This is a genomic window from Humitalea sp. 24SJ18S-53, assembly GCF_050632385.1.
Taxonomy (GTDB): Bacteria; Pseudomonadota; Alphaproteobacteria; order Acetobacterales; family Acetobacteraceae; genus Humitalea.
Genome location: NZ_CP192599.1, coordinates 4,805,129 through 5,130,000, shown reverse-complemented (window position 1 = coordinate 5,130,000; position 324,872 = coordinate 4,805,129). Strand labels below are relative to the sequence as shown.

Genomic DNA, 324,872 nt, shown 5'->3' with positions numbered 1-324,872 from the left:
CCAAACCCAACCGAACTCCGAATGCCGGTGAGTATAGCGCGGCAGACAGACAGTGGGTGCTAAGGTCCATTGTCGAGAGGGAAACAGCCCAGACCACCAGCTAAGGTCCCCAAATAGTGGCTAAGTGGGAAAGCATGTGAGACGGCCAAAACAACCAGGAGGTTGGCTTAGAAGCAGCCATCCTTTAAAGAAAGCGTAATAGCTCACTGGTCTAATAGCTGTTTTGCGGCGAAAATGTAACGGGGCTCAAGCCACTTACCGAAGCTGTGGGTGTGCAGAAATGCATGCGGTAGCGGAGCGTTCCCTAAGCCGTTGAAGGTGTATCGTGAGGTATGCTGGAGGTATGGGAAGTGCGAATGCGGACATGAGTAGCGACAAGGAGAGTGAGAAACTCTCCCGCCGGAAGTCCAAGGGTTCCTGCGCAAGGCTAATCCGCGCAGGGTGAGCCGGCCCCTAAGGCGAGGGCGACAGCCGTAGTCGATGGGAATCAGGTGAATATTCCTGAGCCTGCCAGATGTGACGACCGTGAAGGTTCGTATCTCCTTATTGGATTGGAGGTGCTGCTGGATTGGTCCGGGAAATAGCACTGGCATTTGACCGTACCCTAAACCGACACAGGTGGACTGGTAGAGCATACCAAGGCGCTTGAGAGAACCATGCTGAAGGAACTAGGCAAATTGCTCGCGTAACTTCGGGATAAGCGAGACCCATGCTTGCGCAAGCAGGTGTGGGTGGCACAGAGCAGGGGGTAGCGACTGTTTAGTAAAAACACAGGGCTCTGCGAAATCGAGAGATGACGTATAGGGTCTGACGCCTGCCCGGTGCCGGAAGGTTAAGGGGAGATGTGCAAGCATCGAACCGAAGCCCCGGTAAACGGCGGCCGTAACTATAACGGTCCTAAGGTAGCGAAATTCCTTGTCGGGTAAGTTCCGACCTGCACGAATGGCGTAACGACTTCCCCACTGTCTCCAGCATGGGCTCAGCGAAATTGAATTCCCCGTGAAGATGCGGGGTACCCGTGGTCAGACGGAAAGACCCTATGAACCTTTACTGCAACTTCGCAGTGGCGCCAGGAAAGGGCTGTGTAGGATAGGTGGGAGGCTTTGAAGCCGGGGCGCTAGCTTTGGTGGAGCCATCCTTGAAATACCACCCTGCGCTTTTCTGGCGTCTAACCGAGCCCAGTTATCCTGGGTCGGGACCCTGCGTGGTGGGCAGTTTGACTGGGGCGGTCGCCTCCTAAATCGTAACGGAGGCGCGCGATGGTGGGCTCAGACCGGTCGGACATCGGTTGTTGAGTGCAATGGCACAAGCCCGCCTGACTGTGAGCGCGACAGCGCGAACAGAGACGAAAGTCGGCCATAGTGATCCGGTGGTCCCGCATGGAAGGGCCATCGCTCAACGGATAAAAGGTACTCTAGGGATAACAGGCTGATCTCCCCCAAGAGTCCACATCGACGGGGAGGTTTGGCACCTCGATGTCGGCTCATCGCATCCCGGGGCTGGAGCAGGTCCCAAGGGTTCGGCTGTTCGCCGATTAAAGCGGTACGTGAGCTGGGTTTAGAACGTCGTGAGACAGTTCGGTCCCTATCTGCCATGGGTGTAGGAGGCTTGCGAGGATCTGTCCCTAGTACGAGAGGACCGGGATGGACGTACCTCTGGTGAACCGGTTGTCACGCCAGTGGCATGGCCGGGTAGCTAAGTACGGACGGGATAACCGCTGAAGGCATCTAAGCGGGAAACCCCCCTCTAGACTATGCTTCCCCAAGGGCCGTGGAAGACCACCACGTTGATAGGCCGCATGTGTACGTGCAGTAATGCACTCAGCTAAGCGGTCCTAATCGCCCGACAGACTCACACTTCTTTCGTCATCGCAGTGGTCGCAAGACCACGCCGCACGCAGCACCAAACCGACACTCTCCAATCTCACCAGATGTTTGCAAGGTTCCGGCTCGGTGACCTGGTGGTTATCGCGAGGCTGCTACACCCGATCCCATCCCGAACTCGGCCGTGAAACGCCTTTGCGCCTATGATACTGTGCCTCAAGGCACGGGAAAGTCGGTCGCCGCCAGGTCACCACGCCGGATCTTTGCAGATACCTCTCCCATACCATCACAAATCACCCTGGCGCGGGGTGGAGCAGCCCGGTAGCTCGTCAGGCTCATAACCTGAAGGTCACAGGTTCAAATCCTGTCCCCGCATCACCCTTGATTTGCACCCAGAACGCCCCGGCAACAACGCCGGGGCGTTCTGCGTTTGTGGCACCATCCGCTAAGGCCAAGATGGCGCCCAGGGCGCCGCGAACCTCAATCCGAAGCACGCCGTTCTCCGGCACCAGGCGGATCGTCTCGACCAGGCTGCGGATCAGTTCCCGTGCCTCGGCCGCGTCATCCTGCGCCAAAAGCCGGGTCAGCTCAGCCACCCGGTCGCGATAGACCTGGGCCAGGTTCGGATGAAGGCGTGGCGCAGGGACCTCAGCGGAAGCCAATTCCTTCTCAAGTTCTTTCTTGCGCACCTCGAACGCGCGCACCACCACATCGAAGCGCCGGGCCTTGGCGTCGCGTAGATGGGGACGCAGACTCAGAGGATCGGCCGGCAGGTCCTTGTCGTCGAGGTCGAAGAGTCGGTACGCCACCCGGATGATGGTGTGGGCGGCACCGGCGATCTCCTTGGCGGCCGGATGCTTGGCGCCGAGCTCGGCCTGAAGCCAGGCGACGCAGCCGCGCAGCGTGTCTGGGCGGTCACCACCGATCGGGCGGGAGAGGGGCGCCGCCCAGGCCGGTGCCTTGCGCCAGGGTAAATGGGGAGACGGCAAGGGCGGTGCATCGCCACATTCGCCGACCGGCATCGACGTCGCCGCCGGGCTCGCTGTGACGAGGGAGGGCTCCGGAATCGGTTCCGGCGCCGAGATCGTGTCCAGCGAGGCCGGTGCCGCCCAACAGCCAGACCCCGGCACATGCGAGCGCCGCGGAGGCGAAGGCGGCGAGCGGCACCGCCTGCGCCTCGGCAAGCGGCAAGGCCGCGCCGAAGACGATGACCAGCGCCGCACCAAACCCGGCGCCCGCGGAAACGCCGAGCGTATAGCTCGACGCCAGCCGGTTGTTCAGGATGGTCTGCATCACCGCCCCAGTCAGCCCGAGCGCGGCCCCCACCAGCAGCGCCATCAGCGCCACCGGCAGGCGGATGGCCCAGACGATGGCATCCACCATCGGGTCGCGCGACAGCCCGGACAGCGGTGCCGCGACGGTCGCCGGCGCCAGCATGGCCGGCCCGGTCGCGACATCGACGACAAGGCAGAGCACCAGCAGCCCGGCGCCGCTTTCCAGCACGAGGCTGCGCCTGGCCGCCAGCCTTGCCCAATCCGCCTGTGCCGCGATCACGCCCGCCACGACAGCATCCAGGTGCCGGAGAAGGGGACCGGCAGGAAACGGGCGTGATACTCGGCCAGGGCGGCGACGGGGTCCATGCCCTCGAAGGCACCGGGCCAGGCGCGGCGGGCGATGTAGAGCATCGCGGTGTCGTCGAAGAGGGTGCGGCAGAGCCCATGCTCGATCGCATGCAATTCGCCGTGGCGTATGGCGGCCAGCCCGGCCCAGCCCGGGCGCGTGGCATAGGGCGCCAGGCCGCGCCGCGCCTCCTCCGGCGTCACGTCGTGGCCGGTGCGCACGGCCTTGGGGCGGTTCAGCCAGGAGGAGGCGCCGATGTAGATATAGTCGGGGTTGGATGCGAGCACCGCCTCGGCCGCGATCGGGCCGAAATTGCCGGGCACCCGGCCCTGCGCGATATTCTGGACGCCGAGGGTTTCGAAGATCCGCCCCCACATGGTGGCGGGCGAATAGCTGTTGCCGATCACCTCCATGCCGCCCTGCCCCAGCTCCAGGTGGATTTTTGGGCGTGTGGCGCCAGCCACGCGGCCGACGCGGTCCAGGATGTCGATGTTGCGGCGGTAGCGATCGGCCAGCGCCGCCGCGCGCGCCTCGCTGCCCATGGCGGCGCCGATGGCCAGGGTGGAGGCGATGTGCCGGTCCAGGGTCTGGGCGTTGTAGTCGAAGACCAGGACGGGGATGCCGGCGGCGGCGATCTGGTTGCGCACCGTCTCCGCCGCGGTCCAGGCCCAGGCCGGCATCATCAGCAGGTCGGGGCGGAGCGAGATGACCTTCTCCGCGCTGAAGGAGCCTTCATCGGTGTTGCCGACATCGGGCATCCTGGCCAGCGCCGGGATGACGGCGCCGTAGCGGGAGAAGATCGCCGGCCGCCAACCCTCCCACACCACGCGGTTCATGCCGACCACGCGGTCCCAGCCCGCGGTGCCGGCGATGGCGGTGAATTCCTCGTAGTTGAACATCACGACGACACGTTCGGGGCGCGGCCTGATCGTGACCTCGCGCCCCAGCGCGTCGGTGATGGTGCGGTTCCGGGCGAAGGCAGGCAAGGGCAGCGCGGTAGCGCCGAAGCCGCCGCGCAGCTCCCGGCGGATGAGGATGGACATGATCTGGCTCTCCGGGTCGCAAAGACCGGACGGGCCCGCGTCTGGCGAGCGCGCCGGTCAGCGCCGGGGGTTGCCCCCCGACAGGACGGAACGCCCCGCGCCGGGACCGGCGCGGGGCGTCATGCGGTTCAGGAGAGGATAGGTGGCCCGGTGGGCGGGTAGGGCGGCGCCCGGGCGCCCAGCGGCGCGGCCACGAGGCGCGGCAGCGGCGGCAGCAGGATCGGCGCCATGCGCGGGCCCGGCACCTCGGCCACCGCCGGTAGGGCGATGCCCGGCAGGCCATGGCAGGCCAGGCAGAAGCCGGCGAAGGCGCGATCCTGATGCCGCTCGGTATCCTGCGGCTCCGCAAGGTCGAGCAGCACGAGCCCCTCGGCCGTGCAGATCTCGACATGGAAGGGCTGGTCCGCGGCCGTCAGCCGCAGGCAATGCGCCATCGCCAAGCTGCTCTGCAGGCAGAGCGCCAGGGCGAGCAGGATGCAGAACTGGCGCAGGACCCGAAGGTGCATGCCTGACTTGTAAGTGTGTTTGATTGCCACCGGCAACGCGACCTTTTCAAATCGCAGGCCGGAGGCTGCGACGACCTCCGCCATTTGGTGCGGTCGGCTTCGACGAAGGCGGCCACGTTCCGGTTGCCGGCGACGACTCGCTCGCCCTGGATTCAGGGCGGCCCTGCTTGGATTCGAAAAAGTCAGGCTCGGTCAGGCCGCGACAGCGTCACGGCCCTCTAGCACTGCAGCGCGTGCCGCGATTCTCGCACGAATTGCGACGGGAACTTGGCGATGACTCATCGTGCGGGGGTGGTCGAGTTCCTGCATCGGGCGTCCTTCGGCGGCGAACAGCGCGACGAATTCGGCAAAATTGTCGAAGCGTGCGCGGGTCACGTTGTCGATGAAGGTCTCGGTTGCGGCACCTTCGGCCAGGACGATCTCGTGGTGCTCGGTCTCGATGTGGAAGACCGTGAAGCGGTCGCCCAGCTCGGCCAGCGGAATGCGCTGGATGCTGGCGCCGTTGACCAGCGCGCCGGCCTGCACCAGCACGCCCTCGATCATCATGGCGTGGTCGGATGTCACGCGCAGGTCGCGCCGCGGCAGGTTGTCGCCCAGCGCGCCGGCGCGGATCACCACCGGGCGGCGCGCCTCTGGCATGCCAAAGATGGTCGCGACGGTCTGCTGGCCCAGCCACATCACTGGCACCGCGCGGCCATCGGCCGTCAACACCAGGTCGCCGATGGAAAGGGCTTCGACCGCGACCTCGCCATCCGGCGTGGCAATCAGCGTGCCGGCAAGGAAACAGACGACGTCGATGTCTTCCAACGTCCCGGAGTAGATCGGCGACCCGGCATCCTGGCCGCCCGGATTCAACCCCTGGCCTTCGACACGGAAGTCATAAGAGCCGGCCGCAAGCGGCGTGAAGCTCCAAGTCACCGGCTGATCAGTGGTATCGGTGCCGTTGGTGTCGACGTTCGTCACCGCCAAATCAGTCCAGGTCTCACCGTCATCATCCGAATACTGCAGAATGAGGTCTGATGTCGGGACATTTCCATCGGCGCTGTAGCTGTAGATGCCGCCCGCGATTCCCATCGGGTTGTTCAGGCCGGCAGCGTTGAAGGTGAGGGTCGTTAACGGCACGTGAAGGTCTCCTGTTCTATGGCGTGAATTCGATTGAAGACTGCGGGAGAATGCCTCGTTGAATCAACTACTAGTTGTGAAATGAATCACGAAAACAACCATGAGGGCTGAGTGGCGAAGAGTGGTTGGTAGCGTTGTAGCGACCCTTGCCGGGCCGCAGTCGAACGCGATTGCCAAGACGACATGGGGTCGATCGCCGCCATCGAACTCGCACCTCAACGGCTGAACTTCCGCCGATGTCTTAGCCGCCCCGCTGCGTTTCTAGGGCAAGCGCCTCCTGCCTCTCGACCATCTCGCGCAACCCGAGGCCCCATGATGAGATACCCTTCATGAAGGGCAGCAGCGGCACGTCCAGAAAGGTCACTTTGTCGGGGGTGAAGATGTAGAGCGCGCCAGACATCGGCGCCGGCGATCCCGGCACGAAAACCATCAGTCGGCCATCAGCGAATTCATCCATGACCAGGGCGGGGCAGAGCCCTTCCTCGATCGCCGCCAGCGCCGGGCGCATAGCGTTGCCGCTGCCGAGCGGCCCATCACCGGCAAAAGCCTTGACCAAGCGGTAGCCGGGGATGTGCTCGAACAGCACGCCTTCCAATAGGCGCCGCGCGACACGACCGCTCGCAGAACGGACCAGGATGCCGATCAGGAGACAGAGCAGGAGAAGCATCGCCACCGCGACCAGCGCAGGGTGCACGTAGCGCCCGGCCAGCGGGTCGGCCGCGTCCTGCAAGCGGCGCACAATCCCAAGCACCAGCAACACGATCGCGCCGAGCGGCAACACCACCATCGCGCCGTCGAGAAGCGCGCGTCGCAGGGCTTTCATGGTCGGATTGGTTCCATCTGCGCTGGGGTCATGGGAAGATGCGGGCCCAGTCGTTTTTCATCGAGGCCAGTTGCCATCCCCGCTGCGGCGCCTCGTCCATTGCACGCGCCAGGCGGCCGATATCGCTATCCCGGTCGTAGGCGTATTCGCGATCAGCATCGTCGTGATGGACGATCATGCCGAAGCGGCGCCCCGGCCCTTCCGTCGTGTAGCGCAGCATCTGGTAGTCGCCGTCGGAATTGCCGAAAGCGGCGATCGGGCGGGCGCCGATTTGACGCGAGATTCCGACCGGCTTGCCGGGCCCGTCATCGACGAAATCGACATGCGGTTCGCGCGTCAGCGTGATGCGGCCATCGGCCTCGCCGGGCTTCAGGGAAAAGGTGGTGCCGACAACCTGGTGCGGCGGGATGCCATACGCATCCTGCGAGATGGTCCGAACGAACTCGACCCCGCCGCCCGTGACGATGAAGGTCGCGAAGCCACGCGCGCGCAGGAAGGCCAGCACTTCCAGCATCGGCTGGTAGACCAGGGCGGTATAGGGGCGGCCCCATTTCGGATCGCGCGCGCTGGCTAGCCATTCGGCGACGACACCGCGGAAATCGTCCGGGCTGGTGCCGGCCTGGGCGGCGCCGATCAGCCGAATCAGCCCTTCCATCCCACCGGCGGCGATGGCGTGGAGGTCACCCGCGAGCGCCGCGCGGAACACCGGATCCTGCTGCCAGTCCGGATTCCCCGGGGCCAGGGCGCGGATGCGGTCGAGGATAAAGACGAGCTGCGTGTAGGCGGGCTGCTCCACCCAGAGCGTGCCGTCATTGTCGAAGACGGCGATGCGGGCGTTGGGCTGGACGAAGTCGGCCCCGCCCTCCTGTGTCACGGCACCGACGAAATCCAGCAGCGCGCGCTTACGTGGCCCGTCACGCCAGGACGGCAGAGCGTCATTGCCCTGCGCGGCGGCCAGGCCCGGCGCAAGCAGGACAGCACCTGCCAGTGCCATGGCATGGCGACGGCTGAGGGTGTGGGAATGGTCAGTCATATTGATCACCGCTGTCGCACTCACGAAACGGGCGGGCGCCTGGGGGACGCCCGCCCGCGAATCTGCCTTTCGCCACGGAGGGAATGGCGGCAGGCAGGGGACGATCAGCCGCCGCCCGCGCCAGCTTCTTCCATCTGGCGCAGGATGCCTTCCAGGTTGAAGCTGTCGGGGCGTTGCCGTGGCGGGAAGTCCTTGAAGGTCTCGTAGAACTCTCGCGCCTTGGCCTGGGCCGGGACGAAGATGAAGACGCGGTCCATCACCCAGTCGTTGTAGGTGTTGCTGGCCGAATCCGCGCGCTCGAACGGGTCCATCCGCAGGTCGAAGAGCTTGGGCACGCGCAGGGTCACGAAGGGTTCGCGCCACACGCCGAAGCCGACGCCTCGGTTTTCGAGGAAGACGACCTTCCAGCGTTCGTAGCGCATCGCGACCATCTGGCCGTCGTCGTTGAAGTAGTAGAATTCCTTGCGCGGGCCTTCCTGCGTCTGCCCGGTCAGCAACGGCAATTGGTTGTAGCCGTCCAGATGCACCTTGTAGGAATGGCCCTGGGTGGTGAAGCCGGCCAGCAGCTTGGCCTTGATGTCGGCATCGCCGGCAGCGGCGACCAGGGTCGGGAACCAGTCGAGGTTGGAGAATATCTCGTTGGTGAAGCTGCCCGGGGCGATGCGGCCCGGCCAGCGGATGGCGAAGGGCACGCGGAAGGCGCCTTCCCAATTGCTGTTCTTCTCGCTGCGGAAGGGCGTGATGCCGGCATCGGGCCAGGTGTTGAAATGCGGCCCATTGTCGGTGCCGTAGATGACGATGGTGTCGTTCGCGATGCCGAGGTCGTCGATCTTCTTGAGGATCTTCCCGACCCATTCATCGTGCTGGATCATGCCATCGGCATATTCGTTCAGCCCGGTCCGGCCGCGGAAATTGGCCGGCACATGGGTGCGGTAATGCATCCGCGTCGCGTTGCACCACAGGAACATCGGTTCGTTCGCCGCATGCTTGCGGTCCATGAAGTCCGACGCGGCGGCGAGGAACTCATCGTCCACGTTCTGCATGCGCTCCCGCGTCAGCGGGCCGGTATTCTCGATGCGCTGCGTGCCGTCCGGATTGGCGAAGGATTTGATGACGCCGCGGGGGCCGAAGCGGCGGCGGAATTCCGGGTTGCGTGGATAGTCGACGTTCTCCGGCTCTTCCTCAGCATTCAGGTGGTAGAGGTTGCCAAAGAATTCGTCGAAGCCATGCGCGGTCGGCAGGTGTTCGTCGCGATCGCCCAAATGGTTCTTGCCGAACTGCCCGGTGGCATAGCCCATGCCCTTCAACACGCGGGCGATGGTCGGATCCTCGGGCTTCATGCCGGCGGCAGCCCCTGGCAGGCCGACCTTGGACAGGCCGGTGCGTACCGTCGCCTGGCCGGTGATGAAGGCCGAACGGCCGGCGGTGCAGGATTGTTCGGCGTAATAGTCGGTGAAGGTCATGCCTTCGTTGAAGACGCGGTCGATATTGGGCGTGCGGAAGCCCATCTGGCCGCGGCTATTGGCGCTGATGTTCCAGATGCCGACGTCATCGCCCCAGATGACGATGATGTTGGGCTTGCGGCCGGAGGCTGCGGCCGGAGCCGGCGTCGGCGCCGGTGCTTGCGCCTGGGCCAGTTGCACGCCGGTGGTCGCGGCGGCGGCAACGCCCGCGGCCCCGCCCAGCAGCATGTTGCGGCGCGATGGCCGTGGTGTGTTGCTCATCAGGCGAAATCTCCCTTCAGGTGCGCAGGTCCGGCGCCGGGTCGAGGGCGACCTCACCCACATCACTGTGGTCATCGTGTCGGCACACCAACCCCTGGTTGTCTTGGGTGCGGCGCGACGCCGGTTGCGGCGTCAGTCTTGCCCAATTCCTACTCGGCGGGGATTATGCTGATTCTGCAATTTACACTTCATGGATTGGCATATGCTGGACGTCCGAGACCTTCGGATCATCCGCGCCATCGCCGACAACGGCAGCCAAGCGCGGGCGGCGCGGGTTCTGGGCATGGGCCAGCCCGCCCTCTCCCGGCTGCTGACCGCCATGGAAGCCCGTTTGCGCGGCCCGCTATTCGAACGGAGTCGATCCGGCGTGATACCGACCGACCTCTGCCGGGTCGCGCTGGCCGAGGGCGAGGAAATCCTGGAGCGCGCCAAACGGTTGAACGGCCTGCTCCTGGCCACGCGCGGCGCGCAAAAGCACGAGCTTGTGGTGATCGCCGGCCATTATGTGGCGGAAACGATCGGGCTCGTGGCCGGTGCCCGGCTGCTATCGATTCATCCGGCGCTGCGCTTGCGCATGGTGGCGACCGAATGGCCGGAAGTGCCGCGCGCCGTGCGTGAAAGGGAGGCGGCTATTGGGCTGATGGATCTGCGTGAACTCGGTGACGCGCCGGATCTGTTGGTGGAGCCACTGCGCCCTCATCCGGGCGTCTTCGTCGCCCGGGCGGGACATCCGTTGCTTGCGCAGCGTGCACTGGACCTTGCTGCCATCCTCTGCTGGCCGCTCATCTTCCCTGGTCAGATCCCGCATCGGGTGTCCGACCCGATGGCCAAGGCACGTGATTTCGCGCAGTCGGCCGGGCAGCGACATCCAGCCTACCCCGCGATGATCGTGGCAAGTCCCAGCGCGCAGCTCATCGCCGTCCGTCATTCCGATGCTGTGGCGGCGGTGACCTTGCCTGTGGCGGCCAGCCTGCTGCGTGACGGTAGCCTCGTGGCCTTGCCGTGGCGGGCGCCCTGGGTCTCCGTGCATTTTGGCATCATCCGCCCACGCGGGCAGCGGATGACCGACGCGGGGGAGGCTTATCTCGACCTTCTCCGCCAAGCGGACCAAGCGGCGCAGGCCGACGCGCGGGCAGTGTTGGCCGGCCTAGGGCTTTCTGATGAAACCGGCTGACGACATGTACGCCGCAGCAAACATCGCCATGCTTGGTTAGCACCGAGCTGAGCCCACCAGTGCGCAGCCTGCGAAGGGAAGGCGGAATTACTACGTCGGGACCCGCTTCAAAACGGGTGGCGTCCATCATTTTGCGATATAGGCAGTAATTGAGACGAAAAATCGCGATCGATCGACTGAATATACATTAAGTAGATGTCTGCTTCCGACCATCTCTGAAGATTCATTGAAACTGTGCAGTCGAAACTGTTGCACCCTTCTCGAGCACATGGCATTTGTATGTCGTAATAACATGCCGAAGTGACGGCATCGCGGCGCGTTGAAAGCGGCACGATGATTTCCGCAGGACGGGTCGTACCAGGCCGTTCGCAAAGCAACGTTCATTCCTTACCAATCCACTGGAAAGGTTCTGACAATGGCAATCTTCCCCAGCACGTTTTTCTACACGCTCACACCCGGCGGAACCAACCAGTACACAATCAATGGCCAGATCCCCAGCGGCCAAGCAGCCGCCGACGCGGGTGACGACACGTTGACGGTCAACGAGTCTGTCGCCGTGAATTTCACGACAGCCAATTCCTACGATGGAACCTACACTTATATCGGGCACGAGCCGGGTCTTGCGGGCATTGTCGCTCAGGATACGAACGGCGATTATTTTCTGTTTGCCAACAACGAGGCCTTGCCGAACCAGAACTTCAACATTCAGGCGAATGATCTGGTCGTCTGCTTCCTCACCGGCACCCTGATCGCCACGCCGGACGGAGAGCGCACCGTCGAATCCCTGGCCGCCGGCGACCTGGTTCTGACAGCCGACCTTGGGACGAGACGGGTTCGCTGGATCGGTCGGCAGACTGTTGTCGCCATGTTCACCAACCGGGTTCAATCCTATCCCGTGCGGATTGCTGCCGGCGCCCTCGGCGAGGACCTTCCTCGGCGAGACCTGTTTCTCTCGCCGTCGCATGCGCTTGTGATCGACGGGGTGCTCGTGCATGCCAGCGCCCTGATCAATGGCACCACGATCCATCAGGTGAGCAATCCAGAGCCCCGCTTTACCTTCTTCCACATTGAAACCGAGGACCACGCCGTCATTCTTGCCGAAGGCGTGCCCGCGGAGACATTCGTCGACAACGTCACACGGCGTCGCTTCGACAATTTCGCGGAGTTCGAGGCACTCTTCGGTGAATCGGACGACGTCATGATCGAGCTTGGGCTGCCGCGCGCGATGTCACCGCGCCAATTGCCGGCAGCGATCCGCGAACGGATCGCCGCCCGGGCACGGATCCTAGGGCCGGACGCCGACGCCGCCTGACCAACCCGACCTGGCGCCGCGTGGGGCGCCAGGTGACGCCGGATGGCCCCTCTACCCCCCACTCGCATCCAGAACTGGCGCCCGATCCTACGCACCGGGTCACACAGGAACCACACGAGGCAGGTCTTCGACCCGGTCACGACCCGGGCCAGCCCTCCGCCTGGAAGCTATCATCCTCCGCCACGATCGGTCATCCGCGCGGGCCCCTCGAAGGAACTTCCATGGGTCGGCGCCGCAATTTCCACGGTGTTGGGGCGCTGGTGCGGCTCACCCAATGTGGCACCTCCATGAATGGCCCAAGCGAGCGGCCGAAGGCCCGCCGGATCGCTGTGAATGCGCGTCGCATCACCTACGCAACCAGTAGCAAATCAAGATGCTTGCGGGTCCCCGCATCCAACGTTGCCATGACAAGTCGCAAGCCTCTGACATCCCTCGTGGTGTCAGGGGTTTTGCCGTTTTGGGCCCGTTGCATCGCCCGGCCCTCCTCGGCCTGCGCCAGATGCAGGAAGGCGGCCAGATCCCCCCGTAGCGATACCTCCACCTCGCCCCGCTTTGCCCCAGGAAAGACCTGGATGGCGTCGATCAGGCAGCGCAGGGCCGCGGCGACACCGGCCACCATCTCCGGATCCTGGAGTTGGGCCTCGAGGGTCTCCACGCGTCGACGGAAAAGCAGTGGCAGGTTGGGGTGCAGGACCGGCACGCGTTCCGGTGTGCCGGCCTCGGCGATCTGCCGGGTGACCTTGTCACGCTCCTGCTCGATCTGGCGCAGCTCCTGGACCATTGCCGGGCTGCCGTGCCCCTCCTTGATGAGCTCCAACAGGTTCCGGATCTGGCGACCGAGTTTGGCGCCCTGGCTTTCCAGCCGTGCCTTCTGGCTGCCGCGGTCCCGATTATCCGCGTTGATCTCCTCGACGTAGCCCCGAGTGAACTCCTCGACCAGGTCGGGCGCCAGCAACCGATCCTTGAGACCGGTCAGGACCCGCTCCTGCGCGGTCCTGACGGCGTGCCGCCGGGTGGGCTCCCTTTGGCTTATAACCAAGGCGCATAAGCACCATCGGGCTTGGTATTTCGCGCGAGCGTCCGGCCGCGCCAGCCTACCGTCCCATACTGACCGGCGGTCCCTGCTGCATGATCCCCTTCTTCGCATGAGCATCCTGCTCGACCGGCACGACGATGGCGTGGCCGTTGTGACGCTCAACCGGCCCGATCGGCTCAATGCCCTGGATATCCCGGCCAAGGAGGCGCTGGCGGCGGCCTGGCGGGAGATCGCCGCCGATCCCGCCATCCGCGCCGTGGTGCTGCATGGCGCCGGGCCGCGCGCCTTCTGCGCAGGGTCGGATGTCAAGGCGATGCATGCGACCGGGGCCATGGTCTCGACCCGCACGCTGATGGACGCCATCCCCAATGTCGGCACGGCGCTGCCGCAGCCGGTGATCGCGGCATTGCACGGGCACTGCCTGGGCATGGGGCTCACGCTGGCGCTGCATTGCGACCTGCGGATCGCCGCCCCCGGCACGCGGCTGGCCTTCCCCGAGGTGCCGCATGGCATGATCTCCGGCGTCAGCGCGGTACGGCTCCCGACCATGGTGCCGCCCGGCCGCGCGATGGAATTCATGCTGCTGGGCGATCAGATCCCGCTGGAGGAGGCGCTGCACCTCGGCCTGGTCAACCGCATCGCGGAGGATCCCCTGGCCGCCGCGCTGGGCTGGGCCCGGCGCCTGGCCGCCATGCCCCCCACGGCGGTGCAGGCCACCAAGCGCTTGCTGCGCCACAGCCAGCTGCTCGACCAGGCCGCCCAGGCGGAGGTCGAGGCGATGCGCGACTGGGTCGAACAGCAGCGCGACTTCCGCGACAACGCTGCCGCCTTCGAACGCCGCGAAGCCGGCGCTCGCATGCAGCCTTCGGACGATGCCGCATGAGCCTGATGCGAGCCGTCACCTTCCCCCGCTTCGGCGGTCCTGAGGAACTGCGCTGCACCGAGGTCGCCTGCCCCGAACCCGCGGCCGCCGAGGTGCTGATCCGCACCCATGCCGCCGGCATCTGCTATCACGACGTGCTTTCGCGCGGCGGCCATATCCCGCGCGACAAGCCCGGCCAGATCCTGGGCCATGAGATCGCCGGCGAGATCGTGGGCCTTGGCGCCGGCGTGCCGCAGTCGCGCCTTGGCGAGCGGGTTGTCGTCTATGTCCGGCTGCATTGCGGCCATTGCCGCTACTGCCTGGGTGGCCGGCCCGACCTGTGCCGCGACAGCCGGGTGGTGGGTGAGCATGGCGGGGGCGGCTATGCCGAATACACCACCGTGCCATCGCGCAACGCGGTGCGGGTGCCCGATGGGCTGTCGCTGGAACATGCCGCCATGGCCTGCTGCCCCATCGGCACCAGCGTCCGCGCGGTGCTGGGCGTGGCACAGGCGGGGCCTGGCGATGTGGTGCTGGTGACCGGCGCCGGTGGCGGGCTGGGCCTGCACCAGATCCAGGTGGCCAAGAGCGTCGGCGCCCATGTGATCGCCGTCACCAGTTCGGACAGCAAGGTCGAGACGATCCGCGCGGTCGGCGCCGATGAGGTGGTGGTGAGCCCCGATCTGCGCTTCAGCGCCGAGGTCTGGCAGCGCACCGGCAAGCAGGGCGCCGATATCATCCTGGAGAATGTCGTGACCGGCACGATCGGCGAGAGCCTACGCAGCGCGGCGCAGAACGCGGCGATCGTCGTGCTGGGCAATATCGGCGCCCGCAAGGTCGAGATGGACCCGGGGCTGATCATCATGCGCCGGCTGCGTATCATGGGCTCGGGCAATGCGACCTATCAGGATCTGCGCCGGGCGCTGCATCTGATGGCGACCGGCAAGGTCCGGCCGATGATCGACCGGGTGCTGCCCTTCGCCGAGGCTTCGGACGGCCATGCGCTGATGGAGAACCGCGCGACCACCGGCCGCGTGCTGCTTTCGGGCTGGGGCTGATGCATCTGGGCAGGCTGCTGGCGCGGCTGGCGCGGCGCCATGGCGACCGCATCGCGCTGCGCGACGCCAAGGGCGACTGGAGTTTTGCCTGCTTCGGCGCGCGGCTGGCCCGGCTCGGCCATGCGCTGCGCGGGCTGGGGTTGGGGCGGGGCGACAGGGTGGCGCTGCTGCTGCCGGATATCCGCGAATACCTCGAATGCGACTATGGCTGCATGGCCGCGGGGCTGGTGCGCGTGCCGCTCGACCCGCGCCTGCCGCCGGGCGATCTGGTGGCGCTGCTGCGCCATGCAGGGGCCCGGGCGCTGTTGACCCATGCCGAGCTGGCGCCGCCGCTGGCCCTGCTGCGGGACGCCTTGCCGGAGTTGGCGCATGTCGTCTCGGTGGGCGGTCCGCTGCCCGGTGCCGTCGCCTACGAGTCGCTGCTGGCCAGCGCCATCGACGCGCCCTTCGAGGATGGCGACGCCGCGGATCTCGCCACGCTCAATTTCAGCGGCGGCACCACCGGGCGGCCCAAGGCGATCATGCTGCGGCACCGCAACCTGGCGGCCGTGCTGCAGAACACCATCGCCGGTTTCGACGCGCGGCCGGAGGATGTCTTCCTCAATCTCCGTCCGCTCTGGCCGATCGCGCAGTTGGTGATGTTTGCGCATCTGGCCGCCGGCGCGACGGTGGTGCTGGGCGGCCGCTTCATCCCCGAAGCCTTCGCCGCGCAGGTCGACAGCAGCGGCGCCACCAGGACCTCCCTGGTGCCGACCCAATTGGTGCGTGCCCTGCCGCATATGACGACGGCCGATCCGCGGCTGGCGCGGCTGACCGCCGTTATTCTGGGTGGATCCCGCCTGCCGCCGGCCGATTTCGCCACCGCGCTGGCGGTCTGCGGGCCTCGGCTCGGCGTGCTCTATGGTATGACCGAGGCGCCGGTCTCCACCTACCTGCCCCCGGCCGCGCTGCGGGACGAGGCGGCGATGGCCAGCGTCGGCCATGCGCTCTTCTCGACGGAATTGCGGATCGGCGGGCCCGGCGGCGCCGCCCTGCCGCCTAGCGAGGAGGGGGAGGTCATGATCCGCGGCCCGCATGTCATGGCCGGCTATTGGAACGACCCCGCCGCGAGTGGCGCGGCCCTGGCCGATGGCTGGCTCCACACCGGCGATCTGGGCCGGCTGGACGCCACCGGGCTGTTGTCGATCACCGGCAGGCTGAAGGAGGTGATCCGCTCGGGCGCCACCTCCATCGTTCCGGCCGAGGTCGAGGACGCCCTGGCCAGCCATCCCGATGTCGCCGAGGTCGCCGTCGCCGGAATGCCCGACCGCGAATGGGGGGAGGCGGTGACGGCATTCGTCGTGCTGCGCCCCGGAGCCACCCCGGATGCGGCGGCGCTGGTCGCGCATTGCCGCGCCGTGCTGGCCGCCCATAAGAAGCCGCGCCGCGTCTGCTTCGTCGAGGCGATTCCGCGATCGCACTACGGCAAGGTGCTCAAGCCGCAGCTCCTGGCCCTGGCGGGTGACGCTTGAAAGGCGCGCCCGATTCCCGGCCGGCGCCGTTCGGCCCCTGGCGGCGCCGATGAGCTCGCTTGAGACCGACATGCTGGTGGCGGTGCGGTGAGCTCAGCCTGGCCTGATCCTGCCATCCTGGGCCAGCGCAACGGCCAGGTGCGCCAAGAAAGCCACGGCCGGGCGGGACAGCGGCTGCGGCGCCGGATGCACCACCTGGAAGCCGAAATCGACCGCTGGCAGGAAGGGGCGGGATTCAATCCGGGCGCCGAAGATCTCGACCGTGAAGGCATCCACCACGGCGACGCCAACCCCCTCGGCCACCATCGCGCAGGCGGCGGAGGAGAGGAAGGTTTCCACCCGTGCCTCGGGCGGGCCGCCCAACACCTCGGCGAGGCGCGTGCCGGTCGTGCTAGAGGCCGGCAGCGTCACCAGCGCTTCCCCTTCCAGATCAGCCGGCCGCACCACCTGCCGCGCGGCCAGCCTGTGGCCCGGCGGCATCACGCAGAGGCAGTCCGAGGCATAGGTGGCGGCCACCGCCACCCCCGGCGCCGCGCCGAACATCTGGGTCACGCCGATCTCGACCTGGCGCGCCGCCACGGCCTCGGTGATGCGCTGGGCGCTCAGAGCCTCGAACTGCACGCGCAGCCCGGGATGGTCCCGCATGAAGCCGGCGATGGCGCGCGGCAGCAACTGGAAGCACAGCGCCGGCAGGGCGGCGATGCGCAACACCGCGCGCCGCATGCCGCGCAGGTCGTCCGCCGCCTTTTCGAGCGCGGCCAGGCCGGTCAGGCTGCGGGCGATCTCATCGGCGAATTCGGCGCCCTCCGGCGTGATCGCCAGCCGCTTGCCATGGCGCAGGAAGAGCGCGAAGCCCAGGCTTTGTTCCAGCGCCATCAACAGCCGGCTCAGGCCGGGCTGCGACACATTGAGCAGCCGCGCCGCGGCGCTGATCGATCCGGCGCCAACGATGGCCGAGAAGGCTTCAAGCTGACGCAGATTGAGCCGCTGCGGGCCGCGCAGCCCATGCACCAGGGCGGCCAGCATCGCCGGGTCGGTGCGCGTCTCCATCCCATTCCCCTCGGAACCACCGGGCGCAGTCCATACCGCCGGTTCCCCGAGGGCAAGCCGCCGGCAGCGCGGCAGGTCACGGCCGGACGCCAGGGCATAGGGCAGACCGCCACATGAGCTGAACAGGAGTGCGCGATGCGCCGACCTATCCTTCCCACCCTGGCATGCCTGGCCGCGCTGCTGCTGCTGCTGCCTGGTGGCGCGCGGGCGCAGAGCTGGCCGGCGCGACCGGTCCATCTGCTGATCAACACCACGCCGGGTGGTGCTGTGGATACCGTCGCGCGGCTGATGGCGCAGCGGTTGCATGCGGTGCTGGGCCAGCCGGTGGTGGCCGAGAACCGGGCTGGCGGCAATGGCGTGGTCGCCGGCATAGCCGTGCAGACGGCCGCGCCCGATGGCTATACCTTGCTTTTCGGCGCGTCGATCCACGCACTGACCGGGGCGATCATGCGCCGGCCGCCCTATGACCCGCTGGCCGATTTCACCCCCGTCGCGCGGGTGGCCGAGGGGCCGCTGCTGGTGGTGACCGCGCCGCGCCTGCCCTATGCTGATCTGTCCTCCCTGGTTGACGCGGTGCGTGGCAATCCGGCCGGCTTTGCCTTCGCCACCTCTTCGCTGGGGGCCGCGGGGCATCTGGCGGTGCTGGCGCTGCGGCAGATCACCGGGGTGGATGTGCCACTGGTGTCCTATCGGGGCTCGGCGCCGGCGCTGACGGACCTGGCCGCGGGCACGGTACAGGTGATGGTCGACCCGATCCTCTCCTCCCTGCCGCTGGTGCAGGGCGGGCAGTTGCGGGCGCTGGCGATCACCGCCGCCGCGCGCAGCCCGGCGGCGCCCGCCATCCCGACGGTCGCCGAGGCCGGCTTCCCCGCCCTGCGCTATGCGAGCTGGTATGCCGTCTGGGGGCCGCGCGGCCTGCCCGAGGCGGTGACCATGCGCCTTCACGCCGCCCTGGGCGGCATCGTCGCCGAGGACGCCGTGGCCCGCCGCCTGGCGGAGCTAGGCTTCACCTCTGTCGCCGAGAGCCAGGCTGATTTCGTCGCCGTGCAGACCGCCGAGGCCGAGCGCGGCGCCGCGTTGCTGCGGCAATCGGGCTTCGAACCGCAATAGGGGATGGGGTCTGCGGGGAAGGGGGGAAACTCAAACGATTGATTGAATTCGTGATGCCGCGCGAATAATCCCGCAGCCTGTCGACGCAGGCGTAGTTTGGGTGGCATTCGGCGTGGCGGAGGGCGCCGGTGCGTGACCTGCCCGGTATCGGCCCCTCCGCGGCGACAGGCGCTGCCGGGTGCGGCGCCGATGGTCGCGCTGTTTCCTTCTGTTGCTGTCCCGGGGCCTGGGCCGGGCCTTCTCCTTGCCATCATGATCCGGCGCGACCCGCCGGGTGGCAGCGCATGTGGCTGAGGATGCGGCAGCCTGCCCGCGAAACAGCCGGTGGCGTGCCGCGATCGCTCGCCCGTTCAAACGAACGATTGAATTTTCTGTTGCAAGCCACTTCGAGGCCGTCCTAGGCTCGACGTCATTCGCGTTGATCGGAGCATGGCCATGGCCAAGATGCGTATCGAAGGATCCTTCGTCGCCCTCATCACCCCATTCAACGCCGACGGCAGCGTCGATTTCGGCGCTTTTCGCACGCTGATCGACTGGCATGCGAAACACGGCACCTCGGCCTTGCTTTTCATGGGCTCGACCGGCGAGGTCTCGATGCTGACGCCGGAGGAGCGGCGCGCGGTGGTCGAGAAGACCGCGGCCTTGCCGCGCCAGGGGATGAAGTTCTTCTATGGCTGCACGGGCACCAGCACCGCCGCCACCATCGCCTATCTGCAGCATGCCAAGGCAGCCGGCGCCGATGGCGCGATCCTGGCCGCGCCCGCCTACATCTGCGCGCCCGAGGATGACATCGAGACCTTCTTCCGCGACTGCGCGGATGCGGTGGAACTGCCGATCGGCATCTACAACAACCCGCCGCGGGTGAAGTCCGACCTGCATTGGGATCACCTGCTGCGGCTGATGAAGCATCCGAACATCATCGTGCTGAAGGAAAGCACGACCCGCGTCGGTCAGGTGGCCCAGGTCTGCGCGGCCCAGCCCGATGCGACGATCATGTGCTGCGACAGCCCCAACCTCGGCCTGGTCGTGCCGACCATGTCGCTCGGCGGGCATGGCACGGCGAATATGACGGGCAATATCGATCCGGCCGGCATCGCGCTGATGTCGAAGCCCTGGACGACGCCGGAGCAATCCGTGGTGTTCCGCGAGACCTATCTGCGCCTGCTGCCGCTGCTGCACTTCACCTATAGCGCCGTGAACCCGGTGGCCGTGAAGTCGCTGATGAAGGCGGTGGGGCTGCCGGCGGGCGATCTGCGGCGCCCGTTGAGCGGGCTCAAGCCCGAGCATCTGGCGCGCGGTGTTGCGATCGTGCAGGCGCTTGGGCTCGACCGCCAATATGGCTGGCGCCTGCCGGGCGCGCTGCCTTTGGCCGCTGAATAAGCCTTGGCGCGCGCCGCCATCATTCCCGAATGACGATCCCGCAGATGCGCCGTGGCGCAACGCATAAGGACTGACCATCATGCATGACATGTTCGGCCGACGCGATCTCACGCGTTTGCTCGCTGGCGGCGCAACTCTGGCCACGGGCGTGGGTCTCGTCGCGCGTTCGCCCTTGGCGCAAGGCGCGCCGGTGTCGGGTGGCGTGCTGACCGCGGTGATCTCGCCGGAGCCGACATTGCTGACCACGGCCCTGACCACGGCGCTGGTCACCACCGTGGTGGCGCCCAAGATCTTCGATGGTCTCTTTGTCTATGACTGGGATTTCAAGCCGCAGCCGGCGCTGGCGACGGCCATGGAGGTCGCGCCCGATGGCAAGACCGTCACCATCAAGCTGCGCGAGGGCGTGCGCTGGCACGATGGCCGGCCCTTCAGCTCTGCCGACGTTGCTTTCACCGTCACCGAAGTCTGGAAGAAGCTGCATCCGCGCCTGCGCGCCCTGATGGCGAATGTCACCGAGGTCGAGACGCCCGACGCGCTGACCGTCGTGATGCGCCTGTCCAAGCCGAGCCCAGCGATGCTGATCGACTTGATGGGCTATGAAGCCGGCGTGCTGCCCAAGCATCTCTACGAAGGCACCGACATCCCCAGCAACCCGCACAATCTGCGCCCCGTCGGCACGGGCCCCTTCAAGTTCGTCGAGTGGCGCCGGGGCGAGGCGATCATCCTCGAGAAGAACGCGGATTACTGGGATGCGGGCAAGCCCTATCTCGACCGCATCGTCTTCCGCGTGATCCCCGATGGCGCCGGTCGTTCCGCCGCGCTGGAGCGGGGGGAAGTGCTGCTCGGGCCCTACAACCCCGTGCCGCTGAACGATGTGGCGCGGTTGCGGGCGCTGCCGACGATGGAAGTCGAGTCGAAGGGCTACGAACACGCCAACGACACGCAGTGGCTCGAATTCAATCTCAGCAATGAATACCTCAAGAACGTCAAGGTGCGGCAGGCGATCAGCCGGGCGCTGGATCGCAGCTTCATCGCCAGGAACATCTGGTTCGGCCTGGCCGAGCCGGCGGTGAGCCCGGTGCCGCGCAACGCCCGGGCCTTCTTCACCGATGACGTGCCCAGCCAGGCCTTCAGCATCGCGGCCGCGAATACGCTGCTGGACGAGGCCGGCTATCCGCGCGCGGCGGGCAACATGCGCTTCAAGCTGACCATCAGCTGGGGCAATTACTCCGACGGCAACCAGCGCTTCGCCGAATACCTGCGCCAGACGTTGCGGCGTATCGGCATCGACGCCGATATCCGCAACACCGACTATGCCACCTGGCTGCGCGAGATCTGGACCGAGCGCGCCTTCGACATGAACATCTTCTACGCCTCCGCCACGGCCGACCCGACGATCGGGCTGCAGCGCTTCTGGTACTCTGGCGCCTATCAGCGCGGCGTGCCCTTCACCAATGCCTCGGGCTACAACAACCCGGCGATGGACCAGATCCTGATGGACGCGGCGGTGGAACCCGATCCAGCCCGTCGCCGCGCGATGTTCGTCGAATTCCAGAAGCTGGCGATGACCGACCTGCCGATCCTGCCGATCGTCGAGTTGACCACGGTGACGATCGCCAACCGGCGCGTGCGCAACCATACCTCGGGGCCCGAGGGTATTCGGAGCAGCTTCGCCGATACCTGGCTCGCCCCGAGCTGATGCCTCCCCGCCGCGGTCCCGGCCGCGGCGGATCCTCCTTCCGGTCACGACGAGAGTTTCGCCCGATGCCCTCCACGATACGGCGGCGCCGCCCCGGCGGCATCGCCGATGGCCGGCAGGCGGCATGAACCGCCGCCTTGTCGTCTACCTGCTGCGCCGGCTTGGTCAGGGTGCGATCATCATCGCCGGCATCCTGGTGCTGAACTTCGTGCTGCTGTCGCTGGCGCCCGGCGATGCCGCGGAGGTGATGGCCGGCGAGGCCGGCGGCGCCGACCCTGCCTATCTGGAGCGGCTGCGCGCTCAATTCGGGCTGGATGTGCCCGCGCCGCAGCGCTTCCTCAACTACGTGCTCAAGCTGGCCAGTTTCGACCTGGGCCATTCGCCACGTTATGGCATCTCGACAACCGAGCTGATCCTGGGCCGGCTGCCGCCGACGCTGCTGCTGATGGGCGCCAGCCTGACCATCGCGATCGCGCTGGGCATCGTGCTGGGCGTCGCCGCCGCGCGTCGCCCGGGCTCGGTGACGGATGAGGCGATCTCGCTCTTCTCCCTGCTGCTCTATGCCACGCCGCTGTTCTGGGTGGGGCTGATGCTGATGCTGTTCTTCTCGGTGCATCTGGGCTGGCTGCCCACGGGCGGCATGCAGGATCTGGTCAACAACCCGCGTGGCTTTGCCTGGGCGATCGACCGGCTTCGGCATCTGGTGCTGCCCTCGGTCACGCTCTCGCTGTTCTTCCTGGCCATCTATACGCGGTTGGTGCGGGCCTCGGTGATCGAGGTCTATACCCAGGACTACGTCAAGCTGGCCCGGGCCAAGGGCGTCAGCGAGCGCCGCGTGGCCTACGGCCATGTGCTGCGCAATGCGCTGATGCCGCTGGTGACGATGGTGGGCGTGCAGGTCGGTGCGCTGATGGGCGGCTCAATCCTGGTGGAGAGCGTCTTCGCCTGGCCCGGCCTCGGTCGCCTGGCCTTCGAGGCGGTGGCGTCGCGCGACCAGAACCTGCTGCTGTCGATCCTGCTTGTCTCCTCGATCTTCGTCGTGATCTGCAACCTGGTGGTCGATCTTCTCTACCTCCGCCTCGACCCCAGGATCGAACTGCGATGACGGTCTTCCTCCGCCGCATGTTCCGCCGCCGCTCGGCCATATTGGGGCTGGTGCTTCTGCTTGGCGTCGTCGTGCTGGCGCTGACCGCCAGCCGCTTCTGGCCTGACGATCCCTTCGACATGGTGGCATCGCCTCTGCTGGCGCCTGGCGAGGATCCGGACTTCCTGCTGGGCAGCGACAATCTCGGCCGCGACATGGGGGCCGCGGTCGCCTATGGCGCGCGCGTCTCGCTCTTGGTCGGGCTGGCCTCGGCCCTGACGGCGACGCTGATCGGCGTCGGCATCGGCGCCATCGCCGGCTATTTCGGCGGTTGGGTCGATGACGTGCTGATGCGCCTGACCGAGATCTTCCAGACGATCCCGCCCTTTCTCTTCGCCATCGTGCTGGTGGCGATCCTGTCGCCCACGGTCTGGACGATCGTAACCGCGCTCACCGTCGTGTCCTGGCCGCCTTTGGCGCGGCTGGCGCGGGCCGAGGTGATGGCGCTGCGCGACCGGGAATTCGTGCTGTCCTGCGTGGCCTTCGGCATGTCGGATGCCCGCATCATCCTGCTGCAGATCCTGCCCAACGCCGCGCCGCCGCTGATCGTGGCGGCGACCATCACGGCCGCCTCGGCGATCCTGGCGGAAGCGGGGCTGTCCTTCCTCGGGCTGGGGGATCCCAATGTGATGTCCTGGGGCACGATGATCGGGCTGGGGCGGGACCTGATCCGCACCGCGCCCTGGGTGGTGACGGTGCCCGGCATCGCCGTGCTGCTGACGGTGCTGGGCCTCAACCTGGTGGGGGAGGGCCTCAATGACGCCCTCAATCCCCGCCTGCGGGAACGCTCGGCATGAGCGAGAGCAGGCTGAGCGTGGAGGGGCTGTGCATCGCCGCGGGCCGGGTCCCGCTGGTCGAGGGCGTGTCCTTTAGCCTGCGTCCCGGCCATACCCTGGCGCTGGTGGGCGAATCCGGCTGCGGAAAATCGGTCACCTCGCATGCCGTGATGGGGTTGCTGCCGCCGCCGCTGTCGGTCGCGGCCGGTTCGGTGAAGCTGGATGGAATGGAGCTTCTCGGCCTGTCGCCCGATGGCTGGCGCGCCCAGCGCGGCCGGCGCATCGGCATGGTCTTCCAGGAACCCATGACGGCCCTCAACCCCGCGCATACCGTGGGCGACCAGGTCGCGGAGGCGGTCCGCGCCCATGGCGGTGCCTCCCGCGCCGAGGCGCGGGACCGTGCCATCGCATTGCTGGCCGAGGTGCGGATCCCCGACCCCGCGCGCGTAGCGAAGGAGTTTCCGCATCGTCTGTCGGGTGGCATGCGCCAGCGCGTTGTCATCGCGACCGCCATCGCCGGTGGCCCGGCCTTTCTGATCGCGGATGAGCCCACAACGGCGCTGGACGTCACGGTGCAGGCGCAGGTGCTGGCGCTGCTCGGGCGGTTGCAGGCCGAGAAGGGGCTGGGGCTGCTGCTGATCACCCATAATCTGGGCGTGGTCGCGCAATCCGCGCAGGAGATGGCGGTGATGTATGCCGGCCGCATTGTCGAACAGGGGCCGGTGCGCGGGATCTTTCGCGCCCCGCGCCATCCCTATACCCGTGGGTTGATGCGCGCCGTGCCGGGGGCGCTGGGCCGCAAGGCGCCGCTGGAAGGCATCGGCGGCATGGTGCCCTCGCCAGGGCCGCAGCGCTGGGCGGGATGCGCCTTCGCGCCACGCTGCGGCATGGCGCTGCCCGACTGCACCACCGCAGCGCCGCCATTGCGCGAGCACAGCCCCGGCCATGCCGCCGCCTGCTTCCGATCCCATGAGATGGCGGCATGACCGCGCCGCTGCTGTCCGTGCGCGACCTTGTCGTGCGCTTCCGCTCGGCCCGCGGATTGGTGCATGCGGTGGATGGCGTGTCCTTCGACGTGTCGCCGGGCGAGATCGTCGGCGTCGTCGGCGAATCCGGCTGCGGCAAGTCCAGCCTGGCGCGTTGCCTGATCGGCCTCAACCAGGCGCAGGGTGGCTCGATCCGCCTGGGCGGGGAGGAGTTGGTTGGGCGCAGCCGTGGCGCCTGGCGCCCGCTGCGCAAGCAGATCCAGATCGTTTTCCAGGATCCCTATGCCTCGCTCAATCCGCGCCTGACCATCGGGCGGCTGATCGAGGAGCCGATGCGGCTGCATGGCCTGCCCGATGCACCCAAGCGCCGTGCGGCGCTGATGGATCGCGTCGGCCTGGCCGCGTCCTGGGACGGACGTTATCCGCATGAGTTGTCGGGCGGGCAGCGCCAGCGCGTCGGCATCGCGCGCGCGTTGGCGCTGGAGCCGGCGCTGCTGATCTGTGACGAGCCGGTCTCGGCACTCGATGTTTCGGTACAGGCGCAGGTGGTCAATCTGCTGCTGGAGATCCGCAAGGAACGGAATCTCGCGATGCTGTTCATCACCCATGATCTCGGCCTGGTGCAGCATGTCGCCGACCGCACGCTGGTGATGTATCTGGGCCGCATCGTCGAGGCCATGGATGCCGAGGCCTGGAACAATCCGGCGCATCCCTATGCCCGTGCGCTGCGTGCCGCTTCGCCGGAACCGGATCCGGATCGCCCGTTGCCGCCGCCGCTGGAAGGCGATCCGCCGAGCCCGCTCAACCGCCCCGAGGGCTGCCATTTCCGTCCGCGCTGTGCCATGGCGATTGGCCAGTGCCTGACCGAGCCGGTGCTGCGCGACCTGCGCCCCAACCACCGCGCGGCCTGCCACCGTGCGATGGAGGAGGCGTGATGGTCAGCGCCGACTGGGCGGTGCCCGGAAACCCGCGGCGATGAAGGTGACGAGTTGATGCACCACCGCATCGTCATCCGCCTGCGCCACCCGCGGCGAGAGATTTACCAGCCGGTCCATGTTGCGATCCAGATCGGACAGGATCTGCATCATCGCGCCGCGCGCGAAATCGTAGCGCCAGACGATCTCATCCCGCTCCAGCCAGGGTGCGGCGCGGTTCAACGCGTCGATGAAGCGCAGATGCACCGGGTCGAATTGCGCGGCCAGGATGGTATTGATGCTGCCGCGCGGCAATGCGCGCGCCTGCAGCAGCAGCCGCACGATGGCGCGGCCATTCTGCCGGTCGCGGCTGAAGGTGACCATCGGGCGCATCACCGCTTCGACCAGCGCTTCCAGCGTCGGGCCGCCGGGGCCAGCCTCGGCATGGCAACGGTCCAGCGCGGCCAGGCGGCCGTCGTTGATCTCGCCCAGGAAGCGTTCCAGCACGGCGCGGATCAAATCGTCCTTGGAGCGGAAATGGTAGTTGACGGCGGCGATATTGGCGCCCGCGCGCTCGGTGATCTCCTTCACCGAGGCACCGTCGACACCGAGTTCGGCGAAGGCCTCGAGCGCCGCGACCAGGATGCGGCCGGGGGTTTCCTGCGCCCCGCTGGTCTTGCTGGCCGGCTTCGTGGTGCTGGTTCTGGTGGCGGTCTTCACGGCCATGGGGCGTATCCGGCAGGCAACATCGGCGAGGGGACTCTGGCGCGGTTTGGGGTCGCAGGCAGCGATATTGGGGCATTCAATTGAATATTTCAAATGACATAAGCTGCGACTGGCTGGTGGTGGGCGGCGGCTCCGCCGGCTGCGTCCTGGCTGCCCGCCTGTCCGAGGATCCGTCGCGCCGTGTCATCCTGGTCGAAGCCGGGCCCGACACGCCGCCCGACCAGGTTCCGGCCTCGATCACCGACAACGGGTTCCTGCCCGATTACTTCTCGCCGATCCGCTACTGGACCGATCTGACCGCCTATTCCGACCCGCCCGGCAACCGCTCCCGCCAGCAGGTCGAGGCGGAGCTGGCCCCAAGCCGCTACGAACAGGGGCGGGTCATGGGCGGGGGCTCGGCGGTCAATGCGCAGATCGCCATCCGCGGCCTGCCGGCGGATTACGACGAATGGGCGGCGATGGGCGCGCAAGGCTGGGATTTCGACTCCTGCCTGCCCTATTTTCGCAAGCTTGAGCGCGACATGGATTTCGATGGTGAGCTGCATGGCGATTCGGGTCCCATCCCGCTCCGCCGCACTTTCCCCGAGGATTGGAGCCGCTTCGCCCTCTCCTTCCGCGACGCGCTGGCCAAGCGCGACATCCCCTATGTCGATGACGGGCACGCCTATCACGGCGATTCCTGCTTTCCCTTCGCGCGCAACAACATTTACGGAAAGCGCGTCTCCGCCGCGATCGGCTATCTGGATACGAAGACCCGCCGCCGGCCGAATCTCCGCATCCTGCCGCTGACGATTTTGCAGCAACTGACCTTCGACGGCACGCGCTGCACGGGGGCGGAGCTGTCCGGGCCACAGGGTCGGCAGCACATCACGGCGGGCGAGGTGATCATCAGCTGCGGTGCGCTGCATACGCCGGCGGTGCTGTTGCGCGCCGGCATCGGCCCGGGCGCCGATCTGGCGGCGATGGGCATCGCCATGCGTGCCGATCGGCCGGGCGTTGGGCAGAACCTGCTGGACCATCCGCTGCTGGGTTTTGGGGTGCATATCGCCCCTGAAGGTCGCATGGCGGAGCAGGTCCGCAACAACCTGCTGCTACATCTGCGCTGGAGTTCCCAGTTCCCCGGCTGCACGCCGACGGACATGAAGTTGACCGTGTCCGGCCGCTTCGCCTGGAGCCGCGTGGGCAAGCGCCTGGGGACGCTCAATTTCGGTCCCAACAAATCCTATTCGCGCGGCGAGGTGGCCTTGCGCAGCCCGGATCCGGCGGTCGAGCCCTATGTCGCGCTGAATTTGCTGTCGGACCCGCGCGACATGGCGCGGATGAAATACGGCGTGCGCTGGGTGCATGACATCCTCTCGGCCGATCCGGTGCGATCCTATGTGCATAGCTGGTGGCCCGGCATCTTCGCCGCCAGCGTGCGCAACCTGATCCAGCAGACGCGCTGGAACCGCTTCAAGACCGACATAGCGGCCGGGCTGCTGGATTCGGGCGCGATCGGGCGCAAGATCGTGCTGGGCGCGGCCATCGACACAAGGTTCACCCTGGCGAAAATCCTGGCGGATGAACGCATCCTGGAAGACTGGATCCGCGCCGGCACCCAGGGCGACTGGCATCCCTGCGGAACCTGCCGCATGGGTGCTGCCGACGACGCCATGGCCGTGACCGATCCGCAAGGGCGCGTGCTGGGCGTGGAGGGCTTGCGTGTGGTGGATGCCTCGCTGATGCCCAGCATCCCCTGCGCCAATCCGAATATCACAGTGATCATGATGGCCGAGAAGATCGCCGCGGGCATCCGCGCCGAGGGATGAGCATGCAATACGACACGATCATCGTCGGCGGCGGTTCGGCCGGCGCCACGCTCGCGGGGCGGCTATCGGCCGCATCCGGCCATCACGTGCTGCTGCTGGAAGCCGGGCGCGACACGCCGCCGGATCAGGTGGAACCCGATATCCTCGATAGCTACCCGCGGATCGCCTATTTCAAGGAATCCAATCTCTGGGCTGACCTGCGCGTCAGCTTCCAGGCCGAGGATCGCAACGCCCCGCCCGATATACGCCGCTATGAACAGGCGCGGTTGATGGGCGGCGGGTCGAGCCTCAATGACATGCAGGCCAATCGCGGCACGCCGGCCGATTACGACGAATGGGCGGCGATGGGTGCGGCCGGCTGGGACTGGCAGGGCGTGCTGCCCTATTTCCGCAAGCTTGAACGCGACATGGATTTCGATGGCCCGCTGCATGGCGGCGACGGCCCGATCCCGATCCGGCGCATCCAGCCCGATGTCTGGCCCGCCTTCACCAGGGCGGCCGCCCAGGCCTTCAAGGATGATGGCGCGACGTCGCTGCAGGACCAGAATGGGCAGTTTGAGGACGGCTATTTTCCGCTTGCCATCTCGAACATCTACGATCGCCGTGTCTCGGCGGCGATCGGCTATCTCGACAACCGCGCCCGCGCGCGGCTGAATCTGCGTATCCAGCCTTATGCCCAGGTCACCGCATTGCTGCGCGAGGGAACGCGCATCACCGGCGTCCGCGCCATGGTCAACGGCAAGGAGGAAGGCTTCGCCGCGAAGCAGGTGATCCTCTGCGCCGGGGCGCTGCATTCGCCGGCGATGCTGATGCGCGCCGGCATCGGACCCGCCGCCGCGCTGCGCGCCATGGGCATCGAGGTGATCGCGGACCGCCCCGCCGTCGGGCGCAACCTGCAGGAACATCCGGCGATCTCGATCAGCGCCTATCTGCCTAAGGAGTCACGCCTGCCGGACACGCTGCGGCGGCATATCCTGGTCGGGCGCCGTTGGTCCTCGGGCATCGAGGATTGCCCGGAAAGCGACATGTACATGGTCGCCATGGCGAAGTCCGGCTGGCATGCGGTCGGGCAGCGCCTCGGCTCGATCATCACCTGGGTCAACAAGGCCTATTCGCTGGGAAACGTCACGCTCCACAGCGCGGAGTGGCGGGCGGAGCCGAAGGTCAGCTTCAACATGCTCTCCGACCCGCGCGACCTGGCGCGGCTCAAGCTGGGGATGCGGCGGGTGGCGGTGCTCTTCGCGCATCCGGCCATGCAGGCTGCGGTCCACCACCCTTTCCCGACGCATATGAGCGAGCGCGTGCGCGATCTTGGGCGGATCAATCGCAAGAACCACCTGTTGACCACGGCGCTGGGCGCGCTGCTCGACGGCCCCGCGCCGCTGCGCGACCTGCTCATCCGCCGGCTGATCACCGAGGGTGAAAGCGTCTCCGGCCTGATGGCCGCCGAGGAGGCGCTGGACACCTATGTCCGCGACAAGGTCCATGGCTCCTGGCATGCCTCCGGCACCTGCCGCATGGGCGATGCGGCGGATGACGGCGCGGTGGTCGATCCGCATGCGCGCGTCATTGGCGTTCAGGGTCTGCGCGTGGTGGATGCTTCCATCATGCCGCGCGTGCCGCGCGCCAATACCAATATCCCCACCATCATGGCCGCCGAGAAGATCGCGGCCACCATCCTCGCGGGAGGCTGAACCCATGCCGATCTATCATCCGCGCCCCGGCGCGCATTCCTATGGCCATGACATCGGCGTGTTGCTGATCGACTGCGTCAATCCCTTTCCCCCGGGCGATGTCGGCAATGCCAGCTCCTACGACTACCCGGTCCTGTTCCACACCATTCCCGATGTGACAATCGAGGCGCTGCTGGATCGCGGCGATACCTCGCTGATGCCCAATGTCCTCAAGGCGGCGCAGTATCTGGAGGCGCATGGCGTCAAGGCCATCACCAGCGATTGCGGCTATATGCTGCATTTCCAGCATCTGATCGCCGGCGCGGTGAAGGTGCCGGTGATGCTCTCGCCGCTGCTGCAACTGCCCTTCATCGGCGCGACCCTGGGCACCGGCCGCGCCATCGGCGTGATCTGCGCCAAGAAGCCACGCATGACGCCGGATCTGCTGGCCCGGGCCTGGCCCAATCCGACCTGCCCGATCCATGTGGCCGGCCTGGAAACCAGTGCTGCCTTCCGCACGCCGATCATGGAGGAGACAGGGCCGCTCGATACCGACGCGGTGGAGGCGGATGTGGTCGCCATCGCCCAGGGGCTGGTGCGCGACAATCCCGATATCGGCGCCCTGCTGCTGGAATGCTCCAATATCCCGCTCTATTCGCACGCGGTGCAGAAGGCCACGGGGCTGCCAGTCTTCGACTTCATGACCATGATCAACCAGATGCGCGCCGCCTGCGTGCAGCGCGCCTATACGGGCGGCTACTGAGGCCAGCCATGGGCAGTCGCTGCATCGTCCTGGGCGGTGGGCTGGTCGGCATGGCCGTGGCGCTGGGCGCTTCGGATGCCGGCGCCGAGGTCATCGTGCTGGATGATGGCGACATGGCCTTCCGCGCATCGCGCGGCAATGCCGGGCTGATTTGGGTGCAGGGCAAGGGCGATCATATGGCCGCCTATGCGCGCTGGACGCGACAATCGGCGGCGCTCTGGCCGCAATTCGCCGCATCCCTGCTGCAACGCACGGGGATCGACGTGGAATACCGCCAGCCCGGTGGCTTTCATCTCTGCCTGGGCGAGAGAGAGTTGGAGGTCCGCGCGGAGATCTGCGCCAACCTGGCGCGACAGCCAGGCGGCACGCCGATGCGCATGGTCGACCACGCCACCTTGCGCGAACATATCCCGCTGATCGGCCCTGCTGTGCGTGGCGCCTCCTGGAGCCCCGAGGATGGCTATGCCAATCCGCTGGCGCTGCTGCATGCCATGCATGTGGCGGCGAAGCTGGCCGGCATCGTCTATCGCCCCGCCGAACCCGCCGGCGACATCCTGCCGCTGCCCGGCGGCGGCTTCCGCGTGCAGACCGAGGCGGCGCAATGGGCGGCCGACCGCGTCATCCTGGCGGCGGGGCTGGCCAATGCCACGCTGGGGCCGATGGTCGGCCTTGATGTGCCGGTGCGTCCGGTGCGCGGCCAGATCGTGGTGACCGAGCGGGTGCCGCGTTTCCTCGACTACCCTACCTCGACGATCCGGCAGAATGAGAATGGCTCGGTGATGTTCGGCAATAGCGTGGAGAGGGATGCGGGGTTCAGCACCGCGACCAGTATCGACATCACCGGCCGGCATGCCGCGCGGGCGATGTTGGAGTTCCCGCACTTGGCCCAGGCGCGCGTCGTGCGAAGCTGGTCGGCGCTGCGGGTCATGCCGCGTGACGAATTCCCGATCTACCAGCAGTCCGCGCGCCATCCCGGTGCCTTCGTCGCCACCTGCCATAGCGGTGTGACGCTGGCGGCCGTGCATGCCCGCGTGCTGGGTCCGGCGCTGGGCGAGGGCAGTCTCCCCCCCGATGGCGCCGCCTTCACCACGGAGCGTTTCCATGCTGCGCCCGATCACGCCGCCTGACGCGGCCGAGGCCATCGACCTGTTCCTGGATGGGGAGCCGGTGCGGGCGCGGCCTGCGGAGACGGTGGCCTTCCTGCTGCTGCGCCTGGGCCGGCTGCCCTTCCGCCACACCATGGCCAGCGGCGCGCCGCGTGCCGCCTTCTGCCTGATGGGGGCCTGCCAGGACTGCCTGGTCGAGATCGACGGCCAGCCCAACCGCCAGGCCTGCCTGGTCCTGGTCACGCCGGGGATGCGCGTGCGCCGGCAGGTGGCGGCATGAATGCGGTGCGCGACCTGCTGGTGATCGGCGCCGGGCCGGCCGGCATGGGGGCTGCCATCCAGGCCTCGGCGCTGGGCCTGGCGACCATGGTGTTGGACGAGCAAGCAGCGCCCGGCGGCCAGATCTACCGCGCGCTGGAGGCGCGCGGCGGGGATCGTGCCGGGCTGGCGCTCATCCGTGCCTTTCGTGGCTGCGGCGCCGAGTACCGTCCTTCGACCACCGCCTGGGACATGGCGCCGGTGCCACTGCCGGACGGGGCATCCGGCTGGCGGGTGATGGCGACCCGCGATGGTGTCGTCGCACCCCTGCTGGCGCGGCGGCTGCTGCTGGCGACGGGTGCGCGTGAGCGACCGCTGCCTTTCCCGGGCTGGACCCTGCCCGGTGTGCTGGGCGCGGGGGCGTTGCAGATCGCGCTGAAGGCCGGCGGGTTGGTGCCGGAGGGGCGCTTCGTCCTGGCCGGGCGCGGGCCGCTGCTGTTGTTGCTGGCGACGCAGCTTGTGGCGGCCGGGGCGCGGCCGCTGGCGATCCTCGACATGGTCCCCGCCGGGCGCTGGCGGGGGGCCGCGCGGCACCTGCCGCGGGCGTTGGGTGCTGCGGATTATCTGCTGCGTGGCGCTGGAATGATGGCGCGGCTGCGGGCCAGCGGCATCCCTGTCCATCATGCGGTCGAAGGGCTGGAGGCGCTCGGGCAGGAACGGCTGACGCGCCTGCGGTTCCGCAGCGATGGTGCCACGCAGGAGATCGAGACCGGGTTGCTGGCGATTCATGACGGGGTGGTGCCGGATGTCCAGGCGGCCATGGCGCTGGGCTGCGCCCTGGATTGGGATGCCGGCCAGCAGGCGTTTCGCCCCTGTCAGGACGCCTATGGCGCGACCTCCGTGCCGGGGGTCCGCGTGGCGGGCGATGGGGCCGGGATCGACGGGGCGGAGGTAGCACCCCTGACCGGTCGCCTGGCGGCGCTGGGGGCAGCCCTCGATCTGGGCCGGCTGGACCGCGCGGCGGCGGACGCGATCGCGGCGCCGCTGCGGCGGGAGCTGGCGCGGCGGCGCCGCATCCGCCCGTTGCTGGAGCAGTATTATGCCCCCGGCACCGCCGATGCGGTGCCCGACGAGGCGCTGGTCTGCCGCTGCGAGGAGGTGACCGCCGGCGGTATCCGCCAGGCCGCGGCGCTGGGCGCCCCCGGCGCCCGGCAGGTCAAGGCCTTCACCCGCTGTGGCATGGGCCCGTGCCAGGGCCGCTATTGCGGGCCCACGGTCGCCTTGATGCTGTCGGCGGCTGCTGGACGCGCACCGGACGCCAGCATGGTGCTGCCGGCGCGTTTCCCGCTGCGGCCGGTGACCCTGGCCGAGATGGCCTCGGAGGCCGAAGGGGCAACCGAGGTGACGCGCACCGCCTGACGCCCGACTGTCGCGGGAGGAGAAGGCGAGGGGGCGAAGCGCGTGGTCTCCGTCGTGCTGCAGGGCGGGTGCTCTGTGTGTGACGGACCATTTGTGCTGTGCCACTCACAAGCCAAACAAGATGCAGCGGCGCGGAATTGCTATGATTCGGCGGTCTGGGTCACATCATGATCGGCGATGCCGCGCGCTGCGGCGACATCGGCAAAGATACGATCATCGCCCTCCAGCACTGCCACCTCGTCGATCGCCTCCTGCCACCGCCGCACGATGACGTCGGCATAGGCGGGGTCGATCTCCAGCAGCGCGGCGCGCCGCCCGGTGCGCTCCGCCGCGATCATGATGGTGCCCGAGCCGCCGAAGCAGTCAGGCACCGTGTCGCGCGGCTTGCTGCTGTCGCGGATGGCACGTTCCACCAACGTCACCGGCTTCATGGTGGGATGCAGGTCGTTGCGCGCCGGCCTTCCAACCGTACAGCATGGCGTCGAACGGCTGGTGGTAGTCGCGCGCGTTGGCGGCAGTATCAGGGGCGGCTTGATCCGGCACGGCTGGTCTTCATCGACGAGACCTGGACCAAGACCAACATGGTCCGCACCCACGGTCGCTGTGCCGTAGGTCAGCGCCTGATCGACAAGACCGCGCACGGGCGCTGGAAGACGCTGACCTTCGTCGCCGCCCTGCGTGCCGACAGGATCGCCGCACCCGCCGTGTTCGACGGCCCGATCAACGTGCGCAGTTTCCTTGCCTACGGCAGCAGGCGCTGATCCAGGCGCTGCGGCCCGGCGACATCGTCGTCCTCGACAATCTGGGCAGTCATAAGGGCCTGGGCGTCCGCGGGCTTACCGGTTAGGACGGCATCGACTGACTGGGCCGATCGCCAGCCCGGATCTCGCACGGCGGAGCCACGCCATGAATGCACGCGACATCGAGATCTTCTGCGAGATCATGCGCAGCAACTCCCTGAGCCTGGCGGCCAAGGCGCTGAACGTCTCGCAGCCCGCCCTGTCGCAGGCCCTTCGGCATTGCGAGGATCGCATCGGCTATGCGCTCTTCCGCCGCCGCGCCGGACGCCTGACACCCACGGCGGAGGCGACGGCGCTGTGGCCGGAAGCGGAGCGACTGTTCCATGAACTGCGCAGCTTTCGCAGCCTGACGCGCGACCTCGGCGGCCGGCAGGGCGGCCTGCTGCGGCTCGGCACGACCTCCTCGCTCGGCGTGTCGCTGGTGCCGAAGGCCGTGGCGCAACTCCGGCGGGAATGGCCCCTGGCACGCATCTCGGTGAACCTGATGCCGGTACGGGAGTTGGGCGAGGCGTTGCTGGCGCGCCGGCTCGATGTCGGCCTGGCGCTGACCTCCGTCGAAGTGCCGGGGCTAGAGCATGTGCAACTCGGCACCGTGCCCTGCATCGTGCTGCTGCCGGAGGACCATCCCCTGGCCGCGCAGCCCGGGCTGGGCCCGGCCCAGCTCGCAGGGCTGCCCGAAATCGGCTTCGGCGGCTGGCAGGATTTCGGCCGCAGCCTGGACCTCGCCTTCGACGCCGAAGGGGTCGAGCGACGCATCGCGATCGAGATCGGCAGCACGGTCGGCGCCGTCGCCATGGTGCGCGAGGGGATCGGCTTCGCGATTGTCGATGGTTTCGCCCGCGGCGTGCTGCCGCCAGGCGTCGTGGCGCGGCCCTTCCTGCCCCGGGTCGAGCGCAAGGTGGTGCTGCTGCGCAGCCGCATGCTCGGCAATCCGGAAATGGTGGACCGGCTTTCCGAGATCATGCGGGCACTATGCCAGGCGGACGTGCCGCCCGACTGAAGGGGCTCAGTCCAGCCGTGCGCCGCTGGCCTGCACGATCGGCAGCCAGTAGCGGATCTCCTCCTGCAGGAATTCGGCGAAGCGGGCCGGCGTGTAGCCGGGCATCGGCGGAAGGCCGAGGTCGCGGTCGAGCCGCAGGGACACCGTGGGGTCCGTCACCGCGGTTTCCACCGCCGCCGCCATGCGGTCGACGATCTGCATAGGCGTATTGGCCGGCGCGAACAGGCCGAACCAGGAATAGGCGCGGTAGGCCGGCAGCCCGGCCTCGGCGCTGGTCGGCACGTCGGGCAGCGCGGTGGAACGTTCCGGCGTCGCCATCACCAGCGCCCGGATCGTCCCGGCATCATGGTGCGGCTTGATCAGGCCGGGGACGTCCGCCGTGAAATGCACCACGCCGGCCAGCAGGTCGTTGAAGACCGGGCCGCTGCCGCGATACGGCACGTGCAGCGCCTGCGTGCCGGTCAACTGCAGGAAGGCAACGCTGGAGATGTGGCCGGAGGCGCCATTGCCGGCGCTGCCATACTGGTAGCGGCCCGGATTGGCCTTCAGCAGGGCGATGAACTCCTGCAGCGTGGTCACGCCCAGGCTGGACTGCACGGCGATGCCGATCGGCGCCATCACGACAGGGGCCACCGGGATGAAATCCTTCACCGGGTCATAGGGCAGTCGGCTGTAGAGCCCCTGCGCCAGCACAAGGTTGGACACCGAGGCCATGACGAAGGTGTAGCCATCCGGCGCCGCCTTGGCGACGAAATCGGCGCCGGTGGTGCCGCCGGCGCCGGGGCGATTTTCGACCACCACGGGTTGGCCGAGCACTTCGCTCAGCTTCTGCGCCACGATGCGCGCGCTGCCATCGGTCGCGCCACCGGCGGCGAAGGGCACCACGATGCGCACCGGGCGCGTCGGCCAGGCCGGCTGGGCCGATGCCATTTGGGACAAGGCGGGCACGGCGAGTGCCGCCGCGAGAACGCCGCGACGCGACGGCAGGGTGAAGCGGTCCATGATCAGGTCTTTCCTTTTTTGGGAGGCCGGTTCTGGCGGGGTGGCGGGCTCATGCCCGCTTCGATGGATTGGACTTCCTGCGTCAGCAGGGTGAGCCACGCCTGGCGATTGGCTGGCTCCAGCCGGGTGGTGATGAAATTGATCGCGATCGCCGCTGTCACGTCACGCCCGGTCGGGCGGATCGGCATGGCGATCACCGAAAGCCCCTGGATCAGCGAGCCATTGGCCAGCATGTAGCCCTGCTCCCGGATGCCGCCGAGGCTGGTGCGAACCGCCGTCGCGGTCGTGCCGTATTCGCGGTACCGCGCCGTATTGGCCGCCAGGATGGCCTCGACCTCCGCCTCCGGTTGGCAGGCGAGAATGGCCAGGCTGCCGGACCCGATGCCAAGCGGCAGCAGGCCGCCGGTGCCCTGCGTCAGGCTCTCGATGACGTAGCTGCCTTCCTGCCGGTCCACGACGACGGCATTCAGCCCGCTGCGGACGATGAGGAAGGTGGTTTCCTGCGTCTCGGCGGCGATCCGCAGCAATGCGGGCCGGCAGATCCGCCGCAGTCCGGTGCCTTCCGCCGCGCGCCCGGCCAGCGCGATCAGTCGGGTGCCGAGCCGGTGGCGGCGCGTCGCGTCCTCGCGCTCGACCCAGCCATGCTGTTCCAGCGCCGCCAGCAGCCGATGCGCGGTGGACGCCGAGAGGCCGAGGCCGGCGGCAAGTCGGGAAAGCTGTTCGCCACCATCGCCGGCCTCGCCGAGCCGCTCCAGCAGTCGCACGACGCGGTCCAGCACCTGGATGCTGGAGGTCGCGGCCGTCGTCTCGGCCGGCGCCATATCGGCGGCCGCTTCGGGCGGCGTGTCGGAATGATCCAATGCTGCGTCCATGGGGCAAGTCCGGCCAGCGTAATTCCGCATGATAGAAAAGAGAAGCTTTTCTTTCCATACTGTAGAAACTACAACGGCGCGATGGTGCGGCAGGAGGTGGCCTTGCAGTTGGTGCGACTGGTCGATCAGGACCGCCCTGAGATCCGCTTCACCTTCGAGGATCGCGCGATGACCGCGCGCCAGGGCGACACGCTGCTCACCGCCATCCTCGCCGGGGGCGAGACCTTCCTGCGGGACAGCGAGTTCGGCGATGGCCGCCGCGCCGGCTTCTGCCTGATGGGCGCCTGCCAGGATTGCCGGGTGGTGCTGGACGGCAGCGGCCGGGTCCGCGCCTGCACCACGCTGCTGCAACCCGGCATGCGACTGCGCCGCGCATGACAGTCGCGGTGATCGGCGCCGGGCCTGCGGGCGTGCGCGCCGTGGCACAGTTGGTGCGCGCGGGGCAGCGCCCTGTCTGGATCGACGAGGCGCCGGATGGCGGCGGACGCATCTACCAGCGCCCACCAGCCGGCTTCACCCGCACGCCGAAGGCGCTGTACGGGCTGGAGGGCGGGCGCGCCGCCGCGCTACATGCGACGCTGGATGCTCTAAAACCGCAGGTCGATTGGCGGCCGGAGACACTGGTTTGGAACATCCAGGCCGGCCGGCTGGACACCATCAGGGATGGCCAGGTCGAGGAGGTCGCCTTCGACGCCGCCATCCTGTGCACCGGCGCAATGGACCGGGTGATCCCCGTCCCCGGTTGGACCCTGCCGGGCGTCACCGCCATGGGCGCGGCACAGATCGCGCTGAAGGTGCAGGGCTGCGCCATCGGCCGCCGGGTCGCCTTCGTCGGCAGCGGCCCGCTGCTGTGGCTCGTGGCCTACCAGTACATGAAGGCCGGCGCCGGCGTCGCGGCCGTGATCGACACGACGCCGTGGCACGCCAAGCTGCACGCGCTGGCCGGGTTGCGTGACGGCGCGGCGACGCTGGCGAAGGGGGCCTGGTACGTCGCCCGCCTGCGCGCCGCCGGCATCTTCGTCCGCGAGGGTGCGACGCCGCTCGCCATCGAGGGCGAGGACGGCGTCACGGGCCTGCGCTGGCGCGACGCTTCCGGCGCGGAGCATCGCCTGGCCTGCGATGCCGTGGCACTCGGATGGGGGGTGCGGCCCGAGGCGCAGCTCGCCGAACTCGCCGGGGTGCCGATGCGCTTCGACACACCGTCGCATCTGTGGGTGCCGGAACGCGATGCCGCCGGGCGCACGGCGGTGCCCGGCATCTACCTCGCTGGGGACGGCGCGGGCATTGGCGGCGCCGATGTCGCCGAACTGGCCGGGGCGCGCGCGGCGCTTGCCCTGCTGGAGGACGCGGGCCAGCCCGCCGATGCGGCCCTGGCCCGCCAACTCGACCAACGCCTTCGCGCGCAGGCACGGTTCCGGGCGGCGCTGGACCGCGCCTTCCCGTTTCCCGCGCGTCTTGCCGCCGAGATGCCCGACGAAACCATTCTGTGCCGCTGCGAGGCGGTGCGGGCCGGCGAATTGCGCCATGCCGCGCGCGCCGATGTGGCGACCGGCGCGGCGCCGGAGGTGAACCGCGCCAAGGCCTTCACCCGCATCGGCATGGGCCGCTGCCAGGGCCGCGTCTGCGGCGCGGCGGCGGCGGAGGTGCTGGCCGATGCACTGGGTTGCAGCGTGACGCAGGTCGGCCGGCTGCGTGGCCAGGCGCCGGTGAAACCCCTGCCCATGCCGGCCTTGGCGCGATGACCCGTCCCGTGCAGGAGACCGAGGTCCTCGTCATCGGCGGTGGCGGCGCGGGCTGCTCCACGGCGCTGCATCTCGCGCTGCGCGGGGCGCGGGTGGTGCTGCTGGAACGTGGGCTGGTCGGCTCGCAGGCCTCCGGCGTGAATTATGGCGGCGTGCGCCAACAGGGCCGTCACCCGGCAGAACTGCCGATCGCCAAGCGGTCGCACGCCATCTGGCAGGACCTGCCGCGACTATTGGGCACGGATTGCGAGTTCGTCGCCACCGGCCACCTGAAGCTCGCCCGCAGCGCGGCGGATGAAGCGGACCTCCTGGCTTATCTGGACGTGGCGCGCGAATACCAGCTTCCGGTGCGCTTCCTCGACCAGGCGGCGCTGCGCCGGGAGTATCCCTGGCTCGGCCCCGCCGTCGTCGCGGCATCCTTTGCGCCGGAGGATGGTTCGGCCAATCCGCGCCTGCTCTCCCCGGCGCTCGCCCAGGCGGCCCGTGCGGCGGGGGCGACGATCCGCGAACACGTCCGCGTCACCGCCTGCCGGCACGAGCAGGGCCGCTTCGTGGTAGAGGCCGGCGACGAGGTCTTCAGCGCCGACACGCTGGTCAACACGGCGGGCTTCTGGGGCGGCCAGGTGGCGGAATGGTTCGGCGAGCCCGTGCCGGTGCGGCCGCACACGCCCAACATGGGCGTCACGGAGCCGATCCCGTATTTCATCCGGCCCAATCTCGGCGTGGTGGGCGGCGGCATCTACCTGCGCCAGATCCCGCGCGGCAACATCATCTTCGGCGGCGGCCGGGGCACCGGCGATCCCACGGTGCCGTTTTCCCGCGCCACGCCAGAAGCGATCCTGGGAGCGATGCGCCAGGCGGTGGCCATCGTGCCCGCGCTGGCTGGCGTCTCCGTCATCCGCAGTTGGAGCGGCATCGACGGCATGATGCCGGACGGCATCCCCGTCGTTGGCCCCAGCAGCACCACGCCCGGCCTGTTCCACGCCTTCGGCTTTTCCGGCCATGGCTTCCAGCTCGGCCCGGCCATCGGCGCCATCCTCAGCGAATTGGTGCTGGATGGCCGCAGCGACGTGCCGCTGGACGGGCTTTCCATCCGGCGCTTCCTGCCGGGAACAACGACCCCATAAGTCAACCTTATGCGCGACGCCGGATTCATCGTCTGGCTCGCCCGCGGCACATGGCCGATCTTCAGCGCGACGTGACGGAAAGACAGAAGATGGCTTGGCGCATTGGCGTGGATATCGGTGGCACCTTCGCGGATTTCGTCGCGCTGGAGACAACCACGGGACGGCTTGAGACCCTGAAGGTGCTGACCACGCCGACCGAACCCGGCCAGGACGTGGCCACCGGCCTGCGCCGGCTGGCGACGGACGGGTTGGTCCCGGCGCAGGTCGAGCGCTTCGTGCACGGCACCACCGTCGGCGTGAACACCATCATCCAGCGCCGCGGCGCGAAGCTGGCGCTGTTCACCACCGCCGGCTTCACGGACATGCTGGAACTGGCGCGGCTGCGCATGCCGGATCCCTACAGCCTGTTCTGCGAACGGCCGGCGCCATTGGTGCCGCGCGAATCCGTCTTCGGCATTGCCGAGCGCATGGATGCCGAAGGCCGCACGCTGACGCCGCCCGACCGCGCATCTGTCGCCGCCGCGCTGGCCGCGGCATTGGCGCAGGGCTGCGAGGGCGTCGTGGTGTCCTTCCTGCATGCCTGGCGCAACGCCGCGCATGAGGACGCGGTCGCTGCCATGATCGGCAAGATCGCGCCGCAGCTTTTCATCTTCCGCGGCAGCGAGGTCTGGCCCGCGATCCGCGAATATGAGCGCACCACCACCTCCGTGCTGAATGCCTATGTGCATCCGCGCATCGCCGGCTACCTGGAACGCGTGCAGGGCCAGCTCACCGCGGCCGGTATCGCCGCACCTCTGCTGCTCACCACCTCCGCCGGTGGCACCATGACAGCGCAGCGCGGACGGCGGGATTGCGTCGGGATGCTGTTGTCGGGCACCGCCTCCGGCGTCGTTGGCGCTGGCGTCGTGGCGCGCGCGGCGGGCGAAAGGCTGGTGCTGACACTGGATATCGGCGGCACCAGCGCGGATGTCGCGCTGCTGGCCGATGGCGCGCCCTCCTTCGGCAGCGGCCAGGCGATCGGCGAATTCCCGCTCGCCATCCCGACCGTGGCCGTCATCTCCTCCGGCCAGGGCGGCGGCTCCATGGCGCGGGTCGATGCGCAGGGCGTGCTGCAGGTCGGCCCGGAAAGCGCCGGTTCCACCCCCGGCCCGGCTTGCTTCGGGCGCGGCGGCACGCAGTTCACAGTGACGGATGCGGCGCTGCTGTGTGGCATCCTGGGCCAGGGGCAGCTTGGCTTCGGCGCCATCGCACCCGATCGCGCGCTGGCCGAGGCCGCCGCACGGCCGATCGCCGATCGCCTTGGGCTTGATGTGCCGGCGGTGGCGGAGGGCGTGCTGCGCGTCGCCATCAGCGGGATGCTGGTGGAGATCGACAAGCTGCTGGCACGCGCCGGCGCGCATGCCAGCGAGCTGACCCTGATGCCCTTCGGCGGCGCCGGTCCGATGCTGGGGGCGCTACTGGCGGAAGCGGCGGGCATCCGCCGCGTGCTGGTGCCGGCCGTGCCGGGCACGCTCTGCGCGCTCGGCGCGCTGGCCGCGGATCTGCGTCGCGACACCATGCGAAGCCTGCTGCTGCCGCTGACCGAATCCGCGCTACCCCTGCTGCGCGACACCTTCGACGCGCTGGCCACGGAGGCGAGGACGGCGCTGGACGAGATGGGCGGCGACGGCGCCTCGGACATCAGCCTCGGCGCCGACCTTCGTTACCAGGGCCAGTCCTTCGAGGTGCCGGTGCCGCTGCCCGCCACCTGGCGGGAGCAGGGCACCGCCGCCGATCTCGCGGCGCTGTTCCACGCTGCGCACAAAGACGCCTTCGGCCATTGTGACCCGGACGCGCCGGTGGAAGTGGTCGGCCTGCGCGCCGCGGCACTGCGCCGCGCGCCCCCCCTGCCGGTCCGCGACGACACGGTGGTCGAGGCCGAGGCCGTGCCGGAGACGATGATCTCGTTGCGGCTGGCGGGCGCCTGGCGGCAGGCGGGCCTGTATCGGCGTGACGCGCTGAGCGCCGGCATGCGCCTCACCGGCCCGGCCGTCGTCACGCAATCCGACTGCACCGTGCTGATCCCCGCTGGATGGCAGGTGCGCGCCGATGCCCAGGGCAACCTCGTGATGGAGATGATCTGATGCGTACCGACCCCATCACGCTGCAGGTGCTGCGCAACCATTGCCGGGCCGCGGCGGAGAGCATGGCCACGACGCTCTACCGCACCGCGCATTCCACCTTCGTCAAGGAGACGGAGGATTTCACTGTCCAGTTCCTCGATGCGCATGGGAAGACCTGCGCGGTGCCGCTTGATCTCGGCGCCACCTGGTATCCCGGCGTGGACTATGAGGCGGCGATCGGCCTGGTGCACGGCGGCTATGCGCCCGGCGACATCGCCATGACGAACGATCCCTACTCGGGCTACCTCGCCACGCATTCGCCTGACACGAACATGTGGAAGCCCGTGTTCCATGAGGGCCGCATCATCGCCTTCGCCGGTGGGCACATCCACAACGTGGATGTCGGCGGCGCCGTGCCGGCGAGCCTGTCGCGCACGTTGACCGAGGTGCATCAGGAAGGCATCCGCGTGCCACCCTCCAAGCTGTATCAGGAAGGCGTGCTGGACGAGAAGCTGTTGCGCGTCATCCTTGCCAATGTGCGCGTGCCCGATCAGAACTGGGGCGACCTGAAGGCACTGATCGCGGCGGTGAACACCGGCGAGCGCCGCATCCTTGACCTGGTGCGTCGCTTCGGGGTGGAGACGCTGGTCGACGGCATGGCGGACCTGCTGGACTACGGCGAGGCGCAGGCGCGCGCGGTGCTGGCCGGGCTGCCGGATGGCGAATACGTGTTTGCCGATTACTGCGACGAGGACGGGCCGGATGGCGACCCGCTGCGGTTGAAGTTGACGTTGCGGATCACTGGCGATTCCGCCGTGCTGGACTTCACCGGCACCGATCCGCAGACCTTGTCCTCGATGAACGTGCCGACCGGCGGGCATGCGCGGCATTCGCTGGTGATGGTCGGCGTCTATTATGTGCTGTCGGCGCTCAGCCCGAAGATCATGCTGAATTTCGGCACGACGCGGCCCTTCACCTGCATCCTGCCGGAAGGCAGCGTGGTGAACCCGCAGCACCCCGCCGCCGTGGGCATGCGCAGCCTGACCTGCGCGCGGCTGCGCAGCCTGGTCTTCGGCGCCTTCGTGCAGGCCGCGCCGGAACGGCTGCCCGCGGCGCCCGCCGGCTCCTCCTCCATCATCAACATCTCCGGCGAGAACCGGCGCACGGGGCGGCGTTCCATCGTGGCGGTGGCCCCGATCGTCGGCGGCGGCGGCGGCATGCCGCATCGCGATGGCACGGATGGCTCCGGCGCCGATGCCGCCTATCTGAAGAACAGCCCGATCGAGATCACCGAATCCGAGGCGCCGGTGCGCGTGCTGCGCTATGGGCTGATGCCGGATAGCGGTGGCGCCGGGGCGCATCGCGGCGGCCTCGCGACGGTACTGGAATTCACCACGGATGCGCCAGATGCCGTGGTCACGGCGCGCAACCGCGACCGTTCCGTGTTCCAGCCCTGGGGCACGCTCGGCGGCAGGCCTGGCGCCGCCAGCACCTTCGCATTGAACCCCGGCACGCCGTCGGAGCATGACCTGGGCAATACGGACCTGTTCAACCTGCCTGCGGGCGCGGTGGTGCGCATCGTCTCGCCCGGCGGCGGCGGGCGTGGCGACCCCTTCACCCGGGACGCCGAGGCCGTTGTTGCCGATGTGCGGTCCGGACGGCTGACGCCGGAAGCGGCGGCGCGCGACTACGGCGTGGTCATCCGCGACGCGGAGGTGGATCAGCAGGCGACGGCCAACCTCCGCTCGGCGCAACCAGGCCGAGGCAGCCAGCGCTTCGATTTTGGCCCCGCGCGGCTTGCCCATGAGCAGATCTGGAACGAGCAGGCCTATCTCGCCCTGCACGAGATGCTGGCGAAACTGCCGGTCAGTTGGCGGGCGCGGTCGAAAAAATCCGTCTTCGCCGCGCTGCGCGCCGCCCCCGGCGCGACGCCGGCGGAGGTTATCGCCCGCATGCGGGACTGACGCTTAGCCGGGCGTCAGCACGCGAAGCAGATATGGCCTGCTGCTGGTTTGGTGGACACTGGGACAAGGTTTTCCAACCGGATCGGAGGCCCCATGCAGCGATGGGTATTCAGTCGGGAATTCAAAGTTGAGGCCGTGAAATTGGTGCGTGATCGCGGTGGCGCAGGCGGCCAGTGCCGTCGTCAAGCCGCGGGTCGTGAACGGCCCCCTCGGCGACGCGCGCCCGCAGCCACTCAGCGCACTCGCTCACCGGAATCCGGGGCTTGTGGCCGCCCGTCTGGCCAGGTTCCAGCGCCCGGTCTCGCGCAGCCGATTGCGCCACTGCGAAACGCAGGAAGGGCTGATCTGTAGCGCCTCGGCAATCGAGCGGATCGTCTCGCCTGCCTCGGCGCGCTGCACAGCCCGCTCTCGGAGATCCTCAGCATATGCGCGCATCCATGCTGGCCTCCTCCCAGCCTAGATGCTGAATCAGACATCGCCCCGGTTCGGAATCTCGATTCCGTAGAAAAGCAGCATGCTCTCGCCCTGCACAGTTCGAGACGATGGCTGCCGCCTGACACAATGCCTCTCCACCAAAGCGGGGCAAGTCCAGTGTCAGCCGGCGCAACTTCGACTAGGATGCACTGGGCAGTTCGCTGATCGCGAGCGCGCTGCCCAGGCGATAAGTCACGCCGTCGCGAAGTCGAAGGCATCGGCCGTGGTAAAGCTCGCGAAGCGCTGCAGCACCGTGATCGCCGCTGCATGGGCCTCCGCCGTCGGGCAGGCGCAGCAGTCTTCCAGCACGGTCACCACATAGTCGCGGTCATGCGCCTCTCGCACCGTGGCCTGCACCACCGCGACGGTCGAGACGCCGGAACAGATGATGTGCTCGATCTTATGCGCCCGCAGGATCGGCTCAAGGTTGGTGCCGTAGAATGGGCTGACGCGATGCTTCACGATGTCGAAGTCGCCGGGTTCCGGCTTCAGCGCGTCATGCACGGCCGTGCCCCATTCGCCCAGCTTGAACAGCCCATGCTGCTTCGCGCCCGAGAAGATGGCCGACGTCGTGGGGCATTCGCGATAATCGGGCGAGAAGCCTACGCGGACAAAACCCACGGGCACCCCGGCGGCGCGTGCCTTGGCAATGGCGCTGGCCGTCTTGGCAATGATGCCGCGGCTACGCACCTGTTCGCCCATCGGGCCCTTTCCGCTGGGCCCGTCCTCCGCGACCAGGTCGTTCTCCATGTCCAGCACCAGGTAGATCGAACGCATCAGCTTGCTCCTTATTCCCGCGTCAAATTGGCGGCACGCACCGCCTCGGCCCAACGCTGGGTATCCTGCCGCATGATCGCGGCGAAGTCTGCGGGGCCCGTCGCCTCGGGCTCCAACCCCTGACGCAGCAGCGCGTCGCGCAGCTCGGCCTGGGCCATGATGGCGGCGATCTCGGTCCAGAGTCGCTGCACGATGGCGGGCGACAGGCCTGCGGGCCCGAGGATGCCATGCCAGGAATTCACCTCGAAGCCCGGCACGGTCTCGGCCACGGTGGGCAGGTTGGGGAAGGTGCGTGGCCGCTGTGCCGTGGTGGTGGCGATGGCGATCAGCTTGCCGTCCTGGATGAAGCTCTGCACGCCCGAGACGTTCAGGCAGCTCAGGTCCACGCGGCCGGCCAGCATATCCGTCACCACCGGCGGCGCCCCGGCATAGGGGACGTGCAGCAGTGGAATATCGGCGGCACGCTTCAGCATCTCGGCCGCCAGATGGGTGGTGCTGCCGACGCCGACGGAACCGAAGACAAGGCCATCAGGCCTCGACTTCGCCAAGGCGATCAGCTGCGGCATGGTGCTGATGTTCAGCCCCGGCCGCGCCACCATCACCAGCGGCGCCGAGACCACGCGCGCCACCGGCGTCAAGTCGTTTAGCGGACGATAGGGCAGATGCGGATTGGTCGCGGGGCTGATGCAGACCGGACCGACGTGGCCGAGCAGCAGCGTATAGCCATCGTTCGGCGAGAGGATGACGTGGTTCACGCCGATCTCGCCATTCGCACCCGGACGGTTGTCCACCACCACGGGCTTTCCCAGCGCATCCTGCAGTCGTTGGGCGATGGGGCGGGCGATGAGATCGGCGGGCCCCCCGGCGGGCCAGGGAACGACCAGCCGCAACGGCCGGCTTGGCCAAGCATCCCCCTGCGCCCTGGCGGACGATGCGACCAGCGCTGCGGCGCTGGCGACAAGGGCGCGACGTTTCACATTTTGCATGTTCGAATTCCTTCCCGAGGTCCGCCAGCATCTCGGCCGGTCGGACGATGTTTACACCTGGTCGAACAGGATCAGCTTTCGCCCCTCTCCAGCGGCAGTGAGGTTGATCCGCAAGGGCGCGTCGATCGGGGCCGGGGCCGTGAGCCGCCCCATCAGATGCGGCCCTTCCTCAAGCGCCGCGATGGCGACGACATAGGGCACCTCCGCCGCCAGCTCCGGAAAGGGTGGGCGATGGACAGTGGAGGTGCTGTAGAGCGTGGCGCGCCCCGATGCGGCGCGCCATTCCAATCGGTCCGAGCCACAGGCGGGGCAGCGGTGGCGTGGAAAGAAATGCGGCTTGCCGCAATCGACGCAGAAGGGAAGCTCGAAGCGCCCTTCGGCGGCGCTGGTCCAGAAGTGGCTGTTCGGATCGCTCATCACGCATGCCCCAGGATCAAGGTGCAATGCAGCCCGATGATTCCGCCATTGCCATGCACCAGCACGAGTTCCGTATCCGGCACCTGCCGCGCCGCGGCCTGGCCGCGCAACTGCCGCACGCCTTCCAGCACATGCAGCATGCCGCCAACCGTGCCGAAATGCCCGGCCGAGAGCAGTCCGCCATGGGTCGTGACAGGTAGACCGCCTTTGCGGCGCGACGATCCTGGGCCGATGCGCCCGCCGGTGACGAAGGCGCCGCCCTCGCCCTTCTTGCAGAAGCCGAGGTCCTCCAGCTCCACGATCACCGTGATGGTGAAGCAGTCGTAGAGTTCCGCGATATCGATATCCGCGGGGGTGACGCCAGCCTGGCGAAAGGCCTCGCGCCCCGCATCCACGGCCCCCGTGGTCGTGACGGTCGGGTATTCGCCGACATAGGTGTGGCTGTAGCCGTAGCCCTGGCCGCGCAACGCGATGGGCCGCTGCCGCAGGTCGCGCGCATGTTCCGCCGTGGTGACGATCACCGCCGCCGCGCCATCCGACACCACGGCGCAATCGAGCATGTGGAGCGGCGTGGTCGCCATGGGCGAAGCGAGCACATCTGCGATGCTGATCGGCGCCTGCTTGTGCGCGGCCGGATTCAGCGCCGCATAGCCGCGCATGGCAACGGCAACCTCCGCCATCTGTTCGGGGGTGGTGCCAAATTCATGCATGTGGCGCTGCGCGATCAGCGCGTAGAGCGTCGGCACCAGTGGCCCCGTAGGCGCCTCGAATTCCGGATGCGCCCAGCCGGCGCCGGCCATGCGGCCGATCGCGCTGCTGCGCCCGCCGTGGGAGAGCAGGTCCTGCCCGCCGACGCAGAGCACGGCCTTGGCCTGGCCGGTCGCCACCGCCATGGCGGCGTGATGCACCATCGAAGCGCCGCTTGCCCCCGCCACATCCAGGGTCGCGAGGTAGCGCGGCCGCAGCCCCAGTTCCTCGGCCACCATCGCGCAGGGCATGGCCCAGTCCTCGACCCGGCAGGGGGTGGTCAGCAGCCCGTCGATATCGGCAAAGGTCAGGCCGCAATCCTCTAGCGCCGCGGTGGCGGCGCGGCGCTGCAGTTCCAGCGTCGGCACGCTTGGCACGCGGCCGACCTCACTCTGGCCGATGCCGGCGATGGCGGCGCGGCGCAACAGCGATGCGGCCTCGCTCATGCGCGCAACACCAGCGCGTCCAGCGCGCGTACGCCGCGCCCTTGCGGAAGGACGACCAGCGGGTTCACGTCGATCTCCAGCCCCTCGGCACCCAGGTCTTGGGCCAGCCAGGACATGCGGACGATTGTGTCCAGCAGTGCCTCCATGTCGGCCGGCGGCGCGCCACGCACGCCCTCCAGGAGCTTGAACATGCGCAGGTCCTTCAGCATCGCCAGCGCTTCCTCGCGGTCGATCGCCGGCAGGCGGAAGGCGACGTCGCGCAGCACCTCCACATGAATGCCGCCGAAGCCCACGACCAGCACGGGCCCGAAGGTGGGGTCGCGCACGGTGCCCAGCAGCATCTCCTGCCCGCCCTGGACCATTTCCTGCACCAGCACGCCGTCGATCCGGGCGTCGGGCTTGTAGGCGCGGGCGGAAGCGAGGATGGCGTCATGCGCGGCGCGGACGGACTCCGCGCCCCGCAGGTTCAGCATCACGCCGCCAGCCTCGGTCTTGTGCGGGATGTCGGCGGATTCGATCTTCAGCACCACCGGGCCGTCAATGGCTGCGGCCGCCTGCACGGCCATCTCGGCACTGGTCGCCAGGCTCTCGGCGGGGAAGGGCAGGCCGTAGAGGCCGAGCAGCGCCTTGGCCTCCGCGCCGCTGAAGCTGGCGCCGGCCGCGCGCACCAGGCGGATCGCGGCGGCGCGGTCGATGCCGGCGGGGCGCTCGGGGGTCGCCGTGCGATCGAGGAAGGCTGCGTAACGCGCCGCATGGGCGACGGCGCGCAGGCATGGCAGGGCGTCGCGATAAACCGCATGGCCGCGTGCGACGAGCGTCGCGGGCACCATCGACGCGTCGTCCAGGCAATGGCCGGTCCAAAGCAGTGCCACCGGCTTCGCGCTCGCCTCCGACAGCGCCGCGATCGCTTCCAGGTCGTGCTTCGGCGCCAGGGTGACGATGGGCACCAAGGTATCCACGGCAGCATCCTGGGCCAGGGTGCGCGCCACGTCGGTGTAGATGGTGGCGGAGGCGATGGCCGCGGCGGTCAGGTCGGTGGGATTCCGCGCGCCCGAAAACCCCGGGAGCAGCGCAGTCAGCCTGGCCTGGGTCGCCGCCTCATAGGGCGGGAAATCCAGCCCCAGCGTGGCGCCGAGGTCGGCCACCATAACCAGATTGCCGCCGGAGACCGATAGCGCCGCGGCGCCCGTGCCGGCGGGCAGGCGGCCGCGGCGCAGCAGCATCGCGGCCTCGTACAGCTCCGGCGTATCGACGGCGCGGATGATGCCGAGTTGGCGCATCGCCGCCTCAAACACCGCGTCGGATCCGGTGACGGCGCCGGTGTGGGAGGCGGCGGCGCGGCTGCCGGCTTCCGTGCGGCCCGCCTTGATCATCACGATGGGCTTGCGCGCCGCAGCGGCGCGTTGCGCGAGGCGGCGCAGGCGCGGGCCGCTGGCGATATGCTCGGCCAGCATCAGCACCACGCGGGTTTCCGGCGATTCCAACATGAAGTTGGCGTAGTCGAGGATATCGAGGTCGGCGTCATTGCCGCTGCTGACCTGGTAGGAGATGCCGAGTCCGGCCTCCTGCGCGCGCCACATCGTATTGATCTGGCCCGCGCCGCCGCTCTGGCTGACCACAGCGATGTCGCCCGCCGGCGGCTGCGCGCGGTTGAGCAGGCCGGTGGAGGTGAGCGCGACCTTATGGACGTAGTTGATCAGCCCGTTGCAGTTCGGCCCCATGAAGCGAATGCCGGTCCGCTGCGCGGTGGCTCGCAGCTCATCCTGCAGCCGGCGGCCTTCATCCGTGCCGGTTTCGGTGAAGCCCGCGGAATAGATAGTCGCGAATGGCACGCCGCGGCGGCCGCACGCCTCCAGCGCGCCGGCGATGGCATGGGCCGGCAGGATGATGCCGACATGGTCCGGCACCACTGGCACGTCGTCGATGCTGGCGTAGCAGCGGTGCCCGAGGATGGTGTCGCGCTTGGGGTTGATCGGGAAGATCTGGCCCGCGAAGCCGAAGCCCATCAGCGCCTTCATGCAGCGACCGCCGAATTTCGACTGGTCCTCGGTGGCGCCGATCATCGCGATGGAGGCAGGGGCGAAGAAGCGGCGAAGGTCGGCGAAATCCTCCGTGGCGACGGCATCGTTCATTGTATTAATCCGACAGGCGGGTTAAGAATCCGTTCTTCGGGTAGAAGACCGGTTTCACGCCCGCTTGTCAATGAAGAGATGGTTATGAAAACTGACCGGGACATCGTGGAGGCGCTGGCTCGCGGCATCCGCGTCCTGCAGTGCTTCACCGCCGCGCGGACGGAATTGGGCGGCACCGAGATCGCGCAATTGCTGAAGCTGCCGCAGTCCACCGTCTGGCGGCTGTGCCACACACTGTTCGACCTGGGCCTGCTGGTGCCGGGCCGTGACCCCGACAAACTGCGGCCCGGACCGGGGGTGCTGACCCTGGGCGTCAGCGCCCTGACCGGATCGGGGATCGCTGCCGCCGCGCTGCGGCCGATGCAGCGCTTGGCCGATCAGTTCGGCCTGGCGGTGTCGCTGGCCGCGCGTAGCGGGACAGAAATGGTCGTGGTGCAAAGGGCGGAGGTGCCCTCCATCCTGCGCCTCGCCTTCCATGTCGGGACGTCGCTACGTGTCGCCAATTCCGCCCTGGGCTGCGCGCATCTGGCCGGGCTGACGACAGAGGATCGGCTGGCGCTGATCCCAGCGCTGGAGCGGGAGTCGGGAGCGGAGTGGCCCGCCCATGCGGCGCTGATCGAGACCTGCCTCGCGCATTACGCCCGCGCTGGCTATGTGCAGAACTTCCGGGTCTACCACGCCGATGTGAATGCCATCGGCGTGCCGGTGATCTCCGCCGATGGGCGCCACGTGCTGGCCCTGAACTGCGGCGGTGCGGCGTCGGTCGCGACGCCGGAGATGTTGGACGGCCCCGTCGCGGAAGGGCTGAAGGCCCTGGCAAGGAGCCTGTCGCCGCTGCTTGCCGAACGGGGCGCTTGACGGTCAGAAGTGGTCCCTGACTGCAGAACGGTATCGGTGCCATTCTCCTTGAGCAGTCAAACGAATGCCTGCAGTCGCCAGTCCACCGGCCGAGAACCTTGTGTTCAGATACTTCCAGCGTCCACTGTGGGGGCAATGAAAACATCGGCGGAGCGTCCATGCTGACAATCACGCGGATCGACGCATTTCCGATCCGAAGCGATCTGGTCGGCGGCCCCGGCATGACCCCGCCACGGCGCCCAAGCTGGAACGCCGGCGCCGAGGTCGCCGGGCCCATGTCCCGGCATTCCCGCTTCAAGCTCGACCGCCGCGCCTGGCGTCCTGCCTGGCCCGGCGTCGGCTGCCTGGTGACGGCGAGCGACGGCAGTTGGGGCTTCGGCATCAGTCGCTACGCCGGCCCCGTCATCCCGACGATCGAGAGCCACCTGGCGCCGTTGCTGATCGGCGAGCCAGCACTGGCCACCGAGAAGCTGTGGGACATGATGGCGCGCATGGCGGCGACCTACAGCGCCGCAGGGCTCGCCGCCTATGCGATCAGCGCGATCGACCTGGCGCTGTGGGACCTGAAGGGCAAGGTTCTGGGTCAGCCCGTGTACAGCCTGATCGGCGGCCCCTCGCGACCGCATATCGACTGCTATGCCACCGGCGGCGACACCGACTGGCACATGGAGCTCGGCTTTCGGGCGACCAAGCTACCTTGCCCGCATGGCCCGGTGGACGGGCTGCCCGGACTGATCCGCAATGTCGAGGCGGTGGCCCGGACCCGCGACCTGATCGGGCCGGAGGTCGAGCTGATGCTCGATTGCTGGATGGCCTTCGATGTCGAATATGCCGTGAGGCTGGCCGAGCGGCTGCGCCCATACGATCTCCGCTGGATCGAGGATTGCCTGATCCCCGAGGACATGGACGGGCAGGACGCGCTGCGCCGCCGCCTACCCTGGTGTGGTTTGGCGACCGGTGAGCACTGGTACATGCCGGCGCCCTTTCTGCACGCAGTGTCACGTCGCGCTGCCGACATACTCCAGCCCGATATCGCCTGGGCCGGTGGATTGACGGCCTGCCTGCGCATCGCCGCCATCGCCGATGCGGCGGGCATCTCAGTTATTCCGCATGCTGGCCTGAACACACCCTATGGCCAGCACTTCGGCTTTGCCGTGCCGGGCGCACCCATGGGCGAGTTCTTTATGGGCAGCGCCCCCGGCGTGCCCCTGGCAGAAACCAGGCTATTCCCCGGCATGGCGGTGCCGCGCGACGGGAAGCTCATCCCGAGCGATGCGCCGGGCTTCGGCCTCGGCGCGTCGCTCGACGATATCGCCGCGATGCGGCCGTGAACGAAGCGGAGGACACAACAATGAAAATTGATCGGCGCGCGCTGCTCGCATCATCCGCCGCGCTGGCTGCGGCCGGCACGGCACGGGCACAGGGAATGCCCGATGGGCAGTTGCGGATTATCGTGCCGGCGCCGCCGGGCGCCTTCAATGACGGGCTGGCCCGGCTGCTCGCCGACAGGCTCGGCCCTATGCTGGGGCAGACGGCGGTGGTGGACAACCGCGTCGGCGCGGGTGGCATGTTGGGCACCAAGGACATCGTGCAGGCGCGGCCGGATGGCCGCACCATCGGCATCGCCAATACCGCGACCATGGCGATCAACCCGCATCTTTTCGCCAATGCGGGTTTCGACCCGCTTACAGACCTGACCCCGATCGCGAGCTGCGCGCGGATCATGATCGTGCTGGTGGCGTCCCCGAAGTTGGGGGTAAGCAGCGTCGCGGAGCTGATCGCCATGGCCAGGGCACGTCCAGGCGCACTGGACTACGCCAGCGCCGGCGTCGGCGGCAGTACACACTTGGCCTTCGAGCTGCTGAAACTGCGCTCCGGCATCGACCTGACGCATGTCCCCTATCGCGGCGCGGCGCCCGTGGCGACCGCGCTCCTCGCAGGCGACATCCCAGTGGGCTTCGAAGGCGTGCCGCTTCTGCTGCCCCACATCCGCTCCGGCGCGCTGAAGGCGCTTGCGGTGTCCGGGGCCACCCGCCATCCCCAACTGCCGGAAGTCCCGACCATGCAGGAAGCCGGCGTCGCGAACTACGAGATGGCGATCTGGTTCGGTCTGGTGGCGCCCAACGGCATGGCCGCACCGATCCGCGAGCGGCTGTCAGCGGCCACCCTGCGCGCCCTCGCCGAGCCGGAGATGGTCGACAAGATCGCGCAGCAAGGTGCCGAGGTCTGGGCCCGAGACGGCGCCAGCTTCGCCGCTTTTGTCCGCGCCGAACACGCCAAGTTAGGTGAGGTGGTCCGCGCGGCCAATATCAAGGTGGAGTGAGCGTGGCCTTGATTGCGGCAACGTCGTCCTGCAGTGGCGCCCCACCACTTCCAAGTCACCCAGCTATCACACCAACGATAACCGTCCCCCATGTCGTAAGAAGGATGTGCCCAAAGGGTACAGCCGGCGTGTAGCCCAAAACGGCCACGGGGCTGCCTGAGCGGTCCTGCACCGCGGCCATGGCCGCGGTCATGGTCTGCGCTCCCGCAAGGCCGCCCAGGATCAGGATCGGGTTCATCCGAAGCACGTATCGCCCGAAATATAGCCCCACGAACATTGGTACCAACGTCACCACCATGCCGCCGAAAAGCAGCCCGATGCCGGCTTCGGCCAAAGCGGCCACGAAGACCGGTCCGGCATGAAGCCCTGTCATGGCGACGAAGGCCGCCAAGCCAAGCGCGGTCATCAACGCCACCGCACCGTCCGGAATTCGCCCGAACAGCGGAAAGCGCGTCCGCATATGCCCTACGATCAGACCCGCCAGAAGCGTTCCGACGCTGGTGCTGAGCGAGATCTTCATGTCGCCGATCGGAAAGCTGATCAGCACGCCCGCAAGGCCTCCAAGAAAGATTGCAAGGCCCAACACGACGAAATCCGTCGTGAAGATCGGCGCCACGACGGCGCCAATCTGGGAGGCAGCGCGTGCCACGACTGGTTCCGGCCCTACAACCCGAAGTATGTCGCCACGTTCCAGCACGAGGCCAGGCGACAACGGCAGGGCCAAGCCACCGCGGGTGACGGCGCGCAGATAAAGGCTCCGCGCCCAATCCATCTTCGCCGCCTCGTCGACACGCCGGCCGGCGAGGTCGCGCCTGGTCAGCAGCACGTCCATCGACGTGATTGGAATATCGAGTAACTCGCGATCCTCGATCTCCTGCGCACGTGGGCCGACAAAGTCCACAATGACCTCGCGCCGCCCCGAGATGGCGACGATATCGCCCGCGGCCAGCGGAAGATCAGCGCTCGCCTCCAGGATCTCGCCGGCACGTCGGATTCGCTGGATGAAGATGCGCTGTTCGGCAAATTGCGCTTCGGCTTCGGCGACACGCAGGCCGACGATCTGCGCATCGGCGGGAACGCGGTAGCAACGCGCCTCAAACCGTCGCCACGTGGAGGCCGTTCCTGGGGATGCCCTGGTGATGCCGAGCTCGCGCTCCAGCGCCAGCGCCTCGGCCTTGAGGTCGATCCCCAGTAATTTGGGGCCAGCGACACTGCAGAACAAAATGACACCGACCGCCCCGAAAACGTAGCAGACCGCGTCGGCAACAGCGATATGCGCGATGAGGCGTGCCCGCTCCGCCTCCGGGAGGGGCAGCATGCTGATCGCCTCCGTGGCCGTCCCCATGGCAGGGCTTTCGGTGAGCGCACCAGAAAGAAGACCGGCAGCGAAGCCCGCATCGAGCCCGAGCACCTTCGCCACTGCAATCGCGGTGAATAGTCCAGTGACGCAGCACACAATGGCCAAGAGGACCGGCTTCAGCCCGTCCCGCTTCAGCGCCTGCATGAACTGCGGGCCGACCGAATAGCCGATGCCGAAAAGGAACAGCAGGAACAGGAACGATTTCGCCATGCCCGAGATGGGCACATGGGCGAACTGCCCCACAAATATCCCCGCGAAAAGCGATCCGGTCACCGGCCCCAGGCCGAAGCCACCGACCTTCACGCCGCCGATCGCATATCCGATGCTGATGACCAGGAACAAGGTGAGTTCGGGATACTTGGCAAGGAACTCCACGAACCACGCCATTCCTGATCTCCTGGATCGATAGATCTACTGGGCGAGCAGCATCGCGAAATAGCCGAACACCGTGAGCAGGACGCCCGACACCGCATAGGCCACGGGGAAGCCGATCCAGGGCACATTGGACTGGATCTCCACCGCGGCTTCACGACAGGGGCCGCTGTGGCTGCGCGCACCGGCCACGCCGCCCATCAGCACGGCGGGGTTCAGCTTGAAGACGTGGTAGCCGATGGTCCAGACGATGATCGGCGGCAAGGTGCAGGCGACAAAGCCCACCAGGAAAATCTTGAGCGCCAGAATCCCGGTCAACTGCGCCAGGAGCGAGTTGCCCGCGTTGATCCCCACGATCGCGACGAAGACGACGAGGCCCAGATCCTCCAGCACATTGCGCGCCGCGGCCGGCGTATTGCCGAAGAAGCGCAGCCGCGACGCGACGGAGGAGACGATGACACCAGACACCAGCAGCCCACCCGCATTGCCCAGGCCGACCTTTGCGCCAAACGCCGGGAACTCGATCTGTCCGATGAGGAAGCCGAGGATCATGCCCAGCGAAAGCGTCAGCAGGTCCGTGGCGGTCGAGGGACGCACAACCCGCCCGAAGGCCGCACCAATCTTGTTGACCGCGTCCTTGAGGCCAACGACCGTCACGATGTCCATCCGCTGCAGCGTCGTGTTGCTGCCGATCGGCACCGGCACGCCCGACCGTTCCAGCGCCACCACCTGGATATGATCGGCGCCGGGCAGGGCGCGCCATTCCTCGCGCGTCTGTTTCAGGATCTGTCCGTTGGTCACAAGGATCTCGGCACGATCGAGCGGCAGGTCGAGCGCGGCCCGGTCCGATACTTCAGGCCCGATCAGGCCCATCTTCGCCGTCATCGCCTCGCGTCGCGCGCCGAGGGCGATCACGTCGCCGATGCGCAGCGGCATATCCTCATCGGCGCCAAGAACCGTGGCGTCACGCACCAGGTTGACGAAGCGGTATTCCGGATTCTCACGCAGCATGTCGCGCATCGTCCGACCCTGCCAGGCGGCGTTCTCAAGGCGGTAGGCGCGCAGCCCGCCGGCGGTCCAGCCCGAAAGCGCCGGTGTGTCGCCAGAGGCGACGCCAAACTCCTTCTCGTAGTCACGGGCCGCGGCACGCGCATCCAGCCCCCACCATTTCGGCAAGTACTTAGTGATCAGGATGATGCCGACCGTGCCCCAGATGTAGGTAATGCCATAGGATAGCGCGATCATCGCGCTGACCTGCTCCGGCGTCGTTCCGGCGGGCAGGACCAATGCGCCGGCCAGCACCGCCTGCTCGGCCGAACCGATCGCCGCCGACATGGTCTGCGAACCGGCCAGGATGCCGCCCGCCGCGCCGATCGGCAGCTCGAAGAATTTGGTGCCCAGGACAACAAGCCCGAGGCCCACGATGCAGGACACGACGGCCAGCAGGGTGAACTTCAGCCCGTCCCCACCAAGACTATTGACGAAGGACGGACCAACGCGGAGCCCCACCCCATACATGAACAGGTAGTAGAACAGCAGGCGCGTAAAATTGTTGAGCTCAAGCTTCTCGCCATAGACGGAAGCCCAGACCGAAAGGCCGCAGCCGATGATGATCGCCGAGGCGACCATGCCAAGCCCGTAGCCCGCGACGGTTTGCCGCCCGAGCCATACGGCGAGACCCACCGTCAGGAAGAGCAGGATATAGGCGTTGGTAGCCAGGAAGTGAAAGAACGCTTGCATGATCCGCGCCTCCTGCGATCGGAAGGGTTTGTTCAGCGCCGCGCCTTGGCGGCGACCGCATCCGGCTTCAGCAGCTTGAGGCCACGCGCCTTCTCGTAGCCGTGGATCTCCTTCACATCGAGCTTTCGCATGAAGTCGATCGTCTCCTGCGTCAGCACCTGGCCTGGCACCATGATCGGGAAGCCGGGCGGGTAGGGAATGACGAAGTTGGCGGAGACCATCTCCGGCCCCTCGCGCAGCCGCCGGTCGCACTCCGCGCCATGGAGCGGCACATACTCGCAGACCGAAGGATCATAGGCGCCGAAGAAGGCGGAGCGCATGTCGCCCTCCGGCGTGGTGCGTCCGGCATCGCCGCGGAAAATCTCGTGGAAATGGCTGAAGTTCGGCAGGTCCGGCACGTCGGTCATCAGTGATTTCACCCGCGCCGCGAAATCCGTGCGCTCCGCGTCGCCGCCATCGGCCAGGCGCTTCTCGATGCCATGGCAGATCTCGACCAGCACGCGAATGAGATGCGCCACGTCGCTGCGCGTGTTGTTGATGTTGGACTGCAGCAGGACGCTGTTGCGCGACGTCTTGTTCAACTGGATGTCGTACTTGCTGGCCAGCAGCCCCTTGAACTGCGTGCCGTCGAAGCCGGCGGTGCCGCAGACCAGCGTCATGCGCGTGGGGTCGAGGTAGAACTCATCCTCCCGCATCGCCTTCACCAGCGTGCCCCAGTTGGTGCCTGGCGCGAAGAAATCCTTGAACCCGGACTTGCGGTATTCCGCCGGTATCATGCGATCCGAACCGAGGATCTGGAAGTACTTCGAGATCAAGGGATGCTCGCTGATCGCCCGACGAATCCTGAGCGAGATTTCGATCGCGTTCATCACCAGGCCGTAGCCTTCGAGTTCCATCTGCCGCCGCGCCACGTCCAGGCTCGCGATCAATTGCTGGTTCGGGCTGGTCGAGGCATGGGTGAACACCGCCTCATGGAACTGCGCTTCGACGGTGTGGAAATCGACGTCCTTCACCAGCAGCATCGAGCCCTGGCGGATCGCCGACATGGACTTGTGCGTGGAGTTGGTCTGGTAGACGCGCAACCGCACCTTGCGTGGGTCGGGGATGAGGCGTGTGTCGAGCAATGCCTCGTCCGACGGCGCGTCGCCGAGGGCCGCCTGCTGGGCGTCATAGGCGTCTAGGGACGACGGATCTCGTAGCCACTGCTCTATGTCGGCGGCAGCGCCCATGGCCGTGCGCGGGCGCAGGAAGGGCGAGAAGCGCGCAAATCCGGACCAGGCCTCGTCCCACAGGAAGATGAGGTCCGGCTTGATGGCCAGGCACTCCTCCATCACGCGGCGGACATTGTACATGTGGCCATCGAAGGTGCAGTTGGTCAGGTCGAGGAGTTTCAGCCGGTCAAGCCGGCCTTCCGCGCGCAAGGCCAGCAAGGCGCGCTTGATCGTGGCCAGCGGCACCGCCCCGTACATCGAGTATTCCGTCATCGGGAAGGCTTCGACGTAGTAGGGCTGCGCGCCCGTCAGGACCATGCCGTAGTGGTGCGACTTGTGGCAGTTGCGATCCACCACCGCGATATCGCCCGGGGCCAAGAGCGCCTGCACCGCCATCTTGTTGGAGGTGGAGGTGCCATTGGTCACGAAGAAGACGTGATCGGCACCAAAGGCCCGCGCTGCCAACTCCTGCGCCCGCTTGATCGTGCCCGTGGGTTCGAGCAGACTGTCGAGGCCGCCGGTCGTGGCACTGCTTTCCGCCAGGAACAGGTTGATGCCGTAGAATTCGCCCATGTCGCGAATCCAATCGGATTTGAACACCGACTTGCCCCGCGCGATGGGCAGGGCATGGAAGGTGCCCACCGGCCGCCGTGCATATTCCTTCAGATTGTCGAAGAAGGGTGTTTCGAACCGCGCCTGCACCCCTTCCAGGATCGCCAGATGCGTCTCCAGCGGCTCCTCCACCGTGTAGAAGATGCGGCGCACCACATCCGCGGCGGCATCGCCAGCCAGCGTTTCAACATCGTGGTCCGACAGCAGGTAGATATCCAGTTCAGGGCGGATCCGCTTCAGGAAACCGGCAAGGCGCAGCGCCGATTTGTCGGACCCCTCGGGCTCGCCCAGGGGGTCGAGCAGGGAGCGCAGGATCGGCACGTCATGGCGCGTGCGGTACGAGAAACCCTCGGCCAGCACGGCCGAGATGATGTCGGGATTGTTGGCGATCGCGCAGAACGCATCTTCGAAGGAGCCGACGAAGACAGGTTCATAGATGAACTCGTCTTCCGGGCGACGCAGCCGGCGCAGCTCCTGCGCCATGGACGGCCAACGCGAGGCCGGCTGGCTGTTGACGAAGAGCACTTCGAAATATGGGCGCCGCTGGCGGCTTTCGCTGAGCTGGGCCGGCAGCAGGTCGGCAGCCTCCGCGGCGCTCCGATCCTCCGTCTCCCAATCCCCCGCGTTCTCGCGGTAGCTGCGCGTCAGCAGCGCGTTCGAGATACGCCGCGCAAGCCGTGCCGTGCCGCCTGCATCGCTGGAGGCGACCTTGTCGTTGAGCGCGGTGAACAGGCGGTGTCCCGGAAAGGCGTGATATTCCTCCACCGCCGTCATCGCCGTGATCAGGGCCTCCACCTCGCCACGCTCGGCCGATCCCTTGGCCCATGCGTCGGCGAGATGCGTCAGGTCGCGCCATGCATCGGCGCGGCCGGAATGGATCATCAGGAACTGATCGACGCGCGGGGACACGCTGCTCATGGACTCTCTCCAACGACGAAAACGACTTGCCTGGCTTGATGGTCCGCGACGTCAGAAACGCGCGATGGCGGCGGCCTGGATGCGCTGTTCGATGCCTTGGCCGAACTGGCCCGCGCCCGCGGCGGTCGAGCCGCCCTGCAGGTCGCGCCGGTAGTAGATGTACTCGATGCCGAGATCGAGCGAGCCGTTGCTGAGCGTCCCCCCGCTCTCGCGCGCGAAGGGGCTCCAGATCAGGTTGACCACGCCCATCTGCATGTCGTTGTTGACCGATTGGGCGGCCGACGAGCCGGGCGTGAATGCCGCGACGTAGCCGGGGCTGTCGATGCGCGCATAGGCATAGCCAACCGTGCTGCGCAGCGTCGGCATCCAGAAGTGCCGGTAGCCCGCCGCGACCCCCCAGCTTGGAATGGCATTGAGGCTGACGCTGGACACGCCGGCCAGGCCGATATCGCTGAAGGCGGATTGCCCGCTGGAGGTGGCATCGAAATACCGGCCGATGCCCTGGCCGTAGGAGGCCATGCCGATCAACTGGTCGTGGCCAAAGCCGGTCCAGAGCTCACGCATGTTCAGCTTGCCATTGGTGGCGAGGCCCCAGCCGACGGTGCTGCCACTGCCCGTGGGCGACGCCGCCGTGCCATTGGTGTCGATGCGCAATTGGCGCACCAATCCGCGCAATTCCAGGTCCCCAAGGTCGCGGCGATAGGTCAGCCGCCCCAGGAGGTCCGGCACCTGGTTCGTGGCCGGGCTCGCACCCCCATTCAAGTTGCTGTCGGGATAGAAGACGCCGGCGCTGCTGGTGTAGTCGGTATAGGGCGCTTCCAACGATACTTGCCCGGTCAGCCCCTGCGCGAGCCGTCCACTCAGGCGGACCTGTGCCTGCCGGACGGCGGAGGCGTTCAGGAAGGTCGAATCCGTCAGGGTTTCGAACAGGCCCTCGTTCCACAGGCTGTTCGCCTGGCCGATGAGCAGCCGGACCTGCTCGCCGCCCACTTCCACATAGGCCTGTCGCAGGCGCGGCATGTAGCCGGAGGAGGTGGCGGCACCGGAGGGGCTTGGCTGGTCGCCCGCGAAATCCATCTCAAGCTTCGTGGTCAGCGGCCCCCAGGGCGTCGGCGTCTGGGTATCGAAGCCGATGCGCGACCGCCTGGCGCTGAAGGACAGGTCACCCGACCGCTGGTCCGCGGCACTGCCCGCCAGCGGAATGCCCTGGACCGACGGCGCGTCGCTGCGGTTCAGCACATCGATATCGCCGTACATGTTGGCCTTGATGAAGCCATACAGGCGGACGGAGGTCTCGGTGCCCGGGATGCGCCAGGAATTCGGCATCGACCCGCGCATCGCCTCGTCCACGTCGGCGCGCGTCACCCGCGCTGTCACCGGCGCCGGCGGTGGTTCGGCCACGATGATCGGCGCGGGGGCTGGCGCCACCGGTGTGGCGCGCGTGGCGCGCGGCGGGGCCGCCGCGGTGCGTGCTGGCGGCGGGGATGGTGCTGGGCGGGCGGTGCGTTGCGCGGCCTCCAATTCATCCACGCGACGCCGTAGCTGGTCCATTTCAGTCACCTGCCGCTGGAGCTGTTCCATGCGGCGGAGCAACTCCTCCACGGACGGTGTCGGCGGTGGCTGGCCGGCCGGGGCTTGCGCCACAGCGGGACCGGCCGCGGCCATATAGACCAAGGCTGGACCGGCCAGGAGTGCACGGTAGAACCGCGTCTTTTTCTTCATGGCGCCCGTCGTCGCTATTGGTGTTGTACGTGGTTACGATCAGTTAGGCATTAACGAATGCTTCAGCGTGCAATGCCGTGGTCGTTACTGTGCATACCGATAGCGGATCGCGCAAGGGATCTGTATCACCCGCAGTCAGCTACGCTCGCCCTGCCTGCCGCTGTCATCAAAGCCCGTCGCCACGGCGATTTCGCTCGGCCATCGGATTGCCTTCATCGGCAGCGGCCCGCTGCTGTGTCTTGCGGCCCACCAGTATATGACGGCAAGGCAGCGGCAAGGCGGTTCCTGGATCAACAACACGCAGTGCGTCGTGGCGCGGCACATCTCGGGGCGGCGTTCGACCTGGCGCTGGCGGTGGTGAGGCGACGTGCGCAAACACTCGGCCGGTGATGAGCATCATCGCCCTTACGAAGTCCTTACGCCCAAGGCGCTGCTTCCACATCGCGCGACGATGCCATCGTCCCGCAATCTTGGCCCCTGACCAAGGGGATTATCATGCTCGACTTTGTGCTTTTGGCCGCGGGTCTTGGCGGCTTCATCCTGCTCGGCCTCTACGTCCGTGCCTGCGGGCGCGTCTGATCATGGGGTTCGAACTCTGGCTTGGCGCCGTGGTCGCGCTCGGCCTGCTTGGCTACCTCCTCTGGGCCCTGCTGCGGCCTGAAAGCCTGTGACATGACGTTGATCGGTTGGGCGCAGATCGTGCTCGTGCTCGGCTGCGCGCTGCTGCTTGCGGTGCCGATTGGGCGGTGGCTTGCATGCCTGGCGAATGGCCGCTTGGGCGCGCTGGCCGGCATGGACGCCGCGATCCTGCGGGTCGCCGGCGTGGATGCGTCACGCGGGCAGGGTTGGCAGGGCTATCTGCTGGCGATGCTCGCCTTCAACGCGGCGGGTTTCCTGCTGCTTTATGCGATCCTCCGCCTGCAAGGCCTGCTGCCGCTGAACCCGCAGGGCTTCGATGGCATCCCGCCCTTCCTCGCCTTCAACACCGCCATCTCCTTCGTCACCAATACGAACTGGCAGGCCTATTCGGGTGAGGCGGTGATGTCGCATCTCAGCCAGATGACGGGCCTCGCGGTGCAGAACTTCCTCTCCGCCGGCACAGGGATCGCGCTGGCCTTCGCGGTGATGCGCGCCTTCGCCGCGGGCGCAGTGACGCAGCTAGGCAATTTCTGGGCGGATCTTTCCCGGGTGACGCTGTGGCTGCTGATGCCTGGCGCAGTTCTCGCCAGCTTCGCCTTCATCGCCATGGGCGTGCCGCAGACGCTCGAGGCGGGTGTCGCGGCCGCGACCATCGGCGGCGGTGAGCAGGCCATCCCGCTCGGCCCCGTCGCGTTCCAGCTTGCGATCAAGCACCTGGGCACCAATGGCGGCGGCTTCTTCGGCGTGAATTCCTTGCATCCCTTCGAAGGTCCGAGCGCGCTCGCCACCAGCCTGCAGATCGTGTTGCAGGTGGTCATTCCCTTCGCCCTGTGCCTCGCCTTCGGCCGGATCATCGGCGATGCGCGGCAGGGGCGCGCATTGCTGGCGGTGATGGTGGGCTTCGTGCTGGCGGCCACGCTGGCGATCTACGCCGCCGAAGCCGCCGGCAATCCGCTGCATATCGCGGCCGGTGTTTCGCCCGTCCAGGGAAACATGGAGGGCAAGGACCTGCGCTTCGGCCTGGCGCTCGCCGCCCTGTTCACCGCCACGACCACGGGCGCGAGCTGCGGGGCGGTGAACGCGATGATCGACAGCTTCACGCCGCTCGGTGGCCTGGTGCCGCTGTTCCTGATCCAGTTGGGCGAAGTGCTGCCGGGCGGCGTCGGCTCCGGCCTCTATGGCATGCTGATCTTCGCGCTGCTGGCGGTGTTCATCGCCGGCCTCATGGTCGGGCGCACACCGGAATATCTCGGCAAGAAGGTGCAGGCGCGGGAGGTGAAGCTCGCCATGCTGGCGGTGCTCGTGCTGCCTGCCGCCATCCTTGGCCTTGCGGGGCTCTCGTTGGTGCTGGAGGTCGGCACCGCCTCGCTCCAGGATGCAGGGCCGCATGGCCTGACCGAGATGCTCTACGCCTATACTTCGGCCGCGGGGAACAACGGCTCGGCCTTCGGCGGGCTCACCGCCGACACGCCCTGGCTGAACACCACCCTGGGCTTGGCCATGCTGCTCGGCCGCTTCGCCTTCGTCATCCCGGTGCTGGCCATCGCCGGCAGCCTGGCCGCCAAGCCGCGCGCCCCTGACGGCCCCGGCACCCTGCCGACCCATGGCCCGCTGTTCATCGGGCTGCTGGCCGGCGTGATCCTCATCCTGGGCGGGCTGCAATACCTGCCTGCCATCGCCCTTGGCCCGATCGCCGAGCATGTCGCCATGCTCGCCGGCCAGACCTTCTGAAAGCCGCACCCCATGCAATCCTCGTTCGCGCTGTTCGATGGCGCCATCCTCCGCGGCGCGGCCATCGACGCGGTGCTGAAGCTCAACCCGCGCCACCTGGTTCGCAACCCGGTGATCTTTGTGACGGAGGCGGTGGCGATCCTCGTCACACTGCTCGCATTGCGTGACGCGCTGGCAGGCAATCCGTTCGGCTTCCAGGCCGGCATCGCCGCCTGGCTCTGGCTTACCGTGCTGTTCGCGACCTTCGCGGAAGCCGTGGCCGAAGGCCGCGGCAAGGCGCGCGCCGCCTCGCTGCGCGCCGCGCGCGGGGATACCATGGCGCGCTTCGTGCCGCTGCCGGAGGACACCACGCTCACCATCCCGCGCGCCGCCGCCGACCTCAAGCGCGGCGATCATGTGCTGGTGGAGGCCGGGGAGATCATCCCCTCCGACGGCGAAGTGGTGCAGGGAATCGCCAGCGTCAACGAAAGCGCCGTCACCGGTGAGAGTGCGCCGGTGATTCGCGAGGCCGGCGGCGACCGCAGCGCCGTCACCGGCGGCACGCTGGTGGTGAGCGACCGCATCCTGGTGCGCATCACCGCCGAGGCCGGCGGCACCTTCCTCGACCGCATGATCGCGATGGTCGAAGGCGCGTCGCGCCAGAAGACGCCGAACGAGATCGCGCTCGACATCCTGCTGGCCGGCATGACGATCATCTTCCTGATCGCCGTCGTCACGCTCGTGGGCTTCGCCAGCTACAGCGGTGCCGCGCCTTCGGTGGTGGTGCTGGCCGCCTTGCTGGTCACGCTGATCCCGACCACCATCGGCGGCCTGCTCTCCGCCATCGGCATCGCCGGCATGGACCGGCTGGTGCGCTTCAACGTGCTGGCCACCTCCGGTCGTGCGGTGGAGGCGGCGGGCGATGTGGACGTGCTGCTGCTCGACAAGACCGGCACCATCACCTTCGGCAACCGCCAGGCCGCCGCCTTCATCGCGGCACCTGGCGTGGGCGAGACGGAGCTGGCCGAGGCAGCCGTGCTGGCCAGCCTCGCGGATGAAACGCCGGAGGGCCGCAGCATCCTCGCCTTCGCCAGGGAGCGCTACGGTATCGCCGCCATCACCCCGGACGGCGCGCGGCCGGTGCCCTTCACCGCGCAGACCCGTATTTCGGGGATGGACCTGCCTGGCGGCGCCTACCGCAAGGGCGCGGTGGACAGCCTGGCGGTGACGCTGGGCGTGGCGATCCCGGCCGAACTGGCCGCCGGTATCGACCGCATCGCGCGCACCGGCGCCACGCCGCTGGCGGTGGCCAGGGATGGCCGCATCCTGGGCGCCATCGAGCTGAAGGACATCGTCAAGCCGGGCATGCGCGAGCGCTTTGTCGAACTGCGCCGGATGGGGATCCGCACCGTGATGGTGACCGGCGACAACCGCCTGACCGCCGCCGCCATCGCGGTGGAGGCCGGGACGGATGATTTCATCGCCGAGGCAAAGCCCCAGGACAAGCTCGACTACATCCGCGCGCAGCAGGCCGCGGGGCGGCTCGTGGCGATGGCTGGCGACGGCACGAATGACGCGCCGGCGCTGGCCCAGGCCGATGTGGGCCTTGCGATGCAGACCGGCACGCAAGCGGCCCGCGAGGCCGGCAACATGGTGGATCTGGACAGCGACCCGACGAAACTCATCGAGGTGGTGGAGATCGGCAAGCAACTGCTTATCACGCGCGGCGCGCTGACCACCTTCTCCATCGCCAATGACGTGGCGAAGTATTTCGCGATCCTGCCGGCGATCTTCGTGGCGCAGTATCCGGGTCTTGCCGCGCTCAACGTGATGGGGCTGGCCAGTCCGCAAAGCGCCATCCTCTCCGCCGTCATCTTCAATGCGCTGATCATCGTGGCGCTGGTGCCGCTGGCTCTGCGCGGTGTCGCCTATACATCCATCGGCGCCGCGGCGCTGCTGCGGCGGAACCTGCTGATCTATGGCCTGGGCGGCCTGGTCGCGCCCTTCATCGGCATCAAGATCATCGACCTCCTGCTCACCCTTATCGGAGTGGCCTGAACCATGTTGCGCCCGCTGCTTTCCCTGCTGCTCGGCTTTACCTTGCTGGTGGGCGTCGTCGTGCCGCTCGGCGTCACCGCTCTCGCGGGCCTGACCATGCCGGACCGCGCCGGCGGCAGCCTGGTCCGTCGTGAGGGTAGGGTGATCGGCTCTACCCTGATCGGCCAGAATTTCGAGGACGACGTCTGGTTCCAAGGCCGGCCTTCGGCGACCGCCGCCGCGCCCTATGACGCCGCCTCCTCGGCCGCATCGCAACTGGGGCCGACCAGTGCGGCCTTGCTGACGTCGGTGATCGCGCGTGTGGCCGGCCGGCGCGATGTCCCGGCCGATGCCGTGACGGGCAGTGGCTCGGGCCTTGACCCGCATATCAGCCCGGAGAATGCACGTGCGCAGATCGCGCGTGTGGCGGCGGCGCGGGGCCTTTCGCCGGAACGCCTCGCGGCACTGGTGGAACACCATACGGAGGGCCGCGAATTCGGCCTGCTGGGGCAGCCGCGCGTCAACGTGCTGCGGCTCAACCTCGCGTTGGAGGCGCAGCGTTGACGGCGCCGCACCAGGTTCCAGGTGCGCGGTCCGGGCGCTGGCGATCATCGGCCTGCGCGGATGTCCGCAGGCTGACGCCACGGCCATCGGCGTGACAGGCGCCAAGGCCATACTGGGTGCGGCGATGTCGCCGTCGCTGACGTGAGGCGCGCGCTGTCCTATTCTGCCGGCAGATGAACAACGCAGATCCCGAACGACCAGATCCCGATGCCCTGGCCGAGCTTGCGGCGCGGGAAGGTCGCGGTCGCCTCAAAGTGTTTCTCGGCGCGGCGCCGGGCGTCGGCAAGACCGTGGAGATGCTGGCGGAAGGCCGTCGCCTCCAGGAAGCGGGGCGTGACGTGCTGGTCGGCCTGGTCGAGACGCATGGCAGGGCCGAGACCGAAGCCGCCATCGGCACGCTGCCCAGGCTGCCGCTGCGTGCGATCGCCTATCGCAGCCAGGTGCTGCACGAATTCGACCTCGACGCCGCCCTGGCGCGGCGCCCCGCCATCCTGCTGCTGGACGAACTCGCCCATACCAACGCGCCGGGCAGCCGCCACAGCAAGCGCTGGCAGGATGTGGAGGAACTGCGCGACGCCGGCATCGAGGTCTGGACCGCGATGAACGTCCAGCACCTGGAAAGCAGTGCCGAGGCGGTGGCGCGCGTCACCGGCGTGCGAGTCGCCGAGACCGTCCCGGATGCCGTGCTGAAGGGGGCGGATGCGGTGGAACTCGTGGACATCCCGCCTGCGGAGCTTCTGGAGCGCATGCGGGCGGGGAAAATCTACCGCGCCGAACAGGCCGAGCGGGCGTTGCGCGGCTTCTTCAAGGAGGGCGCGCTGGCGGCGCTGCGCGAATTGGCGCTACGCCGCACAGCGGATCGTGTCGATGCCGACGTCACCTCCTGGATGCGCCGCAATGCGGTGGCCGGCCCCTGGCCCGTGGGCGACCGCCTGCTCGCGCTCATCCCCGGCGGGGCGGCGGCCGAGCCGGTGTTGCAGCAGGCCCGCCGCCTCGCCGATGCGCTGCATGCACCGCTGCTGGCGCTGCATGTCGAGCAGCCCGGCCAGGACTCCGATCCCGGGCGGGGCATCGCGCTGGCCCAGCAACTCGGCGCCGAGACCGAGGTGACGACGGCCACGGATCTGCCGGGCGCGATCCTGGCCCATGCCCGCGCGCGCCGTGCCACGCACATTGTCCTGGGGCGCGGCGACCCGCCCTGGTGGCGGCGTGCGCTGGGGCAGACCCTGATCGGCGCCCTGGCCCGCCAGGCGCCGGAATTCACGCTGCATGTGGTGCCGAGCCAGGCGGCCGCGCGCGCCGCACCCACGCCGCGCCATCTGCCGGGCTGGACGACCTGGCTCGTGGTGCCGCTGCTGGTCGGCGCCGCGACGCTGGTCTGTGCCGTGCTGGATGGCATGGTGCCCGATGCCGCCTTCGGCATGGTCTATCTGGCCGCCGTCGTGGCGATCGCCGCCATCGCCGGGCCGGTGCATGCGGGCGTCGGGGCGGTTCTTGCCTTTCTTGTCTGGAACTTCCTGTTCCTGCCGCCGCGCTACACGCTGACCATCGCCTCGGCGCAGGATGTGTTGGGGGCCGTGGTGTTCGGCGCGGTGGCGGCGCTGCTGGCTGGCACGACAGGCAGGCTGGGCCGGAATGTGCGATCGGCGGCGCTGCGGCTGGCGGCGCTGCGGCGGCTGACCGCGCTCTCACGGCGGCTCAATGCAGAGGCCTCGATGGCCGAACTGCAGATGGCGGTGGTGGAGGAGGCGGCGCGTATCACCGGCGGCCCCGCCTGCCTGCTGCTGCCGCTGGACGAGGCGCTGGCGGCGATCCTGCCCGGCCAGTTCACGCGCGACGCGGTGCTGCAGGCCGAACCCGTGCTGCGCGCCGCGAGCCCCGCCGATGCCACGCCCGATGACGGCGCCATGGCCGCGGCGCGCTGGGCCCTGGCCAATGGCCGTGCCGCCGGGCGCGGCACCGCGACCCTGCCCACAAGCGCCTGGCGCTTCCTGCCCCTGACTGCGGTGCGCGACGGTCAGGCGGTGGCGCTTGGGCTCCTCGGGCTGCATCCCGAAGGCGACGCGCCGGACCCGGAGGCGGACCGCGCCCTGGAGGCGCTGTTGGACCAGGCGGCGGTGGCGCTGGAACGTGCGCGCCTGGCGGATATCGCCGCCAATGTCCGTGCCCGCGGCCAGACGGAGGCGCTGCGCACCGCGTTGTTGACCAGCCTTGGGCACGACCTGCGCACGCCGCTCACCGTCATCCGCGGCGCCGCGGAGACGCTGCGCACCGTCGGCCCCGCGCTGACCGAGGCGACCCGCGCCGACCTGCTGGCCAGTATCGAGGAGGAGGCCACCCGCCTGGCGCGCTGGATGTCCGCCATCCTCGACATCGTGCGGTTGGAGACCGGCCAACTGGTGCCGCGGCGTGAACCGGTGGATGTGGCGCTCGCGCTGGAGGAGGCGGCCACGCATGCGGAACAGGCGCATCCCACCCGCCGCATCCTGCGCGACCTGCCGGCCGATCCGCCGCGGCCGCGGCTCGACCCCGCGCTGCTCGACAGGGTGCTGGAGAATGTGCTGGACAATGCGCTGAAATACGCCGCGCCGGATGGCGTTGTGCGCATGGTGGCGCGTCGTGAGGGGGCGGAGGTCGTGGTGCTCATCGAGGATGACGGGCCCGGCATTCCGCCCGAGGACCTGCCCCGTATCTTCGATGCCTTTTTCCGCGCCGTGCGCACCGACAGCATCGCCGCCGGATCCGGGCTTGGCCTGTCGATCTGCCGTGGCCTGGTCGGGGCGATGGGGGGACGCATCGCGGCGGAAAGCCCGATCGCTGCGGGACGAGGGACGCGCATATCGCTGCGATTCCCGGCATGACCGCGGCACCCTTGTCGGTCCTGGTGATTGATGACGAGCCGCAGATCCACCGCTTTCTGGGCGCTGCATTGGAGGCGGCCGGCTATGCCGCCCTGCGCGCGGAGACGGCGCGCGAGGGACTGCGGCTGGCGGCGTCCCGCGGCCCGGCCTGCGTGCTGCTCGACCTCGGCTTGCCCGACATGGATGGGAAGGAGGCGCTGGCGCGGCTGCGCGCGTTCAGCAGCGTACCGGTCATCATCATCAGCGCGCGCGACCGGGAGGCGGAGAAGGTCGCCGCACTCGATGCCGGTGCCGATGACTATGTGGAAAAGCCGTTCGGCCTGGCCGAACTGCTCGCCAGGCTGCGGGCAGCGACGCGGCGCGTGCTGCTGGCGACAGCCCCTTCGCCGATCGTGACGTCAGGGCAGCTCGAGATCGATCTGGAACGGCGCGTCGCGCGCGTGACGGGCGTTGAACTCTCGCTCACCCCGCGTGAGTGGGATCTGCTGGCGGCGCTCGCCCGTGACCTCGGCCGGGTGGTGACGCAGCGGCGCCTGCTGACCGAGGTCTGGGGGCCGGCGCATGTCGAGGACAGCCAGTATCTGCGGGTATATGTCGGGCAGTTGCGCGCCAAGCTCGGCGAGGCTGCCAGGCTGCTCCGGACGGAGCCCGGCGTCGGCTATCGGTTGCTGGAGGAGGAGCGGTGATCAGCCCCTACCCGTCGACCACAGGCAGCGTACCGGGCTCGCCCAGGGTCTCGAAGAGGCGGACCATCAGCGTGGTTCGAGGAACGAGGCACGAGATCAGCAGGTGCTCCTCATGCGTGTGCGGACCATCCCCGACGACGCCGAGGCCATCCAGTGTCGGGATGCCGAGGGCGCCCGTGAAATTGCCATCGCTGCCGCCACCGGCCACACGTTCGCCGGCGACGGCAAAGCCGGTATCGCGCGCCAAGGCCGCTGCGTGATCGTAGAGCGCCTGAATTGCCGGCGTCTTCGAGAAGGGGGGGCGCGAGATGCCCTGGGTGATCTCCAGCCGCACGTCAGGATCATGCGGGCGTAGTGCCATCAGGGCGTTTCGCAGCTCCATCTCCTCCGTCGCGGTGGGCACCAGCGCATAGCAGATGGCTTGGCATTCGGCGGGCACCATGTTCTCGTGCGTGCCACCGGCCACCGTGCCGATATTGACGAAGAAATTGCGGGCATGGTCGGTGAGCGCCTCAATCGCGAGAATCTGGTGTGCCATCTCGCGGATCGCGCTGCGCCCCTTTGCGTGATAGGCACCGGCATGCGCCGGACGGCCAATCGTGCGCAGGTGCCAGCGCGCGATGCCATGGCGCGCGATCGTCAGGCGCCCGCCATCGCCCGAAGGCTCGGGTACCAGGACGACGCGGTGTCGCAGCGCCTCTGCCTCGATGGCGCCGCGCGAACTTGGACTGCCGGCTTCCTCATCCGGGATCATCATGAAGGTCACGGGCAGACGCGGCCTGCGGCCCATCCCGTGCAGGTGTTCGAGGGCGGCGAGCGCCATCGCGTTGCCGCCCTTCATGTCATAGATGCCGGGGCCATAGGCGCGGTCGCCCTCCACGCGGAAGCGCAGCGGCCCGGCAAGCGTGCCGACCGGATGCACCGTGTCGATGTGCCCGAGCAGCAAGATGCCGGGGCCATCACGGTCGCCGGCAACGTGGCCCAGCAGAATATCGCCAAAGCCGCCGGTGCCCGCGCGGCGTTCAATGCGCGCGCCGATGCGGCGAAGCTTCTCCTCCACATGATCGGCGACGCGATTCACCGCGGCCGCATCCTGCGTCGGGCTTTCGATCTCCACCCAGCCACGCACCGCGTCGAGCAGCGCCGCACTCGTCAGTTCCCGCATCGTCATTCGTTCCCCGCGGTGCCGATGAACGGCCCCGACCATCGCGCTGGCGCAGGAGGTTGTCCCATGCGCCACGCGGGCCGAGCCTGGCAGGCTTGGTGCCCGACGTCGACGGCGTGGGTGGCGAACAAGGCCATGGCGGACAGGCAGTCAACCTCGACGCTCCAGACGTGGATGGGGTCCGTCAACCAGGCCATATTCAGCCAGCACCCGCTCACGTATGCGCCGGCGCACCATCTTGCCCTGCACGTTGCGCGGCAGTTCCTGCATCGTGACGTGCAACCGTGGTTGCTTGTGGCGCCCGAGGCCAGCGACGGCCGAACGTGCGCGCTCCGGCCAGCCCGCATCGGCACCCTCCGCCACCGCGACCACGATTTCCCCCCAGTATTCGGAGGGCAGGGAGATGACCGCGACCGCCGCGCCCTGGCCGCTGGCGGCAAGGGCGCGCTCAATCTCGTCGGGATGGACCTTGTAGCCGCCCGACTTCATCACATCGGCCATCCGGCCGACCAGGTGCAGCCGGCCCTGCATATCGAAGCGGCCAAGGTCGCCGGTTTCGTGGAACGCGCCTGGCTCCAGCGGGTGAAAGCCGTCCGTGGCGTAGTGCCCGGCGTAGATGTGCTGGCCGCGCAGCAGCACCTCGCCATCCTCGCCCGGGCCGGGTATGGCGCCATCCTCTCCACGCAACGCGATTTCGACGCCAGAGGCGGGGTAGCCGACGCAGACGCCGTCGTAATGCGGACCCTCGGCGTAATAGGCATCCGTCTGCTCGGCGGTGAGCACGGCGATGGGATTGGTCAACTCGGTCTTGCCATAGGCGATCCGGATCACCGGCCCGAACATGGCGCACGCCTTGCCATAGAGCGTCGGCGACAATGGCGCGGTGCCGCAGAACACCGCCCGCATGCCGGGGAAATGCCGATCCGGCAGGGCGGTCGTCAGTTTCGCGAGCACGGTCGGGGGCGCGAAAATATGGTCGATGCTGCCTTCCTCCAACAGCGGCGCGATGCGCGCCATGTCGGCGCCATCCAGCAGGACCACGCTGCCCCCACGCTCGAGGAAGGCCATCGTCAGCACGGAGGCGCCGTGCATGTAGGGCGTGACCAGCAGGATGCGGCTGCCGGGCCCGACGGCCGTGGGCAGCGCCGCGCGCTGCAGCAGATTGCCGATCCAGCGGGCGCCATGCGTCTGCACGATGGCCTTGGGCGCGCCGGTGGTGCCGGAGGTGAAGCCGATGCGGCCATGCGCCTCCCGCGGCACCGGCGGAATTTTGCCGAGATCGCCACGCGCCGTGTCCAGATCCTCGATCACCATGGGCGTGCAGCCAAACGCCTTGAAGGCGTCGGCATTGGCCGCGGTCGTCAGCACGCGCTTGACGCCGGTGATCGCCAGATTGTGGCGCAACTCGTCGGCACCCAGCGCCGGGTTCAACGGTGTTTCGGCGGCGCCGGACAGCCGCACGCCAAAAGCGCCCCAGACGGCGGCGTGGCTGTTGCGCAGCGACGTTGCCACCGGCTCACCCGGCGTGACACCGGCATCCAGCAGCGCCTGCGCGACCGCGGCGGCACGGCCGCCCAGTTCGCGATAGGTCATGCCCGTGGCGCCATCGAAGACGGCAAGCCGGGTCGCATGCGCGTCGCAGGCGGATTTCAGATCGCTCGCCCAGGGGATCGCCGGCTGCATCATGCCACGGGCTCGAAGCCATAGAGATCCCAGGCATTGCGCGCGAGGATGCGATTGCGCACCGCCTCATCCGGCACCCATTCCAGCATGAGGTCGAGCAGGTCGCCATCGTTCGGCATGGCGCGATCGCTGGTCATGTTCGCGTGCGGCCAGTCGGAGGCCCAGACCAGCCGCTCCGGCGCATGCTTCACTAGGGCCCGGGCGAAGGGCGTCATGGCGGCATAGGGGAAGTCTTCCTTCATGCAGCGCATCGGCCCCGACATCTTCACCCAGACACGGCCGGATTCCAGCATCCGCAGGATCGTCTTGAAGGCTGGCTGGTCGATGCCGCCCGCCGTGGGGACGCTGCCAAAATGGTCCAGCACGATGGTGTTGCGCAGCGCCATCAACTGGTCGACGTAGTCCGTGATATCGGCGCCGCTTGGATAGAATTGCACATGCCAGCCGAATTCCGCGATGCGCGCGGCGAGGTCTGGCAGCACCTGGGGGAAGTGGCTACCGCGCTTGAGGCTGACGAAGCGCACGCCGCACACGCCGAGCGCATCCATCTCGGCGATCTCGGGCGAGGAAAGATCATCCTTGGGCACGACGACGCCACGGAAGCGGCCGGGAAAACGCCGCAGCGTGTCGATCAGAAGCTGCGGGTTGCGGCCGTAGCCACCGGCATTGACCATGACGGCGTAGTGCAGCCCGAGCACGTTCTGCAGGGCGATGTAGTCCTCCGCCAAGGCATCGCCGGAGTGGTACGGGGTCTTCGCATCGAAGGGATAGGTCGCTTCGGGCCCGAAGAAATGAATATGGCAATCCACCGCGCCGGGCGGGCAGCGCAGTTTCGGTGTCTTCGGATTCGGGTCGGGCGGTTGCGTCATGAAGGCCATCAGGCGGGCTCCCCGGAGATTGCGATGAAGCGATCGGTTTCTGCCCCGGCGATGGGGGCGGCAGGCAGATCGGTCGCCAGCAGATGCAGCAGCGTCACGCGCGCCGGGTCGTTCTCATCGGTCAGGACGTGCACCCGGCAGGTGGCCGGATCGCTGGCCAGGTGGTCAGCGACGGCCTGCGGCATCCCGCCAGCCGGCCAGCGATGGCGCAGCAGGGCGGCGGCGGGCCGATCCTGCGCCGGCCCCGGCAAGGTCGCTGCGACGTTGTAGAAGCTGAGGATCAGCAGTTCCCGCGCCGGCACGATCCGCGCCTTCCACGGCGTATTGACCTTGGCGTCGTGGCTGGGCGCGTGGAAGCGCTGCGTGCTGTCCACCTCCCACAGGTTCAGGAAGCGGTTCGCAAGTCCCGCCGCGCGGAATCGCGTCACGGCACGATAGCCCGGCAGGCCGAGCAGCAGCGGCACATGCTCCTCCGCCTGCCACCGCAGGAACTCGTCCTCCCAACCCGGCGCGAGCCCGGATTCAACCGTGTAGATCGCGCCGCTCATCGGCCCTGCCAGCGCGGCGCGCGCTTCTCGTTGAAGGCCAGAACGCCTTCGCGCCGGTCCTCGGACACGACCAGGCGGTTATAGGCCTCGACCTCGAACGCCAGGCCGTCGTGCAACGCGACCTCCATGCCATTCTGGATGCTGCGCTTCGCCTCCCGCACCGCGAGCGGCGCATTGGCCGCCATCGCGGCCGCGCTTTCCAGGACGGCCGGCATCAGTTCCTCCCGCTCGCACAGGCGGTTCACCATGCCCCAGGCGTGGGCTTCCTCGGTGCTGAAGGGGCGTCCACTCAGGATAATCTCCTTGGCCCGGCGCTCGCCCACCGCGCGCGGCAGCATCTGCGTGCCGCCGGATCCCGGCAGGATCCCGCGCGTGACCTCGGGCAGGGCGAAGCGGGCACCGCGTACGGCGTAGATGAAGTCGCACAGCAGCGCCGTCTCGCAGCCGCCGCCGTAGGCATGGCCGTTCACCGCGGCGATGACCGGCACCTGGGCGGCCAGCAATTGGTCGCGGCCTTGCTCGAAAATATGGTGCTGCGCCTGCCAGGCGGCGTCGGTCATCCCCTTCCGTTCCTTCAGGTCGCCGCCGCCGCTGAACAGCCGGTCGCCGGCACCGGTCAGCACGGCGCACCGAATGCCGCCGGGTGCCTGTGCCAGCCGTGTCCAGACCTCCAGCAGTTCGGTCGCCATGCGCGTGTTGCGGGCGTTGCCGACCTCCGGCCGGTTCATGGTCACGACCAGGATGCTGCCGGCTTCGATGCGGGTCAGCAGGGTTTCAAAGGGGGGAAAGGGCTCGGGCCCCGGCAATGCGGCCGTGGGATCACTCGGGTTGTTCACGTTTGGCGTCCTCCGATCGTGAGAATAGGCGCGATCACGGGCTGGGCGCGCGCGCCAAATCGGATGAAATTGATGCAGCCAGCGTATTAGGGAGAGCGGTATTGGACGTTTCGGTGATCGCAGGCTTCATCGCCGTGGTCGAGGGCGGCAGCGTGCATGCGGCCGCCCGGCAGTTGCGCATCTCCCAACCCACGCTGTCGCGGCGGCTGCAACGGCTGGAGGCCGAATTGGGCTTTCGCCTCTTCATCCGCACCGGCCGGCGGCTGGTCCTGACCGAGGCCGGCATACGCCTGCTGCCGGAGTTGCGGGAGCATCTGGAGGGGCTCCAACAGGCCTTCGTGAAGGCGCGGGAGGAGATGTTCTACGGCCTGCCGACCACGACGCTCTGCTGCCTGCCCAGCGTCGCCACCACGGCGTTGCCCGCGGTGCTGAAGACCTATCTGCGCCGGCGCCCGCAGGCCAGGCTGCGGCTACTGGACCTGTCCGCCATCGAGATCACCCGCCTTGTCGCGGCCGGCAGTGCCGATTTCGGCGTGAATATCCTGGGCGACGAAACCCCTGGCCTGGTGCAGGAGGTGATCGGCGAGGACCGCATGGTCCTGGTGACCTCCCTGACCCACCCTCTGGCCGAACGCACGACGTTGCCCTGGAGCGCCCTGGAAGGCACACCCCTGATCGCCATCGGCACCATGTCGGGCAATCGTCGCATGCTGGACAGCGTGCGGGCCCGCATCGGCGTCGGGCTGAACTGGCAGCACGAGGTGCAGCACATCGCGACGGCCGTGCAGCTTGCGGCGGATGACGTGGCGCCGACGATCGTGCCGCAGCTGGCCGTGGTGGGGCGGCGGGAAGGCGTGCGCTGTATCCCCCTGGTGGACCCCCCGCTGATGCGTCGCATCGGCATCCAGCGCCGCCAGGGTGAAGCCTTGTCCGCCGAGGCCGAGGCGCTGCGCCGGGCCGTGCTGACCGGGTTGCGGCGGCTGCTCGCAGGTGCTGCCACGGCGGCCGGCTGATGACCAAGGCGCATCAATATAGCCAAAAAGAAGGGGGCTACGCCACGCGGCCGTTGTGCCACCCTCCGGGCCAATGATTGGCGTCGCCAAAAAATGGGGGAAACGAAAATGACCGGTCACGCGAAGCTGCCGCTGTCCCGGCGCGCCTTGCTCGGTGCCACCGCGCTGCTGACGACGGCGGCCGACGAGCCCTATCCCAATCGCCCTGTGCGGATCCTGCTGGGCCTCAGTGCGGGCGGGCTGGCCGATATCTCCGCACGGATTGTCGCGCAGTCCCTGACGGAGAAACTGGGCGCGCCCTTTGTCGTCGAGAACCGGCCGAGCGCGGGCGGCATCGTCGCGGCCCAGGCCGCCGCCCGATCCGCGCCGGATGGCCATACGCTGATCTTCCTGTCCTCCACCGCCGCCATCAGCAAGGCGCTGTTCCGGTCCCTGCCCTACGACCCGATCGAGGATTTCACGCCGATCATCTCGGTCATCCATTTCGACCTGGTGCTGATGACCAGCCCGACCTCGGCGATCCGCAGCGTCGCCGACCTGCGTGCGCCGCGCGCACGGCCGCTCACCTTGGGCACGCATCCGAACGGCACCACGCAATACCTGTTGGCGGAGATGCTCCGTCTGCAAATGGATCTGCCGATCACCCTGGTGCCCTATCGCAGCACACCAGAATTGTTCACCGCGTTGCAGCGTGGCGATGTGGACGTGACGATCGACGGCTATGCGGCGCTCAGCGGCCAGTTCGCCGCCGGGGCGGTGCGGCCCCTCGCCTCCTCCGGTCGGCAGCGTTCGGCGTTGCTGCCGGATGTCCCGACCTTCGCCGAGGTGGGCGTGCCGAATTGCGAGTTGTTGGGCTGGAACGCGCTTTTCGCGCCGGCGCGCACGCCGCAATCCATCGTGAACACGCTGCATCGGGAGGTGCTGGCCACGCTGCGTCAGCCGACGACGCTGACGCGCATTCGCGAACTGGGCGTGGAGGTCGGTGCGCTGGGGCCCGAGGATCTTGCGGCGCGGCTGCGCGACGATATCGCGACCTATAATTCCGTCATCGACCGATCCGGGATGGAGCGGCTGTAGCGGGGGCCGGGCGCATGACCGCGGAAGCACCGCTCGTCGATTCCCATTTCCACGTCTACACGCAAGCGCTTCCGCTCAGCGCCACGGCCTGGCATCGCCCGACCGAGGATGCCGCGACGGAGACACTGATCGAGACACTGGACGCGCATGGCGTATCCTTCGGGGTCATCTCCGCGGCCAGCCTGTATGGCGACTACAATGACTACAGCCTGCGTGCGCTGAAGCAGCACCGCCGGCTGCGCGCGACGGCGATCGTCGATCCGGAGATCAGCCTGCATGAACTGGAATTGCTGGACGCCGCCGGCTTCGTCGGCATCCGTTTCCAGTTCCGCCGCGTGCCGACATTGCCCGACCTGGGCGGCCCGACCTATCGCAAGTTGCTGCACCGCATCGCCGACCTTGGCTGGCACGTGCATGTGAATTGCGAGGGCGAGCGCCTGGCGCCCTTGCTGCAGGCTGTGGAGGCCACCGGCGCGCGGCTGGTGGTGGATCATTTCGGCCATCCGACGCCAGGCCTCGGCACGCGCTGCCCCGGTTTCCAGGCGGTGCTGGCGGCGGTGGAGCGTGGTCGCACCTGGGTGAAGCTGTCGGCGGGCTATCGTCAGCATGACCAGGCCCTGCTGCCCGACCTGGCGTCGCAACTGGTGCGGGTCGGCGGCGGGGAACGGCTGCTCTGGGGCAGCGACTGGCCCTTCGCCGGTTTCGAGGACCGCATCCGTTATCAGGACACCGTGGAGGCGCTGGCGGAATGGGTGCCGGATGCCGCAGTGCGGCGCCGTATCCTGGGCGAGACGCCGCTGCGCCTCTACTTCGCCCGCCTGTAGGGCCGCAGGTCCAGGCGGCGCGTCGAATGGGGTTGGCGCTGCCCAGGATACCCTCGCTACCGAAAGTCCCGGCTTCCCGGCAGCCCAGCTTTCGGCTTGCGAACCGCCTGGTTCGCATGCGCCACCTCGTCGGCCCGGCCGAGATTGCGTTCCGCCCAGGCCGTATCGCTTTCCGCCTCAGGCAGCAGCAGGCCGTCCAGCAGGTCCGACCAGTCGGTGAGGGCGCGGATGATCAGATGCGTGATCGGCACCTCGGTGTGTTCGGCCACGCGTTCCACGCGACCTTCCGCCAGCAGCAGCCGTCCGGCGACCAACGCGGCGCGGCAGCGCGCCGCGATATCCGGATAGACGACCAGATTGCCGACACCATGCTCGTCCTCCACCGTCAGGAACACCACCCCCTTGGCCGAGCTTGGCCGCTGGCGCATCAGCACCAGCCCCGGCAGGCGGATGGTCGAGCCCTGGCGCGCCTGCCGCAAGCCGCGCGTATCGGCGCAGCGCCGCGCGGTGAGTTGCGGGCGCAGCAGGGCAAGCGGATGCCGCCGCAGCGTCAGGCCGGTGGCGCGGTAATCCTCCACCACCGTCTCGCCTTCGGTGGGTGGCAGCAGGGCCACCTGCGGTTCCGGCACCAGCGCGGTTTCGTCGGCCAGGGGATCGGTGGCCGCGGCAAACAATGGCAGATCGCGCGGCCCGCCGGGGATGCCGCGCGCCTCCCACGCCGCATGGCGCCGCCCGGCGCCGAGCCCGGCGAAGGCATCGGCCGCGGCCAGTGCATCGAGCGCCTGCGATCCCGCCCCGGCGCGCCAGGCGAGTTCCTCGACGGAGGTGAAGGGCGCCCCGTTGCGGGCCTCGCGCGCCGCGGCGATGCGCGCGCCATCCTCCGCCGCCAGCCCGGTCACCAGCCGCAGCCCAAGCCGCAGCGCCAGCCCATTGGCACTGTCCGGTTGCGGCTCCAGCGTGCAGTCCCAGGCGCTGGCGTTCACGTCGATGGCGCGGATCGCCACACCATGCTCCCGCGCGTCGCGCACGATCTGCGCCGGCGCGTAAAAACCCATCGGCTGGCTGTTGAGCAGCGCGCAGGCAAAGGCCGCGGGGTGGTGCCACTTCACCCAGGAGGAGGCATAGACCAGATGCGCGAAACTGGCCGCGTGGCTTTCCGGGAAGCCATAGCTGCCGAAGCCTTCGATCTGGGTGAAGACACGCTCGGCGAAGTCGCGCACATAGCCGCGCCGGACCATGCCGGAGACCAGCTTGTCGCGGTATTGCTCGACCTGGCCACGCGCCTTGAAGGTCGCCATGGCGCGGCGCAGCTTGTCCGCCTCATCCGGGGTGAAGCCCGCGGCGACGATGGCGATGCGCATCACCTGCTCCTGGAACAGCGGCACGCCCAGCGTCTTGCCAAGCACCTGCTCCAGCTCGTTCGGCGGCCCGTAGTCCGATGACGGCGATGGATAGACCACCTTGTCCGCACCCGATTTCCGCCGCAGATACGGATGCACCATGTCGCCGGCGATCGGGCCGGGGCGGACGATGGCGACCTCGATCACCAGGTCGTAGAACTTATCCGGCCGCAGCCGCGGCAGCATGTTCATCTGCGCCCGGCTTTCCACCTGGAACACGCCGACCGAATCCGCCCGGCGCAGCATCGCGTAGGTTTCCGGGCATTCCTTCGGGAGGCTGGCCAGATCGAGATCGACACGCGCGTGCTGGCGCAGCAGGTCGAAGCCGCGACGCAGGCAGGACAGCATGCCGAGCCCCAGCACATCCACCTTGAGGATGCCCAGCGCCTCGATATCGTCCTTGTCCCATTCGAGGACGGTGCGGTCCTCCATCGCGGCATTGGCGACCACCGCCAGTTCGACCAAAGGCCCGCGGGTGATCACGAAGCCGCCCACATGGGTCGCCGCATGGCGCGGGAAATCCTGCAACTCCTCCGCCAGCTCCACGGCCATCGCGAGGCGCGGGTCGCCGGTGTCCAACCCCTCCTCCGCCGCGAGTTCGGAAAGTTCCCTCTCGCGCCCCGGCCCCCAACTGGCCTTGGCGAGGCGGGCGGTGACGTCGGTGGTGAGGCCCATGGCGCGGCCCACCTCGCGGATCGCGCTGCGCGCGCGGAAACGGATGATGGTGGCGCAGATCGCCGCACGGTCGCGGCCATAGCGCTGGTAGAGGTGCTGGATCACCTCCTCCCGCCGCTCATGCTCGAAATCGATGTCGATGTCGGGCGGTTCGCCGCGGCTGGCGGAGATGAAGCGCTCGAACAGCAGGTTGTGCTGGGACGGATCGACGGCGGTGATGCCGAGCACGAAGCACACCGCGGAATTGGCCGCCGAGCCGCGGCCCTGGCACAGGATCGGCGGCTGCTGCGCGCGGGCGAAGCGGACGATCTCGTGCACCGTCAGGAAATAGGGCGCGTAGCCGAGCTGCCCGATCAGCCGCAGTTCATGCGCGATGCCCTCGCGCACCGCCGCCGAAGCGCCGTCCGGCCAGCGTGTTTCCAACGCCGCGGTGACTCGCGCCTCCAGCGTCTGCTGCGCGGTGCGGCCTTCCTCCAGGATTTCGTCCGGATATTCGTAGCGCAACTGGCCGAGCGAGAAGCCGCCGGTCGCCGCCAGCACGCGCAGCGTATTGGTCAGCGCCTCCGGATGGCGGGCGAACAGGCGCGCCATCTCGGCCGGCGGCTTCAGGTGCCGCTCGGCATTTGGCTCCGCGTCATGGCCCAGCGCATCGACGGTGCGGCCGAGCCGGATCGCGCTCAGCACATCGGCAAGCCGCCGGCGCGCGGCGTGGTGGTAGCGAATATCCCCGATGGCGAGCAGCCCCGGGCCGATGGTGGCCAGCCGGTCGAGCCGCATCTGGTCATCGCCACGATGGGTGCAGGACGCCACCAGCAGCAGCGGCAAGGCCAGCCGTCCCCGCAACGCCCTGGCATCGGCGCGCAACCGTTCCGCAAAGCCATCGTCCGGATCGCCGGGCGGGATGGCGGCCAGCACCCAGCCGGTGGCGGCGGCGTGCATCGCCGCCCGGCCGATCCGGCATTCGCCCTTCGGCGCCGCCATCCGGGCCTGCGACAGCAGCGCGGTCAGTCGTCCATAGTTGGCGCGGTCGGTGGGCCAGGCCAGCCAGGCGCTGCCATCGTCCAGCACCAGCCGGCAACCGACCCGGAACGGCAGCCCCGCCTGTTGCGCCGCGACATGGCCGCGCACCACGCCCGCCAGGGAATTGGTATCGCAGATCCCGATCCCGGCCAGGCCCAGCGCCCGCGCCGTTTCCACCAGTTCATGCGGGTGCGAGGCGCCATCGAGGAAGGAGAAGTTCGAGCGTGCCGCCAACTCCGCATAGCCGGTCACGGCAGATGCCCGTGCAACAGCCAGCAGGCCGCCCCGGGCGACCCGGCGCGATAGACCCATAGCCGGGCGCCGGAGGCCAGTTCCACCTGGTGATAGTCGCGGGACGGCGGCAGCCTGGGGCCACGCCACCACGCGGGTTCCAGCCGCCGCGGCCCCTCGGCGCGCAGCACGCGCTGCGCGGTGCCGCGCCAGCGCAGCAGCGCGGGCGGGCCATCCGGCAAGGGCGCCACAACCTCGATAGGCTGCGGCCGGCGCAGCAGCAGCACCGGCGCGGCCGAAGCGGCCCAGCCCGCGGGCATGGCGGGCATGGCATCATGCGGGTCCAGCGGGGCGACCATATGCTCCGGCCAATGGCTGGCCAGGGGGGCCACGCGCTGCACCCGCACGCGCTGGCGCAGCCGGTCGAGCAACTGTGCCAGGACCTGCGCCGCGCCGTCATCGCGCCGGCCGCCGATGGCGAGCGCGGCCTGCAGGCCGGTCGCCATGGGATCGGTGGCGCGGGCCTCCAGCGCCATGCGTTCGAAGCCAAGGCCGGGTTCCAGCCGCTCCAGCCGATCGCGGAACAGGTGGCGCAGATGCGCCGGCGCGCGCGTCGGCTGGCCGGTGCCGATCGCCAGTTCCTGCACCATGCCATCCACCCGCCAGGCCAGCAGCACCACCTGCCGCGCCCCGCGCCCTGCTTCGCGCAGCTTGATGCACAAGGCTTCCAGCAGCCGGTCGAGCACCGCGTCGATGCCGGGGCGGGTGACGATCGGCTCCACGAAATCCCGCGCCACGACGAGGCCGGGCGGTGCCTGGACAGGGCGGATGGCCTCGCGCCGCTGCCCCGTGACGGCGTCGAGCCGGTGCAGCAGATCGGCCCCGAAGCGCCGTGCAAGGGGCGCGCGTGGCAATGCCAGCAGATCCCCGACGCTGCGCAGGCCGAAACGCATAAGCCGCAGCAGCAAGCCCGGTTCCAGCCGCAGCGCGAGGCCGAGCGGCAGCGGCCCGACCCGCGACGCCTCGGCCCCGCTTGCCACGATCGGGCCGTCGCATGTGCCCCGGGCCAGGGCGCCGGCGGTGGCCGCGGCGCCGGCCACCGCGCCACGCACGGCGAACCCCGCGCGCCGCAGCCGTGCCAGCGCGTCGTGCAGCAGGGGCGCCTCGCCACCCAGCAGATGGGCGCAGCCGGTCATGTCGAGCAGCAACCCATCCGGCTGGTCGGCCGCGGCGAGCGGGGTGTAGCGCCGCGCCCATAGCGCCAGGCTTTCCAGCATGCGCGCATCGCCGGCCGGATCGGCGGGACGGAGAATGAGTGCCGGCACGATGGCCTGAGCATCGGCCAGCGCCTGGCCAGCCCGCAGGCCGAGACCCGCCGCGGCATGGTCCACCGCCGCCAGCGCCCGCCGCGGTCCCTCGCTGGCCCAGGTGGCGAGAGGCAGGCCAGGCGGCAGATCAGGCTCCGCACGCCGGAGGCGGTCCGTGGCGAGGTCTGGCAAGTGCAGGGCCAGGAAGCGGCGGGCGTCGGGGATCATGCCGCTGCATCCCGCTCCATCCGCCCGGCCGCGGCACGCCAGGTCACCGCCCAGGGACCACCGGGCCTGCCGCCGCGCAGGCGCAGCAGCTCCAACTGCCAGCACGGGTCACCCATCCCGTGCCCGGCCCCGGCGGCATTCAGCGCGGAAATGCGCCACCGGCTGGCCGCGGCGCTGGGCGGCGGGTTGGCCATGTCAGGCCGCAGCAGCAGCCCGATGCCGCCGCCCGCCTCCGCCGCGAGTTGCAGCCGGCGGCTGGCGGTCAGGTCGAGTGCGGCCGCGGCCGGATCGGCGTGCCAGTCCGGTGCCAGCAGGGCGCCGGCGACGGCGGGGCAGCCCAGCGCCTCCTCCATCGCCCAGAGTGCGTCGGACCAGCGTTCGGCACGCAGCAGAATCAGCTTGGCGGGCAGCAGGCCGAAACGGGCGAGGCCCGGAGGCCAGGCGGTCAGCGCATCCGTGCCGGCCCCGATCCAGAGGACGGTGCCCCCGCTGCGGGCCAGCAGGACGGCCGCGAAAGCGGCGCCACAGCCGGGTTCGGCGGCCAGGATCTCGTGCAAGGTCGCGCGGGCGAGACCGCCGCCCGGCAGCCCGAGGCCGTCGCAGACGGGAATGGCGGCGGTGTCATGGGCGGCACGCCCGGCGCCCTCCAGCCGGATGACCCGCGCGCGCAGGGCGGCAAGCAGGGCAGGCTGGTCGATGGAAGGCCGATCCGGGACGGGCTGGGTTTTGGGCAAGGCCTTTGGCTACCGTGCCTGTTGCAGGCGGAACCGCCTCGACGAGAAGACCCGGGGCGCAAAGGGATCGGGTTCGGACATGGGCGGAGACTGGCCCAAAGATGGGAACAAATCAAGAACTCAACCGATCTCCGCCCAGGCCTCGTGGTGCCTCTGGAAAGCTTCAAATCCTCGGAAAAGGCGTCATGGGGTGAGGGTGCGTGACGCCTTCGGGCTGCCCATCAGCCCACGCCCCCGGGATCCGCCAGGCACTTATTGCCGCTCGATCCCGCCAGCCAGGGCCACGCTACGCCAGCGTTCCGTCTCCTCCGTGATCAGGCTTTGGAAGGCGGCGGGATCGAGGCCGCCGGGCTCCGAGCCGATGGAGGTGAGGAAGGCCTTCATGTCCTCCGTCGCCAGCGCCTTGCGCATCTCCGCATGCAGCCGCGTGATGATCGCATCCGGCGTGCCGCGCGGCGCCGCCAGGCCGTACCAACTGACCACGCCAAAGCCAGGAAGCCCGGCCTCGGCGAAGGTCGGCGTCCCTGGCAGCGCCGCGACGCGGCCGCCGCCGCTGATCGCGAGGGGGCGGATCTGCCCGCCCTGCAGGCTGCCCAAAGCCGATCCGATGGAGACGATCACCGCATCCACCGTGCCGGACAACACCGCCGTCACGGCCTCGTTGGCGCCGCGGAAGGGCACGTGGAACAGCTTGACGCCGGCGGCCTGCTCGAAGGCCAGCGTGGCGAAATGCGGCGCGCTGCCGTTGCCGCCGGTGCCGTAGCTGATCTTCTCCGGCGTCGCCTTCGCCGCGGCGATGAAGGCGGCAAGGTCGCGGTGCGGCGCATTGGCGGAAACGCCGAGGAACAGCGGCGAGATCGCCGAAAGCGAGATCGGCCGGAAGGCCGTCGCCTGGTCGAAGGGCAGCCGGCTGAACAGGTAGGGCAGGGTCGAGAAGGAATTGTCGATCGCCAGCAGCGTGTGCCCGTCGGGCGCCGCGCGCGCGACCTCGGCCGCGCCGATGGAGCCGGTGGCGCCCGGCCGGTTCTCGACCACGAAAGGCTGGCCGAGTTGTTCCGACAGTTTCGCGCACATCCGGCGTGCAACGACATCCACGCCGCCGCCCGGCGACCAGCAGACCACCACGCGCACCGGGCGCGACGGCCAGGCGGGCTGCGCCGACACGGGGCGGACCAGGGCCGGCAGCGCCAGGCCGGCCAGCGCGGCCCGGCGACCGAGTTGCTTTGTCATTGTTGTCGTTCCTCCCCGTTGGTTTTGGCGCGTCAGTCGCGCAGCGCGCGTGGCACGATCTTGCGCGCGGCCAGGATGGGATCGCTGCTCGGATCCAACAGCCCGCAGCCGCCGGCGATCGACCACCAGAGGTGATCCGCCCGCTGCACGATCAGGCATTCCAGGCCGCGGATCAGGTGCTCGCCCTCCATGGAATGGGCCAGGGCGATATGCGCGATCGATTCCGGCAGCCCCACGGCGATGCAGATATGCGCGCCATAGACGGGATGCCGCAGCGACGGCGAACCATTCGCCGAAGGGTCGGTGGTCCAGCGCGCGCGGTTCGCCGGCTCGAACTCCCAAGCCTTGCCGACGTCGTGCAGCAGGCCGCCGGCCAGCACGATGTCGCGGTCGATCCGCACTTCCGGGTAGCTGGTGATGAAGTCGTCGGCGATGGCGAGCGCGATTCGCGTCACGCCACGCAGATGCGCCGCCTGGTTGCCGCGCTTCAGGGTGAACATGCCCGGATTGGCTTCGCCCGGCAGGTCGGTGATGCGGCCAAAGCTCGTCTCCGACAGCGCCAGGCACCAGGCGTCGATGCATTTGCGCCGCAGTTCCTCGTGCTGGATGTCTGCCAGTTCCGGCAGGTCCTCCAGCACGGAGGCACGCATTTCCGGGGTCACGTCGCGCCGGGGGCGACTGTCGAGAAATTCCATGTCGGTGCCTATTCGAGGGTGATGCCGAGGTCGCGGGTGACGCTTCCCCATTTGTCGATCTCGGCGCCGATGAAGGCGGCGTAGTCGTCCGGGCTGCCGTTGGCGGCGACGTAGCCGCTGCCGGCGAAACGCTCGCGCAATTGCGGCTCGCGCAGGGCCTCGGTGATCGCGGCATGCAGCCGGGCCACGACATCCGGCGGCGTGCCGGCGGGGGCGGAAATGCCGACCCAGCCCACGGCGGCGAAGCCGGGGACACCGGCCTCGGCCAGCGTCGGTGCGTCGGGGTAGAGGCTGCTGCGTTCGCTGCTGGTCACCGCAAGGACGCGCAGCGTGCCGGCGCGGACATGTGGCAGCGGGATGTCCACATTGATGATCAGCACGGGCACCTGCCCCGCCAGCACATCGGTGATCGCGGGCGCCGCGCCGCGATAGGGCACGTGCAGCAATTCGATCCCCGCCGCGCGTTGCAGCATGGCCATGGCGAGATGGCCCGACGAACCGCTGCCGGGACTGGCATAGCCGATCTGGTTGGGGCGTTCCCGCGCCATGTTCACCAGATCGGCAAAGCTGCGGGCCGGGAAGTTGGCGGTGACCACCAGCGCGTTCGGCATCGAGGCAAGCTGCGCGACATGGACGAAGCTGCTGCGCGAGTCATACGGCATCCGCGCGTAGAGGCCGTGGTTCATCGCGTTCTGGCCGTTGCCGGACGCCAGCAAGGTATAGCCATCCGGCGCCGCCCGGGCGACCGCCGCCGCACCGATGTTGCCATTCGCGCCGGGCCGGTTTTCCACAACAAAAGGCTGGCCCAGGCTGCGGCTCAACTGCTGCGCGACAAGCCGGGTGATGACGTCGTTGCTGCCGCCCGGCGGGAAGGGCACGACGATCGTCACGGGGCGGTCCGGCCAGGCAGCGGCGGCCGCGAAGGGCCGGCCGGCAGCCGCCATGGCCAGCGCGCCGAGCGCATGGCGTCGTGTCAGTCGCATCGCAGTTTCCTCACCCATCGGGCTCGTTCGGCCCGTCCCGGCAATTTGCCGCGACCGCATCAATGTGTGCAAATGCCGATATGATCAGAGTTCATGTTGCCTGGTTATGATCTTCGACCTGCGTGAGATGGCGGTCTTCCGGCACGTCATGGAACTCGGCAGCGTCACGGCCGCCGCCGCCGCGCTGAACATCTCGCAACCCGCGGTCAGCCGGACCTTGCAACAGGCCGAGCGCCGCCTGGGCTTCCCGCTCTTCGTTCGGCAGAAGAAGCGCCTGCTGCCGACGGCCGAGGCCCAGGCCATGTTCCCCGAACTTCTGGGCGCCTTTTCCGCGATCGAACTGGTGCAGCGCCTGGCCGGCGACCTACGCGCCGGGCGCGCGGGCATCCTGGCCATCGCCACGCTGTCGTCCCTGGCCAATGTGCTGCTGCCGGAGGCGATCCACCGCTTCCGCCAGCAGCGGCCGGACGCGTCCGTCGCGCTGGACACCTACAGCGCGCATGAGGTGATCGAATTGGTGGCGGGGCACCGCGCCGACCTCGGCGTGGTCATCGGCCCCGTCGGTCATGCCGGGCTGCTGGTTGGCGACCTCTGCGCCACGGAAGTCGCCTGCGTGATGCCGCATGGCCACCCGCTGACGGCATTGGCGGAAATCGGCCCAAAAGATCTTGAGGACCTGCCGCTGATCTGCCCCAGCCGTCACCTGGTCCTGGGCGAGGCGATCAAGCGGGCCTTCGCCGAGGCGAATGTGCCGTTCCGCCCCGCGGTCGAAGTGTCGCAGCAAAGCTCGGCTGGTGCATTGTTGCGGGCCGGTGCCGGGGTGGCGCTGATAGATGGCTTCGGGCTGATGGGCGCGCAACTGCACGACCTGCCGGTGCGACCTTTTCGGCCGGCCATCCAAAGCACCGCGCGACTGCTGCGCGCCCGGCTGCGGCCGATGTCACGGCTGGCGCAGGATTTCGTTGCCGTGCTGCGGCAGGTCGCGGTCGAGGAGGTGGCGCGCCGGCCAATGGCGGTCCGACCGGGGTGACAATTCCATGAGGGTTGTGGGCGGTCGGTCGCCGGCGTCACCCCGCGCCGAGGGCCGCCGACTGCGCCACGCTGTCGAGCATCGTGCTCTCCTTCAGGAAAGCCATCCTGCGCGCCGTATCGGTCCCCATCGCACGTAGCGCGGCGTTGCGGGCTTTCCGCGCCTCCGCATCGCGCAGTTCCAGCCTGGCCTTGATAAGCTGCGGCTGCTTCTGGAGGATCGCCTCGGCCAGCACGCGGCGCTGCCGGTCGTAGCGGTCGAGCGGGGTCGTATCGGCCGGCTCGGCATAGACCCGAGCGAGTTGCTCGGCGAGAAAAACAGCATCCTGGATGCCGAAATTCATCCCCAGCGCGCCGGTCGGCCCGTTCACATGCGCAGCGTCGCCAGCCAACAACACGCGTCCGAGCCGGAAAGTCCCGGCGACGCGCTGATGCACGCCATACAGGTTCGCGTGGAACACCGTCGCCCGGGCGCCCTCAGGCAGCAGGATGGCGAGCCTTTCGCTGCAACGGTCGAAGTTCCGCGCCTCATCCTCGGATAGGTTGGACATGGCGGGCATGGAGATCCGCCAGAATGGTTCCGCCCCCCCGTTCGGCGTGCGGAACAGCGTCGCCCATTGGTCGGGGTCGGCGAAATGGCAGGCGTCAGCATAGCCGTGCTGACCAAACGGATATTCGGTGGTCACCACGACAAAAAGTTCGGACAGGCTGTAGCCCTCGAACGAGATGCCGAGCGACTTGCGGATCGTGCTGCGGCCGCCATCGGCGCCGATCAGGAAGCGGCCCGTTTCCTCGCGCGTGCCGCCGGGCCCATCGACGGTGGCAACGACGCCGTCCTCGTCCTGCCGCAGCGCGGTGACGCGGCTGTTGAAGGCTACCTCGACCCCATGCGTCTTCAGCGCCTGCTGGATGATGCCGCAGAGGCGGTGCTGCTCCAGTTGCAGCCGGAACGGATGCCGCGTGAGCCCGGCGAGTTCGCCGAGTTCCAGCTTGATGATCGGCCCATCCATCCGGTCCCAGAACTGCCAGCAATCGACCCGATACCCCTGCGCCATCATCGGCACCTCAAGCCCCAGCTCCTCCAGCATGTCGAGCGTCGAGGGATGGGTGGAGGAGGCGCGCGGATCGGCGGCGAAGTCGGGCCCAGCCTCAAGCACGCGCACGGGGATGCCACGGCGGGCAAGCGAGAGAGCCGCGGTCATGCCGACCGGGCCTCCGCCGACGATCAGGGTTTGATCGGAACGGGTCGGGGCCACGCAGCCCTCCTTATCATGTGGGTCGTAGATCCTGGCGCGGTGAAGGTGCCGCGGGCATGCTGCCCGGCGTTCCTGTCTGCCAGGGTGGAGAAAGCATGAGCCTTGGTCTGATTCCGCAGATCAGCAACACGGCCGCGTTGCGCTATTTCTACGAGGTCGCGCAGCATGGCTCGTTCCGTGCCGCGAGCGAGAAGATCGACATCGCCGCCAGCGCCATACACCGCCAGATCCACTTGCTGGAGACGGAACTGGGCGCCGAACTGTTCGAGCGCGGCCGCGGTCGCGCCGGCTGTAGGCTGACGACGGCGGGTGAGGCGCTGATGTATCGCCTGCGCCTCGCCATGCGCGAACTCGCCACGGCGCGCGCGGAGATCGACGCATTGCAGGGGTTGCATCGCGGACGCATCGCGCTGGGCGTCAACGATACGTTGGGGCGAGAGTTCGCTGTCGATTTCATGGCCGAATTCTGCGCCACGCATCCCGGCGTGACCTTCGACGTGCGGACCGCCAATTCGCCCCAGTTGCTGGAGCTGCTGCTCCGGGACGAGGTCGATATCATCATCGCCTCCGGCCTGACGCCGCGACGGGAGTTGGAGGTCCTGGCTTCCAGCGCCACGCGCATTTTCGTCATGCTGCGCGACGACCATCCGCTCGCGCATGCAGCCTCCATCGACTTGCCCTGGCTGGCGGAGCAGCGGCTGATGCTGCCCGATGCCGATATCGGGCTGCGCCAGGTCGTCGACGGCATGCTGGCCCGCGCGGGGCTGGTATCTGCGCCGGTGGTGACCACCAATTCGTTTGAGTTGATGGGCGACATGGTGCGCGCTGGTATCGGCATCGGACTACAGGCGCGGCTTTCCGCCGGCGCGGATCGCCTCCGCGCGGGGCTGCGCTATGTGCCCCTGCTCGGGGCACCTCCACGAGCCTCGGTGATCGCCTGCGCGATCCGCACGGGCCGAAGCCCATCCGCCGCCATGACCGAATGCCTGCGCCGCGCCACGCTGGCCCTGTCGGCCTGGTTCGACAGCGCACGCGAAGGCTAGCGGCGGATGCATCGGTCAGACCGAGAAATAGGCTTTGAAAGGCGCCAGCCGGGCGTCGATCGCAGTCCACTCGGCATCGCTGTAGGTGACGCCGCCGACGAAGCGATTGGTCATCAACGTCTCGATCGGTGGGCGCGGCGTATTGGTGCGGGTGACGAATTGCTGCGTCAGGTCCCACATGCGCAGGTACTTGTCCGCCTGCATCCAGCCGACGCCCTGGGCCTTCACCTCCGGCACCAGGTTCATGGTCTGGGTGATGCCCAGGCTGAGCGTCACCTGTTCCTTCGCCCGCGGGTTCAGCGCCATCTCCGGCACTTCGCGCAGGAAGATCTCGATGGATTCGTCGAAGTTCAGGGCGGCGAACTTGGTCGCCTCCATCATGCCTTGCACCACGGCCTGGACCAGGCCGGGGTCGCGCGCGATGACCTCCGGCGTCGCCACCATCGTCTGGCCGAGCAGTTGGTCGAGCCCGGTATCGGCGTAGAGCATGACGCGCAATTTTTCGCCGCGCGGCACCAGTTGCGACAGCATGGTGGAGCCGACGCCGGTGATGGCATCGACCTGGCGCTGCAGCAGCGCAGTCTCACGCACGCGGGCATCGAGCTGCACGAGTTCGACCTTCGTCATGTCCACGCCAGCCGCGGCGGCATACGCGGGCAGATAGGGAAATTCCGAAGAGGTCGGCGCGCCGCCGAGCTTGCGCCCTTCCAGGTCCTTCGGCCGGCGGATCGGCGAACCGTCCAGCACCCCGATACCCATCGTCGTCTTGTAGTCGCACTGGCCGATGGCGATCAGCTTCAGGTCGCGCGCCGCCATCACCGGCAGGGTGGAGGCATTGATGAAGCCGATGTCGAACTGACCGGTGGCGATGGCCTGGGCGGCGTTGTTGGAGCCGGTGCCGGTGGACATTTCCACGTCCAGTCCAAGCCGCCGCCAGTAGCCGCGATTGCGCGCGACATAGGCCTGCAGGTTGGAGCCCTCCGGCACCCAGGGAATGGCGAAGCGGACCTTGCGAAGGCTCTGTCCGAAGACGCGCTTCGGCTGCCAGGCAGCGGCACTGGCGCCGAGAACACCGGCGAGCGCCGCACGGCGGGTCGGCGCGGCCGATACGGCGAGATCCTGCGGCATCTTTACAAGCTCCGGCGATGGCCGCGGCATTGCGGCAAGGAGGCGCATGCAGCAATCGGCATGCCAACTATTCGACGCGGTGTATACCACTATGCGCGGTGTTTCGCGAAGCCTTATTGCTTCGGACCTGCGTGCAATCCGCCCGAAATGCAGGCAGTATTATGTGTTCTATTTTTTCGAACGAATTATATTGATTATTATGTCGATATCTCGCTTGTGTTTATTCGCGACCTTGCGGATATCCATGCTTCGACTTTTGCCGCCGGACAGATCATGACGCCCCAGACCCGAAGGTGCCGCACCTGCCATGGCTGATCCGCTGCTCAGGCTCAGCAACCTGCGGAAAATCTACGACGCCGCCGCGGGCCCGGTCGAGGCGTTGCAGCATGTCTCCCTGGACATCGCGCAGGGCGAGTTCGTCTCCGTCCTCGGACCCAGCGGCTGCGGCAAGAGCACCCTGCTGATGCTCATCGCCGGACTCGAGACCCCGAGCGCTGGCGAGGTGGTGCTGAACGGCACGCGCGTCGTCGCCCCGCGACGTGAGAGTGCCGTCGTCTTCCAGGACGCGACGCTGCTGCCGTGGAAATCGGCGATGGCCAACGTGCTCTACCCCGCGGAGATCCTTGGCCTACCCATCCCGGCCTATCGCGCCCGCGCTTCCGTCCTGCTGGACCAGGTCGGCCTGCAAGGCTTCCATGACCGCCGCCCCGCCCAATTGTCGGGCGGCATGCGCCAGCGCGTCGCGCTCTGCCGTGCCTTGGCGCAGGACCCGGCCTTGCTGCTGATGGACGAACCGTTCTCCGCGCTCGACGCCATCACGCGCGACGAGATGAACATGCTGATGTTGCGCCTGTGGGATAGCGAGCCGCACCGCACAGCGGTCTTCGTCACCCATTCCATCCGCGAGGCAGCACTGTTGTCGGACCGCGTCATCGTCATGCGGCGGCGCCCCTGCACGGTGATCGCTGACCTGCGCATGCCCTTCGCACGACCACGCCGCGCCGAACTGGTCGATACGCCGGAGTTCACCGCGATCTGCGCCGATCTGCGCCGCCTGATCGAGGCCAGCATGCAGCCGCTGGTGACGGCATGACCCGCCCGGCCACCACATCCCTGCTGCGCCGGCTCGTCTGGCTTCGCGGGGTGCTGTTGCCGATCGCGACTGCGCTGCTGTGTCTGCTCGCCTGGCACCTGGTGGTCGCTTACGGGAATATTCCGCCGGTCATCTTGCCGCCGCCAAAGGCGGTCTGGCTGATCCTGTCGAACAACATGCCGCTGCTGCTGCAGCACGCCTGGCCGACCTTCGTCGAATCCTTGCTGGGCTTCGCGATCGCTACGGCGCTGGGCATCGTGCTGGCCGTCGCGATCACCTATTCGCGCCTGCTGCGGGAGGCGATCTACCCGCACCTGGTGATCTTCCAACTGATCCCGAAGGTCGCCCTGGCCCCGCTCTTCATCGTCTGGCTGGGCATCGGCGCACCGTCACGCCTCGCCTTCGCGACCTTCATCAGTTTCTTCCCCCTGGTCGTCGCGACGTCGCAGGGGCTGTCGGAAGTCCCATCGGACATGCTGCGCCTTGCCAATTCGCTGTCGGCGACGCGCTGGCAGGTCTTCCGCACCATTCGCTTTCCCTATGCGCTGCCGCACATCTTCGCGGGCATGAAGATCGCCGTGACCATGTCGATGATCGGCGTGATCGTCGGCGAGTTCATCACGGCGCAGCGGGGCCTCGGCTACCTGATCCTTTTTGCCGGGGCACAGGCGGAGACCGCCTTGATCCTGGCTGCCGTCGCGCTGCTCTGCGCTATCGGGCTGGCACAATTCGCGATGGTTGCGCTGCTGGAGCGTGTCGTGCGTCGCATCTACGGCTAGTGCCGCCGATGGCGAGGCGATAGATGGGCCCAGCCTAAAGGACAGCAGGTGCCGCCCTGTCTCAAAGTCCTCCATCGGGTCGGCCGCATTCGTCATGCCCCGCTCCGATAGCGACCTCCGACGTCACCTGCCTCCGTTTTCAGGGCTGAAAGCCTCGAGATCACTCTGCGCCGCATTGCGGCCGCTGGGGCTACCAGCCGGGGCGGCGTCGCCGCGCCATACCCGGCGCCCCTCGCACGCGACGATGTCGCGCGGCACGCGCGCCGAGCCGCGCACGACAAGCTCGCCCGGCACCACCACGTGCTGCGCCGGCGCCGCGGAATCCGCCAGCCGCGCCTCCAGCAGCGCCACCGCCGCCTCCACCATCGGCCCGACCGGCTGCGAGTAGGTCGTGAGGTCGTAGCCAGCCCAATGCGCCGGGCCGACGTCGTCGAAGCCGATGATCGACACATCCTCCGGCACCCGCAGCCCATGCCGGCGCCGCGCCGCGTCCATCACGGCAAAAGCCATGTGGTCATTGGCGCAGAACACCGCGTCCGGCCGCTGCGGGCGCGCGAAAAGCGCATCCGCCGCCCGACCCGCCTGCTCGAAGTCATAGTCCCCTTCGACACGCTCGATCCGCGTGACGCCATGCGCCGCCAACCCCTCGCGGAAGCCGCGCTCGCGGTCACGCCCGGTCGAGGAATCGGCAAGCCCGGCGACGAAGGCAAAGTGCTCATGCCCGCCCGCCACCAGGAATTCCGCGACGCGGCGCCCGCCCGCCAGGTTGTCGCCGGTGACGCTCTCGATCCCCGCGCCGCGCGTGGTGCGGTTGAACAGCACCACCGGCACGCCGTTGGCGCAGCATTCCGCCGCGAGCCGCGAGGAGAGCGTGGCGGAGAGCAGCACCAGCGCGTCCACCTGGTAGTGCAGGACCTCCTCAAGCTGGGGGTCGGCGTCGCCACGCTGCGGCGCGATGAAGAGCAACAGGTGGTAGCCCCGGGCCTGGAGCCGCTCCGACAGCACTTCCAGCACCTCCGAGTAGAACTGGTTCCGGAGGTAGCCGACCGCGACGCCGACGATGCGCGAGCGGCGCGTGATCAGTGAACGCGCGATCAGGTTCGGCCGGTAGCCCAGCACCCGCGCCGCCTCCAGCACCTTCTCGCGCATCGCCGGCGCGACGCTCGCGCCCGGCGTGAAGGTCCGCGAGACCGCCGACTGCGACACGCCCGCGAGCCGCGCCACCTCATGGGCATTGACCGGCCGCCCAGGTGGCCTAGGCGGCCGCGCGCTCATTCGGCGGTCCAGCCCCCGTCCACCAGCAGCGCGCTGCCCGTCACCAGCGCCGCGGCGTCGGAGGCGAGATAGACGATCGCGCCGGTCACATCCTCCACCCGGCCGAGCCGGCCGAGCTTGATCTTGGACAGCACCTGTTCGCGGAAACCCGCATCGGCGAGGAAGGGCCGGGTCATCGGCGTCTCGATGAAGGTCGGGCAGACCGTGTTCACGCGGATCCCGGCCGACCCAAGCTCGACCGCCAGGGCCTTGGTCAGCCCCTCGATCGCCCATTTCGAGGCGCAGTAGATCGAGCGCCTGGCCGCGCCGACATGACCCATCTGGGAGGAGATATTGACGATGGAACCCGGCCGCCCCGCGCCGAGCAGCCGCCCCGCCACCGCCTGCGCCAGGAAGAAGGCGGCGCGGAGGTTGAGGCCCATCACCACGTCGAAATCCTCGGCCGTCACCTCCGTAAAAGGCTTCGGCCGGTTCGTGCCGGCGTTGTTCACCAGCACGTCGAACGGCGCCGCCGCGGCGACGGCGCCCGCCGCCGCATCGATGTCCGTCACGTCGAGGACCAGCGCCTCCGCCGCCCATCCACGGGCGCGGATCGCCGCTGCCGCCGCCTCGATCTCCCCGGCCGAGCGCGCGGCGAGGGTCACATGCGCGCCCGCCTCCGCGAGCGCCGCCGCGGCGGCAAGCCCGATCCCGCGCCCCGCGCCCGTGACCAGGGCGCGCCTGCCGTCGAGCCGGAAGGAGGGTCCGGCGGGAAGCTCCACGGCCGGCTACTCCGCCGCCTGGCCGTAGGGCACGTTGCGCCCGCCGTAGCGACGGACGCGCACGTTCGCCTGCTCGGCGTGGCCGACGAAGCCCTCCAGCATGCAGAGCCGCGAGCAGACTTCGCCGATCCGCGCCGAGGCCGCGTCGGTCAGCACGCGCTGGTAGGTCACGGTCTTGAGGAACTTGCCGACCCAGAGCCCGCCCGTGTAGCGCGCGGCCTTGCCCGTGGGCAGCGTGTGGTTGGTGCCGATCACCTTGTCGCCATAGGCGACGTTGGTGCGCGGGCCGAGGAACAGCGCGCCGTAATTGGTCATGTTGGCGAGGAAGTAATCGGGATCGCGCGTCATGACCTGCACGTGTTCGGAGGAAATGCGGTCGGCCTCGCGCACCATCTCCTCCTCGGAATCGCAGAGGATGACCTGGCCAAAATCCTCCCAGGCCTTTCGGGCGATGCCGGCGGTGGGCAGGATGCCGAGCAGGCGCTCAATCTCCCGCATCGTCTCGCGCGCGAGCTTTTCCGACGTGGTCAGCAGGATCGAGGGGGAGTTCGGGCCGTGCTCGGCCTGGCCCAGCAGGTCGGTGGCGCAGATCTCGGCGTCCACCGTCTCATCGGCGATGACGAGCGTCTCCGTCGGGCCGGCGAGAAGGTCGATGCCGACGCGGCCGAAGAGCTGGCGCTTGGCCTCGGCGACATAGGCATTGCCCGGACCGACCAGCATGTCCACCGGCGCGATCGTCTGGGTGCCGAGTGCCATGGCGGCCATCGCCTGCACGCCGCCCAGGCAGTAGATTTCATCCGCGCCGGCCAGGTGCTGCGCGGCGACGATCGCCGGCGCCGGCTTTCCCTCGAAGGGCGGCGCGCAGGTCACGATCCGCGCGCAGCCGGCGACCTTCGCCGTCAGCACCGACATATGCGCCGAGGCGAGCAGCGGATACTTGCCCCCCGGCACGTAGCAGCCGACCGCATTGACCGGGATGTTCTTGTGCCCGAGCACGACGCCGGGCAGCGTCTCCACCTCGACATCGCGCAGCGCGTCGCGCTGGACCTGGGCGAAGTTGCGCACCTGATCCTGCGCGAAGCGGATGTCCTCAAGGTCGCGGGTGGAGAGCTGCGAAAGGCAGTCGCGGATTTCGGCGTCGGTCAGGCGGTAGTCCGCGCGGTCCCAACGGTCGAAGCGGACGGAGAGCTCGCGCACGGCGGCGTCGCCGCGCTTTGCGACATCAGCGAGGATTCCCTCGACTGTCGTGCGAACCTGGGCCTCGTCGTTCGCCGCGGCCTGGGCGTCGCGGCCCCGCTTCAAGTGGTAAATCATTGCTCTCTCCCTGCATACGTATGCAAAAGGTGTTTCAAGTCGCAACCACTGTCAAGGGTAATCCCAACCTGCATGTGTCTAACGGCCCGCCGAACTGGGCGGGGGCGCTGATCTTGGCCAGAAGGGACCGCACGGCCCGCGGGTCGAGCGCAATCTCCTGGAGGCCCATCTGTTGGATCTTCGCGGGGCGCCGCAGGTTGTTGTCCTGTTCCTTCCACCTGCTGGAGAAGACTGCACCATCAAAATCCGGGACCAAACAGCTAGGAAAACACCCGCGCGACCCAGTCGGCTCGTGAAAGCCGGTACAGCAGATGCGGCCGCAGCGGGTGGTCCGGCGGCAGGCGTGGATGGTCGAAGCCGCCATCGGCGACCATGCCGAGGCGGCGCATCAGCGCGACGGAGCGGGTATTCGCCGGCACGGTGAAGGCCACGATCTCCGGCAGCCGCAACTGCCCAAAACCGGTGGCCAGCGCCAGGCGGGCGGCTTCCTCGGCCAGGCCCTGGCCTTGGAAGGCCGGTGCCAGGCGCCAGCCGATTTCGACCGCCGGGGTGAAATGGGCGTCCCAGGGAATATGCGCCAGGCCGCAGAGCCCCGCGAGCGCGCCCGATCGCCGATCGAACACCCCCCAGAACCCAAAGCCGTGTTCCGCGAAATGTGCCGCGATCCGGTCCTGGAAGGCATCGCTTTCGGCGCGGGTCATGGCGCTGGCAAAATGGCGCATCACCGCCGGATCGGCGTTGATCGCGGCAAAGGCGGGGCGATCGCCCTCGGCCAAGGGGGCCAGGGTGACGCGGGGACCTTCGAGGATCATGCGGCAGGCTTCCAGGTTTTTGCCGGATCGGCGTGGCGCCGGGCGACCATCCAGGCGCGCGCCCTGACGGGGCCGCGCGGCGTGGTCACGCGCAACGGGTGCAGGCGATAGGCGGGGCCTTCATAGACCGCCAGCCGCCGCAGCGCGGCGGGCGTGGGGCGCACCAGGCGGCCCGCGACCCGCCCCACCCCCGGCAGCAGGGTCGGGTAGGGCGTGCCGCGAAACGCCACGCGGCGCATGCCATCGACCCAGGCGGGGCGGGCGCGCGACGGCAGCCGGGGATCGCCGCTTTTCGCCGCCAGCACCGCCGCATCCAGCAGCGTGCCGTAGACGAAGAGCGGCCAGCCCACTTAGTGCCCGGCGTTCTCGCCCGAAAAATCGGGCGCGGTCAGCCCGCTGGCGACGACCTGGGCGGCGATCTGCGCCTTCAGCCGTTCCAGCCCGGCCTCGGTCGAGGCTTCGGCACGCGCCACCAGCACCGCCTGGGTGTTGGAGGCACGCAGCAGCCACCAGCCATCGTCGGACAGCACGCGCACGCCATCGACATCGTTGACCTTGGCACCCTCGGCGGCCAGGCGCGCCTTCACCTCCGCCACCACGTCGAACTTGCGTTCGTCGGGGCAGTTGAAGCGCAGTTCGGGGGTGTTCAGCAGCACCGGGAAGGCGTGGCGCACATCCGAAAGTTTGCCGGTCATGCGCGCGACGATGCCGAGCAGGCGGATGGCGGAATAGGGCGCGTCGTCAAAGCCGTACCACTTGTCGGCGAAGAAGACGTGGCCCGACATTTCGCCGGCCAGGGGGGCGCCGGTTTCAGCCATCTTGGCCTTGATCAGCGAATGCCCGGTCTTCCACATCAGCGGCTGGCCGCCGGCCTTGGCGACTTCATCGAAGAGCAACTGGCTGGCCTTCACATCGGCGATGATGGTGGCGCCGGGGTGATCGCGCAGCACGTCGCGCGCCAGCACGACCAGCAGCTGGTCGCCGAAGAACATCACGCCCTCATTGTCCACGATGCCGATGCGGTCGGCGTCGCCGTCGAAGGCGATGCCCAGGTCGGCGCCGTGTTCGTGGACCTGGGCGATCATCTGCTCCAGGTTCTTCAGCACGGTCGGGTCGGGGTGGTGGTTCGGGAAATTGCCGTCGATTTCGCCATTGATGACGATGTGTTCGCCCGGCAAATGCTTGACCATCATGCGGGTGATTTCGGCGCCCGAGCCATTGCCCGGATCCCAGACCACCTTCAGCTTCCGCTCGCCGCCGTCGTAATCCTTCAACATGCGGTGCATGTAGTCCTGGCGCAGATCGACGCTCGTCTGGCTGCCCGGCTGGTCCGGCGTCACGACATCGCCGGTCGCGGCCATGCGGCCGAGGTCCTGGATCTGCGTGCCGAAGAAGGGCTTCTTGCCCAGCATCATCTTGCAGCCATTGTAGTTCGGCGGGTTGTGGCTGCCGGTGATCATCGCGGCGCCATCGGCACCGAAGTGATACAGGCCATAATACAGCATCGGCGTCGGGCCGCAGCCGACGCTGGTGACCTTCATCCCGCTGGCCATCAGCCCTTCGATCAGCGCCGCCTCCAGCATCGGCGACGACAAGCGCCCGTCACGCCCGGTCACGACATGGCTGCCGCCATTGCGCGCCACGATCGTGCCGAAGGCGCGGCCGATCGCAAACGTGTCCTCGGCCGAAAGCGTTTGGCCGACGATGCCGCGGATGTCGTATTCGCGCAGGGATGTCGGGTGGAAGTCGTGGCGAAAGCTGGTCATGCCGGAGGAGTCCTCAAGGGGAATCAGGTATAGGTCTTCAGGAAGCCGCGGACGGCATCCGCCATCTCGGGCCGCTTCAGGGCGAAGGCGATCTGTGCTTCCAGATAGCCGATCTTGTCGCCGCAATCGAACCGCCGGCCCTCATACAGCACGCCATGGAAGGGCTGGGCGCCGATCAGCTTGGCCATGCTGTCGGTCAGTTGGATTTCATTGCCCGCGCCGCGTTCCATCCGCGACAGGTGGCCGATCACCTCCGGCATCAGCACATAGCGGCCGATGACGGTGATGTTCGATGGGGCTTCCTCGACCTTGGGCTTTTCGACCAGGCCCTTGATTTCCACCAGGTTGCCGGTGGTGGCGCCGGGGGCGATGACGCCGTAGCGGTTGACGATCTCGCGCGGCACTTCCTCGACCGCCACGACATTGCCGCCGGTCGCGTAATAGGCGTCGGCGAGTTGCTTGGTGCAGGACACGTCGCATTGCATCAAGTCGTCGGGCAACAGGATCGCAAAAGGTTCATCGCCGATGAAGGACCTGGCGCACCAGATCGCGTGGCCGAGGCCGAGCGGCACCTGCTGGCGGGTGGAGACGATGGCCCCCGGCGGCAGCGCCTGGGCGTGCAACATCTCCAATTCCTTGGTCTTGTTGCGTTCGCGCAGCACGTGTTCCAGCTCGTAGGCGACGTCGAACTGATCCACCAGCATGGTCTTGCCGCGGCCGGTGACGAAGCAGAACTGTTCGATCCCGGCGGCGCGGGCTTCCTCAACCGCGTATTGGATCAAGGGCTTGTCCACCACCGGCAGCATTTCCTTGGCCATCTGCTTGGTGGCGGGAAGGAAACGGGTGCCGAGGCCGGCCACGGGGAACACGGCTTTCCTGAGCGGCTTGATCGACACGGCAATTCCTTGGCTGGCGTGGGTTGAGGAAGGAGTGCCACGCTGCCCCCCCAACGGGCAAGCCGGGGCTATCAATCGCCCAGAAGAAGGTCCCGCGCCTGATTGATCCGCGCGGCCAGCCAATCGCTGCCGCCCCGGTCCGGATGGGCCTGGGCCATCAGGCGCCGATGCGCGGCCTTGATCTGCTCGGGCGTCGCGTTGTCGGGCAGGCCCAGGATGGCCAGTGCCTCGGTCCGGTCCATGGCCCCGCCGGCCGCACGCGGCGGTTGTGGCTGGTCGCGCCAGTCGGGGTCGGCGCGGTCCAGCCAGGCTTCCAGCAGCGGTACGCTTTCCGGGTCACTGGCCTGGCAATCGGCCAAAAGCGCCAGGACCTGCGGCAGCGCCAGGTCGGCCAGCGACTGCCCGGCATGGTCGCCGCGACTGATCGCGCCCGTCATGGTGCCGCTATCGTGATCAAGCGTCATGGTCAGGGTCGCGGTTTCGACCGTGCTGACCCCGCCCGCATGGGCGCGCCCGCCGGTGGCGAAGGTCCGGGCCTGCTGCCAGGACCGATACCAGCGCAGGACCAGCGGCCCGAACAGCACCAGCGCGCCAAAGGCCTGGCCGGCACGGCCGGAGACGATCAGCAGCAGCGCGATCGCCAACCCCAGCCCGCCCAGCAGCCAAGCCCCGCCACGCCGGACCGCGGCCGGGGGGGCGTTGGCAAAGCCGCGCAGCAGCAACAACACCGCGATCAGCCCGACGCCGCCCAGGGCCAGCCAGGCCATCAGCGCGCCGGCGCCGGCAATTGCCCAGCGATCCGCGCGGCCGCCGGCCCGGCCAGCGCCGCCAGCGCCCGCCGCCCGCCGGCCGCAAAGACCGCCACCGCCCGCAACAGGTCGCGCAAGGCCCCCGCACTGCCGGCGTCGAAGGGCGCATAGGCCCCGCCGGACACGCGGGCGATCTGGCGAAAGGCATTGGCCGCGATCGGATGCCCGCCTTCGTGGAAGACGAAGACCGGCGTGCCACGCAACCCGAGTTCACCGGCGGCGTGGCACAGCGCGTCCACATCCTCCTCCACCGCGTCGCCGACGAAGACCAGGGCGTTGACGCGGGTTTTCGTGGTTTCCGCCATGGCATGGCGCAGCACGCGCAGGATCTGCGTCTGGCCGCCCAGGCAGCGCACGCCGGTCATCCGCCGCGTCATGTCATCGGGATCGGTCAGGAAGGGTGTGCCGGCGAATTCCATGAAGCCGCGGAAATAGCAGAGCGACACGGCCAGGCTGCCGACCTCGGCCGCCGCGTGGAACATCTGGGCCTGCAGATGGCAGGCCTGGTCCCAACTGTGCTGGCGACTGGCGGTGGCATCGAGGGCGAAGATCAGCCGCCCCGGCGTGCCGGCGGTGCGGACGGCCGGCATGGCGGCGACCTTGGCCAGGAAGGCCGCGACGGCGGGATCGGTGCGTTTGGCGGGCGTATCGGCCATGCAGCGCATATGGGGCGTTGCGGCCTGGGTGCCTAGCACCTGGGCGGCCTGCCGACCGTTGTCACACGCGAACGGCCCAATTATGCGTGAGGTCTCGATTGTGAATGTGCCGGTGCCTGGAGCCGCCAGGGGCGCGCCGGTAGCGTCGATGCGGCAACCATCTTGGGGCGGGCTTCGATGATTCGCGTGATGACGTGGAATTGCCTTGGGATGGACGACCTGGTCAAGCGCGCAAGGCTTGAGACCTACAAGACCGCCAACGCGATCAATTACGCTTTCCTGCAGGAGGGATCGAAGAATTACACCGCGGCGGAATCCGAGAAGAACACCTACGCCAGCATGCTGCTGGTCGACGCGGATGCCGCGTTGGGCAGCGCCAACAAGAAGGTGCTGAGGACGGCCTTCGGCGAAGGGAATTTCCTTGGCCCGGCGGTCACAGGCGGGGGCGGCGTCGGGCGGGGTGCCTATTACAATGTCCTGACTGCGCCACTGGGAATTTTACCATACCCGCCAGGCGAAACCGCGGATTTGAATTACGCCTTCAATCCGGATGTCCGCGAATGGGTCTTCGCACCCGGCAAGCACGCATCGATCATCCGCGGATCCAAGGGCAAATTGCTCGGCGGCACCGCCAACCGCCCCGTGATCACCGATCGCATCCTGTGCGAAGAGAAGCTGACCGGGCCGATCCAACGGCGGGCCGACCTGTTGGCGCATCGACGGCCAAAAATGGTCCGGGTGGCCGACGGGCTGGCGCAGGTCACGATCTACCACTGGCACGCCCCACTCGGCGGGGACACCACCCTCACGCGCCTCGGCCTGGCGACGGGCAATGAGGGGATTGCCGGCGAGGGATCCGGCGGCGAGGTCGCGGTCGCGGCGAACCTGTTGTTCAAGAAATTCCTCTGCGGCGCCGGCCCTTTCCCGGCCCGCACGCTGCTGGTCGGCGACCTGAACATCAGCCCCGCGGCGGTCGCCCATATCTACGGCGGCGTGGCGCTGGGCAGCGAAGATGGCTGGTGCCACGTCATCGGACCGCCAGGCGCGACGCTCACGCTGCTGCCCGGCAGCAATACCATGGCCAATGCCTTGGCCCTGGGCGGCAGCGACCACGCGCCGATCGTCTGCGACGTGACGTTTCCGTGATGGAGGGAGGTTGCGCCATGGAGAGGGCGAAGCCCCTCTCAAGGCGCGCCCTTCCCCCCGACGGTTACTGCCGCGCCTGGGCCACCGCCAGCGCCGTCACATTGGCGATGCCGCGCGCGGTGACGCTCGGCACCAGCACATGGATCGGCTTGCGCATCCCCAGCAGCAGCGGGCCGACCATCAAGCCGTCGCTGGCCGCCTTCAGCAGGTTCAGGCTGATGTTGGCCGCATCCAGCCCCGGCATGACCAGCAGGTTGGCGGTCTCCGTCAGCCGGCTGTCGGGCACCGCCTTGTCGCGGATCGCCGGGACCAGGGCCGCGTCGGCGTGCATTTCGCCATCCACTTCAAGCTCGGGCGCGGCGGCGCGGATCAGCCGCAGCGCCACCCGCATCTTCTTGGCCCCCGGCGCGTGGGATGCGCCGAAGGACGAATGCGACAGCAGCGCCGCCTTGGGCACGATGCCAAAGGCCCGCACCTGTTCGGCCGCGAGCAGGGTCATCTCCGCGATCTGTTCCGCCGTCGGGTCCAGCACCAGGTGCGTGTCCACGAAGAACAGGTGGCCCTGCGGCAGGATCAGCGCCGACAGCGCATAGACACGCGACACGCCATCCGCCTGGCCGATCACGTCATGCGCCTGGTACCAGTGGCGCATCCATTCGCCGGTGCCGCCGCAGATGGCCGCATCCGCCAACCCGGCTTCGAGCAGCAACGCCGCCGCGACCGTCGGCCGCCCGGCGACCGCGCGTTCCGCCGCATCGGGCGGGATGCCGCGGCGGCCAACCTTCACCTGGTAGATTTTCGCCAGGGGATCGAACACCGCGTGGTCCTGCGCCGGATCCAGGATCCGCACGCTTTCCGAAAAATCCATCCGCAGCCCCATGGCATGGGCGCGTGATTCGATGACCTCCCGCCGGCCGAGCAGGATGGGTTCGGCGATGCCCTCGTCCAGCACCGTCTGCACGGCGCGCAGGGTCCGTTCATCCTCGCCCTCCGCATAGACGACGGTGCGGGGCTGGGCGCGGGCGGCTTCGAACACCGGGCGCATCAGGTTGCCGGAGCGGAAGACGAAGCGTTCCAATTCGCTGCGATAGGCGGCGAAATCCTCGATCGGCTTGCGCGCGACGCCGCTTTCGGCGGCGGCCTTGGCGACCGCCGGGGCGACCTCAAGAATCAACCGCGGGTCGAAGGGCTTGGGGATGATGTAGTCCGGCCCGAAGACCGGCGCGGAACCGCCATAGGCGGAGGCGACGGCCTCGCTGGCTTCCTTGCGCGCCAGGCCCGCGATGGCCTCGACCGCCGCGATGGTCATCTCCTTGTTGATCGTGGTCGCCCGCACATCCAGCGCGCCCCGGAACAGGAAGGGGAAGCAGAGGACGTTGTTGACCTGGTTCGGATAATCCGTGCGGCCGGTCGCGACGATCGCGTCGGGGCGCGCGGCGCGCACCGCCTCGGGCAGGATTTCCGGTTCCGGATTGGCCAGCGCCAGCACCAGCGGCTTTGGCGCCAGCAGATGCAGCCATTCCGGCTTCAGCACGCGCGGGGCGGACAGGCCGAGGAAGATATCGGCGCCCGGCAGCGCGTCTTCCAAGGTGCGTTCGTTGGTGACGCGGGCGTATTTCGCCTTCCACGGGTCCATCTGTTCGGTGCGGCCTTCGTAGACCACGCCCAGGATGTCGCAGACGGTGACGTTTTCCCGCTTCAGCCCCATGCTCAGCAGCAGGTCGAGGCAGGCGAGCGCCGCGGCGCCGCCGCCGGTGTTGACGACCTTCACCTCGGACAGTTTCTTGCCCTGCAGCACCAGCCCGTTGACGATGGCGGCGGCGACGGTGATGGCAGTGCCGTGCTGGTCGTCGTGGAAGACGGGGATCTTCATCCGCGACCGCAACTCGGCCTCGATGATGAAGCACTCGGGGGCCTTGATGTCCTCAAGGATGATGGCGCCGAAGGTGGGTTCGAGCGGGGCCACGACCTCGATGAATTTCTGCGGGTCGCGTTCCTCGACCTCCAGGTCGATCGAATCGATGCCGGCAAATTTCTTCAGCAGGACGGCCTTGCCCTCCATCACCGGCTTGCTGGCCAGCGCGCCGATGGCGCCGAGGCCCAGCACCGCCGTGCCATTGGTGATGACGGCGACGAGGTTGCCGCGGGTGGTCAGGTCCCAGACGGCCTCAGGGTCGGCCACGATCGCATCGCAGGCGGCGGCGACACCGGGGGAATAGGCAAGCCCCAGGTCGCGCTGCGTCGCCATCCGCTTGGTGGGTTCGAGCGAGAGTTTGCCCGGCCGCGGCAGGCGGTGGTAGTCCAGCGCTGCCTTGCGGAAATCTTCGTCCATGCCGGTCCCCTATGTCCTTCCCGCAAGATGGGCGGGTGAGACGATCAAGGCAACGCGGGAACAAAAACTGGTGCGGTCGAGAAGATTCGAACTTCCACAGGGTTGCCCCTACCAGCACCTCAAGCTGGCGCGTCTACCATTCCGCCACGACCGCAGAGTGGCGGGGCATAGCCGATGACAGGGAATGGTTCAACTGGCCCCGCGTGGCTAACTGCACCCGGCCTGCTGCCCTACCCCCAGGGGCTGGCCGCCATGGCCGCCCGGGCCGCCGCCATCCGGGCCGGAACAGCGGGGGACCTGGTCTGGCTGGTCGAACACCCGCCGACCTATACCTCCGGCACCTCCGCCACGCCCGAGGGCATGCTGGACGCGCGCTTCCCGGTCTTCGCCGCCGGGCGCGGCGGGCAATGGACCTATCACGGCCCCGGGCAGCGCACCGCCTATGTGATGCTGGACCTGACCCGCGACGGCCGCGCCATCCCGCCGCGCGACGTGCGCGCCTATGTCCAGGCGCTGGAGGGCTGGGTGATCGCCGCACTCGCCCGGTTCGGCGTGGTGGCGGAACGGCGGGAGGGGCGGATCGGGCTTTGGGTCGCACGACCCGGCGGGCGTGAAGACAAGGTCGCGGCCATCGGCGTGCGCATCACCCGCTGGGTCGCCTGGCACGGCATCGCGGTGAACGTCGCGCCCGACCTGTCGCATTTCGGCGGCATCGTGCCCTGCGGCATCCGCCAGCATGGGGTGACCAGCCTGCGCGACCTGGGCATCCCCGCGACCATGGCCGATCTGGACGCGGCCCTGCGCGCCGCCTGGCCCGGCGCCTTCGGCTGACGCTGCTGGACGCGGCCGGATGGGCGTCGTCTGATGCCGCGTGCCAGACGATCCACCAAGCCGCATCGACATCATCACGCGGCAGCGGCGCGAGGTTCTTGGCCCCTCGATCGATGCCCTGGTGCGGGAGATCGACGCCAGGCTGCCCGCCGCCGAGCGCCCGGCTTTCGCCGCGCTGATCGACGCCGCGGATCCCGATGGGGATGGCGACGCGCTGTTCCATCGCCTGACAGCGATGCGCGCCAGGCTGGGGCCGCCGCCGCTGCCGGCGGGACAGCCGGCGGGGACGGCCACGGCCGCCGTCGCCGGGCTGGTGGTGGGGGCGGTGCTGGGGCTGCCGGCCGGCTTCCTGCTCTACATGGTCGCGCGGGCGACCCTGCTGCCGACCAGCCTGTGGTCCTCCGATGCGCCGATGTGGGCGATCATCGCGGCGACCATGGCGGGGGGCGGACTGCTGGGGGCGACGCAGGGCGGGCGGCCGACGCGGTTGGGGCGGGCGCTGCTGCGCGGTGCGGTTGGGTTCGTGCTGGGGGCCATCGGCGGCGCGATCCTGGGCGTGGTCGTCGCCGGGGCCATCGGGGCGGCGCTGGATGTGTCCCAACGCGAAGGCGCCTTTGCCATGGGCGTCGCCTTCGGGGTCATGCCGCTGGCGGGGGTGTCGGGCGGGGTGCTGATGGGGTTTTGGATGGGGCGGCGCGCTTGGCGGCAATGGGGCCGGGCCTAGCGGCGGGGCGAATGCCAGGCAAAACGCCGCGGGGTCCACGCGCCGGTACCCGCAAATATTTGAATTTGAATGGTTTTTGCGGTTTCGACCGCCTGCATCTCCGGCCGCGCGCGCGAATGGATTGCCCGCGCGGCCCGATGTGTTGCGTCAGTCGGCCGTCGAGGGGCCCTCGGCGTCGGCCTCGGGCGTTTCCCGCGGCTTGCCAGGCAGGACCGGCGTCATCGCCGCGCCATCGGCGGCGAAGCTCGGCAGGTCCTGGGACTGCGTGGTGTCAGGCTGGTTGGTGTCGGGCATGCTAAGGCACTCCAGTATGGTGCAGCGCAACATATGGGGCGCCCCGACCAGAAGACCAGAGACAGTTTTGTGCACCGCGGCAATCGGCCCCGCATACGCGAATGTCCTGTGCAAAACCCTAAGCCGAACGATAGCGTCGCCGACCGTGGCGCCCCTGCGGGCGTACCGCACACCGGGATGGACCTGCGGGAGGTCGCGAGCGATGTCGGAGAACAAGCTCAAGCGGAAGAGCGGGCGCCTGTCCGTCCAGGTCGACAACCGCATCAAGCGCGCCAAGTTGGACATCAGCGCCGAGGGCCTGGCGATCAAGGACCTGATCGAGGCCGAGTTCGCGTCCAGTTCCTCGGACGCGGCCTGGACCGGCGTGGACGACGAGCAGACCTACGCGGTGCTGACCGGCGATTGGCAGACCTATCGCTTCGATGCCGGCTTCGCGGTCAAGACCGCGGTCCAGGTGATCGGCCTGGCCCATGGCTGCCACACCTGCCTGACCCATGCCGAGACAGATCGCGACCAGCCCTGGACCGGCGACCATTGCCCGCCGACCCAATTGCCGAAACTCGCGCGCGACTGCCTGGAGACGCGGGACAAGACCTACCTCTTCCCGCAATGCAAGCGCTGCAGCGATCAGCAGGCACCGCTGGTCGCGCAGATCTCCAACATGGCGAACAAGGATATCCCCGATTTCATCGATGACCTGACCGGCACGCAGAAGTCCCTGCTGACCGGCACCAAGTCACCGCATACCATCGGCATCCGAAAGAATTGCGTCGCGGCGACGGGACCCTTCGTCAGCCCGGTGCAGGGGCTGGATATCCAGACCATCGGCGGCAATGTCCGGCGCGGCGGCTGCCATACCTGCGGGACAGAGTATCCGTGCCCCTATTACATCGCCGACCATGTGGTGCCGAAGTTTTTGGTCAGCGAAGGATTTCGACAATTGTTCCTGGCGCTCGATATCGAACTGCCGGACCTGCTGTTCAGGCCGCAATGCCAGCGCTGCTCGAACGGCCAGGGGGGGGCGGTGTCGCGCCTGGCCGTGCGGGCGCGGGCCTATGGCCAGACCCTGGGAATCGTCTTCGACGAAGCGCCGACGGTCCGCTGGAATTTCTGAATAATGGGGAAGTCGCGCTTTGAAAGGGGCTTCGCCCCTCTCAAACTCTCCCCACCAAGGGGCCGTGGCCCCTTGGAACCCACGGGATTTGGTAAAATAAAGGGAGGGGCGAGACCGCGTCTCGCGTAGGGCGCACCAGCGATGCCCCTCCCTTTATTTTACCAATACATCCCGCCGGTCCAGGGGCGGCGGCCCCTGGTGGGGGAGGTCTGGAGGGGGCGAAGCCCTCTCCATGGCGCAACCTCCCCAGCATGCCGCAACCCGCCCGAGCGTTGCCGCCCGGACGATGCTGGGTCCTACCGCCCGCGGCGCAGGAAGGCCGGCAATTCGCTATTGCCGCCGTCCGACGCGCCGCCGTCACGGAAATCCTGGTCGCGCCAGCCACGGTCCTTGCGGCCCTCGGCCGCTTCGCGCGGGGCCGACGGTGAGGCATGGCGGCCGGCACCACCTGGCGCGCCACGCGGGGCGGCCGGACGGGGCGCATCGGGGCGCCGCGCCGGGGCGTGGCCCGCGGGGGCCGCCGCGCGGCGCGGATCGCGTCCGCCGCCGCCGCCACGATGTTCGCCACCGCGGTTCTGCTGCTGCCGGCCCTGGCCGCGCGGCGCGGGCTTGGGAATGGGCGCGCCCGGCAGCGGCACGTCGCCGGAGGCGGGAACCTGCTGGCGAGTCAGCTTCTCGATCGCGCGCAGCAGGGAGATGTCGTCGGGGCTGACCAGCGCCACCGCCTCACCCGACGCGCCGGCGCGCGCGGTGCGGCCGATGCGGTGGACGTAGGTTTCCGGCACTTCCGGCAGGTCGTACTGGATCACGTGGGTGACGCCCGGCACGTCGATGCCGCGCGCGGCGATGTCGGTCGCGACCAGCACCGGCGCGGTGCCGGCCTTGAAGGCGGCCAGGGCCTTTTCGCGCTGGCTCTGGCTGCGGTTGCCGTGGATCGCGTTGGCCTGGACGCCGTCCTGCTCCAACTGCTTCACGATGCGGTCGGCGCCATGCTTGGTGCGGCTGAACACCAGCACGCGGCCGACGCCCTCGGCGGCCAGCAGTGCCGACAGGGCGGCGCGCTTGCCGTCGCGGCCGACGTGGATGACGCGCTGGTCAACCCGTTCGGCCGTGGTCGCGACCGGGGCGACGGAAACCCGCACGGGCTCGCGCAGCATTTCGGCCGCCAGGCGGTCGATCTCGGTCGGCATGGTGGCGCTGAAGAACAGCGTCTGCCGGGCGGCCGGCACGCGGGCCACGATCTTGCGGGCGGCGGGCAGGAAGCCGCGGTCCAGCATCTGGTCGGCTTCGTCCAGCACCAGCGTGGTCACGTGGTCCAGGCGCAGGGTGCCCTGGCTCATGTGATCCATCAGGCGGCCGGGGGTGGCGACCAGGATGTCGACGCCGGCCATGATGGCCCGCTTCTGCGGGCCTTCCGGCACGCCGCCGAAGACGACCGCATGGGTCAGCCCGGTGTGGCGGGCGTAGGACTTGAGTTCGGCCGCGATCTGCGACGCGAGTTCGCGGGTCGGCGACAGGATCAGCGCGCGGCAGCCACCGCGCGGCGGGCGGCCGCCCTGGTTCAGCAGGCGATGCAGCAGCGGCAGGCCAAAGGCCGCCGTCTTGCCGGTGCCGGTCTGGGCGATGCCCAGCACGTCACGGCCGGCAAGTGCCGCCGGGATGGCCTGGGCCTGGATGGGGGTTGGCACGACGAAGCCGACATCGGCCACGGCACGCATAAGGGGTTCGGCCAGGCCGAGGGAGGCGAAGGTAATGGTATCGGTCACGAGAGTCCTGTCGGCCATACCCGAGCGGCATGGCGCGTGCGGCAACCCAAGCGTGGTGCGGGGCGGCTGCGGGGTGATTGGCCGCCACCCCTTATGAAAAAAGGGTCCCACCCGGAGAGCCCCGACCCACTGTTTTTTGGGGTGTCGTGGGGCGTCCGATCACGCGATGGGCGCGGCATGGGCGGGATGAACCCCGCCGACCTGGGGCTTATGGCAGCAAGGCTGCCGTTTCGCAACGCAAAAAGTCAGGCCTCGCGCGACAAGGCGAACAGATGGGCCGCCAGCGCGACATCGGCCGCCACGGCTTCCGCCCGGGCATCGGCCTCGGCATCCACCCCCCAAAAATCCTGCTGGAAGGCTTCGTCGATGCGGGCGGCGGCCAGGGCCTCGGTCACGGACAACCGGCCTTCGACCAGCGCCAGGGCGAGCACCAGGCTGCCGAGCGACGGCACCAGTATGCCAAGTGCCGCCAGGCTCCAGGCGTCCTGCCGGGCCACGGCGGCGTGCAGGGCGGCCAGTGCCACCGGATCCTGCGCCACCGGCATGACACCCTGGGTCACGCGCAGCCGGGCGCCGAGCGTGTCGGCCGCCCAGTCCAGCAACGGGTCCCAGGTCGCGGCCTGGCGGGCGGCCAGGCGCGGATCCTCGGCGCGGTAGCAGAGCAGGTCGGTCTCGCCATAAACGGCCAGGGCATCGACCACCGGTGCCGGATCGGGGGCGATGCGGTCCTGCGCGGTGCCGACCAGCCGGGTCAGCGGCAGCGAATCCCAGGTGAACTCGCCCGTCACGCCCTGCCATTCGGCGGCCACGCCGGCGGCCATCGCGGCCCCTTGCACGGTCAGCGCACCACCGCCCGGCAGGCGCATCGGCCGCCCGTCGAGGGTCAGGCCGTAGCCGCCGGGGATGGAGGTGACCTCGACCTTGGTCCAGAAGCGCTTCATGTGCCGCGCTTAGACGGACCTCAACGCCCCAGCAACCCGCGCAGAAGATCCTGCGTCGTGACCCGGGGGGCGGGCTCGGCATCACGCGGGGGCGGCACCGGGCCGGCGCGGCCGCCGCGGGCGGCGGTCAGCGCGGGGGCGCAGTCCGGCAGCGCCGGGCCGCCGTTCGACAGGTCTTCCGCCAGCGCGCCCAGGCGCCGGTCGGGGGTGCGTTGCAGCGACAGCAAGGCGCCCAGCGCCCCGGCGGCGGCGCCCCGCGCATCGACCTGGCCGACCCGGGGGGCCGCCAGGGTGCCGACCACGCCGACCGGCGCGCGCACGTTCACCTGGCCCAGGCGCAGGTCGGGCAGCAGGCGCAGGTTCAGTGCCTCGTCGGCCAGCCCGATCGCGCCGGTGCCGCCCAGGCGCCCCAGCGCGCCCTCGACCAGCAGGGTCTCGATCCGCGCGGCGCCATCGCCGATGCGCAGCCACAGCGCGGTGCAGCGTTGCGCGATGCCTTCGGCCGGCATGCCGCCCGGCAGCAGCAGCGACAGCAGTTGTGGCGGAATCCCCGCGACCATCGCCGGTTCCAGCCGCCCGCCCAGCATCGCCAGCCCCAGGTGCCCGCTGGCCCCGGCCAGCCAGGCGCGCAGGCCGCCGGCCGGCCCGGCCAGGTCCAGGTCCAGTTCCAGCGGGCCGGACAGCCGGCGCGGCAGGCCGTAGGCGGTTTCGAACGCCGCCGTATCCAGGTCCTGGGTGCTGGCGCGCAGGGCCAGGCGGGCCGGCGTGGCCTCGATGCGCAGCGCGACCTGCCCGCCGGGCAGGGTGACGGCGAAGGGGTCCAGGATCGCGCTGCCCGGGGCCAGCACGGCCCGCAGGTCCAGGTCGCGGTAGGTCACGCCGTTCCAGACCAGCTCGCCAAGGCCAAGCCCAGCCTCTCCGGCCACCGGCAGGCGGGCCAGCCAGTCGGTCGGCAGCGGCAGGTCGGGGATGACCCGCGCCGGCCCGGGGCGCGGCAGCGGGGGGGCCACCAGCGGGGCGGCCGGCGCTGCGGGTGCGGCCGGGATCGGCACCGCCAGCGCCGCCATCGTCGCATCCAGGTCCAGCCGCTGGCCGCGGAGTTGCGCCGTCACCCGCGGCGGTGTGCCCGGCTGCAGCAGGATGTCGCCCGCCAGGTCGCCGCTGGCGCTGGCCAATTCGAACGGCGCGAGGCGGATGCCGTCGCCCTCGGGCGTGGCGCGGGCGCTGACGCTGACGTCGCGCAGCGCGGGAAAGGGCAGGCCCAGCCGGCGCCCGGTGGCGCCGAGATCGGCGGCGCGCAGAGCAAAATTCCCGGCGCCCGGCCCGCCGGAGGCGCCCAGGACCCCGTTGGCGGTGATCGTCAGCCCCTCGCCCTGTGCCACCAGCCCCATCGGCCAGTCACTCGCCGGGCGGCCGGGCCAGAAGCGCGCGGCCGGGCCGGCGGTCAGCTCCAGCGCCAGCAGGCCCAGGCCGAGGCGCAGATTGGCCGTGCCGGTGATCGGTGCCTCCGGGCCCTCGGCCGCGAGCCGCAGCATTTCCAGCCGCGCCGGGCCCTGGGCCGCCTGGGCGACCTCCAGCCGCAGCGCGCCGATCGCCCGGCCTGGGCGGAGTGCCGCGCTGATCGTGATGTCCTGCATCGCCGGCCAGGTGGCGGCGGCCGGCAGCAGCGGGGCCAGGCGCGCGGCGCGGTCCAGGCGCAGGGTCGCCATGCCCTCGGCGGCGTCCCATTGGTCGGGGCCGGGGGCGCTGCCCTCGAAGCGCAGGGCGATGCCCTCGGCCGTCGCCTCGGCCGTCAGGGGCCAGGGCGTGGCGGTCAAGGCGCCGGCTTGTGCGGTCAGCCGCAAGGGCTGGTCGCGCCAGCGGGCTTCGGCCGCGAAATGGGTGCCGGCGCGCAGCGTGGCCTGGGCGATGTCGATGCGCTGGCCCGCCGCCGCGACCCGCGCATCGGTCAGCACCACATTGTCCAGCCGGAAGGCGGCGGGGCCAGGGTCACGCGGGGCTGTCGGGGCGCTGGCCGGGGCGGCGGGGGTGGGCGGGCGTTCAAAAATCCAGTTGCGGCGTTCCAGCAGCAGGTCGGCGCCGGTCAGGCGCAGCGCCGAGACGACCACCTGGCCGCGCAGCAGCGGGCCGAAGGCGACCTCGGCCTCGGCCCGGCGCAGGGTCAGCATCTCGGGCCGGCTGCCGCCGGGCAGGTTGGCCAGCGACACGCCCCCCGCCGCGACCGACAGCGGGAACAGGCCGAGTTTCAGCGGGCCGTCGATGGTGACGCGGCGGCCGGTCGCGCGCTCCGCCTCCGCCATCAGGCGGGGGCGCAGGCTGTCGGCGTCGAAGACCAGCAGCAGCCAGGCGACCGCGCCCGCCAGCAGCAGGGCGGGCAGGGCCAGCAGGAACAGGGCAAGGCGCTTGAGGGTCATGCCGCCTTATATGTGGTGACCCCGCCCGCGCCCTAGGCTTACGGCGTGCGGCGTGGCTTGTGCGTGCGCGGCGCCTCGAAACCGAAGTAGGTGAAGGTTTCCGCCATATGCGATGGCAGCGGGGCCTCCACCTCCAGCGTTCCGCCCATCGGGTGCGGCAGCTTGATGCCCCGTGCGTGCAGGTGCAGCGCGCCGGGCAACCCCTCGATATGCGCGGCCGAGGCGCCGTATTTGCCGTCGCCCAGGATCGGGGCGCCCAGGGCCTCCAGGCAATGCACCCGCAACTGGTGGGTGCGGCCGGTCAGGGGCTTGAGTTCCATCCAGGCGGCGCGGTGGCGCACGACGTCCAGGGTGCGGAAGTCGGTCACGGCGCGGATGCCCTCCGGCGCGCGGGCGCCGGGTTCCTCGGGGTCGGCGACGGCGGCCGTCATGCGTTCGCCGCGGGCGCCGGGGGCCTTCATCAGCGGCATCTCGATCCGCCCTTCGGGCGGCACCGGCTGGCCGACGACCACGGCCCAGTAGGTCTTTTCCGCATCCCGCCCACGGAAGGCGGCGGCGAGCTTGCCGGCCGCCCCGGCCGTGCGCGCCAGCAGCAGCACGCCGGAGGTATCGCGGTCCAGCCGGTGCACCAGGCGGGGCCGTTCCTCGGCGTCGAACTTCAGCGCGTCCAGCAGCCCGTCCAGGTGCTTGGTGATGCCGGGGCCGCCCTGCACCGCCAGGCCATGCGGCTTGTCGATCGCGATCACATGGTCGTCGCGATACAGCACCATGCGCTGCAGGTCCTTGGCGACGCGGTCATCCACCGGGCGGGGCGCGGCCTTGGGCGCCTGGCCTTCGGGCAGCGGGGGCACGCGCACGACCATGCCGGTGGACAGGCGGTCGTTCGCCTCCGCCCGCTTGCCATCGACGCGCACCTGGCCGGTGCGCAGCATCTTTTGCAGCGCGCCCTGGGTCAGTTGCGGGAAGTGGCGGCGGAACCAGCGGTCGAGGCGGGTATCGGCGTCATCAGCGCGGACGGTCACGGTCTGGATCGTCACGGGCGACGAACACGGCAGGCGGTGGACATGGCTTCCTTACAACAAAAGTGAGGCCCCGCCTGGAAACGGGGTCTTTCGGACAAATAGGCTGGGTCCGGCCGGGCGCGGGGCGCAGATCGCCCCTTGGCCGCGCCCTCTTACACCGGAACGTGGCGGCCGTGGGGTCAAAAAACCGCAGGGCTTGGTCACGAAACGCTAACCTCTCCCGGCCCTTGCTCCTCCCCACAGGGTACGGCACGGGGCCGGGCCGGGGAGGCAGGGGCACATGAAGATCGGCTACGAAGACAGTGGCGAGGCCTTTGTGACGGCCTATGAGCCTGGCGACATGGTGCTGCTGAAGTCGGATGAAACCGGCCCCTATGCCTTTGGCCGGGCCGGGGATTGGGGGCGGGTCACGGCGTTCGATGCCAGGACCGGGCTGACCAGCATCGCCATCGCCGGGTATTCGCAGCCCAAGGGCGGCACCCTGGCGTCGCTGTCCGACATCCCGCGCCGCATCCTGCAACCCTGCGACAAGGCCGGCGTCCCGGTGCCGCTGAAGCGGCATATCCATATGGCCCTGCCGGGGCGGGGGCGCCTCTGACGCTTTTGCCCGGGGCCTGCCAGGGTGTGTGACCAGGGCGGCCGCGCCGTTGCGGGGGTATGCAGCATCGGCGGCCTATGAGCCGCAAGGGCCGATACCCTTCGGCAAGGGCCCGCGTCGCGCGCGGTTTCGTGTCTTGCGCATGGTATCGAAACGGACCACGCTCTGGCGCTAAAGATTGTAGAAAATCGCACAAAAAGAGGCGCGGCACCGTGGGTGCCTTGTCTCGTATGATGTTGCTAAAAAAATGAAATTGGCCGTCATCGGACCGGCACCGACATAAGCATCCGCACGGCTTGGCTGGGTCGTTCCTGTCCAGGCAGCCAAAAATATAACAAAAAATGGGGGCGCGAGTGACCAAGTATATAAAGCGCGACGTGACTGTGTCGAATAATGGGCCAGCCAACAATACCGGCATGGAGGTCATGCAGGGGTGGTCGTCCCTGGCGATCAAGCTCGACTTCGACATGTACGACCCTTGCCCGGACTACAGCTTCGCGACGCGTAAGCAGAAGGTTCCGAAAGGCGACTGGCCGATCATCGTGCCGCAGACCGCGCCGGACGTGGTCCAGGGCGTCGATGACCTGATGGCGAAGATGATCAAGGTGACCTGGGCGATCGCCGAGCCCAAGGCGGATGCGCAGCGGGGCAGCGCCTCACCCGGGCAGCGGCACAACGCCCCCCCGACCATCGGCACGCGCGGCGGGCCGCAGCCGCAGGCCAATGGGGTGGGCTACAAGCCCCAGGTCCGCCCGACGCCCAGCGTCATGGATGTGAAGCAGGGCGACAAATCGGCGATCGCCACCGACTGGTGGCTCACGCCCGAGTTGAAACGCAGCAACGCGGTGACCTTTCGCGGCGACAAGCGGGCGCCGGCCGACCTGTTCGAGGCCGGCGGCTTCAGCCCCCCCGATACCCGCACGGATCGCGACTACCTGCAAAGGACGGTCGCCAACGCTTTCGCCGACTACATGTTCCGGCGCTACGGCCGTCGATTTACCCCAGAAGAGATTGCCGATTGGGGCGTGAAATACGGCAAGGAAGTCATTTCGAAAGAACAGAACGAGTTGCTGTATCAATATACGATGTGGCGGAAGATCGTAAAAAAAGAATCCGCCCATATCGGCCGCATGACGGACAATGAGCTTCTGAAAGGCTTTACCTCCACGTCCAGGGCGATCGATTCATCCATTACCTTCGCGACGTTCAAGAACACGACGGGATGGATTTATGTGTCCGTGGTGCATTCGGGATATGTGATCCCGTATTGCGAAGACAGCAGTGTCGCCTGGGGGACGCCGGAGGCCGAGATCGCGCAATTCGGCGCGGTCCCGTGGGATCGTATCGTCGGCTTCATGCGTATCTCGGCCGACACGATGCGACCCAATTCCCCCATCTTCCTGCGCCGGAGCTTTCGGGTGCAGGAGCCGAATGCCTGCGACCGTATATACGAAATCATGAGCGGCAGGACGCCCGACCAGAAGCCGAAATAGGGCGTCTGCGCGGACCGCCACGGGATGGCGGGGGGAAAGCGCCGACAGAACACGTTTGCGCCGGCGCCCTTGTGGTCTATGCCCCCGGCATGGCCCTGGGCGCATCGCATCGGATTCTGCTGAACCTGGCGTTGGACGCGCTGGTCGCCGCCGTGGCGTTGCCGCTGGCCCTGTTGCTGGCGGCGCCCGGCCCGCTGCCCGCGGGGCTGGGGCCCGCGATCGTGGTGAATGTCGCGCTGGTGCTGCTGGCCGGGGCGGCTTTTGGCTTGCCGCGGCAATACTGGCGCTACATCGCGGCCCCCGACCTGATGGCCGTCACCGGGGCGGCGGTCGTGTCCTGCGCCATTTTTGCCGCGGGTGCCGCCGGGTTCCAGGCCAGCCTGTCGCCCAACCCGCTGTTTCCCGCGACCCATGCCGTGGTGCTGACGGTGCTGATGTGCGGGGCGCGCGCCGTGGCCCGGCTGCGCCAGACCCAGCCGGAGGCGGTCGGCGCCCCCACCGCCCTGGTGATCGGCACGGGGGATGCCGCGGATCTGTTCCTGCGGGCGCTCGCCCGGCAACGCCCGCCGGAATACCGCGTGCTGGGCATCCTGGCGCGCCACGCCCGCCAATCCGGCCGCCGCATCCAGGGCCAGGAAATCCTGGGCACGGTGGAGGAAGCCGAACCCGTCATCGAACGCCTGCGCGCGACCGGCCGCGTGCCCAATATCCTGGTGCTGTCGGACCCGGAGGTGCAGGGCGAGGCGCTGGAACAATTGCTCGACGTCGCCGACCGCCAGGGCATCACCCTGCGCCGGGCGCCACGGCTGACCACCTTGGACCCGGCGACGCGCTCGGCGGCCGAGGATTCCCGCCGCATGGACCTGAAACCCATCGCGATCGAGGATCTGCTGGACCGGCCCCAGGTGCCGCTGGACCGGATCGGCATGGCACGGCTGGTGCAGGGGCGGCGGGTGCTGGTGACCGGCGCCGGCGGCACGATCGGCGGCGAATTGGCGCGGCAGGTGGCGGCGTTGGGGCCGTCGATGCTGACCTTGCTCGATCACGGCGAATACGCGCTGTACCAGATCGACCTGGAACTGGCCGAAACCCACCCGGGGATTCCGCGCCGGGCGGTGCTGGCGGATGTGCGCGACGCGGCGCGGCTGGCACGGCTGGTCACTGAGACGCGACCGGACCTGGTGTTCCATGCCGCCGCGCTGAAGCATGTGCCGATGGTCGAGAACGACCCGCTGGAGGGGCTTCTGACCAATGCCCAGGGCACCCGGATCGTGGCCGATGCGGCGCGGGCGGCGGGGTGCCGGGCGATGGTGTTCATTTCGACCGACAAGGCGGTGAACCCGACCAGCGTGATGGGGGCCAGCAAGCGCCTGGCCGAGATGTATTGCCAGGGGCTGGATGTCGCCGCCCGCCAGACCGGCCAGGGCATGCGCTGCGTGACCGTGCGCTTCGGCAATGTGCTGGGCAGCACCGGCAGCGTGGTGCCGCTGTTCCGCCGCCAGTTGGAACGCGGCGGGCCGTTGACCGTGACCCACCCGGACATGCGGCGGTATTTCATGACCGTGCGCGAAGCCGTGGGGCTGGTGCTGCAGGCCAGCGTCGTTGGCGCCGAGGATGCCGAGGATCGGCCACCGGAACTGCGGGATGGCGGGATTTTCGTGCTGGACATGGGCCAGCCCGTCAAAATCGTCGATCTGGCGCGCCGCATGATCCGGCTGGCGGGGCTGCGGCCCGACAATGACGTGGAAATCCGCTTCACCGGCCTGCGCCCGGGCGAAAAACTCTTCGAGGAAATGTTCCACGGCGCCGAACCGCCCCGCCCCACGCGGTTTCCGGGGCTGCTGGTGGCGACGCCGCGCACCGCGGACCCGGCGCTGATCGGGCGCGCGATCGATGAGGTCGCGGCTGCCGCCCGCTCCGGCCAGATCGAAGGGGCGCTGGCGCAACTGGGCCGGCTGGTGCCGGAATTCGACCACAACAGGGATGGCCTGGCGCCGCATGGCTGAAGCCGCCGTGATCGCGGCTTTGCGCGACCGGCGGGCGCGGATCGGCGTCATCGGGTTGGGCTATGCGGGGCTGCCGCTGGCGCTGCGCTTTGCCGAATGTGGATTTCCGGTGTCCGGCTTCGATATCGACCCGGCGAAAATCATGGCGATCCGGGCGGGGCGCAGCCCGGTGCACGGGATCGACGACGCGCGGATCATCGGCATCGATGCGCATGGGATGGAGGATGGGGCGGCCATCGCCGCCTGCGATGCGTTGCTGATCTGCGTGCCGACCCCGATCGGGCCGCATAAGGAGCCAGACCTGTCGGCGGTGCGGGACACCATGGCCTCGGTCGCACCGCATCTGCGGGCGGGGCAGGCGGTGTCGTTGGAAAGCACGACCTATCCGGGGACCACGGCCGATTACGTGCTGCCGGCGCTGGTCGCGGCGGGGCTGACGGCCGGGGTGGATGGCTTCGCCATCTACAGCCCCGAACGCGAGGACCCCGGCAATCCGGAGGGCACCGTCGCCCGTGTGCCAAAACTGGTCGCCGGCGCGACGCCCGCCTGCCTGCGGGTGGCGGAGGCGCTGTATGCCCCCGTGGCCGGCCAGGTCGTGCCGGTCTCGTCGCTGGCCGTCGCGGAACTGGCCAAGCTTTATGAGAACGTGTTTCGCGCCGTGAACATCGGGCTGGTGAATGAACTCAAGCGCCTGTGCCACGGCATGGGGCTGGATGTGCATGAGGTGGTGGACGCCGCCGCGACAAAACCCTTTGGCTTCATGCCGTTCCGGCCGGGGCCGGGGCTGGGTGGGCACTGCATCCCGGTCGATCCGCATTATTTGGCCTGGACGGCGCGGGGGCTGGGCCTGCCGTCGGATTTCATCGAATTGGCGGGGCGGGTGAATGATTCCATGCCGGCCTATGTGGTGGAACGGCTGCGCGATGCGCTGGATGCGCGTGGCCGGGGGCTGAACGGGGCGCGGATCCTGCTGCTGGGCCTGGCTTATAAGTCAGGGGTGCCGGATACGCGCGAAAGCCCGGCGATCGAGATTTTCCGGCTGTTGTCGGCGCGCGGCGCGGTCCTGGGCTATCACGACCCGCTGGTGCCACGCTTCCCCACGACGCGGCGCCTGGGTGGGGCCGCACCCGACCTCGGCAGCGTGGCGCTGACGCCGGCGCTGCTGGCCGCCCAGGATGCGGTGTTGTTGGTGACGCCCCAGCCGGGGATGGACCTGGCCATGGTGCTGGCCCATGCCGCGCTGGTGGTGGACACCCGCGGCGCGTTGCGACGCGACACATCGGGTGATTTGGGCGACGCGGCCGCCCCGGCGTATCGAGCAACCGTGATTCAGGCTTGAAGAGACAGATCCCATGACTGCAGTGACTCGCCCCATCGGGCTGTTCGACATGGCCGCCCAGCAGGCGTTGATCCGCGCCGATATCGACCGGCGCATCGCCTCGGTGCTGGATAGCGGCCGCTTCATCAATGGGCCGGAAGTGGCCGAGTTGGAGGCCGCGCTGGCGGCCTTCTCCGGGGCCGCGCATTGCGTCGGCGTGTCTTCCGGCACCGATGCCTTGCAGATCGCCATGATGGCCGAGGGGATCGGCCGCGGCGATGCGGTCTTCCTGCCGGCCTTTACCTATACGGCGACGGCCGAGGTGCCGCTGGTGCTGGGGGCGACGCCGATTTTCGTCGATGTGGAGGAAGGCACCTTCAACATCGACCTGGCCGACCTGCGGCGCCGTATCGCGCTGGTCGAGGCCGAGGGGAAATTGCGCCCGCGTGCCGTGGTGGGGGTGGACCTGTTCGGTCGCCCGGCCGACTGGCCCGCCATCCAGGCGATCTGCGCGGAAAAAGGGATGTTCACCCTGGATGACGCGGCGCAGGCCTTTGGGGCCTCGCTGCATGGCAAACGGCTTGGCCAATGGGCCGATGCGGCGGCGCTGTCGTTTTATCCGACCAAGACGCTCGGCTGTTACGGCGATGGTGGCGCGCTGCTGACCAATGATGCCGACCGCGCCGCGCTGTATCGCCAGTTGCGCACCCATGGCGAGGGCGGCAGCCGGTATGAGGTGCTGCGCACCGGCATGAACGGGCGGCTGGACACCATCCAGGCCACCATCCTGCTGGCCAAGATGCCGCTGTTCGAGGGCGAGTTGGCGGCGCGCCGCGTCATCGCCGCGCGCTATGCCGAACAATTGGGCGATGCGGTGCGCGTGCCGGGGGAGATGGAGGGCGCCGAACAGGCCTGGGGCATCTACTCCATCCTGCTGCGCGATGAGGCGGAGCGAGACCGGGTAAAAGCCTCGCTCCAGGCGCAGGGCATTCCGTCGGGCATCTATTACCCCAAGCCGCTGCATCACCAGCCGGCCTATGCGGCGGGGCACCTGGCCTCGATCGGGCAGATGCCGCCGTTGCCGGTGGCCGAGTCGCTGTGCGGGCGTATCCTGGCGCTGCCGATGCATCCCTACCTGGACACGGCGCAGGTCGACCGGGTCGCGGCGGCGGTGCGGGGCGCGCTTTAGGGTCTGTGGACAGTTGGTTCGGGATGCGGTCGGCGATCGATTTTTCGTGCCTGCAAGGCGGATTTGCGCGGCCGATGTTGTTCATCGGCGAGCAAAGCCAACGCGACAGGTGCGGAAAAGCGCCGCCGAACGCGCCCGAGGCCAATTGTCCACAGGCCCTAGCCCCCATGTTGAGCCCGGGCGCCCAAAGGCCCAATGATGGGCGCTGACTGGAGTTCATGATGACCACCCCGCTGCCGCGCCGCTTCTTCCTCGCCCTGCCTGCCGTGATGATGTTGCCGGGTGCGGGCTGCGCCCAGCGCGGCCTGTCGGCCAGCGGATCGCCGCTGCCCGATTTCGCCGATTTGGCGGAGCGGGTGCTGCCCGCCGTCGTGAACATCGCGGTGCAGGGTGAGCCTGGCACGGTGCCGCCGGAACTGCGCGGCACCCCCTTCGAACGCTATTTCCGCGACCGCCGCGGGCGCCAGCAGATGAGCGGCGCGGGGTCGGGCTTCATCATCGACCCGACCGGCCTGGTCGTGACCAACAACCATGTGCTGGGCAGCAGCACGCGCGTGGTGGTCGGCCTGCAGGACGGCACGCAATTGCCGGCGCGGGTGGTCGGCACGGATGACCTGACCGACCTGGCCCTGCTGAAGGTGGAGGCCAGCGTGGCGCTGCCGACCGTGGGCTTCGGGTCCAGTTCCGCGATGCGCGTCGGCGCCTGGGTGCTGGCGGCGGGCAATCCCTTTGGCCTGGGCGGCAGCGTGACCTCGGGCATCGTCTCCGCGCGGGGGCGCGACATCGGCACCGGCCCCTTCGACGATTTCCTGCAGACGGATGCCGCGATCAACCCGGGCAATTCCGGCGGGCCGCTGTTCAACCTGGCGGGCGAGGTGATCGGCATCAATACCGCGATCTATTCGCCGAGCGGCGCCAGCGCCGGCGTCGGCTTCGCCACGCCATCCGACCTGGCGCGCAACGTGATCGAACAGTTGCGCCGCGATGGCCGCGTCGATCGCGGCTGGCTGGGCGTCGCAGTGCAGGATCTGGTGCCGGAACCCGGCCAGCGCGGCCGGCGCGGGGTGCTGGTGCAGGGCGTGGAACGCAACAGCCCCGCCGCACGCGCCGGCTTGCGCCAGGGCGACCTGGTGACGGCGCTGAACGGCGAAACGCTGGACACCAGCCGCGCGCTGATCCGCAGCGTCGCGGGCACCGCGCCGGGGCAGAGCGTGCGGCTGACCTACCAGCGCGACGGGCGCTCGCAGGAAGTGTCGGTGCAGGTGGCGCGGCGGCCGGCCGCGGCCAACTGAAGCCTGCAACCGCAGCCACGGCTGCCGCGTTTGCCTGGGGCGGAGGAGCCCCAGATGATGTCGCGCGCGATGGCCATGGCGAAGGACACGCTGATCGGCTTCTTCGCCGATGATGCTTTGTCGCGGGCGGCGGCCATCGCCTATTTCACCTTGTTCTCGATTGGCCCGCTGCTGTTCATCGCCTCTGGCGTCGCCGGGCTGGTGTTCGGCGACGCGATGGTGCGCGACGCGCTGAACCAGCAACTGACCGGCTTGCTGGGGGATGACGCGGGGCGCCAGGTCGATGCCATGGCGCAGGGCGCATTGGGCGAAGCGCGGGGCGGCTGGGCAGTGTTCATCGGTGCCGGCACGCTGCTGCTGACGGCCTCTGGCGCCTTCGGTGCCCTGCAGGGGGCGCTGAACGCGGTCTGGAAGGTGGAGACACCGACGGAAGCGACCACGGCGGAAACCATCACCGGCTTCGTGCGCGCCAAGGCGGCGGCGATGGGGCTGGTCGCCACCACCGGCTTCCTGCTGTTGGTGTCACTCAGCATCAACGCGGCCCTGTCGGTCCTGGGCACGTGGCTGACATCGCTGTCGCCGGCGATGGAGACGGCGTTGAAACTGGCGAACGAGGCCGTGTCGCTCGGCGTCACCGCGCTGTTGTTCGCCGCCATCTACAAGATCCTGCCCGACCGCCGGCTGGCGTGGCGCGACGTGATGATCGGCGCGCTGGCCACCGCCGTGCTGTTCACCGCGGGCAAGACGCTGATCGGGCTGTACATCGGCGCATCGGGCGCGGCAGCGGGGTTTGGCGCGGCCGGCACCATCGTGGTGGTGCTGCTGTGGATCTACTACTCGGCCGTGATCTTCCTGCTGGGCGCGGAATTCACCCGGGCCTGGTCGGGGAAGGAAGCCGCCCTGCCCGAAGATGCGGCCCTGCCACGGGCCAAGGTGGCTGCGGCGATCGCCGCCGAGGCGCCGGTGGCAAAGCCGGGCGTCCAGCCGCTGCTGCTGACCGCACTTGGCGCCTGCGCGATCGTGGCGGTGTTCGCGCGGCGGTGATGGGTTGTCGAAGGATGGGGAGGTTGCGCCTTGAAAGGGGCTTTGCCCCTCTCAAACTCTCCCCACCAAGGGGCCGTGGCCCCTGGAACCCACGGCGTTTGGTAAAATAAAGGGAGGGGCATCATAGTCGCGCCATTGGCCCGACGTGCTCCATGCCCCTCCCTTTATTTTTCCAATACATCGCGCCGGTCCAGGGGCGGCGGCCCTTGGTGGGGGAGGTTTGGAGGGGGGCGAAGCCCTCTCCATGGCGCAACCGCCGTTATTCATTCACTCGCCAGCCCATCGATCAACGCGGCATAGGTCGCGAACATCGTTTCTTGGTCGTAGTCGTTTTCGACGCGTCGTCGGTTCGCGGCCCCGAGCCTTGTGCGCAGCGAAGGATCGCGCAGCAGCGGGCGCAGCGCCGCCGCCAGCGCCGCATCGTCGCGGGCGGCCAGGTGCGGGCGGTTTTCCTCGGCCAGCATCGTGCCGACGTCACCGACATCGGTCGAGGCGACGGAAAGCCCGGTCGCCATGGCTTCCAGCACCGAGAACGGCATCTGTTCGGTGTCGGAGGACAGGCAGAACAGGTCCATCGCGCGATAGGCCGCCGCCGGGTCGGCGATGGCGCCGGCGAAGGCGACCGATGCGGCGATGCCCAAATGTTCGGCCAGTGCCATCAGGGGCTGCTTTTCGGGTCCATCGCCGACGATGGCCAGGCGTAGCGGCACGCCGTCGCGCAGCAGGATCGCCGCCGCGCGCAACAGGCGGCCGAGGTTTTTTTCCGGCCGCAGTGCCGCGACCGTGCCGATCAACGGCCCTTCGCCCGGGGCATCCAAAGCCGCGCGCGCGCCGTCAGGCGCGAAACGGCGCAGGTCGATGCCGTTGGGGACGTAGCGCAACCGCGCCTCGGGCAGGCGCCAGGTTTCGCGCGCCGCGCGCAGCAGCGTGACCGAGGGCAGGATCACGGAGCTGCGCCGCAGGACCAGCCGGCGTGCCAGGATCCGGCGCGGAATCTGGCCGGCGCTTTCGTCGCTACCAAAACCGTCTTCGGTGTGCAGGTGCGGCAGGTCGCGAAGGAAGCGGCTGGCGATCGCCCATTCGATGCTGCCCCAGTTGCTGGTGACCAGCAGCGCCGGCCGCAGCCGCCGCAGCAGGGCGATGATGGCGAGCAAGCGCTGCGGCGCGGCCTCACCGCGCGCATAGGGCGACGGGACCAGTTGCAGCGGCACGTCGGGTGCCAGGCGCGCGGCACAGGCCTCGCGCCCGTCCAGCGCCACCACGGCATGGCGCCAGCGCGTGCCGTAGCGGTTGGCAAGTGCGGCGAAGCGCACCTGCGCGCCGCCGACGGCGAAACTCGGGAAGACGTGCAGCAGCAGGGGGGGGGCGGGGCTTTGCCCCAGCGTCATGAGGCGGTTTCCAGATGGGCGCTACGCGGGTCGCGCGCCGTGTCGCGGCGTTCGATCTCCTGCGTCGCCAGGCCGACGACCCGGCGGGCGTGGTCGGCCCAGGTCAGGCCACGGCGCCCGATTTCCTGCCGCGCGGCTTCCCCCAGGCGCTGGCGCAACGCCGCGTCGCGGCCAAGCCGCAGCACGCAATGCCACATGCCGTCGGGGTCGGCGGGGTCGAACAGCAGGGCGGTGCGGCCGTCCTCCAGCAATTCGCGCAGGTTGGGCTGGTCGGGGGCGACGATGGCGCGGCCGGCGGCCATGTATTCCAGGACCTTCAGCGGGCAGGCATAGGCGACGGCGCCGGGTTGCAGGGCGATGTCGAAACCCCCGATCAGCGCCGGAATCCCGTCGCGCGCGGCAAGCCCGGTAAAATGCAGCCGGTCGGCGATGCCGAGCTCCGCGGCCAGGGCCTCCAGCCCCTCGCGCGCCGGGCCTTCGCCGACGATGCGCAGCACGAAGCGCGGCGCGCCCTGCCAGGCCGCGATGGCGCGCAGCACGCGATCCAGCCCGTGCCAGTCGCGCAGGAAGCCGACGAAGCCCAGCACGACCTCCGGCGCCTCCGCCGGTGGTGGCGGTTCGGGGAAATCGGCCATGTCGATGCCGTTGGGGATCACCACGATGCGCGACGCCGGCACGCCGGCCGCCGCGACGATCGCGGCCAGCACGGCGGTGACCGGCAGCACGGTGCTGGCGCGGCGCCAGTTGAAGTGCTCGGTGGCGGCGGCGATGCGGCGCAGGGCTAGGTTGCCGAAGCGGGCGCGTTCCTGCGCCAGGGGGGCGTTCACCTCCAGCAACAGCGGCAGGCCGCGGTGGCGTGCGACCAGCGCGCCGGCCAGGTGGAACAGATTGGCGCGTTCGTAGATGACATCGGGGGAAAACCCCGCCGCCGCCTGGTTCAGCCGCCAGGTCGCGGGGATGGCATAGGCCAGTTCGGCCAGTTCCCCGACCCAGGCGGGCAGCCAGCGGCGCACCAGCGCCACCATGCGGCTGTCGTCGCCCAAGGTCGCCTGGTCGAAACCGGCGGGGCCGACGACCAGCACCTCGTGCCCGGCCGCGCGCAGGGATGCGACCATGGCTTCCAGATGCACCGACTGCCCGTCGCGGGACCGGATGCGATGGCTGTAGAGGATTTTCATGCGCGCATATTCCCTGTCGCCATGCGGTCGCTCAGCCAGCGCCGGCCATGGGCCAGCGCCTGGCGCCCCAGTTCCACCCAGCCGGCCGGATGCCAGGGATCGGTCAGCACGACGCCGCAGCGTTCCGTCCGCTGGCCGGCCCAAAGCTGCTTGTAGGCATCATCGCCCCGGCCGAAATCGAGTTCGGTGACGCCATCCTCGTCGATCAGCCCGCGGATCATCAGCGCGGTCAGCGCCGTGCCCGGAGAGGCTGCACTGGCGCCCTGGTCATGCGCCAGCTTCAGCAGGCAGGCGCGCCCGCCCGACACCACCCAGTATTGCGCGGCGATGGCCTGGCCATCGGCCTGCGACAGCACACCCAGGCGCAGCCCGCCGGTCGCGGCCGCGGCCCGCATCAGGGCGGGATCGAAGGCCGGAAAGGGTTCCTGGGGTTTCCAACTGCGGGCGCGGACATGGCAATAGGCGGCGATCCCGGCCTCCAGCATCGGCCCCGACTGGGCATAGGCGGTGAAGCGCCCGGCCCGTGCCGTCTTGCGGCGGATGGTCGCGCGCAGGGCCGGCGGCCGTTCGGCGAGATAGGCGTCCCAGCCGTCGCCGGGCCGCAGCGGCGCGCGCCAATTGCCGAAATGCCGGAAGCGGTCGACCGAGAGGCCGGTGGCGCGCAGCCCATCCAGCAGCGCGGGCAGGCCCTGGGCCTGGGGGTCCATCGCCTCCAGCAGCGTCGGACCCCGGCCGTGCAGCAGATGGCCGAGGCCGCGCCCGGCATCGCGCAGCGCCGCACCTTCCGCCCGGCGCGCCAGCAGCGGCGCCCAGCCGAGGGTATAGGGCGTGACCAGGCTGCGCAGGCGCCCCGCCTGGCGGAGCAAGGGCAGCAGCACGGCATCCCCGGCGCCGCCGACCGCCAGGACCGGCTGCGCCCCGGACGGGATCGCGCCCGCCAGCACGGTGTCGTACCAGACCCGCCCGGCGAAGAAGTCACCGGACCCCGGCGGCGCGAGGAAACGGTCGCACCAATCGGGCAGCCGGGCGTCGTGCAGCGGCACGAGCCGGGCGGCGTCAGCCGCGCAACGCATGGACCAGCCCCCCTGCCCATTCGCGCAGGGCGAAGCAACGGACGGCCGGGCGGTCCGGGCGCGGGGCGAAGTGCCGCGGCGCCGCCACGGCACCCAACCCCTGCCGCGCGGCCCCGGCGTGACGGGCGAAGGAGAGGGTCATCGTGCGGCGACCTCGGCCACCAGGCGCGGTGTCAGGTCGCCCCAGGGCGGCGCCCGCCGCATCCGCCGCAGCGCCACGGCGGCGAAGGGATCGCGCCAGGGCCTGGGCGCACGCTGGGCCGGCGCCGCGTCGATCCAGCGCAGGGCGGCGGCATCGGCATCGGCCGGCAGGGCGGTGAAGCCGGCGGGATAGATCGCCTCGCACAGCGCCGCCCATTGCAGCCGGCCGCGCGCCTGCTGCACCAGGCGATACCAGTGCCGGCGCAGATCCTGCCAGCGCCAGGGCCGCAGGTGCGGTGACACCCAGGTGGCGTCCAGGTTCACTTCCAGGCGTTCGTTCAGCCACCCGCCCGTGGCGGAATCCAGGTCGTGCATGACGAAGGACCCGAGCAGCCCATCGCCGCGATACAGCCCGACCGGCAGCCGCAAGCCGTCGGCGACGATGCGATCGACGAAACTGCCGCGCAGCGCGAAGAGCGAGCCGTGCAGCCCAGGGTAGGCGACCATGCTCCGCCGCAACGCCTCGGCACTGCGCCCGGTGCTGGGCACCGCCGCCGCCGCATTGGCGACGGGCTTGTCGCGCAGGCTTTGGTCCAGCCGGCGCAGCGCATCGGGGGCGACGGCGGCATAGCCATCGACGAAGAAATAGGTGCTCGCGGCGGGGCGCAGCGCGTGCAGGAAGGCGTTGACCGCATTGGCCTTGTCGCCCTGCGGGATCGCGAAGACACGGCCGGCCAGGTCTTCGGCGCGCAGCGCCTCGGCCGCGACGGTGGGCGAGGCGTCGGAGCAGCCGTTCAGCAGCACGGTGACATGGCCCCGCGGCCCCAGCCCGGCGCGCGCCAGGGCGTGCAGGCAGGCGGGCAGGTTGGCGGCCTCGTTGCGGGCGAAGACGGCGACGCTCCAGCCGGTTGCGACCTCAGCCACCGCGTGCCGCCATCTGTCCGCCCCCCGGCAGGCGCAGACGGCCGGCGAGGTGGGTGAGAAGGGCCAGCAGGTCGGTCTCGGCCCCCGCCGGGCAACCGGCCAGGCGCCACATCGCGGCGACCGAGCCGATGAAGACGGTGGCGCCGAGGCCGATCGCGGCCAGCAGGTGCCAGATGGCGATGGCGGCATCCCTCGGCGGCGCGACCCAGCCCAGGCCGCAGCCCCACAGCACCAGCGCCATCGCCGCGGCCGCGATGGCGGGGCGCCGCAGGCAGGCCAGGAAGGACCAGGCGCCGAGCCCCACCATGCGCAGCGCCAGCCCGACCAGGGTCACATGTTCGGCGACCAGCGCCAGCCCCAGGCTGATCCCAGCGCCGACCAGGCCGAAATGCGGCATCAGCAGCACCAGCAGCAGCACGCGCAGAAGGGCCGCCCCCGCGGTGACGACCAGGATGGTGCGCAGCAGGGTCTTGGCATTCAGCAGGGCGACGCTGACATTGCCGAACAAGGTCATGGTGAAGGCGACCGCCAGGATCGCCGCGACCGGCACCGCATCGACCCAGCCCTGGCCGAAGGCCAGCGCGATCAGCGGCCCCGCGATCAGCGACATGCCGACCCCGGCCGGGATCGTCAGCAGCGCCACCAGCGCGTTGATCCGCAGATAGGCGCTGCGCACGCCGCCGACATCTTCGCCGCGAAGGGCCGTCGCGAACCCCGGCATGCAGGCGCGGCAGATCGGATCGACCAATTCGCTGGTCGGCAGCGAGGCGACCTCATGCGCGACGGCGTAAAGCCCCAGGGGCGGCAGCCCCAGGATGCGCCCCACGAAGAAACTGTCGGCCCGGTCCCGCAGGACCGAGGCGACGCCGATGCCCCAGGTCCAGGTCGAGACTCCCACGAGGTCCCGCCAGGCGGCCAGCGACAGGCGCGGCCGATACGGCGACATCACATGCCCCATCGCCACCAGGGCGAAGCGGTTGGTCAGGATGCCGATGATCAGGGCCCAATAGCTGCGCAGCACGAAGGCCGCGACGATCACGGCCGCGATGCCCGCGACCCGCGGGTAGAATTGCAGGCGGAACTCCTTGTCGAATTCCATGCGGCGGCGAAAATCGGCGACGCCGATATTGGTCGCGCCACTGACCGCGGCCGAGAAGGCCAGGGCGAAGAGGATTCTCTCCAGCCGCATATCGCCGAAGAACTGCGCCGCGGGCGCCGCCGCCACGGCGATCAGCACGGCCAGGAACAATCCGCGGATCAGGTTCAGCGTGAAGGCGGTGTCGTAGAGCACTGGCTGCGGATCGCGGGCGCGGACGATCTGGTCCTCCACCCCGATCGCCAGGCAGATGTCGAGCGACACGGCGAAGGCGGTGGCCAGCGCCACCAGCCCGAAATCCGCCGGCAGCAACAGCCGCACCAGCACCAGCGTGCTGATCAGCCCCAGCACGCGGGTCATCATCCGCCAGGCGACGACCCAGCTGGCGCCCCGCGCGGTGCGCGCGAGCAGACTGTCGGTCGCGGTGCGCGCGAGCAGGCTGTCGGCCGGGGCCGTCATCCGGCAAGCGCCATGGGGCGGGGGGCGAAGCCGGCCAGGGCGGCACGATCCACGCCGGACAGGAAACCCTCCAGCACCAGCAGGTGCCATAGCGGCTGGGCGTGGTCGAAGCGGCCGCTTTCGTGCTGGTCCACCAGCAGCCCGAGGGCGGCGGCATCGAACAGCCCGCTGTCCAGCATCGCGTCACCCAGCAGCCGGTCGCGGACGACGCCGGCGTGTGTGCGGAGAACCTGGCCCAGCGGGTTGGCGAAGCCGCGCTTGGGGCGGCGCATGACCTCGGCCGGCAGGAAGGGTGTCATGGCGCCGCGCAGGACATGCTTGCCCTGGCCGCCATGCAGCTTCAGCGACGCCGGCAGGGCCAGGCCCCAGGCGACGAGGTCGTGGTCGAGCAGGGGGGGGCGCACCTCCAGCGACACCGCCATGCTGGTGCGATCGACCTTGGTCAGGATATCGCCGGGCAGATAGGTGTGCAGGTCGGCGTATTGCGCCTGCAGCAGCGGTTCGTCGGGGTCGCATTCCCCCATCAGGGCGGCGAAGCGGGCGGCGGGATCATGGCCGTCGACGGCGGTGCGCAGGGCGCGCGACATCAGGCCGCGCCGCTGGCGGTCGGCCATCCGGCAGACCGTGCCGTAATAGCCCATGGCACTGTCCAGGCTGATTTCCGTCAGCGTGGTCTTGGCCCGCAGCCAGCGGGGCGCGCGGTCCAGCTTGGGATAGGCGCGGGCGACGCCGCCGATGACCGAGCCACGGATACGGGCGGGGATGAAGCGGCGCACGGCCTCGGCCATCTGGTGCCAGCGGTAGCGGCGGTAGCCGGCGAAGATTTCGTCGCCGCCGTCGCCGGACAGCGCCACGGTGACGTGTTTCCGGGCGAGCCGGCAGACCGCCAGGGTCGGCACGGCGGAGGGGTCGCCGAAAGGTTCGCCAAAAATGGCGCCCTGCTGCCGGGCGGCGGCGATGGGGTCGCTGTCCACCATCTCCGCATGGTGGGTGCCGCCCAGGCGGGCGGCGAGCATGGCGGCTTCCGCCCTTTCATCCGCCGCACCCGGGAAGCCGATGGTGAAGCTGTCGAGCGGATGCCCCGCGCGGGCCGACAGGGCGGCGATCGCGCTGGAATCCAGCCCGCCCGACAGGAAGCAGCCGAGTGGCACGTCCGACATCAGCCGCGCCTCGACCGCCGCTTGCAGGCGTTCGGCCAGCTCCTCGGCCGCTTGCGCCGGGGCGGCGGCGACGGCGCGCGGGGCCTGCCAGTAGCGCAGCGGCGCCGGGATGCGGGTTTCGCCCCGGCGCAGCAACAGGAAATGCGCCGCCGGCAGGCGCTTGATGGCGGCATGGATCGTGTTCGGATCGGGCACGTAGCCCAGCGCCAGGTAATCATCGACGGCCGTGGGATCGATCGCGCGGGACAGGCCCGGGATGGCGAGCAACCCGCCGATTTCCGACGCGAAGGCGACGCCCCCATCGGGCAGCCGCGCGTAATGCAGGGGCTTTTCGCCCAGGCGGTCGCGCGCCAGCAGCAACTGCCCCCGGTCGCGATCCCATAGCGCGAAGGCGAACATCCCGTTCAGCCGGTCCAGCACGCCCAGGCCCCAGGCGCGCCAGCCGTGCAGGATCGCCTCCGTGTCGCTGCGGGTCTGGAAGCGGTGGCCGAGCGCCTCCAATTCCCGCCGCAGGGCCAGGTGGTTGTAGATTTCGCCGTTGAAGGTCAGCACCACGGCGCCGTCGTCGCTGGCCATGGGCTGGGCGCCGCCGGCGAGGTCGACGATGGCCAGGCGCCGATGGGCGAAGGCGAGCCCGGCCTCGGCCCAGAACCCCTCTCCATCGGGGCCGCGATGGCGCAGGGCATGGGCCATGCCGCGCAACAGCCCGGTGTCGGGCAGCCTGGTGCTGGTCGGGTGGAACAGGCCGGCGATGGCGCACATGGTTAATTGCTCCCGGAGCACGGGCCGCTCGCCGCTGAGGCCGCGCCCTGTGTTAAGGATCGAAGAGGGGTGTTCCGGCTCGCACGATTCGGTCCGCCCATGGTTGCAAGGGTCAATGCATGCAGTCGGATGGCAGCGGGAAAGGCCGGGATCGGCGCACGACGGACCGCCTGAACTGGCGTGCCGCGACGCTCTTGATCTTCCTGCTGTCCGTGTTCGGCTGGCTTGTCGTCGCGGCGATCATCTGGCTGCTCAGGCGCTGAGGTTTCGCGGGGGCGCGCGTCTGGGTTGCGGCGCTGCCGGCAGGCCATGCGACGGCCACGCCCGCTGATGCGATGCGCGACACCCGTTCGCACGGGCTGACGGCGCGGCGCGAGTATACGCGCCGGGCAACAGGATCCTTGCCATCGCGAACCTGCCTCCTGGCCCCGCATCATATGTGCCTAATAGACCAGGCAGCCGTGCAAACCAAGACTTTATTCATTCTATACTGATTTACATTTTGCACGTAAATTTAAATATCGAAATAAACCAGAATGAAAACCATTTAATACTTATATTCGTTCCGGTCTTTATAGAACAGAAATCCACATGCGGCGGCACCACAACAGTCGTCCATGGCCGCGGCGGGTTGGCGCGCGCGGAAGACCATTGGTGGCTACGAAAGCCGCCAGTTGCCGCTCGGCGTCAGCTTGTATGCCAGGTCGGGGTCGTTGCGCGCGAAGTCACGCAGGTTTGGCGCCAGGGTCGCCACGGTCCGCATGCGCTGCGGTGTCGCCGCACGCATCATGTTGGGGATCACGGTGCGCGTCAGCAGCCCCGGCCCGGTATCGTTCCAGATGTTCAGGCGGGTGTTGTTCGCCTCCGCCGCCAGGGTGCGTTCATTCACCTCGGCGATCGCGGCGGCCAGCAGGGGCGAACCGGGCCGCGCGCCGATCAGGCAATTGTTGAAATAGCCGGGGGAATCGCCGGCCAGGACCACGACGATCTCACTGTCCTCCAGCGCGTTCAGCAGCGGATCGACCGGTGCCACGCAATGCTCGTCGGCATCGACGTAAAGCCCGCCATGGGTATGCAGCCAGAGCAGCCGCAGGTAGTCGGCCTTCATCGCCGCATGGTGGCAGCGATCGAACACGCGCAGCGCGACATCGCCGTAAGCGCCCCCGATGAAGTCGCGCGCGCTGTCCAGGTGCAGCACGGTATGCGGCACATCCGGATTGACGGCGCGCCAACTGGCCAGGGCCACGGCGACATCGTCGGGCGGGGTGGGGGCATCCCAGAACTGCATCACGCCCAGCCCCCCGCTGGGTCGCCGCGCGTCCTCCTTCGCCAGGAACGGCAGGCGCCCGGCGGCGCGAACCGCCTCCAGCCAGAAACGATGGGGCATGCTGTCGAAGCTGGGCCCGAGGCCCATCCAGCTTCGGGACAGGGCGATCAGCCCGTCCGGGTCCTCGGCGACCATGCGGATGCGGCAGGCCTGGATCCAGGTGCCATGCGACCAGCGGGCGCGCGGCCAGCGTTCCAGATAGGCCGAGGCACGATCCGGATCGCCGCAGTCCATCGCCAGCTTGGAGGCGAATTCGACGATCGCCTGGGTCGCGGGATGCGTCACCGGATGCCGTGCCAGCAGCCGCAGCGCCGCTTCGGGATCGCCCTGGCGATAGACCAGGCGCATGCGCGCGAACAGCACCGATCCATGGCCTTCGAAACGGGCCTCGCCCCAATCGGCTAGGCGTTCGGCCCAGCCGAGCCGCCCGACCGAGGTCAGGGCGATGATCAGCGTCGCAACCTCACCCGCCGACATGCGCCCGGGGCGCAATGCGGGCATCAGGCGGCGCAGCGTGGCGTGGGCGGCCGCCAGCATGCCTTCGGCGCGCGCCCGTTCGCCCGCCCACCAATCCGGCAGGACGCGGCGGACGCGAGCGAAGCGCTGCATGGCGAGGTCCGGCAGGCCGGCGTTGCAATAGGCGGCGGCGGCGCGGAATTCCCATTCGTCATGCCCGCCGGACATGCGCGCGGCGGTGTCGAATGTCCGCGCTTCGGTCAGGAAGGCGCCGCTCATGCGGTGTATGTTGCCCAGCAGGACATGCGCTTCGGCATCATGGTGGCCGAGCGCGATCGCGTCGGTCAGCGCTATGCGCGCCCGTCCATAGGCCGATCGTTCCAGCAGGAGCCGGCCGAGCGCGACATGCCGACCCGAATTCCCCGGGTCCGCCGCCAGCCCGGCCACGCATGCCGCGAGTTGGGGGTCTTCCATTTCGCGGGCATCAACGCGCGTCGCCATAGCCGTCCCGTCAGCGTGACCGTGATTCAGCGTGACCGTGATATGGCCTATCGGAGTTCAACTATATCCGGAACGGCGGGACTGGCCAACCAGCGGCCTGCCGCTTGACGGAAGATCGGTGCGAGGGGATGCAGATCGTGCCGATGCTGGCGGCCATCCGGTGCTGGTTGGTCGCCGGGGACGGTCTGTGCCCGACCGGAGATGACTGAAGATGGCCGACGACAAAAAGGGTTCCGCCCAAGGCGGCGTGCCCGCCGCGCAGACGCCTTCATCGGCGGCCGCCCCGGCGACGCCAGCCGCATCGACGGGCGACATTCGCACCACCTTCGAACGAATCTACGAGAAAAACGAATGGGGCTCGTCCGGCCCCGGCTCCGACCCCTTCGTCAACATCGGCTACCGCGGCTTCCTCGAAACCTTCATGCGGATGAACGATGTCAGGTCGGTGGTGGATGTCGGCTGCGGGGATTGGCAGTATTCGCGTTTTCTCAATCTGGATCACATCAACTACCGTGGCTTCGATGTGGTCTCCAACCTCATTGAAACCAACACGCGGAATTATGCCCGCAAGGGCGTGAGCTTCGCGCTGATGCCGGAAGACAAATCCAAGCTGCCGGCCGCCGACCTGCTGATCATGAAGGACGTGTTGCAGCATTTGCCGGATGCGCTGATCCACGAATACCACACGGAGGTCTTTCCGCGATTCCGCTGGGTGCTGCTGACCAATTCGTGGAAGAAACTGAACACGCCGCGGAATATCGAGGCGCCCGTCGGTGGCTTCCGCTGCCTGGACGTCGCGGCACCGCCCTACCGGTTCAAGGGTGCCTATGTGTTCGAGGCATGGGCCGAGTGGGAACGCATCAGGACCTTCCTGATCTACAAATAGACCGGCGACAGGCTGCGCCGGGACCTGGCCTGATGCCGCGCAATCGCCGCGCGCAGCCAGCACGCAGCGCGGCCACGATGGGTTCCACGCAGCGCGGCCACGATGTGTTCGGCGCATCGTGGCCGCCTTGCCGTGTCGTTGATCGGTGTTGTCGACTGCGGTTCTGATCAGCCCGCGTCGCCGGACCGTGCGCGGCGCTGGTAGTGGGTCGCCATCATCCTGGCCACGGCCACCAGCGCGCTGCGGTGTCGCGGATCGGTGATGGTCCCGAAGATATGGATCAATTCCACGATATCGTCGTCGTTGCTGCCAGCCTTCGGATGCGGGTCGGGTTCGGTGGCGGATCCGGCGGAGATCAGACTATCCGCGCGGACGCCAAGGGCTTCGGCGATCGCGATCAGCCGGCTCGTCGCGATGCGCGTCGTCCCGGTCTCGTAGCGGTGCAACTGCGCGCCGGTCACCCCGACATGCTCCGCCAACGTCTTCTGCGTCTTGCCCTGGGCCCGGCGCAGGCGCCGGACCTCGCCGCCGATTGCGGCGTCGGAACGCATCGGTTCGCGTTGGGTCGCCGCGAAGGATGGCATGTGCGGGCTTTGCTCCACCGGCGCGGGCGGTATCCCGCCGCCATTGTGGGAAACGGCGCCTGGCCTGGGTTCCATCCTGGTGAGCGTATGCACGTTGCGCGGGAGGCGGATTGTGCCGCCGAAATCGTCTGAGCTGAAGGCCACCGGCAATTCTCCATATGGCGAGGCGGCGAGGCCCATGTTCTCGCCCCTTCATTCGCCGATCCTTAACGCGTGAGCGGCCCAGGGTTTGCCTCCTGCAAAGGCTGATGATCATGGTGCCTGCGAAATCCGCCTGGCGGTTTTGGCGGCCGGCGGGCCGTGCCTGAGGCCGCGCCGCCCTGGCCAGCCCTGGCATGTCGCATGGTGACCCGCCTGCCGGCGTCTGGGCCGGCCATTTTCTCTCACGGCTTCGTGACATGCGCGTTGCGAGAAATGGAGGCCCGCCACCGCCGGCATGATGATTCTGCCTGCTGATCGCGACAGGCATCGGCGCAAGTCCGGCCAGGGAAAGCAGCACGCCCGGACACAGCATCGACCGTCCCGCGGGGATGGGTCAGGCGGGTTCGATCAGTTGCGGAAAGGCGACCAGGATCCGCGATCCGGCATCGCCCCGCACGACCGACAAGGCGCCGCCTTGTTCCTGCAGCATGGCGGCGACCATCCGGATGCCGATGCCCCTGTCGCCTTCGTCCATCGCCGTGCGGTCGGACTCCTGGTCTTCCAGTTCCAACTGCCCGCCGCTCTGGGTCCTGACGAAGCGGACGCAGAGGGAGCCCTTGCCATAGGCCATGGCGTCAGCCAGCAGCTCACCCAGGACAAGGCCGAGCATTTGCGCGCGTTGCGGCGGCCAGAAGGCGCCTCGCTCAACCTCAAGTGCGATGGATCGCCCGGCATCCGGCCCCGACAGGCTGGTGCGCAATGTGCCGACCAGCCCGTGCAGATACCCTGCCATCTCCACCGTCTCGAAGCGCTCACCCTGATTGAGTTGCCGGTGGACGGCCGCGATGGTGATGACGCGCATGGCACTTCTTCGCAGCAGGTCACGCGCCAGGACCGTCTCGGCCGCCTTGGCCTGCAACGTCAGCACCATGTGGACGAGCTGCAGCCCGTTGCTGAAACGGTGGCGCACCTCGGCCAGCATGGCGCCGCGTTCGGCGAGGATCTTCGCATGCGCCCCCGCACTGCTTAGGCGCGCCAGCGCAAGGCCAAGTGTATTGGCCAAAGCCTCCAGATAGCGGAGGTCGGCGTCGCCGAACGCCCCAGGCCTGGTGTCCTCCACTTCCAGGACGCCGAAGGGTGCGGTCGCAGCGCCGATCACCACAGCCACGTCCCGCTTCACGCGGTGGTCGGTCGCCGGTGATGGCGCGCGCGCCCCGACCCCGGCCCGTAGCAACAGCTTGTCCGTCCCGCCGTCATATTCCAGCACCTTGGCGAAGGTGGCCGTGAGCCCTTCGGCCGCCGCGCGCGCCGCTTCCTGCATCAGGGTGAGCGCATCGTCCTGGCGCAAGGCAAAGGCGCCGTAGTCCGCGATCAGTGCCTGCTGCCGCATACGCCGGCGCAGGTCCGCCAGCCCCTGGGGCAGGCCGGGCGCCGGTGTGCGAAGGGTGATCGGACGCGTATCCGCCGCGGCGGCTGGGGCCGCCTGCTGTCCCGGATCGGCCAGGCCGCGCATCGCCGCGTGGGCCTTGAACCGTTCCCAACCGGACAGAAGCGCCGCCAGTTGGTCGTCCTGGGGCGCACGATCCCGGCGAAGGCGCTGCAACGCCTCGCGCAGGGCCAGGATCGGATGCCCCTCCGGCAGGTCGGCGCCGGTCTGGATCGCCTTGAGGAAGCCGGGCGCCAGGTCCGGCCGGTCGCGTTCGATCACGAAGGCGCCGTAGCCCATGACCGAGGCGCGCCCGAAGGCCAGCATCCGACGGGCGAAGCCGCGCAGGCCAAGCAGGCGGGGAAACTCGGTCAGGATCTGGCGGACTTCAGCGGCGGAGGCCTTCTTGGCGCGCGTCGCCTTTGGCCGGCGTTCCTGCCGCCACAGCAGATTCGCCATCGCTGCCGCCAGCGCATGGTCGCCGAAGGCTTCGGTGTCCTCATCGACCGACGGCGCCCGCCGCATATGGATGTCGTAGGTGTCATGGGCCGCCTCCGGCAGGCAGCGCACCACCGGCACCTCGATCGTGCCGCGCGATGCGATGACGGCCATCAGCCGGTGCTGTCCGTTGATCAGCCGGCCATCGGCGGAAAAGCAGATCGGCTGCGCGTTGCGCATCCACCGGCCCGCCGCGATGTCGCGCGCAAAGGCGGCCACAAGCGTCTGGACAGGTCCGCGCCTGGCGATGTTCGTCGCCAGGTATCGCGTGGCGGTGGCCTGGTCGATGCGTTCGAACCGCGCGGTGCAGTCGTTCGGCACGGGGCCGCGGTCTTGCTTGCGGCCGGCGGAATCGGCGCGGGGCATGGCCAGCCCGGCATAGCCATCCAAGCAGGGGAAGGGTTCCGCGGGTTCGCCCGCGACGGGCTGTGTGTTCCACGCGATCTGGGACAAGGTTTCGCCACGCAGCGACGCATTCAGCGCCTTGATCGCCAGCGCGAAGAGCGTGTTTCGCCCAAGGCCGCGCGGCCCGGCCTGGACCGCCCGGTCCAGGGCCCGCCGCAGCGCCACGCCGGGTTCCCCTGGCGCCGACCCGTCTGGATGCGCGACGGCCGCCAGCAACCGGCCCGTCTTCGTCCGGTCCACCTGATTGCCCATGTAGAGGATCGCCGTGCGCACCGGTTCGGGAAGGGGTGATCCCGCCATGGGCAGGCTTGCGGCCACGGCCTCCTGCAGGCCGGGGTTGGCCTGCATCAGGCGTTCGACCATGGTCCAGGACAGTGCCGGCGGCGCGATGGCCTGCTGCGTCAGGTGCTCATAATCGAGGAGCCGCACGACCAACGCCATCTGGGCATCGGCCTTGCGCATGCCCGGGGCACCGAGGCTGCCGGAAGAGGATCGCCGTCGATGCTGGTCGATCGTGTGCAGCACGTCGTCGTCCACGTCGCGCGCGACGAAGGTCGAGAGGGGGACCTGGCTTTCGATACAAGCCAGCAGGCGCTGCATGCCGTCCAGCAGGACGCCGCGGCGCGAGACGATGATGGGGATCCCGTTCAGGACCCAACTGCCATCCGCCATCGCCGCGGCATAGTTTCGCACGGCCGTGTCCTGCCGTTCCGCGCCACGGCGTGGCGACGCCAGCAGCAGGGCGGCGGCCGCCGGGGTCAGGTTTTCCAGCACGAAGCTTATGGGCGCGCTGTCGTCAGGCGCGGCGCCGTCCGGGCCGGCGGCATTCATCCTGTGCGCCGCCAGGCCACTGCCCATCGCGGCGATGACCCGGCGGGGAGCGGCGGCGTGAACGCGAAGCGGGTCAAGACGGCACTCCTCAACGTCAGGAACTTGGCCATGGGAGAGTCCTGGCGGCGCATACGGCATGGGGAATGCCGGTAAACGCGCAGGGGCCGCGCCGGTTGCCGAAATGATGCTTGAGATTCAAGAATCCCTGCGCCGGCGCGCGCATCCGGCGACCCAAACCAGCAGCGGATGCCCCCGTTTTCCGGCAGGCCGCTACCGCGCCACCGCCCCCATCGGGAAGGACCGCAGGTCGCGTTGCGCGGTGCGGAACACCGCATCCTGGCGGTGCTGTTTCTCCCGCGCGAGTTGCGGCACCCGCCGCGTCACCCATTCGCCGAGCGACAGCGCCGACACCCGGCCCTCGCTATCCATCGCCGCCCGCCCGCCCAGTCCCTCGCGCACGGCGAAGGCGAAGATGCCGTTGCGTTCGTCGTAGGAATCCAGCGCTTCCTGCACGCTGGTGCTGGCGGCCAGCAGGAAGCGCCCGGTTTCGTTGCCCAGCGCCGCCAGGCTGTCGATGGTGACCTGACCGGCGTGGCAGGTGTCGATGAACAGGAACCCATCGCGCGCGCGGATGGAGGCGAGGGCGCCGACCAGCGTGTCCTCATCCAGCGCAATCCGGCGCAGCGCATCCCAATTGGCGATGCTGGTGGTTTCATGCGGCAGAAACAGGAAGCGCCGGTCCGGTTCGCTGCGCACGCCGTGGCCGGCGAGATAGAGGACGAAGGTATCCTCCGGCTGCGCCACCTGCGCCGCCGCCGCCAGCGCGCCCAGGATTTTTTCGCGCGTGGCGTCCTGGTTGGTCAGCAGGGTCGCGACGACTTCGCGGAACACGCCGCCGGCGCGTTGGCGCAGGGTTTCGACGACCGTGCGCGCATCGGCCACGGCGAAGCGCAGGTTCAGTTCGGGCAGCGCGTATTGATCCACGCCGACCGCGACCAGGATCAGCCGCCCCGCCGCGGCGGGCGCCACCGCTTGGCCGGCGCGGCGCAGGTCCAGGGCAGGCCCTTCGGCGAAGAGCGTGCGGTCATCGGCATAGAGCCGGGCGGAGACGCGGTTCGGCCCGGGGTCGAGCGGCACCTCGACCGCCGTCTGCCCCGGCACGGCCACGGCGCGCACAGCGATACGGTCGTTCACCATGACATCCAGCGGTCCCAGGCCCAGCCCACGGTCCGTGGTGGCGAAGGTCAGGCGCAGGGCGCTGGCCCCTTCGGGCAATTCGGCCCCGCCCCAGGCGACCGGAAGGCAGCCGGCGTCGGTCACGGCGCAGGCCTGGCCGGCGGCCAGGGTCGGCAGGCGGCCGATGCGGCCGCGCACATCGCCCAATTCGGCCATCCGCGCGGCGGCGGGGGCCGCATCGCCGCGCATCCGCGCCCGGACGGCGGCCGGCGCATACAGCGCGCGATAGGCCTGTTGGAAACTGGCCCATTCGGGGGTCTGGGCGCGGCCGTTGTTCAGGTGGACGCCGACCAATTCCTGCCCGCCCTGGGGCGCGTGGTCGAACAGGCCCTCCGGCGTCCAGGCGACCCAGCGGTGGGAATCAGCATGGACGAACAGCGCGCCGCGTTCGACCAGCCGGTCGGTCGTGTCGAACCAGCGGATGCTGCCATCGCCCAATGCGGCGACGGCGATGCCGTTCAGCGCGACCAGCCCCCAGACCGCGCCCGGCATGGCCAATTGGTCGATCGGGCGGCCGCTGGCGTCGAACATCCGCAGATGCGTGTCGGTGCCGAGCAGGAAGGCCTGGTCATTCGGCATGATGGCCAGGCTGCGGCTGAACTCACCCTCACCCAGCGGCAGCGGGCGGCCGTTCAGGCGGGGGCGGTTCTGGTTGCGCCAATCGGTCACCACGATCCGGGCCGATTGCTGGCGGGCGCCGTAGAGGCCGGGCGTGTCGCCTTCGTCCAGGCGCCCCGCCTGGGCGTCGAAGATCAGCGCCGGCGTATTGGGCCGCAGGACGAGGCGCACGCGCTGGCCGTCCTCGCTGGCCGCCAGCAGGTTGGCGGTGTTGCGGAAATCGCCGCCCGGCGGGCGTGGCGCCAGCGCCACCGCGCCATCGGGCGCCAGGCGCCCCCAGCCGGGGTCGGCGGTGGCGAAGACCAGCCCGCCCTGCGGCAGCGGCAGCAGATGGGCGATGGCATCGCGCGCCACCGGGATGTCGCGCGGCGGGCCAAGCCCGAAATCGGCCCAGCGGCGGATGATGAAGCCGGGCGCATCCGGCGCCGTCGCGGCGGCCGCGCGGGCGTAGCCGGCCGCGTGCAACTGCACCCCGCCACGCGCATCGGCGGCCCAGGCCACCATCGGCAGGCCCTCACCCAACAAGCCCGAGGCATCGGGGGTCATCACGTTGCGCAGGTCGGAACTGGCCAGCAATTCGACGCGCAGCCGGTCCTCGAACCCCACCGCCAGCAGCGCGCCATCGGGCGACCAGGCGATGCCATAGGGCTTGCCGCCCGCGACCGGGGTGCGGATGGCGGTGCGCCGGCCGCTGGGGTCGTAGACCCGCACATTGCCATCGGCCGAGGTCGCGGCCAGGCGGCCGGAGGGATCGAAGGCCACCATGCGGGCGGCGCCCTGCCAGCCGACATTGTCCTCCGCCAGCAGGCGCCCGGTGCGCGCATCCCAGATGCGGATGCCGGATCGCCCGGCCAGGGCCGCCGCCACGCGCGCGCCATCGGCCGACACCGCCAGATGCTGCACCGGCGCGGGCAGGCCCGGCAGGCGCGCGAGCAGCTTGCCCGTCGCCGTCTCGAACAAATACACCGCGAAGGCGCCATCCCAGGCGCGGGCGGAAAAACCCGCGGCGAAGGCGCGCGTGCCATCCGGCGTCAGCGCGACGGCGTAGAGTTCGCCTTCCTCACCGGCCGCGATCGGCACCCGCAGCACGCCAAGCGGCGTGCCCTGCGGCAGCGACCAGAGCCGCAGGGTCTTGTCGTCGGAGACGGTGGCGAGCACGCGGCCGGCGGCGTCGATCGCCATGCGGCGGACTGGCGCCGTATGGGCGGCAGCCTCCACCCGCAGGATCGGCGCCTGCGGCGGTTCCTGTGCGGCAGCCGCGCCAATCCAAAGCGACGCCCCGAGCAGGGCGACGCGGCAGGCGCGGATCAGGTGATCAGCCAGCGAGTTCGAAGCCACCCGCCGACGCCAGACGTTCGGCATTGCCGACGCTTTCAGAGAAGTTGTCGCGCCGCGCGAGGTTGGTCGCCGCCAAGCTGCGCAATTCGCCGCCCTGCGCCGAGGGGATGCTCGCATCGGCCACCCGCACCGGGCCGCGCGTGGTCTGGAAGGCATCCGACGGCGCATAGCCGCGCAGGCCGGAGGAGGTTTCGACCAGCGCATAGCCATCGGCCGCCGGCCGCACCGTCACCGCGTCGCGCGGGCCGATCTGGGCGATTTCCGGGCTGTCGCCCTTGGGTTGCAGGCGCAGCGGCACCGGGCGGCGCGCGGTCACCTGGATCGGCTGCTGGCGGCCGACGACGGCGCCGGCCACCGCGGCCTTGCCGCCCGGCACCGTATTGTCGATCGCGGTGTCGAATTCCGCGCCGCGCGTGCCGATCTGGGTGTTGATCTGCTGCGCCAGTTGCAGGTCGCGCTGCGCCCGGGTGCGGATCTGGGCCATCTGGGCGACGCCCGTCGCGCGATCCAGCCGGCCCTGCTGCACCGCCATGCGGACGGTGGCGGCCGAACGGAAGCGGCAATCCATCAATTGGTCGAAGGCGACCTGGGTGCGTTCCAGTTCGGCATTTTCGCGTTGCAGGTCGGTGCCGATCTGCGCCGACACCGCCGCCTGGTCGCGCCCCTGCTGGTTGACCGAGGCGTAGTAGCCGACCGCAGCCCCGCCGGCGCCGCCGATCGCGGCCCCCAGCAGCGCGCCGCGCCAATTGCCCGACGCGAGGCCGCCGATCGCGGCCCCGGCCAGGGCGCCGACAGCGGCGCCGCGCAGGATATCCTCGGCGAAGAAATTGCCCGTGCTGTCCAGCGCCACGAGCTGGCTGCGGCAGGGATCGCTGCCGTCATCCGACCCGATGCGGCCAGCCCGCGTGGTCACGCAACCCGCCAGCATCAGCGATGCGGTCAGGACGGCGGTGGTGCGATGGAAGGTGCGGGGCATCTGCGTTATCTTCCCTGACAGCCGCCTTACCCTAGCGCTTTTCAACACCATGCGCCAAGCCGTGTAACCTGTGCTCCCCCCAATCGAGACCGATCACTTCCGCGCTATGACGCCGACGTGACTCACTGGAACCTGTCTCACTGGCGCCGGCCACGTCCGATGTCCTAGGCTCCCTTTACCCAGATTCCGGAGACAGCCCATGACCATCGGTCGCCGCCCGCTCTTCACCGCTGCCACGCTCGGTGCCGCGGGCCTCATCACCCGATCCGCCCGCGCCCAGGCGGGCACCATCCGCATCGCCACCGCCGGGCCGATGACCGGATCCAACGCCGCCTTCGGCGCGCAGATGCGCGCCGGGGCTGAACAGGCGGTGACAGACATCAACGCCGCCGGCGGCGTGCTCGGCCAGCGCCTCGTCCTGGAAATCGGCGATGACGCCTGCGACCCGCGCCAGGCGGTGTCGGTCGCCAACCAGTTGTCGGGGCGCCAGGTGAAATTCGTCGCCGGGCACTACTGCTCCGGCTCGTCGATCCCGGCGCGCGATGTCTATGCCGAGGAAGGCGTGCTGCAGATCAGCCCCGCCAGCACCAACCCCGCCTTCACCGAGCAGGGCAAGTGGAACACCTTCCGCGTCTGCGGTCGTGACGACCAGCAGGGTGCGGTGGCCGGCGCCTATATCGCCGCCAACTTCGCCGGCAAGAAGGTCGCGATCCTGCACGACAACTCGGCCTATGGCCGGGGTCTCGCGGAAGAAACCAAGAAGGCGCTGAACGCGGCCGGCGTGACGGAAACGCTCTACGCCGCCTATACGCCGGGCGAGCGCGACTATTCCGCGCTGGTCAGCCGGATGAAGCAGGCCGGCATCGATGTCGTCTACGTCGGCGGCTACCACACCGAGGCGGGGCTGATCCTGCGCCAGTCCAAGGAACAGGCGCTGAACGTCACGCTGATCGGCGGCGACGCGCTGGTGACGAACGAGTTCTGGCAGATCACCGGGCCGGCCGGCGAAGGGGCGATGATGACCTTCTCCTCCGACCCGCGGAAGCGGCCTTCGGCGGCGGCGGTGCTGGAACGGTTCCGCGCGCGCAACATCGATCCGGAGGGCTATGTCCTCTATACGTATGCCGCCGTGCAGATCTTTGCCCAGGGCGCCACGCGCGTCGGCGCGGTCGATCCGCGCCGGATCGCGGCGGTGCTGAAGTCGGGTGGACCGTGGGAGACGGTGCTGGGCCCGATCTCCTTCACCCCCAAGGGCGACATCACCGTGCCCGACTACGTCTTCTATATCTGGCGCAACGGCGCCTACGCCGAGGTGTAATGCCGCGTCGGGGTCAGCGGCGCCGCGCGCAAGCGCCGCGCTGCTCCTCGACGAAGCGGTTCTGTTGATAGGTCCGGCCGTTCCAGCGGTAGACCGGGTGGCAAAAGCCCGGTCCGCCGACCTGCAGGTCGGGCCAGCCATTCGCCGATGTCGTCATCACGGTGGGGATGCCCGGGCTTTCGAAGACCTTGCGCCACTGGCCGTTCTGGCCGCGCGTGAGCAGCACGAAGCCCTGGCCGGTCATGCCGTAGCAGGCCGTGCCGCCATCGGTGACGAAGGCTTCGGGCAAACCATCGCCATTGATGTCGCGCACATCGCCCGGTTCGATGCTGGCGCGCGACTGGCCTTCGCATCCCACCCAGGCGCCGCCGCGCTGCACGAAGCCGGCGGCGCGCAGGATGGTGGCCTGTTCGGCGGCCGAGGGGGCGGCGGCCGGTTGGGCCTGGGCCGCCGGTGCGGTCGCCAGGGCCAGCGTCAATCCAAACGCCAGGGCCAGACCGCGTTGCATGGTGGTTGCCGACGACATGACGTCCCTCCTCCGTCAGGGCGGGTGCGTATTCTGCTGTGCGCAGCCCGCGCCGATGGCGCAACGATGCTGCACGATCGGTGGCCGGCACGTCGAGGGAAACCTGGGCGCGGCCCACCCGCGTCGGCGAAACGCCGCGATCGGGGCTTGTCCTTTTTCCTGTGCACCGTGCAGGCGCAGGCCTGGAGCATGGTCCAGGCTGATCATGTCGGGGCAGGGGGAAAAGAGGAATGACCGTGCGGAACGTGCTCTTCGTCATGGCCGACCAGCTACGCTGGGACCACCTGGGCTGCGCCGGGCATCCACATCTGAAGACGCCGAACCTCGATGCGCTGGCGGCGCGTGGGACGCGGTTTCCCAATGCCTTCGTGCAATCGGGCATCTGTGGCCCGTCGCGCATGTCCACCTATACCGGGCGCTACGTCTCCTCCCACGGCGCCACGCACAACCGGGTGCCGCTGTCGGTGGGCGAGGTGACGCTTGGCTGGCACCTGCGTGAGGCCGGGCGGACGCTGGCGCTGGCCGGCAAGACGCATGTGGTGCCGGACCGGCAGGGGATGCGGCGCCTGGCGGTGGATGGCGCCGACGAACTGGCTGTGCTGCTGCGCGAAGGCTGGTTCAGCGTGGTCGATCGCCACGACGGCCACCACGCCGAACCCGACAGCGCCTATGCCGACTTTTTGCGCGCGCAAGGCTATGGCGGTGCGGATCCCTGGACAGACCATGTCATCGCCGTCACCGACGATGCGGTGCAGACCCAGTCCGGCTGGCACATGCGCAACGCGCGCTTTCCGGCCAAGGTCGCCGATGCCCACAGCGAAACCGCCTATACGACCGACCAGGCGATCCGCTTCATCGAGGCGCAGGGCGACAGGCCCTGGGTGCTGCACCTGTCTTATGTGAAGCCGCATTGGCCCTATGTCGCGCCGGCGCCCTGGCATGCGATGTATAGCGCGAAGGAATGCCTGCCGGTGTCGCGCAGCCCGGCGGAACGCGGCGCGCATCCGGTCCAGGATGCCTTCATGGAGGAGGAGGTCAGCCGCGCCTTCCAGTCGGACGACTGCATCGACACGGTGCGCCCGGCCTACCAGGGGTTGGTCTCTCAGCTCGACCATCACCTCGGCCGTGTCTGGGCGGCGATGGACCACGGCGGGCGGTGGCAGGACACGCTGGTGGTCTTCTGCGCCGACCATGGCGACTACCTGGGCGACCATTGGCTGGGCGAGAAGGAGTTGTTCCACGATTGCATCCAGAAGATCCCCTTCCTGCTCTACGATCCGGACGCCACGGCGCGCGGCGTCACGGATACGCGGCTGGTGGAATCGATCGACATCCTGCCGACGATCCTGGAGGCGCTGGGCCTGGACCCCGCGCTGCATTTGATGGAGGGGCGTTCTCTCCTGCCAGCGACGCGCGGGCGGCAAGGGCCTTGGCGCGATGCGGTGTTTTCGGAACTCGACTGGAGTTTTCGTGGGGCGCGGCGCCGGCTGGGCCTGCCGATCGGGGAACACCATGCCTGGATGGTGCGGACCGAGGCCTGGAAATACATCCACTGGTCCAGCGGCATGCCGCCGCAGCTTTTCGACCTGGCGGCGGACCCGGAGGAGTTTTTCGACCGCGGCACCGATCCCACCTTGGAACCGGTGCGCGAAAAAATGCGCGAAAAACTACTGGCCTGGTTCGCCGGGCTGAAGCACCGCACGACGATGACCTGGGCGGAGGCGGAACGCGTGACGGACAACCACAAGAAGGGCGGCGTGTTCTACGGCCAGTGGTAGGGGCCAGTGGTAGGGGCCAGTGGTAGGGGTTCAGGCCGCCCCAACCCGGTGGTAGTCGCGCTGCCAGTAGATCAGGCAATGCGCGCCTTCGCCGGCCCGCACCGCCTCGACCTCGGCGAAGAGCACCGTGTGGGTGCCCTTGTCCACGGAATCGACGATCCGGCAGTCGAAGGACACCACGGCATCGTCCAGCACCGGCGCGCCGGTTTCCAGCGTGCGCCAGGTGGCCAGGGCGAAGCGGTCGGGCATGGCGACATCGCCGGCGCCGGAGAAGGCCGAGGACAGGCTCTGATGGCCCATCGCCAGGGCGTTGACGCAGAGCACGCCATTCGCCTCGAACGCGCCGGAGGTGGAGCTGCCCCGGCGCATGCAGACCAGCAGGGTCGGCGGGTCGTCGGTGACGCTGCACACGGCGCTGGCGGTGAAGCCGGCGCGGCCGCCGGGACCATCGGTCGTGATGACATTCACGGCCGCCCCCAGGCGGGCCATGCAGTTGCGAAAATCCTGGCGGCTGGCGGGCATGATCGGATCCTTAGGCGACCTGTAATCTAGGCTGCCGGGGCCGCGTGGCAAAGGGGCTGGGGGCGATTAGCCTGGGTGCTGCAGCCCGCGCATCACGCGCGCCAGCCCTGCCTCCCAGGGCGGCAGGGTGACGCCAAAGACCCGTTGCAGCTTGCCGCCATCCATCCGCCCATCGGCAGGGCGCGTGGCCTTGGTCGGCCAATCGGCGGTGGCGATGGCCTCCACCACCGGGCTGGGGCCGCCGAAGGGCGCGGCGGCGGCGAAAATCGCCTGGGCAAAGGCGTGCCAGGTGGTGGCGCCGCCGTTGGTCGCGTGGAACACGCCGCGATAGGCCGGCTGCCACCCGCCGTCGCGGATGCGCGCCAGGATCGACGCGATGGCATCGGCCAGGTCGGGGGCCGCCGTGGGCGTGCCCTGCTGGTCGCCGACCACGCGCAGCACCGGCCGTTCGGCGCCGAAATGCAGCATGGTGCGCACGAAGTTCTTGCCCATCGGGGCATGCACCCAGGCGGTGCGCAGCACGATCGTCTGCGGATTGCCCGCCAGCGCCGCCCATTCGCCCGAAAGCTTGGTGCGGCCATAGACGCTTTGGGGGTTGGGCACGTCCTCCTCGACATAGGGCGCGCCCTTCTGGCCGTCGAAGACGTAGTCGGTGGAGATCTGGACCAGCGGGATGCCGGCCGCGGCGCAATGGGCGGCGACCAGGGCGGGGCCGATGGCATTGGCGCGGAAGACCTCGGCCGGGGAATCCTCCGCCGCGTCCACGGCGGTCCAGGCGGCGCAATTGACCACGGCATCGGGCCGGGCGGCGGCGAAGGCGGCGGTGATGGTCTCCGGCCGGTCGAATTCGAAATCGGGCTGGCCGACCAGCAGCGCCTCGAACCCTTGTGCCGGCAGCGCCTCCGCCAGGCCGGTGGCAAGCTGGCCGCCCTGTCCGGTGACGAGAATGCGGCGCATGGCGGGCCTCAATAGGTGAAGGGGGGCGGGATATCGGCCAGGCGGGGGGCGATGCGGTCCTTGGCCGACAGGATCGCATTCTCCGCATCCAGCGGCCAATCGATGCCAAGGGCCGGGTCGTTCCACAGGATGCCGGCATCGGCCGCGGGGTCGTAATAGGCATCGACCTTGTAGATGACCTCGGTATTGGGTTCGAGCGTGCAGAACCCATGGGCGAAGCCGCGCGGCACATAGACCTGGCGCCAGTTCGCGGCCGACAGCACGGCCGAGACATGCCGCCCGAAGGTCGGCGACCCCGCCCGCACATCGACCGCCACATCCAGGATGGCGCCACGGACCACCCGGATCAGCTTGGACTGCGCCGAGGGCGCGCGCTGGTAGTGCAGCCCGCGCACCACGCCGCGTTCGGCCGACAGGGAGTGGTTGTCCTGCACGAAATCGACATCGACGCCGAGATCGGCCAGCGGCTTGCGCTTCCAGACTTCCGAGAAGAAGCCGCGCTCATCGCCGAAGCGCTTCGGTTCGAGCAGCAGGACCTCGGGGATGGCCAGCCGCTCGATCTTCATGCGTGCCGTCCGTCCGCGAGGTCCGCGAGGTATTTGCCGTAGCTGGTCTTGCCGAGCGCGCGGGCCTGGGTCCGCAGCGCCTCGGCGTCGATGAAGCCCATGCGGAAGGCGATTTCCTCCGGGCAGCCGACCTGTACGCTCTGGCGGTCCTGCACCGTCTGGACGAATTGCGCGGCCTGCAGCAGCGATGCGGGGGTGCCCGCGTCGAACCAGGCGCAGCCGCGGCCGAAGCGTTCGGAGGCCAGGGTGCCATCGGCCAGGTAGGCCTTGTTCAGGTCGGTGATCTCCAGCTCACCCCGCGCCGATGGCACCAGGGCGCGGGCCATGTCGGTCACGCGCGCGTCGTAGAAATACAGCCCGATCACCGCCCAGTCGGATTTCGGATGGGCGGGCTTTTCCTCCAGCGACAGAACGCGGTCCTGCGCGTCGAATTCCGCGACGCCGTAGCGTTCCGGGTCGCCGACGCGATAGCCGAAGATGGTCGCAAGCCCGGTTTCGGCCCGCTTGCTGGCCGCCTGCAACTGTTCGGGGATGCCGGCGCCAAAGACGATGTTGTCGCCCAGCGCCAGGGCGCAGGGCTGCCCGCCGATCCAGTCGGCGGCGATGACGAAAGCCTGGGCGATGCCATCGGGCCTGGGTTGTTCGGCATAGGTCAGGGTGACGCCGAACTGGCTGCCGTCGCCCAGCAGGCGCCGGAACATCGGCAGGTCATGCGGGGTGGAGATCAGCATGATGTCGCGGATGCCCGCCAGGATCAGCGTGCCGAGCGGGTAATAGACCATCGGCTTGTCGTAGACCGGCAGCAACTGCTTGCTGGCTGCCAAGGTCATCGGGTGAAGGCGGGTGCCCGAACCGCCGGCGAGGATGATGCCCTTCATGTCGATGCCTTTTCGGTGCCGAGCCTTTGGCCGGCGTAATGCTTGTCGCGGATCGGCCGCCACCAGGCCTCATGGGCCAGGTACCAGGACAGCGTGTCCTCCAGCCCGGCCTCGAAGGACCATCTGGCCTTCCAGCCCAGTGCGGCCTCGGCGCCCGACGGGTCCATGGCGTAGCGGAAGTCGTGGCCCGGGCGGTCGCGGACATAGGTGATCAGGCGTGCGCGGGGGCCGGCGGGATCGGGGCGCAGCCGGTCGATGGTGGCGCAGATCGCGCGGACCACCTCAAGATTGCTGCGTTCCTGGCGCGGGCCGAGGCAATAGGTCGCGCCCGGCGTGCCGTGGAACAGCGCGAGGCACAGGGCTTCGGCATGGTCCTCCACATGGATCCAGTCGCGGATGTTGGAGCCATCGCCATAGACCGGCAGGGCCCGCCCCTCCAGCGCATTCAGCGCGACCAGTGGGATCAGCTTTTCCGGGAATTGCCAGGGCCCGTAGTTGTTCGTCGTGTTGGAGACGAAGGTCGGCATCCCGTAGGTATGCTGCCAGGCGCGCACCAGATGGTCCGACGCGGCCTTGGATGCGGAATAGGGGCTGCGCGGATCGTAGCGCGTGTGTTCGTCGAAGGGCGGATCGTCGCTGCTTTCGAGCGAGCCGAAGACTTCGTCGGTGGAGACATGGTGGAAGCGGAAATCGGCTTTTTGCGCGCCCTCCAGCGACATCCAATGTTCGCGGGCGGCTTCCAGCAGGACCTGGGTGCCGACCACATTGGTCTGGATGAAGGCCGCCGGGCCGTCGATCGACCGGTCCACATGGCTTTCGGCGGCCAGGTGCATGACCCGCGACGGGCGCCATTCCGCAAAGACCTGGCGCATCGCCGCGGCGTCGCAGATATCGGCCCGCACATGCACATGGCGCGCATCGTGGCCCAGCGCGCCCAGGCTGGCCGGGCTGGCCGCATAGGTCAGCTTGTCGACGTTCACCACCGTCGCATCCGTGGTGCGCAGCAATCGCCGCACCACGGCCGAGCCGATGAACCCCATGCCGCCAGTGATCAGGAGCCGCGTCATTCAGCCATCTTCTATGTTCGGGATATCCAATCGGATAATCCATGCCCAAGGCTGAAACATGGCAGCCCCGGGCATGGCGCCGGACGGGTCAAGCCATGCCCTGCGCATTCACATAGACGGAATAGAGCGAGCGGCTGGCGGCCATGAACAGCCGGTTCCGGTGCCGCCCGCCAAAGCACAGGTTGGCGCAGCGTTCCGGCAGGTGGATATGCCCGATCGGCTCGCCGGCCGGGTTGAACACCCGCACCCCGTCCAGCCCGGCGCCCATGCCCCAGCCGCACCACAGGTTGCCGGCGGTATCGACGCGGAAGCCATCGGGCGATTCACCGACCGCGCCCTGGATGAACACGCGCGGCGACCCCAGGCGCTTGCCCTCGATCACGTCGAAGGCCAGCAGGCGGCGCGGCTGGGCGCGGCTTTCGACCAGGTAGAGGGTTTCCTCATCCGGGCTGAAGGCCAGGCCATTCGGCCCGGCGATGCCATCGGCCACCAGGGTGATCGCGCGGGTCGTGCCATCCACGCGATAGACGCCGTGCGGCAGTTCGGGCTCGGCCGCCTCGCCCTCGTAGTTCGACAGGATGCCGAAGGGCGGGTCGGTGAACCAGACGCTGCCGTCCGACTTCACCACCACGTCGTTCGGGCTGTTGAACCGCTTGCCGTCGAAGCGCGCGGCGACGACCGTGACCCGCCCGTCGTGTTCGGTGCGGACCACACGGCGCCCGCCGTGTTCGCAGGTGATCAGCCGGCCCTGGCGGTCGACGGTATTGCCGTTGGCGTAGCCGGAAGGCTTGCGGAAGACCGAGACGGTGCCGCCCTCTTCCTCCCACCGCAGCATCCGGTTGTTGGGGATGTCGGACCAGATCAGCGAGCGATGGCCGCCGAACCAGGCCGGCCCTTCACCCCAGGCGCCGCCGGTCCACAGCCGCTCCACCGGGGCATTCATCAACTGCATGGGTGCGAAGGAGGGGTGCAGGATCTCGAAGGCGGAATCGGGGTAGCGGGCAGAGGGCACGAAGGGCGGCGCGTCGGGCATATTTGGATCTCCTTTCATACAGCCTGCAACAGGTCGCGCGGGCGCGCCACCGTGGGCGACGATCCTGCTTGCGTCGGACCGGGGTGCGACACCATGTTTCGTCAAAATGTTCAGGGAGGATCCGATGCGCCGTCGTAGCCTGCTGGCCCTGTCGGGGGCCATCCTTGCCAGCCCTGCCGCGTTCCCGCGCCGCGCGGCGGCAACCACGCCGCCTGGCTACCGCGTCACCTATTTCGATGCGACCACCCCCGGCAGCGGGCGCGTCGGGTCGCGCGACGTGACCGCGGCCGGCGATGGGACGTTCTGGTTCTGCGGCCAGCGCAACGGCACGCTGAACCGGCTGGACCCCGCGAGCGGCGCGATCCGCGTGGTGGCGCTTGGCCAAGGCGGGGCGCCGCATGGCGTGATCCGCGGGCCGGATGGCGCCGCCTGGGTGACCTACGGCGGCCAGAATGCCATCGCCCGCGTCGATCCGGCCGATCATCGCGTCATGCTCTGGCGCCTGCCGGAGCGTTTTGCCAACGGCAATTTGAACACCGGCGTGTTCGACGACCGCGGCGTCTACTGGTTCACCGGCCAGAACGGGATCTACGGCCGCTTCGACCCCCGCGCGGAAAAGATGGATGTGTGGGAGGCCCCGCGTGGCCGTGGCCCCTATGGCATCACCCGCACGCCGCAGGGCGGCATCTGGTACGTGTCGCTGGCCGGCAACCACTTGGCGCAGATCGAGGACCTGGACAGCGGACGCGTCCGCATCGTCGAACCGCCGACCCCGAACCAGGGCGCGCGCCGCGTCTGGACCGACAGCCAGGGCCGGCTGTGGATCAGCGAATGGAACAGCGGCAACGTGTCCATGCATGACCCGCGCGACCGGTCGTGGAAGGCCTGGCGCCTGCCTGGCGAAAGGCCGCGTGCCTATTCCGTCTGGGTGGATTCCACCGACAAGGTGTGGCTGACCGATTTCCCGGCCAATGCCATCGTGCGTTTCGACCCCACGACGGAGGCGTTCCAGAGCTTTCCCTCCGACCGCGCCAACGCCAACGTCCGCCAGATGGACGGCGTCCCGGGCCAGGCCTGGGGTGGGGAAAGCGGCACGGACCGGATCGTGCGGATCGAATACGGGCTTTGAGGGCGCTGGTCGCGGCGGCCCTGCTGGCCGCGATCCCCGCCGCGGCGGCGGAGCGGGGCCAGGCGATCTTTGAAGCGCGTTGCGCCGCCTGTCACGCGGCGGATCGCGCGGCCCCGCCGGGTGCGGGACCGAACCTGGCGGGGTTGATCGGGCGCCGGGTCGGTGGCGATCCGCGCTTCGATTATTCGTCGGTGTTGGCAAGCGCCGGCCAGGTCTGGTCCGGGCCCCTGCTCGACCGGTTCCTGGCCGACCCGGAGGAGATGTTCCCGGGCCTGTGGATGGGCGGCAACGGGCTGCGCGACGCGGATGACCGCGCGGCGGTGGTGCGATTCCTGGCGGGCACCCATTGATTTTTGCTGCGACTGCGAAAAGCAGTTGTTCCGACCGACACCTTCCATGCAAACTTCGTTGATCCGCACACTGAAGACGGACTGGGGAACGCCCGCCAACGCCACCCGAAGCGCGAAAAGGTGTCGCCATGCTCGACAGCCCGTTGGTCAACCTCTTCAGTCATAACAAGCCGGGCGACACGCCCTGGCGCAAGGATGGCTTGCGCGAGTTCTTCCTGTACCGCGACCTGGGCATCAAGGATGCCACGGGCGGGCGGGTGATCGCGCATCTGGTCAAGGCCAATCCCGATGCTCCGCCGGTGCATGGCACCGGCTGGCACCAGCACATCGCGGAATTCCAGATCGTGCTGATGACCAAGGGCTGGGCCAAGTTCATGTACGAGGACCAGGTGACCCTGGTCGAAGCCGGTGACTGCGTGCACCAGCGGCCGGGGATCAGCCACTACCTGTTCGACTACTCGCCGGACATGGAATACCTAGAAATCGTGTCGCCAGCCGATTTCGGAACAGAGGACGTGACGCCAGTGTGCGACGTGCCGCCACCGACGCCCTGGCCGAAGTAACGCATTGGGGGTTGAGGGGATTTTTGGGGTGGCGCTTTGAAAGGGGCTTTGCCCCTCTCAAACTCTCCCCACCAAGGGGCCGTAGCCCCTTGGAACCCACGGCGTTTGGCAAGAGAAAGAGAGGGGCATGGTGCGCCCTTGGCCAAGGGCGTTTCAGCGACGCCCCTCTCTTTCTCTTGCCAATACATCGCGGCGGTCCAGGGGCCACGGCCCCTGGTGGGGGAGGTCAGGAGGGGGTGTTCAGACCGGAGAGATGCTTGACGGGTGTTCGGAGACATCCCTGACGGGTCCGATTATCGTTTCTGGCCCGGTGATGTCCACCTCACCCAGCCTGAAGCGCATGAAGTGCAGGCTCAGCACGCCATCCCGCCCCGTCGCACGCAGCGCGATGTCCAGCCCGGCGAAGGCCTGCGACAGCCCGACCATCCTGCCATGCAGCTTGAAGCAGCCATTCGGCCGCACCCGGCGCACCAGGTCGGTCTGGTAGTAGTCGGGCGTCGGCAGCACCTCGGGAAAGCCCTGGCTGCTGGGCCGGTAGCGGCTCGCCGGCACGTCCATGCCCAGCGCCTCATGCGGGCGCTGTTCGTTGTAGACTGGCCGCCAGGCGTTGAACGCCGCCTGGCAGTCGTCCAGGTCGGCGAAGCGCCGGCCCTGCAGCACCTCCACATCCAGCGTGCGGTGGAACCGCTCGTCCTTGCCTTGGGTCTGCGGATGCCGCGGCCGCCCATGCAGGGTCGCCACGCCCAGCCGCATCAGCCAGACCTCGAAGGCGCTGCGCTGCACCGCCAGCCTGCCGGTATGGCCCGTGGCGCCCCAGGGTGAGCCATTGTCGCACAGGATGGCGCCGGGCAGGCCATAGCGGCGGAACAGCGCGGTCAGCCGACCCTGGACCTCGATCAGCGTCTCGCCAGCACAGGCGGCGATGCCCAGGGCGTAGCGCGAATGGTCGTCCAGCACGGTCAGCGGGTGGCAGCGCCGGCTGCCGGCCGGGATGTGGCCCTTGAAGTCCATCTGCCACAGCTCGTTCGGGGCTGGGCGTTCAAAGCGGGTCAGGGCGCGATGCCGCTCGGCCTTGATCGGGTCGATCTGGCCGGCACGGCGCAGCACCTGCGTCACCGTCGATGGCGCCGGCACCCCCTCCACGCCCAGGTCGCGCAGCCGCCGCGCCAGCTTGCGCCCGCCCCAGCGCGGGTGCGCCGCGCGCAGGGCAAGCAGCTGCGCCTCGATCTCGGGCGCCACCCGCCTGGGGCTGTCGTGCGGCCGGCGCGAGCGCTCCACGAGGCCCGCATCGCCAACCTCGCGGTGACGCCGCAACAGGGTGAAACCGCTCTGCCGGCTGATGCCAAAGCGACGGCATAACGCCGCCACGCTGACATCGCCGACGCTGGCCAGACGGACGAACTCCCGACGGGTGTCGATCACAGATAACGCCTTCCAGGGCATCGTCCCTCTCCCGAGAAACCAAGCCCAAAAGCGTCAAGCATGTCTCCGAACAGGCGTCAGGGATGTCTCCGGTCTGAACAAGGGGGCGAAGCCCCCTCCACGGCGCAACCTCCCATAGTCCAGCAACCACCTACGGCAGCACCACGATGGTCACGGCCCGGCGCGCCACAGCGGCCGCGGCGCTTCGGCTGAAGGCGGGGTTGCGCGCTTCGGCCCGGATGCGGTCGCGTTCGATGCCGCCTTCGGCCGACAGCGCCTGCGCCACGGCGCGGGCGCGGCGGGCGGCCAGTTGGGTGCCGGTCGTCTGGCCGCCTTCCTGCCGCGCATGGCCCAGCACGCAGATGTTCCGCGCGGGGTCTTCGCGCGCCAGTGCCACCACCGCGGCCAAAGGCGTGCGCAAGGACTCGGCGGTGGGTTCGGGGCGGCCGTTGCGGAACGGCACCTCGAAGACATCATCCTCCAACCGCTCCGCCCCGATGCAGGAGAAGCTGCGCACCTGCGCCATGGCGGGCGCGGCCGCCAATAGTCCGAACAGCAGTCCGGGTATCAGATGTTTCATGATCATGGTGCAGCCAGAACGCCGGCGGCGGCCAAGCGTTGCAGCAGCGTGCCCGCCTGCACGCCGGGATGCGCCCGGCCCAATTCGGCCTCGGTCGCGTCGTTGCGGCCGGTGAGCCAGGCGACCGCCTCGGCTTCGGGCGCGGTCAGCGGCAGGGTGCCGCTGGCGGTCTTCAGCACCAGCTCGGCGCCGCGTCGCACCGGCTTGGCCCCCGGTGCCAGCACACGCCAGGCCGGGGCATCGTCGCCGCCATCGGCGGTATCCTGCGCAATCCCGCGTGCGGCCAGCAGGTCGTTGCCGCCGCGCTGGAAGCGGTAGCCGCCGACGAACCCCGCCAGCGCCTCCATCACCTTCGGCTCGCGGGCGAATTCGGCCAGTTTCTGGCCCAGCAACCCCGCCCGGCTGGTCAGCGCGAACTTGGCTGCCGCCGTGCCGTCCTGCCGCGGCAGGGGTTGGCGGAACAGGCTTTCGTGCAAGGCGCGCTCCAGCAGGATGTTCAGCGCATCCATGCCGAGCGGCGCATGCACGCCATAGGCGATGTGGACGCTGGCCGGCGCCTCGGCCAGGGCATCATGATACCAGCCGCGTGGCAGATAGAGCAGGTCGCCCGGCTTCATCAGCACCTTTTCGCGCAAGCGGCCCTTGGCCTGTTCGTGATGCGCCTGGGGCTGGCCGCGAAAGGCGGGGTGCGGGATCGGGTAGTCGGCGCGGCCTTCCCAGATGTTCCAGGACTTCTCGCCCTCGACCTGCACGGCCCAGACGTCATGGGTGTCGTAATGTGCGTGGAACGCCTTGTGCGATTGCCAGGAGATATAGACGTTCGCCTGGGCCTTGCCGAAGCCGGCTGCCTCGATCGCTTCCGACACACCGGCCAGGCCTGGGGTCAGGCTGTCCACGTCGTTCATCACGACGCTGGCGCCGCGCCCGACCCATTGGCGCACCAGCGCCGCGTCCGGCTGCATCACCTGCATGCCATCCCGACCCACCTGGCGCGTGCAGAACTGTTCGGCCGGCAGGGTCTGGCTGTCCATCACCAGCTTCAGGCTGGTGGCGGACCAGATATGCGTCATGTCCAGCAGGCGGTTGATCTGCCGCCAGGACAGGACATGGGCGAACTTGGCCAGGCCGCCCACCACGTGCAGCGGGGCCTTGTCGTAATGCTCGGCCATGAAGGTTTCGGCGGTGACCGGCGCCAGCAGGGCGTCGAGGTCGCGGATCATGTCGCGGTCTCCGGTTCGAACAGGGCGCGGATGGCGGCGGGGTCCACCGCGTCGACGGTCGCGGGCGTCCAGCGCGGCGCATTGTCCTTGTCCACCAGCACCGCGCGCACGCCTTCGATGAAGTCGGGGTGGATCGTGATGCGTCGGGTCAGGGCGCGTTCCATCGTCAGGCATGATGCCAGATCCAGCCCCGCGCCGCGCGTCAGAAGTTCATGCGTGACGCAGAGGCTGGTCGGCGACATGCGGTCCAGGATGGCGATCTGCGCCCGCGCCCAGTCGGTGCCTTCGGCGGCGAGCGCCGCCAGCACGGCCGGGACGTCTTCCTGCCCGAAGCAGCGGTCGATCGCGGGCCGCAGGGCCGCGATCGGCCCCGTTGGGCTGACGGCGGCGCGGTCGATCGCCGCCAGGTCGCCGGCCACCAGCGCTTCCCGCAGCCCAGGCAGGGCGTCGCGCGGCACGAAATGGGTCGCAAGCCCGGCCTCGACCGCCGCCGCCCCCTGCAACCGCGCGCCCGTCAGCGCGAGCCACATGCCCAGGGCGCCATGCAGCCGCGGCAGGGTGAAGGAGGTGCCTACATCTGGGAACAGCCCGATCCCGGTTTCCGGCATCGCCAGCATCGCGTGTTCGGTGACGATGCGATGGCTGCCATGGACCGACACGCCGATGCCGCCGCCCATGCACACGCCATCGATCAGGCTGACCCAGGGTTTGGGGAAGTCCGCGATGGCCCGGTTCAGCGCGTATTCATCGCCGAAGAAGGTGTCGATGGTCGCCATGTCGCGGGCCACCGCCGCCGCGCGGATCGCCCGCACATCGCCGCCGGCGCAGAAGGCGCGGCCACCGGCGCCCTCAAGCAGCACCAGCGCCACGCGGGGATCGTCGCGCCCGGCGGCCAGTGCTGCGCTGAGCGCCAGGATCATGCCGTGGTCCAGCGCATTCAGCGCCTTGGGGCGGTTCATCAGGATGGCGCGGGCCGCGCCCTGTTGGGTCGCGGTCACGGTCGGCTCGGTCATGCCGTTTGTTCCTGCCAGGATGGTGTTGCGCTAACCCGCCCCGCCCGCCGCGTCCAGCGGCGGCGCGCCCGCGGCCGTTTCGTGGCATTCGGCAACGATGCGTCCACAATGGTTTCATCGCGTCGAACGGGGCGGATTTGCCATGGTTTCGCCGCGGATGCGGCCTATGTCCCGGCACGTCACGGAAAAGGTCAGATCGCGACATGCTGCGCCGCCGCCAGCTTATGTCACTCATCCCTGGTGGTGTTCTGCCGGGCGTCTTGCTGCCCGCCATCACCGCGCAGGCGCAGCCCGGGCGCGACCTGGTCATCGCCACGACCGGCGGCGCCTGGCAGGACGCGCTGCGCGAGGCGCTGTTCCGACCCTTCCAGGCCACGACCGGGGTCCGCGTGCTGGAGGAGACGCGCGAGGGCGGCATCGCCGAACTGCGCGCCCGCGCCAATGGCGGCGGCTGGGATGTCGTGCTGGTCGAGGGCGATGAATTGCTGATCGGCGTGGCCGAGGGCCTGTTCTCGCCGCTGAACTGGACCGCCATCGCCAACCCGGACACGCTGGCGCCGGACGCCGTGCATCCCTACGGCCTGGGGGCCGCGCGCCGTGCACTGGTGCTCGGCTACGACCCGGCCGCCTTGACCGGCGTGCCGGAAGGCTGGGCCGATCTGTTCGACCTGACGCGGTTTCCCGGACCGCGCGCGCTGCGCCGGGGCCCGCGCTGCACGCTGGAAGTGGCGCTGCTGGCCGATGGCGTGGCGCCGGAGGCGCTGTATGCGACGCTCGGCACCGAGGAGGGCGTGGTGCGTGCCTTCCGCCTGCTGACCTTGATCCGGCGCGACGTGCGCTGGTGGGATACGAGCAGCCTGCCGGGCCAGTGGCTGGCGCGGGGTGAGGTCGGCATGGCCGCCGCCTTCAACGGCCGCATCACCGCGGCCGGGCGTGCGGCGAACAAACCGCTGGGCATCGCCTGGGACAAGGCGCTGACGACGTTGTATTCCTGGGTCCTGCCGGCCACGAGGGCCAGCGGCGGCAACCAGGACGACCGGCCCCTTGCCTTTCTGCGCCTGGCGGCCGAGGCCGGGCCGCAGGCGGCGCTGGCGACCCGCATCCCCTTCACGCCCACGGCGATCGGGGCCCCGGCCCTGATGACGCCGGCGGCGCTGGCCGAACTGCCATCGGCCCATGCGGATACGAGCCTGTCGCTGAACGAGGCTTTTTGGGCCGCGAACGAGGGAAGGCTGGAGCGGCGCTTCGACCTGTGGCTGGCCGATACCTAGAGCGTGATGGCCGTAGGCGCGAATGCGCCGCAGGGCTGAATCACGCGACAAAACAACAAGCTAGACCGCGATGCGTGAGCGAATGCGAACGCATCGCGGTCTGGTGTCCCGCCTCTGAAATTCGCCGCGAAGAGCGACGAACTTCGGAGGCAGGACCCTTGGCCATTTTCTGTTCGCAAGGGCGCACGTCGAACGGCCTGGCAGGCTGCTGAAGAACGTTCATTGATGGGCTTGGCCGGCGCCCGTGGGGTAGCGAATGCGTGCTGTCCGTCGCCACCGCGACGGTTCAGGCGGGGTGTCCCAGCCGTTTGAGTAGCCGGATCAGGATGTAGGCGGTGACGGCCAACGAAAACACCGCCCCCACCCACCCGATCCCGCGGTGCCTGGCCTGGCGGAGTGCCTGATCCAGCCGAAGACCTCCTCGATCCGCTTGCTGGCTGGCCAGGTAGCCATGGGTTCGGGTCAAGGCCTCCGGCACGCGCCTCCACAGCCAAAGGCCCGGGACAGCGGATCACGTCGGCACACATACAGCGATGGGTTTTTCGCAGCCTGCTGGAGCGTATTTGAGACGGGATTCCGGCTGACCAACAACCGCATGCTGGTCCGCGACTTCGGGCAGCGAACCGGCGTGCCAACGCAGTCTTGACCTTCATGGAAAGGTTCAGCCATCTGGCTTCGACGCCAGAGGGACCCAGATGCAAGCCAGGCTTTCCGCATTTCTCGCATCTGTTGTTTTGCTCGGCCTCGCCAGCCCGGCGCAGGCCCAGCGCCGCGACGAGGAGGTTGGCCGCATCGGCAATGTGGCGATCTTCCGCGTCTTCGAAGGCGCCCGCTTCGACCGCTGCTTCGGCCTGCTTCCGGGCAGGCTGGGCGGCGCACGGATCTTCTGGGCGGTGGGGCGCGAATACACTCTGACGGTGAACGGCGTGAATCCGCCCGGCGACAAGCCGGTCAACATCCGCACGCCGGGCGGCCCGATCAACGCCCGTGGCCGCACCGACGGCGGCCAGGGTCGCACCATCATCCCGCTCAATGGCCAGCAGGTCGAGCGCCTGATACAGGTGCGCGGCAACCTCGAGGTCACCGTGGAGGGGACGACCTTCCCCTACCCGTTGCAGGGCGTGACGATGCAACAGGTGTTCCAGCGCATCGAGGACTGCGCGATGCGCAACAACCGGTAGCGCGGAGAGCGTTGGTCGCGGCTCAGGCGTGACGCGGCGCTTCTGAAACACGCCCTCGGGAGTCTGCCGCAGGCGCCATGTATCCAAGGAAATGTCGCCCACGCGACAAGAGCCCTTTGGCAAAGCCCAGTTCAGGCCGCGGTCCACTCGGAACGGGTCGCGCGTAAGCGCGACGCTGCCACCGCGCGGATCCGACGCGGCGGGCGCGATGCCGGGACACGCGCCTCGGCACTGACGTCGCTGAACTAGGCGCCCGCCCCCGGCTGATCCGATCCACACCTCCACAGCCAAAGGCCAGGGACAGCGAATCACGCCAGCACCTTGCTAAGCCACCGCCGCCACTCCCGCCTCCTCAAGCAGCCAGTCGCGAAACGCCAAAGCCTCCGGCCGCGGCACGCCGGGCGGCAGCATCAGCCAATAGTGTTCGCCGGTCGGCGCGGCCCCCGTCGCGAGCGGCGACAGGCGGCGGCGGCGTACGTCATCGGCCACCATCGCCGGGCCGCAGATCACGGCGCCCAGCCCCTCCAGCGCGCCCTGGATCGCGAGTGACGTGCTTTCGAACAGCAAGGGCACGGCCGGCAGCCCGGCCCGGCCCTGGGCCGCGAACCAGATCGACCAATCCGCCGGGCGGATGCGGCTGCCGAGCAGCGACAGCCCGGCCAGGGGCTCCGCGCCCCCCCGTTGCCGCCGCGCCAGGGCCGGGGTGGCGTAGGGGGCGATATGCAGCGGGTTCAGCCGCAGCGCCCCCGGCGCCGGCGCCCGGCCGCTGGGCGCCGAGCGGATCGCCGCATCCAGCGCATCCCGCGCGAAATCGACGTCGTTGGAGGTCGAGGCGAGGACCTCCACCTCCAGCCCATCATGCAATGCGCGGAATTTTGGCAGGCGCGGGATCAGCCAGCGTAGGGCGAGCGTGTTGTAGGCGCGGATGCGCAAGGGGGCGGCGACACGGCCGCCGAGGGCGGCGGTGGCGGCCTCGATACGCGCGAAAGCTTCGGCCAGGGCGGCGGCGTATTGCGCGCCCGCTTCGGTCAGGCGCAGCGCATTGGCGCCGCGATGCACCAGGCGCAGGCCAAGCGTCTCCTCCAACTCGCGCAGGCGGCGGCTGACGGCGGGCTGGGTGACGTTCAGCCGCGCGGCGGCGGCGGTCAGGCTGCCGGTTTCCGCGACCAGGGCGAAGGCGCGCAGGGCGGCGAGCGGCGGCAGGGGGTTGTCCATCAATCCAGCATAACCCTGCCTTGGGGTGGGGCAAGGATTATGGCCTCGCGCGGGCGCGCGTTCCGCCACAAGACGGATCCCAAGAACCCCGGGAGAAAACATGTTTCGTCGTGACACCCTGCTGGCCGTGCCATTCCTGGCCGCCGCCGCCCTTTCCTCGCGCCGAGGCTTCGCGCAGGCCGCGTTCCCGAACCGGCCGATCCGGCTGATCATCCCCTTCACCCCCGGCGGCAGCAACGACGTGGTGGGCCGCCTGCTGGCCGATGGCATGGCGGCGCGGCTGGGCCAGTCGGTCGTGGTGGAAAACCGTGGCGGCGCGGGTGGCGTGCTCGGCAATGACGTGGTCGCCAAGGCGGCGCCGGATGGGCACACCGTGCTGCTGGCGGGCAGCGGGTCGTTCATCATCTCCGGCCTGGTGCAGCAGCGCCTGCCCTACGACATGCAGACCGGCTTCGCACCGATCGGCTTCATCGGCGCGTCGCCGAATGTCATCACCACCGCGCCGCGACTGAACGTCGGCAGCCTTGCGGAATTGCAGGCCGTGGCCCGCGTGGCCAATCCGCCGCTGACCTATGGCACGCCGGGCGTCGGCACCAATGGGCATGCGCTGGGGGCGATGATCGGCGTCGAACTGGGCGTCCCGCTGGAACCGATCCACTACCGTGGCACCGGCCCGGCGTTGAACGACATTCTGGGTGGGCGGCTGGACATCCTGACCAACGCGGCCGCGCCGCTGCAGCCGCATATCGCCGCCGGAACGCTGCGGGCCATCGCCATCGCCGGCCCGCGTCGCAGCCCTGCCTTGCCTGATGTCGCGAGTTCCGCCGAACAGGGCTTTCCGGGCCTGGATTCCGCGACCTGGTACGCGCTGTTGGCGACCGGCGGCACGCCGCCCGACCGCATCGCCATCCTCCACGCGGCGCTGAACGCGACCCTGGTCGACCCCGAGATTCTGCGCCGCCTGACCGAGGGTGGCGTGGAGGTCGAATCCAGCGCCTCGCCACAGGCGCTTGGCGAATTCATGGAGACCGACCGCGCACGCTGGGCCGCCGTGGTGCGCCGCGCGAACCTGCGCGCGGAATGACCTGTTTCAACCAAGAAAGACCAGCGTCATGACCGAACCTGCCCCGGCCATCCATCTGTCCGTCGACGATGGGATCGCCACCCTGTTGCTCGACCGCCCCGACGTCCGCAACGCAATCGACGACGCCATGCGGGCGCAGATGATCGCGGCCCTGGAACGGGTCGCGGCGGATGACGCGATCCGCGCGCTGGTGATCTCCGGCCGTGGCAGCGCCTTCTGCGCCGGCGGCGACATTCGCGGCATGCGCGCGCGGCTGGATGCACCCGCCGACCAGGTTGCGGTGAATGGCTGGAAGCGGCAGCAGAATACGCATCGCGCCGTGTCGCTGCTGCATGCGATGGGCAAGCCGACGATCGCCGCGGTAAATGGTGCGGCGGCCGGGCTCGGCTGCGACATCGCGCTGTGCTGCGACGTCATCATCGCCGCCGAACCCGCGCATTTCACGATGAGCTTCTTGCAGCGCGGCCTGATCCCCGATGGCGGCGGCATGTACTTTTTGCCCCGCCGTGTGGGGCTCGCGCGCGCAAAAGATCTGGTCTTCTCCGGCCGCCGCGTGGGTGCGGCCGAGGCGCTGGCGATCGGCATGGTGGAACGCGTCGCGCCGCTCGAAGACTTGCTGCCGCAGGCGCAGGCCTGGGCGCGTGATCTCAGCACGGGTTCGGCCCCGGCGCTGGCTTTTGCCAAGGCGACGCTGGATCGCAGCCTGGAATCGAGTTTCGAACAGGTGATGGCGATCGGCAGCCAGTCGCAGGCGATCTGCTACACGACAGCGGAACATCGCGCGGCGGTGACGGCCTTCCTCGACAAGGGCGCGCGCAAGTGAGTGCGATCGCACGACTGCTGCGGCCGCGTAGTGTCGCGGTCGTCGGCGCCTCGGCCGACCCCGCGAAGATGACCGGGCGCCCTGTCGGCTACCTGCAACGCCACGGTTTTTCCGGCGAGATCTGGCCGGTCAATCCGCGCGCCCAGAATATCGCGGGGTTGCCGTGCTTCGCGGATGTGGCGGCGCTGCCGGCCGCCCCCGATGTCGCCATCGTGCTGCTGGCGCCGGACCGCGCGACCGAGGCCGTGCGCGCCCTGGCCGCCCGCGGCACAAGCGCTGCCATCGTCCTGGCCAGCGGCTATGGCGAAGCCGGCCCCGATGGCGCCCGGCGCCAGTTGGAATTGCGCGAGGCCGCGGGCGCGATGCGCCTGCTGGGCCCGAATACCATCGGCCTGGTGAACCTGACCGACCGCATCGTGTTGTCGGCGACGGGCGCGCTGGAGGCGGCGGACCTGCCATCGGGCGGTGTCTCCCTCGTGTCGCAGAGCGGCGGCATCCTGGGTGCGTTGCTGTCGCGGGGTGCCGCGCGCGGGATGGGTTTTGCCAAGCTGGTCTCGACCGGCAACGAGGCCGACCTGGACGTCAGCGATTTCGTCGAACACCTGGTCGATGACCCGGCGACCCGCGTTATCGCGCTGTATATGGAGGGGCTGCGCCGTCCCGGCGCCTTTCGCGCGGCGGCGCTGCGGGCGGCAGGCGCGGGCAAGCCGATTGTCGTGTTCAAGGTGGGGCGTTCGGCCTCCGGCGCGCGGGCCGCGGTGTCGCATACCGGCGCGCTGGCCGGGGCGGACCGGATGTATGACGCGCTGTTCGGCCAGTTGGGCGTGATCCGCGCGACCACCTTCGACGATCTGCTCGACCTGCCGGCGGCGCTGGTGCAGCCGCGCCGGGCGCGCGGGCGGCGGATCGCCATCCTGACCTCGACCGGGGGCGCCGGCGCGCTGCTGGCCGATGCCTTTGGCCTGGCAGGGTTCGAGGTGCCGATGCCGGATGGGGCGACCACGGCGCGGATGGCGGCCCTGCTCGGGTCGGACCCGCAGGAGCCGATTGGCAACCCGGTGGATGTCACCCTGGCGGGGGTGCGGCCGGATGTGTTCAAGGGCGCGATCGAAGCGCTGCTGGAAAGCCCCGAGTATGATGCGCTGGCCGTGGTGGTCGGCAGTTCCGCCCTGGCGCAGCCCGCCATTGCCGCTGGCGCCATCGCCGAGGGCCAGGCGCGCAGCCAAAAACCGATCGTCGCCTATGTCAGTCCGCATGCCCCCGAGATCGTCGCCCTGTTGAACCGGCAGGGGGTCATCGCCCTGACCGCGCCGGAGGCCTGCGCCTCGGTCCTGGCGGTGCTGGCCGCGCCCGCCGCCGCCGTCGTGGCGCCATCGGAACCGGTGGCGCATGACCCGCTTGCGGCGCTGCCGGCCGGTTCGCTGAACGAGGCCGATAGCAAGGCGCTGTTTGCCCGCTTCGGCCTGCCCGTCGTGCAGGAAGGCAGCGCCGCGACGCCGGACGCCGCACAGGCCATCGCCGAGCGCATCGGCGGCGAGTTGGTGCTGAAAATCCTGTCGAACGCCATCCTGCATAAATCCGATGTCGGCGGCGTTCGCGTGGGTGTGCCCGCCGCCGAGATCGCCAGCGCCGCACGCGACATGCTGACGCAGGTGCGGGCGGCCACCGGGATCGAGCCGGAAGGGCTGTTGGTGCAGCAGCGCGTGCGCGGCGGGGTGGAACTCATCCTGGGCCTGATCCGCGATCCGCAGTTGGGAACGGGCGTGTTGCTCGGCATGGGTGGCGTCGCCTCCGAACTGATGGGCGATTCGGTCGTGCGGCTGCTGCCAATCGGCCCGGCCGATGCGGCGGACATGATCCGCACGTTGCGGGGCTATCCGCTGCTGACCGGCTGGCGCGGCGCGCCCGCCTGCGACCTGGCCGCGCTGGAACAGGCCATCCTGTCCTTTGCCCGCATGGGCGAGGCGATCGGGTCGCGCCTGATGGAGGCAGAGATCAACCCGCTGTTCGTGCTGCCCCTGGGGCGGGGCGTGGTGGCGGCCGACGGGTTGGCCGTGCTGTCCTGACCGGGCACTGAACGCGTATCGTCATCGGAGTGTCATGCCGCGCCGCCATGTTTCCATTAAACTGGAAATATGGAATCAGACGACGCCGCCTTCGCCTTCGCTGCCCTCGGGCAGGCCACCCGGCTCGACCTGCTGCGGGCCCTGCTCGATGCCGGCCCGACCGGGCTGGCGGCCGGTGACCTTGCCGCCCGGCTTGGCGTGCCGTCCTCCACCCTGTCCTTTCATCTGCGGGCGCTGGACCAGGCGGGGCTGGTCGCGGCCACCCGCCAGGGGCGCAGCCTGATCTACGCGGCGCGGCTGGCCCGGCTGCGCGGCCTGCTCGCCTTCCTGGCCGATGCCTGCTGCGGCGGGCAACCGGATCGCTGCGGCGACCTGGGCCGGATGCTCGATACCTTCACCCGGGACGACAAGATCATGCCGATGTTCAACGTGCTGTTCCTCTGCACGCATAATTCCGCGCGCTCCATCATGGCCGAGGCCATCCTGACCCGGTTCTTCCCGGGGCGCTTCGCCGCTTTCTCCGCCGGCTCCGAGCCATCGCCCGGCGGCCCGCTGCCGGAGGTCCTGTCGCTGCTCAAGACGCTCGGCCACGATGTGTCGGGGCTGCGGTCCAAATCCTGGAGCGACTTCACCGGCCCGGGCGCCCCGAGAATGGATTTCGTGCTGACGCTTTGCGACACCTTGCAAGGCCAGGCCTGCCCCGACTTCGGCGCCACCACCATCACCGGCGCCTGGCCGCTGCCGGACCCCAAGAAATTCAGCGGCGGCGTCGCGGAGCGTGCGACCCTGTTGAACGAGGTCTATGCCGGGCTGCGCCGCCGGCTCGAAGCCTTCGCCAGCCTGCCCATCGCCTCGTTGGACCGCCTGGCGCTGAAGGCGCGGGTCGACGAACTGGCCGATCCGCACGCGGTCGTCCGCGCATGAGGGTCGGCATCAACGGGTTGGGCCGGATCGGCCGCCTGGCCTTGCGCGCGGCCATGGGGGCCGCCGACCGCCAGCCGGACGACCCGCGCCGCGGCAACCGGCTGGACATCGTCCACCTGAATGAAACCAAGGGCGGTGCCGCCACCTGCGCGCATCTGCTGGAATTCGACAGCGTGCAGGGCCGCTGGCGTGGCGGCATCGCGGCCGAGGGCGAGGCCTTGCGCATCGGCGACCGCCGGATCGGCTTTTCCGACCATGCGCGGCCCGGCGACATTCCCTGGGGCGATTTCGGCGTCGATGTGGTGCTGGATTGCACGGGCAAGTTCTTGACGCCCGAAACGCTGCAAGGGCATCTGGACCGGGGCGCCAGGCGGGTCATCGTCGCGGCCCCGGTCACATTCGACAGCGTGCTGAATGTCGTCGTTGGCGTGAACGAAACGCTCTACGACCCGGCCCGCCACCCCATCGTCACCGCCGCATCCTGCACCACCAACTGCCTCGCCCCAGTGGTGAAGGTGGTGCATGAGGCGATCGGCATCCGGCACGGCCAGATCACCACCATCCACGATCCGACCAACACCAATGCCGTCGTCGATGCCCCGCACAAGGATCTGCGCCGCGCACGATCGGCGATGCTGTCGTTGCAGCCGACGACGACAGGCAGTGCCACCGCCATCGCGTTGATCTATCCCGAATTGAAGGGCCGCCTGAACGGCCATGCGGTACGGGCGCCGGTGCTGAACGCATCGCTGACCGATTGCGTTTTCGAGATGCGGCGCGAAACCTCGGCCGAAGAGGTGAACGCGCTGTTCGCCGCCGCCGCCGCCGGGCCGCTCGCCGGCATTCTGGGCTGCGAAACCCGCCCGCTGGTTTCGGCCGACTACGCGCGCGACACGCGCAGCGCCATCATCGACGCGCCGTCCACGATGGTCACCGACGGCACGATGCTGAAGATCTATGCCTGGTACGACAATGAGATGGCCTACGCCTGCCGCATGGTGGACCTGGCCTGCCACATGGCGCGTGTCGGGCTGTGAACCAGGGCGCCCGCGACTACGCCATCGTCACCGCGGCCTATTGGGGCTTCACGCTCAGCGATGGCGCGTTGCGGATGCTGGTGCTGCTGCATTTCTTTCGGCTGGGCTACAGCCCCTTTACCCTGGCGCTGCTGTTCCTGCTGTATGAGGCCGCCGGCGTCGGCGCCAATCTGGCCGGCGGCTGGCTCGCCACCCGTTTCGGCATCGCGCGCATGCTGGCCGTGGGGCTGTCCACGCAGATCGTCGGGTTCCTGCTTCTTTCGGCCATGTCCCCGGCCTGGGGTGCGACGCTGTCCATCGCCTGGGTGGTGCTGGCGCAGGGGATCTGCGGCATCGCCAAGGACCTGACCAAGACCGCGAGCAAATCCGCGATCAAGCTGACCGCGGGCGATGCCAAGGGGCGGCTGTTCCGCTGGGTCGCCTTCTTCACCGGCAGCAAGAACGCGATGAAGGGTCTTGGCTTCTTCCTTGGTGGCCTGCTGCTGGAGGGGCTGGGGTTTCGTGGCGCCCTCTGGGCCATGGCGGCGTTGCTGGGCGCGATCCTGGTCGCGGTGGTGCTGTCGCTGCCGCCGCTGATGGGCCGCGCCAGGGCATCGGGATCGGCCAGGGAGTTGTTCGCCAGGAACCGGGGCGTGAACCTGCTGGCCGGGGCGCGGGTCTTCCTGTTCGGGGCGCGCGATGTCTGGTTCGTGGTCGGGCTGCCGGTGTTTCTCTATGCCTCGGGTTGGGCCTTCACGACGGTCGGCGGCTTCCTGGCGCTCTGGACCATCGGCTACGGCGCCATCCAGGCGGCCGCACCCGCCCTGGTGCGCCAAAGCGCCGAGGGCTTGTCGGCCGAGGTGCCGGCGGCGCGGGCCTGGTCGCTGGCGCTGGCGCTGGTCCCGGCCGTCATGGCGGCGCTGCTGTTGGCGGGCGTGCCGCGGCCGGACCTTTTCGTGCCGGCCGGGCTGTGCCTGTTCGGCCTGGGGTTTGCCGTCACTTCATCGGTGCATTCCTACCTCGTCCTGGCCTATGCGGGCCATGCGAAGGCGGCGGAGGATGTCGGCTTCTACTACGCCGCCAATGCGGTGGGGCGCTTTGGCGGGACGCTGCTGTCGGGGCTGCTTTACGCCTGGGCGGGGCTTGCGGCCTGCCTGATCGGATCGGCCATGATGCTGGCGGCGTGTTGGGCGCTGACCTTGGCCTTGCCGACCGTGGCCTTGCCGACCGTGACCTTGCCGGGCCGCCGGGCCGCCTGACCCCCACGTCACGCCCCGCGGCACCGCAACATCTGGCCAGGGCAGCATCCCTGGGCTAAAACCGCGCCGCCTGATTGACCAAGGAATGACATGAAGCGCGCACTCATCACCGGCATCACCGGACAGGACGGTGCCTACCTGTCCCAGTTCTTGTTGGGGAAGGGGTACGAGGTCTGGGGGTTCCTGCGTCGCTCCGCGTCGGCCGAAGTCATCGATAGCCGCCTGCGCTGGCTGGGTATCGAGCGTGACATCCGCATGATCGACGGCGACCTGCTGGACCTGTCCGCGATCATCCGCGCCGTGCAGGAATCCAAGCCGCACGAGGTCTACAACCTCGGCGCCCAGTCCTTCGTCAAGACGTCCTGGAACCAGCCGCTGCTGACCGGCATGGCGACCGGCATGGGGGCCGCGAACATGCTGGAGGGCGTGCGCATCGCAGCGCCCGAGGCACGGTTCTACCAGGCCTCCTCCTCCGAGATGTATGGCCTGATCCAGGAACCCATCCAGAGCGAGACGACGCCCTTCTATCCGCGCAGCCCCTATGCGGCGGCCAAGCTCTACGCGCATTGGATGACGGTGAACTACCGGGAATCCTTTGGCCTGCACGCCAGCAGCGGCATCCTGTTCAACCACGAAAGCCCGCTGCGCGGCATCGAATTCGTGACCCGCAAGGTCACCGACGCCGTCGCGCGCATCAAGCTTGGCCTGGCCAGCGAATTGCCGATGGGCAACCTGGACGCCAAGCGCGACTGGGGTCACGCGCGCGACTACGTCAAGGCGATGTGGCTGATGCTGCAGCAGGACAAGGCCGACGACTATGTCGTGGCGACCGGCGTCACGACCACGGTGGGTGAGATGGCGCGGGCCGCCTTCGCCCATGTCGGGCTGAACGCCGAGGACTATATCAAGATCGACCCGGCCTTCCTGCGCCCGGCCGAGGTGGATGTGCTGCACGGCAATGCGACCAAGGCCAAGGAAAAGCTGGGCTGGGTGGCCGAAACCTCGCTGGCCGCGATGATCGCCGAAATGGTCGATGCGGACATCGCCCGCCACAAGAAACGGATAGGCTGAGCGGGGCGGGTCATGACCGCAACCGCCGCGCCGCGGCGCGTCCTGATCACCGGTGCCGGCGGGTTCGTCGGCCACCACCTGCTGCCGGTCCTGCGCCACGCCCTGCCGCAGTCGCGCCTGATCGCGATGCGGCGCGGCGCCGAGGCGATGCCGCATGCGGATGAGGTCGTGGTCGCCGACCTGATGGCGCCGGAAAGCTTGCGGGCGGCGGTGCTGCAGGCGGCGCCGGATGCGGTGCTGCATCTGGCGGCGCAGGCTTCGGTGCCGGCCTCCTTCGCCGATCCGGCGGGGACCTGGCGCATCAACGTGGATGGCACCCTGGCCCTGGCCGATGCGGTGATGGCGCATGCGCCGGCCGCGAGTTTCATCCATGTCTCGACCGCCGAGATCTATGGGCTGACCTACCAATCCGGCGAACCGGTGGACGAGCAGGCGCTGCCGCGCCCCGCCAACCCCTATGCCGCCAGCAAGGCGGCGGCGGATCTGGCGATCGGTGAGATGGCGCTGCGCGGGTTGCACGCGATCCGTCTGCGCCCGGCCAACCAGACCGGGCCGGGGCAATCGGATGGCTATGTGGTCGGCGCCTTTGCCCGCCAGGCGATGCGCATCGCGGCGGGGCTGCAGCCGCCGGTGCTGAAGGTCGGCGCGCTGGATCGCTGGCGCGACTTCCTGGATGTGCGCGACGTCTGCGCCGCCTATGCCGCCGCCCTGGCCGCGGCCCCCGGGCTGGCCCCCGGCATCGCGCTGAACCTGTCGAGCGGCACGGTCAGGCGGGTCGGCGACATCCTGCGCGATGTGCTGCGCCTGGCCGGCGTGGACCCGGTGATCGAGGAAGCGGCTGGCCTGTTGCGCCCGACCGATGTCCGCAGCGCCATCCCCGACGCCACCGCCGCGCGCCAGGCCCTGGGCTGGGCGCCGCAGGTGCCGTGGGAGACGACCCTGACGGACGTGCTGGAGTCGGTGCGGCCCTGACTACATCCCGCCGATGTAGTTCGGCCCGCCGCCGCCTTCGGGCGTGCACCAGTCGATATTCTGGTCCGGGTCCTTGATGTCGCAGGTTTTGCAATGGACGCAGTTCTGCGCGTTGATCACCAGGTGCGGCGTCGGCGTGTCGATGTCCACGGCCTCATAGACCCCGGCCGGGCAGTAGCGGCTTTCGGGGCTGGCGAATTTGGCCCAGTTCACCGTCGACCAGGTTTCGACATTGCGCAGTTTCAGATGCGCCGGCTGGTCTTCCTCGTGGTTGGTGTTCGACAGATACACCGACGACAGGCGGTCGAAGGTCAGCACGCCATCCGGCTTGGGATAGGCGATGCGCGGGCTGTCGGCGGCGGGTTTGGTCGTCGCGTGGTCGGGGTGGTGCGCCAGGGTCCAGGGCGAGTGGCCACGGGTGACATAGGTTTCGAAGGCCGCGTTGACCATGCCGCCCCAGAACCCGAACTTGGCGAAGCCGGGGCGGATGTTGCGGACGCCGTGCAATTCCTTCCACACCCAGGAGTCGCGCAGCGCGATCGGATAGGCCTTCAGCACCGGTGACGCGGTGTCGCCCAGCGCCAGCGCTTCCGCGGCCGCTTCCGCCGCCAGCATCCCGCTCTTCATCGCGGTGTGGGAGCCCTTGATCTTGGCGACGTTCAGGAAGCCGGCGGTGCAGCCGATCAGCACGCCGCCCGGAAAAGCCAGTTCCGGGATCGCCTGCAAGCCGCCCTCGTTCAGCGCGCGGGCGCCATAGGCGATGCGCTTGCCGCCGGCCAGCATCGGGGCGACGGCGGGATGGGTCTTGAAGCGCTGCATTTCCTCAAACGGGGAAATCCAGGGATTGGCGTAGTCCAGCCCGACGACGAAGCCGACGCTGACCAGGTTTTCGCCGAACATGTAGAGCCAGGCACCGCCATAGGTATCCGACGCCAGCGGCCAGCCCACCGAATGCCAGATGAAGCCCGGCTTGTGCTGGTCTTTCGGGATTTCCCACAATTCCTTGACGCCGAGCCCATAGGTCTGCGGCGCGGCATCGGCACGCAGGCCGAAGGTGGTTTCCAGCTTCTTGGTCAGCGAGCCGCGGCAGCCCTCCGCAAAAAGCGTGTATTTGGCGCGCAACTCCATGCCGGGCTGGTAGTTCGGGCCTTCCTCGCCATTCTTGCCGATGCCCATGACGCCGGCGACGACGCCCTGCACGCGGCCATCCTCGATGATCGTCTCCGACGCGGCGAAGCCGGCGTAGATCTCGACGCCCAGCGCCTCGGCCTTGGCACCCAGCCAGCGACAGACATTGCCCAGGCTGACGATGTAATTGCCGTGGTTGTGCATCTGCGGCGGGGTCGGCAGCCGGATGGCGCGGGTGGCGGTCAGGAAGACGAAGCGGTCGTCGCCGGCCGGGGTCGCCAGGGCCGGGGGATCGTCGCGCCAGTCGGGGATCAGTTCGTCCAGCGCGCGGGTTTCCAGCACCGCGCCGGAGAGGATATGGGCGCCGACCTCGCTGCCTTTTTCGACGACGCAGACGGCGGCATCGGGCGCCATCTGCTTCAGGCGGATCGCGGCGGCCAGGCCCGAGGGGCCGGCGCCGACGATCAGCACGTCGAAATCCATGCTTTCGCGGTCTGCCATGTCGGTCCTCTTCTCCCTGCGCAGCAATCTGTCGGCTTGATGTAGCGCCGGGGGGGCGGATGCGAAAGGCGTCCGGCCTTGCCGTCGCCAGTCTTGCCGTCTCTGGTCTTGCGGCCCGATACAGGCGGGATGGACCAGGATGCCACCGCAACCCTTCTTGCCGCGCTGCGCTGCCAGGCGGACTGGGGCGCGGATGAACCGATGGAGCCGACCCCGGCGCCGCTGCGGGACCGCGTGCCGCCAGGTGCCGCGCGTTGGCTCGCGGGGCCGGCGCCGGTGGCCCCGCCGGCGCCGGCCCTGGTCGCGCGCCCGGCCCCCGCCACGCCCGCAGCCGGCTTCGCCCCCGCCCCGGCGGCCGCCGCGAGCCTGGCCGCCGACGCCGGCAGCCTGGAGGCGCTGCGCGCTGCGATCGCGGGTTTCGACGGGTCGGGCCTGCGCGATACCGCGACCAACATGGTGTTCTGCGACGGCAACCCCGACGCCGGGCTGATGCTGATCGGCGAGGCGCCGGGGGCTGATGAGGACCGCGAGGGTCGCCCCTTCGTCGGCCAATCCGGGCGGTTGCTGGACCGGATGCTGGCCTCGGTCGGGCTGCACCGGGCCAATGATTTCTACGTGACCAACATCCTGCCCTGGCGCCCGCCCGGCAATCGGACGCCGACCGATGCCGAGATCGCGCTGTTCCTGCCCTTCGTGCTGCGCCACATCGCGCTGGTGCGGCCGCGCCAGTTGCTGCTGCTGGGCGGCACCGCGGCCAAGGCGCTGTTGCGTGGGCGTGAAGGCATCATGCGCCTACGCGGCCGCTGGCACGAGATCACCGTGGAGGGGCTGGGCCCCGTGCCCGTCTTGCCAACCCTGCACCCGGCGTATCTGTTGCGCAGCCCTGCCGCGAAACGCGAGGGCTGGGCCGACCTGGTCATGCTGCGACGCCGTTTGGATGGCCAGGGGTGAGGGTTATTTTTGTTAAGTATGCCTTACAAGCCGCTGATTCCTTGAGCGCCATCCAAATATACGGGATTCGTCCCGCTGATTCGGGTTGCGCCTGCCGTTCACCCATCGCTAACGCATGCACGCCATGAGCGTCTTCCGCCCCTTGGCCCGGCGCCGTCACCGCTCCCTGTTCCTGGGATTGGTCCTCGGCGCCACGCTGAGCCTTGGGATCATCGCCCCGGGGCTGGCGCAACGGGCCACCGAGCAAGCATCCGTGCAGGGTGCCCGATCCGCGAGCCAGCGGTCTGGGGCAGCGACCCCGACAGCCCGCACCGCCCCGGCCAGGACCCGGCAGGCCAGCGGCGCCCCGTCGCGGGCCAGCCGTTCCCAGGCGAACCGGCGCCAGGCCAATCGTGCACCGGCGCGGAACAGCGCGCCGCGCGAACGCTTCGCCACCGCCTCGGCCGCCGCGCCCTTTGTCCTGATGCCCATCGCCGACGGCGTGTCCGAATTCGCTGCCGCGGCGCCGCTGCGCGTGGCCGCGGGCGTCGGCGGGCTGCCGCAGCCGCTGGCACCATCCGACGCCGCCCGCCTGGTGCGGGTGTTCGACTTGCAGGCCCGTGGCGATGCGGCCGGGGCGGCGCGGGAAGCCGAACGGCTGGATGACCGCCGCCTGATCTCCCACGTCCTGTCCGATCGCTGGCTGCGCGCGCCGGATGCGGCGCCGTTGGCCGAGGTCCAGGCCTGGCTGAACGACAACCCGGACCACCCGGACGGGCCGGGCCTGCATGCCATGCTGCTGCGGCGCCAGCCGCGTGCCGCTGTGCCGACCCCGGCGCCGATGCCGGATATGCTGGCGATGGCCGCCGCCGTGGCACCCGAGGACCAGGCCCCGCCCGTGCCGGCCATGGCCCGCAATGCGGGGCTGGAACGCGCGGTGCGCGACCGGGCGCGCGATGGCGATGTGTCCGGCGCGCTGCAGATGATCGCCCGTGCGCGCGGCCTGGCGCCTGATGCCGCGGCCCTGTTGCAGGGCGACGTGGCGCTGGTCCTGTTCCAGAACGGGCAGGATGAGGAAGCGATGGCGCTGGGCATGGATGCCGCCCGCGCTTCACCCGGCCATGGCGGGCCGGCCTTTGTCGCGGGGCTTGCGGCTTTTGCGCTGAACCGGCCGGACCTCGCCATCCCGTATTTCGAGGCGACGGCGCGGGCTGAATTGGCCCCAGCATCCCTGCGAGCCGCCGGGGCCTATTGGACCGCGCGGTCGGTGATTCGCGCGCGTCGCCCGGGGCAGCATATCCCCTGGTTGCTGCAGGCGGCGCAGGAACCGCGCACCTTCTACGGGCTGCTCGCCCGGCGCGCTCTGGGCCTGGCCCCTGGCTTTGCCTGGGAAAACGACGTGGCCGGCGATGTGGAAACCCGGGTGCTGGCGGAAACCGCCGGCGGCTGGCGGGCGCTGGCGCTGTTGCAGATCGGCCAGCGCGACCGGGCGGAGGCGGAATTGCGCCGGCTGTGGTCGGTCGCCGCCGGCAATCCCGCACTCGGCCGCGCCATGCTGGCGGTGGCGTCGCAGGCGAATATGCCCGACCTGGCGGCGCAATTGGCCTCGGTCGTGCAGGGCGCGGATGGGCGGCCCCGCGATTTCGCACGCTTCCCGATCCCCCGCCTGGAGCCGCAGGGCGGGTATCGGGTGGACCCATCGCTGCTCTATGCCCTGGCCCGGCAGGAGAGCAATTTCGAACCCGGCGCCGTCAGTTCGGCGGGTGCGCGTGGGTTGATGCAGTTGATGCCGGCGACGGCGGCCTATGTGGTGGGCGACCCCAGCTTGCGCGGGCGTGGTGGGCACCAGCGGCTGCACGACCCGTCCTTCAGCCTGGAAGTCGGGCAGCGCTACTTGGTTTACCTGACCACCCATAGCGCGGTGGAGGGCGATTTGCTGCGGCTGCTCGCTTCCTACAATGCCGGGCCGGGCAATGTCGGGCGCTGGATGCCACCGGGGCGGCACCGGAACGATCCGCTGCTGTTCGTCGAAAGCATCCCGGCCGCGGAAACCCGCGCCTTCGTCCAGCGTGTGATGGCCTATTCCTGGATCTATGCCAGCCGATTGGGCCTGCCCTCGCCCAGCCTGGACCGGTTGGCGGAGGGGCGCTTCCCGCGCTTTGCCTCACCGGAGGAGGTGCAGCGCATGCTGTCGCGCAGCCAGCGGGTGGCGATGAACGGAACCGGGGGTTAGGCTGCACGCTCCCTGGCAAGGCGCGCACCAACCGTGAAAATTCCCACCCTGCCCTTCACCGTCACCGATTGGGCGACCGTTCCCGAAACCACCCATGCGGGCGATGTCGGCCAGGCGCTGTGGCGCACCCAGGAAATCGGCGACCTGCGGGTGCGGATGGTGACCTATAGCCCCGGCTATATCGCCGACCACTGGTGCGACCGTGGCCATGTGCTGACGGTGCTGGAGGGCGTGCTGGAGACCGAGTTGCGCGACGGGCGGCGTTTCACCCTGACGGCGGGAATGAGTTACCGCGTGTCCGACCACGGCGATGCGGCGCACCGGTCATCGACCGCGACGGGTGCGCGGCTGTTCATCGTGGACTGACCGCCATGCCGATCGATGAATCCCGCAGCTTCCTGCCCGTGGCCATCGCGATCCTGACGGTCAGCGACACGCGCGACCTGGCGTCGGATCGTTCGGGCGACACGCTCGCCGCACGGATCGAGGAATCGGGACACAGGCTGGCCGACCGCAAGATTTTGCGCGACGAGGCGGACCTGATCGCCGGGCAATTGCGCGCCTGGATCGCCGACCCCGCGATCGACTGCGTCATCACCACGGGCGGCACCGGCATCACCGGCCGCGATGTCACGCCGGAAGCGTTTTCCCGTGTGCTGGAAAAGGAAATCACCGGTTTTGGTGAGCTTTTCCGCATGCTGTCCTACGCCAAGATCGGGACGTCGACGATCCAGTCGCGCGCCTTGGGCGGCGTCGCGGGGGGCACGTATCTGTTTGCCCTGCCGGGCAGCACCGGGGCCGTGAAAGATGCATGGGACGATATTTTGCGCTGGCAGTTGGATGCGCGATTCCGGCCCTGCAACCTGGTCGAGTTGATGCCGCGCTTGCAGGAACATCTGCGTCAGAGCTGACGCAGTGCCCAAAAATCCTCGGCGGTATCGACGTCGCGCAGAATGCGCAGCAGGGCGATGCGGCGGCCGGTGAAATTGGCGATGGTGTCGCCGAGGGCGTGTTCGCTGCTCCAGCGCACATGGCCAAAGGGTCGCGAAGGGCGGCGTGGGCCGAGGCCGACAAGCCAGTAGCCGCCATCCTCGGCCGGTCCGAAGACCGCATCGGCGCGGTGCAGCGCGCGGAACGCGGCCGCGATATCGGCGGCGCCGATGCCCGGGATATCGGAGCCCACGATGACGACGCGTCGATGCGGCCTGGTCGCGCGGTCCATGCGTTGGCCGAGGTCGCCGTGCCCCTGGTCGCGCAGCGGCAACCGACGACGCAGCGGCATATGCGCGCCATCGGGCGTGGCGCAGATGATCGTGCGCCAGCGGCGGTCGAAGGCCGCCGCGCGCAGCACCGCATCCAACTGCCCGGCATAGAACCGCAGCGCGGCGCGTGCGCCGATGCCCCGCGCCAGGCGCCGCTTCACCGCACCCAGCCGCGGCGCACGCGCAAAGACCAGCAGGACGGGGCGGTGATCGGTCATCGGGCGTCAGCCGTACCAGCGCGCCAGCCGCGTCGTCGAGACCCCCAGGCGCCATAGCGCCAGCAGCACAAGATTGCGCATCGGGCGCGCCCACCAGCCATCGCGGCGATAGCGCGCGGCCGAGGTCACGGCGGCGACCGGCAGCGCCACCATGCGGTCGCGGCCCAGGCGGCGAACCAGATCCACGTCCTCCATCAGCGGCAGGGGCGCGATACCGCCGACCGCGTCGAGGGTTTTGCGCGCAACCAACAATCCCTGGTCGCCATAGGGCAGGTGCCAGGCGCGGCAACGCCAGGCGACCAGGCGTTCGATCCGCCGCGCCTGGGGGGCGGGGTCATCGAGCACCAGGCGGAAGTAGGCGGCGCGGCCGGCATTGGCCGGGTCGGCGATGAACGCCCGGACCGCCGCGGCCCAGCCCGGTTCCAGCCGGGTATCGGCATGCAGCAGCAGCAGCCAGGGGGCGGTCGTCGCGGCGATCCCCGCGGCCAATTGCCCGCCCCGGCCGCGTGGGGCGCTGATGACGCGCGGGCCCGTGGTGCCATCGGTGCTGCCGCCATCGACCACCAGGATCTCGGCCGAGGGCCATTCCGCCAGCCGCGCCAACACGCCGGGCAGGGTGGCGGCGGCGTTCAGCGCCGGGATGACGACGGCAAGAGTTCTCATATTGTTCTTGACGTCTGGGCCGGCCATATGGTCCTGTGGATCGAACGAAAGGAGAACGCGGTCATGCCCGACGGCAGCCTGCACGGACCTTCCCTTGCATCGATCGGTGCCCGCAAGGGGCGCGGTGCGCTGTCCAACCCGGCCAATCGGTATGAACGCCAGTCGACGGTCGCCTGGGATGATGGCTGGGGCACCTTGGATGCGGCCTTTGCCGCGCCGGAACCGCTGGCGACCACGCTGACCCGCGACAGCAGCCGGTCGGCGATGGCCTGGAACACCTCGCCCGACATCGGCTTCGACCGCAGCATCAACATGTATCGCGGCTGCGAACACGGCTGCATCTATTGCTTCGCGCGGCCGTCGCACGCGCATCTGGGCCTGTCGCCGGGGTTGGATTTCGAAACCCGGCTGCTGTTCAAGCCGGATATCGCGGCCCTGCTGACCAAGGAAATCCGCAAGCCGGGCTATGTGGCCAAGCCGGTGGCGCTGGGCGCGAATACCGACCCCTACCAGCCGGTGGAACGCACCCTGGGGCTGACGCGCCAAATCCTTGAGGTACTGGACGCGCACAACCACCCGGTCACCATCGTCACCAAGTCAGCCGGCGTGACCCGCGACCTGGATATTCTGTCGCGCATGGCGCAGCGGAACCTGGTCCATGTCTGCCTGTCGATCACGACCTTGGACCCCGCCTTGGCGCGGGTCATGGAACCGCGCGCGGCCAGCCCCACCCGGCGCCTGGCGGCCATCGGCGAATTGTCGCGCGCGGGCATTCCCACCGGCATCCTGGCCGCGCCGATGATCCCGGGGTTGAACGACCCCGAATTGGAACACCTGATCGACGCCGCCGTGCGCCACGGCGCCACGCGCGCGGGCTATGTGCTGCTGCGCCTGCCGCTGGAAATCGCGCAGATGTTCGAGGCCTGGCTGCACCAGCATTTTCCCGACCGCGCGGCCAAGGTGCTGTCGCTGATCCGCCAGACGCGGGGCGGGGAACTCTACGACAGCCGCTTCGGCAAGCGGCAATCCGGTACGGGTCCCTATGCGGACCTTCTGGCCAGCCGCTTTGCCCTGGCCCTGCGCAAGCATGGGCTGGACCGCGCCAGCGTCAGGCATCAGTCGCTGGACTGTGATGCCTTTCGCGTGCCGGCCGCGGCGGTGCCGCAGCCGGCCCAGATGGCGTTGTTCTGAGTCTTACTCGACGCCCAGTAGCTCGACGTCGAACACCAGCGTCGCGTTCGGCGGGATGACCCCGCCGGCGCCGCGCGCGCCATAGCCCTTCTCCGGGGCGATGGTCAGGCGACGGTGGCCGCCGATCTTCATCCCGACCACGCCCTCGTCCCAGCCCTGGATCACATGGCCGGCGCCGAGTTCGAAGCGGAACGGCTGGCCACGGTCGCGGCTGCTGTCGAACTTCTTGCCCTTGGTGTCCGGGGCGGCGGCGTCGAACAGCCAGCCGGTGTAGTGCACGGCCACGGTCTGGCCGGCGGTGGCTTCGGCACCGGTGCCGATGGTTTCGTCGCTCATGGTCCTGCTCCCTTGATGGCGTGCCCGTTAAACATTTTCTGGCGCGCGGCCGCTACCCCCGGCGAGGTTTCTCGGGTGGCGGGGTGGCCTGGGCCGGGTCTTCCGGCCAGTCGTGCTTGGGGTATCGCCCGCGCAAATCCTTGCGCGCATCGGCCCAGCCGCCGGCCCAGAACCCCGCGAGGTCGGCGGTCACCGCGATCGGGCGGCTGGCCGGGCTGAGCAGCACCACTTGCAAGGGCAACCGCCCGCCCGCCAGCGGCGGCATCCCGGCCAGGCCGAACAGATGCTGCGCCCGTGCCTCCAGCCGTGGTGGGTCGGCGGTGTAATCCACCGCCGCAGAACGCCCCACCAGCAGCGGCAGCCGCGTCGGCAGCAAGGTATCCAGCCGTTTCTGGGCATCCCAGGGCAAAAGCCCCCGGAAAATCGCGGTCAGGTCCACGCTGGCGAGTTCGGACAGCCGCGTCAGCCCCAGGATGTGCGGGGCCAGCCAGGCCGGGGACATCGTGGTGTCGGGCCAGTCGCCATCGGGTTCCAGGCGACGCATCGCCTCGATCCGCGCCTGGGTCTGGCGCGCGGCGTCGGTCCAGCCCAGGTCGCGGAAGTCGCGGCTGGCGGCGGCCTCGGCCAGGGCCTGGGCGACGGCTTCGGGGTTGTCCGAAGGGATCGTGGTTTCTTCCAGCACCAGCGGCCCGAAGCGCAGGCGGCGGCGGGCGACGACGGCGCCCAGGCGGGCGTCGAAGGCGGCGCCTTCTTCACGGACGAAGCGTTCGGGGAAGCGGGTTTCCAGCACCGCCCGGTCCAGCCGGGCCGCCATGCGGATGCGGGCCTCGGTGCCCACCAGGTCCAGGTCGGCGATGGCCAGAAGGGGCGCCTTGGACAGGGGGTCGGTGGGGGGAAGCCTCGCACCCATGCCGCCGCCGGCCAGGCGGAAGGCGCCCTCCATCGTGCCTCGCCTTGCGGCGATGCGGTCCGGGAAGCCGGCGGCCAGCAGGGCGCCGGGATCGCCCTCGGCCATCGTGCCGCCCGGGACACCCAGCCGGCGCCGATGCAGCGACGAGGCGCGACGGATGCGCTGGACGGTGCCGCGATCGGCATCGGCGTGATCGCTGCCGGAAAGCAGGTCCAGCCGCAACCCGATTTCGGCCGGGGCGTCGCGGTTGCGGATGGGGTCCCGTTCTTCCAGCAGGGCCGCGATATCGGCGGCCAGGGCGGCTTCGCTTTCGTTCTCGGCGGCGGCCATCATGCGGGCCAGGCGGGGGTGCGCGCCCAGCCGGGCCATGCGGCGGCCCATGGTGGTGATGCGGCCCGCCGTATCCAGGGCTTCCAGTTCACGCAACAGGCTCGCCGCTGCCGCGAGGGCGCCGGCCGGTGGGGCATCGAGCCAGGCCAGACTGCCGGGGGCGGCACCCCAGGCGGCGCAATCCAGCAGCAGGCCCGACAGTTCCGCCTCCAGCATTTCCGGCCGGTCGGCGATGGGCAGGCCACGGTGCAGCGCCTCGGTCCAGAGCCGCACGGCCAGGCCTGGGGCGGTGCGCCCGGCACGGCCGGCGCGTTGGTCGGCGGCGGCCTTGCCGATGCGCACGGTCGCAAGTCGGGACAGGCCGGTGCCCGAATCCAGCCGAGGCGCGCGGCGAAACCCGCCATCGACCACGATGCGCACGCCGGGAACGGTCAGGCTGGTTTCGGCGATGCTGGTCGCCAGGACGATCTTGCGACGCTCGGCGGGGGCCAGGGCGCGGTCCTGCTCGGCGGGCGGCAATTCGCCATGCAGGGGCAAGACCAGCGCATCCACCCCGGACAGGCGTTCCTGTGTGCGACGGATTTCGCCCCAGCCCGGCAGGAAGGCCAGGACGTCGCCGGGGTGGTCGCGCATCGCGTCGCGTATGGCGCCGGCCATGGCCTCCGGCAGGTCGCGCGGGTCGGCGAAGTCACGGGTGCGGTGCCGCAGGGTGACGGGATGGGCGCGGCCCATGCTTTCGACCACCGGCGTTCCGGGGCCGAGCAGGCCGGCGAAGGCGGTCGCATCTAAGGTCGCGCTCATCACCAGCAGGCGCAGTTCCGGCCGCAGCGCGCGTTGCAGGTCCAGGCAGAGGGCTAGGCCCAGGTCGGTGTCCAGATGCCGTTCATGCGCTTCGTCGAAGAACACGGCCGCGACGCCATCCAGCCCGGGGTCCGACTGCATGCGGCGGACCAGCAGGCCCTCGGTGATCACCTCCACCCGCACGCCAGGGCCGCCGGCGCGGTCCAGGCGGGTGGCGAGGCCGATGGTCTGGCCCAAGGGTTCGTCCAGCAGCGTGGCCATGCGGTTGGCGGCGGCGCGGGCAGCGATCCGGCGGGGTTCCAGCACCAGGATGCGGCCGGCCAGCGCCCAGGGTTCGTCGCGTAGCGCCAGCGGGACCAGCGTGGTCTTGCCGGCGCCCGGGGGTGCGATCAGGACGGCGTTCGGCCCGGCGGCGAGGGCCGCCCGCAGCGCGGGCAGCGCCTCGGCGACCGGAAGATCGAGGGGGAGCATCGCCGGGGGGATACAGGCCCGGGGTGCTGGCGGCTACGCCCCCGCAAAAGCCACGGCGGCGCGGCCGATGCCGCCATAGGCATCCAGCATCCGTTCCCGCCAGGCCCAGATCGGGTCGGAGGGTTCCAGCACCGGAAAGGCGCTGACGCAGCGCGCCCATTGGAAGCCCCCGAACAGGATGTGGTCGGCATAGGCTGGTGCATCGCCCGCCAGGAACGGCTGCGCGCGCAGCACCAGGCGCATCGGCAGCATCGAGTCACGGAACGCCGCGACCTTGGTCTCGCGGCCGGCCACGACCTCGGCCAGCGCCATGCCGAAGCGCTGTTCGCGGCTGTCGCGAAAATAGGCGCGGTCGCGTTCGACCAGCACGCCGGGGATATCGGCCACGACCAGGCGCGCGATGCCGCCCATCTGCACCGCATCGGCAAAGCCGTTGACGAAGCGCGTCACCGCCCGGCCGGTATCGCCGCCGAACAGGCTGGGACGGTCCGGAAAATTGGCTTCCAGCCATTCGGCGATGGCCCAGGACTCCGACAGGCTGCCGCCCGCATGTTCCAGCACCGGCACCTTGGTATGCGGCGCGATGGCGTCCCGGTCGGAAAACCGCCAGGGCAGGGTTTCGACCGCCAGCCCCTTGTGCGCCAGCGCCATCTTGATGCGCCAGCAATAGGGGCTGAAGCGCCGCGCCGGGTCGTCCCCGGCCAGATCCCATAAACGCAATGACATCATGTCGCCGATTCCCCCAACCGCCCTACAGTGGCGGCCGCGCAGGGAGAAGCAAATGGCCGATACGGTGGTGCTGGCACTGGACCAGGGAACAACCTCGACGCGGGCGATGGCTTTTGGGGCCGACCTTGCGCCGCGCGCCACCGCCCGCATCGCCTTGGCGCAGCATTTCCCGGCCTCCGGCTGGGTGGAACATGCGCCGGAGGATCTGCTGGCCCATAGCATCGCCACGCTGAAACAGGTCATGGCCGCGACCGAGGGCGCCACCATCGCCGGCCTAGGCCTGACCAACCAGCGGGAGACGACCCTGCTGTGGGACCGCACCACCGGGCGCGCGCTGCATCGCGCCATCGTCTGGCAGGACCGGCGCACCGCGCCGCTGTGCGATACGCTGCGCGCGGCGGGCGTCGCCTCGATGATCGCCCAGCGCACCGGGCTGGTGCTGGACCCGTATTTCAGCGCCACGAAACTCGCCTGGCTGCTGGAGGAGGTGCCCGGCGCCCGCACGGCGGCCGAGGCCGGGCGGCTGTGCTTCGGCACCGTCGATTCCTGGCTGCTGTGGCACCTGACGGGTGGGCGGGTGCATGCGACCGATGCGACCAATGCGGCCCGCACCATGCTGTTCGACATCACGACCGGCACCTGGGATGACGATATGCTGCGGCTGTTCCGCATCCCGGCCTCGGTCCTGCCACAGGTGCTGGATTGCGCCGCCGAATTCGGCATGACCGATGCGTCGGTGCTGGGCCGCGCCATTCCGATCCGCGGCATCGCCGGCGACCAGCAGGCGGCGACGCTCGGCCAGGCGTGTTTCCTGCCGGGGATGGTCAAGTCGACCTATGGCACCGGCGGCTTCGCGCTGATGGTCACCGGCGACGCTCCCGTGCCGTCCAACAACCGCCTGCTGACGACCATCGCCTGGCAGATCGCGGGGCGGCGGACCTATGCGCTGGAGGGCACGATCTTCATCGCCGGGGCCGCCGTGCAATGGCTGCGTGATGGGCTGGGCATCATCAACGCAGCCGAGGAGGCGGGGCGCCTGGCGGCGGAGGCCGATCCCGCGCAATCGGTCATCCTGGTGCCGGCCTTCGTCGGACTGGGCGCGCCCTGGTGGGATTCCTCGGCGCGGGGGGCGATTTTTGGGCTGAACCGGAACACCGGCCCGGCCGAATTCTGCCGCGCCGCGCTGGAAAGCGTCGCCTTCCAGACCCGTGACCTGCTGTTGGCGATGGCCGCCGACCTGAACGACGCCGCGGCACGCGGCGGCGGCACCGCGATGACCCCCACGGTGCTGCGCGTCGATGGCGGCATGAGCGAGAGCGACTGGACCATGCAATGCCTGGCCGACATCCTGGGGGCACCGGTGGACCGGCCGGTGGTGCAGGAAACCACCGCCCTGGGTGCCGCCTATCTGGCGGCCGTGCAGGCGGGGTTGCAGCCGGCCCCGGGCGATGTCGGGGCTGGGGCCGGCTGGCGGCTGGACCGGCGCTTCGTGCCCAACCTGCCTGCGGCCGAGGCAACCCGGCGGCATGACCGCTGGACCGACGCCGTGCGACGCACCCTGGGCGGGTGATCGGGGGCGCCGCAACACCTCCCACCGCCAGGGGCGGGAGGAGCGGCCGGGCCGCCTGTCAGTTCACGGTGATACTCGCTTCCCGCACCACCCGGGCCCATTTCGTGCTTTCGCTCGCCATAAAGGCCGCCAGCGCCGCGGGCGTGGAGGAGACCCCATCGGCCCCGGCGGTCGCCAGCCGTTCCAGCACGGCGGGCTGGGCCAGCACCTCGGCGCAGGCCGCCGCCAGGGCGGCGATGGCGGCCGGCGGCGTGCCGGCCGGTGCCATGACCGAGCCCCAGGAGGTGGATTCCGCGGCGGGCAGGCCGATCTCGGCCATCGTCGGCACATCGGGCAGCAGCCGCGACCGGCGCGGCCCGGTGATGGCCAGCGCGCGCACCCGGCCGCCCTGGATCTGCCCCAGCGCGGAGGGCACCTGGTCCATCATGAAGTTCACCGTGCCGGCGACGGTGTCGTTCAGCGCGGGCGCGCTGCCGCGATAGGGCACGTGCTGCACCTGGATGCCGGCGACGAGCCGGAACAGCTCGGTGACCATATGCGTGCTGCTGCCCGAACCGGCGCTGCCATAGGACAGCGTGCCCGGCCGCGCCCGCGCGAGGGCCAGGAATTCCGCCGCATTCTGGGCCGGCACCGCGGGGTTCACGATCAGCACGCTGTCGGTGGTGAAGGCCATCGAGATGGGGGCCAGGTCCGTCGCCGGCGAAAACCCCATGTTGGCGTAGAGATGGGGGTTGATGGTCAAGGTGCCGGTCGTGCCCATCAGGATGGTGTGGCCATCCGGGGCGCTGCGGACCACCGCCTCCACGCCGATATTGCCGCCGGCGCCGGTGCGGTTTTCCACGACGACGGGCTGGCCGAATTTTTCGCCCATGCGATCGGCCATGACGCGGGCCACGATGTCGGTGGCGCCACCGGCGGGGAAGGGCACGACGAAGCGCATCGGCCGCGTCGGCGCCCAGGCGGTTTGGGCATGGGCCAGCGCGGGCATGGCGAGCGCACCCAGGAGCAGGCTGCGGCGATGGGTCATTTTTATGTTTCCTCCCGAGGATTTTTTAGCCGATCGCGGCGTGGCGTTCCTTCATCAGGCGCAGGACATGGTCCGGGTCCTCGGCCCACCAGCGGCGGGACAGGAGTTCGACCTCGACCAGGCCGCCGTAGCCCGCGGATTCGGCCAGCGCGATGAAACCGGCCAGGTCGATGACGCCATCGCCCGGCATGCCGCGATCGAACACGAGGTCGGTGGTCGGTACCAGCCAGTCGCAGATATGCAGCCCCGCGATGCGCGACCCGGCGCGGGCCATGTCGCGCGCAAGGTTGGGGTCCCACCAGACATGATAGGCATCGACCGCGACGCCGGTGCCGGCACCCAGCGCGTCGCACAGGTCCAGCGCCTGGGCGAAAGTGGAGAGCACGCTGCGGTCGGCGCAGGTCATCGGATGCAGCGGTTCGAGGGCGATGGTGACCCCCGCCGCGCGTGCATCGGGGAGGATCGCGGCCAGCCCATCGGCGACCATTTGTCGCGCACCGGGCAGGTCGCGTGAACCAGGGGGCAAGCCGCCGCAGACCATGACCAGGCAGGCGGCGCCGATGGTGTGGGCCTCGGCGATGGCGCGACGGTTGTCCTCGATGGCGGCGGCACGCCCGGCGGCATCGGCGGCGGGGAACATGCCGCCACGGCACAGGCCGGAGACGGTCAGCCCCGCATCGCGGATTTTCTTCGCGGCGGCATCCACGCCCATCGCGGCCAGCACGTCACGCCAGGGCGAGATCCCGGGAATGCCGTGGCGTGCGCAGCCCTCGATGCACTCGGAAAGACCCCAGCGTTCCTTGACCGTGACGGTGTTGAGGGAAAGCGGCCTCATGCCACGCCATGCACTGCAAGCAGCGACCGCATCCGCGCCACCGCCCGATCCGGGTCGCTGAGCAAGCCGGCCGCATCGGCCAGCCGGAACAGTTCGGCAAAATGCTGGATGCTGCGCGTGCTCTGCTGACCGCCGACCATGACGAAGTGATCCTGGTGGCCGTTCAGCCAGGCCATGAAGACCACGCCTGTTTTGTAGAACCGCGTCGGCGCCGCAAAGATATGGCGCGACAGCGGGACGGTGGGCGCCAGGATGTCGTGGAAGGTGCTGAGGTCGTTGCGCGACAGCGCCGCCAACGCACCGCCCACGGCCGGGGCGATGGGATCGAAAATGCCGAGCAGCGCGTCGGAATGGCCCTGCGCATCGCCCGCGATCAGTTCGGCGTAGTTGAAGTCGTCGCCGGTATACATCCGCACGCCCTTCGGCAGGCGGCGGCGCATCGAGATTTCCTTCTGGTCGTCCAGCAAGGACACTTTTACGCCGTCGACCTTGTCGGCATGGGCGGTGATCACGGCGAGCGCCGTGTCCATCGCCGCCATGTGGTCGTGATTGCCCCAATAGCCTTCCAGCGCGGGGTCGAACATCTCGCCCAGCCAATGGATGATCACCGGCTGCTTCACCTGGGACAGGATGCGCGCATAGACGCGTTCGTAATCGGCCGGGGATTTGGAGGCCTTGGCGAGCGCGCGGGAGGCCATCAGGATGATGCGGCCGCCCATGGCCTCGACGGCTTCGCATTGTTCTTCATAGGCGCGGATGACGTCATCCACAGTGACATCGGGGCCGGGCGCCAGATGATCGGTGCCGGCGCCGGAGGCCATCACGGCCCCCGGAAAATCCTGCATCGCATCCAGGCTGCGACGGATCAGGTTTTGGGCTTCCACCCAGTCCAACCCCATGCCGCGCTGGGCCGTGTCCATCGCCTCGGCGACGCCCAGGCCGAGCGACCAAAGGTGGCGGCGGAAATCGATGGTGCGGTCCCAGTCGATCTTGGCGTCCAGCCACGGGTCCTGCGGCGCCAGGGGATCGGCCACGACATGCGCGGCGGCGAAGGCGATGCGCGGGAACGGCGGCGCGGCCTTGGCAAAGACGCGGGGCGGGCTGGTTGTGAAGGGGGCCAGGCCCCCGGCCACGGGCAGGGTGATGGTCGGCATCAGACGGCAAGCTCCGGCAGGTCGATCCAGCGGCGTTCGGCCCAGGATTGCAGCCCGGCCTCGGCCAGTTGCACGCCCTTGGCCCCGGCCAGCAAATCCCAGGGATAGGTTGCGACTTCGCCGGCCACATAACGGAGGAACAATTCCCACTGCACGCGGAAGCCGTTGGGATAGGGCTCGGTATCGGGGATTTCCTGCCAGCCCTCGAAGAAATCGATGGGCTGCGCGACGTCGGGGTTCCACACCGGCTTGGGCGTGTTCACGCGGCTCTGCGTCCAGCACTTCTGCAACCCGCAGACGGCGCTGCCATGGGTGCCATCGACCTGGAAGGTCACCAGGTCGTCGCGCCGCACGCGCGTGACCCAGGATGAGTTGATGTGGGCGATCACGCCGCCTTCGAGTTGGAAGGTCGCATAGGCCGCATCATCGGCATCGGCGACATAGGGCTTGCCGTCTTCACCGATGCGTTCGGGGATATGCGTGGCACCGAGGCAGGAGACGCTGCGCACCTCGCCAAACAGATTGTCCAGCACGTAGCGCCAGTGGCAGAGCATATCGAGGATGATGCCGCCGCCCTCGGCCTTCTTGTAGTTCCACGACGGGCGCTGCGCCGGCTGCAAATCGCCCTCGAACACCCAGTAGCCGAAGTCGCCCTTCACGCTGGTGATGCGTCCGAAGAATCCGCTGTCGATCGCCATCTTCAACTTGCGCAGCCCCGGCAGGAACAGCTTGTCCTGCACCACGCCATGCTTGATGCCGGCGGCCTTGGCGACGCGCGCCAAGTCCAACGCCTCGGCCAGGTTGTCGGAGGTCGGCTTCTCGCAATAGATGTGCTTGCCGGCGGCGATCGCCTTGCGGATCAGGCCGCCGCGCATCTGCGTCGTGGCGGCATCGAAGAAGATGATGTCGTCCGGGTTTTTCAGGCAGGCGTCGAGGTCGGTGGAGACGCGGTCGATGTTATGCGCGCGGGCCAGCGCCCGCAGCTTGTCTTCGTTGCGGCCGACGATCACGGGGTCGGGTATCAGCCGGTCGCCATTGGCCAGCATCACGCCGCCATCGGCACGGATCGCGGCGATGGAGCGGATCAAATGCTGGTTCATGCCCATCCGGCCGGTGACGCCGTTCATGATGAGCCCGATGCGGCGTTCCGCCATGATTTTCTCCCGTCTGGTAACCGGGTAGTTACCTGACGGTGACGGCGCGCGTCAAGGACGCAGATACCCCAGCACGACCTGTTCGATATGCGCTTCCCGCGCCGCCAGCGCGGCCTCGGTCGTCAGTTCCGTGCCGAAGATGGTGGACAGGGTGTGGCGGTTGGCGATGTAGAAATGCCCCAGCGCCAGGATCGAGACATACAATTGCATCGCATCGACCCCGGCGCGGAACACGCCCTCCGCCTGGCCGCGTTCCAGCACGCGGCTGAGCGCGGCCAGCAGCGGCGAATACAATGCCGGCACGGCCCCGCTGCGCTTGAGGTAGGCGGCGCGGTGGATGTTTTCCTGGTTCAGCAGGGCGACGAATTCCGGATGGGCCGCGGTGTAGCGCAGGTTGAAGCGCACCAGCGCCCGCATCGCCTCCATCGGCGGCAGGGTGGTGGTTTCCAGCGCGTGTTCCTCGGCGCGTTTCTGGGCATAGGCGGTTTCCAGCACCGCTAGCCACAGATCCTCCTTGCTGCCGAAATAGGCGTAGATCATGCGCTTGTTGGCATCGGCCCGGGCCGCGATCTCATCGACCCGCGCGCCGGCCAGGCCATTGGCGGCGAATTCCACCAGGGCCGCATCCAGGATGCGCTGCCGCGTCGCTGCCGCGCGCGGCGACAATGCCTGTTCCACCATGCTTCAACGCCCCCCAAGGTCTGCATGGATGGACGAAGACCCGGCACTTTGCCAGCGTGGCGCGCATGAACGCCCATACCCTGCTGCCACCGAACCCGCGCCTGATCGGAACGATCACCCCTTCCGGCAATACCGTCGTCGAACGCACGACCCAGGCGGCGCTGCGCGACCTGCCGCAGGCCGCGGCGCTCTTCGCGCGCATCCCGGTGCATGGCGACCGCGATCCGTTTCCCGACCGCTACAATTTGGCCGCGATGCTGGAGGCCGCGACCCTGCTGTCCCACGCCAGGCCCGACGCGATCATCTGGAACGGCAGCAAGGGCGGCGGCATCGGGTTGGAGCACGACCGCGACCTGGTGGCGCGTATCACCGATGCGACCGGGATCGCCGCCGATACATCCGGCCTGGCGCTGCTGCGCGCCATCGCGGCGAGCGGCGTGCAGTCGATTGGGCTGCTGACGCCCTATGCCGAGGCGCATCAGCGCCGGCTGGTGGAACGGCTGAACGCCGAAGGCGTGCCGGTGGTCTCGGAGCGCCATCTCGGCATGACCGACAACCTCTCCTACGCCTCCGTCCCCTACGATACGATCTTGCTCCAGGCCCGGTCACTGGCGGCCCAAAAGCCGGATGTGCTGCTGGCCTGGTGCACCAATTATCCCGCCGCCCCCCTGGCGGCGGAGATCGAGGCGGAGACAGGGATTCCCCTGTGGGACGCGACGATGCTGGGTCTTTTGGGGGGGCTTGCGGTGGCCGGTGTCGCGGAGCGCCCGAACGGCTGGGGCAGCCTGTCCGGCCTGCTGTAGGGCTTTGGCCCGGGGATTGCTGGCCTGGGGGCGGGTTTCCCGGAGTCCGCCCATGCGCCGCATCCTGCCGCTTCTTCTCGCAATCCTGTGCCTTGGGGCGATGCAGCCCGCCGCCGCGCAGGCGCCATGGCCGTCGCGCCCGGTCAGGATCGTCGTGGTCTTCCCGCCGGGCGGCAGCAGCGACATCGTGGCGCGGGTGCTGGCCGATGCGCTGTCGCAGCGGCTGAACGGGCGCTTCGTCGTGGACAACCGGCCAGGCGCGGGCGGCACGCTGGGGGCGGCGCAGGTCGCGGCGGCGGCGCCGGATGGCACCACGCTGATGCTGTCCAACACGGCGCCCATCGTCACCTCGCCGCCGCTGTATCCGAGCGCGAGCTATGACCCGGTGGCGGGGTTTTCCCACGTCACCTACCTGGGGGCCACGCCGCTGGTGATCGTGGCGAACCGCACCCTGGTGACCGCGACCGATGTCGCCGGGCTGCGCGCCTGGATCGGGGCGCAGCGGACGCCGCCGGGTTATGGCACCTCCGGCGCCGGCAGCGTCGCGCATATCGTCGGCATCATGTTCGAACGCCAGACCGGGCTTGCGCTGACGCATGTGCCGTATCGGGGGTCCGCGCCGATGCAGGCGGACCTGCTGGGCGGGTCGATCCCGCTGTCCTTCGACACCTTGCCGCAGAACATCGAACACATCCGCGACGGGCGGTTGCGCGCCTATGCCGTCACGTCCCCGGTGCGGCAGCCGATGGCGCCGAACCTGCCGACCACGGCGGAGGTCGGGATGCCCGACCTGGTCGCCGAGAATTGGCTGGGCCTGTCGGGTCCCGCCGGCCTGCCGCCCGCCATCGTCGAACGCCTGAACGCCGCCACCATCGCCAGCATGACCGACCCCGCGGTGATCGCCCGCATGGAGGAACACGGCATCGTGCCGCGCCCGACGACGCCGGCCGAGTTCACCGCCTTTGTCGCGGCGCAGGTGCGCGACATCGGCGGCGCGATCCGCGCCATGGGCATCCGCGCGGATTGACCGTGGCACCCCGCGTCGCCCTGGTCTGTTTCGGCCAACCCGGTGCCGGGTCGTTCAACGCGGCCGGTGAGGCAGGGCTTGCCCGCGCCGCCGCCGCCCACCCGATCGCGGCCCGGGTGCTGTGGCAGGCCGACCCGGCCCGCCGCGCCGCCACCCTGGCCGCCGCCGCCGCCACGTCCGACCTGGTCATCGCCCATGGTGGGCAGGGTGAGGCCGCGACCGCCGCCGTCGCGCCCGATTTCCCCAATGTGCGGTTTGCTGTGACGCAGGGCCGCATCGCCGGTCCCAGCATCGCCTGTTTTGAGGTGTTGCAGGAACACTCGGCCTTCCTGGCCGGCGCCCTGGCCGGGTGGTGGACGCAAGGCGGCGTGGTCGGCCATCTGTCGGGCGAACCGGTGCCGCCAGGGTTGCGCGGCCGCGCGGCCTTCGCCGCGGGGCTGGCGCATGCGAACCCGGGTGCCAGGTTGCTGACCGGCTTTTGCGGCAACCAGCACGACGCGTCGCTGACCCGTGCCTGGACGGCGGCGCAATGCGCGGCCGGGATGGATGTGCAATTCGCCATGCTGGACGGCGGGCGGTCGGGGGCGACCGACGCGCTGCGGTCGGCGGGGGCGCGCGCCATCGGCAATGTGCTGGACTGGACCGACCCCGCCGTGGCGGCGCCGGGCGGCGACCTGGCCGCGATCCGGCCGGGGGATCCGGTGTTTGTCGCCTCGGCGGTCGCCGACAATGGCTGGGCGGTCGTGGCGGCGGTCGAGGCGTTTTGCGCCGGGAATTTTTCCGACCTGCGGGCGGGCATTGGCGACCAGGTCCGCCTGGCCTTGGCCGGCGACGTGCCGCCGGCACTGGCCGATCGCCTGGCGGTGCTGGCCACCGACATCGCCTCCGGGCGGTTGGCGGTGCCCGAGGCTTATGACGGGCCGGAGTGGCGGCCGGGGTGACGGGGCGCGGATAACCGGGGGCCGGACACGAAACCGCGATGCGTTCGTATTCGCCCGCGCATCGCGGTCCAGCTTGTTGTTTTGTTGCGTGATTCAGCCCCGCGGCGCATGCGCGCCCACGGCCATCACGCTCTATACGGTGTCAGGCCCTTCCTGGCCCTCGGCGATCTTGCGCTCGTAGAATTTCATGCGGGACGAGGTGATGAGATCGGTCTTCACCACGACGCAGACGTCGGTGGTGTTGAACTGGTGGTCGATCACCGCGCCATCGCCGACGAAGCCGCCCAACCGCAGGTAGCCTTTCACCAGCGGCGGCAGGGCCGCCAGGATCCGCTTAGGGTCGTAGCCGGCGGGGTCCATGCGCCGCATCTCGACATGGCGCGCGGCCAGGGCGCGGGGGCGCAGCGCGGGCGGTGCCAAGTGTTCGGTCGCCAGGTAGGTCAGCGGTGCCGCCAGCGCATCCGGATCGGTCCCGTGCAGGCTGGCGCAGCCGAACATCACATCGATATGGTGCTTGAAGACATAGGCCGCGATGCCCCGCCACAGCAGTTGCGTCGCATTCCGGGTCCGGTGCGCCGAATCGACGCAGGACCGCCCCAGTTCCAGCAGGTTGCCCGGATAGGCCAGCAGCGGCGCGATGTCGTATTCGGCGCTGGTGTAGAATCGCCCGACCGCATCGGCGGCATGCTGGCGGATCAGGCGATAGGTGCCGACGATCGCCTGCGGCCCGTCGCCCAGGCTGTGGTCCAGCACCAGCAGGTGGTCGGCCACCGCGTCGAAGGCATCGGCATCGCGGCGGCTGGCCAGGGTCTGCGCGTCCGGGGTCGCGCCCATTTCCTCGTAGAAGATGCGGAAACGCAGGGCCTGCGCCGCATCGACCTCGGCCGCCGTCTGCGCGATGCGGACGCCGAGTTCACCGGCGCGCAGTTCACCGAAACCGGCATCGGCGGAGAAGCCGCCGCGAGCGACGATCCCGCCAGGGAAGGTCATGGGCGCTTCGCCTTGGGGGGCGGCGGTGCCGGCGGCGCGGGTTCGGCCCGGCGGCGGCCGAACATCTCCAGCCGGTGGCCGACCAGTTCGAAGCCCAGGCGGGCGGCGATCGCCTGCATGACCGCCTCATGCGCCTCATCCTCGAACTCGACGACCTTGCCGGTCTCGACGTCGATCAGGTGATGGTGGTGGCCGTGTTCGGTCGGTTCGTAGCGCGCCCGGGCGCCGCCGAAGTCGTGGCGTTCCAGGATGCCCTTCTCCTCCAGCAGGCGCACGGTGCGGTAGACCGTGGCGATGGAGACGCGGGCGTCGAGCGCCAGGGCGCGGCGGTAGAGTTCCTCCACATCGGGATGATCTTCCGCGTCGCTGAGGACGCGCGCGATCAACCGGCGCTGGCCGGTCATCTTGAGGCCGCGCTCTATGCAGAGGCGTTCGATACGGGACGGGGTTGCGAGGTCCATGTGCGGCGGACCATAGCCGTGCAGCGCGGACATGGCCAAGCACCCCTCGCTTTATCGCCGCGCCGCCCGGTTTTGGGACCGGTTCAGCGGCGCGCCGTCGTGTTCAAACTGGCCAGGGGAAACGCCCCTGGCCAGGCAGCATCAGCCTGCTGGATCAGTCCGCGCTGCCGTCGCGCGCGGCCTTCGGCTTGGTGCCGAGGCCGATCTGCTTGGCCAGGGCCGACCGGGTCCGCGCATAGGCGGGCGCCACCATGGGATAGTCGGCGGGCAGACCCCACTTTTCCCGGTACTGTTCCGGCGACAGGTTGTACGAGGTCTTGAGGTGACGCTTCAGCATCTTCAGCTTCTTGCCGTCTTCAAGGCAAACCAGATGGTCATCCTGGATGCTTTTCTTCACCGACACCGCCGGCTGGGGCTTTTCCACCGGCGCCGGGACGGCAATGGTTGTTGCCGTGGTGCCCAGGGACGCCAGCGTCTTGTGGACCTGCTGGATCAGCGAAGGAAGATCGGCCATCCCGACCGGGTTGTGCGACACATGCGCCGACACGATGTCTACGGTCAGGCCGAGTAAGTCCGGCGAATTGTCCTGGGACATGGATCATGTCTCCTGTTGTTTATCGATGTTTCGCTAATAGGACTACCCATGCCCGATTCGCAAGAACCGACCGGTAATTTATCGCTACTTGGACAAGAAAAATTGTCCCAGACGCTCGATATCACCGGCGAGACTTGCCCGATGACCTTTGTTCGGACGCGGCTGGCCTTGGATCGGTTGAAGCCGGGCGAGCGACTTCTGGTGCTGATGCGGGGGGCGGAACCGCTGGCCAATGTTCCCCGCACCGCGACCGAACAAGGCCATGTGGTGCTGGCACTGGAAACCGGCGCCGATGGGGTCAGCCGGCTTCTGTTGCAGAAAGCGGGCGGCTGAGCACCAGCGCATCCGATCCATCGGCATAGTAACGGCGCCGCCGGCCGACCTGTTCAAAGCCCAGCGCCGCGTAAAGCGCCCGGGCGGCAAGATTGTCTTCGGATACTTCCAGGAACAGCACCGATGCGCCGCGGGCCAGCGCCCCCGCCATGGCCGCGACCACCAGCCCCGCGCCGATTCCCTGGCGACGGGCGGGCGGGGCGACGGCCAGGGTCAGCACCTCGGCCTCGCCGGCCGCGACCCGGGCCAGGATGAAGCCTTGTTCGGGCAGAACCAGGCCGAAGGCGCCGGGCATGGCGAGCATGGTCCCGATCGCGCCGATGCCCCAGGATTCCTCCGGCGGAAAGGCCGCCGTGTGCAGCCCGGCCAGCGCCGGCACATCCACCGCATGGATCGGGCGGGGGGTCACGCCGGCGGCCGCACCGATGGGGCGTCCACATACAGCGGCTGCGCCGCGCGCGGCGCGATGCGCCCCCCCAGGCGCCAGGTCGCGACCCGCGCCACGGCCGCGGGATCGGGCCGCCGCGAATCGGTCAGCAGCGCCTGGTCGCCGCGTGCCAGCAAGCGCGCGGCAAGGGCCGCGGCGCGGTCCCCCGCCACCGCGACCGGGCCGGGCGGCTGCGGCAGGGCGTCGGGGAAGACGGGCTCCGGCGGGGCCAGGGCGGCATCCTCACCCGGGGCGAAGCGTTCCAGGAACCAATGGCCGCGCTTGCTGTCGGTGACTGCCCAGACCGGGCGGGCGGCGCGCACGAGATCGGGCACGGCCGCGGCCAGGGCTTCCCCGACCGTGACGCCGATGGCCGGGCAGCCAAACCCCATGGCCAGCCCCTGTGCCAGGGCCAGGGCCGCGCGCAGCCCGGTAAAGCCGCCCGGGCCGATGCTGGCGGCGACCGCGTCGGGATGCGGCTGGCCGGCTTCGGCCAGCAGGCGTTCGACCAGGGCGGGCAGCAGGGCAGCATGGCCCTGGGCGGCATCCTGCGCCAAATGGCGTGCCGGCTGGCCCGGCTGCCAAAGCGCCGCCGCCACGCGCGGGCCGGAGCCGTCGAGCGCCAAGATCAGCAAGGGTTGCGCCCGTATCCGTTCCACGTGTTACCCATGCGCCCCATGCTCATCCCGCTCTCCGAGGCCGACGGCCTGCTCTTCGACATACGCTATGCCACTGCCGACAACCTGGCCGGGCGCCCGATCTATCGCCGCCCGCTGGCGATGTTGCGCCCGCCGGCGCGGATGGCGCTCCTCACCGCCCGCGACCTGGCGGCGCCGCTGGGGTTCAAGCTGCTGGTCTTCGATGCCTATCGCCCGGTCGAAGCGCAATGGGCCTTGTGGAACGCCGTCACCGACAAGCGCTTCGTCGCCGACCCGCGCGGCGGGGGCCTGCATCCGCGCGGCGTCGCGGTGGACCTGACCCTGGCCGATGCCGTGACGGGTGCGGCGCTGGAGATGGGCACCGGCTTCGACGCGACCGAGGAGGCATCAGCCCACGGCAGCCTGGAGGTGCCGGTCGCCGCCCAGCGCAACCGGGCGCTGCTGCTGGGCATCATGACGGCGGCCGGCTGGGACCACTACGGGCTGGAATGGTGGCACTACCACCTGCCCAACCCGCAGCAATTCCCGCCCCTGACGGCCAGCGCCGTGCCGGGCGGGCCGATGTAGGGCGGGTCGCGGTCAATAGCGCCGATAGCGTCAGTTCACCGTGATGTTGTTGTCGCGCACGACGCGCGTCCAGGTCGCGGTCTGTTCGGTCAGGAAGGATTCGAAGGCCGCAGGAGTTGATCCGACGACATCGACGCCCTGCATCTCCAGCGGCTGGCGCACGGCCGGCAGGCGGATGGCCTCGGCCAATGCGGCATGGAAGCGGTCCATGATGGGCTGCGGCACGCCGGCCGGCGCCAGCAGCCCCCAGAAAGCCTGGGCGAAGACGCCGGGCACGCCGCTTTCGATCAGGGTCGGGATGGCGGGCCGCAGCGGGGAACGCTCCGCCCCGGTCTGCGCCAGGGCGCGCAAGGTGGTGCCGACCAGCCCGCCCAGGCCGACCACGCTGGCGATGGCGAGATCGATCTCGCCGGTGGAGCCGGCCGTGCTCAGCGGGCCGCCGCCGCGATAGGGGACATGCACCATCTTGGTGCCGGTGACTTCCTGCACCCGCTCCATGGTCAGGTGCGCCAGGCTGCCGGCGCCGACCGTGCCATAGGTGATGGTCTCCGGCGCCTGGCGGGCGCGTTCGATCACCGGCCCCAGGCCCGTCCACTGGCGGGCGGTGGCCGAGGTCGTGACCAGCATCGGCGCGGACGCCACGAGCATCACGGCCTTGAGGTCCTTGGCCGGGTCGTAGCCCAGGGTCGGGATCAGCACGGGGTTCACCACATGCGTGTCGAAGACCATGACGAAGGTCTGGCCATCGGCGGGCGCCCGCGCGGCGATCGCGGTGCCGAGCGAGCCACTGGCGCCGGCCCGGTTTTCCACCACCACCGGCACGCCGAGCAGGGCTTGCAGCGGATTCTGCAACAGGCGGCACATCAGATCGACGCTGCCGCCGGGCGGAAAGGGCGCGACCAGGCGGATCGGCCCGTCCGGCCAGGCGCGCTGGGCCTGGGCGATGGCGGGCGCGGCCAGGGCAAGGGCGGACCCGGCCAGGAAGGCGCGGCGTGGCGTGTTGGGCATGAACGGTGACCTTCCCGGAGATTACTCGACGGTCACGCTTTTCGCCAGATTGCGCGGCTGGTCAACGTCCCCACCCTTCAAAACCGCCACCTGGTAGGCCAGCAACTGCACCGCGATGGCATGCAGCACCGGGGCGGCGAAGGCACCGACGCGCGGCAGCACCACCACCCGTTCGGCGAAGGCGGACAGGCGCTCGGCGCCCAAATCATCGGTGAAGGCCATGATGCGGCCGCCGCGCGCCGCGGCTTCCTGCAAATTCGACGCGGTCTTTTCGAACAAAGGTCCTGACGGGCACAGCGAAATCACCGGCACCGCGCCATCGATCAGCGCGATGGGGCCGTGCTTCATCTCACCGGCGGCATAGCCTTCGGCATGGATATAGGAGATTTCCTTGAGCTTCAGCGCACCTTCCATCGCGATCGGAAACAGCGTGCCGCGGCCGAGGAACATCACGTCGCGCGCCTTGGCCACTTCATCAGCCATCGCGCGGATTTCCGCATCCTGGTCCAGCACCAGGGCCGCGTTGGACGGCAGTTCCAGCAGCGCCATCGTCAGCTTCGCCTCATCCGTCGCGGACACGTGCCCGCGCGCGCGCCCCAGCCCGATCGCGATGCAGGCCAGCACCGCCAGTTGCGCGGTAAAGGCCTTGGTCGAGGCGACGCCGATCTCCGGCCCGGCGACGGTCAGCACGGTGGCGTCGCTTTCGCGTGCCATGCTGCTTTCCGCCACGTTCACGACGGACAGGACTTTCTGGCGATGCTCACGCAACAGGCGCAGGGCGGCCATGGTGTCGGCCGTCTCGCCGCTCTGGCTGACCAGGATGGCGGCGCCGCCATCGGCCAGCGGCGGGTCGCGGTAGCGGAATTCGCTGGCCACATCGGCATCGACCGGAATGCGCGCCAGGCGTTCGATCCAGTAGCGCCCGACCATCGCCGCCAGGAAGGCGCTGCCGCAGGCGGTCATCGTCAGGCGCGGCACGGTCACGGGGTCGAAGGGCAGCGGCGGCAGGGTGACGCGGCGGGAGGTCGGTTCCAGGTATTGGGTCAGGGTGTCGCCCAGCACCACGGGGTGCTCGTGCAACTCCTTCTCCATGAAATGGCGGTAATTGCCCTTGCCGGTCGCGGCGCCCGAGACGGCGGTCAGCCGCACCTGGCGTTCCACCGGCCGATCCGCCACATCGAAGAACCGGGCCGAACGGTCATCCAGCACCGCCCAGTCGCCTTCCTCCAGATAGGCGATCTGGCGGGTCAGCGGCGCCAGGGCCAGCGCGTCGGAGCCGACGAACATTTCGCCCTCGCCAAAGCCGACCGCCAGCGGCGCGCCCTGCCGCGCGCAGATCAGCAGGTTGGGATGGCCGGCAAAGATCATCGCCAGCGCGAAGGCGCCATGCACGCGCTTCAGCGCCGCGGCCGCCGCCTGTTCCGGCGTGGAGCCTTCTTGCAGAAGCTGGTCCATCAGCCGCGCAAAGGTTTCGGTATCGGTCTCGGTTTCAAAAACCTGGCCCAGGGCCTGGAGTTCGCGCTTCAACTCGGCGTGGTTTTCGATGATGCCGTTGTGGACCACCGCCACGCGGGCGGTGCCATGCGGGTGGGCGTTGCGTTCGGTGGGCGCGCCATGCGTGGCCCAGCGGGTATGGCCGATGCCCAGGCTGCCGGGCAGTGGATCGGCCCCCAGCACATTGGCCAGGTTGAACAGCTTGCCCTCGGCGCGGCGGCGGTCGATCCGGCCATCGACCAGGGTCGCGATCCCGGCGCTGTCATAGCCGCGGTATTCCAGCCGGCGCAGCGCATCCAGGATGCGGGGCGCAGCCTCACCGCGCCCCACAAGACCAACAATCCCGCACATGGCGACACACCCTTCCTGCCCATGACGCCACGATGCGGCCTGCTGGCCGATCGCTCTCGATGTGGCGCCACCCGCAACAGTTTCGGTGATCGCGCTGCCGGGGGCAATCGGACGGGCGCGGGTGGTGCCGCACCGGAATAGCGCGGGCGCCGGCCAGGATGCGCCGCTGCCCTGATCACATTGGGTTTCCTGGCGTGACGGAAGCCCTGGGCCGATGGCGCTACACCGTCTCCCCAGCCCATTGGCCGTCGCGTATGGCCGAAATCATCAGGCGCGGCGCGACGGCATCCCCGATGCGCAACACGGGCACATCAAGCTCCGCCAGCGGCGCGTCCAGGTCCGGTCGCGGGCGGCGGGGTGTTGCGTAGGTGAGGAGTGAGACCCCCGGCACCACCGTCTCCACCCCCGTCAGGATGTGGCGAATGCGCAGCGCGCCATTGGTCATCGACACAGGCTCCCGATGGATCAGCAATTCGAACCGGTTGCCGGCGGCGGCCAGGCGGCGATGCACGCCTTGGGCGTAGATCGCCGGCACGTCGCGGGCGATGGCGTCGCGCGGCGTCAGCAGCAGCAGCCGGTCGAAGCGTTCCAGCAGGAATTCGGCGGCGGCATAGGTGGCGGCGGTGTGGTCGTGGTCGAACAACACCGCCAGCCCGCCGCGCCGCTGCGTTTCGGCCAGCAGCGCCGCGATGGCGGCACGCAGATCCTGGCCGCCGGCGGTGCCGCCGCGTGGCGCCACCATCGCGGCGCCCGTCGCCAGCACGATCGCATCGGGCGCCAGCGCCAGGATGTCGGCCGGCGTTCCGCCCACCGCGCGCGTGACCCCGGCCGCTGCAAGGCGTCGGTCCAGATAATCCAGGAAGCGCCCGATATCGCCGCAACCGGGCAGGTTGGCATGCAGCCGCGCCGCGCCACCGATCCGGGATCCAAGCAATGTCACGCCATGGCCACGCTCGGCCGCCACCGCCGCCGCCTGCATGCCCGCGACACCAGAGCCCACCACGACGACGCGGCGTGGCGTGTCCGCCAGGGCGGGCGCGGGCGCCGCATCCGCCACGGTCCCGGCGCGCGGATTGACGCTGCAGGCCACGGTCGCGGCGCGGTCGATCTCGTTCCAGCAGGCATTGCAGTAGATGCAGGGACGGATGGTATCGGCGGCGGCGCGTGCCGCTTTTGACGGCCATTGCGGATCGGCCAGCAGCGGCCGTGCCAGCATCACCATATCCGCGTCGCCGGAGGCCAGCAGCGCTTCCGCCATCGCCGGCGATGCGATGCGCCCGATCGCCGCGACAGGCACCGACCCGGCGGCCTTGCGCAGCGGCGCCCAGGCGGCGCGGAAGGGCATGGTCGGCTCATGCATGTCCGGTGCATGCATCCACAGGCCGGGTCCGTGGCTGCCCTGGCTGAAACACAGCCAGTCGGGCGGCGTGTCGGCGACGATGGCCTGGACCAGGCGCGCGGCCTCGGCCGGGCCGATCGATCCTGGCACGCCGTCATCGGCCGGCATTTTCAACCCGATGATGAAGCCGGTGCCGCAGCGCGCGCGCACCGCCGACAGGATGGCGCGGGTAAAGGTGCTGCGGCCCAGCGCATCGCCGCCCCAGCGATCCTCCCGCAAATTGGTGACCGGCGAGAGGAATTGCAGCGGCAGGAAGCCATGCGCGGCGGAGATCTCTACCCCGGAGAACCCCGCGCGTTGCAGGCGTGCGGCGCTATCGGCGTATTCCTCGACCAGCCCCTCCACTTCCTGCGCGCTCAGCGCGCGCGGCACGGTCCAGGAGGCGGCGTCGACGACGGCGGATGGGCCGACGGCATTCAGCGATCGCGCGTCACGATGCGCGTTGCCCGCGTGCCAAAGCTGCCCGACCAGCGCGGCGCCGTGGCGCTGCACCGCTTCGGCCAGGCGCGACATTCCGCCCAGTTGCGCCTCGTCATAGGCCGCGACCCGGGCCGGCACGGCGGCCGAACGGCAGGCGGCCAGGGCCTCGGTCACGATTACGGCGGCACCCCCCGCCGCGCGGGCCGACAGATGCGCGATCAGCGCATCTGTCACGGCACCGTCGCGCGGCATGCGCGTGGTCATGGAAGCGAAGCCGACGCGGTTGCGCAGTTGGCGGCCGGCCAGTTCGATCGGGTCGAACAGCCGGGGAAACGGGGAGGTTGTCACTCAGCCGGCCGTCGCGCCGGAGGCCTCCACCGCGCGTCGCCACTTGATCAATTCCTGCCGATGAATCGCCGCGGCCTCGGCCGGCGTCGTCCCCGTGACGGTGGCGCCAAGTTCCGCCAGCCGCGCCCGGATCGCCGGCTTGGCGAGGGAGACCCGCACCTCGGAGGACAGCTTGTCCACGATCGGCTGCGGCGTGCCCATGGGGGCGAAGAGCATGACCCAGGCGCCGGCATCGAAGCCCGGCACCGTCTCGGCCACCGTTGGCACGTTTGGCATCAGCGCGGAACGTTCGGCGCCGGTCACCGCGATGGCGCGCACCTTTCCGTCGGCGATGAAGGGCGGCAGGGTCAGGATGCCCTCGATACACATCTGCACGTCGTTCGACAGGATCGCCTGCACCGTCACCAGCCCGCCGCGATAGGGCACATGCGTGGCATTGAGCCCGGTCGCCGCGCGCAGCATTTCCATCGCCAGGTGATTGGTCGCGCCGACGCCGGAGGAGGCGTAGTTCAGCCGCCCCGGGTTCTCCTTGGAATAGGCCACGAGTTCCGCGAGGGTCCGCACGGGCAGGTTGGGCGATACCACGAGCACCTGCGGGAAGGTGACCAGATGCGTCACCGCGACGAAATCCCGCGCGACGTCGAAGGGCAGGTTCGGCATCAGCGCCGGGTTGATCGCCATATTGCCCGGCGACCCCACCAGGAAGGTATCGCCATCCGGCCGCGCGCGCGCCGCGGCTTCGGTGCCCACGCTGCCGCCGGCGCCGGTGCGGCTTTCGACGATGAAGGGCTGGCCGAGGCGTTCCGCCAAATCCTGGGCGATCAGCCGCGCCACGACATCGACCGCCGATCCCGGTGTGAAGGGAAAGATGAAGCGCACCGAGCCACGCGGCCAGGGCGCCTGGGCCATCGCCCGCGTCGCCGCCAGGCTCGGGGCCAGGCTCGCGGCCAGTGCCACCAGACCGCGCCGTCCGAGTGTGATCGCCACCATGAATCCGTTCCTCCCGCTCGCCGCAAGTTTCGCGGCCGTTTGTCCCTGGCGGCGAGTTGAGGCCGGTTCGGAAACACGGGCAAGGGCAGGACGGCGGGCTACATGGCTGTCAAAGCGTCTCCAGCAACCCGCAGAGCACCCGGCCGCGCGGGGCCAGGTCGTCCCACAGGATGTGCTCGTAAGGCGCATGCGCGCCGGCGCCGGTGCAGCCGAGGCCGTCCAGGGTCGGGATGCCCATGGCAGCGGTGAAGTTGCCGTCCGAACCGCCGCCGCGATGCTGTTTCGGCAGGTTGTAGCCGGCGGCCGTGGCCAGATCCTTCGCGATGCCGAACAGGCGCAGGATTTCCGGCGTCTCGGCCATCGGCGGGCGGTTCATGCCGCCGGTGATCTCGATGCGGATGCCATCATGTTCGCCGGCCAGGGCCAGGATGCGGGCCTCGAACTCCTCGCCATCGGCGACGGTGCCGACCCGCAGGTCCACCTCACAGCCGGCATGGGGCGGGATCACGTTGGGGCGGCTGCCGCCCCAGACCGGGGCGACGTTGGTGGTGACGCCGCGCGGCAGGTCCACCATCGCATGGACCTTCATGATCAGCCCGGCCAGCGCCACGACCGCGCTGCGCCCGTCCGACCAGTTGCCGCCGGAATGGGCCGAGACGCCGTGGATCTTAACGTCGAACCGGCCGACGCCCTTGCGTGCGGTGACGCAGGCGCCCTGTGGCCCGCCCGCCGGTTCGGGGATCAGCACGGCGGCGGCATTGGCGGCCTCGGCCTCGATCCAGGCGCGGCTGGTCGGGCTGCCAACTTCTTCATCGGGTGTCAGCAGCAGGGTGATCGGGCGATTGGTCCTGGTGCCCTGGCGCAGGATTTCGCGCACCGCGTGGAAGGCCAGGAACGACCCCGCCTTCATGTCGTAGATGCCCGGGCCATGCGCGCGGGCGCCGTCGATCCGGAACGGCATGTCGGAGGTCAATTTCCCGTGGTCCCAGACCGTGTCCAGGTGCCCCGCGATCAGGATCGGCTTGCCCTCGCCCGGCGTGCGCGCGACCAGGTTGTCGCCAAAGCCCCGTACCCCCGGGATGCGTTCCAGCACGGCCCCGACCGAGGCCAGTTCGGCCTGGGCATGGTCCATCAGGCGATTCACCGCCGCCGCATCGGTGGTCGGGGTTTCCATCTCCACCCAGCCACGCAACTCGTCCAGCAGGCGCTGGCTGGTGCCGATTTCGGTGCTGGGCATGGGGGCTCCTGGCGATTGGTTGCCAGGCTTTGTCCCGCCGGGGTCGCGCCCTGTCCAGACGATGGGCCGGGATTGATGCCACGATCCGGCCGTTTCGGCGCCATAGGCGGGACGCGGTCAGGGGGAATCCTACGGCGGATGGATAGGGAGCATGCCATGCGCGTCGCCTTGCGTCTCACCGGGCTGGTCGCCAGCCTTGCCCTGATGCCGGCCCTGGGTCAGGCTCAGTCGTCCAATTCCTCGACCAATTGTTCCAACGGAAACTGCACGCGGCTGGAGAGCTATATACCCGACGACCGCCGCGATGGGCCGGGCTGGACCCGGTTCGATGCCTGGCGGGAGGGCCGGGCGTGGCAGGACCCCCGGGCACGGCGCGACGATGATCGCCGCACCCGCGACCGGAGGGACCGCCGCGATCGCGACGATGATGACGACGACGACTAAGCCCGGGCGCAGGCCCAGGTCATCACCAACAAGAAGCGGGGGAAACGCAGGATGTCGCAGGGCTTGTTCTTCGAGGATTTGTGCGTCGGCCAGACCGCCTCCTTCGCGAAAACCATCACCGAGGCCGATATCCTGCTGTTCACCGCAGTATCGGGTGACACCAACGCCGTTCACCTGGATGAGGAATTCGCCGCCGCGTCGCCGTTCAAGGGGCGCATCGCCCATGGCATGCTGTCGGCGGCGCTGATCAGCGCCGTGCTGGGGACCAGATTGCCGGGGCCGGGGACCGTCTACCTGGGCCAGACGTTGAAATTCCGCGCCCCGGTGCGGCCGGGGGATACGGTCACGGCGACGGCCACCGTCACCGCGCTGGACCCGGCGAAGAAACGCGCGACCCTGAGCACGATCTGTTCGGTCGGCGGCCGGCCGGTGATCGATGGCGAGGCGGTCGTGCTGGTGCAATCGCGGCCTGACTGAGGATCGTCACTTCACGGATCGCGCGATTCACGCCACATCGGGCGCATGGATGGACCTGATTCCGAACGCCCCCTGCGGCGCGTCTGTGTGTTCTGCGGGGCGAACCCGGGGTTCGACCCCGGCTATGCCACGGCGGCGGCGGCCCTGGGCCGCACCATCGCCGGTCGTGGCCTCGGCCTCGTCTACGGCGGTGGCCATGTCGGGCTGATGGGCGTGGTCGCCGATGCGGCCATGGCCGCCGGCGGTGAGGTGATCGGCGTGATCCCCGAGGCCCTGATGCGGCGGGAGGTCGGGCACGGCGCCCTGACCGACCTGCGCGTCGTCGCCACCATGCATGAGCGAAAAGCCCTGATGGCCGAATTGTCGGACGGCTTCATCGTGCTGCCCGGCGGGTTCGGCACGCTGGAGGAAGCCTCCGAGATCCTGACCTGGAGCCAGTTGGGCCTGCATCGCAAGGGTCTGGTCTTCCTCGATATCAACGGGTTCTGGGGCCCGATCCTGCACTTGTTCGACCACATGGCCGCCCAGGGGTTCCTGCGCCCGCAGCACAGAATCCTGGCCGATGTGGCGCCCGACGGCGACGCCGCGCTGGACCTGCTGGCCCGCTTCGTGCCGCCCAGCGTCGAAAAATGGCTGCGCGCGGACCAGACATGACCACGCCCATCGTGATCGAAGGCTGGCGGGATGTCCCGCCGGCGCTGCGTGGCGCCACCATCGCCATGGGGAATTTCGACGGCGTCCACATCGGCCACCTGTCCGTGCTGCGGACTGCCCATGCGGCGCGGCCCGACCTGCCGCTGGCGGCGGTGACCTTCGAACCCCATCCGCGCGAACATTTCCGCCCCGATGACCAACCCTTCCGCCTGACCCTGCTGCCGGCCAAGGCCGCGGCCCTGGGCGCGGCGGGGGCGACCGCGGTCTTCGCCATCCCCTTCGACGCGGATCTGGCGGCGATGGAGGCCGAGGCCTTCGTCGACCAGGTGCTGCACCGGGGCATCGGGGCCAGGCACCTGACCTGCGGGGCCGATTTCGCCTTTGGCCATCGGCGCGGCGGCGATGTCGCCCTGCTGGAACGCCTGGCGGAGGCGCGGGGCATCGGCGTGTCCATCGCCCCCTTCGTGACCGATGCCGGCGGGCCGATCAGCAGCAGCCGCATCCGCCGCTTCCTGCAGGATGCCTATCCCGAACGCGCGACCCTGGCGCTCGGCCGGCCCTGGGAAGTGCGGGGGGAGGTCGTGCACGGCGACAAGCTGGGCCGGGTGCTGGGCTGGCCGACCGCCAACCTGTGGTTCGGGCGGCACCTGGAACCGGCGCGCGGGGTCTATGCCGTGACGGTGGTCCTGCCGGATGGGCGCGAGGTGCCGGGCGTCGCCAATGTCGGCCGCCGTCCGACCCTGGGCGGCGACCCGCAGACGCGGCTGGAAGTGCACCTGTTCGATTTCGCCGGCGACCTCTACGGGCAGGAGATCGGCGTCAGGCTGGTGGCCTTCCTGCGGCCGGATGCGAAGTTCGACGGGCTGGAGACGCTGAAGATCGCGATCGCGCAGGATGCGGCGGCGGCACGCGCGGTCCTTGCCGCGCCGGCGTGAACCCGCACCTGCCCCAGGCCTGCCCCGGGCTGCTCGCCGGCTGGCGCTTCCATGCCGGCGGCCCGCCGCAACCGCTGGAGGGGGATGACGCCACCGCCGCGATGGTCGCGGGGGAAACCGGGCTGTGGCTGCATTTCGACCTGCTGGACCAGCGGGCGCGCGCCACCATCGCGACCCTGCCACTGCCGCCCGCGGCGCTGGCGGCCCTGCTGGAGGCGGATGACGCGCCGCATCTGGACGCCGCCGACGGGGTGATCTGCGGCACCGTGCCGGATTTCCATTTCAACATCGACCCGAAGGCGTCCTTGGACATGGCGCTGCTGCACCTGGCGCTTACCCCGGGGCTGCTGGTCACCGCGCGGCGCCACCCGCTGAACGTGGTCGGCGGCATCGCCCGCAACCCGCCCGCCGGCGCCCATCAAGGCGCGGCGCTCGGCGCCATCCTCGATGGGCTTGCCGTGGCGGCGGGCAGGGCGCTCCAGGCCATGGCCGATCGGTTGGCCAGGCTGGAGGATGCGCTCCTCCGCAACCCCGACCTGCCCGCCGAACGGGTCGCCCTGGCCGCCCTGCGACGCGACGCCCTGCGCCTGGAACGCAATTTCGGCGCCACCGCCGAAGCCCTGGTCGAATTCGAGGCCGAGCCTCCAGAGGGCATGGAGGAGGAAACCTTCGTGCCCACCCTGCGCGCCGCGCGGCGGTTCGGCACGCTGCTGCGCAACCTGTCGGCGCTGAAGGAACGCGCCCGCATCGCGCAGGATGAATTGGCGGGGCTGCTGGGCGAGCAGACCAACCAGCGGCTGTTCGTGCTGTCGGTGATTTCGGCCGTGATGCTGCCGCCGGCGCTGATCGCCGGGATCTTTGGCATGAACGTGGGCGAATTGCCGGGCGTGGACGTGCCCTGGGGTTTTGCCATGTCGATGGGGCTGATCCTGGCCTCGATCCTGGGGGTCTTGGGCGCGCTGCGGTGGTGGCGGCTGATGTGACCCGCGGGGCCGCGACTTGACCCGGGGTGGGGCGCCTCCCCATAACCCGGCCATGGTTTTGCCGCCCCGCCCGCGAATTATTCGGCCCGACCGCCGCACCGCCTGACCGCGCGGTTCGCGGTCGGGACCCCCCCTTTGGCGCTCGCCACACCATTTTCGCCGCGCTTCCGCGGCCCGGACCCATCCCATGCCCGACGCCCCCGCCCGCGATTATCGCGGCACCGTCTTCCTGCCGCAGACCGGCTTTCCCATGCGCGGCGATCTGCCGAAGCGCGAACCCGCCTGGCTGGCCCGCTGGGCGAGCCTGGGGCTGTGGGAGCAACTCCGCGCCAAGTCCAAGGGCCGGCCAAAATTCGTGCTGCATGACGGCCCGCCCTATGCGAACGGGCCGCTGCACATCGGGCATGCGCTGAACAAGATCCTGAAGGATGTGATCAACCGCGCCGCCCAGATGTCCGGCCGCGACGCCGACTACATCCCCGGCTGGGACTGCCACGGGTTGCCGATCGAATGGAAGGTCGAGGAAGAATACCGCAACCCCAAGGGCAAGTATCAGGGCGGCGTCGCCAAGGAAGACGTCCCCGTCCTGGAATTCCGCGCCGAATGCCGCGCCTATGCCCAGCATTGGCTCGGCGTGCAGTCCGATGAATTCTTGCGCCTGGGCGTGGCCGGGGATTTCCCCCGGCGCTACGCGACCATGGATTTTTCGTCCGAGGCCGCCATCGTCGGCGAGATCGGCAAGTTCCTGATCAACGGATCGCTGTATCGCGGGCTGCGGCCGGTGATGTGGAGCCCGGTCGAGAAGACCGCGCTGGCGGATGCCGAGATCGAATACCACGACCATAAAAGCGCCACCCTCTGGGCACGCTTCCCGATCGTCACGGCCGGCGCGCAGGACCTGGTCGGCGCCCATGTCATCGCCTGGACCACCACCCCCTGGACCATCCCCGGCAACCGCGCCGTCGCCTATGGGCCGGAGATCGACTACGCGCTGGTGCATGTGGAGGGGGTCGCCGAGACCTCGCTGCTGCGGGTCGGCGAAAAGGTGATCGTGGCGCTGCCGCTGCTGACCGCCTTCGAGAAGGATTGCGGGCTGGCGGCCCATACCCTGCGCCGCGTGCTGAAGGGCGCCGAACTGGCCGGCGCCATCGCAGAACATCCGCTGCGCGCCGCCGGCGGCTATGATTTCGACGTGCCGCTGCTGCCGGGCGATTTCGTCAGCGCCGATGCGGGCACGGGTTTCGTGCATATCGCCCCGGGCCATGGCGAGGACGATTTTGCGCTCGGCCGCGCGAACGGGCTGCCGGTGCCGGAAACGGTGAACGACGACGGCACCTATACGATCCAGGCGCCGGGCTTTGCCGGGCTGCATGTGTTCAAGGCGCATACCGCCGTCTATGCGGCGATGGCGGCGGCCGGGACGCTGGCGGGCAAGGGTGAACTCGTCCATTCGTATCCCCACTCCTGGCGATCGAAAAAGCCGGTGATCTTCCGCGCCACGCCGCAGTGGTTCATCGCCATGGATGACGGCAACGCCATCCGCCAGAAGGCGCTGGACGCAATTGCCGCGACGCATTTCGTGCCGGAGGCCGGGCGCAACCGCCTGGGTTCCATGGTCGCATCCCGCCCCGACTGGTGCATCAGCCGCCAGCGCGCCTGGGGCGTGCCCATCGCCGTCTTCGTCAATCGCGCGACCGGCCAGGTGCTGCGCGACCAGGCGGTCATGGACCGCATCTGCGCGGCCTTTGCCGTCGAGGGCGCCGATGCCTGGTACCAGCCCGGCGCCGCCGCGCGCTTCCTGCCGGAGGGCCACGACCCCGCCGACTACGAACAGGTCATGGATATCGTCGATGTCTGGTTCGAAAGCGGCTCCACCCACGCCTTCACCCTTACCCCCGAACGCGACCTGCCCTTCCCGGCGGATCTGTATCTGGAGGGGTCCGATCAGCATCGCGGCTGGTTCCAGTCGTCGCTGCTGGAATCCATCGGATCGCGCGGGGTGGCGCCGTTCCGGGCCGTGCTGACGCATGGCTTCGTGCTCGACGAGAAGGGCATGAAGATGTCCAAGAGCGCGGGCAACGTGACCGCGCCCCAGGATGTGATGAAGACCTATGGCGCGGATATTCTGCGTCTCTGGGTCATGTCCTCCGATTTTTCCGGGGACCTGCGCATCGGCAAGGGGATTCTGGAGCAGCAGGCGGAACTCTATCGCCGGTTGCGCAACACGCTGCGTTGGCTGCTCGGCAATCTGGCGGGGTTCGAGGACAGCGAACGCGTCGCCTACGCCGACCTGCCGGAGTTGGAACGCTGGGTGCTGCACCGGGTCACCGACCTGGATGCCCGCATCAAGCAGGCGGTCGAGACGCATGACTGGAACGAGGTCCTGCCCGACCTGCACAGTTTCTGCGCCGCCGACCTGTCGGCCTTCTATTTCGACGTGCGCAAGGACGCGCTCTATTGCGATCCGGCCGACAGCCACCGCCGCCGCGCGACGCGCACGGTGCTGGATACGCTGCACCGCTGCCTGACGGCCTGGCTGGCGCCGGTGCTGGTGTTTACGGCCGAGGAAGCTTGGCTGGCGCGCTTCCCCTCCGACACCGACAGCATCCACCTGCACGATTTTCCGGAGGTTCCGGGCCGGTGGCGGGATGAGGCCCTGGCCACCCGCTGGGCGCGCATCCGCGCGATCCGCGGCGAAGTCACGGCCGTGCTGGAACGCGCCCGCGCGGCCGGGGAGATCGGGTCGAGCCTGCAGGCCGCCCCCATCCTGGCGCTGCCGGTCGCCGATGCCGGGTTGCTCGACATCGCCGCCTGGGCCGAAATCTGCATCGTCTCGGGCCTGGCCATCGCGCCCGAGCCCGCCGACACCGCGACCGTCACCTTCCAGCGCGCCCCAGGCCAGAAATGCGACCGCTGCTGGCGCGTGCTGCCGGAGGTCGGGGGGTCCGCTGCCCACCCGACGCTCTGCCTGCGCTGCGAAGCCGCGGTGGGCGCGTGACGGCATCCGGCCCGGCCCGGCTGCGCCTGGCGCTGCCCATCGCCATCCTGGTGCTGGTGGCGGACCAGGCCAGCAAATGGTGGGCGGACCAGGTGCTGGACCTGCAAACGGTGGGGCACCTGCCGCTGGTCGCGGTGGGGCCTTTTGCCTTGGACTTCACCATGGTCTGGAACCGCGGTGTCACCTTCGGGCTGATGGCGGGGGATGGGCCGTGGCATCAACTCGCCCTGGCCGGGGTGGCGGCGATCATCGTGGCGGTGTTGCTGCGCTGGCTGTGGAAGGCGGAAAACCGCACCACGGCGGTCGCCATTGGCGCGCTGGTCGGCGGCGCCATCGGCAACAGCATCGACCGGCTGCGCTGGGGGGCGGTCTTCGACTTCATCCACGCCCAGGCCTGGGGCTGGTCCTGGTATGTGTTCAACGTCGCCGATGCCGCGATCGTGCTGGGGGTGATGGTGCTGGTGGCCGATGGCCTGCTGCGCAAGCAGGCGCCGACGGCATAGGCGCCTGCGGTTGCCACTCGACCGCGGGCTGGGCTGGGGGTAAATCCTGCGCATGAACAGCAAAACCCTGATCCCCGTCCTGCTCGCGGCCGCGGCCCTCGCCGGCTGTGGCCAGGACACCGCCCGAACCCTCGGCTTTTCCCGCGATGCGCCGGATGAATTCCAGGTCGTCACCCGCGCGCCGCTGTCGATGCCGCCCAGCCTGACCGACCTGCCGGTGCCGCGCCCCGGCGCGTCGCGTCCGCAGGCAGCCTCCGCCCGCGACGGTGGGGAGGGGTTGCTGGCGCCCTCCACCGCCTTTGCCGAGGCAGCACCCCGCACGGCGTCGGAAAGCGCCCTGCTCGCCCAGGCCGGGCCTTCGGCGCCCGCCGGGGTGCGCCGCCGGGTGGATGAGGAAGCGCTGCGGATGGAACAGCCCGACCGTTCGGTCGTGGACCGGCTGATGTTCTGGCGCGATCCGCCGCCGCCGGGCACCGTGGTGGACCCGACGCGCGAGACGCAGCGCCTGCGCGAAAACTCCGCGCTCGGCCGCTCGGTGGAAGATGGCACCACGCCGATCATCCAGCGCCAGCGCACCGGCCTGTTCGGCGGTTCGGGTATTTTCTGAGGCTGTTGGGCCGAGACGCGTAAGGCGCCTCGGCCGTTCGCGTCAGCCCACCAGCGACTTCAACTCGATCTCGACGAAGGACAGCGGGGCCGTCCCGCCGTTGATAACATTGTGCTCCACCCCCGCGTCGCGGGTGTAGGAGACGCCGGCGGTCAGCCGTGCCTCCGTCGTCGCACCACCCGGCAATTCCAGCAGCAGCGTCCCGTCGGTCACCGGCACCACGACATAGCCAAGGCCATGCCGGTGCCAGCCGGTTTCCGCGCCGGGCGAAAAATCCCAGCGGGTGACGCGAACATTCGCGTCATCCTGCATCTGGGTCGCGACGGCGGGCGCGCGGCAGCGCAGTTCCCCGCTCACTCCGCGGCCTTGGCCAGGCCCAGGCCCGGCAGCGGCAAGCCGCCGGCGGCTTCCCAGGCGGCCCAGATCTTGTCGGCCTGTTCGGCGTTCAGCGGCAGATGCGGCGGGCGGATCGTGCGCCAGGCGTTGTCGCCGCGCGACCGGGCGATGATTTCGCGCAGGCCGGGGATCAAGGGCACCGAGGTCGCGGCGCGGCGCGTCGCGGTCATGCGGGCCTGGGCCGCATCGGCTTCGGGCCCGGTGCGCTTGGCATAGACCACCGCGCCGAACTGGCTGTTGGCGTTGCTGGCCGCGGTGATGCAGCCCGCGCCGCCGGCCGCCAGGATCTGCTGCAGGAACTCGTCGCTGCCGGAATAGACTTCAAAGCCGCGCGCGGAAAAGCGTTCGACCATGGCGAGCATGTTGGCGTAGTCGCCGCTGCTGTCCTTGACGCCCTTGATGGTGTCCGGGAAGGCGGTGATCAGGCGGTCGATCAGGTCCAGGCTGAAGGGCACGGCCGACTGCTGCGGGAAGTGGTACAGGTAGATCTTGATGCCCGGCCCGACCCGTTCGATCACCGCCGAGAAATAGGCGAAGAGCCCGTCATCCGACGGCGCCTTGTAGTAAAAGGGCGGCAGCATCAGCACGCCGGGGCAGCCCATGTCGCGGGCGTGGCGGGTCAGTTCGACGGTGTCGCCCAGGCTGGCGCAGCCCGTGCCCGGCATCAGCTTGGCGGCCGGGATGCCGGCGGCAATCAGCCCCTCCAGGATGGCGCGGCGTTCGTGCAGGCCGAAGGACGCGGCCTCACCGGTCGTGCCCAGCAGGCCGAGGCCATTGCAGCCATTGGCCAGCAGCCAAGCGGCGTGTTCGGCCATGCGCGCCACGTCGGGCGTCAGGTCGGCGTGCATCGGGGTCAGCACGGCGGCATTGATGCCGCCGTAGATGGCGTTCTTCATGGGATCATCTCCTTTTTCAACAGGGCGGGTTTGCGCATGCCCGGTGGCCAACGGCCTGGCCAGGCGGCGACATGGTCTTCGAGCGCGCCGGCCTCGCGTTCGGAAATGACGCGGCCACGGACCGAAATGCCAGCCTCATGCACCGTCTCCGGGCGGCCGGACACCAGCGGGTGCCAGCGCGGCAGGTCGCGGCCTTCCTCGACCAGGCGGTAGGCGCAGGTCGGCGGCAGCCAGTCCACGGTCGCGACCTTGTGCGGCGTCAGTTGGATGCAGTCGGGCACTTTGGCGCGGCGATGGGTGTAGTCGCTGCATTGGCAGGAATCGGTGTCCAGCAGGCGGCAGGACACGGCGGTCCAATGCAGGGCCTCGGTCTCCTCGTCGCGGATCTTGTGCAGGCAGCAGCGGCCGCAGCCGTCGCACAGGCTTTCCCATTCGCGGCGCGTCATCTGCCGCAGCGTCTTTTCGCGCCAGAAAGGGAGGGTTTGGATCACGGCCGCACCCTAGCCCCGCGCGCGTCGCGTGCAAGACTTGCCCTCGCAAGGCTGGCGCGCAAATGTCGGGGTGAACTGAACATAGCGCGAACATGGACCCCGCCGAACGCACCCTGTCGATCACCCGCAGCGCGCTGCGGCTGTGCTGCAACCTGGGCTGGGCACCGGTCGCCGAAGTGCCGCTGCCGACCGGGCGGCGGCTGGACGTGCTGGCCCTGCGCCCGGATGGCGGGTTTTCGGCGATCGAGGTCAAATCCTGCGCCCGCGATTTCCTGACCGACGGCAAATGGGGCGAATACCGCGACTGGTGCGACCGGCTGTATTTTGCCGTCGATCCGGATTTCCCGCAGGGACTGCTGCCGGCCGATACCGGGCTGATCCTGGCCGATGGATTTGAGGCCGCCATCATGCGCGAGGCCCCGCTGCACCCGCTGGCCCCGGCGCGGCGCAAATCCGTGCTGCACCGCTTCGCCACCCTGGCCGCGACCCGGCTGGTCGTGGTGCAGGACCCCGGCGCGCGGGCGGCGGCCTGGGCGGCACTGCGGGTGGAATGACTACTCCGGCTGCACGCCCGCGCGCGCCAGCACCGACAACCCGCGCGCCGTCGCCTGGGTGATCAGCGCGGCAAAGGCTTCCGGGCTTTCGCCGATGATGGGGTCGCCGCCCAGGTCGGCGAGTTTGCGCCGCACCTCCGGGGTCGTGGCCGCCTGCTGCGCGGCGGCATGGATGCGCGCGACCTGCGCCGCCGGCAGCCCCTTCGGCCCCCAGAGCGCGAACCAGGGGGCGATCGGCGCCAGCGCCGGCATGCCGACCTCGGCCGCGTTGGGGATTTCGGGCGCCACCGCGGCGCGCCCCGGCCCGGTCACGCAATAGGCCAGCAACCGCCCCGTCTGGATCAGCGACAGGGCCGACACCAGCGGCGCCATCATCAGGCTGGTCTGCCCGCCGACCACATCCTGCAAGGCCGGGCCGGTGCCGCGGTAGGACACGATCAGCAACGGCACCCCGGTTTCCAGCCGGAAGACCTCGGTCGCCAGATGGCCCGAGGTGCCGAGGGAGGTATTGGCGAAGGCATGCCGGTCCGGGTTGGCGCGAATATCGGCGACCAGCGCCGGCAGGTCGCGCGGCGCCAGGCCCGGCGCGCCGACCAGCACCAGCGGCGAGACTGCCAGCCGCCCGATCGGGGTGAAATCGGCGACGGGGTCGTAGGGCACCTGCTTCATCACGCCGCGCGCCAGCAGGTGGCTGTCGGAATTGCACAGCAGCGTGCGGCCATCGGGATCGGCCCGCGCCACCACGGCACTGCCGACGGCGCCATTGGCGCCCGATCGGTTTTCGACCAGCCAGGACTCGCCCAGCATCGGCGTCAGCGCTTCGGAAAAGATCCGGGCCGAGATATCGATGCCGCCGCCTGGGGCATAGGGCACCACGACCCGTACGCTGCGCGCCTGCGCGCGGGCGAGGGCGGGGACGCCCAGGGCGGAGAGGGCCAGCAGGCCGCGTCGATGCATCAGGTTCATGCTCGGATGATATGCAAGCGATGGGCCATGGCAAGCAGCCTCACCGGCCTCAGTGCGACACGTCGAGCCCGCGCAGACGCGCCGCCAGCCAGGCGGCGTAGTTGTCGGTCATGCCGGCGACGAAATCGACCGCGCAGCGCAGGGTCTCGCTGGGGGAAAACCCGGGTTTTGGCGTGTAGTCGCCCATCATCGCCAGCGCCTGGCGGGTCCGCAGCGCGCAGGCGGCCTCATCGCCGCCGCGCCGGATCATCTCCAGGCAGGCCGGGACAAAGACGTCCAGCGCCTTGCCCAGCACATCGGCGGCGCCGATCTCGAACTCGGCCTTGCGGGCGTTGACGTAGACGCGGTTGCGGTTGGTCGCGCGGATGGCGTCGAACAGCACCAGGCGGTCCGCGTGGTCCGGGGGCGCCAGCGCCATCAGGTCCTTGCCGGGCGTGGGGCCGTGCATGATCGCATCGGCATGGGCCAGGAACGCGGCCTGGGCGGTTTCGATCATCCGCCCGATGGCGCGGCTGCGCAGCCAGGCGATGCGCTGGGCGTCGCTGTCCTCCCGCGCCAGGGCGGCGGTCGTCAGCCCGGCCAGGGGGGCCACCAGGTCGGCATAGTCGCGATAATGCAGGATGCCGATTTCCACGGCATCCTCCAGGTCGGCCAGGCTGTAGGTGATGTCGTCGGCGGCCTCCATCAGCCAGACCGCCGGGTGGCGGGCATCGCGCAAGCCGCAGGCGGCGGCGACTTCCGCGAAGACATCGGCCTCGGTGGCGAAAAACCCGAATTTTTGGCCCGGCAGGCCGTCCCGCGCGGCGCGCGGATCGCCGGGCGCCCAGGGGTATTTGAGGAAGGCGCCCAGGCTCGCCAGCGTCAGCCGCAGCCCGCCGCGTTCGCGATAGCCATCGGCGCGGGTCAGCACGCGGAACCCCTGCGCATTGCCGTCGAAAAACCCCAGGTCGCCGTCCAGGCCAAGCGCGGCGTGGCGGTCCAGCCAATGGGCCATCCAGTCGGCAATCACCGCCTCACCCGCATGGCCAAACGGCGGGTTGCCGATGTCATGGGCCAGGCAGACCGCCTGCACCAGGTATCCCAGGTCATCCGCCGTGCGCCCATCGGCCGCGAGTTCGGCGGCCAGTTCTCCGCCCACGGCGTAGCCGAGCGAGCGGCCGACCGACGCGACCTCCAGCGTATGCACCAGCCGGTTGCGGACATGGGCGTTGAACGGCAGGGGATGGACCTGCGTCTTCTGCTGCAAGCGCCGGAAGGGGCGGCTGAAGGCGATGCGGTCCTGGTCGATCTGCCAGGGGTTGCGATTGGGTCGCGGCCGGGCTTCGGCCTCACCCAGGCGACGGGGCTCGAACAGCGGCCCCCAGGTGGTCACCGCGTCAGCCGCGTATGCGCGCGACGGTGGCGGTGGTGGAATTGCCCGGCTTGAGTTCCGCCAGCCGCACCACCCCACCCCATTCGGTCACCAGATCGCCGCCAACGACTTCGGAGACGGTGTAGTCGGCGCCCTTGATCAGCACATCGGGCCGGATCGCCTTCAGCAATTCCAGCGGCGTGTCCTCGGCGAAGAGTGCCACGGCATCCACCGTCGCCAGGCTGGCCAGCACGGCGGCACGGGCGGATTCGCCCTGCACCGGGCGGGTCGGACCCTTCAGCCGGCGCACGCTCTCATCCCCGTTCAGGCCCACGATCAGTCGGTCGCACCAGGACCGCGCCTGTTCCAGCAGATGCACATGCCCCGGGTGCAGCAGGTCGAAGCAGCCATTGGTGAAGCCGACCCGCCAGCCGCGCTGGCGCCAGCGTTCGGCCATTTCGGCGACCGCACTGCGCGACATGATCTTTCGCAGCGCGCCGCGTTCCTCGCTCAACGCCTCCAGCATGTCTTCCTCTGAGGCGACGGCGGTGCCGACCTTCCCCACCACGATGCCGGCGGCGATGTTGGCCAGCCGGGCGGCGGTCGGCAGGTCGCGCCCGGCCGCGATCGCGGCGGCCAGCACGGCCACCACGGTGTCGCCGGCGCCGGAGACGTCATGCACCTCCGGCGCCTCGGCCGGGAAATGCCAGACGGTGTCGCGGTCGAGCAGGGTCAGACCATCCTCGCTGCGCGTCACCAGCACGGCGGTGAAGGCATGCCGCGCCTGGAGGGCGCGGGCGGCGGCGACGACCTCGGCCTCGGTCGACACGGGCATGCCGCTCGCGGCGGCCAGTTCGCCACGGTTCGGCGTGACGATGTCGGCGCCGTGGTAGCGGGAATAATCGTCGCCCTTGGGGTCCACGATCACCCGGCGCCCGGCGGCATGGCTGGCCGCGATCAGCCGCGTCGCGGTATCGCCGGCCAGCACGCCCTTGGCGTAGTCGGACAGCACCATGACGGTGCAGGCGGCGACGGTATCGGCCGCGATCTTGATCAGGCGGTCGGCCAGGCGCGGATGCACGGCGCGCGCGACCTCATGATCCGCGCGCAGCAATTGCTGCCCCTGGGCGATGAAGCGGGTTTTTGTCGTGGTCGCGCGGCCGCCTTGGACCAGCAGCCAGGGCTCCACGCCCGGCTGGCCGCCGACCAGGCCGGTCAGGTCGCTGCCGGCCACGTCGTCGCCGACCACGCTGATGAAGGCGACGGCGGCCCCCAGGGCGGTCAGGTTGCGGACCACATTGCCCGCCCCGCCCGGCATGGCGAGTTCGCGTTCGACCGTCAGGACCGGGACCGGTGCCTCAGGGGATATACGGTTGACGCTGCCGTAGACATAGCGGTCCAGCATCGCGTCGCCGACGACCAGCACGCTGGCGCGCTTGAGGCCCCGCACGGCTTCCGCCAGGGCGGCGTTGCCGGGCACAGCGGGACCCGGGCTGGTGGGAGTGGGATCGGCGTCGTTCTGCACATCCATACAAGGCGCGTAACCCCAAGCGGGTTGCCGGCGCAAGGCGCCTGCGTTGGGGAAACCTTCATCAGCGCCCTGGCACCCTGCCAGCGCCCGAGCAAAACGCCTGGCCCCCCCGTAACGATCGGGCCGGGCGCCGCGGTCGTGGAGCAAGGGACAAGGCCGCCGCGCCCGCGGGCGCGCCGCCCTGGGAAGGAGTCCCGATGCTGCTGTCCCGCCTTGCCCCCGAACCATTCGGCGCGACACCATCGCAAAAGGGGCCGCCGCCGGAGGCCCGTTCGGCCGAACCCCCGCCCCGGCTGCGCGCGCTGCTGGCGGCCGCGGGCTTGGGTTGCGACGCGGTGCTGATGCTGCAGACCGCCGATGTGCCGGCCGCGCCGGCCCGGCTGGTCACCGCCTTGGCCAAGGCCCATGCGGTCGCCTACGACGGGCACGCCTTGATGGGGCAGGACGGCATGATCCTGGTCCTGGCGCCCTCGGCCAGCCTGGTGGTGCTGGCGGCGGATGCGCGGCGGCTGTCGGAGGATGTGCAGGCCCGCCAGTTCCGCCTGCCCGGCGACGCGACATCGTTGGTCCTGGCCGCTGGCCGCGCCTTTCAGCCGCCGTCGGTCGCCGGCAGCGCCCGGAAGACCGCGATACCCCCCCGCCGCGCGGCACCGCTGCGGGAGGCTTTTGCCCTGATCGCGCGGGGCGCCGCACCCCATCTGGTCGGCTGGCGCCTGCGCCCGGCGGATCAGGCCGCCTTTCCCCTGGACCCGCTGGCCGGCCTGGCCGAGGCCACCAGCCTGGCGCCCGGATCGCCGGCGCAGCCGCCCTTCTGGCTGGACCTGCCGCCCGGCGCCCCGCCGCCCGCCGATTTTTCCGGCACCGCCATCACCCCCCCGGCCATGCTGGCCGAGGCCGCGACCCTGGCCCGTTGGCGCGACCAGCTTGCGCGATCCGGCGGACAACTGGGCGTCGGGCCGCTGGATACGACGGTGCTGCGCTGGCTTCGCCCGGGCGCGATACCCGCGCATCTGCTGCTGTTGCGCTGGTCCGAGGGCCTGCCGGGCATCCTGGGCGAGTCCATCGCCACCATCGCCCCGCGCAGCGTGCTGGTCGGCGCCGATGTGCCGGCGGCCCTGGCCTGGGGCCTGCGCCACGGCATCGCGATCTACGCCGGCCGCATCGTCGATGTCCTGTTGGCGGCCCAGCGCCTGGGCGCCTGCCCCCTGGCCGCTGGGTGCGAGGCGACCGCCTGCGCGACCCGCGCCGCCGCGACGGGCGCGGCGGGCCGGGCCGGCTGCGGCAATCCGGGGCTGCTGGCGCGGTGGGTGCCATGACGGTGCTCGACGCGCCGCCGCTGATCGCGGCCATGCCGGGCGGGCCGGCCGACCTGGCGGCCCTGGTGCGGCACGCGGTCGAGGGCGGCGGCCGGCGCGAAATCCTGGTCTGGCGCCCGGCGCGGGCCGTGTCCGGTGGCACCCGGGCGCATCACCGTCGCCTGCTGGATACGGCCGCGGCACCGCTGCGCATGGCGCCCCGGCTGCGGCTGTTCCGGCTGCCGGATGGCGGGCTGGTCGCCTCCGCCGTGCCGCCGGCCCTGGCCCTGGCCACGGCCGAATCCGCGCTGCGCAACGTGCTGGACCCGGCCGATGCCGACGTCGCCCTGCAACGGCTGCGCCTGCCGGAGGACGCCGTCGCCATCCTGGCCCTGCTGGAAGCGTCGCTGATCGGCCCCGCCCGACCCCCTGGCCGCGACGACCCGGCCGGCGATTCCGCCGAGGCACCGACCCGGCCTGGCATGCTGGAGGCCCTGGGCCAGGCCGATCTGTCGGCGCATCTGGTCCGCCAGACCGTCTGCCGCCTGGACCCCGACGGCTCGGCCAGCCCGGGCTGGACGGATGAGCGGCCGGACTGGTCTTCCCTCCTGGCGATCATCGGCGCGGCTTCGGCTGGCCGGCCGGATGTGGCGCTGATGGCCGCCGTCGCCGGGCGCCAGGCGGCCGGAATGGCGCGGTCGGGCGGCGTGCCGCTGTCGCTGCCGCTGCCGCCCATGGGGGTCGCGACGGATGACTGGCTGCGCATGGATACGGCGCTGCCGGCGGCGGCGCGCCGGGGCGTGACCGTCTGCCTGGACCTGGGTGCCATCCTGCGCCAGCCGACCGAGGCGGTGCTGGCCGCCCGCTTCTGCCGCCTGCGCGGCTATGGCGTCGCGGTGGATGTCGCCTCGGCCGACGCCCTGCCGCTGATCACCCCCGCGTTGCTGGCGGATTTCCCGGAGGCGCGGCTGCGCCTGGCCTGGTCCAACCGCCTGCCCCGCCATGTCGGCGCGCTGGACGCCCTTGGCGACGACTGGGGGGCCAATGTCTGGTTGGCCGGGGTGGACCGGGCCGGCGCCGTCGCCTGGGGCTGGTCCCAGGGAATCCGGCTATTCCAGGGACCCCTGGTCGACCGGTTGCGCTAAGACCCGCATCCAGCCCGGCACGCGCGGCGTCAGGCGGCTGGTGCCGGTGGTCAGGGGGGCGCCATCCTCGATGGCCGCCAGGCGCAGCAGCGCCAGCCCGATGCCATCGGTGCCCGAGCGCATTTCGCCCATCTCGGCGCCCGAGTCATTCAGCAAGGGCGCGCCGCGTGGCGGCACGGGGCCGGTGATCGCGACCGGGCAAAGCCTGCGCTTCAGCAGCCCGCGATATTTTGTCCGCGCCGTCAGTTCCTGGCCCATCCAGCAGCCCTTGGTCCAGGACACGCCGGCCAATTCGTCGAACCCGGCCTCCAGCAGCACCGATTTTTCGGCGTCGAGGTCGCGGCTGCCATCGGGCAGGCCGAGCGCGATGCGATGCGCGTCCCAGGCCGCGAAGGGGTCGGTGCCACGCGGTTCGGCCGACAGGATGCGGAAGCCCGCTTGGGGCAGGCGCGGGTCGGCGAAGCATAGATCGCCGGGCGGGGCGGGGCCGTCCCAGCCCGCAGAGACGGCAAGCCCGGTCGGCGCCATCGCCACCTTGGCCCGCAGGCGAAACCGCATCAGCCGGGTGGTGATCGCCTCGGCCTGCGCTGCCTCGACATCCAGCAGCAGGCGGGCGCCGTCGTTGACCACGAAGAAATCCGCGATCCACTTGCCCTGCGGCGTCAACAGCGCGGCCCAGGCGGCGGCCCCCGGGGCGATGGCCGCGATATCGGCCGACACCAGGCCCTGGAGGAAGGTGACCCGGTCCTCGCCATCCATGGCCAGGACGGCGCGATCGGGCAGGGGCGTGATGCGCGTCATGGCATCGAAGGTGATGCCGGACGGCGGCGCGGACAAGGGCGGCTGGCGCCCCCCGGCCGGGGGCGTGCTAAGGGGGGGCGAAATCATGCGCATCCTCTTCATCACCTCGACACGGATCGGCGATGCGGTGCTGTCCACGGCACTGCTCGACCATTTGCTGCGCCAGCATCCAGGCGCGCGGATCACCATCGCCTGCGGCCCGGCGGCCGTGGAGGTGTTTGCGCGCATGCCCGGGCGCGACGCCACCATCTCGGTCACCAAGCGCCGCTGGTCGCTGCATTGGCCGCTGCTTTGGGCGCAGGTGGCACCCCGGTGGTGGGACCTGGTGGTGGATCTGCGCGGGTCGGCGATGGCCTGGATGGTGCCGGCGCGGCGCCGGGCGGTGATGCGCGGCGGCCGGCGCGCCGGGCACCGCATGGGCCATATCGCCGAGACCCTGGGGCTGACCGCCGCCGACATCGCCCCCGTTGCCTGGTTCGATGCGGCGGATGCGGCCAGGGGCGCGGCCCTGCTGCCCGGGGCGGGGCCGCTGCTGGCACTCGGCCCCACCGCCAATTGGGACCGTAAGATCTGGCCCGCCGAGCGTTTCGTCGCCGTCGCCCGCGCGCTGACCGCCCCCGACGGCCCGCTTCCGGGCGCCCGGATCGCCGTGATGGGTGGGCCGGGCGATGCCGAACGCGCGCTGGCGGCCCCCGTGCTGGCGGGCCTGCCTGGCTCGGTCGACCTGGTCGGCCGGCTGAGCCTGCCGGAAGCCGCCGCCGTGTTGGCGGGGGCGTCGCTCTATCTGGGCAATGACAGCGGGCTGATGCACCTGGCCGCCGCCGCCGGGGCGCCGACCCTGGGTCTGTTCGGCATGAGCCCGGCCAATGAATACGCGCCCTTTGGCCCCCATGCCGCCGCTGTGGTCGCGGATGGCCCGCCCGGCCACGCGCCGATGGAGGCGCTGCCCGTCGATCGCGTCATCGCCGCGGCGGAACGGCTGCTCGGCGCCCCCGTGCCTGCATGACGGCGCCCCGCCTGTCGGCCCTGGTCGTCGCGCGCAACGAAGCTGCGCGGCTGCCGGCCTGCCTGGCCTCGCTGGCCTTCGCTGATGAGATCATCGTGGTGCTGGACCGCAGCACCGACGACAGCGCCGCCATCGCCACCGCCCTCGGCGCCCGCGTGATCGAGGGTGCCTGGCCACTGGAAGGCGACCGCCGCAACGCCGGCATCGCCGCCTGCACCGGCGATTGGGTGCTGGAGGTCGATGCCGACGAACAGGTGCCGCCCGCCCTGGCCAGCGCCATCCGCGCCACCATCGCGACCAGCACCGCCGCCTTCCACCGCGTGCCGATCGACAATTACGTGGGCGACCACCTGATCCTGCACGGCTGGGGCGGCAGTTTCGGCACCACGCTGAAGCCGATCCTGTTCCGGCGTGGCGCGAAACATTGGCGCGGGCAGCGGGTGCATCCCGGGCTGGACTGGACCGGGGCCGAAGGCGCGCGGCTGACCCCCGGCACGGGCAGCGAACGGGCGGCGATTATCCATCATGTGGACCGCGATATCTCCGACATGCTGCGCCGGCTGGATGGCTATAGCAGCGCGCGCGCGGCCGATCTGCTGGCGGCCGGCGACATCGGCAGCCTGGGCGGCAACCTGCGGCGCTTCGTATCGCGCACCTGGAAGTGCTTTGTCGCCCGCAAGGGCTACAAGGAAGGCGGCTGGGGCCTGCTGATCGCGCTCTGCGCCGGGCTGTTCCCGTTGCTGTCCTACCTGAAGGCGCGGTTGGAACCCGAGCGGCATCGCTGATGCGGATCGCCCCATGAAACTGGCCCAGGTGATGGCCGGCGCGCCGCAGGGCGGCGCCGAACTGTTCTTCGAACGCCTGACCCTGGCGCTGCATGACGCGGGCGATGATGTTTTGGCGGCCGTCCGGCGCGATCCGCAGCGCGCTGCGCGGCTGAAAGCGGGTGGGGTGGTTCCGCTGGAACTGGGCTTTGGCGGCGTCTTCGACCTGCTGACCGGCCCCCGGCTGAAGCGGGCGCTGCGGGATTTTTCGCCCACCGTGACTGTCGCCTGGATGAACCGCGCGGCGCGATTCACACCGGCCGGTCCCTGGACCTTGGTGGGGCGGCTGGGGGGGTATTACGACCTCAAGTACTATCGCCGCTGCGATCACCTGGTCGGCAATACCCATGACCTGGTGCGCTATATCGTGGCACAGGGCTGGCCCGCCGACCGGGCGCATTACCTGCCGAATTTTGCCCCGGACCTGGTGGGCGCCGCGCCCGCCGCGCTGCCCGGCCAGCGCCGGCTGCTGGCGCTGGGCCGGCTGCACCGGAACAAGGGGTTTGATGTCCTGATCCGGGCCCTGGCCAGCGTGCCCGCCGCGCATCTGTCCCTGGCCGGCGAGGGCCCCGAACGCGACGCCCTGACCCGCCTGGCCGCCGAATGCGGGGTCGCCGACCGCGTCACCTTCCTGGGCTGGCGGCAGGACACCGGCGCGCTTCTGGCCGGCGCCGACCTGCTGGTCGTGCCCTCCCGCCACGAACCCCTGGGCAATGTGGTGCTGGAGGGGTTTTCGGCCGGCCGCCCCGTCATCGCCGCCGCCGCCGCCGGCCCGCGCGAATTGATCGAGGATGGGCGGAACGGCATCCTGGTGCCCCTGGAAGACCCTGGCGCCCTGGCCGTCGCCATCGCCGCGTTGCTGGCCGAGTCCGACCGGGCAAGCGCCCTGGCCGCGGCCGGGCGCCAGACATTCGCGCAAAATTTCGCCGAGGCCCCGGTGGTGGCCGCCTGGCGCGCCTTCCTGGCCCAGGTCGCCCCCTGACCGCCCCCGGCCTTGCGCCGCGCCCTGGCTTGCGGCAGTCCCGACCCCAGGCAACACGGCGGACCAGAACTCCATGTGCGGCATAGCAGGCCTGATCCTCCGCCAAGCCGCCAGCGTCGATCCGGCGGTGGTGGCACGGCTGACCGCGGCCCTGGCGCATCGCGGGCCGGACGGTCATGGCAGCCATATCGCGGGCAATGTCGCGCTGACGCAGACGCGGCTGGCGATCATCGACTTGGCGACCGGCGACCAGCCGTTGCACGCCGGCAGCGCCACGCTGATCGGCAATGGCGAGGTGTATAACTACCGCGAACTCACCACCGCCGGGGCGCTGCATTGCGCGACCGGCAGCGATTGCGAACCGCCGCTGCATCTGTGGCGGCAGCAGGGGCTGGCCTATGCCGAATCCCTGCGCGGCATGTATGCGCTGGCGATCCACGACCGGTCCTCGCGCCAGGTGGTGCTGACGCGCGATCCCTTTGGCATCAAGCCGCTCTATGTCGCGGAGATCCCCGAGGGCATCGCCTTCGCCTCCGAACCGCAGGCGCTGATCGCGGCGGGGCTGGTCAGCGCCAGCATCCGGCCGGAAGCGCGCAACGAATTGCTGCAGGCGCAATTCACCACCGGGCCGGAGACGATCTTTTCCGGCATCCGCCGCGTGCTGCCGGGCGAAACCCTGGTCGTCGCCGATGGCGCCATCGTCGCCCGCCGCCACCGCGAGGCCCTGCCCGACGGCGGGCCGGAACCGGTGGGTGAGGCGGAGGCCCTGACCCGGCTCGACACCGCGCTGATGGAAAGCGTGGACCTGCACCAGCGCAGCGACGTGCCCTATGGCCTGTTCCTGTCGGGCGGCATCGACAGCACCGCCATCCTGGCCGCCATGGCACGGCTGAACGAACAGCCGGTGCTGGCGTTTACCGCCGGCTTCGACGTGCCGGGCGCGCCCGATGAGCGCGCCCCCGCCGCCGCCGCCGCCAAGGGCGCGGGTGCCAGGCACATCACCATCAGCGTCACCGAGGCCGAGGTCTGGCGCCACCTGCCCGCCATCGTCGCCGCGATGGACGACCCCGCCGCCGATTACGCGATCATCCCGACCTGGTTCCTCGCCCAGCGGGCGCGGCAGGAGGTGAAGGTCGTGCTGTCCGGCGAAGGCGGCGACGAGATCTTTGGCGGCTATGGCCGCTACCGCGCGGCGATGCGGCCCTGGTGGCTGGGCGGCAAGGCGATGCGCGCGCGCGGCGCCTTCGACCGCGTGGATGTGCTGCGCGAAAGCCCCTCCGGCTGGCGCGACGGGATCGCGGCGGCCGAGGCCGCGGCAATGACCCCCGGTCGCACGCGATTGCAGGTGGCGCAGGCGCTGGATGTCACCGATTGGCTGCCCAACGACCTGCTGCTGAAACTGGACCGCTGCCTGATGGCGCATGCGGTGGAGGGGCGGACCCCCTTCCTCGACCCCGGCGTCGCCGCCGCCGCCTTTTGCCTGCCGGATGCGCTGAAGACCCAGGCCGGGGTGGGCAAGTGGTTGCTGCGGCGTTGGCTGGAAACCCGCGCGCCCTGGTCCCGCCCCTTTGCCAGCAAGCAGGGTTTTACCGTGCCGGTCGGGGCCTGGATCGCCCGCGCGGCCGACCGCCTGGCGCCGCTGGTCGCGGCCCAGCCCGGTGTGGCGGAGGTGGCGCGGCCCGACCGCATCCTGCCGCTGTTCCGCGCCGCCGGCGGCAAGCACGAAGGCCTGGCCGCGTGGCACCTGTTGTTCTGGGCGCTTTGGCACCAGCGGCACATCGTCGGGCGCCAGCCGGATGGTGATGTGTTCGAGATGCTGGGTTAGCCAAGGCCCCACCAGCCCCGCCACCACGCCACGACGGCCAGCCGCGCGCGTCGCACCTGCGCGCGGGCAAAAACCCAGGCGGGGATGGCGTCCAAGGTGCGGTGCCCAAGGTCGATCAAACGCACAACGGCGGCATCGGCCCTGGCGAACCAGGCCACCTGGCGCATCTTTGGTCGCGCGATCGCAAAAACGCGGGTGGAGAAGGCGGCGCCGATCACCTTGGCGCCGATGATGACCACCGTGGCCCAGATGAAGTGATGGTGCTCCAGCAACCAGAACTCGGTGAATTTCAGCAGCGGGATCATCGGCACGAAGGGCAGCACGAAGACGATGATGACCGCGGTGGGGCTGAGCCGGTCGATCAGCCGTTCCAACGCGGCGAAAATGCCCAGGCGGGACAGGCGTTGCCCGAGCACTTCAAGCCAGCGCCACAGCGTCGATTCCAGTAGCACCGCCACCAGCGCCGCAGCCACGAAGAGCGGTTCGATCAGGCGCCGGATATGCGACATGGTCAGGCCGGCACGGACGCGCGGCATCCCGGCACCTGCGTCGCTCGGCCGCGCGTAGAATCTCCATCGAAGCATGGTGCGGCGTTGGCGGGCATGATCGCGAATTTGCCCGATCGCCCGCCGCGACGCCAGACGGCGCCCCGCCCGCAGGGGCAGGGCGCCCCGGCTGCCTACGCCGCCAGTTCCGCCCGCACCTGGCGCGCCGCCGCGACCAGGTTGCCCATGGCCAGTTTCACCTCCGGCCAGCCGCGCGTCTTCAGCCCGCAATCGGGGTTCACCCAAAGCCGGCTGGCATCGATGCGCGCGGTCGCCCGGCGCAACAGGGCCGCCATTTCCTCGGCGGTCGGGACGCGCGGGCTGTGGATGTCCCACACGCCCGGCCCGACCTCGTTCGGATAGGCAAAGCCCTCGAACGCGCCCAGCAGGTCCATGTCGCTGCGCGCGGTTTCGATCGAGATCACATCGGCATCCATCGCCGCGATATCGGCGATGATGTCGTTGAACTCGCTGTAGCACATGTGGGTGTGGATCTGCGTCTCGTCCCGCACCACCGCCGCCGACAGGCGGAAGCAGGCGACCGCCCATCGCAGGTAGTTCTGTCGATCCGCCTGGCGCAGCGGCAGCCCCTCGCGGAAGGCAGGTTCGTCGATCTGCACGATCGGGATGCCGGCGGCTTCCAGGTCGGCGACCTCATCGCGTATCGCCAGCGCGATCTGCCGGCAGACGGTTTCGCGTGGAATATCGGTCCGGACAAACGACCATTGCAGCATGGTCACCGGCCCGGTCAGCATCCCCTTCATCGGCCGTGTCGTCAGCGATTGGGCGAAGGCGGCCCAACGCACCGTCATCGGCGCCGGACGCGACACATCGGCCCAGATGATCGGCGGTGCGACGCAACGGCTGCCATAGGATTGCACCCAGCCGTGCTTGGTGAAGGCGTAGCCCGACAATTGCTCGCCAAAATACTTCACCATGTCGTTGCGTTCGAATTCGCCATGGACGGGCACGTCCACGCCGATCTCGTCCTGCCAGGCCACCGCCTCGGCGGTCAGGCGTTCCATTTCGGCGTCATGGCCTTCCTGGGTGATGGTCTGGCGCGCCAGCCCCGCGCGCAGGGCACGGATTTCCGCGGTCTGCGGGAAGGATCCGATGGTGGTGATCGGCAGCACCGGCAGCGACAACCGGCGTGCCTGTGCGGCGGCGCGGGTGGCGTAGGGCGTGGTCCGTTGCTCCATGGCGGGGGTGACCGCCGCGAGCCGCTTTGCGGTGGCTTCGTCATGCAGCCGCACATCGGCGCGGGCGGCGGCGACGATGGAATCGCTCTCCTTCAGCGCGGCCGAAATCGCCGCCTCGCCCTCGTCCAGCCCGCGCGCCAATACCGCGATCTCGGCCAGCTTTTCATTGGCGAAGGCCAGGCGGCACGCCAGCGCCAGGTCCAGGCCGGTTTCCAGTTTCAGGCTGTGCGGCACGTGCAGCAGCGAACAGGATGACGCGACCATCAGCCGCTTGGCCCTGCCGCCCGCCGCGGCGGTGGTCAGCAGCCCGAGCGCCCGGCGCAGATCGGTGCGCCAGATGTTGCGGCCATCGACGACGCCGAGCGACAGCCAGAGGTTCGCCGGCACCGCGTCCAGCACCGCCTGCAACTGCCCCGGCGCGCGCACTAGGTCGATGTGCAGCCCGGCGACGGGCAGGGAGGCCGCCAGCGGCAGATTGTCGCGCAGCCCCTCGAAGTAGGTTGTCAGCAGCAGGTTCAGCCCGGGGGCGGCCCCGGCCAGGGCGGCAAAGGCCTGGCGGTAGGCCGCGTCGGCGCCGGCCGGCAGGTCGGTCACGAGGCAAGGCTCGTCGATCTGCACCCAGGCGGCGCCGGCTTCGGCGATGCCGCGCAGCACCTCGGCATAGACCGGCAGCAGGGCGGGCAGCAGGTCGAGCGGACGGGTCCCGTCATCCCCCTTGGACAGCAACAGGAAGGATACGGGGCCCAGCAGCACCGGCCGCGTCCGCGTGCCATGCGCCAGCCCTTCGCGCACCGCATCGGCCCAGCGGTTGTGCAGCAGGCGGAACCGCGTCGCACCCGACAGGCGCGGCACCAGATAGTGGTAGTTCGTGTCGAACCACTTGGTCATTTCCAGCGCCAGGGCGGTGCTGGGGATGCCGGCGGCCTGTTCCGCCGCCGATCCGCGGGCGCCACGGGCCAGCGCGAACATGGTGGCGATCGAGGCCGGGCCATCGCCCGACCAGCCATAGCCATCGGGAATGGCGCCAAGCGCGCAGGCCGTTTCCAGCACATGGTCATAGAGCGCGAAATCACCCGATGGCACGTGCTGGATGCCGGCACCTTGCTGCACGGCGCGGGCGCCGGCGCGCAGGGCGGCGGCGCTGGCCAGCAAATCGGCCTCGGTGGTGGTTCCAGCCCAGAAGGATTCCAGGGCGGTCTTCAATTCCCGGCGTGGCCCGACGCGCGGGTAGCCGAGGGTGGCGGCGATGGTCATCGCAGTCTGCTCCAACGCCCGGTGCGCCCAGCCCGGCCGATACGGATGGCGCCGCCGCCCGTGCCGGATCGGCGCGGGTGGGGTCGGCGGCGCTGGCAGGTCTCCTGGCTTGCGGGTCACCACCACCGGCCCGGCCTTCCCGCGCGGTTGCCCGCGCAGTGGCCCGCCCCGGATGGGGCGGAAGGGCCGGCGATTCACCGCCGACAGTTGCTGGGGCAGCCGCCGACTCACGGGGGCAGGCCCCCGCTTACGGCGTTCCCTTTTCACCCGTTCGCACGGGACCAACGCAGCATAAAGATATGTTTATCTCATCGCGCCGTCAATCTCAGAACACCAGGCTCAGCCGCACCCCGATCAGCGCCGCATCGCCCAGGGGCTGCACCGTGCTGACCCGTTCATCCGGTTCGCGCGCGGCGGGGTTCATCAGCCATTGCACCACCGGCTGCACCGAGAAGCGGTCGGGCACGACCGACAGATTGTAGTTCAGCTCGATGATCGTCTCATGCGTGCGCAGGAAGCGGTCCTGGCCAAAGCTCTGCATGTCGCGGTCCAGCCCGCGCGCGACCGACCCGACCCGGGCCTGCGACACGCCCAGCGAGAGCACATCCGCCGCGCGCCCAAACGGCCCGGTCCAGGCCAGCCCGGCATCGACCTGCAAGGCGATCAGGTTGGTGTCCGGTGGGGCGGCATAGACCCGGCCGAACAGGTTCACGTTGGCATCCTCGCCACGCCAGGCGACCGCTTCGACGATGCCATAGCCGCCATAGTTGTTGCCGTAGCGCTTGGGCGTGCCATTCGAATCCGGATCGGCCAGCGACAGGCCGATGCTGTCGTAGCGCTGCGAATCGAAGCCGGCGTTGTGATACCAGGCGCCGAGCTTCGCGACCCAGGGGCGCGGCCCGTCGGAGCCTTCCGGCGCCGCGGCGCCGGTCACGCCCTCGATGATGCCAAAGGCACCGCCGGAGGTGCTGAAATTCGTGCCGTAGCGGTTATGCGCCTGCGGGTTGGTCGTGGGCGCGTATTGCCCCGCCGGGTTGCCGGCCGTCAGCGCGGCCCGCACGCCCGTGCCGCCATCCGGATCGCCCAGCGCCAGGCGCACGCCGGGGGCCGGCAGCGGATAGGCGGCGCCGCCGGCGGGCAGGGCGCTGGCCAAGGCCACCGGCCAGCCAAAGGTGCCGCTGATCAGATTGCCCGCGGCCGCCGCCACCGAAAATTCGGTATCCAGCGCCAATTGCCCGAAGCGGATGGAGCCCAGGCCCTCCACCCGCCGTTGCAGCCACAGCTCATTGAGCCGGGCGGTGGTCAGCGCCTCGATATTGCTGACGGCGGCCTGGCTGCCGACCAGGGTCGCGGTCGGCTGGCGGCCGTAGATGCCATAGGCGCTGACCTCCGCCGACCAGCCATCCCAGCCGAGCAAGGCGCCAAGATCGGCGTTCAGCCCGATCCACACCTGCCCATCGGCCGCCGCGCCACGCCGCACCCCGCCGGTGACATTGCCGAAGGCATCGACCGTCAATTCCGCCCAGCCGCACAACCCATGGCCCAGGCTGCGCCCCTGTTCGCAACTGGCCTCGGCCGCACGCGCCGCTTCGGGCGCCTGCTGGGCGAGGGCAGGGAGCGTGGCGAGGACGAAGGCCGCGGCGGCGGCCAGGCCCGTGGGGCCCCGCGCTGGGGTCGCGAAATTCTTGGGCATGGCAGTGGCCTCCAGGTTCGGGGCGGAGTATGCACGGATCATCGCGACCGTATAGTATATCATTAGTAATTTGCAGCGAATGCTAAAGATTGAACGCAACGCTGCCGTTTGCGCTGACGTCGTAGCCCCCCATGGCCCCGGCCCGCGCGGCAAAAAGCGCCCCGCGCGCAAACCCCAGCAACGCCTGCAAGGGCGGCTCGAAATAGTGCCGGCGGTCCATCACAAGGTCGAAGCGTTCGCGGATCAGCGGCACGAAGCCCAGGCCGCGCGCCGCGGCCTCGGCCCGGATGCCGAACCCCGCATCGGCGCGGCCTTCGGCCACGGCGGCGGCGACCTCGTCCTCGGCCAGGGCCGATGTGGCCAGGAAGGCGATCTGTTCCAGCCGGACCCCCGCCTCGGCCAGCAGGTGCTGCAACAGGATATGGCTGCCGGCCCGGGGCTGCCGCCCGACCACGCGCAGCCCCGGCCCGGTCAGGTCGGTGACGGTGGCGAGGCCCCGGGGATTGCCGGCGGGCACCAGCAACCCCTGGTCCCGCCAGGCCCAGACGATGCCGGTGACGCCGCGCCCCGCCAGCACATCCCGCACCGCCGGTTCGTTGAAGGCCCCGCTATCGGGGTCGAGCAGATGGGTCGCGGCGGCGACGGCACCGCCCTCGGCCAGGGCCAGCAACCCATCCAGGCTGCCGCCGGAACGCAGCGCCAGGCCGCATCCGGACTGCCGCACCGCCCAATCCAGCAAGGGGTCGTGGCTGCCGGCCAGGATGGGTGGCGGGACCAGGCGATGGGCGGCATCGGGCGGGTCGGCCTGTGCGGTCAGCCAGCGTTCCAGCAGCGCCCGTGGGAACAGCCACTTGCCGCCGATCTGCGCCGCCGGCACGCGCCGGCCCCGGGCCAGGTCGTAGAGCGAACGCTCCGACAGGCGGAGGAAGGTCGCGGCTTCCCGCAGGGTCAGGATATCCGGCATCAATCGGCAAATTCCGGCAGGAAATGCTGGGACGTCAAGCCGATCGCCGGTTGACCGCCCCCGGTGCCGCACGCAGGTTCGCCTCTTCGGGAGAGCATCGTGAACGATCTGGGCAGCGCCCTTGGCACCGCGGTCACGCTGGTCGCGACCGTCGATCCGGCGGTGGCGCGCATCGTCGGCCTGTCGCTGCGGGTCAGCCTGATGGCCGTCGCCATCGCCGCGCTCATCGGGCTGCCGCTGGGCGCCCTGTTGGCGGTCACGCGGTTTCCCGGAAGGGGCGCGGTGATCGTCGGGCTGAACGCGCTGATGGGCCTGCCCCCCGTGGTCTGTGGCTTGTTGATCTACCTGCTGCTGTCACGGTCCGGACCGCTGGGCGCGCTGGGCCTGCTGTTCACCCCGACCGCGATGATCGCGGCGCAGGCGGTGCTGATCGCGCCGATCCTGGCGGCCCTGACCCGCCAGGTGTTGGAGGGCTTGTGGGAGGAATATGCTGAACAACTGCTTTCCTTCGGCGCGGGTCCGCTGCGCGCCGTGCCGACCCTGCTGTGGGACGGCCGCCTTGCGTTGCTGACCGTGCTGCTGGCTGGCTTTGGCCGCGCCTGTGCGGAGGTCGGGGCCGTGATGATCGTCGGCGGCAATATCGACGGTTTTACCCGCGTGATGACCACCGCCATCGCGCTGGAAACCAGCAAGGGCGACCTGCCCCTGGCACTGGCGCTGGGCATCGTGCTGATGGCGATCGTGCTGGCGGTGAATGGCGCCGCCCAATTCCTGCGCGACAGCGCCGATCGCTGGGCCCGGTGATGCGCGCCCCCGCCACCATCCTGCCGGTTACCACCGAGGCGCTGGGGTTCGCCCGCAACGGCATCGACATCCTGCGCGACGTGGCGCTGACCATCCACGCCGGCCCGCCCACCTTGATCATCGGGCCGAATGGCGCGGGAAAGAGCGTGCTGCTGCGCCTGCTGCACGGCTTGCTGACACCCAGCGCCGGGCGCGTGGTCTGGTCCGGCGGCGCCGATCCGCGCCAGCACCAGGCCATGGTCTTCCAGCGCCCCGTGCTGCTGCGCCGCTCCGTCCTGGCCAATGCCGAATACCCCCTGGCCCTGGCCGGCGTGGCGCGCGCCGCGCGGACCGCACGCGCGGGGGCCGCCCTGGCCCTGGTCGGGCTGGCGCCGATGGCCGGCCGCCCGGCGCGGCGCCTGTCGGGAGGCGAGCAACAACGCCTGGCCCTGGCCCGTGCCGCCGCGCTGAACCCCGACATCCTGTTCCTGGACGAACCCTGCGCCAGCCTGGACCCCGCCGCGACCCGCGCGGTGGAGGAGATCGTCACCACCCTGTCCGCCCGCGGCACAAAAATCGTGATGACCACGCATGACCTGGCGCAGGCCCGGCGGCTGGCCGGCGACGTGGTCGTGCTGCATCGCGGCCATGTGCTTGAACACACCCCGGCCAGCGCGTTCTTCGCAGGCCCCAGCAACCCCCAGGCGGCGGCCTTTCTGCGCGGGGAATTGGTCTGGTAGGGTCGCCTTCGTTACCGGGGGAGCAACATCATGGGCCAGGCACAGGCGATGCGACGGCGCGCCTTGATCGCGGCCCCCGCGTTCTTCGTGGCCCCCAAGTTCTTCGTGGACCAGGCCGCGGCGACGACGCTGGTCGGCGCGTTGCAGGCCGGGGGCGTGGTCGTGGTGATGCGCCACGGCATCACCGACCGCAGCCAGGCCGATACCGGCGACCTGCGGAACCGTGCCGCGCAGCGCAACCTGTCCGACGCCGGGCGCGCCCAAGCCCAGCGGGTCGGCGCCGCCGTGGCCGCGCTGCGCATCCCGATCGGGCAGGTGCTGGCCAGCCCGGTGTTTCGCGCCCGCGATACCGCCGAGATCGCCTTTGGCGCGCGGGCCGTGGTCGAACCCATGCTGAATGCCGATGACTATACGCCGGACCCGATGCGCCTCGACCAACAGATCGCCTGGCTGCGGGCGCGCAGCGGCCGGCCATCCGGGCCCGCGGTCACCGATATCCTGGTGGGGCATATCGTGCCGCTCGGCATGGTGTTGGGGCGTGGGCTGACGCAGGCCGAATATCCCGAAGGTGCCATGGCGATTTTTGCGCCCGGCCCGGACACGGGGCGGCTGCTTGGTATCTTGCCCGCCGATGCGCTTTTCGTGGCGGCGGGCTGATGCGGTTTTCGCTGTGCAATGAGGTCATCCGCGACCTCAGTTTTCCGGCGCAATGCGTGCTGGCGCGGAAACTTGGCTACGACGGGCTGGAACTCGCGCCCTTCACCCTGGATGCGGAGGCCCCGCATCTGCTGCCCGCCGCCGCCCGCGCCGAATTGCGCCGCATCGCCGATGCCGAGGGCGTGGCGTTGACCGGGCTGCATTGGCTGCTGGTCGCGCCGGCCGGCTTGTCGATCAGCCATGGCGATGCGCGGACACTGGATGTGATGGCGCGGCTGGTCGGCCTCGCGGCCGACCTGGGCATGGGATACCTGGTGCATGGATCGCCCTTCCAGCGCGTGGTGACATCAGCGGCGGAGGCTGCGCATGCCGAGGCCGCGATGGCGTATGCGGCGCGCTGCGCGGCAGACGCCGGCGTGACCTATGTGCTGGAACCCCTGGCGCCGCCCGACAACACCTGGTGCCGCACGGTCGCGGAAGCCGTGGCCATCATCGATCGCATCCAAAACCCGGCGCTGCGCACGATGATCGACACCAGCGCCGCCGGAAACGCGGAGGCCGAGGCGGTGCCCGACCTCATCCGGCGCTGGCTGCCGAGCGGGCATATCGCGCATATCCACCTGAACGACCGCAACCGCCGTGGCCCCGGCCAGGGCGGCGACCGTTTCGCGCCGATCCTGGGGGCGCTGCATGCGGCCGGCTATGGTGGGATCTGCGGCGTGGAACCCTTCGACTACATCCCCGACGGGCCGGGCTGCGCCGCCCGCGCGATCGGCTACCTGCGCGGCATCGAGGAAGCCCTGACCCATGCATGACGCCCCGCGTTTCCGCCTGGTCGAAACCGAATGCCGCGAATGGCCTTTTGCGCTGCGCATGCCCTTCCGTTTTGGTGTCATCACCGTGACCGACGGGCGCCAGGCCGTGCTGCGCGCGCGCATCGAAACGGCGGATGGGCGCGGGGCCTGGGGCGTCGCGGCGGAAACCCTGGCGGCCAAATGGTTCGACAAATCGCCGGCGCTGAGTGATGCGCAGAACATGGACCAGTTGCGCCGCAGCCTGGAGATCGCCTGCGCGGCATCGGTCGCGGCGGGGTTCGACACGGCCTTCGGCCATTTCGCCAATGGCTATGCGCCGCAGGTGGCGGGTTGTGGGGCGGAGGCGTTGAATCCGCTCGTCGCCTCCTACGGTCGCGCCTTGCTCGACCGCGCGATGCTGGACGCGCTGCTGAAATTGCACGGCCTGTCCTTCTGGGACGGCATGCGCGCCAATATCGGCGGCATGGTGGCACATGATTGCGCGCCTGATCTCCAAAAATTCGATTTTGGCGCCATGCTGTCGGGGCTGGTGCCGCTGACCCGGGTGCAGGCGCGGCATACCGTGGGGCTGGTCGATCCGATCACCGCCGCCGACCAGCAAAGCCGCGTCGGCGACGGCTTGCCGGAAACGCTGGAGGAGGTCGCCACGACCTACGGCCACCGCTGGTGGAAGCTGAAAGTCGGCGGCGACATCGCGGCGGATGTGGATCGCCTGTCGCGCATCGCGGCCGTGCTCGACCAGCGCCCCGGCTATCGCGCCAGCCTGGATGGCAATGAGCAATATGAAGACGCTGACGGCGTCATCGCCCTATGGCGCGCGATGGAGGCCGAGCCGCGGTTGGATGGTCTGCGCCGTGCCATCGTCTTCATCGAGCAACCGGTCAAACGCGCCCGAGCGCTGGAAACGGGCATGGCGGCGCTGGCGGCGCATCGCCCGGTCATCATCGACGAAAGCGACGGGCCGCTGGATGCCTTCGTCACCGCGCGCGGCCTTGGCTACACCGGGGTCTCGTCAAAGGCTTGCAAGGGCGTCTGGCGCAGCCTGGTCAATCTGGCGCGTTGCCGCGCCTGGGGCCCGGACTTCTTCATGAGTGCCGAGGACCTGACCACCCTGGCCGGCGTCTGCGTGCAGCAGGATCTGGCGCTGATCGCCTTGCTCGGCCTGCCGCATGTGGAGCGCAACGGGCACCATTTTGTGGATGGTTTTTCCGGCCGCCCGAAGGCCGAGGCGGTGCGCTTCATGGAGGCGCATCCTGGGCTTTACGCCGATACCGCGCGCGGCCCGCGCCTGGCGATTACGGCGGGGGCGCTGGATCTGGCCAGCCTGGATTGCGCGGGGCTTGGCGCGACGGAGGAGCCGGATTTTGTCGCGATGGACGCGATGCCCCGCGCCGCCTGGCCGCCCGCCGCGACGTGACAGGTGGGTCAAAAGGTCAATAGACTGATTCTAAGGTTGATGGCCCGGTCGGGCTGACCTATCGTCAGGGTCAACGTCCGACAAGAAAGCCCCGCAGAACGGGGGCGATGAGGAAGCAACAATGACGACACCAATCCGATCTATGCCGGTGTGTCCGTTCCTATCGTCCATCGCGGCCTGATCAGGCGTCGCCCGCTCCTTCTCTTCTCCCTTCGCGCCAAGGTTCCCGCATGTCCAATCCTCCGGCCGTCGCTCGCATCGGCCTGCTTCACTACGTCGGTAACGGCGATGCCTTTGTCGACACCAACGACATGGTCAACTTCAAGGCGGGCATGGAAAGGATCGGCTACCATGAAGGGAAGAACGTCGAATACCTCCAGCGCTTCGGCAACCGCAGCTTCCCGCTGACCGAGCAATATGCGCGTGAGATCGTGGACTGGAAGCCGGATGTTATCGTGTCCTTCATGACCAATGGCAACCTGGCCCTGGCACCGCTGGTCGCGGGCACGCGCATCCCGGTCGTCGCCTGGGCGACGGACCTGATGGCCGCAGGGCTGATCGAAAGCTACCAGCGGCCCGGCCGGAATTTCACGGGGTTCTCCTACATTCCCTACAACAACTGGACCAAGGTCCGCCTGGTGAAGATGGTGCTGCCGCACATCCGTAAGGTTGGGCATCTCTACAACCACACCTACTCGCCCGCCGAAGCCGCGATGATCCAGTTCCGCGAAGCCGCCGAGGCGATGGGGATGGAGTTCAGGATCTACGAGACGATGACCCTCGATGCCTTCGAGGGTTCCATCGACGCCATGAAGCGCGACGGCTGCGAGGCGGCGATCGTCGGCCCGCATGAATTGTTCAACACCAATGGCGCGCGGCTGGGCGAGTTGTTCCTGAAGGCGAAGCTGCCGGCCGTGGGCAACCAGCTTTCCATCGCGCGCAATGGCGGACTTGCCTCCTTCAACCCCGGAAAGAAGCAAGCCTGGCCGATGATGGCCTTCGTGGTGGACGATATCCTGAAGGGTGCCGACCCCGCCGAAATCCCGATCGACCGCAATTGCCGCGGCCCCTTCACTCTCAACCTCAAGGCCGCGCGGGAGATGGGCCTGACGATCCCCGCCCATGTGCTGGAAGAAGCCGACGTGGTGCTCACATGATGATCTCTCGACGCCTGCTTGGGACAGCCCTGGCCAGCGCGGTCGTGTCTCCCGCGCTGGCGCAACAGCCGGGCTGGCCGAACCGGCCGCTGACCATCGTCATCGGCTTCCCGCCGGGGGGCTCGGGCGACACGATCGCGCGCGCCATCGGCACGGGCATGGCGCGCAGCCTGGGCCAGCCCGTGGTGGTGTTGAACAAGCCGGGCGCGGGGTCGATCATCGCCGCGGAATTCGTCATCCGATCGACCGACAATCACACCGTGCTGCTGCACCCCACGGGCATCCATTCGCTGCGGCCGCTGACCATGCAGCTCGGCTTCGATCCCTGGGTGGACCTGCCGATGATCAGCAGCATCGCCAACGTGCCGACCGTCTTCGTCAGCAGCGCGTCGCGGCCGTTCCGGACGATGGCGGACATCGTCGCCTATGCCCGCGCCAATCCGACGAAGCTGAACATGGCCATGGCCGGCAATGCCACGCTGACCTACCTGACCAGCGAATTGCTGAACCGAGACGCGGGGCTGCAGGCCACGCCCGTGCCCTTCAATGGCGCGGCCCCGGCGATGAATGCGCTGCTGTCGGGCAATGTGGATATCGTCTGCCTCGATGCCAATGTCGTGCTGAACCCGATCCGCGACCGGCAGTTCGTCGGCCTCGCCGTCGCCGCCACGGAACGCTACCCCTTCCTGCCGGATGTGCCGACCACCGCGCAGGTCGGCTATCCAGAGGTGCTTGGCGCCAATACCTACGGGCTCATGGCACCGGCCAGCATGCCGGTCGCCTATCGGGAACGGATCCGCCAGGCGCTGCTGGCGGCGCTGGAAGATCCTGACCTCAGGGCGCTTTTCGCCAATGCCGGGCTGATCCCGAAGGGCAGCACGCCCGACGAATTCACCGCCATCGCCCGCGCCGAGGTGACGCGCTTTTCGCCACTCGTCAGATCGCTCGGCCTGCGGATGCAGTAGCACGCCCTAGGCACGGCTGCCGGTTCGGCGGACAAGCGCGAACCCAGCCGGACTTCTTCCATGCGCCTTGCCATCATCAACGACTACCAGAACCTCGCTCTCGCCGCGGCCGATTGGCCCAGCCTGCCCGGCGGCATCGTGCCAAAGGTGCATGGCCGCCTGTCCGGGCCGGATGAAGCGGCGGCGGTGCTGGCGGGCTGCGAGATCGTGGTGACCGCGCGTGAAGAAACCCGCTTCGACGCCGCCCTGATCGCGCGGCTGCCCGACCTTCGGCTGGTGGTCACGCATGGCATGAACAACGCGGCCCTCGACCTGGCGGCACTGGCCGCCGCCGGCGTCACCGTCTGCGGCACCACCTACGGCTTTTCCGCCGCCACCGCCGAACTCGCCTGGGGGCTGATCCTGGGCCTGGTGAAAAACATCCCGGCCGAGGACCGCACCATCCGCGCCGGCGGCTGGGGCGCCGACCTCGGGCGCGGCCTGACCGGGCGCGTCCTGGGCGTGCTGGGTCTGGGCGATCTGGGCGGGCGCGTCGCCCGCGTCGGCGCGGCCCTGGGCATGGAGGTCATCGCCTGGAGCCCCCGCCTGACCGACGCGGCCGCGGCCGAGGCCGGCGCCCGCCGCGTGACGCGTGAGGCGCTCTTCGCCGAAGCCGATGTGCTGACCATCCACGTCCGCTACAGCCCGGCCCTGCGCGGCATGATCGGCGCCGCCGAGATCGCCGCGATGAAACCCGGCGCGATCCTGATCAACACCGCGCGCGGCCCGATCGTGGATGAGGCGGCACTGGTCGCGGCGCTGCGATCGGGTGCCCTCGGCGGCGCGGGGCTGGACGTCTTCGACCAGGAACCGCTGCCGCCGGGCCACCCGCTGACCCTGCTGCCGAATACGCTGCTGACCTCCCATATCGGCGGCCGCACGCGGGAGAATTTCCTGGCCCGCTACCAGGGCAGTTTCGAAGCGGTGCGGGCCTGGCTGGCGGGGCAGCCGGTGCGGGTGCTCAGTTGAACGTCAGCCCACCCCGCGCCACGATCGCGCGGAACTTCGCCAGTTCCGCCACCAAGAAGTCGCGCGTCTGATCGGGGGTCATCGGCGGCGCGGCATCGACCCCGGCGATCGACAGGCGCGACCGCACGGCGGGATCGGCCAGGACGGTGAGCGTCGCGCGGTTCAGCGCCGCCGTGATCTCCGGCGGCATCCCGCGCGGCCCGACCAGCACGTTCCAGGTGGTGCTGTCGAAATCGACAAAACCGCGCTCCAGCAGGCTTGGCATGTCGGGGAACAGCGGGCTGCGTTCGCGTGACGTGACCGCCAGCCCGCGGCTGACATCGTCGCGCAGATGCGGCGCCGCCGAGGCCATGGGTTCGAGCGAGAAATTCAACTCGCCCTTGGCCATCGCCTCCATCACCTGCGACCCGCCGCGGTAGGAGACGTGCTCGGCCTCCAGCGGCGCCCCGCCGCCCGGGGCCGATGCCAGGACCATCGCCCCGGTCAGGTGCCCGATATTGCCGGTGCCGGAGGTTCCCCAATGCAGCGCATTGGGCCGCGCGCGCATGTCGGCGACCAGATCCTCGATCGTGCGGAAGGGTGAATTGCGCGGCACCACGACCACCAGCGGCCCGCCGCCGACCAGGGCGATGGGGGTGAAGTCGGTGATGGGGTCGTAGCGCGTGGTGTCCTGCAAGGTCACCGGGTTGGTGCCATGCGACGATGCGGTGCCGAGCAGCAGGGTATAGCCATCCGGCGCCTGGCGGCGGGCGAAATCGGCCCCCACCGACCCGCCGGCCCCGGCACGGTTCTCCACGATGATGCGCGCACGCGGCCCCAGCAGCGGCGGCATCCGGTCGGCCAGGATGCGGGCCGCGATGTCGGTGGACCCGCCGGCCAGGAAGGGCACGACCAGGGTGATCGGGCGGTCGGGCCAAGCGGTTGCCGTCTGGGCCAGCGCCGGGGCGGCAAGGGCCATCGCGGCGGCGCCGAGGATCGCGCGGCGGCCGAGGGTGGTCTGGTTAGAATGAATCATGACGTTCTCCCGTATCTCGGCCCTCTCAAAGGGCACCTTGCGTTCCGCGTCAATCATGCGCCGCCCGGCTTTCCGCGCCCGGCCGCCGGCGCGATACTGGCGGCCGCTACGCCGGGAACCGCCATGACCCAACACTTCGACCTGATCCTGAAAAACGGCCGCTGCGTGCTGCCCTGGGGGATCGAGACCGCCGATGTCGGCGTTCGCGCCGGCAAGATCGCCGCGATCGGCGACCTGCGCCTGGCCCAGGCCACCGAAACGCTGGATTGCGCTCATCTGCATGTGATGCCGGGGCTGACCGATCCGCATGTCCATCTGCGCGACCCCGGCGATCCGGCGGTCGAAACCGTCGAAACCGGCACCCGCGCCGCCGTGCTGGGCGGGCTGACATCCGTTTTCGACATGCCGAACACCGCGCCGTCGATCACCGATACGGCCAAGCTGGACTGGAAGCGCGGCTATATCGATGGCCGTAGCTGGTGCGACATCGGGTTCTACGTCGGCGCCGCGCGGTCCAACATCGGCGAACTCGGCGCGCTGGAACTGGAACCCAATGTCTGCGCCATCAAGGTGTTTGCGGGCAGTTCGACCGGCGACCTGATGATCGAGGACGACCCGAGCCTGGAAGCGGTGATGCGCAACGGCCGCCGCCGCATCGCCTATCATTCCGAGGATGAATACCGCCTGCAGGCCCGCAAGCCCGCCTATGCGGCCGGTGGCCCCTATGCCCTGCACGCCGAATGGCGCGACGTGGAATGCGCCTTCCTCGGCACGCGGCGGCTGATGGCGCTGGCCCGCAAGACCGGCCGCCCCGCCCATATCCTGCACGTCAGCACGCAGGAGGAGCTGGAATACCTGGCCGACTACCGCGACGTCGCGACGGTCGAGGTCTTGGTGAACCACCTGACCCAATGTGCCCCCGATGCCTATGACCGCCTGGGCGCCTATGCCGTGATGAACCCGCCGATCCGCGATGCCCGCCATATGGAGGCCGCCTGGCGCGCCATCGCCGATGGCACGGTGGACACGATCGGCAGCGACCACGCGCCCCATTCCCGCGCCAACAAGGAAAAGCCCTGGCCCGCGACCGCGGCCGGGCTGACCGGGGTGCAGACCCTGGTGCCGATGATGCTGGACCATGTCTCGGCCGGGCGGCTGTCGCTGATGCGGCTGGCCGACCTGTTGGCGGCGGGGCCGGCGCGGGTCTACGGCTCGGTCGGCAAGGGGCGGTTGGCGGTGGGGTATGACGCCGATTTCACCCTGGTCGACATGGCGGCCGAACGGCGGATCGAGGAATCCTGGATCGTGTCGCCCTGCGGCTGGACGCCGTTTGCCGGGCACCTTTGCCATGGCTGGCCGGTCGCGGCGGTGGTGCGCGGCCAGGTGGTGATGCGCGACGATGCCGTGGTCGGCACGGCGCAGGGCCGGCCGGTGCCCTTTGCCGAGACCCGGCGGGGGTAGGGCGCAAGGCCGGGACGGGCCGTCTCCCTTCTGGCGCGACCCGCAACGACAGGTCACAGTCCCACGGAGGCAACGGGGCGGGTCGGTTCGCACCACGCCCCGGCCAGGAGACGTCCGTGTCCGAGATCGCAAAGCGCCCCACGACCACGACCTGGCAGGACCGTCGCCTTCGCCGCTGGCTCGCCCATGCCGCCTATCCGCTGATCTGGGCGATCAACCGCCCTTCAGCTGCCTGGCTGGGGCGGGCGATCTATGACCTGGCCCTGCGCTGCAACGGCATCGCCATCAACTTCAAGGGCCGGCACGGTCTGAACCATGCCGAGGAAGCCTTCCTCAACAGCATCGCGCCCGACTTGCAGGGCGGCATGCTGTTCGATGTCGGCGCCAACTACGGGTCCTACGCCAAGTACCTGGCGCGGATCGCGCCGACCGCGCGCATCCATGCCTTCGAACCGCACCCGCGTACCTTTGCCGACTTGACCACCCACGTTGATCCGGCGCGCGTCACGCTGGTCAATGCCGCCCTCGGCGACAGCAGCGGCACGCTGGAGCTGTTCGATTTCGCCGACCGCGACGGCTCGACCCAGGCGAGCCTCAGCCGCGACGCCGTGGGCATTTTCGACGACGCCATCGTCAGCCACCAGATCGCCTGCACGACGCTGGATGCCTATCTGGCGGAGCGCGGCATCGAGACCATCGATTTCCTGAAGATCGACACGGAGGGTTTCGACCTCAATGTGCTGAAGGGCGCCGCGAGCGCGATAGCGGATCGACGCATCCGGCTGATTCAGTTCGAGTTCATTCCGGCGAATATCGCGACGCATGTGACGATGCGCGATTTCTTCGAATGCCTGCCGGGTTACGATATTTACCGGCTGTGCCTGAACGGTTCGTTGCTGCCGCTGTTTCCCTATGACGTGAAGCGGTGTGAGATTTATGTGACGCAGAACCTGATCGCGCGGCCGAGCGCGGCGAAGGTGCAGTGAGGGGGGCGGGGCCATTCCGCCATACCGGGCGGTCGCGCCGGGGGCTAAGCCCTTGAGATAATGGTGCTGCCGGAGGGGATTGAAACCTCTGTCACGCCGTTGCGGGGAGCCGGAAAGTGAGGGAATAGCTTGGGTTTGGCAAGACGTGCGAGCATGCCCTGGCAGGTATTTGTATTAGTTTGTTGGAGTAGCCATCTGGCGCCAAGGCATTGAGCAACCCAAGCCTTACGGCGCCTCCCATGAGGGCAGTTATTCAAGGTCAACCGCCCTCGCCGGTCCGTCTCCAAGGGTGGGGGACGTGCCGAGGGCGGGGGATGCTCCGTAGGGTCCAATTCTAGGGGGTCGGGGAGTCCACAGGCGGGCTTTCTGGGGGTGTCTGGTAGGGGTGTAGCGGCAGAGCCTGAAAAGCTGCCTGCGGGGACGTTATTCACATCCCCTGGGTGTCACGTCGGGGCATGGACAGGGTTCCCTGGGCGAGTCTTTGGGGGCGGTAGGGGTGGCTCTTGAACGCAGTCGTGCGGCGACCTTCCTGCGTTTGCCGTCTGCACTGTACAGATTGCCCTACGCACAGGACGCCCGCCCCGGGACCAGAAACGGGATAGGGGAAATAAGATAATAATCCTTTATATACAGGATATTTAACCTTATTCCATTGGTCAGGCTGCCGCCCGCGCTGCCCGTTCCACAACCCGCCGCACCGCCGTAGCCGTCCAGCCCCCCTTGCCGGTCGGTGTGGGGATGCCCCGTGACGTAAGGGCGGAAGCAAGGTCCCGCAGAGACACCGCCCCCGCTGCCCGTATCTCTTCCACCACGGGCATCAGCCGGAAGGCAGCATGATCGGCGGCCAGTGAACGAGACGCCCCGGAGGCATCACCGCCAGCCTTCGCGTCCGGGGGAGACGGCGGACGATAGCCCCGATCCCCGCCTAGCTTGACCCCCCGCGCCTTCGCAGCGGCCAGCGCCGCCTTGGTCCGGTCCGCAATCATGTCCCGCTCAAGCTCTGCGAAGAGGGCCATTTGGGAGAGCATGTAGCGGCCCATACCCCCGGCCGGGAGGTTCGGCAGGTCGCAGAAGGCCACGTCAACGCCGCCGTCTATCAAGCTCCGCAGGAACGGCAGATTGCGGGCAAGCCGGTCCACCTTGGCGACCAAGAGCGTAGCTCCGACCCGCCGGCACCTATCCAGGGCGGCACCTAGCTGGGGTCTATCGGTTTTCCGTCCGCTCTCCACCTCCACGAAGGGGGGCAGTAGCAGCCTGTCAGGGGCCTTCACGAAGGCGTCTATCGCGGCCCGCTGCGCCTCCAGACCAAGGCCGCTACGCCCCTGCCGGTCGGTGCTGACCCGCAGATAGGCGACGAAGCTGCGCGGCGTGTCGGATGATGCGGCCATAGGTTCTTGCCCTCGGTTGATCGGCGGGGCGAAGGAAAGCAGCGGGCGGCAAGTGTGTCAATGACTGAGCAACGGTCGTTGATTGGTTATTGATACAATCGGGCTAAGGGTTTTCGCTGTGGCAGGTAGTAATAGGCGTAAGTGCCACGGGAGCGACGCAGACCACCACCTGCCCGCTTCGAGTGTCTAGGCGGTAGGCAAGCCCGCTTTCGGCGGCGATTTGGTAGGTGCCCTTATTGATGCTCGCGGCGGCAAACAGGCCAGCGGCGATGATGCCGGCCGCTATGATGTTTGGATGCAAGAGTTTGGTCCCCGGCGATATCGTTCCAGGGGTGGAGGATAGACGGCCGCTGGGCCGGGTAAACCGGGCGCGACCGGAAGACCCAAAGACCGGGCCGGTGAAGGGCAGGACGAAGAGGAACGAGAGGGGGGCCGGTCGGTTCGGAAGGTAAAGCTGACTCTACCTTCACGCGGGGACACCGGAGGGACCCGCAAGGGCGCGGCACATGGCAACGCGCGGACGATTGCCGGCCTGACAAGGCGGCAGGCTATGTGAAGGGAGGAGCCGGCAGGGGTGGAAGGTAAAGCTGACTATACCTTCCGCTACGGGTCCCTGCCGGCCCGTTATCAGCCCGCTACAGGCGCCTTGGATGCGGTGAAGCGGAGACGGCCCGCGTCTATCTCCAGGCTGCCGGGTTCGCGGTGCCAGCCCCAGCGCCGGGGGTCGTGCGGGGCGGTGCGAAGGTAGCACTCAAGACGCCCGGCCCGCAGGAAGACGGCCCCCGGATCGATCTCAAGGGCGACGGAACCGAGGGCGAAGGTAGCGAGGCTGGGCATGGGTGTGTCTCCCGTGGGGTTGCAACGGGGATGACATGGGAGTCTCCGAACGATACCGCAACGAAGCTCCCTTTAGGGGGAGCATTTGTCACATAACGTCGGTGAGAGTCGGTCCGTGGTCCGGTCGTGCGGGCGCGGGGTCCGCTTCCCCGGTCCTTGAGACCCGACAGGCAGGGCGGCCATGCCTTGCCCCAGCATTCCCCTGTGTGGCTGCGCCGGGACCCCATGGGGGTAAATCAGCCCTCGCGCGAGTGTGGTGAGGTGCTCAGATTTCTGCGGTGGAAAATCAGGGCTGGGCCAGTCCACGAAGGTAGAGCTGACTTTACCTTCCCAGCAAAAAACCCCCACCGGGCCGGATTAGGGGCCAGATGGGGGCGATTGAAGACCGCGCGCAGTGCAGGGGGCGCGACATGCGGGGAGACCGGGCCGCCGGGCGAGGGAGACCGGAGAGCGTGAGACACGTTCCGCCCTTCACTGGGGTCTTTCCGTGGGCCTTTTCAGGCATCGCTTCGGAAACCAGTGCGAAGGTAAAGCGGACTACACCTTCATAGAGGCAGAGATCAGGGTATAGAGATTGGGAAGTGAGGTGTGCGGTATCACTCTAGGGGCACATCACCATCCCTACACAGGGACCATCAGGCTCACGCTAGGCTCACGCCAAAGACCACACAGGGGGACCCGGAAGAGGCCCCTTAACAATCACTGTAGGGATCATAACAACCCCTATAGAAACACTATACAATCACTATATTGCACTTAAATCACACTTCCACTGGTTTTTAACTACTAACCCTTAACTGGTTTCCCTTTTAAGGTCCCTTAACAATCACTTAACATTCTTGTTAACTACCCCCCTACCCCCCACGATCTATCAGCCCCCCTAAGTCTGATATTCGTCCCGTATCTCGTTCACCTCGCTGGTCTCCCGTTAGGCGCTTACGCGCGGGGGACAAAGAGCGGGGTAAAATGAACGGTCATGGGAGGGGGGACCCTAATCCGCGGCGCGGCTCTTGGTCTTCCCCCGTTAGGGGTTGGGGCGTTCGCCCTATGCCTCCCGAGAGGGACAATTCGGGGCACTATAAGGGGAGCAAGGAAGGTAAAGCGGACTCTACGTTCCCATGCCCTGCCGGGCTTCCCGCCACCTGGTTCTAGGTGCGGACCCAGGACGAACCGCACGCCGATGACTGCGGCCGGAACCGCTGTTGTTCAACCGCCATTCGCGGGCGCTCCTATCTTGAACTGGCGGGATATCCAGGCTGTGCCCTGGTTGACGGTCTTCGCGGGCGTGTTGCCGCTCCACGAATTGTAGGTGTTGAAGCCGCCCGCTACGGCACTCCCGATGCCCACGAGGGTTGCCAGTTGCGATGGCTGCGCGACCTGTCCGGGGGTGTTGATGGACGCCAGGGGACCCATCGTCCGGATCGGGGTCGAGGGCTGGTAGGTCTGCGCCTGCTGGTTCGCCAGTTGCTGCGCCCCCTGCGTCCGGGCCTCGATCACGGCCCGTGTCAGACCCCGGCTGGTCGCCTCCCGGTTCAGCGTGAGGACCGACACCGCGTCGCCTTCCTGCCGGCTTACGTCCTGGATCAGGGCTTCGACGCTGTTGCCTTCAACGCCACGCGCCGAGGACCGAACACGGGTCGTTGCCCGCGCCTCACCGGCACTCTGCGCGATCCCGTATTCCTGGAGAATGGAACTCATGTCCTCCTCCACACGACGCGCGATGATGCCCGCAATGCTGTCGTTCGTGTTCTTCTGGATGGCCGTTCGGTTCCTCTCAAGGACCCGCTCCTGCCGCCCGAACTCGCTCTCCTGGTAGTCGAGAGTCTCTTGCGCGTAGGACAAATCTTGCTTGAACAGGTCTTCCTGGTACTGGATCGCCGCGAGACGGTCCTTGAGTTGGCTGTTGAGCGCTAGGTCTTGTGCCCGCTGCTGTGCCGATGCTGCCTTGGACGCGGCCTGACCAGCCATGACCGATTGCGCGATGCCGACGCCAGCGGAAACGACCGCCGCGCCGATGATGAACGCCATGCTAGATATCCTTCATGTAGACGGTTTCCTGTGCCGTGAAGCCTTCCTTCTCAAAGAGCGGGGATGCGCTGCGCGTGGGGCCGGAGCGCTGCGCCACCAGCCGGAAGCTCCCCCCGTCCTCCTCTTTCGTGCGGACTGAAGCCCAGCGACCGAGGACCCCCGTAAGCGATGGCATCCCCGCCCCGGCCCAAACAGTGCGGACGGCGGTGAGGGGGTCGTGGCCGGCATCAAGCAGCATGCGGGCCATGGCGAACTCGGGGTCCTTCGCCTCGACATAGTGTTCCCCGCACGACGCGGCGCGGGACGAATGCAGTGTGATGGTCAACGTCGGGCGTTGCGACCCTGTTGGGGGGTCGGTGAGGGTGCGAATTTGCTGTTTCCTTGTGGCCGGGTCGCGCCAGGACAGCCCAAACCAGACCTGCCGCTAGGGGTGTAGCAGGGGGCCGGTGAGGGGCTTCCTGGGGCAAGATGTGCAGGGTTCACGGATGCCTTCCGTGGGAGGTCGGATGCCGATAGGACGCGCCTACGGCGACACATGCGGGGGGCGATGCCAGCGACGTTGCCGTGGCGAACAGGGCGATGCCCCTGATTGGGGCGACGGCAGAATGACGAAAACCGTTATGGTGTCAGGGAGGAAACCGTTTCCCTTGCTGGGGGATGGGGGACCCTAGGTAGACGCCCCAGCCCATCCGCGCCGACTTCAACGGGTCCCCTGTGTGAACGAAGAGAACATAGGCAAGGTAGCAAGCGGAGCGGTGAGGCGCGTCTATGGTGGCGGAGGCTTCACGCCGGGGGGGAGGGGGACCTTCCGCAGGTCTTTTATGGTTTCGTCGGGCATGCCCCGGAACCCGTTCCCATACTCCGCACCTGCGTTGCGAGGATTGTAGCGGCCCGTAATGGCATCCATCACTTCCGGGTGGGCGCGGACCCGCCGGAGTGCATCCTCCATACGGTGTCGCCACGAGTGAGCCGGTACGGTGCCTTTGCGCCTTACGCCAATGCGTCGGACCCAACGCATGTGATTTGTTTGCGCGGTGGGGGAGCGCGTGCCGTCTGGCGCTACGGTGATATCGGGAAAGAGTGCTGCTGTCGGATCGGCAGGGAGTGACGCGACGTAGGCCAGGAACCCTTCATCGAGAACCGCAGGATGAATGGGAAGCTTCCGCTGAAACGTCTCATTCTTTCCGGCGCGGCCCTTCACTGGGCAGATATCGAGGATCATCACCCCGCTGTCTTCCCGCACGTGTCCCCGCTGCATGTCGGCAATTTCGCTGATGCGTGCCCCAGTGAAGGCGAGTAGCCAGGGCAGCCAGCGTCGAGACGTGGCTTCCTTTCGGGCCGCATTCAGAATGATCGCGGCCTCTTCGTCAGTGTAGGGAAAACGAGTCTCCTCCCCGCGATTTCCTACAGTCGGGGCCAGTCCCTGGAACGGGTTCGCCTTAATGTGCTTGTTCTTGACGGCCCACTTGCACACCACGCTTCCCGCAAGCACGTCATGTGAGACGGTCTTAGGCACAACCCCTTCGTCTAGTCGCGCGCCTTTGAAGCGTATGACATCCTCTTCCGTTATGCGTCGAAAGTCATCGAAGCCGAGAATACGGGCCACCTGGGCGAACGAACTGGTATATTTGCGAAGGGTGCTAGTGGCGCGTTTCTCCTCCTTTGCCCAAAGCGCCAATAGGTCGGCGGCGGGAAGCGGCGTTGCTTGCTTTTCAGCCGTCTTAACATCGGCCTTGGTTGGGAAGCGGATAGCGGTCTTGTCCGGCGCATAATCGCCAGTCGCACGACGCCGCAGCGTCTCATACAGGTCAGTCCGAGTCTCTCGCCATGCCTGCGTGAAGCGGTCCAGGCTATCAACGTCGGCGGCGATCCCTAAGCCGCGAAGATGGGCCGCTGCCCGCGCCTTAAGGCTGCTTGCCGTCTCCATGCCGTCCAGAAGTATGTCTCTGCTGATTTGCCAACCTACGGGGTCGCCAGGATCGTCTTCCCATTGGGCGATCTCGCCGCGATACCATTCTCCGCATATGGCCAGAACCTGCTTTTGCGTCAGGCGTAGGGTGTCGCCCCGAAGCGTTGCACGCGCTGCCGCGATCTCCGCTTCCCACTCTTTAATAGCGTCGCAATTCTGCTGCTTCACCTCTGCCGGGGTGGCGCCATGGAGAGCGCGACGAAACTCCGTGCGGCCGAGCATGCCCCGAACATCCTTCGGGACCACCTTTCGGGCATAGGGGAAGCGGCTGCCGGTAACGGCTGTCGGACGGGCCATAGCAAACACCATTGGACGCCTCGTTTGTATTAGTCGAGGCGCGACAGGTCCTTGATTATCCCTAGTTTTCCGACATTTCAATGGGATAGAATGGTGCTGCCGGAGGGGATTGAACTCTCGACCTCTCCCTTACCAAGGGAGTGCTCTACCACTGAGCTACGGCAGCATGCCGGCGCGAAACGCCGTGGCGCCTGTTAGCCCCCGCCCCGCCCCGGCGCAACCCCCAGCGCGAAGACCGCGCCCCCACCTTGCCCCGCCGCCCGGTCCACCGGCAGAATCCGCCACACCCAAAACCAAGGATCCCTGCATGCCCGCCCTGCGGATCGCCGCGGAAAAGCTGCGCTTTCCCACCCCACGCCAGGTCACCGACGACACCAGCGTCATGACCCTGAAAACCCTGGTGCTGGAACCCCTGTGCCGCTGGCACGAAGGCCGCGCCCGGCCAGGGCTGTTTTCCGCCTGGCGCCACGACGCTGCTGGCAGGGTCTGGGATTTCGATATCCGTCCCGGCGCCACCTTCCACGACGGCAAAGCCTGTGAGGCGGAGGACATCCTGGCCTTCATCCAGGGCATCCTGGTCTCAGTCGACACCTTTGGCATGCCCTGGTCCTACGCCCGCTATTTGGCCGGCGTGTCGATCACGGCCACCTCACGCGGCTCGGTCCGGGTCGTGGCGCCAAGCCCTTTTGCGGACATCCTGGATATTTTTTCGGAGTTTTTTATCGCACGCGAAACGCCGGAGGGGCTGCCGATCCTCGGCACCGGCCCCTACCGGGTGGACTCCTACACCGAGGGCGACCGCGCCCTCCTGGCCCGCGTCGGCCCCGGCGATGGCACCGCCCGCATCGAAATACTGTGCCACCTCGCCCCTGAGGACCGCCTGGCCGCCCTGCGCGATGGTGCGGTGGATGTCGCCCTGAACCTGGAACGCTGCCCCCACCGGCTGGATTTCGAGCCCCGCTTCGACTGGCTGCGGGCGACCAACACCCTGTCGGTGATGTATTTCCTCAACGAACGCCACGGCCCCTTCACGCAGCCGGAGGCTCGGCGCGCCATCAACCTGGCGGTCGATGTGCCGGCGATCATCGAGGATGTGTTCCACGGCCTCGGCGTCGCCTCCTCCACCGTGGTCAGCCCCTTCCACCTGGGCGCGCGGGCGGCCGGGGTCGCGCCCTACCGGCATGACCCGGCGGCGGCGCGGCGGCTGTTCGACCAGGCGGGGCTGGCGGCACCGCTGGTCATCCGCACCCCCACCTTCATGCCAGACCGCGCGCCGCTGATCACGGCGGCTGTGGCCGACTCCCTGGCCGCCATCGGCATCCCGACCCGGATCGACCTGGAACCCGACCGCCCCGAATACGCCCGCCAGGCCGGGCGGAAGGAGATCGGCGACATGGCGATCTTCGATTCATCGCCGCACAGCACATTTCGTATTCTGAACGACAAGATTTCCAGCGCGGTCAAGGCTGTGTGGTGGCAGGGCCACGACGATCCGGCGCTGGAATCGCTGATTTCGCAGGCCAATCACGCCGTGGCGGATACGGCGCGCGAAGCGGCGTATGGCGCCTGCCTCGCCCGGCTGCACCAGAACCCGCCCTGGCTGTATCTGTTCCACCCGGTCGATGTGGCCGGATTCCGGCCCGGCTGCGCCGAGTTGGCGCTGGATGCCCGCGGGGTTTTGACGGTCAGGCCCTGATCAGCCAGGCAACCCGCCGATCGCGACGGGGCGCGCGGGATCGGCGCTCCAGGCGGACCAGGACCCGGGGAACATCGCGGCCTCGATCCCGATCGAGGCCAGCAACGCCACCGTCAGCGCCGCCGAAACCCCTGCGCCGCAGGAGACACCCACCTGGCCCCGCCCATCGACACCCAAGGCGCCATACAGGTGCCGCAGGGTGGCGGGGTCGGTGACGGTGCCGGCCTCGGTCAGTGTGTCGATGACCGGCGCGCTGATGGAACCGGGGATATGCCCGCGCCCCGGCTGGCCGGGGGCGGTGACGCCGCCGATGTAGTTCGGGCGAATGCGGGTATCCAGCAGGATCGCCGCCCGCGCCATCGCCGCCGCCGCATCGGCATCCAGCACGGGCAGATGCCCGGCCGACAGCGTGACATCGCCGGGGGCGGGGCTTGGGGCCTCGGTCGCCGTCGGGCCCGTCCAGGCAGCGAACCCGCCGTCCAGCATGCGCACATCGGCGATGCCCGCCCAGGTCAGCACCCACCAGCCGCGCCCGGCCTGCAGGCAGCGATCATGGTCGTAGAGCACCACGGCGCGGTTTTGCGTGATGCCCCAGGCGCGGGCGGCGGCTTGCAGCGCCGCGATGGCCGGCAGCGGGCGGCTGCCGCTGAAGCCGGATTGCGGGCTGGCCAGGTCGCGCGGCAATTCGACGTCGACCGCGCCGGGGATGCGGGGTGTGGCGGGCGCCACGGGGCCGCCGCGGACGGCCAGGACGACCGGGGCGTCGTCCTGCGTGAGCCATGTCGCCAGATCCTTGGCGCTGATCAGAACCTTGCGCATCGTCACATCGCCAACGCGTAGGCGGGGCGGCGCGGATCGGCGCCGCCGCGACGCATGCCGGTGACCGGGTCGCTCTCGACCGCCTCCACGCTGCCGGCCAGCCAGGTCCAGTCCGGCCAGTCCTTCACGTCATGCCCACGGCCACGCAGCGCGTCGCGGGTCGCGACGGGAATGCGGCCCTCCACCGCCACCCGCGCCGGGAAGTAGTCGTAGGGCGCGAAGGAGGAGGGGAAGGAATAGGAGGCCACGCGCGGTGCCTCGATCGATTCCTGGATGTCCATGCCGAAATGCAGCCGGTTGATCAGCACCTGCAGCATCGCCTGGATCTGCACATCGCCGCCCGGGGTGCCAAGCGGCATCACCGCCCCATCGCGCGTCACCACCAGCGCCGGGTTCGGTGTCAGCCGCGGCCGGCGGCCCGGTCCGACGCCGCAGGGATGCGCCGGATCGGGGCGCGACTGCGTACCGCGACCGGAGGCGATGATGCCAAGCCCCGGAATGATCGGGCCGTTGAAGGTGCCGTCCGACGGCGTGGCGGAAAACGCATTGCCCTCCGCATCCACCACCGCGACGTAGGAAGTATCGGGATCCGCGACCGGCATCGGCTTCGTGCTCGGCGGGGGAATCTGCGTGCCGCGCCCCAGCAGCGGTTCCGGCATGCCCGGATGCGCCCGGTCGATATGGAATTCGGCGACGCGGGCGGCGATATGCTCCTCGCCCAGCAGCGCGTCGAGCGGCACATCGACAAAGGCCGGGTCGGCGAAATGGTATTCGCGGTCGGCCATCGCGACCTTGATGCTCTCGGTCAGCAGATGCAGGTAGTCGGGGCTGTTGTGCGACATACCGTGGAAGCCGGCGCGTTCCATCAGCAGCAGCGCCTCCAGCAGCGCCGGCCCTTGGCACCAGGGGCCACAGGTGCTGACCGCATGGCCGCGCCAGTTCCGCGTCACCACCGGTTCGATGCGGGAGCGGTAGTTGGCCATGTCGGAGGCCGAGAGATACCCGCCCTCGGCCTGAACATAGGCGGTGATCGTGCGGGCGATGTCGCCGCGGTAGAAGGCGTGATGCGCAGCGGCGAGGCCCGCCATGCGACCGCCGGTCGAGGCCGCCCGCGTATCCTCATCGGCCATGAAGCGCAGCATCGCGCCGAGATCGGTCTGGCGGAACCGTTCACCAACCTTTGGCGCCGCCCCGTCGCGCAGGAAAATCGCGGCGTTGGACGGCCAGTCGGAATAGTCCTTCACATGGCTCTGAAGGCTTTCGGCGAACATCGGATAGACCGAAAAACCTTCCTCCGCGAAGCGGATCGCGGGCTCGGCGACCGTGGCGAACCCCATCGTGCCATGGCGTTCCAAGGCGGTGATCCAGGCGTCCAGCGCCGCCGGCACCACGGTCCGCAGCACGCCACGCGGCATTTTTCCGCCATGGCGCGACATAAAAATGTCGGGCGGCAGGGACATCGGCCAATGGCCCAGCCCCGCGATGCTTTCGATGCGCCCATCGGCACGGCGGATGATGATTGGCGCGACGCCGCCGATGTTCACGATGTCGGGCTGCACGACGCCCAGCACCATGCCCGCCGCGACGCCGGCATCGATGGCATTGCCGCCGGCTTCGAGGATCTTCATGCCCGCGGCGGTGGCGAGGTAATGGCCGGCGCTGATCGCATGGCGCGGTCCGGCGATGACGGGGCGGGTCGGGTTCATCGCATGGCTCCGGTCGGGCGGGCGTGGGACGCCACCAATTGTTCGTCCATGCGCGGCGTGTAGGTGATGCCGGCCTTGGCCGCGACCATCACGACCTGGTTGTAGAGCGGCACGATCGGCACCTGGTCGATCGCCTCGCGCATCGCGTGGCGCAGCGCGTCCTCGCGCCCTGCGTCGCTGCGGATGATGGCGGCATCGATCAGCGCATCCAGTCGCGGATCGCTGAACTGGCCCCGGTTCCCTTGGCCGAAGGCCTCGGCGACGTTGCGGGTATGGACCGAGGTCGAGAGGATGTAGGAGGCGTCGCGCGACGACGACAGCGACAGCCCATACATCATCAGCGGCAGGTCGTTGCGCCCCTCCACCGTGCGCGGCGAGAACACGTTCCAGGGCTGCGTCTCGACCTTCACCACAAAGCCGGCGCGGGCGAGCATTTGCCCGGCCGCCTGGCACACCCGCGCGTCATTGACGAAGCGGTTGTTCGGGCAGCCGATGGTGATGCCGAAGCCGTTGGGGTAGCCCGCCTCGGCCAGCAAGCGCCGCGCCTGCGCCGGGTCGGACGTCGGCACGCCAAACGTCGGATCAAAGGCGCCGAACTGTTCCGGCACCATCTGGCCGGTCGCGACCGCCTGGCCATCCAACGCCCGCGCGACGAGGGCCGTGCGGTCGATCGCCAGCGACAGCGCCCGCCGCACCCGCACATCGCGCAGGGGATTGTTCGGCAGCGGCTGCCCGGCGGTATCGGTCAGCAGCGGCAGCCGTTCCGCGCCGATGTTCGGGATCAGGAACATGATGCGGTCGGAGTTGCGGCGGAACACGGCAAACCGCGCATCCCGCTCCAGCCGCCCGACATCGGCGGGCGGCACGGATTCGATCAGGTCCACGTCGCCCGCCAGCAAGGCCGCAAGGCGGGAGGAGTCATTGCCGATCACCCGCAGGTCGACCCGCGCATAGGCCGGTGCCTCACCCCAATAGGTGTCGTTGCGGGCGATGGTCATGCCTTCGCGGCCACGGGATTCGGTGACGCGGAACGGGCCGGTGCCGATCGCGGCGCGGCCGCTGTTGAAATCGGAGGTCGTCATGCCCTCCGTCGCGGCGCGGGAGACCACGAAAATATTGGTCAACTGCCCCATCAGCACGGGGTTCGGCCGGTCGGTGTGGATGCGCAGGGTCAGTGGGTCCACGACCTCGACCCGCGCGATGGTGCGCAGGTTCGATGTATAGGGTCCTGGATTCTGCGGCACCGCGGGCACGCGGGCGATGCTGAAGGCCAGGTCGTCGGCCGTCAGCGGCAACCCGTTCGAAAAGGTGACGCCGGGCCGCAGCTTCAATTCCCAGGTCTGCGCATCGGTCGCCGTCCAGGACTGCACGATGCCGGGGACAAAACGGCTTTCGGCGTCGCGGTTGATCAGGCTGTCATAGATGTGGCGGGCCGCGGCCATGTTCGGCCCGGCGAACAGGAAGTGTGGATCCAGGCCGAAGGGCGCCTCGACCCCGATGGTCAGCGATTGCGCGGTGGCAGGTGGCGGACTGGCCAGACCCATCGACAAAGTGGCGGCAAGGGCGAAGGCAGCGCGTAGCGTCACGGTCAAGGCTCCGGAAGACGGGGCGGAGGCTTTGCCATGCGCCCCGCCTTGTCAACGCGCGGAGAGCGGAATCAGACCCCGATGCCAAGCCCGGCGAAGAGCCGGCCGAGCGGCGGCCAGGCGGCGGTCAGCGGTCCCCGCCAGACGAATGCGGCTGCGACCCCGGCGCCCAGCACGAGAAAGGAGGCAAGCCAGGCCATGCGCAACCGGCGCGGGTCTTCGGGCGGGGGGGCAACCGGTTCGGGTGGCGGTGGCGGCGGCGAAATCGGCTTCGCCGATGGCGGGACCGGATCGGGGGCCGCGACCGGCGGCGGCGGGGCGATGGGCGCGGCCTCGGCCGGGCGCCAGGTATGGCCGCAGCGGACGCAACGCACCTCCGGCACCCGTGCCAGGATGTCATCCGGGACCTGATAGGCCGCGTCGCAGGCAGGGCAGACAATCCGCATGCGGCATTTCTCGCAACGCACGGGCCGTCGCACAAGCCATCATGCGTTATTGCTGGCCGGTGCGCATGGTGGCGTCGCGGGCGGGGGCGTGGCACAGGCTACCCATGCTGCGATTCACCGACGTCGGCCTGCGGTATCCGGGCGCGCCCGAATCGGCGCCGGATGTGCTGCGCGGGCTGCGCTTCACACTCGAACCCGGGTCTTTCACCTGGCTGCTGGGGCCGTCGGGGGCGGGCAAGTCCAGCCTGCTGCGGCTGATGGGCCTGTCGTTGCGCCCGACCACCGGCCAGATCGATGTGCTGGGGCTGCGCGTCGGCACCGCCAGGCGCACGGCGCTGGCCGCCACCCGCCGGCGCATCGCCACGGTTTACCAGGACTTCCGCCTGCTGCCCTACATGACCGTGGCCGATAACGTGGCCCTGCCGCTGCGCCTGGCGGGGCGGCCGGAGGCGTCGCTGCAACCGGATGTCGCCGAAATCCTGGCCTGGGTCGGGCTGGACCACCGGGCCGAGATGCGCCCTGCGACCCTGTCGGGTGGCGAACAACAACGCGCCGCCATCGCCCGCGCCGTGGTCGGCCGGCCGGACCTGCTGCTGGCCGATGAACCGACCGGGAACCTGGATGGCGTCCAGGCGCGGCGGTTGCTGATGCTGCTGATCGAATTGCACCGCCTGGGCACCACGGTGGTGGTCGCGACCCATAGCGAGGACCTGCCGGCGCGCCACCCCGCCCCGTCGCTGCACCTGCACGACGGCCGCGTCACCCGGGGTGACCCGGCATGATGGTGCGCAGCCGGCGCCATGCGCGCGATCCGCTGGGCCTGGCCCGGGCGCTGCCCTTTGGCCTGCTGCCGGCGCTGGTCGGCGCGATGGCGCTGCTGGCCGCGCTGGCGATGGCCGGGGCCGAGGCCGCGCGGCATTTCGCCGAGGGCTGGCGCAGCGCCGCCGCAGACAGCGCCACCGTGCTGCTGCCGCACGGCGCCCGCGCCGAATCCGCCGTGCAGCGGCTACTGGCCGTGCCGGGCGTCATCGCGGCGACCCCGGCCGACCCGGCCGAGTTGGCGGCGCTGCTGCGGCCCTGGCTGGGGGAGGGTGGTGGCCCCGCGCTGCCGCCTATCGTGGACCTGACCTTGGACGCCGCCCGGGCTGAAGATCTGGCCGCCGCCGTCGCCGCCGCCGTGCCGGGGGCCGTGCTGGAGCCGCATGGCCCCTGGGCGGGACAGGTCGCGGCCCTGGCGCAGGGGGTGCGGCTGCTGGCCCTGGCGGTGCTGGCGCTGGTGGCGGTAGTGGCGGGCGCGGTGGTGGCCGTTGGCGCGGGCGCCGGGCTGACGGCGCGGCGCGATGCCATCGTGCTGCTGCATGAATGGGGCGCGGCCGATGGCGAAATCGCCGGGCGCTTTGCCCGGCGGCTGGGCTTTCTGGCCGGGGGCGGGGCCGCGGTCGGGGTGACGCTGGCCTTGCCCGCGCTGATGCTGCTGGCCAGCCTGGCCCCGGGGCGGGAGGTCGGCTGGGCCGCGCTGGGTGGGCTGGTGCCCTGGCTTGGCCTGCTGGCGGTGCCGGTGGCGGCCTGGGTGCTCGGCTGGGCGGTCGCCCAATTGGTGTTGCGGCGTTGGCTGCGGCGGCTGCCCTAGGGTGTGATGGCGGTAGGCGCGAATGCGCCGCAGGGCTGAATCACGCGACAAAACAACAAGCTGGACCGCGATGCGTGAGCGAATGCGGACGCATCGCGGTCCAGGGTGCGATCCGGCCGGCGTTTACCGAACAATTTCACTGCCTTGCTATCGCTTCGCGATTCACCGCGAGGCAATATTGCTCTAAATGGCGGCTGAAAATCGGGGTGGTGCTTTGAAAGGGGTTTTGCCCTTCTCAAACTCGTCCCGACCACGGGACCGTGGCCCCTTGGTGTCCACGATGTTTGGTAAAATAAAGAGAGAGGCGTCACTGGGAGTTCATTGGCCGAGGGATGCATTACGCCCCTCTCTTTATTCTACCGATATTTCGTTGGTCCAGGGGCGGCCGCCCCTGGTGGGGGAGGTGTGGAGGGCAAGGCCCCATCCACGGCGTAACCTCCCCATTTTTAGCAGCCTGCCAAGGCTCGGACGGGAAGTGGCGATATGCGGGCCGTGATGATCTTGTTGCGTTCGACAGTGTTCAACGCGCTGTTCTATCCGATGACGGCGGGGCTGGCCTTCGCCGGGACCATGGTGCTGCTGGGCTCGCCGCGCCGAACCTATGCCGTGATGAATTATTGGGCGCGGGCGGTGATCGTGTTGATGCGGGTGGTCTGCGGCATCCGGCTGGTGGTCACCGGCACCGAGCACCTGCCGCGCGGCGGCGCGCTGATCGTGTCGAACCACCAATCGGCCTTGGACACCATCGTCTGGCTGATGCTGGTGGACACGCCGATCTACGTGATGAAGAAGGAATTGATGAACATCCCCGGCTACGGTTGGATGGCACGGCATACCGGGATGGTGCCGGTGGACCGGTCGGGCGGCGGGCCGGCATTGAAGCAGATGCTGCGCGCTGCCTCGGCCGCCGCCGCCCGCGGTGGCCAAGTGGTGATCTTCCCTGAGGGCACGCGGGCGCCGCCGCGCACGCCGCTGCCGTGGCAGCCCGGCGTCACGGCCCTGGCCGGCGTCATCACCCCGATCATCCCCGTGGCGACCGACAGCGGCCGCTGCTGGGGGCGGCGGGCGTTTCTGAAGCGGCCGGGCACCATCACCATCTCGATCCTGCCGCCGCTGCCCACCGGGCTGCCGCGGGCGCAGACGGTGCGGCTGCTGGAGGCGACCGTGCGGGCCGAGACCGAGCGGCTGGAGGCCTTGCCGGACGCCGCCTGACGCCCCCCCTTGGCCACTCCCCAGGCGCCGCGCGATACTGCGCCGACGCAACGGGGAAACACCGCAGATGGCCTATGAGATGATCCTGGTGGAGACGCATGGCCCGGTCGGGCTGATCCGCCTCAACCGTCCCAAGGCGCTGAATGCGCTCTGCGACCAGCTGATGACCGAATTGGGCGAGGCCCTGCGGGTGATGGAGGCCGATGCCGCGATCCGCGCCATCGTGCTGACCGGCAGCGAACGCGCCTTTGCCGCCGGCGCCGACATCAAGGAAATGCAGGGCCGCGCCTTTCCCGCCATTTATTCCGATGACTTCATCGGCAAGCGCTGGGAGGCGGTGCTGACGTCGCAAAAGCCGGTGATCGCCGCGGTCGCGGGCTTCGCGCTCGGCGGCGGCTGCGAGCTGGCGATGATGTGCGACATGATCCTGGCCGCCGATACCGCAAAATTCGGCCAGCCCGAGATCAAGCTGGGCGTCATCCCCGGCGCCGGCGGATCGCAGCGGCTGACCCGCGCGGTCGGCAAGTCCAAGGCGATGGACATGGTCCTGACCGGGCGGATGATGGACGCGGCCGAGGCCGAGCGCGCCGGCCTTGTCAGCCGCATCGTCCCCGCGGCCGACCTGGTGGCCGAGGCGATCAAGACCGGGGAAGCCATCGCCGCGATGTCGGCCCCTTCGGTCGCCATGGCCAAGGAAGCGGTGAACATCGCCTTCGAGAGCACGCTGAAGGAAGGTGTTCGCTTCGAACGCCGACTGTTCCAGTCGCTTTTCGCCACGGCCGACCAGAAGGAAGGCATGGCGGCCTTCGCCGAAAAGCGCCCCGCGCGCTTTACGGACAGCTGAGTTGCGGGGGGCTTGGTAAGGCTTCCCTTGACTCACGCGGGGTCCGGGGGATACCACCCGGCCCTCGCACGGGGCATCCCGTGCATTCAACCTACTTCACGATCGGCTCGACAAGACCGCCATGGCGAACACCGCGTCCGCGCAGAAGCGCATCCGTCAGACCGCGAAGCGCAATGCGCGCAACACCGCGCGTCGTAGCCATGTCCGCACCTACCTGAAGAAGGTGGAAGCCGCGATCAGCGGTGGGGACAAGGCCCAGGCCCAGGCCGCGTTCATCGCCGCCCAGCCTGAAATGCAGAGCGCGGTGGGCAAGGGCACCTTCCACGCCAATACCGTCTCGCGGAAGCTGTCGCGCTTGTCCGCGCGGATCAAGGCGATGGGCGCCAGCGCCACCGCCTGATGACCGCGCCGCCGGCCATGCCGGCGGGCGTTCATGCTTCGGCCCCGTTGTCGCTGGAGACTACGCGAGCGTAGTATCCACCGACGGGTGGAGGCCTGCCGGCCAGTCATATCAAAATATATAGTCGTTTTTTCTGTTCACCTTCAAATGGTGGCAGGATAGCCACGCCTATACATTTAATGTTTCGAAGCGTTGCGTGCTGTTTGCGTGTCGGACCGGTGACTGTTTAGATTTGTAGCCAGAAATTTTGTGGGCAGGGGTGTGTGTCGACCGGTCGCTTTGCGGCTGGCAAGGCGCAGCCGGGCGGGCGTTTTGCCTCGCCTGCCAGGCCTTGGGCGTGTCGGGGGCAGCGTGCTGCAACCGATCCCTGGGGCGTGGCCTGCCGGCACGGATGGGTGTTGGATTGCGTGGGCATGTCGTGGTCTCGGGGTGGAGCGGTCAGCGGTATGGAGCAGGAGCGCAGCACCAGTCCGTCGGTGGCCTCATCGGCGGCCCTTGAGGGCCGCGCCATGGCGGGCGGCCATGACGGCGGCACCGCCGAGGCCCCTGCGCGCGCCGAAGGCGCCACCCTGTCCGCCGGCGCCCTGACCGAAGCCTGGGCCCGCATCCGCGGCCGCCTGCGGCAGGAAGTGGGCGATGCCGAATACCGGTCCTGGTTGCGCCAGATGACCCTGGCCGGCATCGCCGGCGACGTCGCCGTGGTGCTCTTGCCAAGCCGTTTCCTGCGCGACTGGGTGCGCAGCCACTACGCCGACCGCCTGCGCACGCTGTGGCAGGCGGAGGGCCTGGGCGTGCGCCGGATCGAAGTGCGCGTCGCGCCGGACGCGCCGGGCGAAGCCGCCGCCGCCGCGCAGGAAGCCAGTTCGGCCGCCCCGGCGCCGGGCCTGGCCGGTCGCCTGGGCGCGGCCGCGCCGGCCGGCGAACGGCTGGTGGTGCCGCCGGTCGAGGTGGCCGAGCTTCCCGCACCGGCCACGGCCAATGGCGCAGCACCCAGCCAGGATCCCTCGCTCGACCCCCGCTTCACCTTCGATACCTTCGTCGTCGGCAAGCCGAATGAATTCGCCAATGCCGCGGCGCGCCGCGTGTCGGAACGCCCGGCCAGCGTCGGGTTCAACCCGCTGTTCCTCTATGGCGGCGTGGGCCTGGGCAAGACGCACCTGATGCACGCGATCGCCTGGGCGATCCGCGAGAATCATCCGGCCAGCACCGTGACCTACATGTCGGCCGAAACCTTCATGTACCGCTTCATCGGCGCGCTGCGCCGGCAGAATACGATGGAGTTCAAGGAAAGCCTGCGTTCGGTCGATGTGCTGATGATCGACGACCTGCAATTCCTGATCGGCAAGGACAACACGCAGGAAGAATTCTTCCATACGTTCAACGCGCTGGTTGAAGCCGGCAAGCAGATCGTCGTCTCCGCCGACAAGTCGCCGTCGGATTTGTCGGGGCTGGAGGATCGCCTCCGCACCCGGCTCGGCTGCGGCATGGTCGCCGATATCCATGCCACGACCTACGAATTGCGCATCTCGATCCTGCAGGCCAAAGCGGCGTCGCTGCATGCCACCGTGCCGCCGCGGGTGATGGAATTCCTGGCCAGCAAGATCACCGGCAACGTGCGTGAGTTGGAGGGCGCGCTGAACCGGTTGGTGGCGCATGCCAACCTGTTCGGGCGGGCGATCAACCTCGACCAGACGCAGGAGGTGTTGCACGACATCCTGCGCGCGCATGATCGCCGGGTGACGATCCACGAGATCCAGAAGAAGGTCTCGGATCACTACAGCATCAAGATGACCGACATGGCCTCCCCCCGCCGGGCGCGGAACATCGCCCGGCCGCGCCAGGTCGCGATGTACCTGGCCAAGCAATTGACCAGCCGCAGCCTGCCCGAGATCGGCCGCCACTTCGGCAACCGCGACCACACCACGGTGATGCACGCGGTCAGCCGCATCACCGAATTGATGCAGGCCGATTCCTCCTTTGCCGAGGATGTGGACCTGTTGAAGAAGATGCTCGAAGTCTGAGGCAACCGGTCTAGGCTGGGGTGATGGACAGCCAGAACACCCCGATCCTGACGGTGGAGGGGCTGCGCCGCAGCTTTGGCGGGCTGGCGGCGCTGGATGGCGTCGGCTTTTCCGTCGCACCTGGGCGCATCACCGCGCTGATCGGCCCGAATGGCGCCGGCAAGACCACCCTGTTCAACGCGATTTCCGGCCTGCTGCGGGTCGATGCCGGTCGCGTGCAACTGCGCGGCAAAGACCTGATCGGACTACGGCCGGAGGCGATCACGGCGCAGGGGCTGGTCCGCACCTTCCAGATCGCGCGCGGCTTTCCGAAGCTGACGGTGTTCGAACACCTGATGCTCTACGGCCAGCGCCAAGCCGGTGAAAACTGGACCGCGGCCTTGTTCGGCCCGGCCGCGCGGCGTCGGGAAGAAGCGGCCCTGGCCGAACAGGCCCTGGCGATCGCGGCCCGGCTGCGCCTGTCGCATGTGATCGACAACCGGGTCACCGCCTTGTCCGGCGGCCAGAAAAAGCTGCTGGAAATCGGCCGCGCGCTGATGGCGCGGCCCGAGATCATCCTGCTGGATGAACCCGCCGCCGGGGTGAACCCGACCCTGGCCGAGGAGATCGGCGACCTGCTCGTCACCATCGCCGCCGAGGGGCGCACCATCCTGCTGATCGAACACAACATGGCCCTTGTCGGCCGCATCGCGCAGGACGTGGTGGTGATGGCGGCGGGGCAGACGCTGGCGACCGGCGATTTCGCCAGCGTCTGTGACGATCCGGTGGTGCAGGACGCGTATCTCGGCACGCGCAGGAACGTCGCATGACCGCGCTGGTCGTCGAGGGCCTGGTCGGCGGCTATGGCGCCGATGATCATGTGGTGAAGGGTGTCTCCTTCACCCTGGCGCCTGGTCGCATGGTCTGCGTCATCGGCCCCAATGGCGCCGGGAAATCCACCGTGTTGAAACTGCTGGCCGGGCTGCTGCGCCCCATCACCGGCACCATCCGGGTCTTCGGCGATGTGGTGACCCCCGCCAGCCCCGCCGCGATGATCGCCGCCGGCTGCGTGCTGGTGCCGCAGGAACGCAACGTTTTTGGCGCGCTTTCGGTCGAGGAGAACCTGTCCATGGGCGCCTATGCCGAGGGGCGTCGCGCCCGGTCCCGCATGGCCGATGTCTACGACCGCTTCCCGATGCTGCGCGAACGCCGCCGGCAGGCCGCGCGCACCATGTCGGGCGGCCAGCGCCAGGTGCTGGCGATGGGCCAGGCGCTGATGGCCGGGCCGCGGCTGCTGATGCTGGACGAACCCACCGCCGGCCTGTCGCCGGTGGCGGCGCAGGGGTTGTTCGCCATCATCCGCACCCTGGTCGATACCGGGATGCCGGTGCTGATGGTGGAACAAAACGCGCTGGACGCGCTCGACATCTCCGATGACGCTGTGGTGCTGGTCGATGGGCAGGTCGCCCATGCCGGCACGGCCCGGGGCCTCGCCGCCGATCCGACAATCCGCCGCCTGTTCCTGGGCGTCCGCATGACCAAGGAGATTTCTGGATGAGCCTTTCCATTGGCCGCCGCACGCTTGCGGCGCTGTTGGCCGCACCGGCCCTGGCACGGGCGCAGACCGCCGGCCCGATCCGGCTTGGCACGCTGACGCCGCTGACCGGCGCGGGCGGCCCCTATGGCCCCGTGATGGCCGCCTGTGTGAAGGGCGTCATCGACCAGGTGAACGCCGCCGGCGGCGTGCTGGGCCGCCAGATCCAGTTGTTCAGCGAGGATGACCAGACCAACCCCGAGGCCGGCGTCCGCGCTGCGCGGAAGCTGATCGACGTCGATCGCGTCGCCGCCATCATGGGCACCTGGGCATCGAGCGTGACCACCGCAGTGGCCCCCCTGTGCTGGGAGAACCGGGTGTTCCTGGCCACCGTGTCGGGCGCCGATTCCATCACCTTGCTGCCGCACAACGGCTGGCTGATCCGCACCCAGCCGAACACCACGCTGCAGGGGCGCAAGTTCGGCGAGTTCGCCGTGGAACAGGGCGGCAAGCGCATCTTCGTCATGATGCCGCAGACGCCCTTCACCCAGTCGCAATTCGCCGCGATGAAGACGGCCGCCGAACGCGCCGGCAGCACCGCCGAACTGCTGATCTACGACGCGACCAAGCCGTCGCTGCGCACGGAGGTGGACCAGGCTATGCGATCGCGCCCGGATGTGATCGTGGCGGGTGGCTATACGCCCGATACCTCGGTCCTGCTGCGCGACCTTTATCGCGCCTCGTTCCGCGGAAAAATCCTGTCCTTCGCCTATTCGGTCAACCAGGCGATGCTGGGCGCCATCCCGAAGGAAGTGACCGAGGGCGTGATGACCCTGGCGCCTTCGCCCGCCGAGGGCTCGGGCGCCTATGCCAAGGTGCAGCGCCTAGTGAACAACCAATCGCCCGATCCCTATACCTGCCAGATCTACGACCAGGTGAACCTGATCCTGATGGCGATGGCCAAGGGCGGGGATGCGACGGGCCAGATCGTGCGCGACAATGTGCGCCTGGTGTCGCAAGGATCGGGTGAGGCGGTGGACAATGCGCTCGACGGGCTGCGCGCCATCGCGGCCGGGCGCGCGGTGAATTACGACGGCGCCTCCGGCCCCTGCGACTTCAACGAGGTCGGCGACATCATCGACGTGAAGTTCCGCTATGAGCAGGTGCGGGACGGCACGCTGGTGCTGATGAAGATCGCCTGAGTGTGTCCGAGGCGATCCTCCAGGCGCTGATCAACGGGCTGATCTCCGGCACCATCCTGGCGGTGCCGGCGATCGGCTTTTCGGCGATCTTTGCCGTGCTGAACTATCCGAATTTTGCCATCGGGGCGCTGGCGACGATCGGCGCCTACGGCGGCTGGGTGGCGAATACCGTTTTTGGTTGGCCGATGGAGGTGTCGCTGATCGCGGCGTTTTTCGCCGCGGCGGTCGCGGGGGTCGCGGTCGAATGGGTCGCGGTGCGGCCCTTGGACAAGGCGGGGGCGCTGATGATGGCCATCGCCTCCCTGGCCGCGGCGATCGTGCTGGAAAACGTCGTGCGCTTCATCTGGGGCAATGGGCCGCGCGGCTATGATCTGCCGATGCTGCGGGATGTGTTTTTCGGTCCCATCCGGGTCGGGCCGCAGCAGATCAAGAATTTTTCGATCGCTGTTGCTGCGATGGCGGGGCTTTGGGCCTTCCTGGCGCTGACGCCGCTGGGGCGGGCGATGCGGGCCGTTGCCGACAATCCCGATCTGGCGCGGTTGCGTGGCGTGGACCCGGTGCGGATCGCGGCCATCACCGTCGCCATCGGCGCGGGGCTGGCGGGGATGGGCGGGATGCTGGTGGGGCTCGATACCTCGATCGACCCGCTGACGGGGCCGCGGCTGGTGCTGGCGATTTTTGCTGCCGCCGTGCTGGGCGGGCTGGGGTCGATTCCGGGGGCTGTGGTGGGCGCGCTGGTGATCGGCATGGTCGAGGAACTGACGGTGTTGCTGATTTCCCCCTCCTACCGTTCGGTCGTGGGGTTCGCGGTGATCCTGATGGTGCTGAGTGTGCGGCCAACGGGCCTGTTCGGGGCGCGGGCATGACCGCCTACATCGTCTTCCTGCTGGTCATCGGCGGCATCTACGCGCTGCTGGCGCAGAGCCTGGCGCTGGCCTGGGGCATGACCGGGTTGGTGAACCTGGGGCTGGCGGGGTTTTTTGCCATCGGCGCCTATGCATCGGCCATGCTGGTGAAATGGGGCGGCGTGCCGTTACCCGTGGGGCTGGTCGCGGCCCTGGTCGCGGGCGGCGTCGCGGGGCTGGTCGTCACCGGCGCGACCCTGCGCCTGCGCGACGATTATCTGGCCATCGTGACCCTGGGCTTTGCCGAGGCCGTGCGCATCATTGCCAGCAACGAGATCTGGCTGACCGGCGGCACGGATGGGATTTCCGGCATTCCCGGCGGCGTGCCGCGCGAATGGGGGCCGGCATTTCACCTGACCTGGCTGGTCGGTGTCTCGGCGCTGGTGGCGCTGGTGTGGTTCGCGCTGCGTCGGTTGTCGGCCTCGCCCTGGGGCCGCGCGCTGCGCGCGATCCGCGAGGACCAGGTGGTGGCCGCGGTCGCCGGCAAGCCGGTGTCGCGCATGAAGGCCGAGGCTTTTGCCATCGCCGCCGCGATCGCGGGCCTGGCCGGGGCGCTGTATGGGCATTACGGATCCTACATCGCGCCGGAACTGTTTGCGCCGCTGGTCACGATCTATGTGTTCCTGGCGGTGACGGCGGGTGGCAATGGCCGGCCATCGGGGGCAGTACTCGGTGCCTATCTGTTGATCGGGTTTCTGGAGGCGACGCGCTTCGCCGCCGAACTCGTCCCCGGCGTTTCCGCGCTGCAGGCGGCGGCCTTGCGTGAGGCTTCGGTCGGCGTCGCCCTTATCCTGCTGCTGCATCTGCGGCCGCAGGGAATCTTGCCCGAACGCAACCAGAAGGCACCGGTCGCATGAGCATCGCAATTTTCGCTCGGCTGGCGCGCGACACCGCCGCCGCGGCCTCGCCGCAAGAGGCGTTCCTGGCGGCGGAAAACGCCGTGCTGGCGCTGACCGGGTTCCGGCTGTTCACCATCCTGTTCGTGACGCGCGATGGGCATGAGGTGGAACGCGTGCATTCCTCCGACCCCGAGGCCTATCGCCTGTCCGGCCGCAAGCGCATGGGGCCGACGCCATGGGGCGCGCATGTGCTGGAGGCGCGCAAACCCTGGCATGGCGGCGACGCGGAGGCCATTCGCTGGGCCTTTCCGGACCACGCGTTGATCGCGAGCCTCGGCTGCGGGTCCTGCATCAACATCCCCGTCGTCTCGATGCGCCAGATCATCGGCACGCTGAACGTGCTGGATGGGCCCGGCGTGCTGCGCGCGGACCAGATCCCGGCGATCCAGGCGGTCGCACCCGCCATCGCGCTGCCGCTGCTGCGCATGGCCGAAATGGAGGGCACGCCCCTATGATCCTGTTCGAGAACGCGACCGTCCTGGACGGCGCCAGCGAGCACGCCCTGCCCAACATGCATGTGCTGGTCGCGGGCGATGCGATCCGGGAGGTATCGGACCGCCCCATCGCCTCCACCGCTATGCGCATCGACCTGCGCGGCAAGACGCTGATGCCGGGGCTGATCGATTGCCACGTGCATGTCGTGGCGGCGCTGGCGAATCTTGGCGCCAATGCGATGCTGCCGGATGCCGTCGTCACGCTGCACACGGCGCGGTTGATGAACGAAATGCTGATGCGCGGGTTTACCACCGTGCGCGACCTGGGCGGCGCGACCTATGGGCTGAAGATGGCCTGGGATGAAGGGTTGATGCCCGGACCCCGCCTGTCCATTGCCGGCAAAGCGCTGTCGCAGACCGGCGGGCATTGCGATTTCCGCGGGCGGCACGACACGCGCCCGGCCGATTTTTTCGCCGGGCGCCTGGGCAGCCTGGGGCGGTTGGTGGATGGCGTCGATGCCGTGCGGCGGGCTTGCCGTGAGGAGATCAAGGCTGGCGCCGATTACATAAAAATCATGGCCAATGGCGGCGTCGCCTCGCCGACCGACCCGATCGCTTTCGTCGGCTTTTCCGAGGATGAGGTGCGTGCGGCGGTCGAGGAAGCGCGCATGGCGCAGACCTATGTCTCAGCCCATCTCTACACCGACGAGGCCATCGCCCGCGCCGTTCGCTGCGGCGTGCGTAGCCTGGAACACTGCAACCTGATCACCGAGGCAACCGCCCGCGCCGCCGCTGCCGCCGGCGCCATCGCCTGCCCGACCCTGGTGACCTACGAAGCGCTGAAGAACGAAGGCGCCGCACTCGGCCTGCCACCGGACAGCGTCGCCAAGATCGACGATGTGCGGCTGGCAGGGCTGGAGTCCCTGGCCAAGATGGATGCGGCCGGGCTGATGATGGTCTACGGCACCGATCTATTGGGGCCGATGCATCGCCACCAGTCGGAGGAATTCGTCATCCGCGGCCGCGTGCAACCGGCGATGGAGGTCATCCGCGGCGCCACGATCAACGCCGCGATCATGCTGCGCGAAGAAGGCCGCATCGGCTGCATCGCCCCCGGCGCGCTGGCCGATCTGATCGTGGTCGATGGCGACCCGCTGGCCGACCTGTCGCTGCTGACGCATCAGGGCGCGCATCTGTCGGCCATCATGCAGGGCGGGCGCTTCGTGAAGAACGCGTTGGTATGATGGGCCTGAAGGCGCTCGAAGCCCGCCTCGCACAAGACCTGTCTTTCCTGGAACTGCCGGCGAAATCCTGGGTGCCGCCGCGCAACGGCGTGGCCGATGTCGCGGTCATCGGCGCGGGCATGTGCGGGCTTTCGGCCGCGGCCGCGCTGCGGTTGCTGGGCGTCGACAATGTGCGGGTGCTGGACCGCGCCCCGGCGGGGCAGGAAGGCCCCTGGGTCACCTTTGCCAGGATGGAGACCCTCCGCTCACCCAAGGGCCTGGCGGGGCCGGCCCTCGGCCTGCCGGCACTGACCTGCCGTGCCTGGTTCGAGGCGCAGTGGGGTGCCGGCGCCTGGGCCGCGCTGGACAAGATCCCGCGCACCATGTGGATGGATTACCTCGGCTGGTATCGCCAGGTGATGGGCATCGTGGTCGAGAACGACACCGATGTGACCCTGATCCGCCTGCGCCCCGACGGGCTGTTCGATCTGGAAGGCGCCGGCATCACCGCCCGCCGGGTGGTGCTGGCCAGCGGGCGCGATGGGCTGGGTGGGCCGTTTGTGCCGGAGATGGCCGAGGGCGTTTCCCGCCACCTCTGGGCGCATTCGCGCGACGTCATCGACTTTGACGCCCTGCGCGGAAAACGTATCGGCGTGGTCGGTGCCGGCGCATCCGCCATGGACAATGCCGCGACCGCGTTGGAGGCAGGGGCGGGGAGCCTCGACCTCTTCGTCCGCCGCCCGGCGTTGCCGCGCGTGAACAAGTTCACCGGCATCGGCAGTCCCGGCGTGGTGCATGGTTTTGCCGGCCTGTCCGACGCATGGAAATGGCGTTTCCTGCAGGTGGTGCTGTCGGAACAAACCCCGCCGCCGCGCGACAGCACCCTGCGCGTCGCGCGCCACGACAATGCGCGGCTGCATCTGTCCAGCCCGATCCTGTCGCTGACCGAATCCGATGGCGCGCTGCGGGTGGAAACCCCGGGCGGGGTGCATAGGCTGGACTTCATGATTTTCGCGACGGGCTTTCGGGTCGATCTGGCGCGCCGGCCGGAACTGGCGCTGCTGGCACCGCATATCCGTTTTTGGGGGAACCGCTTCGCGCCGCCGCATGAGGAATTGGCGACCTCGCCCGACCTGGCACCGGATTTCGCGTTCCAGGAAATCATCCCCGGGGCCTGTCCCGCGCTGGCGAATGTGTATTGCTTCAACCATCCCGCGACGCTGAGCCACGGCAAGCTGGCGGGCGACATCCCCGCCGTCAGCCAGGGCGCGCAACGCCTGGCGCAGGGCATCGCCCGGTCGCTCTTCGTCGAGGACCGGGCGATCCACTTCGATGCCCTCTGCGCCTATGAAACCCCGGAACTGCTCGGCGACGAGTGGCCCGCCACCACCCCCGGAGTGCCAGCATGAGCGACCTGATCGAGGATATCCTGGGACTCGATCCCAAAAACCCGCTGGTCGCGTTGCGGGCGCTGCGCCCGGAAGCGCGCCAGCACGCCCAGGGCGCGTTCCAGGAATTGCTGCTGCCGGCCGACCCTGGCGGGATCAGCCTTCAGGAACGCGCGGCCCTGGCGCTGCGCGTGGCCCTGCGTGGCGGCGATGCGGCGCTGGCGGCGCGGTATCGCGCGCTGCTCGAAACCCCAGCGCCCGAGGCCGAGGATCTGTCCCCCCCGCAGGGCGATTCCCGCATGGCCGTGCTGCTGCGCCACGCCGATATCGTCGCCAGCGAACCCGAAGCCTGCGGCAAGCCGGAGATCGCCGCGCTATCCGCCTTGGGCCTTTCGTCGCGCGACATCGTGGCGCTGACGCAGTTGATCGCCTTCGTGCCCTATCAGATACGGCTCCTGGCCGGCCTGCGGATGCTGGCGGCATGACCCGCTTCACGATGCGCCCCGTCGGCTGGCGGCCACGCCTGGCGCCCGTCGATGCCGCCACCGCGACCCCAGCGCAATTGGCGGCGCTGGAGGCCTGCCCCCCGGCGCAGCGGCGTTCGACCTATTTCCTGACCTTGGCGCATGACCCGGGCTCGCTCGGCGAACGCGGCGCCTTGTTCACCACGGTGATGTATGCCGAAGGCGGGCTGCCGTTTTCGGAACGCGAATACGCGACGGCCATCGTTTCGATCGTCAATGGCTGCGTCTATTGCACCTCGGTCCATGCCAAGCGCTTCGTCGATATCACCGGTGCGACCGAGGCGATGCAGGCGGTGCTGGACGGCGGCCCCGCACCCGACCCGCGGCTGCGCGCCATTGGCGATTTCGCCGCGGCGCTGACGCGCGATCCGCAGGCGATGACCCCGGCCGCCATTGCTCCGCTGCGTGACGCGGGGCTGGACGACTTGCAGATCCTGGACCTGATCCACGCGGTGGCGATGTTCGCCAACGCCAACCGGTTGATGCAGTCGCTGGGGGATTCCCTGGTCCCAAAATCCTCTCAGTCCAGTTGAGCACCGGAGGCGCGCACCAGCACCGCATGGCGCGCGATCTCATCCCGCAAATGATCCGCCAGCCGCGACGGCGGGCCACCCAGCACGTCCAGCCCGGCGGCCTGTAGCCGGGCGCGCGCCTCCGGGTTGGCCAGCACCTGGTTGGCGATGGTGTTCAACCGCGTCACCAGCGCCGCATCCGTGCCCTTGGGCACCAGCACGCCGAACCAGGTCCCGAACACCAGCCCCGGCATGCCCAGTTCCGCCGTGGTCGGCACATCGGGGAGTTGCGGCGCGCGGGTGTCGGACAGGATGGCGATCGGCACGACCTCACCGGAGCGGACCTGCGGTGCGGCGCCGGTCACCAGGTTGAACATCGCTTGGATACGGCCGGAGAGCAGGTCGGTGCTGGCCCCGGCCGGGCCGGTATAGGGCACATGAGTCATCTGCGTGCTGGTCAGCGACTTGAACAACTCGCCCGCCAGATGCATCGACGAACCATTGCCTGTGGAGCCAAAGTTGATCGCCCCCGGATTCTCCCGCGCATAGGTGGTGAATTGCGCGAGCGTCGTCGGCCCCAATTGCCGGTTCACCACCAGCAGGTTCGGCACGTTGCCGACCAGGATGACGGGTTCGAAATCGCGCACCGGGTCGAAGGGCAGGTTGCGGTACAGCGCCGGATTGGTCGCCAGGGTGCCGGCCCAGGACCACAGCAGGGTATAGCCATCCGGCGCGGCGCGGGCGGCCGCGACGGCGCCGATATTGCCGTTGGCGCCGCCGCGGTTTTCGACGATCACGCGCTGCGGCAACTGCTTCTCCAGCTCCTGCGCGAAAATGCGGGCGATGGTATCGGCGGTGCCGGCGCCGCCCGGCGCGGGGACGATCATGCGGATGGTGCGGCTGGGCCAAGCGTCGGGGGCGGTCTGGGCCTGTGCGGCACCTGCGATGGCCAGGGTGCCGAGCAGGCTGGCGCGGCGGGTGATCGTCATCGCGGGTTCTCCTGGGTAAACGTCTGGTGCAAGGCTAGCCCAGCTTGGGCCGATATGGGGAAGGGTGCGCGATGCGTTTGGCGGTATTGGGGGCAGGGGCGATCGGTCCGGCGGCGGCGGTGCTGGCGGTATCGCGCGGGCATGAGGCAGCGCTGTGGTCGCCCTCCGGCGCCGGCACGGCCGGCTGCGACGGGCGGATGACGGCCGAAGGGGCGCTGGAGGGCGTCTTTGCCCTGCGCATCGCGACCGACCTGGCCGATGCGTTGGCCGGTGCCGACGCGGCACTGCTGGTGGTGCCGGCCTATGCCTATCCCGCGCTGTTGCCTGCCATCGCGCGGGAATTGCGCGTGCCGCTGTTGATCGCGCCCTGCGCCAGCCTGGCACCGCTGGCGCTGGATGCGGCCATGGCCGGCGCCGCGCACCGCCCGGCCATCGGCGCCATGGCGACGACCCCGGTCATGGGCCGGCGCCTGGCCCCCGACCGCGTGCGCGTCGCCGGCATCCGCAAGGCGGTGGACCTGGCGGCGGTGCCCACGGCGGCCGCCCCCGACCTGGCGGCCCTGGCGACCGCCCTGTTCGGCCATGCCAGCCCCATCGTGCCGAACGCCTTGCAGGCGGCCCTGGGCAACGCCAACCCGATCATCCACGCGGTGATGGCGCTGACCAACGTGACCCGGATGGAAAACGCCGAGCCCTGGCCGCAATACGCGATGATGACCCCCGCCGCCTGCCGGCTGATGGTCGCCATGGCGGAGGAACGCGACCGCCTGGCCCAGGCCTTTGGCCTGACCGTGCTGAGCCTGGAGGAATCGCTGCACCGGTCCAACGGCGTGGCGCTCGGCCCGATGCATGAGATGGCGGCGGTCATCGCCCAGTCGCGCGGGTCGGTCCTTGGCCCGGCCACCATGGACACCCGCTACGTGACCGAGGACGTGCCCTATGGCCTGGCCTTCTACCTCTGGCTCGGCGCCACGCGCGGGTTGCGCCTGCCGGTCACCGACGCGGTGGTGACGGCGCTGGAGGTGCTGTGGGGCCAGCCGCTGCGCGACAACCCCTTGCTGTCAGGGCTGGACCCGGCCGGGCTGGACGCGGCCCTGCAACACGGTATCGGGCGTCAGCCTTCGGTCTGAACCGGATCGGCCGAGCCCGACAGCAGCACCGCCACCCAATGCGTGCTGGGATAGGCGGCGCAGGCGGTCAGGCAGGCGATCACGATGGGGATGCCGATGAAGGCGCCGGCGATCCCCCACAGGAAGGCCCAGAAGAACACCGACAGCAGCACGATGAAGGGCGATACCGCCAGCGCCGCCCCGGCGATGCGCGGTTCCAGGTAGCTGCCGATGATGTTCTGGATGACGTTCAGGCTGACCAGCACGGTCAGCGCCGCGCCGACCGTGCCGAATTGCACCATCGCCAGCAGCGCCGGCAGCGCGGTCGCCACCAGCGGGCCGATGAAGGGGATGTAGTTCAGCGCGAAGGCGATCACGCCCCATTCCAGCGCCAGTTCCAGCCCGAACAGATAGGCGAAGGCGAAAACCGCAAGGCCGGTCGCGACACTCATCACGGTGCGCACCACCATGTAGCGTTGCAGCTTCCACGCGACCCGCTGCGCGATGTGCAGCACCGCCCGCCCCTGGCCCTTGCCGCCCAGGGTTTCGAGTTTGCGGGCGGTCATGTCCACTTCCATCATCCCCAGGATGACGAAGACCATCATCAGCGCGATGAAGGTGAACAGCCCCTGCACCTGGGCCGCCGCCGACCGCACCAGGCGCAGCAGCCAGGCGATGTCGAATTGCTGGGCCAGCATCACCGCCGCGTCGAAGCCCCGTGCCTCCAGCATCACCGCGGCTTGCGCATACAGCGCGGTGATATTGGCGCTGTTGGTGACCAGCCAGGCGCCCACCCGGGTCAGCCCCCAGACCACCATGCCGCCAAGCAGGCTGACCACGGCCAGGGTCACGATGATGGTGACCAGCATCGCCAAGGGACGGGTGATGTGGCTTTCCAGCGCCCGCTGCAGCGGCAGGACCAGGGCGATGGTGAAGAAGGCGAAGGTGATCGGCACAAGGATGGGCGCCGCCACCTGAAGCCCGGCCAGGACCAGCACGCCGGCGCCCAGTCCGAGCAGGCCGGGCAAGAGGATGCGTGCGGTCATGGGCGTGCTCTCCGAATCCTGCACCATGGGCGCGTGGGGCGCCGGCGCCGTGACAGGCCCTTCGGCTAACATGCCATGCCGCAAGTGCGAAGCACGCGACGCCCAACGGGACGGGCTGCGTAGCATGGGGACGCCCGGCCCATGCTTTCGGCGCTGGCCGTGGCATAGGCTTCTGTGATCCATTTATGTTGCGGTGGCCGACCGGGGCAAGGCCGTAGCGGAGGAAGCCAAATGTCCGACCTCAACGCCGTCCTGGCGCATGTCGATGCCGATCTCGATGCGGCGCTGGCGCGCCTCTTCGTGGTGCTGCGCATCAAGTCGATTTCGACCGACCCCGCCTATGCCGCCGAATGCCAGGCCTGCGCCGATTGGCATGTGGAGGATCTGCGCGGCATCGGCTTCGACGCCAGCGCCCGCGCCACCCCGGGCCACCCGATCGTCGTGGCGCATGACCGCAGCGCCAAGGGCGCCTCGGCGCTGTTCTACGGGCATTACGACGTCCAGCCGGTCGATCCGCTGGAATTGTGGGATGCCGATCCCTTCGATCCCCGCATCGAGACCTTGGCCGATGGCACCCGAATCCTGCGCGGACGCGGCACGGCGGATGACAAGGGGCAGTTGATGGCCTTCGTCGAGGCCTGCCGCGCCTGGAAAGCCGTCACCGGCCGCCTGCCGATCCCGATGACCATCCTGCTGGAGGGCGAGGAGGAATCCGGCGGCGTGAACCTGCCGCCCTTCCTGAAATCCCATGCCGATGAGCTGCGCGCCGACATCGGCCTGATCTGCGACACCAACATGTGGGACGCCAAGACGCCCGCCATCGTGACCATGCTGCGCGGGCTCTGCGGCGAGGAAATCATCATCCACGCCGCCGACCGTGACCTGCATTCGGGGTTTTATGGCTCGGCCGCGGCCAACCCCAACCGCATCCTGGCCCGCATCATCAGCGACCTGCACGATGCCGACGGCCGCGTGACCTTGGCCGGCTTCTACGACGGCGTGCCGGAATTGCCGGAGGCGCTGCGCACGCAATGGGACAGCCTGGGCTTCGACGCGAAGGCCTTCCTCGGTGCCGTCGGCCTGTCCGTGCCGGCGGGCGAGACGGGGCGTTCGGTGCTGGAAATGGTCTGGTCGCGGCCGACCTGCGAGATCAACGGCATGGGCGGCGGCTACCAGGGGGCCGGGTTCAAGACCGTCATCCCCGCCATGGCCTCGGCGAAAATCTCCTTCCGGCTGGTCTTCGACCAGGATCCGCACAAGATCCGCGCCGCCTTCCGCGCCTTCGTCCGGGCGCGGGTGCCGGCGGATTGCCGGGTGGAGTTTTTGGAACATGGCTCGGGCCAGGCCATCGGCTTCCCGATCGACGCGCCGGCCTTCGGCAAGGCACGCGACGCGCTGACGGCCGAATGGGGCAAGCCCGCGGTCTTCATCGGCGGCGGCGGGTCGATCCCGGTGACGCATGAATTGAAGAAGGCCCTGGGCATGGATGTCGTGCTGGCCGGCTTCGGGCTGGACGATGACCGCATCCACAGCCCGAACGAGAAATACAACCTGGAAAGCTTCCATCGCGGCATCCGGTCCTGGGTGCGGATCCTGGATGCGCTGGGCCGGGACGCCACCCCATGACCGAAGCGCCCAAAACCTCGATGCAAAAAATCCTCGACGTGGTCGAGAGGGTCGGCAACCGGGTGCCGCATCCGGTGATGATCTTCGTCTATCTGATCGCGCTGGTGATCCTGCTGTCGCAGGTCCTCTACATGTTCGGCGTCGGCGTATCCTACCAGGCCTACAACCCGGCGAGCGGTGAGATCGAACCCGCCCGCACCGTCGCGCGCAGCCTGCTGACCACCGACGGCATCCGGTTCATGTTCACCGGGGTCGTGCAGAATTTCATGAGCTTCAACGCCGTCGGCGTGATCATCGTCGCCATGGTCGGCGTCGGCGTGGCCGAGGAAGCAGGGCTGGTGAAGGCGCTGATCCGCAAGCTGGTGGTTGTCGCCCCGCCCGGGGCGCTGACCTATATCCTGGTCTTCGTCGGCATCATCTCCTCCATCGCCGCGGATGCCGGCTACCTGGTGCTGATCCCGCTGGCGGCGGCGGCCTTCGTCAGCGTGGGGCGGCATCCGCTGGCCGGGCTCGCGGCGGCCTTCGCCGCGGTGGCCTCGGCGTTTCTCGTCAATGTCATGATCGTGCCGACCGATGGCATCCTGACCGAGATCACCAATGACGCGATCCACCTGGTCAATCCGAACCTGTCGATCGATCTCGCGGCCAATGTCTGGTTCTCCATCGGATCGGTCGTGCTGCTGACCTTCGTCATCGCCATCATCACCGAGAAGGTGATCGAACCGCGCCTTGGCGCCTATACCGGCGACTATGTCGTGGAGGGCCAGACCGGCCTGTCCGATGATGAAGGCCGCGGCTTGCGCTATGCCTTCTGGGGCATGCTGGCCTCCTTCGCCTTCATCCTGGCGCTGACCCTGCCGCCCGGTGCGCCGCTGCGGAACCCCGATACCGGCACGATCATCGGCAACTCGCCCTTCATGAACAGCCTGATCGTGTCGATCGCGCTGGTCTTCCTGGTCTGCGGTGCCGCCTATGGCATCGGCGCGCGCACGATGAAGGGCACCAACGATGTCATCGCCGCGATGCAGAAGTCGATCGGCGCGCTATCCGGCCTGATCCTGCTGCTGCTGGTGATCAGCCAGTTCATCGCCTTCTTCAACTACACCAACATGGCGACCCTGGCGGCGGTGTCGTTGGCCGAGATCCTGCAACGTGCCAACCTGGATGCGCTGTGGCTGATCATCGGCTTCGTCGTGGTCACCTTCCTGCTCGACCTGATCATCACCGGCGCGATCGCCAAATGGGCGATTTTTGCCCCGATCTTCGTGCCGCTGCTGATGCAATTGGGCGTGGCGCCGGAAGCGGTGCTGGCGGCCTATCGCGTCGGCGATTCGCCGATCAATTCGATCACGCCGCTGAACGCCTATTTCGCCATGATCGTGACCTTCGCGATCAAGTACCAGAAGGACGCGGGCATCGGCACGGTGATCGCACTGATGCTGCCCTATGTCGTGGTGATGTGCGTCGTCTGGACGGCCTTCCTCGCGGCCTGGCATCTGCTCGGCCTGCCCTGGGGCATCGGTTAACGCCGATGAACGCCGAGTTGGGGATCGTCCTGGCGCTGCTGCTGGCGGCGGTGGCCATGTTCGTCATCAACAAGCCGCGCATGGATGCCGTGGCGCTGCTGATGATCGTCCTGCTGCCCTTCACCGGCGTCATGACGATGGGTGAGGCGCTGTCGGGCTTCAGCGACCCGAATATCGTCCTGATCGCGGCGCTCTTCGTCATCGGCGAAGCCCTGGTCCGCACCGGCGTCGCGCGCCGGCTGGGCGACTGGATCGGCGCCCGCGCCGGCAGCAGCGAGACCAAGCTGGTGGTGCTGCTGATGCTGTCGGTCGCGGGGCTCGGCGCCCTGATGTCCTCGACCGCCGTGGTCGCGATCTTCATCCCCGTGGTGATGCGGATTTCGCAGAACAGCGGCACGCCGGCCAGTCAGTTGATGATGCCGCTGAGTTTTGCGGGGCTGATCAGCGGCATGCTGACCCTGGTCGCGACGGCACCCAACCTGGTGGTCAATGCGGAATTGGCACGCCAGGGAATCGACGGCTTCCAGTTCTTCAGTTTCACGCCCTTCGGCATCCCGATCCTGCTCGTCGGCATCCTCTACATGCTCTTCGCCCGGCGCTTCCTGCCCGCCGGCGCACCGGATGCCGGCGCCGCCGCGGCACGACCCAGCCAGAAAAACTGGATCGCGCAATACGGGCTGGTCGATCGCGAGGCCCGGGTGCGCGTGGCGCCATCCTCCCCCCTGATCGGCAAGACGCTGGAGGAACTTGGCCTGCGTACCGCCGGGGTGAACCTGCTGGCGATCGAGCGTGCCCGCCGCTTCGGCACCGACGTGATCCGCCCGGTGGCGCGCACCAGCCTGCAAGCGGGCGATGTGCTGCTGATCGACGTGCTGCGGCCGCACATCGAACTGGAACCGTTGCGCGAAAAATTCCGCCTGGAACTGCTCCCGCTGGAGGAAGCCCAGGCCTATTTCACCGACCGTTCGCAGGAACTGGGCATGGTGGAAGTCGTGCTGCCCGCCGAATCGTCGCTGCTCGGCCAGACCGTGCTGGAAGCGCGCGTTCGCGCCGTATCCGGCCTGACCGTGATCGGGTTGCGCCGCGGCCGCGACGTGCATGGCCACGGCCTGCTGAATGAAAAGCTGAGGGCCGGCGACACGCTGCTGCTGATCGGCTTTTGGGGCGATATCCGCCGCGCGCAGGCCAATACCACGGCGATGGTCGTGCTGAACCTGCCAGCCGAAATGGACGAGGTCCTGCCCGTCGCCAGCAAGGCACCCCAGGCGCTGGCCGTGCTGGGCCTGGTGGTGGTGCTGATGGTCACCGGCGTCGTGCCGAATGTGCAGGCGGCGCTGATCGGCTGCCTGTTGATGGGCCTGCTCGGCTGCATCGACATGAACAGCGCCTATCGCTCGATCTCTTGGAAAAGCCTGGTGCTGATCGTCGGCATGCTGCCGTTTTCCATCGCGTTGCAACGCACGGGGGGCGTCGACCTGGCGGCCGATGGCTTGCTGGCGGCGGTGGGTGGCGCGTCGCCGCGCGTGGTGCTGGCGGCCTTGTTCGTGATCACCGCGATGCTGGGGCTGTTCATCTCCAACACCGCGACGGCGGTGCTGATGGCGCCGGTGGCGCTGGCGGTCGCGGCCGACCTGGGCGCGTCGCCCTATCCCTTTGCGATGATCGTGGCGCTGGCGGCATCGACGGCGTTCATGACGCCGATCTCATCGCCGGTGAATACCTTGGTGGTTGGGCCGGGGAACTACGGGTTTGGTGATTTCGTGAAGATCGGCGTGCCCTTCGCGCTGATCGTGCTGGTGGTCTGCGTGCTGCTCGTGCCGGTGCTGCTGCCGCTGTAGCGCCGGCCCCGAGACGGGGGCCGGCGCCCAGGCGATCAGCGGTTGCGCTGGCTCTGGTCGACCAGGAAGCCGCCGGCGGCGCCCGCACCGGCGCCGATCAGCGCGCCCATGCCGGCATTGCCGGAGAAGGAGCCGATGGCGGCCCCACCCAGCGCGCCGATGGCCGTGCCGGTGGCGACGGTCCGCTGCTGCTGCGTCATGTCCGCACAGGCGCCCAGCATCAGGGCGAGGGCGGCGGGGATCAACAAGGTCTTACGCATCGTCAGGGCCTCCCGTTTCAACGGCTGGTCGCGCGGCGCGCCGGCGCGGCGGGCGGGCAGGGATAGGTGGTCGCGGCCCAGCGCATCACGCTGTTCACCGCCTTGTCGTCGCCATACTGCGGGTTCGCCGCGGCCCAGCCGACGAAGCTCGCCTGCCCCGCCTCAAGCGATGGCGAAGGGGTCGGCAGGCAGAAGATCGGGCGCGCGCCGCGGGCCTGCGACACTTCGTTGTGATACTGCCCCGCCCCGATGATGAAGCCGCGGCAGAACGCCTGCGCCGCCGGCTGGTCGGGATTGGTCGCGGGCAGGCCGCAAAGCCCGGCGAGGGTGCTGGTCGTCATCACCCGTGCCGGTTCGGCCGCGGGCTGGGCCAGCGCCGGCTGCATGCACATGGCAAGCAAGGCCAGCGCGCCGCCGTGTTTGAACGGAATTCTCATGGCCGGATCTCCCCAAGTTTCAGCGTTGTGATCGCAAGACTACGCCAAATATCCTGGCGCCGCCTTTGCGCTGGCGCAAGGCGGTCGGGCGAAACGCAGCCCCCTAAAAAGACCCCAGCAAGGTGCCCAGCACGATCACCGCGATCAGCCCAAGCAGCGCGCCGACGATGCTGACCATCACGATGTCCATGTAGCTTTCGCGATGGGTGCAGCCGCAGACCGCGAGCATCGTCACCACCGCGCCATTGTGCGGCAGCGCATCCAGGGTGCCGGCGCCGATCACGGCGACGCGATGCATCAACCCCGGGTCCAACCCCGTCTGCGCCGCGATCGCCATGTAGGTCGGCCCCAGCGCATCCAGCGCGATCGTCATGCCGCCGGATGCCGATCCGGTCAGCGCCGCCAGCACATTCGTCGCGACCGCCAGCGACACCAGCGGCCCGCCGCCGATGCCCAGCACCCAATCCCGCACAGCCTCGAACGCCGGCAGGGCGGCGACCACGGCGCCGAAGCCGACCAGGCTCGCAACACTCAGGATTGGCAGGACCGAGGCATTGGCCCCCGCATCCATCGTCGCGCGCAGCGACGGCAGGCGCCGCGCGTTCAGCGCGATCAGCACCGCGATCGCCGCCGCCAGCGCCGTCGCCACCGACCAGACGCCGCCCACCGCCGCCAGCGAGGTTCCGCCCCACTGCGCTTCGGCCAGGAAGCCCGCATCGATGCGCGGCAGCACCACCATCGACATCAGCAGGTTGACCAGCACGACGACACCAAGCGGCAGGATCGCGATGACAATCGGCGGCAGCTTGTCGCTATGCGCGCTATGCGCCAGTTCGGGCGGGTCGAATTCACGCGCGGTCGAGGCACGTTCGCGCAGCACCGGGTCGTTCACCAGCGCCGGATCGGCGACCGGCGTCGCCTCGTCGCCAAAGCCTTCGCCCCGAAGCCGCGCCTTCTGTTCGGCGCGCCGCAGCCACCACATCCCGAAGCCCAGCATGATCAGCGACGCGATGATCCCAAGCCCCGGCGCCGCAAAGGGCGTGGTGCCGAAGAACGGCATCGGGATCGCGTTCTGGATCGACGGCGTGCCGGGCAGCGCCGACATGGTGAAGGTCGAGGTGCCGAGCGTGATCGCCCCCGGCATGAGCCGTCGCGGAATCGCCGCGGCGCGGAACAACGCCTGCGCCATCGGCGCCAGCACGAAAAACGCGACGAACAGGCTGACACCGCCATAGGTCACCAAGGCACCGGCCAGCACCACCGCCAGGATCGCGCGGCTCGGGCCAAGCTTCTCCGTCATGAACGCGGCGATGGACGACACCGACCCGCTGTCGTCCATCAACTTGCCGAAGAGCGCACCCAGCAGGAACAGCGGAAAGAACTGCCCGACGAAGCGGGCGCCGCTGTTCATGAAGGTTTCGGTCCAATGCGCCAGCAACGGTTCGCCGGCGAAACCCGCCGCGATCAGGGCCGCCGCGGGGGCCAGCAACAGGATGCTCCAGCCACGGAACGCCAGCCAGACCAGCAGCCCGAGGCCAAGCAGGATGCCAAGCAAGCCCATGACGTCAGACGCCCTTCCGCAACAACTGGTCGATGTCCAGGGTCGAACGCTGGCCGAGGTCACTGCCGCGTGCGCTCATAAAATCCTCGGCGGCGCGCCGGCCCTCATCGCGCAGCATCGTCAGGAAATCCCATTCCGCATTGACCTTGGAAGAGGAGCCGAGCCCGATCAGCAGATCGCTGCGGATCATGTGCAGGCGCATCTTCGCCCAATGCGCCGTCTCGACATTGCCGGGATCGGCGACCTGGCGCAGCAGGGCGATCATCTGCAATTCCTTCAGCAACACGGCGTTGAACGACACCTCGTTCAGCCGGTTGATGATGTCGCGCGCGGTGCGTGGCGTGCCGGGGCGTTCGACGGGATTGATCGCGACCAGGATGGTGTCGTCCGACACGCATTCCTGCACCAGCGGCGTCATCGTCGGATTACCGGCGAAGCCGCCATCCCAATACGGATCGCCGTCGATCTCCACCGCCTGGAACATGGTCGGCAGGCAGGCCGAGGCGAGCAGCACATCCGGCGAGATTTCATGGTTGCGGAACACCCGCCCGCGCCCGGTCCGCACATTGGTCGCGGTGATGAACAATTTGATCGGTGCCGTCGCCAGCCGCGCGAAATCGACATTCGCCGCCAGGATATCGGTCAGCGGATTCGGCCCGGCAAACGGCATGTCATAGGGCGAGAACAGCCGCGTCATCACATCCATCGCGACATAGGCGGGCGAGGTGTCGAGCGTCCAGCGACCCAGCAGCACATCGACCGGGCCACGGCGCAGCGGGCTCATCTCCGCGGCCTTCGACACGCTGCGCCAGAAGCGCGTCAGTGCGGCGCGCGCGCCCTCCGCACCGCCCTGTGCGAACCCATCGACCATCACCACGGCATTCATCGCACCGGCCGAGGTGCCGGAAATCGCCTCGAACCGCAGCCAGTCTTCCTCAAGCAGGCGATCGAGCACGCCCCAGGTGAAGGCGCCATGCGAGCCACCGCCCTGCAAGGCCAGGTCCACCAGAAGCGGCGCGCGCTGCGTCACGCCAGACTCAACTGGGGACTCAACTGGGGACTCAACCGGGGATTCAACAGGGGATGCTGCGGGAACGGGTGACGCGGCGCGGCTGCGCGGTGCTTTTGCCATGCCTTCGGAGTCCCACATGCGGCCTGTCCGTGGCAAGCATCATGATGCGCATACGAGACATCGCCATGGGATGTTCATGTGATGCTGTGCTTGTCGTCCAGGCAACTTGCCTCGACACTCGGCCACGAAGATTGGGAGGACACCACGGGTGACAGTTTGGACACGACGCGCGGCGCTGCTGGTGGCCTTGTTGCTGCCGGCCTGCACCATCGCGCGCCTGCCCGCGCCCCCGGAAGCCTTGACCGAGGAGATCCAGCCCCTCGGCATCCCGAACGCGCGTTTCTGGGTGGATCGCGGATCGGCGCCGCTGGAACAGGAATTGCGTGCTGCGGGATTGCGTGAGGTCGCGAGCCTGCCACCCGACCAGCGGCGGCGCCTGCCGCCGGCGGATTACCTGGCGATCTCCGGCGGTGGCGACAATGGCGCCTTCGGCGCCGGCCTGCTGGTCGGCTGGACCGCGAGCGGCCAACGCCCGGAATTCCAGGTGGTGACCGGGGTTTCGGCGGGCGCGCTGAGCGCGCCCTTCGCCTTCCTCGGCCCCGATTACGATCCCGCGCTGCGAGAGGTTTTTACCGGCGTGGCGCCGCCCGACATCCTGCTGTTCCGCCGCATGGCGACGGCGCTGCTGTTCGGTGATTCACTGGCCGATACCGGGCCTTTGTATCGGCTGATCGAACAGCATGTGAACGACAGCATGATGGCCGCCATCGCGCGCGAATACGCACGCGGACGATTGCTGCTGATCGGCACCACGAACCTGGATGTGCAGCGGCCCGTGGTCTGGAACATCGGTGCGATCGCGGCCAGCGGGCATCCGGATGCGATCGTGCTGATGCGCCAGATCATGCTGGCCTCGGCCTCGATCCCCGGGGCCTTTCCGCCGGTGCTGACATCGGTCGAAAGCGCCGGGCGGCGGTATCAGGAGATGCATGTCGATGGCGGGGCCGCGTCGCAGATGTTCCTGTTCCCCGCCTCGCTCGACCTCGCCGCCGGTGCGCGAGACGCGGGCATCGAACGGCAGCGCACGGCCTACCTGATCCGCAATGCGCGGATGGACACCGAATGGGCTACCACCAGCCGCCGCTTCTTCGCGATCTCCCGCCGCGCGCTGTCCACCACGATCCATTTCAGCGGGGTCAATGACGTGGTGCGGATCTTCCTGACATCGCAGCGCGATGGGGTGGGGTTCCGGCTGGCCTATATCGACCCGGCGTTCGAAGCGGAGCGGCCGGAGGCATTCGACCAAGCCTATATGAAGGCGCTGTTCGACAGCGCCTATGAACAGGCGCGCAATGGTTATCCGTGGATGGACCGGCCGCCGGGTTTTCCGACGCCGCGCCGCTAGACCGCGATGCGTTCGCATTCGCTCACGCATCGTGGTCTAGCTTGTTGTTTTGTCGCGTGATTCAGCCCTGCGGCGCATTCGCGCCTACGGCCATCACGCTCTAAAGCATGCTCACGGCCAGGGCCACGGCCAGGCCGAGCATCGCCACCCCCGCCGCCGACCAGCGCTGCATCGGCGCCTCGGCCCGTTCCAGCGCATTGCCGCAGGCCGTCAGCACGGGGGCGACGTGGCGCGCCAGCACCAGCACATCGCCTTCCGGCAGTTGCGGCAGTGCCGCGCCCCAGCGATGTAGCCCGACGGCCAGCAGCAGGCCCAAGGCCACCGGCCAGGACCCGGACAGGATCTCCGACGGTGACACGGCCTCCTCCACCGTCCCGGGGAACAGCGCCCAGGGCACCGCGACGGCGGCGAAGGCGATGCCCAGCCAGGGCACAACTAAGCCAAACGGCGGCACGGCGGCGGCATAGGGATCGGCCATGCGCCGCAACCGCCCCAGGAAATGCGCCATCAGCAGCGTCGTGCCCGCCGCCGACAGATAGGACAGAAGCGCCGGCAAGCCGCTGCCAAAGGCATCCTTCACCGCGAGCTTGGCCAATGCGCCGCCCGTCAGCGGCAGCCCGCCAAACCCCAGCGCCAGCACGCCGACAGGCAGCAGCACGATCCACAGCCAGCGCCGCCCACACGCCGCGACCACGCCCACGCCCAGGAACAGCGCCCCCTTCGCCAGCACATGATGCGAAGCGTAGAACACCGCCCCCGGCACATCGCCCAGCCCCAGAACCGCCACGACCACCCCCATCTGGCTGACGCTGGAATAGGCCAGGATGGTTTTCGGATTCGCCTGCGTGATCCCGACCGCGACGGCGTAGAAGGCGGTGACGAAGCCGATCACGACCAGCGCTTCGCCCCAGCCGCCGCCGTCATCGAAGGGCAGGAAGCGCACCAGCCCGATGATCCCGGCCTTGATGATCGCCCCGCTCAACACCGCCGAGGCCGGCATGGGCGCCGCCGGATGCGCCAGCGGTAGCCAGACATGCAGCGGCACCAGCCCCGCCTTCAGCCCGAACCCCAGGATCAGCAGCCCGATGGTCAGGTCCCGCCAGGGCGACGCCGGCAGCGCCGCCATGACATCACGAATCGCCAGGCTGTCGGTGGGGCTTGCCGCATGCAGCAGCGCGAAGGCCAGCAGCAGGCTGATCTCACCCAGAACCGCCAGCACCAGATACACCGCACCCGCATGGCGCGCCCGCGCCGTGCCATCCTGCACCACCAGCCCCCAGGCCGCCAGGCTGACCAGCGCGAAGAGCAGGTAGAAACTGGCCAGGTCGGCGGCGACAAAAACCCCCAGGCTGCCCGTCAGGGTCAGCAGCCAGGCCACGGCAAAGCGCCCCTGGCCCGGTTCGTCGCGCAGATAGGCGGCGGCATAGGCACCCGCCCCCGACCACAGCAGCGCCGCGACCCCCAGCAGCATCGCCCCGGGCGGGTCGATCGCCAGGCCAAAACGGAAGTGATCGGCATCCGAGACCAGCGCCACCCCATCGCCGGCGAAACACGCGGCAGCCAGCCCCGGCAGCGGTGCGAAGGCCAGCAGCCACAGCGCGCGCGCCCGGACCCAGGGCGACAGGCAGGCCAGCAGCATCGCCGCCGGAACGGCCAGCGTGGCGGGCAGCAGCCCCGTCACGGCAGCCGCCCGATCTGCAACAGGCCGAAGGAGGCCAGCGGCACCAGCCCCAAGGCCACGGACCCCAGCGCCAGCACCAGCACCACCGCTTCCCGGCGCGGCGCCACGGCGGCGAACACGGCGCCTGACGGCCGTGCGCGTAGGCTGACCGCCAGCACGCGAAACACATAGCCGCCGGTCAGCAAGCCGCCGGCCAGCATCACCAGCGCCCACCACCATTGCCCGGTGGCGATGGCGCCCTTCAGCAGCAGCCATTTGGCGACGAAGCCACCGCTTGGCGGCAGGCCCATCAGCGACAGCCCGGCCAGGCCAAAGGCCACCACCGTCACCGGCAAGGCGCGCGCGACGCCGCCCAGGTCGCGTATGCGGTCGTGGCCGACGGATTCGGCGACCAGCCCCGCGGCCAGGAACATCGAAGCCTTGGCCAGCGCATGGGACACGGCCTGCAGGATGCCCCCGGTCCAGGGGCCGCCGCTATGGGCCGGATCGGCGGCGACCAGCGGGAACATCAGGAACAGGTAGCCGATCTGCGCGACCGTGGAATAGGCGATCAGCAGCTTCAACCGCGCCTGGCGCAGCGCCAGCGCGCTGCCGAAGACGATGGCGGCGGCCCCCAAGGCCGCCAGGATCTGCGGTGCCATTCCGGTCAGCAGCCCCGGCATCACCCAGAACCAGATCCGCAGGATCAGGATGAAGGACGCCTTGACCACCAGCCCCGACATCACCGCGCTGGCCGCCGCCGGCGCCCCGGCATGGGCGGCCGGCAGCCACAGATGCAGTGGGAACAACGCGGTCTTGGCCAGCAGGCCCGCCGTCATCAGCGCCCCCGCCACGATCGTCGCGGGATCGGCCTTGACCCGCGTGGACAGCAGCGTGATGTCCAGCGTGCCATAGGCGCCATAGAGCAGCGCCGCACCCAGCAGATACAACACCGAGCCGAACAGCACGAAGATCAGGTAGCGCAGGGCCGCCGCCATCGTCTCGGCCCGGCCATCCAAGCAGACCAGCGGGATCGCGGCGAAGCTCAGCATCTCCAGCGCCACGAACAGGTTGAACAGGTCGGTGCCGACAAAGACCGCGTTCAGCGCGGACCAGACCGCCAGCAGCAGCACCCAGAACACCAGGGCCTGGCGCTGCTCCCCCGGCCCCTGGCCAAAGCGCCCACGCGCGAAAAACGCCGTGGCGCCGATCACCACCGATGTCGTCGACAGCATCGCCGCCGACAACCCATCTGCGCGCAGCGCAACCCCCAGCGGCGGCGCCCAGCCGCCCAGCAGATAGACCACCGCCGCATCCAGCCGCAGCACGGCGGCGGCGATGGCGAAGGACACGACGGCGCCAATCGCCAGCGCCAGCAGCGCCACCCGTTCGGCCCAGCGCCCGCCCAGCAGGAAGGCCAACAAAAGCCCACCCACCGGCAGCATGGTGATGCAGACCAGCAGCGCGCCGCCCTCGGTGCTGGTCACTGGTCGGGCTTCTCACGCAGCGCGGCCAGGCGCAGCAGCATTTGCAGCGCCAGGGCCGTGGCGGCGAAGGCGACGACGATGCCGGTGATCACGATGGCCTGCGGGACCGGATCGCCGCCCATGCCGGCCGCCGCCCCGCGCCGCGCGATCACGCCGAACAGCACAAACACCCCGCCGCCCAACAGGTTGAAGCCCAGCAGCCGCCGCAACGGCGTGGCCTGCACGACAACGCCATACAGGCCGATGCCGACCAGCGCCGCCCCCATCAGCCCATAGAGCGTGATCGCACTCATCGCGCCGGCCACCCCGCCACCATCAGCGCCAGGGCGGCGGCAATGGACAGGGTCAGCGCCGCCTCGATCCCCAAAATCAGCGGCTTGGCCCAACCGGCCGGATAGGCGAGGAAGCCATCCGCCACGACAAAGCCCAACAACCCGACGGCCAGGAATAGCACAGGCCCGAGGACGATCAGCCAGCGGGTGGTGCTGCTGTCGGCGCGGGGCGGTTCCACCCGCCCGGCCATCCAGGCCAGGATCCACATCGCGGCCAGGATGGTGCCGCCCTGGAAGGCGCCACCGGGCGCCTCGGCGCCGACCCAGAACAGGTGCACGCCCAGCAGCAGCCCGATGGGCGGCAAGACGCCCGCCAACAAGCCCAGCGCGCCATCCTGCCGCGCCACGGCGCCGGGCCGGCCGCCCCAGGCGTCATCGGGGGCAAGCGACCAGATGGCGATGAGCGCGACCACCAGGACCACCGCCTCCATGAAGGTATCGATGGCGCGATAGGCCAGCAGCACCCCGGTCACGGGATTGCCCAGGCCGAGGCCGGGCAGGTGGGCCGCCGCCTCGACGGCCAGGCTCGGCCCCGGTTCGGGCAGCAGCAGGACGGCGGCGGCCAGGCCGGCCGTGATGGTGGCGCAGAGCACGCCCGCGGCCAGCCGCAGCCCAAGTCCGGGCGGCGCGGCCTCGGCGCGCAGGCGCGTCGCGGCGCCGATCAGCATCACGCCGGTCACGCCGCCGCCGATCGCGGCCTCGGTCAGGGCCACATCCGGCGCGCCGATCCGCACCCAGACCAAGGCGAGCAGCAGCCCAAAGGCGATGAAGGCGACCACCGCGCCAAAGGCGTCGCGCAGCCGCAGCGCCGCCAGCGCGACCCCGACCACGGCCAGCGCCAGCACGGCATCGAGCGCCAGCCCCCCCGTCACGGCAACCGCCGCGCCAGCAGCCGCGTGACCGTCGCGCCGGCGAACAGCACCAGCAGCCAGACCAGCACCAGCTTCGCCCCGTCCAGCACGCCATCGACGCGGAACAACAGGCCGAGCACCACCAGCCCCAGGCCCAGATTATCGGCCTTGGTCAGCGCGTGCAGCCGGCTCAACGGATCGGGGAAGCGCAGCAGCCCGACGCTGCCCGCAAGGTAAAACACGCAGCCCGCGACGATGGCGGCAAGGCTGGCGATGTCCATCATGCCCGCAACGACAGCGCGGCGGCGACGAAAGCCGCCAGCACAGCCAGGCACAGCGCGACATCGACCACGGCACCCGACCCCGTCGCACCCGCCACCAGCAACAGCGCCGCGACCCCGCCCGTGCCGATCAACTGCGCCGCCATCAACCGGTCGAGGTCGGACGGGCCGCGCAGGATGCGCACCAGGCCCAGGGCGACCGTCGCCATGATGAAACCCGCGGCGGCCAGCAGCGCGTCAGCCATCGCCGCGATCCAGGCCGAAGGCGCGCGCGAAGCGGGCTTCCTCGGCGTCCATGGCGATGGGCGCGCCGCGGTCCAGGCAATGCACGCGCACCACGCCATCATCATCGCAGCGCGCCGGCAGGGTGCCGGGCGCCAGGCTGGCCAGGGCCAGGAAGGCATCGCGCGCCGGACCGGCGGGCAGCCCGCAGCGATAGGTCACGAACCCCGGGCGGATCGGCAGGCTGGGCGACAAGGCGCGATAGGCGACATCGATGCCCGCGACGATGGATTGCCAGAAAAACCGCAGCACCAGGGCCAGCAAGGCGAGCGGGCGGACCCGCGGGGCGCCCGGCAGCAGGCGCAGGCTGACCCAACCCGCCCCCAGTGCCGCCAGCACCCCGACCGCAAGCCCGGCCGGATCGGTGCCCGCGATGACGACCCAAAGGCCGAACAGCAGCACCGCCCGGCCCAACATTCAGGCCCGTTCCTTGCCGACCTGTTCCTTGCCGCCGAACACGACGACATAGACTGTCGGCAGGAAGACCAGGGTCAGCACCGTCGCGACCAGCAACCCGCCCATGATGGCAAAGGCCATCGGCCCCCAGAACACCGTCGGCGCGATCGGGATCAACCCCAAAATCGTGGAAATCGCCGTCAGCATCATCGGCCGGATGCGCGAACCGCCGGCGGCGACCACGGCATCCCAGACGCTGCGGCCCGCGGCGCGGTCGGCCTCGATCTGCACGATCAGGATGACCGCGTTCTTGGCGATCATGCCGAGCAGCGCGAGGATGCCCAGGATGGCGACAAACCCCAGCGGCTGGTTGAACAACAGCAGCGCCGCGACCACGCCGATCATGCCGAGTGGCAGCACGCCGACCACCAGGGCCAGGCGCCGGAAGCTCTGCAACTGGAACATCAGCACGGTCAGCATGATCAACAGCATGACCGGCACGACCGCGACGACCGAGGCGCGGGAGGCAGCACTTTCCTCGGCGATGCCGCCCGTCTCGATCCGGTAGTTGCGCGGCAGCGAGGCGTTCAGCGCGGCGATGCCGGGGGCGATTTCCGACACCACCGATTCCGGCAGCACGCCCGGCACGACATCGGCCAGCACGGTCAATGTCGGCACCCGGTCGCGCCGCCAGATCAGCGGGTATTCCTGTTCGTAGTCGAAGGTCGCGAACTGGCTCAGCGCCACGGTCCGGCCGTTCGGCAAGGGCACCTGCAAGCCGCGCAGGGTCGACAGCGAAATTCGTTCCGCCGCATTGGCGCGGGCGATGACGTTGATCAGGTAGATGTCGTCGCGGATCTGCGTGATCGGCAGCCCCGTCACCGCCGCGTTCAGCACCGTCGCCAGCGCCTGCGACGTCAGGCCCAATTGCCGCGCCTGGTCCTGGTCCACCCGGATGCGGAGTTGCCGCGCCGGTTCGATCCAGTCGAAATTCACATGCCGCGCGCTGGCGCTGCTGGCCACGGTCTGCGCCAGGCGCAGGGCGATGGCGCGCACCTCCTCCGGGTCCGGGCCGCTGACGCGATATTGCAGCGGCCAGCCGACCGGCGGGCCGAGTTCCAACGGATAGGCCCGCGCCACGACACCCGGAAAGTCATTCGCCAGCAGGGTTTCCAGCCGCGCCTGCAACCGGTCCCGCCCGGCCAGCGACTTGGCCACGATGACGGATTGGGCGAAGAACGGATTGGCCAGTTGCACGTTCAGCGGCAAATAGAACCGGATCGCGCCGCGCCCAACATAGGTGCTGAACCGCTCCACATCCGGATCGGCGCCCAGCACCGTGTCCAGCCGCTTGGCGACCTCCTCGCTCGCGTGGATCGAGGCACTTTGCGGCAGGGTCAGGTCCACCACCAATTCGTTGCGATCCGACGCCGGGAAGAATTGTTGCGGCACGAAGCGGATCGCGGCGATGGAACCGATGAAGACCACCACGGTCAGCGCGATGGTGATCCACTTCGCCCGCATCGCGGCCAGCAGGAAGCGCGTGTAGATACGCAGCACGATCCCCGGCGGCGCATCGGCCACCTGCGCCTTCGGCGCCTTCAGGATGGCCATGCCAATCACGGGCGCAAAAATCACCGCCACGAACCACGACACGATCAGCGCGATGCCGACCACGGCAAAAATGGAAAACGTGTATTCGCCCGCCGAACTGGCGGCGAAGCCGATCGGGACAAAACCCGCGATGGTCACCAGGGTGCCGGTCAGCATCGGCGCCGCCAGGGTGCGATACGCAAAGGTCGCCGCATCGGCCTTGCTGTCGCCGGCACCAAGCCTGCGGATCATCGCATCGACCGTGGTCATCGCATCATCGACCAGCAGGGTCAGCGCGATGATCAGCGCGCCCAGCGAGATGCGTTGCAGGTCGATCCCCGCGATGGACATGATCGGGAAGACGATGGCCAGGGTCAGCGGGATGGACAGCGCCACCACCGACCCCGGCCGCATGCCGAGTGCCACGAAGCTCGCCACCATGATGATCGCGATGGCCTGCCACAGCGATTCCATGAAATCGCCGATCGCCTCATCGACGGTCTGCGCCTGGTCGGCGACCAGGATCGGCTCGATCCCCACCGGCAGTTCGGCGGTGATCGCCGCCATTTCGCGCTGGATATTGCGGCCCAGCGCCAGGATATCGCCCGAATCCCGCATCGCGATGGCCAGCCCGATGGCGGGCTTGCCGTTCACGCGGAACATCGGCTGCGGCGGATCGGAATAGGCGCGGCGCACATCGGCGATGTCGCCCAGCCGGATGATCCGGTCGCCGGCGACGAAATTCACCGCCAACAGGTCCTGTTCGGATTCAAAGGCGCCGGACACGCGCAGCGACAGCCGTTCCTCACCCGTCTGCACCACGCCCGCGGGCCGCACGATGTTCTGGGCCTGCAGGCTGGCGATCAGCGCGCCATAGTTCAGCCCGAGGCCGGCGAGCCGCTCGGTCGAGAACTCGATAAAGATCTGTTCGTCTTGCGCGCCGATGATCTCGACCTTGGACACATCCGGCACGCGCAGCAGCCGTGACCGCACGTATTCCACCCGGTCGCGCAGTTCCCGGTGGGTAAATCCATCAGCCGTGAAACCGTAGATGATCCCGAACGTATCGCCGAAATCATCGTTGAAGCCCGGCCCGACGACACCGGCCGGCAGGGTATGCCGCATGTCGCCGATACGCTTGCGCACCTCATACCACATGTCCGGCACGATGGCGGCGGGGGTCGAGCCCTTCAGATCGACAAAGATCGTCGTCGTGCCGGCGCTGGTGAAACTGCGCAGGCTGTCGATGTTGGGGGTTTCCTGCAGCGTGCGTTCCAGCCGCTCGGTCACCTGCAACAGGGTTTCGTCCAGGGTCGCCCCAGGCCAACCCGCCTGCACGATCATGGTGCGGAAGGTGAAGGCCGGGTCTTCGTTCCGCCCCAGCTTCATGAAGGCGATGGAACCGGCGATGATCGCCGCCAGCATGAAGTAGATGACCAGCGACTGGCGCTTGATCGCCCAGTCGGACAGATTCGGCCCGATCATCGCGCGGCGGCGCCCAGCAGGCGGATTTTTTGACCCGGGCGCAGTGCCTGCACGCCGGCCGTGACGATCACGTCACCCGGCACCAGCCCCTGGCCGACCAGCACCCGCGCGGGGTCGAAGCGCACGACCTCGATCCGGCGCAGCGACACCGTCTCGGTCGCCGCATCCACCACCCAGACGGCGGGTTCGCGATCGGCGCGGGTCAGCGCGGTCGCGGGGATTTCGATGCTGGGGCCGCTGTTGACCAGCATCCGCCCGGTCACCGTGGACCCCAGCCGCATCACCGCCGGCGGATCGGTCAGCCCGACCCGCACCTGGAAGGTGCCGGTCGCGGCATCGGCGCGCGGCGCCACCTCCCGCACCCGTCCCACGGCCACAACGCGCGGGTCCATGGTCAGCGAGACCTCGATCCGCGGATCGGCATCGGCCATGTCCTTGACCGCCGGCGGCACGTCGAACACCGCGTCGCGGCCTTCCTGGCGCGCGATCTGCACGATCATGCGCCCGGCCTGGACCACTTCGCCGGGCTCGGCCCCGCGCGCGGTCACGGTGCCGGGGGCATCGGCCCGCAGCTCGGTATAGCCCAGCCGGTTCTCGGCGATGTTGAGCTGGGCCTCGTTCGCATCCGCCTGGGACTGGGCGTTCTGCAAGGTCCGGACGGCCTCGTCATAGCGCACGCGGGTGGTGAAGCCGCTGACCAGCAGCTCGCGCTGGCGGGTGTAGTTGTTGCGTGCCTCGACCAACTGGCCGCGCGCCGCGGCGACGGCGGCGCGGGCGGCGCGCACGTTGTTCTCCTCGTTCTGCCGGTCCAGCCGGGCCACGACCTGGTCGGCGACGATGCTATCGCCGACATTCACCGCGCGCTCGATCATCCGGCCTTCGATGCGGAAGGCCAGGTTCACCTCCGTCTCCGCCTGCACCGTGCCGGTCAGCGAGACGACATCGCCGCCGCTGCGCGTTTCCACCGTCATCACGCGCACGGGGCGGATTTCCGGCGCGGCGGCGGGTGTGCCGCCATCGCAGGCGGTCAGGGACAGCGACGCCACCAGGGTGACGGCAAGCGCCGACCGGACGGGTCCACGCGGCAATGCTAGACGATGGCGCACCAGGAACTCCCGCGTCGCGTTTCTGTTGTCATGTCAGGTCTTGTGATCGTGTCCGACCGGGTGCGACCCCGCCAGGGTGCCCCGTCCGATCGGATTGACCTCCCCACCGGGGACGCCGCTTTCGCGTCTCCGTCCCGGGCCTGTGAATCATGCCCGAACCGGTTCGGGCGGGCAAGAATTCAGGCCTTCGCCCCAAGGCCGTGGCTCCAGGCTATGGCCCCCCGGGGCCTTGCGGCGCATTGGCCATGCGTCACGCGGCTGTGCCCGGCGTCCCAATGTCGGCCATCAGCGCCGCAGCCGGCGCAGGAAACCGGCCAGGTCCGAGGTTTCGTCACGCGATTGTCGCATGTGCCGCGCCGCCAGGGCCGCGCCGGACAGCCCGGCCGCGCGCGCATCGCTTGGCCGGTAGCCGAATTCGGCGCGGAAGGCGCGGCTGAAGCTGGAGGCATCGGTGAAGCCGAATTCCTCGGCGATGGCGGCAATCGTCGGCTGGGCCGCCAGGTCGGCCAGGGCGGCATGCGCGGCCAGCAGCCGGCGCGACTGGATGTAGCGCGCGACGCCGCCCTCGGCCTCGAACAGCCGGTAGAGGTGCGACCGCGATATGCCCGCGATGCGGCACAAGCGGCTGGGGGAAAAGCCCGGCGCCCGCAGATTGTCCTGCACGATTCGCCGGATGCGCTCGATCCGCATGCGGTCGAGCTGCGCCAGCGTCACCTCGTTCTGCGGCCGGGCGTTGCCGATGCAGGCGCCGATCATGGCGCGGGTGGAGTCCAGCAGCGCCGGCACATCGGCCTGCGTCATCATGGGCATGCGCCGTTCCAGCAGGCCGAGGTAGTCGCGCAACAGCCCTGCCAATGGCGTCCGGTTCGGCGCATTGCGCGTGGCATCCAGCCCCGGCGCCCAGTCGCGCAAGCCATCGCGCGGGATGAACAGCACCAGCCAGTCGCAATCCGTGCGCTCACCGTCGAAGGCCTCGCCAAGGCAGGTATGGCACAGATCGCCCGGCACCGTCGTATGGACCGTGTCGCCGACCCGGGTCCGCATCTCGCCCCGCCGCAGGAAGCCCAGCGTCCAATGGTCGAGCGAATCGCGCCGCGTCAGCGCCTTCGGGCGGGCGAAGCCGCTGGCCGGCACGCTGACCTGGCTGAGCGCCATGTCGCCCAGGCTCCAGAGGGTGTTGCTGGCGAAAAAGCCCTGCGCGACTGGTGCCGTGGCCGTGATCTGGACCACCGAACCGCAGCGGTCCCGCCAGGCGGCGAACTGCTCGGCCGCGGGGCGCCCACCGGTGGCATAGGTCATGGAATGGACGGCGGCTGCCGAGGCCTGGGCCGCGATGCGCCCAAAAACATCCCCGTCCGCCATGGGACCCCCCGGCCGCTGCGCGATTGCGACTGGCCTTCGCAACCATACGAGGCGCATCGTCGCGGAGACAAGCCTCGCCCGCCCCGGTTCGGGCTTGGGCCTTTGGGACCGGGCGTCCAGAATGGGGACGCCCCGGGGGTGCGGCAGGGCGTGCCGCAACGGTAGCGTCAAAAACTTTGTGGGATGGAAGCATGTACGCGCAACTTCACCAGGACGAGGCGGTTGGCCCCGCCGAAGTCTCCACCGGGCGGCTGCCGCCGGCGGAACTGGTTGGCGGCCTGGTGGCAGAGGCCCATGCACGCTACCGCGGCAATGACGACGGAACGGTGGCCGACTACATCCCCGCCCTGGCCAGCGTGAAACGCGACCTCTTCGGCGTCTGCGTGGTCGGGGTGAATGGCGGGGTGGTCGCGGTCGGCGATACCGACCACGCCTTTTCCATCCAAAGCATCTCCAAGCCCTTCGTCTTCGCGCTGGTCTGCCAGGCGCTCGGCGGCGGGCAGGCGCGGCAGAAGATCGGCGTGAATGGCACCGGCCTGCCGTTCAACTCGGTCATGGCGATCGAACTCAACGCCGACCGCACGATGAACCCGATGGTCAATGCCGGTGCCATCGCCACGACCAGCCTGGCCCCCGGCGCGAATGCCGAGGAGAAATGGCGTTTTATCCGCGACGGCTTGTCCGCTTTTGCGGGGCGCGAATTGGCGCTCGACAATGAGGTCTATGAGTCCGAGGCCGCGACCAACCAGCGCAACCAGGGCATCGCCCGGCTGCTCTATGGCTACGGCCGCATGTATAGCGACCCGGATGAGGCGACCGACATCTACACGCGCCAATGCGCGCTGAATGTCACGGCGCGCGATCTCGCGGTGATGGGCGCGACCCTGGCCGATGGTGGGGTGAACCCGATCACCCGCGAACGCGTGGTCGATGCCGATCGCTGCAAGCGCGTGCTGGCGGTGATGGCGACGGCGGGGTTGTACGAACAATCCGGCGACTGGCTGTATGAAATCGGCCTGCCCGGCAAAAGCGGCGTCAGCGGCGGCATCGTCACCATCGCGCCCGGCAAGGGTGGCTTGGGCACCTTCGCGCCGCCGCTCGATGCCGCGGGCAATAGCGTCAAGGGCCAGTTGGCCACCAAGTTCCTGTCCGAGCGCCTGGGGATGAACCTCTTCGCCTCCCGGCCCGACGCGTGACTGTCACAAAGCATAAGGGGTTTCGCCCATGAGCACCGCCATGACACCGGCCGATGAGGAACACGCCTCCTGGGTGCCGATGATCGCGATCGCGCTCGGCCAGGTGCTGATGTCCTTCAACGTCGCCTCGCTGCCCGTGTCCATGAGCGGGATGGTCGCCAGTTTCAACGTGCCGCCGACCACGGTCGCGACCGGCATCGTGATGTATTCGCTGGCGGTCGCGGGCTTCGTCATGCTGGGCGCCAAGCTGAACCAGCGCTTTGGTTCGGCCATCGTCTTCCGCTCGGTCATCGTGATCTTTGGCATTGCCCAGGTGATGATGGTCATCAGCTGGAATGCCAGCATCATGATGGCGGCCCAGGGCCTGGCCGGGTTTGCCGCGGCGGCGCTGGTGCCATCGCTGGTGGCGCTGATCGCGCATAATTATCGCGGGCGGCAACAGGCGACGGCGATCGGCGCACTCGGCTCGGCGCGCGCCGCCGCGGGTGTCGCGGCCTTCACCATCGGCGGCGTGCTGGGCACCTTCGTCGGCTGGCGCCCGGTGTTCGGCATCCTGGTGGCGCTATCCGCGCTGGTCTTCTTCCTCAGCTTCCGCCTCAAGCCCGAACAGGGCCGGCCGGAGGTGAAGATCGACCTGGTCGGCGTCGTCCTGGCCGCCTCCGCGATCATCCTGATCAGCTTCGGCTTCAACAACCTGAACCGCTGGGGCATTGGCCTCGCGACCCCCGGGGCGCCCTTCAACCTGGCGGGCATGTCGCCGGCGCCGGCGATGATCGTGGTCGGCATCGTGCTGCTGCAGGTCTTCCTCGGCTGGACGCGGCGGCAGCAGGCGGCGGGCAAGACCCCGCTGCTGGACCTGAACGTGTTGAAATCCGCCCAGGAACGCGCCGCCGTCTATGCACTCTTCGCCGTGGTGGCGCTGGAGGCGATGCTGAACTTTTCCGTGCCGCTGTATATCCAGATCGTGCAGGGGCGTTCGCCGCTTGAAACCTCGGTCGCGATGATGCCGTTCAACTTGACGGTGTTCTTTTCCGCCATGCTGATCGTGCGGCTCTATGGCAGCTTCAGCCCGCGCCAGATCGGCCGTGTCGGCTTTTCGCTGTGCACGGCGGCATTGGTCTGGCTCGCCTTCGTCGTCAGCAATGACTGGAGCACGCTGCCGGTCTTGTTCGGGCTGGTGGTCTTTGGCATCGGCCAGGGGGCGCTCGTGACCCTGCTGTTCAACGTGCTGGTCACCGCATCGCCCAAGGAACTGGCCGGCGACGTCGGCTCGCTGCGCGGCACCACGCAGAATCTCGCGGCCGCCGTCGGCACGGCGGTGGCCGGCGCGCTGCTGGTCACCCTGCTCAGCGCCAGCGTGCTGCGCGGCGTCGCCGAAAGCCCGATCATCCCGGTCGAACTGACCAACCAGGTCGATCTGGAAAGCGTCAATTTCGTCAGCAACGACCGCCTGCGCGCCACGTTGGAACGCACCACCGCCACCCCGGCGCAGGTGGATGAAGCCATGCGGATCAACACCGAATCCCGCCTGCGTGCGCTGAAGATCGGGCTGCTGCTGATGGCGGGGCTGGCCTTCGTCACCATCCTGCCGGCTGGCCGCCTGCCGGGCTATCGCGCCGGCGAGTTGCCCGACCCCGCGCCGGACAAGGCCGCGTGAAAAAACCAAGACTCCTCTTCCTCTCCCTGGGCGGCACCATCACCATGGTGCCGGACCCGGGCGGGGGCATTCTGCCGCGGCTCGGGGCGGCCGAGTTGGTCGCCTCGGTCCCGGCACTGGCCGATGTCGCGGAGATCGAGGCGTATTCGCTGTTCCGCCTGCCGAGCCCCTCGCTCGAACCCGGCAACCTCGTCGATGTGGCCCGCCGCATCGAAGCCGCTTTCGCCGAAGGTTTTGACGGCGCCGTGGTGATCCAGGGCACCGACACGATCGAGGAATCGGCATTTTTGCTGGACCTTCTGGTCCCCGGCGACCGGCCCGTGGTGGTCACCGGCGCGATGCGCGGCGCCGATGCGCCGGGCGCGGATGGCCCGGCCAATCTTCTGGCGGCGGCCCAGGTCGCGGCCAGCGCCGCGGCGCGCGGCCTCGGCACGCTGGTCGTGCTGAACGACGACATCCACGCCGCACGTTTCGTGCAGAAGACGCATACCGCCCTGACCTCTGCCTTCGCCTCGCCGCTGGCCGGGCCGCTGGGCGTGGTGGCCGAGGGTGTGGTGCGGATCTATGCCCGCGTGGGCAGGATGCCCTGCCTGCCGGCCAGCGCCGGGCCGCCGCTACCGGTGGCGCTGCTGACCTGGGCGATGGGGGAGGATGGGCGGATGCTCGCGGCCCTGCCCGGGCTTGGCTATGCCGGGCTGGTGCTGGCGGGGTTTGGCGCGGGGCATGTGCCGGCCGGTGTCGCGCCGCTGCTCAGTGACCTTGCCGCCCAAATGCCGGTCGTCCTCGCCACCCGCTGCACCACCGGGCCGGTTTTTACGAGCACCTATGGCTACGCCGGGGCCGAGATCGACCTGATCGCGCGCGGCCTGGTGCCGGCGGGCATGCTGGCGCCGGCCAAGGCGCGGCTACTTTTGGGGCTGTTGCTGCGCGAACCCACCCGCAATTTGGCCGGTGCCTTCGCGCTCTACGACTAGAAATTCACGATGGTGCTGAACAGCAACCGCTGCGAACTGCCCTGGCTCGCGGTCAGCCCATTGGCGATGATCGGGTTCAGGATGTCGCGCGTGGTGTAGAGATACTCGATGCCCACATCGACCGATGGAATCGGGCTCCAGATGATATTCGCCACCGCCTGGTTCATCCGCGTATTCAGCAGCGGCGCACCCGCCCCGGTCGGCGAGAACTGGTTGGCGAAGGACGGGTAGTCCAACTGCGCATAGCCATAGAAGAAATTCGACCGCACGGTATCCGACCAGCGCCGCTGGTAGCCGACCGACACCGAGAAGACATCCACCGTATCCAGCACCCCCTTGCCGATCGTGGGCTGGCTCAACACGCCGCCCTGGCCATTCGACGTGCTGTCCAGATACCGCCCGATGCCGGAGCCGTAGTTCACGTGGCCCGTGAAAAAGTCCCGCCCAATGGTGCTGATCGAGGTCATCGCCCCGACCCCCCAGCCGACCGCGCTTTCGGTGCCCGATGTGCCGGGGCCGTTGTTCGTCGCCTCGATCTGCCGGACCATGCCGCGCAGTGCGAAGATCTTGCTCTCGTCGCGGTAGCGCAGCCGGGCCAGCACATCGGGCAGGGTGTTGAAGGCGATGGCCGGCGACGAATCCGGATACAGCGCGCCATCGGCCGATGTCGTGAAATCCGAATAGGGCGTTTCGGCGGTGACCGCGAAGGTCAGCCCATCGGCGATCTGCTTGCTGTAGCGCACCTGCGCCTGCCGCACGCCGGAGGTGCCGAGCGGCGTGCTGTTGTCCAGCCGCTGGATGCCCAGCCTGGTCCAGCGCCCATCGGCGAAATACAGCGCGTCGTCGTTCCACAGGCTGTTGAACTGCCCGACCAGCAACTGCCCATCCGCGATATCGCCCAGCGCCGCATAGGCCAGGCGCAGGCGCGGCTGGAAGCCGTTGCTGGTGGCCAGCCCCGCGGGGGAGGGGGGCGTTCCGCCAAAGTCGATCTCGACCTGCGACAGCAACTGGCCCCAGGCGGTCGGGCTGCGCGTTTCGAACCCCAGCCGCGTGCGCCGGGCGCTGACATTGGTGCTACCGCCTTGCAGGCTGGCCAGGCTGGGGTTCAGCGGGATGCTCTGCGCCGTGACGGCATCGGCCTGGTTGCGGGCCGAGAAATCATAGGACGCATCAAGCTTCACGAAGCCATAGAGCCGGACCGAGGTATCCGTCCCGGGGATCCGGAAGGATCCTGGGAAGTCGCCGCGCAGGCTGTTCTCCACCTCGGTGCGGACGGCCACGGGGGCGACGGCGGCCTGGGCGCTGCGCTGCGCCGCCTGGGCCTCGGCCGCGGCGGCGCGGGCCTCGTCGGCGGCCTGGCGCGCCTGGCGGAGTTCGGAGGAGACCGTCGCGGGGCGTGCCGGCGGTGCGACGGGCCGCGCGGCGGGCGCAGCCCTGGGGGGCGCGGCCGGTGCTGCGCCGGCGGCCATGGCGGCCAGGCGGGCCTCCATCTGCTCCATGCGCAGTTGCATCGCTTCCAGCCGCTGCCGCAATTCGCGGTTTTCCGCGGCGGGATCCTGCGCCAGGGCCGGGCCGGCCAGCAGCGCCAGGGCGGTGGCGATGTGCCGTGTCTTGGTACGCAAGGCCGGGTTCCTCCCTGGCGCGGAAGCGTGAAGACTAGGCTGCAAACCGCTGGGAATGCCCGGCAAAAATGTCCGTCACCTGTGCCGGACGTCCCGAATCCGGGCGCGCCAGTGGTCCTGTAACGTTATGATGCTGGGCTTTTCATGGAGCCGCGTCGTCGCCATGCTGCGCCCGACTGGCCTCCTCCCCATGGCCGCGACACGGAGCGACCCCCGCATGCCCCTGCCGATCCCCCCCCGCCGCGTCCTGCTCGGTACATTGCTCGCGGCCCCCTTTGTCGGCCGTGCCGTGGCGCAGACGGCATCGCCCTATTCGTCGCTGACCGAAGCCTCGGTCCCGCTGCCGCCGCAGGCGATGCAGCAGCGCTTCATCCTGTCGCATGCGCCGATGGGCGCGCCGGGGCGCTGGGAAGCCCGCGCCAACCTGCCGCTGCCGCGCAGCGAGATGTGCTGGGCCACCGCATGGGCCGGCAAGGTGCATGTGATCGGCGGCTATGGGCTGCAACGGGTGAACCGGCCCTACCACCACGCCTACGACCCCGTGGCGAATGTCTGGATCGAACTGGCGCCGCTGCCGCTGGGCGCCAACCATGTCGGCGTCGCGGCGATGGATGGGGTGATCTATGCGCTGGGCGGCTTCGTCGACCAGAACCGGCGGCCGCATCGCGAATGCTTCGCCTATGATGTCGCCGACAATCGCTGGCGCGGCATCGCCCCGCTGTCGCGTGCGCGCGGTGCCTCGGGCGTCGCCGCGGTCGGCGGGAAGATCCACATCCTGGGCGGCGCCATCGGCGACACCACCCCGGAAAAGCGCAGCATCCCCTGGCATGAGGTCTATGACCCGCAGGCCGACCGCTGGACCGGGCGGGCGGACATGCCGGGCCTGCCGCTCGACCACAAGGGCGTCGTGGTGATGGGCGACCGCGTCCATGCCATCGGCGGCCGCATCAACAGCTTTGCCACCAACGTCGCGCACCATCGCGTCTACACCCCCGAAAACGACGAATGGGTGGATCGCGCCCCGATGCCGACGCCGCGTTCGGGCCATGGCGCCGTCGTCATGGGCGGGCGCATCTGGTGCATGGGCGGCGAGGAGACGGGCAAGGTCTTTGGCCAGATGGAATCCTACGACCCCGCCACCAATACCTGGCAGCAGCACGCGCCGATGATCACGCCGCGCCACGGGCTTGGCGCCGCGGCGGTCGGCGATTTTGTCTTTGTCGCTGGCGGCGGGCCGGTGGTCGGCGGCGGCGTGCAGAGCAGCATCAATGAAGCCTTTACGCTCGGTTAGCCTCGCGCTGGCGCTCGTCGCCCCCGGCGCCCTTGCGCAGACGGCGGGGTTCGGCGCCGTCTCGCTGGGCATGTCGCGCGCCACCGCCATCACCGCCGCGGGGCCGGAGGCGCTGGTCGGCCCGCTCTGCGGCGGCGCCGAGGGCGTGCTCTTCCCCACCCCCCAGGGCGACGCCATGGCGATGTTCGACCAGGGCCAGGTCAGCGAAATGGCGCTGACCCCACCCGGCGACGGCGCCGAACGCCCCATGGAGGCCTGCGCCGCCACGGCCCGGTCCCTGCTGCGCGCCCCCGGCGCCTTCACCACGCAGGAGAACGCCGGGATCGTCGAAACCCTCGGCACCCTCGCTACCCCGCGTGGCGAATTGCGCGCGATCAGCCGTTGGTCGTCCCGCACCGGGGCCTGCTACCTGACCCTGCATTGGCTCGCCCCGGGCGCGACCTCCCGCATCGTCAACTGACGCGCGATTTCCGGCACGACATTTGCCCATCCCTTGGTCATCGGGCTGATCGTCGCCGGAACACCGGGCAAGATGCACGGAATCTGGGCGCCGCATCGGTCTTCTGACCGCTGGGAGCGCAAGAATGTTGAATCGTCGTCATCTTCTGGGTGTCACCGCCGCCGCCCTCGCGGCGCCCGCCATCGCCCGCGCCCAGGGCGGCGCCTGGCCGACCCGCGGCACGGTCCGCCTGGTCGCGCAATTCCCGCCAGGCGGGCTGGTCGACACCATCGCCCGGCTGATGGCGCCCTCGCTCAGCCAGGCGCTGGGCCAGACCGTCGTGGTCGAGAACCGCGCCGGGGCCGGCGGCGTGATCGGCACCGATTTCGTCGCCAAGGCGCCGGCCGATGGCTATACCTTCCTGGTCAGCCATGCCTCGGTGCAGGTCTTTTCGACCGCGACCATGCCGACCCTGCCCTTCGATCCGATCAACGACTTCACCCACCTGGGCATGCTGGTCGAAGCATCGAACGTGCTGCTGGTGCGCGCCGACTCGCCCTTCCAGACCTTGGGCCAGTATCTAACGGCGGCAAAAACCCGCCCGGTGCGCTACGGCTCCTCCGGCATTGGCTCGGCGCCGCACCTGCTCGGCGCGATGCTGTCCAGCGAGGCGAATGCCCCCGACCTCGACCACGTGCCCTATCGCGGCAGCGCGCCCGCGATGCAGGACCTGATGGCCAGCCAGATCGAGAGCATGATCGACCCCATCACCACCAATGTGCAGATGCTGAAGGATGGCTCGCTGCGCTGCCTTGGCGTCTCCACGCCGCAACGCCTGCCGGCGCTGCCGAATATCCCGACCTTTGCTGAACAGGGTTTTCCGCGCCTGACCTCGGCGCAATGGCTCGGTCTCTCGGCGCCGAAGAACCTGCCGGCGCCGATCGCGGAACGCATGTCCGCGCTGATCCCGCAACTGCTCGCCAATCCCCAACTGCGCCTGCGGTTCGAAGAATTGCAGACCCTGCCGCGCAACCCGCCGCCGCTGGGGCCCGAGTTCGTCGGCATCATCCGCGAACAGATCGTCGAATGGTCCGGCGTGGCGAAGCAGTTCAATATCTCGATCAGCTGATTGACAGCATCACCCGCACGCCGCCACTTCCCGCCTTGGGAAGAACGGGGCGTGCGGGATGAAACTGGGTCTTGAAGGCCGGACGGCGCTGGTCACCGGCGCCTCCCTCGGCATCGGTCTTGCCATCGCGCGGGAATTGGCGGGCGAAGGCGTCACCATCGCCATGGTCGCCCGCGACGCGACACGGCTGGCCAGCGCCGCCGCCGCCATCACCGCCGAAACCGGTGCGCGCACCATCCCCATGGCTTGCGACCTGACCGACCCCGCGCAACGCGACGCGACGGCGCAGCGCGCGCTCGAGACGCTCGGCCCCATCGACATCCTGGTGAACAATGCCGGCGCCACGCCGATGGGCCGCATCGCCGATGCCACCGATGCCGGCTGGCAGAAATCCCTGGGCCTGAAGCTGCTGGGCTATGCCGGCATGGCTCGCATCCTGACGCCGCCGATGCGGCAGCGCCGCTGGGGGCGGGTGGTGAACATCATCGGCCGCTCGGGCCACCAGCCGCGCGCGAACTACCTGATCGGCAGCAGCGTGAATGCCTCGCTGCTGGCCTTCACCCATGCGCTGGCGCAGGAATGCGCGCCGGACAATGTGCTGGTCACCGGCGTCAATCCCGGCCCCATCGCGACGCCGCGCTGGGATGCGCTGGTCGCCCAGGGCGCCGCGGATACCGGGCGCGACGGCACGGCGGAAAACGCCGCCGCCATCGCCTCCGTCGCCCTCGGCCGGCTGGGCACGATCGAGGAAGTCTCGGGCCTCGTCGCCTTCCTCTGTTCCGACCGCGCCAGTTTCATCACCGGCACCATGATCGACGTGGATGGCGGCGGCACGCGCTGCATCTGAAGGGAAAGACCATGCCACATTTCGAAATCTCGCCGGGCGTGAACCTGGCCTATCGCCTCGACGACTTCACCGACCCTTGGGTGCCCGCGCCGACCGTGCTGCTGCTGCACGGCCTGGCCGAAAGCGCCGAGGCCTGGCGCGCCTTCGTCCCCGCGCTGTCGCGCCACGCCCGCGTGCTGCGGCTGGACCTGCGCGGCTATGGCGCATCGACGCCGATGCCGCCCGACCACCCCTGGCGCTTCGACCAGTTGGTGGATGATGTGGTGGCGCTGCTCGGCCACCTGGGCCTGGCGCGCGTGCATGCGGTCGGCGGCAAGATCGGCGGCACCATCGCGCTCGCCCTGGCGGCGCGGCATCCGGCGCTGGTGGACCGCCTGGCGGTGCTGGGCGGCCCCGCGTCCTTGGCTTCGGTCGCCGACAAGACGCCGGGCTGGCGGGCGCAGATCGCGCGCGACGGCGTGCCGGCCTGGGTCGCCGCCTCCAACGCCGGCCGCATGGGCAGCCGCATGCCGCCCGAAGCCCTGGCCTGGTGGACGGAGATGATGGGCCGCACCGCCGCCTCCACCCTGGAAGGTTTCCTGCAGATGGTGCCGCATGTGGATGTGACACCGGAGGTCGCCCGCATCACCGCCCCCACCCTGGTCGTCACCACCACCGGCAGCGGCTTGGGCTCGGTCGCCGAGGTGCGCGCCTGGCAGGAACAGATCGCGGGGTCGAAGCTGATCGTGGTGGACAACGACAGCTACCACGTCGCGGCCTCCGACCCGGATGAGACGGCGGCGCTGGTGCGCGACTTCCTGTTCGGATGACACATCCGATCCTGCGCCGCTTCGCCATCAGCCTCTACGGCGCACCCCCCGATTATCCGCTGGAGGCGTTTTGCGCCCTGCTGGCGTCGCACGGCATCGGCGGCATCGGCCTGACGCCGCCGGTGTTTTCGGCCCATGCGCCGGAGGAGATTGCCGCCGTGCTGGCGCGGCATGGGCTGCGCGCGGCATCGTTGAACAGCGCCGGCTATTTTCTGCATGCCGACCCGGCCGAGGCCGCCGCCCAAGCCGCCCTGGATGCGCGGCTGCTGGCGGCGGCGCTGGTGTTGCAGGCGCCGGTGAACGTGATCCCGGGCGGGCTGCTGCATACGCTGCCGGGTGCCGCCGGTGCTGACCCCGCGTTGCTGCGCGCGGCGACGCGCCGGGCGCTGGCGGCGATGGCGGCCGCGACGCCAAAGGACGTGGCGCTGTCGCTGGAACCGATGCATCCGATGGCAATGGGGCTGCGCAGTTGCCTGAACCAGCTTTCCGCCGCGCGCGATGCGATCCAGGACTTGCCCGGCTTCGGGCTGACGCTCGACCTGTTCCATTCTTATTGGGATGACGGGATCGAGGCGTTGCTGCGGGACACGGCCGGCTTGCTGCGCGTGGTCCAGGTCTGCGGCGTCGTGCTGCCGCGCGATGGCGGGCCGCCGCGCCGTGCGGCGCTGCGCCAGGGCGAGATCGACGTCGCTGCTTTCCTGCGCGCGCTGGACGCGGCGGGATACGACGGGATGATCGAATACGAGGTCTTCTTCGACGCCATGGGCCGGCCGACGCCCGAAGCGCTGGTCGAACAGGCCGTGCGCGATTTCGCCGCGATCAGCGGATAGGCTTCGGGCGTTCCCGCAGCAGGCGCCCGGCGCCGAGGATGGGGTCCGGCAGGCCGAACTGGTGCAGCAACGTCCACATGCCGGCTTGGTTGGTGGTGATGATGGGCTTGCCGATCCGTGCCTCGATGGCATCGGCGACGCCCAGGCAGGGCATGTTGCCGCCCGGCATCAGCACCGCCTGCGCATCCGGGTGGTCAGCGCCGCAGGCCAGTTCGATGACCTCCTCCGCCGGCATTTCCGCGATAGCAAAGTTGTCGCGATAGCCGCCGAATTGCGTCGCCACCGTCGCGATCCCGCAGGCGGCCAGGTAGTCCAGGCTGGCCTGGCCGATCTCCTGCGGGAAGGGCGCCGCGAAGCCCACGCGGGTCACCCCCAGCGCCGCCAGGGCATCCAGCACCGTCTGCGCCGCCGTCAGCGCCACGGCGCCGCCGCACCAGCCCTGCATGTCGCGCCGGATCTGCGCATCCCAGGCCTGCCCCATCCAGTAACTCGCCGCGGTTTGGCACAGCAGCACGGCATCGACCTTCGCATCCGCCAGGCTGGTCGTCGCACGGCGCAGATCGGCCAGTTGTTCGGCCATGCCATCGGCATCCAGCCGCGTCATGGTCAGCCGCGCGAAATGGAACGACAGGCTGCGCGGCATCCAGGCCGGGTAATCCCGCTCGATCGAGGTATTGGACGACGGGATCAGCATGCCGATCCGATGCCAGGCCGCGGTCATGGCGATGACGGCTCCAGCGTGATCAGCAGATTGCCCGCATCGTCGCGCCGCAGGACCTGGCCCGGATGCAGCACGGTCGTGGTGTCCATCTGCTCCAGGATCGCGGGGCCGGTCAGCGTGGCGCCGGGCGGCAGGGCGGCGCGGTCGTAGATCGGGCAATCGGTCCAGCCGCCGGCCTCGGCGAACCAGACGCGACGTTGGCCGCGTAGTGCCGCGCGGGCATCGCCCTCGCCCTCCGCCACTGCGGCGGGGGGGCGGGCGACGGCGACGGTCAGCGCCAGCCGCGCGGTGACCGCCTGCAACGGCGCTTCGGCGGCATAGCCATAGACGCGCTCATGCTCCGCGCGGAAGGCGGCGGCCAGGGCGGCAGGCAGGTCCGCCGCATCCGGCACCGCGACCGTCAATTCATGGCTCTGGCCCTGGTAGCGCATGTCGAGCGCGCGCTGCCGCCGCGCCGGGGCGCCGGCCTCGGCCTCGCTGGCCAGCCAATGCGTCGCCTCCTCCTCCAACCCGGCAAAGGCCGCTTGCAGCGCCGGCATCGACCTGGCCTCCAGCGGCAGCAGGCAGGTGCGGCTGAAATCGGTGCGGATATCGGCCACAAGCAGCCCCAGCGCGCACAGCAACCCCGGCCCCGGCGGCACGATCACCGTCGCCATGCCCAGTTCCCGCGCCAGCGCCTGCGACAGCAACGGCCCACCGCCACCAAAAGACGCCAGCGCAAACCGTCGCGGATCATGCCCCTGTTCCACCGAGATCAGCCGCACCGCGCGCAGCATGTTCTCGTTCAGGATGGTGAGCATGGCGGAGGCCGCTTCCTCCACCCCCATGCCCAACGGCCCGGCCACATGCGTCTGGATCGCCTGCCGCGCCAGTTCGGCGCGGATCGGCATGCGCCCGCCCAGCAGCCGTTCCGGATGCAACCGGCCCAGCACCACATTCGCGTCGGTCACGGTCGGCCGCGTGCCGCCACGGTCGTAGCAAGCCGGCCCCGGATGCGCCCCCGCACTCTCCGGCCCCACCTGCAAAAACCCGCCCGCATCGACCGAGGCGATGGACCCGCCCCCCGCCCCCACCGAATGCACATCCATCATCGGGAAGCGCACCGGCCAGCCGTTGAACTCTTTTTCCCGCGCGAGGGCGGGATGCCCCCCCTGCACCAGGCAGACGTCCAGCGACGTGCCACCCACATCGAAGGTGATGATGTCCGGGAACCCCGCCGCCAGGCAGCCATGGATCGCCCCCGTGACGCCGGCCGCGGGGCCGGAAGCCAGGGTCCGCACCGGCTTTTCCCCCGCCTCCCTCGGCGAGGCGACGCCGCCGTTCGATTGCAGGATATGCGGCGCGCAGCCGAGGCCCAGATCCTCCGTGCGCTGCTGCAAGCGTGCCAGATAGCGGCTCATCACCGGCCCAAGCCCGGCGTTCAGCACGGTGGTGGACAGGCGTTCGTATTCGCGGAACTCGGCCAGGATTTCGTGCGACGGGCAGATGAAGACACCCGGCAGCGCCTCCCGCAGCCAGGCCGAGACGGTCTGTTCATGCGTGGGGTCGAGGTAGCTGTGCAGGAAGCAGACGGCGATGGCCTCGACAGCCGAAGCGCGGAAGGCCGCGATGGCGGGGGCGAGGTCTTCGCGCCGTGGCGCGATGGGATCGCGCGCCATCAGGAATTGGCGTTCCGGTATCTCGAACCGCAGCGCGCGCGGCACCGGCGGCACCGGCTTGGGGATGCGGATGTTGTAATTATGCGGCTGGCGCTGGCGACGAATGTCCAGCGTGTCGCGGAACCCATCCGTCGTAACCAGGCCGGTGCGCGCCGAACGCCCCTGGATCATCGCATTGGTGGCCACCGTGGTGCCATGCCCGAACCAGGACACCGCCCCAGCCGGCGCGCCCGCCAGGGCCAGCAATTCGGCGATGCCGATGCCCATGGCCTGCGACGGATCGGCGGGGGTGGAGGGCACCTTGTGCGTCGTCATCACCCCATCCGCCAGGCGGATCAGCACGAGGTCGGTGAAGGTGCCGCCGACATCGACACCCAGGGCGTAGCGGCCGGCGGGGTTGGAGATGGCGTTCATGCCGGCACCACCGCGCCATAGAGCCGCTCAGCCGCCTCCGCACTGACCTTGCCATCGGCGACATCCGCCAGCACGAGGGCGGGGTCGCGCAGGCGCGGATCGCCAAAACCGGCCCCGGCCGGGGTCTCGATCCGCACCACCTCACCCACCGCGATCGGCAGGTCGGAGAAGGTGGCCTCCAGCTTCGTCGCGGCATCGGTGCCGGGGCGCAGGTCGAAGCGCCCCAGGCTGCCATCATGCCCGCCGCCATGGCCACGCGGGGCCACGACCTGGCGCAGCGCGCGGCCGACCAGGCGCCCCTCCTCGGCGAACATCTGCACATCGCGCCGCGTGCCCAGCCCGCCGCGAAACATGCCCGCCCCGCCCGAATCCGGGATCAACTCGTAGCGCAGCACCGCGAGGGGAAATTCATGCTCCGCGGCCTCCACCGGCAGATTGGCGGAGCCGGAGATATGCACGCGCACGGCATCCTTCCCATCCTGGTCGAATTGCGCCCCGGCCGCACCGGCATAGGTTTCGTAATCGACGAAATAGCGACCTGACCGCGGATCGACCCCGGAAAACGTCATCGCCGCGAGCGGCCCGCAGCCGGCCATGATCCGTTCCGGCACCGCCTGGGCGAAGGCACCGAAAATCAGATCGCCCAACAAATTGCCGAGCGACGACCGATCCCCCACCGCCGCCGGCGGCGTCGCGTTGAACAGCGATCCCGGCGGCGCCACGACCTCGATCGGGCGAAAGGTGCCGGCATTCGGCGGCAGGTCGGGATCGACCAGCGCCTTCACCGCGTAATAGACACCCGCGAGGGTCGCGCCGAGCACCATGTTGCGCGCGCCACGCATCTGCGGGTCGGACCCCGTAAAATCGAAGCGCAGGCTGTCGCCCTCTACCGTCACCGTGACGCAGGCCCGCAGCGCGGCGGGGCCAAGCCCGTCGCTGTCCACGATTTCCTCGTTGCTCCAGCTACCGCGCGGCAGCGCCGCGATCGCGGCACGGGCCCGTGCCTCGCCATGCGCCAAAATGGCTTCGAAGGCGGCGGCGGCGCCATCGCTGCCGAAGCGGGCGATCAATTCCTCCATCCGCCGCACGCCGGTGACATTGGTCGCGACCTGGGCCTTGAGGTCGCCTTCGCGTTCCTGCGGAGTGCGCGAATTCAGCAGCACGATGTTGAAAATATCCTGCTGCACCACGCCTTCCGACACCAGTTTCACCGGCGGGAGCCGCAAGCCTTCCTGGAAGATCGAGGTGCAATCGGCACTCTCGCTGCCCGGCACCTTGCCGCCGACATCGGAATGGTGCGCGATGTTGCAGACAAACGCGACCACCTTGCCATCGGCAAAGACCGGCGTGGCCAAGGTCAAGTCCGGCAGATGCGACCCACCCCCATTATAGGGATCGTTCGCCAGGATACCGTCACCGGGCCGCAGCGTCTCCAACGGAAAGCGCTTCGTGACATGCTGCACGACGCCAAGCAGCGACGACAGATGCAGCGGCGCGATCGCCGTCAGCGCCAGCAACTGCCCCTTCACATCGAAAATTCCGACCGAGCAATCCCGGCGTTCCTTGATATTGGGCGAATAGGCGGTGCGGATCAGCGTCGCCATCATCTCCTCCGCCGCCGCGCGCAGGCGGTGGGCGGTGATTTCGACCATCATGCGGTCATCGGGTTCCATCGGCGCTATTCCATTGTTTCCTCGATCACGTCGGGCGTGATCAGGTTGTAGAGGCGGGCGCGCCACTGGTTGAATTCGTCGGACAGGATGTTGCGCGGATGCGGCAGGTCCACGTCGATGATCTGCTTGATGCGGCCCGGCCCCGGGCTCATCACCACCATGCGGTCGGCGAGGAAGATCGCTTCCTCGATATTATGCGTCACAAACACCACGGTCTTTTTCGTGCGCTGCACGATGGTCAGGAAATCGCTCTGCAACCGGCGCCGTGTGTGTTCGTCCAACCCGGTGAAGGGCTCGTCCGCCAGCAGCAGTTGCGGGTCATTCGCCAGGGTGCGGATGATCGCCGCGCGATGCCGCATCCCGCCCGAGAGCTGCGATGGCCGGTGGTTGCGGAAATCCCACAGCCTGACCATGCGCAGCAATTCGGTGGCGCGGGCCTCGGCGGCGGCGCGGTTTTCGCCGCGCACCTCCGGCCCGAACATGACGTTCTCCCAGACCGTCAGCCAGGGAAACAAGGTCGGGTCCTGGAAGATCACGCCACGGCGTGGGTCGGGGCCGTGCACCGCCTCGCCATCCACTGTCAGCGTGCCGGCGCTCGGTTCCTCGAACCCCGCGATCATGTTGAGCAAGGTCGTCTTGCCGCAGCCGGAGGGGCCGATCAGCAGGGTGATCTGCCCCGCATGCAGATCCACATCGACCCCATTCAGTGCGACGGTATTGCCGTAGCGCTTGATGATGCCGCGCGCCTGGACTTCACCCGTCATACAAAAATCCTCACAAGCGATTCCCCGCGATATCCTGCGCCCAGGCCAGTTTGCGCCGCCCGATGACGACGATGACGCGGTCCGACAGGAAGCCGAAGATGCCGAGCATCAGCATGCCGGCCAGCACGATATCCATGCGCATGAACTCATAGCCGCGCCACAGCACGTAGCCGAAGCCGGCGGAAACGGCGAACATCTCGGCCAGGATCATCAAGGTCCAGGCATAGGCGACACCGAGCCGCAGCCCGCTGAAGATATGCGGCATCGCCCCCGGCAACACCACGCGCCACAACACCTGGCGCGGCGAGGCACCGAGCATGAAGGCCGCGCGCTTCCAATCCCGGCTGACCAGTTTCACCCCCGTCACCACCTGCACATAGACCTGCAGGAAAACGCCATAGGTCACCAGGAACAGCGCCGAGGTATTGGTCAGCCCGAAGAAGATGATCGCAAACGGCAGCAGCGCCGTGCGCGGCATCGGCCGCAGCAATTGCACCGTCGGGTCCAGCACGCGTTCCGCCGTGCGGCTCCAGCCGACCCAGATACCCAGCACGATCGCCATCACCGCGCCCATGACGAAGCCCGCCATCGCGCGGAACGTGGACCCCGCCGCATCGCTGGCCCAGGTGCCCGAGAAATAGGTCGGCCGGCCGCGCGCCCAATCGGCGTTGAACCATTCCGCGATCGTCGTCACCACGTCGATCGGGTTGGGCAGCAACACCCGCGGCATCCATTCGAACAGCCAGGCCGCCGACCAGGCCGTCAGGATGCCGAGCGGCAGCACGAAGGCCAGCGGGTCGATCCCGCCGATGAACCGCGCGACCCTGCCGCGATCCGCCGGGGCGGGGATCGCCGGCTGGATGGCGACCGCCGCCTCAGGCGACATAGCCAAGCTCCGCCTTCGGCTTGCCGGTGATTTTTTCAAGGAAGCTGTAGTTCACCCGGTTCGCGATCACCGAGGAGACATCGCGATCCTCCAGCCCCAATTCATAGACCGCCTTGCTGATGGCGCGGATTGTGTTCATCGGCATCTGCCAGGACGGCGAGACATTCTCGACCGCGAGCGTCGCGATCTCCCGCGTCTGCCCCGTCACGCGCATCGTGCGCTGGACATATTCCTCCTTGTTGTTGTTGACGAAGTCGATCGCCTTGACCGTGGCGGCGACGATCGCCTGGGTCGCTGCCTCATTGTCGCGCACATAGGCATCGCGGATGTACATCCCGCCATGCGACTTGCCGAAACTCTCGGCGCTGAGATCGCTGATCATCGTCGCCCCCTGCTGCGACAGGATGACCGAGGCGGAGGGTTCGAAAATGCTGGTCGCATCCACATCGCCGCGCGCCATGGCGGCGATGATGCCGGCGGGGTTGCCGATCTCCACGCGCGTGACCTCGCGCATCGGGTCGATGCCGATGCCGCGCAACGCGTAGATCAGCATGATGTCCTGGCTGTTCAGCGGATTGACCGCGACGCGCTTGCCCTTCAGGTCGGCCAGGGTGCGGATGCCGCTGCCCGCGCGCGCCAGCAACCGCGTGCCGCCGCCGCCGATGCCGCAAACCGCCTGGCCCTTCAGGTCGCGCAACTCGATCGTCGCCAGGTAATTCCAGCCCGTGGCGAAGGCATCCAGGTCGCCGCGCGTGAACGCGGCAACACGCGCATGGCCGACCGACCCCACGCGGACGAAGCGCCAGTCGATGCGCGCCTCCGGCGCGAGATTTGCCTCGATGAAGGTGGTCGCCAGGTAATGGACCGCGTTGATCTCATCCATGCGAAACACGGTGCGGGCCTGTGCGGCGGCCGGTCGCACCCCACCCAGGCTGACCGCACCGGAGGCCAGCGCCAGCGCCAAGAAACTGCGGCGCCTGGTATTGGCGCGCCCCTGTGCATCCCAGTCGCTATGGGGGTCGAAGGCATCGGCCTGCTCGGCCGCGGTGTCGAACAGGCGGTGCTGCAGATCCGTCGCGGCGGGGTCGGAATGATGGGTCATATCGAGCCTCCTTGTTCCTGGGTTGGCGGGCGTCAGCGCATCGTCTTGCGCTGCCAGTCTTCGATGCTCTGCAAGGCGCGGGCCACGACCTCGGGCAGCGCATGCACATGGGTGGACAGGCGCAGCACGCCGCGGCGGACGGAATGCACCACGCCGGCTTCGCGAATGGCGATGCTCAGCGCGTTGATCCAGGGCGTGTCGGTGCTGTCGTGGCCGCTGCCGATGGCATCGCCGACGGATACGATATGCCCGCGATGCGCTTCCGCCAGCGGCAGCAACGGCAGGCCAAGATCCGCGATCCCCGCGCGCAGGGTCGCTGCGGCACTGGTGGCGCGGCGTTCCACCTCGGCGCGGCCCACCAGCGCCAGCAGGTCGAGCGAAGCCTCCAACGCCGCGAGCGCCACGAAATTATGATTACCGACCTCGAAGCGCCCGGCGTTGGGCTTCAACTGCCAGCCGCCTTCCGGTCCAGCCGCCTCATTCGCCTCGGCCATGTCCACCGAGAAGCGCGCCAGGAACACCGGACGCAGCCGGTCCATCCAGGCCGGGTTCACATAGAGCAACCCCAATCCATACAGCCCGAGCAAGCCCTTCTGCGCCGCCGTCGCCCAGCCATCGACGGGCAGCACGGACATATCCTCCGCCAGCACGCCCGCCGATTGCGCGGCATCGACCAGCAGGAAGACGCCGCGCGCGCGGCACACGGTACCGATGCGATGCAGGTCGGTGCGGCGACCGCTGGCGAAGTCGATGCTGGTGACGGCGACCAGGCGGGTGCGATCGTCGATCGCGGCGATGATCGCGTCCTCGACATCCTCGCCCTGGCTTGGCGCGATCTGCACCAACTCGGCGCCATTGGTCTCGGCCTGCCAGAGCCAGGGCAGCACATTGTTCGGATGCTCGAAGGCCGGCGCGACCACGATGCGGTCGCCAGCCTTCAGCCGCAGCGCCGCCCCAACCATGTTCAACCCGTCGGAGGCATTTTTCGTGAAGGCGATGTCCTGCGGCGCGACCGACAGCATCGCCGCGGCCTTGCGCCGCACGCGTTCCGCCATGTCGAACCAATCCGCCTTGGCGATCGCGCCGGTGGCCTGGGACAACAGCATCGCCTCCGCCGCCCGTCGCGCCGCCAGCGGCAAGGGGCCACGCGCGGAGACATCGAGGTAGGTGCCGGCCAGGTCCGGGAAGGCGGCGCGTATGGCCGCATCCAGCGTCGGCGCGGGGTTGCCAGCAGAGGTCACGGTACCGCATCCTTCATAGCCGAATTCAGTATTCAGAATTCAAACGAAGCGAGTCAATGACGCCCAGCCGCCAAACCGCAACGCCGGATGAGGACATGTTCGGCCGGGCGGAGCCATTGCACATGCGCGCCTACGACCTGCTGTGGCTTCGGCTGGAAGCCGGCGAACTGGCCGCCGGCATGCGCCTGAAGGACACCGACTGGGCGATCCGCCTCGGCGTCAGCCGCACCCCCGTGCGGGAGGCGCTGCGCAAGCTGGCGCATGACGGCGCGCTGGATGCGCTCGGCGCCGGCGGCTACCAGGTGCACCTCTTCACCGCCGCCGAGATCGGCGACCTGTATCGTTGCCGCTCGGCGCTGGAATCCCTGGCGGCGGAGGAAGCCGCCCGCCACGGCGGCGCGCCGCTCGCGGCGACCCTGGCCGGGGCCATCGCGCAAGCCGCCGCGGCCCTGGAACGCGACGACCTGGCGGCCCTGCAGGGCCACAACAGCACCTTCCACGACGCGATCCTGATGGCGGCGGCCAGCCCCTACCTGCGCCGCCTGCTGGACCAGGCGCGGCGCCTGTCACGCATGGCGCGGCGGCAATTGCTGGCCCTGGCGCTGGCCGAACAGACGCCGCGCGCCGACTACCGCGCCGGCCTGGCCCGGGTGCTGGACGACCACCGGGCGATGCAGCACGCTTTTGCCGCAGCCGACGCGCAAAAGGCGGGGGCGCTGATGCGCGCCCACCTGCTGGCGACGGCACGCGACATGGGCGCGCAATTGCCGGCGGTTTAGGCCGCCACGCGCCGCGGCCACAGCGCGCCGATCGCGGCCAGCACCGCCGCCACGCCGGCATCGTCGATGTCCAGGTGCAGCACGAAGCGCATCCGCGTGGCGCTGGCGGCGCGGCAGGCGATGCCCCGTTCCGCCAGCCGCCGTGCCCAATCGGCGGCGGGGATGCCGCTGGCGGCGAAATCGACGAACAGGATATTGGTCTCGACCGCCGCCGGATCGCAGAGGCTTGGCGCGATCTCCGCCAGCCCCGTCGCCAGGCGTTTCGCGCGCGCATGATCCTCGGCCAGCCGCTCCACCATGCTCTCCAGCGCCACCAGCCCGGCGGCGGCCAGCACCCCGGCCTGGCGCATCGTGCCGCCCAGCATCCGGCGGTTGCGCCGCGCCGCGCCGATGAAATCCGCCGTGCCGCAGAGCAATGACCCCACCGGTGCGCCAAGCCCCTTGGACAGGCAGAAGGTCACGCTATCCGCATGGCGCGCGATCGCCTCGGCCGGCACGCCCAGCGCCACCGCCGCGTTGAACAGCCGCGCGCCATCCAAGTGCAGCGGCATGCCGTGCCGGGCCGCGAAACCGGCGGCACCGGCCAGGTAGTCCAGCGGCAGCACCGCGCCGCCGGCGGCGTTGTGGCTGGTTTCCAGGCACAGCAGGCCCGGCTTGGGCTGCACGCCGTATTCGCCGGCCTCGCAGACCGCCTCCAGCGCCGCCAGCGGCACGGCACCCCTCACCCCCGCCAGCGGCCGCGACGGCAGCCCGGCCAGGGCCGCGATGCCGCCCAGTTCGGACCGCTGGATATGGCTCGTCGCCTCCAGCAGCACCTCGGCCCCCCGCCGCGCATGGCTGACCAGGGCGCAGAGGTTGCCCATCGTGCCGCTCGGCATGAACAGCGCCGCCTGCTTGCCCAAGCGCGCGCTGGCGGCCTCCTCCAGCGCCCGCACCGTCGGGTCCTCGGCATAGCCATCGTCGCCCACCTCGGCGGCGGCCATGGCGGCACGCATGGCGGGGCTGGGGCGGGTCAGGGTGTCGCTGCGCAGGTCGATCATGCGGGCCATCATGCCGGATTGGCCCGCGACGTCGAGCGCTCCCCATCCGGCGTCACCACCCGATCGATCTCCGTCGGCGACAGGCCGGCCTCGGCCAGCACCTCCCGCGTATGTTCGCCAAGCCCGGGCGCCAGTCGCGACGGCGCGGGTTGGCTGTCGCTCCAGCGCGTCGGGATGCGCATGCTGCGCACGGCCCCCTCGGTCGGGTGCTCGGCCGCGCCAAAAAATCCCACGGCCTGCATATGCGGATCCTCCAGGATCGAGTGCCGGTCATGCATCTCCGCATGCGGAATATCGGCACCGCGCAGCAGCCCGATCCATGCCCCTGTCGTGCGGGTGCGCATGATGGCCGCGATCTCCCCCTGATACGGCCCCGCATGCTGCGCGCGGGCGGCAAAGGTCGCGAAGCGCGGGTCGGCCAACAAATCCTCCCGCCCCGCCACGCGCAGGAAGCCGTGAAACTGCCGATCGTCGTAGACCACCACGCACAAATACCCATCCGCCGTGGCATAGGGCCGGCGTTGCTGGGACAACAGCCGGCCATAGCCGCCGCCATCGGTCGGCGGCAGATGCGTCAAGCCGCCCAGGTGATCGCCCAGCACCAGGCTCGCCATGGTCTCGAACATCGGCACTTCGACATCCTGTCCCCGCCCGGTCGCATCGCGGTGGCGCAACGCGGCCAGGATCGCGATGGCGGTGTGCAGTCCGACCGAACGATCCACGACGTTCACCGGCACATAGCGCGGCACGCCATCGCCGCTTTCCGCCATCAGCGCGGCAATGCCCGCCGCGCCCTGCATCAGGTCGTCATAGGCGGGCCGGTCGGCATAGGGCCCGTCCTGCCCATAGCCGCAGGCCGTGACATAGACCAGGCGCGGATTGACGCCGGCCAGCACCGCGGGGCCCAGCCTCAGCCGTTCCATCGCGCGCGGTCGGGTGTTGTGCACCAGCACATCCGCCGTTTCCGCCAGGCGCAGCAGCGCGCAGCGCCCCGCCTCCGTCTTCAGGTCCAGCACGATGCCGCGCTTGCTGCGGTTGGCGTGCAGGAACAGCGGCCCCAGTTCGCCGCCGCGACTGGGGCCGACCTTGCGGATCACGTCGCCATCCGGGGCCTCGACCTTGATGACATCCGCCCCAAGGTCGCCCAGGACCGATGTGGCATAAGGCCCCATCACCACGGTCGTCAGATCGAGGATGCGTATCCCCGCGAGCGGCCCCATGGCTCAGGCACCCGCCGGCGGGTCATAGGCGCGGATCGGCGGCAGCACGCCGTCGAAGCGTTCGACCTGCGCGACAGTGGTCTGGCCGCAACTGCCCTGCGCCAGGCGCGATGTCCCGATATCCCGCGTCAGCACATTCGGATTGCCATGCACGCAGAGCGGCTTGTGTTCATTCCCCGGCAGCGGGTCATACCAGGCCCCGGTCGCAAGCTGCACCACCCCCGGCGCCACATCCGCCGACAGGCCGGCGGCCGCCAGGCAGGCGCCGCGGTCGTTGAAGATGCGGATGACATCGCCATCGGCGATGCCGCGCGCGGCGGCGTCGGCCGGGTGCAGGCGCGCGACCTCTCGCCCCGCGCGCTTCGACGACTGGGAATGCGCGCCAAAATCCAATTGGCTGTGCAGCCGCGTCGCCGGCTGGTTGGCGATGACGCGCAGCGGGTGGCGCGCATCCGGTTGTTCCGATGACGGCAGCCAGCACGGGTGGCCCGGGCAGTCATCGTAGCCAAACCCCGCGACGGTGTCGGAAAACATCTCGATCCTGCCGCTGGGCGTCGTCAGCGGATGGGCGGCCGGATCGCGGCGGAAGGCACCCAGCGCGCCGCCGTCATCGGGGCGGGATGGTAGCACCATCTCGCCACGCGCCCAAAACGTGTCGAAGTCGGGCGCGCCCCCCAGCGCCGCGCGCGTCGGTTCGTAAAGGTGGCGCAGCCAGGCGGCGGCGTCGCGCCCTTCGGTAAAATCCTGCGCCACGCCCAGCCGTTCCGCGAGAGCGGCAAAAATGGCGAAATCGTCGCGCGATTCGGCAAAGGGCGGGGCGATGCCCTTCATCGCCAGCATCAGCGGATCGGTGCCCCCCGCGCCGATGTCGTCGCGTTCCAGGGTCATGGTCACCGGCAGCACGATATCGGCGTGGCGCGCCGTCGCGGTCCAGGCGGTCTCATGCACCACCAGTGTCTCCACCCGCGCAAAGGCCTCGCGCAACCGGTTCAGATCCTGGTGGTGATGAAACGGATTCCCCCCGGCCCAATAGACCAGCCGGATATCCGGATAGGTCAGGCTTTGCCCGTTGTAGTCGAACCCCGCCCCCGGGTTCAGCAGCATGTCCGAGATTCGCGCCACGGGGATGAAGGCCCGCACGCCATTCCGCCCCTGTGGCATGGTCGGGATCGGCACGGCATTCGGCACCCGGCCATAATGCCCCATGGTCCCCATCGCATAGCTGTAGCCACCGCCCGGCAAGCCGATCTGCCCCAGCATCGCGGCCAACGCCGCCGCCGCCCAGACCGGCTGTTCGCCATATTGGGCGCGCTGCAAGCCATGCGCGACGGTGATCAGGCTGCGTTTCTGGGCCAATTCCCGCGCCAGCGCCGTGATGCGCCCGGCATCGATGCCGCAGATGGCGCCGGCCCAGGCGGCATCCTTCGCCTGGCCGTCATCCCGGCCCAGCAGGTAGCTTTCGAATTGCGGGTAGCCCACCGCATGGCTGTGCAGGAATCCCTGGTCGTGCAGCCCCTCGACCGCCAGCGTATGGCAAAGCCCCAGCATCAGCGCGACATCGGTGCCGATGGTGATCGGCAGCCAATCCGCCTCCGCCTGCGACGGCAAATCGTCGCGCAGCGGGCTGACCAGCACGAAGCGGCAGCCCCGCGCGCGGGCACGGCCGATCGCCCCCGGTTCCACATGCCGGCTGACGCCGCCGCTGGCGATCATCGAATTCTTCAGCGCCATGCCACCGAAGCACAACACCAGTTCCGTCTCCCGCTCCACTTGGTCCCAGGTGACGGCGTGGCGGAACAGCCCCTCCAGCGATCCCATGACATGCGGCAGGATCACCTGCGACGCGCCGGCGCTGTAGGAATTGACCGAACGCACATAGCCGCCCAGCGCCACGTTCAGGAAGCGATGCACCTGGCTCTGCGCATGATGGAACCGCCCGGCCGAGGACCAGCCGTAGGAGCCGCCAAACACCGCCTCGGCGCCATGCGCGCCGTGCACCCGCTCCAATTCGGCGGCCAGCCGGTCGAGCACCTCGTCCCAGGGCAGCGCCACGAAATCCTCCCGCCCGCGCTCCGTGCTCGGCCCCGGCCCGCGTTCCAGCCAACCACGCCGCACCATGGGCCGCGCGATCCGCGCCCGGTGCCGCAGGCTATCGGAAAAATTGCCCAGGATGGGGGAGGGGGCAGGATCGCCCGGGTGGGGGATGACCGACACGCGGGCGCCATCCCAACGGGCGGAAAAGGCTCCCCAATGGGCGCTGTGGGGCGCGTGGTCATCCATAAGGGGCGTCTCCTGCATCACCGCCATGATGGACGCCGCGACTGGAGCCGATCCAGTATCCGCCATCGGCTATTTTCATAAGCGGGAGTTATCGGATGAACCCGGCCAGGATGGAATTGCGGCACCTGCGCTATTTCCTGGCCGTGGCCGAGGAGATGAACTTTGGCCGCGCCGCCGAACGCCTGGGCATCGCCCAGCCCGGCCTCAGCCAACAGGTCAAGGCGCTGGAGGAGATCATCGGCACCGCCCTGCTGGACCGCACCCGCCGCTCCGTCCGCCTGACGCTGGCCGGCGAATTGCTGGCCCGCGATGCCCGCGATATCCTGGCCCGGTCCGAGGCCGCCCTCCTCTCCGCCAGCAAGGCCGGCCGTGGCGAGGTCGGGCGCCTGGCGATCGGCTATGTCGCCTCGGCCGCCTATACCGGGCTGCTCACCTCCATCCTCGGCAGTTTCCGCCACACCTGCCCGGAGGTGGACCTGGCCATCACCGAAATGCCGATGCAGCAGCAGTTGGAGGCGATCGCGGCGGATCGCCTGGACATCTGCTTCATCCGCCCGCCCGTCTCCCTGCCCATGGGCATCACCAGTTTCGCCGTGTTGCAGGAACCCGTGGCGCTGGCCCTGCCGGCCAGCCACCCGATGGCGCAACGGGATGTCGTGCCGCTCGATACCCTGTCCGCCGAGACCTTCATCACCCCGCACCACGCGCCCAACGTCAGCTTCCACCACCACACGATCATCGCCTGCCGCGCCGCCGGGTTCTCGCCGCGGCTGGGGCCGCAGGGGCGGGATTTCATGACCATCGCCAGCATGGCGGCGGTCGGGCTGGGGGTGGCGCTGGTGCCGCAATCGGTCGCCTGCATCCAATTGCCCGGCGTCGCCTACCGCCCCCTGGCGGGCACGGGCATCACCGCCGAACTGGCCATCGCCCATCGCCGGAACGAAGTCCTGGCCGCCGCCCGGCGCTTCATCCGCCACGCGCGCGGCTTCCGCCTGCGCTGAAACCAGACGTCCCGCTTATCAAAAATACGGGCGGCAGGTATTGGACAGCCCGGCCCAAGCCTCCCGATACTCGCCACCGGCCGCCCATCCGGGCCGCGCGGGAGCCCGAAGACACATGCCCGATTGGCCTTTCGCGACCGAAAAGGCGCCGGTCACGGCCGAAGGCGGCATGGCCGTCACCAACCACCCCCTCGCCTCGGCCGCCGCCGCCGAGATCATGGCCGCCGGCGGCAATGCCATCGATGCCACGATCGCCGCCCTCTTCACCCTGACCGTGGTCGAACCGATGATGGTCGGCTTCTTCGGCGGCGGCGTCGCGCTGATCCGCCTGGCCGATGGGCGGGAGGTGGTGCTGGATGGCCTGTCCACCGCGCCCGCCGCATCGCGGCCGGACATGTATCGCCCCATCGCCGATACCTGGCCCGACTACATGGAAACCGCGGGCCGGGAGAACAAAGTCGGCGCCACCGCCGTCGCCGTGCCGGGCACGCTCAAGGCCTGGTGCGAGGCGCTGGATCGCTTCGGCACGCTGCCGCTGGACGCGGTCATGGAACCCGCGATCCGCCATGCGTCGCGCGGGTTTCGGGTAACCGCCTACCTCGCCTCCTGCATCGCCGAAACCGCGCCGGATTTGGCGCTGGATCCCACCATCGCCGCGATGTTCCTGCCCGGCGGCACCCCGCTGGCCGAGGGCGCCTGGCTGACCATGCCTGACTACGCCAACACCCTGCGCGCCATCGCGGAACACGGGCCGGACCACGTCTATGGCGGCGCCCTGGGCGCGCGGATCGTGGACCACCTGCGCGGTCTTGGCTCCACCATGGCCCTGGGCGACCTTGCCGCCTACCGCACTGAAACGCGCGATCCCGTGCGCGGAACATATCGCGGTGTCGAGGTGATCGGCCCGCCCCCGCCCTGTTCCGGCGGCGTGCATGTGATCCAGATGCTGAACCTGATGGAGGGGTTCGACCTCACCACCTCCGGCTTCGGCACGACCAACACGCTGCATTTGGTGCTGGAGGCACTAAAAATCGCCGCCGCGGACCGCCGCGCCGCCACCGCCGATCCGGCCTTCGTCGATGTGCCGGTCGCACGCATCATCTCCAAAGCCTATGGCGACCTGCGCCGCCCGGAAATCGACCCAAGCCGCAGCGGCGATTTCGCATCGCGCGTGCTGACGAATGAATCCGCCAATACGACGCATGTCACCATCGCCGACCGGCACGGCAATATCGTCACCTCGACCCAGACCATCAACAGCCTGTTCGGCGCGCGCATCATGATCCCGGGCACGGGGATCATCCCGAACAACTACATGTATCTCTTCGACCCGCATCCCGGCCACGCGCTGTCGCTGATGCCGGGCAAGCGGATCACCAGCGGCATTTCCGCGATGATCGGCTATCGCGACGGACGCCCCTATTTCGCCGTGGGCTTGCCTGGGGCGCATCGCATCCCGTCGGCCGTGTTCCAGTTCGTGATGAACCTGGTGGACCACGGCATGACCGTGCAGCAGGCGGTGGAGGCCCCGCGCGTCTTCACCCACGGCCCGGATGCGGAAATCGAACGCGGCGTGCCGCAGGCGATCCACGACGCGCTGGCGGCGATGGGCCATCCCGTCACCCCCTGCGATCACGTCGCGGGCGGCATGGGCGCGATCCTCTTCGACGGCGCGCGGATGACCGGTGCCTCCTGCTGGCGCGCCGATGGCGTGCCGATGGGGATCGGCGGGGGGCTGGCGCGCAAGGGCACCTCCTTCTGGCCCGACCCGCGCCGGGGCCGGTGACGGACCAGCTCCTGCGTTCCATCGGCATGAACGTGCAGGTGGATTCGATGGACTGGAACACGCTCCTCGCCCGCCGCAACCGCAGTATCCCGGTATCGGAAGGCGGCTGGAGCATCGCCTGGGGCGTGTGGTCCAACCTCGACCTGATGAGCCCGATCGTGAACCTCGACCTCGATGGCCGCGGCACGCGCGGCTACATCGGCTGGGCCGAAAGCCCGGAGATTGAGCGCCTGCGCGACGCATTCGCCTTCGAGACGGATCCGGTCAAGCAACAGGCCATCGCCACCACCCTGCAACGCCTGTCGAACGAAGAAGCCTTCTCCATTCCGCTGGGCGACTACAAGGCGGTCACGGGACACCGGTCCAACGTGCGCGGCGTGGTGGCGGACCAGTTCCTGGTGTTCTGGAACATGGAATTGGCGTGAAGGTGGCCCTTCCACGGCGCAACCTCCCCTATCCCAACGCCGCAACCGGCACGATCACGCGGCGCCCCGTCGCGGTGACATGCACTTCCGCCTCCAGCCCATAGACCTCGGCCAGCAGCGCGGTGGTCAGCACGTCGGGCGGCGGGCCGGTCGCGACCAGTCGGCCGGCCGACAGCACCGCGACACGGTCGGCGAACACCGCCGCCGCGTTCAGGTCATGGATCGCGACGATGACCAGCAGGCCCTCGTCGCGCGCCAGCCGCCGTAGCAGCCCCAGAAGTGCCACCTGGTGGCGCGGGTCCAGCGCGCTGCTCGGCTCGTCCAGCAGCAGGGCCCCCGGACCGGCGCAGAGCAATTGCGCCAGGAACACCATCTGGCGCTGCCCGCCCGAGAGTTCCGCCAGCAGGCGCGATGCGAGGCCCGCGATTCCCAGCCGTTCCAGCGCCGCCACGGCGCGCGCAACCTCGGCGGCCGGCACGCGCATCCCAAGCGCGCGCAGCCGGCCGAGCAACACCGTCTCCAGCACCGTCAGCGCCGCCCGCGCGCCATTGTCCTGCGGCAGGAAGCCGATGCCCGCGCTATCCAGCCCGGCGCGGCCGATCGACCCCTCATGGCGCTGCAACCCGGCCGCCGCCCGCAGCAGCGACGACTTGCCGGACCCGTTCGGCCCGACCAGGGCCAGCACCTCGCCACCCCGCGCGGCAAGGGACACGCGGTCCACCGCCAGGTGCGCGCCGTAGCGCACCGACACATCGTCGAAGGTCATATGCACGCCGCTCACCAATGCGACCTGCGCGCGGTCACGATCAGCCAGGCGAAGCAAGGCACGCCGATCAGCGCGGTGACGATGCCGATCGGGAACAGCGCGCCGGGCGACACGGTCTTGCTGACGATGGATGCCGCGGACAGCAGCACCGCCCCCGCCACGGCGGCACCGGGCAGCATCACGCGCTGGTCCTCGCCCAGCAGCATCCGCGCGACATGCGGCGCCACCAGCCCGATGAAGCCGATGGTGCCGACGAAGGCGACCGCGACGCCCGTCGCGACCGACACGAAGACGAAGCCGCGAAACCGCACCCCGCGCACGCGCACGCCCAGGGCCGCGGCGCGTTCATCGCCCAGGCGCAGCGCCGTCAGCCCCCAGGCATCGCGCATCAGCAGCGGCACCGCGACGGCCAGCACCGCGGCGACCAAGGCAAGCTTCGGCCAGGTCGCCCGTTGCAGGCTGCCGAACAGCCAGAAGACGATCTGCTGCAAAGCCTCGGGCGAGGCGATGAACTGCAACAGCGCCAGCAGCGACTGGAACAGGAACATCAGCGCAATCCCGGCCAGCACCAGGGATTCGGGCGTGGCACCCCGGATGCCGCCCAGCAGCCAGACCCCGGCACAGGCCAGGGCCGCGAAGGCGAAGGCGGCCAGCGGCACCGCCTGCGCCTCGGCCAGCGGCAGCGCCGCGCCGAAGACGATGACCAGCGCCGCGCCAAACCCGGCGCCCGCGGAAACGCCGAGCGTATAGCTCGACGCCAGCGGGTTGTTCAGGATGGTCTGCATCACCGCCCCGGTCAGCCCAAGGGCGGCGCCGACCAGCAGCGCCATCAGTGCGACGGGCAGGCGGATGGCCCAGACGATGGCATCCACCATCGGGTCCCGCGCCAGCCCCGACAGCGATGCCGCGACGGTCGCCGGCGACAGCATCGCCGGCCCCGTCGCCACGTCGATGACCAGACACAGCGCCAGCAGCCCGGCGCCGCTGGCCAGCACGACCCCCCGCCGCGCCGCGCGCCGCGTCCAATCCGCCTGCGCGGCCGTCACGCCCGCCACGGCAACATCCAGGTGCCGGAAAACGCGACCGGCAGGAAACGCGCGTGGTAATCGGCCAGCGCCGCCACCGGGTCCGCGCCCTCGAACACGCCAGGCCATAGGCGTTGCGCGATGTAGAGTGTCGCCGTGTCGTCGAACAATGTCCGGCACAGCCCGTGTTCCATCGCATGCAATTCGCCACGGCGGATCGCGGTCAGCCCGGCCCAGCCCGGCCGCGCGGCATAGGGGGCAAGGCCCCGCCGCGTCTCCTCCGGCGCCACGCCATAGCCGGTGCGCACGGCCAGCGGCCGGTTCGCCCAGGATGACGCGCCGATGAACAGGACCTGCGGATCGGCGGCCAGCACCGCCTCGGCGGAGATCGGTCCGTAGCTGCCGGGGATGCGGCCCTCGGCGATGTTCCGTGCGCCGAGCGTCGCAAAGATCCGCCCCCACATCGTGCTTGCCGCGTAGCTGTTGCCGATCACCCCCGGCCCGCCCTGGCCGAGTTCCAGGTGCACGCGCGGCGCCCCGCCCGCGCGCTGCGCACGGTCCAGGATCTCGCCCATGTTGCGTCGGTAGCGTTCGACCAGCGCCTCCGCCCGGTCCGGCGTGCCCATCGCAGCCCCGATCGCGCGGGTCGAGGCGACGTGCCGCTCCAGGGTCTGCGCGTTGTAGTCGAAGACCAGGATCGGGATGCCGGCGGCGGCGATCTGGGTCCGCACCGTCTCGGCGGCATTCCAGGCCCAGGCCGGCATCATCAGCAGGTCGGGGCGGAGCGAGATCACCTTCTCGGCGCCAAACGTGCCTTCATCGGTGTTGCCGACATCGGGCATCCTGGCCAGCGCCGGGATGACGGCGCTGTAGCGGGAAAAGATCGCCGGGCGCCAGCCTTCCCAGACGATGCGGTTCATGCCGGCCACGCGGTCCCAGCCCGCGGTGCCGGCGATGGCGGTGAATTCCTCGTAGTTGAACATCACGACGACACGTTCGGGGCGCGGCCTGATTGTGACCTCGCGCCCCAGCGCGTCGGTGATGGTGCGGTTCTGGGCGAAGGCGGGCAAAGGCAGTGCTGCGGCGCCAAGGCCGCCGAGCAGCCCCCGGCGGGTGTGGATGGACATGATATGGCTCTCCGGATCGCGACGGCCGGGCGGCTGGCGTGTGGCCAGCACGCCGGCATGACGGAACGCCCCACACGGGGGCGTCATGCGGCTCAGGAGAGGATCGGTGGCCCGGTCGGGTGGTAGGGCGGCGCGCGCGCGCCCAGCGGCGGCGCCGTCTGCCGCGCCAGCGGCGGCAGCAGGATCGGGGTCATGCGCGGCGCCGGCACCTCGGCCACCGCCGGCAGGGCGATGCCCGGCAACCCATGGCAGGCCAGGCAGAAGCCGGCGAAGGCACGGTCGCTATGGCGCTCGCCGTCCTGCGGCTCCGCCAGGTCGATCAGCATGAGGCCTTCGGCCGTGCAGATCTCGACATGGAAGGGCTGGTCGGCGGTCGTCAGCCGCAGGCAATGCGCCATCGCCAGGCTGCTCTGCAGGCAAAGCACCAGGGCGAGGATGAACCGAAATTGGCGCATGCGACGCTTCTAGGCCGGTTCGATAACCACCGGCAACGCGCTTTACTCCATCCGCGCGCCGGACGCCGCGACCACCTGCGCCCATTTGGCGCGTTCGGTGGTGATGAAGCCGCCAAACGCTGCACCGGCCCGGTTGCCGGCCTCGGCCCCGCCCTGGGCGAAGCGCGCGCGCAGGGCGGGATCGGCCAGCGCCTGGGCCACCGCCTGTTCCAGCCGGCGCAGCACGGGGGCAGGGGTGCCGGCGGGGGCGACCAGGCCGAACCAAGCTTCGGCATCGAAACCGGCCAGGCCGGATTCGGCAATAGTCGGCAACTCCGGCAGCGCCGCCGCGCGACTGGTCCCGGCCACCGCCAGGCCGCGCACGCGGTTGTCCCGCACCTGCGGCAGCGCGGCGGGCATATTGTCGAACAGCATCTGGATCTGGCCGCCGACCAGGTCGGTCATCGCCGGCGCCGCCCCGCGATAGGGCACGTGCACGATGTCGATCCCCGCCATCGTCTTGAACAACTCGCCCGCCAGGTGATTGGTGCTGCCATTGCCCGAGGATCCGAAGGCAATTTTTCCGGGCTCCCGCTTCGCCAGCGCCACCAATTCGGCGACCGAACGCACCGGCAGGGCGGGCGCCACCATCAGCACGATCGGCACGCTGGCGACCAGCGCGACGGGCGCGAAATCGCGGTCCGGCGCGAAGGGCATGCTGCGGAACAGATGCTCGTTGATCGACAGCGGCCCCGGCGCCGTCAGCAGCAGCGCATAGCCATCGGCCGGCGACTTCGCCACCGCATCGGCGCCGATATTGCCGCCCGCGCCGGCCCGGTTCTCCACGATCACCGGCTGGCCCAGCCGTTCGCGCAGCGCGTCCGACAATTGCCGCGCGATGATGTCGTTCGACCCGCCGGGCGGGAAGGGCACGATGATGCGGATCGTCCGCTCGGGAAACGCCGTGGCGTCATCGGCAAAGGCGGGGCGCGCCGCGAGGACGGCGGCGAGGGCAATGGCGCCGCGGCGGCTGAATGTCATGGTCTATCTCGTCCCGGATGCTGGGCCTTGCGCGGCCCTTGCCCGCAGCATCCCCCGATGCGGGGCCATCCGGCAAGCGGGGCTGGCTTTACTCCTCCCAGCCCGGCGCTTCCCCGGCCAGCCAGCGCCGCCCGGCGGCATAGAGCGCCTGCACCCGCTCCCCCTTCAGCCCCGGCATGTCGGTCTTCACGTCATAGCCGATCTGCGTCTGCAGATAGGCCAGATGCCGGTAGCCCTCGGGGAAGCGCGCCAGCAACGTCGGCTCCAGTTCCAGCCGCGCCGCCGGATCGACCGGGTCCATGCGATCCTTCTCGTAGATCGGCTGCCGCAGCACGATGCCCCAGCGCGGGCCATCCGGGCCGTCGCGTTCCTCGATGAAATCGTGGAAGCGGCCGGTGCAGACCACATCGACCAGCACGCCATGCACCTCGGCGCGCTGGCTGATGGTCATCTTCGTCTGCGCGATCGCCCGCCGCCCGGCCAGATCCACCGAGCACCCGCCCAGAAAGTGCAGGATCGAGACACCACGGGCCCAGCCGGCCTTCGACGCCTCGATGAAGCCCGCCGCTGGTGCCTGGCACCACGTCGCGAACATCCGCCCATCCTCGTGCCAGCAGGTCGCAAACCGCTCCCAGTCGCCAGCATCGCGCCAGACCGCCCAGTTCGTCACGAGTTCCGCGACCTGGAGGCGACGGAGCAAAAGGGCATCGGACATGGCTGTTTCCGTTTTCATTGAGAATGCTTGACGCCGCACAAGGCTGTCGTCATGCCTTGCTACAATCGTTTGCACATCCCGGGGGGGATTTCCATGGCCGACACAACACGCCGCGCGTGCCTGGCGTTGGGCGGCGCCTTGCTGGCACCGACCGTCCTGCGCGCCCAAGGCACCTGGCCCGACCGGCCGCTGCGCTTCATCCAGGGCTTTGCCGCGGGCGGCACCACCGACATCCTGGCGCGGCTGCTGGCCCCGGGCATGGCGGCCAACCTCGGCCAGCCCGTCGTCGTGGAAAACCGCCCCGGCGCCGGCGGCACCTTGGCGGCCGAGGCCCTGGCGCGCGCCACCGATGGCCATACCCTGATGCTGCTGAACAACGGCTTTGCCGTTTCCGCCGCGCTGTATCGGCGCCTGCCCTATGACCCGCGCGCCGACATCGACCCCATCGCCATGGTCGCCGGCATCGGCCTGGTCATCCTGGCCGGTCCCGCCAGCAACCCCGATGCCCCGCGCGACCTGGCCGACCTGATCGCGCGGGCAAAAGCGCGCCCCGATACGCTGAACGTCGCGACCGTCGGCGTCGGCAGCACTCAGCATTTCGTCGCCGAGGCGGTGCAGGCCGCCGGCGACTTCCGCCTGATGCACGTGCCCTATCGCGGCACGCCCGCCGCCCTGCTCGCGCTGCGGGCCAATGACGTGCAGGTGGTCAGCGAAACCGCCTCCGCCGTGCTCGGCCAGCTGCGCGCCGGGGAAGTCCGCGCGCT

289 protein-coding genes, 3 tRNA genes, 2 rRNA genes, 1 pseudogene and 1 riboswitch (2 of these 296 running past the window's edge) are annotated in these 324,872 nt (G+C 69.3%); of the genes and pseudogenes, 144 read left to right on the top strand and 151 right to left on the bottom strand.

The window, feature by feature from the left end:
• The 3 genes from ACQW02_RS24595 to ACQW02_RS24585 form a co-directional block, all read left to right on the top strand.
• Positions 1–1,859: ribosomal RNA gene (locus tag ACQW02_RS24595) — 23S ribosomal RNA — on the top strand (it extends 879 nt beyond the left edge of the window).
• 97 nt (positions 1,860–1,956) lie between these two features.
• Positions 1,957–2,071 (top strand): 5S ribosomal RNA (rrf, locus tag ACQW02_RS24590).
• 54 nt (positions 2,072–2,125) lie between these two features.
• Positions 2,126–2,199 (top strand) — tRNA-Met (locus ACQW02_RS24585).
• Between the two features lie 539 nt (positions 2,200–2,738).
• On the opposite strand, the gene ACQW02_RS24580 is transcribed toward ACQW02_RS24585, so the two are convergent.
• The 7 genes from ACQW02_RS24580 to ACQW02_RS24550 all read right to left on the bottom strand — a co-directional run bounded on the left by ACQW02_RS24580 (position 2,739) and on the right by ACQW02_RS24550 (position 9,694).
• Positions 2,739–3,386, bottom strand: coding sequence for an iron chelate uptake ABC transporter family permease subunit (locus ACQW02_RS24580; RefSeq protein ID WP_431282549.1), 648 nt, complete (start codon positions 3,384–3,386; stop codon positions 2,739–2,741).
• Complete coding sequence (locus ACQW02_RS24575; protein ID WP_431282548.1) at positions 3,374–4,486, bottom strand: ABC transporter substrate-binding protein; 1,113 nt, start codon at positions 4,484–4,486, stop codon at positions 3,374–3,376. The genes ACQW02_RS24580 and ACQW02_RS24575 overlap by 13 nt, the downstream gene beginning before the upstream one ends.
• Before the next feature lie 128 nt (positions 4,487–4,614).
• On the bottom strand, positions 4,615–4,992 hold the full coding sequence (locus ACQW02_RS24570; RefSeq protein WP_431282547.1) for a hypothetical protein: 378 nt from the start codon (positions 4,990–4,992) through the stop codon (positions 4,615–4,617).
• Positions 4,993–5,184: 192 nt separating this feature from the next.
• Positions 5,185–6,066: a Hint domain-containing protein gene (locus ACQW02_RS24565; protein ID WP_431282546.1), complete on the bottom strand. Its 882-nt coding sequence runs from the start codon at positions 6,064–6,066 to the stop codon at positions 5,185–5,187.
• A 289-nt stretch (positions 6,067–6,355) separates the two neighbouring features.
• On the bottom strand, positions 6,356–6,937 hold the full coding sequence (locus ACQW02_RS24560; protein WP_431282545.1) for a hypothetical protein: 582 nt from the start codon (positions 6,935–6,937) through the stop codon (positions 6,356–6,358).
• A 28-nt stretch (positions 6,938–6,965) separates the two neighbouring features.
• Positions 6,966–7,970 (bottom strand): HAD family hydrolase, encoded by a 1,005-nt coding sequence (locus tag ACQW02_RS24555; protein ID WP_431282544.1) that lies wholly within the window; start codon positions 7,968–7,970, stop codon positions 6,966–6,968.
• Between the two features lie 104 nt (positions 7,971–8,074).
• Positions 8,075–9,694 (bottom strand): arylsulfatase, encoded by a 1,620-nt coding sequence (locus ACQW02_RS24550; protein ID WP_431282543.1) that lies wholly within the window; start codon positions 9,692–9,694, stop codon positions 8,075–8,077.
• A 202-nt stretch (positions 9,695–9,896) separates the two neighbouring features.
• Between ACQW02_RS24550 and ACQW02_RS24545 the strand changes: the two genes are divergently transcribed.
• Together ACQW02_RS24545 and ACQW02_RS24540 are read left to right on the top strand one after the other, a co-directional pair.
• A complete protein-coding gene (locus ACQW02_RS24545) occupies positions 9,897–10,868 on the top strand; it encodes a LysR family transcriptional regulator (protein ID WP_431282542.1) in 972 nt (323 codons plus the stop codon).
• Between the two features lie 415 nt (positions 10,869–11,283).
• The gene (locus tag ACQW02_RS24540; RefSeq protein WP_431282541.1) at positions 11,284–12,180 is read left to right on the top strand and encodes a Hint domain-containing protein; all 897 of its coding nucleotides are present in this window, start codon (positions 11,284–11,286) and stop codon (positions 12,178–12,180) included.
• Between the two features lie 349 nt (positions 12,181–12,529).
• Here ACQW02_RS24540 and ACQW02_RS24535 read toward each other — a convergent pair whose 3' ends face one another.
• Positions 12,530–13,135, bottom strand: coding sequence for a hypothetical protein (locus tag ACQW02_RS24535; protein ID WP_431282540.1), 606 nt, complete (start codon positions 13,133–13,135; stop codon positions 12,530–12,532).
• 190 nt (positions 13,136–13,325) lie between these two features.
• On the opposite strand from ACQW02_RS24535, the gene ACQW02_RS24530 reads away from it, so the two are divergent.
• Genes ACQW02_RS24530 through ACQW02_RS24520 form a run of 3 tightly spaced genes read left to right on the top strand, consistent with a single transcriptional unit; the run spans position 13,326 to position 16,647 of the window.
• On the top strand, positions 13,326–14,099 hold the full coding sequence (locus ACQW02_RS24530; protein ID WP_431282539.1) for an enoyl-CoA hydratase/isomerase family protein: 774 nt from the start codon (positions 13,326–13,328) through the stop codon (positions 14,097–14,099).
• On the top strand, positions 14,096–15,136 hold the full coding sequence (locus ACQW02_RS24525; protein ID WP_431282538.1) for an alcohol dehydrogenase catalytic domain-containing protein: 1,041 nt from the start codon (positions 14,096–14,098) through the stop codon (positions 15,134–15,136). The genes ACQW02_RS24530 and ACQW02_RS24525 overlap by 4 nt, the downstream gene beginning before the upstream one ends.
• The gene (locus tag ACQW02_RS24520) at positions 15,136–16,647 is read left to right on the top strand and encodes a class I adenylate-forming enzyme family protein (protein ID WP_431282537.1); all 1,512 of its coding nucleotides are present in this window, start codon (positions 15,136–15,138) and stop codon (positions 16,645–16,647) included. The genes ACQW02_RS24525 and ACQW02_RS24520 overlap by 1 nt, the downstream gene beginning before the upstream one ends.
• A 93-nt stretch (positions 16,648–16,740) precedes the next feature.
• Here the strand turns inward: ACQW02_RS24520 and ACQW02_RS24515 are convergent, their stop codons facing one another.
• Positions 16,741–17,697 (bottom strand): LysR family transcriptional regulator, encoded by a 957-nt coding sequence (locus ACQW02_RS24515; RefSeq protein WP_431282536.1) that lies wholly within the window; start codon positions 17,695–17,697, stop codon positions 16,741–16,743.
• Between the two features lie 135 nt (positions 17,698–17,832).
• On the opposite strand from ACQW02_RS24515, the gene ACQW02_RS24510 reads away from it, so the two are divergent.
• The 7 genes from ACQW02_RS24510 (at position 17,833) to ACQW02_RS24480 (ending at position 25,727) form a co-directional block, all read left to right on the top strand.
• Positions 17,833–18,807: a Bug family tripartite tricarboxylate transporter substrate binding protein gene (locus ACQW02_RS24510; RefSeq protein WP_431282535.1), complete on the top strand. Its 975-nt coding sequence runs from the start codon at positions 17,833–17,835 to the stop codon at positions 18,805–18,807.
• Positions 18,808–19,242: 435 nt separating this feature from the next.
• Positions 19,243–20,187, top strand: coding sequence for a dihydrodipicolinate synthase family protein (locus ACQW02_RS24505; RefSeq protein ID WP_431282534.1), 945 nt, complete (start codon positions 19,243–19,245; stop codon positions 20,185–20,187).
• Between the two features lie 79 nt (positions 20,188–20,266).
• Positions 20,267–21,886, top strand: coding sequence for an ABC transporter substrate-binding protein (locus ACQW02_RS24500; RefSeq protein ID WP_431282533.1), 1,620 nt, complete (start codon positions 20,267–20,269; stop codon positions 21,884–21,886).
• 124 nt (positions 21,887–22,010) lie between these two features.
• Entirely contained in the window at positions 22,011–22,991 is a 981-nt protein-coding gene (locus ACQW02_RS24495) for an ABC transporter permease (RefSeq protein ID WP_431282532.1), read from the top strand.
• Positions 22,988–23,827, top strand: a complete 840-nt coding sequence (locus ACQW02_RS24490) for an ABC transporter permease (RefSeq protein WP_431282531.1) — start codon at positions 22,988–22,990, stop codon at positions 23,825–23,827. Before ACQW02_RS24495 ends, ACQW02_RS24490 begins: the two co-directional genes overlap by 4 nt.
• Positions 23,824–24,792, top strand: coding sequence for an ABC transporter ATP-binding protein (locus tag ACQW02_RS24485; protein ID WP_431282530.1), 969 nt, complete (start codon positions 23,824–23,826; stop codon positions 24,790–24,792). The genes ACQW02_RS24490 and ACQW02_RS24485 overlap by 4 nt, the downstream gene beginning before the upstream one ends.
• Complete coding sequence (locus ACQW02_RS24480; RefSeq protein ID WP_431282529.1) at positions 24,789–25,727, top strand: ABC transporter ATP-binding protein; 939 nt, start codon at positions 24,789–24,791, stop codon at positions 25,725–25,727. The genes ACQW02_RS24485 and ACQW02_RS24480 overlap by 4 nt, the downstream gene beginning before the upstream one ends.
• Before the next feature lie 3 nt (positions 25,728–25,730).
• Here the strand turns inward: ACQW02_RS24480 and ACQW02_RS24475 are convergent, their stop codons facing one another.
• Entirely contained in the window at positions 25,731–26,432 is a 702-nt protein-coding gene (locus ACQW02_RS24475) for a TetR/AcrR family transcriptional regulator (RefSeq protein WP_431282528.1), read from the bottom strand.
• Between the two features lie 80 nt (positions 26,433–26,512).
• Between ACQW02_RS24475 and ACQW02_RS24470 the strand changes: the two genes are divergently transcribed.
• From ACQW02_RS24470 to ACQW02_RS24445, 6 genes are read left to right on the top strand one after another with little or no spacing between them, the layout of a single operon-like run.
• On the top strand, positions 26,513–28,240 hold the full coding sequence (locus ACQW02_RS24470) for a GMC family oxidoreductase (RefSeq protein ID WP_431282527.1): 1,728 nt from the start codon (positions 26,513–26,515) through the stop codon (positions 28,238–28,240).
• Between the two features lie 2 nt (positions 28,241–28,242).
• The gene (locus ACQW02_RS24465; protein ID WP_431282526.1) at positions 28,243–29,934 is read left to right on the top strand and encodes a GMC family oxidoreductase; all 1,692 of its coding nucleotides are present in this window, start codon (positions 28,243–28,245) and stop codon (positions 29,932–29,934) included.
• A 4-nt stretch (positions 29,935–29,938) separates the two neighbouring features.
• Positions 29,939–30,676, top strand: coding sequence for an aspartate/glutamate racemase family protein (locus ACQW02_RS24460; protein ID WP_431282525.1), 738 nt, complete (start codon positions 29,939–29,941; stop codon positions 30,674–30,676).
• An 8-nt stretch (positions 30,677–30,684) separates the two neighbouring features.
• Entirely contained in the window at positions 30,685–31,803 is a 1,119-nt protein-coding gene (locus ACQW02_RS24455) for an NAD(P)/FAD-dependent oxidoreductase (protein ID WP_431282524.1), read from the top strand.
• Positions 31,778–32,062 (top strand): (2Fe-2S)-binding protein, encoded by a 285-nt coding sequence (locus ACQW02_RS24450; RefSeq protein ID WP_431282523.1) that lies wholly within the window; start codon positions 31,778–31,780, stop codon positions 32,060–32,062. Before ACQW02_RS24455 ends, ACQW02_RS24450 begins: the two co-directional genes overlap by 26 nt.
• The gene (locus tag ACQW02_RS24445; RefSeq protein WP_431282522.1) at positions 32,059–33,459 is read left to right on the top strand and encodes an NAD(P)/FAD-dependent oxidoreductase; all 1,401 of its coding nucleotides are present in this window, start codon (positions 32,059–32,061) and stop codon (positions 33,457–33,459) included. The genes ACQW02_RS24450 and ACQW02_RS24445 overlap by 4 nt, the downstream gene beginning before the upstream one ends.
• A 140-nt stretch (positions 33,460–33,599) precedes the next feature.
• Here ACQW02_RS24445 and ACQW02_RS24440 read toward each other — a convergent pair whose 3' ends face one another.
• Positions 33,600–33,890 (bottom strand): DNA methyltransferase, encoded by a 291-nt coding sequence (locus ACQW02_RS24440; protein WP_431282521.1) that lies wholly within the window; start codon positions 33,888–33,890, stop codon positions 33,600–33,602.
• Positions 33,891–33,956: 66 nt separating this feature from the next.
• Between ACQW02_RS24440 and ACQW02_RS24435 the strand changes: the two are divergent.
• A pseudogene (locus tag ACQW02_RS24435) lies at positions 33,957–34,291 on the top strand (transposase); the annotation flags it as partial.
• Between the two features lie 74 nt (positions 34,292–34,365).
• Positions 34,366–35,259, top strand: a complete 894-nt coding sequence (locus tag ACQW02_RS24430; RefSeq protein WP_431282520.1) for a LysR family transcriptional regulator — start codon at positions 34,366–34,368, stop codon at positions 35,257–35,259.
• A gap of 6 nt (positions 35,260–35,265) precedes the next feature.
• On the opposite strand, the gene ACQW02_RS24425 is transcribed toward ACQW02_RS24430, so the two are convergent.
• Positions 35,266–36,261 (bottom strand): Bug family tripartite tricarboxylate transporter substrate binding protein, encoded by a 996-nt coding sequence (locus tag ACQW02_RS24425; protein WP_431282519.1) that lies wholly within the window; start codon positions 36,259–36,261, stop codon positions 35,266–35,268.
• 2 nt (positions 36,262–36,263) lie between these two features.
• On the bottom strand, positions 36,264–37,133 hold the full coding sequence (locus ACQW02_RS24420; RefSeq protein WP_431282518.1) for an IclR family transcriptional regulator: 870 nt from the start codon (positions 37,131–37,133) through the stop codon (positions 36,264–36,266).
• Between the two features lie 96 nt (positions 37,134–37,229).
• Between ACQW02_RS24420 and ACQW02_RS24415 the strand changes: the two genes are divergently transcribed.
• From ACQW02_RS24415 to ACQW02_RS24395, 5 genes are all read left to right on the top strand, one after another.
• On the top strand, positions 37,230–37,511 hold the full coding sequence (locus tag ACQW02_RS24415; RefSeq protein ID WP_431285967.1) for a (2Fe-2S)-binding protein: 282 nt from the start codon (positions 37,230–37,232) through the stop codon (positions 37,509–37,511).
• Entirely contained in the window at positions 37,508–38,875 is a 1,368-nt protein-coding gene (locus tag ACQW02_RS24410) for an NAD(P)/FAD-dependent oxidoreductase (protein ID WP_431282517.1), read from the top strand. The genes ACQW02_RS24415 and ACQW02_RS24410 overlap by 4 nt, the downstream gene beginning before the upstream one ends.
• Positions 38,872–40,002: an NAD(P)/FAD-dependent oxidoreductase gene (locus ACQW02_RS24405; protein WP_431282516.1), complete on the top strand. Its 1,131-nt coding sequence runs from the start codon at positions 38,872–38,874 to the stop codon at positions 40,000–40,002. Before ACQW02_RS24410 ends, ACQW02_RS24405 begins: the two co-directional genes overlap by 4 nt.
• 89 nt (positions 40,003–40,091) lie before the next feature.
• Complete coding sequence (locus ACQW02_RS24400) at positions 40,092–42,125, top strand: hydantoinase/oxoprolinase family protein (protein WP_431282515.1); 2,034 nt, start codon at positions 40,092–40,094, stop codon at positions 42,123–42,125.
• Positions 42,125–44,068 (top strand): hydantoinase B/oxoprolinase family protein, encoded by a 1,944-nt coding sequence (locus ACQW02_RS24395; RefSeq protein ID WP_431282514.1) that lies wholly within the window; start codon positions 42,125–42,127, stop codon positions 44,066–44,068. The genes ACQW02_RS24400 and ACQW02_RS24395 overlap by 1 nt, the downstream gene beginning before the upstream one ends.
• A 246-nt stretch (positions 44,069–44,314) precedes the next feature.
• Here ACQW02_RS24395 and ACQW02_RS24390 read toward each other — a convergent pair whose 3' ends face one another.
• From ACQW02_RS24390 to ACQW02_RS24365, 6 genes are all read right to left on the bottom strand, one after another.
• Positions 44,315–44,503, bottom strand: a complete 189-nt coding sequence (locus tag ACQW02_RS24390; RefSeq protein ID WP_431282513.1) for a helix-turn-helix domain-containing protein — start codon at positions 44,501–44,503, stop codon at positions 44,315–44,317.
• 231 nt (positions 44,504–44,734) lie between these two features.
• Positions 44,735–45,319 (bottom strand): cysteine hydrolase family protein, encoded by a 585-nt coding sequence (locus ACQW02_RS24385; protein WP_431282512.1) that lies wholly within the window; start codon positions 45,317–45,319, stop codon positions 44,735–44,737.
• Positions 45,320–45,330: 11 nt separating this feature from the next.
• The gene (locus tag ACQW02_RS24380) at positions 45,331–46,305 is read right to left on the bottom strand and encodes a Bug family tripartite tricarboxylate transporter substrate binding protein (protein WP_431282511.1); all 975 of its coding nucleotides are present in this window, start codon (positions 46,303–46,305) and stop codon (positions 45,331–45,333) included.
• 51 nt (positions 46,306–46,356) lie between these two features.
• Positions 46,357–46,722: a Zn-ribbon domain-containing OB-fold protein gene (locus ACQW02_RS24375; protein WP_431282510.1), complete on the bottom strand. Its 366-nt coding sequence runs from the start codon at positions 46,720–46,722 to the stop codon at positions 46,357–46,359.
• On the bottom strand, positions 46,722–47,915 hold the full coding sequence (locus ACQW02_RS24370; protein ID WP_431282509.1) for a thiolase C-terminal domain-containing protein: 1,194 nt from the start codon (positions 47,913–47,915) through the stop codon (positions 46,722–46,724). Before ACQW02_RS24370 ends, ACQW02_RS24375 begins: the two co-directional genes overlap by 1 nt.
• On the bottom strand, positions 47,912–50,047 hold the full coding sequence (locus tag ACQW02_RS24365) for an acetate--CoA ligase family protein (protein ID WP_431282508.1): 2,136 nt from the start codon (positions 50,045–50,047) through the stop codon (positions 47,912–47,914). Before ACQW02_RS24365 ends, ACQW02_RS24370 begins: the two co-directional genes overlap by 4 nt.
• 84 nt (positions 50,048–50,131) lie before the next feature.
• On the opposite strand from ACQW02_RS24365, the gene ACQW02_RS24360 reads away from it, so the two are divergent.
• From ACQW02_RS24360 to ACQW02_RS24350, 3 genes are all read left to right on the top strand, one after another.
• On the top strand, positions 50,132–50,905 hold the full coding sequence (locus ACQW02_RS24360) for an IclR family transcriptional regulator (RefSeq protein ID WP_431282507.1): 774 nt from the start codon (positions 50,132–50,134) through the stop codon (positions 50,903–50,905).
• 158 nt (positions 50,906–51,063) lie between these two features.
• Positions 51,064–52,236 carry an enolase C-terminal domain-like protein gene (locus ACQW02_RS24355; RefSeq protein WP_431282506.1) on the top strand — a complete coding sequence of 391 codons (1,173 nt, stop codon included), beginning with the start codon at positions 51,064–51,066 and terminating at the stop codon, positions 52,234–52,236.
• A gap of 20 nt (positions 52,237–52,256) precedes the next feature.
• The gene (locus tag ACQW02_RS24350) at positions 52,257–53,228 is read left to right on the top strand and encodes a Bug family tripartite tricarboxylate transporter substrate binding protein (RefSeq protein ID WP_431282505.1); all 972 of its coding nucleotides are present in this window, start codon (positions 52,257–52,259) and stop codon (positions 53,226–53,228) included.
• A gap of 55 nt (positions 53,229–53,283) precedes the next feature.
• Here ACQW02_RS24350 and aspT read toward each other — a convergent pair whose 3' ends face one another.
• Genes aspT through ACQW02_RS24330 form a run of 4 tightly spaced genes read right to left on the bottom strand, consistent with a single transcriptional unit; the run spans position 53,284 to position 61,022 of the window.
• Positions 53,284–54,975 carry an aspartate-alanine antiporter gene (aspT, locus tag ACQW02_RS24345; RefSeq protein WP_431282504.1) on the bottom strand — a complete coding sequence of 564 codons (1,692 nt, stop codon included), beginning with the start codon at positions 54,973–54,975 and terminating at the stop codon, positions 53,284–53,286.
• Between the two features lie 24 nt (positions 54,976–54,999).
• Positions 55,000–56,700, bottom strand: a complete 1,701-nt coding sequence (locus tag ACQW02_RS24340) for an aspartate:alanine exchanger family transporter (protein ID WP_431282503.1) — start codon at positions 56,698–56,700, stop codon at positions 55,000–55,002.
• 32 nt (positions 56,701–56,732) lie between these two features.
• Positions 56,733–59,441: a hypothetical protein gene (locus ACQW02_RS24335; protein WP_431282502.1), complete on the bottom strand. Its 2,709-nt coding sequence runs from the start codon at positions 59,439–59,441 to the stop codon at positions 56,733–56,735.
• 51 nt (positions 59,442–59,492) lie between these two features.
• Positions 59,493–61,022 carry a DcaP family trimeric outer membrane transporter gene (locus tag ACQW02_RS24330; protein ID WP_431282501.1) on the bottom strand — a complete coding sequence of 510 codons (1,530 nt, stop codon included), beginning with the start codon at positions 61,020–61,022 and terminating at the stop codon, positions 59,493–59,495.
• 722 nt (positions 61,023–61,744) lie between these two features.
• On the opposite strand from ACQW02_RS24330, the gene kdpF reads away from it, so the two are divergent.
• The 6 genes from kdpF (at position 61,745) to ACQW02_RS24300 (ending at position 69,660) form a co-directional block, all read left to right on the top strand.
• Positions 61,745–61,834, top strand: coding sequence for a K(+)-transporting ATPase subunit F (kdpF, locus tag ACQW02_RS24325; protein WP_431282500.1), 90 nt, complete (start codon positions 61,745–61,747; stop codon positions 61,832–61,834).
• A gap of 1 nt (position 61,835) precedes the next feature.
• Positions 61,836–63,533: a potassium-transporting ATPase subunit KdpA gene (gene kdpA / locus ACQW02_RS24320; RefSeq protein ID WP_431282499.1), complete on the top strand. Its 1,698-nt coding sequence runs from the start codon at positions 61,836–61,838 to the stop codon at positions 63,531–63,533.
• Positions 63,534–63,545: 12 nt separating this feature from the next.
• A complete protein-coding gene (gene kdpB / locus ACQW02_RS24315) occupies positions 63,546–65,570 on the top strand; it encodes a potassium-transporting ATPase subunit KdpB (RefSeq protein WP_431282498.1) in 2,025 nt (674 codons plus the stop codon).
• A gap of 3 nt (positions 65,571–65,573) precedes the next feature.
• Positions 65,574–66,113 (top strand): potassium-transporting ATPase subunit KdpC, encoded by a 540-nt coding sequence (gene kdpC / locus ACQW02_RS24310; RefSeq protein ID WP_431282497.1) that lies wholly within the window; start codon positions 65,574–65,576, stop codon positions 66,111–66,113.
• 173 nt (positions 66,114–66,286) lie between these two features.
• A complete protein-coding gene (locus ACQW02_RS24305) occupies positions 66,287–68,974 on the top strand; it encodes an ATP-binding protein (RefSeq protein WP_431282496.1) in 2,688 nt (895 codons plus the stop codon).
• Positions 68,971–69,660, top strand: coding sequence for a response regulator (locus ACQW02_RS24300; protein ID WP_431282495.1), 690 nt, complete (start codon positions 68,971–68,973; stop codon positions 69,658–69,660). The genes ACQW02_RS24305 and ACQW02_RS24300 overlap by 4 nt, the downstream gene beginning before the upstream one ends.
• 7 nt (positions 69,661–69,667) lie before the next feature.
• Here the strand turns inward: ACQW02_RS24300 and ACQW02_RS24295 are convergent, their stop codons facing one another.
• The 5 genes from ACQW02_RS24295 to ACQW02_RS24275 form a co-directional block, all read right to left on the bottom strand.
• Complete coding sequence (locus ACQW02_RS24295) at positions 69,668–70,825, bottom strand: M20 family metallopeptidase (protein ID WP_431282494.1); 1,158 nt, start codon at positions 70,823–70,825, stop codon at positions 69,668–69,670.
• 150 nt (positions 70,826–70,975) lie between these two features.
• Positions 70,976–72,511, bottom strand: a complete 1,536-nt coding sequence (locus tag ACQW02_RS24290; RefSeq protein ID WP_431282493.1) for a class I adenylate-forming enzyme family protein — start codon at positions 72,509–72,511, stop codon at positions 70,976–70,978.
• Entirely contained in the window at positions 72,508–73,386 is an 879-nt protein-coding gene (locus tag ACQW02_RS24285) for an amidohydrolase family protein (protein ID WP_431282492.1), read from the bottom strand. The genes ACQW02_RS24290 and ACQW02_RS24285 overlap by 4 nt, the downstream gene beginning before the upstream one ends.
• Complete coding sequence (locus ACQW02_RS24280) at positions 73,386–73,934, bottom strand: hypothetical protein (RefSeq protein WP_431282491.1); 549 nt, start codon at positions 73,932–73,934, stop codon at positions 73,386–73,388. Before ACQW02_RS24280 ends, ACQW02_RS24285 begins: the two co-directional genes overlap by 1 nt.
• Positions 73,931–74,770 (bottom strand): enoyl-CoA hydratase/isomerase family protein, encoded by an 840-nt coding sequence (locus ACQW02_RS24275; protein WP_431282490.1) that lies wholly within the window; start codon positions 74,768–74,770, stop codon positions 73,931–73,933. Before ACQW02_RS24275 ends, ACQW02_RS24280 begins: the two co-directional genes overlap by 4 nt.
• Positions 74,771–74,871: 101 nt before the next feature.
• On the opposite strand from ACQW02_RS24275, the gene ACQW02_RS24270 reads away from it, so the two are divergent.
• The 3 genes from ACQW02_RS24270 (at position 74,872) to ACQW02_RS24260 (ending at position 77,684) form a co-directional block, all read left to right on the top strand.
• The gene (locus ACQW02_RS24270; protein WP_431282489.1) at positions 74,872–75,783 is read left to right on the top strand and encodes a LysR family transcriptional regulator; all 912 of its coding nucleotides are present in this window, start codon (positions 74,872–74,874) and stop codon (positions 75,781–75,783) included.
• A 108-nt stretch (positions 75,784–75,891) separates the two neighbouring features.
• The gene (locus ACQW02_RS24265) at positions 75,892–76,860 is read left to right on the top strand and encodes a Bug family tripartite tricarboxylate transporter substrate binding protein (RefSeq protein ID WP_431282488.1); all 969 of its coding nucleotides are present in this window, start codon (positions 75,892–75,894) and stop codon (positions 76,858–76,860) included.
• A 14-nt stretch (positions 76,861–76,874) separates the two neighbouring features.
• A complete protein-coding gene (locus ACQW02_RS24260; protein ID WP_431282487.1) occupies positions 76,875–77,684 on the top strand; it encodes an amidohydrolase family protein in 810 nt (269 codons plus the stop codon).
• A gap of 56 nt (positions 77,685–77,740) precedes the next feature.
• Here the strand turns inward: ACQW02_RS24260 and ACQW02_RS24255 are convergent, their stop codons facing one another.
• The 6 genes from ACQW02_RS24255 to ACQW02_RS24230 all read right to left on the bottom strand — a co-directional run bounded on the left by ACQW02_RS24255 (position 77,741) and on the right by ACQW02_RS24230 (position 86,187).
• A complete protein-coding gene (locus tag ACQW02_RS24255) occupies positions 77,741–81,031 on the bottom strand; it encodes an error-prone DNA polymerase (protein WP_431282486.1) in 3,291 nt (1,096 codons plus the stop codon).
• Positions 81,028–82,545, bottom strand: a complete 1,518-nt coding sequence (locus ACQW02_RS24250) for a DUF6504 family protein (protein WP_431282485.1) — start codon at positions 82,543–82,545, stop codon at positions 81,028–81,030. The genes ACQW02_RS24255 and ACQW02_RS24250 overlap by 4 nt, the downstream gene beginning before the upstream one ends.
• Positions 82,542–83,279 carry an ImuA family protein gene (locus ACQW02_RS24245; protein WP_431282484.1) on the bottom strand — a complete coding sequence of 246 codons (738 nt, stop codon included), beginning with the start codon at positions 83,277–83,279 and terminating at the stop codon, positions 82,542–82,544. The genes ACQW02_RS24250 and ACQW02_RS24245 overlap by 4 nt, the downstream gene beginning before the upstream one ends.
• A gap of 252 nt (positions 83,280–83,531) precedes the next feature.
• Positions 83,532–84,509, bottom strand: a complete 978-nt coding sequence (locus ACQW02_RS24240; protein WP_431282483.1) for a Bug family tripartite tricarboxylate transporter substrate binding protein — start codon at positions 84,507–84,509, stop codon at positions 83,532–83,534.
• Positions 84,510–84,541: 32 nt separating this feature from the next.
• Positions 84,542–85,204: an HD domain-containing protein gene (locus ACQW02_RS24235; protein WP_431282482.1), complete on the bottom strand. Its 663-nt coding sequence runs from the start codon at positions 85,202–85,204 to the stop codon at positions 84,542–84,544.
• 8 nt (positions 85,205–85,212) lie between these two features.
• Positions 85,213–86,187, bottom strand: coding sequence for a Bug family tripartite tricarboxylate transporter substrate binding protein (locus ACQW02_RS24230; RefSeq protein ID WP_431282481.1), 975 nt, complete (start codon positions 86,185–86,187; stop codon positions 85,213–85,215).
• A gap of 106 nt (positions 86,188–86,293) precedes the next feature.
• Between ACQW02_RS24230 and ACQW02_RS24225 the strand changes: the two genes are divergently transcribed.
• Positions 86,294–87,217, top strand: coding sequence for a LysR family transcriptional regulator (locus ACQW02_RS24225; RefSeq protein ID WP_431282480.1), 924 nt, complete (start codon positions 86,294–86,296; stop codon positions 87,215–87,217).
• A 37-nt stretch (positions 87,218–87,254) separates the two neighbouring features.
• On the opposite strand, the gene ACQW02_RS24220 is transcribed toward ACQW02_RS24225, so the two are convergent.
• Positions 87,255–88,472 (bottom strand): FAD-dependent oxidoreductase, encoded by a 1,218-nt coding sequence (locus tag ACQW02_RS24220; RefSeq protein ID WP_431282479.1) that lies wholly within the window; start codon positions 88,470–88,472, stop codon positions 87,255–87,257.
• A 95-nt stretch (positions 88,473–88,567) separates the two neighbouring features.
• On the opposite strand from ACQW02_RS24220, the gene ACQW02_RS24215 reads away from it, so the two are divergent.
• Complete coding sequence (locus tag ACQW02_RS24215) at positions 88,568–89,515, top strand: LysR family transcriptional regulator (RefSeq protein WP_431282478.1); 948 nt, start codon at positions 88,568–88,570, stop codon at positions 89,513–89,515.
• Between the two features lie 15 nt (positions 89,516–89,530).
• Here ACQW02_RS24215 and ACQW02_RS24210 read toward each other — a convergent pair whose 3' ends face one another.
• Positions 89,531–90,643: an ABC transporter substrate-binding protein gene (locus ACQW02_RS24210; protein WP_431282477.1), complete on the bottom strand. Its 1,113-nt coding sequence runs from the start codon at positions 90,641–90,643 to the stop codon at positions 89,531–89,533.
• A gap of 307 nt (positions 90,644–90,950) precedes the next feature.
• On the opposite strand from ACQW02_RS24210, the gene ACQW02_RS24205 reads away from it, so the two are divergent.
• On the top strand, positions 90,951–91,736 hold the full coding sequence (locus ACQW02_RS24205; RefSeq protein WP_431282476.1) for an ABC transporter ATP-binding protein: 786 nt from the start codon (positions 90,951–90,953) through the stop codon (positions 91,734–91,736).
• Positions 91,733–92,515, top strand: coding sequence for an ABC transporter permease (locus ACQW02_RS24200; RefSeq protein WP_431282475.1), 783 nt, complete (start codon positions 91,733–91,735; stop codon positions 92,513–92,515). Before ACQW02_RS24205 ends, ACQW02_RS24200 begins: the two co-directional genes overlap by 4 nt.
• 123 nt (positions 92,516–92,638) lie before the next feature.
• On the opposite strand, the gene ACQW02_RS24195 is transcribed toward ACQW02_RS24200, so the two are convergent.
• The 9 genes from ACQW02_RS24195 to ACQW02_RS24155 form a co-directional block, all read right to left on the bottom strand.
• A complete protein-coding gene (locus ACQW02_RS24195; RefSeq protein WP_431282474.1) occupies positions 92,639–93,721 on the bottom strand; it encodes a LacI family DNA-binding transcriptional regulator in 1,083 nt (360 codons plus the stop codon).
• Between the two features lie 65 nt (positions 93,722–93,786).
• Positions 93,787–94,551, bottom strand: coding sequence for an SDR family NAD(P)-dependent oxidoreductase (locus tag ACQW02_RS24190; RefSeq protein WP_431282473.1), 765 nt, complete (start codon positions 94,549–94,551; stop codon positions 93,787–93,789).
• A gap of 6 nt (positions 94,552–94,557) precedes the next feature.
• Positions 94,558–95,865: a histidinol dehydrogenase gene (hisD, locus tag ACQW02_RS24185; RefSeq protein WP_431282472.1), complete on the bottom strand. Its 1,308-nt coding sequence runs from the start codon at positions 95,863–95,865 to the stop codon at positions 94,558–94,560.
• 260 nt (positions 95,866–96,125) lie between these two features.
• Positions 96,126–96,677, bottom strand: a complete 552-nt coding sequence (locus ACQW02_RS24180; RefSeq protein WP_431282471.1) for a GNAT family N-acetyltransferase — start codon at positions 96,675–96,677, stop codon at positions 96,126–96,128.
• Complete coding sequence (locus ACQW02_RS24175) at positions 96,674–97,027, bottom strand: gamma-glutamylcyclotransferase family protein (RefSeq protein WP_431282470.1); 354 nt, start codon at positions 97,025–97,027, stop codon at positions 96,674–96,676. The genes ACQW02_RS24180 and ACQW02_RS24175 overlap by 4 nt, the downstream gene beginning before the upstream one ends.
• A complete protein-coding gene (gene pgmG / locus ACQW02_RS24170) occupies positions 97,028–98,443 on the bottom strand; it encodes a phosphoglucomutase/phosphomannomutase PgmG (protein ID WP_431282469.1) in 1,416 nt (471 codons plus the stop codon). It lies immediately after the preceding gene.
• 23 nt (positions 98,444–98,466) lie between these two features.
• A complete protein-coding gene (gene galU, locus ACQW02_RS24165; protein WP_431282468.1) occupies positions 98,467–99,339 on the bottom strand; it encodes a UTP--glucose-1-phosphate uridylyltransferase GalU in 873 nt (290 codons plus the stop codon).
• Between the two features lie 71 nt (positions 99,340–99,410).
• A complete protein-coding gene (locus ACQW02_RS24160; protein WP_431282467.1) occupies positions 99,411–100,106 on the bottom strand; it encodes a DnaJ domain-containing protein in 696 nt (231 codons plus the stop codon).
• Positions 100,106–100,804 (bottom strand): VWA domain-containing protein, encoded by a 699-nt coding sequence (locus tag ACQW02_RS24155; RefSeq protein WP_431282466.1) that lies wholly within the window; start codon positions 100,802–100,804, stop codon positions 100,106–100,108. The genes ACQW02_RS24160 and ACQW02_RS24155 overlap by 1 nt, the downstream gene beginning before the upstream one ends.
• A 210-nt stretch (positions 100,805–101,014) precedes the next feature.
• On the opposite strand from ACQW02_RS24155, the gene ACQW02_RS24150 reads away from it, so the two are divergent.
• A complete protein-coding gene (locus tag ACQW02_RS24150) occupies positions 101,015–101,950 on the top strand; it encodes a hypothetical protein (RefSeq protein ID WP_431282465.1) in 936 nt (311 codons plus the stop codon).
• Positions 101,951–102,014: 64 nt separating this feature from the next.
• On the opposite strand, the gene ACQW02_RS24145 is transcribed toward ACQW02_RS24150, so the two are convergent.
• Positions 102,015–104,282, bottom strand: coding sequence for an NADP-dependent malic enzyme (locus ACQW02_RS24145; protein ID WP_431282464.1), 2,268 nt, complete (start codon positions 104,280–104,282; stop codon positions 102,015–102,017).
• Positions 104,283–104,350: 68 nt separating this feature from the next.
• A tRNA-Leu gene (locus ACQW02_RS24140) sits at positions 104,351–104,436 on the bottom strand.
• Between the two features lie 20 nt (positions 104,437–104,456).
• On the opposite strand from ACQW02_RS24140, the gene lipB reads away from it, so the two are divergent.
• Together lipB and ACQW02_RS24130 are read left to right on the top strand one after the other, a co-directional pair.
• Positions 104,457–105,113 carry a lipoyl(octanoyl) transferase LipB gene (gene lipB / locus ACQW02_RS24135; protein WP_431282463.1) on the top strand — a complete coding sequence of 219 codons (657 nt, stop codon included), beginning with the start codon at positions 104,457–104,459 and terminating at the stop codon, positions 105,111–105,113.
• A gap of 40 nt (positions 105,114–105,153) precedes the next feature.
• Complete coding sequence (locus ACQW02_RS24130; RefSeq protein WP_431282462.1) at positions 105,154–105,837, top strand: hypothetical protein; 684 nt, start codon at positions 105,154–105,156, stop codon at positions 105,835–105,837.
• A 147-nt stretch (positions 105,838–105,984) separates the two neighbouring features.
• Here the strand turns inward: ACQW02_RS24130 and ACQW02_RS24125 are convergent, their stop codons facing one another.
• On the bottom strand, positions 105,985–106,131 hold the full coding sequence (locus ACQW02_RS24125; RefSeq protein WP_431282461.1) for a hypothetical protein: 147 nt from the start codon (positions 106,129–106,131) through the stop codon (positions 105,985–105,987).
• Between the two features lie 202 nt (positions 106,132–106,333).
• On the opposite strand from ACQW02_RS24125, the gene ACQW02_RS24120 reads away from it, so the two are divergent.
• Positions 106,334–107,245: a hypothetical protein gene (locus ACQW02_RS24120; protein WP_431282460.1), complete on the top strand. Its 912-nt coding sequence runs from the start codon at positions 106,334–106,336 to the stop codon at positions 107,243–107,245.
• A 296-nt stretch (positions 107,246–107,541) separates the two neighbouring features.
• Here the strand turns inward: ACQW02_RS24120 and ACQW02_RS24115 are convergent, their stop codons facing one another.
• The 4 genes from ACQW02_RS24115 to ACQW02_RS24100 form a co-directional block, all read right to left on the bottom strand.
• Complete coding sequence (locus tag ACQW02_RS24115; RefSeq protein WP_431282459.1) at positions 107,542–109,029, bottom strand: DEAD/DEAH box helicase; 1,488 nt, start codon at positions 109,027–109,029, stop codon at positions 107,542–107,544.
• A gap of 227 nt (positions 109,030–109,256) precedes the next feature.
• On the bottom strand, positions 109,257–109,952 hold the full coding sequence (locus tag ACQW02_RS24110; RefSeq protein WP_431282458.1) for an ATP12 family chaperone protein: 696 nt from the start codon (positions 109,950–109,952) through the stop codon (positions 109,257–109,259).
• A gap of 20 nt (positions 109,953–109,972) precedes the next feature.
• The gene (locus tag ACQW02_RS24105; protein WP_431282457.1) at positions 109,973–112,366 is read right to left on the bottom strand and encodes an AsmA family protein; all 2,394 of its coding nucleotides are present in this window, start codon (positions 112,364–112,366) and stop codon (positions 109,973–109,975) included.
• Positions 112,367–112,404: 38 nt separating this feature from the next.
• Entirely contained in the window at positions 112,405–113,403 is a 999-nt protein-coding gene (locus ACQW02_RS24100; RefSeq protein WP_431282456.1) for an RluA family pseudouridine synthase, read from the bottom strand.
• A gap of 265 nt (positions 113,404–113,668) precedes the next feature.
• On the opposite strand from ACQW02_RS24100, the gene ACQW02_RS24095 reads away from it, so the two are divergent.
• From ACQW02_RS24095 to ACQW02_RS24065, 7 genes are all read left to right on the top strand, one after another.
• On the top strand, positions 113,669–113,986 hold the full coding sequence (locus ACQW02_RS24095; protein ID WP_431282455.1) for a hypothetical protein: 318 nt from the start codon (positions 113,669–113,671) through the stop codon (positions 113,984–113,986).
• Positions 113,987–114,402: 416 nt separating this feature from the next.
• Positions 114,403–115,479 carry a hypothetical protein gene (locus ACQW02_RS24090; RefSeq protein ID WP_431282454.1) on the top strand — a complete coding sequence of 359 codons (1,077 nt, stop codon included), beginning with the start codon at positions 114,403–114,405 and terminating at the stop codon, positions 115,477–115,479.
• Positions 115,480–115,568: 89 nt separating this feature from the next.
• Positions 115,569–117,485: a polysaccharide biosynthesis protein gene (locus ACQW02_RS24085; RefSeq protein WP_431282453.1), complete on the top strand. Its 1,917-nt coding sequence runs from the start codon at positions 115,569–115,571 to the stop codon at positions 117,483–117,485.
• On the top strand, positions 117,478–118,824 hold the full coding sequence (locus tag ACQW02_RS24080) for a nucleotide sugar dehydrogenase (protein ID WP_431282452.1): 1,347 nt from the start codon (positions 117,478–117,480) through the stop codon (positions 118,822–118,824). Before ACQW02_RS24085 ends, ACQW02_RS24080 begins: the two co-directional genes overlap by 8 nt.
• Positions 118,825–118,837: 13 nt before the next feature.
• Positions 118,838–119,992: a DegT/DnrJ/EryC1/StrS family aminotransferase gene (locus tag ACQW02_RS24075; protein WP_431282451.1), complete on the top strand. Its 1,155-nt coding sequence runs from the start codon at positions 118,838–118,840 to the stop codon at positions 119,990–119,992.
• A gap of 221 nt (positions 119,993–120,213) precedes the next feature.
• The gene (locus tag ACQW02_RS24070; protein WP_431282450.1) at positions 120,214–121,284 is read left to right on the top strand and encodes a S1C family serine protease; all 1,071 of its coding nucleotides are present in this window, start codon (positions 120,214–120,216) and stop codon (positions 121,282–121,284) included.
• Between the two features lie 54 nt (positions 121,285–121,338).
• Positions 121,339–122,328 (top strand): YihY/virulence factor BrkB family protein, encoded by a 990-nt coding sequence (locus tag ACQW02_RS24065; protein WP_431282449.1) that lies wholly within the window; start codon positions 121,339–121,341, stop codon positions 122,326–122,328.
• A 263-nt stretch (positions 122,329–122,591) separates the two neighbouring features.
• On the opposite strand, the gene ACQW02_RS24060 is transcribed toward ACQW02_RS24065, so the two are convergent.
• From ACQW02_RS24060 to asnB (ACQW02_RS24030), 7 genes are read right to left on the bottom strand one after another with little or no spacing between them, the layout of a single operon-like run.
• Positions 122,592–123,716: a glycosyltransferase family 4 protein gene (locus tag ACQW02_RS24060; RefSeq protein WP_431282448.1), complete on the bottom strand. Its 1,125-nt coding sequence runs from the start codon at positions 123,714–123,716 to the stop codon at positions 122,592–122,594.
• The gene (locus ACQW02_RS24055; RefSeq protein ID WP_431282447.1) at positions 123,713–124,894 is read right to left on the bottom strand and encodes a glycosyltransferase family 4 protein; all 1,182 of its coding nucleotides are present in this window, start codon (positions 124,892–124,894) and stop codon (positions 123,713–123,715) included. The genes ACQW02_RS24060 and ACQW02_RS24055 overlap by 4 nt, the downstream gene beginning before the upstream one ends.
• Positions 124,891–125,967, bottom strand: coding sequence for a GNAT family N-acetyltransferase (locus ACQW02_RS24050; protein ID WP_431282446.1), 1,077 nt, complete (start codon positions 125,965–125,967; stop codon positions 124,891–124,893). The genes ACQW02_RS24055 and ACQW02_RS24050 overlap by 4 nt, the downstream gene beginning before the upstream one ends.
• Entirely contained in the window at positions 125,951–126,109 is a 159-nt protein-coding gene (locus tag ACQW02_RS24045; protein ID WP_431282445.1) for a hypothetical protein, read from the bottom strand. Before ACQW02_RS24045 ends, ACQW02_RS24050 begins: the two co-directional genes overlap by 17 nt.
• Positions 126,106–127,032: a glycosyltransferase gene (locus ACQW02_RS24040; protein WP_431282444.1), complete on the bottom strand. Its 927-nt coding sequence runs from the start codon at positions 127,030–127,032 to the stop codon at positions 126,106–126,108. The genes ACQW02_RS24045 and ACQW02_RS24040 overlap by 4 nt, the downstream gene beginning before the upstream one ends.
• Positions 127,025–128,587, bottom strand: coding sequence for an oligosaccharide flippase family protein (locus ACQW02_RS24035; RefSeq protein ID WP_431282443.1), 1,563 nt, complete (start codon positions 128,585–128,587; stop codon positions 127,025–127,027). The genes ACQW02_RS24040 and ACQW02_RS24035 overlap by 8 nt, the downstream gene beginning before the upstream one ends.
• Positions 128,584–130,509: an asparagine synthase (glutamine-hydrolyzing) gene (gene asnB / locus ACQW02_RS24030; RefSeq protein WP_431282442.1), complete on the bottom strand. Its 1,926-nt coding sequence runs from the start codon at positions 130,507–130,509 to the stop codon at positions 128,584–128,586. The genes ACQW02_RS24035 and asnB (ACQW02_RS24030) overlap by 4 nt, the downstream gene beginning before the upstream one ends.
• A 119-nt stretch (positions 130,510–130,628) precedes the next feature.
• Between asnB (ACQW02_RS24030) and ACQW02_RS24025 the strand changes: the two genes are divergently transcribed.
• Positions 130,629–130,772 carry a hypothetical protein gene (locus ACQW02_RS24025; RefSeq protein WP_431282441.1) on the top strand — a complete coding sequence of 48 codons (144 nt, stop codon included), beginning with the start codon at positions 130,629–130,631 and terminating at the stop codon, positions 130,770–130,772.
• 395 nt (positions 130,773–131,167) lie between these two features.
• Here the strand turns inward: ACQW02_RS24025 and ACQW02_RS24020 are convergent, their stop codons facing one another.
• Complete coding sequence (locus tag ACQW02_RS24020) at positions 131,168–132,793, bottom strand: glycosyltransferase (RefSeq protein ID WP_431282440.1); 1,626 nt, start codon at positions 132,791–132,793, stop codon at positions 131,168–131,170.
• 211 nt (positions 132,794–133,004) lie between these two features.
• Between ACQW02_RS24020 and ACQW02_RS24015 the strand changes: the two genes are divergently transcribed.
• The gene (locus ACQW02_RS24015) at positions 133,005–133,679 is read left to right on the top strand and encodes a hypothetical protein (RefSeq protein WP_431282439.1); all 675 of its coding nucleotides are present in this window, start codon (positions 133,005–133,007) and stop codon (positions 133,677–133,679) included.
• Positions 133,680–133,846: 167 nt separating this feature from the next.
• On the opposite strand, the gene ACQW02_RS24010 is transcribed toward ACQW02_RS24015, so the two are convergent.
• From ACQW02_RS24010 to ACQW02_RS23995, 4 genes are all read right to left on the bottom strand, one after another.
• A complete protein-coding gene (locus ACQW02_RS24010; RefSeq protein WP_431282438.1) occupies positions 133,847–134,443 on the bottom strand; it encodes a helix-turn-helix domain-containing protein in 597 nt (198 codons plus the stop codon).
• Positions 134,444–134,798: 355 nt separating this feature from the next.
• A complete protein-coding gene (locus ACQW02_RS24005; RefSeq protein ID WP_431282437.1) occupies positions 134,799–137,564 on the bottom strand; it encodes a sensor histidine kinase in 2,766 nt (921 codons plus the stop codon).
• Between the two features lie 270 nt (positions 137,565–137,834).
• On the bottom strand, positions 137,835–140,780 hold the full coding sequence (locus tag ACQW02_RS24000; protein WP_431282436.1) for a caspase family protein: 2,946 nt from the start codon (positions 140,778–140,780) through the stop codon (positions 137,835–137,837).
• Positions 140,734–141,732, bottom strand: coding sequence for a glycine zipper domain-containing protein (locus tag ACQW02_RS23995; RefSeq protein WP_431282435.1), 999 nt, complete (start codon positions 141,730–141,732; stop codon positions 140,734–140,736). The genes ACQW02_RS24000 and ACQW02_RS23995 overlap by 47 nt, the downstream gene beginning before the upstream one ends.
• Positions 141,733–141,931: 199 nt before the next feature.
• Here ACQW02_RS23995 and ACQW02_RS23990 point away from each other — a divergent pair, with 199 nt between their 5' ends.
• Complete coding sequence (locus ACQW02_RS23990; RefSeq protein ID WP_431282434.1) at positions 141,932–143,050, top strand: branched-chain amino acid ABC transporter substrate-binding protein; 1,119 nt, start codon at positions 141,932–141,934, stop codon at positions 143,048–143,050.
• A 13-nt stretch (positions 143,051–143,063) separates the two neighbouring features.
• Here the strand turns inward: ACQW02_RS23990 and ACQW02_RS23985 are convergent, their stop codons facing one another.
• Entirely contained in the window at positions 143,064–143,576 is a 513-nt protein-coding gene (locus tag ACQW02_RS23985) for a hypothetical protein (protein ID WP_431282433.1), read from the bottom strand.
• 230 nt (positions 143,577–143,806) lie between these two features.
• On the opposite strand from ACQW02_RS23985, the gene ACQW02_RS23980 reads away from it, so the two are divergent.
• Entirely contained in the window at positions 143,807–145,354 is a 1,548-nt protein-coding gene (locus ACQW02_RS23980; protein WP_431282432.1) for a sulfatase-like hydrolase/transferase, read from the top strand.
• Between the two features lie 30 nt (positions 145,355–145,384).
• Here the strand turns inward: ACQW02_RS23980 and ACQW02_RS23975 are convergent, their stop codons facing one another.
• The 6 genes from ACQW02_RS23975 to ACQW02_RS23950 all read right to left on the bottom strand — a co-directional run bounded on the left by ACQW02_RS23975 (position 145,385) and on the right by ACQW02_RS23950 (position 150,377).
• Positions 145,385–145,879, bottom strand: a complete 495-nt coding sequence (locus tag ACQW02_RS23975) for a flavin reductase (RefSeq protein ID WP_431285966.1) — start codon at positions 145,877–145,879, stop codon at positions 145,385–145,387.
• 63 nt (positions 145,880–145,942) lie between these two features.
• The gene (gene rfbD, locus ACQW02_RS23970; RefSeq protein WP_431282431.1) at positions 145,943–146,833 is read right to left on the bottom strand and encodes a dTDP-4-dehydrorhamnose reductase; all 891 of its coding nucleotides are present in this window, start codon (positions 146,831–146,833) and stop codon (positions 145,943–145,945) included.
• Between the two features lie 8 nt (positions 146,834–146,841).
• Positions 146,842–147,399 carry a dTDP-4-dehydrorhamnose 3,5-epimerase gene (gene rfbC / locus ACQW02_RS23965; protein ID WP_431282430.1) on the bottom strand — a complete coding sequence of 186 codons (558 nt, stop codon included), beginning with the start codon at positions 147,397–147,399 and terminating at the stop codon, positions 146,842–146,844.
• Complete coding sequence (rfbA, locus tag ACQW02_RS23960) at positions 147,396–148,277, bottom strand: glucose-1-phosphate thymidylyltransferase RfbA (protein ID WP_431282429.1); 882 nt, start codon at positions 148,275–148,277, stop codon at positions 147,396–147,398. The genes rfbC and rfbA overlap by 4 nt, the downstream gene beginning before the upstream one ends.
• On the bottom strand, positions 148,274–149,344 hold the full coding sequence (rfbB, locus tag ACQW02_RS23955; RefSeq protein ID WP_431282428.1) for a dTDP-glucose 4,6-dehydratase: 1,071 nt from the start codon (positions 149,342–149,344) through the stop codon (positions 148,274–148,276). The genes rfbA and rfbB overlap by 4 nt, the downstream gene beginning before the upstream one ends.
• 88 nt (positions 149,345–149,432) lie before the next feature.
• Positions 149,433–150,377 (bottom strand): SMP-30/gluconolactonase/LRE family protein, encoded by a 945-nt coding sequence (locus tag ACQW02_RS23950; RefSeq protein WP_431282427.1) that lies wholly within the window; start codon positions 150,375–150,377, stop codon positions 149,433–149,435.
• 124 nt (positions 150,378–150,501) lie between these two features.
• On the opposite strand from ACQW02_RS23950, the gene ACQW02_RS23945 reads away from it, so the two are divergent.
• From ACQW02_RS23945 to ACQW02_RS23935, 3 genes are all read left to right on the top strand, one after another.
• A complete protein-coding gene (locus ACQW02_RS23945; RefSeq protein WP_431282426.1) occupies positions 150,502–151,506 on the top strand; it encodes a virginiamycin B lyase family protein in 1,005 nt (334 codons plus the stop codon).
• Positions 151,503–151,856, top strand: coding sequence for a c-type cytochrome (locus ACQW02_RS23940; protein WP_431282425.1), 354 nt, complete (start codon positions 151,503–151,505; stop codon positions 151,854–151,856). The genes ACQW02_RS23945 and ACQW02_RS23940 overlap by 4 nt, the downstream gene beginning before the upstream one ends.
• A 128-nt stretch (positions 151,857–151,984) precedes the next feature.
• The gene (locus ACQW02_RS23935) at positions 151,985–152,419 is read left to right on the top strand and encodes a cupin domain-containing protein (protein ID WP_431282424.1); all 435 of its coding nucleotides are present in this window, start codon (positions 151,985–151,987) and stop codon (positions 152,417–152,419) included.
• 240 nt (positions 152,420–152,659) lie between these two features.
• On the opposite strand, the gene ACQW02_RS23930 is transcribed toward ACQW02_RS23935, so the two are convergent.
• The 4 genes from ACQW02_RS23930 to ACQW02_RS23915 form a co-directional block, all read right to left on the bottom strand.
• On the bottom strand, positions 152,660–153,841 hold the full coding sequence (locus tag ACQW02_RS23930; protein WP_431282423.1) for an IS481 family transposase: 1,182 nt from the start codon (positions 153,839–153,841) through the stop codon (positions 152,660–152,662).
• A 151-nt stretch (positions 153,842–153,992) separates the two neighbouring features.
• On the bottom strand, positions 153,993–154,421 hold the full coding sequence (locus tag ACQW02_RS23925) for an OmpA family protein (RefSeq protein WP_431282422.1): 429 nt from the start codon (positions 154,419–154,421) through the stop codon (positions 153,993–153,995).
• 2 nt (positions 154,422–154,423) lie between these two features.
• Positions 154,424–155,641 (bottom strand): cupin domain-containing protein, encoded by a 1,218-nt coding sequence (locus tag ACQW02_RS23920; protein WP_431282421.1) that lies wholly within the window; start codon positions 155,639–155,641, stop codon positions 154,424–154,426.
• On the bottom strand, positions 155,638–156,654 hold the full coding sequence (locus ACQW02_RS23915; protein ID WP_431282420.1) for an enoyl-CoA hydratase/isomerase family protein: 1,017 nt from the start codon (positions 156,652–156,654) through the stop codon (positions 155,638–155,640). The genes ACQW02_RS23920 and ACQW02_RS23915 overlap by 4 nt, the downstream gene beginning before the upstream one ends.
• A 203-nt stretch (positions 156,655–156,857) precedes the next feature.
• Here ACQW02_RS23915 and ACQW02_RS23910 point away from each other — a divergent pair, with 203 nt between their 5' ends.
• Both ACQW02_RS23910 and ACQW02_RS23905 read left to right on the top strand, forming a co-directional pair.
• Positions 156,858–157,925 carry an extracellular solute-binding protein gene (locus ACQW02_RS23910; protein WP_431282419.1) on the top strand — a complete coding sequence of 356 codons (1,068 nt, stop codon included), beginning with the start codon at positions 156,858–156,860 and terminating at the stop codon, positions 157,923–157,925.
• A 695-nt stretch (positions 157,926–158,620) separates the two neighbouring features.
• Positions 158,621–159,106 (top strand): hypothetical protein, encoded by a 486-nt coding sequence (locus ACQW02_RS23905; RefSeq protein WP_431282418.1) that lies wholly within the window; start codon positions 158,621–158,623, stop codon positions 159,104–159,106.
• 324 nt (positions 159,107–159,430) lie between these two features.
• On the opposite strand, the gene ACQW02_RS23900 is transcribed toward ACQW02_RS23905, so the two are convergent.
• Entirely contained in the window at positions 159,431–160,321 is an 891-nt protein-coding gene (locus ACQW02_RS23900; RefSeq protein ID WP_431282417.1) for a LysR family transcriptional regulator, read from the bottom strand.
• A 100-nt stretch (positions 160,322–160,421) separates the two neighbouring features.
• Between ACQW02_RS23900 and ACQW02_RS23895 the strand changes: the two genes are divergently transcribed.
• The 8 genes from ACQW02_RS23895 to ACQW02_RS23860 all read left to right on the top strand — a co-directional run bounded on the left by ACQW02_RS23895 (position 160,422) and on the right by ACQW02_RS23860 (position 169,536).
• Positions 160,422–161,405, top strand: coding sequence for a Bug family tripartite tricarboxylate transporter substrate binding protein (locus ACQW02_RS23895; protein WP_431282416.1), 984 nt, complete (start codon positions 160,422–160,424; stop codon positions 161,403–161,405).
• A gap of 28 nt (positions 161,406–161,433) precedes the next feature.
• Positions 161,434–162,228 carry an enoyl-CoA hydratase/isomerase family protein gene (locus tag ACQW02_RS23890; protein ID WP_431282415.1) on the top strand — a complete coding sequence of 265 codons (795 nt, stop codon included), beginning with the start codon at positions 161,434–161,436 and terminating at the stop codon, positions 162,226–162,228.
• The gene (locus tag ACQW02_RS23885) at positions 162,225–164,294 is read left to right on the top strand and encodes an acetate--CoA ligase family protein (RefSeq protein WP_431282414.1); all 2,070 of its coding nucleotides are present in this window, start codon (positions 162,225–162,227) and stop codon (positions 164,292–164,294) included. The genes ACQW02_RS23890 and ACQW02_RS23885 overlap by 4 nt, the downstream gene beginning before the upstream one ends.
• 69 nt (positions 164,295–164,363) lie before the next feature.
• A complete protein-coding gene (locus ACQW02_RS23880; protein WP_431282413.1) occupies positions 164,364–165,218 on the top strand; it encodes a metalloregulator ArsR/SmtB family transcription factor in 855 nt (284 codons plus the stop codon).
• Positions 165,215–166,255, top strand: coding sequence for an ArsJ-associated glyceraldehyde-3-phosphate dehydrogenase (locus ACQW02_RS23875; protein WP_431282412.1), 1,041 nt, complete (start codon positions 165,215–165,217; stop codon positions 166,253–166,255). The genes ACQW02_RS23880 and ACQW02_RS23875 overlap by 4 nt, the downstream gene beginning before the upstream one ends.
• Positions 166,252–167,493, top strand: coding sequence for an organoarsenical effux MFS transporter ArsJ (gene arsJ / locus ACQW02_RS23870; protein ID WP_431282411.1), 1,242 nt, complete (start codon positions 166,252–166,254; stop codon positions 167,491–167,493). The genes ACQW02_RS23875 and arsJ overlap by 4 nt, the downstream gene beginning before the upstream one ends.
• 90 nt (positions 167,494–167,583) lie before the next feature.
• Positions 167,584–168,564: a GDP-mannose 4,6-dehydratase gene (locus tag ACQW02_RS23865; protein ID WP_431282410.1), complete on the top strand. Its 981-nt coding sequence runs from the start codon at positions 167,584–167,586 to the stop codon at positions 168,562–168,564.
• Positions 168,565–168,576: 12 nt separating this feature from the next.
• Positions 168,577–169,536, top strand: coding sequence for an NAD-dependent epimerase/dehydratase family protein (locus ACQW02_RS23860; protein ID WP_431282409.1), 960 nt, complete (start codon positions 168,577–168,579; stop codon positions 169,534–169,536).
• Here ACQW02_RS23860 and ACQW02_RS23855 read toward each other — a convergent pair whose 3' ends face one another.
• Positions 169,537–171,165 carry an electron transfer flavoprotein-ubiquinone oxidoreductase gene (locus tag ACQW02_RS23855; protein ID WP_431282408.1) on the bottom strand — a complete coding sequence of 543 codons (1,629 nt, stop codon included), beginning with the start codon at positions 171,163–171,165 and terminating at the stop codon, positions 169,537–169,539.
• Positions 171,166–171,294: 129 nt separating this feature from the next.
• Between ACQW02_RS23855 and ACQW02_RS23850 the strand changes: the two genes are divergently transcribed.
• The 4 genes from ACQW02_RS23850 to moaB all read left to right on the top strand — a co-directional run bounded on the left by ACQW02_RS23850 (position 171,295) and on the right by moaB (position 175,239).
• Positions 171,295–172,116, top strand: a complete 822-nt coding sequence (locus ACQW02_RS23850; protein WP_431282407.1) for a uracil-DNA glycosylase — start codon at positions 171,295–171,297, stop codon at positions 172,114–172,116.
• Positions 172,117–172,240: 124 nt separating this feature from the next.
• Positions 172,241–174,328 (top strand): transglycosylase SLT domain-containing protein, encoded by a 2,088-nt coding sequence (locus ACQW02_RS23845; RefSeq protein ID WP_431282406.1) that lies wholly within the window; start codon positions 172,241–172,243, stop codon positions 174,326–174,328.
• Positions 174,329–174,361: 33 nt separating this feature from the next.
• The gene (locus tag ACQW02_RS23840) at positions 174,362–174,694 is read left to right on the top strand and encodes a DHCW motif cupin fold protein (protein ID WP_431282405.1); all 333 of its coding nucleotides are present in this window, start codon (positions 174,362–174,364) and stop codon (positions 174,692–174,694) included.
• Positions 174,695–174,699: 5 nt separating this feature from the next.
• On the top strand, positions 174,700–175,239 hold the full coding sequence (gene moaB, locus ACQW02_RS23835) for a molybdenum cofactor biosynthesis protein B (protein WP_431282404.1): 540 nt from the start codon (positions 174,700–174,702) through the stop codon (positions 175,237–175,239).
• Here the strand turns inward: moaB and ACQW02_RS23830 are convergent.
• A complete protein-coding gene (locus tag ACQW02_RS23830) occupies positions 175,230–175,808 on the bottom strand; it encodes a TIGR04282 family arsenosugar biosynthesis glycosyltransferase (RefSeq protein WP_431282403.1) in 579 nt (192 codons plus the stop codon). The genes moaB and ACQW02_RS23830 overlap by 10 nt on opposite strands.
• A gap of 6 nt (positions 175,809–175,814) precedes the next feature.
• A complete protein-coding gene (locus ACQW02_RS23825; RefSeq protein WP_431282402.1) occupies positions 175,815–176,471 on the bottom strand; it encodes a TIGR04283 family arsenosugar biosynthesis glycosyltransferase in 657 nt (218 codons plus the stop codon).
• A 63-nt stretch (positions 176,472–176,534) separates the two neighbouring features.
• Between ACQW02_RS23825 and ACQW02_RS23820 the strand changes: the two genes are divergently transcribed.
• On the top strand, positions 176,535–177,662 hold the full coding sequence (locus tag ACQW02_RS23820) for a PA0069 family radical SAM protein (RefSeq protein WP_431282401.1): 1,128 nt from the start codon (positions 176,535–176,537) through the stop codon (positions 177,660–177,662).
• Between the two features lie 3 nt (positions 177,663–177,665).
• On the opposite strand, the gene ACQW02_RS23815 is transcribed toward ACQW02_RS23820, so the two are convergent.
• The 3 genes from ACQW02_RS23815 to ACQW02_RS23805 are packed head-to-tail and all read right to left on the bottom strand — an operon-like array spanning position 177,666 to position 181,239.
• The gene (locus ACQW02_RS23815; RefSeq protein WP_431282400.1) at positions 177,666–177,998 is read right to left on the bottom strand and encodes an FKBP-type peptidyl-prolyl cis-trans isomerase; all 333 of its coding nucleotides are present in this window, start codon (positions 177,996–177,998) and stop codon (positions 177,666–177,668) included.
• A gap of 52 nt (positions 177,999–178,050) precedes the next feature.
• Positions 178,051–180,510 (bottom strand): ATP-dependent helicase HrpB, encoded by a 2,460-nt coding sequence (gene hrpB, locus ACQW02_RS23810; protein ID WP_431282399.1) that lies wholly within the window; start codon positions 180,508–180,510, stop codon positions 178,051–178,053.
• Positions 180,511–180,543: 33 nt separating this feature from the next.
• Positions 180,544–181,239, bottom strand: coding sequence for a glutathione S-transferase family protein (locus ACQW02_RS23805; protein WP_431282398.1), 696 nt, complete (start codon positions 181,237–181,239; stop codon positions 180,544–180,546).
• 52 nt (positions 181,240–181,291) lie between these two features.
• On the opposite strand from ACQW02_RS23805, the gene glpK reads away from it, so the two are divergent.
• Positions 181,292–182,809: a glycerol kinase GlpK gene (gene glpK / locus ACQW02_RS23800; RefSeq protein ID WP_431282397.1), complete on the top strand. Its 1,518-nt coding sequence runs from the start codon at positions 181,292–181,294 to the stop codon at positions 182,807–182,809.
• A 58-nt stretch (positions 182,810–182,867) separates the two neighbouring features.
• Here the strand turns inward: glpK and ACQW02_RS23795 are convergent, their stop codons facing one another.
• Genes ACQW02_RS23795 through ACQW02_RS23775 form a run of 5 tightly spaced genes read right to left on the bottom strand, consistent with a single transcriptional unit; the run spans position 182,868 to position 187,660 of the window.
• Complete coding sequence (locus ACQW02_RS23795) at positions 182,868–183,836, bottom strand: Bug family tripartite tricarboxylate transporter substrate binding protein (protein ID WP_431282396.1); 969 nt, start codon at positions 183,834–183,836, stop codon at positions 182,868–182,870.
• A gap of 25 nt (positions 183,837–183,861) precedes the next feature.
• The gene (locus ACQW02_RS23790; protein WP_431282395.1) at positions 183,862–184,671 is read right to left on the bottom strand and encodes a sugar phosphate isomerase/epimerase family protein; all 810 of its coding nucleotides are present in this window, start codon (positions 184,669–184,671) and stop codon (positions 183,862–183,864) included.
• A complete protein-coding gene (locus ACQW02_RS23785) occupies positions 184,668–185,825 on the bottom strand; it encodes a dihydrodipicolinate synthase family protein (RefSeq protein ID WP_431282394.1) in 1,158 nt (385 codons plus the stop codon). The genes ACQW02_RS23790 and ACQW02_RS23785 overlap by 4 nt, the downstream gene beginning before the upstream one ends.
• A complete protein-coding gene (locus ACQW02_RS23780) occupies positions 185,825–186,979 on the bottom strand; it encodes a Gfo/Idh/MocA family protein (protein WP_431282393.1) in 1,155 nt (384 codons plus the stop codon). Before ACQW02_RS23780 ends, ACQW02_RS23785 begins: the two co-directional genes overlap by 1 nt.
• Before the next feature lie 51 nt (positions 186,980–187,030).
• Positions 187,031–187,660, bottom strand: a complete 630-nt coding sequence (locus ACQW02_RS23775) for a TetR family transcriptional regulator (protein ID WP_431282392.1) — start codon at positions 187,658–187,660, stop codon at positions 187,031–187,033.
• Between the two features lie 65 nt (positions 187,661–187,725).
• On the opposite strand from ACQW02_RS23775, the gene ACQW02_RS23770 reads away from it, so the two are divergent.
• Genes ACQW02_RS23770 through ACQW02_RS23760 form a run of 3 tightly spaced genes read left to right on the top strand, consistent with a single transcriptional unit; the run spans position 187,726 to position 190,431 of the window.
• A complete protein-coding gene (locus ACQW02_RS23770) occupies positions 187,726–188,463 on the top strand; it encodes a maleate cis-trans isomerase family protein (RefSeq protein ID WP_431282391.1) in 738 nt (245 codons plus the stop codon).
• 52 nt (positions 188,464–188,515) lie between these two features.
• Entirely contained in the window at positions 188,516–189,490 is a 975-nt protein-coding gene (locus tag ACQW02_RS23765; RefSeq protein WP_431282390.1) for a Bug family tripartite tricarboxylate transporter substrate binding protein, read from the top strand.
• 2 nt (positions 189,491–189,492) lie between these two features.
• A complete protein-coding gene (locus ACQW02_RS23760) occupies positions 189,493–190,431 on the top strand; it encodes a BMP family ABC transporter substrate-binding protein (protein WP_431282389.1) in 939 nt (312 codons plus the stop codon).
• 132 nt (positions 190,432–190,563) lie between these two features.
• On the opposite strand, the gene ACQW02_RS23755 is transcribed toward ACQW02_RS23760, so the two are convergent.
• The 3 genes from ACQW02_RS23755 to ACQW02_RS23745 form a co-directional block, all read right to left on the bottom strand.
• Complete coding sequence (locus ACQW02_RS23755; RefSeq protein ID WP_431282388.1) at positions 190,564–191,421, bottom strand: GNAT family N-acetyltransferase; 858 nt, start codon at positions 191,419–191,421, stop codon at positions 190,564–190,566.
• The gene (locus ACQW02_RS23750; RefSeq protein WP_431282387.1) at positions 191,418–191,915 is read right to left on the bottom strand and encodes a Fur family transcriptional regulator; all 498 of its coding nucleotides are present in this window, start codon (positions 191,913–191,915) and stop codon (positions 191,418–191,420) included. The genes ACQW02_RS23755 and ACQW02_RS23750 overlap by 4 nt, the downstream gene beginning before the upstream one ends.
• Positions 191,916–192,036: 121 nt before the next feature.
• A complete protein-coding gene (locus ACQW02_RS23745; RefSeq protein ID WP_431282386.1) occupies positions 192,037–192,477 on the bottom strand; it encodes a MucR family transcriptional regulator in 441 nt (146 codons plus the stop codon).
• A 48-nt stretch (positions 192,478–192,525) separates the two neighbouring features.
• Here ACQW02_RS23745 and ACQW02_RS23740 point away from each other — a divergent pair, with 48 nt between their 5' ends.
• Positions 192,526–192,810, top strand: a complete 285-nt coding sequence (locus ACQW02_RS23740) for a sulfurtransferase TusA family protein (RefSeq protein ID WP_431282385.1) — start codon at positions 192,526–192,528, stop codon at positions 192,808–192,810.
• On the opposite strand, the gene ACQW02_RS23735 is transcribed toward ACQW02_RS23740, so the two are convergent.
• On the bottom strand, positions 192,776–193,219 hold the full coding sequence (locus ACQW02_RS23735; protein WP_431282384.1) for a GNAT family N-acetyltransferase: 444 nt from the start codon (positions 193,217–193,219) through the stop codon (positions 192,776–192,778). The genes ACQW02_RS23740 and ACQW02_RS23735 overlap by 35 nt on opposite strands.
• Positions 193,216–193,872, bottom strand: coding sequence for a tRNA (adenosine(37)-N6)-threonylcarbamoyltransferase complex dimerization subunit type 1 TsaB (gene tsaB, locus ACQW02_RS23730; RefSeq protein ID WP_431282383.1), 657 nt, complete (start codon positions 193,870–193,872; stop codon positions 193,216–193,218). The genes ACQW02_RS23735 and tsaB overlap by 4 nt, the downstream gene beginning before the upstream one ends.
• A 33-nt stretch (positions 193,873–193,905) precedes the next feature.
• Here tsaB and ddpX point away from each other — a divergent pair, with 33 nt between their 5' ends.
• On the top strand, positions 193,906–194,463 hold the full coding sequence (gene ddpX / locus ACQW02_RS23725) for a D-alanyl-D-alanine dipeptidase (protein ID WP_431282382.1): 558 nt from the start codon (positions 193,906–193,908) through the stop codon (positions 194,461–194,463).
• Positions 194,464–194,493: 30 nt separating this feature from the next.
• Here ddpX and ACQW02_RS23720 read toward each other — a convergent pair whose 3' ends face one another.
• The 5 genes from ACQW02_RS23720 to ACQW02_RS23700 form a co-directional block, all read right to left on the bottom strand.
• Positions 194,494–195,471, bottom strand: a complete 978-nt coding sequence (locus tag ACQW02_RS23720; RefSeq protein ID WP_431282381.1) for a tripartite tricarboxylate transporter substrate-binding protein — start codon at positions 195,469–195,471, stop codon at positions 194,494–194,496.
• Between the two features lie 21 nt (positions 195,472–195,492).
• The gene (gene glmS, locus ACQW02_RS23715) at positions 195,493–197,316 is read right to left on the bottom strand and encodes a glutamine--fructose-6-phosphate transaminase (isomerizing) (protein ID WP_431282380.1); all 1,824 of its coding nucleotides are present in this window, start codon (positions 197,314–197,316) and stop codon (positions 195,493–195,495) included.
• Positions 197,317–197,536: 220 nt separating this feature from the next.
• Positions 197,537–199,483, bottom strand: coding sequence for a hypothetical protein (locus ACQW02_RS23710; protein ID WP_431282379.1), 1,947 nt, complete (start codon positions 199,481–199,483; stop codon positions 197,537–197,539).
• On the bottom strand, positions 199,484–200,473 hold the full coding sequence (locus ACQW02_RS23705; RefSeq protein WP_431282378.1) for a Bug family tripartite tricarboxylate transporter substrate binding protein: 990 nt from the start codon (positions 200,471–200,473) through the stop codon (positions 199,484–199,486). It lies immediately after the preceding gene.
• 109 nt (positions 200,474–200,582) lie between these two features.
• Positions 200,583–201,710 carry a M20 family metallopeptidase gene (locus ACQW02_RS23700; protein ID WP_431282377.1) on the bottom strand — a complete coding sequence of 376 codons (1,128 nt, stop codon included), beginning with the start codon at positions 201,708–201,710 and terminating at the stop codon, positions 200,583–200,585.
• Positions 201,711–201,866: 156 nt separating this feature from the next.
• Between ACQW02_RS23700 and ACQW02_RS23695 the strand changes: the two genes are divergently transcribed.
• From ACQW02_RS23695 to ACQW02_RS23660, 8 genes are all read left to right on the top strand, one after another.
• Positions 201,867–202,154: a hypothetical protein gene (locus ACQW02_RS23695; RefSeq protein ID WP_431282376.1), complete on the top strand. Its 288-nt coding sequence runs from the start codon at positions 201,867–201,869 to the stop codon at positions 202,152–202,154.
• A gap of 51 nt (positions 202,155–202,205) precedes the next feature.
• Positions 202,206–202,631 (top strand): MaoC family dehydratase, encoded by a 426-nt coding sequence (locus ACQW02_RS23690; protein ID WP_431282375.1) that lies wholly within the window; start codon positions 202,206–202,208, stop codon positions 202,629–202,631.
• A 45-nt stretch (positions 202,632–202,676) separates the two neighbouring features.
• Positions 202,677–203,285, top strand: coding sequence for a TIGR00730 family Rossman fold protein (locus ACQW02_RS23685; RefSeq protein WP_431282374.1), 609 nt, complete (start codon positions 202,677–202,679; stop codon positions 203,283–203,285).
• Complete coding sequence (locus ACQW02_RS23680; RefSeq protein ID WP_431282373.1) at positions 203,282–204,220, top strand: bifunctional riboflavin kinase/FAD synthetase; 939 nt, start codon at positions 203,282–203,284, stop codon at positions 204,218–204,220. Before ACQW02_RS23685 ends, ACQW02_RS23680 begins: the two co-directional genes overlap by 4 nt.
• Positions 204,217–205,203 (top strand): CorA family divalent cation transporter, encoded by a 987-nt coding sequence (locus ACQW02_RS23675; RefSeq protein WP_431282372.1) that lies wholly within the window; start codon positions 204,217–204,219, stop codon positions 205,201–205,203. The genes ACQW02_RS23680 and ACQW02_RS23675 overlap by 4 nt, the downstream gene beginning before the upstream one ends.
• A 187-nt stretch (positions 205,204–205,390) precedes the next feature.
• A complete protein-coding gene (ileS, locus tag ACQW02_RS23670; protein WP_431282371.1) occupies positions 205,391–208,201 on the top strand; it encodes an isoleucine--tRNA ligase in 2,811 nt (936 codons plus the stop codon).
• Complete coding sequence (gene lspA, locus ACQW02_RS23665; RefSeq protein WP_431282370.1) at positions 208,198–208,704, top strand: signal peptidase II; 507 nt, start codon at positions 208,198–208,200, stop codon at positions 208,702–208,704. Before ileS ends, lspA begins: the two co-directional genes overlap by 4 nt.
• 52 nt (positions 208,705–208,756) lie before the next feature.
• Positions 208,757–209,311, top strand: coding sequence for a DUF3035 domain-containing protein (locus tag ACQW02_RS23660; protein WP_431282369.1), 555 nt, complete (start codon positions 208,757–208,759; stop codon positions 209,309–209,311).
• A gap of 42 nt (positions 209,312–209,353) precedes the next feature.
• On the opposite strand, the gene ACQW02_RS23655 is transcribed toward ACQW02_RS23660, so the two are convergent.
• From ACQW02_RS23655 to ACQW02_RS23645, 3 genes are read right to left on the bottom strand one after another with little or no spacing between them, the layout of a single operon-like run.
• On the bottom strand, positions 209,354–209,668 hold the full coding sequence (locus tag ACQW02_RS23655) for a cupin domain-containing protein (RefSeq protein ID WP_431282368.1): 315 nt from the start codon (positions 209,666–209,668) through the stop codon (positions 209,354–209,356).
• Positions 209,665–210,603 carry a dihydrodipicolinate synthase family protein gene (locus ACQW02_RS23650; RefSeq protein WP_431282367.1) on the bottom strand — a complete coding sequence of 313 codons (939 nt, stop codon included), beginning with the start codon at positions 210,601–210,603 and terminating at the stop codon, positions 209,665–209,667. The genes ACQW02_RS23655 and ACQW02_RS23650 overlap by 4 nt, the downstream gene beginning before the upstream one ends.
• Entirely contained in the window at positions 210,600–211,049 is a 450-nt protein-coding gene (locus ACQW02_RS23645) for a YcgN family cysteine cluster protein (RefSeq protein WP_431285965.1), read from the bottom strand. The genes ACQW02_RS23650 and ACQW02_RS23645 overlap by 4 nt, the downstream gene beginning before the upstream one ends.
• Positions 211,050–211,186: 137 nt before the next feature.
• On the opposite strand from ACQW02_RS23645, the gene ACQW02_RS23640 reads away from it, so the two are divergent.
• On the top strand, positions 211,187–211,648 hold the full coding sequence (locus tag ACQW02_RS23640; protein ID WP_431282366.1) for an MmcB family DNA repair protein: 462 nt from the start codon (positions 211,187–211,189) through the stop codon (positions 211,646–211,648).
• Here the strand turns inward: ACQW02_RS23640 and ACQW02_RS23635 are convergent, their stop codons facing one another.
• The 3 genes from ACQW02_RS23635 to rfaE1 are packed head-to-tail and all read right to left on the bottom strand — an operon-like array spanning position 211,649 to position 215,496.
• Positions 211,649–212,605 carry a Bug family tripartite tricarboxylate transporter substrate binding protein gene (locus ACQW02_RS23635; protein WP_431282365.1) on the bottom strand — a complete coding sequence of 319 codons (957 nt, stop codon included), beginning with the start codon at positions 212,603–212,605 and terminating at the stop codon, positions 211,649–211,651. It abuts the gene before it with no gap.
• Between the two features lie 58 nt (positions 212,606–212,663).
• On the bottom strand, positions 212,664–213,986 hold the full coding sequence (dgt, locus tag ACQW02_RS23630; RefSeq protein ID WP_431282364.1) for a dGTP triphosphohydrolase: 1,323 nt from the start codon (positions 213,984–213,986) through the stop codon (positions 212,664–212,666).
• 4 nt (positions 213,987–213,990) lie between these two features.
• On the bottom strand, positions 213,991–215,496 hold the full coding sequence (gene rfaE1, locus ACQW02_RS23625; protein WP_431282363.1) for a D-glycero-beta-D-manno-heptose-7-phosphate kinase: 1,506 nt from the start codon (positions 215,494–215,496) through the stop codon (positions 213,991–213,993).
• 197 nt (positions 215,497–215,693) lie between these two features.
• Here rfaE1 and ACQW02_RS23620 point away from each other — a divergent pair, with 197 nt between their 5' ends.
• Complete coding sequence (locus ACQW02_RS23620; RefSeq protein WP_431282362.1) at positions 215,694–216,812, top strand: hypothetical protein; 1,119 nt, start codon at positions 215,694–215,696, stop codon at positions 216,810–216,812.
• The gene (locus ACQW02_RS23615) at positions 216,809–217,936 is read left to right on the top strand and encodes a hypothetical protein (protein ID WP_431282361.1); all 1,128 of its coding nucleotides are present in this window, start codon (positions 216,809–216,811) and stop codon (positions 217,934–217,936) included. Before ACQW02_RS23620 ends, ACQW02_RS23615 begins: the two co-directional genes overlap by 4 nt.
• Here ACQW02_RS23615 and ACQW02_RS23610 read toward each other — a convergent pair.
• Complete coding sequence (locus ACQW02_RS23610) at positions 217,901–218,824, bottom strand: YgfZ/GcvT domain-containing protein (RefSeq protein ID WP_431282360.1); 924 nt, start codon at positions 218,822–218,824, stop codon at positions 217,901–217,903. The genes ACQW02_RS23615 and ACQW02_RS23610 overlap by 36 nt on opposite strands.
• On the opposite strand from ACQW02_RS23610, the gene ACQW02_RS23605 reads away from it, so the two are divergent.
• From ACQW02_RS23605 to asnB (ACQW02_RS23590), 4 genes are all read left to right on the top strand, one after another.
• Positions 218,823–219,743, top strand: coding sequence for a glycosyltransferase family 9 protein (locus ACQW02_RS23605; protein WP_431282359.1), 921 nt, complete (start codon positions 218,823–218,825; stop codon positions 219,741–219,743). The two genes, ACQW02_RS23610 and ACQW02_RS23605, sit on opposite strands and share 2 nt — an antisense overlap.
• Positions 219,740–220,528, top strand: coding sequence for a glycosyltransferase family 2 protein (locus ACQW02_RS23600; RefSeq protein ID WP_431282358.1), 789 nt, complete (start codon positions 219,740–219,742; stop codon positions 220,526–220,528). The genes ACQW02_RS23605 and ACQW02_RS23600 overlap by 4 nt, the downstream gene beginning before the upstream one ends.
• 13 nt (positions 220,529–220,541) lie before the next feature.
• On the top strand, positions 220,542–221,549 hold the full coding sequence (locus tag ACQW02_RS23595) for a glycosyltransferase (protein WP_431282357.1): 1,008 nt from the start codon (positions 220,542–220,544) through the stop codon (positions 221,547–221,549).
• Positions 221,550–221,622: 73 nt separating this feature from the next.
• On the top strand, positions 221,623–223,374 hold the full coding sequence (gene asnB / locus ACQW02_RS23590; protein WP_431282356.1) for an asparagine synthase (glutamine-hydrolyzing): 1,752 nt from the start codon (positions 221,623–221,625) through the stop codon (positions 223,372–223,374).
• Here asnB (ACQW02_RS23590) and ACQW02_RS23585 read toward each other — a convergent pair.
• The 4 genes from ACQW02_RS23585 to ACQW02_RS23570 all read right to left on the bottom strand — a co-directional run bounded on the left by ACQW02_RS23585 (position 223,371) and on the right by ACQW02_RS23570 (position 229,029).
• The gene (locus ACQW02_RS23585) at positions 223,371–223,910 is read right to left on the bottom strand and encodes a hypothetical protein (protein WP_431282355.1); all 540 of its coding nucleotides are present in this window, start codon (positions 223,908–223,910) and stop codon (positions 223,371–223,373) included. The genes asnB (ACQW02_RS23590) and ACQW02_RS23585 overlap by 4 nt on opposite strands.
• A 143-nt stretch (positions 223,911–224,053) precedes the next feature.
• Positions 224,054–226,372, bottom strand: a complete 2,319-nt coding sequence (metE, locus tag ACQW02_RS23580; protein WP_431282354.1) for a 5-methyltetrahydropteroyltriglutamate--homocysteine S-methyltransferase — start codon at positions 226,370–226,372, stop codon at positions 224,054–224,056.
• 77 nt (positions 226,373–226,449) lie between these two features.
• A riboswitch (cobalamin riboswitch) is annotated at positions 226,450–226,673 on the bottom strand.
• A gap of 24 nt (positions 226,674–226,697) precedes the next feature.
• Positions 226,698–228,065, bottom strand: a complete 1,368-nt coding sequence (locus ACQW02_RS23575; protein ID WP_431282353.1) for a carbohydrate porin — start codon at positions 228,063–228,065, stop codon at positions 226,698–226,700.
• Positions 228,066–228,147: 82 nt separating this feature from the next.
• Entirely contained in the window at positions 228,148–229,029 is an 882-nt protein-coding gene (locus ACQW02_RS23570; RefSeq protein ID WP_431282352.1) for a substrate-binding domain-containing protein, read from the bottom strand.
• Between the two features lie 99 nt (positions 229,030–229,128).
• Here ACQW02_RS23570 and ACQW02_RS23565 point away from each other — a divergent pair, with 99 nt between their 5' ends.
• From ACQW02_RS23565 to ACQW02_RS23530, 8 genes are all read left to right on the top strand, one after another.
• Entirely contained in the window at positions 229,129–229,833 is a 705-nt protein-coding gene (locus ACQW02_RS23565) for an ABC transporter permease (protein ID WP_431282351.1), read from the top strand.
• A complete protein-coding gene (locus tag ACQW02_RS23560) occupies positions 229,833–230,552 on the top strand; it encodes an ATP-binding cassette domain-containing protein (RefSeq protein ID WP_431282350.1) in 720 nt (239 codons plus the stop codon). Before ACQW02_RS23565 ends, ACQW02_RS23560 begins: the two co-directional genes overlap by 1 nt.
• Before the next feature lie 30 nt (positions 230,553–230,582).
• Positions 230,583–231,209 carry a histidine phosphatase family protein gene (locus ACQW02_RS23555; RefSeq protein WP_431282349.1) on the top strand — a complete coding sequence of 209 codons (627 nt, stop codon included), beginning with the start codon at positions 230,583–230,585 and terminating at the stop codon, positions 231,207–231,209.
• Positions 231,209–232,024, top strand: a complete 816-nt coding sequence (locus tag ACQW02_RS23550) for a sugar phosphate isomerase/epimerase family protein (RefSeq protein ID WP_431282348.1) — start codon at positions 231,209–231,211, stop codon at positions 232,022–232,024. Before ACQW02_RS23555 ends, ACQW02_RS23550 begins: the two co-directional genes overlap by 1 nt.
• Complete coding sequence (locus ACQW02_RS23545; protein ID WP_431282347.1) at positions 232,017–233,441, top strand: mandelate racemase; 1,425 nt, start codon at positions 232,017–232,019, stop codon at positions 233,439–233,441. The genes ACQW02_RS23550 and ACQW02_RS23545 overlap by 8 nt, the downstream gene beginning before the upstream one ends.
• A gap of 230 nt (positions 233,442–233,671) precedes the next feature.
• Positions 233,672–234,598, top strand: coding sequence for an ABC transporter substrate-binding protein (locus ACQW02_RS23540; RefSeq protein ID WP_431282346.1), 927 nt, complete (start codon positions 233,672–233,674; stop codon positions 234,596–234,598).
• Positions 234,595–235,563, top strand: a complete 969-nt coding sequence (locus ACQW02_RS23535; protein ID WP_431282345.1) for a Bug family tripartite tricarboxylate transporter substrate binding protein — start codon at positions 234,595–234,597, stop codon at positions 235,561–235,563. The genes ACQW02_RS23540 and ACQW02_RS23535 overlap by 4 nt, the downstream gene beginning before the upstream one ends.
• Before the next feature lie 60 nt (positions 235,564–235,623).
• Positions 235,624–236,571: an NAD(P)-dependent oxidoreductase gene (locus ACQW02_RS23530; protein ID WP_431282344.1), complete on the top strand. Its 948-nt coding sequence runs from the start codon at positions 235,624–235,626 to the stop codon at positions 236,569–236,571.
• Here the strand turns inward: ACQW02_RS23530 and ACQW02_RS23525 are convergent.
• Positions 236,564–237,586, bottom strand: coding sequence for a Bug family tripartite tricarboxylate transporter substrate binding protein (locus ACQW02_RS23525; RefSeq protein ID WP_431282343.1), 1,023 nt, complete (start codon positions 237,584–237,586; stop codon positions 236,564–236,566). The two genes, ACQW02_RS23530 and ACQW02_RS23525, sit on opposite strands and share 8 nt — an antisense overlap.
• Positions 237,587–237,709: 123 nt before the next feature.
• Here ACQW02_RS23525 and ACQW02_RS23520 point away from each other — a divergent pair, with 123 nt between their 5' ends.
• Positions 237,710–239,047 carry a dihydroorotase gene (locus ACQW02_RS23520; RefSeq protein ID WP_431282342.1) on the top strand — a complete coding sequence of 446 codons (1,338 nt, stop codon included), beginning with the start codon at positions 237,710–237,712 and terminating at the stop codon, positions 239,045–239,047.
• A gap of 116 nt (positions 239,048–239,163) precedes the next feature.
• A complete protein-coding gene (locus tag ACQW02_RS23515; RefSeq protein ID WP_431282341.1) occupies positions 239,164–240,033 on the top strand; it encodes an FkbM family methyltransferase in 870 nt (289 codons plus the stop codon).
• A 656-nt stretch (positions 240,034–240,689) separates the two neighbouring features.
• Here the strand turns inward: ACQW02_RS23515 and ACQW02_RS23510 are convergent.
• The 5 genes from ACQW02_RS23510 to ACQW02_RS23490 all read right to left on the bottom strand — a co-directional run bounded on the left by ACQW02_RS23510 (position 240,690) and on the right by ACQW02_RS23490 (position 246,718).
• On the bottom strand, positions 240,690–241,421 hold the full coding sequence (locus ACQW02_RS23510; protein WP_431282340.1) for a recombinase family protein: 732 nt from the start codon (positions 241,419–241,421) through the stop codon (positions 240,690–240,692).
• Between the two features lie 2,043 nt (positions 241,422–243,464).
• Positions 243,465–244,286 carry a virion core protein, T7 gp14 family gene (locus tag ACQW02_RS23505; RefSeq protein WP_431282339.1) on the bottom strand — a complete coding sequence of 274 codons (822 nt, stop codon included), beginning with the start codon at positions 244,284–244,286 and terminating at the stop codon, positions 243,465–243,467.
• A gap of 1 nt (position 244,287) precedes the next feature.
• Positions 244,288–244,611, bottom strand: coding sequence for a hypothetical protein (locus ACQW02_RS23500; protein ID WP_431282338.1), 324 nt, complete (start codon positions 244,609–244,611; stop codon positions 244,288–244,290).
• Between the two features lie 441 nt (positions 244,612–245,052).
• Positions 245,053–246,477 carry a hypothetical protein gene (locus tag ACQW02_RS23495; RefSeq protein ID WP_431282337.1) on the bottom strand — a complete coding sequence of 475 codons (1,425 nt, stop codon included), beginning with the start codon at positions 246,475–246,477 and terminating at the stop codon, positions 245,053–245,055.
• Positions 246,478–246,643: 166 nt separating this feature from the next.
• Positions 246,644–246,718, bottom strand: a tRNA-Thr gene (locus ACQW02_RS23490).
• Between the two features lie 141 nt (positions 246,719–246,859).
• On the opposite strand from ACQW02_RS23490, the gene ACQW02_RS23485 reads away from it, so the two are divergent.
• Complete coding sequence (locus tag ACQW02_RS23485) at positions 246,860–248,248, top strand: ABC transporter substrate-binding protein (protein WP_431282336.1); 1,389 nt, start codon at positions 246,860–246,862, stop codon at positions 248,246–248,248.
• Here ACQW02_RS23485 and ACQW02_RS23480 read toward each other — a convergent pair whose 3' ends face one another.
• The 4 genes from ACQW02_RS23480 to ACQW02_RS23465 form a co-directional block, all read right to left on the bottom strand.
• The gene (locus tag ACQW02_RS23480) at positions 248,249–249,067 is read right to left on the bottom strand and encodes a sulfurtransferase (protein WP_431282335.1); all 819 of its coding nucleotides are present in this window, start codon (positions 249,065–249,067) and stop codon (positions 248,249–248,251) included. It lies immediately after the preceding gene.
• Positions 249,068–249,069: 2 nt separating this feature from the next.
• Positions 249,070–250,773 (bottom strand): gamma-glutamyltransferase family protein, encoded by a 1,704-nt coding sequence (locus tag ACQW02_RS23475; RefSeq protein WP_431282334.1) that lies wholly within the window; start codon positions 250,771–250,773, stop codon positions 249,070–249,072.
• Positions 250,770–252,359, bottom strand: a complete 1,590-nt coding sequence (locus ACQW02_RS23470; protein ID WP_431282333.1) for an ABC transporter substrate-binding protein — start codon at positions 252,357–252,359, stop codon at positions 250,770–250,772. The genes ACQW02_RS23475 and ACQW02_RS23470 overlap by 4 nt, the downstream gene beginning before the upstream one ends.
• Before the next feature lie 71 nt (positions 252,360–252,430).
• Positions 252,431–252,805 carry a zinc-ribbon domain-containing protein gene (locus ACQW02_RS23465; protein ID WP_431282332.1) on the bottom strand — a complete coding sequence of 125 codons (375 nt, stop codon included), beginning with the start codon at positions 252,803–252,805 and terminating at the stop codon, positions 252,431–252,433.
• A gap of 104 nt (positions 252,806–252,909) precedes the next feature.
• Here ACQW02_RS23465 and ACQW02_RS23460 point away from each other — a divergent pair, with 104 nt between their 5' ends.
• The 16 genes from ACQW02_RS23460 to ACQW02_RS23385 all read left to right on the top strand — a co-directional run bounded on the left by ACQW02_RS23460 (position 252,910) and on the right by ACQW02_RS23385 (position 267,533).
• Positions 252,910–253,587, top strand: a complete 678-nt coding sequence (locus ACQW02_RS23460; RefSeq protein ID WP_431282331.1) for a cell division ATP-binding protein FtsE — start codon at positions 252,910–252,912, stop codon at positions 253,585–253,587.
• Positions 253,584–254,435 (top strand): cell division protein FtsX, encoded by an 852-nt coding sequence (locus tag ACQW02_RS23455; protein ID WP_431282330.1) that lies wholly within the window; start codon positions 253,584–253,586, stop codon positions 254,433–254,435. The genes ACQW02_RS23460 and ACQW02_RS23455 overlap by 4 nt, the downstream gene beginning before the upstream one ends.
• Positions 254,436–254,930: 495 nt before the next feature.
• Complete coding sequence (locus tag ACQW02_RS23450; protein WP_431285964.1) at positions 254,931–255,647, top strand: lysophospholipid acyltransferase family protein; 717 nt, start codon at positions 254,931–254,933, stop codon at positions 255,645–255,647.
• Between the two features lie 67 nt (positions 255,648–255,714).
• Complete coding sequence (locus tag ACQW02_RS23445) at positions 255,715–256,491, top strand: enoyl-CoA hydratase (protein ID WP_431282329.1); 777 nt, start codon at positions 255,715–255,717, stop codon at positions 256,489–256,491.
• A gap of 121 nt (positions 256,492–256,612) precedes the next feature.
• A complete protein-coding gene (rpsT, locus tag ACQW02_RS23440) occupies positions 256,613–256,891 on the top strand; it encodes a 30S ribosomal protein S20 (RefSeq protein ID WP_431282328.1) in 279 nt (92 codons plus the stop codon).
• Positions 256,892–257,400: 509 nt separating this feature from the next.
• Positions 257,401–258,912 carry a chromosomal replication initiator protein DnaA gene (gene dnaA / locus ACQW02_RS23435; protein WP_431285963.1) on the top strand — a complete coding sequence of 504 codons (1,512 nt, stop codon included), beginning with the start codon at positions 257,401–257,403 and terminating at the stop codon, positions 258,910–258,912.
• Positions 258,913–258,935: 23 nt separating this feature from the next.
• On the top strand, positions 258,936–259,721 hold the full coding sequence (locus ACQW02_RS23430; RefSeq protein ID WP_431282327.1) for an ABC transporter ATP-binding protein: 786 nt from the start codon (positions 258,936–258,938) through the stop codon (positions 259,719–259,721).
• Positions 259,718–260,449, top strand: coding sequence for an ABC transporter ATP-binding protein (locus ACQW02_RS23425; protein WP_431282326.1), 732 nt, complete (start codon positions 259,718–259,720; stop codon positions 260,447–260,449). Before ACQW02_RS23430 ends, ACQW02_RS23425 begins: the two co-directional genes overlap by 4 nt.
• On the top strand, positions 260,446–261,627 hold the full coding sequence (locus ACQW02_RS23420; RefSeq protein WP_431282325.1) for an ABC transporter substrate-binding protein: 1,182 nt from the start codon (positions 260,446–260,448) through the stop codon (positions 261,625–261,627). The genes ACQW02_RS23425 and ACQW02_RS23420 overlap by 4 nt, the downstream gene beginning before the upstream one ends.
• A 2-nt stretch (positions 261,628–261,629) precedes the next feature.
• Complete coding sequence (locus ACQW02_RS23415; protein WP_431282324.1) at positions 261,630–262,493, top strand: branched-chain amino acid ABC transporter permease; 864 nt, start codon at positions 261,630–261,632, stop codon at positions 262,491–262,493.
• Entirely contained in the window at positions 262,490–263,389 is a 900-nt protein-coding gene (locus tag ACQW02_RS23410; RefSeq protein ID WP_431282323.1) for a branched-chain amino acid ABC transporter permease, read from the top strand. The genes ACQW02_RS23415 and ACQW02_RS23410 overlap by 4 nt, the downstream gene beginning before the upstream one ends.
• Positions 263,386–263,886, top strand: a complete 501-nt coding sequence (locus tag ACQW02_RS23405) for a GAF domain-containing protein (RefSeq protein WP_431282322.1) — start codon at positions 263,386–263,388, stop codon at positions 263,884–263,886. The genes ACQW02_RS23410 and ACQW02_RS23405 overlap by 4 nt, the downstream gene beginning before the upstream one ends.
• Positions 263,883–265,109: an amidohydrolase family protein gene (locus ACQW02_RS23400; protein ID WP_431282321.1), complete on the top strand. Its 1,227-nt coding sequence runs from the start codon at positions 263,883–263,885 to the stop codon at positions 265,107–265,109. The genes ACQW02_RS23405 and ACQW02_RS23400 overlap by 4 nt, the downstream gene beginning before the upstream one ends.
• Complete coding sequence (locus ACQW02_RS23395; RefSeq protein ID WP_431282320.1) at positions 265,106–266,497, top strand: NAD(P)-binding domain-containing protein; 1,392 nt, start codon at positions 265,106–265,108, stop codon at positions 266,495–266,497. The genes ACQW02_RS23400 and ACQW02_RS23395 overlap by 4 nt, the downstream gene beginning before the upstream one ends.
• Positions 266,494–266,961 (top strand): CMD domain-containing protein, encoded by a 468-nt coding sequence (locus ACQW02_RS23390; protein WP_431282319.1) that lies wholly within the window; start codon positions 266,494–266,496, stop codon positions 266,959–266,961. Before ACQW02_RS23395 ends, ACQW02_RS23390 begins: the two co-directional genes overlap by 4 nt.
• Positions 266,958–267,533: a peroxidase-related enzyme gene (locus tag ACQW02_RS23385; RefSeq protein WP_431282318.1), complete on the top strand. Its 576-nt coding sequence runs from the start codon at positions 266,958–266,960 to the stop codon at positions 267,531–267,533. The genes ACQW02_RS23390 and ACQW02_RS23385 overlap by 4 nt, the downstream gene beginning before the upstream one ends.
• Here ACQW02_RS23385 and ACQW02_RS23380 read toward each other — a convergent pair.
• On the bottom strand, positions 267,521–268,501 hold the full coding sequence (locus ACQW02_RS23380) for a Bug family tripartite tricarboxylate transporter substrate binding protein (protein ID WP_431282317.1): 981 nt from the start codon (positions 268,499–268,501) through the stop codon (positions 267,521–267,523). The two genes, ACQW02_RS23385 and ACQW02_RS23380, sit on opposite strands and share 13 nt — an antisense overlap.
• Before the next feature lie 71 nt (positions 268,502–268,572).
• Between ACQW02_RS23380 and ACQW02_RS23375 the strand changes: the two genes are divergently transcribed.
• Entirely contained in the window at positions 268,573–269,631 is a 1,059-nt protein-coding gene (locus ACQW02_RS23375; protein WP_431282316.1) for an NAD/NADP octopine/nopaline dehydrogenase family protein, read from the top strand.
• Here ACQW02_RS23375 and ACQW02_RS23370 read toward each other — a convergent pair.
• On the bottom strand, positions 269,616–270,656 hold the full coding sequence (locus tag ACQW02_RS23370; RefSeq protein WP_431282315.1) for an AI-2E family transporter: 1,041 nt from the start codon (positions 270,654–270,656) through the stop codon (positions 269,616–269,618). The genes ACQW02_RS23375 and ACQW02_RS23370 overlap by 16 nt on opposite strands.
• Before the next feature lie 231 nt (positions 270,657–270,887).
• On the opposite strand from ACQW02_RS23370, the gene ACQW02_RS23365 reads away from it, so the two are divergent.
• The 3 genes from ACQW02_RS23365 to ACQW02_RS23355 are packed head-to-tail and all read left to right on the top strand — an operon-like array spanning position 270,888 to position 275,646.
• The gene (locus tag ACQW02_RS23365; RefSeq protein ID WP_431282314.1) at positions 270,888–272,282 is read left to right on the top strand and encodes a M20/M25/M40 family metallo-hydrolase; all 1,395 of its coding nucleotides are present in this window, start codon (positions 270,888–270,890) and stop codon (positions 272,280–272,282) included.
• A complete protein-coding gene (locus tag ACQW02_RS23360; RefSeq protein ID WP_431282313.1) occupies positions 272,279–273,808 on the top strand; it encodes an AbgT family transporter in 1,530 nt (509 codons plus the stop codon). The genes ACQW02_RS23365 and ACQW02_RS23360 overlap by 4 nt, the downstream gene beginning before the upstream one ends.
• 5 nt (positions 273,809–273,813) lie before the next feature.
• Positions 273,814–275,646 (top strand): SLC13 family permease, encoded by a 1,833-nt coding sequence (locus ACQW02_RS23355; protein ID WP_431282312.1) that lies wholly within the window; start codon positions 273,814–273,816, stop codon positions 275,644–275,646.
• Positions 275,647–275,681: 35 nt separating this feature from the next.
• Here the strand turns inward: ACQW02_RS23355 and ACQW02_RS23350 are convergent, their stop codons facing one another.
• From ACQW02_RS23350 to ACQW02_RS23335, 4 genes are all read right to left on the bottom strand, one after another.
• The gene (locus ACQW02_RS23350) at positions 275,682–275,906 is read right to left on the bottom strand and encodes a glycine zipper family protein (protein WP_431282311.1); all 225 of its coding nucleotides are present in this window, start codon (positions 275,904–275,906) and stop codon (positions 275,682–275,684) included.
• Positions 275,907–275,923: 17 nt separating this feature from the next.
• Positions 275,924–276,343 carry a Rap1a/Tai family immunity protein gene (locus ACQW02_RS23345; RefSeq protein WP_431282310.1) on the bottom strand — a complete coding sequence of 140 codons (420 nt, stop codon included), beginning with the start codon at positions 276,341–276,343 and terminating at the stop codon, positions 275,924–275,926.
• A 103-nt stretch (positions 276,344–276,446) separates the two neighbouring features.
• On the bottom strand, positions 276,447–277,904 hold the full coding sequence (locus ACQW02_RS23340) for a GntP family permease (RefSeq protein WP_431282309.1): 1,458 nt from the start codon (positions 277,902–277,904) through the stop codon (positions 276,447–276,449).
• 4 nt (positions 277,905–277,908) lie between these two features.
• Positions 277,909–278,934, bottom strand: a complete 1,026-nt coding sequence (locus tag ACQW02_RS23335) for a patatin-like phospholipase family protein (protein WP_431282308.1) — start codon at positions 278,932–278,934, stop codon at positions 277,909–277,911.
• A gap of 250 nt (positions 278,935–279,184) precedes the next feature.
• Here ACQW02_RS23335 and ACQW02_RS23330 point away from each other — a divergent pair, with 250 nt between their 5' ends.
• Positions 279,185–280,381 carry a patatin-like phospholipase family protein gene (locus ACQW02_RS23330; protein WP_431282307.1) on the top strand — a complete coding sequence of 399 codons (1,197 nt, stop codon included), beginning with the start codon at positions 279,185–279,187 and terminating at the stop codon, positions 280,379–280,381.
• Positions 280,382–280,481: 100 nt separating this feature from the next.
• On the opposite strand, the gene ACQW02_RS23325 is transcribed toward ACQW02_RS23330, so the two are convergent.
• From ACQW02_RS23325 to ACQW02_RS23280, 10 genes are all read right to left on the bottom strand, one after another.
• Entirely contained in the window at positions 280,482–282,062 is a 1,581-nt protein-coding gene (locus ACQW02_RS23325) for a complex I subunit 5 family protein (RefSeq protein WP_431282306.1), read from the bottom strand.
• Complete coding sequence (locus tag ACQW02_RS23320) at positions 282,059–283,528, bottom strand: complex I subunit 5 family protein (RefSeq protein WP_431282305.1); 1,470 nt, start codon at positions 283,526–283,528, stop codon at positions 282,059–282,061. Before ACQW02_RS23320 ends, ACQW02_RS23325 begins: the two co-directional genes overlap by 4 nt.
• Entirely contained in the window at positions 283,525–283,821 is a 297-nt protein-coding gene (locus tag ACQW02_RS23315) for an NADH-quinone oxidoreductase subunit K (RefSeq protein ID WP_431282304.1), read from the bottom strand. The genes ACQW02_RS23320 and ACQW02_RS23315 overlap by 4 nt, the downstream gene beginning before the upstream one ends.
• Positions 283,818–284,732 (bottom strand): hydrogenase subunit MbhD domain-containing protein, encoded by a 915-nt coding sequence (locus ACQW02_RS23310; RefSeq protein WP_431282303.1) that lies wholly within the window; start codon positions 284,730–284,732, stop codon positions 283,818–283,820. Before ACQW02_RS23310 ends, ACQW02_RS23315 begins: the two co-directional genes overlap by 4 nt.
• Entirely contained in the window at positions 284,729–284,995 is a 267-nt protein-coding gene (locus ACQW02_RS23305; RefSeq protein ID WP_431282302.1) for a monovalent cation/H(+) antiporter subunit G, read from the bottom strand. The genes ACQW02_RS23310 and ACQW02_RS23305 overlap by 4 nt, the downstream gene beginning before the upstream one ends.
• The gene (locus ACQW02_RS23300; protein WP_431282301.1) at positions 284,992–285,237 is read right to left on the bottom strand and encodes a monovalent cation/H+ antiporter complex subunit F; all 246 of its coding nucleotides are present in this window, start codon (positions 285,235–285,237) and stop codon (positions 284,992–284,994) included. Before ACQW02_RS23300 ends, ACQW02_RS23305 begins: the two co-directional genes overlap by 4 nt.
• Positions 285,230–285,691 carry a Na+/H+ antiporter subunit E gene (locus ACQW02_RS23295; protein WP_431282300.1) on the bottom strand — a complete coding sequence of 154 codons (462 nt, stop codon included), beginning with the start codon at positions 285,689–285,691 and terminating at the stop codon, positions 285,230–285,232. Before ACQW02_RS23295 ends, ACQW02_RS23300 begins: the two co-directional genes overlap by 8 nt.
• Entirely contained in the window at positions 285,692–288,748 is a 3,057-nt protein-coding gene (locus tag ACQW02_RS23290; protein WP_431282299.1) for an efflux RND transporter permease subunit, read from the bottom strand. It lies immediately after the preceding gene.
• Positions 288,745–289,854, bottom strand: coding sequence for an efflux RND transporter periplasmic adaptor subunit (locus ACQW02_RS23285; protein ID WP_431282298.1), 1,110 nt, complete (start codon positions 289,852–289,854; stop codon positions 288,745–288,747). The genes ACQW02_RS23290 and ACQW02_RS23285 overlap by 4 nt, the downstream gene beginning before the upstream one ends.
• Positions 289,855–290,139: 285 nt before the next feature.
• Entirely contained in the window at positions 290,140–291,216 is a 1,077-nt protein-coding gene (locus ACQW02_RS23280) for a helix-turn-helix domain-containing protein (RefSeq protein ID WP_431282297.1), read from the bottom strand.
• A gap of 191 nt (positions 291,217–291,407) precedes the next feature.
• Here ACQW02_RS23280 and glsA point away from each other — a divergent pair, with 191 nt between their 5' ends.
• From glsA to ACQW02_RS23265, 3 genes are read left to right on the top strand one after another with little or no spacing between them, the layout of a single operon-like run.
• Positions 291,408–292,412, top strand: a complete 1,005-nt coding sequence (gene glsA, locus ACQW02_RS23275) for a glutaminase A (RefSeq protein ID WP_431282296.1) — start codon at positions 291,408–291,410, stop codon at positions 292,410–292,412.
• 28 nt (positions 292,413–292,440) lie between these two features.
• On the top strand, positions 292,441–294,069 hold the full coding sequence (locus ACQW02_RS23270) for an MFS transporter (RefSeq protein ID WP_431282295.1): 1,629 nt from the start codon (positions 292,441–292,443) through the stop codon (positions 294,067–294,069).
• Complete coding sequence (locus tag ACQW02_RS23265) at positions 294,066–295,043, top strand: asparaginase (RefSeq protein ID WP_431282294.1); 978 nt, start codon at positions 294,066–294,068, stop codon at positions 295,041–295,043. The genes ACQW02_RS23270 and ACQW02_RS23265 overlap by 4 nt, the downstream gene beginning before the upstream one ends.
• Here ACQW02_RS23265 and ACQW02_RS23260 read toward each other — a convergent pair.
• Entirely contained in the window at positions 295,040–296,665 is a 1,626-nt protein-coding gene (locus ACQW02_RS23260; protein ID WP_431282293.1) for a DcaP family trimeric outer membrane transporter, read from the bottom strand. The two genes, ACQW02_RS23265 and ACQW02_RS23260, sit on opposite strands and share 4 nt — an antisense overlap.
• Before the next feature lie 217 nt (positions 296,666–296,882).
• On the opposite strand from ACQW02_RS23260, the gene ACQW02_RS23255 reads away from it, so the two are divergent.
• The 6 genes from ACQW02_RS23255 to ACQW02_RS23230 all read left to right on the top strand — a co-directional run bounded on the left by ACQW02_RS23255 (position 296,883) and on the right by ACQW02_RS23230 (position 302,010).
• On the top strand, positions 296,883–297,956 hold the full coding sequence (locus ACQW02_RS23255) for a Kelch repeat-containing protein (RefSeq protein ID WP_431282292.1): 1,074 nt from the start codon (positions 296,883–296,885) through the stop codon (positions 297,954–297,956).
• Positions 297,934–298,416: a hypothetical protein gene (locus tag ACQW02_RS23250; protein WP_431282291.1), complete on the top strand. Its 483-nt coding sequence runs from the start codon at positions 297,934–297,936 to the stop codon at positions 298,414–298,416. Before ACQW02_RS23255 ends, ACQW02_RS23250 begins: the two co-directional genes overlap by 23 nt.
• A gap of 124 nt (positions 298,417–298,540) precedes the next feature.
• Entirely contained in the window at positions 298,541–299,524 is a 984-nt protein-coding gene (locus tag ACQW02_RS23245; protein ID WP_431282290.1) for a Bug family tripartite tricarboxylate transporter substrate binding protein, read from the top strand.
• A gap of 58 nt (positions 299,525–299,582) precedes the next feature.
• Positions 299,583–300,371, top strand: coding sequence for an SDR family oxidoreductase (locus ACQW02_RS23240; protein ID WP_431282289.1), 789 nt, complete (start codon positions 299,583–299,585; stop codon positions 300,369–300,371).
• An 11-nt stretch (positions 300,372–300,382) separates the two neighbouring features.
• Positions 300,383–301,180 carry an alpha/beta fold hydrolase gene (locus ACQW02_RS23235; protein ID WP_431282288.1) on the top strand — a complete coding sequence of 266 codons (798 nt, stop codon included), beginning with the start codon at positions 300,383–300,385 and terminating at the stop codon, positions 301,178–301,180.
• The gene (locus tag ACQW02_RS23230; protein ID WP_431282287.1) at positions 301,177–302,010 is read left to right on the top strand and encodes a sugar phosphate isomerase/epimerase family protein; all 834 of its coding nucleotides are present in this window, start codon (positions 301,177–301,179) and stop codon (positions 302,008–302,010) included. Before ACQW02_RS23235 ends, ACQW02_RS23230 begins: the two co-directional genes overlap by 4 nt.
• Here the strand turns inward: ACQW02_RS23230 and ACQW02_RS23225 are convergent.
• The 7 genes from ACQW02_RS23225 to ACQW02_RS23195 are packed head-to-tail and all read right to left on the bottom strand — an operon-like array spanning position 302,000 to position 310,469.
• A complete protein-coding gene (locus ACQW02_RS23225; protein WP_431282286.1) occupies positions 302,000–302,731 on the bottom strand; it encodes a maleate cis-trans isomerase family protein in 732 nt (243 codons plus the stop codon). The two genes, ACQW02_RS23230 and ACQW02_RS23225, sit on opposite strands and share 11 nt — an antisense overlap.
• A complete protein-coding gene (locus tag ACQW02_RS23220; RefSeq protein ID WP_431282285.1) occupies positions 302,728–304,803 on the bottom strand; it encodes a hydantoinase/oxoprolinase family protein in 2,076 nt (691 codons plus the stop codon). Before ACQW02_RS23220 ends, ACQW02_RS23225 begins: the two co-directional genes overlap by 4 nt.
• A complete protein-coding gene (locus ACQW02_RS23215) occupies positions 304,800–306,476 on the bottom strand; it encodes a hydantoinase B/oxoprolinase family protein (protein WP_431282284.1) in 1,677 nt (558 codons plus the stop codon). The genes ACQW02_RS23220 and ACQW02_RS23215 overlap by 4 nt, the downstream gene beginning before the upstream one ends.
• Positions 306,477–306,481: 5 nt before the next feature.
• Positions 306,482–307,240 (bottom strand): ABC transporter ATP-binding protein, encoded by a 759-nt coding sequence (locus ACQW02_RS23210; protein WP_431282283.1) that lies wholly within the window; start codon positions 307,238–307,240, stop codon positions 306,482–306,484.
• A 10-nt stretch (positions 307,241–307,250) separates the two neighbouring features.
• The gene (locus ACQW02_RS23205; protein WP_431282282.1) at positions 307,251–308,126 is read right to left on the bottom strand and encodes an ABC transporter permease; all 876 of its coding nucleotides are present in this window, start codon (positions 308,124–308,126) and stop codon (positions 307,251–307,253) included.
• Positions 308,116–309,228 carry an ABC transporter substrate-binding protein gene (locus ACQW02_RS23200; protein ID WP_431282281.1) on the bottom strand — a complete coding sequence of 371 codons (1,113 nt, stop codon included), beginning with the start codon at positions 309,226–309,228 and terminating at the stop codon, positions 308,116–308,118. The genes ACQW02_RS23205 and ACQW02_RS23200 overlap by 11 nt, the downstream gene beginning before the upstream one ends.
• A 32-nt stretch (positions 309,229–309,260) precedes the next feature.
• A complete protein-coding gene (locus tag ACQW02_RS23195) occupies positions 309,261–310,469 on the bottom strand; it encodes an aminotransferase class V-fold PLP-dependent enzyme (protein ID WP_431282280.1) in 1,209 nt (402 codons plus the stop codon).
• A 56-nt stretch (positions 310,470–310,525) separates the two neighbouring features.
• Between ACQW02_RS23195 and ACQW02_RS23190 the strand changes: the two genes are divergently transcribed.
• Entirely contained in the window at positions 310,526–311,248 is a 723-nt protein-coding gene (locus ACQW02_RS23190; RefSeq protein WP_431282279.1) for a GntR family transcriptional regulator, read from the top strand.
• On the opposite strand, the gene ACQW02_RS23185 is transcribed toward ACQW02_RS23190, so the two are convergent.
• The 3 genes from ACQW02_RS23185 to ACQW02_RS23175 are packed head-to-tail and all read right to left on the bottom strand — an operon-like array spanning position 311,245 to position 315,722.
• Positions 311,245–312,288: a GntG family PLP-dependent aldolase gene (locus ACQW02_RS23185; protein ID WP_431282278.1), complete on the bottom strand. Its 1,044-nt coding sequence runs from the start codon at positions 312,286–312,288 to the stop codon at positions 311,245–311,247. The genes ACQW02_RS23190 and ACQW02_RS23185 overlap by 4 nt on opposite strands.
• Positions 312,289–312,296: 8 nt before the next feature.
• Complete coding sequence (locus tag ACQW02_RS23180; RefSeq protein WP_431282277.1) at positions 312,297–313,508, bottom strand: CaiB/BaiF CoA transferase family protein; 1,212 nt, start codon at positions 313,506–313,508, stop codon at positions 312,297–312,299.
• A 3-nt stretch (positions 313,509–313,511) separates the two neighbouring features.
• Positions 313,512–315,722: a molybdopterin-dependent oxidoreductase gene (locus ACQW02_RS23175; protein WP_431282276.1), complete on the bottom strand. Its 2,211-nt coding sequence runs from the start codon at positions 315,720–315,722 to the stop codon at positions 313,512–313,514.
• A gap of 161 nt (positions 315,723–315,883) precedes the next feature.
• On the opposite strand from ACQW02_RS23175, the gene ACQW02_RS23170 reads away from it, so the two are divergent.
• From ACQW02_RS23170 to ACQW02_RS23160, 3 genes are all read left to right on the top strand, one after another.
• Positions 315,884–316,789, top strand: a complete 906-nt coding sequence (locus tag ACQW02_RS23170) for a LysR substrate-binding domain-containing protein (protein ID WP_431282275.1) — start codon at positions 315,884–315,886, stop codon at positions 316,787–316,789.
• Between the two features lie 115 nt (positions 316,790–316,904).
• On the top strand, positions 316,905–318,575 hold the full coding sequence (gene ggt / locus ACQW02_RS23165) for a gamma-glutamyltransferase (RefSeq protein ID WP_431282274.1): 1,671 nt from the start codon (positions 316,905–316,907) through the stop codon (positions 318,573–318,575).
• A complete protein-coding gene (locus ACQW02_RS23160) occupies positions 318,572–319,000 on the top strand; it encodes a hypothetical protein (RefSeq protein WP_431282273.1) in 429 nt (142 codons plus the stop codon). The genes ggt and ACQW02_RS23160 overlap by 4 nt, the downstream gene beginning before the upstream one ends.
• A 28-nt stretch (positions 319,001–319,028) precedes the next feature.
• Here the strand turns inward: ACQW02_RS23160 and ACQW02_RS23155 are convergent, their stop codons facing one another.
• The 6 genes from ACQW02_RS23155 to ACQW02_RS23130 all read right to left on the bottom strand — a co-directional run bounded on the left by ACQW02_RS23155 (position 319,029) and on the right by ACQW02_RS23130 (position 324,108).
• Positions 319,029–319,766, bottom strand: a complete 738-nt coding sequence (locus tag ACQW02_RS23155) for an ABC transporter ATP-binding protein (protein WP_431282272.1) — start codon at positions 319,764–319,766, stop codon at positions 319,029–319,031.
• 11 nt (positions 319,767–319,777) lie between these two features.
• Positions 319,778–320,821, bottom strand: coding sequence for a FecCD family ABC transporter permease (locus ACQW02_RS23150; RefSeq protein ID WP_431282271.1), 1,044 nt, complete (start codon positions 320,819–320,821; stop codon positions 319,778–319,780).
• A complete protein-coding gene (locus tag ACQW02_RS23145; protein ID WP_431282270.1) occupies positions 320,809–321,918 on the bottom strand; it encodes an ABC transporter substrate-binding protein in 1,110 nt (369 codons plus the stop codon). Before ACQW02_RS23145 ends, ACQW02_RS23150 begins: the two co-directional genes overlap by 13 nt.
• 92 nt (positions 321,919–322,010) lie before the next feature.
• Positions 322,011–322,373 (bottom strand): DUF2946 family protein, encoded by a 363-nt coding sequence (locus ACQW02_RS23140; protein WP_431282269.1) that lies wholly within the window; start codon positions 322,371–322,373, stop codon positions 322,011–322,013.
• Positions 322,374–322,415: 42 nt separating this feature from the next.
• Positions 322,416–323,393, bottom strand: coding sequence for a tripartite tricarboxylate transporter substrate binding protein (locus tag ACQW02_RS23135; protein ID WP_431282268.1), 978 nt, complete (start codon positions 323,391–323,393; stop codon positions 322,416–322,418).
• An 88-nt stretch (positions 323,394–323,481) separates the two neighbouring features.
• Positions 323,482–324,108, bottom strand: coding sequence for a nuclear transport factor 2 family protein (locus ACQW02_RS23130; RefSeq protein WP_431282267.1), 627 nt, complete (start codon positions 324,106–324,108; stop codon positions 323,482–323,484).
• Between the two features lie 93 nt (positions 324,109–324,201).
• Between ACQW02_RS23130 and ACQW02_RS23125 the strand changes: the two genes are divergently transcribed.
• Positions 324,202–324,872 carry the 5' portion of a Bug family tripartite tricarboxylate transporter substrate binding protein gene (locus tag ACQW02_RS23125; RefSeq protein ID WP_431282266.1) on the top strand. It continues 316 nt past the right edge of the window, so 671 of the gene's 987 nt are visible here — the first part of the coding sequence; its start codon is at positions 324,202–324,204; its stop codon lies beyond the right edge, outside the window.

Excerpts from the sequence above, each read along its gene's own strand:
- ACQW02_RS24575 (WP_431282548.1), bottom strand. The coding sequence starts at position 4,486 with ATGTCCATCCTCATCCGCCGGGAGCTGCGCGGCGGCTTCGGCGCTACC.
- ACQW02_RS24570 (WP_431282547.1), bottom strand. The coding sequence starts at position 4,992 with ATGCACCTTCGGGTCCTGCGCCAGTTCTGCATCCTGCTCGCCCTGGCG.
- ACQW02_RS24565 (WP_431282546.1), bottom strand. The coding sequence starts at position 6,066 with ATGGGAATCGCGGGCGGCATCTACAGCTACAGCGCCGATGGAAATGTC.
- ACQW02_RS24560 (WP_431282545.1), bottom strand. The coding sequence starts at position 6,937 with ATGAAAGCCCTGCGACGCGCGCTTCTCGACGGCGCGATGGTGGTGTTG.
- ACQW02_RS24555 (WP_431282544.1), bottom strand. The coding sequence starts at position 7,970 with ATGACTGACCATTCCCACACCCTCAGCCGTCGCCATGCCATGGCACTG.
- ACQW02_RS24550 (WP_431282543.1), bottom strand. The coding sequence starts at position 9,694 with ATGAGCAACACACCACGGCCATCGCGCCGCAACATGCTGCTGGGCGGG.
- ACQW02_RS24545 (WP_431282542.1), top strand. The coding sequence starts at position 9,897 with ATGCTGGACGTCCGAGACCTTCGGATCATCCGCGCCATCGCCGACAAC.
- ACQW02_RS24540 (WP_431282541.1), top strand. The coding sequence starts at position 11,284 with ATGGCAATCTTCCCCAGCACGTTTTTCTACACGCTCACACCCGGCGGA.
- ACQW02_RS24530 (WP_431282539.1), top strand. The coding sequence starts at position 13,326 with ATGAGCATCCTGCTCGACCGGCACGACGATGGCGTGGCCGTTGTGACG.
- ACQW02_RS24525 (WP_431282538.1), top strand. The coding sequence starts at position 14,096 with ATGAGCCTGATGCGAGCCGTCACCTTCCCCCGCTTCGGCGGTCCTGAG.
- ACQW02_RS24520 (WP_431282537.1), top strand. The coding sequence starts at position 15,136 with ATGCATCTGGGCAGGCTGCTGGCGCGGCTGGCGCGGCGCCATGGCGAC.
- ACQW02_RS24515 (WP_431282536.1), bottom strand. The coding sequence starts at position 17,697 with ATGGAGACGCGCACCGACCCGGCGATGCTGGCCGCCCTGGTGCATGGG.
- ACQW02_RS24510 (WP_431282535.1), top strand. The coding sequence starts at position 17,833 with ATGCGCCGACCTATCCTTCCCACCCTGGCATGCCTGGCCGCGCTGCTG.
- ACQW02_RS24505 (WP_431282534.1), top strand. The coding sequence starts at position 19,243 with ATGGCCAAGATGCGTATCGAAGGATCCTTCGTCGCCCTCATCACCCCA.
- ACQW02_RS24500 (WP_431282533.1), top strand. The coding sequence starts at position 20,267 with ATGCATGACATGTTCGGCCGACGCGATCTCACGCGTTTGCTCGCTGGC.
- ACQW02_RS24495 (WP_431282532.1), top strand. The coding sequence starts at position 22,011 with ATGAACCGCCGCCTTGTCGTCTACCTGCTGCGCCGGCTTGGTCAGGGT.
- ACQW02_RS24490 (WP_431282531.1), top strand. The coding sequence starts at position 22,988 with ATGACGGTCTTCCTCCGCCGCATGTTCCGCCGCCGCTCGGCCATATTG.
- ACQW02_RS24485 (WP_431282530.1), top strand. The coding sequence starts at position 23,824 with ATGAGCGAGAGCAGGCTGAGCGTGGAGGGGCTGTGCATCGCCGCGGGC.
- ACQW02_RS24480 (WP_431282529.1), top strand. The coding sequence starts at position 24,789 with ATGACCGCGCCGCTGCTGTCCGTGCGCGACCTTGTCGTGCGCTTCCGC.
- ACQW02_RS24475 (WP_431282528.1), bottom strand. The coding sequence starts at position 26,432 with ATGGCCGTGAAGACCGCCACCAGAACCAGCACCACGAAGCCGGCCAGC.
- ACQW02_RS24465 (WP_431282526.1), top strand. The coding sequence starts at position 28,243 with ATGCAATACGACACGATCATCGTCGGCGGCGGTTCGGCCGGCGCCACG.
- ACQW02_RS24460 (WP_431282525.1), top strand. The coding sequence starts at position 29,939 with ATGCCGATCTATCATCCGCGCCCCGGCGCGCATTCCTATGGCCATGAC.
- ACQW02_RS24455 (WP_431282524.1), top strand. The coding sequence starts at position 30,685 with ATGGGCAGTCGCTGCATCGTCCTGGGCGGTGGGCTGGTCGGCATGGCC.
- ACQW02_RS24450 (WP_431282523.1), top strand. The coding sequence starts at position 31,778 with ATGCTGCGCCCGATCACGCCGCCTGACGCGGCCGAGGCCATCGACCTG.
- ACQW02_RS24445 (WP_431282522.1), top strand. The coding sequence starts at position 32,059 with ATGAATGCGGTGCGCGACCTGCTGGTGATCGGCGCCGGGCCGGCCGGC.
- ACQW02_RS24440 (WP_431282521.1), bottom strand. The coding sequence starts at position 33,890 with ATGAAGCCGGTGACGTTGGTGGAACGTGCCATCCGCGACAGCAGCAAG.
- ACQW02_RS24430 (WP_431282520.1), top strand. The coding sequence starts at position 34,366 with ATGAATGCACGCGACATCGAGATCTTCTGCGAGATCATGCGCAGCAAC.
- ACQW02_RS24425 (WP_431282519.1), bottom strand. The coding sequence starts at position 36,261 with ATGGACCGCTTCACCCTGCCGTCGCGTCGCGGCGTTCTCGCGGCGGCA.
- ACQW02_RS24420 (WP_431282518.1), bottom strand. The coding sequence starts at position 37,133 with ATGGACGCAGCATTGGATCATTCCGACACGCCGCCCGAAGCGGCCGCC.
- ACQW02_RS24410 (WP_431282517.1), top strand. The coding sequence starts at position 37,508 with ATGACAGTCGCGGTGATCGGCGCCGGGCCTGCGGGCGTGCGCGCCGTG.
- ACQW02_RS24405 (WP_431282516.1), top strand. The coding sequence starts at position 38,872 with ATGACCCGTCCCGTGCAGGAGACCGAGGTCCTCGTCATCGGCGGTGGC.
- ACQW02_RS24400 (WP_431282515.1), top strand. The coding sequence starts at position 40,092 with ATGGCTTGGCGCATTGGCGTGGATATCGGTGGCACCTTCGCGGATTTC.
- ACQW02_RS24395 (WP_431282514.1), top strand. The coding sequence starts at position 42,125 with ATGCGTACCGACCCCATCACGCTGCAGGTGCTGCGCAACCATTGCCGG.
- ACQW02_RS24390 (WP_431282513.1), bottom strand. The coding sequence starts at position 44,503 with ATGCGCGCATATGCTGAGGATCTCCGAGAGCGGGCTGTGCAGCGCGCC.
- ACQW02_RS24385 (WP_431282512.1), bottom strand. The coding sequence starts at position 45,319 with ATGCGTTCGATCTACCTGGTGCTGGACATGGAGAACGACCTGGTCGCG.
- ACQW02_RS24380 (WP_431282511.1), bottom strand. The coding sequence starts at position 46,305 with ATGCAAAATGTGAAACGTCGCGCCCTTGTCGCCAGCGCCGCAGCGCTG.
- ACQW02_RS24375 (WP_431282510.1), bottom strand. The coding sequence starts at position 46,722 with ATGAGCGATCCGAACAGCCACTTCTGGACCAGCGCCGCCGAAGGGCGC.
- ACQW02_RS24370 (WP_431282509.1), bottom strand. The coding sequence starts at position 47,915 with ATGAGCGAGGCCGCATCGCTGTTGCGCCGCGCCGCCATCGCCGGCATC.
- ACQW02_RS24365 (WP_431282508.1), bottom strand. The coding sequence starts at position 50,047 with ATGAACGATGCCGTCGCCACGGAGGATTTCGCCGACCTTCGCCGCTTC.
- ACQW02_RS24360 (WP_431282507.1), top strand. The coding sequence starts at position 50,132 with ATGAAAACTGACCGGGACATCGTGGAGGCGCTGGCTCGCGGCATCCGC.
- ACQW02_RS24355 (WP_431282506.1), top strand. The coding sequence starts at position 51,064 with ATGCTGACAATCACGCGGATCGACGCATTTCCGATCCGAAGCGATCTG.
- ACQW02_RS24350 (WP_431282505.1), top strand. The coding sequence starts at position 52,257 with ATGAAAATTGATCGGCGCGCGCTGCTCGCATCATCCGCCGCGCTGGCT.
- aspT (WP_431282504.1), bottom strand. The coding sequence starts at position 54,975 with ATGGCGTGGTTCGTGGAGTTCCTTGCCAAGTATCCCGAACTCACCTTG.
- ACQW02_RS24340 (WP_431282503.1), bottom strand. The coding sequence starts at position 56,700 with ATGCAAGCGTTCTTTCACTTCCTGGCTACCAACGCCTATATCCTGCTC.
- ACQW02_RS24335 (WP_431282502.1), bottom strand. The coding sequence starts at position 59,441 with ATGAGCAGCGTGTCCCCGCGCGTCGATCAGTTCCTGATGATCCATTCC.
- ACQW02_RS24330 (WP_431282501.1), bottom strand. The coding sequence starts at position 61,022 with ATGGAACAGCTCCAGCGGCAGGTGACTGAAATGGACCAGCTACGGCGT.
- kdpF (WP_431282500.1), top strand. The coding sequence starts at position 61,745 with ATGGGGTTCGAACTCTGGCTTGGCGCCGTGGTCGCGCTCGGCCTGCTT.
- kdpA (WP_431282499.1), top strand. The coding sequence starts at position 61,836 with ATGACGTTGATCGGTTGGGCGCAGATCGTGCTCGTGCTCGGCTGCGCG.
- kdpB (WP_431282498.1), top strand. The coding sequence starts at position 63,546 with ATGCAATCCTCGTTCGCGCTGTTCGATGGCGCCATCCTCCGCGGCGCG.
- kdpC (WP_431282497.1), top strand. The coding sequence starts at position 65,574 with ATGTTGCGCCCGCTGCTTTCCCTGCTGCTCGGCTTTACCTTGCTGGTG.
- ACQW02_RS24305 (WP_431282496.1), top strand. The coding sequence starts at position 66,287 with ATGAACAACGCAGATCCCGAACGACCAGATCCCGATGCCCTGGCCGAG.
- ACQW02_RS24300 (WP_431282495.1), top strand. The coding sequence starts at position 68,971 with ATGACCGCGGCACCCTTGTCGGTCCTGGTGATTGATGACGAGCCGCAG.
- ACQW02_RS24295 (WP_431282494.1), bottom strand. The coding sequence starts at position 70,825 with ATGCGGGAACTGACGAGTGCGGCGCTGCTCGACGCGGTGCGTGGCTGG.
- ACQW02_RS24290 (WP_431282493.1), bottom strand. The coding sequence starts at position 72,511 with ATGATGCAGCCGGCGATCCCCTGGGCGAGCGATCTGAAATCCGCCTGC.
- ACQW02_RS24285 (WP_431282492.1), bottom strand. The coding sequence starts at position 73,386 with ATGGCCTTCATGACGCAACCGCCCGACCCGAATCCGAAGACACCGAAA.
- ACQW02_RS24280 (WP_431282491.1), bottom strand. The coding sequence starts at position 73,934 with ATGAGCGGCGCGATCTACACGGTTGAATCCGGGCTCGCGCCGGGTTGG.
- ACQW02_RS24265 (WP_431282488.1), top strand. The coding sequence starts at position 75,892 with ATGACCGGTCACGCGAAGCTGCCGCTGTCCCGGCGCGCCTTGCTCGGT.
- ACQW02_RS24260 (WP_431282487.1), top strand. The coding sequence starts at position 76,875 with ATGACCGCGGAAGCACCGCTCGTCGATTCCCATTTCCACGTCTACACG.
- ACQW02_RS24250 (WP_431282485.1), bottom strand. The coding sequence starts at position 82,545 with ATGATCCCCGACGCCCGCCGCTTCCTGGCCCTGCACTTGCCAGACCTC.
- ACQW02_RS24240 (WP_431282483.1), bottom strand. The coding sequence starts at position 84,509 with ATGACAAAGCAACTCGGTCGCCGGGCCGCGCTGGCCGGCCTGGCGCTG.
- ACQW02_RS24235 (WP_431282482.1), bottom strand. The coding sequence starts at position 85,204 with ATGGAATTTCTCGACAGTCGCCCCCGGCGCGACGTGACCCCGGAAATG.
- ACQW02_RS24230 (WP_431282481.1), bottom strand. The coding sequence starts at position 86,187 with ATGCGACTGACACGACGCCATGCGCTCGGCGCGCTGGCCATGGCGGCT.
- ACQW02_RS24225 (WP_431282480.1), top strand. The coding sequence starts at position 86,294 with ATGATCTTCGACCTGCGTGAGATGGCGGTCTTCCGGCACGTCATGGAA.
- ACQW02_RS24215 (WP_431282478.1), top strand. The coding sequence starts at position 88,568 with ATGAGCCTTGGTCTGATTCCGCAGATCAGCAACACGGCCGCGTTGCGC.
- ACQW02_RS24210 (WP_431282477.1), bottom strand. The coding sequence starts at position 90,643 with ATGCCGCAGGATCTCGCCGTATCGGCCGCGCCGACCCGCCGTGCGGCG.
- ACQW02_RS24205 (WP_431282476.1), top strand. The coding sequence starts at position 90,951 with ATGGCTGATCCGCTGCTCAGGCTCAGCAACCTGCGGAAAATCTACGAC.
- ACQW02_RS24200 (WP_431282475.1), top strand. The coding sequence starts at position 91,733 with ATGACCCGCCCGGCCACCACATCCCTGCTGCGCCGGCTCGTCTGGCTT.
- hisD (WP_431282472.1), bottom strand. The coding sequence starts at position 95,865 with ATGATTTACCACTTGAAGCGGGGCCGCGACGCCCAGGCCGCGGCGAAC.
- ACQW02_RS24180 (WP_431282471.1), bottom strand. The coding sequence starts at position 96,677 with ATGATCCTCGAAGGTCCCCGCGTCACCCTGGCCCCCTTGGCCGAGGGC.
- pgmG (WP_431282469.1), bottom strand. The coding sequence starts at position 98,443 with ATGACCAGCTTTCGCCACGACTTCCACCCGACATCCCTGCGCGAATAC.
- ACQW02_RS24160 (WP_431282467.1), bottom strand. The coding sequence starts at position 100,106 with ATGGCCTGGCTGGCCCTGGGCGGCGTCGGGCTGATCGCGGTGTTGTTG.
- ACQW02_RS24155 (WP_431282466.1), bottom strand. The coding sequence starts at position 100,804 with ATGGCCGATACGCCCGCCAAACGCACCGATCCCGCCGTCGCGGCCTTC.
- ACQW02_RS24150 (WP_431282465.1), top strand. The coding sequence starts at position 101,015 with ATGGACGACCTGGTCAAGCGCGCAAGGCTTGAGACCTACAAGACCGCC.
- ACQW02_RS24145 (WP_431282464.1), bottom strand. The coding sequence starts at position 104,282 with ATGGACGAAGATTTCCGCAAGGCAGCGCTGGACTACCACCGCCTGCCG.
- lipB (WP_431282463.1), top strand. The coding sequence starts at position 104,457 with ATGACAGGGAATGGTTCAACTGGCCCCGCGTGGCTAACTGCACCCGGC.
- ACQW02_RS24125 (WP_431282461.1), bottom strand. The coding sequence starts at position 106,131 with ATGCCCGACACCAACCAGCCTGACACCACGCAGTCCCAGGACCTGCCG.
- ACQW02_RS24120 (WP_431282460.1), top strand. The coding sequence starts at position 106,334 with ATGTCGGAGAACAAGCTCAAGCGGAAGAGCGGGCGCCTGTCCGTCCAG.
- ACQW02_RS24115 (WP_431282459.1), bottom strand. The coding sequence starts at position 109,029 with ATGGCCGACAGGACTCTCGTGACCGATACCATTACCTTCGCCTCCCTC.
- ACQW02_RS24110 (WP_431282458.1), bottom strand. The coding sequence starts at position 109,952 with ATGAAGCGCTTCTGGACCAAGGTCGAGGTCACCTCCATCCCCGGCGGC.
- ACQW02_RS24105 (WP_431282457.1), bottom strand. The coding sequence starts at position 112,366 with ATGACCCTCAAGCGCCTTGCCCTGTTCCTGCTGGCCCTGCCCGCCCTG.
- ACQW02_RS24095 (WP_431282455.1), top strand. The coding sequence starts at position 113,669 with ATGAAGATCGGCTACGAAGACAGTGGCGAGGCCTTTGTGACGGCCTAT.
- ACQW02_RS24090 (WP_431282454.1), top strand. The coding sequence starts at position 114,403 with ATGGAGGTCATGCAGGGGTGGTCGTCCCTGGCGATCAAGCTCGACTTC.
- ACQW02_RS24085 (WP_431282453.1), top strand. The coding sequence starts at position 115,569 with ATGGCCCTGGGCGCATCGCATCGGATTCTGCTGAACCTGGCGTTGGAC.
- ACQW02_RS24080 (WP_431282452.1), top strand. The coding sequence starts at position 117,478 with ATGGCTGAAGCCGCCGTGATCGCGGCTTTGCGCGACCGGCGGGCGCGG.
- ACQW02_RS24075 (WP_431282451.1), top strand. The coding sequence starts at position 118,838 with ATGACTGCAGTGACTCGCCCCATCGGGCTGTTCGACATGGCCGCCCAG.
- ACQW02_RS24070 (WP_431282450.1), top strand. The coding sequence starts at position 120,214 with ATGACCACCCCGCTGCCGCGCCGCTTCTTCCTCGCCCTGCCTGCCGTG.
- ACQW02_RS24065 (WP_431282449.1), top strand. The coding sequence starts at position 121,339 with ATGATGTCGCGCGCGATGGCCATGGCGAAGGACACGCTGATCGGCTTC.
- ACQW02_RS24060 (WP_431282448.1), bottom strand. The coding sequence starts at position 123,716 with ATGACGCTGGGGCAAAGCCCCGCCCCCCCCCTGCTGCTGCACGTCTTC.
- ACQW02_RS24055 (WP_431282447.1), bottom strand. The coding sequence starts at position 124,894 with ATGAAAATCCTCTACAGCCATCGCATCCGGTCCCGCGACGGGCAGTCG.
- ACQW02_RS24050 (WP_431282446.1), bottom strand. The coding sequence starts at position 125,967 with ATGCGTTGCGCGGCTGACGCCGCCCGGCTCGTGCCGCTGCACGACGCC.
- ACQW02_RS24045 (WP_431282445.1), bottom strand. The coding sequence starts at position 126,109 with ATGACCCTCTCCTTCGCCCGTCACGCCGGGGCCGCGCGGCAGGGGTTG.
- ACQW02_RS24035 (WP_431282443.1), bottom strand. The coding sequence starts at position 128,587 with ATGACGGCCCCGGCCGACAGCCTGCTCGCGCGCACCGCGACCGACAGT.
- asnB (WP_431282442.1), bottom strand. The coding sequence starts at position 130,509 with ATGTGCGCCATCGCCGGCCTGTTCCACCCGACCAGCACCAGGCTGCCC.
- ACQW02_RS24025 (WP_431282441.1), top strand. The coding sequence starts at position 130,629 with ATGCAGTCGGATGGCAGCGGGAAAGGCCGGGATCGGCGCACGACGGAC.
- ACQW02_RS24020 (WP_431282440.1), bottom strand. The coding sequence starts at position 132,793 with ATGGCGACGCGCGTTGATGCCCGCGAAATGGAAGACCCCCAACTCGCG.
- ACQW02_RS24015 (WP_431282439.1), top strand. The coding sequence starts at position 133,005 with ATGGCCGACGACAAAAAGGGTTCCGCCCAAGGCGGCGTGCCCGCCGCG.
- ACQW02_RS24010 (WP_431282438.1), bottom strand. The coding sequence starts at position 134,443 with ATGGGCCTCGCCGCCTCGCCATATGGAGAATTGCCGGTGGCCTTCAGC.
- ACQW02_RS24005 (WP_431282437.1), bottom strand. The coding sequence starts at position 137,564 with ATGAATGCCGCCGGCCCGGACGGCGCCGCGCCTGACGACAGCGCGCCC.
- ACQW02_RS24000 (WP_431282436.1), bottom strand. The coding sequence starts at position 140,780 with ATGCCGAACGTCTGGCGTCGGCGGGTGGCTTCGAACTCGCTGGCTGAT.
- ACQW02_RS23995 (WP_431282435.1), bottom strand. The coding sequence starts at position 141,732 with ATGCCCCGCACCTTCCATCGCACCACCGCCGTCCTGACCGCATCGCTG.
- ACQW02_RS23990 (WP_431282434.1), top strand. The coding sequence starts at position 141,932 with ATGACCATCGGTCGCCGCCCGCTCTTCACCGCTGCCACGCTCGGTGCC.
- ACQW02_RS23985 (WP_431282433.1), bottom strand. The coding sequence starts at position 143,576 with ATGTCGTCGGCAACCACCATGCAACGCGGTCTGGCCCTGGCGTTTGGA.
- ACQW02_RS23980 (WP_431282432.1), top strand. The coding sequence starts at position 143,807 with ATGACCGTGCGGAACGTGCTCTTCGTCATGGCCGACCAGCTACGCTGG.
- rfbD (WP_431282431.1), bottom strand. The coding sequence starts at position 146,833 with ATGCGCCGCATTCTCGTCACCGGACAGGGCGGCCAGCTTGCCACCGGC.
- rfbC (WP_431282430.1), bottom strand. The coding sequence starts at position 147,399 with ATGAAGATCGAGCGGCTGGCCATCCCCGAGGTCCTGCTGCTCGAACCG.
- rfbA (WP_431282429.1), bottom strand. The coding sequence starts at position 148,277 with ATGAAGGGCATCATCCTCGCCGGCGGTTCGGGCACCCGCCTTCACCCG.
- rfbB (WP_431282428.1), bottom strand. The coding sequence starts at position 149,344 with ATGACGCGGCTCCTGATCACTGGCGGCATGGGGTTCATCGGCTCGGCC.
- ACQW02_RS23950 (WP_431282427.1), bottom strand. The coding sequence starts at position 150,377 with ATGCCCGACGCGCCGCCCTTCGTGCCCTCTGCCCGCTACCCCGATTCC.
- ACQW02_RS23945 (WP_431282426.1), top strand. The coding sequence starts at position 150,502 with ATGCGCCGTCGTAGCCTGCTGGCCCTGTCGGGGGCCATCCTTGCCAGC.
- ACQW02_RS23935 (WP_431282424.1), top strand. The coding sequence starts at position 151,985 with ATGCTCGACAGCCCGTTGGTCAACCTCTTCAGTCATAACAAGCCGGGC.
- ACQW02_RS23925 (WP_431282422.1), bottom strand. The coding sequence starts at position 154,421 with ATGAAACATCTGATACCCGGACTGCTGTTCGGACTATTGGCGGCCGCG.
- ACQW02_RS23920 (WP_431282421.1), bottom strand. The coding sequence starts at position 155,641 with ATGATCCGCGACCTCGACGCCCTGCTGGCGCCGGTCACCGCCGAAACC.
- ACQW02_RS23915 (WP_431282420.1), bottom strand. The coding sequence starts at position 156,654 with ATGACCGAGCCGACCGTGACCGCGACCCAACAGGGCGCGGCCCGCGCC.
- ACQW02_RS23910 (WP_431282419.1), top strand. The coding sequence starts at position 156,858 with ATGCTGCGCCGCCGCCAGCTTATGTCACTCATCCCTGGTGGTGTTCTG.
- ACQW02_RS23905 (WP_431282418.1), top strand. The coding sequence starts at position 158,621 with ATGCAAGCCAGGCTTTCCGCATTTCTCGCATCTGTTGTTTTGCTCGGC.
- ACQW02_RS23900 (WP_431282417.1), bottom strand. The coding sequence starts at position 160,321 with ATGGACAACCCCCTGCCGCCGCTCGCCGCCCTGCGCGCCTTCGCCCTG.
- ACQW02_RS23895 (WP_431282416.1), top strand. The coding sequence starts at position 160,422 with ATGTTTCGTCGTGACACCCTGCTGGCCGTGCCATTCCTGGCCGCCGCC.
- ACQW02_RS23890 (WP_431282415.1), top strand. The coding sequence starts at position 161,434 with ATGACCGAACCTGCCCCGGCCATCCATCTGTCCGTCGACGATGGGATC.
- ACQW02_RS23880 (WP_431282413.1), top strand. The coding sequence starts at position 164,364 with ATGGAATCAGACGACGCCGCCTTCGCCTTCGCTGCCCTCGGGCAGGCC.
- ACQW02_RS23875 (WP_431282412.1), top strand. The coding sequence starts at position 165,215 with ATGAGGGTCGGCATCAACGGGTTGGGCCGGATCGGCCGCCTGGCCTTG.
- ACQW02_RS23865 (WP_431282410.1), top strand. The coding sequence starts at position 167,584 with ATGAAGCGCGCACTCATCACCGGCATCACCGGACAGGACGGTGCCTAC.
- ACQW02_RS23860 (WP_431282409.1), top strand. The coding sequence starts at position 168,577 with ATGACCGCAACCGCCGCGCCGCGGCGCGTCCTGATCACCGGTGCCGGC.
- ACQW02_RS23855 (WP_431282408.1), bottom strand. The coding sequence starts at position 171,165 with ATGGCAGACCGCGAAAGCATGGATTTCGACGTGCTGATCGTCGGCGCC.
- ACQW02_RS23850 (WP_431282407.1), top strand. The coding sequence starts at position 171,295 with ATGGACCAGGATGCCACCGCAACCCTTCTTGCCGCGCTGCGCTGCCAG.
- ACQW02_RS23845 (WP_431282406.1), top strand. The coding sequence starts at position 172,241 with ATGAGCGTCTTCCGCCCCTTGGCCCGGCGCCGTCACCGCTCCCTGTTC.
- moaB (WP_431282404.1), top strand. The coding sequence starts at position 174,700 with ATGCCGATCGATGAATCCCGCAGCTTCCTGCCCGTGGCCATCGCGATC.
- ACQW02_RS23830 (WP_431282403.1), bottom strand. The coding sequence starts at position 175,808 with ATGACCGATCACCGCCCCGTCCTGCTGGTCTTTGCGCGTGCGCCGCGG.
- ACQW02_RS23825 (WP_431282402.1), bottom strand. The coding sequence starts at position 176,471 with ATGAGAACTCTTGCCGTCGTCATCCCGGCGCTGAACGCCGCCGCCACC.
- ACQW02_RS23820 (WP_431282401.1), top strand. The coding sequence starts at position 176,535 with ATGCCCGACGGCAGCCTGCACGGACCTTCCCTTGCATCGATCGGTGCC.
- ACQW02_RS23815 (WP_431282400.1), bottom strand. The coding sequence starts at position 177,998 with ATGAGCGACGAAACCATCGGCACCGGTGCCGAAGCCACCGCCGGCCAG.
- hrpB (WP_431282399.1), bottom strand. The coding sequence starts at position 180,510 with ATGCTCCCCCTCGATCTTCCGGTCGCCGAGGCGCTGCCCGCGCTGCGG.
- ACQW02_RS23805 (WP_431282398.1), bottom strand. The coding sequence starts at position 181,239 with ATGATGTCATTGCGTTTATGGGATCTGGCCGGGGACGACCCGGCGCGG.
- glpK (WP_431282397.1), top strand. The coding sequence starts at position 181,292 with ATGGCCGATACGGTGGTGCTGGCACTGGACCAGGGAACAACCTCGACG.
- ACQW02_RS23795 (WP_431282396.1), bottom strand. The coding sequence starts at position 183,836 with ATGACCCATCGCCGCAGCCTGCTCCTGGGTGCGCTCGCCATGCCCGCG.
- ACQW02_RS23790 (WP_431282395.1), bottom strand. The coding sequence starts at position 184,671 with ATGAGGCCGCTTTCCCTCAACACCGTCACGGTCAAGGAACGCTGGGGT.
- ACQW02_RS23785 (WP_431282394.1), bottom strand. The coding sequence starts at position 185,825 with ATGCCGACCATCACCCTGCCCGTGGCCGGGGGCCTGGCCCCCTTCACA.
- ACQW02_RS23780 (WP_431282393.1), bottom strand. The coding sequence starts at position 186,979 with ATGGCGGAACGCCGCATCGGGCTCATCATGAACGGCGTCACCGGCCGG.
- ACQW02_RS23775 (WP_431282392.1), bottom strand. The coding sequence starts at position 187,660 with ATGGTGGAACAGGCATTGTCGCCGCGCGCGGCAGCGACGCGGCAGCGC.
- ACQW02_RS23770 (WP_431282391.1), top strand. The coding sequence starts at position 187,726 with ATGAACGCCCATACCCTGCTGCCACCGAACCCGCGCCTGATCGGAACG.
- ACQW02_RS23765 (WP_431282390.1), top strand. The coding sequence starts at position 188,516 with ATGCGCCGCATCCTGCCGCTTCTTCTCGCAATCCTGTGCCTTGGGGCG.
- ACQW02_RS23755 (WP_431282388.1), bottom strand. The coding sequence starts at position 191,421 with ATGACCTTCCCTGGCGGGATCGTCGCTCGCGGCGGCTTCTCCGCCGAT.
- ACQW02_RS23750 (WP_431282387.1), bottom strand. The coding sequence starts at position 191,915 with ATGTCCGCGCTGCACGGCTATGGTCCGCCGCACATGGACCTCGCAACC.
- ACQW02_RS23745 (WP_431282386.1), bottom strand. The coding sequence starts at position 192,477 with ATGTCCCAGGACAATTCGCCGGACTTACTCGGCCTGACCGTAGACATC.
- ACQW02_RS23740 (WP_431282385.1), top strand. The coding sequence starts at position 192,526 with ATGCCCGATTCGCAAGAACCGACCGGTAATTTATCGCTACTTGGACAA.
- ddpX (WP_431282382.1), top strand. The coding sequence starts at position 193,906 with ATGCGCCCCATGCTCATCCCGCTCTCCGAGGCCGACGGCCTGCTCTTC.
- ACQW02_RS23720 (WP_431282381.1), bottom strand. The coding sequence starts at position 195,471 with ATGCCCAACACGCCACGCCGCGCCTTCCTGGCCGGGTCCGCCCTTGCC.
- glmS (WP_431282380.1), bottom strand. The coding sequence starts at position 197,316 with ATGTGCGGGATTGTTGGTCTTGTGGGGCGCGGTGAGGCTGCGCCCCGC.
- ACQW02_RS23705 (WP_431282378.1), bottom strand. The coding sequence starts at position 200,473 with ATGGTGGCGATCACACTCGGACGGCGCGGTCTGGTGGCACTGGCCGCG.
- ACQW02_RS23700 (WP_431282377.1), bottom strand. The coding sequence starts at position 201,710 with ATGCCCAGCACCGAAATCGGCACCAGCCAGCGCCTGCTGGACGAGTTG.
- ACQW02_RS23695 (WP_431282376.1), top strand. The coding sequence starts at position 201,867 with ATGCGCGTCGCCTTGCGTCTCACCGGGCTGGTCGCCAGCCTTGCCCTG.
- ACQW02_RS23690 (WP_431282375.1), top strand. The coding sequence starts at position 202,206 with ATGTCGCAGGGCTTGTTCTTCGAGGATTTGTGCGTCGGCCAGACCGCC.
- ACQW02_RS23685 (WP_431282374.1), top strand. The coding sequence starts at position 202,677 with ATGGATGGACCTGATTCCGAACGCCCCCTGCGGCGCGTCTGTGTGTTC.
- ACQW02_RS23680 (WP_431282373.1), top strand. The coding sequence starts at position 203,282 with ATGACCACGCCCATCGTGATCGAAGGCTGGCGGGATGTCCCGCCGGCG.
- ileS (WP_431282371.1), top strand. The coding sequence starts at position 205,391 with ATGCCCGACGCCCCCGCCCGCGATTATCGCGGCACCGTCTTCCTGCCG.
- ACQW02_RS23660 (WP_431282369.1), top strand. The coding sequence starts at position 208,757 with ATGAACAGCAAAACCCTGATCCCCGTCCTGCTCGCGGCCGCGGCCCTC.
- ACQW02_RS23650 (WP_431282367.1), bottom strand. The coding sequence starts at position 210,603 with ATGAAGAACGCCATCTACGGCGGCATCAATGCCGCCGTGCTGACCCCG.
- ACQW02_RS23645 (WP_431285965.1), bottom strand. The coding sequence starts at position 211,049 with ATGACGCGCCGCGAATGGGAAAGCCTGTGCGACGGCTGCGGCCGCTGC.
- ACQW02_RS23640 (WP_431282366.1), top strand. The coding sequence starts at position 211,187 with ATGGACCCCGCCGAACGCACCCTGTCGATCACCCGCAGCGCGCTGCGG.
- ACQW02_RS23635 (WP_431282365.1), bottom strand. The coding sequence starts at position 212,605 with ATGCATCGACGCGGCCTGCTGGCCCTCTCCGCCCTGGGCGTCCCCGCC.
- rfaE1 (WP_431282363.1), bottom strand. The coding sequence starts at position 215,496 with ATGGATGTGCAGAACGACGCCGATCCCACTCCCACCAGCCCGGGTCCC.
- ACQW02_RS23620 (WP_431282362.1), top strand. The coding sequence starts at position 215,694 with ATGCTGCTGTCCCGCCTTGCCCCCGAACCATTCGGCGCGACACCATCG.
- ACQW02_RS23615 (WP_431282361.1), top strand. The coding sequence starts at position 216,809 with ATGACGGTGCTCGACGCGCCGCCGCTGATCGCGGCCATGCCGGGCGGG.
- ACQW02_RS23605 (WP_431282359.1), top strand. The coding sequence starts at position 218,823 with ATGCGCATCCTCTTCATCACCTCGACACGGATCGGCGATGCGGTGCTG.
- ACQW02_RS23610 (WP_431282360.1), bottom strand. The coding sequence starts at position 218,824 with ATGATTTCGCCCCCCCTTAGCACGCCCCCGGCCGGGGGGCGCCAGCCG.
- ACQW02_RS23600 (WP_431282358.1), top strand. The coding sequence starts at position 219,740 with ATGACGGCGCCCCGCCTGTCGGCCCTGGTCGTCGCGCGCAACGAAGCT.
- ACQW02_RS23595 (WP_431282357.1), top strand. The coding sequence starts at position 220,542 with ATGAAACTGGCCCAGGTGATGGCCGGCGCGCCGCAGGGCGGCGCCGAA.
- asnB (WP_431282356.1), top strand. The coding sequence starts at position 221,623 with ATGTGCGGCATAGCAGGCCTGATCCTCCGCCAAGCCGCCAGCGTCGAT.
- ACQW02_RS23585 (WP_431282355.1), bottom strand. The coding sequence starts at position 223,910 with ATGCCGCGCGTCCGTGCCGGCCTGACCATGTCGCATATCCGGCGCCTG.
- metE (WP_431282354.1), bottom strand. The coding sequence starts at position 226,372 with ATGACCATCGCCGCCACCCTCGGCTACCCGCGCGTCGGGCCACGCCGG.
- ACQW02_RS23575 (WP_431282353.1), bottom strand. The coding sequence starts at position 228,065 with ATGCCCAAGAATTTCGCGACCCCAGCGCGGGGCCCCACGGGCCTGGCC.
- ACQW02_RS23570 (WP_431282352.1), bottom strand. The coding sequence starts at position 229,029 with ATGCCGGATATCCTGACCCTGCGGGAAGCCGCGACCTTCCTCCGCCTG.
- ACQW02_RS23560 (WP_431282350.1), top strand. The coding sequence starts at position 229,833 with ATGCGCGCCCCCGCCACCATCCTGCCGGTTACCACCGAGGCGCTGGGG.
- ACQW02_RS23555 (WP_431282349.1), top strand. The coding sequence starts at position 230,583 with ATGGGCCAGGCACAGGCGATGCGACGGCGCGCCTTGATCGCGGCCCCC.
- ACQW02_RS23550 (WP_431282348.1), top strand. The coding sequence starts at position 231,209 with ATGCGGTTTTCGCTGTGCAATGAGGTCATCCGCGACCTCAGTTTTCCG.
- ACQW02_RS23545 (WP_431282347.1), top strand. The coding sequence starts at position 232,017 with ATGCATGACGCCCCGCGTTTCCGCCTGGTCGAAACCGAATGCCGCGAA.
- ACQW02_RS23540 (WP_431282346.1), top strand. The coding sequence starts at position 233,672 with ATGTCCAATCCTCCGGCCGTCGCTCGCATCGGCCTGCTTCACTACGTC.
- ACQW02_RS23535 (WP_431282345.1), top strand. The coding sequence starts at position 234,595 with ATGATGATCTCTCGACGCCTGCTTGGGACAGCCCTGGCCAGCGCGGTC.
- ACQW02_RS23530 (WP_431282344.1), top strand. The coding sequence starts at position 235,624 with ATGCGCCTTGCCATCATCAACGACTACCAGAACCTCGCTCTCGCCGCG.
- ACQW02_RS23525 (WP_431282343.1), bottom strand. The coding sequence starts at position 237,586 with ATGATTCATTCTAACCAGACCACCCTCGGCCGCCGCGCGATCCTCGGC.
- ACQW02_RS23520 (WP_431282342.1), top strand. The coding sequence starts at position 237,710 with ATGACCCAACACTTCGACCTGATCCTGAAAAACGGCCGCTGCGTGCTG.
- ACQW02_RS23510 (WP_431282340.1), bottom strand. The coding sequence starts at position 241,421 with ATGGCCGCATCATCCGACACGCCGCGCAGCTTCGTCGCCTATCTGCGG.
- ACQW02_RS23505 (WP_431282339.1), bottom strand. The coding sequence starts at position 244,286 with ATGGCGTTCATCATCGGCGCGGCGGTCGTTTCCGCTGGCGTCGGCATC.
- ACQW02_RS23495 (WP_431282337.1), bottom strand. The coding sequence starts at position 246,477 with ATGCTCGGCCGCACGGAGTTTCGTCGCGCTCTCCATGGCGCCACCCCG.
- ACQW02_RS23485 (WP_431282336.1), top strand. The coding sequence starts at position 246,860 with ATGCCCGCCCTGCGGATCGCCGCGGAAAAGCTGCGCTTTCCCACCCCA.
- ACQW02_RS23480 (WP_431282335.1), bottom strand. The coding sequence starts at position 249,067 with ATGCGCAAGGTTCTGATCAGCGCCAAGGATCTGGCGACATGGCTCACG.
- ACQW02_RS23475 (WP_431282334.1), bottom strand. The coding sequence starts at position 250,773 with ATGAACCCGACCCGCCCCGTCATCGCCGGACCGCGCCATGCGATCAGC.
- ACQW02_RS23465 (WP_431282332.1), bottom strand. The coding sequence starts at position 252,805 with ATGCGGATTGTCTGCCCTGCCTGCGACGCGGCCTATCAGGTCCCGGAT.
- ACQW02_RS23460 (WP_431282331.1), top strand. The coding sequence starts at position 252,910 with ATGCTGCGATTCACCGACGTCGGCCTGCGGTATCCGGGCGCGCCCGAA.
- ACQW02_RS23455 (WP_431282330.1), top strand. The coding sequence starts at position 253,584 with ATGATGGTGCGCAGCCGGCGCCATGCGCGCGATCCGCTGGGCCTGGCC.
- ACQW02_RS23450 (WP_431285964.1), top strand. The coding sequence starts at position 254,931 with ATGATCTTGTTGCGTTCGACAGTGTTCAACGCGCTGTTCTATCCGATG.
- ACQW02_RS23445 (WP_431282329.1), top strand. The coding sequence starts at position 255,715 with ATGGCCTATGAGATGATCCTGGTGGAGACGCATGGCCCGGTCGGGCTG.
- rpsT (WP_431282328.1), top strand. The coding sequence starts at position 256,613 with ATGGCGAACACCGCGTCCGCGCAGAAGCGCATCCGTCAGACCGCGAAG.
- dnaA (WP_431285963.1), top strand. The coding sequence starts at position 257,401 with ATGGCGGGCGGCCATGACGGCGGCACCGCCGAGGCCCCTGCGCGCGCC.
- ACQW02_RS23430 (WP_431282327.1), top strand. The coding sequence starts at position 258,936 with ATGGACAGCCAGAACACCCCGATCCTGACGGTGGAGGGGCTGCGCCGC.
- ACQW02_RS23425 (WP_431282326.1), top strand. The coding sequence starts at position 259,718 with ATGACCGCGCTGGTCGTCGAGGGCCTGGTCGGCGGCTATGGCGCCGAT.
- ACQW02_RS23420 (WP_431282325.1), top strand. The coding sequence starts at position 260,446 with ATGAGCCTTTCCATTGGCCGCCGCACGCTTGCGGCGCTGTTGGCCGCA.
- ACQW02_RS23410 (WP_431282323.1), top strand. The coding sequence starts at position 262,490 with ATGACCGCCTACATCGTCTTCCTGCTGGTCATCGGCGGCATCTACGCG.
- ACQW02_RS23405 (WP_431282322.1), top strand. The coding sequence starts at position 263,386 with ATGAGCATCGCAATTTTCGCTCGGCTGGCGCGCGACACCGCCGCCGCG.
- ACQW02_RS23400 (WP_431282321.1), top strand. The coding sequence starts at position 263,883 with ATGATCCTGTTCGAGAACGCGACCGTCCTGGACGGCGCCAGCGAGCAC.
- ACQW02_RS23395 (WP_431282320.1), top strand. The coding sequence starts at position 265,106 with ATGATGGGCCTGAAGGCGCTCGAAGCCCGCCTCGCACAAGACCTGTCT.
- ACQW02_RS23390 (WP_431282319.1), top strand. The coding sequence starts at position 266,494 with ATGAGCGACCTGATCGAGGATATCCTGGGACTCGATCCCAAAAACCCG.
- ACQW02_RS23385 (WP_431282318.1), top strand. The coding sequence starts at position 266,958 with ATGACCCGCTTCACGATGCGCCCCGTCGGCTGGCGGCCACGCCTGGCG.
- ACQW02_RS23380 (WP_431282317.1), bottom strand. The coding sequence starts at position 268,501 with ATGACGATCACCCGCCGCGCCAGCCTGCTCGGCACCCTGGCCATCGCA.
- ACQW02_RS23375 (WP_431282316.1), top strand. The coding sequence starts at position 268,573 with ATGCGTTTGGCGGTATTGGGGGCAGGGGCGATCGGTCCGGCGGCGGCG.
- ACQW02_RS23370 (WP_431282315.1), bottom strand. The coding sequence starts at position 270,656 with ATGACCGCACGCATCCTCTTGCCCGGCCTGCTCGGACTGGGCGCCGGC.
- ACQW02_RS23365 (WP_431282314.1), top strand. The coding sequence starts at position 270,888 with ATGTCCGACCTCAACGCCGTCCTGGCGCATGTCGATGCCGATCTCGAT.
- ACQW02_RS23360 (WP_431282313.1), top strand. The coding sequence starts at position 272,279 with ATGACCGAAGCGCCCAAAACCTCGATGCAAAAAATCCTCGACGTGGTC.
- ACQW02_RS23355 (WP_431282312.1), top strand. The coding sequence starts at position 273,814 with ATGAACGCCGAGTTGGGGATCGTCCTGGCGCTGCTGCTGGCGGCGGTG.
- ACQW02_RS23350 (WP_431282311.1), bottom strand. The coding sequence starts at position 275,906 with ATGCGTAAGACCTTGTTGATCCCCGCCGCCCTCGCCCTGATGCTGGGC.
- ACQW02_RS23345 (WP_431282310.1), bottom strand. The coding sequence starts at position 276,343 with ATGAGAATTCCGTTCAAACACGGCGGCGCGCTGGCCTTGCTTGCCATG.
- ACQW02_RS23340 (WP_431282309.1), bottom strand. The coding sequence starts at position 277,904 with ATGGGCTTGCTTGGCATCCTGCTTGGCCTCGGGCTGCTGGTCTGGCTG.
- ACQW02_RS23315 (WP_431282304.1), bottom strand. The coding sequence starts at position 283,821 with ATGAGTGCGATCACGCTCTATGGGCTGATGGGGGCGGCGCTGGTCGGC.
- ACQW02_RS23305 (WP_431282302.1), bottom strand. The coding sequence starts at position 284,995 with ATGATGGACATCGCCAGCCTTGCCGCCATCGTCGCGGGCTGCGTGTTT.
- ACQW02_RS23300 (WP_431282301.1), bottom strand. The coding sequence starts at position 285,237 with ATGGCTGACGCGCTGCTGGCCGCCGCGGGTTTCATCATGGCGACGGTC.
- ACQW02_RS23295 (WP_431282300.1), bottom strand. The coding sequence starts at position 285,691 with ATGTTGGGCCGGGCGGTGCTGCTGTTCGGCCTTTGGGTCGTCATCGCG.
- ACQW02_RS23290 (WP_431282299.1), bottom strand. The coding sequence starts at position 288,748 with ATGATCGGGCCGAATCTGTCCGACTGGGCGATCAAGCGCCAGTCGCTG.
- ACQW02_RS23280 (WP_431282297.1), bottom strand. The coding sequence starts at position 291,216 with ATGGCGGACGGGGATGTTTTTGGGCGCATCGCGGCCCAGGCCTCGGCA.
- glsA (WP_431282296.1), top strand. The coding sequence starts at position 291,408 with ATGTACGCGCAACTTCACCAGGACGAGGCGGTTGGCCCCGCCGAAGTC.
- ACQW02_RS23270 (WP_431282295.1), top strand. The coding sequence starts at position 292,441 with ATGAGCACCGCCATGACACCGGCCGATGAGGAACACGCCTCCTGGGTG.
- ACQW02_RS23255 (WP_431282292.1), top strand. The coding sequence starts at position 296,883 with ATGCCCCTGCCGATCCCCCCCCGCCGCGTCCTGCTCGGTACATTGCTC.
- ACQW02_RS23250 (WP_431282291.1), top strand. The coding sequence starts at position 297,934 with ATGAAGCCTTTACGCTCGGTTAGCCTCGCGCTGGCGCTCGTCGCCCCC.
- ACQW02_RS23245 (WP_431282290.1), top strand. The coding sequence starts at position 298,541 with ATGTTGAATCGTCGTCATCTTCTGGGTGTCACCGCCGCCGCCCTCGCG.
- ACQW02_RS23240 (WP_431282289.1), top strand. The coding sequence starts at position 299,583 with ATGAAACTGGGTCTTGAAGGCCGGACGGCGCTGGTCACCGGCGCCTCC.
- ACQW02_RS23235 (WP_431282288.1), top strand. The coding sequence starts at position 300,383 with ATGCCACATTTCGAAATCTCGCCGGGCGTGAACCTGGCCTATCGCCTC.
- ACQW02_RS23230 (WP_431282287.1), top strand. The coding sequence starts at position 301,177 with ATGACACATCCGATCCTGCGCCGCTTCGCCATCAGCCTCTACGGCGCA.
- ACQW02_RS23225 (WP_431282286.1), bottom strand. The coding sequence starts at position 302,731 with ATGACCGCGGCCTGGCATCGGATCGGCATGCTGATCCCGTCGTCCAAT.
- ACQW02_RS23220 (WP_431282285.1), bottom strand. The coding sequence starts at position 304,803 with ATGAACGCCATCTCCAACCCCGCCGGCCGCTACGCCCTGGGTGTCGAT.
- ACQW02_RS23215 (WP_431282284.1), bottom strand. The coding sequence starts at position 306,476 with ATGGAACCCGATGACCGCATGATGGTCGAAATCACCGCCCACCGCCTG.
- ACQW02_RS23210 (WP_431282283.1), bottom strand. The coding sequence starts at position 307,240 with ATGACGGGTGAAGTCCAGGCGCGCGGCATCATCAAGCGCTACGGCAAT.
- ACQW02_RS23205 (WP_431282282.1), bottom strand. The coding sequence starts at position 308,126 with ATGTCGCCTGAGGCGGCGGTCGCCATCCAGCCGGCGATCCCCGCCCCG.
- ACQW02_RS23200 (WP_431282281.1), bottom strand. The coding sequence starts at position 309,228 with ATGACCCATCATTCCGACCCCGCCGCGACGGATCTGCAGCACCGCCTG.
- ACQW02_RS23190 (WP_431282279.1), top strand. The coding sequence starts at position 310,526 with ATGACGCCCAGCCGCCAAACCGCAACGCCGGATGAGGACATGTTCGGC.
- ACQW02_RS23185 (WP_431282278.1), bottom strand. The coding sequence starts at position 312,288 with ATGATCGACCTGCGCAGCGACACCCTGACCCGCCCCAGCCCCGCCATG.
- ACQW02_RS23180 (WP_431282277.1), bottom strand. The coding sequence starts at position 313,508 with ATGGGGCCGCTCGCGGGGATACGCATCCTCGATCTGACGACCGTGGTG.
- ACQW02_RS23170 (WP_431282275.1), top strand. The coding sequence starts at position 315,884 with ATGAACCCGGCCAGGATGGAATTGCGGCACCTGCGCTATTTCCTGGCC.
- ggt (WP_431282274.1), top strand. The coding sequence starts at position 316,905 with ATGCCCGATTGGCCTTTCGCGACCGAAAAGGCGCCGGTCACGGCCGAA.
- ACQW02_RS23155 (WP_431282272.1), bottom strand. The coding sequence starts at position 319,766 with ATGACCTTCGACGATGTGTCGGTGCGCTACGGCGCGCACCTGGCGGTG.
- ACQW02_RS23145 (WP_431282270.1), bottom strand. The coding sequence starts at position 321,918 with ATGTCCATCCACACCCGCCGGGGGCTGCTCGGCGGCCTTGGCGCCGCA.
- ACQW02_RS23140 (WP_431282269.1), bottom strand. The coding sequence starts at position 322,373 with ATGCGCCAATTTCGGTTCATCCTCGCCCTGGTGCTTTGCCTGCAGAGC.
- ACQW02_RS23135 (WP_431282268.1), bottom strand. The coding sequence starts at position 323,393 with ATGACATTCAGCCGCCGCGGCGCCATTGCCCTCGCCGCCGTCCTCGCG.
- ACQW02_RS23130 (WP_431282267.1), bottom strand. The coding sequence starts at position 324,108 with ATGTCCGATGCCCTTTTGCTCCGTCGCCTCCAGGTCGCGGAACTCGTG.